Consider the following 461,373-nt stretch of genomic DNA (forward strand, 5'->3'; position numbering starts at 1 on the left):
AAAACGACCTTTCGGACAGAAATGTATGCGGAGTACAAAGGAGGAAGATCTAAAACACCAGGCGAATTCAAAGAACAAATGCCATATATCCGTGATTTGTTGACGGGATTAGGTGTACAGTATTACGAATTGCCCAATTATGAAGCGGATGATATTATCGGTACTTTGGCAGAAAAAGTAGATAAAAATCAATTTGATGTCGTCGTACTTTCCGGTGATCGGGATTTGACTCAATTAGCTAGTAAAGAAGTAAAAGTGGATATCACTGTAAAAGGTGTCAGCGATATCGAAAGTTATACACCAGAACATGTGGCGGAAAAATATGATGGATTGATACCAAAACAGATTATTGACATGAAGGGACTAGCCGGAGATGCCTCTGACAATATCCCAGGTGTGACTAAAATTGGTGAAAAAACAGCTATCAAGCTATTGAAACAATATGGCTCAGTCGAAGGAATCTATGAGCATATTGATGAAATGAAGCAAAGCAAAATGAAAGAAAATCTGATAAATGACAAAGAGCAAGCGTTCTTATCGAAGAAATTGGCGACCATCAATACTTCAGCCCCTGTGGAGGTCTCTATCGACTCATTGAAGTATGAAGGGAAAAATCTCGATAAACTCGTTCCATTTTATAAAGAAATGGATTTCAATCAGTTCCTTTCTAAACTGAATATCGTTGAAGAAGAAGTAAAAATGGATGATATTTTATTTGAAGTCGTGCATGAATTTAAAGAGGAAATGTTTACTACGGATATGGCACTGTACGTGGAAATGATGGGCGACAATTACCATACAGAGGAAATCGTCGGAGTAGCGTGGGGAACAGAAAAGAAAATCTATGTCACGAATGATCTGTCTGTATTCGAAAACCAAGCGTTCCATTCTTGGATCACTGATCCGACCCGATTGAAAAAAGTATATGATGCGAAACGAACTTATGTTGCTTTAAATCGCTATACTGGAAAAACGAAAGGAATCGATTTTGATGTCTTGCTAGGTGCATACATTCTCGATACGAATGAAAAAAGCACAGATATCGAAGGAATAGCTGCACATTACGGATACAACGATATCCAATCAGATGAAACTGTATACGGCAAAGGGGCGAAAAAAGGTTTACCAGAAGAAGAGGAACTCTTTTTTGCTCATTTAGCGCGAAAAGTAGCTGCAATCAATGCGTTAACACCAAAATTGAGCCAAGAACTGGCAGATAAAAACCAAGAAGATCTTTTCCGGAAAATGGAACTGCCATTGTCTATCATTTTGGCAGAGATGGAAATAAGCGGGATCAAAGTAGATGCGACTCGCTTACAAGAAATGAAGGGCGAGTTTTCTGCTCGCTTAAGAGAGATCGAACAAAAAATCTACGAAGAAGCCGGCGAAGAATTCAATTTGAATTCACCAAAGCAATTAGGAGTGATCTTATTTGAAAAAATGGGATTACCCGTTATCAAAAAAACAAAAACTGGGTACTCCACAGCCGTAGATGTACTGGAACAGCTTCGTGAACAAGCACCAATCGTAGAGGATATCCTAACCTATCGTCAAATCGCAAAAATTCAATCTACCTATGTCGAGGGACTGCTGAAAGTGATCCAATCAGATGGAAAAGTGCATACACGTTATGTCCAGACATTGACCCAAACAGGACGATTAAGCTCTGTTGATCCTAATTTGCAGAACATCCCAATTCGATTAGATGAAGGGAGAAAGATACGTCAGGCATTTGTTCCGAGAGAAAAAGACTGGTTGATTTATTCTTCTGACTATTCACAAATCGAGTTACGCGTACTTGCGCATATCTCAAATGATGAACATTTGAAAGCTGCCTTCCTAGAAGGTCAAGATATCCATGCCAGCACAGCGATGCGCGTATTTGGAATCGAAAAGGCAGAGGATGTCACACCAAATATGCGTCGGCAGGCAAAAGCAGTGAATTTTGGTATCGTGTATGGCATCTCTGATTACGGACTTTCACAAAATTTAGGCATCAGCCGAAAAGCAGCACAGCAATACATCGATACGTACTTTGAAAAATACCCAGGTGTCAAAGAATATATGGAAAGAATCGTACGCGAAGCAAAAGATCAAGGCTACGTCGAAACGCTGTATCACCGCCGACGATATTTGCCAGACATCAATTCAAGAAATTACAATATCCGTTCTTTTGCGGAACGAACAGCTATCAATACACCAATTCAAGGAAGTGCTGCTGATATTTTGAAAATCGCGATGATTGAATTGGATAAACGATTAAAAGAAACAGGTCTTCAAGCTACGATGCTGTTACAAGTTCATGATGAACTTGTCTTCGAGGTACCTGAAAAAGAACTTGAATCATTAGATAAATTGGTGAAGGAAGTTATGGAACAAGCTGTTTCTCTCCATGTACCACTGATCACTGACAGCAGTTGGGGAAAAACGTGGTACGAAGCAAAATAAACATTGTTTAAGACAGAGCAATATAATGAAGGTGAAAAGAAAAAATGCCAGAATTACCAGAAGTAGAAACCGTTCGTAAAGGATTGGAACGGTTAGTAGTAGGAAAAACGATTCAGAAAGTGCAGGTCTTGTGGCCCAAGATCATTGAGCAACCAGAGACGCCCCTCTTTGAGGCTTCTCTTGTTGGCGAAACCATCCAATCCATTGGACGTAGAGGGAAGTTTTTGATTTTTCATCTCGATCATTATGAACTGATCTCACATTTGCGAATGGAAGGAAAATATCAATTCACGAAAGAAAATACACCAATCGATAAACATACGCATGTACTTTTCTTTTTTGAGGACGGGAGCCAACTTCGCTACAACGATGTACGAAAATTTGGTCGTATGACAATTGTCGAAAAAGGAGCAAGTGCAACTTACCGAGGAATCATGAAATTAGGACCTGAGCCATTGCCTGACAGCTTTTTATTAGCAGATTTTGCAGCTGGACTGAAAAAATCGCACAAAGCAATCAAGCCTTTACTGCTAGATCAACGTCTAGTAACGGGACTAGGTAATATTTATGTAGACGAAGCATTATGGGAAGCGAAGATTCATCCAGAACAACCGGCGAATACATTACGTCCAAAAGAGATAGAACAATTACGTCTATCGATCATTGATGTTTTGAATCGTGCAATAGAAGCCGGAGGTACCACGATTCGCAGCTATTTGAATGCATTAGGAGAATCAGGCGGATTCCAAGTCGCACTGCATGTCTATCAGCAAACTGGCAAACCATGTATACGTTGTGGGACACCGATCGTGAAAATAAAAGTGGCACAAAGGGGGACTCACTATTGTCCGAATTGTCAAAGGCTGAAAATCGAAAAGTAGGCTTTGTTTTAGGTTTGACGGGCGGAATAGCTACTGGCAAAAGTACGGCAGCCAAAGTCTTTCAGTCTCATGGATTTCCTTTGATCGATGGTGACGTGATTGCTAGAGAAACTGTTGAGCCTGGAATGCTTGCTCTGAGGAAGGTTGTGTCCGTGTTTGGCCAAGAGATATTGCAGTCTGATGGTCAGCTAGATCGAGGAAAACTTGGGATGATTGTTTTTCCATCAAAGGAGAAACGACAAAAACTTGATCAGCTATTAGATCCGTTTATCCGAAAAGCGATAAAAGATCAAATCGCCTATCTAAGTTCCCATCATCCTTTAGTAATTGTAGATATCCCATTGCTCTATGAAGGTCATTATGACCACTATATGGATGCAGTAGCTGTCGTTTATACCACGCCAGATATTCAACTCAGACGCTTGATGAAACGTAATCAACTAACACTAGAACAAGCACAGCAGAGAATTAGCAGTCAACTTCCAATCGAAGAAAAAAAGCAGCGTGCGGATATTTTGTTTGACAACAACGGAACAAAAGAGGAACTTGTGGAACAAATCGAAAATTGGCTTTCAGCTAATCGCTTTCTTTGAGTATCTGTGTCAAGTTTGCTATCCTGAGTATATAGAAAGCGAGGGATAGCGATGGGATCATTTAAAAACCAAAAGGATAAAGTCGTAGGTAACGCAAAAGAAAAAATCGGCGAAATACTCAATAAAGAAAATCTAATCGATGAAGGTCGTACGCAATCAGAAACAGCAGAAGAGAAAGAAAAGCAGTACCAAGCAAGAATCGATGAAATAGAAGACCAGCAGGCAGAAAAAGAAGCGAAACAGCAAGATTTGACTCAAGAACGAAAAAATCCGGTACCTGATCGTAGTAAGACACCGCTCCCAGAAAGTGAACACATTCCTGATGAACAAAAAATCGAGGAACAACGAATGAAACACTATACAGGAATCGAAGAGAAGTTATAAAAAAATAAGAAATAGAGATGTGACTTGAAGCAGATGATAAGATGTTCATCTGCTTCAAGTTTTTTATGCTAGCCGACTAAATCAGCTTTTGGGCGAGTCATTTCTCAGCAATCAAGGTCATCAGTACTGGAAAATTGAAATTGAATTAGGACAGGGGACATAATTACGCATGAAAATAGAAAAAATTGTTCTTATATCCGTGTTTTTTTGGGTAGGACAGTCGCGTTTGTGATTTGTTTCGTGTTATAATACAACTAGTTGTAAAGAAAGACACATCCTTTATATAAAAATGCGATGCAAGAGGTGAGACAAAATGAGATGTCCTAGATGTCAACATAATAATTCACGAGTAATCGACAGCCGTCAAGCAGATGATGGACGTGCGATCCGTCGCCGTCGCGAATGTGAGAATTGTTCGTTCCGCTTCACTACTTTTGAACGAATTGAAGCTGCTCCGTTATTAGTCATCAAGAAAAACGGGGAACGCGAAGAATTCAATCGCGATAAAATTTTAAGAGGACTCATCCGCTCAGCAGAAAAAAGACCTGTAGCTATGGAGCAAATGGAACAAATCGTCAACCATGTCGAAAACCGCGTACGCAGTCTTGGGGAAAACGAAGTATCAACGAATCTGATTGGTGAATATGTGATGGAGGATTTAGTCGATTTAGATGAAATCGCGTATATCCGTTTTGCCAGTGTTTATCGCCAGTTCAAAGATATGTCTGTTTTCTTAAAAGAGCTGCAAGATATCGTGGATAAAGCAAAAGAAAATAATAAAGAGAATAATAAAGAAAACAATTAAGAAACAAAAAGGAGGCATTTCCTTGGAAAATGCTTGGAAAGAGCTTCAACCAAAAAATATTTACCAAGGAAGAAAAGAAGCTCCGCTGAGGGAAGACAGCAAGAACGCGTTGCTGTATCTTTATCAGCCACTGATCGGCGGAGAAGCCTTGAGTATCTATTTCACTCTGTTATCAGAGATCTCGCAAGAATCTGGTGAAGGTCCTGAAGGGATGCATGCAGATTTACTCAGTAGTCTAGGCTGCGGGATCCCTCAATTTTATGATGCAAGAAAAAAGCTGGAAGGAATCGGCTTACTGGATGTTTATTTTAAAGAAGATAGCGATCTGGGGCCTCGTTTTATTTATGAGTTGTTAGAGCCACTCATTCCTAAAGCATTTTTCAAAGATTCTGTTCTGGCATTTCTTCTTTTGGAAAAAGTTGGTGAACGACGATTCCAGAAGCTTATTCAGTTGTTTGAACCTAAAAGGCATACAACAGAGGGATATCAAAAAATCACAAAAAAATTTTTAGATGTTTATCGCTTCAATGAAGCAGTATACGCTGCTAATCAAGAAAACATCGAATCACTGAATAAATCTTTTGAAGAATCTGAGCCAGTAGCATTACTTGAAACAGATTCGACATTCGATTGGCAATTTTTGAATGATTGGCTGGCAAAAAAACATATGACTGTTCTTGATGATTCAATCATCAAACAAGTCGACATGTATCATCAGCTTTATGGATTCGATGAACTAACTCTTGGTGAACTCATCAGTCAATCTTATGATTTTAGTGAACAAAAAGTATCCATGAAGGAGCTGCAAAAAGCTGTTTTGGCAATGCAGAGACGACCAGTGAAGCAAATAAAGGAAACAGTAGCTGTTGCTGAAAACAGCAATGAATCTCCGACGAACGAACATTTGACAAATGCAGCGCTTCAGTTGATAAAAGAAGCACAGAGCATTCCGCCGATGAAATATCTGGAAGCAATCAAGTCAGAAAAAGGCGGATATGTTTCTAAACAAGAAACTTGGTTACTGCAAGACCTTGTTTCTCAATCAGGTCTTTCCAGCAGTGTGATCAATGTTTTGCTGAATTATGTATTGGTGATCAAAAATAATGCTAGCTTAAATGCTAGTTATGTGAATACAGTGGCAAATGAATGGGCACAAAAGAAAATCGCCACAGCAGAAGAAGCGATTCAGCATATTCGGCAAATAAGCAATCAAGCAAAACAATCAAAACAAAAAAAGCAAACAAATTATCCAAACGGCAAGCGAAATGTTCGGCGGGAAAAGCTTCCTGATTGGGTCAACCAGCCAAAAGATGAAAAACAGATCAGTAGTGAGAAAAAAGCAGAGATTGACCGCCGTTTTAAAGAATACCTGGCGAAAAAGGAGGGTGACATCTAATGGAAGACGTAGGCAAAGAATTGAAGAGGATTATCAGCAAACGTAATTATCAAGAAAAATATGCTGAAATGATTGCTGACGTCCTAAATGATACGGATGTTCAAGCTTTTCTAAGTGCACACCAAGAAGAACTGACACAAGCGGATATTGAAAAAAGCTACGCCAAATTGTATGAGTTCGTGCAAGAAAAGCGTAAATATCAAAAAAACGATCCAACGATGATCGCTCCAGGATACGAGCCGAAGTTGACGTTGAATTTTCATTATGTGGATGTCACTTATGTACCAACAGAAGCATTGTTAGCTCGGCAAAGACAAGAAGAAATTAGAAGCCGAGTAAAAGCAATGGATATGCCAAAAGATATTCAATCAGCATCTTTTGAAAACTTTGAGCGTACAGATGGACGAGGATATGCAAGCTTGGAAGCCCTAGATTTCGTAGAGAAATATACTGCAGATCCAAAAGGGTATCATAAAGGTCTTTATTTGGTGGGGAGTTTTGGTATTGGAAAAACATACTTATTAGGAGCAACAGCGAGAGAACTAGCGATTGCTGGATTCACCACGACATTAGTCCACTTTCCGACGTTTGCCGTTGAGATGAAACAGGCAATCGGAAAAGATCAAGTGGCAGAAAAGCTAGATGCAGTGAAGCGTTCCCCCATTTTAATGATTGACGATATTGGTGCAGACGCGATGAGCAGTTGGATACGGGATGAAGTATTTGGCGTCATCCTTCAATATCGGATGCAGGAACAGCTACCGACCTTCTTCTCATCAAATTTCACAATGGATGAATTGGAACAGCATTTGTCCGTCACTCAACGTGGAGATGAAGAGCCGCTGAAAGCAAAACGCATAATGGAACGCATACGTTATTTGACAAAAGAAATCGAAATGACTGGTCGCAACCGCCGCAATGGTTGAACAGTTGATAAGTCCAACTGATATTTGACCAAGGAGTAAAAGCAGGTCAGCGAATCTTTACATGGACAGAAATGACCGGAGACAATCACCGCAACAAGTAATGCAAAAACTTAAACGGAGGATTTTTTATGAGGGCTATTTTTTCTAGTATATATGTAGTTGGTCTATTTTTTATTTTAGCAGGATGCGGTAGTGCAGACAGCAACACAGGTTCTCTTGATTCGATTGATGCGGGTCAAACAATAAAAACAAGCAGTACGAAAACGGAGGGACAAAGCATATTTGTAGGAACGATTGAAAGCATCACTCAAGTAGAAGCGGAAGAAGAAACGATTCAACTGAAACTCGTCGATGTCATGGCCAAAGAAGATCCAGCGAATATGGGGACATCATTCAGCAATGACGGAGTGATTTTGAATGCTACTGCTGAAAAAATAAGCGTGGACATAGATGAACTGAAAATCGGTGACAAAGTCCAATTTACATTAGTTGAGATGCCGATCATGACGATGTCTATCCCACCACAAGTGCCTGGAGATTCGATCATTGATATTTCATTGAACAAATAATTAACAACATTTTTCAAAAATAAGAAAATGTTGTTTTATAGAACAAAAAGGTATAATTTTTAAGGAGATCTGGGAATTTTTTTATTCCTAGTCTCCTTATTTTATATGGAAAATGCTATAATTACCTAGAAGGAGTGAAGCTATGAACCATTTAGATTTATCTCAGCGCTTAGCGGCAGTTGGTGAATTTGTTCCTGAATCTGCTCGTTTAGCAGACATTGGATCAGATCACGCATACTTACCTGTTGCATTGATGCTAAAAGGAAAAATCAAATATGCAGTTGCAGGTGAAGTCGTTCAAGGTCCTTATGAATCAGCACGTAAGCAAGTCCAAAAAGATGGATTGGAAGACCGTATCACTGTACGTCTTGCAAATGGTCTAGATGCGATCCAACCGCAAGATGCTATAACGGCTGTCACGATCGCGGGTATGGGAGGTTCGCTGATCCGAGAGATCCTAGAAGCTGGCAAGTTGCATCAACGCCTAAGTGGACAAGAACGTTTGATCCTTCAGCCAAATATCGGAGAGCGTACGTTACGATCATGGCTGCAAGAAAATCAATACAAAATCCAATCAGAAAAAATACTTGAAGAAAACAAAAAAATATATGAAATTATTGTAGCCGAAAAAGAACAAAAACCAGTTACTTACAACGAAATGGAGCTGATGTTCGGACCATTTCTGCTCGAAGAGAAAAGTGAGATCTTCAAATCAAAATGGACAAGAGAGCTTCAACAAAGAAAAGCTATCCGTGAACAGCTCAAACAAGCATCTAATCAAGAGGCACGTCAAAAACAAATCGAACAGGAAATCCAAATGATTGAGGAGGTTTTAGAGATATGACAATAAGCGGACGTACCTTCATCCAAAAGTTTGAGAGCTATTGTCCTCAATGGCTAGCTGAAGAAGGAGACCCAGTCGGACTGCATATTGGAACATTAGATAAACCGATTCAACGGGTAATGATGACATTAGATGTTCGCCCAGAAGTGGTCGAAGAAGCAATCGAGAAAAAAATCGATCTGCTGATTGCTAAACATCCCCCAATCTTTCGCCCTGTAAAACGGCTGACTACTGATCAGCCGCAAGAAAAAATGTATGCAGATCTGTTGAAACATGATATTGCCGTTTATGCGGCACACACGAATATGGATATTATTTGGGACGGACTGAATGACTGGTTTTGCGAACTGCTTGGTATTGAAGTGGAGAGTTATTTAGTGAAGACTCATGAAATCCATTATAAAAAACTGGCGGTTTATGTACCTGTGGATCATGCACAGAAAATGCGGGAAGCATTAGCTGCAGCTGGTGCTGGTACGCAAGGCGATTATACCGGTACAAGTTTTACCTCGATTGGACACGGTCGATTTACTCCGAATGTTGGTGCACAACCAGCGATTGGGAAAGTAGGGAAGGCAGAACAAGTCCAAGAAGCAAAAGTCGAGGTTATTTTGCCCGAAACAATCGAAAAACAAGTGATTGATGCCATACAATCGGTTCATCCTTATGAAGAACCTGCGTACGATCTTTTCGCAATTGATGAACCAGTCGAAAAGTTTGGGCTAGGTCGAATAGGTGAATTACCGCAAGAAATCCCCTTAGAAACATTTGTGGAACAAGTAAAAAAAGTTTTCCAATTAGAAGGACTGAGAATCGTTCAGCCTCAAAAAACAAAATCATCCATCAAGCGTATTGCGATTTGCGGTGGAAGCGGCGAAAAATTTTATCCGCAAGCAATCGCTCAAAGAGCAGACGTCTATATCACCGGAGACATCTATTATCATACGGCTCATGATATGCAAAGCGCCGGGTTGATTGCAATTGATCCCGGACATTATATTGAATCGTTATGTAAGGAACGGTTCATCGAGAAATTTGAGACTTGGAAACAAGAAGAAAATTGGGATATTGACTTTTTCGTTTCTGAAACGAATACAAACCCATTTCAATTTAATTAAAGGAGAGAATACTATGTACGAAAATCTTTTGCCACGTTTTTTACGGTATGTCAAAACAGAAACACGCTCCGATGCAACAAGCAAAACGACCCCATCGACTCAGACACAAGTTGCTTTTGCACAAGAATTGAAAAAAGAATTAGAAGAGTTAGGTTTATCAGATGTTTTCTATAATGAAGACAATGGATTCGTTATGGGAACATTACCAAGCAATGTCGATCATGAAGTGCGTTCCATTGGATTTATTTCCCACATGGATACAGCAGACTTTAATGCAGTAGGAGTCAATCCACAAATCATTGAAAACTATGATGGAGAGTCTACGATCGTACTAGATGCGGAAGAACGTTACACGTTGAATACAAAAGATTTCCCAAATTTGAAAAATTATGAAGGCCACACGTTGATCACTACAGATGGCAGTACTTTACTGGGAGCAGATGACAAATCAGGGATTGCGGAAATCATGACTGCAATGGAGATCTTGATCAATAATCCTTCTATCCCTCATGGTACCATCAAAGTAGCTTTTGGACCTGATGAAGAAATCGGTGTCGGAGCGGATAAATTCGATGTTGAGCAATTCAATGTGGATTTTGCTTATACAGTCGACGGCGGTCCTTTAGGTGAATTGCAGTATGAAACATTCAGCGCTGCTCAAGCAAATATCACGATCCAAGGGAAAAATGTACATCCAGGGACGGCAAAAGATACGATGATCAATGCTTTACAGCTGGCCATTGATTTTCATAATCAGCTTCCAGCCGATGAAGTTCCAGAAAAAACAGAAGGATACGAAGGTTTCTTCCATTTGATGGCATTGAATGGGAATCCTGAAGAAGCTTCTATGAGTTATATCATTCGCGATCATGATCGTGAAAAATTCGAAGCACGCAAAGCACAAATCACACATATCCAAGAAGAATTGAATCAACGATTTGATCAAGAACGAATCAAAGTAGATATGTATGATCAATATTACAACATGAAAGAAATCATCGAAAAAGATATGAGCATCGTGGAATTAGCGAAACAAGCAATGATCGAGCTTGGGATCTCTCCAGTGATCGAACCAGTCCGCGGAGGAACAGATGGTTCAAAAATCTCTTACATGGGTATTCCGACGCCAAATCTATTTGCCGGAGGAGAAAATATGCACGGTCGATTCGAATTTGTTTCTTTACAAGTAATGGAAAAAGCAACAGATGTGATTGTTAAAATTGCAGAATTGAACACAAAGAGTTAAAATCGAAAAAGAACAGCTTATGACAAGGCGTTCGTCCGATGATGGAATGTCATCTGTCTAAGGCTAAAGGGCAGGACAATGGAATGGATTGTCCCGCCCTCTTTTTTGAAGAGTAAATAGGAGGTAAAGAATGAAAAAGCTGCTAGTTTTTTATAACAAAAGTTCAGGGAAAGATGAGGGGGAGAAATTAGCACGCTGGTTTCAAGATTATGTAAAAGAAAAGCAACCAGAATTATTTGTAGATTTAGCTGAAACTGGCCCGTCGATTGACCATGCGGATTTAGTCAAGAAAGCAGAAGCTATAGGAGCCGATACTCTAGTGATCATAGGAGGGGACGGAACGATCCATCATATCGTCCAAGCGTTCCAGCAAACGTTATCTCAGTATCATATCGGATTACTTCCAGGTGGAACAGTCAATAATCTCGCACGTGTCCTTGAGATTCCATTGAAGAAAGAAGAGGCTGCTGACGTGATTCTAGAAGGAAATGTCCGAAAAATAGACTATGGCCAAGTCAATGATGCAGTCATTATCTCTACACTGACAATCGGTATCTTAGCCGATACAGCAGTTTGGATCAGTCAAGAAGAAAAACAGCGTTATGGCTCGTGGATTTTTATCAAGAAATTCTTTAAGTTATTGCTGAAGAAGAAAAAATATCATTTGGATTTAGAAACAGACGAGGAGCATTGGAAAGGAAAATCTCAGTTATTGACAGTCACGATGTCTAACTCCATGGGCGGCTTTACAAATTTCGACGATTCAGCGACCCCAGATGATGGAAAATTCCATGTAACGATCGTACCTTCCTTAGATATTTTCCGATTTATTTTTTATTTGCCTAGAATCATGAGAGGAAAATTCTATACGATACCTGGCATCACTTATTTCACAGCCAAACGCATGAAAATCAAAGCAAAGGAAAAATCTGTTGGCACTCGGACAGATGGAGACACGACAGATGATCTTCCAGTTGAATTATCTGTTGTATCAAAAGGATTAGCAGTTTATTCACCAAAAAAAGAAGAACAAGCTTAGAAATAGTAGTTAATAGAAAGTTGGAAGAAGAATAATGGATGTATTGTTGCACAATCCTTTGTGGTTTTATCTATTCATTGTAAATTTTTATTTATTTTGTCTGATGGGATATGATAAACATCAGGCTCGAAATGGCGGCTGGCGTGTACCTGAAAATAACTTGATATTTGTCAGTCTGTTAGGCGGTGGTTTGGGAGGATTGATTTCTCGGAAAGTTTTTCATCATAAAACAAGGAAAAAAAAGTTTACCGTAGGATTCACTGCGGGTGTGCTTGTTGATTTGATTCTCATTTATTTTTTCCATTAAGGAGCAGGAGATGTCATCTAAAGGAACGAAAATTAAAATCATTCTGAATCTGCTTTTGCTGATTGCGATTTTTGCTATTATTTATTATTTAATCAATCAATCATTTGCAGATATCTTTGCCGAATTAATGTCTACCAGTGTTGTCGTTTTGGCAGCCACTGTTATATTAGGGACAGTTTACCAAATCGCTGAAGGGCGCTCAATCAAAGAAATTGCTGAACCTTTCGCGCCGAATTTTACAACGAAAGATGGGTTCTTGACCTCTAGCTATATTGCGTTTTACCGAATCGTTTCGTTTGGTACAGGAACATTGATCTCGGAAATTTATTTTTATAATAAAAAAGGAATGAAACTGTCTCAGGGAGCAGGAGTGACAGCACTCCATATGATCATGTACAAACTTGCAGTGATTACCTATGCGTTAGCTGGCTTGCTCATCCAATTCTCTCTTTTTTATTCTAATAGTCCGTCAATGATCTGGTTTATTATTGCTGGAATTCTTTTGACGATCGTGATTGTTGCCTTTTTATTGGTAATGTCCATCAGTCTGAATGTCCAAATATTTTTTGTCAGCTTATCGAATAAGTTATTTAAGAGTGAGCGTTTGCGAAAATGGGTGGATACATGTAATCAGCAGATCTACTCTTTAAGGGAAACGGTCCAAACCATTATCCAAGACAGGACTGCGCTATTGCGTATTTATCTATGGAATATGTTGAAACTTGTATTTTGGTATGTACTTCCCTATTTGATTCTGATTGAAAACCATCCTAAAATAGATTTTCTACTGACCATTTCGTTTATCAGCTTTGCAGTAGTGCTTTCAGGGGTTATTCCTACGCCAGCTGGTATTGGCTCCTTTGAATTTGTCTACTTGTTATTGTTTAGACCAGTTGTCGGAACAGTTGACGCAGTTTCTTCGCTTTTGTTGTATCGTTTCAGTTCCTTTATCTTGCCATTTCTCTATGGATTTGTGTATGTGATTGCTGAACGGCGAAGAGTGATCAAAGAAGAAATAATAGAAGTAAAAAAAGAGAATAAAGAAAATCAAGGGTAGGTCTTTTATAAGATCTACCCTTTTTATCAAATCAAAGAAAAACGTTATGGGTAAGATAATTTTACGTTTGTTTTGCTCTTTTTTTGTATGTATACAATCAATTTTGTTTTTTTAAGATTTATATAAGACGAGAAAAAAAGTCAAAAAAACATGTGTATATTTTGACCAAAATTGACCAAAGAGATATAATAGTTTGTGTAAAGATCAAAGAAATAAGTGATCTTACCTTTAATTAGGAGGTATACCTGTATGAATATTGAGAAAATGACTACGACGCTTCAAGAAGCGATTGCTGAAGCTCAACAGATTGCGGTCACTCGAAAACACCAAGATATCGACATTGCCCATGTATGGAAAATCTTTTTACAACCTAATCATTTTGGTCGAAATTTCTATACGGATGCCGGATTGGATGTCGAATCTTTTGAACATGAAATCGATCGTCTACTGGATGAGTATCCAGTTGTTTCTGGTGGAAACGTCCAATATGGACAAAACCTCAGCCAGAATTTCTTTCGATTATTGAATGAAGCAGACCAAATACGTGAAAGCTTCGGCGACGAGTTTCTTTCAACGGAAGTCGTTATTTTAGCGTTGATGAAATTAAAAAATTATCCGTTAACTGTTTATTTGAATAAAAACGGATTATCTGAAAAAGAATTGCGTAAAAACATCGAAGAGATGAGAGGAGGAGAAAGGGTGACCTCGCAAAACCAAGAAGAACAATACAAAGCATTAGAAAAATACGGCGTTGATTTAGTACAGCAAGTCAAAAGTGGAAAAATGGATCCAATCATCGGTCGTGATGAAGAAATCCGTGATGTCATCCGTATTCTTTCACGAAAAACAAAAAATAATCCTGTTCTGATAGGAGAACCAGGTGTAGGTAAAACGGCGATCGTTGAAGGACTTGCTCAACGTATCGTACGCAAAGATGTGCCTGAAAATTTAAAAGATAAAACGATTTTTTCATTAGATATGGGTGCATTGATCGCTGGAGCAAAATTCCGCGGTGAATTTGAAGAAAGACTAAAAGCGGTCTTGAAAGAAGTCAAAAAAAGTGATGGGCGGATCCTCTTGTTCATTGATGAAATTCACAATATCGTAGGAGCAGGAAAAACAGAAGGAAGTATGGATGCCGGAAATCTGTTGAAACCAATGCTTGCTCGCGGTGAATTACATTTGATCGGTGCCACAACTTTAGATGAATACCGTCAATATATGGAAAAAGACAAAGCGTTGGAACGTCGCTTTCAAAAGGTATTAGTCAAAGAACCAACAGTGGAAGATACGATCAGTATTCTGCGTGGATTAAAAGAACGTTTTGAGATCCACCATGGTGTTAACATCCATGACAACGCACTGGTCGCAGCAGCTACTTTATCTGACCGTTATATTACTGATCGATTCTTACCAGACAAAGCAATCGATTTGATCGATGAAGCCAGTGCAACGATTCGGGTAGAAATGAACTCTATGCCAACGGAATTAGATCAAGTGACCAGACGTTTGATGCAGTTGGAAATCGAAGAAGCTGCACTGAAAAAAGAATCAGATGATGCAAGTAAAAAACGACTGAAAAATTTGCAAGAAGAATTAGCTGAACTTCGTGAAGAAGCAAATGCAATGAAGATGCAGTGGGAAACAGAAAAAGAAGAGGTCAATTCTGTTTCAGCAAAACGTGCTGAAATCGATAAAGCAAAACACGAATTAGAAGATGCAGAAAATAACTATGATCTGGAACGCGCTGCTGTATTGCGCCATGGTACGATACCTCAATTAGAAAAAGAATTGAAGGAACTAGAAACCAAAGCAAAAGACAGCGAGATCAAGATGGTTCAAGAGTCCGTTACCGAAAATGAAATTGCTCAAGTCGTTGGCAGATTAACGGGTATCCCCGTAACGAAACTTGTAGAAGGCGAACGAGAAAAACTGATTAAATTGAATGAAACGGTTCACAAACGAGTGATTGGTCAAGATGAAGCAGTTGATGCGGTCAGTGACGCGGTGATTCGTTCACGGGCTGGATTGCAAGACCCAAATCGTCCTCTAGGTTCTTTCCTTTTCCTAGGACCAACTGGTGTCGGAAAAACCGAATTAGCGAAAGCTTTAGCTGAGAACTTGTTTGACTCAGAAGATCATATGGTACGGATCGATATGAGTGAATATATGGAAAAACATGCTGTGTCTCGTCTAGTCGGAGCTCCTCCAGGCTATGTAGGTTACGAAGAAGGTGGACAATTAACGGAAGCTGTCAGACGAAATCCTTATACAATCGTCTTGTTGGATGAAATCGAAAAAGCGCATCCCGATGTCTTCAATATCTTGTTACAAGTCCTAGATGACGGACGCCTAACCGATTCAAAAGGGCGAGTAGTTGATTTCAAAAATACGGTTCTGATCATGACTAGCAATATCGGTTCACAGTTACTGTTGGAAGGTGTGACTGCTGATGGAACGATTCCAGAAGCAGTGGCTGAACAAGTCAACACGCTATTACGTGGAAACTTCAAACCAGAATTCTTGAACCGAATCGACGACACGATTTTATTTACACCATTGAGCCTAGACAACGTGAAAGGAATCGTTGACAAAATGGTGGCGCAATTGGCACAACGTCTGGAACATCAAGAAATCCTACTAACAATCAGTGATGAAGCCAAAACGTGGATCGCTGAAAATGCTTATGAACCAGCATATGGTGCCAGACCATTGAAACGATTTATCACTAAGGAAGTAGAAACACCATTAGCTAAAGAAATCGTTGCAGGGCATGTTATGCCTAAATCAAAAGTAACGATTACTTTACTTGATGGACAACTTCATTTCAAAACAGAAGAGCTAGAAGAAATCGTCTAATCTTCCATTGAGACTATAAAAGAAAAAGGGGTCTGACACAACTACTGTCAGACCTCCTTTTTTTCAAATAAACAGTGTTCCAGAAGTAGCTTTTTCGGATATAAGCCGAAATTTTTTGAGCTGTCCACTTCTGTCACGACCTTTGTTATTAAGTATTTTTCACTTTTTCTAATTTATAACTTTCAAAGTAACGCTCATCTTTTTTACTTTGAGACCAAGCAAACAATCCCATCAAGGCAGCCCCTATCGTATTTGTCAGCAAGTCGCCCATCGTATCCATCAATGCTGCTCGTCCAACAAACAGTGTGCCATCAGAAGCAGCAAAACGTTGAAGATTCATGCCTAAGAACTGGTCGCATAAGAATTCCCAGAACTCCCAAAACACGCCGCAAAGTCCAGCAAACGCAAAGCCGAATAAGAGGAACAACCAAGGACTGGTTTTTGATATCTCCGCATCTTTCATCAAGTAACCAATCAATCCATAGCCAAGAGCTGTCAGAACCATTGGACTCACTGCATGTAAGATTTTGTCCCAAAAAGAGATGATACTAATCAAATGCATCCCTGTACCTAAAAAGACAGAGATAAATAAGAAAAACCAGTAAAACAAAACGATTGCTGCTGGAATTTTAAGTTTGAAAACTGTCAAAATGACTTGTGGCATGAAAATCAATGCAATCCCTAATAAAGATTCCACGATAAATGTGATTCCTTGAGAAGTCGAATACTTTTGGGTGATAAATTCATAAAAATTATAACAGACAACGAATACACCAAAAGCAAGTAAAGCTATTTGAACCTTTTTGATTTCTTTAATCACTGAAAGTCCCTCCATCTAAAAATCTTTTTACTTCTGAAAGCAACTCAGTCTCTGAAGAAACCACTTTTCCGTTCAATTTGATCAGTCCTACTGTATATAAGTTCAGATAGTGAAATTGATTCTCAGCTGTTTCCTGTAGCGCAGCGATTTTTTTCGGGTGGGCTCCGCCTTGCTGCCGGGTATCAGTATACAAGCCAATCACTGGGATACCTTTCGCATAAGCCACACCGATTTCTGATGCTACGCCAGCATCAATCGTCAATCCATCTAATAAAGCGATCATCAAATCGCTTTCCAGCACTTTTTCTGTATCTGCAAGAGCAATCATCCGACTGTCTGCATAAGCAGTTTTGTCATTGATTGCTTCATTTTCTTGAGGAAGATAAATTGAAAGTTTAGAAGAGATCGCTCTGACTTCTTTAACTATCTGCTCGTTATATAACAAATCACTTTTAGCAAACATTGGTGCGGCAAAATAAATTTTCATCTAAACATCATCCTTTTTATTAAAAATAATCGCTAAAGTAAGCTTCCATATTTGGAATAATACGCTCTAGTGACTTCAGTGTTTCTTCATCTGTTTCTAACCGTTCGATTCTTGCCAAATAAGAAGCACGTCGATAATTCATCATCAAGCATGTCAATGTTTGGATATTCAATCGAACAGGTTTTCCTATAGGTTCATTCAAGACACGGACTTGTCCTTGTTCATCCCATGTTAAGGCGAAGATGCCATTATTCCAAGGAGCGACAGGATCTTCAATGATGAAATGAAAAGCATCAGCTGTTCCAACAAACGGAAAATGTTGTAGGAATTCTTTTACATCAACGATCCGAGCCATAAAATATGGTTCGATCTGCTCTTTGATCTGACTGTCTTCAATCAAAAAAGCTAAGGGTTCATTTTTGTAAATATCTCCATGTACCCAGTAAATCATGGAAAAATGTGCGGAAATAAAGTTCCATAAGCCATTTCGAGCTTCTTGATCAAGATAGAACATTTCTTTTACGTGAAATATTTCTTCAGCTACCCAGTAGAATAGAACACCTCTTGGTTCATGATTGCTATCGTAGTAGACAGCGGCTGTGCGCTCATCTTCATTTTCGAAACGCCAATATTCTTCCCAATGAAAATTACTGCGGAATAAAGCACCATGGTTTCGTTGGGCAAATTTGTCATAAACGGCAAATACATCTGGATGATCAACTGGTAATCGTTCAACCATCCCACTTACTGGGACTTGTTTAGGTAGCTGTGTATCTCTGATTTTAAAGGAAAGTTTATCAGACATAATCTCCCATCCTTTGCGCCGATAATAGGGGATACTGTAAGGATACAAATAAGAGATCCATTGCTTGTTCTTGCGCATATTATCCAATGCAACGATGATTAAATCTTGCATCAATCCGTGGTTCGCATATTCTGGATAAGTTCCAACTCCAGTCACGCCTCCCATTTTATAACGTGCACCGTGAATATTGACTTCACAAGGATAGATAGCGATTTGAGAGATTAGTTTGTTTTCATGAAACCACCCGAACACTTTTGATACTTCTAAAATCGGTCTTTTGGAACGGATAAAAGCTCGTTTATTCTCAAACCCGCTTTCCTCGATATCTGCTTCAGTCACTTGGAACACATAGGAAAGTAATTCGTTGAACTGATCGATATGTTCTTGAGTGACTGGTTTTAATTCAAGATTTTCTCTAAAATCTTTTTGATCCATTTTTTCATCTCCATTTATTAGCTTGATAACAGTATAGCAAAATTCTACCAAAAAAACTTCTAAAGCTGACTAATTAAAAAGTCTTTAAATTACTGCTTTTCGTTGGTATAATGGAAAGTGCTGATTATATGAAAAGAGGAGACGCTATGGATATAAAGAAAATGAAAGAACGCCAAGAGCAGATTCGTAATTTTTCGATCATTGCTCATATCGACCATGGAAAATCTACATTGGCCGATCGTATTTTAGAAATGACGCACACTGTGACGTCTCGCGAAATGCAAGATCAGCTGTTAGACTCGATGGATTTGGAACGTGAACGTGGAATCACGATTAAATTAAATGCTGTAGAACTCAATTACACAGCGAAAAACGGAGAAACATATATCTTTCACTTGATCGACACTCCAGGGCACGTCGACTTCACCTATGAAGTCTCTCGAAGCCTTGCTGCCTGTGAAGGCGCCGTTTTAGTGGTTGATGCAGCCCAAGGAATCGAAGCACAAACATTGGCCAATGTTTATTTAGCGTTAGACAATGATTTGGAGATCCTGCCAGTCATCAATAAAATCGACCTACCCGCAGCAGATCCCGAACGTGTCCGTCAAGAAATCGAAGACGTAATCGGAATCGATGCTAGTGAAGCTGTATTAGCTAGTGCAAAAGCAGGGATTGGAATTGAAGATATTCTCGAGCAGATCGTGGAATATGTTCCAGCACCAAGTGGAGACTTAGATGCACCGCTAAAAGCTTTGATCTTTGATTCTATTTATGATAGTTACCGCGGTGTTGTTCTAAATGTCCGGATCACGGACGGTATGGTCAAACCCGGAGATAAAATCAAACTGATGAGTAATGGCAAAACATTTGATGTTACAGAAGTCGGGGTCTTCTCGCCAAAAGCAGTTGCTAGAGACTTTTTGATGGTCGGTGATGTTGGTTATATCACAGCAAGTATCAAAACTGTCCAAGATACTCGAGTAGGGGATACAGTAACATTAGCAGACAATCCTGCCGCTGAAGCTTTACCAGGTTACCGAAAAATGAATCCGATGGTTTATTGTGGTCTTTATCCAATTGATACTTCTCGTTACAACGATTTGCGGGAAGCTTTAGAAAAACTGCAATTGAACGATGCTGCTTTACAATTCGAACCAGAAACTTCTCAAGCATTGGGATTTGGGTTCCGCTGCGGGTTCTTAGGACTTCTTCATATGGATGTCGTCCAAGAACGTTTGGAACGAGAATTCAATCTAGAATTGATTACGACTGCACCATCCGTTATTTACCATGTTAATAAAACAGATGGTACGACTGCTACAGTTGATAACCCGGCAGATTTTCCTGAACCTGTAACGATCCAAGATGTAGAAGAACCATTTGTCAAAGCACAGATTATGGTGCCCAATGATTTTGTCGGTGCAGTCATGGAACTTTCTCAACGAAAACGTGGAGAATTCATTACGATGGATTATTTAGACGATTACCGAGTAAATGTCGTCTATAATATTCCGCTTTCTGAAATCGTCTTTGACTTTTTTGACAAATTGAAATCAAGTACAAAAGGCTATGCCTCATTGGATTATGAAATGTCTGGTTATCAAAAAAGCAAGTTAGTGAAGATGGACATCTTGCTGAATGGAGAAAAAGTCGATGCATTAAGCTTTATCGTTCACCGAGACTTTGCCTATGAACGTGGAAAAGCAATCGTTGAAAAACTGAAAAAACTAATCCCACGCCAACAATTTGAGGTGCCAATCCAAGCAGCTATTGGACAAAAAATCGTTGCCCGTTCAGACATCAAGGCCTTGCGTAAAAACGTCTTGGCTAAATGTTATGGTGGAGATGTTTCTCGTAAACGTAAACTCTTAGAGAAACAAAAAGAAGGGAAGAAGCGGATGAAACAAATCGGCTCCGTCGAAGTTCCGCAAGAAGCCTTCATGGCCGTTCTGAAAATGGACGAAGAAGAAAGTAAGAAGTAGTAAGAGGTCTATTTGACAATACTGAAAAAAATACCATATTTACATGGGTTTGCCACCGGAATGTCACCGGTGGTTTTTTTGTTGGTAAAATTCTCCATGATATCTACCATTTCAATTCTCATTTTATTTGTAATATGAGAATAGGTGTCCATCTAATCATGTTTTGGATGCCATGGAATCAGAGGATTAGTCGGAAACAACTTTGGATTAGTCAAAAGAATCCATGTATAAACTGAGTGATGTCGCTTAAGTTAGCGCAAAATTCTTAGCTGTTTTAAAAAATAGTTTGGCTATAATCTCTCAAAAAGTGTATTTATTCAAGTAACTTTTTCAGAAAAAATAGACTAGAAACAAAAAAAGCCAGCCCTAAGAGCTGGAAAACTTAATTTTTTGTATTCAGATAAATTAGTATGCAAATAAAAAATACTATCGAAAATACTAAACCAACTAAATAATTGGATAAAAAAAGGGGATCAGTATCTGAATCATCCCAAATCTGAATCATGAAATAGATAAATGGGAGGGATGAGACGATCAGTAAACAATCTTTTTTACGTCATGTTTTTAAACAATGTAGAACAATAATTTTATATGCACAAGTAACCCAGAATAAAATTTTATTAATAAATAACAAAGTTATATCCCCTTTATTTTTTCTCTTTTGCAATATATTTATCTTATCATTATTCATTGATTATGAGAAAAAAATGAGATTGAAGGGGGGAATCGGTAATAAAAGACTTATACAAAAATGAAGGGTTGCTTAGATACGTAGATTACTACAGTATAATAAGAACGGTTTCAAGCTATATGATCATTGATACATAAGTTCAGAAAATCGACTTAAAATGTTATTGATTAATGAGAATTGGAAAAACGGCAATGAATAAATCGAGTAAACAAGAATCGAACGTACTGAAGGCAACATTTGAAAAAGAATACGGAGTTTCTACAGAAGAAGTATATAAAGTGGCAAGTCAGGGTGTTGCTATTGCAAGTGAGGTTATTCGTAAGCTTGGATTTCTATATAAAATGATGCTCGTCAATGGGAGGGAGCGGAATGAAAAAAAAGACAGATGTTACGCTAGTAGTCATGGTATAGACGGTTTAATACTAGATATGCCGATAAAGTACCCTAATTAATTCGGATTGAAAGAATGATGAAATGCGATAGACAGCAACGGTTGAAAAATAGTAAGAACAATTATGAAGAGTTGAAATTCACATCCTTGTTTCCTAGTATGTTTTTACTATTTCCGTTGCTGTCTATTAATTTATAAACATCGGAGTTACGCATATTTAAAACACATCAATTACTTATTGTCAAAGATAGATATAATACGCATCAGCTTCCGAAGTAGCAGAATTTACCTTATGGAGTCCTTCTAATTTGATGTGGAGTTCTTTGGCAATTTCTTGAATATATTTGTTAAATATACTATTTTCTAATTTTAAATAATTAGCAATCTCTATAGAAATAACTTTTTTACATTCTTTTCCTATAAACTGAATATTAAACTGTCTTATTACACTGTTTCTATCACTTTCATTAGGAAAGCTACTTATCATCGATACATATTCTTTTATAGACATAAGAGTACTTTTTATCATTTGGAATTCATCCATAATTTCACCTTCTCTAATTATTTTAATTTTAATTTAATTATACATGATACTTTTGTTTCTATCCATTTTTTTGCTGAAGAGAAAATAAGGTAAGGAAAGTTTAGCGACTATCGCTAGGTGAAAAGATAAACAGCTTCTTTTTTATTTTTTAGTTACATAGACATTCAGAAAAAAAGACAATCAACTAGTGATCGTCTTTTAGAAAGTTACCAATCAATTTTATAATATTGCTAGAAAATAAGATAAGAGCAAGACCTAAAATATTTATAAAAAATTGAAATCTAAAAAAATAGCATTAAGGATAACAAGAATCATTTCGATGTATAATAATTAATCATTCTTATAAAGATATCGCAAAACAATGATGAAAAGAATAAGTGATAAAAACAACCCAACTACGTAAAAAAATAATGCTGAAAGCGATTGATAAAATGTATATTTCACTATTTTTATGATAAAAATTGCTGTAGGAAGAAAAGAAAGCATTAATATAACTGTTTTTCTAGAACGTTTAGTGAAGTAAAAAAAAGAGCTGATACCAATACAGACTGGAATCCAAAATAAAAGCATGCTAAATGTGACCACCGTATCATCTCCCATATCGTCTTATGTCAATTAGGATAATAGCACTTTATCAACTAATAACCAAATATTAAGGATAATAGTTCCGAATGGACTACAAACACACCAGAATGGAAAAAGTCAGAAAACCGGAACTAACTGAAATAAAAGCAAAGTTTAAAAAATACGGTGTTCCTACAGAAGCAGTGGATAAAATTGCGAGCAATTGTATTGCCGGCCATCATTCAGGTTGAAAAAGTAAGTAGTTAACGAAGAACAAAAAGAAAGTAGATAGATATGAGATTTTTAATCGGAGATCATACTCGTTCATTAAACAATTGTTGTGATTTTTCTGAAATTTTACATCTTTTAAACCTTATATCGAGTGATTATCCTTGTGTTAGTATTATATCCGTGTTACAGTAAATAAGTAATCTAATTTGAAACGTAATCTGAGCGATATATTCACACTATAAAAACTCCTTTTACCAAGTAATATTAATTGCAATAAAACACGTATTATATACGTATCAGGAGGAAATATATATGAATAAAGGTACAGTAAAATGGTTTAACTCAGATAAAGGTTTTGGTTTCATCACTGGTGAAGATGGAAATGACGTATTCGCTCATTTTTCAGCAATCCAAGGAGAAGGCTTTAAGTCTTTAGATGAAGGCCAAGCAGTTACTTATGATATTGAAGAAGGTCAACGCGGTCTTCAAGCAGTAAATATCGTAAAATAATGTTGAATGTTAACCGCCTCATATGAGGTGGTTTTTTTGTTTATGTTGGTAGAAAAAATCCTTCACTGTAATATTAGGTGAGGGATTTTTTTCGTTCATTGATTAAGTTTAACACTATTGTTTGATTTAGTTTGTTTATTTTCTGTTACTCAGTTTTTACTTGCTTTGATATTTTTTTCTGAAACCGTCAAATCATAAAGAAGATACTTTTCTGAGCAAAGGAATTTACATATTTTACCAAATATGGTTTAATGGTTTAAACGTATAAACCAAAGAGGTGAGCTACAATGATTAGACATGATCGTTTAAAAACAGAACTAGAATCATTGAGTGGTTTTTTAGCAGCGTTAGGTGACACAAAAAGACAATTGATCTTGATTAGACTATTAAATGAAAAAAGCTGTCATGGTTTGCAAGTAGGAGAACTAACTGACGATACAGGTTTATCAAGACCAGCAGTATCACACCACTTGAAAATTTTAAAAGACGCCGATTTATTAGAGGTCAGAGAAGAAGGAACTAAAAATTTTTACTATCTAAAACACGAAAATAAAAATATATACAAATTAAGAGATTTTTTGAATGATGTAATAACTGAAATAGAGGAGCTAAAAGACAGTGAAGAAAATTCTGATCGTTGAAACAAACGTCAATCAATATAAAGGAACAAATAAAGCTACTGGGCTTTGGCTAGGAGAAACAGTAGAATTTTTAGCAGAAATCTATAAATATCAGTTTGAAGCTGATTTTGTTAGTCCGTTAGGTGGCTATGTGCCGATTGATCCTAGAAGTATGAAAAATCTAGATTCTGATGTTATGGACATTTATTCTAATGCAACATTTATTGAAAAAGGTTTGAGGAATACGTTGTCTCCTGCAAACGTAAAGAGTGAAGATTATATTGCTATTTACTTTACCGGAGGACATGGTGTGATGTGGGATTTTCCAGAAAATAACGCATTACAAAAAATAGCGAGTGATATTTATGAATCAAATGGCTATGTATTATCTGTGTGCCACGGTATAGCAGGTTTATTGAATATCAGACTTGCTAATAATGACTATTTAATAGCAAATAAAAAATTGACTGGTTTTACTAAAACGGAGGAACGATTAGCGATGAAAAGCAAAGTAGTTCCTTTTGATAATGAAGAGATGACTGTAAAGAGAAAAGGACATTTTATCAAGAAGCGTTTCTTTAAGAGTCATGTGGTAAAGGATGGACATCTGATTACTGGACAAAACCCGTATTCAACAAGAGAACTAGCACGAACATTCATCAAGGAGGTTATCTAAATGCAAACAGTTATTGGTAGTAATGGCCAAATTGGATACGAATTAGCAAAAGAACTCAATCAAACGTACGGGAAACAGTTGCGCTTAGTTAGTCGAAATCCGAAATCAATCAACGATACAGACGAACTAATCTCAGCGGATATTTTAGATCGTGAGGCAACTATTCGTGCTGTAGCAGGAAGTGAGATTGTTTATTTTGCTGCAGGATTACCGATGGACTCCGAACAGTGGAAAACAAAATTTGAAATCATGTTAGAAAATGTCATACAGGCTTGTAAAGAAACAAAGGCGAAATTAGTTTTTTTCGATAACACTTATATGTACGAAAAAAATGACACGGAACAATTTGAGGATAGCAAATTTATTTATGATGGTATCAAATCCACTGTTCGAGCTAAAATGGCAGATCGGCTAGTGACTGAAATGGAGAATCCTGACATCGATGTGATGATTTGTCGCGCTCCTGAATTTTATGGACCTAATAAGACGCAAAGTATTACAAACAGTTTATTGTTTAACCGAGTGAAAGACGATAAGACTGCTTTGGTACCAATTTCTGATCAAACTTTAAGGACCTTGATTTGGACACCTGATGCTAGTAAAGCCATGGCACTTTTAGCAAATCATCCTGACACTTATAACCAAACTTGGCATCTACCTTGTGATGTAAGTCGAACATATGAAGAGATGATAAAGTTGATGGAAGAAAAGTTGTGCAAACCGGTAAAATATAAAGTGATCAAACAATGGATGTTTGATCTTGGTTCTATATTCAATAAAAATATGCAAGAGCTAAAAGAGTTACTACCTAGATATCATTATGATAACAAGTTTAATTCTGATAAATTTAAAAAGAAATTTCCAGATTTTGAAATAACAACATTCTCCAATGCGTTAGACGAATTATTCAAATTAGAAAAGTAATGCTACTCGAGAGAAAAAGCGATAGTTGCCATCCACTAAATATGGAAAGTCAACTATCGCTTTTTCGTTTTATCTCATGACTAGAATAACAGTTGCCAAGTAAAGCCAAACTTGTCAGTCACCCAGCAAACTTCCGTATACTTTTCGTAATTTTTTTTATGCATCATTACGGTTCCGCTATCTTTTAATGTATTAAATGCCTGATCAAATTCTTCCTGATTATCTACTTCAATCAAAATGGTAGATGCCCAGGTGGAGACAGGCGCAGGGAAATCTTTTGACATATCCAAAAATCCAATTACTTGATTGCCTAACTTAAGTTCACCTTCAAGGATAAGATCCGATTCCTCTTTGCTCGCATCCCCATACCGATTCAACTTAGTGATTTGGGAGTTAGGAAAAGCTTTGTGATACCAATTGATTGCTTCTTCTGCTTGACCATTATATGTCAAAAACGGTAATAGTTGCTTCATCTTTTTCCCTCCTGCTTCCTTTTTTGAGATCGATTGCAAAGCGATTGTAACATGGAATGGGTAAAAAAGACTAAAGACAGGAACTGAATCGAAATGGTCATTCATCAGTCTAGTATTTATATAAAAAGGCAGACAGCAAATATAATAGGGCAATATGTGCCGGATAAAAAATATAAAAGAAATATTTTATTCCTTTTCCTTTTTGTCCGTTATATAGCAAGATTGGGATGATTGAAAAGATCATTATCCACTGGGTCGTACCTAAAAAGAAGAATATTCCAGCAACAATCGAAATGATGACACATTGAATGTTACGATGATTTCTTGCTAAATAAAGCAAAGGAATCAAAAGAACCATAAAACTATTTTCTGCCAAAAGCAGTGCAGGTAAAAATGATGTAATCAGCATAAAAACAACTTTGCTTTGAAGGATAACAGGACTAGAAAATAACAACGGGATAAATAATGAGAGCAAGATTGGTAAAATGAATAAGAGAATACTTGTAACAATCTTTTTCCAACTTCCTGTATTTTTTCCCTCAGTGAAAAGATCGATTGCATACATCATGACCGTACCAATAAACAGATCTCTGAAAATGTTATTCATTAATACTACTTCATCATAATGAACGATATTACCTAAAAAATAAGTAAAAAAGGCCATAAGAAGCATTGAGAGATAAAGCCGCTGCATATATTTCTTTTTATCATGTGTATGTGAGAAGCCTACAACGCTTATAAAAAAGAACAAAGTAGCAACTGGTCTACCAAACCAATCCAGCCAGTCGGGGACACCAAACGGATAAAACATTTGATGAATGTGATCGACAAACATCAATGTAATCCCTAAAATTTTCAAGTCAAAGGTAGAAAGTCCTCTTTTCAAACGAACAGTATTCAAATTTTCCCCTCCTAATGATTAAATAAAGGAAACAAGTGACAATCACATTATTAATGAATTGAAGTAAGAAATACAATCGAAAAGTCGAACATTTTTGTCATGTGAATCACTGCAAAAATCAAAACAAAGTAGAAATTATCTTTGGAATATCAGAGAATGAGGGGGGGAAAATAGTATGTAACTATAATTAAATGATGTAAACTTATAATTTGCAAATAATTTCTATGCCAATGTATCACGAACCTAAAAGTAATCCAAGGGAGCGTCAATAATTTTGTGTAAATGGTTCCTCCCTACTGTAGATTGTTTCTAATTCTCCATCGGTTGACTCAGCATTTGTTCGAGCTCGCCTTCGGCCTGTTGGAAACCTTTATGACTGCGACCTAGGAATTTTTGGTTATAAGTATCAAAAGACGAGACTAAGAAACGTTCCATCGACTCTTCATTTTGGAACTGTTCCTTGCGGTGGCTGTATTTCTTGATTTGCTTATTAAAGGATTCAATCAAGTTCGTAGAGTAAATAGTCTTGCGTATGGCTAATGGGAAATCATAGAAAGTGAGCAGGTAATCGTTCGAAAGGATCGATTCCACCATTTTTGGATAGCTGATTTTCCATTTTTCCGCAAAAACACCACGTGCTTCCAATGCCGCCTTTTTAGATGACGCTTGATACACCATTTTAAAATCATCACAGACTTCCTTACGATCATCGACACGCACTTTGTGACTGATATTACGGGAAACGTGCACACAGCAATGTTGAAAACGGGCTTTGGGGTAGAACCGCTCACGGCCCCTGCCACCCCCTTTAAGCCATCCGTGATGAAAAGGAGGACGTTTTTCACGCCACGTTCCTGGAGGTCTATTAAAATCTCTTCCCAAATCGTGATCGATTCAGTTGGTGCAATCGCATAGCTCAATACTTCCTTTGATCCGTCCGGGCGAATGCCAACTGCGATATGAATGGCTTCCTTGGCGACGGTTTTCCGCTTTAAAGGGATATAGGTTGCGTCCATATAAATAGCGGCATAACGGTCATGAAGCTCACGTTCCTTAAATGAAGTGACTTCTTCCGTAAATGATTTAGTCATATTGGACATGGTTTGGGGCGTGTAGTGATGCCCATACATTTTCTCAATCAAGTCTGCGATTTCCGACATGGTAATACCTTTTCGGAAGAGGTGAATGACGGTCTCCTCTAAGGTATCATTCGTCCGTCTATAAGCAGGAACAGTCTGTTGCTTGAACTCGCCGTTGCGGTCGCGCGGAATCTGGAGATAAAGTTCCCCGTACTCGGTCTTGACCGTACGGTCATAGGAGCCGTTACGAGAATTACCCGTGTTAAAACCAATGCGATCGTACTTTTCGTAATCGAGGAAAGCCGTTAACTCCGTTTTGAGAAGCGTATTGACAGCTTTTTCCAAATGGACACGGAATAATTCATTCAAATCGCCTTTGTTCGCTAGAGTCTTTAGAATTTCTGTAGTAAAATCGTTCATATGGAAGTCCTCTTTTCTGTGAATGTGTTGTGGTAACTCTATTCTACAGAAGGGACTTCCTTTTTTCTATTTACACAAAATATTTTACACTCTCTAATCCAATTTGTCTAAACGTTTATCTATAATAAAAATGTGCGAAATACCGCACTTTTTTATCTTTTTATTTGGTTTTAATGCAAAAAATCAAGTTACAAGATTAGTTGGGACAAACGTGTTTATACATTATTTTTTATTCAAAAAAATAGCACAATGGCAAAGAACATAAGTGAGAGCATAGGCCCCAAGGAATGACTAAAAAGAAAAGCAGAATCACATGCCATGTCATCCTAAATTTCTTCCAGAAAATAAATAAGCGGAAAAAAGGGAAGAAACAGCAAAACATCGATCCAGCACCATTTTCCCCCCTTTTTGAAGTAACATAAAACAATAAACATGAATGTGCAGGGAAGTAAAAATAAAGCTTTACTCATAGCTAACAAAATACCAGCTCCTTTTATTCTTTATCCCTCACATTCAAAGAGTAACAATGGTATGTACTTAATAATAGAAAAATGGATCAACTTGTATGAATATCAAATGAAAAGTTCTACGCCAAAATAAAAAACTTCCAGCCAATTTTGACTGGAAGCTTATTTTTTCTGAAATATCCTAACACACAAATGAAAAAGATGGCCGAAGCTAATAAACCGATTTCGTAGTAAAACAATGAAATACCAGAGTCATAATAATAAAAGCCTCTGATTTTATGGATAAAATAAATCATCGGACAAGCAGATAAAAGTAAGTATTTGTTCGGTTTTTTGAATAAGTAAAAGAAAATACTGGTCATTATGATGAATGGTATCCAAAATAAAAGTTTACTTAAGACAATCAAATGATCAACTCCCATATTTTTTACCAAGAGAGATCATACCATCTTTATCGCCAAAACAAAATATTTTTTTGTATCGTTTGAAATTTTAATTAGGATTATTGAATTAGTTCTGAATAACTATAAATTTCAATTAGAAATCACTTGTTCTTATCAAAAATAAAAATATCGCCTCTCATTTATTGAGAGGCGAAAGTTCTTAGTTTAACTCAATTTTTTTCGTTTCTTTTGGATGATGCGCCGTTTTAGGTAATGCTAATTTCAGTACACCATTTTTAAAGGTTCCGGTGATTTTTTCTTCATCAACATCAGGAAGATAGAATGAACGTTTGTAAGAGACCGAATGTCTTTCTTTCCGTACATAGTTGCCATTTTCTTTATCTTCCGTATGGGACTCGTGGTTGGCGGAGATCGTCAAAGTATTGTCTGAATATTCAACTGTCGTGTCTTCTTTGTCACAGCCAGGCATATCAGCTGTTAGTTTGTATTCTTTTTCGTTTTCAACTAAATCTACTTTTGGATAACTTGAAACACCTAAAAAATCATTGAACGCTGGACTAAACACATCATTGAAATCAGGGAACATGTCGCGAATGCTAGGTACATTTGCCATTTTTGATCATCCTTTCAATAGAGTATTTTTTATTTATCCCTATTTATGTAATAACTCTATTTTGAAAAAAATTCAAGTATAACGCTTGTCTTTGTGAATGTTTCATCTAGTGAATTACAAAGGTTATCTTTCTAATTTGAGAAAGGGTTTGCTAGAATAATAGTAAGAAAATAATTTAGAGAGGAGAAAATATGGCAAAAACCACAAATCCCTATTGGCGAGAAGAAAGCAGAATCTATCATTTAGAATTAGAAATCGCTAGGACAAGCAATCCACAAAAGAAACGTGAACTCGGCTATCTTTTAGAAAAAGAAAAAACAGCTTTGCAGCAACGAAAATGGCGAGATCGAGAAGCGCGAAATTACCAAATAAAAACGATACGTAAAACCCGTAGAAGAAAAATCGTCTATTACACATGTTGTATAGCAGGAATCATCATCGTGTCATTTTTTATAATAAGCAAATTCTTTTACCCAAATGTAGAAAAATTGGATTTAGAAAACCATCCGGCGACTAATTTTATTACACAACTGACAAAAAGCGAAGTAGATACCACAAATTTAACAAGAGAGCAAGTAGAGAAGTGGGCATACTATCATTTGAAGTTAGAAGATCCCACTATTGTAAGCGCTAACCATTATTGGTTTGACGTTCGTATCAATCAAGTTAGAGAAGTAGAAGTAGATATTTTTATGGAAGAAGTAGCTGTAGCAAACTATGTAGTTGACGCAAATGGTCACTTATATCGTATGACTGCATCTGACAAAAAATGGTGGCGAATAAATGGGACGTACCAGAGAATTTTGAAATAGAAAACGCGAACGATTGAGATACTCGTTCGCGTTTTTCAAAATAAAATAGCGTTAAAACACACAATGAACAGACAGAAATGTGAAATTTTCTATATCATCAAAACGGTGTGCCGTACGCATCAGTAATCAAGATCACTCCATCGGGGGAAACTCGATAGAAACCGACACTTCCTGATCCTCCTTGGGCACGAGTCTGCTTGCTAGAAGTCGTGAACAAATAATCTTGATCGATTTTTTGATAAAAGCTAGTAACGATATCTTCACTTTGTAATTCGAAACGATGGGCAATAAGAAATAGAAGTGCTTCATCAGAGTTTTCCAATGGAAGAGAAGGTTCAGTTCTTTCTTGCATTTCAGATGTTGAAGAAATGGTAGACGACTGAATGCTTGATTGGCTATATTGAGAATCTACATTATTAGTAGAAGTATTAGTAATGGAAGCAGTAGAAGTACTTTTAGTTGAACCGACCACAGGTGTTGAATTGGTTAGTGAAGATTCATTGATAGAATTCTTTGTAGCATTTCCACAGGCTGAAAAAAGTAGTACAACCCCTAACAATCCTACGTAAATCCCTTTATTCATGATGGTACCTCCTAAAATAGATTATCTTGATTCAGTATACCACTTTCCATGTGGAATCAGATGACTTCAAATAAAAAAACCTTCCCACTAATGGGAAGGTTCATGAAGATAATTGCTTTTTTAATAATTATAGCTTTCTAATATCTTTCATCAACTTTTCTAGTAATCATAGGGAAAAATTTCAAGCAGTAAATCGCACAAATACCTACGATGATATAAATGATCTTCGCAAAAATAGTTGTTGAACCACCAGCAATCATAGCTACTAAATCAAATTCGAACAAGCCTACCAACAACCAGTTCAGCCCTCCCACAATCAATAAAGTTAATGCAATAGCATCTAAAGTTTTCATTAGAATTCTCCTTTCTTAAATGATAAAACAATTATATATCAAAAAGAAAAACATTGCTTATATAACGCTCAGGGATTTTAGCAAATGATGCAAAAAGAGGAAAAACAAGTAAAGGTATCGCAGATAATGCCTTCAATCAAAAAAAGAAATAGACTTACAAAACGTCTGATTTTCAACATTGACAGTCAGAAATACTTGATGAGCTCCGATGAGGGATGAGGAATGACTTGCGGACTCACTTATCCATAAAATAAACGATAGCCTTCTCGAAAACTCGAGAAGGCTATCTGACGATTCAATATTCATTAATTTAAAGTTTCGGTGACTATTACTAACTATTACTTATTTCTCATTTAAACGATGTATTCCCTAACCTCTAATACATCCTTGTAACTCTGAAGTTACGCCAGTTTTGAATAAATTTCATAAAAACAAATGAAAAGTGTCGCATAAAAATATCTTTCGTGTTTCTTTAGTATAACAGAACAAGAAGAAAAAGTCCATAAGGGATATTTTTAGCTCGTTTTAAAATAACTTTTTAAACAGGTTTAAGTTTGCTATACTTGTTTTTGAGGTGATTTGGCAAGTGAAAAAAAAGATTGGAATAGTAATGCTATTCACTGTTTTATTAACAGGATGTGTTTCATTAGCAAATAATTGGTTGGAACATGAAGGTACTTACTTAGTGGCTCATCGTGGCGCACACATTATTGCGCCTGAGAATACGGTGGAGAGTATCCATCAAGCAAAAATATTAGGCTACCAAGCAGTCGAGATTGATGTTCGGACAAGTAGAGACGGCGTGAATTTTTTGATGCATGATGACACATTGGATCGAACAACAGATGGAACGGGGAAACCAGAGACATACACGATCAAACAACTAAAGAAGTTTAATTTAGATACGAAAAACTATCCAGAATACGTAAATAAAAAAGTTAAGATACCTACTTTTGAAGAAGCCGTAAAGGAAATCAAAAAAAATAACTTGATTGTCAACGTGGATGGTTCAAAAGGAAACTGGCAGGATGAACATTTTGTTAATGACATCGTAAACACGCTAAAACAAAATAGTGTGTATGAACGTTCATTTTTTGTACTGACGGATAAAAAGATCCGAGACGAAGTCGTAAAGAATCATCCTGACTGCACAGTATCTTGGTTATATGACCAAAAAAATAAACTTGAAGATGAGATTGAACAAGTAAAAAGTTATAAAAAAGCGTTGCTCTCAGTATCTAATGATGCTGCTACAGAAGAAACAATCAATAAACTAAATAAATCTGGAATCGAGTATCAAGTGTATGGGGTAAATGACGTTAAACGATTTGAAGTGTTAAAAAAATCATCCGTTCCAATCGTAGAAACGGATGAAATCAATCCTAGTGATTTATAAACATAATATATTCATTTTATGTAATTATTCATCTTTATATCCATTTTTGAACCTAGGTCGTCAAGTTGACTTAGGTTTTTTTATATAGCATGTTCATAAATAAAAAAACTTCTTTTTTATTTTATATTGATATGATTGTGATAAATTCAGTTACTTGTTTTGGTATGGAACTTGTTTTGGTATGGAAAAAAATAACCCGCATGAGGTCGTGGCAGAAGTGTTCATCTTTAAGAAATAAGAAGTAATTTCCGAAACTTGCTTGCCACATCCCCAATCGGGTCAAACTTGTTTATTTGAATATATTTTTTACATAAGGATCTTTAATAGTTACATTGTCTTTTTTCATCACTTTATGGATTGTTTTATCCATGAATTCCGTATCAAGGGTTTTTGTTTCCGTGGCGATTTTTTCTAGCTCTGATTTGTATTTATCTTTATTGGCACCTTTATCCTGTTTTTTTACCATTTTTACTAGATAATAGCTTTGCTGATAAGTCGTTGGATCTGTTACAGGAATGATATCAGAAACTTCCCCGTTGTTTAATTGAAATGCTGCTTTTTTTACTTCAGTAGGAATCCCTGGATTGGTTGAATCAAATTTCATTTTTCCATCAGTTTCCTTTAGTGTTTTATTTTTTCCATAAGCTTGAACAAGCTTGGAGAAATTTTCCCCTTCATTTACTTCTTTTTTTGCATTATCTGCTTCTTCTTTAGTCGAAAATGGGATGATCTGTGTACTAACTTCTGGATGGAATTCTTTCCAAGCAGTGTCTAGATCTTTATCTGTTAATTTTACATTGGCTTTCAAACCGTACTGGAAAGCCAGCATCTGTTTCAAAAGTTTCTTATATGTCTCTTCCGTTTGGCCAACTGCTTTTAATTGTTCCTTGTAGTTTGGACCAAGTTTTTTGATTTGCTCATTATATTCTTTTGTTACTTCCTTTGAAGAAATCTCTTTTCCGTATACATCATCAAACGCTTTGAAGACGATCATTTTTCTTAATAGTGTTTGATTGTTTGATTTAACTTTTGGGTTATCATAAAAATCCTGAACTGTAAGTGTTCCACCTTTAAACGTTGCAATTGTTTCATTGGACTTGCTACAACCTGAGAATAGTAAAATAGCAAATCCTGAAAGGCACATAATCAGTAGTTGTTTTTTCAAAAAATTTCCCATCCTTTCCTTATTAAAGACAGTCTAACAGAAGAACCAGGCAGACAGTCTTTCATTTTCGTAAGGTTGCTGTAGACATTCTTAGTTCGTAAAAATCTTTTCTCTCTATGATGGAGAACATTTAGATATTTTTCACGAGACAAGAAAGAAAAGGGTTATTACACTTAATATAAAGGAGGGATGAAAGATGATCAGGATTATTCGATTGATTGGATCTGTTTTAATAGTCTTAGTTGGTTTTGTTTTAGGAATTCTTGTCAATAATGCACTTGCGGATATGTTTCTTGGAGACAGTGAATGGATTGGAGCAATTGCTGGTACGGTTGGACATTTAGTTGTTTTTTTACTAGCTTTATTTCTTGCTAGTAAGGTAGAAGGGAAAAAAGTGGAAGATTATGGTATTTCTGGACGAGGAAAAGACTGGGGATATTTAGCGGGAGGTCTCGTTGGTGGAATTGGAGTGTTTCTGCTTATTACTAGTCCATTATATTTGATAGGGGCGTATCGGTTAGATTCAGGAAACGCAAATATTGTGCCGCTGATCACGAGTTTTATTTTATTTATTGCAGTGGGGTATCCGAAGAGCTTTTATTCCGTGGCTTTTTTCAGCACCAGCTGCTTAGATTTGGTCCATTAATAGCAATGATTGGATCTGCTGCATTATTTGCTCTTTTACACGGATTGAATCCTAACATGACATTTCTGGCAGTTTTCAATATCTTTTTAGCAGGTTGCTTTTTCAGTGCACTTATCTACAGTACAGAAAGTTTATTTACGGCCATCGGTGCTCACATTACTTGGAATTGGACACAAGGAGTTATTTTAGGTATACCAGTCAGCGGAACGTAAGAACAAGGTTTTTTCTCCACTCTGGTCCAATCGCAAAACACAATAATTACTGGGGGAAACTTTGGGGCTGAAGCGTCTATATCGACTACATTATTCTTGTTAGTCTTGATTGTTGGTTTGTTACTCTATGCATATAAAACAAAGCGAATGAAGAAACATACTGCTGTTTATCAATAAAAGATGAAGAAAGCAAGGCTGATATCGGTCTTGCTTTTTTAAGTCTTTCATTGATTAAACGAAAAAGTAAACGGATTCAAACGAATACACGACATCTTTTGTTAGATTTTCACAACTGACTGTCGTGTTCTCATCATTTTCATTTTATATAATTCCTTTATCAAATAGAAGGTAATTATATGGAGAGTGATTGAAATGAAGAAAACAGCGACCGTATTATTTGTTATTCTTGGGCTAAGTATAATTGCAGCAATGATTGGAATCAGTACTTCTGCAAATGAACGGACAAATGAAAATCTTTCATTTACTGTGAAAACTGATCGGATCGTTTATGACGTGACACAACAAGTCATTACTATTCTGATCAAAACAAATAAAAGCGTGAATGCTAGTGATATACATGCTGTTCTAACATATGGTTGGGATGGTAATGGAAGTTCAGAAAAGGTTATTGGGGAAGTTTATTTAAAGGACGTACAATGGACCGCTGGTATTGAGTATACAATAATGATTTCTGCAGAACTATCGATTGATGAGATCAAGAGTAAAGATAAAGTTGATTTGATTGTTTTTTATGATGGACAGATGACGATTACGGAGAATTTGAAACCAAGTAGTTGGACAGTTGTTGGACCGTCGAGCAGTACGGATAGTACGAGTAGTGAAAGCAGTACAGAAAGTACGAGTAGTGAAAGCAGTACAGAAAGTACGAGTAGTGAAAGCAGTACAGAGAGTACGAGCAGTGAAAGCAATACGGAGAGTACAAGCAGTGAAAGCAGTACGGATAGTACGAGCAGTGAAAGCAGTACAGAGAGTACGAGCAGTGAAAGCAGTACGGATAGTACGAGTAGTGAAAGTAGCACAGGAAACACAAGTAGCGAAAGCAGCACAGGAAAAGTAAATAATGAACTTGATTTGGTACCTATCATACCAACTAAGGAACAAAAGAGAAATGCAGGGAGCAACCTAAAAAGTGTGCTAAAACAGTCTGATTTTGTTTCTCGTGGAATTGATCATCAAGAAAAAGCGAAAGAAACAGATAAGAGAAAAAGCGATTTACCAGAAACTGGTAGTAGAACCATAAACAAGCTAATTACATGGATGGGTGTGTTACTCATTTTGATTGTAGGAGCAAGCTATTTTCGTTCTCTCTTCCATCGAGTGAAATAAAGAATAAAAGCAACAGATTTAAAATTGAATAAAACGATAGATTTTTGAGTGAATATTTCATTCGAGAGTGCTGTATTGCCTGGCGAAGTTGTAGCTTTGCCAGGTTTATTTTTGTTTACTAACATATTTGGGAAACAGGAAATAACAGGAACGCAAAGATTATTTTCTTTAAAATCAACAAGATGACCAGAAAGCAAGAGTTCGTTGAGCTCTTGTTTTCTTTTAGTTTTAGGAAGGAACATCCTGATTTTATCTTCGCTAAATCCAGTCAAAAGTTTTGCAGGTTGGTCGTAGATAATCGGTTTTTTCAATAAAGAAGGGGACGTACGAATCTCAATATATAGTTCACTCAAACTGAGCTCATCTATTCTGTGAACAAGATTTTTATAACTAATAGAATGAGTAGAGAGCATTTCGGTCACGCCATTGTTTGTCAATTTTAGTAAGTGGATAAATTCATTTTTGGTTAGTGGTTGACGAATTAAGTTCTGTTCGATAAACGGTATATCATGTGTGATAAGCCAACGTTTTGCGCGTCTAGAAGACGAGCAACTAGAACCTATATATAATTTAATCATGATACATTCCTCCAATAGCTAAATATTTATGAAATAATAACATGAAGAAATAGTCGAAAAGTGCCATTTATAGGTGTAAAATAAGAAATTGTTGTCACGTATAAAGGAACTAACTAGATAAGAAATACTATTAAATCAAGAAAGAAGGCATACGTATGTCAAACACAGCCGACGCATTCGTAGTGATCGATTTACAAAAAGGGGTATGTTTTGATTCTTCGACGATACACGGATTAAAAACAGTGACAGCATTAGTGAATAAAAGAATCAAAGCATACGAAACGATTGGAAAGCCAGTTATTTTCGTTCAACACGAAGATGATCAATTAGTACCAAAAACAAAACCATGGGAGCTATTGTCGGAATTATCTATTCCTGAACACAGTTATTTTGTGAGAAAAACCCATGCGAATTCATTTTATAAGACTAATTTGAGTATGTTATTAACTGAATTGGACTGTCATTCGATCGAATTATGTGGGGCGCAAACAGAGTATTGTATAGATACGACTGTGAAGTTTGCTCATGGATTAGGATACCAGCTTATGATGTGCAGAGGAGCAGCGACGACTTATGATCATCCTTTTATGAAAGCAAAGGAAACAATCGCTTTTTACGAAAAGATTTGGGATAAACGATTTCTGACATTTTTGGAGCAATAAGTTGTTTCATCGTTTAAAGAAAAGCAGAATGGATACTGGTTTATCCATTCTGCTTTGTTACGTAAATTGAGAAAATAATCCTGTTCTATTTTTATGGGATAAACCGTTTGTTTTTTGTATAAAAAATGTTTGCGTTTACATATAATTCTCCTAGAATCATAAAAAGGAGTGAATCGATTGAGAACAAAACAAGTGTTAAAGGGAGCGTTGGTCGTCTTATTTGCTGTAAGTACAAACGTCCCGCAATGGTCAGTATATGGAGAGAGTATCTTTTCCGAATCGGGATCTAGGGAGGTCGAAACCACGGAAACAACTGATGCTAGAAACGAAACGAAATCGAGTACTTCACAAACAGAAACAAGTACTGAAACAACGGCTGAGACATCTGTTACTAGCACAGATCAAGAAACGACCGCTACCACAGATAACCAACAAACAGATGAAGCAACAGCTACAAAAACGCCAAACGACAAATCCTCTTCTGCTAAAGTAAGTGACAAAGAGAATGGGACAGAAAATGATGATATCGGTAAAGGCGAAAACTTCAATGGTAAGAAATATCTTAATTACTTCGGTAAACAGATGACAGATATACTTAATGGACCAGTAGATGAAATTAACGCACGACTAATAGGTTTAGTATTAAGTGAGCTTTTTGGTAAGGATTATGGTGTAGACAAAGAGATTATCAAACATCTGATTGCTACTTATCTATTGTATGATATCGCTTTTTCTAAAAATAGTGTGTTGATGTCAATGCTTGGAGGTACAGATGATGGTACGACGCCTACAGAAAACACAGGCTTCTATCCAAACACAAAACAACTTCATCAAACTGTACTAAACAAACAAGACGGCAAAATGATGGATGTGTATGCTTACTATGTCGACCAGGGTTCAGATAAAACAGTCATGATCCATGGCGGATTTAGAGGGAATTGGAATAATGGGATCGTTACAGAAGAATACAATGATTTTTATAAGGCAGGGTATAATTTATTATTTGTTGATTCCAGAGCAACTGGTAACAGTGGAGGCGATTATGTAACCTATGGACAATATGAATCAGATGATGTCCTTTACTGGATCAATCAAGAAGTTCGAGAACGTCCATCTCAAAAGATCCTGCTGTATGGTGGTTCCATGGGAGCAGCTACGATGATGTCTGTATTAGCAAAAGATATCCCAGTCAATGTCAAAGGAATTATTGAAAATTGCGGATTTGCATCAATCGATGAACAACTACGTTTTACGTATAGCCAGACAGTAGTCCCTGCATTACCGCCTGCCATAAAAAATCAGTTAGACATCATTGGGGATCAAGAGCATGAAGATTTGTTTATGGGGCTTTTGAAACAATATTATTTTGATCAGGAGATGCATTTGGATCCGACAGCCGCTCTACCTACGATTGGAATGTCTGGTTCATTGCCTAAATTGATCATCCATGGAACGGCAGATGATGTAGTACCTGTGTCTAACGCGCAAAAACTATATGAGTTAGCAGGAGGATATAAAGACCTTTTATTGGTAGAAGGAGCAGGGCATGGAAAGGCACAGGAAGTTGACCATGCTGCCTACACGAAACATGTAACGGACTTTTTGAAAGTAGTGTTCCATGATCAGATAAACGTGAAATATGTGGATGAAAACAATAAAAGTCTACTCAAAGACCAGGACGAAATCCGGCTTTACGGAGCTTATGGAGAGAATTATGTGACAGAGCAAAAGACATTCGAAGGATACGAATTAGCAAATGTTGAAGGACCGACTGAAGGGGTTTTTAACGAGACGACACCAACTATTATTTACCATTACAAAAAAATCCCAGTAGTTCCACCAAAAAAACAAGATCCGGCAGAGAATGCAGACAATAAGGGAAAGGATGGACCTCGAGATGATCAATCAAGTGATGATACGCTACCGATTCAGATGACAGTGAAAGTACAAAAAAAGACAGATACAAAAAAAGGAATGTTGCCGAAAACTGGGGAAAAGAAACATTCGCTTCTCATTTATTCAGGTGGATTTTTATCTGCTAGCACGATTATCACATGGATTTGGCGAAGAAAGAGAGGGTAAATGAATGAAATGGTTCAAGCGAATAGTGATTGCAGTGCCAGTTATCATCGTAGTTATTTTAGTCACTGTATTTTTGATTAATCAAATCACACCAAAGCCGATTAGTTTGCTTGTTAGAAAACAATTTGACACAAGTGAAAAAGAACAAGTATATGCCAGACCAGACGATTTCCAGCAAAAAATCAAACAAATCGATAGAAATAAAGAAATAACTTATCCTTCAAAGTACAAAAACAATCATATGGATATCTACACACCGAAAACGGAGAAGAAAAAGTTGCCCATCCTTTTCTGGATGCATGGAGGCGCATATGTAGTAGGGGATAAAAACGATTGTCGTGATTATTTGGAATACCTATGTTCAGACACGCAGCAGATCGTCGTAAATATCGATTATGAACGATCACCTGAAGCAAAGCATCCTACACCAGTTATCCAATTGAACGAAGCCATTCAAGCAGCCAAAAAAGAGATAAAAGAGCAAGCGGATTGGTCGAATATTTCGATTGGTGGCGATTCAGCAGGCGCACAAATTAGCGGAGAGTATTTGTTAGCACTTCAAAACGAAGAAATCAAAAAAGCCGATCAACTTGATCCAACTTTGGAGAACAAGCAGATCACAAAATTTGTTTCTTTGTCTGGACTACTAGACTTTTCTGCATTTACCCAAGTAAGTGATAAGATTTCTAGCTTTCTTTATGCAAAATGTGGATGGGCTTATTTTGATAGTAAGAACTTTGAACGTTTAGAAGACGTCAAACATTTAGCTTTAGCAAGACATGCAGACCGTTGGACGCAAAAAACATTCTTGACGGATGGGAACACAAATACGTTTACGAAACAAATGGAACAAACAGCTTCTGCATTTGAAAAAGTAGGAGTGAAAGTCACAAAAGTAGACTATACGAAGAAAAATGTTGTCTTGAACCATGAATATCAGTTTGATTTTAGTAATAAACAAGCGCAAGAAACATACCAAAAATTAGTAGCATTTTTCAAGGAATAAACGCTCATGATGTAAAAGAGGATGTGAAGAAACTGCTTAGTTCCGAGTCAGAAGGAACTAAGCAGCTTCTCAGGTTTGATGAATAGTGGGACTGGTGACTGAAGAGCTTGTAGGTACCGTGTATCAGTTCTCGCGAAAGAGACGTCCAGCCTATTGTCAAAAGATTGTTTATGGAAAATATTTATTCGGAATAAGGAAAGGTGATATGTTTTTTTTTACGGTCTCTTTTACGTAAATTTTATAGTCAGATTTGTTGTTTCGATCGTTTAAAAAAGGCAACAAATCCGAATCCAGCGGAGGCAAAAAGGGATAAAAGACCGAGCGGTAAGCAAAAGAATGCTGGTTCTACTAATATTCCGTTGTTATTGATATAAGGCTGGGAGCAAAGATGAATAGCAAATAAAATCAATGCACTAGCGAAAAAAAGCAAAGAAATATGAATAGCTTTCATACGCAGCACCTCCTTTTTTTATAATTATAGGATAGATAGATTAAGAATTCATAAATGTGTCAAGTTTGTTAGAACGTGAACAAAAAATACCATCCATCTATCATAAGTAAGTTTGGAGCAAAGTTATCTCATGATAAATGAAAAAGGATTCATCCATCATATAGATAGGAAGTTCATTAGTATATGTCTAGACCAATAATGGAAAATATGAGAAAATAATAGAAAAAGTTTAGGATACCCCCCAAAAAGAATTTCCCCAAAAAATCGATGTATCCTAAACTTTTTTATTTTACATAACAATCATAACAACTGTGAAATAAAATTACAAACGATAACCTAATATGTATTCGAAAGCCAGTTTTATCCGGAGAATGCTTGATTCATCAAATATTTATTTTTATTTTTTAGAAAATAAGAAACAAAACTAATAAAAAAAAGAAAAAATAAATTTTTTCCCTACTGTATACTATCCTTGTTATCGCATCTAATAAGTCACTCGAATAATACCAATACAACCTTCTCCAAAGATGTGATAACATACGTTCTAACCCACCGACTATTGATGTTCTGTACCACCCTTACAGAACCCGAAAAGCCACTACCAAATATTTGGTAATGGCTTTTTAGGTTTTAATGGATTTTTTACTTTTTCTGTTATAGTAGGATTCTTCCTTTTTTTAAAAAATATTTAGTTGATTGAGTTAGTCGAATACAATCGTCAATTAGATGGAGGGTTGTCAGAAGAGAAGAAGTTATTGAAAACACAAAACGCACCTACTGTTATCATCCAGTAGATGCGTTTAAAGAGAAGAACGAGAATCGTCCATATGAGGGTTTCCACTCCTTATGCAGATTTTTTTAATTCTTGCACTGCTTGTTCGATCGTAACACCTGTTGCTACATGATTGCTATTTTCTTTGTCAAAAACGACAAAGAGATTCAAATCCGTATCCAAGGTTACTCGATATTGTATATCTTTGTTATAGAATGTCATAGCCATTCTCCTTTCTTTAAATACTTGCTGAAAGGCAACGAACACGTTGATAACGAAATTCCATTTATAAGTATATCACCAGTTGAAAGGTTTTCATAGTTAAGAAAGTTTAAAGTCAAAATTTAGCAATCATGTTGTAAAATAAAGTGGGGAGGGAACACAATGACAACTATATTTATAAATGCAAGTCCAAACAAAGAAGGTATGACTAGTAAGTGGGGAGCGAAAGTTCTAGAAGGAATAGATTATGAGAGGATCGATCTTGTAGATTTTCATATTGCCCAATTAGGTCAAGTCAAAGCTAATGATGATTTTGATGCCGTCATGGATAGATTGGCGAAGGCGAACTACGTAGTTATTGGTACACCGATTTATTGGTGGGATATTAGTGGACTGCTTAAAACGTTTATTGACCGTTGGACAGAATTATTCCAAATCGGACTTGATTCAGAAAACGCGCCATTACACCAGTTACCAGTACTATGGATCGTTCAAGGAGCAGCGCCAGAAGAAGCCATACCAGGCATAGAGAGAATGCTAGAAAATATTAGTAAACGATTCGTGATGGATTCACAAGGAATACTATATCAAAAGAAACAAATCTCTGAAGCAAACAGACAACTTAAACAAATGCTAGTATATAAAAACAAATAAATGGAGAACAATAGGCGGCTCAAACGCGGTTATCCAACTTTTTTATCGATTCGAAGACAATAAGTTTTATATTTTATTGCATTATTCTTGTGTTATTAGAAAAAGCATGATATATTAAATAAGTAATCTATTTTGAAACGTAATTTGAGCGATATATCTACATAGATAAAACTCCTTTTGCCTATCAAATATTTATTGCAACGAAAAAACGTACATTGATACGTATCAGGAGGAATTTATTTATGAATAACGGTACAGTAAAATGGTTCAACGCAGACAAAGGTTTTGGCTTCATCACTGGTGAAGATGGAAATGATGTATTTGCACATTTCTCAGCTATCCAAGGCGACGGTTTCAAAACTTTAGAAGAAGGCCAAGCAGTGTCTTACGATGTTGAAGATGGTCAACGTGGCCCTCAAGCAACAAACATTGTTAAAGCTTAATAAAAATTGACTTTTAACCGTCTTTTCTTTCGAAAAGACGGTTTTTTTTGTACGAAGAAATTCATTGATCGTTGAATAGGCGGAAGGATGTTTTTCTTGGTGCTTTTTTTGCTTCGTCCTTTGCTTTTTCATTTCATAGCTGTGTTTGTTTGTCAATAGGTATTTTCGAGAAGTATTTTACATAAAGTGGTGTATCGATTATTAAAACAATAAAAAAACAGATCAACTATTACTTTTGCATAATTATTTAAAGAAAATTAAAACGAAAAAGCCTAATAGTAGTAAGATTTTAAAAGGATTTTTTTGTTTTTAGATAACGATATTTATTTGATTAATTTTAATTATGTCTTTTATTTTAAATGTATTGAGCTTATTTTTTTTATTTAAAAATAACTATGTTATGTATTATGAAAGTTATAAGAGTTTTTAAATAAAATTTAAGAACATTTAGAAATTATTAAGCTTTAACTGAAAATAAAAAAACGAAATGTTATTATTTTAGTCTGTTTTCAGGGGGGGATAATCTTATGATAAAAAAACTATTTTTACTATCAACATTAACACTAGCAATGGCAGGTTGTTCTACAACCGATTCGGCAACTGAATCAACAACAGAAACAACTGAAGACACGACAGAAGAGGTAAAAGTTGAGACGATCACAGAAGCCGAAGTCGACGAAGCACGGGAACGCTGGGCAGAAGCAATCATAAGTATCGGTGCAGCAAGCGAGGAAGGTATGGAGGAAGCAACAGAAAAAGCAGAAGAAGTCATCGAGACATTGTATGCATACGACGAAGGTGCTGTGCTTTTTAAACCAACTAAAGCTGCAGAGTTACCATTCAGGGCAACAAAAGAAGAAGCACTTTCTTATTTCGTTGGCGGTGATATCAGCGAAGATTCTGGTTTTGCGTTAGAACCTTGGACAGACATCCGCTTCGACAATCATGAAACGATCATCGATACGGATTCAGCAATCGCATCAGGAGAATATTACTTTACTTCTGGGAAAAGGGGTGATGAAACAAAAGTAGAATATACTTTCGGATTTATACGTGATGACGAAGGTAACCTGAGAATCAACTTGCACCATTCGAGCTTACCCTACGTTGGTTAAGACTTTTTCGATGAGTAAAGAGTAGAAGAGTTTTTCATGTTATATTAGAGCGTGGGACAAAAGTAAAGAAAAACTTTTGTCTCACGCTCTAAACATGTGTAAACGGCGGAAGCAGAAGCAACTCCTTCGGAAATAAGCTGAAATTCACAAAGATTTGAAAAGCAATTTTCGTGAATTACCTCTTATTTCTTGGAGTTAAACGCTTCTATCCCAGCCTCTTTTTTAGGTAAGATAAATTCCTTTTTGCTCCAAATTTGCTAAACACTCTGCTAGATACACTACATCATGTTCCGGATAAATCGGAACGCTACGTTCTACAGTAGGCAAATCAAAAAATGCTTCGCATGATTTGCCACGGTACATAGGATCTGTCCATTCAGGTGCTGGGCTGTAGCCACGCTTTTCCATTTCGTCCATGACAAGTTGATGATATTGAAATAATTTATAAGGAGAATAGTGGAAGACATAATCTACAGTAGCGTGTTTCTTTCCCCAACCATTTCCTCTTAACGCACAGCATTCTCGATGTTGTCCTAAAAGCTGCTGACGAGGAAGCTTTGAAATCAATTTTTCATGCCATAAACGCATAGATACATCTCCTTTTTGTACATAGTTTGTTCACTTTAAACATTAAATGAAAAAACCAGCACAATAGCTGGAAAAAATCATTTCAGTTTGCTTGCTGTTTCTGAGCGACCAATCAGGTAGTCAACGGAAATATCGTAAAAGTCGGCGATGTAGATCAATTCAATGATACTTGGAATTTCTTCCCCTTGTTCGTATTTACGATATTTGAATAAAGGAATACTTAACGCGCTAGAAACAGCTACTTGGGATAAAGATCGGCCAGTTCTTAAAAAATTCAGACGACAACGTAAAGTATCCAGTAAAATAGCTTCTTCGATACTCATTTAATCACCTTTCATCATAATAGGATAGTTGTAATGACCATAGAAAGCTACACAAGCAATCAATAGGACTCAATGTTTTTTATTTAAACGTATCAAATAAAGAATGACGATTAATAGAGACAAAACCAACCCTGATAATTCTTCTACAAAAACACTATCAGGTTCAAAGTAGTTGTAATTAAAAACCTTCCACATAAAATAAATAACCGGAAGAGTCAAAACAGCTAAATAAAGCCGTTCTTTGTTCCAATGCATAAGATAAAAAATAATTGCGATCAGGACGACCGAAGGCAACCAAAACAAAACTCTAACCAACGTAATCATGTAACGGACTCCTCAACGTTTCTTCTAATAAAAGATAACATGTTATTGCATACATCACAAATGAAATGCTAGGAAAATCAAAGAAGAATAGACCGATGAAAAAGCGGAACAGCTCTCTGCTCATACGCGAGAACTGTTCCGCTAAATACAAGTTATCTATCTAGAAAAAATCAATGGATTGATATTTAAGTAATTCAATACATATAAAAAGAGGACGATTGCATTCATTAAAAAGGAAAGAATGATGATCCCGTAACGAATAGAAACATATTTAACAAATATTTCTGTCTGGACACGTGCATATTTTTTTCCTTTGTAGCTGATTATCATGATGAGAAGGAGAAGGGTGATCACACCTTGGAAAATCATTCCAACAAACAGGACTTCTGAACTTTGATGATTGTATTGGAGAAAGTAAGCTGCTGCCGCAACCAAATCGAATAAAATCGCAATAAATGGCAAAATAATCACTCCTAGCATTGAGAATCTTTAAAAGAATAACATTTCTTCTAAAATAAGCAAGTAAAAAATAGTCAAGTTTCAAGTCAAGTAAATAAGAATAAATATATCATATTATTTATATTTTGAAGCTTGTGAGCGTCTATAATTCGTGCTATAGTTAAAAAGTAACTAAAATATATCTCATGATGATGTACCTTTAGCTCAGTTGGTTAGAGCAGACGGCTCATAACCGTCCGGTCGTAGGTTCGAGTCCTACAAGGTACATAAGAGGTTGTGAAAAAGCTGCCCTGCATCAACTAATAAGAACAGCCAAGTAAAAACAGCTTCTCATGTTTGTTGAATATTGTGACTTGTGACTGAGGAGTTGGCAGGAGAACACTGTTTACCAAGGTGTCATGGAAAAGCCAATATACTTTTGTAGAAAAAGCACGTAAGACTGAAAACAGTTCTTCGTGCTTTTTCTTTTTTATTTGCTTGCTAAATGATAATAGAACTTATATAAAGAATAGACTGTAGCATACGTGTGACTGTCTATTTTTTAGGTTCAATGATCGAAACATTGAAATCTTTCAGAAGTTCCAACGCAGATTCTCCATGTTTTCTACTAGAAACTAACGTTTGATCAACAAAAAAGTCAGCTTCAGGAAACGCACTCTGCAAGCCTATCAAATTAGAGAGCACACATAAGTTTGTTTCGATCCCAACCACTTCGATCTCTTTTTGTTCTTCTTTGCTTTCAAACAAAGTCTCCTTGATTTCAGCTAAAGTTTCAGGGGGGATCGTAAAGTAATACTTTTTGATCACTCGTTCATTTCCTTGGGGAGAAAGAAGAGGGATCGATTGCAAATCTTCCCGTTCCTCTTCTTTGTCCTTCAGTTCGACTGGAATATCCCGTGTGAATAGAATATATTCCTTGTTTTTGCGTGCTTTAGCTAATCGTTTAGCAATGCGTTCCGCCAATTGGTCTGATTCTGGAATATAAAATTCGCTATTTGGATCAAGAATATGATTTTGCATATCGATAATAACTAACATTTTCTTTCCTCCTACGTTCATGACGTCATTTTTTTATTTTCAATAGAAGTTTTTTAAAATATAAGCAACCCCAGCTTCCTCATTCGTCAGTGTTACTTGGTTTGCAATTTCTTTTACTTGCCGCTGTGCATTCCCCATCGCAATACTCAACCCACTATAATTCAACATAGCAATGTCGTTTTCTTGATCGCCAAAAGCCATGATATCACTCGACTCGATTCCAAGGTAATCCGCCAGAAAAACAAGTGAATGAGCTTTAGTGATACCTGTAGGCGTGATTTCTAAGAAATGCGGATCAGAGAATACTGAATTGATGCCGTCTGCTTGCAGATCTCTTTGTAACTTCTGTAGTTTTTCTTCACTCTTATCTGTTAACGCTAATTTAAGATAGCTAAGAGAAGGATCTTCTAACATATTTAAAATTTGATCAAAAGAATGATTCTGCAGATTGAAATGTTCATAATAGGGGTCGTCTTTGACAAGATTTGACTCATCGAATGTCAGCTGATCATCTTGGGTTTCTCGGCTGGCAATAATTGAGATTTTTGCTTCTTGAGCATAGAAGAAGGCTTTTTTCAGAGTATCGATATCTATTTTCGAACGTCTGAGAACCTTTGCCATCTTTCCATCCTTCATTTCAGCAATCAGCGAACCATTGGAAGAAATCAAATAGCCGCCGATCCCTAATTCGGAAAAAATATCTTTAGCAGAAATGCTGTTCCTTCCTGTAGCTACTGTTACGATTCCGCCATTTTCATCAAATTTCCGAAGTGCCTGGATATTTTCTTCTGGTATCTTTCCATTTCGATCAAGCAAGGTACCGTCTAAATCAATCGCTGCTAGTTTCATTTTATCTTCCTACTTTCTTTTTACATATCTATTTTCCTGTTACCTTAAGATTAAATGAGAAATTAAAAAAATGAAACTAACTTGCTTTGCCGTTATGAATTTTTTCAAAAAACATTCTTAAGAAAAAGGTGGCTATATATAGTAGTTTTTGGTCAATACCTTTGAATAAAAAGCCATGAAAAACAAATAGTTAGCGCTTACCAATGCATTTTGTAATAAAAAAAATTTAAAATATTCAATGAAAACAAAGCATATATTTTGCTTTAAAGCCAAATGAGGAATATTCTAGATGTAGAACAGGTTAGAAAAAGATTAGAAAAAGGAGTGATTTTGATGGAGAAGAGATACGGCGTAGTTCCTGTGGTGACTGCTTCAGACGAAAATTATGCTCCTTACTTGAGCGTGATGATCGCAACTGCATTAGAAAATTGCAATAAAGAAAGACGCATAAAATTTTATGTGATTGACGATGGTCTATCAGAATATAGTAAACAAGGATTGGAAGAAACGGTAAATAAATATTCAAGTAATGCAAGTATCCAATTCCTGACAGTGGAAAAAGATATCTACGAAGACTTCCTAGTCAGCGACCATATCACAACTACCGCTTACTTAAGAATTTCTTTACCCAACTTATTAGCTAAAGAGGATTATAAGAAAGTCCTTTACTTAGATTCAGATGTGTTAGTGCTAGACGATATCGTAAAACTATATGATGAACCATTAAATGGAAAAACGATCGGCGCCATTATCGATCCAGGACAAGTGAAAGCATTGGAAAGATTAGGAATAGATTCCGATGACTTGTACTTCAATTCAGGGGTGATGGTGATTGACATCGATCAATGGAATAAAAAAGAAATTACAGAAAAAACTATCCATTATTTAAGTGAAAATGGTGATCGAATCATTTATCACGATCAAGATGCTTTGAATGCTGTCCTTTATGAAGATTGGGAACAACTTCATCCAAAATGGAACATGCAGACTTCTTTGATTTTTGAACGACACCCAGCACCAAATGAAAAATATGAACGTCTGTATAAAGAAGGAAATGAAAAACCTTCAATCGTTCATTTTACAGGACATGATAAACCTTGGAATACGTTGAAAGATCATCCGTATACCAATTTATACTTAAAAAAATTAGCACACAGTACTCTAACGAAAGTAGGCGAGATCAATGAATAAAAAAGAAATAGCAGTAGTCGCAAGTTGTAACACAAAATTCGTACCGCATTTAGCTGCGTTATTTGTCTCAGTATTAGATAATTGCAACCCGTCTAAATTTGTTCGGTTCTATGTGATTGACGACGATATCGATTTTGAAAGCAAACAGCTTTTACGTTTCTCAGTGAAAAATGCACGAATGAATTCAGATGTAGAATTTTTGAAAATCAATAAAGAATTCTTTACAAATGTAGTAATCAGCGATCGTATTCCAGAAACAGCTTATTACCGCATAGCGATTCCGGAATTGTTCCGCGGCACGGAAGTTGAACGTATCTTATATATGGATTGCGACATGATTGCTTTACAAGATATCTCTAAATTATGGCGTCTTGACTTCGGTGATTCAATCGTAGCAGCTGTTGAAGACGCTGGGTTCCATCAACGATTAGAAAAAATGGAGATTCCAGCTAAATCAATGCGTTACTTCAACTCAGGATTGATGCTGATCAATGTAAAAAAATGGTTAGATGAAAATATTACGCAAAAAGTATTAGACTTCATCGAACATAATCCAGAAAAATTAAGGTTCCATGACCAAGATGCATTAAATGCAATCTTACATGATCGTTGGCTTCCGCTTCATCCGCGTTGGAATGCACAAGGCTATATCATGGCTAAAGCAAAGAAACATCCAACAGCAGCAGGTGAACGTGAATACGAAGAAACACGCAACAATCCTTACATTATCCATTTCTCAGGACATGTGAAACCTTGGAGCAAGGATTTTGAAGGACCAACGAAGAAATATTACGAAAAATATGCAGGGATGACGGCGTTCCGTTGTGTGGCTAAATTCCCTAAATATCCAAAATATGCAAAAATTCAACAAAAAACAGACGTAGTTGTTAAATAATACAAGACTACAACTGAACAGGGGGAGTAGGAATGGAAATTACACTGTCTAAAAATGCAGTAGAGACGTTAATCGAAAAAGTGGGGGAAAATACAAAAATTGCACTCGCTCTCATCAATGATTCCGATCCATTTTTAAGGGATAAAGGTGCTTTTGCAAAAGGCAGCTTTTTCCAAATCATTCCTTTTGTTTCGGAATTTGGAGAGTATGCAACAAAAATCGAGCATCCTTTACTGGAGATCTATACATCTAAAGTAGAACAAAGTTATTTCGGTAAACGACTAAACATGGACTTTAATAAACAGCTTGACAGCTTCTCATTAGAAAATGAAAGTGCAGTACTCGATTATAATATCAAATTAAAGAACTGCTTCTTCAGCTAATCGTTTTTGAAAAGTCCAGAAAGGAGGTATACATTGAGATACTACTTTGTGGATGATGAAAAGAAAGTCACAGAAACAGATGAAAACAAATACAATTGGCTTATTCTCGATAATAAAAAGCCAGAAGAGATCCAGCAGGCAATCAAAGAATTCGAGCTTCCAGATGATATTTTCGTAGGCACGGAATATCCGGAAGAAGTTTCTCGGATGGAGCGCCTTTATGAGACCAAATTAGCGCATCCATTTTCTTTGGTTGTGATCAATCTGGATCAGTCAGATAATCGTATCGAAAAAAAATTGACACCGATATCTTTTGTACTTTCCGATAATCTCTTGATTACATGTATTGATAGAAAGACCGATTTCGTGGATCGCTTGCTGACAAAGCATGGAGATCATTTAAACTCGTTTGAAAAGATCATCACGTATACATTACTGGATATTTATACCCATTACGTGAAAGAACTAAGAGAAATGAAGCATAGAATTGACGCTTTGGATAAAGCAGCTCGTAAAACGACGGAGAATGAGGAACTGTATAAACAGGCAGATCTTGAAAGAGACATTGTGTATATCGATCATACCTTAAGAGATCAGCAGAAAACGATGAATCAATTATGGAATTCTGAAACGTTTATCAAACGTTTAGACGATGAACAGTTGCTTTATGATGTCCATTTGAGGCAGCGCCAAACAGAAAAAATGATCGAGATCTATCGAGACTTATTGGAGAGTATTGGTGATTTATTCAATGGGATGATGGACAATAATCTAAACCACATCATGAAATATCTAGATTCAGCTGCACTAATCATCTCCGTTCCGGCGTTGTTTGCAGGGATTTGGGGAATGAATACAGGAGGGTTGCCGGGTAAAAGCTCTGCTTTAGGATTTATCCTCGTAGTATTCGGCTCTTTGATAGCAGCGGCGGTTTTAGGCTACCATCTATACCGAAAAGATTATACGAATTAAACAAACTATTTAAAACAGGTATCAAACAAAGAAATTTGTTTTGGCAATACAATTTAGAAAAACTAGGAGGAATACAGCAATGACAGAACCAAAATTAATCGATCCGCGAAATCTGTACCATACGGAGAAATTTCCTAAGCAAGATCAGGATACGCCAGCTTTACAACAGAACATGATTCCTGTTCCTGATTGCGGAGAAGAATCCTATGAGGGCAGTAATCAGCTGGAAAACCGACGTGTACTCATCACTGGTGGCGATTCAGGGATCGGTCGTGCAGCAGCGATTGCATTTGCTAGAGAAGGTGCAGACATCGCTCTTCAATTCTTCCCAGGAGAAGAAAAAGATGCAGAAGAAGTAGCTAAATACGTCAAAGATGCAGGACGTAAAATCGTCTTACTACCATTTGATCTTCGTGATGAACAAGCACCTAAAGAAATCATTGAAAAAGCAGTAAGTGAGCTTGGTGGGCTAGATACGATGGTATTGAATGCAGGACAGCAAATTTCTTGCCAGTCCATTGTTGAACTGCCACTTGAACAAATCAAAGACACATTCATGGTCAACATCATCGCTATGTTTGCTTTAGTGAAAGAAGCAGTTCCGCATATCCCAGCAGGAGGAGCGATTGTTACAACAACATCTGTCCAAGCCTTCAATCCAAGTGAACATTTATTGGATTATGCAGCAACAAAAGCTTCAATCGCTAACTTTACGATTGGCTTAGCAAAACAACTTGCTCCTAAGGGAATCCGTGTAAATGGCGTAGCACCTGGTCCAATCTGGACACCGCTGCAACTAGACGAAGGCCAGCCTTCTGATTCAATTCCTGAATTTGGTCAGCAAAGTTTACTAGAACGTGCAGGTCAGCCAGGAGAATTAGCACCGGTCTATGTCTTCTTAGCATCGAATAAAGCAAGTTATGTCACAGCTCAAATCTACGGAGTAACTGGTGGAGAAGCGATCAACTTATAAAAAGTTGATCGTTTCACCCCTATGAGGAGGTGCGAAAATGAATAAAGGAGTAAAAACGCTTGGAGTGATCGGAACGTTACTTTTGCTATCTATACTTTTGTTTGCGATACTATTAAGTGCAGCCTATCCACTGCCTTTTCAATTAGAGAAGTTTCGATTCTTTTCCATCACTAATTCATATGTGCAACAATATGTATTCTGGCTTGCTGTTGCATTTGCTATTTTGACGATTATCACGTTGCTTGTTTTCTTGTTTTATCCAAAAACGATCGGAACCTTTTTACTGAAACATGGTGATGGGGAGTTGACGTTGGATAAAAAAGCAATCGAAGGAATGGTTCGTTCTCACTTGCATGAAGATGAATTTATCCATTCACCAAAAGTAAATGTCAAAGCAACGAAAAACAAGATCGCCGTCAATGTAAAAGGGGAGTTGAAACGAACTTCAGCACTCATTGGTAAAACGGGAACATTGATGAAAGAAATCGAAAACGAAGTACAACACATATTAGGCACAAAAGAGTCAGTGAAAGTATCCGTGAAATACACAGGCTTTGAAGAACCAGCTAAACAAAGTAATGACCGCAAACGAGTAGAATAGGGGGGACCAAAATGAAAGAACTATTTTCGACATACAAGCTCCCTATCATCTTTGGGGTACTTGGGTTGATATTAGCCGTTTTATGGATAACCGTCGGCTTTTTCAAGACTTTATTGATCTTGATCATGGCCGCTATCGGTGTCGCTATCGGTTTTTATTTGAAACAAACGAAAATCTTAGATCACTATTTTAAATCTTAGGAGGAAACATCCATGAATAACAAAAATAATAATAACAATAAAATGAACAACCAAAAACCAGTGTCTGCACATCCAGACCCAACGACACCAAACCAATCAAATGGTGTGAACGATGAAAAGAACAAAACAGCACCAGTATCTGCACATCCAGATCCAGTCGTGCCAAATGTTCAACAAGGTGTAGAAGAAAAGAAACATGACGCAGAAAAACATGCGCCTCATCATCCCGGCTCTCCAGAATCTAAAGTTCCAGAACAACATGATGCAATCGATCCTTCTAAACCATTAGAGGAACAAAAGCACCCTTCTGATCATGCGAAAGCACAAGAAAAACTTGGTTCTGAACACTCAAATGGACAAGAAAAATTTGGTTCACAACATACAAATGACCAAGAAAACCATGACTCTGAGCAGGAAGATTCGACGCGCGGTGAGTTGAATTATGAAGACAAAGTGGTGCAAAAAATCATTGGAATCGCAATTGAACAAGTAGACGGTTTATTATCTGCAAACGGTGGTTTCTTCTCTAATGTGGCAGGAAAACTTGTGAATACAGATAATGTAACGGCTGGGATCGAAACAGAAGTCGGTAAAAAACAAGTAGCAGTTGACATGGATATCATTGTGGAATATGGCAAAGATATCGAAAAAATCTTTGAAGAAATGCAAGAAGTAATCGGCAAAGAAGTAAAAAATATGACACACTTAGACGTCATCGAAGTTAACGCTAACGTAGTGGACATCAAAACAAAAGAAGAATTTGAAAAAGATCAAGAAACAGTGCAAGACAAAGTAACTGACGCAGCGAAAAAAACCGGTGAATTTGCTTCTAATCAAACAGATAAAGTAAAATCAGCAGCTGGAAGCGGCGTTGAAAAAGTAAAAGAAAATACAGAGCCACGCGTTCAGTAATAAGGAAGCAAAACATTAGGAGGAACGAAACATGGGATTTATTTGGTCACTTATCGTCGGAGGAATTATCGGAGCAATTGCAGGAGCAATCACGAATAAAGGTTCTTCGATGGGGATTATTGCAAATGTCGTAGCAGGTTTAGTTGGATCAGCACTTGGCCAAGCATTATTAGGTTCTTGGGGACCAAGTATTGCAGGAATGGCAATCGTACCATCATTGATTGGTGCCATCATTTTAGTACTGATTGTCTCATTTTTTGCTAGAAAACTGTAAAAAGACTTTTAATAAAAAGGTCGTGAAAAAGCTGTTCTGCATCAAGTAATAAGAACAACCAAACAAAAATAGCTTTTCATATTTTTCGTTTGGTTGGGATTATTATCGAAGATGCAAGCTTTTTATTCGAAATAAGGGGCTGTGACAAGATTTTGTCATAGCCCCTTGTTTGTGTGGGTAAATTCCCAATTAGATTTTTAAAAGTTTTTTAAAGAAAAACCAGTATGTTGACCAGTTTTTCCTTAATTGTGTCTTTATTGATACAGAGAAGCTTTCTCCACCTTTTTTTAATAAAACAATGTCTCCCTAAATTTTCTTGAGAGAGGGAAGGTGAACATACAAAATAGTACGACCACTTGAAAGACCCAGATGATCCACAAATGAATCGTATGATACTGATGAAGTAAAAAGCAATGGATCAGAAACTCAAAGAGATTGAAAAAGACAAGGAAGAAATAATATCTCTTTTTTACTCTTGTCTGTTTTAGCCAATAATAGCTCGTAAAGTAATCTAGACAAACAAATAGAAGTAAACAAAGTTTCGTAAGAGCAGTAATCGCATCATGTTGCTCAGCTAGACGATTGACGAGCAGAAAGAATGTTGGTAATGGAATATAGATCACGAGTAATGAAAGAAAAAAGTAAACGATGAATGGCATACTATTTCTCCTAATTGTGTGAATTCGTCCTCATTTTAAAATAACGATATTTGTTTGTGAAGCTTTTTCGTGTCGTAACAAATGTTATCTAATTTATTTTTAAATAAATAATCATTATTATCAAATTAACGTTAAAAAGAAAAATGAGTAGTGGATCGTTGTTATTCGAAACATTCTGTCAAAAACTCCATATTAAATGGTAAAAAGTGGCATTACATAATAGAAAGAACCCCTTTACAGTATAAATGTGGGAGTTTGCTCCCGCATAAAAACAAAAAGAAAGGAGTGGGAGACACCCAGTTACGATTATGGGGGAGAGAACTACATATTCAAAGATCGTAAGAAGGGGAACAGAAGCAATTCACGTACAATGCTGACCGTCAAGTTTGTCACAACAAATGATCGTTAGGTGTTTAGCAAAATAAATACTATTTGATCGATCAGACTTGTGTCAATTGAGCAAAAGCTACGGAGGTTAGAAACAAACAAAACTATTTTTACACTATTTATTTATGTTTAAAACAAGAAAATAGCATACCTTCTTTGCTGACGGTTTAAAACAGACCGCTATTGATCTGTATAGGAAAAATAAAGGAGGTAAAACATTCATTGAAAAAAGTAAAAAAGTTATTGACTAGTACACTATCGTTGGGACTGGCTCTAGGGAATATGGGCGGCACCGTAGTAGAAGCCGCTTCTGCCTTACATTCGATTGAATTACCAGTATTAAGGCAATTACGCCCTCAGGAAGAGAAAGAACAGGAAGAAACAAAGAAAGAGGAAAATAAACCACGAGCATCTACCTTGCCACGATTACCAATAGAAGAAAAAAAAGAAACAAACCAAGTTGATTATATGTTCCCAGAGACACGATTGACTAGATGGACAATGGAAGAAGTGGTAACAGAATTAATGGATTTTTATGAACGATATTTTGTATACAGATTCAATGAAGCGATGGCAAATCATGACCATTCCTTTACGCGTGGGGAATTTTTAGAACTAACATATGACACAGATATGGATGTTCATGATGTACCAGAAATTGATTCTCCAAGTTTTTCTTCCAATGTACTTTCTTCACTTGGGATAACTAGCACAAGTATAGCAATCGGATCTACTTCAGATGATTTTTCTGCTTTTGTAGATACAAAGAGCGGGAATTGGAGATTTAGGGCGCTGATGGTTAATTGGGGCGACCCCTATAAGATAAGATTAACTAGGATAGGCGACGAACGAAACTTAGGTAATGAAAGTATAGAGCTACGTGTTCAAGTGTATCTTTCCGGACCTAATGCGTCTCATAGACAACACAGATTAATAAATTTCCACTCTGCAGCAAAATCAATGGGAGAGCTTGGAGTCGAAGCCAAATCTGGCACACATAATTTATGGGAAGGCGATGCGGTACCAGATCCTTCTGATTATGTGACGATTGATCGGAGTAATGTCAAATGGGATCTGAAGACAGAATGGGAAACTCCACCTAGAATGGATACAATTGGTACTCAAAATACTAGAATCAAAGTAACTGAAGATACTTCTGGCAGAACGACTACTGTAACTGTGCCGATCACGGTTCAGGATAGAGCACTACAAATCACTGGAAAGGCTGGTCCGCATTCCATTTACGTGAGCGAAGCAATCCCTAATCCTGCTGACTACTTTGAAGTGAGAGACCCTCTTGGACAGACCCATCAGTTAGAGTGGCTCGATGCTGATACGAGCTCAGTTGGTACGAAAACGTGGCGGGCAAAAGCAACGGCTGCTGATGGACGTGAAGCTACTGGTTCGATCACGATGGATATTCTTCCTCAACCAGAGTTAGAACTAAAATTGAAGGATGTAGAAGATCGACATCTCGGTGGAAATTATCCTGCACTTTCCTCTTCATTCCGTGAATATATCCAAGAAGCGACGATGGAAGGGCAAAGGCTTAATACAGCTGACTTAGAGTTTGTCGCCGCTGAATCAACAGAGCCAGATTCTTCTATCGTAGGAGAACAGGCGCTCAAACTGACTGTTCAAACGAGACACCCTGTTACAGGTCGAATGATCAAAGGAACAGCTGAAACAACAGTCAATATTCGTTGGGGCGACACGTTCTTATTGAAAGCCCATGATGGACGATCAGCTGGAGCATACGCTTTCCAGTTGAGGAATGGGAATAATGCTCGAATCGTGGCAACTCGAGGATTAGATTCTCCTCTCGATGAACGGATTGGTCTTGAAGATTCGTTGTATTACTCTATTGAGGTGCTACGAAATGACCGACAAGCTTATTACCATGAGGTGCCGGGAAGAGCTACTCTACAGCAAGTGATCACGACATTCGGAAATGGAAATGGATACCTTGATGTACAGTTGGGCGATATCATCAATATTCACCATCCACAAAAGAGTGCAGGAAGCTCAGTCTTGATGGTAGAAGAAGAAGAACAGGACTTCACTTACGGAACAGATAACGCCTATTATCGTGTCACAGCTTTCGGATTTGAACCACTTCCTGTACTCCCTGATCCGGCGATCCAACTGAAATTGAAGCCAATGGAAGAACGTACATTAGGAGAAACTTCTGCGTCACTGGCAAGTACGTTTAAAAATTATATCGAAGAAGCCACTTTTGAAGGGGAATCAGTTGCGATCGAGGATTTAGAATTCGTCGCAGCAGAATCGACAGAGCCGACGAATACGATTGCTGGCAAACAAGATATTCGGATCACGGTACAAGCGAAACACCCGTTTTCTGGGGAGACGATCAAAGGAACAGCCGAAACATCGGTCAATTATCTTTGGGGAGATACATTCATGATCAAGTCAAGCGAAGGTGGCTCAGCAGGAGCTTATTCCTTACATCTAAGAAGTGGGAATGCAGCTAGATTAACCGTTACCAGTGGGTTGCCTTCAGCATTAGATGAACGGGTCGGTACGGAAGAATCGATGCACGCCTTGTATTATTCTTTGGAAGTCCTGAGAAACAATCAGTCAATCTACAATTATGAGGTACTTGGTAGAGGAACTCTGCGGCAAGTGATCAATAACTTTGGGAACGGGAATGGCTACTATGATGTACGATTGGATGATGTAATCAAGATCTATCACCCACAGAGATCACCGAACAGCTCAGTTGTCATGATCGATGAAGAAGAACGGGATTTCACTTATGATTCCGAATATGCTTATTACAGAGTGACTGCATTCGGACTAGAACCGATTCCAGTGATGGAAGCAGAAGGGACTTCGCAAACATTCTCTTTGAGGGAGGACGTCAGCACATTAGATGTCAAAGAACTAGTCAAAGATGTCACGATCAATCATCAAAGTATCTCAGAAGATCGTTACACGATCGAACAAGTGTCAGAGATTGACACAAGTACAACTGGAAAACGAACGACAAAAGTAAAGATTACGATGAATGATGGGTTAGCTGAAACCGAAATCGAAGTGCCTTATGAAGTACAGTGGGGAAGTACATTCGTTCTTCGAGGACTGGAAGAAATGACCGTAGGCGCGTTTAGTTTATTAAAAGAAGGCGATCAGTTAGCAATCCATGCTTCTCCTGGTTCAAGCAACACGGACTTGAATCGTCCAGTGAACAATCCGTTCGGCAGAGGAATCTATTATGCCATCGAAGTGCTTGAAAATGACACGCGAAAATACAACTATGAAGTAACAGGGAATACCTTGATCCGTCAAGCAGTAAACGGCTTCAACAACGGGCAGCCGTTAGCAGTCAATGTAGGAGATACCATCAAAGTCTATCACGCGGAGACACAAGGAAGAAATCTTCTGATGATGGATGAAATGGTCAGAGATTACACAGGTGGTTCTAATTATGCCTATTACAGAGTAACGGAAGAAGGATTCGAGCCATTTACAGATATCAAGGCTGATCCGATTTCACAAGAACTGCTGTTAGGACATGAGACGAATACAGTGAATCCGGCAGAATTGATCCAAAATGTGACATTCAACGGACGTCCGCTAACGAGTGATCTTTATACGGTGGAACAATTGTCTAACTTCGATACGACAACAGTGGGAGAAAAAGGGGTTCGTGTGAGAGTAAGCACGACTGATGGTACTGGGTTCACAGAAGTGAAGATCCCTTATGTAGTGAAATGGGGAAGTACGATCCGAGTCAAAAACAATGACGGCGCAACGATTGGCGCATTCAGTCTAATTAAACAGACAAATCCGAACAATCAGAATACTCAAATGATGATCCGAGCATCTCAAGGTGTGGCAAATACAGAGTTGTCCAAAGTAGTGCATGATTATTCCGATCGCTCGATTTATTATCAATTCGATGTGATGAACAAAGATAATACCACTAGCAGATTCACATATGATGTAACAGGAAACCGAACGATCGAACAAGCATTGTCTCGATTCAATAGTGGACAGCCATTGAATGTCAACGTAGGAGACATTGTCAGGATCTATCATACGAAAGAGTTTAGACGAAATATGTTGATGGAAGATGAGCAGGAGAAGAACTTCACTTACGGTTCTCAATATGCTTATTATGAAGTCACAGAATATGGGTTCGAACCAAGCGGGAAAATTGATGTAGAAGCTAATAAAGTAGAAATCCCACGAGGTGCAACGGATCTCGATCTTAAATCATTTATCAAAAATGTAAAAGTAAATGACAAGGTCATTCCAGAAAATCTTTATACAGTCTCTTTAAATTCTGAAATCGACACATCGACTCCTGGTCGGAACAATGTCGCAGTCAACGTGACGACTGACAGTTCTTATGGCGGTTTTTCAACAGAATTGAATATGCCGTATGAAGTACGTGATCACACGACGGAATCCAGTACGAATGAATCACAAAATAATAACACGAATAATGATGGAACAAGCGGCAGTACGGAACGAAATGAAGGAACGACACCAAGCATCCAAGATGATCCAACAACAAGTGCAGATAATGAATCTTCACTGAATATGCCACAAACCAATGCAACTAGGAATACTGCATGGACGTTGATTGGTATCGCGTTAGTAGCAGGCATAGGGACGATTGTTATGAGAAGAAAAGCAAAAGAGAAAGTTGAAAATCAATAACCGTTTTTTGCTTAAGTAAGAAAAAATAGTTCTCAAAGTTCCTATTCCTAAAACAGATAAACGATATAATATAATTAAAGGCACTCAATAAGGGAAACCGACATTGAGTGCTTTTACATTTATCTATCAGGGTGTATCAAAAGAATTTTGTTAGAAAGGGGTGGAAACATGTTGAATCTTCTCTCAAAAAAATTACAACGTCAGTTGAATCTGTTAGAAATACTATTCGAGGAGGAACGTTGCCGTCTTAGTCAATTGGAAAAAAGATTGGCAAGTTCTGGAAAAACATTGCGGAACGATTTTATAGAAATCAATACATATTCTTCCGATATCCAAATCGTCACTGATCGGGATGCTGGTGTGACAGCTATATTTTCACCTGCCTTCACAAAAGATCATATTTATCAGATCGTGATCTCCCAATCTACTGAATATAAATATTTAGAAACCATACTGCTACATCCAAAAGAGAATTATTTAGAATTAGCAGAGTATCTGTTTATTTCAGAAAGTACATTGCGAAGAATCGTAAAGAAAACCCAATCAAAATTAAAAAAATACGATTTGAGGATCAAAGGGTTGACTCGGATTGTCGGAGAGGGTCAGGTGATCGACGGTCTTACAGCTCGTTTGCTGATGGAAAAGTATCCTTCTCCTGCTAGTATTTTTAATCGTTCTTTTAGCGAAGCAATTTATGACGTGGTTATCCTATTTTTAAAAGAAAATCAGCTGTATGAGGTAGCAAAAAATGATCCGAAAACCTTATGTTTTTTACATTTTTTTATTGCTTGTCGTATACAACGATTCAACAAAAATAAAATGGAAATGGAGCAAAAGAAAATCAGCTGTTTCACCTTTTCATTCTTGGAGAAAAATCACTTGAGCCATTTTTCTTTGCCATGGGAAGAAAAAATCTGGCAGTGGATATTTGATACAGAAGTCATCCATACTGCTTTGAAAATAAGAAATGCAAGCGAGCAAAGAAAGTATCATTTTTGTATCAGTAATTGTTTAATGACATGGATGGATTGCTTGGAAAAAAAATATCAGTTGGAATGTGAGAACAAAGATCTGATCGTTCAACGATGTAAAGAGATACTGACACAACCACGATTTCCAGAATATATCCTAAATGATACAAGCCAGACAACGATAGTCGATCCGCCGATTTTAGCCTGTTTATATGAAGAACTGAAGGGCAGGATGGTTGATGACTGCAGAGAAAAAGGATACGTCATCCCTGAACTCGATTCATTTGTTCGCCATGCTATCTTAGAAATTCTTTTCGACTGGCCGTTATTGCTATCATACATTGAAGGGAAAGAAAATAAATTAAAAGCAGTGATAGTCATAAATACAAGAAAAAAACAGGCGGATTACATAGCAAAAAGATTGCAAAAAAAATTGGGAGACTATTATCAATTTAGTGTCATGCCAAACTTTAATCAGAAAGAAAAGAAATCATATCATCTAGATATCGACTGTATTATTACAAATGTAATGATTGATGATGAGACAAACATTCCGGTCTTCGGTATTTCTCTATTTCCAAATCAACGTGAGATCCAAAATCTTCTCCATTTTTATCAGGAGAAGTACCAAGTAGTAGAAGAAAAGTCTCTCTACGTGTAAATACGTATCTATAGACAACAAGATATTCCATCAAAATAAAATATCTGAGTAATAGATGTAATGACCGCTAAAGTTCTCGTACATCTATTATTCAGATTATTTTTTTACTGATTGTTATGTTTTATATTCCTTTTTTTGGTATAGGATCGGGGTCTTTTTGGTAACTTAATAAATCCCCCGGTTGACACTCTAATACTTCACAGATTTTTTCGAGGGTAGAAAAACGGATAGCTTTTGCTTTTCCGGTTTTTAGAATAGAGATATTTGCCATCGTAATACCCACTTTTTCACTCAATTCTGTTACACTCATCTTTTTTTGAGCCAATACTACATCTAGATTAACGATAATAGCCATGTCGCACCTCACACTGTCAAATCATGATCTGTCTTAAGTAAAATCGCGTGTTCGAGCAGATTTTCCAACACGCTTGTCAAAGTATATACGGCAAAAGGAATGAATACGACAGCAATTCCTACCAACATCAAACCAGGAGCATCATCTAAATCAGCCACTTTCAAAAATTTAGGAAGCAAGCCGAAAAAGGCGAAGCCAATAATCAAAATCGTTCGTTCGATTTTTTTGAGAATGTCCAAGCTTTGATTGGAAAAGGCCTGGTTTTCTTCGATTTGTTTCAACAGTCTCAATAAGAAATAAGCAATAATAATCCCTAAGAGAAGGGCGAAGTAGATGACAGAAACGAATAAAGTCGTCTGCCAATCAAAAGTGAATCCTTTTTCGCTTGTAGCAATCTGAGTATAAAAAAGTATACCGAATAAAATAAATACGGCACTTATACCTAAAACAACAAACTTTAATAATAATGTTTTTAATTTCATTTTTATCCCTCTTTTATCTTTGATAGCTAAAATATAGCAGGATAATTATTGAAAAGCAATTAATTTTTATCGAAAAACAATAAATTTTTGCTTTTTTTAGCAAATGTGGTTTTATAGTATTTGAGAGTTTTAATTGAAGTTAGCCTTTGATTCTTTTTGATTTATAAGGAAACTTTTAAATATGTTATTTACAAATAGTTAGTAAACTATGTTACAATTTTTATGGGGAAAAACTTAAAAAATAAATTTTTTTATTCATAATTGCTGTTTATTTTGTTATGTAAAACATGCATAAAGTGAGGTTCTAAAATTGAATATTTTACAGTTAAGTTATTCTCTACTCATATCAGGGCAGCTGATGACGATGTTTGTTGGATTGGGCTATTTGAACAAGAAACTAAGAAATAAAAAGTATGCTTTATTATCAATCTTAGTTATCCTATTAATATCGGTGCTTTATCAATGGATAAATGTAATTGCCACTGGTTTGGTATGGCTAGTCATGTGTGCTCTCGTGATTTATCATGAAGAGACGCTTCAATCAGCTTTATTCTATGCTTCGTTATCTATTATCCTACTTATTTTTTCTAATTATCTGATTTACGTTATCTTAAAATAATTATCTATAATGATGCATGATTTGGGTATATGTTTTTTATCAATTATTTTATATTTATGTTTCGCATTTTATTTAAGGAATCATATATTAAAAAAAGTACCCCTTGAATCGATGGTATATGATATTAGTAAGTATACTGTTATTGCTACGTTTTTGATTTATTTCATTTTTCTTATGATTGAACGCTTTTCAGATTTAGACTGTTTCATGAAGGGTGCTCATGGGATCTTTATGCTGGCATATAGCCTTTTTGCTATTCTTATCAGCTTTTTAGCTGTTTATACAAAAAAGGCAGAATATAAAAGTAAAGAAGAAAAGAATCGAATGGAATATCTTATCGAATATAGTGAGCAAATCGAAAAAAGTTATATGGAAATACGCAAGTTCAAGCACGACTACAAAAACATACTAGTTTCTATGGAAAATTATATCCAAAGTAATGATATAGATGGGTTGAAACATTTTTTTTACTCCCACATCAAGGAAACTGGAACCCTTTTTGATCAGGAATTGTTAGAAATGTCACCGATAAGAAATCTTGAAGCCAAGGAAATAAAAAGCATCGTTTTGAGCAAGTTGTATCTAGCTCATGAAAAAGGAATAGAAATAGACGTAAATGTGCCACAAAAATTGGATTCTTTCCCCGTTCCTTCTATCATGCTAGTTCGGATGCTGGGGATCATACTAGATAATGCAGTTGAAGAATCTTCTATTATAGATAAGCCGAAAATCTTGTTTGCCGGATTGAGACAAGAAGAAGCGATAACCTTTATTATTGCCAATAAATGTCGTTCTGATATACCTGATTTACATCTATTAAAGAAAAAATCTTATTCATCAAAAGGGAAAGAACGTGGGATTGGTCTAAGCAATCTTGATGAATTAGTTCAGTTGAATAAAAATGTGTACTTAGATACTAAAATCGAAGAAGGACAGTTTATTCAAATACTGACCATTTGGGAGGGGTAGAATCTTTATGTTGAAAATTTTTGTTTGCGAAGATGACGGAACATTTAGATTAAAATTAGCAAAGATGATTCAAAATTATTTAATGATGCAAGATTATGACATCAAATTTCAAATGGATACCTCGGACCCTGAAGTGTTGCTTTCATATATACGTTCAAATAAAACAGAAGGCATCTATTTTTTAGATATTGACTTAAGTTCCAATATGAACGGAATCAATCTAGCCGCTACGATTAGAGAATACGATCCACTAGCAAAAATTATTTTTGTGACCAGTTACACGGATTTAGCTTATCTCACTTTTTTGTATAAAGTAGAAGCAATGGATTATATTGTGAAGGGGAACGATACACTGCTGCAAGAAAGCGTGACAAAATGTATCGATGTGGCTAACCAAAGATATCTTGATACAATTTTACCTACAAGAGAACAGATTCGTATTAAGAGTGGACCAATCAATACAAAATTGTTCGTAGACGAAATCTTGTTTTTTGAATCCAGTCCTGTTCCTCACAAAGTGATCGTTCATCTTGAAAATCGAATGCTAGAATATAATGGAAAAATCAAAGAGATCGAATCGTTTAGCCCGAGCTTTTACCGTTGCCATCAATCGTTTGTTGTAAATGTGGATAATATTTGTTCCATCAACAAGAAGGAAAGAACGATCCTTATGTCTAACGGAGAAAAGTGTCTTGTTTCCACCCGAAGTTTAAAAAAATTATTGATTGCATTTAGCAAAGGAGCGTGACGAATGTCACGTTCTTTTTTTATAGAATAATTTAGATATAAAGAATATAAGGGCTTTATTAAGAAAGAAAACACTGCAGTTATGTAAAAAAAACGCGCACTTTTTACTTTTTAATATATGCATCCTTATTTTTAGTATAATCAAAAGTGAGAAAGTCTAATGGTAATAAGTCAAGACAAAAATGAAACATAGTTTTATTGAGTCACCTGTTTTGAAGCGCACTTAACTAGACCCGACCAAAATCAAAATTTTTTCGGGTCATTTCAAGGATTTGCGTCAATAACAAAGTGTTATTTATCTATCACGCTCCTTGGGGGCGTGTAGAGTTGATGGTTACGTAGTAGCGTATCCACCAGACGCGTAAATTTTCTTGCGGTTAAGACGAGAGCTCGTTTGTGTTGATGTTTTGGAACCTCTTTATATTTGCTTTGATAAAAAGCTTTATATTCGGGAAGATAATTTTTTACAGAGTTGGCAGCTTCAACTAAGTAATAACGGAAATATCGATTCCCTTGTTTTGTCAGAGGCGTGTTTTGTGACTGATAGTTCCCGGATTGTTTGACTTTCCAGCTTAATCCAGCATATTTTGCTAATTTCGTCTGATCTTCAAATCTTTCGATTTGACCGATTTCAGCGATCAATCCAGCGGCGTAGACTTTACCAACGCCTGGAATACTGGTTAAGCATTGGTATTCTGGAATAACAACCACTAATTGTTCGATTGCTTTATCTAGTTCTTTGATGTTCTTTTCAAGAGCCCGTATTTCGCAGACAAGAACACCCAGAACAATATCAATAGACTCTTGGGCTACAGATCCTAAGCGATAGCTTGATCTGATAGCTCGTTGAATCGCCTTGGCAATTTTTTCTGGTTGCTTGAACCGACCTCTTCCTTTTTCTTGAAGTAAGTCACAGAAGGCTTCCAAAGGAAGCTCAGCTAACTCATCGAGGGTGAAGTCTTCTGTCATAAGGGAAATGACTGTGGCACTAAAAAGACTTGTCGATTCGTCTCGCATTTCTCGAGCAAGCGTATTGCATTTGTACGTTAGATTTTCCAGAAAATGTTGTTTTGTACGAGTTAATTGCTTAATGAGTTGATAGCGAGTACGAGTTAAACGCTGTAAAGCCATGTATTTCTCTTCTTTGATAGGGGAAGTTGTGAATCGTTGGATACGCAAAAAGTCAGCAATTCTTAATGCATCGTTTCGATCAGTTTTATCCTCATCAAACATGCGACTGAACTGTTTAATCCGAAAAGGATTTTCAATCGTTACAAGTGTATTGAGTTTCTTCAGCTCCTCATCTTCGTGAAAAAACATGGAAGGGTGAAAGCTGTACATGGACGTTGATTCCATACCAATCACAATCTGATTAAAGTGATAATTCTCATTGAACTCAAGAATCATATCTCGTATGGATGTGGCACCCTCAATATCATTGGTAACAGGGATTTCAGACAATATAGAGAGTTGATCATCGTCAGTTAGAAAACAAACATCTAATTTTTCAGAGCTAACGTCAATACCGACAAATAATTTCATGGAAGAAGGACCTCCTTTCATTTTAAATTTTGGAAAATGCTTCGATACTGTGGGATTCCCCAGAAACTCACTGTATAGCCACAACCTCGCCTAATAGAATACGGTGATAAAAGAGCTAGAAGCTGCCTTCCAACTACTATTTGAAAGTCTAGTCCATTATCGAAACAGCTAATGAGTTGGTAGTGATAACAGTGGCACGGGTAACAGACTTTACAAGGTAGACAAAACTACAGGGGTGAGTAGCAAATTCCCGTTGGATCCTTTCCATACATCCATTGTACTCTGAGAAATCACACAATATCGAAACAAATTCCGGAAGGAATGTGTTATTCAATAAATTTTATGATTTATAGACACCTTGAAAGAAAACTGTTAGACAAAATATATTTTACGAGGGGTGAACGATATGCCAAATGAATATCTGTCTCTTGAAGAGAAGCTGTCAAGCAAGATGAGCAGAAAACTCGGAGAGAAATATGGGTTAACAGAACTGGAGGAAGCAAAAGTCAACTATGGATTAGCGATCCTGTTCATTAATCTTTTCAAGTTCATGCTTATTTACGTATCAGCGTTTTTCTTACATAGCATTCTTGCTGTGATCACCACTCATTTGTCTTTTATTGCTGTACGAAGATATGCAAAAGGATATCATGCAAGCCGAAGCATGGCCTGCACGCTCTATAGTATGGGATTATTGGTGGCGCTACCTGTTTTGGCTAATCATTACAATTTGGAACTTACACGCTACGAATATTTCATCGGAGCAGCTATTCTTAGTATGGTTTTAGGAATCATTGGTTCCTTTATCGCACAAGACCAACAAAAAAGAAGAAGCGTAAGAAACAAACTAGTTATAACAGGAATAAGCCTCACGCTGATCGGTTCAGTGATTCCAGCAAATGATTCAAGAGTCATGATATTACTGGGTATGTTGACCGCAATCTTACTTGTATTCATTCCAAAAAAAGAAAGGAAGATCATCAAATGAAACACACACAAACTAAATTTAGTCTCTCACATGCAATCACAACAATTGCTATCAGCGTTGCCGAAAAGGCTGTAATAAGCGGAAGTACCTGTATTGGTTTAGTTTATGAACCAAAAGTACCAGAAGCATTAAAAAAAGAAGTAGAAAAATAAGTAAAAATAAAATGGATTACCGAATAAAAAGTACCGTAAGTCCTAAAAACTGTGCCAACAGATCGTTGACACAGTTTTATTTTTTTCGATAGTTTTGTAACAAAAATACAAAGATGAAAAAGAATAAAGATTCCCATAGAGTAGTAGTCCAACTGAATTCTTTACTGATACCAAATACCATATTTCCAAGATTCGATACAATCAAATAGCCAATCGTTATGATCAATGAATAATACAATCTTTTCATCATAGGACATACCTCGTTTTTCTTTATAAGAATAGTATAAACCAAAGAAGAGAATAAGAAAAATGATAATAGAAAAATAAAGTAAAAACGCAATAAAGTAACTTAAGTTATTTTATTGCGTTTTTTTCTTTACTGAAAAATTTTAACAAATAAATAGAATTTTGTAATAATAACTGAGCATAATCTTTGCAATTTTTAATCTTGAATAATATCCTTTAAGTATAGCCAGCAATCAAAAAGAAATAGAGAATAAGTGAGTAGTTGTTATTTCAGTATCAGAATGACAATAAAATGCCGTTATAATCCAATATCGTTTGGTAGCGCTTTATTTATTGGTGCTAAACTAACTGTTCGCTCTCTATACTGTGATTGTCGGTAGAGTTATTTACAGGGTAAAAATAAGTTTATAGGAGGTGGAAAATGAATAAGGGGTTAAAAATAACCGGTGTTATCATGAGTTTGCTACTACTTTCAGTGTTTCTAGCAATTGCGTTAATTAATGCGCCGTATATTATGCCTGAACAATTGGAACGATTTCGCTTCTTTACCTTAACGAATTACTACATGCAACAATATATTTTCTGGGCAGCTGTAGTATTTGCCGTTCTTGCTATTATCATCTTGCTAGTCGTTCTTTTCTATCCAAAATCAAGAGGAACTTTCGTTATGAAACGGGAAGATGGCAAATTGACGATCGACAAAAAAGCGATCGAAGGGCTGGTACGTTCCCATTTACACGAAGAAGAGTTCATTCATTCACCTAAAGTACGGATACGTTCAACGAAAAATCGAATCCATATCCATGTCAACGGAGACTTGAAGCGAACTTCTTCATTAGTAGGGAAAACAGGTGTACTGATGCAAGACATCGAAGAAGAAGTGACTAGAGTACTTGGAACAAAAGAAACAGTCAAAGTGGCAGTCACATACAGCGGTTATGAAGAACAAGAAGATACAAGAGACTACAAGCACTCTCGAGTGGAATAGGAGGGCCAAATAATGAAAGAACTATTTTCAGCATACAAGCTCCCTATTATCTTTGGGGGTCTTGGACTACTGCTAGCTGTTTTATGGTTAACAATTGGATTTTTCAAAACATTGTTGATCATCATTATGACAGCAATTGGCGCAGGAATCGGATTTTATTTGAAACAGACAGGAATAGTGGATCAATTTTTTAAATCATAGGAGGAAACAAAGATGGAAAACAAAAACATGAACACAACAAATGGATCAGTTTTGGCAAATGAAAAAGGGGAAAACCGCATGATGAATGGTGAATTGACTTATGAAGACAAAGTTATCCAAAAAATCATCGGCTATGCATTGAAAGATGTAGACGGTCTATTGACATTAGATGGTGGATTCTTCTCAAATATGGCTGAAAAATTAGTCAACACAGATAATGTAACAGCAGGTATCAATACAGAAGTAGGAAAGAAACAAGTAGCTGTGGATTTAGATGTGATTGTAGAATACGGTAAAGACATCGAAGACATCTACAACCAAATTAAAGAATTGATCAGTACTGAAGTAAACAATATGACACATTTAGATGTTATCGAAGTAAATGTGAATGTTGCAGACATCAAAACACAAGAAGAATACCAAAAAGATCAAGAAACAGTACAAGACAAAGTAACAGAAGCAGCAAAATCAACAGGACAATTTGCTTCACGCCAAACAGATAAAGCAAAAGCTGCTGTAGGCAAAGGTGCACAAAAAGTCAAAGAAAATAACGAACCACGTGTACAATAAGAAGTAAAAAGTCAGTTAGGAGGAATTTAAAATGGGATTTATTTGGGCATTAATCGTCGGAGGTATCATCGGAGCAATTGCAGGAGCAATCACGAATAAAGGATCATCAATGGGAATCATCGCAAACATCATTGCTGGTTTAGTAGGTTCAGCCATTGGACAAGCTTTATTAGGAACTTGGGGACCAACAATTGCAGGAATGGCTATCATTCCATCATTGATTGGTGCAATCATTTTAGTATTAGTCGTTTCATTCTTTGCACGTAAATTATAAGCAAATTGAAGAAAAACTTATGTTGAAATGAAGAACACATTTGAGAACCGCAGCGAAACTTGCTGCGGTTCTTTTTTATATGAAGTATTCTTTATTCCTTATGAAAAAATAGCTTGAAAAATAAAAAAAGACGAAAATAAACGGTTTTCTATAAAAGAAAATCGTTTATTTTTTTGTCTTTATTTGGTCAAAACGATAAAAAAGCACAGCACACCAAGCTTTTATTGATTGTCTGTCTTTTATAAATACAAGAATGTATTTATAAAAACAGAAGAAAAATACAAGTAGATTTTTTTTTATACTCGTAAACGTAGAAAGGAGGCGAAAAAATGAATACATTACCTATCAATACAGGAGATACAGCATTCATGATTTTATGTACAGCAATGGTTTGCTTGATGACTCCTGGTTTAGCATTTTTTTACGGCGGACTGGCACGAAAGAATAATATACTGACGATCATGACTCAATCTTTTCTCTCAGTTGGGATAACAACGATCATGTGGATATTCGGTGGATTCGGATTGGCATTTGGACGAGATATTGGCGGTATGATTGGAAATCCGGCAGATTTCTTTTTGATGAGACATGTTACAAGCTTCCCCAACATGTTCCATGGAGCGACGATCCCATTTTTGATGTTCTTTCTTTATCAACTGATGTTTATCGTGATTACTGTTCCTTTGATGACAGGAGCTTTTGCAGGGAGACTGAATTTAAAAGGCTATATTATCCTTGTTGTTTGTTGGAACCTGCTGATTTACTTCCCTGTTTGCCATTGGATATGGGGCGGCGGATTTTTGGATCAGATGGGATTTAGAGATTTCGCTGGCGGAGCAGTCATCCACACGACAGCTGGATTCGGTTCATTGGCATGCATCCTCACACTTGGACAGAGGAAGATTCCTATGGGCGAAAGAAATCAGCATAGCAGTCTTATGGCAGCTGCTATCGGTACAGGTCTACTTTGGTTTGGCTGGTTCGGTTTCAACTCTGGTGGTGCACTTCGAGCAGATAATCAAGCAGTCAATGCATTTGGTTCAACATTCATCGCTCTTGCATTTGCGATGGTTACTTGGTTGATTATTGCAAAAGTAAAAGGAAATGGCTTTGATTTTGTCGACGTACTAACAGGATCCGTTGCTGGATTGGCAGCCATTACGCCTTGTGCTGGTTATGTAGAAGCAAAAAGTGCTATGTTGATCGGAATCATTGCTGGAATCGTCTGTCATGCTGCTGTTGATTTTCGTAAAAAGAAACAATGGGACGATGCACTTGATGTGTGGGGCGTCCATGGAATGGGCGGATTCACAGGGACGATTCTGATCGGAATTTTTGCATCTAACAGCCATTTATTAACAAATCCAAGCAGCTGGTACTTCTTAGGAATCCAAGTGATTGGTGTCATCATTACTGCCGTGTATGCCTATGTGCTAACAACAGCGATTCTAAAATCAGCCATGCATTTCACAACGATCACTACTACAAAAGAAGAGCAGGAAGAAGGATTAGACTTTTTCTTCTTTGGTAACAAACGCAATTGAAACAAAATCAAATAGAAAAGAGGAAGATTCATGCAACAAAGCAAAACGAAAATTCCTGCAAAAAAATTAACGTTCTTCGGCTTTTTAGCCATGACGATCTCAATGGTCGTTTCACTATATGAATATCCCACATTTGCGACCTCTGGCTTCAGTTTAGTATTTTTCTTGTTATTAGGCGGTTTGCTATGGTTTATCCCTGTGGCATTGTGTGCAGCAGAGATGGCAACGGTGAAAGGCTGGGAAAAAGGCGGTGTCTATACTTGGGTCAGTCGGACATTGGGAAAACGATTTGGATTTGCCGCTATCTTTTTCCAATGGTTTGAGATAACTGTTGGTTACTTGACTATGCTGTATTTCTTAACTGGTACATTATCCTATGCAACGGGAATCGACGCTATACAAAACAATAAATTTCTGAAATTGGCCATCTTATTGATTATTTTCTGGGCTATTTTGCTCTCTCAGCTAAAAGGAACCAAATACACTTCTTTAATTGCTCGAATCGGTTTTGTAGCTGGGATCTTATTGCCTGCATTAGTCTTGTTTGGCTTAGGGATCCACTATGTCTCTTCAGGTGCTCCACTACAAACGACACTTTCTATGAAAACATTGATTCCTGATTTTTCAAAATTACCTACGCTGGTTGTTTTTGTTTCCTTTATTTTAGCGTATATGGGAGTAGAAACATCTGCTAGTCATGCAAATGAAATGGAAAACCCTAAAAAGGATTATCCATTAGCAATGTTTGTATTGGTCATTCTGGCCATCATTTTAGACACTTTTGGCGGATTGACTGTGGCTACTACAGTCCCTCAACAGGGTTTGTCTCTTAATACAGGAGTGATCCAATCGTTAGAATTTTTATTAAGACACATTGATCCAAGTCTTGCATGGGTTGCGAAAATCCTTGCGATCCTTGTTTGTTTAGGTGTCATCGGAGAAATAGCTTCTTGGGTAACTTCTCCTTCAAAAGCACTTCACGTAGCGGCAGAAGAAGGATTACTTCCTGAATATTTTGCGAAAGAAAATGCACATGGTGTTCCTGCGCATTTGATGATTGCAAATGGGATTGTTGCGACAATCTGGGCAGCCGTCTTTACATTAAGTGGCGGGGGGAATAATCTTTCGTTTCTTGCAGCAATGTCATTGACTGTTGTGATTTACCTAATGTTGTACTTTATGTTTTTCGCGGGCTATTTGAAGTTAGTATTTAAAGATGAAAGTCTTGAAAGAGCCTATCAGGTTCCAGGCGGAAAAGTTGTAAAAGTAATCGTTGCTTGTTTAGGTCTTTTGACTTCACTTTTTGCTTTTTGTATCTCATTTGTTCCACCTGCAAGTATCGCAGCTGGACAGCATGGGATTTATGAAACGATTCTGATCGTTTCTTATCTTATCGTCTTAGTTATTCCATTTACGATCTATGCATGCCGTCATAAATTCCAGCATGCAGAAAAATAAAAAATGAAAGCTGGTTATTCAAATGGAAGGAAAAGAATTAGAACAATTGATTGGAAAAAATTTCCACTACTATCAAACGGGACAAGTGGCAGACTACATTCCAGCATTAGCTGAAGTGGATCCAAAACAATTAGGTATGGCGATTTATGATCTTGATACAAAACAACTGATCGAGGGAGGAGATGCCGATGTACGTTTTGCCATCGAAAGCATGTCAAAAGTTCCCGTATTGTTATTAGCAATCAAAGATAACGGAATTGAAAAAGTCTTTCAAACAATCAACACAGAACCCACCGGATTTGCTTTCAATTCTATCATGAATATGGAGATCAATCATCGCAAACATCCGATGAACCCTTTTGTTAATGCAGGAGCGATTGCAACAACCTCTTTGATTGCGGGAAAAGATGCAGATGAAAAATTTGAACGGATCATATCATTTATGAAAGAAATCTGTGATGATCCTGATATCACATTGAATGAAGAAATCTATCATTCTGAATCAAGAACAGGTGATATCAATCGCTCTCTTGCTTATTACATGAAAGGCAATCAAATGATCGAAGGAGACGTTCCAGAGATACTCGATGCCTATTTCAGACAATGTTCCGTCAATGTCACCGCTACAGGTATAGCAAAATTAGCTGCTGTATTGGCAAATAAAGGGATCGCTCCTTGGGATGACAAACGGCTCATTACTGAAGAAAGTGCAACGATCGTCAAATCGATTATGACAACTGCCGGTTTGTATGATGAATCAGGCGAGTTTTCCGTCCATGTTGGTGTACCTGCCAAAAGCGGGGTAGGTGGCGGCTTGATGGCAGCTGTGCCAAATCGTTACGGTATAGGCGTCTTCAGTCCAGCATTAGATCCATTCGGTAACAGTGCAGCTGGCATCCAATTACTGAAGGACGTAGTCAAAGAACTAGATGCTGATATCTTCGAATAACCTTTCTTGAAAGTGGCTGGGGTAAAAGTCCAAGCGATGCCAAGTTATCTAAACGATAGCTGGGATTGTAAGCTTGATCGACTTTTGTTCCGGCTTCTTTTTTATTGGTTTTTGAAAGGGATTTTCTAAACAAAAAGTAAATAAAAAAGCGATTCGTGGATATGTTTAAATAAAACTATAAGAAAAACTGGAGGCGTGTATCAGGAATGCTGGAAAAATACATCGAGCGAAATATATTTAGGAAAGTGTATCTATGCGAACAATTATTTGAATTCCAAGAAATAGATATCGAACAAACAGCTATTTCACTAGGGGTGACCACACCGACGATCCTTCATGATCTAGAAAGTCTAGCCGAGTGTTTGGAATATTGCATAAAAGAAAAAATAAGAGAGAAGCATAAGTACAAACTTATATTTAAACGAGGGATCGCTCTTTCTGAGCTTACGCAATTTTTGTATGGTCAATCTTATTTTTTAAAGTTTTTAAGTTATTATTTCAAGGGCATATTCACGAGTACAGAACTGGCTGATCTTGAATTTATTTCTTTGAGCAAAGTATATACGATCAAAAAGAGCGTCTTGGATTTTTTCAAAGAAAATGATTATTTGAAAAATAAAGAAATCATTATTCCAGAATTTGATTCGCGGAATATTCTGCTAGCTTTAGTACGTTATATCAATTGGGAAGGATATGAGAGTAAAAATCCACATGTAGAAGAAGCTTGTAACGAGCTGATCGATTATGTAGAGACTCATTTTTTTAAAAGGAGATATTCGGAAGATGAAAAGTCCTTTATCATACGGGGAATAGAGATTGCAATTGGAAGAAAGACGTTTCCCCTTGAACTGAAAGAAGAAGATAAGAAAAGTGCGGAGACGAAGCCATTATTTCAATTAGTCTGTCAAGGATTGGAAGAGCAAAAAGGGATGTTACACTTACAGGAAGAAGATATCTATTATATTTTCTCTTTGTTCAATAGCAGAAATTATACCAATGAGAACATGGAGCTGTTAAGAAAAGATTTCGAAGTTGTGTATAAAAATTTTGTTCTCAATGACCTGTCACTCAATGAATTGATTTTACAGATTCTCCCAGTTGCTGAAATCGACGATGCAGACAATTTTATTTTTAAGCAATCCTTTTTACAATTTGTCCGTACGTTGTGGGCTGACGGTCAAGTATTTTTACCGGAACGAATCTATCTACTGTCAGAAAAAGAACAGCTTCTATACAGAAAAATAGTAGAAGTGCTAGACGATTGGAAAAAGAAAAACCAAATTCATCTAAGATGGAATGATAATTTCATCCGAAAATTTGTTAAGAGTCTTTCTTTGATTACCAGAGAACAGATGATACAGCAAGAGATAGAAATATTTGTTGTTTCAGAAAGTTCAGTCAAACAATTTTTTTATCGAACTCAATTTCATTTGTATGCTGAAGAAGATATGGCTGAAATAAACCCCATTCTATTTCGTTCTTTAGAAGAATTACCTGATGAATGTTTGTGTTCAAAAAAACGAGTGGTTTTATGCGATGCTGCTAGCTATCAAACTGGTTTGGAAACGGAAAAAACAAAGGTCTATCCTATCTCGTTAAAAGGCGCAAACATCCTTTTGTATCGTATTGCTCAAGAGCTTCATTTATTAAAAAAACATATTTCTTGAGGAAATCTTAAAGCAAGACAAAAATCAACTTTCTACAGAGCTTTTTAAAAGACTGTAGAAGTTTTTTTATTTGTGATCTGTTTTGTGCGAAGAACTACTTATATAACAAACTTTCTCTGAATTTTTTTAAAAATACTATTGACTTAGAGTCAACTCTAAGGAGTAGAATAGATAAAGTGTTACAAATCTATTTTCAACTAAAAAGAAGATAGTACGGAGGAGAGAATGCATAATGAGTACAGCATTACATGTATTGGATACAATCAATAGTCCAGCAGATGTCAAAAAGTTATCTGTTGAGGAAATGAAACAGCTGGCAGAAGAAATGCGCCAAAAGATCTTGCAAAAGGACAGCGATGTAGGTGGGCACGTTGGTCCGAATCTAGGTGTAGTCGAATTAACGATCGCTTTTCATTATGTATTTGATTCACCTAAGGATAAAATCGTATGGGATGTTTCCCATCAATCTTATGGTCATAAGCTGCTAACTGGTCGGAAAAATGGCTTTGAAAAAGGACATTACCATGAAGTAAGCGGGTATTCCAATCAACACGAAAGTGAACATGATTATTTTACAGTGGGTCACACATCTACATCTATCAGCTTAGCTACTGGGTTGGCTAAATCCAGAGATTTGAAGAAAGAATCAGGAAATGTGGTAGCATTTATTGGAGATGGCTCACTAAGTGGCGGCTTAGCTTTTGAAGGGCTGAACAACGGCGGCGCTTTACAGACCAATTTAATCGTATTAGTAAACGATAATGAGATGTCTATTGATGAGAACCACGGTAGCTTATATCAGAACTTAGCAGAGCTTCGTCAAACTCACGGTGAAAGCAGTAATAACCTATTTAAAGCTATGGGATTTGATTATCGCTATGTGGATGATGGAAACGACCTAGAAACGGTGATCCGTTTATTTGAAGAAGTAAAAGATATTGATCATCCAATCGTACTTCACGTACATACGGAAAAAGGCCGCGGTTATCAGCCAGCGATCGATAATAAAATGAAATATCATTGGCACGTCCCATTTGATCTGTCTACAGGAGAAGCAAAACAGGCAGCTTCTGGAGAAACATTCAATACGATCATCATGGATTATCTGGATAAAAAAGTGCAAACAAGTACAGCACCTATTGCCGCTGTCAATGCAGCAATACCAGGCGCCTTTGGACTGAAAACATTCCAAGAAAAACATCCAGATCATTATTTTGATGTGGGGATCGCCGAGCAGCATTCCATTACGTTTGCTTCTGCTTTGGCTTCTCAGGGAGTACGTCCAGTCGTCTTCCAATCAAGTACTTTCCTGCAACGGGCATATGATCAATTATCACATGATTTAGCAATCAACGAGAATCCAGTCATCATTTTAGTTGGTGGCGGAACGATCTCTGCTAGTGATCGAACACACCAAGGAACGTTTGACATTCCTTATTTATCAAGTATCCCGAATATCAAATATCTTGCTCCAGCAACAAAAGAAGATATGATCTCTATGCTAGATTGGGCTTTTGAGCAAACAGCACAGCCTGTAGCTATTCGAATCCCTACTCATGGTGTGGAACATGGTAAAGCTATCGCAAATGATTACAGTATTCCAGCCTATCAGACAGTGAATAAAGGCGAAAAAGTGGCAATTTTAGCTTTAGGTGGTTTTCTTGGACTAGGAAAAGAAACAGTGGAAGCTTTTAGAGAAAAAGGAATCGAAGCAACATTGATCAATCCAGGAACAATCACAGAAAATGATGTAGAAACATTAGATAAATTAAAAGAAGCCCATGAATTAGTCATCACATTAGAAGATGGTAGTTTATCAGGCGGATTTGGTGAAAAAATCAGTCGTTATTATGGTGATTCTTCAATGCATGTGCTGAATTTCGGTGCAAAGAAAGAATTCACAGATAGTGTTCCAACAGTTAAACTTTATGAACGTTATCATTTGACACCAAGCCAAATCGTTGAGGATAGTCTACGTGTCTTAAATATTCAATAATCCATCGTATTTTCCATCCAGATAATCGTTTATACTGGTATCTGGATGGTTTTTATTATACGAAACAAAGGAGTAGATGCTATTATGTATCAAAAAGTAGAAGAATATTTCAAAAAGTTTCAAGAAAAATATCCTAGGTATCAATCAGAAGAACTAAGCTTTTTTTCATTTGGGAATACAGAAGAAATGGCAGATGAATTGAGTGAGTTAGTTGTAAAAAAAATAAAAACCGGTACATCAAGTGGATATGATCTATATAAAAAAGAGAAGGAACCTTTACCAAAAGTGGGTCAGTTAGATGTGGTTCTGAATGGAAAAAATGAACCAGTTTGTATCATCAAAAATATAAATGTGACTATCTTGCCTTTTAGTGAAATCACGGAAGAACATGCTTGGAAAGAAGGAGAAGGAGATCGAACGTTAGCCTATTGGCGGAAAGTCCATACTGACTTTTTCAAGCATGTCTACAAAGAAGCACTGAACATGGCATTTACAGAAGAGAAGCTAATCGTATATGAAGAGTTTGAAGTAATTTTCTTTTAGCAAGAAAGGCTTGCTAAAAGAAAAAGGATAGCTACTTTATTGACTCTTAGATAGAAAAGGGTTACATTTTTATAAGAAGATGTATTTCTAGAGAACGTCATTGGAGGAGATAGTGTGGATGTACTGGAAAAAATAAAAGGTGGGGTTGTCGTTTCTTGTCAAGCTTTGGAAAATGAGCCATTACACAGTTCTTTTATCATGGGGAGAATGGCTTTGGCTGCAAAAGAAGGCGGAGCAGTTGGTATTCGCGCAAATACAACAGAAGATATCAATGAAATCAAGCGAATCGTTGATTTGCCGGTAATAGGGATTATCAAAAGAGATTACGATGGATCAGAAGTATTTATTACTGCGACAGAAAAAGAAGTGAAAGAACTTTTGGAGACGCAAGCTGAGATCATTGCACTGGATGCAACTTCTCGTAAACGTCCGACAGAAAAAACAACAGCTGAGCTTGTCCAAATGATCCACGATCACGGTCGATTAGCCATGGCAGATATTTCTACTTTTGAGGAAGCGCTTCAAGCGCAAGAAGATGGTTTTGATCTTTTGTCTACGACATTAGCAGGATATACAGAATATTCTCGAAAAACACAGGAGCCTGATTTTGATTTGTTGAATCAGATCATAGAACAAGTCAATATACCAGTAGTCATGGAAGGCCATACTGACTCTCCAGAACACGTAGAGAAAGCCTATGAATTAGGTGCTTTTTCAGTCGTGATTGGATCTATCATCACCCGTCCACAATTCATCACTAAAAGATATGTCGAAGCCGCGAATAAAGCAAAGAACTAAAAAACACGTACGGCACAGATTCTTGACAAAAAAGAAAAATTAATAGATAGTTTAAAGCAGATTCTAAGAAGAAGAGGAAAGTGTTGCTTTTCCTTTTGTCTTCGCAGATCTGCTTTTTAGCGTATTTTATAGAAAGAAGGCGAGACCATGTTTGAACGAAGTCCTTCAGAATTGACAGAACGTGAAAATTACAAGTTGCTGATTGGTTCAGTTATCCCCAGGCCGGTTGCAGTAGTAACGACTAAATCCGTAAATGATATAGTGAATATCGCACCCTTCAGTTACTTTAATATTGTCAGTTCGAATCCACCTATCTTATCCTTGGCGATCCAGAGAAAACAAGATACAGTAAAAGACACAGCAAAAAACATTCTTGAGACAAGAGAAGCGGTCATCCATATCCTTGATGAGGACAACGTAGAAGAAGCAAATAAAACAGCAGCTAATCTGCCTAATGAGGAAAGCGAACTACACTTGACTGAATTGACTTTAACGGATTCAGCAATCATTTCAGTACCAGCATTGACAGAAGCAAAAGTTCGTTTTGAGACAACCTTATATGAACATGTCGAGATACGGAATAAAAATAAAGTAACAGCTGATTTATTTTTGCTAGAAGTACAGAAATATCATTTGAATGAAACAGTCTATGATGAAAAGACGGGAAGAATCGATCCAAGAGAATTGAATGCTATAAGCCGTTTGGCAGGAAATGATTATGCAGCAATAGGAGAAATTTTCACGATCGCACGTCCCCAATAAGAAGGAGTAATAGTTATGTTAAAAATAAGTTATAAACCATCAGCAGATTCAAAAGAAATGGGAAAAGAATACGAGACAGTGAATGATTTTCTGCAAGGGCAGTATTTAGAAGTTCCGCCATTACAAGATCATTTTGTCGTCACCAAAGTTACTTTAGACGGCAAAGAAATAGGAGGGTTATTCAATTACTTAAACAAATAAACATTTATTCTGAAAAGTGAAAATCATATAAAAAAACACTAAAAATAAAAAGATTATCAAGGAATCCTAGCACAATTGAACGAAACTGCGCTGGGATTTTTTTACGTTATTTGTTATTTTTTCCTAAAAAATATTAAAGATTGTTAAATTTCACTATTTCATTTCAAATTTCATTGCCTATTCATTAGGAAAAGTCTATCATGGACTCGTAAATAGAATATAGTAATAACCTTGTTAGGTGAGGCTCCTATACAAACATAGGCTATTGCCCAGAAACGTCGAAAGTCGCCAATGGGTAAAACAGAAACTGTCGGATTAAGGCTTTTTCCAATAGCTAAGAATGTTTTCTTTACGTTGTATAGTGCTAAAACTCGGACGATGAGATGATGCTAGGTCAGAATTCTTGTTCGAAAAGGTTTCTGGCCTTTTCTTTATAGTTTCAAGACTGACTTATTTGAAGAGACAAACTCGCTCCTTACCTGACAAGTGGATTACCGTGGGAGGAGGAGATGCGGTGAAAAAAAGAAAAAAGATCGATTGGTGGATTTTGGGTCCTTATTTGACTTTGTCCATGATCGGTCTTTTAGAAGTATACAGTGCTAGTTCTTATCGTTTATTGCAAGCAGATGAAAATACAAAAAGTCTATTATTGCGCCAACTGATTTTCATATTTTTGAGTTGGGGCGTAATCTTCTTAGCTCGTTCAATCAAACTGCACTATTTACTTCACCCTAAAATAGCAGGATATGGTTTAGCTTTATCGATTTTCTTTTTGATCTTAGTACGAGTAGGAATATTCGGTGTCACTGTCAATGGCGCACAACGTTGGATTTCTCTGTTTGGCATTCAATTCCAGCCTTCAGAATTAGCAAATCTTTTTCTGATTTTTTATCTAAGCTGGTTTTTTCGTGACGGAAATAATCCGCCAAAAAATCTAAAAAAACCTTTCCTGATTACAGTAAGCATAACTTTGTTGATTTTATTCCAGCCAAAGATTGCTGGAGCATTGATGATTCTTTCGATTGCGTGGGTCATTTTTTGGGCAGCAGCAGTTCCATTTAAAAAAGGAATCTATCTGATTGTTACTTTTTCTGCCTTATTGATTGGAGCAGCCGGCGGAGTATTATATTTAGGAAACAAAGGCTGGCTTCCCCAGATGTTCAATCATGCTTATGAAAGGATTGCAACTTTAAGAGATCCTTTCATAGATAGTCATGGTGCGGGCTATCAAATGACTCATTCGTTTTATGCACTATACAATGGTGGCATATGGGGGAGAGGATTAGGAAACAGTATCACAAAAAAGGGATATCTTCCAGAGACAGAAACAGATTTTATTTTTTCGATCATTACAGAAGAGCTTGGGCTAATTGGTGCATTGTGTGTACTTTTCTTATTATTCTCATTATGCATGAGAATCTTTTGTTTAAGCAGTCGTTGTAAAAATCAGCAAGCTGGATTGTTTCTTTTAGGATTCGGAACTTTGCTATTCGTTCAGACGATAATGAATGTGGAAAGTATCGCAGGGCTTATGCCAATGACTGGCGTGCCATTACCATTTGTTAGTTATGGAGGAACAAGTTATCTGATCCTTTCTTTAGGGATCGGGATCACGTTGAATATTTCTTCGAAGATACAGGCCGAAGAGTTGCCGCTCTATCGACCTGAAAAACAATAAAGAGAAACTGAGAATCTCTCAGTTTGAATTATCATAAAGGACTATCTTTTATTTTTCAAGCGAGAGATTCTTTTTAGAAAGAGGAATTCGCAATGAAAGTATTTCAAAAAATCATATTATCTGTTTTGTTACTGCTTACACTAGTAGTCGGCTTTTTTTCGATTGAATTTGTCCATGGATTTTCGTCTGCAAAACAGACCTCAACTGTAAAAAAGGTAGATCCGAAAAGTGTCCCTACCACACTAAACGTGGCTTTGATTGGTTCGGATGCCCGTTCGAAAGACGAAAATGGTCGCTCAGATTCACTTATGGTTGCACAATACGACCAGAAAACACAACAAGCAAAACTAATCTCTATCATGAGAGACTCATATGTCGATATACCAGGTTACGGAATGGATAAAATCAATGCAGCGTACTCTTACGGAGGAATTGATTTATTGAACCAAACATTAAAGGAAAATTTCAAATTTGAAGCCCCGTATTATGCAAGTATCACATTTCAAGATTTTATCGATTGCGTCAATGAACTGTTTCCTGATGGAGTAAAGATTGATGCAGAAAAATCTTTAGATTTAGATGGCGTATATATAAAAAAAGGGAAGCAAGTAATGGATGGCAATACGTTACTGCAGTATGCTCGATTCCGTGAAGACGAAGAAGGGGACTTTGGGAGGATTAGAAGACAGCAACAAGTGATTAAAGCTATCTCTCAGCAGCTGAAAGACGTCACTTCGATATTTAAATTACCGAAAGCGGTGGGAAAACTACTTGGCAGTATCCAAACGAACCTTCCTGAGAGTGTGCTACTGGATTGCGGTATGGATTTCCTCAAAGACGATAATAAAAAGATCGATACATTATCCGTACCAGTAGACGGCAGTTGGGACTTCAACGACAATACGCCTTCCGGAAGTGTTCTGGAATTAGATTTGACCAAAAACCAAGAAGCAATCAAAAAATTTCTGAATAATTAAGTAAAGAAAATAAAATAAAAGAAGTTAGAAATAACAATTTATGTTATGTTCTGACTTCTTTTATTATGTTAGAATAAACAGGTATAAATAGTGAAAATAAAGGAATAACAAGCAAAAGAAGGAGGAAAAAATGAAAAGAAGTGACAAGCACGGCAAAAATCGAACAGGCGCTTATATTGCCGGCGCAGTGATTTTAATAGTAGCTGCAAGTGGCGGTTATTTTTACTACCGGCACTACCAAGAAACCCAAGCAGTAGAAGCTGGAGAAAAGACGGTTGAGCAATTTGTCCAAGCTTTAAACAAAGGAGATTATAACAAAGCTGCAGGAATGGCATCGAAAAAGGCAGCAAATAAAAGTGCATTATCTGAAAAAGAGATCTTAGAAAAATACCAAAATATATACGGTGCTGCCGATGTCAAAGGACTTGAGATATCAAATCTAAAAGTAGATAAAAAAGATGATTCTACTTATAGCTTTTCATATAAAGCAAAGATGAATACCTCATTAGGTGAATTGAAAGATCTTTCTTATAAAGGAACATTAGACAGAAATGATGGAAAAACCACGATCAACTGGCAGCCTAACTTGGTTTTTCCAGAAATGGAAGGAAATGACAAAGTAAGTCTGACCACGCAAGAAGCAACAAGAGGGAACATTTTAGATCGAAATGGGGAACCATTAGCAACAACCGGCAAACTAAAACAATTAGGAGTCGTTCCAAGCAAACTTGGGGATGGGGACGAAAAAACAGCCAATATCAAAGCCATTGCTTCTGCATTCGACTTAACAGAAGATGCTATCAATCAGGCTATTTCACAAAGCTGGGTACAACCCGATTACTTTGTCCCATTGAAAATCATTGATGGAGCAACGCCAGAACTTCCAGCTGGAGCTACCATCCAAGAAGTAGACGGCAGATATTATCCTTTGGGTGAAGCAGCTGCTCAACTGATTGGTTACGTGGGAGATATCACAGCAGAAGATATTGATAAAAATCCAGAATTAAGCAGTAATGGAAAAATCGGACGATCTGGTTTGGAAATGGCTTTTGATAAGGATCTTCGTGGGACTACAGGTGGAAAATTAAGCATCACAGATACAGACGGTGTCGAGAAAAAGGTTCTGATCGAGCATGAAGTCCAAAACGGAAAAGATATCAAATTGACAATCGATGCAAAGGCACAAAAAACAGCTTTCGACAGTCTAGGAGGAAAAGCTGGATCGACTGTTGCGACAACGCCAAAAACCGGTGATCTTCTTGCGCTTGCTAGCTCTCCAAGCTATGATCCAAACAAAATGACAAACGGGATCTCACAAGAAGACTACAAAGCTTATGAAGAAAATCCTGAACAACCATTCATCAGCCGATTTGCGACAGGTTATGCTCCTGGCTCTACGTTTAAAATGATCACAGCAGCAATCGGTCTCGACAACGGCACTATCGATCCAAATGAAGTGTTGACGATCAACGGGCTTAAATGGCAAAAAGATAGTTCTTGGGGATCGTATCAAGTAACTCGTGTTAGTGATGTGTCACAAGTAGACTTAAAAACTGCTTTGATTTATTCCGATAATATATATATGGCACAAGAAACGTTGAAAATGGGGGAGAAGAATTTCCGTGCAGGTTTGGATAAATTCATTTTTGGTGAAGACCTTGATTTGCCAATCAGTATGAATCCAGCACAAATTTCTAATGAAGAGAGCTTTAATTCAGATATCTTGCTAGCTGATACTGGATATGGACAAGGCGAACTTCTAATTAATCCTATCCAGCAAGCAGCAATGTATTCTGTTTTTGCCAACAATGGCACACTTGTCTATCCTAAATTGATTGCAGATAAAGAGACAAAAGATAAGAAGAATGTCATCGGCGAAACAGCAGTACAAACGATCGTGCCAGATCTGAGAGAAGTTGTGCAAGATGTAAATGGTACAGCACATTCTCTTTCTGCTTTAGGGATTCCATTGGCAGCGAAAACTGGTACAGCGGAAATCAAAGAAAAACAGGATGAAAAAGGGAAAGAGAACAGTTTCTTGTTTGCTTTCAACCCTGATAACCAAGGATATATGATGGTTAGCATGTTGGAAAATAAAGAAGATGATGATTCAGCAACTAAACGAGCACCCGAACTATTACAATACCTCAACCAAAATTATCAATAAAGAACGACTTCATAACTATAGTAAAAGGACTGTGACGGTATCGTCACAGTCCTTTTTTCGAATAAACGACAGGTTCACGACCACTTTCTGGGTCACTCACACTTCATAAACTTTTTTTGTAAAATATTTCAGAACAAGTGGAGAAATAAGTGTACTTAATAAAATCACGATTACTAAAGGTGAATAGTACTGTGGTTCGATCAATTGACTTTGCTGTCCAATTTGCAAAATGATCAAAGCCATTTCTCCACGCGAAATCATACCAGCACCGACCATCAATGAACTATGTTGAGAAAAACCGGCAATCTGAGCACCAAAATACCCTCCAAGCAATTTGGTCAAAATTGCTACAAGCGTCAATATAGAAATAAAGAGAAGCTGCTCACCAAAGTCAGAAAAATCAACTTCTAATCCTACACTGACAAAAAATACTGGTATAAATACTGCATATCCTAAAGCTTCAACATTGTGGTATACTTCTTCTTTGACCTTTGTCTGACTGACTGCTATCCCAGCAAAAAAGGCACCAATGACAGAACTAAGACCTACAAGATCCGCTACGTAAGACATACCTAAACAAATAACTAGCGATACGATGATAATAGAAGAATTTGCGTACACTTTTTCTGCAAATGAAAGCAAGAAGGGTGCAATCCATTTGACTAATAAGAAAATAAAAACAAAGTAAACGAGCTGTTCAATCAAAACAAGCGGTAAAGAAGCATTGCTAGAAGCTTCTCCAGTGAGAAAAGATAGACTGAAACTTAGGACTAAAACGACTAAAATGTCATCTACAACAGAAGCACCTAAAATAGTTGAGCCTTCTTTCGTATTCACCACGTTTAGTTCCTTTAATACTTCAACTGAAATACTGACAGAAGTTGCTGCAAGAATAATCCCAAAGAAAATCGCTTCATTTCCCGAAACTTGGAATGCTTCGCCTGTTAGCCAACCAAAAACAACAGGGAAGATGATTCCGAGTAAAGCAACGAACATGCCTGGTCGGAAATATTTTTTCAAAAGAGATAAATCACTTTCCAGACCAGCTAAAAACATCAATAAGATTACACCAATCTCCGAGAAGTCATGGACTAGAATATCCGGTTTGACCCAATTCAATCCAGCTTGTCCTAGCAAAACACCAACAAGTAATTGTCCGATTACTGCTGGAATACCTAATCTCCTAGAGATATGTGAGCCAATCGTTGTTGAAATCAATATCAGGCATAAAATACCAATAAATTCCATTCTCATCATTCCTTTGTATAAAATATAGCCCGAACTTAGCATAACATATATTATTGAAAAAATAGGAAAATATACTCATAAAAAAACCAACAATCCAAAAGTATTTTTTGGTTTGTTGGTTTTTAAACAGTCTATTTTAATAACTAAAAACGATTAACGTATAGTCATTTTTCTTACTCTGATAAAATTGATGATTTCCTGGATGCCCATGAAAATCAAGATGAAACCGAATATTTGAAATAGAACCATCAAGCTTTTGAATGGATTAAATAATAAGACGAATCCGCCAATCAACAACAGAATACTATAAACACTCCAACTTTTAGCTTTTGTATTCATGCTGAAGAACAACTGGAACAAGCTGTTGATGATAACAGCTAATCCAAGAAGAATCGGCAGGATAGAAACGATTGCAGGTGCAAAAGCATAAACGATCAGCGCACAGATCAGGAAAAAAAGACCACTAAACAGACCGATACTCCAAGAACCTGTTTTCCTTTTAAAACGGTAAGCCTCAAAAAGATTCAACACCCCAAGCAAAACAAGATAGGCAGTGATCAGATAACCGATAAAATGAAAAACAGCAGAAGGGTTTAGCACAATCGCAATCCCAGAAATAATATAAACAGCAGCTCTTAATAAGGCATATTTTTGAATATTTTGTTTAATCGTCTCAAACATATAAGAAAACCTCCTTTGACTTATTTTAACGTGAACTAGTCATTTTACCAAATCAAACGTTACAAAATGAGTGAAGGAGAAGAGCTTCTTAAGGAAGATCATTTTCTGAGGATCTTTTCCATTTTTTTGCCTTTTGCTAGCTCATCGATCATTTTATCTAAATAACGAATTTCTTTCATCAAGTTATCCTCGATGTTTTCTACTCGCACACCACAAACAACACCCGTAATCAAAGAACGAGAAGGATTGGGGGCAGGGGCTTCCGCAAAAAATTGTTCGAAAGTCACTTGTTTTTGTAGTTGCTCTTCTAGTTCTGTTTGGGAATAACCTGTCAGCCAGCAAATGATTTCATCTACTTCCTCTTTTGTACGATCTTTTCTCTCTGCTTTTGCTACATACATAGGATAAACGCTTGCAAAACTTGTCTTAAAAATACGATTTTGCGCCATAATCAGTCACCTTTCTTCTCTCAAACTATTTACTACTTATAGTATATAAGAAAAAGAGAAGAAAAAGTGATTATTCAAAAAAAAGACAAGAAGGATTGTGACAAAATTCTTATCACAATCCTTTTTTTCGAATAAACGGTGTTCTCATGCCTACTCCTCAGCCACAAGTTACAATATTCAACAAACATGAGAAACTGTTTATTGAAATTGTTCCTTGTGACTCGGAGCTGAACGGCAGGCTCACAACCTCTATCTGTCTTTTGTACAATCTTTATAGTTCAAGTGCGCATCAGATAATCGAATGCTCCTAAAGCTGCAGTAGCTCCTGAACCCATTGAAACGATGATTTGTTTGTATGGACTATCTGTACAATCACCAGCTGCGAAAACGCCGGGGATATTCGTTGCGCCATTTTTCTCGGTCACTATTTCATTTCTTGGGTTCATTTCGATCGTTCCATCTAGCCAATCCGTATTAGGGAGTAAGCCGACTAGAATGAATACTCCTGAAACAGCTAGCGTATGCATCTCCATCGTACGGCGATCGATATAGGAGAGAGATTCTACCTGATTCGTACCGCTGATTTCTTTCGTCGCTGCATGTTTGATAACAGTGACATTCGCAAGAGAGACTAGTTTATCCTGTAAGATTTGATCTGCTTTTAATTCTGGTAAGAATTCTAGAACATATACATGTTTTGCTAACCCAGCCAAATCAATTGCTGCTTCAACACCAGAATTACCACCGCCAATAACAGCAATCTCTTTTCCTTTAAATAGAGGACCGTCACAGTGTGGACAATAAGCAATTCCTTTATTTTTAAACTCTTTTTCGCCCGGTACATTGATAGAACGCCAGTGCGCACCTGTCGCAATAATTGCAGTTTTTGCTTGAAGTGATATACCGTTAGCCAAGCCGATATTGATAAAATCTTGCTCTTTATTTAAGGAAACAGCCTCTTGATTGATCATAATATCGATAGGGTAACTATGCACATGATTTTCTACTTGCTGCATTAATTTTGGCCCTTCTGTGTAAGGGGTACCAATCATGTTTTCAATTCCCAGTGTTTCAACGACTTGTCCACCGAAGGAGTCAGCAACAATCCCTGTGCGGATTCCTTTACGTGCTGCATAGATAGCTGCACTACTAGCTGCTGGTCCGCCACCGACCACTAATACATCATAAGGTTTTTTTTCAAATAATTCTTCTTCAACCAAAGGACCAGTGATTTTTTCAACGATTTGTTCGATCGTCATGCGTCCGCTACTAAATTCTTCACCATTTAAAAACACCGTTGGCACTGCCATGATTTGTTTATCATCAATTTCTTTTTGGAACATACCGCCTTCAATCATCGTATGAGTAATATTTGGATTTAATACAGCTAATATATTCAATGCCTGTACAACGTCCGGTCAATTGTGACAAGTCAAGCTAACATAACTGTCAAAATGCAGCTTTTGTTTGATTTGTTTGATTTTGAGGCTCAAAGACTCACTGATTTTTGGTGCCCGTCCACTAATTTGTAACAGTGCTAGTAAAAAAGAAGCAAATTCATGACCGAGGGGGATACCAGCAAAAATAATTCCACTTTCTTTGCCAAGAGGGCTGATAGAAAAACTAGGTGTCCGCATCAACTCTTTTTTTTCCCAAGAGATTTTAGGAGACATTTCTGATATTTCCTTCGTAAATTCTGCTAATTTTTGACTATTTTCACTAGTATCCAAACTAACAGAAAAAACAATAGGAGATTCAATCAGTGCTAAATATTGTTCGAGGTTTTGTTTAGTTTCTTTATCTAACATGTCGACCACCTAAATTTTTCCAACAAGATCAAAACTTGGTTTCAATGTTTCGCCACTTTCTTTCCATTTTGCCGGACAAACTTCACCTGGGTGGGTACGTACATATTGAGCAGCCCGTATCTTATCAATCAGTGCACTAGCATCACGGCCAATTCCATCTGCATTGATTTCCATAGCTTGAACGATGCCGTCTGGATCAATAATAAATGTTCCTCGTTGAGCTAATCCTTGTTCTTCATCCAACACATCAAAAATACGAGAAATCCGATGCGAAGGATCGCCAATCATCGTGTATTCGATTTTACCGATAGCATCTGATGTATCATGCCATGCTTTGTGAGTAAAATGGGTATCTGTAGAGCAAGAAAAGACTTCAACACCCAAAGATTTCAAGGTGCTGTATTGTTCTTGTAAGTCTTCTAGTTCAGTGGGGCAAACAAAAGTGAAATCTGCTGGGTAGAAACATAGGATGCTCCAATTCCCCATAAGGTCTTTCTCGCTAATTTCTAAAAATTCTCCTTGATGATAAGCTTGAGCGTTAAATTCTTCGATTTTTTTCCCAATCAATGACATAGTAAAACCTCCAATAATAATTATTTATTTATAATGATTGTAATTTGGTTGGAGTTAGAAAGTCAATGAATATTTTGTTATTTAATAAAGATTACTCAAAAACGCTGGTTAATTATAAAATGGAAGAGGCATAAGAAAATACAACTACTTGAAATACTCAGGATAACGTTGAGTGACAGTTTCTTGTTCTTTCAGCATCATGTGCAAGTGCAATCCCGTTTGAAAACGAGCTTCTTCTGGTTTTTTATCGACTAATGCTCTGAATAAATCTTCATGTTGTTCCATGATCGTTTCCCATGGAAGCCCTTGTATGGTCACTCTTAACCAACGAAAACGTTCTAAATGGGTATTGTGGTCATCTAACCAGTTCCAAACTTCTTTTCTGCCGGCAATTTCGAAACAAGCTTCATGAAATAAATTATCTGCACGAAAAAACGCACGTTCATCCTTTATTTGGGCTGCTTTTTCTTGTTCTTTTAAAATCGTTTCTAACACTATTCGTGTTTGATGGTCCAATTTGGAACAGCATTCAATCATGATTTGCTGTTCTAATTGTTCTCGAACAAATCGAGCATTTTCTGCAGAATAGAGATTGATTCTTGAAACATACGTACCACTTTGAGGAACTGTGTACACGAGTTCTTGCTGACGTAGTTGAATCAATGCTTCGCGAATGGGGGTCCGGCCGATAGAAAGATGTTCCTCCAGCGCTTTTTCAGATATTTTTCTTCCAGGTTCTAGGTCCGCATAGATGATTTGTTTACGAATCGCTTGGTAAGCTTGAGATTGCAAGCTACTTTTCATTTTTATACCTCCAAAATCATTTCTATGAACGTAGTATAACAGAAGAGATCTGAAAAACAATCTGATATGTCACTTTAACTCGTAGATTTGTACAAATAGTAAAATTTTGATTGACATAGCGGTTTTTATTGCATAAAATTCATTTGAAGACAAAAACTGATATGTTAGTTTAGGAGGGGAAAAATGATTGATTTAAACAACTGGGAGAACTTTATTCCTGAATTATCTCAAAAAGAAGTAGAAATACCTCATTTTGACCGTGCATCATTAAGAGAAACTGGACAAAGAAATCCTGTCTGGATCCATTTTGGTGGCGGAAATCTTTATCGAGGATTTCATGCAGAAATCGCTCATTGTTTAGCGGATCAAGGCGAATTGCCCACTGGTGTCATTGTTTGTGAAACATTCGATGAAGAAATAATTGAAAAGGCTTACCGAGTTTTTGATGATTTGATTCTTGAAGTGGTCATGCCAAGCAGTGGAAAATTTGTCAAACGTGTATTAGCTGCGACAGCTGACAGTCTGTATTGTCATCCAGATTGTTCGGAACACTTTGCTAAGATGATTGGTCACTTTGAAAATCCGAGTTTACAATTAGTTACTTTTGCTATTACTGAAAAAGATTATCGATTGAAAGATACAAGTAATAAATATATAGGACCGATTGCAGTTGATATAAAAAATGGTCCGAAAAAGCCATCACATACGATGAGTATTCTTGCTGCACTACTTTATAGACGGTTTTTATCGGGAGCTTGGCCGATTGCACTTGTCTCTACAGATAATTTTTCACAAAACGGCAGTCAATTACGTACTTCGTTGCTAACGATTGCAAAAGAATGGCAAAAGGAAGGTTATGTACCAGAAACATTTATCCAATACTTATCGAATGAAGAAATCGTTGCGTTTCCATGGACAATGATTGATCGTATCACTCCGAATCCTTCCATATCAGTTAGCAGAATGTTGGCAGAAGAAGGTTTTTTAAATATGTCGATCTTGCAAACCGCAAAGGGAACCAATATTGCGCCATTCGTCAATACAGAAGATATCCATTATTTAATCATGGAAGATCATTTTCCAAACGGACGTCCGAGATTCGAAAAAGCTGGAGTGTTCTTGACTGATCGTGCAACGGTAGATAAAGCAGATACGATGAAAGTGACGACTTGTCTTAATCCTTTGCATACGGCTTTAGCTATTATGGGTTGTTTACTGGGTTATAGGAGTATAGCTGAAGAGATGAAAGATCCAGATTTGTCACTGTTAGTTTCTGAAATCGGGTACAATGAAGGTCTTCCAGTCGTAGAATCGCCTGGAATCATTGATCCAAAGACCTTTCTTGAAGAAGTAGTCACTGTGCGATTTTCTAATCCAAATATTCCTGACATGCCTCAGCGAATCGCCACGGATACCTCTCAAAAGGTGGCGATTCGTTACGGTGAGACGATTAAAAAATATATGGAAATAGAAAATAAGGACCCGCAGACTCTTGTGTTCATCCCATTGATTCTCGCTGCTTGGCTTCGATACCTTATTGGCCTTGATGATCAAGGAAAACCATTCACACCGAGTCCAGATCCTTTGCTGGTGGAACTTCAGCACAGGCTTTCTGATATTCAATTGGGTACGCAAGATACCTCACATATCCAAGAGAAAATTGTTCCTATTTTGTCAAATAAAGAAATTTTTGGTGTAGATCTTTATCAAGCTGAGATTGGCAGAAAAATAGAAGGAATGTTCATCAAAATGTTGGCAGGACCCAATGCCGTACGAAAAACATTACAGAATTACTTACAAGAACATGGAGGAACTTTATAATGGAAATGACTTTTAGATGGTACGGTTCACAAGAGGAAAAGATTGCTTTAGATGAAATCAGACAAATACCTGCAGTCAAAGGTATTGTAGGCACATTGATGGATATACCAGTAGGAGAAGTGTGGCCTAGGGAACGGATCAAAGAATTAAAAGAAGAAATTGAGTCTCGTGGATTGACACTAAAGGTTATCGAAAGCGTCAATGTGCATGATGCCATTAAAATTGGTTTACCATCCCGTGAGCAGTATATCGAAAACTATAAGCAGACGATTCGAAACTTGGCAGAATATGGAATAGAAGTCATCTGCTATAATTTTATGCCTGTATTTGATTGGGTCAAATCTGATCTTGATTACCGCTTAGAAGATGGCTCATCTACGTTAGCTTTTATATCCGCTGATATTCCAGCTGATCCAAAAGAAATCGTCGAACGCATCGAACAGTCCAGCAATGAATTCGAGTTGCCGGGGTGGGAACCTGAACGCTTAGCTCATATCAAATCTTTGCTTGAAGCGTATGCATCAGTAGACGAAGAAAAACTTCGAGAAAATTTTGCTTATTTTCTTCAATCAATCATCCCGACATGTGAAGAGGTAGGGGTCAAAATGGCTGTACACCCAGATGACCCGCCGTACTCGATTTTTGGATTACCTCGAATCGTAAAGAATCGAGAAGACCTAGATTGGTTGTGCCGAGTAGTAGACAGTCCTTCTAACGGAATCACTCTTTGTACAGGAAGTATTGCAGAAGATCCAGAAAATGATGTGTATGAAATTTTAGCAGAATTTTGCCAAAGAGACCGGATCCCATTTGCTCACGTTCGAAATATCAAGTTTTTAGATAATCGAGATTTCTATGAGGCACCGCATAAATCAGAATACGGTTCATTAGACATGTACCGTATACTAAAAACAATGTATGACAACGGATTTGACGGATACATCCGCCCTGATCATGGCAGAATGATTTGGAATGAGACAGGAAGACCAGGATATGGCTTATATGATCGAGCATTAGGTGCGGTATATCTAAATGGATTATGGGAAGCAATTGAAAAAGGAAACGAACGTAAAGAAAACCAGTAAATAATTTATAATTTTATTATGTAAACGAAAAAGATATTCAAATTTTTGTGACATAAATCCGTATGCTTTTCAACAGTATACGGATTTATGTCACTTCTTTGGTCTAGGAACTAGAGGTTATCTTGATTTTCTTTTTCCGATTGGTTCATAAGAGCCTCTTCTTTTAATTCAAAAATATATTCTGAAATCCTCATAATCACTTTTTTCCAATCTTCTGGTGTGATGATTCCCTTTAAAATATATATTTTTTTGATGTGGGAAGGCAACTGTTTCAAAGGGCAGTCACTGATAACGATGTTACAGTTCTCCATAAAATCGTTTTGTATTTTGATCGATTCATTTGAAAAAATTTGTTCTATCTTAACAATCAAATCTTTACTGATATAAAAATCACGCGTATAGTTCACACCAATCACGATCAGCGGTTGTTTTTTGTAACGATCATATAAATGTACTAGATCTTCGACCATCCATAGCACATTTTCTTTTTCTAAAATATCTGGCAGCATATGTTGATTTTGTTCTCTGAAATCCATGTAAAAACGTTCAATAGCTGTTTGGATTTCTTTCAATACGTTATGCTCTTGATAAAGCATAAAAGTAGGAAGGGGCGTATTTGGTTGATTGAAGTTAAGAAATCCATTATAAAGTTTATTTCGTGCGAACGCCAACGAGTAAAGAATCTTTTCTTTTTCAGGCATAAGCAAATCAAATACAGTACAAAAGGATTCCACCATTTTTCTTGAATAAAGAACATGAGGAACATTTGCTTTTCTTAAAAGTTCGTATTGCTCCAAACTTGTTTTTTCTGATTCGATTTTCGTGATAGAGAGCCGAGCTAAAATATTCACTAGGATGCGTTGTTCGCGACAAATTGGCAGATTGGGACGCAAAATATCGACAGAGGGATCAATAAAAAAGTCAATATATTCATACTCCTCAAACTCTCTTTGCACACCTTTTACAGAAGTAGCCGGAAAATTCTCTTTACATATTTTCAACAGCAAATATAATTTATCCATCATACCGCTATTCAGTCGGTCAAGTACCTCTTTTTTAAAAAAAGTATTCATCATAAAAGCAACTACCTGTGGTTCTTCATCATAAAAATCTGTAGCAGTACTTGAAAAGATATTCCAATAAATATCTAATGCTGCATATTGGATTTGTACTTCTTTTCCAGAAAAGGACTTTCTTCCATTATTAGAAAAGGAGACAGACAAACCATACAATGCTAAAAATGCATTGATTTTTTTCATTTTCGTATACAGATAAGAGGCACTATAGTTCGTTTGCTGACTTAAACTGATAATCGAATTTGTCTGACAACTGAACAAAGAAGTCAAGATCTCATAACTGACCGATTCGTTGCAGTACCTTCCAAATAGACGATAGTAGCAATAAGCCGGATCAATTCCTTCAAAATTCAACTTCAAAAAAGGTTTTTGTTTATCAATATGCAATTCTGTTAGATTGAGACGCTCAAAATCTTGTTCTAATTCTTTGATGTATAATAAAAAATTTGATTCAGACATATGGAAATGATCTGCTAAATATTGTGTAGTAATAAAGAAACGATGTTCAGACAGGAAAAGAAAAATATCTAATTTTGTATTGCTTTTTTTCTTTAAAAGATACGTTTTTATCGCTTCTTGGGTTTGCATGAAGGGCGCTCCTTTTTACTTAAATTGTTAAAACTTGAAAATATTACTGTTTTTTTCATGAATCTAGACAAAAAGACAGTAAACATATAGGCACAATCTCTACTATCTTATTTCTTGCATACAAAAAAATCAAGGAGTGAGAGAGTTATGAGATATCCAACCATCTTAATCTCAACATTTACAGCCTTAAGCTTATCGCTTACTATAAATCAGACAGTGCATACAGAGGAGATAGGAACAGCAAATTGGGCAGAAACCAAATGGGCCAATGTTAATCGAATTACTTTCCAAGATGAATTTTCTTCCTTCAATTCAGGTGTCACAAAATTGAAAAAAGGACAAACAGCGACCATCAAAGCAACAGTTGATTATTCGGGAGACTTAGCACCGATACGACAATCAGCTGTTACATTTGAGAATGTTGACCCTGCTTTATTGATCAGTTACGACGAGAATACTTTGTCTATCCAACACAAGCAAGCAACATTTACTTTCACCGTCACATTAAATCAGGACTTGCTAAAACCAGCACTGTTTACTGTCAAAGTAGCAGATGGCTTACCGAACGATCTTCATTATTTGACGCCGTATAGTCAACGGCAGACAGTTGAGCAAGATTCAGCAATCGACTCAGGAGGAGGAGATCTTGTTGGGGAACCAACGGATAAACCAGAAAATGAAAACAAGCCTGATATACCGCCTACAGAAAATCCAGACGGAGAACAGCAACCGGAAATAGAATCTGGTGAAGAGCCTGATACAGAAATGAAGTCGGAGCCAGACAATGAATCAAAACCTGAAACAACTCCCGAAGAAAAACCAGGCACAGATAATGAAACCGAGAATCCAGAGAAACCAGATGTGACTCCAGAACCAGATACAGACTCTAGCAACGAAGCAAGACCAGAAGAAAAACCAGACACGGATAATGAAACCGAGAATCCAGAAACACCAAATAGGGTTCCTGAAGAAAAGCCAGATGTGTCCCCAGAAATGCCAGAAAAAACACCTGAAACAAATATAACGGCAAAAGAGATAAGCACCCAAAAGGATGAAAAGAAAGAGAGTCAAAAAATAGATACAACCATTCAACAAATAAATAAAGAGAAGCAGAATACACAAACACAACGATTTGATAACCCTTACCCAGCTGAGACTTTAAAAAGTAGCAAAGATACAATCCTTGCTAGTCCTGATACGAAAAATAAACAGCTGCCAAAATCTGGAGAAGCACAAAATAAAGTCATACTGTGGAGCGGAATCATTCTATTAGGCATAACAATGATGTTTTCTGTAAAAAGATTTAAACAAAATAGATGACACTGACATTTGAAGAATGTCGGAGAACACATTTTTACAAACGAAAAAGTAATATTAATAAAACGACCCTGAATAGCAGATTCTAAATCTGATATTTAGGGTCGTTCTAATTTTTATCTTTCTTCATTTTTAATTTAAAGGAGATCTGTTTCTCTTGGTGAATGATTCGGAATCTTTTTCACTTTCAGCACATCTAAAAAGAAGGTGAAGATCGGAATGCCGACAATCAATCCCCAAACGCCAAAGAATCGTTCACTAACAAGCAAGACCACGAATGTATAAAAAATCGGCAAGTCTGTTTTGCTAGACATTAATTTTGGGTTCAGTACATAAGATTCGATCAGATGCACAACCAAAATCGTCATCAGGATATAAACAACATCTCTGATTCCTCCTTGTGAATAAGCAATGAAAGATAGAGGAATACAAGAAATAATAACGCCTGCTACTGGGATCAGACTTAGAATGAATATCATAATTGCTAAGCTCAGCAGTTGGTGAAAGCCAAATGCGGCCAAGGCAATAGTTGTGAGCAGGGTGTTTAAAAGAGCAATAATAAATTGAGCTTCTAATACTAAGCCAAATGTATTGACAAACTTATCGGCGAAATAATATAGATCTTGAAAGAACCAAGAAAACTCACTTTTTAGAAATAACCGTGAGAAAAAAATCGTTTTTTGCTTTTCAATCATAAAAAAGAAACTTAAGATGAACGACATAGCGAACGCCACTGCCAGTTTTCCTATATCTTGTAAATAGCCAAGCGCAATTGACGCGCCATTTTGAAGCTGTTCAAAGAAATCGTTCCGCTCGATATAATTGTGGATGTATTGTAAAACTGGATCTGCATCTTTTGGTTGATGCTCGTAAAAATCAATAACAGATTGGATCATATCGAATGTTTGATGAATAAGCATCGGGATATACTTTGTGAATGCCAGATAGATAAGATAAACGATCAATGTATAAATCATGATGGCTAAAATACCTGTAGGGATTCGGACAAATCGCTGAATGATTTGAACAAGGTGGATCATCAAGTAAGTAAAGATAAATGTGAGTAAAATGGTTGTAATCATACTTCTTACTAAGAAAAGTACAAAAATGACAGATAATAAAACCGTGAGGCGGCGTATTTTTTCATTCGCCAAAAAACGCTGATAAACGGACAATTTGACAACCTCCAAATAACAAAAATAAACACGTTATTCATTATATGATGGAATACGAAAATAAGAAAGGGAAAGAGCAAAAAGAAAAACCGCTAAATGACGTTATCTTATGAGTTGGTTTTCCTCATAAAATCGTTCATCTAGCAGTTTCAGCCCTTTTTCTGGTCTTGATGAAAATTATCTAGCATTTTTCGGGTCAGATGTTGCAGTGTATCCAATTCTTCCTGTTCAAGCGGAAGATAAGACTTGATCTTTTGTGGAATACCTTCTGCTTGTTTTTGCAACGCAACTCCTTGAGAAGTGAGCGTAACATTTACGATTCTTTCGTCATCCGTTTCACGCTGACGCTTGATATAATTTTTTTCTGCTAACTTCTTCAGTAAGGGGGTTAGCGTACCAGAATCCAGACACAAATCATTTCCTAGCTCTTTCACTGTAGTCTTTTTCTTTTCCCATAAAACTAGCATCACAAGATACTGGGTATAGGTAAGATCCAGCGGTTTGAGAAGGGGAGTGTAGTGCCTGATGATCTCCTTAGAGGCGGCATATAAAGGAAAACATACTTGATTAGCTAAATATAGATCTTCCATTTTTCCACCTCCGCTGTTTCACTATAGTGTATCATAGCGGATTTACACAAAAAAGTCTATTCACTAACAGCTTTCAGAGTAACTTCGATATTTCCAGCTGTCGCTTTTGAATAAGGGCACACTTTATGTGCAGCTTCTAATAATTCTTGGGTTTCTTCTAGAGAAAGGCCTTCGATAGATCCTTCAATCTCTACGCCTAAGACAAAGCTCATTTCACTTTCGGAATAAAGAGAAACTTGTGCGCTGACAGTAGAAGCGCCAGAAATATTTTTTTGTTGTTTAATCAACTCCAATGCACTGTTGAAACAGGCACTGAAACCAGCTGCAAACAATTGTTCAGGATTTGTTGCGTTTTCAACACGTTTACCAGGAGCTGCAATATTTAATTCGAATGTGTGATCAGGATTATGGACTTCTCCAGAACGTCCGCCTGTGTTGATCATTTTTGTAGAATACATTTTTTTCATAAGATTACCACCTTTTATTATATTTGATGCAATTAGATTGTACACAATTTAATTATAAAAAGCAAAGAAATTGATTATTCAAGAAAAAAGAGAAAGCACATGGAACAAACTTGCTTCCTCTAATAAGAATATTTACAAAAAAATATCAGTGACAAGAACTAATCCCATCATAAACTTTACATATATTTTTCAAAAAGTTGTTTTCTTTCTTCAAAACTTACTTCACGATGAACCTGATGAAGCATCCATAAATAACCAAAAGAATTCCTGAACATCGAATTGGTCACACCAAAGTCCATCATTTCTGTCATTTCTTGGATCTCTACACAGCCATTTCGTAATGCTTTATTATGTGTGTCCTTAATGTCAGAGACGATGATATTGAACCAGATCGTATTTGGATGTTCAGCAGTAGGGGCAGTCAGACCAAGGGGCGGATTGTCATCCAGCATATGGAACCTCGTGCCATACAAGGAAAAAATGACTTCATTATTGCCTCTAGGATACTCTGTTGCCTCAATCAGTTCTATTTCATCAAAGATCGTTTGATAAAGTTTTAGAGCTTTCAAACTGTCATTTAATACAAAATCGATTTCTGTTCCTTTATGCATAAAATTCTCCTCTCTTTTTCAATCGAACATTTACTTACTTCTTCTATTATTATACCAGTTAAAGAAAACGCATTTAAAATAATAGGGTTGATTACTTACCAACTCATTCGATTGGATGATAAGTAAATCCGCGTCCCATTACTTCTGCTACGCTGTTGACAATGACAAAGGCGCTTGGATCAATTTCTTCTATCAGAGGTTTCATTCGAGAGAATTCATGATCGGTCACAACGATCAATAACACTTCTTTTGACTTTCGGTTATAGCCGCCTTTTGCCTCCAGCAAGGTAAGCCCGCGTCCGATTTCAGCACTTAAGCGAAGGCGAATGTCTTCCAAAGAATGTTCGCTCATAACCATGACGGATTTCTTCCGATTGATCCCTGTTTCGATATAGGTCATGACGATTGAAGTGATTGCAATAGATAAGATAGCGTAAAGAAATTCTTCTATTCCAAAAACAAACAGATTGAGAGAAACGACGAAAGCATCTGTAAGAAACAGGCCGATCGAAGTGTTCAAGTGGAAATATTTTTTAAAAATGAGGGGAGGGATCGTCGTGCCACCACTGGAAGAGTTATTTTTATATAAGATGGCCACTCCTAAAGCAAAAATCGCACTTCCAAAAATGACAGATAACAACCGATCTGAAGTAATCATCATCTCTGGTACTACCGCGATGATCAAAGGAAAAACTAAGCTTCCAAAAAGCACTTTGAAAAAAGGTTTTTTACCTAAAAACAGAAGAGCTAGCACTAACATAGCGATATTCAATACTAAAATGACTATAGCACGGTCAAAACCGAAAGCAGCTTCCAGTAATATTCCTAGTCCGCTGACACCACCAGCAGCGATATGATGAGGCCCTAAAAACATATTTATAGCGACTCCTAATATAAAGAGGGCAAAAATAATTTTGACATATGTCCATATAAATTGTCTTGTTTCTTTCATTTATCCACTTCCTTTAGTTGATTAATAGTATTCTTATCTTATTATAACTTATTTTTCACTATAAGTTAACTTCGTTTAAGAAAAAAATTAGGCTTGGCTAATTTAGGAAACTCATCTTATCTGAAATCACTCGATCAAGCAAAAACTCTTAAAAAACTTTTTCGATTAGGAGGATCGAATATAGAGAGCAGAGAAACAGATAAACTAAGATAATTATAGAACTCGAAATAGGTAGAAAATAGATTCAAAAACTTTTAAAAGTTTTTGAATCTATCTGTTGAATTCGCTTAAAAAGTAATAGAAAAGTGCCAAAAAAACTGTTACCGATAACATTTTTGAAAGCGTTGTCTTTTCTATCTCTATCACTTATAGTGAGGACGTAATATTAAATCGCAAGGAGGAAATCAATGGACACAGCTGCAATTTATCATCGACCGGAAAGTGAATATGCATTTCTATATACGAATACAAAATTCCGTATCCGGCTTCGTACTCGGAAGAATGATATCAAAAAAGTATATGTGTTAAGCGGAGATCCGTATACCATAACAACTGAAAAATGGTATCAAAAAGAACGACCAATGAAAAAGTGTTTAAGTACAAATGTTCATGATTATTGGGAAGTTGAATTGACAAGTGAAACAAGACGATTACAATATGCGTTCCATGTTATTGGAGAAGACAGCACGGATTGTTTCTATGGTGATCAAGGTGTTTTTCCTTATCGAAAAAATGTGATTGCTGAACCAAATTTTTATTTTCGAATGCCTTATTTCCATCAAATTGATCGCTTCGTTGTACCAGAATGGGTGAAAGAAACAGTATGGTATCAAATTTTTCCTGAAAGATTTGCAAATGGGGATAAAGCAAATGATCCCGATCATACTTTGGCTTGGGGAAGCAAAGATCCAGATCGTGAAGATTTCTTTGGCGGGGATTTACAAGGTGTGATGGATCATCTGGATTATTTGACAGACCTGGGTATCAACGGAATATACTTTTGTCCCATATTTAAAGCTACATCCAATCACAAGTACGACACGATCGACTATTATGAAGTCGATCCCGCGTTTGGAGATAAAAAACTTTTAAAAAATTTAATTGATGAAGCACATAAAAGAGGGATACGTATCATGTTTGATGCTGTATTCAATCATATGGGAATCCATTCGCCCCAATGGCAAGATGTACTCGAAAACGGAGAAAAATCAATCTATAAAGACTGGTTCCATATCCGCTTTTTCCCAGTAGATTCCTATCAGATGACTGATGTGCCAGAAACTGCTGAAAATATCCCATATGATACTTTTGCTTTTACTCCATTCATGCCCAAACTAAATACAGCAAATCCAGAGGTTCAAAAATATTTATTAGATATTGCCACCTATTGGATAAAAGAATTCGATATTGATGGATGGCGACTAGATGTTGCTAATGAAGTGGATCATCATTTTTGGAAAAAATTTAGAGAAGAAGTTACAGCCATCAAACCTGATATCTATATCCTGGGAGAGATCTGGCATTCCTCACAGGCCTGGCTGCAAGGGGATGAATTCCACGCAGTAATGAATTACGCATTTACAGATTCAATTAAAGATTATTTTGCAAAAAAGAAAATTACAGCTTCGCAAATGGTCAGTGGAATGAATCATCAGCAAATGCTTTACAGAGATCAGGTGAACGAAGGGACATTTAACTTATTAGATTCTCATGATACTGCAAGGATCTTAACTCTTTGTAATGGGAACAAGGAATTGATGAAATCTGTGATGACTTTTATGTTTCTTCAAAAAGGATCTCCATGTATCTATTATGGGACAGAAGTAGGGATGACTGGTGGAGAAGACCCGGATTGTCGAAAATGTATGGTCTGGGAAAAAGAAAAACAAGATCTAGAACTGTTTGGTTTTATAAAAGAACTCGTTTCTCTTAGGAAACAGTTGTCTAAGATTCTTTCTGAAGGGGCTACCCAATGGTTAATAGTAAATGATCGTGAAGATAAGCTCTATTTTGTACGTGAACTAGAGGGGCAGATTATCCATATTTACTTCAATCAGTCAGCAGAACCTTGGATAGTAGAACAGGAAAATGAGGTTATTCTTAGTCAAAATTGTCAGTTATTAGAAGATGGGAAAGCAGAGATACAGCAATACGGATTTTTGATTATGTGTTGAAAACTGTTACCGGTAACAGCAAGAAAGCGTTTGCAAATAAAGATTTGTGCCCATTATAATAGTGGTGTAACAGCACGTTGAATACACAGGAGGAAATGAAGATGAAAAAAAGAAGCGCGAAAAAGTTAGGTTTAGGGTTAGTCTCTTTAGGAATCTTAGGCGGATTAGCGGCTTGTGGCAATGGTAATTCTTCAGCAGAAGGGGAAGCGGAAGAAGGGAAAACGTTAACAGTCTCCGTTGATTCTGGATATAAAGATTATATAAACGAAATAAAAGATACATTCGAAAAAGAAAACGATGTGAAGATCAAGCTGGTAGAAAAGGACATGTTCGATCAGTTAGAATCATTAGCGTTAGATGGGCCTGCTGGAAAGGGACCTGACGTTATGATGGCAGCATATGACCGGATCGGTGCGTTAGGACAGCAAGGACATCTGGCGGAAGTAAAACTGGGAAATGAATCAGCTTACGATGAAACAGACAAAGCCCAAGTGACTTATGATGGAAAAATCTATGGAGAACCTGCAGTAATCGAGACCCTTGTTTTGTACTATAACAAAGATTTAGTCGATACAGCACCAGCGACGTTTAAAGATTTGGAAAATCTATCCAAAGACAGTCGTTTTGCTTTTGAGTCAGAAGCAGGAAAAAATACAGGATTTTTAGCTAAATGGACTGACTTTTATTATTCCTATGGTTTGATTGCAGGTTACGGTGGCTATGTATTCGGTGATGATGGTACAGATCCTTCTGATATCGGTTTGAATAATGCAGGTGCTGTAGAAGGAATTTCTTATGCAACAGATTGGTTCCAAAATGTTTGGCCTAAGGGAATGCAAGACATAAAAAGTGCAGGAGACTTCGCCAGCCAGCAATTCATGTCCAACAAAACTGCAGCAATTATTGACGGCCCATGGCAAGCGCAAACATACAAAGAAAACAATATCAATTATGGTGTTGCAAAAATTCCTACTCTAAACAATGGACAGCCTTATCAACCATTTGGCGGAGGAAAAGGATGGGTAGTCAGCAATTATGCTAAAAATAAAGATCTCTCTCAAAAATGGCTCGATTATGTAACGAATCAGGAGAATCAAGAGAAATTCTTTGAAATGGTAAATGAAATCCCTGCAAATCAACAAGCTCGGGAAACAGCCAAGGCTAAAAACGATGAATTAACAACAGCTGTGATCGAACAATATGAAACAGCTCAAGCAATGCCAAACATCCCAGAAATGGGTGAAGTTTGGACAGGTGCAGAAAACTTGATGTTCGATGCAGCATCAGGTTCAAAAACACCAAAAGAATCCGCAGATGAAGCAGTGAAAACAATCAGTGAAGCCATAGAACAAAAATACTGATTAAAATGATAACCGTCCATTTTTATAAAAAAATGGAACAGGTGCTTCAGATAGAGGTGGCAAGAGCGAGATGGAAAATTATCTTGTTCTTGTTGCCATTATCTTAAAAGTAGTTTGCGGTTTAGCAAGTTTAGAGGGGGCATTCAGATGCAGCAAGATAAAACAAGCCAGATCAACGAAAAAAAAATCACGCTTTGTTCACTTATTCCGGGGATGGGGCAGTTTGTAAATGGCCAAACTTTTAAAGGTATCGTTTTTTTCGCAATATTCGTCCTATTCATTGGTCAGATGTTCTTGGGCGGATTTCATGCATTGATAGGATTGGTTACTTTGGGAAGTATACCAATGGAAGATCATTCATTATTTATTTTGATTGAAGGCACTTTGCAATTCATCATTACAATCATTTTCTTGATTTTTTACGCTTTGAATCTTCTAGACGCCTATCGAGTAGCAAGGATGCGTAAAGAAGGGAAAAAAATCAATCGAACGATGAAGGAAGTCATACATAATATAGGTGATGAAGGTTTTCCTTATCTATTGACACTTCCCGCGTATCTTCTCATGATTTTTACCATCATTTTCCCAGTCTTAGTCACATTATTTACTGCATTTACCAATTATGACTTTAATCATATTCCACCAGCCAGTTTGATTGATTGGGTAGGGGCTAAAAACTTTTTTAGCATCTTCTTCTTGAGTTCATATCGCAATACTTTTTTTGCAGTCTTTTCATGGACCGTAATCTGGACGTTATGTGCAACAACTTTACAAATCACCCTTGGTATTCTCACAGCGGTTGTTGCTCACCAAAAATTTATTAAATTTAAACGTATTTTCGGTATCATTTTCTTATTACCGTGGGCGGTCCCAGCGTTTATTACTATCATGAGTTTTTCGAATATATTCAACGATAGCGTAGGTGCCATCAATACTCAAGTTATTCCTTTCATAAACCAGCTTCCATTTGTAGATATCAGTGCAATCTCTTGGAAAACGGACCCGAACTGGACTAAAGTGGCAATCATCTTAGTTCAAGGATGGTTAGGATTTCCCTATATCTATGTAATGGTTACAGGGATTTTACAGTCGATTTCTGAAGATTTGTATGAAGCAGCAAAAATCGATGGAGCAAATGCATGGCAACGTTTCTCAAATATCACACTGCCAGCTGTATTTCTAGTTGCGGCACCAACGTTTATTACCCAATATACTGGGAATTTCAATAATTTTTCTATGATCTACCTATTTAACAATGGAGGGCCCGGAAGCGTGGGTGGAGGAGCTGGTTCTACAGATATCCTGATTTCATGGATTTATAAACTTACGACTGGAACTTCTCCGCAGTATTCTATGGCTTCAGCCATTACGTTGATCATCTCCATCATCGTTATCTGCGTATCTTTGCTAGTGTTCAAAAAGACAAATGCGTTCAATATGGGGGATTAAACAATGAAAAAATTTCATTCGAGTGCACGATTCCAAAAACGGCTTTCTCACTTTTTTACTTACTTTTTTCTTTTACTGTTATCAGTCATTATTATCTATCCACTTTTGATCACAGCAAGTACTGCCTTCAAGTCAGGAAACATTGCGGCTTTCAGTTTGGATTTTTCAAGCGACTGGACTTTAGGGAATTTCACGCGACTGTTCAGTGAAACACTTTACGGGACGTGGTATAAAAATACGTTAATCATCTCTGTCCTAACGATGATCGTACAAGTAACTGTAGTAACTTTAGCTGGCTATACGTATAGCCGTTATCGTTTTATCGGACGCAAATCAAGTTTGATGTTCTTTTTAGTGATTCAGATGGTACCGACTATGGCAGCATTGACTGCCTTTTATGTCATGGCTTTCTTATTAGAGGCACTAGATAAGTATTGGTTCTTGACGATGATTTATATAGGCGGTGGGATTCCAATGAATACTTGGCTGATGAAAGGATACTTTGACACAGTACCAATAGATTTAGATGAATCTGCTAAACTTGATGGGGCAGGGCATTTCAGGATTTTTTTCCAGATTGTATTACCTCTTGTCAAACCAATGCTCGCCGTTCAAGCATTATGGGCATTCATGGGACCTTTTGGCGACTTCATGCTAGCGAAGTTCCTGCTCCGAACACCTGAAAATCAGACTGTTGCTGTCGGCCTGCAAACATTTATTTCTGACGTGACAAATCAAAGGGTCTCCCTCTTTGCTGCTGGAGCAATTTTGATTGCTTTACCGATTTGTCTATTATTCTTCTTTTTACAAAAGAACTTTGTTACCGGCCTGACATCTGGCGGGACAAAAGGATAGGAGCAGAGGATCATGCAAACATTTCCGTTAAATTATTTTTCCACTTTACGTACGCCAACTCAAGTGTTTGCGGGACGCAAACTATTATCATGGCCCAAATTTTTCTTGATATTTGTATTTTTAGTTTCCTTGATGGTCATGCCTGTGACTCTTTTTTATGCCAATCAGATCCAAGGGATTCCATTAGAACAATTTCTATCCGTTCATTCGTTGATCGATGAACAAGGAACCAAAAAATTTTCTGAACTTGAATTATCTGAAACTGGGTTACAATCATCGCAACAAACGATAGCTGTGACCCCTGAAATTTTGGTAGGTGTGTCTTTATCTGAGAAACAACAATCCGATCATGGAACTTTTATTGATTTTGAGAAGGAACAATGGGTGATCCAACAAAAGGATAAATCTGGTATACGCCGCTATACGATGAATTATAGTCCATCTTTCCAACCGGATTCTGTACGTACGCCGGAAGATTTCCAACGATTTTTAGAAAGAGAATTTTATGCCAGTAATCGTCCAACAATCATTTTATCTTATAGTTTAAGTCTTGGTCTTGTCCTATTTATCATGACGAGTCTCATTTTATTCGGTGCTTCCTTTTTCTTGTGGATGACAAGAAAAAGCCAACTCTCATCCATTCATACATTCAAAGAGAGTGCAAATTTGATGCTGAATGTGATGGGGATAGGATCCATGGTAGCAGCAGTTGTAGGGTTTATCCACTTTGACTTTATCTTGATGCTAAGTGTCCAAACAATGATAACTGTCTTGCTGCTTTTATGGGTTTTTGCTAAGACAAAATTCAAAGATAAGCGTGTCGAATGACAAGTTTAAGTGATTTGTGCGACAATGAATGTGAAAAAAATGAAAAATAAAGTAGTTTTTGAAAAATTTCTGAAAAAATTAAACTTCTTAGTTGATTCTTTTCTTTTTTAGTATTAACGTAATAGGGTAGTTTTTTTAAGGAGGAAAATCATGTTAGAGAAAACTTTATACAACCAATTATTTTCACGTTCTTTCTCGCTCCCTGTCGAAGTAAATTATTGGGACGGTACAACGAAACAATACGGAGATACGGACACTCCTCCCCAAATCAAAATCAATATCCATGAAGAAATCCCAATGAAAGAGATTACAAGCAACGCTTCTTTGGCACTAGGAGAAGCCTATATGGATCATCGAATCGAGATCGAGGGAAGTATCCAAGCATTAATCAACGATGCTTATCAGCAAGCAAACAGCTTTTTACGAGGAAAAGATTATCTAAAATGGCTGCCAAAGAAAGAAAAACATACAAAACAAAAAAACAAAGAAGATATCCATGCGCATTATGACTTAGGTAACGACTTTTATAAACTTTGGCTAGACCCAACTTTGACTTATTCTTGTGCCTATTTCAACACACCTGAAGATACGTTGGAACAAGCACAAATCAATAAAGTCCATCATATTTTAGACAAACTCTTTATCAAAGAAGGCGAAACGTTGCTTGATATCGGTTGCGGCTGGGGAACATTGATGTTCACTGCTGCCAAAGAATATAACGTCAAAGCAACTGGGATTACTCTAAGTGAAGAACAATACGATTTGATCACAAAAAAAATCAAAGAAGAACATTTAGAAGATAAATGCCGTGTATTATTAATGGATTACCGTGAACTAAAAGGCGAAACGTTTGATCATATCACAAGTGTAGGTATGTTCGAACATGTAGGTTCTGAAAATCTTGAAGGTTATTTCAAAGTCGTAAAAGATTTATTGAAACCAAAAGGAACAGCTTTGATCCATGGAATCAGTCGACAACAAGGCGGTGCGACAAATGCTTGGATCAATAAATATATTTTCCCTGGCGGTTATGTTCCTGGGGTTACTGAATTAGTTGATAATATTACAAAAAACGATTTGCAATTGATCGATTTAGAAAGTTTGCGTCGTGACTATCAATTGACATTAGAGCATTGGACAAAAAATTTCCATCAAGTCCAAGATCAAGTCACGAAAGAAATGGGTGATTCCTTCTATCGAATGTGGGATCTATATTTACAAGCTTGTGCAGCGTCATTTGAGTCAAGCAATATCGATGTAATTCAATATTTGCTTGTTCAACCTGGAAATAATGATATCCCAATGCATCGTGCATAATTGATATAAAAAGGCAGTTTAAAAGCTATTTAATTATTTAATAAATGGAAGCTAAGTTTTATGATGCTCCCGAAGTGAGATTTTAGTCTAACTTCTAGGGTTGTCTCTAAAGCTTAGCTTCTTTTTTATTTTCATAATAATAACGTTGTTCTTTAATTTTTAAACATGACAGAAATTTTTTTCTTCGTTATACTTGTATAGAATACTATTTTATAATAAAGGAGATAAAATCAATGAAGAAAACTGTTATTTATACTAGTTTATTTGCGGCTTTGTTTTTAGCTGCTTGTCAATCAAACACCAATCAAGGAACATCTGGGAATACATCTTCAAGTAGTGAACAACGCTCTTCTCAGGTATCGGAATCCTCAACAAACGCAAGTACATCTTCGTCTAGCCAAACAAAGAATTCGAGCGAGGCAATGGGCCAGTCAGCTATCAAAGTGTCTGCAGCTCGTGCGATTGAATTGTTTAAAGATAAGTATCCAGATACTGCTATTACTAGTTTGGAACTAGATAGTGATTGGGGATCTTACTTCTACAAGATAGAAGGTGTCGATGATCAAAAAGAATATGAAGCAAGAATTGATGCTCAGAATGAAAAAATGGAAACAGAGAATCCAGAAACGCTAGATCGAGAGGATCAAAATGGTCAAAAGAAAAAAGAAGATGGTCTAGCTGTTGATAAATTAATTACAATTGAGGAAGCAGCAAAGATTGCTGTCGATAAAGTAGGAAGCGGTACAGCAACAGATTGGGATCTGGATAAAGATCTAGGTACTACTTATTGGGAAGTCAAAGTAAAAAATGGTAATCAAAGTACATCAGTCAAGATTAATAGTGAAACAGGGGAAGTGCTATCAACCGAACAGGGTGATTAAGAAATACGTTGAAAAACAAGAGTTGATTTTTCTTTTAGTCATGATACACTAGATAAAATAACTTGTTTGAAGGAGCGATTTACTTGAGTTTAGAAACGACCTTTGCCAATCATACCTTTGCTAACCCTTTTATGAATGCATCTGGTGTACACTGCATGACTACCCAGGAATTAGACGAGCTGGCTCATTCAGAAGCAGGAGCATTTATCACTAAGAGCTGTACAATCAATGAACGAAAAGGAAATCCCGAACCACGTTATTTTGATGTTCCTTTAGGCAGTATCAATTCTATGGGGCTTCCAAACTTAGGCTTTTCTTATTATCTAGAGTATGCTCTTGCGTATGAAAAAGCGCAGAAAAAACCAAATCAACCATTATTTTTTTCGATCGCCGGGATGAGTGTCCAAGAAAACTTGGAAATACTTGGGGAAATAGAAAAAAGTGGTTTCAAGGGGATTACTGAACTAAATTTATCTTGTCCAAATGTGCCTGGTAAACCACAACTAGCTTACGATTTTGAGGCCACTTATGAAACATTGAAAGAAGTATTCAGCATCTTTTCTAAGCCGTTAGGGATCAAATTGCCTCCTTATTTTGATTTTGCTCATTTTGATCAGATGGCAGATATCTTGAATCAGTTCCCGTTGACATATGTCAATGCTATCAACAGTGTGGGTAACGGGTTGTATATCGATACAGACAAAGAAGCAGTGGTCATCAAACCAAAAGAAGGGTTCGGCGGCATTGGGGGAGAGTATATCAAGCCGACTGCTTTAGCAAATGTCCTCGCTTTTTATACGCGTTTGAAACCAGAAATCCAAATCATTGGTACAGGTGGGATTCGGACAGGACAAGATGCATTTGAACATCTGCTATGTGGCGCAAGCATGTTACAGATTGGTACCGAGCTTCATAAAGAAGGGCCGGAAATTTTTTCTAGAATCATAAAAGAATTAACGCAGATTATGTCAGAAAAAGGATATACGTCAATTGACGAATTTAAAGGCAAATTACGCAACATTTCATAGCAAAAAGACGAAGGTCATGATTGATCTTCGTCTTTTTTTATAAAAAACACTCGTCTGTTCATTCATGTGCAAGCGTACTCATTGTATGTTAGACGAACTTGTGGGAAAATAACAGGGGCAAAAAGGAGGATACTATGAAAGATGCAACAGAATTAGCGAAAGGACTTAAAGAAAAAGAATTTAGTTTTCAAGAATTAGCTGATGATGTACAGAAAAAAATAAAAAAACAAAATCATGAATTGAATGCGTTTGTTGCACTTGAACCATTCGAGAATAGTTCCACTGAACGATTGATTCCCCAGTCAGAAAAAGGACCATTGGCAGGTATTCCATTCCCTTTAAAAATGCTCGGTCAAGAAAAAAAGGGATGGCTAGCTACTTCAGGATCTCGTTTATTTGAAACACATCGAGCTTCTCATACATCCAATTATGTACAGCAAGCAGAAGCGATAGGGCTAGTTCCTTTTGGACAAACCAATGCGCCAGAGTTTGGTTTCAAAAATATTACAGACCCCGTCATCTATGGCCCAGCAAGAAACCCCTGGAACCTTGAATGTACACCTGGCGGATCAAGTGGAGGCGCTGCTGCTGCAGTTTCAGCGGGAATCGTTCCTTTAGCTGGCGCTAGTGACGGTGGTGGTTCTATTAGAATACCCGCTTCGTTTTGCGGATTGATTGGGCTGAAACCTTCGCGAGGGACGATGCCAGTTGGTCCATATGCTTGGCGAGGATGGCAAGGAGCTGCTATTGATTTCGGTTTGACGGTTTCTATGAGAGACACGGAGGCTTTATTTTATGGGATGAGAAGCATCCATTCCGGTGCGCCATATCAAGTATCGCCAGTTGAGTGGCAAACACATCCAAGAAAAAAACATTTGAAGATAGCTTTTTGTGTTGATTCACCGATCCACTCACAGATTAGTGAAGAGGCAGTACTTGCTGTAAAAAAAGCTGTAGATTTCCTTGAAAAAGAAGGACATGATTTGACGGAGATTCCTTACCCACTAGATGGTCGTAAACTGATTAGGTCTTATTATCAGATGAATGGCGCAGAGACAGCAGCAATGATCCACTCGATTGAAGCAGGCATCCAGCGAACTGTCAGAAAAGAAGAACTTGAGCCGATCTCTTGGACTTTGTTCCAATATGGTCAGAAACTTTCTGCCGCTACTTACATTGATTCTCTGCATGTATGGGATGAAGCAGCAATTGTCATGGAACACTTGCATCAAGAATATGATTTATTCCTTTCACCAACGACTGCATTTACTGCCCCTAAAATCAGCGAAGATTTGCAAAGTGATACGATAAGAGCACAGATGAAACACATCCATGATTGTTCTGAAGTACAAGCTTTAGAAGTTGTTTCTTCTATGTTTGAGGAAAGCTTGAAGATCACACCTTATACACAATTGGCTAATCTGACTGGACAACCAGCAATCAGCTTGCCTACTCATTTGACAAAAGAAAACATGCCTCTCGGGATTCAATTTATGTCCGCCAGAGGAAGAGAAGATTTGCTGCTTCAAATCGGCTATCTATTTGAAGCAAGTCACCAGTTCCATTTACCAAATCCATGGAAATAGCAGAAACAAGGAGAAGAAAAAATGAAGAAAAAAAGATTGTTTGCTCTAATAACTAGCGTCTTTTTTATTTTAAGCGCTTGCGGTACAGCTGCCGCTAACCAAGAAGATCACAGCTGGAGTAATGTGAAAAAAAAGAAAGAATTGGTAGTAGCAACTTCTGGCACACTATTTCCCGCTTCTTATTATAATGATCAAAATGAATTAGTTGGTTATGACGTAGACTTGGCGAAAGAGGTAGCCAAACGTTTAAATGTCAAAATCTCCTTTAAAGAATACAATGTGGATGGACAAATCACTTCTGTTTCAAAAGGAGAATCAGATTTTGCTGCGAACGATTTTGGTATCACAAAAGAAAGAGAAAAAAAATTCTCCCTTTCAGAGCCTTTCAAATATTCATTTGACAGTATGATCGTACGAAAAAAAGATGATTCAGGAATCCACTCACTTGATGATCTTAAAGGAAAAAAAGCAGCTGGCGAACCCAATACTAGCTATATGCGTTTAGCGGAAAAACACGGAGCTAAATTAGTTACTTACGATAACGCCACGAATGATCAATATTTAAGCGATGTAGCAAACGGTCGAACAGACGTTATTCTAAATGATTATTATTTGCAGAAAATGGCCGTATCTGCTTTACCAGATATCCCCGTAAAAATCTTGGAGAACGTTTATTTCAATGAAAACGAAAGTGGTTTTTTATTGAAAGAAGGAAATGATGCTTTGAAAAAGAAAATCGATGGCGTATTAAAAGAGATGAAAGAAGATGGGACGACAAAGAAAATATCTGAAAAATATTTTCAAACTGATGTTTCAGTCAAACCGAAAGAAACGATGACTGAGTCGGTGAGTGATTGATGTACTTTCCTCTCATTGATTTTTCCCTCATGTGGACTTCACTTCCTTTCGTACTGCAAGGCTTGGTATACACATTAGGGATCGGCTTCGTGTCTTTTGTTTTAGGAAACTTGGTAGGGTTGCTTTTGACAGTTCTAGGTCTTTTGGATTGGCTACCTCTGAATGTATTTATTCGTTTTTATTTATCGTTCTTTAGAGGTATTCCCGCACTAGTCTTGCTGTTCTTGTTATATTTCGGGTTACCTTATCAATTAAGTGCCTTAACGGCTTCAGTCATCTGCTTCACGATTACCAGCAGTGCATTTATTGGTGAAATCTATCGAGGATCACTAGCAGGCGTTTCTTCAGGTCAGTGGGACGCTGGTTTAGCTTCTGGTTTTTCTTTCTTTGGGGTATTGAAATATATCGTTTTACCGCAAGCCTTTCGAATCTCGGTACCGGCACTCAGTAACGTAGCTATGGATTTAGTGAAAGGTACCTCATTAGCGGCAACGATCACAGTGCCAGAAATATTTCAAAAAGCAAAGATCATAGGTGGTCGGACATTCGACTATTTTTCTCTCTATATTTTAGTTGCACTGATTTATTGGATCATTTGTATCGGGATCGAAAAAGTGCAACAGTATTTAGAAAAACGTTCCGTCCATCAGTCAATCTGAAAAATAGAAATGGTGCTAACGTGACAAGCATCATTTCTATTTTTGTTTCTTGTGTATTCTGTCTAGTATTTTAAAATCATTTCATGTAAAATGTAAGACGAAAATATGTTCGGAGGTAAAAACATGAAGACCCCGCTAACCATCGAAATAGAATCCTCATTATACCAATATTGCATCGAGCAGGGCGGCTTAGTCGTAGAAGAAGTCACGATGCCTGATGACCAAGGAATTGTAGATACGCTTAGCTGCTTGACAAAATTTGATGGCAGCCGAGAATGGCGATGCTATGAGCTGAAAGTGACAAAAGCAGATTTTCGTTCTACAGCCAAACTGTCATTTGTCGGGCATTATAATTATTTTGTTTTGCCAAGTAAACTATATGAAGAAGTGAAAACAGAGATCCCTACAGGAATAGGTGTACTAGTATATCGCCCGTACACGATCGAAGAGGAAATGCCTGCATCTGGTACATTTATGATTGCGAAAAAAGCAGCAAAGAAGGAGCTTGCTGTACCGGAAGAAGCTTTGACAAACCGTTTTATGGCTTCTTTATTCAGAGAAGTAAGAAAAGCAAAGCAAATGGAGCGAGGCGTAAAATATTTTCCAACAGATCAATTGTACAAAGAATTGAAAAGACGTTCAGAAAACCAAGATCCCTTTTCTAACGAACGATACTATGAACGATTTTTAGAAGAAATAGCTAGTCAGGCAATCAATGAGTTGCAAGAAGAAGTTGCTGCGCTTCAACATGATTATGAATACTTAAGGCAACAACAGCAGATCCGGCGGTTGCCCACAGAGCCATTGGAGTGAAAAATATGTACTATCCTTATTTAAGAGGAAAACAATTTGACCTATTAGCATTAAAAGAAGCATTGTCGCGAGGATTGCTCTCCAATAAAATCCAACCGGTAATCGAACCAGTACGTGATTCCGCTACGCTTAAAAACGTGATCGAATTATTTCAAAAAAAGCACCATCCAATCGCTGTAATCCAAAATCCCCAAGTAGGACAATTCAAATTATTCGATCAGCATGTGCACAGTTGGACAGTCAAAGAACATAGCTCTGTCGTCTCTGCACAGATTTTAACGCCAGAAAATCTTAACGACGTACTGGATTCACCTCCAACATTTCTTGTATTCGATGGACAACACTATCCAAAAGACGCAGAGGTGTGGAAACAGCTGGCAGGAGTCGATTCGAAATTCTTGATACCAGATGCTAGTCGCTTTCGCATCTGGCTGCCCGAAAATAAAATTGTGATCCGTGACTCTTTTCGAACGAGAAAGCATGTTGAAAGTTATACAGATAAAGCAGACGATTTTTTTAGTGATGACTATCTTTTTTTCCACGAAGACGGATATAGTGGATTTTCTGATTTCACGATCGAAGGCAGCCGTTATTTCGATAAAGGGTTTCCTAGCCGAGCGCTTGCTATCCATCTAACGTATATCGATGCTTACGGTAATATCCGCGTAAAGCATTTTGTCTCTGACAGTAATGATTCCGCTAAAAATCAAGCATTGAAGTTTCTTGAAGCAGGAGATAAAATGAAAAAATGGATCATGCGTCACCATCATCAGCTCTTAATCACATCAGGAATGATTGAATTACTGGCTCTCTACCAGCAACAAAAATTTCCAGGACTCGGAGTATTGAAAAAATGGTCCCTAATGCATCATTTGGAACTTATCAGTCAACTACTGGATCATCCAAAAAATTGGCTTAGAAGTTATTCAAAAGTTCCTGAACTGTATGAAGTGATTCAAAAATTAGAGAATATAAATGAAAAAGAAACAGAAAAGAGGTAACTGGATATGTATATTCGGTTAACAAGAAAAGAAGAAGTAGAAGAAGTGGTAAAAATTATTGATGCTGCAGCGGAATTTATTGCTTCGCAAGGCTCTCCCCAATGGCAGAACGGGCAGAAACCAACAAAAGAAACGATTTTGAACGATATTGAAAGAAAAGAAAGCTATGTATTAATAGTCGAAGATCAAATTGTTGGAACAGCTGCATTAGTCTCAGGCGTGGATCCCGTTTACACAAAAATAGATGGTAGTTGGAAAGAATCAACTGGTCCTTATTTATCGATTCATCGTGTTGCTTTAGCAGAAAGTACTCGAGGAAAAAAACTAGCAAAACCGTTCTTAGAACATTTGTTGACGATTGCAGCCAGCAAAGATATTCAAGATGTCCGTATCGATACTTATCCAGCTAATGAACCGATGGAAAAGACCATCTATTCTGCTGGATTCACTTATCAAGGAATGATTGAATTCCCTTTTGAACATGGTGAAAGAAAAGCGTATCAAAAAATAATCAAGTGAGTATAAAAGCATCTTCACAAGGATGAAGACTTAATAATATGAAAAAACAACTAGCTGATTGCTAAGAGATTGGGACAGTAGTGGTGAGCTTCAAGAAATAATTTTCGAAGAAGCTACTTCTGAAACACCGTTCATCGAGAGGTCGTGACACCATTTTTGTCGCGGCCTCTCAGCTTATCTTATGGCTATTTAGCTAATCTGTTTCTATCAATAATCCTTTTTTTATTTTATCTACTGCTTCTTGGAACGCTCCATCGTTTGATACGACTAAAAGTGTGGGAATAGCTGTCAACCGTTCCAGTTGAGCTAAGTCTTTCGCATAAACTGCCATTCTGGCCAAAATCTGTTCGGGTGAATCTCCACGCTTTTTCAGGCGCGATTGTAATGTTTCTTTAGAAATCGTAATAAAGATCGGACGGACTACCGTGCCAAAATACTCGTATAAATGCCAAAAACCATTTGCCGTCAAAACGGCATAACAATTTCCTTCCTTCAGTTTTTTGGTAATCTCTGCTTTGCTGGAACCATATTTATGTTGAGCATATTGATCCCACTCTGCAAACTCGTCTCGCTTGATCATCTGATTGAATGCATCGTCAGATACAAAATAATAATCCTCTTGATCTTTTTCTCCAGGTCTTGGTGATCGATTCGTGTAAGTAATGATCTTTTGTTCGGGCTGAAAAACAGCTTCTGCGAGTGAAGTTTTCCCAGAACCAGAAGGTCCGATAAACACATAGCAATAATTCATCATCATTTCTCCTTTGATATTTGAGCAACTGAAAAAGCTTTGGAAATATTTCCAAAGCTTTTGAAAGCAACGTCGCTTTTTTTGTTTATTATACCAGTAATCCAGTCACAATAGCACTTAAAAAGCTGACTAAAGTCGCTGTTAGCAAAATTTTCAATCCGTGTTTTGCGACAAGATTTCCTTTTTCTTCATTTAATCCCTTCATCGCGCCAGAAATGATCCCGATAGAAGAGAAGTTGGCAAATGAAACAAGGAAAACAGATATGATCGCTGTTGTGCGTTCAGTAAAATGGAAATGACCGTTAGCTAATTCTGTCATAGCAACAAATTCATTTGTAACCAATTTAGTCGCCATGATACTACCAGCATCCACTGCTTCTTTCCATGGGATTCCACTGATGAAGGCAAGAGGGGCAAAGATATAACCTAAGATCTCTTGGAAAGTAATACCGAATATCCCGTGAAAGATAGCATTGATCATGGCAATCAAGGCAACGAATCCGATAAGCATAGCAGCAACCGTGATTGCCACATGGAAACCATCAAGAATGTATTCTCCCAACATTTGGAAAAAGGTCTGTTCTTTGTTTTCTTCAATAATTAGTTCGTCTTCTTTTTCTTCTAATACATAGGGATTCACAATCGAAGCCAGAATATATCCGCCAAATAAATTCAAAACAAGGGCAGTGATCACATATTTAGAATCGATTAGTGCCATATAAGATCCGACGATTGACATAGACACTGTAGACATAGCCGAGACACTCATGGTGAATAAACGTTTCTCAGATAAGAAAGGTAATTCCTTCTTTATGGAAATAAATACTTCCGATTGCCCTAAAATAGCAGAAGCTACTCCATTGTAGGATTCTAATTTGCCCATTCCGTTGATTTTACTTAACCCAAGACCAACGGCTTTCATAAACAATGGAAGAATTTTGATGTAACGTAAAATCCCGATAATAGCAGAAATAAATACGATTGGCATCAATACGGAAAGAAAGAAAGGTGCACTTCCTTTATTTGCTACACCGGCAAAAACAAAGTCAACACCCTGCCCAGCAAAAGCAAGAAGATGATCAAACATTTTTGCCAATACAGAAACAACCGCTGTACCAAAAGTTGTACGTAATAATACGAAACCAAGAACAAGCTGTAAAACGAACATCACAATTAGTGGTTTCAATTTGATTGCTTTTTTGTTGCTGCTGATCAAAAAAGCAAGACCTAATGTGACAAATAAACCAATAATACCTAATAAATAACTCAAATAATCACTCCTATTCCAAATTCCGTTTTATTTTACCTGTTTTGTAAATAAAATACTAATCTTTAGTGAAATTTTCATTACTTTTTTAGAGTAAAACGCATTCATTTCCCATTAGAATACAAAGCAACCAAAATAAATTAAAAAAACAGATAAAAGACGCTAAAAAAACTGATGTTCCATTGTTTTTTCGTATTTCAAATAGAGAGGGAAAGTAAGTGAAAGTATGTGAAATAAAATTTATCCTATTCTTGTTTTTTCTTTCAAACTGAATATCCCTCAAGAAGGGACAAGAAGTGTATCCACTTAGTAATGGCTATAAAAAAACGAAACTATTGTTTAAGCTAATGCTAATAGTTTCGTTTTCAACCTTTATAAGTGAGTTTTTTCTATTGGTAGTATAGATTTTCTGAAGGGTAAACAGGTGCGCAAGTAATATCGATTCCTAGTTTTTTCAATGTTTGTTCATCATTTTTATTGACCATCACAGTGGAGTGGGCTTGTGCTCCCTCAAGTTCAGCTAGTTTATCATAAGCAACTTGAGCGATTGGATTCGTTACTGCACTGATTGATAAAGCGATCAAAACCTCATTGATGCTTAGTGCATCCAAAGAGGAATGAAGTGTCTTTGACTTCAATCCTTGTATTGTTTCAAGAACTAATGGTGATAATAAAGGAATGCCATCTGCAATATGCGCTAAATGTTTTACTGCATTTAAGATGACTGCCGCTGACGCATCCATCAATGAGCTTGTACGTCCAGTAATAATGATTTCATCTGGTAATTCGATGGCAATCACAGCAGAAGGATCTTTTGTAGGACTTTGTGCTTGAATTTTATCTGCATAATCATGGGCAGGAACGACAACGTTTCGGTCTTCAGGGCGTAATCCGACTTCTTCCATAATCAGTTTGATTCGATTAACTGCTTCTTCGTCAATCAATCCTTTTTTGAAGTCACACTCTGTTTGGAAATAGCGGCGGATGATTTCTTGTTTAGAAGCTTCTTGGACAACCGCATCATCCACGATACCAAATCCTACACGATTCACACCCATGTCAGTAGGAGATTGATAAACAGATTCTTTACCAGTAATTTTTTCAATAATACGTTTGATTACAGGGAAGGTTTCAACATCTCGATTATAATTTACAGCTACTTTATTGTAGGCGTCAAAGTGGAAGGAATCGATCATATTGACATCCTTCAAATCGACTGTGGCTGCTTCATAGGCAATGTTCAATGGATGTTTCAACGGAACGTTCCATACTGGAAAAGTTTCGAACTTGGAGTAACCAGCTGCATGTCCTTTTTGGCTTTCATGATACAGTTGGTTCAAACAAGTAGCGAGTTTTCCGCTTCCTGGTCCAGGAGCTGTCACTACAACGATTGGTTTAGCTGTTTCAATGTATTCGTTTTTCCCAAACCCATCTTCTGAAACGATTTTTTCTACGTTGACTGGATAGTCTTCGATTTCTGAATGTTTATAGACTTTGATATTTCGTCTTTCTAGTTTATTGATAAAGACTTTCGTGGCAGGCTGGCCGCTATAGCGAGTGATAACGACACTGTTGATCAATAATCCATAACCGCGTAATTCATCAATCAGTCGCAAGATATCCATATCATAAGTAATCCCATAATCACCGCGGATCTTATTACGTTCAATGTCTCCGGCATAGACGCAAATCAGTATTTCAGCCTGATCTTTTAATTTTTGTAGCAATTTGATTTTCGCATCTTCTTCAAATCCTGGAAGTACACGTTTTGCATGTTTGTCATCCACTAGCTTTCCACCAAATTCCAAATATAATTTATCATAGTGGTTCACTCGTTCCAAAATATACGCGGACTGCTCTTCAATATATTTCTCTGAATCAAAACCAATTTTTTTCACTGGGTTCCCTCCTTAAGTACTAAAGCATTTTTTCATTTTTTTTTGGATTCGTCAACTGGAAGAGTAAAATTCCTCAAAAAAACAAAGAAAATGATTTAAACCAACTTGTCTAGATAGTTATTCATTGGTATGATAGTTTTTGATAAGGAAGGTGCTACATGAAAAAAAGACAGAAAAAGAAAAACGCATATAAACACTATATCCGTTCGATTTTTACCGGTTATGAAAAAATGCTTGAAGATCCCGAATTAGAACAATTGACGTTTACTTATTTAAACGAAGAAACGCAACTAACTCGTGATGACCATCAGCGCATTCATTTCACAACAAGAGATCTGCCTAGTAAATAAAAGAATATGATAAAAGTCATTGTATTCGATTCTGTCCTATCAGATGAATCAGATATCAAAGACTAGTTGATCGAAAAAAAGGCTGTGCCAAATTTTGGTGCAGCCTGTTTTATGGAGCATTGCCCGCTCTTTTTTATAACAATTTTTTACAGAAAATGGTACTATTGAAGTATTAATAAGTGAAAATCAGATGAGTAAGAGGAGGCAAGTAGTATGAAAGAGCCAGATACAAACACAAATTACGAGCAAGGCGAACTAGAGGAGACGAGCACGAATCAGGATACAGCAAAAGAATCGTCTTCTTTTTATGATATCAAAGAAAAAGCAAGCATGAATCTTTCCCAATTATTAGAAGATTTACAAGCTTTTGAAAAAGCTGTCCGCGAAGAAGATATTCCTGAGATCTACCGTTTGTACAACGGCAGATTGAACGAAGAATTAAAACGAAGCTCAAATGAAAATCACGAGATTGACCAATTGCTGATGCGTAAGATCCATGATCGTTTTTTGCAAGAATTTCCTTTTATGGAACAAGTAGAAAGCATCTCACCAACGATGAGCTATTACAAAATCGGCACTTATTACCATGATCGCCCTACAATTGGTATCGATGCAAGTTTGCCAGAAATTTTTGTTTTGCCTAAGATCGATGAAGAGTGGGAGAAATATTCCCAACCGGAGACAACGGACTATGACAAAAAAATCAATGAGCTAGACGCAAAGGTGATCACAGCTCAGACAGAGATTGAACGTCTAAACGAACAGATAAAAGAAATCAATCGGCAGATGACTGATTTGGATGATAATAAAGGATTCTTGAATCGTAAGAAAATCGAGGAAGAAATTCAAGAATTAGAGAAGAAGAAGCAAGTGCTATCTAATGAAAAATTAGGCTGGCTTCCTTATATCGAGACACCTGAAACAATCCAACAGCAAAAAGAAGCATTGAAACAAGAAGCAAGAGCGGACCAACTTCGCGCAGCCATCGTAGAAAAAGAGCAACGGCAAATCAGTCGCTATTTCGGTAGCAAAGAGGGGTTTGGTCAAGCAATCCATGAATTCTTGATGAATTATCTTGGTAATGAAAATCCTAATAATCAATCTAATGAAGGAGGTTCCGAGTATGAATGAACACGATGAAGCAGAATGGACAAAAAATGAATCACAGACAGAAGATCATGAAGAAACGAACACTTCATTAGAGGAACAAACCAGTAAGCCACTGGATGACACAGAAGAAGTCCTTATGCCAGAAGAAACAAAAATCCATGAAAAAGAAAAAGTAACTCCGACAAATACGGATACTTCAGAAAACACCCATGCTTATGAAGTATCTGAAAATCCCGGATATTTAGAAGGAAAAGAGCAAGATTATCAAGATATCGTCAGTTTGATTGAAACAGCGGAAGCAGAATTAGCGGATTTACGTATGAGAAAATATTTGATTGAATCAGATTTTCCCGAATTATTAGAATCATATGACCGCTTTATATTGAATGAAGAACCGATCTCAACGATTGGAAAAACAAGTCTGATCGAATACTTCACATATGAATTACTGAAACCGTTGAATGATATTGGTCTGGAACGATCAAATTCAGCTTATGACACATGGAAAACAAGACATTTCTCTATCAATTATACGTTGAATGGACAAAACGAATTAGTCTTTTCCTTTGTATTACCGACCATCGATCAACGATACCAAGTGGAATCGATGAGTCTTCTAAATGTATCACCAGAGACGATGGAAATCGATGTCCAGGATGATCGAGTGCTTTCTTTGATCCGATACTGGTCAGTTGATCGAGTATTCTCAGCAGGACAGATTACGATCTTCAATCACAAATTGAATCAATTATTAGCCCATGCTAGAATGCTTGGTTTTACAGTTAATCAGACACTACTAGACAATACGAAGCCACTTCGTTTGAACCTTCAGAGCGAATTTGAATTGACGAATGAAGTATTGGATGATATTTTTATCGTGGCGATGAAAAATCCCTCCTATGATATGGAAAAGATCAACGAAACTACTTATCAAGTACGATTAGATAAAGGACAGTCTTTAACGATAGCAACAAACGAAAAAGATCAAACGGTCTTGTCGATCTCATCTGGAGATTACCCACGATCCGTCATTGATTTCTTTATCAATTACGAATTCTTGGTTCCGTTAATGGTGAGAAAGTCCTGATTGGATAAGTTGGATTACCAGAGGTCATTCAGATAATTCTGTTCCAAAGGACTTGCGGCAGTTATCCAGAATAATTGTCACAAGTCTTTTCTGTATGTACTGAATGAACGTGAATCATCTGCTGGTGAAGGAGGAGTTACATCAAGAATGACCACAAATAAAATCGCCCAGCTTAGCTTATTGTCTGCTGCTTGTGTAGCAGGTAGGATCGCTTTTCAATTTATTCCGAATTTCCAGCCAATGACTGCTATTTTTTTATTTATAGTACTTTACTTAAGCTTGAAAGATGCGCTAATTGTCATGAGTCTTTCTATCGCAATCAGCAGTTTTTATTTTGGTGTGGGTCCATGGGTCATCGGTCAGTGGCTCAGCTATACCGTCGTTCTGGCGTTGTTTTCAATTTTCTACTCGAGAAGAACAATTCAAAGGAGTCTCTGGTTAAAAGGAACCTGCTTTTTTCTAGCAGGTATAGTTTATGGAATAGGGATGACTGTTTTCGATACGCTGCTCTATCATTTACCTCAACCTTGGGTCTATTACCTTCAAGGGGTATCGTTTGATCTGATGCACAGTATAGGTAATGTTGTGTTCTTCCTTATTTTTCTGCCAGTCGTCAAACGTTTTTACAATCATTCAGGAGGAAAAAATGAAAAAAATAATTTATAGTCTGCTTGCAATGAGTGTCAGTGTACTCATGTTGACAAGTTGTAGTACAACCAAAACACCATCGACTTCAAACCAAAAGGAGGAAGTAAAAACATCGCAAAAAGCAACGATCACGTTACAAGAAAATGGTCAAAACTTTTTGAAAAAAGAAGTGACTTTCAAAAAAGGAGAAACTTTACTGACTATTTTGAAACAAAATTTTGAAGTCGAGGAAAATGATGGCTTCATCACTTCGCTTGAAGGGCATTCTCAGGATGAAAAGAATCAAACCTATTGGATGTTTACTGTGGATGGGAAAAGTGCTACTACTGGGGCAAAAGAGATCGAATTGAACAATGGACAATCGGTCATTTTCAATTTATCTAAATTATAAGTTTCATAAAAACTGTTAAAGGGCGGATATTGCTGCTCTTTAGTCAGTTCACTTGATGAAAGAAGGAAAAGAATATGAAAAATTTTAAAAAAAGCGGAATGTTTTCCGTAATTGCTGCTCTAGGGGCTAATATTCTAGTTGCTATCAGCAAATTTATCGGCTATGCAATCAGTGGCAGTGCCGCCATGCTGAATGAAAGCATCCATAGTATCGTTGATTGTAGTAATCAGATTTTGCTGCTATTTGGCGATAAACAAGCTAATAAAGGTCAGAGCGACTTGCATCAATTTGGTGAAGGTCGAGCAAAATACTTTTTTAGTACGATCGTCGCAATGATGCTTTTCTTCGGTGGGGGAGCACTAGGGGTGATGGAAGCTTTTGAAAAATTGACGCATCCATCCCATGAAGTTGGTAATCCAATCATTGTCATTGCCATTTTGTTATTTGGTTTGGTAATCGAAGGAAGTTCTTTGCGTGTCGCAATGAAGGAAATCAAAGAATTGAATACTGAAAATCTTTCCACGATGCGCTTTTTGCGCGAAAGTCGACATAGTGAAATACTGATTATATTTACGGAAGACTTGTGTGCTGTAATCGGTTTGGTCTTGGCTTTAGCGGGAACAATCTTGACTTATGCAACCGGGATTGCTGCATTTGATGCTATCAGCGGATTAATGATCGGTTTCTTACTGATGGGAGCTGCGATTTTCCTAGCAAAAGAATTTTATAGTCTGATCATTGGTGAAAGTGTGACAGCAAGCGATTTATCAAAAATCAAGTTAGCCTTTGAACGACCTGAGATCAGTCGGCTAATTGATATCAAAACCGTTCATTTAAGTCCAACGGAAATTTTAGTCGCTGCAAAAGCAGATATTGTTGGAAACAAAGAAAATGAAACGTATTCGATCATCAATGATATTGAAAAAAATATGCGCCAGTCTCTTCCTGACAAGAAGATGTATATATACATTGAAACAGATAAATATGACCCAAATTATTCTCACAAATAAAACGTATGTTCATGAATTGAATCAAAAATGAGAAATATATAATCTTGTTTTTAAATAAAACGGCTACAATTTAGCGAATTTATGTTACAATGAGTCCGCTGTTTATTTGTTGTAATTAAAGGAGATATTTTAATGAACAAAAAGAAGAGTGCGCCATGGCTTCAAGCTTTGCATGCAGTGATGCCGCTTTGTATAAGCTATATACCAGTGGGATTAGCTTGTGGAGTATTGTTGCAAAAAGTTGGATTTGATCCTCTCTTATCAGGGCTGTTATCGATTCTGGTCTTTTCCGGCGGCGCGCAGTTTTTAGTTGCATCTATGCTTACGACGCAAGCATCATTTGCAACGACATTATTGATGGTTTTCTTTTTAGAATTACGCTATACATTATTAGGAGCAAGTCTTGCCGGTTTTATGAAAAAAGAAAAGCGGACGTTTTTAGCTGTCTTTTCTCAATCACTGAATGATGAAAACTATGCGGTGAACTACTTAAAGTTCTCAACTGACCCCTCTTGGAACAAAAGAAAGGCTTTATATGTCAATTGGTTCTCAATGGCTGCATGGGCCGGTAGCAACATGATCGGTAATTTTTTTGGCTCGGTGATTCGAGTAGATGCTGACCTTGTCCATTTTGCTTTGACTGCTATGTTCATTTTTATGTTTGTCATGCAAATGAAAAACGCACTACTGATCTTTACAGGTTTGTTTTCAGGTGTATTAGGGGTGATCTTCATGGTATTATTCCAAAACACATTCGGCTTGATTGCAGCTACTGTTATTGCTTCATTTGCCGGATTCATGCTGGAGAAGGCATTTAAAAAAGAAAAAGCCAAGAAACTAAGGGATCGCGGCAAAGATGTCAATGAACCGCTCTTCAACTTCCCAGAACAGGAGGCCAACCATCATGACTAAACTATATTTGCTGTTTTTAGTTGCTTGTCTGTTCATCGTTGCGTATATCCCGCGCTTGTTCCCGATGCTTTATTTTACTCATCGAAAAGTGCCATCTTGGTTTAGTGACTGGATGAAGTATGTACCAGTAGCATTGTTTGCGGCGTTAGCTTTCAAAGATGTCTTCATTACTCATGAACATCTGGATATTGCTTGGAATATCAAAATAGCTGCAATGATTCTAGTAGCAGGTGTGGCTTACAAAACACGTTCGATGGCGTTGTCAGTTTTGACAGGACTTGCGTCTGTCTTTTTACTGTCCATGCTTTAAACTGTTTTATTCCCTAAAAAACAGAGATTGCGACATAAGTTGTTCAAACTGATCTATCCAAACTGCATTTGCATCAGCCAATTGTGGATGCAAGTTCATTTGTTCGGATAAAAAGATTAGTGTTGACTTATGATGCAAGCTCTTTTTTGTTTTAAGAATTAAAGAGGGATTTGTCCTTCTATGTTTTTTTGCTATAATAGGGAAGATGTTTATTTTATGAAAGAATAGTTGAGGGAAATTAGATGAATAAAAAATTGATGCAAGGAACATTTTGGCTAACCTTTGCTAATCTTCTATGTAAAGTTTTAGGGGTAGTCTATTTGATTCCCTGGCTGAGTATGATGGGGAACAATCAAGATGGTATGCTTGCTACGACATTATACAATGTTGGCTATCTTCCATATGGATTGTTCCTGATGCTTGGTACAGTCGGATTTCCAAATGCGATTGCAAAAAAAGTAGCTGTAGCAACAAAAGAAGGAGATAACGCTGCTTGTCGGCTGATTTTTCGAAGTACGATCAATATCATGTTCGTCATCGGTATCGCCTCTGCTGCGTTGATGTATTTATTTGCTCCTTTATTAGCCGGAATCAGTCCAATCGCTAACGTTAACAACGGGATATTAGCTATCCGAAGTTTATGCCCATCTTTGGTTGCTATCCCGATTTTGAGTGCAATGAGAGGATACTTCCAAGGGAAAAACGATTTACGACCTTATGGAACTTCTTTGATTATTGAACAAGCTGTACGAGTGATCGTTATCTTGGCTGGTACTTATTACTTGCGCGTATTGACTGACGGAACCATATTAGAAGCTGTATTGATCAGTACAGTTGCTTCTTTCTTCGGTGGGTTAGCTGCGATTATCCATATGTATATCGTCGGACGCAGAAAAGACTTCTTTGAACTTAAAGACTTTTTGATTTCCAGTCGTTACTTCGAAAGAGAAAACCAATCTGCCTCTGTCTCTATCATTCGGGAAACACTACCGTTCATTTTTGTCGGCTCCGTCATTACTATCGTTCAAATGATCGACCAAGTAACGATGAAACCACTGCTTCACTTTTTTCGTCCAGAGATTGCAGATCAGCAACTGGAATTCTTATTCAGTCGTGCTTCTGTTAATCCAAACAAACTGACATTGATCCTGATTTCCATGGTAGGAACAGTTGCTATAAGTAGTTTGCCAATACTAAGCACAATGAAGAAAAAAGATCGTTTACAAATCGAAAAGACAGTAGGAGACAGTTTTTCGATTGCGTTATTGATCCTTCTTCCTTCATTGACCGGGATGTCTTTATTAGCTGGACCGTTATACACATTGTTTTTTGGTTATGATCCTGAAAGTGTTGGTTATTTCCAAATGGCTTTGTTAGCTTCTTTGTTTTTCTCATTATTCACGATCCTATCAACGATGCTTCAATCTCTGAACCACCATCGTTTTGCGATTCGACTAACTGTAGAAGCAATTATCCTGAAAGTCATCTTCCAAGTAATCGGACTAGGTCTAGTTGGCGGATACGGGATGAGCTTATCAAATGGCTTGGCATTCGGTATCGTCTTTGTTCGTGGGTATCACTTTATGTGCAAAGAATACCGAATAGCACCTTTAGCAAAAATCAGCAGTTTTTTCTTAAAAACTTTCCGATCTACCTTGATTATGCTTGCGGTATGTTTCATCATTTTCTTTTTGCTGAATCAGCGATTGCCAATGGAATCAAAAAGTTATGCAATGGTTTATTGTGTGGCTTTAGGAAGTATTGGGGGTTTAGTATTTTTATTTTCTCAATTCGGAAAAAATGGGTTCCGAATGTTGAAAAATGTTAAACATCGTAGCGGAAGCAAAGAATAGGCTAACTAGTCGTCTTTTTGCTGTCACTAGAAAAACGGCAACTCGTATGATTACGCTTGTCGTTTTTCTATTTTCCAATTTTAGTTTCATATCTAATCTTACTTATGATATAGTTATGAGGTCTGGAAAAATTCTTTGAAACGAGGAAATTAAACACATGAAACTTGCAGTAGTTACAGATAGTTCGGCGTATCTGCCGGAACGTATCAAGAACCATCCCGACTTATTCGTGATTCCAATCCCTTTGATTATGGATGGGAAAATTTATAACGAAGGAATCGATATCGAAGCGGATGAATATTATGGACTTTTAAAAAACAGTAAAGATTTTCCTACTACTTCACAACCTGTCGTAGGGGAAGTTTTGGCTTTATATGAGGAATTGAAAGAGAAAGGCTATGACACGATTTTAAGTATCCATCTTTCTTCAGGTATTTCTGGTTTCGTCAACACCTTATTTGCGATGAAAGACGATATCAGTGGAGTAACGGTCATTCCTTATGACTCTAAGATCACTAGTATGCCGATGGGACATATGGTAGAAGCTGCCTTAGACTTAAATGATGAAGGTCAGCCCCTTGATGAGATACTTGCGCATGTCGATCGAATTCGAGATAATACTTACGCTTATCTAATTGTAGATGATTTGAACAATTTAGTACGGGGAGGGCGATTGACCAATGGCGCTGCACTGATTGGTAGCCTATTGAAAATCAAACCGATTCTGACATTTTCTGAAGGAAAAATTGTTTTATTCGAAAAAATCCGTTCAAGTAAAAAAGCATTTGCTCGGGCTGAAGAAATCATTGGCAAAAGAAATAACGAAATACAACCGCCAGTCAAACTTTATGTGATACATGCAAACAATTTAGAAGTAGCGATTGCGGAAAAAGAGAAATTGCAGAAAAAGTATCCAAATGCAGAAATCGAAGTTGGTCATTTTGGACCAGTCATTGGTACACATTTAGGCGAAAAAGCCATCGGCATCGCCATTTCAGCGCAATAATTCCTTTTATTCAAAAAACATACCAAAAATATTCTAACATCATCTTGCTCTTTATTCACGTGATAAATGAACGTGTAGAAGAGCAAGATGATGTTTTTATGTATTTCTAACAAACAGGCTCTTTTTCTTTGCATTTCTCTCTTCAGTCATTTATAATGTCGCATATAGTTTAGTGAATTAGTAAACTACTGATTTACTAATTCACTAAAAATAGAAAGACGAGGAGTTAAAATCATGGAAATACCTACAAATTTAAAACATAAACCAGTGCTCGTTGTAGAAGACTACGATAAAGTTGATGGAAGAAATGCATTGAATACGGACGCAAAAGGTCTTTCTCTAGGTCTCGCTCAATGGAATGACCGTGGAAAAGTCGACATATCAGGCAAAGTATGGCGACATACTGGAGAAAAATGGTCTCGACAATCAGAAGAATTACCAATTACACGTATTTTAGACTTAGCGATCTTAGCTGCACAAGGAAGTTTATACTTCCAAGATGCTTATCGTTATGAAAAATTCTATGATCCAGAAAATCCAGTTGTGGACATCATTGGTTTGCAGGGAAACCGGATGACAGTCGAGGTAGATACCAAAAATCCAAAGATCGATGAAGACATTATTTTGTATTACGATACACTACAAAAAGACGGAGAACTGATTGGGGAACGATTCCGTATTTTAAAACGTCTTTTAGATGAGTTAGGATATTAATAGACAGAGATGATCAAAAGGGGAAGAGAAGTATGGAGAATTTCTCACTAACAGAAAACCGGACCTTTTCACGGCTAGAAAAGCAAATGATCTGGAAGAAACCGAAAAGTCATCGGACAAGTGTAGAAGAGTGGCGGATCGCCTCCGAAATCAAAGAAAATTGGCAAGATCCTGAAATGAAAATCAGTAACGTTCTTTTAGAAGGAGACGCCGGATCGGGTAAGACACAGTTAGCAAAAGCACTATCTGCTGATTTGCAACTTCCCTATACAAAAGTGACATGTTTTGCAGATATGGATAAATCAGATGTGTTCGGCGCCTTATTACCTGTAGTAGATTCCGATAAAGAACAAGACCAAGAATTGCTGGAAGCTATTTACCAAACAGATACACTTGAAGCTGTACTGACACTGATCCAGAACCATTACGGCATTGATTCTTTTTCTGCCAAAGAAAAATTAGCAGAGTTAGTTCAAAGAATCGAAGCCGATTATCCAGATGCAATCCATTATAGTTATTATCCTTCTGAAATCGTTCGAGCGGTTGAAAAAGGATATCTATTAGAGATCCAAGAGCCGACTGTCATCCGTGATGCTTCTGTTCTTGTGGCACTTAACTCAGCGCTCGAACCAAATGGGATGTTGAATTTGCCAACAGGAATCATTCGTCGCCATCCAGATTGTATTATTGTCATTACCACAAATCGAAACTACCAAGGAAATCGACCCTTAAATGAATCCTTAAGAGATCGGATGCAGCATGCGGAAAAAATGGATCTTCCTGCCTTAGAAGTCATGGCAGAACGTGCGATGGCGAAAACCATGATTCAAAATCAAGAACTCCTTATGAAGATGGCAGAGATTATCCGTTTATTGGATGAAACTGCAAAAGCAAATGCCATCAAAGCTGTAGCAGGAATGCGTTCATATTTTTATTGGGCGAATACCTATAAGCAAGGACAAAATTTACTCCAGTCGATTTATCCAAAAGTTTTGTATAAATTATCCACTGATCCAGATGAATTGGCAATCCTTGAGCAAGCTTTGTCTGAGAGTGGATTGTTATTAGAACTTCAAGACATTTTGAGAAAAGAAAAATGGGGCTATCCTCAAATAGAACCTCAATCTGAGCATGCAAAAGGAAGAATTATCAGCGCCGAAGAAGCAAACGAACGAAACATCACTGAAGATGCTGAAGAAACTTTGCGCTTAGATGAAAAGAAACAACTGTCTGATGAAGAACCAAATGTGGAAGAAGAGAGACTAGAGAAAACAACAGAAAAAAACGAGATGCCTCCTCAAATGCAAAAAGAACGCAGGAGCGATATCGAAGGGAAAAATCAGAAGGAACAACAACAAACAGAAGAGGATTCCCAAGAAATGTCTGCTTCTGACATGGAAACACATGATAAGGAAATCAAGAAGCAATTAAATAAAGAAGCGCGGCAAATCATGAAGGAAACGATTCATGAAAAAGAAGGTCTCATCGTTCACCGACCAGCTTTCCAAGGAAAAACGCAAGAAGCACGTGAACTACAAATGCAAGTCATGCCGATAGTAGAATCACTTAGCCGACAAATTTTAGAATTACTGGATAATGAACAAACAGAGACGTACCAAAAGGGAAAATATGAAGGACAGCGGTTTAACGCAAGTAGAGTAGCATATGGTGATTTGAGAAATTTTGACAAAAAGAACCCGCCACATGAGCAACCTTCCTTAGCGGTAGCTGTGCGGATCGATGAATCTGGATCAATGATAAGGGATAATCGGATCGAAGCGGCAAAAAAAGCAGCGATCGCCATTGCCGAATTTGCTAAGAAAGTCGATATCCCCTTGTTGATTTACGGGGATACAGCAGACCGTTCAGCAAGAGAAAAGACTTCTTTGTTTTCTTATAAAGAATTTGAAGACGGGTTTCAATGGTTAAATGAAAAATTAGTCACTATGAAACCAAGACAAAACAATCGTGATGGAGCGGCACTTCGTTTAGCAGCGGAAAAATTAAACAGACAATCCGCCACAACCAAACTGTTGCTTAATATTAGTGACGGTCAGCCAAAGGCGTTGCCAGATTATACTGGCAAAAAAGCAAAAGAGGACATCCAGTCTGTTTTGAAAGAATACGAGCGTCAAGGCATATTATTTGTTTCCGCAGCCATTGGTCAAGACAAAGAAGAGATCAAGTCGATCTACGGTGAAAGCCGTTTTGTAGATATTACTGACCTAAATGAATTTCCCAAGCAAATGATTCAATTGATTGCCCGTTATCTATGATAAAATAAAGCTCAACGAACGCATTTAGCAGATTCGTTGAGCTTTTCGTTTCTAGTTACCGGTAACAAGGATACTTCTAAAATAGAATCGGTTATAATCAAGAGGGACCGTTAAAGTCTAATGGTAATAAGTCAAGATAAAAATGAAACATAGTTTTATTGAGTCACCTGTTTTGAAGCGCACTTAACTAGACCCGACCAAAATCAAAATTTTTTCGGGTCATTTCAAGGATTTGCGTCAATAACAAAGTGTTATTTATCTATCACGCTCCTTGGGGGCGTGTAGAGTTGATGGTTACGTAGTAGCGTATCCACCAGACGCGTAAATTTTCTTGCGGTTAAGACGAGAGCTCGTTTGTGTTGATGTTTTGGAACCTCTTTATATTTGCTTTGATAAAAAGCTTTATATTCGGGAAGATAATTTTTTACAGAGTTGGCAGCTTCAACTAAGTAATAACGGAAATATCGATTCCCTTGTTTTGTCAGAGGCGTGTTTTGTGACTGATAGTTCCCGGATTGTTTGACTTTCCAGCTTAATCCAGCATATTTTGCTAATTTCGTCTGATCTTCAAATCTTTCGATTTGACCGATTTCAGCGATCAATCCAGCGGCGTAGACTTTACCAACGCCTGGAATACTGGTTAAGCATTGGTATTCTGGAATAACAACCACTAATTGTTCGATTGCTTTATCTAGTTCTTTGATGTTCTTTTCAAGAGCCCGTATTTCGCAGACAAGAACACCCAGAACAATATCAATAGACTCTTGGGCTACAGATCCTAAGCGATAGCTTGATCTGATAGCTCGTTGAATCGCCTTGGCAATTTTTTCTGGTTGCTTGAACCGACCTCTTCCTTTTTCTTGAAGTAAGTCACAGAAGGCTTCCAAAGGAAGCTCAGCTAACTCATCGAGGGTGAAGTCTTCTGTCATAAGGGAAATGACTGTGGCACTAAAAAGACTTGTCGATTCGTCTCGCATTTCTCGAGCAAGCGTATTGCATTTGTACGTTAGATTTTCCAGAAAATGTTGTTTTGTACGAGTTAATTGCTTAATGAGTTGATAGCGAGTACGAGTTAAACGCTGTAAAGCCATGTATTTCTCTTCTTTGATAGGGGAAGTTGTGAATCGTTGGATACGCAAAAAGTCAGCAATTCTTAATGCATCGTTTCGATCAGTTTTATCCTCATCAAACATGCGACTGAACTGTTTAATCCGAAAAGGATTTTCAATCGTTACAAGTGTATTGAGTTTCTTCAGCTCCTCATCTTCGTGAAAAAACATGGAAGGGTGAAAGCTGTACATGGACGTTGATTCCATACCAATCACAATCTGATTAAAGTGATAATTCTCATTGAACTCAAGAATCATATCTCGTATGGATGTGGCACCCTCAATATCATTGGTAACAGGGATTTCAGACAATATAGAGAGTTGATCATCGTCAGTTAGAAAACAAACATCTAATTTTTCAGAGCTAACGTCAATACCGACAAATAATTTCATGGAAGAAGGACCTCCTTTCATTTTAAATTTTGGAAAATGCTTCGATACTGTGGGATTCCCCAGAAACTCACTGTATAGCCACAACCTCGCCTAATAGAATACGGTGATAAAAGAGCTAGAAGCTGCCTTCCAACTACTATTTGAAAGTCTAGTCCATTATCGAAACAGCTAATGAGTTGGTAGTGATAACAGTGGCACGGGTAACAGACTTTACAAGGTAGACAAAACTACAGGGGTGAGTAGCAAATTCCCGTTGGATCCTTTCCATACATCCATTGTACTCTGAGAAATCACACAATATCGAAACAAATTCCGGAAGGAATGTGTTATTCAATAAATTTTATGATTTATAGACACCTTGAAAGAAAACTGTTAGACAAAATATATTTTACGAGGAGTGAAACGATATGATACAAGAACAAAAATGGTGGAAAGAAGCAGTAGGCTATCAAATCTATCCGGCTAGTTTCAAAGATAGCAACGGCGATGGACAAGGAGATATCAATGGGATCCGCGAAAAACTTGGATACTTGAAAGATCTTGGCATCGGATTTATCTGGATCAATCCAATCTATCAATCTCCATTTATTGATAATGGTTATGACGTAAGTGACTATCAAGACATAGAAAAGCGATTCGGCACGATGGAAGATTTTGATTTATTGCTGAAAGAAGCACATGAATTAGGAATCAAAGTTATTATGGATCTTGTCATCAACCACAGTTCGGATCAGCATCAATGGTTTGAAGAATCGAAGAAATCCAAAGAAAGCCCTTATCGAGATTATTACATTTGGGTCGATGGAGTAGATGGCAAAGAACCAAATAATTGGACATCGATTTTCGGCGGCTCTGCTTGGGAATATTCTCACGAAACAGGACAGTATTATCTGCATGTCTTTGCAAAAGAACAACCAGACTTAAATTGGGAAAGTGAGAAATTGAAAGAAGAACTATTCAATATGATTCGATGGTGGCTAGATAAAGGGATAGACGGATTTCGCTTAGATGCGATTTCTCATGTAAAAAAAGATGAATATTCAGTAAAAGCCACAGAGAACCCTTTTTCACCCTTTCAAAATGTCTCGGGAATCGAAGAACATTTGACTGATTTAAAACATGTTTTCGAAGAGTACGATATCATGACAGTCGGAGAAGCAAGCGGCGTCACTGCAGAAGAAGGGCCGGAATGGGTAGGAAAAGACGGTTATTTCGATATGATCTTTGAATTCGATCATATCCATATTTGGCAGCAAGAAAAAGAAGGGCAATTAGACGTCCTTAAGTTAAAACATGCATTAAGTGCTTGGCAAACTTCCCTAGATGGTATCGGATGGAACGCTTTATATATGGAAAACCATGATGTTCCTCGTGCCGTTTCTGTGTTCGGAGATACCCGTCCCGAATTTTGGGCTATGTCTGCAAAAGCAATCGCTATGATGTATTTCTTTTTGCAAGGAACGCCATTTATTTATCAAGGACAAGAAATCGGAATGACGAATATGCCTTTTGAATCGATCGATCAAGTTGATGCAGTGGATTCGAAAAGACTATATGAAAGGCTTCTTGCGGAAGGTAAGACAAGAGAAGAAGCATTAGATATCATTCGTGAAACCACCAGAGACAATAGCAGAACACCCATGCAATGGACTTCAGAAGAATATGCCGGCTTTTCTACACATGAGCCTTGGATGATCACTAATCCTAATACCAAAACGATCAATGTAGAACAACAAGAACATGAACCGGATTCGATCTTGCAATTCTATAAGAACATGATCCGCATTAGACAAATCAATAAAGGCCTGATATACGGTTCTTATAAAGAATATCTTCATGAACATCCACAACTATATGTCTATGAAAGAGATTTAGAAGATGAACAGTATCTTATTATGGTAAACTTGACGGAATCATTTGCTGACTATGAACTCCCAAAAGAAGCAGATCAGTCATGGACATTGCTCTTATCAAATTATTCTAGCGGAAACTTTGAAAAAAAAGGAACACTAGCCCCTTATGAAGCTCGGCTGTATAAAACAAACAATTAAAAAACTTCCTCGTTAAAGTTCAATAGTTGGACTTTCCGAGGAAGTTTTTCTGATTTACCCATCTTAATAATTTGCTCTAGGACCACCGATATATTTAGGACGAGAGCGAAGGGCTGTCACATGGGCTTGTCCCAAGGTTTTCAAACGAGGTCTGACAGGCACTTGGACATGTTTGATATGCATACCGATCGAAGTGTCACCGATATCGATGCCGGCTTGCCCAATTACATGCTCCACTTCGACAGGGTCATTGAACTGCTCAAAAGCAGCAACAGAACAAGCACCTCCAGCGTGTAATGCAGGGATAACAGAGACGATTTCGAATTTTTTTGCTTCTGCCACTGTTCGTTCTACCACCAATGCTCGATTCAAATGTTCGCAACCTTGGACAGCTAAGGCAATTTCTTTAGGATCTAATAGCTCTTTTAACGTACGGATGATCCACTGACCAACTTCCGCACTGGAATTTTTTCCAATATGTCCACCGACGACTTCACTTGTGCTGCACCCTAAAACAAAGAGATCTCCTTTTTTCAAATGTGCCTCAGCCAATACGTCATTAACTATTTCAGTCAATTGAACTTTCAATTCTTTTTCTGACAACTTCATTCTCTAAAACCTTCTTTTCAATTAATATTGCTTCCGTGCTTGAATACGTTGAAGACTTGCAGTTATAGGAAAGGCAAGACCCATACCGATAAGATTTTGAAAGGTATTCCCTGGGATAGAAGCCACTCCAGCCGGCCAATCATACAAAATCCAACCGGCGATACCATAGCCGACGATCATAACTAAGCTTCCTAAAAAAAGACCAAATAGCCACATGCGAGTAGAAGATTTACTGAAAGATCCGGCAACATATCCTTGTAATCCGTGAATCACTAATGAAAAAATAGCCCATTGCGGATATCCTGAAATCAAATCGATTAATAGACCACTGGAAGCACCGACAACTAATCCACCCATTGGACCATAAAGAAAAGAAGCAGTATAGATTCCAGCCTCACATAATGTCACAAAACCGTTCGTAGCCGGTACAGGGATCAAAATAGTTAATGAAAGTGCAACGGTCAACGCAATCAACATCGCATAGATTGTTAGTTGTTTAGTTTTCATTTATCGTTCCTCCTTTTTGGATACCGCCAGACCAGACGCTTCCTGTATGATCATTCATCAGCACACCATTGGAAATACAATGGGCAACAAATTTTTTACTTTCTGCTACGGCTTTTGAAACGTCTGTTCCTAATACAAGATTCGCTGTTATTGCAGAAGAAAAGGCACAACCGGCACCATTTACTGTCGGGGTATCGACTTTTTTCTGAGAAAACACCTCATGATGGTCAACTGAATAGAGAAGATCCACAGCTTGTTCGCCAGCCATCCTTGTGCCGCCTTTTATTACAATTTTCTTTGCTCCTGAAGCAGTGAGCTCTTTAGCGAGATGGATCATTTCTATCAACGAAGAGGGGAGAGCTTGACCAGAAAGTAAAGCAGCTTCTGCCAAATTAGGCGTAATCATCGTAACAAGTGGAAAAAGTTCTTCGATGAGCTGCGAAATATACCATTGATTGATCACAGTTTCAGTTTCTTTGAATGCCAAAACAGGGTCTAAAATGATTGGGATATTTTGTTTTGCTTTTATGAAGTCTCGAACAACCATGATTGCTTCACTTGAATTTAATAACCCAATCTTGATTCCATCTAATGAAGTCATTTGATCAATTGAAGCCAACTGTCGTTCAAGCAATTCTGAAGGAATAGATTCCAAGATAAATCGCCCATTCGTATCTAGTACCCCTATAGATGTCAAGGCGCTTAGCCCGAATAAACCAAAATCTTCAAAAGTTTTTAAGTCTGTTTGGATTCCTCCACCAGCAAATGGATCAGAGCCACCAATCGTCAAGATTCTTTTCATAACATTTCCCTCCATGAATAAGAGTATAACGAAATTTTCAAAAAAGAAAAACAGCCAATTGGCATATTTTTATCTCATCCAATTTTCAAAAAGAAGCGAAAAGGGAATGTGACAAAAATCGTGTCACATTCCCTTTTTCCAAATAAACGGTCTTCAATTAACTGGCCCTCGATATTAGCTCAACAAACGGTAAAATATAAGGAACTATTTTTGTTTGGCTGTTCTTATTACTTGATGCAGGACAGCTTTTTCACAACCGCTTAAAAACGATTAGTTGTTTTGTGTTTTTAATTCTTTCTCGATTTGAAGCCGCTGAACTTTCATTGTAGCTGTTCGCGGGATTGCATCAAAGTCACGGATGATAGGGGCGTTCAAACGTGGAAGTTCATGGACTTGCTCCCACCAGCGATTCCAATCCATTTCTTTATCAGGAGCTAAAGCAATAATCGGCTGTGGAGAATGATTTTTATCTCTTACAATCACTACCTCTGCCAAAAAATCTAACGAATCTAATAAAAAGTCTTCAATAGCTAATGTACTATTGATCATTTCGATCAGATCCACTTGCCGATCTTTCAAAAATAGGTGGCCATGTTCATCCATAAAACCGTAATCTCCGCTATCCCACCAATCGCCATAAACATTTTCTTGGAACCGTGCATCTTCCTTATAATAAGTCAAAGCCCGTCCTTTAGACAGTAATTTTATATGACCATCTGTATTTTCAGGAAGGACGTTCCCGACTGAATCTGTGATCCGTGCGCTTGTCATGTCTTCCAGTCCAACGCCCATATCTCTTGCATCACTCGTTTTCAAACTGTCGAGTGTATGAGCCTTAAGAATCATTGGTCCACATTCACTTTGGCCATATACTTGAAGAAATACCGCATCTTGTGTTATTGATGTTCGCAAAAATGTTTCCATTGTCTGATTGTTTATGGCATCAAAAGTAGAGTGATAATAACGGATGCCAGAGAAAGCTTTTGGATGTTCTTTAGCAGTAAAACTCCACTGAACAAAGTTATTCGGATGAGTCTCTAATGCGATTGGTCGGTAGGTTTCCAACATATGAATAACTTTTGAACTTTGCGCGTCTGCTAAAGGCATCATAGGAAAACCCATGGACATCAAAGAAGAGATGCCAATATTGAATCTAGAATGTACGGGGGAAATGTGAAAAGCAATTAATTTCTTTTCTGAAATTTTTGCAAAAACAGTTTTTTGCCATTTCGTTCGCCAACCCATAGAATGAGCGGAATTACAAATAAGCTTAGGGATACCAGTTGTACCAGAAGTATGGGTCATATAAGAAATTTCATTTTTAGCTAAAAACGATTGGGGAACAGGAAAAGTAGGTTGCTCCAGTAAATAAACAATAGGAATCTGTTTTGATTTAGTCCCGTTTGAAATTTCTCCCACTCGTTTTTTTGTCTCATCATCAAATAAAACGAAGGGGTCTTCTAAACGGTCGATAAATACTTCCATTGTCGCTGTTGGTAGATGATAAGAAGTCATGACAGGCACTGCACCAAGGTAAGACACAGAAACAGCGAGAAGGTATGTGTCAAAAGCGGAACTCTTATAGATAATGACTTTGTCTCCAGATTTCACACCAAGATGGGCCAATTGATAAGCTCGATCTAATACACTTTCAAAGCATTTTTTGTAAGTTGTTTCAAGTCCTAACTCAGGAAAAGCAGAAAGCGGCTGATCAAAGATAATCGGGATCTCGGAAAAGCCAGCTGCAGCTTCTTGAAAATTCGTAAATAAATTCAAAGGGGAATACATTATGGTCTCCATCATTCACACTCCATTATCTTTTGTTAAGTAATATACAAACTAAAGATAATCGTAACATAAACCTTTGTATAATAACATATTTTATTGTGAAAAAAGTTCAGATTTCTATGTGACAGAAACCTGAACGAATGTCGCTAATTCATGATAAGAAAAATCAACCATTTTTTCCCAGATTTCTTGAAAAGAATGGGAAGATAGGTATCGATTACCACATAAATAGTTTACCGCGTCAGCATCATCTAAATATAGTTCAGTATAATAGCGATAGGTTTTTCGGCATAATTCTGGTGATACATTCTTATACACTGTGATTTTGCTCAAAATTTGGCGAATAGTCCGAGGAGAAATTTGTTGATCATGCGAGGAACGAAAAACAAAAGAATTTTCGTCCGTATTTTGTGCTGTTAACTTAAAATAGTTCTCCAGAAACGGCATCGCTTCTTTTGGTATTGGTACTTTACTCAATCTGTTTTCTTTTCTATTCAGATTAAGAATCTGCTTGGTCAAAGATACATCTTTACGTTTAAGTTCTACTACTTCATGGATCTTTAATCCGCAATACAGAAGAATGGCAGTAATCGCAAGGTTCCTCGGTCTATTTTTTTCTTCAAAGCTAGCTTCTCTGCTTGTTCGAAAGCCTTCAATCGGGATAAACAAATGCTCAAAATCTTTGAAAAGTTCAGCATCGATATATCGCGGAGCTGCTTTGGTTGTTTCCGGTAAACTTGTACCCAAAAGAGAGATCTCTTCTTCAATCAGTCCTTTTTGATACAAAAATCGTAAAAAATGATTTAATGAATATTGCTTCCTCGAAATCCCGTAATAGCTATTTTCAAACAATTGCTCCGTTTCTTGGTTCGCTGTAGTTTGGAACGAACGAGTATGTCGATAGATTTTAGCTAAGAAATTCTGATAATCTTGTTTTTCTAGACGGATAATCAGCTGGTCATCCACTTCTTCAGAAAATACTTTTCTCAAATAATCAGTAAACAAATGGAAATCTTTTGCATATTCATAGCGACTACCTAATGATAAAGAAGAACGATTTTCTTCTAAAAACTGTTGAAAGACGGAAGGGAGCAAATGTGTACGTTGTTTTAATTTTTCTTGCAGTTGTTTTCTAGTTTTGCTGTCCAATACAAATCCCTCCAGTTATTGTTCGTTTCCTTTATTTTACCGCATTTCTTCAAATGAGGATAGAGACTTTGTCTTGCTTTGATAAAGAGCATCCATGTAACTGTCTTTTAAAAGTCTTTACAAAACCAGAGGTGATTCTCTTAGTTTTTAAGAAGCCCTTAAGTTTCACTTGCAACAATAACTACAATTTCAAATAAAAACAGGTGAATATATGTCAGCTATTCTATTAATTCCAATCTACGAACCCACAGAAAACACTGTATTCTTCATTAATCAATTAGCACAATCTGTAAACGTACCGATTATCATTGTTGATGATGGAAGTGGGAAAACCTATCAAAAACTGTTTCAGCGAATGGAACATCCTAATATCACTAAAATCAGCTACTTTGACAACAAAGGCAAGGGATATGCATTAAAATTCGGCTTTTCAGTTATACTTGATTCCTATCCAGACATTACTGGCATTGTCACAGCAGACAGTGATGGTCAGCATGAAATCGAAGACATCCAAAAAATGCTAGTGGCAGTAGATCGATTAGCTGGTCAGGAATTCCTTTTGGGTGTAAGAGATTTTTCGTATGAAAACACGCCCTTTCGAAGCTATTTCGGGAATCGAATGACGAGCGGTTTTTATTATCTTTCCTCAGGTATCCACTTACAGGATACACAAACAGGACTGAGGGGATTTTCTATCTCTAGTTTATCTGAACTGCTCAAAATCGAAGGAAATCGGTTTGAATATGAAATCAATCAACTGCTAGTTTTACCAAAGATCGGCTATCGAATGACTACGATCCCTATCAAAACAATATATAGCGATGGAAATAAAGGTTCCCATTTTCGAATATTCCAAGATTCCTATCTTGTTTATCGTCCGTTCATTCGTTTCTTTTTTTCTTCGATTTCCTCTTCATTGGTGGATATTGGACTATTCTATTCCATTATATTTTTTATTGGAAATCATACAATGGCTTCTTTGTTGATTGCTACCATACTTTCTAGAGTACTATCAGGAATTTTCAATTATCAAATGAACCGACATTATGTGTTCAGAAAGCAAAGAGCCCATACTGCTTTTTATAAATACAGCTTATTGTTTCTCTTTCAACTAATTTTAAGTTGGCTAGGTGTGTCAATCCTTTCGGTTATTATTCAATCGCTTTTGCTTTGTAAGGCTGTTGTAGATATTTTATTGTTTTTTGCCAGTTTTTCTATTCAAAGGCGCATAGTCTTTCGTTAGGAGGAAATTTATATGAAACTTTTTTTAAGAAAAAAATATATGTGGGCATGTCTATCGAGTGTTTTCTTTTTAGGAAGTTCAAGTTGTATATTACTAAAAACATTTGTTTTGCCTCAGGAAATAGCATCAGTAGAAACGATATCCAAAGAGACTTCCAGCTCGACGACAGACACAAAAAGCACGAGTAACTCAAGTTCTTTTGAACCAGTGATTACAGATAATAGCTACCAAGATGAAAATATCAATATCACATTATCTTCAGAACGTGTTGATGAAACCACAGTTTATGTTGCTGATATTACAGTAAGCGATTCTAGCTATTTAAAAACAGCTTTGGCAAACAATACGTATGGACGCAACATCAAAGAAACTACATCTGCGATCGCACAAGAACAACAAGCAATTTTAGCGATAAACGGAGATTATTATGGTTTTAGAGATAAAGGATATGTACTTAGAAATGGCACACTATATCGTGATACACCTAGTGATGATGAAACGAAAGAAGACTTAGTAATTGATAAAAATGGTGATTTCTCAATAATAAAAGAAGCAGAAACATCTGCTGAGAAGCTAGTAGAAGAAGACGTACATCAAGTTTTATCTTTTGGTCCTGCTTTAGTTGAAAATGGAGAAGTCACTGTTTCTGAAGATGAGGAAGTGTCGCAGTCGATGAAAAGTAATCCACGAACCGCAATTGCTCAAGTTGGAACAAACCATTATCTCGTTGTTGTTTCAGAAGGTCGAACAGATAATAGTCAAGGGTTGAGTCTCAGCGAACTAGCAACTGTATTGAAAAATCACGGAGCAAAAACCGCATATAATTTGGATGGTGGAGGATCAACAACACTTTATTTCAATGGAAAAGTCATTAATCAAACAGTCGGCGGAAGCGGAAACTCTGAACGATCTGTCAGTGATATCGTTTTTATAGGTTAAGAAAAGGGGTATAGTTATGAATAAGAAAAAAGCATTTTATAGTTATTTTATTAGTTCAGTCCTTCTTTTCATCTTTCAATGGATTTATCATCATTTTAGCCACGGGGTCACTTCACAAGCCTTGAGATGGGTCTGGGTTATTCCAATGGTAGGAGGGGCATTCCTTTTTATTTTCAAAAAAATATTAAATACTTTTCAAAATCGCTTGGCTTTCAATTTATTCAATACTGGTTTGACTAGCTATATCGTCGGGATGATTCTTAAAGGAATATTAGAAATAGCTGGGACTTCCTCACCTTACATAGGAATTTATCCTATGATAGGAATGATTATACTGGGAATCAGTCTCTTTATCTATATAAGTAGCTTACTTATTCACGGATTGGATAAATAAGACAATCGTAATAAATGGAAATATAAGGATTTTTTTCAAAAAATTTCCTATAGGAATAAATGCACAAATGACTATTTTAGTGATATATATTTTGCTATTAGCATAGATATTCCGAAATTTCAATTAAAACGTTTTAATCTAATTCCAATCTAAATATTTGTAGAAATCAATCGTCTCCTATAGAATAAATTTATAAGTAAAAATATACCAATCATAAATCTATTTGCTAGGAGGAATTTACATGGAAGACAAAAATTTAACAGTCATCGGTAGCTACAGCACAAGGGATGAAGCATTATCAGTAATCGAACGATTACGTAACGAAGGGTATGATCGAGATGATATCGTTATTTATACTACTGATGAAGCAGCAACTAGACTGGGATTCGACGGATTATCCGGTATAGATGTTGAAACAGATGAGAATCGTATGGATGGCGAAGAAGATCGTTCTTTATGGGAAAGGATAAAAGACACTTTTTCTTTTGATACCTATGATTCTGAGACGGCTACGCCAGAAAATGATCCTTTATATCAGTATAGAGGAGATATTTCTGCTGGAAAATTTGTCATCACAGTAAAAGGCTATCGTCAGCCAGAAACAACAAAAGACACAATGGATACGCAAGATACAGTTACCTCGGCAAGCACAATGGGAACAGGACTAGGAACTGGGACTGGCACTGATCCAATGGACGTAGATGGCACGACAGGCTTTCAAAATACAACAGATCCATTGAATATGACACCAGGAACTGATCCGATGGACGTACCTGGCGAAGCTGATTCTATGAGTACAAGAGAGACTGAAGACATTGATCGCAAACCAAATCTAGATGATGATACGATTCAACTAAAAGAAGAAAAATTAGATGTAAATACACATGATGTTACCACTGGAGAAGTCGACATCCACAAACATGTGGTCAACGATACTGAAACGGTAGAAGTACCGGTCAAACGTGAAGAAATCGTCATCGAGCGCAAACCAGTAACAGATCCATCTTCACAGGGTACAGACGAAAACTTGGAAGATGACACAATCACTATCCCAATCAAAGAAGAGCAAGTAGATGTTAGCAAACATACAGTTGTTCGTGAAGAAGTGGGAATTCATAAAGAAGAACATGAAGACGTTGAAAAAGTGACAGAAGATGTTAGCCGAGAAGAATTGGATATTGACACAAGCGGTGATGTACACATTGAAGACCGCAATAAAAAATCTTAAGCGTAAGCTAAAGAGGTTGTGACAGAAGAGGTCCGCTTCAAGAAATAAGAAGGAATTTACGAAATTTGTTTCTCAAATTTTTGTGAAATTTCGGCTTATTTCCGAAGAAGCTACTTCTGGAACACCGTTTATTCGGAAAACAGGGCTGTGACAAGATTATTGTCACAGCCCTGTTCCTAGTATGTTTTAGAGTTAAGCATTATTTTTTAGGCTTCAACGGTAATTGGACTTTAAAATCAACTCCTTGTGGAAGATAATTGGATACAGAAATTTGTCCGTGGTGCTGTTCGATTATCTGTTTTGCAATCGCCAATCCAAGTCCGTAACCGCCAGTTTCCTTCGCACGAGATTGATCTTCCCGATAAAATCGATCAAAGATTCTTACTTGATCTTCTTCACTGATAGAAGGGCCAGTATTCTTTACGTGAATCAGCCATTCTTTATGGTTAACAGACGAATCTAAAATAATTTTATCTTTTGGATTCGTATATTTTAAGGCATTATCTAGCAAAATAACCAAAACTTGATGGATCTTTTTTTCGTCAATTGGTACTTCTGATGTTGCCTCGTTATGAAGGATAAACTCCTTTCCGTCTATGGTGGCCATCTCTTGAAATGGTTTAACAAGGTTTTCGATATATTCCTGTGTATTGATCATTTGTTTTGAAAGTAGCTGCTGATCAGAATCATTTCGGGCAATCGTCAGCAGATCTGAAGTCAATCCAGTGAGCCGTCTCGTCTCTGACAATGCTTGAGCAATACTTTCAGATTCCTCAATGATGGTATGATCAGGTTTGGTAAATAGATGTTCCAAACTATTTTGAATAATCGTTAACGGTGTACGTAATTCATGAGAAGCATTTTCGACAAATTCTTTTTGTCTTCTCCAAGAAAGAATGATAGGGCGCATGCTTAGACTAGACAAGTAATAACTAATGCCAATTGAGATAAGCCAGAAAACAACCATACACAAAATCATAATTGTGCGAAAAGTTGCTAATGAATTTTTGATTTGATTTGTATTTTCTAAAATTTGGATATAGGCAACACCAACTTGATTCGTCTCTGCTTTTTTTGTTATCGAGCGGAAGGAGAGGGTAGACGAGTCGTTTTCTTCATTTAATTCAATATTTTGGATGGTATTCAGATTTTTTGTATCCATTTTTAATTCTTTGATCTGATTGAAGCGTCCACCAATAGCTGCCTTATTCAATATCTCACCATTTTCAGACCACAAGATCACTTGAGTGTTAAATCGGTCATTTGATGGTTCCATCAATGGTTGTTCCATGTTTGTTCTGTTTTGTTCCATTTGATTCGGGTTCAAAAAGGGATCACCTTGCTGATACCTTTGTATCTCTAATTGTACTGTCCGAGAATCAAAATCTGTTTTCTCTAATGAAAGATCCGTTTCTCTATACGCAGATTGGTTCAATATCTGTAAAGTAATGAACCCCAGAAGAAAAAAGATCAAAGCAAATGCAGCTACATTCGTTATAAAAAAACGGCTACGTTGCTTACGCGTAATATCTCCATTCATTGCATCACACCCCTTGCAATATATAACCAACATTACGTAAAGTTTTGATTTCTTTATCTAGTCCAGTACTGCGTAGATGTTTCCGTAAATTGCTCATGTAAACTTCAACAACTGTAATCGTCGTATCAGAATCAAATCCCCAGATCCGATCAAATATCTGCTCTTTTGTCAAAATGATTCCTTTATTTTGTAAAAAATAAACGAGTAATTCAAACTCTTTTCCTTGTATGGGCAAAACTTGTTCTTTGTACAATACTTCATTACTTTTTAGATCACAACTGATATCCTTATACTTCAGAATGTTTTCATCAAAGAGACCAAGCGATCGTTTCAATAATGCTTTCACGCGCATGATCAATTCTTCTCGATAGAACGGTTTTGTCAGATAATCATCTGCACCACGTTCAAATCCTTCAATCTTATCTTCCAAACTATCTTTTGCTGTCAAAATCAATACAGGAGTCTGTATTTTTTCTTTCCGTAACTTTGCTAGGACTTCATAACCATTCATTTCCGGCATCATCAAATCCAAGATTGCAAGGTCATAAACACCGCTTTCCAACTCAAACAGTCCTTCACTACCGTTATAAACTTGTGTTATCTCACCAATTGTTGTGAGTATTTCTTTTATATTGTTTGATAATACTTTATCGTCTTCTATTACTAACAGTTTAATCATTTTCCCACCTCATTCATTTGGTCACTTTAGTTTATCATGGAAAGCATAAATAAGACTTAAATAAATTTTTTATGACTCATGTTAAGGTTTTATCGAAAGATGTCTTAGACAATTTATTGATAAGAAAAAAACAACATAAGTGACAAAATGTCACTTTGAAGTTACACTATTCAACGAGTGACATTTTGTCACTATCAATCTATCATAGGGAGGAAAAACAAATGTTTCTAGCTATCAAAGAAATTCGCTATTCTAAATTACGATATGGCTTGATCGTCGGTATTATGTTCTTGATTGCGTATGTCGTATTCATGTTGTCAGGACTAGCGAATGGACTTTCAGAAGAGTTTAAAAAAGCAATCGATGATTGGGACGCACAAGAGATTGTTTTGTCGGAGGATGCAAATCAAGTATTTGCAGCTTCACAATTAACAAGAGGAGATCTGAAATACATTGAAGGAGGAGAGAAAGCACCAATCGGATTGTACAGCGGAGCAATCAAAGGAAAAAATAAAGAAAATGTTACAGTTTTCGGCACAACGAAAGAAGCATTTTTATTACCAAAACTCACGAAAGGGCATGAATTTAAAACAAAGAATGAAATCATCATCTCTCAAAATCTGGCTGATTCAGGCTATAAAATTGGAGATACGATCAAAATTGGCAGTTACGACGATCCTTTGACGATTGTCGGTATCTTTCCTGAAACTTATTACACAGTTTCTCCCGTCATCTATGCATCCCTAGATACGTGGACTGCTTTGAAGTATGGAAAACAGCCGTTTGCTTCTGAAGAAGAACAGCCGATCAATGGGATCGTAATAAAGGATTCAGCTAAAATTTCGAAAGAAAAAACATCGAAGGATCTACAGTTATTAACTATTGGGACATTCATTGAAAGTATTCCTGGCTATTCTGCCCAAAATATGACCTTAAATGCGATGATATACTTTTTGTTCTTAGTGGTTGCTGCCGTGGTCGGTATTTTCATGTACGTGATGACACTTCAGAAGACTGCTATTTTTGGAGTAATGAAAGCACAAGGGATTAAAAATTTCTTCATCGCTAAATCTTTAGTAGCACAGTCCTTTATTGTTGGGGTGGTAGGCGTTCTGCTTGCTCTTTTGTTTGCTTATTTGACTAGTCTGATTTTACCAAGCGCGATGCCTTTTGCTGTTTTTTGGTCACAATGGTTGCTATATAGTGGGATTTTGATCATTGTCGCAATGCTAGGCGGATTGTTTTCGATACGTACGATAACCAAAGTAGACCCAATTACAGCAATAGGAGGTTAATAAAAATGAAAAAAATATTAACGATGAAAAAAGTTACCAAAACATTTGGTTCTGGTCATACAAAGGTCTCAGCTTTGAAAGCAATTGATTTTTATGTAAAGGAAGGAGAATTCGTCAGCATCATTGGTCCTTCTGGTTCAGGTAAAAGTACTTTCCTTACCATTTCAGGAGGATTGCAAACACCGACTTCCGGAGAAATAGTGATCAACGGTCACTCTCTAACTGAGCTTCCAGAAAAAAAACGAGCAGATTTACGCTTTAAAGAAATTGGATTTATTCTCCAAAGCTCTAATTTGATTCCTTTTTTAACGGTAAAGGAACAATTTGAACTAGTTGACCAAGTTACTTCAAAAAAAGAAGATTTAACAAAAATCGATTCCTTGCTGCAATCTTTAGATATCCAGTCACTTAAAAATAGTTATCCTAAAGACCTTTCTGGTGGAGAAAGACAGAGAGTGGCAATTGCTCGCGCTTTATATAATGAGCCAAGCTTGATCTTAGCAGACGAACCAACAGCTAGTTTGGATACAGATCATGCATATGAAGTCGTCAAATTACTAGTTAAAGAAGCTCATGAGAAACAAAAAGCGACTATTATGGTTACTCATGATGTCCGTATGATTCAATGGAGTGATCGCGTTTATCGAATGGAAGATGGGTACTTGACAGAAGAAGAGAAAAAGAAGGAATGAATCCTTCATGACAATGAAGAGCTATCCACGTATAATCAGAGATAAAGGAGAGATGTGGATGCCAAAAGAAACTTTTTTCAATTTATCGAACGCAAAGAAACAGAGAATCGATGACCTATTACTGGAGATATTTTGCTCACAGCACATCAGCCAAGTCAAAGTCTCAGAGATTGTTGACAAAATGGGGATGTCGCGCGGTGCTTTTTATAAATATTTTCAAGATTTGGAAGATGCTTATTTGTATACGATCAAAAGCAGTTCTCACATAGTCCATCAAGATATCTTAAAATTCATTAGCGAAAACAAACAACATTTCTTTTTGGGGATCGAAAAATATTTAGAGAGGTGCTGCGACTTAGATCACGAAAGTATCTATTGGCAAAGGTTATACTTGTTAACCCAGCGAAATGATCAGCAGACAACCAAACGTAGAGAACTATCGGCTGATTCTCCAATGAACAAAAAATGGCTGGAATTATTAAGAATCAATCATTTCTCCATTCAATCGTCGGAAGAAGCAGTTAGTTTCCTATACTTTTCCATGTCCCTCGTAATGAACACATTGACGGATCTCATTGCAAATAATTGGACAAAAGAAGAGTTGTTAAAAGACTTTCGCCATAAATCTCGTTGGATTGCTGAAGGTATACAATAAAAAGAAACAGCTATGTCTATTTGTCCTGATATTTTTATCAGGATAGTAGAGTATACATAGCTGTTTTTTGATTGTTTATAGTTCAAATAAGCGGATCAGTTCTTCTTCATTTGCGAATGACACACTATCATCAATCAACCTATAAGGAACATGGGTATTCGGAATTGGTTGATTCGTGACGATCAGGTCATACTCAAGAAGATTGTACTTCGAAAGTTGATCTTCAGTGATAGCAGTTGTTTCAGAGTGAATCTTATGCACAGCAAGAACATCACTGACATATTTTTCAATGTATCGACTATGTCGAAGACTTAAATCACTGACGATTAGTATTTTTTTATCTGAAGTATAATGGTGTATTTCAGGATTACCGATAAGCATCCAAAATATATAGCTAGATAAATAACAAATCAAATTTCGATTCAGTAGGGTGGAATAAAATTGAAGTTCTGCACGAAATCCAGCATATAGACGTATATGGCGATGTTGCATCTGTTCTGCAAAGTAAGTGGCGCGAATCGTCAAATGAGTCGTGTCGTATGGGAAGATACGTGAGAAAAAATAAATTTGAGTTAAGAGTCGAACAACAAATTCTTCGTTTTTTTCTTTGCAATCAGCAGATGAAAATGAACAGTAGGATATATTTCTTCGTATTTGTTCACTGATTTCATTTTTTTCTTTCTCCGAAAATTCCGAAAAAATCGTATTGACAAAATAGTTCACTACTTTTATATAGCTGCTGTACTTCAATTTCCCTAAAAGATTTTTCAAGATCAAAAAGTCTTTTTTATCGATATTTATCAACTGTACATAAGAGTCTCCAGCTTTCCATTCGAATGGATTTCCTTGTGATTCCCGCATAAGATGCACAACAAAATACATAATAAAGAAAGATTGCTCATAAGGACTTTCTTCCTGAAACAAATTCAACTGACAATTATTCTTGACCATAATTTCTTTGATCTTCTTTTTTTCGATTGGAAATGGCAACGTGCGTCTTCCGTAGTAACTTAAAAAGAAAAAGGTGACAAAGATACGCAGCTGGAGCTCACTTTTCAGGCTAGTCAACTGAAACCCTTGATCGACGATTACTTTTAATAAATAGCTTTCTAAAATTTGATTGCATTGTTTCAACTTACGCGTAAAAGAAGAACGACTAATCGAGATTTTTTCACAATAATACTCGATCGTTTTGCCCGGATTGACAATGATTTCATTTAATAGACGACTATTTGTAGAACTTTGTGACATTTCCATCAGAACATTTAAATAAGCTGGTACATTCAAATGTTCAAGACGATACCCCAATTTTTGTGAAGGTTGAATCGTTATATCCGTTCCCCAGCGGATTTTGATCTCTTCGATATACCTTACAAATGTAGATTCTGAACTACCAATTCGTTTGGCAAGTTCTTTTTTAGTCATCCACTTGTCAGAAATGGACAGAATTCGAATGATTTTTTCCATCTTTCTATAGTTTCCTTCCAACAACCTGATCATATGTTTTTCTCCCTCAACCCTTTTCTTTCAATGAAACGCTCAATAATCGAAGGAATCAACTTCATAAATGAAACCAATTGGTATGAAAATTGGTGTGATTCCCTTTAGCGCCCTTCGTATAATAATTATCATATTAAAATAAATAAAATTATGTAACGCCTGTTTATTTTAATAATTTTCACTATTCACGTCAAAACAGAAAAAAAGAAAAAGGAGGGGAAAAATGACGACCACAGGGAAGAAGCTGAAAGTTGTTTTTGTGCTGATATTATTGAGTTTATCGAACATCCTGCCTGTAACTGCAATAGCAGAAGCTGCAGATAATCCAACAATGTTAGAAATCATTTCAGCTGAAATCACTTCAGATCAATCTGGGAAAAAAGCACTGAACGTCAAACTAAATGCGAATAACAACAGTACAAAAAAGGTAGAGAAGGAAATTGGTCTAGTTGAGAATTACTTAAGTGATGTGGAAAGAAAGGAAGGAGATGGCTATGCTTATCAGGTAAAAAGCGGGAAAACCATGCTGGAAATCTCACCAAATACTAAACAAACGATCAATCTAAGTCTTCCAATCGATCCAACACTTTATCATAGCCAGACAAATAAGCTGATCGTCGATAATAAAGAGTATGACATTACTGATGCGAAAGAACACAAGAAAGAGACAGAAGTGTCAACATCAAATACAGACGAAACAAAAGAAGGAGTATCAGAAGAAAATGAAAATTCTGTCAGCCCCTTTACATTGCCTAGATTGTCTTTGCCGGCTGTGACTGTTTCAACTAACCAGACGATTTCTACAGAGTATACGACAGATGATCAAGGCACTTATCCTAAAGCCAATTGGCAACCTACAGGAAATACAAATGTTCTTGATCACCAAGGTAATAAAAATGGATCAAATCAATGGGATGGGATAAATTCTTGGGATGGAGATCCTAATGATCGGACTCATTCGTATATCGAATACGGGGGAACAGGCAATCAAGCAGACTATGCGATACGTAAGTTTGCAAAGGAGACAACTACACCTGGATTATTTGATGTTTATTTGAATACCCGTGGAAATGTACAAAAAGATATCACACCTCTTGATCTCGTATTGGTCGTAGACTGGTCAGGAAGTATGAACGACAATGATCGGATCGGTGAAGTAAAAATCGGTGTCGATCGTTTTGTCGATACTTTAGCAGATAGCGGTATCACAGACAAAATCAATATGGGATATGTCGGCTACTCCAGCGAAAGATATAGCTACAGTAACGGTGCAGTACAGATGGGTTCATTTGATTCAGTGAAAAATCAAGTAAAATCCATTACACCTTCACGGACAAATGGTGGTACTTTTACACAAAAAGCACTAAGAGATGCAGGAAACATGCTATCCGTTCCAAATGGACATAAAAAAGTGATCGTCTTGCTGACGGATGGTGTACCGACATTTTCCTATAAAGTACAGCGAGTACGCGCACAATCAAGCAACGATTATTACGGTACCCAATTTTCCAATACTCAAGATCAGCCGGGAAATACTTCTCGAATTGCAAGAAGTTATTATGCACCTGATCAAAACAACCAATCCAGAAGAATAGACAGCACATTTATCGCAACCATTGGAGAAGCGATGGCGCTCAAAGAACGAGGAATCGAGATACATGGTCTTGGTATCCAACTTCAAAGTGATTCAGCAGCTGGTCTATCTAAAGCAGAAGTAGAGTCTCGTATGCGGAAAATGGTTTCAGCAGACGAAAAAGGAGACCTTTATTACGAATCAGCCGATCATGCAACAGATATCTCTGAATATCTGGCTAAAAAAGCTGTACAGATCTCTGCAACTGTAAGCAATGGACAAATAAATGATCCAATCGCAGAACCATTCATTTATCAGCCTGGTACACTTTCAGTCAAGAGTGTGGGGACAAGTCCTACAACGGTCACTCCATCTATTTCCATAGAAGGAAATACCATCAAGAGCAATCAGATTTATTTAGGAAAAAACCAAGAAATCCAAATTCATTACCAAGTGAGGATCCAGACAGAAAATGAGGACTTCCACCCGAATTTCTGGTATCAAATGAACGGTAGGACGACTTTTCAACCAAGTATTGACACTGACGAACTAGCTGAATTCGGTATACCATCTGCTAAAGCTCCAGGAGTCAATCTTCACATCAAAAAATTATGGGAAGAATTTGACAATAATCCAGCTAATCGTCCAGATCAAGTCACTTTTGAAATCCAACGGAACCATACAACAGATGCTGCAGCTTGGAAAAACGGATATATCCGCATCACTAAACCAACTAAAGATACTGCAAATACGTGGGAACGTGCAGACATCGAAAAACTGTCTGCAAATAGTGGAGAAAGTTATCAAGAGATACTATCACTGCCTCAATACAATAATCAAGGTCAAGCATTCAGTTACCAAACAATCAAAGAACTTCCTGTACCAGGATATGATTCTCAACAAATAGATGCACTGACATGGAAGAATACTAAACAATTCACACCGTTAGACTTAAAAATAACGAAAAATTCCTCTACAGGAGAAAAGGATCTCATTGGCGCTGTTTTCAAATTAACAGGAGATTCTATTGATACTTTACTAACTGATAATGGTGATGGGACCTATTCTCTTCCGGAAAATGTCAAATTGCAAAAAGAAATGACTTATACACTGACAGAAACAAAAGCTCCAGAAGGACATGAATTAAGCAAAAAGACTACTTGGAAAATCAAGATTGCTTCTAATGGTACGGTAACCGTTGATGGAAAAATAGTCACTACTTCCGATGATACGATTCAGTTGACCATTGAAAATCCTTTTATTGAAATTCCTATAGCAGTACGTAAGTATACGATGCAAGGGACGGGCAAAGAGATGAATCTTAAAGGTGCAGCTTTTGCCCTACAGAAAAAAGAAACAAACGGTGCTTATCAGCCAATGGACAACCAAACAACGAATGAAAAAGGTCTTGCCATTTTTGATTCACTCACACCTGGAGAATATCGAGTCGTTGAGACAGCTGGTCCTGCAGGATATGATACTTCACCGGGAAATTATGAATTCCAAATCGATAAATATGGAAAGATTATTTACACGGGGAAAAACATCGAGACAACGAATGGCATGTGGACGCTTACTCATCAAAATCGATTAAAAGCGTTTGACCTGACAGTACACAAAAAGGAAGACAACGGACAGGCATTAAAAGGAGCCAAATTCAGACTGCAAGGACCAGAAATAGACTTAGAATTGCCAAAAGATGGACAAGAAACGGACACCTTTTTATTCGAAAATTTAAAACCTGGAACTTATAAGCTGACCGAAACCTTTACACCAGGAGGATACCAAGGACTAAAAGATCCAGTTACTATCATCATAAAAGAAGATGGATCGATTCAAGTGGAGGGACAAGATTATGAGTCTGTTCTTTCACCAGGAGCCAAAAACAACCAGATTTCTTTAGACATCACGAATCAGGCAAAAGTACCATTACCTGAAACGGGAGGAATTGGCCGCTTAGGAATCTATCTAGTAGGGATGATTGGTTGTACATTTTCTATTTGGTATCTTTTTTTCAAAAAAGAAAGAGGGGGCAGCTAATATGAAAAAACTTGGTTGGCTTAGTATGTGTCTCTTCTTATTACTATTTAAACCTGTTTTTACTCAGGCAGTAACAGCAACAGAACCAGATATGGTCCAGATCACTTTGCACAAATTACTGTTTCCAAATGGCCAACTACCGGAAAACCAGCCAAGTGATGGACAAGAAAAAGAGTTATTGCAAACGTATCGGGGATTGAATGGAGCCACATTTCAAGTTTATGATGTCACAGAATCTTTTTACCATTTACGAGAAAAGGGGAAAACAGTAGAGGAAACACAAACAGAGATTGCAAAAAACGGTGTGTCTTCTGGCACGTTTATCGCAGAAGCAACGACCGAAACTCTGAACAACGAAGATGGTATTGCTTCTTTTTCTCTACCTGTCAAAGATCATAAAAAAAGAGAGAAAGCGTATCTTTTTATTGAATCCAAAGCACCAGAAGTCGTCAAAGAAAAAGCAGAGAACATGGTAGTTGTTCTACCTGTATATGGACAAAACGATCAAGAACTTTCATCTATCCATTTGTATCCTAAAAATGAAGAAAATAACTACCCTGATCCTCCTTTTGAAAAGGTATTAGAAGAATCGAGGGATGATTTTACGATTGGTGACAAAATCACTTATTCCTTGCACACGACGATCCCTATGAATATCTTAGACTATCAAAAGTTCGTATTATCAGATAGTGCGGATGGAGCATTAACGTTTTTACCTAATAGTCTAACGGTTTCATCGAATGGACAAAAGCTATCAGAAGGATTTGTCATACACACGAAACCACACGGATTTGAAATTGCATTTTCGATTCCTTCGCTAGAAAAATATGCTGGAAAAAACCTGAATATTTCTTATCAGATGCAGCTAAACAGTACAGCTCAGGCGAACAAGGAAATCAATAACAACGGAACACTAGATTTTGGTTTTGGTATCAGTACAAAGAAAGTCTCTGTATATACAGGGAGTAAGCAATTTGTCAAAATCGAGACAAATAAACCAAACAAACGATTAGCTGGCGCAGTATTCCTTATTAAAAACAAAGCAGGAAATTACCTCCAGCGAACAGCCAATGGATACAAGTGGACAAGTAACGAATCAGATGCGCTTCACCTGACCTCCGATAAAAATGGGAGAGTGTAAAATATTTTGTGTAAATAGAAAAAAGGAAATCCCTTCTGTAGAATAGAGTTACCACAACACATTCACAGAAGAGGGGACTTCCCTATGAACGATTTTACTACAGAAATTCTAAAGACTCTAGCGAACAAAGGCGATTTGAATGAATTATTCCGTGTCCATTTGGAGAAAGCAGTCAATACGCTTCTCAAAACGGAGTTAACGGCTTTCCTAGATTACGAAAAGTATGATCGCATTGGTTTTAACACGGGTAATTCTCGTAACGGCTCCTATGACCGTACGGTCAAGACCGAGTATGGGGAACTTCATCTCCAGATTCCGCGCGACCGCAATGGCGAGTTCAAGCAACAGACTGTTCCTGCTTATAGACGGACGAATGACACGTTAGAGGAGACCGTCATTCACCTCTTCCGAAAAGGTATTACCATGTCGGAAATCGCAGACTTGATTGAGAAAATGTATGGGCATCACTACACGCCCCAAACCATGTCCAATATAACAAAATCATTTACAGAAGAGGTAACGGCGTTTAAAGGGCGGGAGCTTCATGACCGTTATGCTGCTATTTATATGGACGCAACGTATATTCCGTTAAAGCGGAAAACCGTCGCCAAGGAAGCTATTCATATCGCAGTTGGCATTCGCCCGGACGGATCAAAGGAAGTATTGAGCTATGCGATTGCACCGACTGAATCCATCACGATTTGGGAGGAAATTTTATTGGACCTTCAAGAGCGCGGTTTGAAAAATGTCCTCCTGTTCATCACGGATGGCTTAAAGGGGATGGTAGGAGCGATTAGTCGGTTCTATCCCAAAGCTCGTTTTCAACATTGTTGTGTACACGTTTCCCGTAATATCAGTCACAAAGTGCGTGTCGATGATCGTAAGGAAGTCTGTGATGATTTTAAAATGGTGTATCAAGCCTCATCTAAAGAGGTGGCGTTGGAAGCACGTGGTGCTTTTGCGGAAAAATGGAAAACCAGCTATCCAAAAGTGGTTGAATCGATTCTTTCGAACGATCACTTGCTCACTTTCTATGATTTCCCCTTGGCCATACGCAAGAGTATTTATTCTACGAACTTGATTGAATCCTTTAATAAGCAAATCAAGAAATACAGCCACCGCAAGGAACAGTTCCAAAACGAAGAGTCGATGGAACGTTTCTTAGTCTCGTCTTTTGATACTTACAACCAAAAATTCCTAGGTCGCAGTCATAAAGGCTTTCAACAGGCCGAAGGCGAACTTGAACAAATGCTAAGCCAACTGATTGAGAATTAGAAACAATCTGCAGTAGGGAAGAATCATTTACACAAAATTATTGACGCTCCCAAAAATGGCGCTTTTTCCATTATCGGGTTGAGAACAGGAGATTACTGGTTAAAAGAGCTCAAAGCACCATCTGGTTATATTTTAAGTGAAACAGAAATTCCGTTTACCATTTCAACTAGTCTCTCTGAGGATAAAGAGACTGTCGGTAGATTGAAAGTAGTGAACAGAAAAGAAAATAGTCGTCCATTTCTTCCTAAAACAAACGAAACGAAAAACATCCTTCTAGTCGTTGTTGGCATGGTGTTCGCAAGCCTTGCAATATGGTTGTTTATTAAAAAAAGAACAGGAGTGACAAAATGAAAAATCATAAAAAAATAAGCATTATATTAGGCGCACTTTTTCTTATTTTACCATTAATCACAAGTAGCTTCGGTGCAAAAATAGTGTTTGCGGAGGATACAGCAGCTCAAGTCATTCTCCATAAAAAGAAAATGACTGATTTACCCGATCCTTTGATTCAAAACAGTGGAAAAGAAATGAGCGAATTCGATCAATACCAAGGATTAGCCGATATTTCATTTTCTGTTTATAACGTCACTCCAGAATTTTATGCGCAACGGGAGAAAGGAGCGTCGGTGGATGTAGCAAAACAAGCAGTCCAATCTCTGACTCCTGGTACACCAATTGCATCAGGAACGACAGATGCGGATGGAAATGTGACTTTATCTTTACCTAAAAAACAAAATGGGACAGATGCAGTCTACACAATCAAAGAAGAACCAAAAGACGGAGTGACAGCTGCCACAAACATGGTGCTCGCTTTTCCTGTATATGAGATGATCAAACAAACAGATGGCTCTTATAAATATGGGACAGAAGAATTGGACACTATCCATCTCTATCCTAAAAATATAGTTGGTAATGATGGAACGTTGAAAGTAACCAAAGTCGGTACTGCCGAAAACGAAGCACTAAACGGTGCAGCATTCATTATTTCTAAAGAAGAAGGAACACCAAGCGTCAAAAAATATATCCAAAGCGTCACAGATGGATTGTACACTTGGACAACGGATCAAACGAAAGCCAAACATTTCATTACTGGTCATTCTTATGATATCGGCAACAATGACTTTGCCGAGGCAACGATTGAAAAAGGACAGTTGATCGTCAATCATTTAGAGGTTGGAAAATATAATTTAGAAGAAGTAAAAGCTCCTGATAATGCAGAAATGATTGACAATCAAACAAACACACCGTTTGAGATCTTGGCAAATAGTCAAACACCTGTAGAAAAGACAATCAAAAATGATACGTCCAAAGTCGATAAGACAACTCCACAATTGAATGGAAAAGATGTCGCAATCGGAGAAAAAATCCAATATGAGATCTCTGTTAATATTCCTTTAGGTATCGCTGATAAAGAAGGAACACAAAACAAGTACACGACATTCAAACTCATTGATACTCATGACGCTGCTTTGACATTTGATCATGAAACTTCAGGAACGTATGCGTATGTCTTGTATGATGGGGATAAAGAAATCGATCCAACAAATTATTCTGTCACTGAACAAACAAACGGATTCACGGTTTCAGTTGATCCGAATTATATTCCTTCACTCACTCCTGGTGGTACGCTGAAATTTGTTTACTATATGTATTTGAACGAAAAAGCAGATCCAACAAAAGGGTTTTCTAACCAAGCAAATGTCGATAACGGACATACAAATGATCAAACACCACCGTCAGTCGATGTCGTTACTGGCGGCAAACGATTTGTCAAAGTAGATGGTGATGTTGCATCAGATCAAACACTTGCTGGAGCAGAATTCGTCGTTCGTGATCAAGAGAGTGACACAGCCAACTATTTGTCGATCGACCCATCTACAAAAGCCGTCAACTGGGTTTCGACGAAAGAATCAGCAACAGTTTTTTACAACCACAAACAACGGTTTAGTTGATGTGACAGGTCTCAAATACGGCACGTACTATCTGGAAGAAACGAAAGCACCAGAAAATTATGTTCCATTGGCAAACCGCGTAGCATTTACTGTCGATGAACAATCTTACGCAACAGCAGGACAGTTGATTTCTCCTGAAAAAATACCAAATAAACACAAAGGTACACTTCCTTCAACAGGTGGTAAGGGAATCTATCTTTATATTGGTGCAGGAGTGATCCTTCTATTGATTGCTGGATTGTACTTTGCTAGACGCAAGCATAGTCAGATTTAATCTTTGTACATGAATTGGAAAGAGGAGCAGTAGCTTACGCAATTGCTCCTTTTTCTTTTATTAACAACTAGTCAGCACAAGGAGAACACAAATGAAACCAAAGAAAAGGAAACTTCTAGACCTGCTAATGATTCTTCTGCTTCTGTCAGGGATAGGCGTCTTGGCTTATCCATTCGTTAGCGATGCGCTGAATAACTACCTAGATCAGCAAATCATCTCTCATTATCAGCAACAAGCAGTAAAAGAAAATGAAGCAGTCATGGCCAAAATCCAAAAAGACATGACAAAGAAAAACCAGCAATTAGCAAAAAAAGGAGGAAATCCCGGTGTCGATCCCTTTACTAAGAAAAAGGAACCAGTGAAAATGGACAAAACCTATTTTGAAAAACATACGATCGGCGTTCTGACGATTCCTGAAATCAATGTCCATTTACCGATTTTTGACGAAACAAATACCGTGCTGCTAGAAAAAGGCGCTTCGTTATTGGAAGGGACATCTTATCCTACTGGGGGAGAAAGTACGCATGCCGTTATTTCCAGTCATCGGGGACTGCCTCAAGCAAAGTTGTTCACTGACTTGCCAAAACTGACTTTCGGTGATTCTTTCTATATCGAGATCAACGGACAGACACTTGCTTATCAATTCGATCAGATAAAGACGGTAGAACCAACTGATACAAAAGACCTGAGAATCGAAAAAGGGAAGGATTTCGTGACACTACTGACTTGTACACCTTATATGATCAACAGTCATCGCTTACTTGTCAGAGGGCATCGCATTCCTTATCATGCAAAAAAAGTACAGAAAGAAGTACAGAAAGTATCTGAGAACAAACGTTTCTTCCTGTACGGATTGATAGCTATAAGTATACTGATTTTTCTGTTTCTTATTTATCTTTTTCGGCAGACATTTAAAATAAGAAACAGAAGGTAACTGTGTCTCTTTTCTATGATAGATATATTCAAATCAATGCGTAAACAAATAGACTGGCTGAAGTTTGAAAAAGAAAACTTCAGCCAGTCTATATTTATAACGATATCAAAGAAAGCTTATCTCAATTTTTCCGATATTCTTTAAGAAGGCCTTTTTGCATCAATTCTTGTTTGTTTTTCAAGTTGCGGATATTCTCTTCAAAATTTTGAGAATATATCACTGAGAATAACGTATTTAATACGTAATCGAAGGCAATTTGAGAGGAGAAAGTCGCTACTTTAGCAAAATCATATTCCTCCTGCGATATAACAAGACACATATCAGCCTGTTTGGCCATTTCTGAATGCTGATTTCCGGTAATCAATAATGTTGGAGCTCCTACATGCTTTAGATAGGTCATTATCCGTTCATAATGATGAATACGACCGCTGTAGCTAATAAAAACTGCGCAATCCTCGCTAGTCAAATTGGCTGCATTCCAAGAAGAATCGCTATATTCTTCGGCCAAGATCAAAAATTTATTCAACTTGACCATTTTATTCTGGAACTTCCTTGCCGTGATTTGGGAATCACCTTTTGCAAAAAGAAAAATTCGCTGTGCGTTGTTCAATACTTTACTGATGTTTTCCAAATCTTGATGCTCGATCTGCAATTGCGCTTTTTTTATTGACTGGATCGACAAATCTGCCATTTTCTTTGCAATTTGCTGTGTGTTATCTTCACTTGAAAAAGGAAAATTAGGATCAATCGTTTGATTAAACTGGGCAATCAATTGATGAACTTCCCGTCCTAGTTCGAAACGAAATTCTTTAAATCCGCTGAAGCCCATTTTTTTGCATAAACGAATGATAGCTGAATGGGAAGTATACGTAGCTTTTGCTAATTCTTCAATCGTCATGTAGACTGTGGCTTCGATATTCCTCCGAATATAATCAGCGATCCGTTTCTCTGTCGTGGTAAACAACTCTTGTTTGGTTAATTTTTCTTCAATAAGCATGATCTGACCTCCAAATTCTATCTTAACCAAATGATAACAAATGTTTTTCTGAACTTTTTTGCCAGAATAGCTATTATAGACACTTTCTATATTTTTCTAAGATATACTGAAAACAACAATAAAAGGAGGCACAAATCATGCTTACAATCGCTTATCTCGGCAATGGAAAGAGTACAAATCGCTATCATTTGCCATTTTCAAGAAAACTTACGGACAAAATCAATATCAAAAAAATTTTTTCCCCATCTAAACCAGTGTGGGAAACATTTGAAGACATCGAATATACCGATCAGTTGTCTGATCTTTGGAATGATCCTGAGATCCAATTAGTTGTCATTACTACACCAAGTCAATTTCATTATGAATATGGAAAAATGGCACTTGAACATGGAAAGAATGTATTGGTAGAAAAACCTTTTGCAGAAACTTCAAAGGAAGCAGAAGAGTTATTTGCATTAGCAAAAGAAAAAGGGCTATTTATCCAATGTTACCAAAACAGACGGTTCGATTCTGACTTCTTGACAGTCCAAAAAGTAATCTAAAGCGGGAAATTAGGGGATATTTTAGAAGTAGAAATGCATTACGATTATTTCAGACCGGAAGTACCAGAAAATACACATGAATTTTCTACTGCAAACAGCTATTTATATGGACATGCTTGTCATACAGTAGACCAAGTTCTTTCTTATTTCGGCGAACCAGATGATATCCTCTATGATGTTCGTCAACTATTAGGGAAAGGACGAATGAATGATTACTTCGATTTGGACTTTTTCTACGGAAACATGAAAATTTCGATAAAATCCAGTTATTTCCGTATAAAAGAACGTCCAAGTTTCGTCGTTTATGGAAAAAAGGGGATGTTCGTGAAACAAACGAAAGATCGGCAAGAAGAACATCTTAAAATGTTTTATATGCCTGATCATGAAGACTTTGGGATCGACTTGCCCGAACACTACGGTGTATTGACTTATATAGATGAACAAGGGGATTATCATGAAGAAAAAGTGATTTCCGAGGTCGGTGATTATAGTCGCGTCTACGAAGGCATTTACGAGACATTAGTCAATGGCGCTGAAAAAGTCATTAAAGATGAAGAAACAATCTTACAGATGAAAATTTTGGAAGAAGGAATCAAAGACATTCAAGAATCAGAAAATAAAAGATGAAAACATGACATATTTGTAAGAATCGGGTTTGTTTTTTGACGCACAAACTGTCTTATTGTACGATGAAAAAGTATAGAATTACTAGGAGGAACCAATATGACAAATTATGATGGTGAAAAACACAAACGATTAAGAGGTTCAATGGCCCCTAAAACGGAAGATGAAGTAGCTTTAGCAGGTACTAATTCTGGTGAAACAGAAGATAAAGAAGAATCATTAGCTGGTACAAACTCCGGTGAAACAGAAAACAAAGAAACAGCTTTATCTGGTTCAAATTCCGTAGAAGAAGAATCAGAATCTAACGAACCTAATCACCTCGAAAAAGATATCGAAAAAGCGGTTGAAGAGGTCAAAGAAAAATTTGAAGAACTGACTTCAAAAAATAAACACGATCATCATTAATTCATAAAAGCAGGGAGCCATTTGGTCACCTGCTTTTTTTATGTAACTCGATAGAGGTCGTTTAGTACAGTCATAAAAAAAATCTAACTGTAAGTTGTACCAAACAATCCTCGCTTTAAAAGCGGTATCATACTAGAATACAAATAGGAGGTGAACAGCGCTGTGAATTACAAAATTAGTTATCTCCTGAAAACACCCAGAGAAATCAGTCTAGAAAAAGCAGCCGAGATCATCGAAGTAAATATAGACGAGGCAATTAACCAACTAGCTCCCTTTGCCGAATATATGGATGAGACCCATATCCGTCTGAAAAAATTTCGAGCGATCGACTGGGCAGAAAAATACGTGAATATCACTCGCTTTGAAGCGGTGTACACCGAACAAGAGCGTAGAGATCTTCTTTATTTGATGGTCTATTCGAATACCATACCTATTTCTGTATTTCATTTTCAAGACTTTCTTCAGGTTTCTAAAGGAACAGTCCTATCGGATATCAAAAAAGTAAGAAAGGAATTAGAAGGGGAAGAATGTCAGCTGACATATACTAGAAAAGCAGGCTTTAGGCTACTGGGGGCAGAAGTAATATTGAGAAAGGAAGCAAAAAATCGCACCGCTCGTTTAATGCAATCGCTTGCTGGAAGATTTGGTCTCACGTATTTAAACGCAATGCTTTCTCTTGATTGTTATGCAAAAGCTAGAGATTTGTTAGATAACACAATCTCTCTATCAGATCTACGCTTTGCACCCAATCGAATGGATGAGTTAGCGTATTATTTAAGTTTGACCACTAATCGAATGGGGAAAATATCTGTAGAAAAGGTAAAAGATGCTGAACTTTTAGCTTCTCTTGCAATCAATGACATCAGTCGACATGTATTGACTGGCTTAGGCTATTCCGAACATCTAGAGTCAGAGATTCTATTTTTCTCTCTTTGCTTAGCCTCCATTGTTGAAGGAGATATCCAGGAGCCTGCGCTTGATTTTTTGCTGGAATGTTCTTCAGAAGTCATCCATCGCATGGAATTCCTGATGGCCATAGAATTTGATTCATTTCGTGAATTATTGATGAATGTCTTTTATCACTTGGTACCTGCCTATTTTCGTATTTCTTATTCTTTTTACTTGCCTAATGTGATGATTGATCAAATCAAACATCAATATGCTACCATCTATGAAATGACAAGAAAAGCATTGCGTCCGTTAGAAAAACGGATAGGGAAGAGCATCCCTGAAGAAGAGGTTGGTTTTTTCACTATACTATTCGGCGGAGAAATAAGAAAAGTAGATGAAGAAGAAAGAAACAGAAAAATAAGAGCCGTGATCGTCTGTCCAAGTGGCATTAGCTCTTCATTGATCTTAAAAAGCGAACTTCAGCAATTATTCCCGATGATCCTTTTTACAGAGACCAATTCAGCTGATCGCTTGCACGAGGTTGATGAAACTTCTTACGATATTGTTTTTTCTACTGTGCCTCTCACGCTTACGAATAAGAAAAAGTCACTGTATGTCCTACAACCAATCATGACTGACTTGGAAAAAAACCAGCTGATCAATCAAGTACAAAGAGATTGGCTGATACCAGGATTCTCCATGCCTTCTGCTCAAGAATTGCTAGCTGCGCTACTTCCATATATCGAATTAAAAGAAGGTGTAGATGAAGAAAAGCTCTATCAAGTCTTAAATCGTAAAATGAACAAACTTTTAGAAAAGAAGGAGGATCAACGTCCTATGCTATCTGAATTATTAACAGAAGAAATGATCCAATTATCCGATCAACCAAAAAAATGGCAAGAAGCAATCACACTTGCCGCACAGCCACTATTATTAAAGAATAAAATAGAGAAGAGTTATATCAAAGCGATGATTGAACGTGTGGAGCAGTATGGTGCGTTTATCCACATCGGTGACCACATCGCACTGCCGCATGCTCGTCCGGAAGACGGCGTAAACGAAGTAGGGATGTCTTTGCTGAAACTTCAACAACCAGTTGATCTAATCGATGATCCTGCTCACCCCATCAGCTTATTTATCTGTTTAGCCGCTATCGATAACGAGGCACATCTTCGAGCGTTGGCAAATTTAACCAAGCTGCTTTCTAATAAACAAAATCTTCAACAGCTATTACAAGCCTCAACAAAAGAAGAAATACTAGCAATCATAAAAAAGGGAGACGAATAACATGAAAATTTTTGCAGTGTGTCAAAGTGGATTAGGAACAAGTTTTATGGTAGAGATGAACATCAAACAAGCTCTTGCAGATCTTGGAGCAGATGTGGACGATTTCGAAGTAAGTCATACGGATGTTGGGAGTGTATCTAGCGATATGGCGGATTATTTCTTCATTGAACATTCTTTGAAAGATACACTTACTTCTATACCGGATGAAAAACTCGTGCCGTTGCAATCGATCATCGATAGTGATGAAGTAAAAGAAAAAGTAGAACAGATTTTGTCAAAAGAATAAAAATGATTCAAGGGAGGAAATATCAATGGATAAATTGTTGAATTTGTTTGTTTCAATCGTCAGTCAGCCCTCCATCCTCGTTTCTCTGATTGCACTGCTTGGGCTTGTTCTGCAAAAAAAGAAATTTTCAGAAGTGATCCAAGGAACCATTAAAACATTTGTCGGGTTCTTAGTATTGATTGGGGGTGCTGGGCTGATCAGTAATTCATTAACCCCTTTCGCTTCGATGTTCCAAACGGCTCTGCATACCCAAGGTGTAGTTCCAAGTAATGAAGCAGTAGTGGCGATTGCTTTACAACAATTCGGGACACCTACTGCCTTGATCATGCTAGTAGGGATGATCGTGAATATTCTACTTGCTCGATTCACAAGATATAAATTTATTTTTCTTACAGGTCAAGCGATGCTTTACGTTTCTTGTCTGACAGCAGTCATTTTAGTAAGCGCTGGATTTACTGCAAACGTGTGGATGATCTTATTAGGAGGGATTTTTGAAGGAACACTATTAACTATTACGCCCGCACTTTGTCAACCATTCATGAAAAACATTACTGGGAACAACCAAGTTGCGCTAGGACATACCGGCAATATCGGTTACGCGTCTAGCGGGTGGATCGGTAAGTTCTTTGGAAATAAAGACCGCTCTACGGAGGACATAAAGATTCCTAAAAGTTTCAGTTTTTTGCGAGATTCTACTGTATCGATCATGCTCTTGATGTCAATCGTATATGTCGCACTTGCCTTATTAGCAGGTCCTGGATTTGTTGAAAGAGAATTAAGCAATGGAGATAATGCTGTAATCTTTGCATTGATCCAAGCTGGAACATTTACAGCAGGGTTTGTTATCGTCCTTCAAGGGGTTCGGATGGTGTTGGCAGAAATCGTTCCAGCATTCCAAGGAATCGCTAAAAAACTTGTACCTGATTCTAAACCAGCGTTAGATGTCCCTATCGTTTTTCCATATGCACCTAATGCTGTATTGATTGGCTTTTTTGTCAGCTTCTTTGTAGGAACACTATCGATGTTTGCCATGATAGGCTTACAGACTACAGTTATCATCCCTGGAGTAGTTGGCCATTTCTTCTGCGGAGCTGCTTCTGGTGTTTTCGGCAACTCGACTGGCGGTAGAAGAGGGGCGGTATTAGGTTCTGCTTTCAATAGCTTATTGATTAGTTGGTTGCCATTATTTATCCTTCCGGTATTAGGAGATCTTAAAATCGCTTCTTCTACATTTGCCGATACTGATTATCTAGTACCAGGACTTGTACTTGGGAAACTAGGAGAATACGGTCAAATGGCATTGACAGTCGGAATCATCGCTTTCTTTTTACTTGTCGTATTATCTAGCTTTCTTTTTGCCGGAAAAAGAACAAGGATTGTTTCTAAAGAACAGAATTAAGCAAGTTTCAAAATAAAAACTGCTTGGACAATATCAGAAGACGATCGAATGTTTTCTGATATGTCGCAAGCAGTTTTTTGTTTTATGCATTTATTATTGAATGGCTTGTTAAGACAAGTGGCTGTTTTGCTAGAAGAGGATAACTTTTACCATTCATTTTCACTGTTCCGCCTGTTCTATCAGAAGTAATCACGATCTTATCTTCTGTTTTTTCCAGCGAAATCATTCCATCTTTGATAGGTAGCGTACAATTCAGTGTTTCAAATGAATCTAGATTAGGTTGTATCATAAATTCTTCATAACCTGGCTTTGTTGGATACAAACCGATAAAATAGCGTCCTAAAAGATAGATTGGGCTTGCTCCCCATGCGTGGCATAAGCTTTTTCCATAAGGATCTCCGTACATACTGTACTTTTCATTTCCTGTTTGAGTAGGGTCGTATTCTTCCCAGAAAGTTACCGCATCATGAGATAACATCCCTCCCCAATAATCAAGAATCGTTTGGTAGACGATTTCCGTCTGTCCGAGTTTGCATAAGGCATCTTGTTCATAGAATTTAAAATAGGGTGTAGTAATCTGTGTGATAGTATCATTCAATAAGACATTCTTTAAAATCGATTGCTGTTGTTCTTTGTTAGCAAAATCGAATAAAACAGCGAAAATATTCGCATGACGCGTCACATTTCTTTTCCCAGATTCATAGCAATCGATAAAAGCGCCAAGTTCTTCATCCCAAAAGTAGTCAAATAGGTTTTGTTTCAATACCTGATATTTTTCTTGATAGAGATCAGTAGGATAAATTTCAGCCTCTCCATATGTTTCAGCTAAGATATCTCCGCAAGTGATCATAGAGTGGTAGGCTTTCAGTAATAGGACTTGTTCTGCAGCAAGCGTTCCTTCTTTATCCATTTCAGACCAATCAATAAAGATCCAATCTTTTTCTCTTCCATAAATAAACCCTAATTCATTCGTTTGTTCCATCAAGTACCTCATCAAGGATTGCATCTTAGGATAGACAATGCGTAAAAATTCGCGGTCTTTCGTCATCATATAGTGGTTTTCGATGCCAATCATCCATAAGATCGAATAGTCGACAATCGTATTCATATGTTGCTTGATTTCATTTTGTCCTCTTAATGCGAATATCGTTCGCTTATTGATTTCCTCGTCAAAGAAAAGATATTGATTGATCATGAATGATTGATACGCATCTCCAGACCAAATCCAGCGATCTCGTTTGATACCGTCGATAAAAAACAAATCACTACATAACTTGAAAGTTTCTTCTGATACTGACCAGATCTGATCCAATAAAGAAGAATCGCTTGAAAAAGTAGCTTGTTTCGAAAGAGATAAAAATTCATGAAAAACTTGAAGTTGAACCATTCCAGTAGAAACCTCTGGTATAAACAAATAGCGAAAAGCGCGTTTACGAGCTTTCATTTTTCTTGTCATTCCAATTTGTTTATAGTAACAATACTCGATATCCATAGCTTCTACATCGGACTCTCCATAACATAGAGTGATGGATTCGATAGGATCGTCCAGAGACATTAGTTCTACACAGCCATTCACTGCTCGTCCAAAATCGAATAAGACTCCTCCATTAACTTCCCTTTCAGTAACTGGATGGACACATTCTTTTTGATAATAGATTTGATTTGGATCTTTAGCGATATCGACATAGAGTGGACTCCAACCAGCTGGGTATTCTTCAATAAAGTTGCTTGCTGTCCAGCCGATATCTGATTTTATTTCATCTCCCTCGATAAACATCGCTGGTAGCCCAGATGTATGTCCAACGAAGATCCGGATTTTTACTTTGCCAGCCGGACAAGTCAGCCATTTTCCAGATGGATGCTTTTCCCCATTAATTTCTACGTACCCAACTCCTTGGATCGTCACTTTGAACATGGAAGGATGATCAAGAAAGTAATATCTCTTAAACTTGACGTTCCGATGACAATCATCCATGTACCAGTACGCCGGCCAGTCGAAACCTCGTTCTTCTCGTTGGAAATTTTGTAGCAGTCCATGGCGGATCTCAAAGTCTCCAGGATACCAAAGCCATCTATTTTGTGATTTTTCATTTGTCATTTTGCGCGACCTCCATCAAAATTATTTTGTTGTCAATTGTTCTTTTATTTCTTCATCTACTCTTATTACTGACTTTCTATTCGTCCTGTATACCACTAGAACGCTAACAAGCGCGCTAATCAACAGCAAGATACTGCCATTAACGAAAACAGCAAGTGTCTTACTTCCAAGAGAAACAAAAGAGAGGAAAAGCAAACCATATGGTGCAATGAAAGTGCCTAAATTAGCGCCAACTAGTAAGATCGAGGTATTGAAATTCTCCGCATGCTTAGGCGCTTGGATGCTCACTTGGTTGAATAAATAAGGAATGAATAACGAAAAAGAAATCCCAGTTAAAATCGCGCCAAATCCAATCACATACAGATTCATGGCACTGGCAATCAATACAAAGCCAATACCCATCAGTAGTAAAGAAAGAGTAAGCATATAACGATATGCTTTTGCCTGAAGCCAGCCAAAACAAACTCCGGCGGCCATACTTGCCAACTGCATGATGGTCAAGATATTCGCTGCATTGGTTTCGTCTCCTAGAGAATAGGTCGTCAAGACTGTGGCTAATTTGATTGAGACAGCGTTATATATCACGATGATCAGTAAGAGAAAAATACCATAACTAATCATTTGGGGATTTGTTTTGATTACTTGTCTTGCTGAAGCTGTGCCTTGTACTTGAATCTTAGTTGTTTCAGGTCTAGGAACAAACAAAACAAACAAGATTAAAATAGGTAAGCTGATGGCGTAGACTAAAAAAGTATATTGCCAGCCGAACTGTACTAGTTGTCCTGCAACAAATGTCATTAGAGCTGCACCAAATCCCTGAAATGCACTTTGAAAACCAATCATAGATGCACGTTCATCTCCGTGATAAAAGGCAGCAATCATGCTGACTGCCAAAGAATTGATCAATCCGAAGCCAATGCCTAGCCCAGCTCGTGAAGCTAAGACGATACTGTAACTTTGCGAGAAGAGGGGGAGGACACCACAAATCGATGCAATCACTAACCCGATGATCACAGTCTGTTTTTGTCCGATTCTCCTAGCAATAAAACTACTAAACAAAACGAAAATAGTGACCATAAAAGATGGAGCAGTCGTTAATAATTCAACAGCAGATAAAGAACGCGTGGCATAAGTAGCTGACATACTGGGAATCGCTGATGTGACCGCACCAGCAGAAGTCAAAATAAGAGAGACTGACAGTAGAGAAAATTTCATCATTTTTTTATTCATACACATATTCCTTTCACTTTTTGTAAGCGCTTATCAAAAATATAGTATGAAGTAGCTCTTCACTCAATAGCGGAACCACAGGAAATTCATGTCCTAACCATAGAAAGTCTTTGTGAAACCCAAAATAGCTTTGCATATAATTGCAGTACAGCGTAAACTAATAAGCGAAAGAAACTGCTTACAAGAAGGAGGAAGTCAATTGGAACTAGCTGAATTAGATACTTTTTTGCGTAATGAAGAATCAATCGAAACTCTGCAGCGTGAACAAGGAAAGAATGTCAATGACTTAAACTTAGCTTATCATCTTCAGACACCACCAAAAATCCACCGAGGAGATTTATTTCAAAACGGAAATATTCATATCAGTAAACACCGTCGATATGCGGAAGTTCCTGAGCATACACATGATTTTGTTGAGATCAATTATATGTATAGCGGAAGATGTTCACAGGTCATCAATGGGGAAAGGGTGGATATGGAAGAAAGTGACGTGGTAATCATTGATAAAGAAGCTACTCAAAGAATTGAATACACAGGGCAAGAGGATATTTTAATCAACATCTTATTAAAGGAAGAGACCTTATCTACAGAAATATTGAACCATTTGGCAAGCACCAATAATCTGCTTTCTTCTTTTTTGATCAATGCAGCAAAAGAAAAGGGAGAACATACGCAATTCATTCATTTTCATGGCGGAAAAGCGAGTCGTTTGACGCATTTGATTGAAAATATGCTGTTGATTTATTTTGATACATACAGTCATAAAATCCGTTCACTAAACCTATATATATCACTACTACTAATCGAATTGACTCATTTATTAGAACAGCAAACCTTTTCGTCAGCAGATGGATACGCAGAAAACGAGATGCTTGGTATATTGGATTATATCGATAAGCATTTTACTTCTTGTACGTTAAAAGAAACAGCGGCTCATTTTGGCTACAATCCGGTCTACCTTAGTAATAAATTGAAAATGTATTTTGATGCTTCTTTTCAAGAATTGGTTCTACAAAAAAAATTTGACTTTGCATTGGAATTGATTCAAGAAACGAGTTTTTCGTTGGAAGAGATTGCTAATCGCATCGGATATAAACAAACCACTTCTTTATTCAAATTATTCAAAAAGTATTCAACATGTACGCCCAATGAATGGAGAAACCCCCGATAAGAAGAACAGTCTGACATGTAAAAAACAGATAAGACTATTCAAAGTCTTACCCGCGTATTAACTAAACTCAATCAAGAGAAGCAGGAAGAAGTTGATGGCACTATATAGGAGATAAGTTGCTATAAATAGATGTTTTAGTAGTGGCTGTTTCCACTTGTGCCTTCTCTTCATTTGATAAATACTCACTAGTAAGCATACAGTGATGATAGATACGCTGATCTTTCTAATTTGGAAGATTAGCGTCCAGAGATGGGAATCCATTGTTAATTGGATACGTGGCAGAAAAAAATAGAGGACACTCAAAAAGACATACTTTATCCAAGATGAACCATTGGACTTATTCTTAATAATATTCACTCATTTCAATAGGTTAGTCAGACAGATAGGCTTTTGTTTGGTACATATCATAAGGTATATCCGATACTAGTGTACTCATTTCTTATCTTCCAATAAACATATAGAAGGAACAGTTTTTTCATAAATAAGAAAAAGCAGTTCCTTTTTTAAACTTCTTTTATTGTATCCTTTAGATAATGTGATTGAAGAAGGGAGGAGGAGATGAAAATGGTAAAGGCTTGGTTGAGTGGTTTAGCTGCTTACAGCGTTGTTGGACAAACTGATTTATTTTCTGCGTTCGCTATGTATTTGTCTAAGTATCGTTTTGTATTATTAGGTGCTCTTTTTTTCGTGATTCTATTAACTGTTTTGTTGAGCAAAAAGATGTCCGCAAGTTCAAGTACGAAGAGTAAAGCACCTAGTAATAAGGGTTTTCAGAAGCAGCAGCAATATAAAAACTATCGTAAGTGATATTTTCTATCTCTTTAAAGAAATCAAAGGATGATACGGCAATTATTTACTATTTACAATGAGGTGAAGCATGGGAAATTTTGCATTTATCATAACTTTTTTAAGCGAATTTGCTGTCTTAGCACAAAATGAAGGAACTGGTATTTTTGCCACCTTCGTTGCTATGTATCTCATCCGATACGGATTATCCACTTTTTTTGCCGTCTATCTGTTCATTTTTATCGTCAAACAGTTCTATGAATATCTAAAAGGCACCAGTATACGAAAAAACAAACGCCGATTTAAAAGACAGTTAGCTGCATCCTATAAAATACAAAAGAAAACGATCCAAGAAAATTATGAAAAAGGATTGACTGATACGGACAAAGTAAAGAAAAACGTTTATAACAAAACAAAACTTTAGATGTGACAATGAGGGAGCAGAGCAAATGGATATAGGGATTGCAATCGTAAATGAAGGGATATTGATTTTAGGTGCGATTGGCTTTTTATTATGGTTAATTATTTTTGGCTTGGTTTTATTTTCAGTTCTAAAGCGTACAAGGAAAAAGTATAGCTTTGATAAAGGTGGAGCTAAAGTAGCTCCATTAGTGATAGCGTTAGTACTTTTAGTTGTGTTGGCAGGGTACATGGGTGTAATCGTTTATCAGTTATCTGTTGTACGTATTTAGGAATTCGTTTCCATCAAAAATTATAATAACAGCTATTATAATTAACATATTGATAAAATGAATAAACAAGACTATAATTTCCATGAAAGTAACAAATAGTTATGAAAAAGGAGCTGTTTATTCATGAAAAAAACAAGTCGTAAAGTAGTAATCGTCGGTACAGGTTTTGTTGGAACAAGTATCGCTTATGCAATGATCAACCAAGGAATCTCTAATGAATTAGTCTTGATTGATGTGAACCAAGAAAAAGCAGAAGGGGAAGCACTGGATCTTTTAGATGGTATGGCTTGGGGCGATGAAAACGTTGCTGTATGGTCAGGCGGTTATGAAGAATGCAAAGATGCAGATATCGTTGTTATCACAGCTGGTATCAACCAAAAACCTGGTCAATCTCGTTTAGATTTAGTTAAGACAAATGCGTCAATCATGCGCCAAATCGTCAAAGAAATCATGGGATCAGGATTCGACGGAATTATCGTTGTTGCTTCAAATCCAGTAGATATTTTGACATATATCGCTTGGAACGAATCAGGCCTGCCAACATCACGTGTTATCGGTACTGGTACAACATTGGATACAACTCGTTTCCGTAAAGAAATCGCATTGAAATTAAAAGTAGACCCACGTAGCGTTCACGGCTATATCTTAGGTGAACATGGTGATTCAGAAGTTGCTGCATGGTCACATACAACTGTTGGTGGTAAACCAGTTTTTGAAATCGTAGAAAAAGATCATCGTATCGCAAAAGACGAATTAGATGTAATTGCTGATAAAGTTCGTAATGCTGCTTATGAGATCATTGATCGTAAAAAAGCAACTTATTATGGTATTGGTATGAGTACTGCACGTATCGTAAAAGCTATCTTGAATAACGAACAAGCTGTATTGCCTGTATCTGCTTACTTAACTGGTGAATACAACGAAAAAGATATCTTTACAGGTGTGCCATCAATCGTTGACGAAAATGGTGTTCGTGAAGTTGTTGAATTATCCATCAACGAAGAAGAAAAAGCAATGTTCAGCAAATCAACAAGTGCTTTAAGAGAAGTATTGAACACTGTATTATAAGAAATAATGAGTAAGAACTAAAAAGTCAAAAACTGCTTAACAGATATTTCAGCTGTTAAGCAGTTTTTTTATTGATATCTATAGGTAAGCAAATAAACGGAATGATTATAATCGATTCGGTCGAAAATGATCCATACGTATGAAATGTAATCTGCTGATTAAATAATCGAATCGATATCAGTGACAACTAAAACTTAAGTAAATGATTTATCTATGTGATTAAAAATCCTTCAGTGATGGCAAACATAAATACAGTGAGTCGTAACCTGGATTAACTGTATAAAGAAAATGGTTTTTATCATTTAATTAAACGTTAAAAAAGAAGAAAAACTACAAAATTTTTTTATAATTTTGCACAAGTAGATTTTGATGGAAAAATGACGATTTTTGATAAAAAAACGTTCGAGAGAGGTTTATTATTTTTTAAATCTACTTCGTATAATATATATTATGTAAACTAAAATATATAAAAAATCAATCCACTAGTTCTAAACCACTATTTCCTACTCTTCACACTTTTGTATTCCTTTTAAATCAATTATTTCAAAATTAATCCATATTTTTATGAAAAAACTATTTTGTATGAACAACCATACAAAAAATCAGCATATTCTTTAATGACATGCTGATCGAATGGAGAAATAAATTTTTTTAATTCGTTCATTTTATTGCGGTTTGTCGTAAATAATTGGTTATCTTGGACTTCAGTGAATCGAAATCCAATGAACTAGTGGTAATCATTATAATAAAATCAACAGCTTCTTGACGAGAAAAAGCAACTGAACAATTATTCAATTGAAGAAACAACAGCATGGCAACAAGAGCAGTTCGTTTATTACCATTATGAAAAGGATGTTTTTTAGCTAAATTAATTGCTAAAATTGCCGCTTTTTCATAGACTTCGGGATAGAGTTCTTGATTAAATACTGCTTGTGAAGGCTGTTTAACTGCCATATCTAATGCATTGGCATCTTTTATACCAATCATTTCGCCTGGTGAGTAACGTAAAATAACTTTTGCGTTGATTTTGATAATTTCTTTAGTCGAAAGATACCTCATAAATCAACCAAATCTTTTAACGCGTCTTCATATTGATTCATGATCGAATCAACTAATAAATCAATATCAGGTTCTTCTTGTGCTTTGATCATTCGTACAGAACCATCAGATTGAAAAACATAACTGATTGCGTCACCCGTCTGCACACCCATGAATTCTTTTACTTCTGGTGGGATAGTTGTTACATCGCTATTGCCGGATTTTCTAATTTTATACTTTTTCATTTTTTTCATATTTCGCCACCCTCTATATTCTATATCATTCTATAGTAAGTACATTATATTTAAGTATATACATTTAATCAATGTATATACTATTGATTTACTTTTTCTTACGGAAAAACGAAAAAGAAAAAAGTTAAAAGAGTTTGTGACATGACTTTTGTCACAAACTCTCGTATTTTTAACCAAAATATTGATGGAATACTTGTGTAATAACTGGTAGGAAATAAATAATGATCATAGCCCCTACCACCATCAACAATTGTTTACGCTGTTTCTTTCGCTTCAACATGCTTGTCGTTTTATGAAAAAAATAAGTAGCGCTTTTAGCTCCTGCAGTCAAAGTCGATAAAATCAGCGTTGGTGAATATGCTGTTTGATTGTGCGTCAATGACAGCAACTTCGTCCCGTAATCAGGATACTTTAGAAATGCTTGGTATACAGCCACAATCGTGATTGCTCCCATAAGATAATTTAAAAATGAATGCACTTTTTTCAAATAAAAAAACTCCTTGCTATCTATATAAAATCAGCCTACCCCAACATTTTTGCTTGATTGACTGATATTTTTTGGTTTTATTGGTATTTATATTCTCACTTTTCGGAATAAATATTCTGCTATTTCATTGTTTTCATTTACTCTACTTCGTTTTCATTATTTTTTCTTGATGTTTCTTTGTTTCCATCAACTGCTTTTGTTCCGCTGTTTTCGATCCATGGAAAAGAAAAACCGATCGTCATATCTTCTTTTAATACTAAAACTGCATCGAATTTCCCTTTTTTACCAGTAAAACCTTTGACAACTTTACTTGTCTTTCCTTTTGAAAGCAAATCTCTGAGATTTGTTTTAGTCAGCTTCTTTTTAGCTACTGTTGGCCACAATTTGAAGTCGCATTCCGGGTTCAAACATGTAGCGATTTTAGGATAAAGCATGACTACCCCTTTTTTACATTTTGGACATCTTCCTAATTGGTCGTTTTTCTTCTCCATCGCTTTTATCTGGCGTATTCCGCTGATCTCATCTGAGAAATCTACCTTATCGATTTGATTAGGTACTTCTGCCAATAAATGTAAGATGAATTTTTTGATGTTTTCTAAAAAAACAGATGGCGTTCCTTCTTGGTTACCGATTTTTCTCAAGTATCCTTCCCAGCGTGCAGTCATTTCTGCACTTGTCAGCAATGGTTCATTAGCTACTGCCTTACAAAGAGTGATTCCTTTTGGCGTAACGATTATTTCGTTTTTATTGACTTCGATGTAATGTTTCTGCTTAAGATTTTCAATGATATTGGCCCGTGTAGCTTCGGTCCCTATTCCTTCTACTTCTTTGAGGATTTCTTGCGCTTCATCATTATCCAGCGTTTTTCCCGCAGTTTTCATTGCTGTGATCAAGGTTCCTTCGGTATAGGGTTTCGGAGGTTGTGTTTCTTTCTCCATACTTTTCAGCTCTACTTCTGCTTCTTCATTTTCTACGATAGGAGGAAGCGTCTGAGCTTCTTTCTTTTTTGACTTGATGCGCAAGATTTCCTGCCACCCTTGCTGTAATGGGATCTTTCCGGTGCTTTTTAGCTTTAATTGCTGTACACCCGTCGTGACAGTCGTCTCTTCATAAATATAATCTGCGGCAAACATAGCCACAGTGGTACGTAAGACTTGCAAATAGATTGCTTGCTGTAATTTAGATAGCTTCGCAAAGCGTGCAGGAGTCGGAATCGTCTTTGTCGGAATGATTGCGTGATGTTCTTGAACTTTTTTCGCATCGACATACCGTTTCTTTGCTCTGATCTCAGTTGTCTGTACTTCTTCTATTCCTAAAAACTTTTTATAGTTTTGCAGATGTTTAACCAGATACTGATGCTCATTTTCTGTGATATAAAAGGAATCCGTTCTTGGATAGCTTAGAAATTTGCTTTCATACAATCCTTGAGCAGCATCAAGTGTGGCTTTAGCACTTGCTTTCATTAGCTGATTCATCTTTGTCTGCAAACTAGATAGCGAAAATAAACGTGGGCTATGCAACCTCTTTTCCTTTTTCGTAACTTCAAGAATCCGTCCGTTTTGCTTACCTAAATGCGCTCCGAGTCTCTCTATTTCCTTTGTTAACTCTTCTTGTGTTTTAAATGCTTTTTTTGGTACGATTTTTCCTGAAAATTGTCCTTTGTTTGTCGTAATTAAACCTTCTCCTTCAAAGTATGTTTCTTTTTTGAAGTGTTTGATTTCTTCTTGCAGCTGATAAATCATGTAAAGTGTCGGCGTTTGTACACGACCAAGAGAAAAACTACCATCAATCCCTTTTCGTTGAAGCAGTAAGCTATATAATGGGCTTCCGTTCATTCCAATCAGCCAATCAGCATTCTGCCTTGCTTGCGCTTCTTTATATTTTGGAAAATAGTTCTTTCCAGGTTGGAGATTCTTAAAACCTTCATATATTGCTTCTTTTTCAAGAGAATTGATCCATAAACGTAAATAGTTCTTTTCTTTAGAAAAGGCGTTTGCTTGACGAATAATCGACCACGCGATGGCTTCACCTTCTCTATCACCATCTGTTGCAATAATGATGGTATTGGCTGACTGTAACTCTCGCTTTACAATCGAAAATTGTGCACGTTTGTCCCTTGGAACTTCGTAACGGAAGGTTTCTGGGAAAATAGGCAAATTTTCTAAAGACCATTTTGCCCAACGCTCTTCATAAGCTCCTGGAGCAACCATATCTACCAGATGTCCAAAACCATAAGTGATGGTTACTTCACCAGCAAACAATGGATCGCTGATTTCATAATACCCTTCATGCCGCTTTCGCTGTTGGAAGGTTTCGGCATAGGATTTTGCTTGTGAAGGTTTTTCAGCTAGTATCACCGTCTTCATCTTCTGACCTCCGTTACTTGATTTTTTGCGGACTTCTCTATTATGGAACATATTTTCGCATCTGGCAATAAAAAAAAGATACCGTATAGTCGAAATAGGCACAAAAAACATCAAGCCAGCAAACGATGTTCCGTTTGCTGCTTGATGTTTCTAGAAAATATTCATCTTTAGCTGTCACTCTTGGTTAATCTGCCAATTGATGCCAAATCGATCAGTTACCATCCCATACAACTGAGCCCACGGAACAGCATCCAGCGGCATCTCAATCTTACCACCCTCAGCTAAGCTTTCAAATAGACGCTTCGTTTCCTCTTCATTTCTTGTTTGGATGACTAAAGAAACATTATTTCCAACAACTAATTCAGGACCAATTCCTTCTGGCGTATCTGCAAACATAACTAATGTATCATAAATGTTCAACCGTGCATTCGTGATTAGATTTTTTGCTTCTTCTGGCAAGTTCATTTGTTCTATTCCAGGCATTTCACCGTATGTGGTGATACCTGATGCTTCAGTCTCAAAAACTTTTTCATAAAAAGCGATGGCTTCACGAGACTCATTTTTGAAGTTCAGATAGATATCCAATGTAAACAGCTCCTTTCTTGGTTATAATCTATCATAAGAAAGCGTTTTTTTACGAGTGAATCGTTTGATTGATTCATGACAAAAGCCTTGTCGCAACTTCTTCTTAATCTTTTTTATGATCATTTATTCAAAAAATCTGTAATAGCTGATTGATTCATTTGATTATCAATTTCAAGAATGCTACCAGCATAATCACTTTGCCCATAATTCCACGAACCGTCTACTGGCACACTTATTCGATCAATGCCACCAGCTCCTCGTGCAATCGAAAAGAGGTTTTTCGTCAAGAACCAAGCAGTGACATCTGTGGATGTATACCCTAAAGCTTTACCAGCTGCATAAGGTGCACGAATCAGATTCAATGGATTCTTCAATTGGCTGAAAATAGCGTTCATTACTTGCTGTTGGCGTCTGACACGGCCAAAGTCTCCTTCTTCATCCATTCGGAAACGTGCGTACTGCAAAAGAACATGTCCATCCATCTTCTGGACCCCTTTTTTAATATCTACACCATCCAGATTCAGATCTTTTTCTGCATCGATCTTCACTCCGTTCATGAACAAGGCATCGATCACTTTTTCAAACGATTTGAAATCGACTTTCGCATAGTATTGACAATTGATTCCAAAATTTTCTACTAAAGTTTGACGCACTAGATCGGCTCCTCCGTATGCATAAGCTGAATTGATCTTATTTTGTCCTACCCCTGGGATCGTAACGAAGCTGTCACGCATAAAAGAAATCAGTTTCGGCTTATGGGAAGGACCATCCAACTGTAAGACCATGATCGTATCAGCTCGTCCAGCATCTTCTCCGCGTGTATCACTCCCAAGAATCAAAATATTATGCGCACCATTTGTCGCTTTTTGCCCATGAAAGGTTTCTGAAGTCGCTGCCTCTAAGCTTGTGTCATGTTCAGCTACATATTTACCAATAAAAAATGAGATACCTGAATAAAGGATCAAAACAAGCAAAATCGATAGAATGATTTTTTTCCACGATCGTTTTCTTCGAGATTTCAACGGTTTGTTCTTCTTTTGCCGATTGAAAAATTTTTTATTTTTTTGTTGTTCTTCTGTTCTTGGTGCATCTCTATATATCTGTTGTTCGTGTTGGTTCAAATGTTCAAATGAGTGCTGCTCTCTTTCATAAATACGGGTAGCATCTTCCTCATTTTCCATACGCGTTCGTTTTCGTTCTCTTCTAGCAAAAATACTCCCCGTATCCCGCTTCAGAGGTTTCGCCTTCTTATGGATGTCCTTATAGCGATCCATCCGACTCATTGTGGTTCCTCCTCGTTTCTTACTGATAAATAAAGGATACGATAACCAATCGACAAAAGCCTATCATTTTTTGATAATTTAATAAAAAATAACGAAATAAATGCTTCGATACATAAAGAATTACTTTTCTTGAGACCGTTTATGCGAGAATAAAAAATCTTTATCTATTATCCTTTTTTAATCAAACAGTTTTTCAATCACATGGATCGGCATCTTTTCCTTTGTCCATAATTCAAACGCGATTGCTCCTTGGTAGATCAACATGCCAAGTCCATTGTATCCTTTTGCTCCTACTTTTTTTGCTTCTTTTAATAAACGTGTTTCTCTAGGTGCATAAATCAAATCAAAAACCGCTAGTTTCTCATGCATCATGTTTATATCTAAGAGCGGTGACTGATCGATTTTCTTTCCCATCCCGATATCTGTTGCATTGACTAGAAGGCAGCTTTCTTTCAAGTCTTTTCTTAATTGATACGTATCGGCAAAATCACGAACTTTTATCTCACAAGAAGTTCGATAGCTGAGTTGTTCGAATGTTTCTTTTACTTGAGCGAATGTTTGATTGTTTCGTTTATAAACTACAATTTCCTTAGCACCGTCTAACGCCGCTTGAACAGTGACTGCCTTTGCTGCCCCTCCAGCGCCCAGCAGAGTCACTTTTTTCTTTTTGACCGAAATCCCAGCTTCTTGTACGGATTCCATGAAGCCCGCACCATCGGTATTATAGCCAATCAAACGACCTTTTTCGTGCACGATCGTATTCACTGCTCCAATCAATTGTGCTTCCTGGCTTACCTCATCCAGATAAGGAATAACCGCTGTTTTATTCGGCATCGAAAGGTTCACACCTAACATATCAAAAGTTCGTATACTTTCGACTGCTTGCTTCAAATTCATTGGGTTTACTTTGAAAGCTAAATACACCGCATCGATGTTGTTTGCTTCAAAAGCAGTATTGTGCATCAATGGAGATAAACTGTGAGAAGCTGGATCAGCAAAGAGTCCAGCTAATTTGGTTTGTCCAGAAATCATCTTATTCCTCCTTTGTTCTTACTTCAATAAAAAAAGCCACTTAGCGTTTGATACGAAAAAGTACGAAACGTCTAGGTGGCAAAGTAGCAAATTCTTTTCTCATCGTTCACTTGTCAGAGCAAAGAATATTCTATTTAATTGTTAAAATCATTGACTACGTGATCCTACAAAACACCCAAATATGTTCCAATTGTTTATTGTTTTAAGTATAGGATGAATCAAAGGAAGATGTCAATGAGTTTTCAAGTCCTTCTACTGAAAGGAGACTTTCTGTCGAAATCAATCTACTACTTCTTCAAAGAACTGCAAAAGGTCGCCCATTGTCAAATGTTGCTTTTCTTTTTCAGAAAGATCCTGAACAATTTTTCCTTTTTGGAGTACGATCAGACGATTTCCGTATTTCAAGGCGTCTTCCATTCGATGCGTGATCATGAGACAAGTCAATTTTTGTTCATTGATCCGCTGATTTGTTAACTGCATTAATGCTTTAGCTGTTTTAGGATCTAAAGCGGCAGTATGTTCATCTAATAACAGTAATTCAGGAGCCGTGATCGTCGCCATCAGCAAACTTAATGCTTGGCGTTGACCGCCAGATAATTCCCCTGCTGGAGTATCCAAATGTTGTTCTAGGCCATTACCGACTTCTTGACATAGTCTGAAAAAATCTTCTTTTTGATTTTTCAAGTTACGTAAACGGAATTTCCGCTTTTGCCCTCTTTTTTGTGCAAGTAGCAGATTTTCTGCTACAGTCATCCGGGGAGCCGTTCCCATCTTAGGGTCTTGGAAAACCCGAGAAAGGAATCGTGCTCTTTTTTCTTCTGAATCTTTTGTAATCAGCTGATCTTTAAAAGAGATCGATCCTTGACTGAGTTGAAGCGTACCAGCGATGGTATTGAACAGTGTGCTTTTTCCAGCACCATTCCCGCCAAGAACAGTGATAAAGTCCCCTTCTCTGATTGTAAGGTTGATTTCATCCAATAGTACTTTCTCTTCATTCATCCCATTGTTTACGACTTTTCTGCCGTTTTTGATTGTCAATATATCTGTCATTACTATGCCTCCTTCTCAAAACCCGTTTTTAAGTTCAGTGCTTTCTTCAATTGCGGGATCATCAGACAAATAGCTAAGATGATAGCGGAGAACAACTTCAGATAAGTCGTGTCAAACCCTAGTTTGATTACTACTAAAATCAATAGTTGATAAATGATACTGCCGACAACAATAGCAATCAATCTTTCTGCTAGCGTCAATTCTTGGAAAATCACTTCACCGATGATGATGGAAGCAAGACCGATGACGATCACGCCAATCCCTTTATTTACATCTGCATATCCGTCATTCTGGGCAATCAGCGCACCGGATAATGCAATGACACCGTTCGACAAAGTCAAACCTAAAATTTTCATACGATCGGTTTTTATCCCTAACGACCGAGCCATCGTTTCGTTGTCTCCTGTCGCAATATAGCCTTGACCTAAATCTGTATTGAAGAAGAATAGCAGTACAGCAATCAAGATGCCCAAAGAGATGAAGCCAAGAAGGACTGTGTCAAAGTAATCAGGTAATCCAAAGCGATGAAAGCTGTCTTGTAGAATCGGATGATTCAATAAAGATAGATTTGGTGTTCGCATCACAAACAAAATAACTGAGTTCAATCCTGACATCACTAAAATCCCTGCTAGAATAACCGGTATCTTTCCTTTTGTATAAAGTAACCCTGTAATGAGTCCTGCTACCATACCAGCACCTACGCCCAATAACGTAGCTAAAATCGGTGCTACCCCATGAGTGATAGCTGTCACACAGACAGCAGCACCTAATGGGAAGGACCCTTCTGTCGTCATATCAGGAAAATCTAAGATCCGATAGGTCATGAAAATCCCTAATCCTAATATTGCCCAAAGCATGCCTTGTGAAATAGCTGATACGATCATTTGTCATCCTCCTTAGATGTTTCTTGTTGCGACTCATCTGTAATGATTTTGGCTTTTTCTTTCATCGATTGAGGAATAGTGATTCCTAAGTGATCAGCCTGAGATTGATTGATCACTGTATCCCCTTGATCAAACATATAAACAGGTGTCGTTTCCGGTTTTTCTTTTCCGCTCGCAAGTTTTGCCGCCATCTTACCGCTTTGAAGCCCTAATTGATATTGATTGATCCCGATTGTTGCTAGTCCGCCTTGTTCTACCATTGTATCAACAGAAGGAATGACGGGGATATTTGCTTTATTCGCTTCTTTAACCACTGTCTGCATAGCATTGGCAATCGTATTGTCTAATGGAACATAGATAAAATCGACTTGTCGGCTCATCACTTGTACCGTTTGTGCAATCTCATTAGTGGAAGGCACCGCATATTTTACTGCTTCTAACCCTTCTTTTTTTGCAGCTTCTTCCGCTTGTGCTACTTGGTATTTTGAATTATCTTCCGAAGAAGCATACAAGATCCCGACTTTTTTTGCATTTGGCAGCAAATCAGAAGCAAGCTTGATTTGTGAAGCAACAGGTGGCTGATCAGAAACACCTGTCACGTTTCCACCAGGTTTCTCTAAAGAACCAACTAATCCAGCCCCCACAGGATCCGTTACAGCACCTAATACAACGGGAATCGACGAAGTCGTGTTTGCTAATGATTGAGCAGCAGGCGTTGCGATTCCGATCAAAACATCAGGATCGGATTGTACTAGCTGTTGACTCATTGTGGCTAGCTTGCTCTGATCGGCTTGTCCATTTTGAAATTTGATTTCAAGATTTTCTCCTTCTTTTAATCCTTCTTCTTTCAGACCATCTTTGATCCCTCGATAAATCTCATCTAATGCCGGATGGCTCACATATTGCAATACCCCGACAACTGTTGTTTTTTTTGTCTGGTTCGTCGAAGTACTTTCTTTTTCTCCTGAGGCTTTTCCATAAATAAATGCACCTGCTAAATAAACTAAAATAATTACTACAACTGTTATTAAACGTTTGTTTTTCATTTTTTCCTCCTGCAAAGTCAATCTTTTTATTTATTAAAATCAGGCAAGTATCCAGTCTACAAAAAAAGACAATGGCCAAAACGGTCATTGTCTTTACACAAAAAACCGCATAGATAGGATCTATGCGGCAGTCAATGTTCATGTCTAGCATAGATACAAGCTTTAGAAATGCACTCTAAAAAGTTGTATCTATGGGAAAGTTTCACCATTAATACAACTTATCTACGCCAGCTGCGCCAATTTTTTTTGTTCTCTGCTGAAATACGTTTTGATAAGTTCATTACAGGTCACCCTTTCCTTAAGAATTGATTTAAGTCTAATCGAATTTTTGAATTTCGTCAACTATATTTTTTATTTTTTTCATTTGTTATTTTGAAGATCAAACATCACTTGTTCTGATAATTAAAAATAGCGCTATATAGAGCCACCATTTCATCACGTTAACAACTCAATTAGCAGTCTCGGCATTTGGGGAAGCTGTTCCTGTTCTATCCATTTCTTCTTCTAATTGTTTAATATTGGCTAACGGTAGTCGATTCAGCTCAGGGATCAACTCCTTATCAAAATCAGTTATTCCTCCCTTACCCGCAGTTATCCGATTTGCTTCTTTTCCTCCATCAAAGAAAATAAATGTCACTTCATCCGTTCGTATGTTATATTTTTGTTCCAGTTCATGTACGTCATAAACGATCGGATAATAAAAGATCGGTCGATTCAATTCTTCCATAAGCTCAGGGTCATTAAAGACATCCAGCATATCCTGATAGGTTTTCCCGTTCGGTTTGCTGAACATCACCGATATCGCTCGGCTTTGTTTGATTTTCTGATCCGCTTGACTGTAATCAAAAGGTTTTAATTTGCTGGTTGGTATGGATGAATAAACGAGACTATTTACTTGCTCTTCTCGGATTTTTTCCGGCAACAAAAACATCGCAATTGTTAGTAGCAATGATAAGATGAGCAGAAACACAAGACGTCGAAAATACTTAATTGGATTTTCTGCGAATGACACTGAGAAATGATCATTCATTTCTTGTACTCTCGATTTAACTGCTTCCCAAATAACAAACACCTTCTTTTCTACTTTTTCTCCTATTTTTTATTATACCTAAAAATTTGGATTTCAACGATAAAAACACTGTTTTTTATGTAATTAGTCCAATTTTTTCTAGACTTTTGCTTCACTATTCGGCCAAATTGGTTTTTCTTCTTTTTTTCGTTATAATGAATATACTTATGAAAAGAAATGAGGAATGAACCATGTCCTTTGATGGTGTATTTACCCATGCGATGGTCAACGAATTGCGTGAAACGTTACTATCTGGCCGGATCTCGAAAATCCATCAGCCTTATGAAAATGAAATCGTGCTGGTGATTCGTTCACGCGGCAAAAACCATCGATTATTATTATCTGCGCACCCTAGTTATGCTCGTGTACAGATTACCCAAATCGATTATCAGAATCCTGATAATCCGCCTAACTTCGTGATGATGCTTCGAAAGTATTTGGATGGTGCTATTTTAGAAAGCATCGAACAAATCGAAAACGATCGAGTGATCCATTTTCACTTTGCTAAGCGCAACGAGTTGGGCGATTTACAGAATATCATATTGATCGTTGAATTAATGGGGCGTCATAGTACGATCGTCTTAGTTAATCAAGAAACTGGAAAAATATTGGACGCGATCAAACACATAGGAAGCTCTCAAAACACTTATCGTTCTTTGCTTCCCGGCGTAGAATACATTGCTCCGCCAAAACAAGAGGTCTTGAACCCATTTAGCTCCGATAAAGAAAAAATCTTCCAGCGACTTTCTCAAACTGAACTAGAACCAAAAGCAATCCAATATCAGTTTCAGGGAATCGGTTTCGATACTGCTCAAGAGCTGACCAAGAGATTGCTTGAACGTCCTAATGAAAAAATGGTTGTTTGGGACGAATTTTTCTCATCGATCATCAATCACCCAGACCCTACTTTTTACGAAACGACAAATAAAGATTTCTTTACGCCGATTGTTTATCAGGTATTTTCCGAACAAGCATCTGCTGTGACAACTTATCCAACACTCAGTCAATTATTAGATAGCTATTATCACGAAAAAGCGGAGAAAGATCGGGCAAAACAACAAGGCGGAGAACTGATCCGAAAAATCGAAAATGAACTAAAACGAAATAAAAATAAATTGAAAAAACGTGAACAAACACTCAAAGAATCCGAAAACGCTGAGAATTACCGTAGAGATGGCGAACTACTTACTACTTTTCTGACACAAGTACCACGTGGCGCAAAAGAAGTTGTTTTACCTAATTATTATGAAGAAGACCGGCCAATCAAAATAGCATTAGATCCGGCGTTGACGCCAAATCAAAATGCACAGAAATATTTTCATCGATACCAAAAGCTGAAGAACGCCGTTAAGTTGATTGGCGAACAAATCCAAGAAGCCAAAGATGAAATCCAATATCTTGAATCTGTCTTGTCTCAACTGGAAATTGCCGGTCCGATGGATATCGAAGCAATCAAAGAAGAATTGACTGCTGAGGGCTATTTGAAAAAGAAGACACAGAAAAAACAAAAGAAAAAGAAACCATCTCAGCCTGATCAATACTTTTCTTCTGACGGAACGCTCATTCTTGTTGGTAAAAACAACCTTCAAAATGACCAGCTGACAATGAAAACAGCTAAGAAAACCGACTATTGGCTCCATGCAAAAAATATCCCTGGTTCGCACGTCATCATCAAAAGTGATCAACCTTCAGATGAAACAATTACCGAAGCTGCCGAGTTAGCTGCCTATTTTTCAAAATATCGATATTCTGCCCAAGTACCAGTTGATCTTGTACAAGTGAAGCATATCCGCAAGCCAAATGGTGCCAAACCTGGTTACGTCATTTATGAAAATCAGAAAACAGTCATCGTGACACCAGAAGAAGAGAAAATTATAGCTATGAAACAAAACGGGTAATGAATGTATTTTCTTAGAATCATATTTTCGTACTTTTTCATAAAAACAATCAGTTATAAATTGCTTTCTATAAAAAGAGGGGTTGTGACAAAATTCGTGTCACAACCCCTTATTTCGAATAAACTGTTTTGTTTGGCTGTTCTTTCTACTTAATATCAGTCAGATGTTCCGTCTGCTTTTCTTAATTCTGTTGGTCCAGTAACCGAGGAAGCTCTTTGATAAATCTTTGAGCTATTTCACTGAGCGGGCGCTTTGCCGAATAAATGATATAAAATTCATTTAGCTCGCCTTCTGCTAAAGGAATTAACCGCAAGTGCTCACGAATTCCTCCAATCACAATACCAGACCCTGAAGCGTACGCATCAGTTTCAAGAACGATATTCATCAAAGTCCCTCGATCACTGGTATAGATCACTGTTTCTTGATCAGGAATCTCGATAAGGTCTTCATAAAAATACGGAAAATTATTTCCATCCTGTGTAAAACGAACTTGAGGATAAGATAACAATTCTTCTTTTGTGATCTCTGCGTGTGTAGCTAGCGGATGTCCATGCCTTAAAAAAATGTGTGTTTTAAATTTTCCAATGCTGCGGCCACTTAGTTCTCCTTGTTGCAAATATCTTCTGATACCAGCTTGATTATGCTCGTTCATATAAATAATGCCGATTTCACTGTGCTGCTCTTTGACTTCTTCGATCACTCTCGCCGTCGTCGTCTCCATGATCCGAAATTGTTTGATTTCATCTTTGAATTCCTCGAGTAGCTGTGCGGTCAAAGGACCTAAGAAATCATAATGCTGGGCAGCGATTGAAAAATTCTCTCTCTTTTCACTCGTTAGATAGTGACTTTCTAATGTATCAAGCTGAACCAAGATTTTTTCGGCACGATTTAAGAAATCTTGTCCTTCTTCTGTTAAATATGCACCTCGATTCGTTCGAGTAAATAGCGTGATTCCTAACTCGGTCTCTAATTCTTTGATACCAGCTGAAAGACTTGGTTGTGAAACAAACATTTTCTTTGCAGCTTCTCTGAAACTACCATTATTTGCCACAGCGACCACATATTTCATTTGTTGAATATTCATTGCTCAAACTCCTCAAAATAATAAATTTCTCTTCCATTCAAGGGTTGAATTGGTCGGTTGTTCGGCTGTGCATACTGCCCTTTGAAGGGTAGAAGAAACTCTTGGTTCAATTTTTCTACATGATCCATCACAAACCATTGGATTGGTCCGCTGGTAGGTGGAGTTGTCAATGAACCTACATAATGAAAATGGCTTTTTTTCTCTGGAAAAAAGACATCTGGATTTACCCAGTGTTCATGTTTTTCTAAATTCCATCTCTCTCCATTTTCTTGATTATAAAACCAACCTTCCTGTTCCATTAACTGATACATGACGCCCACGACCAGATTCTCTTTTTTGCTGTTCATATGAACAAAATGAAACTCAATATCTTCCTGTTTCCCGTCGATGATATGTTCTGATGGTAAGTGGAAATGAATATCTGTCAAATAATAGCGTTCTTTCTTGAACTCTACATAACTGAGTTGATCAAAAGGTACTAAATGAATCGTATTTTTGAATTCCTTGTCAGTGAAGCGTTGCTTTTGATAATGAAACGAAAGTGTCTCTCCTTTCATTTTTATTTCTTCACCTTTTGTTAAATGAATAGGTGACTGCAACGGAAATTCCGCACCTCTCGCAAACCAATCACATAAATTCGCCCAATTTTCCGGACCTCTGTCTCCAGAATAGCCCCATTCGACATCCATATTCTTTTTCAACTATACTTCCCCCTGCATCTCATATCGTTTTTATTTTTCTTCTTTCTTTACAATCGTTGAGACAGTTTCTAAAAACGCCTCTTTTCCATAAAATTCCTGGTTCAATAGTTCCGGAAATATCTCTTTAAAGAAATACTGAACAGAAGGCCGATGTTCAAAGCTTTTGATAGTAGTCACTGCCTCAATGAACATCTCCTTGTAAACTTTTTCTGGATTATTTTTGATGATTTCATCAAAAGACTCATAAAGAAGGTCAACCTTATCTGAAATGGCTAATAGTTCTCCTTCTACAGTTTCATCTTTTCCCTCGAACAACCGACGGCGATAAACTTCTTGGAACTCAGCTGGAATCTCTTGATTGATGAATTCGTCCGTCATCTTTTCTTCAACTGTTTGCAGCATCCCTCTTAATTCTTTGCTTGCATATTTCACTGGTGTTTTGATATCACCAATAAAACGTTCTGTGTAGTCATGATTCAGTGATTTTTCATAGAGCAGTTTCCAATCGATTGGCTGCCCATTTGCTTCTTCAATATCTCCTAGAACTTGCGCAATAGATGCTACACGATACGAATGTGCTGCGACTGTATGCTCCGTATATTTAAAAAAACCAGGTGCCCTTGTGATCGTCTCTAAATTGTTCAATCCTAAAATAAATTCATTCAATCCCATAAAAGTTACCTCCCTTTGAGATTTCTTTTTCCGAATATCATATCATTAAATAACTGACATTCGCAACATTTCCGCTCTTTTCCATTTTCGCAACAGCTCGCTTACCAAAAAATAGAGAAACTCTCGATAGAATAGAGTGCAGAGAAGAGATTATTCTCTTTTCTCTGCTATTTAGTCTTAGCAAAATAAATTTTGCAAAAATCAAAAACTGATCACGATAGAAGTTTCTTTTCATATCTGATGAAAAGATACTTTTCGCAATCAGTTTTTGGATTGTTTTTATATCGATTGATAGCCATTTTTTCTCACAATCAATTAATTATATGCTTAAGATTCTTGTTCAAAAATTTCACGAAGTTTCGGGGCATTTAAATCTTTTTCAGATAGTTGAATCAATCTATATCGTAAGTTTCGATTATTTGAATGATATCGTTCAAGTCATCAATCACGATATCTGCTTGTGCCTGATCAAGGGGCAGATCTTGCTTTAATGCAATCGTATATAAATTAGCTGCTTTTGCTGACGCAATACCAACAGGAGAATCTTCTACTGCGATGCAATGTCTACCATCCAATGCATTTACTGCGATTTGATAAATTTCTGGATGTGGTTTGCTTTTAGATAGCTTTTCTCCTGAAATGACAAAATCGAAGTATGGTGCTAAAGCATTCTGTGTCAGCATTTTGTCGATTTCTCTTTGAGGAGAAGAAGAAGCAAGAGCAATTTTGATACTTTTCTTTTTTAAATAATCCAAGATGTCTTCCGCACCCTTTCGCAGTGCTATTTTAAAGTCAATAGGATGTTTTTCCCGGTACGCAAGGTATTCTTTTCTAAGATCAGCTCGTTGGTCTTTTTCTGAGACCAATACTTCCCAAATCCCATTTTCTGTCAGTCCAACGAAATCCAACTTATTCGTCGAACCTGGTAGGATGTTTTTTTCTTTGAAAAATTGCATACGTCGATCAAAATAAAAATTTTCTGAGTCAATTAAGACACCATCCATATCAAAAATCATGCCTAAATTCACAAACCTTCCTCCTATCCATAAATAATTTCATGAATCAATCGTAATTCCAACGTGGAAATCTTGATAGTATACTCACTCTCTATTTCGAAAAAGGCACGATGGATCTGTTCCATTTCTGCACCTGCTTGAGTCGTATATTCCTCTATATCTTCTTGTTCATCCACACTTTCTTTCCTTAAAATTCGTTCAATCATACAGCAGCAATGTAGGTATAGTAAAAACAACTTACTATTAGATAGAGTGATCTCTAAGGTTTCCTCAGCTACGGATACAGCACTTTGCACTAAACGCAACAGTTTGGTTGCGTCCAAAATCGTTAAATTTTCGATGATTTTATTAATTGAAAAACTGAACATCAGCTGTTCTTTTAAATCTTTATCACGTATGTCAAAATAATCTTGTAGAATTGAAATGAACTTCTCAACATCTTCACCGTTAATTAAATGATCAAGACCAATATAAGGAACCTGTTCGATTTTGGGATCTTCTGTTCCTACAATCATCAATACTTCATATATTTGGAAAGGATCCTCATACATTTTATTTTTTTGCAATTTTTTGTAATCATACGGAATAATCGTCAATTCTTTGCAATGATTTTCTAAACAAGATTCCAAAATCTCTTGTATTTGAGTAGCTGAACCTATTCCGGTGTAACAGCAAGTTAAGATTGCCTGTGTTTTTTCTTTTTTTGGTAGTATTAGTTGTTTTTTTACTTTGTTTTCTATATCGATTTTTTGGCTGATTTCTGCGATAGACATTTGTCTTTGAATCAACTGCCCAATCTCCAATACAAGAGGCGTAGAGACATAATCGATAATCAGCAGTGGACCACGTATTTTATCTGCTAGCTTTTTTCCGATTTCGTTCAACGACCCCATATCTACTAATAAAATCAACCCGGCGTCCGTTTGATGATCATTGATAAAGCGAATAACTTGTTCTTCTACTTTAGCTAACGTGATATTGATTGGCATATCATAAGCTTGAAAGATATTCTGCTTCAGTATCCGATTGCCTACGTTCGCCATACTGCTAGCAGTAGAATAACCATGAGCTAAAATGATACTCTTGATTTTCTTTTCTCCTAGCGTGATCTGCAACCCATGAAAATAAAAGGAAATAAAAATCAAATCTTCCTCTTTAAAATCTTGATCTAATTGTCGAGAAATATGTCCTAGTACTTTTTTAGCATACCAATAAGAAGTATCTATGGAACTCGAAACCAATTCTAACAACTTGTCTTTGACACTTTGCCATTCATGATTTTCTGCAATCATATCTGTGTTGTTTTTATGGTAGAGATACTGTGCTAGGGCAATCACACGATTACCATCTTGTTCCAATCCGTAGTTTTCATGCATCCAATCAAAAGTTTCTCGTATCTGATAGGTTAGTACAGAATAAAATGATTCTTCTTTCGAATAACTATCTTTAAAAATAAACTCGTCCATCAAATGATTGATTCGATTTACCGTATGATCAATAAAATCTTTGATCATTAATTCTTGCTTTTCAACTTTTTGATACATTTGCACTATTTTTTCAAATAACTGTCTGATTTGCCTGTCTTCTGAAGATTCTAAAAAGACTTGGTTAGCTGTATGCGGCAAATATTGGCGGTCTGGTAAAGCTTTAATCGTTTTTTTTAGCTGCTCTTTTAGCTGCATGGTATTTTCAGTTGGAAGATCCTTCAAACGAACTCGAATAGACAGACTATTTTGGTTTTTGGCGTACGCACTACCGCAGACATATTTCACGATGTTCTTTATCTTCCCTACATTGCCTTCTAAGTCACTATTAAGCAAAAAGTCCACTAGTTGATAACTTACATCGATGCGTTTTGACAAAATATTCGCTTCATTGATAAAAAATGTGTCTATCAGTTGCATACGTTCTGATTGCGGACGACGTTCATAATTCGGCAACATGACAATCACTGGCAAACGGCGAATAAAGGTCGGCAAAAATGTTTGATAGACATTCTCAGTTGTTGCAAATATCATACGGACGTTTGCTTTATGTCTGATTGCATTGTCCCCCATCGGTGAAATTTCTCCTGTATCCATAAATGTAAAAAGCTTTTCTTGCCCTTCATCACTTAAGCGGTGAACCTCATCCAAAAATAATACGCCATTATCAGCTTTTTCTATCAATCCAATATGTTCTTTTTCTGCTCCGGTAAATGCTCCTTTGACATGGCCAAACAAAGCAGAAGACAAGAGTTCAGGATTGTTGAAATATTGGGCACAATTATAAGAGATAAACGGAGCATCTTTTGGGATGACCTTTTCTGCTACAGCATATTCATAGATTTTTTCTGCTAAAAATGTTTTTCCTGAACCGCTATTGCCCCATAAAAGAATAGGTAACCCATTCCCAGGATAAAGTACTGCTGTTTTTATTTGATCAACTGCTTCTCTTAAGCTGCCATTTACTCCAATCACCGTTTCTAATGCATTGGCTTTTTCTGCTGCAAATAAGTCTTCCCAAGTTTCATATTCAGATTCTCTGTGAAAAATGCCAAGTTCAGCTAAAGCTTCAACATGTAAAAAAGAGACGGGGTAACTCTTGACCTTGACCAATACTCCTTCTTTCATTCCTTGATTTAAGTAGAAGCTTGTTGTACTTCGATTCAAACCGACATTTTCGCTAATTGATAAAGCTGAAAAATCTTCTGCATGATGCTCACTGTAATTTTTTGTCAGCTCTTTTAAATATTTTTCTACTTTTTTGTTCATGATCAACACCACCCAATTTACTCTTGCTCAATCAATTGTACGAGAATAAGAAACCCTTTTCAATGCAAGGGAAGAAAAGCCGAGGCACTTGGCCTCAGCTCTAGTTTAATACTCTAATTTCCACATATAACGACGCTTTGTCAGTGGATGCTGGCGTACTTCAGCTAATTCTTCTGCATAGACGCGGAATACTGCTGTGATGACGAATGGATTGAAGTAATCAAGAACCTCTTTCGCAATGTGGGCAGACAGTCCCCAATCCAGTGCATCTACGATTTCTATTTTTGCATCGAAACGATTCAAAAAAGTCAGTGCTCGGGCATCCATTTGACGCGTACGACCATCATTCATCAATAAGATAAATGGTACGTCTTTGTCCGTGATTTCAAATGGACCATGGAAAAATTCACCAGAATGGAAAGTACCAGAGTGAATCCATTGCATCTCCATCATTAAACAAATAGAAGTGGAATACGCAACTTCATGAGTCGCTCCTGAACTCATAACATATATCACCTTTTCATTTTTGAAACGTTCGGCGAATTTTTTTGCTTGTAGACGTGCTCCCTTTGCACTTTCTTGCGACAAATCATAAATTTTGTCGAAACCATCCATCATCTTATCGTAGTCTTTATATCCTTCGATCTGATTTAGTAGTTCAACTGCAAGTTCTAAGCAGTAACCTGTTTTTTCTAGTTTTGCTGCGTAATCTTCTGTGAAACGATGATAAATCACATAGTCTGCGTCTTTCGTTAACGGAGAATCTACGCTATGTGTTAAACTAATAACTGTGGCACCTTGTTCTTTCGCTACTGCGTTAGCTTGAACAGTTTCAGGAGTCGTACCTCCCAATGAAGCTGAAATAACTACAGTATGATCGTTGATCGAGCGAGGTGTCGCATAATTGAATTCATTTGCCGTAAAGTGGCTGATACGTAATTTGTTTGCGTTTTGTTCTAAAAAATATTTTGCTGGATATAGATCTGCTTTCGATGCACCACAGCCGACAAATACGATGGACTCCACCTCTTTGTTCGCGATGATTTCTTTGACGATATCTTTTGGACTTAATGTTGAATTCATGTTTGAATTCCTCCTCATACTATTTATTTTTAACCTAAATTAGGTTGGTCCCTTAATTAAAAATCCCGCATAAACTTAGTAAAACACCACCAGCGATACAAATAGTGAGCATCAAACCGGTCCTAACTTTCTTTTGCAACAACCAATACATAAAAAACGTCAGCCCTAAAGGAATCAACTGGGGCATGATATTATCTAAAACATCCTGTAAAACAAACGCCTTGCCGAATCTTAGCGGCGTGGTGATCCCAATCATACTAGCAATCATGGCTCCAATGACCATCAAACCGATAATCGTACAAACATACATCACTTTATCCATCAAACCTTCTTGATACAGTTTCGCTAAATATTTATTCCCAGTATTATAACCAATTTTTCCGCCATAATATGTAACGAAAAAGGACGGAATGAAGGAGATGATAATGGCCAAGATAGGGCCTAAGATACTACCTTGCTGAGCGAGATTGATTCCAAAGCCAAAGGCCAAAACACGTATGGTTCCTTGGAAGAAAGAGTCTCCGATTCCTGACAAAGGGCCCATAAGCGAAGTCTTCAAAGCACTGATGGTTTCCGGATTGAAATTCTCTTGATCTTCGGCATATTGTTCTTCCATAGATGCTGTTAGTCCTAAAACGAATGAACTTGTTTGCGGCGTACAATTGTAGTAAGCCATGTGCCGCTCATAAGCATCGATTTTCTTTTGTTTGTCTTCTGGCTTGTCATAGATTTTATCGATGATTGGTGCAATACCATACATAAATCCCATATTCATTTGTCGTTCGTAATTCCACGAAGCTTGTATTGCCCACGAACGCCAGAAAAATTGCCAATACTTCCAACTATTTTGATCTTTCTTAGTCATAAAAAAACTCCTTTCTATAAATCATCTAAAGGATCAGGTTCGCTTACTGCTGTCCTATTATCTTTATCATTGAATTTGACTTGTGCCATCACAAAGGCCACAATGCAAGCAAAAGCTGCGATACCTGTGATGCTTAATCCGGAGTAAGCTGTGATTAGAAAACCAAGTAATAAAAACGGGATCATTTTTTTCGTCAACATCGTTTGTAACAACAAAGCAAAACCATATGCTGGTAAAATTTTGCTTGCTAAAGTCAGACCATTTGTCAACCATACTGGGATACTGCTCACGATATTTTTCACTAAATCTGTTCCAAAGTAAACAGCTAAAAAGATAGGGATAAAATACATCAGTGAATATAAGACCGTACCATAGATTATGTGGATCCGTCGTGCTCTGCTGAACTTTCCTTCATTGATTAAATTATCTGCCCAATGTGTCAGATTTGAGAGTACCGTCCGCATCAATATTCCAAGCATTTGTCCTAATACAGAGATTGGAATGGCAATAGTCAGAGCAGTTTCAGCATTGGAGCCAGATAGAATAGCAAAAGCTGTAGCAATAATGGACGCCATATTCATATCTGGTGGCGCTGCTGCTCCGATATTTACCAGACCAAGCGACATCAATTCCAGAGAAGCACCAACCAACAAACCTTTTTCCAAGTCACCTAATACTAACCCAACTAACGTACTCACGATTAAAGGCCGTTCAAAATTCATCCTCCCTAGTAGTCTAGAGTCCAAGATGCACATGATTCCGACCAGACCTAAGGCAATCGATTGAAACAACATAACGTAAACTCCTTTCTTTTTAAATCATTGTATTCAAATCCTCTTTTTTGGAGGTTGGAACCTGTTGCATGAACTGTTTGATGCCCATTGATTTTAGTACTTTCGCATCTTCTATCTCATTTTCAGTCAAGAAGATAGCATTACTGAATTGTTTTGATCCTTCTTTTTTTATGATGCCTCCGTAATTGATTTCCTTAACGTTTGAGTAACTTTCGCAAAACTGACGAACATCCTTGGTATTTCCAAAGATCATCATGATGTTTTCACTCAATGCTTCTATTTTAGATATTTTTGTCAAGGTATTTTCAACGGTAAATATATTGAGTTTGATTCCTTGAGGTTTTGATAGTTCTAAAGACATTTTTTTAAATTCATCATTGGCTGCTTCATCATTCACCACCAGAATTCGGTTGATTTGTAAAGATTTACTCCAAGAAAACACCACTTGTCCATGTAACAATCGGTGATCGATACGAATGAACTTGATCATAGATCATCTCCTCCTTCATTTGATTTTTTTAGTAATCGATTGCAATCAATCAATGACTGCCGACTTTCTTCAATAATCAATTCTAAATCTGCAGCAGCAATTGGGTTAACTTGCGTGGCGATTGAAATCACTAAGGGTAGATTCATTCCTGTGATCAAGCGTATTGCTGGCTCTTTCTTTAACAGTCCTATCATTTCATTATTGACACTTCCTCCTAAGATATCTGTGAGAATAAATAGATTTTCTTTTCCTAATTTTGAAACTATACTTTGTATTTGTTGCTCTATCGGCTCATCTTCATCGCGATAAGCCGATAATGCATAAATATTAGTGGCAGGTCCCAAGATCATTTCAGCTGTTTGTTTTAGACCTTGAGATAATGCGCCATGACTAGCTAGAATAATCGTATTCATTTTTATTTCCTCCTCGCTGACAGTTTTATATAAAGCAAATACCGTGCCAACTTCTGTTCAGCCTGTAAAAGCTATAGTTACAACTATTTCCCAACACTTTTATCATTTACTGATAAGTGTTCAATCTATTTTGTAAAAGTGTTGAACTGCTTTTCTACATATATAAAACAAAAATAGCCTCTCGACTGTGGGATAGGAACACAGTTGAGGGGCTGTTTTTGACTCGTTGAAGTCGTTCATACTTTGTGTAATCAGCGCTATTGAAGATCATGCATATGTATTTTATGGATGTATCTCCTCATCCAAATCATCCATGCAGGGTTATGAAAAAAATAAGGATACAGTTACATAAACTGTATCCTTAAAAAATATAACGGTGTAGAGAAATGGTAATTTAGAAATATTCAAAATAATATAGCTTTATTTCTTCAATTATCTAAGTATTTTTGTACTTAAAACTGCCAATTTTCAGGATCTTTTTTCCATTCTTTTAGCAGAGTTAATTCTTGCTCATCGATATAACGATCTTCTAAAGCTGCTTCGATCAATACAGAGTAATTGGTCAACGTCATAAGAGGGATTTCGGCTTTTTCGAAATTTGCTTTTCCTTTTGGCAACTCATACGTAAAGATAGCTGCAACACCAAGGATAGCTGCACCTTCTCTTTTTGCTGCTTCAGCTGCTTCCAAGACGCTACCTCCTGTAGAAATCAGATCCTCGATCACAACCATCTTCTGACCTTCAACTATACGCCCTTCGATTTGGTTGCCTTTCCCATGATCTTTCGCCTTACTTCGAATATAGACCATTGGCAAGTCTAATATTTCCGCTACCCATGCAGCATGAGGAATTCCTGCCGTTGCAGTTCCAGCAATTACTTGTACTTCAGGGAAAGCTTCTTTGATTTTTCTTGCTAAGCCTTTTGCGATCTCTTTTCGGACTTTTGGATAGCTCATCGTGATTCGGTTATCACAGTAAATGGGGCTTTTGATTCCACTTGCCCAAGTAAAAGGATTACTTGGATTTAAAAATACTGCTTCAATTTCTAATAGATCTTTTGCGATACTTTGTTCTACATTCATTTTAGGTTGGCTCCATTCTGTTTGAATCGCTCGGTATGCTTCATAAGGATCAGTTGCCTGTGTGATTGGTCGTCCCACAACGATGAAAGTTGAGCCAATCTCTCTTGCTTGAGAAGGTGTGACTACTCTTGTCTGATCTCCTACGACTGTTCCTTCTGGTCTTATCCCTGGAGTTAAGCAAACAAATTCATCTCCCGCCGTTTCTTTGATCGCTTCTACTTCCCAAGCAGAAGAAACCACACCATCTAATCCTGCTTTTTTGGCACAGTTAGCGTAATGGATCACACTTTTTTCTAAAGGAACTTCGATTAGTTGGTCTGCATGCATCTCCTCTTCACTTGTAGAGGTAAGTTGAGTGATAGCTAGAAGTAGGGGACGTTTCCCACCTTCTGGCGTTCCTTCTTCTAATCCACGCATTGCCGCCTCCATCATGCGAATACCGCCAGCTGCATGAACACATGTGACATCAACACCAAGCTTTGCCAGTCCCCGCATTGCTTTTTCGACCGTATTCGGAATATCGTGAAGTTTCAGATCTAAAAACACATCGTGACCAGCATCTTTTAAATAACGTACGATTTCAGGTCCTTCTTGGTAGAACAATTCCATTCCGATTTTCACAAACAATTTTTCTTCTTCTGGGAAAAAAAGAAGAAAGTCTTCTACTTCTTGCCAAGTTGAAAAATCTAATGCAATGATTGGTCGTTGGTTTAGTTGGTTCATCGTTCACGTTCCTCTCTCACTTCTTTGATTAATCTTTCCAGTGACTCAATACCTAGTTCGTTCATTCGCACTGGGAGCTCTTTGATTAGTTTAGGACAGATATAGGGATCGGTGAAATTCGCAGTCCCTATAGCTACAGCGCTTGCTCCAGCCATAAACATCTCAAGAACATCGTCCACTGTCTGCACGCCGCCCATCCCAATGATTGGAAGATTGGATATACTTGCCACTTGATGAATCAAACGGATAGCGACAGGCTTGATTGCTGGTCCGGATAGTCCACCTGTTTGATTGGCTAAAATTGGTTTTCTTGTCTTAAGGTCAATCCGCATACCAAGTAGTGTATTGATCATTGTAAATCCATCTGCCCCTCCAGCTTCGATTGCCTGAGCGATTGGAACGATGTCTGTCACATTGGGAGATAGTTTGACATAGACAGGAACAGAAGCAACTTTCTTTACTGCTTGTGTTAATTGAAAAGCAACGTCAGGATCTGTTCCAAAAGCGATACCGCCATGCTTGACATTTGGACAGGAAATATTCAGCTCGATTGCTTTCACATTTGGCGCTTCGCCGATTTTGCTACAAACTTCTACATAGTCTTCTTCACAAGCACCAGCAACATTTGCGATGATGGGTAACTCATTGTACTCCTCTAATTCTGGAAGAAGTTTATTCATAACAACGTCTAGACCAGGATTTTGTAAACCAATCGCATTCAACATGCCAGATGGTGTTTCCGCCACTCTCGGTGTGGGATTGCCAAAGCGAGCATTTGGAGTCGTTGCCTTGACCATGATCGAACCAAGCTGATTCAAATCATAGTATTTTCCATATTCTTTGCCAAAACCGAAACAGCCGCTTGCTGGCATGATAGGATTTTTTAATTCTAGGCCAGGAAGTTTGACTGCTAAAGGATTCTCATTCATATAATTACCTCTCCTATTTTAAAAATCGGTCCTTCGTCACAAACTTTCACACTTTTTGTTCCTGTTTCATCTTCCGGCGTATGACAAACGCAAGCATAGCAAGCCCCTATCCCACATGCCATGCGGGATTCTAATGATAACTGGACATTTTGATGCGAAGAAAACAGCTGTTCCACTGTCTTCAATAACCCGTTTGAACCACATGCAAAAACTGCTGTAGGTTTCGTCTTCGTTCCTAATAATAAATTACCGACATTTCCGTGCATACCGTATGTGCCATCGTCAGTAGCGATTCTTGTTTCTCCAAGACGATTAAATTCTTTTTCATAATAAACGACTTCATGTGTGGCAAAACCTAAAAAGTGCGTTGGCTTGATCCCTTTTTTGACTAACTGCTTTGATAACTCATACAGAGGCGGGACACCGATTCCTCCACCGATTATAAATACTTCGTCTCCTGTATGAAGATCAGATAAATCAAAGCCATTACCTAAAGGGCCCATAACATCTAAATAGTCTCCGGCAGAAAGAGTAGAGAAAACGCTAGTCCCCTCACCTTCCACCCGATAGATAATACGGCAAGTATTTGTCTCGTGATCGATATGATTCAAGCTAATCGGTCGGCGTAGCAGCAAGTCTGCACGCGGCACGAGGATATGCAAGAACTGTCCTGGTTGCTGCATTTCTTTTACTAGATCACCTTTTAATGTCATTTCAAAAATCTTTGGTGCCAGCTGTTTTTGCTGAACGATTTCCATCATTTCTTGTTTCATCTGTCCCCTCCTGTAACGGATTTTCTTCTTTCGGTCTTAACATGTATACACCGTTAAATAGGGTTGGTTGAAAATGCACGGGATTCCATCACTCGAACGATCGCATCTGCTGTGTCTAAAGAAGTAAACAACGGAATACCATGTTCGACTGCTTCTCTTCGGATAATGAAGCCGTCTTTAGAAGCATTTCCCCGATCTTTATCAATCGTATTGACAACCACTTGTGTTTTACCATCTCGTATTAAGTCGACTACATTTTTTTCTGCTGCTTCCTCAGAAATTTTCGCAACTGTTTCAATAACCAAACCATGTTTTTCGAAATAGGCAGCTGTATGTTTCGTTCCTATCAGACTATAGCCGATTTCTGTAAAACGTTTAGCCAACTCTAGTGCTTCTTCTTTTGTTTCATCCGCAATCATAAACAATACGGCTCCATATTCAGGCAAGTGTAATCCAGAAGCTTCGAATGCCTTGTACAAAGCTTTGTCTAATTGTCTGTCAGACCCCATTACTTCTCCAGTCGATTTCATTTCAGGCCCTAAGTAAGTATCGACTTTCTGCAATTTAGTAAAAGAAAAGACGGGCGCTTTAACATGGACTTCTTTTGTTTCCTTATAAAGTCCGTTTTCATAACCAAGTGCCTTTAATTTCTCTCCCAAAATAGCTTTCGTCGCAATTTGTGCCATTGGAATTCCTGTCACCTTACTTAAGAATGGAACAGTCCGACTTGCTCGAGGATTGACTTCGATCACATAAACCTCATTTTCATGGATGACGAACTGGATATTCATCATCCCGACACAGTTCAAACCTAATGCTAAACGGATCGTGTAGTCTTCGATCGTTTTCTTGATTGATTCAGATAATGTTTGAGGTGGATACACAGCCATTGAATCCCCTGAATGGACACCGGCACGCTCAATATGTTCCATGATCCCTGGAATGAGTACTGTTTCACCGTCACAAATCGCATCCACTTCGCATTCGCCACCAAGCAAATAGCGGTCCACTAGTACTGGATGTTCTGGAGAAGCTTTCACAGCATGTTCCATGTAGTCTTCTAAATCTCGCTGATTTTCAACGATTTCCATCGCACGCCCGCCTAATACATAGCTTGGACGAACAAGTACTGGATAACCAATTCTCGAAGCGATAACCACGGCTTCTTCTTTACTTGTAGCAGTATCCCCTAAAGGTTGAGGAATATCCAACTCTTTCAGCGCTTGCTCGAATAAATCACGATTTTCCGCACGATCCAAGTCTTCAATCGTTGTCCCTAAGATTTTTACACCAGCAGTAGTCAAAGGTTCGGCTAAGTTGATTGCTGTCTGACCACCGAATTGAACGATTACTCCTATCGGCTGTTCTAGCTCGATCACATTCATCACATCTTCGAAGGTCAATGGCTCAAAATATAATTTATCCGAAATAGAAAAGTCAGTAGAAACTGTTTCCGGATTGCTGTTCATGATGATTGCCTCGTATCCTGCCTGCTGGATTGCTTTGACAGAATGCACAGTCGCATAGTCAAATTCAACTCCTTGTCCGATACGGATAGGACCAGATCCCAGTACTAGAACTGAGGGCTTTTCTGATCGTGAACTTTCATTTTCATATTCATAGGAACTATAAAAATAAGGTGTTTTTGATTCGAATTCCGCTGCACAAGTGTCAACCATTTTATATACAGGAATCAAGTCATTTTCTTTTCTCATCTGGCGAACGGCTTCTTCGCTTATTTCCCACAGCTCCGCCACTTTTTTGTCTGTAAAACCGTTTTGTTTCGCTGTTTTCAATATCCTGTCATCCAACGGCTGCTGTTTCAACTGCTGTTCGATTTCTACGATATGCAACAGTTTATCTAAAAAGAATAAATCGATTTTTGTCAAATCTGCCAATTCTTCTATGGTGTACCCTCGTCTAATAGCTTCAGCTACATAAAACAGGCGATCATCTTGTGCTCGAACCACTTTTTGGATTAGGTCATCGTCCGTGATGTCTGCCAACTCAGGAAGTTCGATATGGTGTGTACCGATTTCTAAAGAACGCACAGCTTTCAATAAAGACTCTTCGATATTCCGACCGATAGCCATCACTTCACCAGTTGCTTTCATCTGCGTACCTAAAAGCCGTTCTCCGTTTTCAAACTTATCAAACGGCCAGCGAGGAATTTTAGCTACAACATAATCTAATGCAGGTTCAAATTCTGCAAAAGTCGTTCCTGTTACAGGATTTTTCATTTCGTCTAATGTTAATCCAAGCGCTATTTTAGCAGCTAGCTTAGCGATCGGATAGCCAGTCGCCTTACTTGCTAACGCCGATGAACGAGAAACACGCGGATTGACTTCAATCACATAATAATTAAAGCTATGTGGATCAAGAGCAAGTTGGACGTTACAGCCTCCTTCGATCTTAAGTGCTCGAATAATCGAAAGAGAAGCATCACGAAGCATTTGATATTCATGGTCAGACAATGTCTGGCTAGGAGCAAACACGATAGAATCACCTGTATGGATACCCACTGGGTCAAAATTTTCCATGTTGCAGACAACGATTGCATTATCAGCCGAATCTCTCATCACTTCATATTCAATTTCTTTAAAACCCGCAATACTTCGTTCAATTAAACATTGGGTAGCTGGGGAAAGACTTAATCCATTTTCTGAGACTATTCGTAATTCTTCTTCATTTTCACACATGCCTCCACCAGTTCCGCCTAAAGTAAAGGCTGGACGAACGATGACGGGATAGCCGATTTTATTTGCAAACGCTACAGCTTCTTCTACTGTATTGACGATTTCAGACTCGGGGATTGGCTGATTCAATTCTTTCATCAACTGTTTGAATAAATCACGGTCTTCTGCTTGATCGATCGCAGAAAGCTTCGTTCCTAGAAGTTCTATGTTCAATTCTTCTAAAATACCTGATGCTGCCAGCTCCATTGCCATATTGAGGCCTGTCTGTCCGCCTAAAGTTGGAAGGAGAGCATCTGGACGCTCTTTTCGAAGAATCCTTGATACAAATTCAAGTGTGATCGGTTCGATATATACTTGATCTGCCACTTCTTTGTCAGTCATGATCGTCGCAGGATTAGAATTTACTAAAACCACTTCATATCCCTCTTCTTTTAAAGCAAGGCAAGCTTGTGTTCCTGCGTAGTCAAATTCTGCGGCTTGACCAATGATGATCGGACCAGATCCAATCACCATAATTTTCTTGATATCTGTACGTTTCGGCATCTGTTTACTGCTCCTTTCCTGCATCCATCATTTCCATAAATTCATCAAATAAATGTAGTGCATCGTGCGGACCAGGAGCAGCATCTGGATGAAACTGCACACTGAAAGCGGGATAATCTCTGTGTTTGACTCCTTCTACTGTTCCGTCATTTACTTCTACATGGGTTACGATGAGTTTTTCTGAATCAATCGTGGCTTCATCGACTGCATAGCCATGATTTTGAGAAGTAAAATCAATTCTTCCGGTCGCTACTTCTCGTACCGGGTGATTTAATCCTCGATGTCCGAATTTCATTTTATAGGTATCTGCACCGTTGGCTAAAGCAAATAACTGGTGACCAAGACAAATACCAAAAATCGGTACTTTTCCTTGGATTTTTTTGATCATTTCGATTGCTTCTGGCACATCTTTTGGATCACCAGGTCCATTCGTCAGCATGACTCCGTCTGGTGATAACGCTAAAATCGTCTCGGCATCTGTGTTATAGGGAAGTACTGTGAGGTTACAGTTTCTTTTACTCAATTCTCGTAAAATACTATGTTTCAAGCCGAAGTCAATGACGATAACTTTCCGTCCTGTTCCTGGACTTGGATAAGGTTTGTTAGTGGAGACTTGCTGCACTTGATTGGTTGCTAGAACGGTTGCTTTCAGCTGATCAAATGCATGTTCGAAGGAATCTCCAGCATCAACGATACTTGCTTTCATCGTTCCGACTTCACGGATTTTACGAGTAAGGGCGCGCGTATCGATACCTGATATTCCAGGAATCCCTTTTTGTTTCAAAAATGAATCTAGCGTCATTTGGTTTCGCCAGTTTGAAGCTACACGCGCGTGCTCTTTTACTACTACTCCTTTGCATGTTGGAGAAATCGATTCATAATCATCTCTATTTACCCCATAATTGCCCACCATAGGATAGGTAAATGTAATGATTTGACCGTTGAAACTTTGATCGGTGATGGTTTCTTGATAACCAGTCATACTTGTTGTAAAAACGATTTCTCCGAAGACATTTGCATCCGCGCCAAAAGCTTTTCCTTCGAAAACTGTTCCATCTTCTAATATAAGCAAACGTTCCATATTTTTATTCTCCCTTCTGCCACACAAGTTTTCCGTTGACAAAAGTCATTTGTGTTTCACCTTTTACTTTCCAGCCGATAAAAGGTGTATTTTCCCCTTTTGATAAAAAGTCTTCTTTATCGATCGTGCAAGTTTTTGTAATATCAAAAATTGCTACATCAGCGGGTGCGCCGACTGTCAGCGTTCCTGCATTCAAACCAAAAATCTCAGCCGGTTTAACTGCCAGCCAATTGATTACTTGTTCCAATGTGAATTGTCCAGTTTCTACAAAATGAGTGTAGATCAGTTGGAATGCTGTTTCGCTTCCTACTATGCCAAATGGCGATTTCATGAAGCTTTGGCTTTTTTCTTCTAATCCATGTGGGGCATGATCTGTAGCGATACAATCGATCGTGCCGTCAAGCAAACCTTCGATCAAGGCTTCCCTGTCCTTCCGTCCTCTTAGCGGTGGATTCATTTTCCAAAAGCCGAAATCTTCGGGAATATCTTCATCGATCAAAATAAGATGATGGGGCGAAACTTCCGCTGTTACGTGGATTCCTGCTTTTTTTGCGTCTCTGATTACTCGGACACTCTCTTTAGTAGATACGTGGCACACATGGTAATGAACACCAGTTGCTTCAGCTAGCAACAGATCTCTGGCGATTTGAGAAGACTCGGTTACACTTAAGATCCCGGGAAGACCCAGTTCTTCTGCCTTCTTGCCAGCATGCATAACACCGCCAAATAATAAAGATTCGTCTTCTGTATGGGCTACTAGTGCTTTATTGTTTTTCGCAGCTTCTTTCATAGCCAGATACATCGTTCCAGCCGTTTGGACACCTACACCGTCATTTGTGAAAGCAAAAGCACCTTCTTCAATCAGTGCTTCTTGATCAACTAATTTCTCACTTCGCAGATTTTCTGTGATTGGCGCATACTGTAATACCTTCACAACTGCATCTTTTCTAATGATGTCATATACTTGTTTCAGCTTTTCTGCCTTATCAGGTACAGGATTTAAATTCGGCATCGCGCATACAGTAGTAAAACCACCACGTGCAGCTGAGCGAGTTCCAGCTTCGATCGTCTCCTTGTATGTAAATCCTGGCTCTCTCAAATGGACATGGACGTCCACTAAACCAGGTGTGATCAATTGTCCCTTTGCATCAAACACTTCATCAAATTCGGCTTCTGAGAATCCTGTACCGATTGCTTTGATTCGCCCATCTTCTATCCAAATTTCTGCTGGTGTCGTCATATTTTTTCGTGTATTGATCTGACCGTTTTTAATGAGTGTTTTCATTTTTCCATCCTCCTATAATTACGCTTTTCCATTTAGCACTGCTTCTAAGATTGCCATTCTGACAAAGACACCATTGCTCATTTGTTGAACGATTCGTGACTGTAATCCTTCCACTAATGAATCAGCTAATTCCACATCGCGGTTAACTGGTGCTGGGTGCATAATGATTGCATGTTTTTGCAGCTTCTTCGCACGTTCAACTGTTAAACCATATTCCTGATGGTAGCCTTCTTTTGAGAAGCTTTCTTTTCCATCATGGCGTTCGTGTTGCACTCGAAGCATCATCATGACATCAACTTGATCTAGTAGTTCGTCCAATGGCATATAATGTCCGTATACTTCGAATTCATCGTCGTACCATTCTCTAGGACCTGAGAAGAATACTTGTGCACCTAAGCGTTTCAACATCTGCATATTGGATTTCGCTACCCGAGAGTGGGTGATGTCCCCTACAATGGCAACTTTCAGTCCTTCAAAGTGTCCAAATTCTTCATAAATGGTCATCAAATCAAGCAAGCATTGGGTTGGATGCTGTCCGCTTCCGTCTCCCCCATTAATAATCGAGCACTGGATGGTTTTGCTTTGTATCAGTTCGTCATAATAGTTTTCATCACCATGACGGATGACCGCTACATCTACACCTAATGCAGACATCGTCAGTACTGTATCGTATAACGTTTCTCCTTTTTGGACAGAGCTTGTACTTGCTTCAAATTCAATCACTTCAAGCCCTAGTTTTTTCTCCGCTACATCAAAACTTTTATGTGTGCGGGTACTATTTTCGAAAAAGAGGTTTGTAGCAAAGTACTGGCGCTTTTGCGGAGTCCAATTAGCCCCTTGCTTGAATTCTTGCCCTCTGCGAATCAAGCCCATAACTTCTTGGTCAGTAAGTGCCTCAACGGTCAATAAATGCTTTAAACTGATACGTTCTGATTTGATGATCATAATGTTTCCTCCTTAGTTTTCTTCGCTTCGTGAAGTTTCTGGTAAGATAAGATTTAAAACGATGCCAAGTACAGTTGCTAACGCCATTGCCGACAATGTAAATGTGCCTACTTCAAAGACAAGTCCGCCAATTCCTACTACTAGTATAACTGAAGCAATCAACAGATTTTTCTTTTTGTCAAAATCGATTTTGTTCTCGATCAAAATCTTCATTCCGCTTGCTGCAATGACACCAAACAAGATAAAACTGATTCCTGAGATGACTGGTCCAGGGATACTTAAAATCAAAGCGCTTAATTTTCCTACGAATCCCAAAACGACTGCAAAAACTGCAGCTCCCCCAATCACAAACACGCTATGGACGCGTGTGATAGCCAGAACACCAATGTTTTCGCCGTAACTTGTTACAGGAGGTCCACCAACGAAGGCTGCTACGATTTGTGCTAAGCCATCACCTGTCAACGTCTTATGAAGACCCGGTTCTTCAAAGAAATTACGTTTAGTTAGTTTATTCAATACCATAAGATGGCCGATATGCTCTGTCATCGTCACAAAAGCGATGGGCGCCATTGTTGTGATTGCTCCAAGATATAGCTTTGGTTCATATTGTAAAAATGGAATCTCAAAGTTAGGAACAGCAAACCAGGCAGCGTCTACGATTGGCTTAGTATCCACGATTCCAAACAGCAAGGCTACGATGTACCCGCTAATAATACCTAGTAAAATCGGAATCAATCCGAGAAAACCTCTTAGCCACATGTTGAAGAAGATGGTCAATCCTAATGTGATCAGTGCTACGGCAATATACTTGAAATCATATGTGCCTTGATTATACATAGCATTTGTTGCTGCATTTGCCGCAAGTTCCAACCCGATAACCATGATGACTGGGCCGACGACGATCGGAGGCAAGATTTTATCTAGCCATGCTGAACCGATCTTTTTGATGATCAGCGCAACAATCAAGTAGACTAATCCAGTTGTGACTGCTCCTTGTGCAATCGCTGGATAACCATCTGTTTTCATCAAAAGCTGCATCGCTGCAATGAAAGCGAAGCTGCTTCCTAAGTACGCAGGTATCTTTCCTTTAGTAGTAAATAAGTACACCAATGTACCTAGTCCTGAACTGACTAGTGCGATACCTGGATCGATCCCTACTAAGATAGGTACTAACACGGTTGCTCCGAACATCGTGAACAAGTGTTGTAAACTTAATCCAACCCAATGTCCTGGGGTTGGGCGATCGTGGATATCTAACACCACGTCATCATTATGAAATCCTTTTTTCTCCGACATGTTTCTCTCTCCTCTAATCTTCCTCTTTCAAAATCATGATGCGATCTTGTCCATCAAGCTCTTGCATCTCTACTAAAATCTCTTCCGCCCGAGATGTTGGAATGTTCTTCCCAACATAATCTGCACGGATTGGCAATTCTCGATGCCCACGATCTACTAGGACTGCTAATGAAATTTTTCTTGGTCTGCCAAAATCCATTACTGCGTCCATTGCCGCTCGAATCGTTCGTCCTGTATACAAAACATCATCAATCAAAATAACTTCTTTTCCTTCTAAGGAAACTGGGATGTCAGAAGAATGAAGTTCCGGTTCTTCTGGATTTTCTTTTTTGTCATCTCGGTATAAAGTGATATCTAGTTCTCCTACAGGAATATCGATATCTTCTAGCTGCTTCAGACGTTCAGCGATTCTTGATGCAATGTAGATTCCTCGTGTTTTGATACCTACCAATACGATATCTTGGATACTATGGTTTCTCTCGATAATCTCATAAGTAATTCGAGTCAATGCTCGCTTCATCGTTACCTGATCTACTACTTCTTTTGCTTGCATTTTCATTCCCCCTACTTTTTTGCATAAAAAAACTCCTGCCCTAAGAGGACAGGAGGAATGTTTAGACTGAGCGTATACTGATACACTGATAGCTATACTATGTCAATGAGCAATTTACTTTATGGCGCACCATACGTATCCTTGCTCCCACCCTTCTTAGCCTCACGGGACTAAACTTAAAGGAATTCTATTAAGTTTTATGCTTTCGTTGTTAATTACTATACCGTTATCTAAATTAAAATGCAATGTTTTTTCTTAATTTTTCTAAAGTTTTTTCAAAAACTTCTGGAAGAGGTGCTTCAAAGATCATCTTTTCGTTTGTAGTCGGGTGCGTAAAACCTAACATTTGCGCATGGAGAAATTGACCATTGCCTTTCAAAGTTTTCTTCGGTCCGTATACTGGATCTCCAGCTAACGGATAACCGATATACTTCATATGCACGCGGATCTGATGTGTTCTTCCAGTTTCCAGTTTTAATTCAACTAGAGTAAATCCTTCAAAACGTTCCAATACAGTAAAATGCGTGACAGCTGGCTTTCCATCTTCTCTTATCGCCTGCATTTTTCGGTTTTCTTTCGAACGGCCGATTGGCGCATTGATCGTGCCTTTTTCGTGAGGAATCTCTCCATGGACTAAAGCAACATATTTACGTAAAGAAGTCTTATCTTTTAATTGCTTAGCTAATGATTCATGTGCCTGGTCATTTTTGGCAACCATCAGCAAACCTGAAGTATCTTTGTCGATTCGGTGGACGATACCCGGTCGGATAACTCCGTTGATCGTAGAAAGATCCTTGACATGATACATCAGCGCATTGACCATTGTACCATGCGTATGACCTGCTGAAGGATGAACGACCATTCCTTGGGGTTTATTGATTACCGCGACATCTTCATCTTCGTAAACAATGGTCAACGGGATGTTCTCTGGGACAACATCTAATGTTTCTGGTTCAGGGATCAAGACAGTGATCTCGTCTCCTTGTTTTACTTTGTAATTTGCTTTGACTGGTTCTCCATTGACAGAAACCGCACGTTCTTTCAGCCACAATTGAATTTGCGAACGGCTGTAATTACTGAATAGATTAGTCAATACTTTATCGATCCTACCAGATTCATGATAAATCGTTGTTTTAAGTTCTGTCATTTTTTTCTTTGATCCTTTTCATCTAAAATAATATAAATTAATATACAGATCACTCCGCATACAAGTGTCACATCTGCTACATTGAAAATTGGAAAGTTCATAAAGTCTGTTTGAAACATATCTACTACATAGCCAAGTCGGAGACGATCAATAAAGTTACCTATCGCACCAGCTAGAATCAGGCTCAATCCAATCATGAACCAGCGATTACCTTTTTCACGATTTTTAATCATCAATGTGAGAATCACAACGACTGCAATGAGTGTCACTATAGTAAAGAACCACATCTTCCCTTCTAGCATACTCCATGCGGCTCCAGTGTTTCGAATATGATTCAGTGACAATATACCTGGTATAAGACTTTTCGTCTCTCCAAGCGCTAAATTATCAGTGATCCACCATTTGACCAGCTGATCCACTCCCACTAGCAGAGCGCTGAATATCCAATAAATAATTAACAAAAAATCAATCCTTTTCTATTTGTTTATAAATATCGCGAGGTCGTATGATCCCAAGCAGATTACCATCGGGATTACCATCTTTAGTGATAAGTACGGCTTCCAAAGTTCCTTGCTCACGAAACATCGCTTCAACCTCGTAAATATGTGTTTTAGCTGGAACAAAATGATAATTTGTGTACTTCCCATTTTGGATAATCAAATCCAATGCTCGTTTATTTGTTAAATCAACAGGACCTTTTTGGCTTTCTTTTGCTAGCCAAAATCCGATATTCCGTAAAGTAATCAATGCTACAAATTTTCCTTTATTATATAACGGAAACTGTGAATACCTTTTTTCTGCTACTATCTTTAACAGTTCAAGTAGCGGAAGATCTTGCTCAAAACCGGTTACACGTTTTGCAAATCGAGGTAGTACGGTTTCTGGGCGTATCAGTTCTTGTTCGATCAGCTGGATTCGCTTGACTGTCCAATCATTTGGTTCTGCAATGACAAAATCGACGGCGATTCGGTCATGGACGATTGCATTCCTTAACTGAGCAAGCTGTAAAAGATCATCTTCATATTTTCTGATCATCAATTGTTTTCTTTGAGCTAGGCGTCTGACAAGTTCGGTAAATCCCATGTTTCGTGCATTTCCCATCTCGTCTCTCATCCATTTTTCGATTCGATTGAAACTGATTAAAAAAAGATCAGAGTTTGCCATAATTTTCCTCCTTGATCAAATATGCCCGGTTTTTTATATAGAAAAAGAACGCAAACATCACGACAACTGCAAAAAAACTGAAAAATAGATTTTGTAGGAAAACGGCCCCCAACCCAGTTGCCAGAAATAAGAACGGGTAGATTTGAAGAATCAAACTATTCATTGTGATCACATAAACAGGCTTTGCTTCTTTCACTGTATAAACGGGGCTTTTTAGCCAATAAAAGGTGACCTGCATCGTAAAGGGAACTTCCAGATCAAGCGTTATCTTTTGTTCATGATTGAGAAAACTGCGTTTTTCATTATTGATTCTTAATTGAATCGAGCTGCCCATACCGTAAAAACCGGTTTTTCTTATAAATGTCGTTTTCATCGTACCCTCCTATTATGCTTTAGTATAGCTCAAAATACAATAAAGAAAAAGAATGATCCTAGTGCAAACACAATTAATCTCTTGACACCTTCAAAAAAAGAAGCTGTAGTCAAAATACAGCTCCTCTTATGTTTAATGAAAGTCATTTAGTATACGGTAGATTATAATCAAGCTTAAAACAAACCAAATACTTCTCCGTCGTTTGTCACGTCCATATTTAATGCAGCAGGTTTTTTAGGCAAACCAGGCATCGTCATAACATCCCCAGTTAAGGCTACTAAAAATCCTGCCCCTACTTTTGGGATGATTTCTCGGATGGTGATGGTGAAATCTTCAGGTGCGCCTAGCAATGAAGGATCATCAGAGAATGAATATTGGGTTTTCGCCATACAAATCGGCAAATTATCCCATCCATTTTTCGTAAATTCTTCTATTTGTTTTTGCGCCTTTTTACTAAAAACAACACCATTTCCTCCGTAGATTTTCTTGACGATTGTTTCAGTCTTTTCTTGTATCGTTTCTTCTAGGAGATACAATGGCTTGTAATCAGCTTCTTTTCTATCAATCAATCGTACCACAGCTTCTGCTAAATCAACGCCACCTTCTGCTCCATTTGCCCATACACTTGCTCTTTTAGCAAGGATTCCCTGATCTTCGCACAAGTGCTCCAGCAGTGTAAGTTCACTATCTGTATCTGTTACGAATTCATTGATTGCAACGATCACAGGGAGTTGGTATTGTTCCATGTTACGTATATGACGTTTTAAATTTGCAAAACCTATTTTCAAAGCGTCAAGATTCTCATTTTTAAGTTCATCTTTTTTCATTCCGCCATGCATTTTCAATGCGCGGATTGTTGCGACGATCACCACTGCATCCGGCGCTTTTTTCAAGTTAGGTACTTTGATATCTAAAAATTTCTCTCCGCCAAGATCTGCACCAAATCCTGCCTCTGTGACAACGTAATCTGCTAATCTCAATGCTGTCTTGGTAGCTAAAATACTATTGCAGCCATGGGCGATATTGGCAAACGGTCCCCCGTGGACAAAAGCTGGTGTTCCGTAAATTGTTTGTACAAGATTCGGCTTGATGGCATCTTTCAGCAGTAATGCCAGAGCGCCTTCTGCTTTCAAGTCTCCAGCAGTCACAGGCTGACGGTCAAATGTATAGCCGAGAACGATTCTTGCAAGACGAGCCTTTAAATCTTCGAGGTCTGCCGCAAGACACAAGATAGCCATGATTTCGCTAGCAACTGTGATATCAAACCCATCTTCTCTTGGGACACCTTGGATTGGCCCACCCAAGCCAACGATTACTTTACGCAGTTCACGATCATTGAGATCAACTACCCGTTTCCAAATCACTCGGCGAGCATCGATGTTCAATTCATTTCCTTGATGAATATGATTATCTAAAAGAGCAGATAATGCATTATTAGCTGTTGTGATAGCATGCATGTCACCAGTAAAATGCAAGTTGATATCTTCCATAGGCAATACCTGTGCATATCCTCCGCCTGCAGCACCACCTTTGATTCCCATCACAGGACCAAGTGAGGGTTCTCGCAATGCAATAACAGATTTTTTATTGATTTTATTGAGCGCGTCTCCTAACCCTACAGTGATTGTTGACTTTCCTTCGCCAGCTGGTGTTGGATTGATGGAAGTAACTAAGATCAAATGCCCTTCAGCGTTATCCTTTGAGCGATTGATTCCAGAAAAATTGATTTTCGCCTTATATTTCCCATACAGTTCCAAATCGTCTTCCTTAAGATCTAATTTACTAGCTACTTCAATAATCGGTTCTAGATCTGTTTCTTGTGAAATTTGCAGATCACTCTTCATTTGATTACCCCTTTTCACGAACTTTATTTAAAAAAATACCTTCTTTGTTAAGATATGCCAATTATACCTTGTTTTATTCAGAAAAAAAACATTAAATTACGGGTTTTTAATTTATTTGACGTACTTATAAATACTCTTTATAATGAAGGCTATGATCAGACTTTAGAAAGGTCGTGAGTGCTTTGACCACAGGAATTGTAAAATGGTTTGACAACAAAAAAGGATACGGCTTTATCAGTTATGATGACACAGAAGAAATTTTTGTACATTTTACTGCGATTGAAGAAGAGGGATTCAAAACTTTGGAAGAAAATCAAGTGGTCGAATTTGAGATCATCGAGGGGAATCGAGGAACACAAGCTGCCCATGTCAAGAAAGGCAGTGTTCACACTTCCGAATCCAGTATACATTGATTTAGATAATCAAATAGAGTGAGACGTTTAACGGGTTGATCCGTACGTCTCACTCTTTTCTTTTCCTACAAAGATTCATTTCTTCAGGGCCTATTTTTTAAAATTAACTTTTTCTATTTTTCGTATATGGGGTATTATTTCTTTGCTGTTGAGAAGATGGTCCTACTTTAGGCCCACTTTTTTCAAGATGATCAAAAAGAACCACTTGATCTTTTTTTCGCATCATAAAAACAGATGGGGCTTTCTCATTTTGCAATGTCATTTGTACTCCTGTATTAGTCGGTGTCAAAGATCGAATCTGTCCGACAGTTATTTCCCGGTCTTTCCAAAAAGCAGCATAGCGTATGATTACCGAGTTGGATTTTAAAATAAAAGAACGCCGCCATCCTAGAAATAGAAAAACAAGAAAAACACCTAAAACAATATTGCTTTTCCAATACGGACCTGTGTTTTCTAAAGAAAGAATCAGACTAAAAAACAGAATGATCAAGGTCAATGACCAATAGATGATCGTATGTGCCAATTCAGGCTGCCATCGAATATTTTTTTTCATTCTCTAACCTCTCACCGATTCAGTAATGATATAATCTTACCATAACATTAATTTGAACAAAAAGGAGAATCTCTTTTTATGTTAAAAGTATACATTGATGCCTCTACAAAAGGCAACCCTGGACCTAGCGGAGGAGGGATCTTGATTGTCTATCAAGGTAAACAAGAACAGCTATCTATTCCCCTTTCTGTAGGGACAAACCATCAAGCAGAGTTCGAAGTCTTTTTAAAAACTTTAGAATTTCTAAAGAATAAGGGTTTACAGAATGAAACGATTTTCTGTTTTTCAGACAGCAAAACACTGGTTTCTACAGTCGATAAAAACACAACGAAAAACGAGCTTTTCCTTCCCTATCTCCAAAAAATCAAAGAACTTCTGCACGACTTTTCCTTGTTAATCCTACAATGGTTGCCCGAAAACAAAAACAAAGGGGCAGATAACCTCGCACGACAAGCCCTACAAAAACAATTAAAAGAAAAATAGACTCTTCGAAGAAAAAACTTTAAAGAGTCTTTTTAGTATCTTGTCTTTAATACAAAAGATAATTGTGATCAAAAGTGATTTCCAAATGATAATCTCCGATTTTTTCTTCTATTTGAATACGTAAAATTCTTTCGAGTTCTGTATCATCAAATTGGAATTTTTCAGGAACAACTACGTCAAACTGCAATGTTTTCCCTTGATGGATGACTCTAAAATCATGTATATCGAGCCCTCTACCTGTTTCAAAAAGAATTTGCTTTAATTGATGCAAGATATTATAGTATTTTTCGTTATCAACAGGCATTGGGTCCAAGTGACAGACAAGTTCTACGTCTAAAGACTTTTTGAAGTCTTTTTCTATCAGGTCAATAATCTTATGTGCTTCATTCAAATTCATTGATTCATCTACTTCGATGTGGACTGATGCAAAGCGTTTATTGGGTCCATAGTTATGCACCAGCAAATCATGATAGCCAAGTATATCGTCGCAGGCATTCAAGTGTTCTTCCATTTCTTCAATCTCTGCTGACGTTGGGCGACTACCTAATAGCTCATATACAAAATTCCGAAGCATCGTTAAACCACTATAAAGGATATATAATGCTAAAGCAAAACCGATATATCCATCGATACGCCATGCAGTTACCCATTCGATTGCTGCTGAAAGCAATACAGCCAGTGTAGTAAAGACATCATTATAACTATCTGTTGCTGTAGCTCTCAATGTTTCAGAATCAATGGATCGTGCAATAACCTGGTACATTTTTCCTTGTGCAAATTTCAAAAAGATGGAAATGATCAGGACAAAAAAGACGATGGGTGCTAAAGAGACATTTTCTGGATGGATGATTTTTTCAACGGATGACTCTAAAAATTGAAATCCTACATAAGTAATGATGATCGAAACAAATAACCCACTGATATATTCGAAACGTTCATGTCCATAAGGATGTTCCTGATCCGCTGGCTTTGCAGCAATTTTAAATCCAATCAAAGTCAATATAGATGAAGCAGTGTCTGATAGACTATTCACTGCATCAGCCATAATGGAGACACTCCCTGAAAAAAGCCCGATCATTAGCTTAGAGACAAACAAGATTAGATTCGTAACCAATCCTAATATGCCAGCTAGTACTCCTTTTTTTGTCCGCTGTTGCGGTATTTGTTTCTTTTTTTCTTCTTGTTTCTTAACCAAGTTTTTTACCCCTTCTAGTTTGCTTGTTGCTCAGGTAAAAAGATGGAGAGGACAATTCTTTTCCTCTCCTCTCTTCCTTTTTCCATCTATCATGCGTCCTACTATTCATTCAAAGATGGCCGTTATTCTGGTTTTAATGGCGTTGCTGCAAATAACGCTTTTGCTAGTAATGGTGTTATGATTCCCGCTCCTATTGCTTCAGGTATCCCATTGATTGCTGCAACTCCTGCTAAGGTTTTAAATAAAAGAGCAGAATCTACACCATAGGCATCTGCCGTTGCACCTGTATAAAATAATCCCATGAATCCTAACACTAAGACTGTATTGACCAATGAACCTAATACCCCTGCAAAGACCGAGCTGATCGTTATTGATTTATTTTTTTGATAAATCCAGTGGAAAACCAAACCAGCTACTAAGCCAACAAGCACTCTGGGAACTACCGAAATAATCGGGTTCGTGAATACCAATGTATCAAATGGCGTTGTCGGCATGGCGTAGGCACGGACAATTGTAGCAATTCCCCAAAACAGGCCAATTACCATCCCATCTTTTGGACCCAATACTACTGCGGCAATAATTACTGTAATATGAATAATCGTTAAACTAATGAACCCTAATGGAATAAAGCCAAGCCAAGGTACCATAGCTTGTACGATGATGATTGCTAATAAGATAGCACGTAAGACTAGTCGAAAGGTTTTATTTCTGCTATTCATTTTTTTCACCCCTCGTAAAATATATTTTGTCTAACAGTTTTCTTTCAAGGTGTCTATAAATCATAAAATTTATTGAATAACACATTCCTTCCGGAATTTGTTTCGATATTGTGTGATTTCTCAGAGTACAATGGATGTATGGAAAGGATCCAACGGGAATTTGCTACTCACCCCTGTAGTTTTGTCTACCTTGTAAAGTCTGTTACCCGTGCCACTGTTATCACTACCAACTCATTAGCTGTTTCGATAATGGACTAGACTTTCAAATAGTAGTTGGAAGGCAGCTTCTAGCTCTTTTATCACCGTATTCTATTAGGCGAGGTTGTGGCTATACAGTGAGTTTCTGGGGAATCCCACAGTATCGAAGCATTTTCCAAAATTTAAAATGAAAGGAGGTCCTTCTTCCATGAAATTATTTGTCGGTATTGACGTTAGCTCTGAAAAATTAGATGTTTGTTTTCTAACTGACGATGATCAACTCTCTATATTGTCTGAAATCCCTGTTACCAATGATATTGAGGGTGCCACATCCATACGAGATATGATTCTTGAGTTCAATGAGAATTATCACTTTAATCAGATTGTGATTGGTATGGAATCAACGTCCATGTACAGCTTTCACCCTTCCATGTTTTTTCACGAAGATGAGGAGCTGAAGAAACTCAATACACTTGTAACGATTGAAAATCCTTTTCGGATTAAACAGTTCAGTCGCATGTTTGATGAGGATAAAACTGATCGAAACGATGCATTAAGAATTGCTGACTTTTTGCGTATCCAACGATTCACAACTTCCCCTATCAAAGAAGAGAAATACATGGCTTTACAGCGTTTAACTCGTACTCGCTATCAACTCATTAAGCAATTAACTCGTACAAAACAACATTTTCTGGAAAATCTAACGTACAAATGCAATACGCTTGCTCGAGAAATGCGAGACGAATCGACAAGTCTTTTTAGTGCCACAGTCATTTCCCTTATGACAGAAGACTTCACCCTCGATGAGTTAGCTGAGCTTCCTTTGGAAGCCTTCTGTGACTTACTTCAAGAAAAAGGAAGAGGTCGGTTCAAGCAACCAGAAAAAATTGCCAAGGCGATTCAACGAGCTATCAGATCAAGCTATCGCTTAGGATCTGTAGCCCAAGAGTCTATTGATATTGTTCTGGGTGTTCTTGTCTGCGAAATACGGGCTCTTGAAAAGAACATCAAAGAACTAGATAAAGCAATCGAACAATTAGTGGTTGTTATTCCAGAATACCAATGCTTAACCAGTATTCCAGGCGTTGGTAAAGTCTACGCCGCTGGATTGATCGCTGAAATCGGTCAAATCGAAAGATTTGAAGATCAGACGAAATTAGCAAAATATGCTGGATTAAGCTGGAAAGTCAAACAATCCGGGAACTATCAGTCACAAAACACGCCTCTGACAAAACAAGGGAATCGATATTTCCGTTATTACTTAGTTGAAGCTGCCAACTCTGTAAAAAATTATCTTCCCGAATATAAAGCTTTTTATCAAAGCAAATATAAAGAGGTTCCAAAACATCAACACAAACGAGCTCTCGTCTTAACCGCAAGAAAATTTACGCGTCTGGTGGATACGCTACTACGTAACCATCAACTCTACACGCCCCCAAGGAGCGTGATAGATAAATAACACTTTGTTATTGACGCAAATCCTTGAAATGACCCGAAAAAATTTTGATTTTGGTCGGGTCTAGTTAAGTGCGCTTCAAAACAGGTGACTCAATAAAACTATGTTTCATTTTTATCTTGACTTATTACCATTAGACTTTTATTTATACTAATCGTAAAAATTTCTGTCACTTTCGTCAACTAAAGACCATCCGAAATCGACCATTTGATTAGATGCGCTCTTCTATTCCATCGAAAAAAGTATGAGGGCAAGACTATTTGTCTTCGCCCCCATGATCGTGTTTCGTTCAATGATTGAACAGTTGTTTTTTTCTATCAAACATAAACGGTCTATTGTTGCGCAAGCCATTCTTTCGCAGCTTTAAGTGCATCTGGAATACCAGCAGGATTTTTCCCACCAGCTTGTGCCATATCTGGACGTCCACCACCGCCACCGCCTACTTTCGGTGCGATTGCTTTAATCAAGTCGCCAGCTTTTAGTCCAGCTTCATTTGATTCTTTCGTCATTGCCGCTAGCAGACTGACTTTTCCTTCTTGTTCGTTTGCTAAAACAAGAATGTCTGAAATATTTTTTTGTTTCCATTGGTCAGCTAATTGACGCAGCTGATTCATGTCTTTCACTTTTACTTGTGCTGCAATGATTGTTTTTCCATTGATCCTTTCTGGATTCTTGAATACATCACCGGCTTGTTGATTCGCTAACTTGCTAGCTAATTGTTCATTTTCCTTTTGTAGCTCTCTTACTTGCTGTTGCAATTGTTCCGCTTTTGAAACAACTTCCTTCAATTGAGGTGATTTAACAATTGTTGCTACTTGTTTTAGTTGTTTTTCTTCTTCTTCAAGTAGTTCATACGCTTCTTTGCTTGTTACAGCCTCGATTCGTCGCACGCCTGCACCAATTCCTGATTCAGAAACGATTTTGAAGATTCCGATGTTTTCTGTGTTTGCTACATGTGTGCCTCCGCACAGTTCGATTGACCAACCGCCAATATTGACTACGCGAACGTCATGTCCGTATTTTTCACCAAACAAAGCCATTGCACCCATATTTTTGGCTGTATCGATATCTGTTTCAATTGTTTCAACTGGGATAGCTTCCCAGATTTTTTCGTTGACGATTCTTTCCATTTCAGCTAATTCATCTGAAGTGATTTGACCAAAATGGGTAAAGTCGAATCGTAAATGTCCAGGAGCGACTAAAGAACCAGCTTGATTTGCATGCTCGCCAAGTACTTCTTTCAATGCTTTGTGCAGTAAATGGGTTGCTGTATGGTTTTTGATGATACGGTTGCGCATCGATTGATCGATCAATAGATGATAAGTTTGTCCTTCGCTCATTGGTGCTTTTACTTCTACTGTGTGCATAAATTGACCATTAGGCGCTTTTTGAACATCTGTAACAACTGCAACGATTTCTCCTGCTTCATCCATGATCCAACCTTGGTCTGCTACTTGGCCACCCATTTCTGCATAAAAAGGTGTTTGGTCAAAGATCATTTGAGCTTCACCTTCTGCGATTTCATTCAGAAGAGATTCGCCTTTTACGATGACCAATAATTGACTATCTGATTCTTGCTCCGTGTATCCGATGAATTTACTTTCTACTTTGATATCTGTCAATAAAGCAGATTGTACACCCATTGATTTTTCTGTACTACGGGCAGAGCGAGCACGTTCACGTTGTGCGTCCATTTCTTTTTCAAAACCAGCATGATCAACTTTCAGTCCTTCATCTTCTGCCACTTCTTCCGTTAATTCTACTGGGAAGCCATATGTGTCGTATAATTTGAAGATGTCTTTTCCTGATAGAGTCGTACCGTTTTCGTTTTTCACTTCTTGGATCACTTGATTCAAGATTTCCAATCCTTCATTGATTGTTTCATTGAAACGTTCTTCTTCTGTACGGATAACTTTTTCAATAAATTCTTTTTGTTGAAGTACTTCAGGATAATAACTTACCATGATTTCCCCAACGACAGGGACTAAACGATATAAGAATGCTTGTTCAATACCTAATTTTTTCCCATGCATGACCGCGCGACGAAGCAAACGGCGTAAGACATACCCTCTTCCTTCATTCGATGGTAATGCACCATCGCCAATAGCAAATGAAAGGGCCCGAATATGATCTGCAATTACTTTGTAAGAGATATCTGTTACTGGGTTTTCACCATATTTTACTTGTTTGCTTAGCTTTTCTACGGCGTGGATAATAGGCATAAACAAATCTGTCTCAAAGTTCGTGGGCGCATCTTGAACGATTGAGACCATACGTTCCAATCCCATGCCCGTATCAATGTTTTTATGAGGAAGTGGTTCAAATGTATTATCAGGTTTATGGTTGAATTCTGAAAATACCAAGTTCCAGATTTCTAAATAACGTTCATTTTCTCCTCCTGGATAGTTTTCAGGATCATCTTCTGCTAAATCGTTATAAGCTTCTCCTCGGTCATAGAAAATTTCTGTATCTGGTCCACATGGGCCTGCACCGATATCCCAGAAGTTGTCTTCTACATCAATAATGTGATCTAACGGTAGACCGACTTCTTCATGCCAGATGCGTTTTGCTTCTGTATCTTTTGGATAAACTGTTACATAAAGTTTTTCTGGATCGAATGCCATCCATTTTGGATCAGTCAAAAATTCCCATGCCCAGTGGATGGCTTCATTTTTGAAATAGTCACCAATAGAAAAATTGCCCAGCATCTCAAACATCGTATGGTGACGTGCTGTTTTACCGACATTTTCGATATCATTTGTTCGAATAGACTTTTGGGCATTTGTGATTCTTGGATTTTCTGGTACAACTGAACCATCAAAATATTTTTTCAATGTTGCAACACCAGAGTTGATCCATAATAAGGTTGGATCGTTCACGGGGATCAAAGACGCACTAGGTTCAATTGTATGTCCTTTAGATTGGAAGAAATCAAGAAACATTTGTCGAACTTGTGCACTACTTAATTGTTTCATATCATTACCTGCTTTCTATAAATTAAATACAAAAAAACACCATTACAGCCAAGGACGAAAACTCGCGGTACCACCTTGATTGCAATGATGTGTAATCATTACCTCTTAAACTCGATAACGCTGAGCTGCGTCGGTATTTCTACCAAAATAGAAAAAGGGAGCAATTTGATTAGTGACTATTCTTTTTTCAGCCAAGAAAGAATTTTCTGTGAGTCTTAAAAAAACAAATCATGTCCTTTTCGTACTTTAATAAGTATACGCATTCTGTCAATCACTGTCAATATCTCAATTACCTATTTTTATTTCCTTTTGGTCATATTCCATATTTTTTGGTACGATAAGGATAAAGAAATCAATACATCTCTGTTATTCATGATAAGGAGGAATATGATGAAAAAAATAGTTGGCGCAGATGAATGGATCCGCGCAGCTAGCTGCTTTTTGAGATATCAAGTTTTTGTATTAGAACAAGGAATTCCTGCAGAACTAGAATTCGACGGAAAAGATATCCCGCAACAAAACTATTATCTATTTCTTGATAAAAAAAGACCAGTAGCCACATTGCGTTATGAAAAGAAAACACCTACTTGCTTCAAGCCAGAACGCTTTTGCGTAGCAAAAGAATACCGAGGAAAAGGGTTAGGCGGTCAGTTGCTTGAAGCTGCAGAAAAACGGGCGATGTCAGAAGGTTGTCAGACTAGTTATGTAGTAGCTGAAATGACGGCTGTAGATTTTTATGAAAAACAAGGGTATCATACTTGCACGAAACCTTTTATTGAAGATGAAGTACTTTGTATCGGAATGGAAAAAAGTCTCGCTTAAAAACAAGAGATTGTGACAAAAGGCGTGTCACAATCTCTTGTTTTTTATTTATGCGAATTTTTCTTATTTTTACGAGCAATACGACTTTGCTGTCTGCGTTCGATTTTGCGTTCTTTTTTATTTTTTTCTGCAATTGCCCAATCGATTTTTTTCTTATAACCAGGCTTGATCTTTTTCTTTTTCTTCTTCACAAGTCCAATCAGAGTTGGGTCTAATACATCCTTTGATTTTTCTCGTTTGGTACGTCTATTACGATCATATGTTTTAACGATTTCACCATTTTTGATTTCTTTCGGTTCAAATGAGACGCCTAATTTCTCGATCGCATCAATGGCTTGTTCATCGTTTGGTGAATACAACGTAATGGCCGTTCCTTTTAAACCATTACGTCCAGTACGTCCGACACGATGGATAAAGAAGTCCAGATCTTCCGGGATTTCTGCATTGATAACATGAGAAACACCTTCGATATCGATTCCTCTAGCAGCTAAATCAGTCGCTACAACATATTGATACTCCAGATTCTGTACTTGTCGCATCACTCGTTTTCTCTCTCTTGGTGTGATGTCCCCGTGAATCTTTGCTACTTTCAATCCTTGGTTTTTCAAATAATCAGCAATTTCATCCACATGCTGTTTTGTATTGGCAAATACGATTGCTAAATAAGGATGACCAATCGTCAGCAGTTGATAAATCATTTGATTCTCATCTTTACCTTTTGTTGAGATCAGCCAATTTTCGATATCTTCAGAAATAACTGCTTTCGGCTTGATTTCTTCAATGATTGGATTCTCCATATATTTTCGCAAGAATGGACGCAGTTTTTCTGGAATAGTGGCAGAAAAGACTAAGAACTGCAATTTTTCTGGTAACCGACTTGCAATTTGGTCTACTTCATTTAAAAAACCCATATCCAATGTCATATCCGCTTCATCAACAACAAATGCAAATGCTGTGTGAATCTTCAACGCTTGTTCATTCATCATGTCTAATATTCTACCTGGCGTGCCTACTACGACCTGTGGCTGCTGATGGTGCAGACGGTTTAACTGACGCTGTTTGTCTGTCCCCCCGACAAAATTCGAAACACGGATCTCCGGTGTAGAAAATTTAGCGATTTGTGTAGCTGCTTCATAAATTTGTGCAGCCAGTTCTCTACTTGGAGCTGTAATAACAACTTGTACTTCCTCTTTATCTGCATTGATTTTTTCAAACAACGGCAACAAAAACGTATGTGTTTTTCCTGTACCAGTTTGAGATTGCCCAATGATATTTTTTCCTTTTGCAATTAAAGGAATCAAACGTTCCTGGACCTCTGTGGGCTGTTTGAAGCCCTTTGCGGCTAACGCTTCATTGATAAATGGTTTGAAGCGAAATATATCAAAATTATTCATTCGTGCACCTCTTCTCTTTAAATTATCACGACTTTGGCATTATAACATAGACAAAGTATTTTTGCTCAGCTAATTTCGAGAATCATCATCCTTTGTTTGAGCAATCGTGCTAACGGTATATGTGTGACTAGCTTTTTCATAAAACAGAATCCGTTTTTTTCTCAAAAATGATAGCAAGATATTTAAAATAAAAATACCTTGCAGTAGCAAGACACCGAGAGAAATGAATACTGCACTCATCTGCAACACCGTATTCGTTGTCGAATTCATGATTTGCTGAAGCAACTGCCCCAACCAGCTTAAACCATAAAAAAGAAAATATAGATACCCATAGCGGATGATCAATGCTTTCAAAGAAATTCGCTCGCGGTCTTGCTCCACCAAGCGGATGCGTACAATTTTTTTCCCAAGTGTCCATCCATTGGTTATAAACGGTACAATCATAAAGTATAGCCCTACTTCCAATAAAAGCCACCAGATATGAGAAGTAACTGTCCCTGAATCGAACGCAAGTTTAAAGAAAATCGCTGCGATAAAATTGACAATAGATAAAAATGTCCAGTCGATCAAATAAGCGACCAAACGTCGTGTCAACGAGACAGTTTTTCCTTTTTCATAAGAAAGTTCATCCATCCGTCTTCTCGTAGGAAGCATAAATGTAAATAACGGCGTAACAACAAAACCAATGATTCCACCCAATGTATTTGTCACTAAATCATTCACATCAAATAAGCGGTATGGTCTTGGGTAGATAAAATAAAGGCCACTTAGCTGCGTCAGCTCAAAAAATAGTGATAGACAGAAACTAGCAATCATCGTTTTCATAAAGGAAAGCCGGAAATAATATCTTAAATAAATGCCAAATGGTATGAGTAATAAAACATTAAAAGCTGGTTCCAAAAACACACTCTGCTTCATCGCCGGCAGATAGGTACTAGGTTCAGATAATACCAATACCGTGTTGTCTCTGAAATGTTGCCATGAAGCAAATAAATGCAGCTCCATCTTTGGTCCTGTCATTTGGGCAACCGTCTCCTTTGCCGGAAGTGGTAAGATTACCAGAAAGTATGCACACAATAAATAGAAAACAAAGGAATACAAAATAACTGCCCTTGTTACTAGAAATGTTCCATACTTTCGATATTCATAAATAAAAAAAACAGATGAAATCGCTAAGGCTAAAAATGGAAAAACAACCAGCGCAAAACGAATCGGTTCGATATAACTTGCCATGTGACTCCTCCTTGATTCTTTGTATCTCCCTTATCTTAGCAGTCCTTTGCTGTTTCAAGCAAGTAACGAGGCTATTATTTCTCATTTCTTTCAAAGTAAAGTAAGATAAACTCAAAGGGGGTGTCGAGATGCTGAATATGTACTTTGTTTTTGGCGTACCTATTTTTTTACTGTTCCTTTATGCAACAATTGCTTATGTAAGAAAAAGAACTACGATTCATTATTTAGGATTTATTCTCCTGATTATTTCAGGTTTCATGCTTGTCTTCAACCTTCAGACTTGGCAGCAAGCGCTTTTTGAAATGGATAAAATGACTCCACATGCTTTGTCTAAAATGATTGGCTACCCTGTCTATCTGATTTGGCTTCCCATTTTCATTTCTGGTTGCTTGGTTCTATTAAATATTTATCGCGGTGTACGCCGAATATTTCTCTTACGCAAAGCAAAATAACAGGCAGAAATCGGTTGAACCCGGTTTCTGCCTGTTTTCTCAATTCAAATGCATACCGATCCCTGGTCCTAGCGGTAGCTGGAATACATAATAGAGAATAAATAAAATGATCCATGTGATAGTTAGACTTACAGCATGTGGTAGCATTATGGAAATAATCGTTCCGACACCGGTTTTCTTTTGATATTTCGTGGCAAATGTAACGATCAAAGCAAAATACGGCATCAGTGGCGTGATAATATTGACAGGAGAATCAGCTACTCGATAAGCACCCAAAACAGCTTCTGGAGCTACTCCCAACTGATAGAGTAATGGAACAAATATTGGGGTTAAAATAGCAAATTTTGGTATCGCTCCCACTAAAATAAAATCAAGAATAAGTGCTAGTGCTAAGAAACTAAGTAACAAGGCTAAGCTGCTCAAATTCATATCTTCAATAATCGTGGCTGAATTGACTGCCCAAACAGTACCTAAATTAGTAAAATTGAAATATGAAATGAATTGGCTAATGATTAACAATAAGAAAATCATCCCGCCTAAGTTGCTGAATACTTTAATAATCGGATTTACTACATCCAAACTGGATTTGACTTTTCCAACTGCCTTTCCAAAACATATCCCTGGAATCAAAAATGAAATCAAGATCAAAGCGATTAAACTATCCATAAAAGGTGTAGAACCAATCAATTCATCAGTTTCAGGATGGCGAAGTGGGGCACCACTTGGTATCGTAATCAACAGGATAAATGCCAGTACCACTGTAAATCCCCAAAAAGCCCAATGTAAGCCTTTCGATTCATCGGTAATCTCATCGTTAGCAATCATTCCTTTTTCTTGGAAAGTTCCTAAGCGAGGTTCAATGAGTTTTTCGTTAATGATAGTGGAAACAATCACTACTAAGATGGTTGATGCAATCGAAAAATAAAAATTTGCCATTAAATCAACAGAATAGGATGGATTAATGATATGTACTGCATCATTTAATATTTCGGTAAGCATTCCATCCACTGGCGTAATAACTAAGTTGACACCAAATCCTCCTGAAACACCTGCAAAGGCCGCAGATAAACCTGCTAAAGGATGTCGCCCGACTTTATAAAATACTGCTGCACCTAATGGAATCAATACTAGATACCCAGCATCAGAGGCAATACTCGACATTACGCCAAGAAGTACTAGTACCGCTGTCAGACTAGATTTTGGTACTACCTTTACCAGCTTTCGAATCATCGCACCGATTAAGCCAACCTCTTCTGCAAATCCTACGCCTGCCATCGCCACTAAAGTGACTCCAAGAGCCTGAAAGCTCATCAAATTTGAGACGATCGAAGTCAACATAAAACGGATCCCTTCACCACTCAACAAACTTTTTACATGTGTAGTAGTAAGCTCTAGTGCTCCTGTTTCAGCATTAATAGCATCAAACGTAACGTGTTGACCCATTAGATAAAAAATATGAGACAGTACTCCTACAATAACGATCAAAATTAAGAATATAATAGCTGGATGGGGCACCTTGTTCCCTAGTTTTTCTACTGTATCTAACACTTTATCTAATCTAGAATGTTTTTCTTTTGGCATCTATTCTCCTCCTTTTTCAAACCAGATGAAAGAAAAACAAGCTTTTTCTATCATCTGGTTCATTTTTATTTTTAGAAGCTTCTTTACTTCAAGGAAATTGCCGTCTTATTCTCTGCAATCTTTCAAACTTTCATGAATATTCTTTTTTACTGAAGGATACAAACGTTACGAGTGTGAAAATAGTTACGACTGATTGGTAACGTTTTTTCTATGAATACGTTTATTTAACCAAACGGTAGATTGCTTCAGCGTAAATAGCTGTTGCTTTCAAGATATCTTCTACGTACATATATTCATTTGGCTGATGCATTACATTTTCTCTACCAGGAAATAAACTACCGTACGCACATCCTTTTTCCAAGATTCGTCCATACGTACCTCCACCAATTGTTTGTTCATAACCTTTTTCCCCAGTATGTTTTTCGTAAACAGACAATAATGTTTGGATGAATGGATCATCTCCTGAAACATAATGCGGAGTCTTGATATCTCCAATTATCGAAATTGATACTGATTCATTTTGAAGGACAGTCAGCAAGGATTCTTGAATTTTTTCTTTTGTAATCCCTTTTGGATGACGAATATTAAGAATGATCTTTTTCTCTCCTTCTTGCTGATAAATGAATACATTAGCACTTGAAGTCACTTTTCCCATCACGTCATCTTCATAATCGACCATTAACCGATGCCCATTAAAGTCTTCATGCAGATAATTGGCAATGACAGAAAGATAAGCAGATCCTGAGCTGTCTAATGGATATTGATGCAAAAAGTCGGCGAGATAAGTTCCCGCATTGATACCAAATTTTGGTTCTTGGGCATGTGCAGCTTTTCCATACAGAACGAAGGATGCTTCTCCTTCCTTATATTCAAAAGTCCCTTTCAATTTTTTGTCATCTAGATATTTTGTATATCCAGCTTCTAAAGAAGATAACTTTTCCAAATCAGGAATTTCCAAGACGGCTATTGCCTCGCTTGGTACCATATTTGCACGCAAACCAGAAGAGAATCTTTTCAGTTGCATTTTGTCTGCCTTTTCTTCCTTCAAAGAAAAACTCAGCTCGAAAGATAAAATCCCTTTTTCACCATTAATGATTGGGAAATTGGCATCTGGCGAAAATCCAAATGCTGGCATTTCTTCTTTTTCCATATAATGATGGATACCTATCCACTCACTCTCTTCATCTGTTCCGAAAATGAATCGAATTTTTTTCGATGTTGATAATTGCAGTTCTTTGATAATTTTCATCCCATAATAGGCAGCAATACAAGGACCTTTGTCATCACTTGAACCTCTTGCGAACAATTTCCCTTCTTTGACGATTGGTTCGAACGGATCAGTTGCCCACCCTTCTCCTGGCGGTACGACATCTACATGTCCTAAGATACCAAGTGCTTCTGCTGTTTCTTCCCCATATTCTATATGTCCGGCTAGATTATCAATGTTTTTAACTCTGAAGCCATCTCTTTCCCCAAATGACAGTACTTTTTTCAATGCTAAAGCAGGACCAGCACCTAGTGGATATTCATCTGTCTGATGTTCGATATCCCTTACACTATTGATGCGTAGCAATTCACTTAAATCCTCTAGCAACATCTCTTTTCTCTTTTGTGCTTCTTGCAACCAGTTTATTTCCATAAGATCCTCCTTGGTAGAAATGACTTAATTTCTTAACGGGTATTTATGGTCAAAAGTTTGTTTCCAATGAATTTCAAATCATTTTTTGCTATCTACGTTTCAAATAAAGGTAAAACGGGACACCAGCAAGTGTCAATGCAATCCCCATCGAAGCTAAAAAAGTTTGAGTGATAAGTGTGCTTGATACAATAAAGGTTCCTCCAATGATTGCTACTAATGGGATAAACGGATACATTGGAACTTTATATGGTCGAATCAGATCAGGTTCTTTTTTACGAAGAAGGATGACACCAACAAAGACCATCGTATAAAAAATCCAAATGACAAAGATCAGCATATCTGTTAGTGTATCAAAACCACCGACCATCATCATGCCAATAGCGATGACTAGCTCTAAGATACCCGCGGCTACAGGAACTTTAGTTTTATCATGAAGTTTAGCAAAAAGCTTGCTAAAAGGCAGGTTGTTTTCTTTTGCCATAACGTAAGGAAGACGCATTCCAGTAAGAGTATAGCCATTGATAGTTCCATAAACAGAAATCAAGATACCAACTGTGACTAGTCTTCCACCAAAGCCGCCAAAAATCATTTTTGCAACATCACTTGCCGCATTGCTGTTTCCTACGACTCCGTCGATAGACGCAGTTTTTAAGAAAACCGCATTTACTAATAAATAAACGATCATGATTCCGATGATTCCTAAAGAAATGGCTTTTGGCAAATCTTTCGCCGGCTTTTTCAATTCTCCCGAAATATTTCCTACGTGTATCCAACCGTCGTATGCGAACATCGTTGCTAGTAAGCCAGCTCCCAAAGCAGAGAAAAATGAAAGGTTTTCTCCTGCTTGGATCGGAAACAGTTGGAAGTCTACTCCTTCTTGTCTGAATAAACCAAAAATAACGATCACAAACAAAGGAATGAGTTTGCAGACAAGCGTAATCGACTGAAAAGCTCCTCCAGCTTTAGAACCTAAAAAATTGATCAGCATGATCGATACAGCAGCTGTAACAGCTACAGGAACAATCATCGACTGGGAAAGATCAAATAAATTGACGAACTGTGTACCGAAAATGATCGACAAGGCTGCTACATTTGCTGGAAAATAAATCACGACTTGAGCCCAGCCAAGTAAAAATGCTGCTGTATTTCCATAAATCCGTTCGATATATTTGATCATCCCGCCTGTTTCAGGAATAGCCGCTGCCAATTCAGCTCCTGTCAGTCCTGCACAAACAGAAATCACACCACCTAGAAACCAGGAAAACATATGCAAACTGACGGTACCTGTTACTTCTGCTACGCTTGCGGCTTTGAAAAACACCCCTGCACCGATCACTGTGCCCATAACAGTCGATAAAGCAGTGAAAAAACCCATCGTACGCTTCAATTCATTTTCCGTTTTTACTTCCTTTATTGGCGTGGCTTGATATTCTTCCATTACTTACCTCCTTACATACCATAGCCAAAAAGTATAGAAACCTTTTTGGCTATAGTTCTTGTTTTATACCGTCTCTGCTAATTTTTCTCTCAGTTTTTCCAACATATCCTTTGTCATTGCATCTAAATCGTATTTTGGTGAAAAGTCCCATTCCTCTTGCGCACAAGAAACATCTAGTGAGTTTGGCCAAGATTCTGCTATCGATTGACGCACAGGATCGACATCGTAATCCATTTCAAAATCTGGTATGATTTTTTGAATAGATGCTTTGATTTCTTCAGGCTCAAAAAACATTGCCGATATATTAAAGGCGTTTCGGTGAACTAGTCGATTAGGGTCTGCGTTCATGAGCTTTATAATGGCATCGATCGCATCTGGCATATACATCATATCCATTGATGTACCTTGATCAATAAAACTAGTGTACTTTCCTTCTTTGATTGCTGAATAATAAATATCGACTGCGTAGTCTGTCGTACCGCCTCCTGGCAAGGTCGCATAAGAAATCAATCCAGGGAAACGGACACCACGAGTATCTACGCCATATTTCACATAATAATAATCACATAGTAGTTCTCCAGCTACCTTCGTTACCCCGTACATGGTTGTAGGGCGCTGAAGAGTGTCTTGTGGGGTATGATCTTTTGGAGTATTTGGACCAAACGCGCCGATTGAACTTGGCGTAAAAAATTTCAGCTGGAATTCTCTAGCGACTTCCAATGCATTGACCAGCCCAGTCATGTTCAAATCCCATGCTAACTGTGGTTTTGCTTCTGCAACAGCTGACAAAAGAGCAGCCAAATGGATCAATGTGTCCACTTGATATTGTTCTGCTATGCTGCGCATTTTTTCGTAATCCATTACATCTAGGATCTCAAAGATATCGTTTTTCCCAATGACTTCAGGCATGCGTATATCTGTCGCAATGACATTTTCACTGCCTAGTTCTTGACGTAGCCGCGTGATCAACTCTGAACCAATTTGTCCTAAACATCCTGTCACCAATACTTTTTTCATGATGATCCTCCCTGATCTTTTTTTACTACTATCTTCAGATGATTAACAATATATGCGTGAACATGTTCTCTAATTTTAAATATGCGAAAAAAATAAATTAGTTAAATAATTTCCATTTCTTTTCCTATTTTTTGATAAATCGCTACTGCTTCATCAAGCATTTCCTTTGTATGTTCCGCAGTCGGCATATTTCTGATTCTACCTGTCCCCAGAGGAACAGTTGGATAAACGATTGGTTTAGCATAAATCCCATGTTCGATCAGTTTCTTAGAGAAAGTCTGAGTCACTTTTTCATCTCCTAAAATAACTGGAGTGATAGGTGTTTCAGACACACCGATGTTATAGCCGACTTTTTTCAATTCTTCTTTAAAATAATTAGCATTTTCCCAAACTTTTTCGACAAGTTCCGGATGTTCTTGCATCAAAGAGATCGAAGCCAACGCAGATGCAGCTGCTCCAGGAGTTAGCGAGGTAGAAAATAGAAATGGCCGGCTTCTGGCTTTCAACCAGTCAATCAGTGTTTTTGAACCAGCTACATAACCCCCAACAACACCTACAGCTTTCGATAACGTACCCATTTGCATATCAATTTTGTCGCTTAATCCAAAATGTTTGACGGTTCCTGCACCTTTTCCAGTTACACCTGAGCCGTGCGCATCATCTACATAGGTGATGAGTCCATATTTTTCGGCGATTGGGATGATTTCCGGCAATCGTGCAATGTCTCCATCCATGGAGAAAACCCCATCTGTGATATACATGATTTTTTTATATTTCTTACTTTCTACGGCTTCCTTTGCTTTATTCTCAAGGTCTTCCATATCTTGATGTTTGACTCGGATGATTGTTGCTCCGGATAAACGACATCCATCAATGATAGATGCATGGTTTAATTCATCCGATAAGATAGCATCTTCTTTTGTCATTACTGCAGAGATAGCGCCCATATTACAGTTGAATCCAGATTGAAAGGCGATTGCAGCTTCTGTCCCTTTGAATTCTGCGATTTTTTCTTCTAATTGTTGATGGATCTTCAGCGAGCCATTGATTGTTCGGACTGCACCTGCTCCTACGCCATAAGTTTCAGTTGCTTCAATACATGCTTTCTTCAATTCTTTGTGATTGGCAAACCCGAGATAATTGTTGGATGCCAGATTGATCATCTTTTTTCCGTCTACGATGATACAAGCACCATTTTCGCTTTCTAGTATATCGATCGTGTTGTACAATCCCTTTTCTTTCAGTTGCTCCAATTCTCTCTCCAAATACGTCATTAACTCTTTGGAAGACATGGTCTCCACCTCCATATTCATCTGTCTTGCAGAACATCCCAAACATATATCTTGTCATTCATCTACGAAGCAAGTATGCCACACGATTGGTAACGCTTACATTAATTATGAGAGTTATTTAACCATATTTTTTATTTACTGCATCTTTTTACTTTCCAAGAACTTGGATAGTATGAAAAGTTAACTTTTAAATAATGGTGGTATATTGATTTACCTAGAAAGAAAACACAACAAAACCATTGTTGGAAGCTAGCTAGATAAAATCTAGTATATTCTGAATTTTTAAACTATTTATCGCATAGACCAATAAAAAATAAAAAAATAAGCAAAAAGCTTTCATCTTTATTTATCAGCAATTTTTAATCTTATTATCTGATCATTTTTTCACAAAACATTTATATTGAATTTGAAAAAAGACTGTGATAAACGTCTTATCACAGTCCCTTCTTCCGAATAAACGGTGTTCTCCTGCCAACTCCTCGGTCACAATCTCCATCATTTTTTGTTATTTTTGATCCAATTTTCTGGTGTGAAAGATGGATCGTCAATAGACCACTCTAGAAAAAATTCTTCTAAAAATTCACGCATAAAGCCTTCTCTACGTTTGGCTTCTTTGTATCCGTAATCAGTGTTCATTTTATCAGGCAACAAGAACAGTTTTTCATAAAAATGATTGATCACTGTCGTGCCTTTTCGGTAATTTTTTTTATCCTTGAATGTTTGTGGATACAGTTCAGAATCAAAAATCGGGTGTCCATGTCCTCCACCGAAATAAGCAGTTCGCAAAATGCCGATTGCTCCTAACGCTTCGATACGATCAGCATCTTGAACGATCTTCCCTTCCAAAGATAGTTCGACTGCTTCAGAGAGATTTTTAGAAAAGGACATATTTTCGATAATGGCAAAAATCATTGAAATCTGTTCCTCTGTGATTGGCAAAGAGCGAAGAAATACACGAAGTTGTTGCTTTGCTTCGTTCTCATCTTTAACGACTTTATCATCAATCGTATCATGCAAGTAAGCTGCTGCAAGCGTCACAAAACGGTCTGCCTGCGGTTCCGTATCCAAAATTCTCTCTGCTAGCTTGACGACTCTTTTGGTATGATCGCTTCCATGTCCCGTTTGATCATGTGCTAATTTTTCCATGCTATAATCAGCGATTACTTGTAATTTATCCATCCAGTCCACTTCTTTCTTAAGTAAATAGCTGAAAACATCTAATCGATTAGATGAATTCCAGCTATCTTTATAAATAGGTTTTATTTTACCTGATATACATTGAAATATAGCTCTCTCATGTAATCGATCAGATATTGCGGATTAAGTGGTTCATGCGTTGCATCCATAATCAATTGATTTGGCTTTCTAGATGCACCATATTGATGGATATGCTCTGACATCCAATTTTTGATTGGAGAGTAATCATCTGACGCTAGAACATTTTCCACATCTATTTCTTGCTGCAAAGAATGAAGTAATTGTGCCGCATACATGTACCCCAATGCATAAGATGGAAAATAACCAAAGCTTGCACCTGACCAATGAACGTCTTGTAGGATACCTTCCACATCATTTGTTGGTCGTATTCCCAGATACTCTTCATATTTTTGATTCCATATTTCAGGTAATTCAGCAACACCTACGCCTTCATTGAAAATCATTTTTTCGATTTCATAACGAATGATGATATGGAGAGGGTAAGTCAAACTGTCTGCCTCGATACGAACCAAACTTGATTGTGTATGTTTCAATGAACGATAAAACTTGTCAAAAGGAATATCATCGAATGTTCCTTCTGCACATTCCTGGAAGAAAGGATATTGCTTTTTCCAGAAGCTGCGACTACTTCCCACAATGATCTCATTAAACAACGATTGTGATTCATGAATACCCATTGATGTGCCTTGATAAACCGGTGTATAAGCATATTTATCATCGATGTCTTGTTCATACATTCCATGACCAGCCTCGTGGATCACTCCAAAAACAGCCATTTTGAAATCTGTTTCGTTCCAGCGTGTCGTGATCCGTGCATCATTTGGATTGATTCCAGTCATAAATGGGTGGACAGTGTCATCTAGACGACCACGACTAAAATCATAACCAAGTTGTTCGATCACTTTTACTACAAATCTCTTCTGTTGTTCCTTTGTCATTCTCCGATTTAAGAAGTCTGTTTCAGGTTCCGTCCCTTTTTCTTGGAGCGCACGGCGGATCGTAAGAATTCCTTCTTTGAGTTGATCAAATACCTTATCGAGGATTTCAACAGTCATCCCAGGTTCATATTGGTTAAGTAGAACATCATAATCTGTCTTTTCTTCTTTTTTCCAATAAGGTATCAATTGTTTTGTCAATTCGATATTTTGGTTCAATGCTTCTTGAAAATCAGAAAACTGTTGTGTTTCTCTAGCTTTTTGCCATTGACCATGAGCGGAAGAAACAGCAGCTGTATATTTTCTCATGAGATCTTCCGGTACGCGATGTTCTAAATCATACTCTTCTTTTACTTTGTCAAAAACGGACGTTCCGACTTCCGATAATTCTTCCGGATGTTCAGAAAAATAGCGAATGGCTTCTTTAATTTTTGGACCGATCTTTTTTGAAAAATAAATACTGTAAAGATAGCTATCTACTTCACTCCGGTATTCACTAGCTTTTTCTGGCATACCTGTTTGTGTATCCCAATCGAGGATTCCTAAAGCTTGTTGTAGAAGATTGATTTCTTTTACTTCTTGTAAAAATTCTTTTTCTTTCATTCCCTATTCCTCCAAATATCCAATTGAATGAATCAATTAGTCAGATTATTCGTCTTTCTCTTTTTTTCTAGGCGGACGAGTTCCCCAATACTGGAACAGATCCGTACGCAAAGCACCATTATACAATTTTCTTTTTTTGGTTGCTTTTTGTCCGTAAAATTCCTCAAACGCTAAGTCGCTAGTCAAGATATATTTACTCCATGTTTTTAATGGACGGAATACATCGCCCATTTCTTTATATAATTTTCGAACGGTTTCTTCTTCTCCTAGTCGTTCTCCGTATGGCGGATTAGCAACGATGACCCCATATTCTTTATCTGTCTTGAAGTCTTTCACTGCTTGTTGTTTAAAGACAATCGAAGAGCCTAGTCCGATTTCTTCAGCATTGGCTTTGGCAATTTCAATCATTCGTCCATTGATATCTGAACCAGTAATATCTAATACAATATCATAATCTGCTTTTTCTTCTGCAGCTGATCGAACATTTTCCATGATTTCCTGACTGAACCAGTCCCAAGATTCGCAAGCAAACTCACGATTGAATCCTGGTGCGATATTATGGCCTATTAAGGCTGCTTCAATACAAAGCGTACCTGAACCACATACAGGATCATAAAATGGACGATCTTTCCGCCAATTTGTCAGCATCACAAGCGCGGCCGCCATGTTTTCTTTCAATGGTGCACCACCTTTTTCTAAGCGATAACCACGTTTGAATAAACTTGGTCCTGTCGTATCCAAAGTTAGCATCACATGGTCTTTCAGCAAAGCTACTTCCAATTGGAAATGTGCGCCTGTTTCCGTCAGCGGAACAGAAGCTGGACGATGATAATACGTGCGAAGACGTTCAACGATTGCTTTTTTTGTGATTGCCTGGCAATCAGGCGTACTATATAGTTTCGACTTGATTGATTTTCCAGCTACAGGGAAAGCTGCATCTAGTGGAAGAAAATCTTCCCAAGGCAATGCTTTTACGTTTTCAAACAATTCATCAAACGTATACGCATCGAATTCCCCAACCACGATTTTTACTCGATCTGCTGTACGTAACCATAAATTAGCTGTAGCGATTGTTTCCATTGTTCCTTCAAATCGTGCACGTCCGTTCTCAACTTGGCATTCAATTCCAAGATCTCTTAATTCTTTACCAACCAGTGCTTCGAGACCGCTTGCCGCAGTTGCGACGAGGTTGAATTTCCTGTTTTTTTCCATACATAATCTCCTTATTTATAAAAAAAGGGGGGTGGGACATCAGTCAGTCCTACCCCACGCTTTTACTCAAACTCCGAATAACCGGTGACACAAAAGTCTGTTTTGTAATAAGAACAAAATACTTTTGTCACGACCTTATTCCCTGATGTTTGCGGTTTTCTATAAGCCATGTTCTGTACTTTGCTTTTCCAGGGAGAAAAAGCAAAGTGGTAACCATCTATCTGCAGTTGTACTGCCTTTTTGTCTTGTTCTTCTTCCAAACAAAAAGCGCCCCTACCATTGTTTGGGTTGCTCGCTCGAGGGGTTTACCGCGTTCCACCGGATGGGTTTCCCCAGCCGCTTCGTCACTGTGGCACTTTCAAGGATACTTAAGCATAGCCGAAGCCTTAGCTTGTTTTCCTGCCGTTACTCCAAAGAGTACCTTAGCTTATGTTTTCGCTAAGCACGAACACTACAGGCATCACAGCCTGTGCGAGCATGGACTTTCCTCAGCCTGATCAAGTCAGACCGCGATTACCCGAAAACCGCAAATTCATTAGTCAAAAATTAAAATTGACGTGTTTTTTCATTATCATCTAAGCTTGTATCTGCATTTGTGTAGTTATTTGGATTAGGTTGTGCTGGTTTAACTGCACTTGCTTGTTGATCAAGCTTTTTACCAAATACTTCACGTTCAAGGTTTGACAAGCGTTTTAAGATATCGAAATTGGTTACTGCTGCGCTCTTCGGTACTTCTGTTTGCTGCACACGTGTTTGAGCTGCTCCTTGAGTTTTAGATAATTGAGCTACTTTTGCACTCAATCGATCGTTTTCTTCTTGTAAAGCAAGGAGTTCTTTGCTGTAAGTTTCATAATCTTTGATGATATTGTCTAAGAATTCATCAACTTCAACGGGATCATAGCCGCGCATTTTTGTTTTGAATTCTTGTTGTAAAATGTCTTTAGGACTATAAACCAAATTCGCCATATTTACACCTCTAGTTTTCATTTACGTAATAACATTTCTACCTTTTTCATTGTATAGGAAAAAAGTTGATAAATCAAACACAATATCGATTATTCACTAAAATTTTGAAGATCGTCCATGCTGATCAGCCGAATTTCGTAGGGATGATCCGCTTGGTAATTCTGTGCATCTTCAAAAAAATACTTCGTTTTCCCAGGGAATTCTTCATCATAGATCAGCAGACAGCCTACTGTATGTTCAATTATAAAACGAGTATGATTCTTTAGCTGACTAGGTGATTGGTAGGGTTGATGGCTAACAGCTTCGACATAATCTGCTAATTGCTCTGCTAATTGTTTTTTCTCTTGGTTCCCTTCATTCCAGTTATTACCAAAATCAGCAAAAGGATACAAAATACCAATGGAAAGTTCCGGATATTCTTCTTTCAATTCCGCTACTGTTTGCACGGTCCATAGTTCAACGCCCAAATTCCCACTGACAAGTACCCATTCCACCCCTTCTTCTGCTAACTGTCGGAGTTCCCTTTTTAAAACATTTTTAACAACTTGGATTTTAGGGTCATTTTCTTTAAAAACACCGAGTTCGAAACTTCGATACCCAGACACATAGATTACTTTTGACTTATCCATCTCAGATTCCTTTTCTTTCTATCTGCTTTTTTGCTATAATGTGGCCTAGGAGTGTGATTAAAGATGGTATTGCGCTATCCAAACGGCCAACCTTATTATAAGAATGCCTCTCCCGTCGAAAAAATTCAAGAAAAAAGAAAACAAATCACCGAATTCGGCAATCGGGGGATGCGCTTTGAAGAAGCAATCAATGAAAGTAATGAGTATTATCTTTCCCGCGGGTTGGCAGTTATCCATAAAAAGCCTACCCCTATCCAAATCGTGAAAGTAGACTATCCTAAGAGAAGCGCTGCTGTAATCAAAGAAGCCTACTTTACCCAAGCCTCAACCACAGACTATAATGGCGTCTATCGAGGCTTTTACTTGGACTTTGAAGCAAAAGAAACCAAGAACAAAACATCGTTTCCCTTTAAAAACTTCCATGCCCATCAAATCGAACACATGAAAGCATGCCTCGAACAAAAAGGAGTCTGCTTTGTCTTATTATGGTTTTCGACATTGAAACGCTGTTTTTATTTGAATAGTGTTCATTTGATTGCTTACTGGGATGCTCAAAAGGAAAAAGGACGCAAATCACTGCCTTTATCATTGATCGAAGAACTAGGAATAGAGATCAAAACTGGTATTTCTCCGCGGATTCCTTATTTGGACGCGGTTGACTTCTATTTATCAACATTATCTATTGAAGGAGAAAGCAAGAATGGCAAATGAACAAACTAGAAGCTCTAGACGACAGAAACAGCCTACTCCTAAAAAGAGTGTGAAGAAGAATTCTGGCAAAGGTTCTGGGAAGACTTCTGGACCACATAAAAAAGGATTATTTATTAAAATCCTTTTAGGCATCCTCTCGTTTTTCTGTATCCTCTTTTTAGCAGGTGTAGGACTGTTCTGGTATTACGCAAAAGATGCACCCGAATTGACAGATAAAAAATTGGACGCTACCGTATCTTCCAAATTATATACACAAGATGGCGAATTATTCGAAGATCTAGGTGCGGAAAAGCGAGAAAAGATTTCTGCAAATGAATTACCGAAAACATTGGAAGATGCGATCGTGTCAGTAGAGGATCGGCGTTTTTATAAACATATCGGGGTTGACCCTATTCGGATCATCGGTTCTGCCCTTTCTAATTTCACCTCTGGCGGTCTACAAGGCGGAAGTACTTTGACACAACAATTGATCAAACTGTCCTTCTTCTCCACCAGCGCCGAGGATCAGACCCTGAAACGTAAGGCTCAAGAAGCGTGGATGGCTGTAAGATTGGAACAGAAAAAATCGAAACAAGAAATTTTGACCTACTACGTAAATAAAGTGTACATGTCAAATGGTTTGTACGGGATGGAAACAGCTTCTGAGATGTACTTTGGTAAGAAACTATCAGAACTTTCTTTACCACAAACAGCATTGCTTGCTGGAATGCCGCAAGCCCCTTCTGCCTATGATCCTTATGTTTATCCCGATCAGGCGAAGAAAAGACGAGATACTGTTTTGTATACGATGCTTCAAAACGAAAAAATCTCTCAAACAGAATATGATCAAGCTGTCAATGTACCGGTAACGGATGGTTTGCAAGAGCTAACTCAATCTGATGACAACACTAAGATCGTCGATAATTATGTCAAAGAAGTCATCAATGAAGTACAAGAAAAAACAGATAAGAATGTCTACACAGACGGTTTAGAGATTTATACGAATTTGGATCTGGATGCTCAAAAGAAACTATATGATATCGTCAATACGGATCAGTATGTCTCTTATCCAGACGACGAGATGCAAGTTGCCTCCACGCTTATCGACACAAATACTGGGAAAGTCAAAGCCCAGATTGGCGGGCGTCACATCGCAGAAGACGTGACTTTAGGCAACAACTTAGCAGTGAATACTTCCCGTGATTTTGGTTCTACGATGAAACCTGTCACAGATTACGGACCAGCTTTTGAATATTTGAAATATTCTACTGGAAAAACTATCACTGATGCGCCGTATAACTATGAAGGCACTTCTACTCCTGTAGGAAACTGGGATAATCAATATATGGGCACCATTACTTTACGCCAAGCACTTTACTTATCCCGTAATGTTCCAGCAGTCAAATTATTCAATGAAGTCGGTTCAGATAAAGTGGCTTCTTTCTTAAAAAATCTTGGGATCGAATACAGCACGATCCATCAATCGAATGCGATCTCTAGTAATACGGAAGAACAAGATGGGACAAAATACGGAGCTTCTTCCTTAAAAATGGCAGCAGCCTATGCGGCTTTCGCCAATGGAGGAACCTATTACAAACCTCAATATGTTAATAAAATCGTCTTCCAAGACGGTACAGAAGAAACTTATGAACCTGATGGAAAAACAGCCATGTCTCCAGAAACAGCTTATATGATCACAGACATTTTAAAAGATACAATCACTGAAGGTACTGGTACGAATGCGCAAATCGCTGGGTTATATCAAGCCGGTAAGACCGGAACATCAAATTATACAGATGACGAATATGCGAAACTTGGTATTTCTTCTGGTGTATATCCAGATATCCTATTTGCGGGCTATACACCAAATTATTCGATTTCCGTGTGGACAGGTTACAACAAGAAAATGACACCTGTCACTTCAGAATCGTCACACGTGGCCTCTGATGTTTATCGCGAGCTTATGCAATATGTTTCAGCTAACGTGACAAATACAGACTGGGAGATGCCAAGCGGTTTGATTCGTGTGGGCGGTGAACTGTACTATAAGGATCAATATACAGTGAAATCAAATACAGTTGCGCCATCAACAACTATTCCTTCTTCCAGCTATGTCCAGGCTCCTGAAAGCTCAACAACAGAGACGACGACTCAAACTAGCTCTACTAGTCAAAGTGAATCAACCGCTGAGTCCTCAACAGAAAGCACGACAGCAGAGACAAGTGAGCCAGCGTCATCAACGACGGTTCCTTCTTCTTCATCTGAAGAAAGCTCGACGCCGTCTTCATCTACTCTTCCTTCTTCCAGTGAACCAGCAACTAGCGAAGCGGATGCTGCAAATGACCATACACCATCCAGTAGCACCTCAGCTTCTGGAAACAGATAGAAAAAAGAAACCACGTCTACAGGCGTGGTTTCTTTTTTAGCGTCTTTTCTTTTAGGCGCATCCGATTTTTCCCATCTTGACATATTGATAGCAAAGGACACACCTCACACTTAGGATTTCTTGCTGTACAATGATATCTACCGAAAAAAATCAGTGTATGATGTGTCTTTACCCATAATTCTTGCGGCACTTTCCGCATCAGTGTTTCTTCTACTTCCATGACCGAGGCATCTAGTTTGCAGATCCTCAGTCGTTTTGAAACACGCTCAACATGGGTATCTACTGCGATTGCTGGTATCCCGAATGCATCTCCTAATACGACATTTGCCGTTTTTCTGCCCACGCCAGGAAGAGACATCAATTCTTCTCTTGTCGTTGGTACTTGTCCGTCGAAACGTTCAATCAGCTGCTGCGCACACGCTTTGATATTTTTTGCTTTGTTACGATACAAACCAATCGTTTTTATTTTGAGGATGATTTCATCGATTGAAGCATCTGCTAATGCATCAGGTGTCGGGAAGGAGGCAAACAAATCTGGCGTTGCTTTATTTACTGATACATCTGTCGCTTGGGCACTTAAGATCACTGCAATCAATAACTCAAATGGATTATTGTGTTTCAGTTCTCCGTGTGCTTCTGGGAACATTTCATACATCGTTTCTAGAGCTTCCATCGTCTTTTGTTTGCTTAACATATTCTGCTACTCCTCCAACCAATTTTTCAGCGAAACTTTTGGCAATTCTTCTTGTTGAGTCGGCTGTTCTACTTCTCTTTGAAGAAGTTGCTGTTTCCTTCGTTTTTGGTCTTCTTCTACTTGCTGTTTTGTACGTAGATTTTTTCTTTCCCACGATAGCAAAATGCGGTCAATGTAATTAAAACTATAAGCCTGATTCAATACGGCTTCCCGTAGTGCTAGCTTCAAAATTTCCGGCTGATAATGGTCTTCTTCTAGCCATTGACCAATCCGCTGGAACTCGATCGAAGAAAGCGGGCGTCCAAATTCTTGTTCAAATAATTGATACACTGACTGGATTTCTTTTTCTTGTATTTTTTCTTCGTATTTTTTTTCTTGTGTTTTTAAATACTCACCTAATTGATCATAAATAGGGTAAAGATTATATCGATCTGCTTTTTTACCATTGACAATCGTCGTTTCTATCTTGATAAATCCATTTGTTACGAGACGATCCAGTATTTGAAAAATCTGGTCTTGTTTGATTCCCATATCTATAGCAATCATCTGCAAATCAGGGAAAGTATCTCCTTCAAGCTGTGCCATGTGCAACTGTAGAACAAATAAAAATTCTTCAGATTGCAGACCGATCCTATGATAATTTTTAAGTAAAAGATTAGATATGACTGTTTGTCCAGCGCTTAAGTATTTTTCTAAATTCAACATGATTTCTCCTCCGCTCAATCACAGTATACGTAAAAAAAACATGGGAAGCAAGAACAGGTTTCTTTTCTATTGCTTCACTGATCGGTCAGATTTATAGTGTCGTCTACTTGATTTTTGTTTGTTTATTTTTTTGATGTGCATTTTCACTTTTCGGAATAAATAAGTCAAGTAGATTTCGCTGCTCCTCATAATGTTGACAAGGAAACAAAATTACTGTACACTTTTTTTGTTTCCGAGTTAACATTATTGTATAAAGGAGTTTTTTAAATGTTCAGTTTCACAAATAAACATTCTAAAGTTTTTGGATATATTTCTGTCTTATTCACTGGATTAGGATTTACTATCGTCAGTCCTGTACTTCCTTTTTTAGTGCTTCCTTATTCCCACTCCGCACATCAGCAAGCTTTCTATATCACTTTGCTCATGTCTGTTTATGCTCTAGCTGCCTTCTTATCTGCCCCCATTCTCGGTAGCTTAAGTGATCATTTCGGGCGTCGTCCGATCCTTATTATCAGTTTATTAGGATCAAGTATTGGATATTTGATTTTTGGTTTAGGAAATTCGATATGGATGTTGTTCCTTGGTCGTATCATTGAAGGATTGACAGCAGGAGAAATCTCCACCTTATATGCTTACTTTGCCGACATCACGGAACCTAATGAAAGAACCAAAGTTTTTGGATGGATGGGTGCTTTAGTCGGTATAGGAACAACGCTTGGTCCTATTATAAGTGGTCTATTAGCTGAATTGGGAAATTCTGTTCCTATATTTATTGGAGCACTCTTTACTTTCTTAAATGCCGTTTATGGCTACACATTTATGCAAGAAAGCCTTCCAATAAAAAAAAAACGTTCAGTAGATTTAAGTTTCTCCCATGTAAGACCTTTTCACCAATTACAACAATTATTCAAGATTTCATCCGTTATTCCTTTATTGACAGTCGGTTTTGCTGTTTGGTTAGCGGCTGGCTCTCTGCAATCTATCTTTTCTCAATTTTCGATTGACACCTTTCAGTGGAAAGCGGGGTTGGTTGGTTTAAGCTTCTCTTTGATTGGAATCTTGGATATTGTCTCGCAATTATTCATTATGCCTCGATTGCTCAAAAAATTTTCAGAACAGCAGATCACAAGAATAGGAATGTGCAGTGAAATCCTCGCCTATCTATTCATCACATTATCTGGAATTCTTCTACTGCCGGTTTTGTTTTTATTTGGGATTATCTGTTATGGTTTCGGCGATTCTATTTTTACTCCTGTATTCAATGGCCAACTATCCAATTCTGTTTCAGAAAACCAGCAAGGTCTTGTAATGGGCGGTACCCAAAGTATACAATCTCTATCGCGCGTCATCGGCCCGCTAATCGCAGGACAGCTTTATGCCGCAGCACCAGTTCTTCCGACGATATTCGGGTTTTTGCTTATAATCTTTGCCTATTATTATTACAATATAAAACATTAGTTTCATTTGCTACTCCGTATAAATTCTCTGTATCGACCGATAAAACGAAATACTATGTCAAATTCTTCTTTTGACATATTTTCAAATACAGCAGCATCTCGCTGGACCCATTTTTGATGTAGTTGCTCGTGTCTATTCTTTATTTTTTGTCCGATTGGCGTCAATTGAAAATAGATTTCTTTTTTATTCTCTTCGCTTTGATAAGTGTTTATGATCCCTCTGGCTATCAGTTTTTTTGTTAGCTTACTGATGGCTCCTCTAGTCATATAACTAGCATTCGCTAATTTTGTCACGTTAGGATCAGGGATTTTCCCGATATGTTCAATCACTTCTAGTTCATTTAGCGTAAATCCTGCAAATTCTTTTTCCATTTCTGGTTTATTACGATGAATAATCTCATTAGCTAAATCCAGATATTCTTCTATTAGCAGCTGTCTTTTATCCATTTCTACACCTTCTTTTTCTTTCATTATATTATTTTTTTGTTTCCTAAACAACAAAGTTAAAAGGATTTTTGTAGTAAAAAAGAGAATGAAATCAAGAAAAAAGGGGTTTGACAAAAATGTCATAACCCCTTTTTCCGAATAAACGGTGTTTAAACATCATCTTCTGTTTCTAGTTCATACGGCTGTCCTTCATATGTGTACTCCGTATTCAACGTGCCGTCATTTTCATCTGAGTAGATACGCCGACTGAAAGGAAAACGATGAGAAGCATTATCTTTCGCATCTTCTGCTGGCATCGTATAATATTCCTCTTGTATTTCATTCAATTGAGAGAGCACTTGCTCCGCCAACTCATCTATATTGATCGTCGACTCCTTCGCAACATTTTTATAATCTTCTAAAAATGCATCTTGTTGGACAAAATATTCTTTATTCATCTTCTTTCTCACCTTTCTTTTCAAGTTCAAGTAAAACTGCTTGTTCTTTTACGTAACAACTTTATCTTTGTTGCTTATTGTGACAAAAAATGCGAAGAAAGACAACTAATTGTACTTTTCACAAAAAGACAGAGGGTCGTGACAAAAAATACGTCACAACCCTTTTTCCAAAATAAACGGTATTTAGTCAAAACTAAACAGCTTTTTCCTAACCGCTCTCGTCTGTCTTTCTTTATTGTGCTGTTTCGATTTCGCCTAGCGCTGCTTGTGCAAGTAGGTTCAAGTAATTCCAAGGACGGTCAAAATGTGGTTGGAAGAAGAAGTCTGAAAGAGCAAGATCTTCTACAGTCATTTTATTTTGAACAGCTAAAGACATAGTATTTGCTGATTGCGTAATGTCGTATTTAGACATGAACTGAGCACCAACGATACGATTTGTGCCTTTTTCATAAACTAACTCCATCATTACTTTTTCGGTAGTCGGCATGAACTCTGGACGATAATTGTCTTCAAATACCGTTGCTTGGACTTCTAGATCGTTCAATGTTGCGCTTTCTTTGGTCACTCCTGTCGAGCCAATCGTCCAGCCAAAGAGATAAAGTCCTGAAGTTCCTTGAGTCCCACGATACGCCATTTTATGCTCTGTCAAGTTATTTCCTACAAGCAATCCTTGGCGCACGGCATTTGTTGCCAGAGGAATATAGTTTTGTGTGCCACTTGGATTGTAGTTGACTACTGCTGAATCTCCAGCGGCAAAAATATCTGGATCACTTGTTTGCATGTATTCATTTACTTTGATTGCCCCGTTTGGCAGTGTCTCTACTTTTCCTTCGATCAGTTTTGTATTTGGACGGAAGCCCACACATAAAATGACCATATCTGTATCAAATGTATCTGTTGGTGTAGCTACTTGTTTCACTTTTCCTTCTTCATCTGTGATGAATTCAGTAACATTTTCACCTAATGCAAGAGTGACACCACGGTCTGTCAATTCTTTTTCTAGGATATCTGTGAATGGTTTATCTAGATATTTGTTCAAGATGCGATCTAACCCATCAATCAATGTTACTTGTTTTCCAGATTCGACAAAAGCTTCGACTAATTCAATACCGATATACCCACCACCAACGATTACTACACGTTTTGCTTCTTTCGCTTGTGCAATGATTTCATTTGCTTGGTTGTAGTTTTTGCATAGGAGTACATTTTTTGCATCAATTCCACTAATCGGTGGGATGATAGGCCATGAACCAGTTGTCATTACTAATTTATCATAAGAAACCGTTTCTGTTTCTCCTGTTTTCAGATCTTTTGCCGTCACTGTTTTGTTTTCTGTATCGACGTCTGTTACATCGTGTTCCATTTTAACTGTTGCTCCTAATGAAGATAATTCTTCAGGGTTTGAGTAGAACAAGCCTGCTGGGTCTTTTACTACTCCGCCGACATAAAGTGCGATACCGCAAGATAAGAAAGAAATATTGTCATTTCTTTCATACACTGTCACTTCTGCTTCTGGATGATTTTTTAAAATACTTTTTACAGCTGCAGTACCTGCATGAGTACAGCCAATTACTACTACTTTCATTTATGGTCCCTCCGATTAACATTTTGTCCTTCGACAAAATTACTATAACAGAAATAAAACGGATACAACAGTTTAATGCTTGTGAATTCACAAAGGTTTATTTGTAGTTTTACTCATTTACAATCATAGAAATCCATTGTTAGCAAGATTCTTATTGTGATAACATTCACTTTAACGTTTGTCCTTGTGAATAAAAGACAAAAAAATAAAAAAAGCTAGCGTTTTTTTACGTAGCCAGCTTTTTTAAGTGTAACACTTGTAGAAACTGTTTTACATTTGTGCCTTTTTTGCTGATTCTTTACAGTCTGGACAAAGTCCATACAATTCCAACCGATGTTCGTTAATCTCAAAATCAGTCAGCCTACTCGCAGCCATTTCTATATCTTCTAACCCTGGGTAATGAAAATCAACGATCTTACCGCAGTTTTCGCAAATCACATGATAGTGACGCTTTGAGCTGAAATCAAAGCGACTAGAAGCATCGCCGTACTTCATTTCTTGAACAAATCCAATCGAAGTAAACAGACGAAGATTGTTATAAACGGTCGCAACACTCATGTTTGGGAAACGATGTTCAAGTGCTTTATAAATCTCATCAGCTGTTGGATGGGAATGATGTTCAATCAAATATTCTAAAACCGCATACCGTTGAGGTGTGATTCGAATGTTCTCTTTTTTTAACTTTTCGATAACCTCTTCGACTAACTTATTTTCCATGTAAACACCCCACGTTGTTATTCTCGTCCTATCATACTATTTTTACATTTTAAAATCCACTTAACATGAAAAGAAAATTCAATTTTATTGTATTTTAATGAAAAAAAGACGTAAAACAGTCATGTTCACCATTCTACGTCTCTATTCAACTAACTCTTTTCTTATCATAGATTTTTGTGTTTTCTCTTTTCATCTGTAAAAGCCTTCCACATAAACCTATTTATAGAGAAACAAGTTTACTTACATTTCTTGGTAAAGGGCTGTAGATAAATAACGTTCACCATTGTCGGGAACGACTGCTAATACCTTTTTGCCTTTCCCTAGTTCTTTTGCGACTTTTAATGCGGCAGCAATTGCAGCACCAGATGAGATACCAACTAAAATCCCTTCTTTTCGTCCGACTTCTCTAGCTGTTTCCATCGCTTCGTCACCAGTCACGGAAAGGACTTTATCATATACAGAGGTATCCAATGTTTTAGGGACAAATCCTGTACCGATTCCTTGGATCTTGTGAGGACCCGCTTCTTTTCCTTCTAAAATGGCAGATTCTGCCGGTTCTACCCCTACTAATTCGATTTTTGGATACACACGTTTTAATTCTCGGCCAGCGCCAGTGATTGTCCCGCCTGTCCCGATACCTGCGACAAAAGCGTCCAATCCATTTACTCCAAAGGCTTGATGAATCTCTGGACCAGTCGTTTTTTCATGTACAAGAGGATTTGCTTCATTTTCAAATTGTAATGGTAAAAAGTAGCCATTTTCTTTTGCCAAACGTTCTGCTTCTCTAATGGATCCAGAAATACCATCCACACCAGGCGTCAGAATCAACTCTGCGCCGTATCCTTTCATCAATAAACGTCTTTCGATACTCATCGTCTCAGGCATCACGATAATGACTTTATATCCTTTCGCGACTCCTACCATCGACAATCCGATTCCTGTATTTCCGGAGGTAGGTTCAATGATAGTATCTCCTGGTTTCAGTAATCCATCATGTTCCGCTTTTTCTATCATACTTAGAGCAATCCGGTCCTTTACACTTCCTCCTGGATTAAAAAACTCAAGTTTCACAAATACATCTGCTGAATCTTCTGGTACGAGTTTATTTAATTTGACGATTGGCGTTTTACCAATCAATTCGGTGACTGAGTTATAGATAGCTGTCATCTTCAATTCCTCCTTGTCTTTGCTCTTCCCTACTTATCATAATACAATCTGTTCATTTCTGGCGAGTGATTCGTCTTTGACTAGTAAAAAAAAGACAAAGATATACCAGATATGGTCGTTTCTTTGCCTTTTTATCTAAATCACACGTTTAGTTCTTGTCCGACTAATAAAGAATAACTGGACATGGACATGCCGTTTTTCGCCATTAGATCATCAACAGACATGCCAAATTTTTGTGCAATATCCCATAGCGTATCTCCTGATACAACTGTATATGTTTGACTACTATTTGTATCCGTACCTGTTGTCGACGATGATGATGACGTTGAAGTCGTCGTAGTAGTTGTTGTTGTTGTACTTGTAGTTGTTGTTGTCGCCGAACCAGTTGATGGTGTATCAAAACGGGTTAAATTATAAGTATTAATCAATGAGTTCAATTTGGTTCCATAATCTGGATCAGTAGCGTAACGACCTGTCAAGTACGCTGTTGCATCATAAAAACTTGTTGTATTGCTTTTCCATACACCAGCATAATGATAATCGCCTGTTGAAAAACTGGTTGAACGAAGAACATTTGCGTGGTCTTGGAAGGATTCCCAATAAGAAGAATATTTTCGGAATGGTTCATTCATCGTTACCCATTGTCCGTTTACATATTCTTTGGTTGCCATATAAACGACCTGTCCGTTATAGCTTCCTTTTACACCGAACAAATTATAATTGGGCGCACTAGCTAATCCGGAAGTACCATATGCACTTTCCAACAACGCTTGAGCGATCATGACTGAAGCATACAAGTCATTACTTGCAGCAACTTCTGATGCAGACCAGCCGATTTGATCGATAAACGCTTGAGGATCAGCAACTGTTTGAGATCCTTGTTCATCTGCATGAACACTTTGCGGTACCGCTGTAACCATCATCGGCCCAACTAAAAGACCCGTTCCAATTAAAGGAGCAATCGCTTTTTTATTGATCACCATGTTTCTTTTAGGTCTATGGTGTCGGGCACTGCGGGTCTTCAGCTCTTGCATTCAAATTCCTCCTCAAAATAAAAAAACTTACTAAAAAGTTCTCTTCTTAAAACAAACTTAATTAATTAAATTATACTTTTAATTCTCAAGAAACACAAACTAATCCGAAGAATTCTTTGTTTTGTCATTTAAATGTAATATAAAAGAAAACGAAAAGTAACATTGATTTATTCTTACCACCACATAAAAAACAGCTGCCTCCAACTTGCAGACAGCTGTCTTTATCATTCAAACAATGATTGGTGTCTATGATAATTGATTGTACGTATTCACAACATTTTCTACTGTAAATCCAAACTCTTCTAAAATTTTAGCACCAGGAGCAGATGCACCGAAATGATCGATGGTAATCGTTGTTCCTTCTGTACCCACATAGCGTTCCCATCCGAATGATGCAGCAGCTTCGATCGCCACGCGTTTCTTCACTGCTTTAGGAAGTACGCTTTCTTTGTATTCAGAAGATTGTTTTTCAAACAGGTCGAAGCTTGGCATAGAGACAACAGAAACATCTTTCCCGTTTTCTGCCAATTCTTTTTGAGCTTTCACGGCTAAATCAACTTCAGAGCCAGTTGCAATCAAAATACCTTCTGGTGTTTCTCCTTTAGCTGGAGAAAGAACGTATGCGCCTTTTTTGACCATTTCATCTGCTACTTCTTTTGTAGAAGGCAATACAGGAAGGTTTTGGCGGCTCAATACAAGGATAGTAGGCGCATCACTAGTCTCCATCGCCACTTTCCAAGCAGCACGTGTTTCATTTCCGTCTGCTGGACGAATCACTTGGACACCAGGCATGCAACGAACAGAAGCTAATTGTTCAATCGGTTCGTGTGTTGGTCCGTCTTCTCCGACAGCAACGGAGTCATGTGTCAAAACGTAAACAACAGGCGTATGTTGAATCGCTGCTAAACGAACAGCTGGTCTTAGGTAATCGACAAAGACAAAGAATGTTCCGCCATAGATACGAGTTCCGCCATGAAGTTGGATACCATTCATAGCCGAAGCCATCGCAAATTCGCGAACGCCAAACCAGATGTTACGTCCTTCATAATGTTCAGGAGTAAAATCTTTATCAGCAGCTACCATTGTATTATTGGAACCTGATAAATCTGCTGAACCACCCCAGAAACTTGGTATAGCTTTCGATAATTCTTGGATGACTTCTTTACTTGAAACACGGCTTGCTTGACTGCTTCCCACTTCATAAGTTGGCAATTCTGCATCCCAGTTTTCTGGCAGTTTTCCATCAAAGGCATCTTCAAATTGTTGTGCTAATTCAGGATAAGCTTTTTTATAATTGGCAAACATTTCATTCCACGCATCTTCAGCTTTTTGTCCTTCTTCTATCATTGTTTGATGGAAGCGGGCAGCTACTTCTTCGGGAACAGTGAAGTCTGGATAATCCCATCCGTAAACTTCTTTAGCCATCTTGATACCATCTTCACCAAGAGGAGCACCATGAACAGCAGATGTTCCTTCTTTAGGAGCACCGTAGCCGATGACTGTTTTTACTTCGATCAACGTTGGTTTATCTGTTTCAGCTTTTGCTTCTTCAATCGCTTTAGAGATTGCTTCTAGGTCATTTCCGTCTTTCACTAAGATATGTTGCCAGCCATATGCTTCATAACGAGCACCAACATTTTCTGTGAACGCTTTTGAAGTTGGACCATCTAATGAAATATCGTTTGAATCATATAAAACGATTAATTTACCTAACTTCATATGACCTGCCATCGAACTTGCTTCTTGAGAGACTCCTTCCATCAAGTCTCCATCCCCACAAATTGCATACGTATAGTGATCCATTACGTTGAAGTTTTCTTTGTTATAAGTGGCTGCAAGATGTGCTTCTGCCATCGCCATACCAACAGCCATTGCAATTCCTTGGCCTAATGGGCCTGTAGTAGCTTCTACACCATCTGTATGATGGACTTCAGGATGTCCCGGTGTCTTAGAATCCCATTGACGGAATTGTTTCAAATCATCAATTGTCACTTGATAGCCAGCTAAATGAAGTAAACTATATAACATTGCTGACCCATGTCCTGCTGAAAGTATGAAACGGTCGCGATCAGCCCAATTTTTCGATGTCGTTGGATTTACTTTCAGGTGTTTTGTCCATAACGCATATGCCATAGGTGCTGCGCCCATCGGCAATCCAGGATGTCCTGAGTTTGCTTTTTGGACTGCTTCAATACTTAATGTACGAATTGTGTTAACGCCAAGTTGGTCAATTTTGTCAAACAAAATAACCCCTCCTATTAATTTAGGTTTTTTTTACCTTTATTTCTTACACTCTCATTCTATAAGATGTCAAACGAAAAAGCAATCATTTTCAGTATTTTTTACTAAAAGTTGTCATTTCGGTTGTGTAAGCCTTTTTTCTTTTGGATTTCTTTTAATTTTTCCGGGGTCACGTCATTGCCCTCAGGATCGACGACTTTCATTCCTTCGATATGATGACGCATACCGGAACGAAAAGCTTCCAAATACTCTTTACGCAAGTTGATTTGTTCTTGTTCTTCGGCTTTCGAGAGACCATTTTCCTTCTTTTTACGTGCAAGTTCATTGATCCGCTCTATTTTTTCAGGTGACAGCATGCTCAGCCCTCCTTTTACTCTCCTTCATATTATATAAAAACTGAAAAAAAAACAACTAGATAAACTAAATAAAATACGAACATTCGTTTGATTTAGCGCTTTTTATATGGTACTATTTATTTATCAAGTGAAAGAAGGTGTACCTTGTGGCCCGACAAACTGAATCAAGACAAATTGAAGTCTTACGTTATATCCATGAACAAGTAACCCAAAAAGGATACCCGCCAACTGTCCGTGAAATCGGGGAAGCTGTTCAGCTTTCTTCTACTTCTACTGTTCACGGTCATCTTGCACGGCTTGAAAAAAAAGGGTTTATCCAAAGAGATCCGACGAAACCTCGTGCAATCGAGTTGACAAAACAAGGTTTAGAAAAGATTGGGATTCGTCCAACAACTATTCCAGTACTTGGCGTAGTAACAGCTGGAGAACCAATTTTAGCAGTAGAGGATGCTTCGGACTTCTTTCCGATCCCTCCTAATCTTTCTTCTGAAGAAGGCAGTCTCTTTATGCTGACGATTCGTGGAGATAGTATGATCAATGCTGGAATTTTGGATGGCGACAACGTGATCGTTCGGAAGCAGGAAACTGCACAAAACGGTGATATCGTCATTGCAATGACTGCAGAGGATGAAGCGACTTGCAAACGATTCTATAAAGAAAAAAACTACTTCCGTCTTCAACCTGAAAACGACTTACTCGAACCAATCATTTTAGATCAAGTATCTATATTAGGACGAGTAGTAGGGCTTTATCGTAGTCATATCTATTAATTAGTACTAAAAAAGAAATTTTTTAAAACCGAGTTTGAGACCATTGTCTCAAACTCTTTTTTCGCCCAAGTTCTTCTTCTTTCAAATTTTTATCGCTTCCCTCTTTACAAACCGAACAAATATTCGTATACTAAATATACGAACAATTGTTCGCATAAATTAACGAGGTGAGAATTCATGAAATCAATGAGACGTCTTGGCTTAGTATTAACTGTTTTGTTTTTAGGTATTATTATTGGTAATTTCGGCATACGTCCAGCTTTACTTGTGTTTGTTCCGTTATTTACTTTGTGGTTTATGTTGTGGGATGAAAAGAAGTACCGTCAATCTGAGCGGCGCAGAATTCATGAAGATCATTTCTATCATGAACCCTACTACAGATCCAGGCAATCATAATGAGGATTGACTGCTAATTGTTCAAAAGACAAAAAGTTAAACTTTTACGAGGGTGTGACAAAAAATGGTCACATCCTTTTTTTCGAACTTTTACTGGACTTTGACTGGCTCCATTTATAAAAAAATAGCGACCCTCAAGCGTCAGAGTGCCTATCTGACTTTTGAGGGTCGCTTCAAAATCGCTTCTTTATAAATTATAAATCGCTTTTTCTGCTTAATATTCCATTAATGTAATAATGTCGTATCCTTTGATTTTGTCGCGTCCATGGAGATCCATCAATTCGATTAAAAATGCGCAGCCTACGACTACACCACCTAATTGTTCGATCAGTTCGATTGTCGCTTTGATCGTTCCACCTGTAGCCAGCAAATCGTCACAAATCAGCACACGCTGACCTGGTTTAATGGCATCCTTATGCAATGTCAATGTATCTGTTCCATATTCTAATCCATAAGTCACTTCGATGGTTTCTCGAGGTAATTTTCCTTTTTTGCGGACTGGTGCAAAACCGACTCCTAACTCATAAGCAACAGGACATCCTACGATGAACCCACGTGCTTCTGGTCCAACTACCATATCAATTCGTTTTTCTTTTGCATAATTTACGATTTGCTTCGTAGCTTCCCGATAAGCATCACCATCTGCCATCAGCGGGGAAATATCTCTGAACACAATTCCTTTTGACGGATAGTCGGGAATACTGGCAATATAATCTTTTAAATCCACTCTTTGTTTCCTCCTAGGTTGTTAACCATTTCTTTATGGTAGGAATATCGCTCAAAAGCAAAAATTCCTCAACTTTGATTTTATTTAGCCGCCGCTGGTATAATTTGCTCTCAGTCAAAGGATGACTTTCTGGGCTGGCGACTTTTTGTAAAACACCGTTCTCTATTGTAACAAATTTCAATTCAAAAAACACCTGTATCATAAAAATTAATAATTTTTCAGGGATATGCAAATATTGGGCTACTGCTTTTATTTTATGACGTATATCTATTCGTTCTTGAGAATGGATCAATTTAAACAATTTTGCGTACTGTTCTCTTGTGCCTACCCCATTCAAATAAGCCTCATCAGGTGAAATCCCCATCAGATAAACACGATTGAATGAATAAGACCCAAAGACTTCTTTCAGCTTTGCTAAATCATCTGGACAATCCATAATAACCAGAGATTTCGGTTTTCTTTTTTCAATTACTGCTTGTATAAAGTCCATTCCTTCGAAAACAATCGCCGTTTCTTGGATGCTCTCCGGCACGAATTTCAACGTCGAAGAATCAAAAGCTAAATAAAGACTGTCTTCAGATGTTCGGCTCTGTTCACGGAAACGTTTTGCCCGCCAATCAAATACCTGCAGACCACCTACTGCAAAATCAGATACCATCAGTTGTGGTTTCTTACGTCCATTCCATTCATTGATCGAAAGCTTTCCTACTACATCTACTAGATTATTCAGCAGTTCTTCTTCTTGAGTTCCAAAACCAAAAGCGACCGCATCAAGCTGACTAGATTCATCGGAAAGGACAAATTTCAGATGCTGTTGGTTTGCTCCGATTTTTTTGACATTCGCTGCTTGGACTTGCCGAAATAAAAATTGAGGTAAAGGATTATCTGTACCAAATGGCGCTAATAATTTTAGTTCATCAATACGCTCTACTGTTACTTCATTCGGAAGTAGCACTTCATCAATTCTTAATTCAGGTCCTCTTGTCAAATCGATTTGACGATCGACTATATATTGGTTCATCTTCTCCTGTAGTATTGTGACATTTTCACTTGGCATCGTTAACCCGACTGCTGCATGATGTCCTCCAAAATAAGTAAATAGATCTCGCATCTGGTCAAGCATTTCAAAAAGGTTCAAGGCTTCAACACTACGTCCAGAACCTTTAGCTGATCCGTCTTCTTTTAAAGTAAGAACAAGCGTTGGTTTACCAGTTTCGTTCATTATTTTTCCTGCAACAATACCTAAAACACCTTCATGCCATCCTCGGTTTACCAATAGATGGATATGATTCTCCTTATTGACCATTGCTAATGCTTCTTCTGTTATCTGCTCTACGATTGCTTTTCTTTCTTCATTGATTTCATTCAATTTTTTTGCTTGAATGGATGCCTCTTCTTCGTCAAACGTTGCAAGCAATGAAACGGCAGGTCGCGGGTCGCCCATTCGACCAATGGCATTTAGTCTGGGCGCAATCGAAAAGCCGATCGTTGTTTCGTCTGCATCCCTCATTTTTATGCCGCTTTCTTCAAACAGCGCCTGAAGTCCTATCCGTTCTGAATGATGGATGGCATCGATTCCTAATGAAACAAGGATTCGATTCTCATCAGTCAATGAAACTAAATCGGCGATTGTTCCTATCGCTACTAAATCCAAAAATTCTGCAGGTGGTTCTTCCAACAATGCAGAAGCTACTTTGAATGCTACTCCGACTCCTGCCAGATCTGGAAATGGATATTGCCCCGCTGGATGACGAGGATGAACAATCGCATAGGCGTCTGGTAATTTCTCAGGTAGTTCGTGATGGTCTGTAATGATCACGTCTACACCAGCTTGCTGTGCATATGCTACTGCATCATTTCCTGCTACCCCGTTATCAACAGTGATGATCAACTGGATGCCTTTTTCGATCTTTTCTTGGTATACCGATCGATTTGGTCCATACCCGTGCTCAAATCGATTTGGCAAAAATACTTCTACTTCTGCGCCAAGTAATTCCAGTGTTTCTTTCATTACCGTTGCACTGGTGATTCCGTCTGCATCATAATCACCGTAAACGAGGATTTTTTCTCCACTGATTACAGCTTCTTGTATTCGACTGATTGCTTTATCCATATCGTGCATCAGATACGGATCATGTAGTTCTTGTTCCTTTGGATGTAAAAATCGGTTGATATCCTCTTCCTCATGGTAACCTCTTTGCCACAGTAACTTACCGACAAATGGAGATAATTTCAGTTCACGGATCATTTGGAGAAAGGATTCAGAAGGCTCTGTCTCGCTTAACTTCCAATCAAAATTTGCTTGTCTCACTTTCTCACTCCTAACTTAGTTATTATAGCAAAGGAAATCAGCAAAAAAAAGCAGAAAGAAAGAATAAAAATAGATCAGATCCGCTAGACTGATGTTCAGCAGGACCCGATCTTTTATACGACCATTTATGAAATATCCCTATTAGTCAAAATAATTGAAGCTTTGTTTTGGCACTTGCGTTTTTTGTTCTTCCGGCGCTTTCAGTTGACTGATTTGTGTTGTTTTCGCTTGTAATTCCGCCTGGTAAGCAGCTTCCAACTCCGCGCGTTCGTTTCTAAACTCGCGTTGCTGTTCTTCTTTTGCTTCTTCAATTTTCTTTTGCAGATCTGTTTGGTATTCTGATATTTCCTGAGTCAGCTGCTTGATTTGCTTTTTTTGCTGCCATAGTGTTGCCGAAGCAGTCAAGAATACGATCAGTGCACCAATCAGCGCAGAACCGATGATCACTAAGATCAACGGTGCAGAAAAGGAAGTGAAGCCAAAACTTACAGGGACATTTTTATTGTTCAATACAGCAAAAAGAACAATAATCAAAACTAAGATAAATCCAAGAATCACATTGCTTTGCTTTTTCAATTCCTCCACCTACTTTTTGTTAAAAATTCCGCTGGCTAAATAATCACCAATCGTTGGAAACAGCGTATAAAATTTTGATGCAACTTCTAAAATAAACGGTTGATTGATTTCCCGTTTTGGATGTCTCATATTGCGGACAATCATTTTTGCCAACTTAGTAGGTTCTAAAACGATTTGCCCGACTTTTTCCAAATAGCTTCCGCTTGGATCAGCCTTGTCAAAGAAATCTGTCTCGATTGGACCTGTATTTACTGTCGTAACAGCTACACCAAGTGGTTTCAATTCTAATCGCAAGGCGTTGGAAAAGCCAAGGACTGCAAATTTCGTGGCAGAATAAACCGTTGATTTTGCAGTTGCCATTTTCCCAGCCATTGAGGCGATATTAATAATATGTCCTTGTCTTCTTTCTGCCATATTGATCGCAAATTTTTGTGTCAAAACCATCATTCCTAAGATATTGACTTCAAACATATCGTACGCTTTTCCGAGATCGAATGTAAGGAAGTCCTCGAAAATACCAAAACCAGCATTGTTTACCAGAATATCGACACGTCCAACTTCTTCCATTACTTTTTCATATAGTTCATCCACACTATAAGGATCGCTGACGTCTACTTTGAAAGCATAAGCCTCTTTGCCACTCAAGCGTCTGCACTCGTCTCTGACACCTTCTACAAATGCCATTCTTCGTGCGCAACTTATAACGATTGCTCCTTGCTTTGCTGCTTCATAACAGATTTGCGCGCCTAGACCACCTGAACTACCTGTTACTAAAACAACTTTATCTTCTAAATTCATGCCTCATCCTCCTCACGAAATGGTATCTCAATGCTATCAAAATCTTTCATGATCGTTGTGTTTTCAAACACTTCTTTTGCTTCTTTTTCAAGCTCTAGAGCTGCTTTTCCTAAATATCTTGCACTGATATGAGTAAGCAACAACCGTTTTGCCTGCGCTTCTTTTGCTACTTCAGCAGCTTGATGAGTCGTGGAATGGAAATAGTTATGCGCCATTCTTGCTTCATCTTTATTAAATGTGCTTTCATGTACCAGAATATCACTGTTTTCCGCAAGCACAACAGAATTATGTGTTTTTCTCGTGTTCCCCAAAATAGTCACGATCCGCCCTTTTTTATTTGGGCCTACGAAATCTTTTCCATTGATCGTCCGACCATCTTCTAGTTGGATCGTTTCCCCTTGCTTTAGCTTGCCGTACAGTGGTCCAGCAGGAATGCCTAATTCTTTCAGACGATCCACCTGCAATTCTCCTTTATGATCATGTTCAACCACACGATAACCGAAACTGTCGATTCCATGATTTAGTTTTTTTGCATAAACAGAAAATTGCTGATCAGTAAAAATCGGGTCTGTTTCATTTAACTCGATGAATTTCAGCGGATAACTTAACCGTGTTTGCGAAATGCCTAAAGAGACTTTTATGTATTCCTCTATCCCTTTTGGCCCGTAAATCTCTAATGGCGTATCCCCACCTTGAAATGAACGGCTGCTGATGAGTCCGGGAAGCCCAAAAATATGATCGCCGTGTAAATGTGTAATGAAAATTTTTCCGATTTTTCTCGGACGGATAGTCGTTCGCAAAATCTGCATTTGCGTGCCTTCACCACAGTCGAATAACCAAACTTCATTACGTTCGTCTAAAAGTTTCAATGCTATGCTTGTCACATTTCTATGTTTTGCAGGAACACCTGCGCCTGTTCCTAAAAATTGTAATTCCATAATCTACCTGACTTTCTTTAAGTTCCTCTTTAATTTTAGGGGAAAAAGATAGGATAATCAACCGTAAGTCGAGAAAGGCTTCAAATAAAAATAATGTTCTTCTGTGATAACGTTTTCTTTAAACTCCTTTAAACTCCATTGTAAAAACAGCAGCGAATCCTTTTGAGATTCTCTGCTGTTTTTATTAATTTGAAGATTCGGAACTCTCATTGTCATCGGAAGATTGCGGATGTTTGTCCTCCCAAGTCTTTTGGGCAGCTTCTTTCGCCTGCTTTTCGGCTTCCTTCGCATCATGCACATCTTTTTCGACATCTTCATAATCCAAACGGGTAATTTCTCCGCCTAATTCCATCATCACTAATTGATTCAATGGACGATTGTCTTCTTCATCCGCAATCAAAATCAGTCCTGTAGCTCCTTCACCGATTTTATTTCCTACAAAGTCGAACACAGTCTGAGCATCTTTTATTTCTTTTGCATCTTGTGTCGCACCGATCATCCCTCCAGCAAACCATCCTAATAGAATCCCTAGCGGCCCACCTAATACGCCAACCAACATACCAATCAACCCACCAGTAGAAGATTTGTTATTACCAGTAAAGTCGATAAAATCTTCTATTTTGAATTGATGGGTTCCATTGGGATCATGGCTGACAACGGCCATCTGTTCTCCTTTGATCGAACGAACAGCATGGAGTTTTTTGATTTCTGAAAATGCCTGATATGCTTGGCTTTCTACTTGAAAATTTAAAATGATTACTCGCTTGCTCATTGAAAACGCCCCTTTCATACCTTCTTGTTATTTATTTTACCTTTAATTGTAAAATAAGAAAAGAAAAGCACTCTTTTCTACCTAATAAAAAAGGAGAATGGCCTCAGCCATACTCCCCTTAGATTTGAATCTATATTTTTTGGTATTTGTTTTTATTTGTTTGCCTATTCGACAAATTCAAATTCAAATTCACCGATACGGACAAGGTCGCCATCTTTCGCCCCACGTGCTCGAAGTGCCTCATCCACACCCATACCACGTAATTGACGAGCAAAACGCATTACCGTTTCATCATGATCGAAATTCGTCATTTGGAATAATTTTTCGATCTTCTCACCGGATAAGATCCACGTTGCATCTGAATCACGATTGATTTGGAACTCAGGACCTTCTGGATTGAATCCATAGTGTACAGTTTCTTCTTCCAGTTCTTCCTCGTACAATGGGAATTCTGGCGTTACTTCTAACAAGTCTGCTGTAGCATTCAATAACGCATCCAATCCTTGTTGAGTCACTCCAGAAATTGGAAATACTGGGATATCATCAGCGAATTCGTCTTCTTTTTCCTTGTTCAGCTGTTCTTTGAATTTCACTAGGTTTTCCTGTGCATCCGGCATATCCATTTTGTTAGCCACGATGATTTGCGGACGCTCTAACAAGCGTAAGTTGTAAGTAGATAATTCTTTGTTGATGGCAAGATAGTCTTCGTAAGGATCTCGTCCTTCCATCCCACTCATATCGATCACATGTAAAATAACTCGCGTTCTTTCGATATGACGAAGGAATTGTGTACCTAGCCCAACACCTTGCGAAGCTCCTTCAATCAACCCTGGCAAGTCTGCTGCGGCAAAACTTCTGCCATCACTTGTAGTAACCATTCCCAAGTTAGGGACTAGTGTCGTGAAATGATAAGCGCCGATCTTTGGACGAGCAGATGAAATCACAGATAGCAAAGTCGATTTTCCAACAGATGGAAAGCCTACAAGCCCAACGTCTGCCAATACTTTCAATTCCAGTTCGATTTTTCGTTCTTGTCCTGGTTCCCCGTTTTCAGCAATTTCCGGTGCAGGGTTCCGAGGAGAGGCAAACCGAATATTTCCTCGTCCGCCACGTCCCCCTTTCGCCACAACTAGTGTTTGACCATTTTCAATTAAGTCTCCTAAAAGAGCACCAGTCTCTGCATCTCGGACAGTGGTTCCTTGCGGTACTTTCACATAGGTATCTTCTGAACCACGGCCGTGCATCCCTTTACTCATTCCATTTTCACCTGGCTGCGCTTTGAAATGGCGATTAAAACGAAAGTCCATCAATGTACGCAAACCTTCATCGACGACCAAGATGACATCACCGCCACGACCACCGTCTCCACCAGCCGGTCCGCCGTCAGGAACGTATTTTTCGCGACGAAATGCAACCATTCCGTCTCCGCCCTTGCCAGCTTTCACATCGATCGTTACTTGATCTAAAAACATGGACATAATTAAGTCCTCCTATTATTCAATTTATTTATTTGACTGCCTGAATTTCCACAATAAACAAAAGTCTTCCTTATTTTATCGGTGAAATCTGTTTTTGTCTATCATTTCAGCAAAAAGATTGATTGCCTTCTTCTTTTTTTATTATTTGGTAAGGTTTCCAACCATTTTTCTGCTATCGAGTATAATTTTTTGACAAAATATGCTTTGCGTAGCAGAATAACAGTGTATTAATTGAGGATGCCTTTTCATAGCACCCCTAATAAAGGAGGAACTTTTGATATGACAGTAAAAGTAGGTATTAACGGATTTGGGCGTATCGGCCGTCTGGCTTTCCGCCGCATCAAAGAAGTATCAGATGATATTGAAGTAGTAGCAATCAACGACTTAACAAGTCCAACTATGTTGGCACAATTATTGCAATTTGACTCTACTCACGGTACTTTTCCTGGCACAGTTACTGCAACAGAAGACTCAATCGTAGTGGATGGCGAAGCAACGCGTGTTTATGCAGAACCCGACGCAAGCAAAATCCCTTGGGCAAAAGAAAACGGTGTAGATATCGTACTAGAATGTACTGGTTTTTATACATCTGAAGAAAAAGCAAAAGCACATTTAGATGCTGGTGTCAAACGAGTAGTTATTTCTGCCCCAGCTGGTGCAATGAAAACCATCGTCTATAACGTCAATGATGATACATTAGATGAAAACGACCGAATCATCTCAGCAGGATCATGTACAACAAACTGTTTAGCACCTATGGCTTATTTCTTGAATAATGAATTTGGGATCGAAGTTGGTACAATGACAACAGTCCATGCCTACACTTCAACCCAAATGCTGTTAGATGGACCAGTAAGAGGCGGTAATTTACGTGCTGCTCGTTCAGCTGCTGACAACACTATTCCACATTCTACTGGTGCTGCAAAAGCAATCGGCTTAGTTATCCCTGAGTTACAAGGAAAATTACAAGGACATGCGCAACGTGTTCCAGTCGTTGATGGTTCATTAACTGAATTAGTTTCAGTATTGAAAACCAAAGTAACTGCTGATCAAGTAAATGAAGCAATCAAAAAACACACAGTTGACAATCCTTCATTTGGGTATGATGACCGTCAAATCGTTTCTAGCGATGTCATTGGCACAACTCAAGGTTCGATCTTTGACCCAACCCAAACAGAAGTAACAACTGCTGGCGATTTCCAACTTGTCAAAACTGTTGCATGGTATGACAATGAGTACGGATTCACTTGCCAAATGATTCGCTTACTAGAAAAATTCGCTAACTTGTAATTTAATAAATCAAACAATAAAACAAGCCTTTGACTGGGTCCAGTCAAAGGCTTGTTTCTTTTTATCCTCTTGCATTTAAACTAGTTCAATGAACATATTGGCTTAAAAACTGTTGGACTACTTGCTGATACTTTTCAGGATCTGTCTTGTATGCTTCCGCATGCTCGGCTCCTTTTACAACATACTTTTCTTTTGGTCCCTTCGTTGCACGATAGACCTTATCCAACATTTCAAATGGTACAAATGTGTCTGCGTCTCCATGTATAAATAGCATTGGACGCTGGTTTTTCTTCAATTGATCCACTGCACTTGCCTCACCGAAAAAGTAGCCGGCACGGACTTTTGTCACTAGACTCGTTACTTGCATAAGCGGAAATGCTGGAAGACTAAACATATCGTCTAGCTGATACGCAAGCTCATCATGGACAGAAGAATAACCGCAATCTTCAATAATTGCTTTTACGTTATTTGGTAATTTTTCTCCGCTAGTCATCATGACAGTTGCTGCCCCCATGCTGACACCATACAGAACGATTTCTTGCGAGTTTCCATTTTCTTCTAACACTTTGTTGATCCACTGCACATAGTCTTTACGCTCTGGCCATCCAAATCCAATATAATCCCCTTCGCTTTTTCCATGCCCTCTTGCATCAGGAACAAGGACATTGTAGCCCATATCATGGAACATCTTTGCATAATTGGTCATCGTTTCAGCATCTCCCATGTAGCCATGAGCAACTAGAGCTGTTTTTTCACTTTTCGTTTCAGCAGGAAGATAAATCGCTGATAATTTCAGACTGTCTTTCGAAGTGATTGTCCAATTGCTTCGGTTCTCTTTTGAACTAAACCACTTATGTGCATCCGTTTCTTTGGATGTCTGTGTTGTACCTGGTGTATCTTCATCTAAAAAGTCTTTCTCAGACGGCACGACAGCATAATTATAAAAATAATTCCCTGCAAACAATAGCGCAATGATTAGAACTAGGGCAACGCCTAGAAGGATTTTCATCCAAAGTTTCATAATTTATCCATCTCATTTCTCTTTTTTCATCTAACCTTGAATTAGTATAATCAAAGAATCTCTACTATGCAATGTTCATTTTTATAACCTATAAAAAAACAAAATAAAAAAGCAGAAATAACTGGCTATTTCTAGCGGATTATTTCTGCAGCAACTCATTATCTATTTTTTATTTTCAATTAATTTAAAGCTTGACCAAGGTTTCAAAAAGTCAAGGAGGAACAGTTCGTCATCTGAAATTCTTCCTACAACATTGACCCGTCCGTCATTTTTCATGTCCTTCAAGGCGATTTGTGTTTCTCCCTTATATTGACCATACCCATCATTATCAATCAGCACATCACCATGATGCATATCTCGCGTATTATGAGGTGGAAAATCTTTTTCTTTATAATATACACGAGTCATCGTCGAACGAAGGATATACTCTGAGCGATCTCCTCGATAACTGTGGAGGTTGTCAAATAAGCAGATTCGTTCGTTTTCTGTAATCCCTTCTTCCGTATCTACTTTCAATGTTGGATAATCTGCATTAAAAGCTTCTGCCATTTCTTTCAATTCTTCTTCGCTTGCATACGCATTTCCAATAGAAATATCATCAATCAGCCCTGTAAGGATCAAATGCTTCACTTGTGTAGCAATCTCAAGGTCTCGGTGGTCTTCTAGTGTGCACAAGCCATCTTGTGTAGGCCAAGGGCCAAACTCAGCGGATTGCGAATTGACGAACGCCATCGTATTCAAATTATATTTTCTAAATTTTTCTGAACAAAAAACAAAATGGTCGTAGCCTAAACCAGAATATCGATGAGGATAAAAATTATGAGAACCTAATAAATTATCCGTGTTTGGCGAATAACTCATGATGTTGTCAACATAATTCGTGCCCGAACTCATATTGATCTCGATTTTGATACCGAAAGGATTACGCGTCATTTTTGCTTCTTCTGCTCCGGTGAACCCGATATCTAAGCGAACTCCATAGGCACCCATCTTATGGAAAAAAGATAAGTCATCGTAAGAAATCTCCAACTGTTCAAATAACGCTGGATTGATATCCACCATTACTTCCATGCCTAGGCTATTCGCATAATCAACTACTTCTTTAAATTCTGAAAGAACTTTTTCTTTGTCGTCGTTGATTTGCAGTAAACTGGTAAAAACCCGTTTATACCCATACTTATGAGCTAAATCCAAGTACGCTTTGTCCTTTTCAAATGTTGATCGTTCTGGATAAATCGAGATTCCTAATTTTCCCATATTACCATTTCCTCCTGCATCTTTTCGTTTTTGTATCCACTTACATTATAGCAAAGACAAGACAAATGGTCTACACCTTTTCTTTTTCTTTTAAAATAAATGATAAATTCCAATAATTTAAGTAGGTATTTCTCCTCTATTTTGTTATCATTAAAGATAACAAAATAGTAAATTGGAAAGGAATAGTTATGAAGAAAAATAAAGTTATTTTAAGTATTAGTTTAGCTGCAGCATTATTGTTTGCTGGTTGTTCCGCAAAAAGTACGACTTCTCCTAGTTCATCCGCTGAAAGTTCAAAGAGTACATCCACTGCGGAAAGTACAACTGCCAGTAGTGTCGATTTGAATGCATTGGAATTGCCACAATTGACGAAAGATGTAGCTGAAAATGAAGATTTGGTCGAAATGGTGACAAATAAAGGCACAATCAAAATCAAATTATTCCCTGAATATGCACCTAAAGCAGTTGAAAACTTTATGACACACGCAAAAGATGGTTACTATAATGGCTTGACTTTTCACCGCGTCATCAAAGATTTCATGATCCAAGGCGGCGATCCTAAAGGCGATGGCACTGGAGGCGAAAGCATTTGGGGAGAAGGATTTGAGACAGAGATTAACAACCACCTTTACAATATAAGAGGTGCGTTATCTATGGCTCGCTCACAAGATCCTAATAGTAACGGCAGCCAGTTCTTTATCGTTCAAAATTCAGATGACATGCATGATGGTCTTTTAAAAGATGATTACCCTCAAGCGATTATCGATGCTTATAAAAACGGCGGTTATCCTTCCCTTGATGGTCAGTACACTGTCTTCGGTCAAGTGATTGAAGGAATGGATGTCGTGGATGCTATTGCAAATGTCGAAACAGATAGTTCAGACAAACCAAAAGAAGAAGTAAAAATTGATAAAATCAATATACTGCAAGAAGCAAAATAAACAGAACATAAAAATAACGTCTGAATCTAGCAAATATGACAAAATGTGCTAGATTCAGACGTCTTCTTTTTACATAAAAAAGCAGGTAAGCATCCTTCTATTTTTCTATAACAACTTTTTTATGATCAAGCATTTTGGTTGACGATGAACGTGAATTCACACTCACAGACTTTTTTATCATCTACATATGCTGCAGATAACGCTGTACCGACTGACCCCTTCATTTTGGTGATTTCAAAATGACATTTCAGTACATCTCCTGGAACAACTTTTTGACGGAATTTGGCCTTATTGATTCCACCTATATAAGCTCGTTTTCCTAGGAACTCTTCTGATTTTAGGATAAGAATCGAACCTGCTTGTGCCAGTGTTTCTAGGATCAACGCACCCGGCATCACTGGATTGTCAGGAAAGTGACCTTGGAAAAAATCTTCATTGATCGTTACATTTTTTGTCGCCACGATCTTTTTTCCTGGTTCTAATGTATCTACATAATCAATATAACAAATAGGATAACGATTAGGGATCAAGTCCATTACTTCAGTAGCAGATAATACGTAAGACATAACTAAACTCCTTCTTTCAGGCAATTGCCATTTTCATTACTTTGACTATCAAAGTATCATATTCCTAAATATTTAGCAATCTTTTTTTAATTTAAGAAAAAATAGTTTGACAATCAAAACATTTTGACTAATAATTAAGAAATCAAGAAGTTATTTTAGCTATTATTTTCTATTTTTTACGACTATCAAATTTTTATCAGAAACAAAGGAGAGTCATTATGTCATTTCTAGAAGGAAAAAAAATCGTCATCATGGGCGTCGCTAACAAAAAAAGCATTGCTTGGGGGTGCGCTGAAGCAATGTTGAAACAAGGGGCAGAGATTATCTATACTTACCAAAATGAACGAATGAAAAAATCATTAGTCAAATTGGTCGGCGAAGAAGCATTCACTGTAGAATGTGATGTTTCTAGCGACGAAAGCATCGAAAAAGCAATGAATGCCATCGGTGAATATGCTGGAGAGATCCACGGCCTTGTCCATGCAGTTGCTTACGCCAACAAAGAAGAATTGTCTGGAAATGTGTCTGATATTTCCAGAGACGGCTATCAATTAGCTCAAGATATCAGTAGCTACTCTTTGATTGCTGTATCAAAATACGCACAACCGTTTCTTGCACCAAATAGCGGAATCGTTAGCATGACTTATCTAGGTTCAGAGCGCGCAATCCCGAATTATAACATGATGGGTATCGCGAAAGCTTCTCTTGAAGCAGCTATCCGTTATTTGGCAGCTGAGTTTTCACCTAAAGGCATCCGAGTCAATGGTATTTCAGCTGGAGCAATCAAAACATTAGCTGTTACAGGGGTTAAAGACTATCAAAAACTTATCCAGTTATCTGAATCTCGTACGCCTGATCAGCAAGGTGTAACGATCGAAGAAGTCGGTAATGTTTGTGCTTTCTTGATTAGTCCTCTTTCCAGCGGAATCATCGGTGATATTATCTACGTTGACAAAGGTGTCCATCTTTCATAATCCTTTTGTTGCATTCTTTAAAGCAAAACATATAAAAATCAGGAAAAAACTTTTTAAAGTCTCTTCCTGATTTTTTCTTTTTTACGTTTTTTCAACTTATTACTTTGAAATTATTCCACGACTTCAATCCAGCCTTCTGGTGCTTCTATGTCCCCGAATTGAATACCTGTCAATTCATCATACAACCGCTTTGTTACTGGTCCTACTTCCGTTTCGCTATAAAATACATGCAGGTTGTTATTGTGATAAATCCCGCCGATTGGAGAAATAACAGCCGCTGTACCACATGCACCAGCTTCTGCAAATTGATCTAGATCATCAATGAAAATATCTCCTTCTATTGCTTGAAGTCCTAGTCGTTCTTCAGCTAATTGCAGCAAAGAATATTTCGTGATACTTGGTAAGATAGATGGCGATTGCGGGGTGATGAATTTTCCGTCTTTCGTAATCCCAAAGAAATTTGCTGCCCCTACTTCTTCGATTTTCGTGTGTGTGGCTGGATCAAGATAAACACAATCTGAGTAATCCAGTTCTTTCGCTTCTGTTCCTGGAAGTAAACTTGCTGCGTAATTTCCGCCGACTTTTGCTGCGCCAGTTCCCTTAGGAGCAGCACGATCGTAATCAGATACAATAAAGTTCGTTGGTTTTAGCCCACCTTTGAAATACGCTCCTACTGGCGTACAGAAGACGACAAATAAGTATTCTGGAGCAGGATGGACACCGATGTTTTCACCGACCCCAATCAGTAAAGGACGCAAGTATAATGTAGCGCCTGTTCCATACGGAGGCACGAAAGCTTCATTTGCTTTTACCACTTGCTTAACAGCATCAACGAACATTTTTTCAGGGACCATCGGCATCAGCAAGCGTCTAGCACTTTGATTCATCCGACGACTATTTTGTTCAGGTCGAAAGAGATTGACCTTCCCGTCTTTTCGACGATAAGCTTTTAGACCTTCAAAACATTGCTGACCATAATGAAGCGCTGGAGAGCCTTCATGAATCGTCAGGTAATTATCTTCTGTCAATTCCCCTTCTTCCCATTGTCCGTCTTTCCATTTGGCAATGAAACGCCAAGGAGTTTTGATATAAGAAAATCCTAAATTATTCCAATCGATTTGCATATATTTACCACCTTCGTTATTTTCTCCACATTTTATCATTATCCATATTGTTTGTCATTTTATTTTCAGCTTTTTTCCTTCATTATAGTTATTTTTGCTATTTCCTTTTTTGAAAACTTCTTGGTACAATACAGAAAGAATCAAATTTTAGAAAAGAGGATTTTATGTTTTCATTATTAGCAACTGCCGGTACGACAGACTCTTCTGGCGAGACATTGACAGATCAAGCTGTCAGCAAAGTAAATGCGTTTCAGCGGTTTTGGGACGGGATTGATTGGGACGCTATTTTGGCTGCCTTTATCCAAAAAAGTTTATATCTGGTTTTTTTGATCATCCTTTTTTGGATTCTTCACCGTGTGGGAAAATATCTGATTGATAAGTCTTTTAATCAGTATTCTAAAAAAGCCATTCTAAACGAGAGCCGCTTAAAGACTTTACATAGTCTTTTAAATACTATTTTTCATTATACCCTTGGTTTCTTCTTTATCTATGCAATTTTATCTGCTATCGGTGTACCGATCGGATCACTTTTGGCTGGTGCCGGAATTGCAGGTGTGGCGATCGGTCTTGGTGCCCAAGGGTTCATGAGTGATGTTATTACCGGATTTTTTATTATCATGGAACAACAGATGGATGTTGGAGACTACATCAAGTTAGCAAACTTAACGATTGAAGGAACCGTCGTATCTGTTGGTATCCGTACCCTTCAGCTAAAAGCAACGGATGGTACTGTCCATTTCATCCCGAATCGAAACATCACCACGATCAGCAATCTTTCTCGTGCAAATATGCAAGTACTTTTAGATATCCGGATCGTTCCTGAAGAAGGATATGACAAAATCTATGAGATCATTGATCGAGTAAATCATACATTAGCTGAAAAATACCAAGAAGAGCTTCAAACTGAACCTTCCATATTTGGTTTAGTGGATCTTGGTAATAGTAATTTTGCTATTCGTACGGTCTGCTACGCATTGAACGGAAAACAATATGCCTTAAAAGAAGAGTTTTTGAGCTCCTATGTCAAAGAATTGACAGCTTCTGGGTTCACGATTCCGAACAGTCCAATTGCTGTCGGAAAATAATTTGGTCAAACGATGCAACGGATCTCACTAAAAAGAGCGTGGGACAAAAGTAAAGAACACTTTTGTCCCACGCTCTAAACACGTATAAACGGCGGAAGTAGAAGCAAATCCTTCGGAAATAGCTGAAATTCACAAAAATTTGAAAAGCAATTTTCGTGAATTTCAGCTTATTCCTTGGAGTTAAACGCTTCTGTCCCAGCCTCTTTTTCAAGATAAAGTCAAAACTGGTACGCTTTTGTTTCTACTTATTTTTTGATTATCTTTCAGTTTCTCGTTCTTTAGCTCACAATATCGATTTGTTCTTTTAATTCTTCGATTTTTGGAGACAATATATTGCGACGTTCTAATTCATGCACCATGAAGTTTACGGCTTTAAGCAGCTCTTTCCTTGTGATGATTCCTTTGAAAACCCGTTCTTCTGTGACAACCGGTAAAAAAGGCGAATCAACTAACAAATGGAGTACTTCTTCTAGTTCCCAATTTTCATCAATCGTCGGAACATCCGTTTCTGTTACATCAGCAACTGTTAGTCCTTCTAAGGGATCCATGCTGATTGTTTGCAAGTCAATCATTTTATTGACCACATCTGATAAACTTACTAGTCCTACAAAGTGATCATCTTTTCCTAATACAGGAATTTTGGAATAACCGACCTTCGATAAGACAAGTAAACCATGGGATAATGGATGATGGTACATAACATTTGCCACATTTTCTGCAGGAATCAAAAACGTTTCCTGATTTTCCAGCAGCATTTCTCTTACTATAGGTCCAATCATCTGATGGCCTCCATTTCTATTTCATTCAACACTACTATTTTACCGAAACCGGATGCAAAATTCACAAAATAAAGCTTATTTTTATTAAAAATTAGAGTTTTTTTATTCAGCGCTCTCTCGAAAAAGAAAAGGCCAACTCTTCAACTGCCTGATGGGCACGGTTATAGTATTGAACAGAAATTTGGTCATCTAAACTTTCAATAAGAGCATATGATGGGATTTGGATCGGGCCTCTAGGTTGAGAAATGCTTCCAGGATTCAAAAATAGGATTTTCTGATCCATCTCACAGCCTATTTGATGGGTATGACCAAAAAACACCATATCGGCATTTGCAGCTCGAGCTTCGATTGCTAACTGTGTCAAACCAAATCGGACATTCGATAAATGACCATGAGTCATGAATACTGTATCCTGACCAGTTTGGATCACTTTTTTCTGTTCGAATCCTGGTCCATAATCACAATTACCTTGAACCACTTGGAATGTATCCCATAATGGGTCAGAAGCTTCTAATTCCGAATCACCACAATGGAAAAAGATATCCACTTCAGAATGATAGCGATCTACTAAGTCAACGAGGATATCTCTGTCCCCATGATTATCACTTACTACTAAATACCGCATCTATCTCTCTCCTTCCAGCCATTGTTTCCACTCGGCACTCAATTTTTTCATTGCTTGAGCCCGATGACTGATCTTGTTTTTTTCTTCGCTCGATAATTCTGCTGCTGTTTGTTTCTTACCTTCTGGGATAAATAAAGGATCATACCCAAAGCCGTTTTCGCCAGATGGTATACGTGCTACTCGACCGGGCCATTCCGCTTCTACTACAAGGCTATCTTTTTTTGGTGCCGCGAATACTAGTGTACAATGGAATTGTGCTGTTCTTTTTTCATCTGGTACATCTGTCAATTCATATAATAATTTGGCGTTATTCCCCGCATCACTTTTTTGTTCCCCTGCAAAACGTGCAGAATAGATTCCTGGCATACCGCCTAATGCATCCACTTTCAAACCTGAATCATCTGCTAAGACTGGTTGATCAAGTAATTGTGCAATCGTTTCTGCTTTTAATCGGGCATTTTCTTCAAATGTGCTGCCAGTTTCTTCTACATCTGGCAATTCAGGATAGTCAAGTAATGTTTTTACATGATATCCCGCTTCTTTGAACATATTTCGAAACTCTTCTGCTTTTCCTGGATTTCTTGTCGCAATGATGATTGTTTTTGTTTCTTCTATCCGCTCATTATCTTGAGCAAATTCTGTTAGCAAAGCATGTTTTTGCTCTTTGATCAAATCTTCAATCGCGTTTTTTCCAAAAAAGAGCATTTCATTCAACTGTTCTCCATCAAACGTTGCTTCTTCTCCAGTTCCTTGAATCTCCACGAATTTTCCTGATTCTGTCATCACGAGATTCATATCTACAAGTGCTGCGGAATCTTCTTGATAGTCCAAATCTGTCACGCAAGTCCCATCCGGCAAGATCCCTACGCTAACTGCAGCAAGATGCTCTTTAATTGGATCTTCTGACAATTCCTTTTCTCTTAAAAGCTTTTCAATTGCTAGTCTCAACGCGACGAATGCCCCAGTGATGCTAGCTGTTCTAGTTCCGCCATCCGCTTGGATCACATCGCAGTCTATGATGATACTACGCTCTCCCAGCTTTTCCAAGTCTATTACTGCACGCAAGGAGCGACCAATAAGACGCTGGATTTCCATTGTTCTACCAGAAAGTTTCCCTTTGCTGCTTTCTCTACGATTTCTCGTACTCGTTGCTCGAGGTAGCATACTGTATTCAGCAGTTACCCACCCTGTTCCTGTTTCTCTCAAAAAGGGCGGTACAGAATCCTCTACTGTTGCAGAACAAATAACTGTTGTATCACCAAAACGGATCACAACCGATCCCTCTGGATATTTGAAAACATTTGTTTGAAGCTCCAGTTTACGAAGCTCTTGGGCTTTTCTCCCGTCATGACGCATCCTTATTTCCTCCTAATTCAATATGATCTACATTTAGGTGTCCGATTCCAAGCCAGTCTTCGGCTATTTCTTGGAAAAGTTTAGCAGATCCTGTTGTATAAAACTGACATAATGTCCGTCCATTTTGCGGTGAATTGCTCAAATTGAAATAATCGAGTAGCATAGATACTTCACCTACTGTTTCTGCTCCAGAATCGATCAGTTGAACATTTTCACCCACTACATTTTGAATGATGGGGCGTAATAATGGATAATGGGTGCATCCCAAAATCAATGTATCGATTTTTTTAGTCGTTAACGGAGCTAATGTTTCTGCCACGATTTTTTTTGCCACAGATGAATGGTATTCATTACTTTCGACAACTGAAACAAATTTGGGACAAGCAAGACTTGTCACAGTCAATTCTGGCACTTTCTCTTTCAATGCTTTTTCATAAGCTTGACTTTTTACCGTACCAATCGTACCGATAATGCCAACTTGTTTATTTTGTGTTTTTTTTACTGCCGCTCTTGTACCGGGAAGGATCACACCGATGACTGGAATAGAAAGAGCAGCTTTGATTTCTTCTAAAGCAACCGCAGTTGCGGTATTGCAAGCAATCACTAGCATCTTGATTCCTTGCTCCACCAGATAATCCGTCATTTCCCAAGTATACTGGATTACCTGTTCCGCGGGTCTAGGGCCATATGGGCAGCGTGCTGTGTCTCCTACAAATAAAATATTTTCATTCGGTAATTGTTTCAGGGCTTCTTTTACTACAGTCAAGCCGCCGACACCTGAATCAATAAATCCGATAGGGCGATTATCTGTCAATCGTATCATCCTTTTTTTCAATAAATTCTATCCTCCCTATTGTGTACTTTTTAGCGTGAATTTTCAAGTGCTCTCACTTGCTTAAAACAATCAAACTCTCTTTTTTTCGAATGGAAAGAGGAAAAGCGGTTGTGACTTTAGTCTGCCACAACCGCTAAAAGAATCATCTATTAATAACTGTACCGTCTCTTTTCCAAGTAACCGGAAAGCAGAGAAAGCGCGTAACACACCACGAAATACATAAGTGTCATGATGATGAACATCGGAAGCACATAATTGGTATTCTGTCCATAAATAATACGTGCTTGATGAGAAAGTTCAGGTAAAGAAATGATTACTGCTAATGAAGTATCTTTGATCAGTGAAATCAATTGGCTCACAATTGCCGGAATCATTGATTTGAATGCTTGCGGCAAGACGATCGTCCGCATCGTTTCTACATAAGTCAGTCCTGTTGACAATCCTGCCTCCATCTGCCCTTTCGGAACAGCATTAAGTCCTGCTCGGAAAATCTCCGACAGCATAGCTGATTCAAAGATCGTCAATGCTGCAACAGCGGACCAGAAGATGTTCATCTGAATACCAATCTGAGGCAAGGCAAAATAAGTGAAGAAAATGATCAATAATAATGGAAGATTTCGTATGATATCGATCACAATACCAAGGATTTTGGACAAGAAAGGGATGTTCGCAAAACGAATCACACCTGCCAGACCACCAATCAAGAAACTGAAAATGATCGAAAACAATGAAACTTCAACAGTAACCTTTAATCCTTCCAATAAAAAACGGACATTCATCCATGAAAAAGCGCCGCTAAAATCCATGTATTTCCCCTCCTTCTATGAACGAACCGCCCATTTTTTCTCAAGATAAACCATTAAGTAAGATAACGGCAGCGTAATAACTAAGTAAAATAACCCAACGATGATATACGTATCGAAGGTATTGAATGTTTCACTGGCGATCAAGTCTCCTTGATACATCAAATCCAAACCAGCTACGATTGCTAAAATAGACGAGTTTTTCACAAGATTAATAAATTGGTTGCCTAATGGCGGAATAACGATTTTGAATGCTTGCGGCAAAACAATATAACGCATAATTTCTGAATAGGTAAATCCAGAAGACAATCCTGCTTCTGTTTGGCCTTTTGGTACGGTTTGAATCCCTGAACGTACCGTTTCAGCAATAAAAGCGGATGTATAGATAGTCAATCCAATCGTCCCAGCTTGAAATCCGTCTAGATTAAACCAATAAATCGGTACGACAACATAAAAAAACATCACGATAATCAATAATGGAATGTTTCTAAAAAATTCTACATATGCCTTTGCTAAGGCACTCACTATTTTATTCTTTGATAATTGGAAGATTGCCATCAACGTTCCGATAATCAAACTAAACACAAGTGCTAAGACACTCGAAAACAATGTGATCTTGAACCCGTCGACAAAGATTGGTCCATAAGTCTGTATCAATTCGCTCATTGCCTCTCCCCCTTACTCTACTTTTCCTTCAGTTTCATTTGGAAACCATTTTTGATAGATTTTATCGTATGTGCCATCTGCATGCATTTCCTCTAGCGCCTGGTTAACAGCTTTCAAGAAGTTTTCTTGTCCTTTGTTGATTGCAATTCCATAAGGTTCATTAGTAAACGTTCCGCCGACTAATTCGTACTCTGGATTTTCATCTGCAATCCCTAACAAGATCGCATTATCCGTAGTCATCGCATCTCCCTGGCCAGATTGTAAGGCAGTAAATGCTTCTGCATAATTTTCCAATTCCAGAATGTTTGCATCTGGTGCATGCTGTCGGATATTCGCAGCCGACGTAGAACCTTTGACTGCTAGAACTGTTGTAGAAGCATTCAAATCATCTACACTTTTGATTCGGCTTCCCTTCTTTACCAACAAAGCTTGGCCAGCATCGAAATAGACATCTGAAAAATCGACTTGTTTTTTTCGTTCATCTGTGATCGTCATCGTCGCAATGATTGCATCGATGTTTCCGTTTTTCAATAACGGGATCCGCGTTTTAGAAGTGACTTCAACAAATTCCGCTTTTCCATTTTCACCAAGGATCTTTTCAGTGATAGCTTTTGCAATATCTACATCAAATCCTTGTACGGTTCTGCTCTCAATATCCATCATTCCAAATAATCGAGTATCATATTTGACACCCCAGATGATTTCATTGGTAGATTTGCTTCGCTCTAAAATATCTTCATTTGCCAACCCATTTCCTTTACATCCGGCTAGTGCAAGAAAAGCAATGCCTAAAAGGAAAATCAGGCGTATCTTTTTAAACCTGCGCATCTTTTTCCTCCTATCAATGATTGATAACTTTACTGATAAATTGCTGTGCTCGGACTTCATTTGGATTTTCGAAAAAGTCTCTCACATTTCTGCTATCTTCCAATACTTCTCCGTCAGCCATGAAGATGACACGATCCGCAACTTCTTTGGCAAAGCCCATTTCATGCGTCACGACAATCATTGACATACCATCATGCGCCAATTTTTTCATGACGTCCAATACATCACCAATCATTTCCGGATCCAAAGCAGAAGTAGGTTCATCAAACAGGAGCATCTCAGGATTCATCGCTAAACCTCTGGCGATTGCCACCCGTTGCTGTTGTCCACCGGATAACATGGAAGGATAAGAATCTTTCTTATCTAACATATTGACAGTTTTCAGAAATTTCTCCGCGTTTTTGATTGCAGTTGCCTGGTCTTGCTTTAACACTTTGATTGGTGCTAATGTAATATTTTCCAGAACGGTTTTATTAGGATACAAATTGAAATGCTGGAAAACCATGCCGATATTCTTTCGGACTTCTGTCAATTTTGTCCTTTTATCATGCAAGTCAGCATCATTAATTAGTAGCTTACCTGAAGAAATCATCTCTAATCCATTGATACAGCGAAGCATCGTGCTCTTTCCTGAACCAGAAGGACCAATGACAACGACAACTTCTCCTTTCTCGAATTCGAGATTGATATTTTTTAATGCGTGGAACTTGCCATAATATTTATCCACGTGATCAAATTTAATCATTGCCATAGAATTACACTCCCATTATTATTTAGTAAGATTTCTTTTAAAGATGTATAATAAAATACATTATATCTGATAGTTTAGTAATTTGTAAAGTTTCTTAGAACGTTTATTCTCGCATAAATATTTCTTTCATTTCTAATCTATTAGTTATTTTATCCTCTTTCCTTGTTTTTTCCTTAGGAACTGTTGTTTCTTGTCAGGAAAAACGGTAAGATATTAAGTGCTCAGACTTACAAATCGTAAAGAGGTGTCTTTTTTGAAAAATATTATTTTAACGGGAGATCGACCAACTGGGAAGCTGCATTTAGGGCATTACGTCGGTTCTCTAAAAACCCGAGTGGCTATGCAAGCAGATGAAGACAACCAACTGTTTGTCATGATTGCTGACATGCAAGCACTGACCGATAATGCTAAAAATCCTGAGAAGGTTTCATCCAATGTCTTGCAAGTTGCTTTAGACTATTTAGCCGTGGGATTAGATCCTGCAAAATCTACTTTATTTATCCAATCACAAATTCCGGAATTAGCTGAGTTAACCATGTATTATTTGAACTTGGTCAGCGTAGGACGCGTTCGTCGCAATCCGACTGTCAAAACAGAAATCGAACAAAAGAAATTCGGTGAAAGCGTGCCTACAGGATTTTTTATCTATCCTGTTTCTCAAGCAGCAGATATCACTGCATTCAAAGCGAATCTCGTTCCTGTTGGCGAGGATCAAAAACCAATGCTAGAGCAGACACAGGAAATTGTACAAAGCTTCAATCATACATATGGTGAAGTCTTGGTGGAACCAAAAGGCGTATTCCCACCAAAAGGAATGGGTAGATTACCTGGAATCGATGGAAATGGCAAAATGAGTAAATCGTTAGGAAACGGTATTTATATCTCCGATCCTGCCGATGTCTTAAAGAAAAAAGTCATGAGTATGTATACTGATCCAAACCACATCCATGTACAAGACCCTGGACAAGTAGAAGGGAATATGGTCTTCACCTACTTGGATGTATTCGGAACAGATAAAGAAGCAATTGAAGAAATGAAAGCTCATTACCGCCGCGGCGGACTTGGTGATGTAAAGATCAAACGATACCTCATTGATGTATTGGAAGCTGAATTTGCACCGATCCGCGCGCGCCGAGAAGAATTGGAAAAAGATCCTTCAGCTGTTATGGAAATCTTACGTAAAGGTAGTGAAGAAGCTGCTAAAGTAGCTGCACAAACACTTTCTGAAGTAAAATCAGCAATGGGGATCAATTACTTCCATTAATACACCGGTGAATCCATCTTAGTGACATCATTACCAAACTCAAAAAACCGAACAATAGTTGAGTAGCTGCTTACTTGCATGCGTACGCTCTCTATCGTTCGGTTTTTTGATGTTCAAAATCAGAATCAGAGACTTTCACTTTAGTTGAAATAATTGGCCAGTTCTTAGTCCGTGACGACTTGTTTGTCGATCACTTGAGTGGTTTCTTCAAGAAGTGTCGTATACTGCTTTTCACAGTTGATCAGTTTTTTCAATGCATCTTCGTATTCATTGATCGGCTGAGTGGCGACCACAGCTTCAGTGACATTCCCTTTTTCAAGTGCGGATATTTTGTTCAACTGTCGTCAAAGAAGGGCCAAAAGCTGTGTCCCCCTCATTTTTATTGGTAGTTTTTTATAGATTTTCTACTATTTCTTTTCTTACTAAATAGTTCCTTTATTCTCCATATTTAATGAAGTGTTTAAGATATTTATATAAGGTAAACAAAGAATATACTATCGCTATTACAATTACTGGAATGATTAAAAATCTAGTTTGAATATCAAAAAACATTAAAATATAAACGATTAGTAAAAAGCCTCCTACAAAAAAAGCAATAGATGAAGCTCCTAATGCACCTTTTTTTGAACTTCAATCGGTTTATCTTTAAAAGTATTCCCAGCAACTATTCCATACCATTTGCCTCTTCTAAGTTGAATACCAACGATTATTAATAAAAGACCAAGAACAACTAACATGAACACCACTACCACCTCCTTTAATCTCTGAAGTAGCCATGTGCAAAACGTCTGAAATTCAATTAATGATACACTAAGAAAAAATGGTTGGGATTACCACCTCGGTCATTTTTCCATATTCAGCAGATTAAATGTCATGATTTCTTATCCAATAAACCTCTTATTAGTATATAGCCAAAACTGTTCTTTGAAAATTAGCGATAAAAATAATGATTTTCCTGTTCATTTAAAATCTAATTACTTGTGTAATAAAACTCTCCCTTTTCAATTTCATCTTCTCTTTTTTTCATACTTACATAGCCGTGTTATTGATAGTCTTTCACTGTGAATACGACGGCTCGATAACTACCTATTTTTCTGATTTTAGAAATTTATGGAATCTACCTGAAAAATAAAAAAGAGCAGAACCGAAGATGGATCTGCTCAAGTATCTACTCTATATAAAGAGTTTTTAAAAAAACATTTTCAAAAGCATGGACGACTGATAACTATTTTGCTTCTAACTTTTAACGAATACTTGCTCCAAGCGTTTCTGTCAAAGCTTTTGTTACCTTATCCATTGCTTTATTGATTTCTTCATCTGTCAATGTTGCTTCAGGATTGACGAATGTCAGGCTATAAGCCATGGATTTATGTCCTTTTTCGATGTTTTCTCCTTGATAGACATCAAATAATTGGATATCTGTTAAAAATCTTCCGGCAGCAGAATCGATAACTTCTGTTAATTCCTGATTTGTCACAGTTTCTTTTACAAGCAAAGCGATATCCCGGCTGACTGCTGGGAATTTTGTCACTGCTTCAAAAACGATTCCTTTTTGAGCAGCTTCCACTACAGCAGATAAATCAAACTCAGCTACATATGTTTCTGGAATATCATAACTTTTGGCAATTGTCGGATGCACTTGACCGACAAAACCGATAAATTGTTCGCCAAGGTAAATCGCAGCAGTTCTTCCAGGATGCATTTCTTTTATTTCTGTCACTGTTTGATAATGGATATCTTCATGGATACCTAGTTGTTCAAATAAGTTTTCTAAAAGACCTTTGATGGTGAAAAAGTCTACGTTTTGTGCTTTCGTCTGCCAATCTTTTTCTTCCCAAACACCAGAAATAGCGATTGCTGCATGTTTTACTTCTTGTGGCAGATGTGCGCGCGGATCATTTTCTTGGAAGAATACCCGACCGATTTCATATAAAGCAATCTCTGTATTTTTTCGAGCAGTGTTATAACTGATATCATCTAATAGTCCGCTGATCAAATTCATTCGTAATACAGAACGTTCTTCGCTCATTGGCCAGTCCAAACGTGTAATATTACTTTCTTTTATAACAAACTGTCTTGATTTTTCTTCTGTTGTCAATGCATAACTGATTGCTTCGCTCAATCCGCTTCCTTCAAAGATTGTACGAATTTTACGAGTAGTTTCTTGTTCTTTTGACAAGCTTCCAGCAACCGTTTCTCCACTTGGAAGTGTAGATGGCAACTGGTCGTATCCATAAATACGAGCAACTTCTTCGATAATGTCTGCTTCGATTTGGATATCCCAGCGTCTTGGTGGTACGACTACGGAATAAACATGATCCTTTTCTTCATAGCCAAATCCAAGTGCTTCAAAAATCTCATTTACTTCTTTAACGACAAGAGATGTTCCTAAATATTGATTGATGCGTTCAAGTGAAATCTTCACTGATACGTCTTCTGCTTTGATCTCTGAACCTTTGACCGCGCCTTGTAGAACTTCCCCACCTGCAAGAGAAACGATCATTGCTGCAGCAACCTCACTGGCTTCTCCAACAGTTGCATGGTTGATCCCTTTTTCAAAGCGTGCAGAAGATTCGCTACGCAAATTAAATTGTTTTGCTGTACGACGGATCGAAATTGGATCAAACAAAGCAGATTCCAGTGCCACTGTTGTTGTTTCATTCGTGATCTCTGAATCTAATCCACCCATGACACCAGCTAAAGCAACTGGTTCTTTGCCATTAGTGATGACAAGATTGTCAGTTGTCAATTTCCGAGATTCTCCATCTAACGTGACTAATGTCTCATTTTCTTTTGCATGTCGGACAAGGATCTCGTTTGATTTCAATTTGTCGTAGTCAAATGCATGTAGTGGTTGTCCGAATAAAAGCAAAATATAGTTCGTCACATCTACTACATTGTTGATTGGGCGGATGCCTTCATTCATCAAAAGATTTTGCAGCCATTGAGGACTTGGTTGGATTCTTACTCCTTCAATGATGCGGATTTGATAGGCAGGAACGACTTCTTTATCTTCAACTGTCACTTGGATCTTATCGCTAGCAAGTTGTGATGATTCTACTAATTTCTCGTCATCGAATGTAGGCGTCTGACGATAGATTGCTCCAACTTCATAAGCTACGCCACGCATTGACAATGCATCTGCACGATTTGGTGTGATAGACAATTCAATGATCGAATCATCCATATCTAAATAAGAAAAAACTGGATCGCCATTTACAGCTTCTTGTGGCATATAATAGATACCCTCAGCGTATTCTTTCGGTATAACACTGTCTGAATAGCCAATTTCTTGTAACGAGCAAATCATGCCATTTGATACTTGACCACGCATTTTCCCTTTTTTGATCTTCACATTTCCAGCAATCCGTGAGTTAGGAAGCGCAACAATCACTTTGATTCCGACCTTCACATTAGGCGCTCCACAAACGATTTGAGACAGTTCGTCTTCGCCAATATCGACTTGACAAATAGAAAGGTGATCGGAATCTGGATGTGGTACACATTCCTTGACTTCACCGACAACGATTTTTTTCAAGCCTTCTTCTGGAACCGTGATTCCCTCGACTTCGATTCCTGTTACAGACATTTTATCCGCTAATTCTTTTGGTGTTACATTCGATAAATCCAAATAACGATTAAGCCATTTATATGAAACTAACATCTTCTTACTCCCCCTTGAACTGACTTAAGAAACGTAAGTCATTTTGATAGAAATTACGGATATCATTCACTCCATACCGCAACATAGCTACGCGGTCTGGTCCAAGGCCGAAAGCAAAGCCTGAATATTCTTCTGGATCGATTCCTGACATCTTCAACACATTCGGGTGCACCATGCCAGCTCCTAAAATCTCGATCCATCCAGTGTATTTACATACGTTACAACCGGCACCACCACATTTGAAACAACTGACATCTACTTCTACTGATGGCTCCGTAAATGGGAAATAACTTGGACGCAAACGGATTTCACGATCTTCCCCAAACATTTTTTTCATTACGACTTCTAATGTTCCTTTAAGATCGCCCATCGTGATGTTTTTATCAACAACTAGCCCTTCAATTTGATGGAACTGATGGCTGTGGGTCGCATCATCTGTATCTCTGCGGAAAACTTTTCCAGGCGAGATCATTCGTAGAGCACCCTTAGAGAAATCATGCTTTTCCATTGTCCGTGCTTGGACTGGTGAAGTATGTGTCCGAATCAATATCTCGTCTGAAATATAGAAAGTATCTTGCATGTCCCTTGCCGGATGGTCTTTTGGCAGGTTCATCCGTTCGAAATTGTAATGGTCAGACTCTACTTCGTAACCTTCCACGATCTGATACCCCATACCTACAAAAATATCTTCAATTTCTTCCATGATTTGTGTCACGATATGACGTGTACCATGCTTTACTTTTCTACCAGGCAATGTCACGTCTACTGTTTCTTTTGCCAAAGCCGCATTTAACGCTTCTTCTTCTAACACTTGTTTTTTTCGCTCTATTTCTTCTGTCAAAAGGTCTCGGATCTCATTTGCGAAACTTCCGACTTTTGGACGTTCTTCTGGACTTAGATCTTTCATCCCACGCAATACTTCTGTGATCGGTCCTTTTTTTCCTAACGTTTCAACACGTATTTGATTTAATTCTTTTAAATCTTGTGCCGCCGTGATTTTGACGATTGTTTCTTCTTTCAAGCTCTCTAATTGTGCTTGTAAAGACATGTGCTTGTTCCTCCTTTAAATTCCAAATACAAAACAAAAAGACCTCATTCCTGTTAAGGAACGAGGTCTTCGCGTTACCATCCTAATTTGCGATAAATAAACTTACATCGCACTCTTACTTCGTTAACGACAGTTGCCGGTCTGATAATGATCAGACGAACTCGGAAAGTGAACTTCATTTTTCAAACACAGGACCTGTTTTCAGTCTGTGACAGATCTCCCTGAACTGGTTTAGCCAAACTACTCTTTTTCGTCATCGTTCTTTTACTTATTCGTATGGACTATAGTTTACAAGATTTTTTTTACAAAATCAACCGCATTCTTCCTCTGTGACCCATTTTTCGCTCCAAACTTGTATTTGACGCATTGCTTTTTGCAAGTCTGCTCCTTTTTCAGTCAAGAGATATTCTGAACGGCTTTTTTCACTACAGGCAATGTTTCGAGTGACTATTCCTTCTTTTTCCAATTCCTTCAAGCGTTCGACCAATACCCGATCACTAACCATCGGGATTTTTGCCGCAAGCTCGACAAAGCGTTGCGGACCATTTTCGAGTAGTACATCGATAATCAATCCGTTCCATTTTTTTCCTAAAATAGAGAACGTTTTTTCAAATTTAGGACACAAAACGAATTCTGTCTGTGTTAGCTCCATCATACTCACCTCTTCCCAGAGTATAGCATAATCCTTACAAAATATAAGTCAAGTTTGCTCAATTATAATTATTTATTAATGTTTATGATTCGTTTCACTCGAAGTAAAATTAGGAAAACATTTTCTACAGGTTTATTCAGTGCTTCTGTCATTGCTTGTTGGTAAAGTCTTAGCTGTTCCTGATATTTTTGGACGATCGCGTCTATTTCTGCTGGATCATCCGGATGTAAAATGAAATCTGTTTTAAAATCATAGATATGGAGATGATCTTTTTCTTCTAAGTATCCATCGACGATTCCGTGGATCAATAGCTCATCTTCCTGATTTGGATAGTCTTGAAATACTTCATCAGCAGAAAGCAGCATGGAAAAAGGTTGTTCCCGTTTTACGTTTTCTTTGTTGGCAATCAACTGTTGCCCAAGTTCTGTTTGAAAGAACCATATAATAGAAGAAACATCTACTTTTTTTGCGACCTTTTCGTCTATTAACCGTTTCTTTACTAATTCCTGCAACTTTTGATTGATGCTCTCTGTAGTTGGCATCTCTAATGGCAGCAATTGCAATAAAGCATGGGTAGCTGTTCCAACAGCAGCTGCCGACACTTGCCGATCTTTTTGTAAAAATTTTGGTTCTGCTAGTTGTTCTTGCGTATAACGGAATTGACGAGATGCTGCCTTTGTCTGACTACTTTCCAGAGTCAAGCGTGATTCTTGTGTATCATCTGGATCTTCGAATAATCGTTTGATCTCAGATACAGATTGATAACTTGTGGTTTGCGAAGAAGCCTGATAAGGATATTCATAGGCTAGACGTTTTTGTAACGAATCTGCTAATACAGTTTCCTTTTCTTTCACCTGCTGATCTAAGTTAACCAGTTCTTTTTCAGCAAGCAACTGTCTTTGTTCAATGATTGATTGCTGATTCATCCATGAAATGGAAAACTGTGCATTTGAATATTGAAGGAGAGAAGTCGAAACTTCTTCCTCTAAGTATTTCTGCATTTCAGGATGACGGATCAATCCGTAACCAATCCAATTCATCAAGCTGCTTCTGCCCTTCAAACGTAGCTCAGGATCAAAAACCAACTCCTCATGATCAGCTGCTTCAGACCATGTTTGGATCATTTGCTCTTTATTTTTATAGGAACCGACAATGAAAAGCTTTTGTTCTGCCCGAGTCAATCCTACATACAATTTACGCATTTCTTCCGATAACAATTTGTTTTGCTTTGCCAATTTGATGGCTTGAAATGGTAACGTATCATACAGTACCCGTGTTTCAGGATCCATATAGCGAATACCTGCTCCAAGTTTTTCTTCAAAAGCATACCGATTGCGTAAGTCTTGTAAGTTGAATTCTTTCGTCATATCTAACAAAAATACAACTGGAAATTCCAAGCCTTTACTTGCGTGGATCGTCATTACGCGAACAGCATTATCTTCTATTGAAATGACTGGTTCTGCTAAGTCTTTGTCTTTTTCTTGCATTTTTTCAATGAAACGCACGAACTGATATAATCCTCTGAAAAAACTTTGCTCGTATGCTTTGGCACGATCGACCAATGCATAAAGATTGGCTTGTCTCTGTGCCCCTGCTGGCAGACCGACCACATACTCTAGATATCCCGTCTCATAATAGATATCCCATAGCAAGTCAGTGATCGAAGAACGGCGAGCAAGTTCTCGCCAATGATCTAGTTGTTTGCCAAAATGTTCCAGCTTAACCGCTAATTCATCTTCGTTTGATGCTTGATAAGCAAGCACAGCATCATAGTAAGTATGTGCACGGTCGGCTAATCGGATACTTGCTAATTCTGGTTCAATCAAACCCACGACTGGCGAACGCAATACAGCTGCAAGCGGAATATCTTGATAGGGATTGTCAATTAATTGTAGCAACGAGATCATCGTGCGAATTTCTGTCGCTTGAAAATAATTTTGAGCATCATTCATCTCCAAAGGAATATCCAATGTTTTGAAAATCTCTAAAATTGTTAAGTTGTTCTTTTTTGTAGGTGTCAAGAGAACAATGTCTCTGTATTCTATCGGACGATCTTTCTTTGATTTTTTATCATAAATCATAAAGGAAGAATCAATCAATTGACGAATCTTCAGTCCTGTCATAAAAAGTTCGCCTTCTGTTTTGTCCTCCAGTATATCGTCAGTGGGAATCTCGATCTCTGATTCTTCCTGTTCTTTTTCATAGATCATGATTTCTGGCTCAAACTGTTCATTCTCTGGAAAGTCTGAAAATCCCTGTATCAGTTTGGCTGCTTCGTCATAATTGATTTGACCAACTGCTGGATCCATTAGTTGTTCAAAAATAAGATTCGTAAAAGAAAGGACTTCTTTTCTAGAGCGGAAGTTCTCAGCCAAAACGATCCGACGTCCGCCTTCTTTCTTTGAAAAATTCTCGTATTTCCCGATAAATAAACTAGGATCTGCTAAACGGAAAGAATAAATGGATTGTTTGACATCCCCAACCATGAACATATTTCCTTTTGTATCATCAGGTTCTCTTAGCCAGTATAAAATGGCTTCTTGTAATTGGTTCACGTCTTGATATTCATCTACCATTACTTCTTTGAATTTTTTTCGATAATGTTTTGAAGCTTCACTTGGCAGCCATGCATCTTTCGTTTTTTCTGTGAGAATCTGCAACGCTAGATGTTCCAGATCATTGAAGTCCAATACGCCTTTTTCCCGTTTACGCATACTGAAACCGTCCATAAAGCTTTGCGTGACTTTTGTCATTTCTTCGACTAACGGTAGTGCTTTTTCCGTTAATTCTTCCATTTGGCTTGGTGAAACAGGAAAGTAACTTTTACTTATCTGCTGAATCAATTTTTTTGCTTTATCCCTCATGCCCTTGACTTCATTGGATATTTCTTTCAATTCTGCTTTACGACTGCTCTTAAAAGTTGAAAAAGTCAGTTGTTCCAAACTAGCATAAGCATCTTCTAACCGATCTTGCGAGAAAGCTTCATAGATATTTTTGATCTGCTGTTGTTCTCCAGCTACTTGCTCATGCATTTTTTCTAATCCTTCACCTTGTGCTAACTGAGTCATCTGTTCATATAATTGTACACATTGGTATACATCTGCCAAAACTAAAGGACGGATTTGTTCTTGATATAATCGAGATTTCGCTAGCCCCTCAGTCAAACGATAATTAGCGCTTAACTGTTCTAGCCATTTTTTGGGGTCAGGGTTGGCACGGGCAAACTCATAAAGCGAAAATACCAGATTCGTCAAGCCGTCATCTGAACGATCATTAGAAAAATTCATTGTTAATTGGAAAAATCGTTCATCATTTTCTGCATAAAGTGCTTCTCTCAGCTCGTCCCACACATCCTCCTTCATCAAGATCGTTTCTGTTTCATCTGTTAACATGCGAAAGACCGGATCAATATCAATTAAGTAATAATAACGTCGAATAACTGTTAGACAAAAAGCATGTAAGGTTGAGATATTCGCTGTGGGCAATAAAACTAACTGCTTAGTAAAATGCTGTCTTCGTACAGGGTCGCTTTCGCTGTTGACCGCTTCTTGCAATGCCTCTTGAATTCTTTCTTTCATTTCTCTTGCAGCTGCTTCAGTAAATGTCACAATCAGTAATTCATCGATATCAAAACCCATTTTTAATTTTTCAATCACTCTTCGAACAAGCACTGTAGTTTTACCTGATCCGGCAGACGCAGAGACTAACAAATTATCTCCTTGATCGAAAATCGCCTGCCACTGATCATCTGTAAATCGTTCATTTTGCGGTTTTAAAGGAATTTGATTCACTCTTCTTCACTCCTTTTCAATATTCTGCGCAGTGCTTCTTCCTTATCTATTTTCTCCAGACGGTGGTAATTATTTTCTTTCAGCATCACATCAAACGTACAGATGCTTCTGAATGGACAAAATTCACAGGCAATTCGCTGTTTATCTTTATAAGCTGGGTTCAGTTTGATTTCTCCGGAAGTGATTGCATCTCCAGCTAACCGCATATTTTCCCGATTATGCGCCATGAACAGTTGCAGTTCTTCTTCCGTGAAAAATTTATCTTTGCTGAAACTACCTTTTTGGTATTCATCTTTCGCATTTTTTTTCACTGGATAGATCAGTGATTGTTCTTTTGCTTCCAGTGAATGATCTAGTACTTCTAAAAGAGCGGGATCATCGACAAAAACGCCATCATAACTAAATTTTTTCAATGTATTCTTCTCTACATCATCGGTCTCCGTCAATACAGGATTATGAACATGTAAATAATATGATCCTGCTGGTTTAACAGCCGCCTTTCCAGTCAAACGTACCGCATCCATCAATGCTACGTCCAGATACGTCAATAATTGCATAGCCATGCCATAATAAGCTTCTGTGACATCGAATGAACGTCCACTAGATTTGTAATCAATAACGCTTAACCAAGTATCTTCTTGTTCAGAAGCTACATCGATCCGATCGATTTTTCCTCGAACGTGGAGTTTTCCACCATTACTCAACGGTAATTCCAGACCTGTGATACCTTTTGCTCCAGCAATCTGACCAAATAAAATCTCCGTCTGAAGAGGATGCATGCCCGTATTTTTGCTCTGTTTTTGCAAAGCCCATGCTACTTTTTGGATCGTCTGTCCTAACTGATAGCGGATATAGTTCATTCTTGCGGAACTATCCAATATCTCAAACCGAAGTTCTCCGAACACTTCTTGCAGCACTTTTTCAGTAAAGTCTTTACGCTGCGCATCGGTCATATTCACTAAGGATAATTGGTTTGAAAACAGTAGCTTGAAGAAACGATCCAATGATTCATGATAAAAATCACCTGTTGCTGCTGGAGTCAAACCATAAACAGTTCGTTCTTTCAATTTCAACCCAAATTGCATGAAGTATTTGTATTCACAATTATAAAAATTCTCCATACGTGAAATCGAAGTATAAATTTCTTTTCCATAAAGCTCTTCCGCCATTTTTTCTGGCATCGAAACAGGCACATTCAAATGTTCCTGACTTTCAAAGATTTGTAAAGCAAAATTGCGCCATGAGGAATTCAGTACTAATTCTTTGAGCTTTTGCCAATGTTTTGGTACAGGTTTCTTTTCATCTAAAGCTAATCGATAAATCCTATTGACTGTATTGATTCCGCTTCTGTAAGTTCCTACATAACAATCAGGATCGCTTTCGATTGTCAAATGCTCTTTTCTCTCGACGGGAACTGATAAATATTCTGTGATTCTGCGCAAATAAGGAGACATCTTCAGTGAACCATCTGTGTCATAGCTTTGTGCATAGCTAAGATATAATCGATCCGTTCCGGAAAGAAAAACAAGGTAGGCTTGGAAAGGCTCAAAAGAGATACTTTCTTTTGATGGGTCGAATAAAAACTGTCCATCTGGCAAAGCTTGATTTAATACTTCTCGTTCTTCACTGGACAACAATCCTTTTGTTTCTTTACGGTCTGGAAACACTTGATCATTCAAACCTAATGCAAAAGTGACGGCAGCTTGATTCGGTCGAACTAATTCCAAACGGTTGATTCGCACTTGGTCGATTGCGGTAGGGATTTTACCATAACTTAGATTTTCGAGACCACTCGTAATGATTTCTTGGAACAGAGACCAGTCAAAAGCCGATTCACCATAAATGACTACATATTCATCCAGCAGATCAATCAGCGCTCCCCATGTCTGCTCATGGTTTCTTGCCGCTTCTAAGTTTCCTCTGTCTACTTCCTGATTACGCCAAAACAATAATTGTTGCTGTACACCACTTTGAATCAAAAATTGATAAAAAACATTTGCGGCCGCTTGACCTGTTTTACTTTTCTTTATTTTTTTAAAAAATGCAGGTACAGATTTCTGAAATAATCGTCTAATCGTATTTGACTGTTCTTCCAGATACTGTACGTCTTCAATCTGTTCTGCTTCAAAATCATACGCCACAAACTGCCAGTCTTTTTCACGCGTCCAGTAAGTGCCTTGATAATTATAAGCAAGTGCAACATTTTCTGTGATGTCCAATTTTTTCCTGAATTCATCTCGTTCTTGTTTCCATTCATCCAGTTCGGTTTCTGTTTCCATCGATAGGAACAATTCCGTCTTGAAAAAACGCATAATATCACTTAGTCGATAAGAATATCGGTCAAGAGCGAACAGACTGTTGACCCATTCAATCAGCGGATGATTTTCCATCATTTGTTCTTCATCGATATAAAAAGGAATCGCCATTTCTTGAAAGATTGGTCGAAGAATATTTCCATATAAGGACATATTTTTTGTCAGTACTTGGATATCACGATAACGGTAGTTTTCTTCACTGACTAGCCGTCTGATTTCAACAGCTAGCTGTCGGACTTCCTCAGTTGGATTTTCAGCTTCCCACAAATGGAGAGCCTCTTGTTCCCCTAATTTGCGGACGGTTGCTTTCTTTTGGCTGGAAGTCTCTTCCCACATCGTTTGCAGCAACTGAAGCTCTGTCGGACGATTCTGCTCTGGCGCAAAACGATCTACTAATATAGGAACTTTCCGTTCTCTCGCACTTTGAAAAAGACGGAAATAAAGCTTTCCAGTCTCATGAAAGAGCGTAAGTACTTCTGGAAGATCCGCTGTATAAGGACGATCCAACAATAAATCGACAACTAATTGCCCCTTTTCCATCATTGCCTGCAGTAATTGATACTCTTGCCCATTGATTCGGGAAAAACCGCTGACGATAAATTGGACGTTGGTGAAATCTTGTGTCTGCATATAATTTGCTAGTATAGCCAGTGCATCTTCATTTGATAGTGCACGTTCGGTCAATTCGCTGTCATAAGCTGAAAAAATCAGCTTCAAGTCTTTCATTTTAAGTTGCTGGTCTTCTGCATTCGGTGAATCACCAAATAAAAGCATCAAGTCTTCCGGTTGAATATTCCCTGTGCGCAACTCACTATAGAGTTCTTGCAATTGGCGAATAAATCCTCTTTTATTGATTTCTCCGCGAAAGATCGTTAATTCTTCCTCATGTTTTTCTAAAATCTGTCGCAAGATCATCGCAGATCCGGATTCTGATAATTCATTTCCTGTAAGAAGGGTTGTCTGTTGCAGCAAATACCAAGCCAGACGGTAAAAACTGAATACTTGAACATTTGTTGTGCTGAAAGCTTTTTTCCCGCTTCTTCTTCGCATCTCCGCTAAAATTTCTTGTTCCTGTTCGAATTTGCTGTAATTGGGAACAAGGAAAAATACTTGGTTGCTTGCATCTTGGTCGAGCCAAGCTGATGCTTCGTCAATCAAGACTTGACGGTGATCTTTTTTCCCGTTTCCAAGAATAAATTGTAAAGACATGCTTTTCCTCCTTCAACACATGATACGGTGCTTCTTTATTATATCAAAAAATACTGAACATTTGTTCTATATTCTTCAAATTATATACTTTTATGGTTCTGATATTTCTATCTTTTTTGAGTATACGCAAAAAGACAGGAATCGCTACAAATAAGCAATTCCTGTCTTTTCGTGAGTTGATTAATGGATAGATCCCATTAGTTTTTTGATTGGTTCTTTCACAGTAAATAGCAAGATACCACCGACGATTGCTACTGCACCGATAATACCGAAGTAGGCAGATTCTGTTCCTGGTGTGTAGAAGCGTGCAATTTGTGCATTGATTGCTTGTGAAGAAGCATCAGCTAAGAACCAAATAGCGATTGTTTGTGATTCAAATGCTCGTGGTGCTAATTTCGTTGTCACAGACAAACCAACTGGTGAAAGACACAATTCAGCAATAACCACGATGAAGAAACTTCCCAACAACCACAATGGACTTACTTTTCCACTTGTTCCGTAAAGCATACCTGGCAACATCAATAGTAAGTATGATAATCCTGCAAACAAAAGACCAAGAGAGAATTTCACTACTGTAGATGGTTGGCGTTTGCCAAGTTTTGTCCACATTGTTACGAATACCGGCGTCAAAATAAAGATGAAAATCGGATTCAATGATTGATACCAGCTTGCTTGGATCGTCACACCAAATAGTGTAGATTGCGTACGTTCACTAGCAAATAAAGCTAAGATAGATGAACCTTGTTCTTGTAATGACCAGAAAATGATTGCTGCAAGGAATAATGGGATATACGCCCATACTCTTGGTTTTTCTTCAGCAGTTACATCTTTTGAAGTCAACATTTTGATAAAGTAATACAACGGTAAGATAATCCCCAATGCACTGATTGTATTGACAAAAAAGTCGATTGTCAAATGACCAGTTAATTGTGCGCCACCGAATACTGCAACGATAACAACAAGTGCGATGATCAAGTTACGGATGAATCCTTTACGTTCTTCAGTTGTCAAAGGATTCGGTGGTGTTGTACCCACTCCGTCTAATGTCTTGCGCCCTTGGATGATGTATTGTAATAATCCAAAGAACATCCCAATAGCAGCTAAAGAGAACCCTAAATGGTAGTTATATTCTTGACCGATTGTCCCAACGATTAGTGGTGCTAATAACGCCCCTAAGTTGACACCCATGTAAAAAATCGAAAATCCTGCATCTCTTCGCAAATCAGTCTTTGAATAAAGATGTCCGACCATGCCAGAAACGTTCGGTTTCAAAAAGGCGGTTCCAATAATGATCAATGCCATTGAAACAAATAATGTACTTACACCAAATGGTAAAGCCAAGACGATGTGTCCAAGCATAATGAAGACTCCACCAAAGAATACAGTGCGTTTTGCTCCTAACACTCGGTCAGATACCCATCCGCCGACGATACTAGACATGTAGATCAGAGATCCGTATATCGACATGATAGCTAATGCTGTTGCTCGTGGTAATCCAAGTCCCCCGTTGGCAACTGTATCGTACATATAATAGATAAGTAATGCACGCATACCATAATAACTAAATCGTTCCCACATCTCAGTGAAGAACAAAGTTGACAATCCCTTCGGCTGCCCGAAGAAGCCCTTGTCTTGCTGTTTTTCCATAATCTATACCCCAATTCTTTAAATTTTCAGAAAATATTATACATCTTTACCGAAAAATTTAACTAAAAAACTTATTTAAGAAATATAAACTAATTTTCTATAAAAACAAGTAATTTTTAATGGCAATATCATAAAAAAAAGAAGATAGAGATTTAATAATTATATATCAGACCGTTTTTTCAAATAAGCAAAAATTCCTCAAACACAACAATGAAAGCGATAACCAAGAAAATCCTTTTCTAACGATTTCCCTTATCAAAATTGTTTTTTGAACTTCGCTTATTTTTTGTGAGCATATCTATTTACTTACTTTTTGTAAGATGATATACTTCATTTCGTAATCAATTAAAAAAATGCAAAACGCAAATCAAAGGAGAAATTTTATTATGACAACTTTTACTGACACTTTAAAAAACCGCCGTTCAATCTATCATCTAGGACGTAACGTTTCACTTTCTAATGAAGAATTGACAGCTTTGATCAAAGAAGCAATTAAAGAAAGCCCAACTGCTTTCAATGCTCAATCAACACGCGCAGTTATTCTTTTCGGAGATGCACATGAAAAACTTTGGGAAATCACTGAAGAAGCACTTCGCCCATTGACTCCAGCAGAAGCTTTTCCAAATACACAAAACAAATTAGCTGGTTTCAAAAATGGTTATGGTACAGTATTATTCTTCAAAGATACTGACGTGGTAAAAGGTCTACAAGAACAATTTGAATTATATGCAGACAACTTCCCAGATTGGTCAGAACAATCAAACGGAATCGCAACAGCGAACACTTGGGTAGCATTAGTTGATAAAGGATTGGGCGCAAACTTGCAACATTACAACCCAGTTATTGACGAAGCAGTTGCAAAAGAATGGAATATCCCTTCAAACTGGAAACTACGTTCACAATTAGTATTCGGTTCACCAGAAACACCAGCTGGGGAAAAAGAATATATGAACGATGCAGATCGCTTCCGTGTATTCGGATAATTTTACTTGAAAAAAACAGAGGTTGTGACAAACATCTTGTCGTAACCTCTGTTTTTTATTCTGGATCGATCATAATATCAATCTCCGCCTCATCGTTCAAGCGTTGGGACAAAAATGGAACTAATTCTTCTAATGATGCAGAAAATTTCAGCATTGGTCCCCGCCATCCGTTTCGGAAAAAATTCATTTTTACAATTTTAGAACCTTTTGGTTGGTACAACACGATTTTATTTATTTCAGAAAAAGGAACACCTTTTTTATCAAAGCTATTCAAGACAAGCCCTTCTTCTGTAATTCCTCGACTGTCCAACAAAAAACTAATAAAAATCATCGCTGACAAAATCCCTTTTGCCAATTCATCTGCTGTAGGCTGACTGATGAGTGTGTACCAAACGACTAGTACTACTAAGAATGGTATGACCAAGTAAACCCATCGATTCCGAACAGTCCGATAAATAATTTCTTTTCGAACCAGCCAAAGAAATAAGAACATAACAACAACGAATAAAAACAATAGAACCGTAAAAAATGTTACCATGACAACTCGCCTCGCTTTTTCTTCTCCTGAAAACAGGAAAAGAATACTGATTTACCTTCTCAAAGAAATTGGACTTGCAGCACGCCGCACGTCCAATTATTTTCTTTATTCAAATGTATCATATTTTGCAACAACCATGCTTGCTTTTTCATCTAATAACTCTTGATCCTCTGCAGCACATTGGGCAACTTTGACCACGGCACAGTTTGTCATTTTTGATACAACTTCACCAATGACCGTTTTTGTAAAGCCAATTGGTTTGCATGCATATTGCTCTCCTAAATTAATCATTTCTTCCGTCATCAAAATCCTCCTAAACTGCTGGAACTTTTCTCCATATTACAACTGATATTTTTTGGAGATTTAATTATTTGATTTTTTGTTTACAGTCAAAAATCAACCTTACAGGCATTATAGCGTACTGTTTTCGTTTTCACAATTAAAACAGCTGTTGTATCTAGAAGAATTTTTTCTAGAATAATAAATAATATTCCTCAAAAACTGATTATTTCTTACATATTTAAATAAAATACTTCCCTTCCCAATAAAAATACACTTATAATAGGAAAGATAAACAGCTGAAAAGGGAGATTTCCAATGAAGAAAAAAACATTAAAAAAACTATTGTTTCTAGGAGGTACAGCTACTCTTTTATTAAGCGGTACAAGTTATTACCTACATATCCATTCTCCAGAACATACAATGAATACTACACAAAAAAGTTCAACACAAAAAACGAAAAAGACAAAAGAGAAAGCAGAAGTTTTGCTAGATGTTCCATTAGAGAGCCAGTTTGACTCTCCTTCTCTAGAAAATGGCTGCGAGGTCACTTCGCTTTCCATGCTTTTATCTTTTTATGGTTATGAAACGACTAAAAACCAGTTAGCTGAACAATTGGATTACGTCCCTGTTTTCAATGCAGACGGGACTCACGGCGATCCTAATGAAGGATTTGTTGGAGATATCAGTGGCGGAGACGGGGCTATGGGCGTCTATGTTCCTCCTGTTGCCTCTCTTGCTCAACAAATCGTCCAAACGGATTATCATACTTTTCCAAAAACAGACGCTCAACTAGATGATATCAAAAAAGCTCTATCTAAAGGAAATCCTGTATGGACTTCCGTGACTATCAATTTTGAAGTCCCTGATGAAACTGATTTTATGACTTGGACAACAAACAACGGAGAAGTAAGAGTCACTCCACTTGTTCATGCTTGTGTAGTCACTGGATACGACAAAGAAAATATTTACGTCAACGACCCCTATGGCGTAAAAAATCGAGCAGTACCGATCAATGATTTTTCGGCTATTTTCACTGCAATGGGTGGACAAATGCTAACTTTGGAGAAAAGCTAGTAATTAAAGTAAAAATCCCTTATACTCTAGATACCGAACCTTTGAAGGGAGCACAGATAATGGAAAAATTCACTCATAAAAAAATGGATCCAAATGAAATTCCGATTATTTTTGTCCGTGACCGCAAAGGAAATGTTCAAGGTAAAGTTTCTATTAATGAGTGGAACAAACGGCGCAGACCTGCTACCATCAATGAACTAGAAATCAAACTGTATCGTCAAGCTCTTGTCTATTATGGGGACCAAGAGTATGGAAAAGCAATCGATTTATTAAAATTTCTGATCGCTCGAACGGAGTACACCCACTTTGAATATATCGAACGTTTAGCAAACATTTACCATATCATGAATGAACCTGTCAAAGAATATCACTTGCTTGACTCCGTCTTGTCAGTAGCAGAGCGGATTGCCCTTCCTGCTGGATTGGAAAAGAAACTGGTGCGCCGCCTTTTACGAGTAAAACAACAACTATCTGATCAAGAAAAATAACTTGCGTTTTTTTAGAAAAGTGCTATGATTATTTTGTTGAATAAATGGGATGTAGCCAAACTGGTAAGGCACTTGACTCTGAATCAAGCAATTGTAGGTTCGAACCCTGCCATCCCAATTTGATGGACTTGTTGATAAAAAATGAACCCCTGAAAAAAGATTAATCTTTTTTCAGGGGTTTTTGGAATATTTTTATTATTTATTATATAGTTTACATAATTTTATTATAATTAACAATTAAATCTGTAGCACTCATACAGTAAATTTAGCCAATAATTGCTAATGCTTTTTCCGGAACTTTTTCTCTAGGAACTTCTTCATACGTTTCTATGTGCGCTCCTTTATTGCTGATTTTCAAATAATGATTTTCTTTTAACACAGAAAGTCCATTAAATTCAATTGTACGCTCTTCCCCATCGACATTAGCAGCTTTTTGAACATACCTTGCAGTTCCATGTTCATTTACTTCCTCTGGTTTTTGTGTTTTTACATAGACCTCACCTTTTTCAACTAATGGATTTAGTTGATCAAGTATACCAGGGATTTCCCCGTAACTTCCTTCAGTATAGTATTTCAGTCCAAATAGCAAAATACCACTAATCGCCGCCAATCCTATCAAATATTTAATCACTTTCATCTTTCTACCTCCTTGTTATATATTCAGTATATGGGGCAATTAGAAAAATTCCATCCGACCTAAGTTGGAGATTTTTCTCCTACTTTAGAAGCGAGACACAAGTGTTTTTTTAGTAAAAATGATCGTTATTTGATATTATGGAGGTGTGGATAATGTAGTTTTTCTCACTTTATCCATGTTAAAAAATCAAGTTGATGGCAAAGGATGTGTTCAAAATGAATCAAGAAGAATTATTTCAAAAAGTCAAGGAAATGATAAAAGGCGGCAACTTCGACGGCGCAAAACGATTTATCGAAGAACATAAAGAACAACTAGGTCCTTACAAAGAGAAAGCACAAAATCTTCTAAAAGACGTAAATATCGACAGTGTGAAAGACAAATTCAAAAATCTATTTAATAAGTAGGAATTTTCATTTCTGGAACACCGGGAATCAGAAGTTGTGAAAGAGACGTTCAGCCTTATTGCCGATAGGCTGTCTCTTGAACACCGTTTGTCCAGAAGAAGGGACTGTGACACGATTTTTGTCACAGTCCCTTCTTCTTTCTGAATCATCCTTACTAAAATAAGCGTGTTGGATCATAATGATAAGTCACATTGCCGTTCAGCGATGCTTTTCCTACCACATATTTACGATTCTCCAATTTCAGCCATGCTTCTCGAAAAGCCATCAATTCTTCTCTTTTTACATCAATTTTTTCGATTTTTCCATCAATCAAATCTTGGATAAGTTGTTCATATGGATTCATTTTTTTCCTCCATTTGCTGTTAATCAATAAGTTGTAAAAATAGGTTCATATGCCTTTTTAGTATCCAGATCTTCTCTGACTTTGACTGTCGTATAAATGATTTTTTCTACTGGGATACTATAATAACTACCTTCACCGTTACTGAATCGGTGAACGTCTTTCTTTGCTAAAATACCATTGATTTTATTCGTCAGTACACGTTGTTCGACACTATTGCTTACAACATAGTAAATCACCCGAATATTATTGATTAAATGCAAATCGATTTCTAACACTACATGATCCATGAAAATTCCACTCCTTCTTTCACTTTGATTATAGCAATTTTCCCCTATAAATTCAAAAACAATACATATTTTACTGGATAAATCCATAGAACTGCTTGCGCCTTCACGCACAAAGTGTTATTTTGTATCTTGGACTTTATTTATTGGAGGCAATAGTATGATTGCGATCGGTCAGTTCGTTTTTTATATTCCTTTTTTTATTATGCTAAGCATTCTTTTCTATTACATAAAATGGACGAAAAAGAGGTTTTCAGTTTTACTGGCCTCTTTACCTGCCGTATATTTTACTTATCAGATTTTTTCTTTTAGACATTGGGAAACAACATCTGTATTAGTGATACACATCATCGAATTGACGCTTGCAGTAGTTTTTCTAATCATTTGGATTTATTTTTTATATAAAAATCAGAATTGAATCCTAGCAGTTTCAAAAGAAAACGATTAAAGATCAGCAGAGATTTGCTGTATCTTTAATCGTTTTTTTCTATTCTGTGATACCAAAAAAATGTTTGAATCGGTGAAGAAGCGTTCCTTGTTTTAATTCTACAAATTCTTGTGCAATCGGATATTTTTCTTCCAAATTTTCTTTGTTCTTTTCAATCAGACTTTTTGCTTCTTCATATTTTTTATCTGCACATAATACTTTTACTTCCTGTAAAACTTTTCCTGCTTCCATTTACCTCACCCTCTTGCCTTTTTTATGGCTTTAAGTTTGATTTAAGCTATACGCATTATTCTATATTCATCCCAAATAACCTTTTTTCATTTTTTACTCCTCGAACCAGTCAGTTTTCTAAAGACTGATTGGTTCGTCTTTTTTATTTTTCATCCATTTTATGCTGCTCTTCTGCTAATTTGTCTAATGCTTTGAGGGATGTGACGGTTTTCGCATAATCATAGCTGTATAATTCTGTAAATTTATCAGGCAGAACAAACCACGCTGGATGGTAGCCGTTCGCAGTGATTGGGAATCCTTTGTCTTGTTGATTATCTCCATCCCACCTTACAGCAACACCTTTTTTTCCTTTCCACTTTATTAAAGCAATCGAGTATCCTTTTTTTGTTTGTGTGCCGTCTTCAATAATTGCTAAAATTTCTATTTTTTCTTTTGGTGCACGAACTTCTTGAGGGCGAACCATTTTCTATTCCTCCCTTATCTAATTACTTCACAACCAATACACTGCAAGGGGCATGTGAAACGACATAAGAAGCGGTCGATCCTACTAGTGCTTGTTGTATCGCTCCTTTTCCTGTCGCTCCCATAACAATCAAATCAATATTTTCTTGTCCAGGGATGACATTGGCAATCAAATTTCTTGGATCTCCAGTTTCAACTATTGCATGGATCTCAGCAATACCGAACTCTTTGGCATCATTGATTTTTTTCAGCATGGCTACTTCTGTTGTTTGTTTTTCATCTGCATAGATTTTTGAAAAGGCATAGGCACTATGGGTCAGCTCAACTTTGTTGATGATTGACACGATAAATAAGTGGGCTTCATTGTCCTTTGCTAAGTCAAGGGCTTCAGCGAACGCTTTGATCGATTGTCTTGATCCGTCAACTGCTACCATGATGTTCTGGTATCTCTTACTCATTGGAACCGCCTCCTTTTTCTTTTATTGTAACATCTCAAGCAAAAATACAAAAAATATACGCAATGTGTAAATAAAATGATGATTAATAGCAATTTTTTTCAAGTTATTTATACATTTCTGTTCTCATCAGAACTCTTGTTCTAAACCTATTATTTCTGCATTATGTGAATTTCCTCATCATTTTTCACATGAGATGAACATCATTCTGTTACAAAAAACGTGGATTTGTCATAAATTGTCATGCTTCTTTTACCTATGAAATATTTTCACGTGTTAAAGTATTCCTCGTTGAACACAACAAATAAAACTTTTTAACGAATAAAGGAGATTTTTCATGACATCACTTAAAACTTTACTTTTTGGAACAACTTTGGCTGCCGGTGCTGCATTCTTCATGGGAACGACTGCTCATGCGGACGAAGCTTATACCGTTCAATCAGGTGATACTCTATCAACGATTTCTCAAAAATACGTTGGTGACAACTCCTTGATCAATGCCATTGCAGAATCAAATTCAATTTCTGACATTAACCTGATCTACTCAGGACAACAATTAACGATTCCAACAGAAGGCTCTACACAAGCAGCTGCTGAACCTCAAGCAGCCGTTCAAGAAGCACCAGTCCAAGCTGAACCTGTTCAAGCTGAACAACCTGTTGTACAAGAAACGGTTCAAACGGAAACACAAGCAGCCCCTGTTGCTGAAACACAATCTGCTACAACAGAAACAACGGCAACAAGCACGAATGCTGCAAAAGAATGGATCGCACAAAAAGAATCAAGCGGTTCTTACACAGCAACGAACGGACGTTACATCGGACGTTACCAATTAGATTCTTCTTACTTGAATGGTGATTACTCTGCTGCGAACCAAGAAAAAGTGGCAGAACAATATGTTGCTTCACGTTATGGTTCTTGGGAAGCTGCGAAAGCATTCTGGGAAGCAAACGGTTGGTACTAAGATTCATTATTTGAACGTTTAAACACATTCAAAATAGGAAGAGGCCATGCGAAAGAATACATCGCATGGCCTCTTTTTGAGTTGTTTTGTCACATTAGAGCGAGTTTTTTGCTCATCTATTACTTCTATGACTTTCTTACCGAAATCTATTTTATATCAGATTTTATAAAAAAATACCGATGGGATCTCTCCCTCGACATCTTTTCTCAGTATATATAAAAATTATGCGGCTAAGAAGATTCGAACTTCCACGAGGTCGCCCTCACTAGCGCCTGAAGCTAGCGCGTCTGCCAATTCCGCCATAGCCGCATCATATGTTCTAGTTTAGGATTACATTTGTTTTTTGTCAAGAACATATTTTTTGTTCTTTTTTATCTCTACGCGTTTTCCCTCTTGCAACCAATACAAATAGTTCATCCGAATAACTCCATCATCTATTGAAGGGCGATAAAAAAATTCTGTTTTTTCCATAAGCTCAATTTCACTTTTCAGAAAATTGGTCACATGATGCGGGACGCTGTCGATGCAAACATAGACATAGTCAACAGCACGAATTCTTTCAAATAGTGCTTTCTCCCCGTACTCATATGCATCGATTCTTTCGACAGTTTCTACATATTTCTGCAATCCTTTTACGAATCCTTTTATTTGTTTGTTCCCGATCACAGCAATTTTGAGTGATGATGCCCACTTTTCAGCGTCTATGCTCAATTGCTTTTTACTTGACTGTTTAGATTTTTGTCTTGTTCTCTTTAGATATTTGTCGCTTCTTCTTTTTGACTTATTCTGTTCAACGATAGGATAGCAATACCTTAGATATACTGGACCGTCTACTATTTTTTGATGTACTCGTACTGCTATGCCATCTGTTAAAAGATCTTTGCGTTTAAAGCTCTCTTCTACTATCAGTGGTCTTCTTTGCTCCGTATTGACCTCATAGAAATAAATGTTGTCCTCTTCTATTTCTACAAAACCATAAAAAATATTTGTTTCTTGATACTGCAAATTATTCGCTTGTTGTTCAAAGATCCATTGATACCTATTGAACAGCTTGTTCAGCTGATTGAACTTATAAAATGATTGGGTATCTAACTGTTGGATCAATGCATGGATCAGATTTTGTTTTTTCTTTGCTAATTGTTCTGTTTGTCGCTGGTTGACTTTATACAACTGTTGCAGTTCTTGTTTTTTCTTCTCCATGATTTTCAGATACGTAGCATTTCTATTTGAAAGCTTTTCTAATTTCTTGTTCAGTCGATCATTTCTTTTCTTTAATAAACCTGACGCTTTATGTATGCTCTCTAGATAATGTTGCATTTGGCTATTTTTTTGCAGCAAATAAATGATGATCTGGTTACGTTTTTGGAGTTCCTGAAGTGCGTGATTATCTGTATCCCAGCCCACTTCTTCTAATTTTTGATACAATAGTTCTGTTTTCCTCTGCTGTTCGATGGCTTTTTGTCTCATCTCTTCTTTTTCTACTTTTGCTTGTTGGTGCTGTCGTTCGAGTTGCTGTGACAGCTCTCTGATGTGTTTCTTGTCCTCTCTTCTTTTCTTGCTCACAGTAGCTACTTGTTTTTTTGCTTTACTCAATTCTTGCTTCAATTGATTCATTTCATTGTTTAAACGAACGATTCTGGGATCGGTAGCTATTTTATTTTGCTGCTTTTTCTTCGTTTCTTTGTTCTTCTTTTTCTCTCGATTCAGCTGTTTTTGCTGCATTTTCTCCAACAACTGTCTTCTTCTTTCGTTTTGATACTGATCATTTTTTGCTTCTGTTTGCCGCCATCCTTCTGGAATTCTTTTATAACCGCTAAAGTAGTTCACGAGATCTCCTTTCTAGTGATCATAAGCAACGGACGAAAAAACTTTAAAAATAACACATTTATTAAAAATTCAATTTATCTTGAACTTTCAATATCAATCAATAAGATCATTTTTAAAAGATAACGAGGATTCATCTATTATAAAAACAATACAATAAATAACAAAAATCTGCAATCATTTATTTTGTTAAATTATTCTTAATACGATACATCACAAAAAAATAAAAATAAGAATGGCTATTCGCCAAAATAGTGCTATAGTAGAAAAAATATGTTTACTTAGGAAGAGGCGGATTCGATGAAATTGATCAAACTATGGGAAGCAGATTTGGAGAAAGCTTATCGGCTGCAAACTAGCTTCGGACCAAACGAGAATGGATTTATCAACAGTGCTTATGGCTATACACTTGCTGAATTTTTAGATTATGTAAAAAAATGCGAAAACACTTCTTTAGGTATTGATCTTCCTGAGAATTACGTTCCCGCAACCGTCTTTATTTTGGAAAATGATGGACATGAGTATGTAGGAATTTTTAATCTGCGCCATAAACTGAACGAATCATTAAGAAACGGCGCTGGCCATATCGGTTACGGCATCTCCCCTGACTATCGTAAAAAAGGATATGCAACACAAGGTTTAGCATTAGTACTACAAGAGGCAAAAAAAATCGGCATCGATGAGGCACTTTTGTCTGTAAATAAAAAAAATCTTGGCAGTCTTAAGGCGCAGCAAAAAAATGGGGCCACGATTTATCGTGAAGATGAGAAAGAATACTATACGAAAATCAAATTGATGTAAAAAATATGGATGGCAAAAGAAAAGAGATTTGAATGTCCTTTATCAATAGAACACATTTATTTGATTAACTTCTAATATAGCAGACAAAATTTTATAAACAAAAAAACCTCTTATCTCTTTTCTTCTAGAAAGGATAAAAGGTTTTTTGTTTTTACTATTTGCTTCTCATAGCTAGTCAGTCAAGATCCCTATCGAATCCCCAACGCAATCCGTGCATAACGGCTCATCTTATCGGTCGTCCATGCGGGATACCAGACAAGTTTTACTTCTGCTTTCGTTACTTCTGGTACTTCTTTCAATGCGTCATGGATAGATTCTGTTAAAATATCGGCTAGTGGACAGCCCATAGTTGTTAGCGTCATTTTGATGACTGTTTCTCCGTTTTCAGGATTGAATTCTATATCATAAATCAAGCCTAAGTTGACAATATCGATTCCTAATTCAGGATCGATCACCATTTCCAAGGCAGCAAGAATACGTTCTTTGATCAGTTCTATTTCTTGCGCAGACCGTTCTTGGTTTGCTTCGCTCATCGTACGACACTCCTTAACACGATTTTTATTTATCATACTCTTTTTTTAACTACTTGTAAATGAGAATTTAGAAGGAAGATTCTCGTTTAAATTTATAAAATGTCCTTATTAGATGGGATACATTAAATTCATTCTAAATAAAACTGATTCCTCATTTTTTTTGTGAACGATTTTTTATTTCTGGCAACACACCTGTTGTTCGATACATTTTTTGTTCGTTTTCATTTGCAAATCGGCCAAATACTGAATGAGTTGGTAAAATATTGATAAATGCATCGTCGTCGATTTCATGAACGATCTGATCAAGATCATACATTTCATAGCGGGTGATGACCATCATGATCATATTTCCTTGTTTTTTTGAATAGCCACCGACAGACGGAAGCAATGTCATTCCACGTACCATCCGTTTCGCTAGTTCTTCTGTTACCTCTTCCGGTTTGACGGTCACGATCATCGCTGTTACTTTTTGATGACTCGTATGGATGGCATCAATCACTTGAGTCATTGCATAAATGGAAATAATCGTATACAAGGCACTTTCCCAGTTAAAGAAGAAGCCTGCGATGACTACAATGATCCCATTTAGAATCAGCATGTAATTTCCGACTGTTTTTCCAGTTGTTTGTGAAAGCACAAGAGAGATGATGTCCATTCCCCCAGTTGTAAAGCCCATTTTTAAAGATAACCCTACGCCAAGACCTAATAAAACACCGCCTACTAAGGCATTCATCAAAATATTATCAGTGATCTGTCCGACTGGAAGTAGCATCGTCATCACTGATACGCATACAACGTTCACAAAACTAAGGATCGTTGCTCGTTTTCCTACTTTGAGGAACCCTAATACAAACACAGGGATATTCAAAATAAAAATAAATGTTCCTGTGTCTACCTTGATATGAAACCATTCATATAAAAGCGAGGAAATGATTTGAGCGATCCCATTCATCCCTGCAGAAAAGACATTGGCTGGAATCAAAAAATAATTTAAAGCGACCGCAGCGGTCAATCCGGTTATCAAAATAACCACTATTTTTTTTAATCTTTCATTTTTATGATACGCAGTCATAATTTTGCTCACAAGCACCTCTCCTCTACTTTGTTATTCCAAATGTAAGAATAACAGTTTATCTATTAAAATAAAATACTTCGAACTCAAATGAGAAGAATTTTAGCAAACAAGTAAGAATCTGCCCCATTCCTATGATAAGATAGATGTATAGTAAACTTATACGTATATCAGGAGGGTTCTTATGGCAAAAGATGCTAGCTTCGACATTGTATCAGAAGTCAATACAGAAGAAGTAAAAAATGCGATTCAGCAAACAACAAAAGAATTGACTAATCGATTTGACTTCAAGGATTCTACGGTAGAAATCAAATTAGAGAACAGCAATCTAGTTGTCTTGAGCGATGATGATTTCAAAATCGAACAGATCAAAGATGTATTATTTGGTAAGTTGATCAAAAGAAATGTGCCAATCAAAAATATCCATTTTTCCGAATCGGAACACGCGCTAGGTGGCAAAGCTCGTCAAACTGCCGATCTTGTCAACGGAATCGATCGTGAAAACGCGAAAAAAATCACTACAGCTATCAAAAATGAAAAACTGAAAGTAAAAGCACAAATCCAAGAAGATCAGATTAGAGTGACAGGTAAAAACCGTGATGATCTTCAAGCTGTGATTGCTTTATTACGTAAACTTGACTTACCAATCGAGTTGCAATTCACTAACTATCGTTAATGAAAAAAACGAGGCTGACATCTGTCATCCCTCGTTTTTTTGATTTACTGCTTCTTTGGATGACCAAAAACGCTGTATTCCTTCTTCCAATTCTCCAACACTTCGTACTTCTCTTGCTGTTTGCCAATGTTGTGGGAATAAACGTCGATAAGAAAAACGAGCAAATCGTTGATCTGCCAATACTACGATTCCTTGATCCGCCATGCCACGAATCACTCGACCACCAGCTTGCAAGACTTTGTTCATTCCAGGAAGCTGATAAGCGTAAGCAAATCCAAGGTGTTCCTTCTCATCATAATATGATTTGATCAGTTCCTGCTCATGATTCATCTGCGGCAAACCTACACCTACAATCATACTGCCGATCAATCGGTTCCCTCTCAAATCGATTCCTTCTGAAAAAATCCCACCAAGTACACAAAATCCTATCAATGTTTCATCGGGATCTGCTTGGAATTTTGCTAAAAATCGTTCGCGTTCTTCTTCATTCATGTCCGTTTCTTGAATCAGCACATCGCTGTCAGGATATTGCTGTTTGAATGCTTCCGCCGCAAGGTCTAAATATTGATAAGAAGGAAAGAAAACGAAATAATTTCCGACCTTTCCATCAGCAAAAGCATGGATTGTCTCAACTAATTGTGCCAGACTTTGTTTCCTTTTTCGATAAGTCGTCTCTAAGTAATTTGCGATGAAAACTTGCTGGTTTCCTTCTGGAAAAGGACTCGGCAGTTTGTAAGCGAGACTTTTTTGTCCGCCCAGTGTTTCCTGATAATAAGATAGGGGTGAAAAACTCGCAGAAAAAAGGATACTGCTTCTTCCTTTATCCAACGAATGCTCAAGAAACAAGCTTGGATCAATACAAAACTCTTTTACTATCAGATCGCGATACGTTTTTTCGACCGTTGTTTCATAGTGATCATCATAAAATTCACTGACCTTCAAAAAATGAAGCAAATCAAAATAATAAGGAAGCAATTGTTCTTGTGATGGATGCTCAGGAAATTCTGCTAGCCATTCTTTGATTTTTTCGCTTAATTGATAACCTGCCTTTACTAAAGATTCAGCCGGTGCTTTTTGATGATGATAATCCCAATGATCTTCTTTTGCTATTTCTCGGATCGAATCAAATTCTTTCAATAGTTTGTTGAAACGACGATGGAGTTTTTTGAATTCCTTTGGTATAGCTTCCTTACTTCGTTTCGTTTTTTCATAAGATAGTTCTGCCGAATACATCTCTCGGGAACGATTCACCAAATTATGTGCCTCATCAATCAAAAACAGATAATCCTCGTTTTTTTCATCTTCAAAAAAACGTCTTAAATAAACAGTGGGATCAAACAAATAATTGTAATCCCCAATGATCACGTCGCACCAGATACTGACATCTAATGATAGTTCGAAAGGACAAAGTGTATGCTTCCTTGCATAAGTTTCGATGACTTCTCGAGTGATCTGATTCTCATGATTCAAAAGATCCCATAATCCTTCGTTGATACGATTGTAATAACCATTGGCATACGGGCACTGATCTGGATTACAGGTCGTCTCATCTAAAAAGCAGATCTTATCTTTAGCCGTCAAAGTGACACTTTTTATTTCAGCTCCAGTATCTTTTAATGCTGTCATGGCATCTTCAGCTACTTGTCTAGTTATTGTTTTGGCCGTTAGATAAAAAATCTTTTCTCCCTCTTCTTCCCCTACAGCTTTCAAAGCGGGGAATAACGTAGAGATTGTTTTTCCAGTTCCGGTAGGTGCTTCTACAAACAATTTCTGTTTCGTACGGATTGTTTTATAAGCAGCTACTGCTAGTTCACGCTGGCCTTTCCTATACTCATCATGGGGAAATTTCAAAGCCATCAAAGAGGCATTGCGTACAGTACGCCAGTTTTCTTGAAAAACAAGCCATTCTTTATAATCTTCAGTCAGTTTTTTAAAAAAAATTTCTAACTGCTCTCTTGTCTGATGTTCGACCTTTCTCGTAATCACTTCTTCTGCCGTCTGAAAGTAAGTCAACTGCAGATTTATTTCTTGTAAATCATGCTCTTGACTATAGATATAGGCGTATACCCTTGCTTGATGAAAGAAAAGTTCCACTTGTTCTGGTTCTAAATCTTCAAATCGTGGTTCGGAGGTTTTGATTTCATCTATATAATAAATACCGTCTCTTTTGAAAATACCGTCTGCACGGCCTTCAACGATCAGGTGATATTCATCTAATGGAACTGTTGTTTTTAAAAAAACTTCTTTTTCATAGTCTTCTCCCGCATCTTTTTGGAGCTTGCGGTGGATTCTTGCTCCTTCCAATGCAGTATGGCTACTTTTTTTACGATTGTCGATACTTCCACGTCGCAAAATAAATTCTACTAAGTGCCGCACAGATATTTTTGACTGTTTGATCATTTCCACCACCTCTTTCTCTCTAAGATTACCTGAAAAAGCCTAGTTTAGCAAAAAGAGCTCTCTTTTCAAGCATAAAAAAAACACCCTGCTGATTAGGCAGGGATATAGGATATAGAATTTGGATTTTTGGATGAGTCTAATGTAACAAGGACATATTAAAATGCTATGAAAACTTACTTTCCTTCTCTTTAGAATATCCAAATACTTTTCATATAGTCTGATAATTCAGATAAGTAAAGAGAAATAAGTACCTGTTTTTGTTTCCTAGCAATGAATGCGTTATACTAATGGATGAAAGAAGTTTTGGCTATCAAGGAGGAATGCACATGCATATCGAAAGATTAAAAACAGGAATGATTGAAGAAAACTGTTATTTGGTCTACAACGAAGAAGCACTTTTGATCATTGACCCTGGAGAAGATGCGGAACAAATCAAACAAGAAATCAAAAAAACAAACCAACAACCGGTAGCGATTTTACTTACCCATACCCACTATGATCATATTGGTGCAGTAGAACCCTTACGCGCATATTATCAAATCCCGGTGTATGTCAGCCCACTAGAACAAAAATGGCTAGGTGATCCGATTTTGAACCTTTCTGGACTCGGACGACATGATGATATTGCTGATATTATTGTCTCGCCTGCAGAATATGAATTTGAAATGAAAACTTATACTTTAGGAAACATGTCTTTTCGTGTGGTCCCTACTCCAGGGCACTCCATCGGAAGCGTTAGCTTTATTTTTGATGATTTTGTCGTTTCTGGCGACGCCCTATTTAGAGGAAGTATCGGTAGAACCGATCTGTATACAGGAAATTTAGAACAATTACTTCACAGTATTCGGACCCAGCTGTTTGTTTTACCTGATGAATTTGCAGTCTATCCAGGACATGGTGATGCAACAACGATTGAACAGGAAAAAAGGACAAATCCTTTTTTCAATCGTTAAAAATGATTTAGGAGGAGAATAAAATGACAGAAACTACACTTTATATCGTACGGCATGGAAAAACGATGTTCAATACAATCGAACGCGTACAAGGCTGGTGTGATACGCCACTCACAAAACAAGGACAAGAAGGCATCCATTATTTAGGGCGCGGGTTAAAAGATGTCGACTTTTCTTTTGCTTATTCTAGTGACAGTGGTCGGGCGATCGAAACTGCCCGTATTATTCTAGGAGAACATTCTAAGGGAAAAGAAATTCCTTATTTTATCGAGAAACGGATCAGAGAATGGTGCTTCGGGTCTCTTGAAGGCGGCTATGACATGGAAATGTGGGGTGTGATCCCTCGCGTATTGAATTTTAAAACATATGATGAAATGTTCACCACAGAAGTTTCTTTTGAACAAATTGCCAATGCTGTATACAATTTGGATACGGCTGGATGGGCAGAAACTTATGAAACATTACGAGATCGTGTGTGGACAGGATTTGAAGATATCGCCCATCACTGCGAAAAAAACGGCGGCGGAAATGTTTTAGTCGTATCACATGGTTTGACGATTGCCTTCTTGCTTAATCTGATCGATCCTAAACAGCCTGTTCGTGCTGGTCTTTTAAATGGCAGTGTAACAAAGGTTACTTATGCAAACGGTCGATTTTCTATCCTTGGTATCAACGATACGTCTTATATCGAAAACGGGAAAGCACATAGTCGAAACTCGTTTTTATGATGGGATATTTTAATTTTTAACAGAGAATCATAAAAGGCAAAGTCTGAACGAGGGCTTTGTCTTCTTTTTTTCTCTTCGTATTCTTATCTGCTTCATTTCTCAAGTTTTTCTTAATATTAAAAAACAGATTGGGTTTATCAAAAAATAACGGTATACTATAAGATGTATCTTAATTGGGAAGGAAGGAATTTATGTTTTTTGCAAATATTATCAAAGCAGTGATTCTCGGTATTATTGAAGGAATAACGGAATGGCTGCCCATCAGTAGTACTGGTCATCTGATCCTAGCAGATGAATTCATCAAACTGGATGCCAGTTCACAGTTTATGTCGATGTTCAATGTCGTTATCCAATTAGGGGCGATCTTAGCTGTCGTCGTTCTTTATTTTCACAAATTAAACCCCTTTTCTCCAAGTAAATCAACGATAGAAAAAAAAGATACTTGGACACTTTGGTTTAAAGTGATCGTTGCTTGTATACCAGCCATCATCATTGGTTTGCCTTTGGATGATTGGTTAGAAGCAAATTTCCACAAGTTCTTACCCGTTGCCATTGTTTTGATCGTTTACGGTATTGCCTTTATTATTGTCGAAAAACGTAACAAAAACAAAACACCTCGTTGGACTTCGCTGAATGACTTTACGTACCAAGCAGCTCTTCTTGTTGGGTTATTCCAAGTCTTGGCACTTGTTCCCGGAACATCCCGTTCTGGTGCAACGATCCTAGGAGCTATCTTGATTGGCGCTTCGCGTTTTGTCGCTACAGAATTCTCATTTTTCTTAGGGATTCCTGTCATGTTTGGCGCAAGCGGCTTGAAGATCGTCAAATATTTAGCTGAAGGGAACTCATTCAAAATGGAAGAAACTGTTGTTCTTCTTGTAGGAACATTCGTATCTTTTGTGGTTTCTGTCTTAGCTATTAAATTCTTATTAAGTTATTTGAAGAAAAACGACTTTACCGCTTTTGGCTGGTATCGTATTATCCTTGGTATCATTTTAATTGGTTATTGGTTTATCGCAATGTAAGAAAAACCAGAACACTTCTCTTGTATGAGAAATGTTCTGGTTTTTTTATTTTCTTTAATGATAATTATTATAAACAATAAAAACTATATAAAGCTTCATAGCCATCTGATAACCATTATCGTTCTCATTTAGCTGTTTTTATTATCAATTACATTGTTATTATGCTATCCTTGTTTTGACAAGGAGGACTGATAACGATGACTAATCAGAAAAAAGCTTTTGCAGCAACAATTGGCTGTCTTTTATTTATGATTGCCGGTTTTATTTTCGACCGATTCTCTCTTACCATCACCCCACTTTTTTATATCAGCGCTATTATCATCGGTGGATACAAACAAACATCGGAAGGCTTGAAAGAATTGTGGAATGACCGAACACTGAATGTGGACTTATTGATGGCTTTAGCTGCTATCGGTGCCTGTTTGATTGGTAATTACTTTGAGGGAGCAATGTTGACATTCATCTTTTGTTTAAGCGGTGCATTAGAGGAATACACGACCAATAAAAGTCAAAAAGAAATTACCGCTTTGATGAATCTTCAACCACAAAAAGCTCAGTTACTAAAAGAAAACGGACAAATGCAAGAAGTAGATGTTTCGCAATTAAAGGTGGATGACTTGGTGTTCGTCGCTAAAGGAGCGGCTGTTCCGATCGATGGTTGTTTAGAAAGCACACAGGCAACAATCGATGAGTCTGCATTAAGCGGTGAATCTGTACCTGTAGAAAAATATTTAGGAGATGAGATGTTTGCAGGAACGCTGAATCAAGGAAATCCCATTACGATTCGAGTAACAAAAACGAGTGCCGAAACCGTCTTTGCTAAGATTATCCAATTAGTGGAAGAAGCACAGAATACGCCAACTCAAACAGCTTCATTTATCGAACGGATCGAAAACAATTATGTAAAATTGATTTTGCTTGCTGTGCCTCTAATGATCCTTCTCCCCCACTTTTTCTTAGGTTGGAGTTGGGATGAAAGCTTTTATCGAGGAATGGTATTACTAGTCGTGGCTTCTCCTTGTGCGCTTGTCGCATCTGCTACTCCTGCTTCTCTAGCTGCTCTTTCAAATTCTGCAAAAAATGGGATTCTAATCAAAGGCGGGATTCATTTAGAGAAGCTTTCTGAATTAAAAGCGATTGCCTTTGATAAAACAGGAACACTCACTAAAGGTAAACCAGTTGTGACTGACAGCTTTTTCTTTGATGAGAAGGATTTGGCACAACAACTTCTTGTTGCTATGGAACAAAAAACGACACACCCTCTTGCTCATGCGATTTTACAATATTTCGATTGCACAATACCCGAAGCAATCCAATCCCTATCAATAGAAGAAATTACTGGTTTTGGCTTACAAACTACCTATTTAGGTGCGCAATGGAAAGTTGGCAAACACGCTTATGATCCTGAGACGATGAGAATCAGCAAAGAGATTGAGGAAATGATCGAACGTTTAGAAAATCAAGGAAAAACTGTAATCTATCTGTCTAAAGATCAACAGTTAATCGCTGTTTTAGGTCTGTTGGATATTCCAAAAGCAAATGCCCAACAGGTGATTTCTTACTTTAAATCCCAAAACATCCATACAAGTATGATAACTGGCGACCATTCTGGCACAGCAAAGGCTATTGCTGAACAAGTAGGGATCGAACATTACTATGCAAGCTGTACTCCGGAAGAAAAAACACAACTAGTCAAAAAAGAAAATGAACTTTACCAAGTAAATGCGATGGTTGGTGATGGAGTCAATGATGCGCCTGCTTTAGCAGCTGCTTCATTAGGTATCGCTATGGGACAAGGAACAGACGCCGCTATGGATATCGCAGACATCGTCTTAATGAAAAATGACTTAGATAAATTTGTCTACAGTCATCGGCTGTCTTTAAAAATGCGGCGGATCATCAAACAAAATATTATTTTTTCGATTCTTGTTATTCTCTTGTTGATTGCTTCTAACTTCCTGCAATTTTTAAATCTACCTCTTGGAGTTGTAGGACACGAAGGAAGCACAATATTGGTTATTCTGAATGGCTTGCGTTTACTAAGACCTTTACCTGCTCTTTCTGATTCTTCAAAAAAATGTAAGTCTTGTCCACTATACAAAGCGCGGCTGTCTTCTGTTAAATAAGCGAAGTGTTTTTTATAATCGCCGATTGTAAAATTAAGCTAGACAACTAAAAAAGTCATTTGTGCTACACTCAAAATAGTTCCGACCAAAGAATTATAAGGAGTGAGTACAAATGACCTATACCCATCTTACAACGGATGAACTTGTAATAATAGAGTCTTATTTCAAAATTAATCAATCTGTTGCTAAAACTGCCCATTGCTTGAATCGTTCAAGACAAACGATCCATAAAGTATATCTGTTCTTCAAGCAAGGAAAATCAGCCTTAGAATATTATCAACAGTATAAGAAAAACAAATCAAACTGTGGTAGACGTCCGCTTGTTTTACCCGAGGAACAATCAGAATATATTCAAAGAAAGGTTGTTCAAGGATGGACACCCGATGTGATTGTTGGTCGTGCAGCGTTTCCTATTAGTTGTTCTGCTCGTACCATTTATCGTATGTTCAAAAAGGGGCTATTTGATTCTTCTGACTTACCGATGAAAGGCAAGCGTAAACCGAATGGACATCAAGAAAGACGTGGAAAACAAACTTTCCGCCGCTCTATTCATGAACGTGAAAAGGATTATAGCCAATTCTCAAATGAGTTTGGTCACCTTGAAGGTGACACTATCGTAGGTCTGAAACATAAAAGTGCTGTAATTACCTTAGTTGAACGATTATCAAAAGTTATCATCACATTGAAACCGTGTGGTAGACAAGCGATTGATATTGAAAAAAAATTAAATCAATGGTTTGAATCTGTACCGAAAAACCTATTCAAATCCATCACTTTTGATTGTGGAAAGGAATTTTCAAATTGGAAACAGATCAGTAATGTCAATGATATTGCCATTTATTTCGCTGATCCAGGAACGCCGTCTCAAAGAGGCCTAAACGAGAATTCTAACGGATTGTTACGTAGAGATGGTTTATTGAAATCTATGGATTTCAATTCAGTAGATGAATTTTTTATTCAATCTGTCGCATCTAAACGAAATAATATTCCTAGAAAATCACTGGATTATCGAACACCTTTGGAAGTATTTTTGAGTTACGTAAGTATTGATGATCTGTCTAACTTAATTTGACAATTAAGAAATTTTATTTATTTTATGAAAAAAACAGCTTATGAATAGATCTTGAAGGATGAATTCCTACTTTTGCAACTTTCCAAAAAGATGTTATGATTGTTTCGAAGAAAGTGAGGAATATATTTTATGGAAAGTTGGCTTTTTTTAGGAATTATTTTACTTGTAGCAATTTTAGCTAAGAACCAAAGTCTGATGTTAGCGGCAGCTTTTGTGTTGATTATGAAGCTCATACCAACCTCTCGTTCCTTTTTCCCTTGGCTTCAAGGCAAAGGAATCAATATTGGTGTGACGATCATCACTGCAGCTATTCTGATCCCTATCGCAACAGGAGAAATCGGTCTACGTGATTTATTAGAAGCCTTTAAATCCCCTATCGGCTGGGTAGCTGTTTTTTGCGGTGGGCTAGTGGCTGTCTTATCTTCCAAGGGCGTAGGATTGATTGCTTCTGATCCGCAAATCACTGTTGCGCTTGTTTTTGGCACGATTTTAGGTGTTGTCTTCTTAAGAGGAATCGCCGCCGGACCAGTCATTGCTTCTGGCATTACTTATTGTATCTTACAAGTATTTGCTTTAGGAAAATAGATCAAATTTTGCCTATTTTTAGGAGATTCTTAATACCCCCAATTTACTGATCCGTGATATACTGACAACGAGGTGATACAATGTTCGAAAAATTGAAGTATTTCATAGGAACAATTGGCTGGTTTCTTTTAGCGGTACTTTTGATTCTAGGCTTAGCTTATCTTTTATTTCCTGATTTGATACAAAATGTGTTAGATACTGCTTTTTGATTGACCTATTAGAATGATATAGGGATGCTCCTGCGATGCAGGGGCTTTTTTTAAACAAGGAGCGAGCGAATGAGATTCCCTATTGAAATCGATGCACTTTTTTCTTTTTGGCTCTTCTCCTCTTTTTTGTTATACTAGATTACAGTGGACAAAAGAAGGAATGATTGCATCCGCTTTAACGAATATCAAAATGGAAGAAACAGTACCTGTTTTCAGGTTACTTTGGAAAGAAAGGAAGACGCTTGTGGAAACTTTTGAAGGTCTTTTAATTGATACGTATGTTTTACAAGAACAGCCAATGATGCTGACTGGAATCAACTTGCAGCTTGAGGACCGTGTGATCAATGGACTGCTTAAAGATCGCTATTTGGCAAAGTACATCTTACGTTTGCCACTAAATAAATATGTACTGGAAGTAAGTGGCAAATGGAACCGTCGAAATCAGTTAGTCATTAAAAAAATGTTGATAAAAAATATTGATGAATATATTAAAATAATCGGTACACCAGAATAACCTTTACCGATCAAAGGTGACTGGTTATAAAATAACTGCAGTTTCTTAATAGAAAAACAAAGAACAATAGGGAATCGTATCCCTTTTCAAAAAAAACTTTGCAAACGGTTCTCTTTGTTATATAATGACTTAGTACCAAACATTCCCATTCAATCTTTGTTTAAATAGATAAATAAAAATCTAGTTTGGTTTGACGCTATTGCCTCCCACAATAGCGTCTTTTTGATTTTTTCAGCTTCATTTATCTGTTTTTACTGATAAAAAGTTTAAATAAAAGACTGTTAAGGAAAAAAACTTGTCATGTTCATATTGCAAAGCGCGCTGCCTTTAGGTATAATAATGAATGTTGAATTATGCGGTCACACGCGTAAGAACTTAAGTTATCGGAGGTGAAACTAATGCCAAACATTGAATCTGCAATCAAACGTGTTCGTACAAGCGAAAACGCTAATGTGAAAAATTCATCTCAAACAAGCGCTATGCGTACTGCAATCAAAAAATTTGAAGATGCTGTAGCTTCAGGTGCTGACAACGTAGATGCGTTATATAAAGAAGCTGTTAAAGCTATTGATATGGCTGAATCAAAAGGTCTAATCCACAAAAACAAAGCTAACCGCGACAAATCTCGTTTAAGCAAAAAAATCGCTAAGTAAAAGAATCGGCTTCGGCCGGTTTTTTTATTTGTCAAAAAAACCAAAAGCAACCGGTATTCTTGCATGCTTTTGGCTTCTTCTTTCTTCCTATCGATTTCTCAACAACTGCCCTGTGCGCAAAACGAAAAGTTGAAAACTTAATTTTTTTTCGATTTGCCCCGTTTTGATTTGATAATCCATTTCGACTAATTGATCAAATAATTGTACTAGCAACTGTTCATCGAATTTCCTTACTTCTTGCATGGCAAGTTTTACACGGTAAGGATGGATTTTTAATGTTTCTGCAATATTGGCCTGCTGATAGCCAATCTTTACAAGAAATTTTGTCTGTAAAAACAAACGTAATTGAGAAAGTAAAATCGCATTGATTTTGATTGTTTCCTCCCCTTGCATGACTAAATCTTCATATAAACGCAAGGCTTGTTCTGTCTTCCCTTTTAAAATATATTGGGTCATGTCAAAAATATTATGTTCCAATGTTTTAGGAACTAATTGTTCTACTTCTCGAACAGTGATCTGCTGTTGATTTTGTCCATAAAGAATTAATTTCTGTAACTCTCTCATCATTTTGGATAAATCTAAGTCAGTCAACCGCAAGAATAAATCAATGGCGTTGCGTTCCATTTTGATGGAGGAGTTCTCTAAGGTATTCATCAGATATTGACGTACTTCTTTTTCATTCAACTGTTGGACGTTGATGATGGTTGCTGTTTTTTTCAATTGTTTCGTTACTTTTTTCCGTTCATCCAACTTTTCATATGGTGCAAAAAATACTAATACAGTCGATTCTAGTGGTTCTTTCAAATAAGCTGTCAGTAAATCAGTATTTTGTTCGATCCCATTGTTTACTTTCTCACCTGTTAAAAAATATGGGTTCTCCACAAATACTAATCGTTGATCTCCGAAAAACGGCAATGTCTCTGCTTCAGCCACTACCTCCTCTAAACTTGCATTTTCCATGTCAAAACTTAAAAAATTTAAATCATCTTCGCCCTCTAATTTGATTTTTTTAACTATTTCTGCCCGAACTTGATCTTGGAGAAACTTTTCTGTTCCTAAGATCAAGTAACAAGATGCAAGTTTTTCTTTACGTATTTTTTGTAACTCTGCTTGTATACTCAAATTACTCACCACTTTCAAAATTATCCTACCATGAGAAGATGAGAATTACTAGTCTATCATTGTTTCCACTAGACCATGAGGATGAAAAACTGGATGCCAGCGATAGGTGATCATTCCTTGCTGATCGGTTCGCCATGTTCTTATCTGATTTTCTTCTAGCGCCTCCAATACTTCGCTGTGAGGGTGACCATAACGATTATTTACTCCGCAGGATATAATTCCATGTTTCGCTTCAATACGGGAAAGAAAATCCGTATTACTTGATGTGCGGCTACCGTGGTGACCTAATTTGACTACGTCGGCTTTCAAATTAGGATAAATAGAAAGCAACTGTTCTTCCATCGCTTGATTCAAATCACCTAAAAACAAAAAACGGCTATTGTTATATTCCGTCCATAAACCAATTGAATCTTCATTTCTTCCTTCTCCCTTTTCAAAAGGGGTCAATACATAAAGATCATAATAGCCTTTGATCCTGTCGCCATGTTTGACTTCAATGATTTTAGTGCCATTTTTTTGAGCTTCTGTTAAATGCCTTCGCAACGGTTCATTTCGTCCAGCGCCCCAGCCAATATAAATTTTTTTGATGGTGAAATGCTGAGATAATGTGGACAATTCTCCCACATGATCCGTATCGTCGTGTGTCAAGATGAGTTTATCGATCACACTTATTCCCTGTCCTTTTAGGTATGGAACGATATTCCTTTCAGCAGGAGGTCGTGCAATACCTTGCGCCCACTTTTCCCTTTCAAAGTGTAACTTCCCCCCCGTATCAATCAAAATCGTTTCTTTTCGAAAAGGACTTTGCAAAAAGATACTATCTCCTTGACCAACATCGATAAAAGCGATCGTTGAAGAAAAACGTAAAAATGGCAAAGTCAATAGCATCAAAGAAAACAGACCAACATAAAACAAGAGTTTCATCGGCTGCTCGTTCAATCTATCCATACAAATCAGTAATCCGAAAATATATACCCCTGATAGCACAAGAGGTAGACGCCCTATAACAAGAGTCGATCCTGAAAACGAATCGATCATTCGTTCAAACAAGATCAGTCCCTCTTCTATCAGCAAAAGTAAGGTTCTCGGCAACCAGCGATTGAAAAGCGTCAGAAAGAACACACTAGGAAGAAAAAGAAACTTGAATACTGGTGCAACCAGTAATGTAAAAAGACTGCCTAAAAGAGGCCACTCATAAAAATGCCATACAATCAACGGCATCGTGATCATGGTAAATAGGACATGAGAAGCCGTTTTTTTCATCCAATCTCCATCAAAAGAAATCAGGATAAACAAAAAACTCATGAAAAAACTAAGCTGCCCGCCCGCATGAAAAAGAAATCGAGGATCAAATAGCAAAAGAAGCCAAAAGACAACTGCAAATAAGTCCATAGAGGAGTAACGTTTATTCAATAATTTGACTAGCAACCGCAATAAAAACAACAGACTAGCACGCAAGACAGAAATAGAACTGCCTGCAAGAGAAACATAACAGATAGTTAGCAGGCTCAACGGAATGATGCTGACGTGCAGTGGCCATCCGATACGTCGAAACAAATAATACAGCCACCCTAAATAAAATTGGATGTGTAATCCCGATAGGCTGAATAGATGCAGCAAACCACTCTCCCTAAAAATTTCTTCTGATTCTCTGAAACCTGAATCTTTATAGCCCCATAATAAAGAATTGATATATACACTTGTTTTTTGCGGAAATTCAGATTGGACAAAAGAAATAAAAGCGCCTCTTTTTCTCTGGAGCCAATTTCGCCAATGATTTTGTATGGTGATTTTTTCGACCCTTTGAATTTGGAATCGACCAGAGATTCTATGGTTCCTGAAGTAAGCTTCTTGGTCAAAAGTATAAGGATTTCGCTTTTTTTCGGGAGAAATAAACTCGCCTTCAGCTGTCAATTCTATCCCCTTCCCTCGGAATCCAAGCCAAGTTTTCAATTCCTCTTCGGTGTTTACTTGATAAGAAAGCTGTACCTTCTGTTTACTCTCTGACAATCTTCCTTCCATTGTCAAAAAACTGCCATTCGCACGAATCGTATCTGTAGATAAAGTCACTTGCGCAGCTGTTTCTTTTTCCTCTAAAAATGAATATTCTTGTAGCTTATAAGAAACGGATACCATTATGCTACCCACAATACAGAAGTACGCGATAAAACGTCCTTCTTTTAGCGAAAACCACAAAAAAATTCCGGCAAGAAACAAACGATAAATCCAATTGTCCGTATCATACAACAAACAAATAATCATCGACGTAACTGCCGGAAAAATCAACCGATTTCGAACATGCCTTTCTAAAACGCTAGACATGTTTTCCTGTTAATTCATTTTGAAGTTTTGAAAAATGCTGCGAGTCTAAAGCAACTTGGTGTACAGATATGCCTAATTGTTCAATCAACGCTTGAGCATACGGATCATTTCGATAGTCATGGAGATAATTGATTCCTTTAACACCAGCTTGCAGCAAAGCTTTTGTACAAGCTAAACATGGAAAATGCGTGACATAGATTTCCGAACCTTCCGTCGGGATACCGAGTTTCGCGCACTGTAGCAGCGCGTTCATCTCTGCATGGATCGTTCGCAAACAGTGTCCATCTACAATATAGCAGCCTTCATCTATGCAGTGGACATCTCCACTGACTGCTCCATTATAGCCGCCAGCAATGATCCGTTTTTCCCTAACAAGTGTCGCTCCTACTTCTAAACGTGTACACGTGCTGCGTAAAGATAACAATACCGCCTGAGCCATAAAATACTGGTCCCAGGGAATGCGTTTGTTTTGAGTCTTATCAGTAATTTTTTCTTTGTTCGTATCGCATGGTTTTGAAGATTTTTCTAACATGGTTACATTCCTCCGTATTTTCAAGTTGGTCAAAAAAGCACTCCATTGCTTAAACAAAATATTCTTTAAATATACCGAATCATCATGTCTGACAAAAGAGCATATGCTTCACTGCCGAAATGAAGTCCGTCATCCATTAGCCTCCATTTATTGCTCTTTTCAGTTGGTTCTGAATCATTCTATTTAATTGTAACGAAGTTTTTTAGTTTTTCAACTGTCTTTTCACCGATACCAGAGATCTCCTGCAAGTCTTCCACTTTCTGGAATGATCCGTTTTCTTCTCTAAATCGAATGATTTCTTGCGCCTTGACTGAACCGATCCCAGGAATCTGCTGGAGTTCTGAGGGACTGGCTGTATTGATATTTATTTTTGAAGGCTCGGTATCTGCTGTAGACTGTTTTCCTTCGGGGGATGCTGACTGATTAAGATGTTCCGGCGGCTCTTCACCTACAGCAGGGATATATAGGACTTGCTGATCTTCTATCTTCGCAGAAAAGTTGATTCGATCGCTATCCGCTTCTTCTAATAATCCTCCTGCGCGCTTTAGTACATCATAGACCCGTTCTTCTGAAGAAAATGAATAGATACCAGGCTCCTTCACACTTCCTTTGATATCGGTATACATAACCTTTGGACGAACATCCTCTTCTACAGTATTTCCTTCAGGCAATTGATTTTCTTCACTGGAACTAAATGGAGAAAGTATTTCTTTTGCAGCGATTTCTTCTGGTTCTCTATGAAATAACAGATTTGACAATAAAAAACCACTGACTATACAAAAAATAAGAACTACCGTAGACATAAAAACGATTAACTTAGGGGAGGTGAGTATTTTCTTGTTGATTTTTTCTATCATTATTTCTTTTTACAAAGAATGATCAGTAAAAACCATTCATTTCTCCTTTCATTTGAAATCGAAGAAACAGTGTGCTCTGACAAAATCGTCCCTTCAACATCTAATTACGTCAATTTTTTCTTTTTTTTTAGCAGAAAGATATTTTGACGAAAAAAAAGGATTGTGACAGAAAATATGTCACAATCCCTTATTCAAAATAAATAGTAGTCAATTAGCTCAAAAGCTTGCATCTGCAGTAAATAAATCCAAACAAAAGAGGAGAAGCTGTTTTTGCGTAGCTATTCTTATTACTTGATACAGAGTAGCTTTTTCACAATTTTTTTAATTGGTTCATTTCATTTTCTCTAGATAGTCAAGCGCATCTTGTACTGTTTTTACTGGTACGATTTTCATAGAGGAATTCAATTTTTTGGCAGCGGCTTTTGCTTCTTCATAGTTGGTTTTTATTTCAGGATATTTTTTCTTAACATCGTCTGAGATCGTATCATCTGGTGCAAAGAAAATCTCTACACCGGCTTTAACCGCGCTTGCTACTTTTTTATCGATTCCTCCGATTCGGCCGACTTCTCCTTCGCTGTTGATCGTTCCAGTTCCGGCAATTTGCTTACCATGTCGCAAATTTTTACCAGTGACCTGTTCATAGATTTCTAAAGTGAACATCAATCCTGCTGACGGCCCACCAATAGAGCCAGAATTAATGCGAACATCTGTATCTGATTCGATCTCTGTATGATCAGTAAGTGTGATGCCTATTCCTGCCTTTTTATCTGTTGGCAACTCAATCAGATCACCAGAAGCTGTTTTTTCTTCACCATTATGCAAATAACTGATTTCGATTGTTTGTCCAACTTTTTGGCTTTTTACATAATCCATAAATGCTTCTGTACTTTGAAAGCTTTTGCCGTCTACTTTTGTTACTGTATCTCCTACTGAAAGCTTGCCAAAAAAGTTCGATGTCTTCTCTACGCTCATGACATATACGCCTTTGAATTCCATTTTATAAGGCTTGCCTGCAAGCTTCAACGCTTGTTCGATTGCTGCGTTTTGGGAAGAATCCATATAATACTGTTGCATTTGATTATATTCTTCATTTGTTGCCCCACCAGTCAATTCTTCTTTACTAATCAATTCTTCAAAGGGGGCTAGTTTAGCCTTTAGAGCCAAAAATCCGGTAGCTTGCCTGATACCGACGGATGTAAGAGAGAAAGAGCCAGAACCTTTGTCTTCTTTGTCATTGACTGTAATTAATTCTTTCAGATCAATCGTTGCTCCTGGTGATTCCACATAATATGGCAGAGGAACTACTACAAATCCGATGATCAACATTCCAAATATGATAATCAGTACTGTTTTGAACCATTGTTTAGCTTTCATTTGATTCACGCTTTCCAGCTAGAGCTTCGTTGATAACTGGCGGTAAATAACTGCTTACGTCTCCACCAAAGTGCAGTACTTCTTTTAAAATACTGGAACTGACATGGCTATATTCTGGTTTTGCCAATAAGAACACCGTTTCCAATTCCTCGTTTAGATGATGGTTCATCTGAGCGATTTCTCGTTCATATTCGAAGTCTTTGATACTCCGTATTCCTCTGACCAAGGCATCCGCGCCGATTTCTTTTGCCGTTTCCACTGTCAATTGATTTTCCTGATGTATGACTTTTACATTAGGAAGATGTGCCACAGCTTTTGCAATCAATGTCATTCTTTCTTCTGGAGGAAACAAACTGTTCTTTGAAGTATTGATAAAAACACCAATTACCACCTCATCGAATAATTTAGCCGCACGCTCCACTGTATCTAAGTGTCCTTTTGTAAAAGGATCAAAACTTCCTGGGAATAATGCACGTTTCATCGTTTTCCCTCTTTTCTATAGATAGTCACAGCTGTTATGCCATAAATCTGTTTTCTTATTTGATGAAATCCAGCCACAGATTCTGGCAATTCGACTGTTTTATCCGTTTCGCATACGATAACTGCGGTTTTAGAAAAAAGTCCCAGTTCTTCCATTTTATGGATTTGATCAATGATTTTTTGTTTTGCATACGGCGGATCAAGAAACAAGTAATCAAATTGTTGTTTCTCTGTTGCTAGCCGTTCGATTGCTTTGTCCGCATCAAGTTTTATTGTGGTAAACTTCTCTGGTTCTTTCGTAATCTCGATGTTTTCTTTAATGATTTTTAGCGCTTGGTAATTTTTGTCTACGCATACTGCATGACTACAGCCTCTGGATACGGCTTCGATAGCTAAACCTCCGCTTCCTGCAAACAGATCCAATACTGTCTCTCCATCAAAATAGGGTCCAATCATATTGAATATGGATTCTTTTACTTTATCTGTAGTTGGTCTGGTATTCGCCCCTGCTAAACTTTTTAAGCGGCGTCCGCCATAATTTCCTGATATTATCCGCATCTACTCACTCCTTAGAAATGGTACTGGTACTAGTATACCAAAAAAAAGACAAAAAAATACTTGGACAATGATCAATTTTTGATAGTTGTCCAAGTTATTTTTCTATTAAAAAACTGCTCATAAGAGATTTTTAAAGATGTTCAGCTAATCGGATTTCTGTATTCAGCTCTTCGATTTCGAAACCTTCTTCTTTTAATACCGTTTTATTACCTATTTTATCAGCAAAATTCATTTCGATATCTGGTCGGTAAGAACGTTCTACGTTTCGAACAAAATGTAATTTACGGATTCGTTCTTCTGTCTCTTCAAATGTCTCTTCATTCAAGTAAAGAACGACATATTTCATTTTTCTTGAGACATAATGCAACAAGCCGAACTTTTTTAGATTCTTTAATTGTTTTAAGCTGTAGACCCATACGATCAGCCCGCGTCGTTTTATTATTTCAAATTCACTATTGTCAACTTGCATGACAATTCCCTCCGCATCCAAAGTGTTTTTTCGTTTCAAAGAACGGACTACCTGCATCTATCTTGATTTCATTAGAAACTTCTTCAGCAAGTGCTTGGACAATTTGATCCAACAGACTTTGTAACTGTGTTTCACTATACCTAAAAGCTGCGACATGCTCATTCAGATCAAGCTGTCTTTTTGCTTTTCGAAGAGCACGTTTTTTTTCACGGTAATCAGGTGCATATTCACCGTATGCCGCTACATTTTCAAACACCTTTTTCTGCGACAGGAACGCTTCTTTTAATTGGCAGACTTCTGCAGATTCTTTCATTGATTGTTTATGTTTGAAATAAGAAGCCATCGTTTTACTCTTTTTTATCATTTCAGCGACTCGGAGGCATTGATCCTCCAGTTGAAACAGCTCTTCATTAACGATCACTGCTATCACTACTTTCTCCGTTTTCTTCTTGCAATAAGACTAACATATTTTCTTTAGAAAAAGCAATGCCTAATGAATCCGTTCCCGGATCCATAAAGCGGTCATGATTATATGGATCGCTGTACCAATATAAAAACGAAAAAGTAGCGTCGATTGCTGGATGAATAAACAGTCCACTAGTATTTTCTAATTTCTGTTTACTGATTAACTTCTCCAATTCATCATTCGTCAAGGAAAATTTCGTTATCGTTTGTCCACTACCTAGCGATTTTTGCCAATCAGCCATACGTTCGTCTGACAAGATTTCTTCAGGCTTTGTCAAGAAATCATGTAGCAGCAGCCGACTGTGGTTTTGAAAGGCAAGTGGTTGGTTGTATATAGGAAGTTCGTCTTCTCTTCTAAGCATGTTTAGTAAAGTCGTACTTTTTCGTTCTTTACCGCGATTGATCGATTCCCAGTCAGCCGATTTATCTGCTTCATAATGTGGGAGACCTTCACCAAACACTTGATACGGTAAAAGTTTCAAAAGACTATCTTTATCTAAATATACAACTGAAAACAGACCGTTAGTTGTTTGATCAAAAAACAAAATAGCAAAAGTGTCGTTATCAAAAGCAATCAGTGGACGATAATTCATATCCTCTTCCATCAGTTCGATTCCAACTTCTGTGTCATGATACTCAAAAGTGAAATTAGTATAGATAGTCGTGAGCTTTGTTAGGTCCTGCATCGTCATCCCTAAATAAAACGGCGTGATATCAGCAGGTCCTGTTTGCAGTACTTTAACAGTTGTGACCATGCTATCTTGGACATTCACTTCAAAAGTGAGATGACTGGCTTTGTTTTCATAATATCTTGTTTCAAAACCAAACCCACTAGTTAATCGATCATAGGATGGTCCAAAATCTTTTTCTAGCTGTTCGATCGGTTTTCCAATATAAGTAGAAAAACCAGTTGCTTTAAGCTCCTGGTATTTCCACGTTGTCATTTGATTTGAGAGTTGTTGATCAGAGTTTTCCTTCACTTCAAGTTTTGGCGGGAACAAGACTGGTTCCATATAGAATGCCGCAATAACTAATAGCAGAATCAGCCAAAACAAACCCAGTCTTTTCATATTTCCCCACCTTTCACTTATTATTTTTCAGTCACTTCAATCAAAAGGTCGCCAGATGAAATCGTGTCTCCTGAAGATACATATACATGTGCGACTTCTCCGTCAAAACGTGCTTCGATGGCTGTTTCCATTTTCATTGCTTCAGTAATCATCAACGTGTCGCCTTTTTTGACGTTATCCCCTTTTTTCACTAATACATCAAGCACAGAACCAGACATCGTTGCTCCGATTTGTTCTCGATTTGTTGGTTCAGCTTTCAATCGAGTTTGGACCGCACTGATGATTGAATTATCTTTGATAGTGATTTCACGTCTTTGCCCATTCAAATTGAAGAACAGTACGCGATTTCCTTCGATATCGGGTTCTCCGATTTCATCTAAACGAATGATAAGCGTTTTTCCACGTTCGATTTGTACATTAATTGTTTCACCTAAACGTATCCCTTGGAAGAATGTTGGTGTATCCAGTAATGTAACATCGCCAAATTGATTGTACGCTTTTTGATAGTCCAAAAAGACTTGCGGATACATCAAATAACTTAATACTTCGTCTTGTTTTGGTTCATAGCCGATTTTTTCTGCCAATTCTTTTTTCACTTCGTTGAAATCGACTGATTTCGCCAATAGACCTGGACGTTCACTCAACGCGGGTCTGCCCTTAAGAATGATCTTTTGCAGTTTTTCAGGAAATCCGCCGACTGGTTGCCCTAGTTCTCCTTGGAAGAAAGTTACTACAGATTCAGGGAAACTTAGTGTTTCGCCTTTTTCATAGATGTCTTCTTCTGTGAGATCATTTTGGACCATGAATAGTGCCATATCTCCTACGACTTTAGATGATGGAGTTACTTTAACGATATCGCCAAACATCAAATTGACAGTATGGTACATTTGTTTGATTTCATCCCAGCGATGACCTAGTCCGACAGCTTTTGCCTGTTGCTGCAGATTCGAATACTGTCCTCCTGGCATCTCATGCATATATACTTCTGTTTCAGGAGCATTCAAGCCATTTTCAAATGGTTTGTAATACATACGCACATCTTCCCAATAATGGTTCAATTTCTGTGCATTTTCAATTGTGATTTCTGGCAGCCGTGGCCCATTGACCAGCGCATAATACAAGCTGCTCATGCTAGGCTGACTCGTGTTCCCACTCATTGCACTCATTGCTACGTCAACGATATCTACTCCTGCTTTTGAAGCAGCGGAATAAGTGATAATCCCGTTTCCACTAGTATCATGAGTATGCAGATGGATTGGCAGATCCGTCGTTTCTTTCAATTCACTAATCAAGCGGTAAGCTGCTTGCGGTTTAAGCAATCCAGCCATATCTTTGATTGCAATGATATGCGCACCCAGTTGTTCTAGTTCTTTTGCCATGTCTTTATAATACTGAACATTGTATTTTGCTCGGCTTGGATCGTTGATATCGCCAGTATAGCAGATAGCTGCCTCTGCGATTTTACCAGTATCCCGTACAGCTTGGATACTTTTTTCCATTTGAGGAGTCCAGTTCAGACTATCAAAGATTCGGAAAACATCAATCCCTTGTGCTGCTGCTTCTTTGACAAATTCCACCAGTACATTGTCAGGATAATTAGAATACCCAACGGCATTTGATCCCCTGAAAAGCATTTGCAGCAATGTATTAGGCATTAAAGAACGGATTTTTCTCAATCGTTGCCAAGGATCTTCATTCAAAAAGCGGTAAGCCACATCAAATGTTGCTCCCCCCCACATCTCACTTGAAAAGAGTTCAGGAAGACCTTCTCCCGTTAAGCGTGCAATCTGCTTGAAATCCTTTGTCCGAACACGAGTTGCTAGCAGACTTTGATGGGCGTCTCTAAATGTCGTATCCGTCAACAATAAATTTTCCTGTCCTTTGATCCATTCGACCAAAGCATCGGCACCATTTGCATCTAATACGTTCTTAGCCGTTACGTAATCAGTTCTTGTGATTAGATCTTTAGGCATACGTGGTTCTTCATAAAATGGTTTTTCGCCACTTTCGATACCTGGAAAACCATTGACAGTAATTTCACCGATATATTTCATCGTTTTATTTCCGCGGTCTCGTAGTCGAGGAAATTCAAATAATGTTGCTGTACTATCGATAAAAGTTGTTTTTGCATTTCCTGATTGGAATTCAGGATGTGTGATGACATTTAGCATAAATGGAATATTTGTTTTTACTCCACGGATCCTGAATTCTTTCAAGCAACGTTCCATTTTCTGAATGGCTGTTTCAAAAGTAGCGCCATGCGTACATACTTTTACTAACAATGAATCAAAATACGGCGTCACCACATAGCCAGCGTAAGCATTCCCTACATCCAGACGTACGCCAAATCCGCCAGGTGAACGATACGTATCGATTTTTCCTGTGTCTGGTAAAAAGTTATTCAACGGGTCTTCCGTAGTGATTCGGCATTGAATAGCCGACCCATTCAATTTGATTTCTTCTTGCTGAGGCAATCCGATTTCTTTATGCAAATCTAGCCCTTGGGCAATCAATAGTTGCGTTGTCACGATATCAATATCTGTAATCATTTCTGTGATCGTATGTTCCACTTGGACGCGAGGATTGACTTCGATAAAGTAAAAATCATCTCCTTCAACAAGAAATTCTACCGTACCCGCATTGACATACCCAACATGTTTCATCAATTGGACAGCTGCCTGACAAATTTTTTGACGTTGCTGTTCGTTCATAGAGACACAAGGCGCTACTTCTACTACTTTTTGGTGGCGACGCTGAACAGAACAGTCTCTTTCGAAAAGATGGATGACGTTTCCATGTGTGTCACCAAGAATCTGTACTTCGATATGCTTAGGATTGGCGATGTATTTTTCAACATACACTTCATCGCTACCAAAGGCAGCTTTTGCTTCGCTTTTTGCACGTTCGTAACCTTCTCTTGCACTCTTTTCATCATGAGCCACACGCATTCCGCGACCTCCGCCGCCTAGAGCTGCCTTGATCATAATCGGATAACCGAATCGTTCAGCAAATTCCAATACATCGTCTACAGAAGCGATTGGACCATCTGTACCTGGAATTGAGGCAATTCCTGCTTCGATGGCTGCAGCTTTTGCTTTGATTTTATCTCCAAAAATATCCAAATGATGCAGTTTGGGTCCAACAAAAGTGATGCCCTCTTCCTCGCACCGTTGCGCAAAATTCAAGTTTTCCGATAAAAGACCATAACCAGGATGAATGGCATCAGCCCCGCATTCTTTCGCGATCGAGATGATTCCTTCAATATCTAGGTACGCATCAATCGGTTTTTTTCCTTGTCCTACTAAATATGCTTCGTCCGCTTTAAAACGGTGTACGGAATATTCATCTTCTTCTGCATAGATTCCAACAGTTTTAATTCCTAATTCTGTACAAGCACGAAATACACGTACAGCGATTTCACCCCTGTTAGCAACTAAAACTTTTTTCATCGAACCACTCCTACATCTTTTTTTATTATAAACCTAAGCTCTTGCGTTTTTCATCCGCACTAATGTTAAGGACAAAGCCGACACAGATCGAAAGCATCAGCAAACTGGATCCTCCTTGACTTAAGAATGGGAATGTAATCCCTGTCAGAGGAATGACACCAGTGATTCCTCCCAGATTGACAAACACTTGGATCAAAAACATTGCGCCGATCCCAATGCACAAAAGCGAATTGAACGGATCTCTTGAACGAATCCCTACAAGAATAATGCGCACGATCATAAAGAATAGCAACGCTAATATCAAAATCCCCATAATCACTCCGAGCTCTTCCACTACGATTGCATAGATAAAATCGGTTTGTGCTTCTTGTAAAAATCCCTTTTTCTGGATACTGTTACCTAACCCTCTGCCAAATAACCCACCATTGAACATGGCATAGTAGCCGTTAACTAATTGATGGCCTTTATTTAATTCATCCGAGAAAGGATTTTGGTAAATAGCAAAGCGATTATAGATATACTGTAAACGCCCAGGCAAGATTTTTCCGTTTGTAATATTGATTAGCCAGATCGTAAAAGTACTTAAACAAAAACCGCCTACTCCTACAATCAAAGTATACACATAATTGACTCCGCTGGCTAAAAGCAGAACCAAAATAATCAAAAAGATAACTGCCGCATTCCCAAAATCGGGAAGGATAGCGACCAAAGCAGTCAGTCCGATAACCATTGCAAGTGGACGTTTTACAGTCCCTAGGAAATCTTTTTGTACACTGTTTTGCCTTTTTGATAAAGTCAGAGACAGATACCAGATAGAAATAATCTTTAGGTATTCGGCAGGTTGGATCGAAAATCCTGCAATTTGAAGCCAACCTTTTGCACCATTGATTTCTTTACCGAAAAACACAACGATTAGCAGCAAAATCGTCAAAACTGCGATGGCTGCCATGATTAAACGCTGGTTTTTCAAAACATCTGTTTTCATTTTGTAGAGTAGTGCGATAGCAATCAAGCTGAGCACCCAAAAAATACTTTGGTTAATGACTGATGCGGACGGATTTTGTCCGTTTTCTAATAATAGATACGACGTAGAACTATATACCATGATCAAACCCAAAACACATAAAATCAAATAGGGAATCAAGATACTATAGTCTAATAGATGCCTTTTTTTTACTTTCTTAGGCAAGTCTATTCCTCCTTGCCAACTTCTTTTTTATCATAATTTTCTTGGTAAACCTCACTGTATAACTGATTCAATTCTCGTTCCAGCTCACTTAACATCAGCTGCCCCTCGTTTTTTTCGATTACTCCTATACGAACAGCAAACCCGACTTGCTGGGAGAAACCGTACATCTGTGTATCTACCACTTCTTCGAAGGCTTTGCATTGCGAGATACAGAGACTGTTATTTTGGTTTCGGATTAATCGTTTGATCCGTTCTGCTTCATCATTTAATACTTGGATCGCAAGTTTTTTCGACAAAGAATCCATCTGTGCTTACCTCCCGTTCTAATTCCTCAATTATAACATATTTCATTTTCATAGGGAGCAAAAAAACAGATTTAACCAGTTGTTTTTATTCATTTTTACGTAATGGTCCTTCTTGCTTATCCAGAACATTAGGATCCATATTTTTTATCCGAGATAAAAAGGCTTCTCCGTATTTATCAAGCTTGCTTTGACCAACTCCCTTTATCTGAAGCATCTCCAGTCTGCTTGATGGACGTATTCGGCTCATTTCTTTCAAGGTGGAATCTGAAAATACGACATACGGGGGAACGCCTGCTTCTGATGCTAGATCCGTTCGAAGTTCCCGCAAAACTTCAAATAGTGTATCGGTCTCTTCATCCGACAGCTGCTGGACTTTCTTGGGTTCCTTTCGATAAACAGCTTCTTGTCCTTTTAATACTTGGATCCCTCTTTCTGTTACTTTCAAGATAGGATATTCTCCATCAACGGTCAGAAGATAGCCATTCGATATCAAATATTCAATCAACTGCATCGTTTCTTTTTGCGATTGATTTTTCATCAGTCCATAGGTAGATAAACGTTCAAACCCTAAGGCTCGCAGCTTTTGTTCTTTCGATCCTGCTAAGACTTTCATTAGCATCTGCTTGCCATAATTCTCCCCCATACGTTTCAAACAAGAAAGGACCATCTGTGCTTGTGTCGTTACTTCTACTATTTCTCTATCATCTAAACAGTTACCACAACGATTGCACGGACTGCTTGTCTCGCCAAAATAGTTTAGGATGTATTGCTGAAGACAGGATTCTATATACGCGTATTCTGTCATCGCTTTTAATTTTTCATATTCTTTTTGCTTTTGCTCCTCTTCTCTTTGGGACTGCTGGATAAAAAACTTTTGGACCTGAGTATCTTGAGGAGCGAAAAGCAGGATGGCTTCACTGGAAAGACCATCTCTTCCCGCACGACCAGCTTCCTGATAGTATGCTTCTAGAGAGCCAGGGATTTGATAATGGATAACAAAACGGACATTGCTTTTATTTATGCCCATGCCGAATGCATTGGTCGCTACGATTAGCTGTAAGCGATCGTATAAAAAGGCCTCTTGCATTGCCGTTCGTTCATTCTCATTTAGGCCACCATGATATCTGCCTATAGAAAATCCAAATTTTTTAAGCAAATGATAGATTCGGTCTACTTCTTTTCTCGTCGCTGCATAAATAATACCAGATTGATTTTTGTTGATTTTCAAATACTCGACTAGATACTGTTCTTTTTTTTGGTCTTTCACTACTTGAAAGCGGAGATTTTCCCGTTCAAAACCAGTCTGGATGTGATTGCCGTCAGGGATTTTTAAAAGTCGTTTTATGTCAGCGGCTACTTGTATAGTTGCTGTAGCTGTCAGTGCAACAATAACAGGTCGATTTGGCAGTTGATTTAGCTGTTTCGCCATTTGTAAATAACTTGGACGGAAATCATGCCCCCACTGAGAGATACAATGCGCCTCGTCAATGGCAATCATACAGACGTTCCATCGATTCATCGCTTGAATGAAATCCGGCATGATAAAACGTTCTGGAGCAATATAAAGTAAACGATACTGCTGCCTATCGATTTCTTGGAAGCGCCTAGCTGTTTCGTAACCATCTAACGAGCTATTGATAAAAGTGGCGGGTATACCTAATTGATTTGCTGCATCCACCTGATCCTTCATCAGAGAGATCAAAGGGGATACAACCACAGTAAGCCCATCTAATAGTAAAGATGGAAGCTGGTAACAGATTGATTTCCCACTTCCGGTAGGCATGATCCCTAATACATTTTCCTGATCAATGACTTTCTGGATAATTTCTTTTTGACCAGGTCTAAACTTATCATAACCAAAGTATTGTTTTAATAAGTCGTTCATCTTCCCGCTCCTTTCCCTTGCCATTTTACTTCGGTTTTCACCGAAGGACAAGTCGGCCCTCTCGTGAAACATAAGTGCGATATGAAACAAAAACACATCGGAGTTAAGTTCTTTAAAAGTCTTTAAAATGTCTTTTGGCGTATTTTCTGAATTTATGTCCATTGACAACGATGACTTCTCCACAGAAATGAGTTGGACAAAAAAAGAAACCAGCTATTTTTTATAACAAGCTGGTTTCTCTCTTCATCCTTTTACAGATTATTTTTTCTTTTTAGATGCTTTTTCACGAGCATTTTTCTCTAAAATTTGTTTTCTCAAGCGAATGCTTTCTGGTGTTACTTCGCAATATTCATCATCATTCAAGAATTCCAAAGATTCTTCCAACGTCAATTGTTTTGGTTTTTTGATAACAGATGTTTGGTCTTTAGTAGCAGACCGTACGTTTGTCATTTGTTTTGCTTTCGTGATGTTGACAGTCAAATCATTATCACGGCTGTTTTCTCCGATAATCATTCCTTCATATACTTCTGTACCTGGTTCTACGAAGACTGTACCGCGTTCTTCGATACTCATGATAGAATAGGTCGTTGCTTTTCCGGTATCGATTGAAACAAGCGCACCTTGGTGACGTCCACCGATTTGACCAGGAAGCATTGGCAAATATTGATCAAAAGTATGGTTCATGATTCCGTAACCGCGTGTCATTGAAAGGAATTCAGTTGAATAACCGATCAAACCACGGGCAGGGGTCAAGAATGTCAAACGGATTTGTCCGTTTCCTGTATGGACCATATCTTGCATTTCACCTTTACGTAAACTCAAGGATTCGATGACACTACCCATGTATTCTTCTGGTGTGTCGATTTGTACGCGTTCAAACGGTTCGCATTTTACACCGTCGATTTCTTTTTCAATAACTTCTGGACGAGATACTTGCAATTCGTAACCTTCACGACGCATGTTTTCAATCAAGATAGACAAATGCAATTCTCCACGACCAGAAACAGTCCAAGCATCTGGAGAGTTTGTTGGTTCAACTCGTAAAGATACATCTGTTTGAAGTTCTGCCATCAAACGTTCTTCAATTTTACGAGCAGTTACATATTTACCTTCTCGACCGGCAAATGGTGAATTATTAACTAAGAAAGTCATTTGCAATGTTGGTTCGTCAATGTGAAGGATAGGTAACGCATCTTGATGATCCACAGGAGTAACTGTTTCACCGACAAAGATGTCTTCCATACCTGAGACAGCAATCAAGTCTCCAGCTTTTGCTTCTTGAATCTCTAGACGTTTTAGTCCAAAGAAACCAAATAATTTCGTTACACGGAATTTCTTAACTGTTCCGTCTAATTTAATTAATGCTACTTGGTCGCCTACTTTGATTGTTCCTCTAAATACACGTCCGATTCCGATACGACCTACATAATCGTTGTAGTCAAGTAATGAAACTTGGAATTGTAATGGTTCGTCGCTATTATCGACAGGAGCAGGAATTTTTTCAATGATCGTGTCAAAAATAGGTGCCATTGTTGGTTCTTGATCTGCAGGGTCGTCTGATAAGCTTGACGTACCATTCAGTGCAGACGCATAAATCACAGGAAAGTCTAACTGATCATCATCTGCTCCCAATTCGATGAATAGTTCAAGTACTTCATCAACGACATGCTCAGGACGAGCAGAAGGTTTGTCAATCTTGTTTACGACAACGATTGGTGTGATATGTTGTTCCAATGCTTTTTTCAATACAAAACGTGTTTGAGGCATTGTTCCTTCATATGCATCTACGACCAACACGACGCCGTCAACCATTTTCATGATCCGTTCTACTTCGCCACCGAAGTCCGCGTGTCCTGGAGTATCCATGATATTTACGCGAATTCCTTTATAGTCTACAGCTGTGTTTTTGGCTAAAATCGTGATACCACGTTCTTTTTCTAGCGCATTTGAGTCCATCGCACGTTCTTGCAATTGTGTATGTGCGTCTAATGTATCTGATTGTTTTAACAGTTCATCAACTAATGTTGTTTTTCCGTGGTCAACGTGGGCAATAATTGCGACGTTACGGATATCGTTTCTATAATTCAATGTAACTAACTCCTTTTTTATTGGTTCTTTATGACAGGGCAAATTTTACTCGACTGCTAATTATAGCAGACTTTTTTCATGAAATATAGTAAAATGTTTTCATTTTTTCGAGAAAATTAATCTTTTGCCCGTTTTTATCATCTTTGTGAATGTTTTCTACCTTTTTTCAGCCTTCTTTTTTCAAAAGGTCTGCGATTTCTGCATATGCACAAGGAGTCCCTGCTAAATAGTATTCCCTTTTATCAAAGGTCAATGGAGTGCCAAAAAGACCGCTTGTTACCATACCAAACTCTTCCAATAAGACATTTCCCGCTGCATAATCCCAAGGACTGAGGTTCGAAATGTAAGCAATATGGTTTCCTTTCAAGATTGCGGCTAGTTCAAGACCTGCACACCCGTACATACGTGTTCCCATGCTGCTTTCCGCAATCTCTCGGATTCCATATTTATTATGACCGAAAAGATAGCTATTCACACCAAGTAAGCCTTCTGATAAAGATTTATTTGCTGGTTTAGGCATTGGTCTATCATTTTTGTAAACACCTATTCCTTTTCCACCCCAAAAAAGCTCATTTCTCATGACGTCATAAATGAAACCAAGTTTTCCAACGCCGGATTCATAAACAGCGAGCATGATACAAAAATTTTCCCCTTCAATCACGAAATTCAATGTGCCATCAATAGGATCAATGATAAAGACTCTTCCATCAAGATCTGCTAGTTGATTATACCCTTCTTCTTCTGCCAATATTTTCGCCTCTGAATCATAGGAATGGATTTTTTCGATTAGAAAATTCTGGATGTTACGGTCAACATTTGTCACTAAATCCGTTCGATTTGATTTTTGCGAGATCGTTAATGTTTGTTGAGAAGATTGGATTTTCTCACCAGCTTCTTCAAGCCATGATTTGATATGATCAATCATCTGTTCCATTTATCTCACCCGTTCATTCTCAAAGTTTTGTTTGGATTTTTTTTTGCTTGCTGCACTGTACGATATAAGGAGTACCCGGAAGCTTTCTCAAATTCCCGACCCAATCGTTTTTCTTCTCCGATGGATTTGACAACTGTTTTGAACTGCTGATAGGTCTTCAAAAAAGCTTCATTGTTTATCCCTTTTTCGTTCGCACGTTCCAGATCTTCCCACATCTTCATTACAATGACCATTTCATCTGTTGTCCAGTCTAAATCAAGTGGATACTGATATTCTTGCATCTTCAACTCTCCTATTTCATATTCTTCTTTAGTGTAGCATAGGAGACGGTAATAAACCAAGAAGTAGTCGTATCACAAGTTTACATAATTAAATTATTGATAATAAAAAAGAAATAAAAAAGGAGACTGAAAACTTACTCCTTTTTATCATTCTTATCTATTATTAAGTTTCTTCGTATTAATTCCAAAAAAACTTGATTTATCTTAGATGATCACGTGTAAGATTGCTTGTTTTTCTACTCTTGGCGAGTAATTGAGAGTTAATCACTCGGATTGTCTGGCCGTTTTTGTTTTTTTCTTCCATTTGACGTTCTGCTTTCCTTCTTAGCCTTTCTTGTACTCCATTATTTATAAAAATTTTTTCTTCATTGATAAGTTTATCAAAGCTAGGGTTCATGATTTCACGAAGGGTATGATCTTGATTTTTAGCGTATGTTTCCCATAATGTATTACTTGCTTCTATATCAGATTGTTCTCTAAGCGCTATAATCGTATTTTTTTTATACCAAATCAATTCAGAATCATCTGCAAATACTACTTGGCTTCGTTCAATTCCTTTACCTTTACGCTCAAGTACCTCGAGCAAAGAAGGTCCATCGATATTAGCATTTCGGAGCATGATAGTTTCAATCTTTGCGTATTTCTCGGAATCTGCGTCAAACAAATCAGACAAATGATCAAAGAAGCGCTCTTCAGTTCTACGAATCAATTGTCTAATCTGTTCTATTTGTGGTTGTTGATCAAGTGATAACGATGGGTCAATTTGGATGCTTGCGCCTACCTCAGTTCCTGGAATTTTCATTTCTAACTTCCTTCTTTCCCATTTGATGGATACATTACTCAAATATTTCTGTTTATTTTTTATGATATCAGTTTATGTAATAAAAATACGTACCATTATTTTCCAGAAAAAGAAAAAAACGCAACTGATTTCTCAGTTGCGTTTCGCCTATATTATTCAAATCAAATATGAATTGGCAAGCCTAATGCTAATTCCGAAGCATCCATGACGATTTCGCCAAGAGATGGATGCGGATGAATCGTCAAGGCGATATCTTCAGCATTCATTCCTGATTCGATTGCTAAAGCTAATTCAGAAACCATATCGCTTGCACCGACTCCCCCGATTTGTGCACCAATCAGCACGTTATCTTCGATTGTCGTAACTAGACGGATGAATCCTTCTGTTTTACCAAGCGATAATGCTCGACCGTTCCCTGAAAATGGGAATTTATATGCTTTTGCTTCGATACCAGCATCTTTTGCTTCTTTGATTGTCATACCTACAGAAGCCAATTCAGGATCAGTAAAGGCTACTGCCGGCATTGCTTTATAATCTACAGCTACTTTTTTGCCAGAGATTGCTTCAGCAGCGATTTTTGCTTCATAACTGGCTTTGTGTGCTAATGCCGCCCCTGGAACGATATCACCGATGGCATAGATATTGGGTACGTTCGTACGTCCTTGTTTATCTACCGTGATCAATCCTCGTTCTCCTACTTCGACACCTGCTTGTTCTAAGCCCATATCATCCGTATTCGGACGACGACCTACAGTGACCATCACATAATCAGCAGTAACGGATTCTTCTTTCCCATCCACTGCATATTTCACTGTCACGCTGTCGCCGTTATCGACTGCTTCTTTCGCCATTGCATTCGTTACGACTGTTACGCCTTTTTTCTTGAAATCATCTTCTACTAATTTTACTAGATCTTTTTCGTAAGTTGGTAAAATTTGTGGTGAGCCTTCAAGGATCGTTACTTCTGCTCCTAAGTTTGCGTACGCTCCGCCCAATTCGGCACCAATCACACCGCCACCGATGATCACAAATTTCTTAGGTACTTCTTTCAATGCTAATCCGCCAGTAGAATCTAACACACGTCCTCCGAACTTAAATCCTGGAATCTCGATTGGACGGGAACCTGTTGCGATGATTGCGTTATTGAACGAATAAGTTTGAGCTGAATCTGGATGAATGACGCGTAGTGTGTGATCATCTACGAAGAACGCTTCTCCTTCGATTGTTTCAACCTTATGTTTTTTTAATAGGAAACCAACACCAGAAGTCAACGTATGAACAACTTTGTTTTCTTTCCATTCTTGTGTTTTCGCAAAATCTAGTTTGACATTTTCACTAGTTACTCCAAACATTTCAGAATCTAGTGACTCTTGATAATGGTGTCCTGCAGCTATCAGTGCTTTTGAAGGAATACAGCCGACGTTCAAACAAACACCGCCAATATACTCTCTTTCAATGATTGCTACTTTTTGTCCCATTTCAGCAGCGCGGATGGCAGCTACATAGCCACCAGGTCCCGCACCGATTACAACTGTATCTAATTCTACAGCAAAATCTCCAACTACCATTTGTTTATCATCCTTCCATCATTAATAGCTCTGGATCAGCTAAAAGACGTTTGATATTATTCATTGCTTGTTGCGCAGTTGCTCCATCTACGATACGGTGATCGAAACTTAATGACAGTTTCATCACACGACCGACAACGATTTCGCCTTCAGCATTTACGATTGGTTGTTGTGCAATCGTTCCTACACCTAAAATAGCTACTTCTGGATAGTTGATGACTGGTGTAAACCAACCGCCACCTACAGATCCGATATTGCTGATCGTAATCGTTCCATTGCGCATATCTTCTGCAGATAGTTTGCCGTCATGAGCTAATTTTGCTTTCTCATTGATTTCGTCTGCAATAGCAAACATTCCTTTGCGGTCTGCATCTTTCACATTTGGTACATATAGTCCGTGATCCGTATCAGTTGCAATACCGATATTGTAGTAATGTTTATAAACGATTTCTTGGTTTGCATCGTCGATAGATGCATTCAATACTGGGTATTTCTTCACAGTCGCTGTTAAAGCTTTCACGACATATGGCAAGAAAGTAAGTTTCGTACCATTTGCAGCAGCAACTTCTTTAAATCGTTTCCGGTTATCCCATAGTTTAGACACTTCTACTTCATCATGCAATGTCACGTGTGGAGCTGTATGCTTACTGTTGACCATTGCTTTAGCAATAGCTTTACGTGTTGGTGTCATTGCTACACGTTCTTCCAAATCTCCTAAGTTGGACTTGAATGGTTTTGCTGTTGCAGGTGGTTTGCTTTCTGCTGCAGCAGCTGCTTCTTTCGGCGCTGCCGCTTCTGGCGCTTCTGATTTCGCTGGTGCACTGCTTGGACCACCTGTCAAGAAGTTTTCGATGTCCTCTTTTGTTACTCTGCCACCTTTTCCAGTTGCAGTTACTTGTGAGATATCTACATCTTTTTCGCGGGCAAATTGACGAACAGATGGCATAGCCAATACACGTTTATTTGGATCGGCAGCTTCAACGACACTTGCTGAACCTGATGTTTCCACTTTTTCTTTTGGTGCTTCAGCTGATGGCGCACTAGTTGATGGTGCACCATTGTGTCCAGGAGCATCGATTTCTACTAACACGTCCCCAACATTTGCTACTGTGCCTTCTGGGACAATCACGTTTTTAACTGTCCCGGTTACGGGTGACGGGATTTCTTCTACTGATTTGTCGTTTTGAACTTCTAATAATGTATCATCTTCATTGATTGTATCTCCTGGTTTGACGAACCATTTGACGATTTCACCTTCTGCAATTCCTTCACCGATATCCGGTAACTTGAATTGGAAGACTCCTTCGCTTGACGATCCAGCTGATCCTGTATCAACAGTTGGTTCAGCAGCCGGGTTAGCTGGAGTTTGGGATTCTGCGGCTACACCACTGTCCCCTTCATTGTCTTCGTGTCCTGGTGCATCGATTTCTACCAATACATCCCCAACATTTGCTACTGTACCTTCTGGAACAATGACATTTTTAACCGTTCCTGTTACAGGTGAGGGGATTTCTTCTACTGATTTGTCGTTTTGAACTTCTAATAATGTATCATCTTCATTAATCGTATCTCCTGGTTTGACGAACCATTTGACGATTTCACCTTCTGCAATTCCTTCACCGATATCCGGCAATTTAAATTGATAAGCCATGACTTTGTTTCGTCCCTTCTTTTCTTAAAATTCCGCGATTTCTTTTACTTTGTCTTCGATATCTTTTGCGTTTGGTAACCAAACATTTTCTGCTTGTCCAAACGGGAAGACTGTATCAGGTGCAGAAACTCGTCCGATTGGGGCTTCTAATGAAAGGATAGCGCGTTCTGAGATCTCAGAAACTACTTGCGCAGCAACACCCGCTTGTCGTTGTGCTTCTTGGACAACGACTACGCGACCCGTTTTTTCCACGGATTGAATGATCGTTTCTACATCTAATGGCGCAACTGTACGAAGATCAATGATTTCAACAGAGATATTTTCTTTTGCAAGATTATCTGCTGCTTTGATTGCTTCACGCACCATTGCCCCGTATGTGATAACAGATACATCTGTTCCTTCACGAGTAACTGCTGCTTTGTCCAAAGGAACTTCGTAAGCTTCATCCGGCACTTCTTCTCGGAATGAGCGATATAGTTTCATGTGTTCTAGGAAAACAACTGGATCGTTACTTCTAATAGAAGAAATCAATAGTCCTTTTGCATCGTAAGGATTTGATGGGATCACTACTCGAATACCAGGAGACTGGGCAATCAAACCTTCTAAATTATCTGAATGCAGTTCTGGTGTATGAACACCGCCACCAAATGGTGAACGGATCGTGATTGGTAGATTTCTAGTACCGCTCATTCGATATCTTGTACGAGCCATTTGAGCTACTACTTCATCCATTGCTTCGAAAATAAAACCAAAGAATTGGATTTCAGGAACTGGACGAAATCCTTCCAACGCAAGCCCAAAACTCAACCCTGCGATTCCAGATTCAGCTAAAGGAGTATCGAATACTCGGTCTTCTCCGAATTTTTCCTGCAATCCTTCAGTTGCCCGGAAAACTCCTCCGTTTTTCCCAACATCTTCACCAAAAACAACGACATTCTCGTCATTTTCTAGTTCAAGTGCTAAGGCATCGGTGATTGCTTGGATCATTGTTTTTTGTGCCATGATTATTTCGACTCCTTCGCTTCATAAATTGCAATTTGTTCTTTGATTGATTGTGGAGATACTTCGAACATGTTTTTCAAGAAATCTGAAACCTTTTGTTTTGGAACTTTGTCGGCTTCTGCGATAGCTGCTTTGATTTCTTCTTTAGTTGCTTCAATCACTTGTTCTTCTTTTTCTTCAGACCAAAGTCCTTTTTCCGTCAGATATTTACGGAAGCGGATCAATGGATCTTTTTTCTGCCATTCGTCATCTGTGTCTTTTGTACGGTAGCGTGTTGGATCGTCCCCAGATAGTGTATGGGGTCCGTAACGATAAGTCAGTGTTTCGATTAGGACTGGTCCATTTCCGCTGATCGCCCATTCCCGTGCCATTTTAGATACAGTATACACTGCAAGCGGATCCATTCCATCGACTTGAATACCTGGAATCCCAGCTGCGACAGCTTTTTGTGCAAGTGTTTTTGCTGCGGTTTGTTTTTCACGAGGTGTAGAGATCGCATACCCGTTGTTTTGGATATAAAACACAGCATTTGCATGGTAAGCGCCAGCGAAATTGATTGCTTCGTAAAAATCACCTTGTGATGAACCGCCATCACCAGTATAAGTGAAGACAACATTTTTCTTGTTGCGTTTCTTCAAACCTAATGCAACACCGGCTGCTTGTACATATTGTGCACCGATGATGATTTGTGGTGGTAGAGCTTTCAATTCTTCTGGATAAGAATTACCTGCAGCATGTCCTCTAGACCATAAAAATGCTTGGGATAAAGGTAAACCATGTTTTACTAGTTGAGGGACATCTCGATAACCTGGAAGAAGAACATCTTCTTTATCAAATGCATACGCGCTGGCCAGCTGACTTGCCTCTTGTCCTGCAGTTGGTGCAAAAAAGCCTAGGCGTCCTTGGCGGTTCAGCGCTGTGGAACGTTGGTCTAATACACGAGACCATACCATGTGAGTCATTAATTCAACGAGTTCATCATCGGATAAATCAGGTACTAAATCTTTGTTAACTACGTTTCCATCTTGATCAAGTGCTTGATATACTGGGAAATCTGCATTGACTTCATCTAGCAGTGCTTGGAAGTCGATCGGTGCTTTTTTGTTTGCCATTTGTCACACATTCCTCTCTCATCTATAAGAAAATCTCTTCATTCTGCGATTGAAACAGCGAATAAAACTGTATCACTATTTAACCGTCTTCATTAATAAATTATCATGGATTTATGAGAAATACAAGCTAAAAGCACAAATTTTCACGATGAAAGGAAATTATGTCAATCCGCATATTAACAGCTTTAGTGAATATAATCACAATGAGGAAAGCGTTTTATATTTAGGCTGTGTTTTTTCTATTTTCTAATCAAACTTACAATGATCTGTTTCTATTTAGAAACGCTGGTGTTATACAGTTTTGCTGCAACTATTTATTTTCTTAAGATATCGTGAATGGCTATACAAAGAGTGTATTTTTCTCTAATACTTTGCCTCGTCTTCTTTTTACGAAAAAAAAGAAACAGCCGGAAATTTAAATCCCAGCTGTTATATTCTTTAATCTTTTTACTTTGTGAAATTATTCTGTTAACCACTGTTCTAAAATTTTCATCTTTGAATAAAACAACGATATGTTGGCTTCATCTAGACGACTGTAATTGATTCTGATTCCATTTATATCTTGCCCAAAAAGTAGACTTGGTGCAATTCCTAGACCCAAATCTACTACTTTTTCTGCTAGTTGAGGGTCCAGCTTTTTTCCATCCCAAGTGATCCAAGCATAATAACCACCTAAAATCGAATGAAGCTTGAAAAACGATTGAGACTCCGCCCAAATGCTTATCAGTTGGCTTTTTTCTTTCAATTTTTTTCTTACATCCAACATTTTCAAATCAATTGCTTCATCAAATATATTAGCGGCCGTGATTTGTGTAAGGATGTTCATCGAAAACTCCATCATTTCTTGCGCTTTAGCTAGTTGCGAGATAAAGGCCTCTGGTCCGATCAACCAACCGATTTTCGTTGTTTTTCCTAAAATTCTAGATAACGAACCGACATATAATACATTATCCGGATCAATCGTTCGTATAGGAAGAACTTCATCTTGGTTTAGAAATGAAAGGTCCGTAAATACATCGTCTTCAATAATTGGAAGCCGATACTGCCGACACAATTCTACTAGCTTTTCTCGTCGCTTTTGACTCATCACTTTTCCTGTAGGGTTTTGAAAATTGGGGTTGATCAGCACTGCTTTCAATTTATTTTTATGGATCGATTCTTTCAGTTTTTCTAAGTCGATCCCTTCTTCATCCATCGGTATCCCAAATAAACGCGTTCCTGAAGCTTTGAAAAGAGGTAATCGGTAAAAAAAAGAAGGTGACTCTACAGCTATCCCCTCTCCAGCAGAAAGAATCGTTTGTAAGATCAAAAAGATTGCTTGCTGACCACCACCAGTCACCAGAAGCTGGTTTAGGGAAAAGGTCAGTTCAAATTTACTTTCCAAATACTGTTTGATTTTGTTACGTAACGGAGTATAGCCTAAAAGATCCATTTCTTTTTCTTCCACTAAGATTTCTTCAAGAGAATAAGAAGGAAACTCAAAATTCGGCAAAAGCTCATCTGGCATCTCACTCGCATATAAGTCAAGGAACAATGTTCTTTGGCTCTGCTTTGCTTCTTTTATTTTTTGTTCATACCAATCCGTCTGTTCATAGCGAGGTGAGATCATTTTTCGCCAATCGATTCTTGGAACGGCGAATTTCCCCCATTCAGTCTGATTGACGAACCAACCGCTACCACGTTTACTTGTTAATACGCCAAGCTCTCTAAGTTCTTCCAATGCATGAACAACGGTGGAACGATTTACACCAAAAAATTGCCCTAGTTTTCGTTCCGATTCAAGTTGATCTCCAGGATTGATTCTTCCACTTTCGATTTCTCTCATGATCTGTTCCATGATTTGACGATAAATCGGTCCTTGTTTTTTCTCTACTTTTCCCCACATAGTCCTCTCTTTTCTGTTGTCCATTCTTTCTATTGATTTTACCGAATTTACGAGAAAAAAGAAAAGCTTTTTTTGCAAAACATAAAAAACGGAAGGTTCTGTTATGAACCTTCCGCTGATATTTTACTCATTATTTAGATCGTATCTCCATTAAAAATCGAATTTTTCACGATGACATAATCAACTTTCCGAATGGATTCCAGATCTCTTCCTCCAGCATACGAAATAGATGACTGAAGGTCTTGTTGCATTTCCACTAGTGTATCTTTCAAAGATCCTTTATGTTGGATCCAGATTTTCTTTCCTTCAACATTTCGTTTTTCACCTTTTTGGAATTCTGAAGCAGAACCAAAGTATTCTTTATATACAATTCCGTTTTCGACTTTTGTTTCGCCAGGAGATTCCTCGTGACCGGCAAACAATGAGCCAATCATAACCATTGTTGCTCCAAAACGGACAGATTTTGCAATATCGCCATGTGTTCTGATCCCACCGTCAGCGATGATCGGCTTACGAGCTGCTTTCGCACACCATCTAAGAGCGGCCAGTTGCCAGCCTCCAGTTCCAAAGCCTGTCTTGATTTTTGTAATACATACTTTTCCTGGACCAATCCCGACTTTTGTTGCATCTGCACCCGCATTTTCCAATTCACGGACGGCTTCCGGTGTACCAACATTACCGGCAATCACAAAAGTTTCAGGCAAATATTTTTTAATATGCTGGATCATATCAATAACTGAGTTAGCATGTCCATGTGCGATGTCGATAGTGATATAATCAGGATTTAGCGATTCTTCTGCCAACTTCTCTATAAAGGAATATTCCTCTTTCTTGACGCCAACACTGATTGAGGTAATCAATCCGCGCTTTTTCATTTTTTTGATAAACGGAATTCGGGCTACTTCATCAAACCGATGCATGATATAGAAATAACCATTTTCCGCTAAGAATTCTGCAATCGTTTCATCAATAATCGTCTGCATGTTGGCAGGCACTACTGGCATTTTGAATGTATGTTTACCTAATGTGACCGTTGTATCACATTCAGAACGGCTATTTACGATACATTTATTAGGAATTAATTGAATATCTTCGTAATCAAATACTTTCATTACATTATCCTCCTGATGTTCACATCCAGTAAAACACGAACATTATTAATTTAATCAGGGCTTTTTTTAGCGCCCTATGTAATTTAACTCAATTAAGCGAAAAAATCAAGAGCAAAAAGAGAATTTATACGAATGGTTAAAAAACATACATTATTTTTAGTCTATACAAACGAAGCAATGAATGTTCGCTTTTAGCGAAAAAAAGGCTGTGACAAATGTCTTGTCACAGTCTTTTTTCTGAATAAACGGTGTTCTCCTACGTTGTCCGTTTTTTCTTGTTATACAAGTCTAATACAACGGCTAAAAGCAAGATCAACCCTTTGATCGCCTGCTGCCAATCTACCCCAACGCCTAAAATCGACATGCCATTGTTCAATACACCCATGACCAAGCCACCGACAATCGCCCCCATAATCGTTCCGATGCCGCCAGATGTCGAAGCACCACCAAAATATACTGCCGCCATCGCATCTAGTTCCATCGAAGTACCCGCTTGAGGTGTCGCCGCATTTAACCGAGCTGCTAAAACTAATCCAGCTAAAGCTGCCATGACTCCCATGTTGACGAAAACCCAGAACGTGATCCGCTTTGTTTTGATTCCTGATAGTTCAGCCGCTTTTCGATTTCCGCCCGTCGCATAAATCTGGCGACCTGCTACTGTTTTATTTGTCAAAAACCCATATGCCGCGACGATCAAACCGAGAATGATCAAAATGATCGGATATCCTTGATAAGAGGCAAAGATATAAGTTATCCCTAGTACAACGACTGCTGTAAATACCGCCTTTACCAAGAAAGCTGTTGGAGATTCCACTTCAAATAAATGATTTTTCCGACGATTTCTTGTTCGCCATTGTCCAACAACTAACACGATGGTGATGATCATTCCTAAAATCAATGTCAAGAAGTGAAGGCTACTTCCTTCGCTTAAGTCTGGTAAATAACCCGTAGACATTTTTTGGAAAACAGCTGGAAAAGGTGCCAGAGATTGGCCTCCTAGAACAACTTGTGTCAGTCCACGAAACATCAGCAATCCTGCTAAAGTCACGATAAACGCCGGTATCCCAGCATAAGCTACCCAAAAACCTTGCCATGCGCCGATCAACCCGCCTACTGCAAGACATGTGATGACTGTCACCCACGGGTTCATTTGGCGATTGACCATCATCATGCCCGCAATTGCACCAACAAACGCCATCACTGACCCTACCGACAAATCCACATGACCTAAGAGCACAACTAATAACATCCCTGCAGCTAGTACTAATATATGACTATTTTGCAAAACAAGGTTAGTTATATTCAATGGACGCCAGAAAATACCATCTGTCATCAATTGAAACGCAATAAGTAGTCCCGCTAAAATGATCACCATGCTGTAGCGACCAAAAAGATCAGCTGCTCTACTTTTCAAATTTAGTTTTTTCTCTTTTTTATCCGTAAGATTTTTTGCTTGTTCCAACTTACCCCACCTCTTCTTTCGTCATTAATTTCATCAAGACTTCCTGATCTGCCTCTTCTCGCGAGACTTCTCCTGTAATACGTCCTTCGTTCATCGTATAGATCCGATCACACATTCCTAAGATTTCAGGAAGTTCAGAAGAGATAAGACAGACAGCTTTGCCATTTGCTGCCATTTCTTCGATAATCGTGTAGATCTCATATTTTGCCCCAACGTCTATCCCACGGGTTGGCTCATCTAAAAAAAGAATATCGGGTTGTGTCATCAGCCACTTGGATAAAACGACTTTTTGTTGATTCCCACCACTAAGACTACTGACAATTTGATGGATGGAGTTTGTTTTTATACGCATCTTTTTCCGGAAATTTTCTGCCTCAGTTACTTCTTTTTCTTTATCTAATACTCCTTTTTGACTTATTTTATCCAAACTGCTCAGCGTCACGTTTTCCCGAATATCCATCAGCAGATTCAGTCCTAAAGATTTTCGGTCCTCCGAGACATAAGCGAGTCCGTTTGCAATGGCTGAAGGAACGGTCTTAACTGATATCTCTGCCCCTTCCTTTAATATACGTCCGGATATCTTGCTTCCATAAGAATGTCCAAATAGACTCATAGCGAATTCAGTTCTGCCCGCTCCCATCAGCCCAGCTATTCCTACAATCTCTCCTTTTTTCAAATGCAAGTTGATATGGTCGTTTATGATTCGCTCCTGATCAAGAGGGTGATAGACCGTCCAGTCTTCTACTTTAAAATAAACTTCTCCAATATCCGGTTTTCTTTCAGGATAACGATCAACTAAATCTCTGCCCACCATCCCGCGAATAATACGCTCTTCGCTGATCATTTCATTTTCTAGCGTCTCAATCGTCTGTCCATCCCGTAAAATGGTGATTCGATCTGCGATATCCACGATTTCATTCAGCTTATGTGAAATAATGATGGAGGTTACACCCTGCTCTTTCAGCTCTCGGATCAATCTCAGCAAATTCGCGCTTTCTTCTTCATTCAATGCAGCGGTAGGCTCATCCAAAATCAATAGACGGACGGATTTTGATAATGCTTTAGCTATTTCAACTAGTTGCTGTTGCCCTACGCCAATCTGGGATACTAGAAGATTCGGGTCGATAGACAAACCGACTTTGTTCAGCAATTCATACGTTTTCTTTTCTGTCAGTTCCCAATCAATCACGCCTCTTTCTGCTTGTTCATTTCCGAGAAAAATATTCTCTTTTACTGAAAGATAAGGACTTAATGCTAATTCTTGATGAATGATGACGATGCCTTTTTCTTCACTATCTTTCAAATCTTTGAATTGACACAGCTTTCCATCATAAAAGATTTCCCCGTCATAGGAGCCATATGGATACAAGCCGCTCAAGACATTCATCAATGTTGATTTTCCCGCTCCGTTTTCTCCGCACAATGCATGGATTTCCCCACGTTCAATCATCAGATTCACGCAATCTAACGCTCGGATTCCAGAAAATTTTTTGGTGATATCTGCCATTTTTAAAATACAATCCGCCATAATTCTTATCCTCTCTCTGACTTAGATCTCTTTAGTTCCTTGTTTGGTTCCTCTCAATTTTTCAGATCGGATTCTTTATAATAATCTGTGTCGATCAGCTCTGCTTGATAATTATCTTTATCGACAGATACTGTATTTGCTAAATACGTAGGAACAGTTTTCACCCCATTATCATAAGTTTCAGTATCATTGACCGGAACCTCTTCTCCATCACTGATTGCTTTGATCATTTCAATCGTATTTTTTGCTAAGATACGTGTGTCTTTAAAGATCGTTTGTGTTTGTTCCCCGGCAATGATCGATTTGACGCCAGCAACTGTCGCATCTTGTCCAGTAATCACAGGTAAAGGTTTACTTTCACTCCCATACCCCACGCCTTTTAATGACGAAATGATTCCTAAACTTATTGGATCATATGGCGACAAAACAGCATCCAATGTTTGGTCAGTATAATTTGCGCTTAACAGATTATCCATCCTTGCTTGCGCCGTAGAACCATCCCAGCGAAGCGTAGCGATTTGACTGAAACTCGTCTGTCCAGATGGCACGATCAACTGACCGTTGTCCATATATGGTTGTAAAACAGACATCACTCCGTTGTAATTAATTAGTGCATTGTTGTCGTCAGGCGAGCCACCAAATAATTCAATCGTGAATGGCCCTTTTCCTTCTTTCAATCCTAAGTGCTCTTCAATATAAGCTGCTTGCGATACACCTACTCCAAAATTATCAAAAGTCGCGTAGTAATCGACATTTTCTGAATTCATCAGTAAACGATCATAGGCGATTACCTTGATATCTGCTTCTTTTGCTTTAGCTAACACATCAGTTAAAGCTGAACCATCGATAGAAGCAATCACAAGTGTATCTACCCCTTTTGTAATCATATTTTCGATTTGCGCTACTTGATTTTCTACTTTATCTTCTCCGTATTGAAGATCTGTTTTATAACCCAGTTTTTCTAATTCTGAGACCATGTTGTTCCCATCAGCGATCCATCTTTCTGCTGATTTGGTCGGCATAGCGATTCCTACATACCCCGTACTATCATCTGCAGATCCTGAATTGCCACACGCACTTAATAGAATGCTTGCGGTCAAAATAGCGATACTCCCAAGAATCTTTCTAAATTTGTTTTTCATTTTTTATCCCCCATTCCAATTGATACACCGAGTATAGCTAATAAAGAAAGCGTTAACATTGATTTTTTTATGGGATTTACTTTAAATTTTTTAGGTGTTCTTTTTTTGTCTTGGATTTTTTTAAGTTTCTTGGATTTTTTTCGATTAATTCCTTTTGACTTTGATTTTCTCCTTTATCTGATAAGATAGTACTAACAAATCCAGATGGAGTGATCTAAAGTGAAACGTGTTTTATTTTTTTTACCCCTTATTGTAATCGCTTACCAAATGATAGGGTGTACACCTAATACAAAGGAAGCACCTGACCCACTAGTCGTTGGTTTTTCGCAATCAGGAACGGAGAGTAGCTGGCGGAAAAAGCATACTGAATCAATTATCACTGCGCTTGAAAAAGAAGATTACCAAGTTCTCTACCGAAATGGCTACATGAATCAGGAACGGCAAATCCAAGATATACGGACATTTATTGCCTATAAAGTGGATATGATCATTTTTACTCCTTTGCAAGAATCTGGGTGGGACTCTGTATTAAAAGAAGCAAAGCGAGCAGAGATCCCTGTCATACTTGTCGACAGACATATTCAAACGAATGATCCCGAGCTTTTCGTCACCCACATCGGCCCCAGTTTCAAAGCAGAAGGAAATCGGGCGGGTTTATTTGTCAGCAATCACTTCACAAATTCAAAGAAACAGGAAATCAGAATCCTAGAACTTGCTGGTTCAGAGAACTCCACACCGACCAAGCTACGCTTCGAAGGATTTTTGGAATCAATCAATCGTAAACCAACCCTAAAAAAAGATGGAACTATTGACCATAAACCTCCAATGACTATTGTTCACCGAATTGTCGGTGATTTTATTCGGATGAAAGGAAAAGACCAGATGAAACGATATTTAGAAACAAATGATTTATCCGAAATCGATGTATTATACAGCCATAGTGATGAAATGACTCACGGTGCTTTAGCTGCGATAAAAGAAACATCAATCAAACCTGGAGAAGATTTGATCATTGTAACGATTGATGGACAAGAAGATATGATCGAGAATCTACGCTCAGGAATCGTCAATTGCGTAGTCGAGTGTAAACCTGATGTCGGCTGGTATGTAGCCAATACCGTTACTCGTTATTTTGGAAATCTTCAAACAGGAAAAACACTACCTAAAGATATTTTTATTTCCGAGACTGTCTTTTCCCAACAGAATATAGCTAACATCCCAACCAGAAATTATTGACTGGAGAAGTATCATGACAAAAAATTTAAGCATAAAACAGATTTTTGCCCAAGCAAACAAAGCCATGCTTCTATTTGCTGTTATCCCTTTGCTACTAAGCATACTGTTATATTCGCAACAGCTTTTGATTTATCAACAGACGATCGCAAATATCCAAAAAGCAGATGCAATTGCTTTGAAGGTTGATCAAAAAGTTTTGGAAAGTATGTGGGACTTGATTTCTGGCCAAGTAACCGTAGATGAGTTCAACAAGGAAAATATCCTAGAAGAACTTAGGAATGACATTCGAGAGATCAAAAATAATACCAATACACTTAAAGAAATTAGTACGTTAGATGTATCGTTACGTACAATCGATACATTGGAAGATTATCAAACTGAGCTCATTCATCATATCTTGGCAGAAGATTTTATGGATACCAATGAACAGATCATCAATCAGGTAGATTCTGTCACTCAACTACTGTCAGATATTTTACAGGACTTTGTTCGTGTGGAAATCGACTTAGCAAGTCAAAAAAATACGACGCTTGTCCGCTCACTCATTTTATTAACAATAGTAGAATTGGGGGTTCTTAGTACTATTTTTTTCTATGCGAAAAAGAATCGTCGCTTTTTAGAACAAAAGGTCCAAGAGCCGATCAATCAGCTGATCACAATGTCCGAACAGCTTTCTTCAGGAAATCTTAGATTTCGTTTAAACATGCCAGAAACACAAGAACTACAGACACTTACCGCTAGTATGAACAAAATGGCGGAAGAACTAAACCAGTCTTTACGGGAAAACGCTTTGAAACAATACCATTTAGCACAAAGTGAAGTTCGTGTATTGCAAGCTCAGATTACTCCCCATTTTATTTATAACAGTTTGGATGCCATCATTTCTTTGATCGAACAAGACTGCTTTGAAGAAGCTCTGACTATGACCCATGCACTTTCCGGCTTTTTTCGTACGTCTTTAAGCAAAGGACAAGACTGGATTCCTCTTGAAAAGGAAATCAGCCATATCAATGATTATTTGGTCATTTTAAAAATAAGATATAGACATATGCTTGACTATAAGATCGATATACCAGAAACACTTTTTCCTGTTTCTATTTTAAAGATGATTTTGCAACCATTGATCGAAAATGCTGTGTACCATGGAACAAAGTATGTTCGTCACAAAGGATTTATTCGTATTACTGCATGCAAAATCGACGAAATGATCCAATTCAAAGTCATAGACAACGGTATTGGCATTCCTGCAGAAAAACTAGCAGAAATACGTAAAGAGTTAGCCAAAGGGATCGATTCAGATTTCAGTATCGGCTACGGGCTTTACAACGTAAACAAGCGTCTCCTTCTCTATTACGGAAATAATCAAAAACCTATCACGATTGACAGCAAATACCGAGAAGGGACAACTGTCACACTGACGATTCCTATATCTCCCAAAACAATTGGAGGAAACAAATATGTATAAAGTTTTTATTATCGAAGACGAATACCTCATTCGCAATAACTTACGGGAACAAATAACTGCCCTTGGTTCATATTATCCAATCACATATGTCGGGGAAGCTGGAGATGGTGAGATGGCACTGTCTTCGATTATCGACTTACAGCCCGATATCATTCTGACTGATATCCAAATGCCATTCATGGACGGTTTGACTTTTTCAAAAGAAGCAAGGAAACTGCTTCCTTGGACTCGCCTCATATTTATTAGCGGATTCGACGATTTCGATTATATGAAAGGGGCAATCCAGGTACAGGCAGATGATTATCTACTTAAACCAATTAAAAGCAACGAATTGAAACAAGCAATAGAAAAAGCAGTGACTGCTTTAGACTTGCAGCAAAAAGAAACGCTCCCTTCTTCTGATCTTGTTTTCGAATTGAAAAAAAATCATTTCTTGAACGGTTTGTTCAAAGGCTCACTTACAATCAGTGAAACATTGAAACTTGCTGAATCTTTCAATCGCTCTTTAGCAGGGAAAAAAATGACCGTATTATTAGCAGCAAACCAAGTCAGTACAGACTTTGAAGATTACGCTCATCTCAGTGATTATTTGAAGTTTTTATTTAGGGAGAATCAACAAGTGATTTTTTCTGCTGTTTCCTCGCGATTCATTAAATTTTTAATAGTTGATCCTCTTGAAGAAAATGTAATCGAGACCAGTTATCAGGTAGCCCAAACGTTGGTCCATGAATTAGAGAAGGGACAAAAAAATAATTTTTCTGTCGCCATCGGTCCTGTCGCAGAAAGAATCAGCGAATTACCTGCATCTTTCGAGATCACGCAGATGATACTTGAAACTGCCAGTTCCCTTAAAGATCAAATTATCAGCTATGAGGATTTGATTAAAGAAGCGAAACTTCCAGTTGATTCTGTCTTTTACTTTGATCTCTCACTTGATTTGTCTTCATTATCGAAAAACGAAGTATCTAAGTACATCGAACACTTGACGAAACCACAAGGCACACCAACTCGAACACGATTATATCGTTTATTTGTCTTGACTAAGCTACTCCAGCATGTCTGCCTGAAAGAAAAGGAAATCCCGCAAGAAATGGTTCATTGCACATCCACCAGTCAACGCTTAGCAATCAGCGCCGACGATTCGCTTTACCGTTCGACTGTTTATATGTTCATTTCTTTCTTAACTGCTCTGCCCTCACAGCCTTCAAGGAACAAATATCAGCCAATTTTGAACCATGCATTGGATTTTATCAAAGAAAATTTTACCGATCCAGATATGTCCTTAACTTGGGTCGCTCAACAAGTTGCATTAAGCCCCTCTCATTTCAGTACGATTTTTTCTCAATCGTTTAACCAAACATTCATCGATTATCTGACAGAACAAAGAATCGAATTAGCAAAAAAATTATTACAGCAATCAGACTATCGTATCTCAGATATTGCTTTTGAGATTGGTTATAATGACCCTAACTATTTCAGTTATTTATTTAAGAAAAAACAAGGGATTTCCCCAAAAGAATATCGGACACAGATTTTCCTTGAAAACAAAAATAAATAATAAATAAAATCCGTACAGTGATACTCTTTCCCGTTGTAATTAAAAAAAGACGGAATATCTCGAAGCTGAAAATAGCTTTCAAGATATTCCGCCTTTTTAATTGATCGCACCGTTCACCTGCATGACAACTTTTAAGGTAAAATGTTTCCAGCAGCACGGTACAATTCGTACCAATCTTCCCGAGACATATTAATTTCTGATGCTTGAGCGATTTCCTTGATTCGCCCTACGTTCATCGTACCGGCGATTACTTGCATATTGGCTGGATGGCGCAAAATCCAAGCAGAAGCCAAGCCAGTTGGTGTCGTTTGATATTTAGCTGCTAGTTCTTCTAATGTTTGGTTTAATTCAGGGAATTTTTCGTTCCCGATAAATACACCTTCAAAAAATCCATACTGGTATGGCGACCACGCTTGGATCGTCATATCATGCAAACGGGAATAATCAAGTACACTACCATCATGGTCGATACTTGCTTCATCTGTCATATTGACATGAATCCCTTGATCGATCATTCCAGTATGTTTCAAGCCAAATTGCAGCTGATTAGCTACTAATGGTTGACGAACATATTTTTTCAGCAATTCGATTTGCATTGGTTTTTGATTGCTGACACCAAAATAACGGACTTTACCTGATCGTTCCAATTCATCAAATGCTTCAGCTACCTCTTCTGGTTCTACCAATGTATCTGGACGATGAAGAAGTAAAGCATCCACATAATCCATTTTCAGACGGGTCAAACTTTTTTCCACAGATTCAATGATATGTTTTTTAGAAAAATCAAACATCACACCTGGAACGATTCCACATTTTGTTTGAATAAAAAGATCTTCTCGTTTGATTGATGTTTTTGCTAGAGCATCTGCAAAGATTTCTTCACATTCACCGTTCCCATAAATATCTGCATGGTCAAAAAAATCAATGCCGTTTTCATAAGCTGTCTCAATCACTTTTACTGGATCTTCCGCATTGTTGATACGCATACAGCCTAAGATCACTGCAGCTACTTTCTGGTCAGAAGTACCTAATTGAATTTTTTTCATCTGAACTCCTCCTTATTTATATACACAACAAAAGTGTACCACACTCTTTATGAAAAGGCTTCACTAAAATCGACACTTCCGACTATATTTGTTGTATTTTTTTATAAATGGAAGCAGCTGATTTACTTCACGACCAGTTCGCTATTGGCAGCTTTTTCTCCAATATCTGTACGATAAAATGTTCCATCTGTCGTTTTATCCATTAACGCGGTGTAGATTTTTTCCTGTGCTTCTTTGATCGTCTCACCATATGCTTCTACTAAATAAAGACGACCTCCTGCTCCAACTAGTTTGCCGTTATTTGAGGAAACTCCAGCATAGTAAACAGAAAGCTCTTCTTCCAGAAAATCTGGTAGAACCATTCCTGTCTCATATTCTTCGGGGTAACCGGCAGCTGCCACCACAACACCTACATTGTATCCTTCTTGCTGCCACTTTAACTCTACTGCACGATTCTCTAATAAATCATCGATTACTTGCGCAAAGTCACTCTTCAACCGAGAAAGAACGACTTGCGTTTCAGGATCACCGAAACGAGCATTAAATTCGATCACTTTTGGTCCTTCCTTCGTAGCAATCAAACCCGCATATAAAACACCCGTGAAAGAGCGTCCTAGTTCTTTCATTCCTAAAGCCGCTGGTTTCAAAACTTCTTCCACAGCTTTTTCAATCATCTTTTTTGGAATTTGCGGTACTGGTGAATAAGCTCCCATTCCCCCTGTATTTGGCCCTTTATCGTTATCAAATGCCCGCTTATGATCTTGCGAAATGACCATCGGATACACCTTGGTATCACGGACAAACGCCAAAAGGGAGAATTCTTCTCCTGCCAAAAACTCTTCTACGACGATTTTTTTGCTGCTGTTCCCAAATCGATGCTGGTTCAACATTTGTTCTGCCGCATCCAGCGCTTCCTTCACTGTTGTAGCCACGACTACACCTTTTCCAGCTGCTAAGCCATCCGCTTTCACTACGATTGGCGCACCGTTTTCTTTGATATACGCTGCTGCTTTTTCGTAACATTCAAAACTTCTGGATTTAGCTGTCGGGATTTGATACGTCTCCATCAATTGTTTAGCAAAACTTTTCGAACCTTCGATCAGAGCTGCTGCTTTTGTCGGACCGAAGATTTTCAATCCTTCCGCCATAAAATCATCGACGATTCCATTTAATAAAGGAACTTCAGGACCAACGATACTCCAATCAATAGCCTCTTTCTTAACAAAATGAATTAATGCTGAATGATCTTGATCACTGATAGCGACACAATTGATGCCGTCCTTTGCCATTCCAGGATTTCCTGGCGCACAATACACAGTATCCACCTTCGGACTGTCTAAAAGTTTTTTACTTATTGCATGTTCACGACCACCTGCACCGATCACCAAAATGTTCATTTATCCGACTCCTCTCTAATGTCTAAAATGCCGAACATCAGTAAAGACCATTGCTAGATCGTATTTATTCGCCATATCAATAGAATCTTGATCTTTGATACTTCCGCCTGGCTGAATGATTGCTTTTATACCATGTTTGGCTGCATATTCAACTGAATCATCCATTGGGAAATAAGCATCGCTAGCTAAAACTGCACCTTCCATTTTCTCTTGCGCTTGTTCAATCGCAATTTTTACTGAACCGACTCGATTCATCTGACCGGCTCCGATTCCTACTGTCTGACGTTCGTTTGCCAGCACGATCGCATTAGATTTCACATGTTTGACAGCTTTCCAAGCAAACGCCAATGCTTTTACTTCTGCTGGAGTTGGCTTACGTTTTGTCACGACTTTCCACGCTTCTTCGTTTTCCATTGCCAGATCTTGATCTTGTACAAGAAGTCCACCTAAGACTGAGACCGTTTCTTCTCGATTTTGACTTTCTTCTTGCGCAAAGTCTATTGTCAGTAATCGGATGTTTTTCTTTTTTTGCAGTAATGCCAAAGCTTCTTGTGTATAAGAAGGGGCAATGATGATTTCTAGAAACAGCTTATGCATCTGTTCTGCTGTTGGCAGATCTACTTCTCGATTCAAAACGATGATCCCACCAAAGATTGAAACAGGATCTGCTTCATATGCTGCTTCCCACGCTTCTAAAATCGTAGATGCTGACCCAATACCGCAAGGATTCATGTGTTTCAAGGCGACTACCGTTGGCTCGTCATATTCCTTCATGATCCGTAACGCAGCATCCGCATCACGGATATTATTATAAGAAAGTTCTTTCCCATGGAGTTGTTTTGCTGCTGCGATCGAATATTTTTCCAGAAGAGCGGACTGATAAAAGGCAGCGGCTTGATGACTATTTTCACCGTAACGAAGCGTTTGTTTTCGTTCATACGTAAGTGTCAATTTTTCCGGTTCTTTTTCTTCCACCCAATCCGTTAAGTATTGAGCGATCAGTGCATCATATGCAGCAGTATGACGAAAGACTTTTGCCGCTAGTTTTTGTCTGAAAGAAAGTGAAGTATGCCCATACTGACGTAATTCTGAAAGTACCTCTTCATAGTCAGATGGATCAACAACAGCGGTGACAAATTCATGGTTTTTTGCTGCACTACGGAGCATACTAGGACCACCGATATCAATGTTTTCAATAGCTTCTGCTATTTCGACATCTTGTTTCATAATCGTTTCTTTGAAAGGATATAAATTGACACAAACAAAGTCGATTGGTTGGATATTTTCCGTCTCCATTGCCTCCATGTGGCTAGGGAGATCGCGTCTCCCTAAAAGACCACCATGGATTTTAGGATGAAGTGTTTTGACACGACCATCCATCATTTCAGGAAACCCTGTCACTTCTTCGATCGAAAGCGTTTTGATTCCAGCTTGATCCAATGCATGCTTTGTTCCTCCTGTTGAAATGATTTCTACTCCTTGTTCAATCAAACCTTGGGCAAATGCTACAATCCCAGTTTTATCTGATACACTGATCAATGCTCTTGTCATTTCAGATAGCCTCCATTTTCAATAATTTCACTAATCACTTCTGGATAGATTCGATGTTCTACTCTATGGATTTTTTCTTCTAAAGAATCGAACGTGTCCTCCTGTTCGATCCTCACTTTTTCCTGTCGGATGATTGGTCCAGTATCTACACCTTGGTCGATATAATGAATTGTGACACCCGTTTCTTTTACTCCAGCTTCAAATGCATCACGAATGCCATGCAAACCAGGGAATGCAGGTAAAAGAGATGGATGGATATTGATGATTCTTTTATCATAATTTTCCAGCAATACTGGTCCAATGATTCGCATGTATCCAGCTAGTACAATCAAATCAATCTTTTTTTCTTTCAATTTATGCAAAATCGCTTCTTCATACTCTTTTTTGGATTCAAATTCTTTAGGTGAAAAACAATCTGCCGGTACATCCAATGCGACTGCACGTTTCAAAACATATGCTGCAGGCTGATCACAAAACAACCAGTCAATCGAAGCTTCCAATCCTTTTTTTGATAAATAATCGGCTAGCGCTTGAAAGTTGCTTCCGTTTCCAGAAGCAAAAACAGCGATTCTCATCGTTCTTCTCCAGTAAACACCACACGATGTTTTTCTTTGGCGATCACTTTCCCGATTTCATAAACTTTTTCGCCAGCTTGCTCAATCTCGTGTACGATTTCTTTTACTTTTGCTTCCTCGACTGCTAAGACCATCCCAATGCCCATATTGAATATTTCATACATCTCCATCATAGGAATCTCACCATATTTTTGTAAACAGCCGAAGATCGGAAGAATCGGCCATGTGCCAAGTTTGATTTCAGCAGCCATAGATTCTGGTAACATTCGCGGGATATTTTCTACAAACCCTCCACCGGTGATATGTGCAGCTCCTTTGATTTTCTTTTCTTTGATTAGGGGAAGCAAGGAAGAAACATAGATTTTCGTTGGTTCAAGTAATACTTCGCCAAGTGTTTTTTTCAATTCTGGCAGTTTTGATGATAAAGAAAGCTGCTGCTGCTCAAAGAAAATTTTGCGAACAAGAGAGTACCCATTTGAATGGATTCCGCTAGATGCTATTCCAAGCAACACGTCTCCTGGGTTGATTGTTTCTCCTGTCAATAATTGAGATTTTTCAGCTATCCCTACAGCAAATCCGGCTAGATCATAATCATTTCCTGAGTACATACCGGGCATTTCAGCTGTCTCGCCGCCGATCAGTGCCATATTTCCTTGAACACACCCATCTGCTACACCTTTTACTACATTTTCTAAACGTGTCGGATCATTTTTCCCCGTTGCTAAGTAATCTAAAAAATACAACGGCTCTGCCCCTTGTGCTAAGATATCATTGACACACATCGCTACGCAGTCGATTCCGATCGTGTCGTGTTTGTCTGCTTCGATTGCTACTGCTAATTTCGTCCCTACACCATCGGTCCCCGAAACAAGGACTGGCTCTTTTAATTGAAAGACCGATAAATCGAAACAGCCGCCGAATCCTCCTATAGCGCCCATCACACCTAATCGTTCCGTTTTTTTGACATGCTTCTTGATCCGTTCTACTACTTCATATCCAGCTTCGACATCTACGCCAGCTTTTGCGTATGCATTTGCCATTGGCTTCATATGCTCCCTTCTTGATCTGCTTTTAAAAGAACGATACTTTTTCTTTTAGTGATTCCTGATATTTTTCTTCATAGTCATATAACGGTGTCGGATAATCTCCGTTGAAATAAGCCATACACAATCCTGAATACGGGGCATCTTTTTCCAGACCGATCGATTCGATTAGACCCTCTTCACTTAAAAAACCTAAAGAATCGGCACCGATACATTCTTTGATTTCATCAATCGTATGATTGGCCGCAATGAGTTCTTTACGCGTTTGAATATCAATCCCATAAAAACATGGATACTTCAAAGGAGGAGAAGCAATCCTCACATGTACTTCTTTTGCTCCTGCTTCTTTCAAAAGATGGACGATCCGTCTGCTTGTCGTGCCCCGAACGATCGAATCATCAACCATGATCACCTTTTTCCCTTCCACTACCCCGCGTACAGCAGATAATTTCATTCGGACCCCTTGCTCTCTTAGCTCTGGCGTCGGCTGGATAAATGTTCGGGCAATGTATTGATTTTTTACTAATCCAATTTCGTAAGGGATACCGCTAGCTTCTGCATAACCACTTGCGGCTGACAAAGAAGAATTAGGTACACCAACGACCATGTCTGCTTTTACTGGCGATTCTTTCGCTAAATTCCGTCCCATATTTTTCCGGGCAGTATGCACATTGATCCCTGCGATATTTGAATCCGGTCTGGCAAAATAGATATATTCCATCGAACAAATAGAAAGCTGCGTGTCCTTCGTAAAGCAATCAATCTGGATTCCTTCGTCATTGATGATCACTATCTCACCAGGCTGGACATCTCTTATAAAACGTGCCCCAATAACTTCTAATGCACAAGTTTCCGAGGCAATCACGTATGCTCCGTTTTTCATTTGTCCGATTGCTAATGGACGAAAACCATTCGGGTCCAAAGCGGCAATCATTGCCGTTTCTGTCATTAATAAATAGGCAAAGCCACCTTTGACTTCATTTAAAGCACTTTTCAATTTATTTAAAAAATCTATTTCTTCACTTCGTCGGATCAAATGCATCAATATCTCCGTATCGGAGTTGGAATGGAAGATCGCCCCATTTTCCTCTAACTCTTTTCTAAGGGAGCGAGCATTGATCAAGTTACCATTATGCGCTAAGCCGATCGACTGATCATGAAATTTGAATAGAAAAGGCTGAATATTGTCCACACTTCCATTGCCTGCTGTTGCATAACGTACATGTCCGATTGCAGCTTCTCCTGTTAACTGCTGCAATTTTCTTTGATCTTTGAATACCTCAGAAAGTAGACCCAGATCTCGATGACCCATGAGTTTCCCTCGATCATTGGACACGATACCCGCACCTTCTTGTCCTCGATGCTGAAGACTATGGAGCCCGAAGTATGCCACACTAGCGGCGTCTGGATGACCCCAAACACCGAAGATCCCGCATTCTTCATTTAAACTCTTCACTTCATAAGACATACGATTGCATCCTCCCAGCACTTTCTTGCTACTGCTGTTTCTATTTTGATTTGACCGTCAGTTGCTGATATTTCGATTATCGCTTCATCCGTCACCTTACCTGCTAAAACAGCAGCATCACCCATCATTTCTTCGAATCGTGTCTGGTTTTCCGGTGCAACTGTCAATACAAACCTTGATTGAGTTTCTGCAAACAATTGAGCAGAGGGCAAGCCAAACTGCACAGATAAACCTAACTGATATTTGAAAGCTGATTCTGCCAGTGCAATTGCCAAACCACCTTCTGAACAGTCATGGGCACTTTCAATCAATCCATTTTGGATGGCTGTCAATACTAACTCCTGGTTTTTCTTTTCAACGGCTAGATCAAAGTTTCGAATCACCCCTTCGATTCTTCCAAGCTGCATCTTTTGTAATTCACTGCCATCAAAATCTGCAAACGTCTTGCCTAATATATAGATTAGATCCCCTGATTTTTTGAATTCTTGAGTAGTGATATGTTCATGTTCCTCGATCAATCCGACCATACCGATCATCGGTGTTGGATAGATTGCTTGACCGTCCGTTTCATTATATAAAGAGACATTTCCTGAAATAACAGGAGTTCCTAACGTTTCACACGCAGCAGCAATGCCGTCAGCTGAAGTCGATAATTCCCAAAAAACTTCTGGTTTATCAGGAGAACCATAGTTCAGGCAGTCGGTGATCGCCAAGGGTCTACCACCGCTAGCAATGATATTTCTAGCTGCTTCTGCCACTGCTATTTGTCCTCCGACTTTTGGATCCAAATAGAGATAGCGAGCGTTGCAGTCTGTGGTCATCGCTAATGCTTTATTCGTCCCTCTGACTCTCATCACAGCCGCATCGCTTCCTGGACAGACCACTGTATTGGTTTGTACTTGTGAATCATAAGTTTCGTAGATTGAACGTTTCGAAGCAATCGTCGGTTGTTGCAACAGATCAAGCAATACTTGTCCAGGTTCTTCAATAACCGGCTGATAAGAAGCCAACTGCTGAAAATCTGCGATTCGAGCTGGTTCTTTCATCTCTTTATGATAGACTGGCGCATCTTCAGCCAGCGCATCGACTGGCAGATTCGCTACTTCTTTCCCTTGATGATATAGACGATATTGCCCGTCGTCTGTTACTTTACCGATAGTGACTGCATCTAGATCATACTTCTGAAATAGTTCTTGGATTTTTTCCTCCTCTCCTGATTTGACACAAATCAACATCCGTTCTTGTGATTCGGATAGCATCATTTCATAAGGCGTCATTCCAGTTTCTCTTTGTGGGACTTCGTCTAATGTCAATATAAGTCCTGAACCAGCTTTTGAAGCCATTTCCGCACTAGATGAAACAAGTCCTGCTGCTCCCATATCCTGTATACCTACTAGAGAATCCGAATGATGCAAGATTAATTCCAAACACGCTTCAAGCAGTAGCTTTTCCATAAAAGGATCCCCTACTTGTACAGCAGAACGTTGCTGTTCTTCTTCTTGACTAAATTCTTCTGAGGCAAAAGTTGCGCCGTGGATGCCGTCGCGACCTGTTTTTGCTCCTACATACATGATCGAATTGCCGACACCAGCAGCTTGCCCTTTCTGGATATCTTTGTGTTCAATCAAACCTACACACATTGCATTGACTAATGGATTTCCTTCATAACAAGGATCAAATGCAATTTCGCCACCTACAGTCGGTATGCCGATACAATTGCCGTATCCGCCGATACCTGCAACTACTTCTTCTAGTAAATATTTTGTTCTTGGATTATCTAATTCGCCGAATCTCAATGAATCTAGCAACGCAATTGGACGAGCACCCATGCTGAAAATATCTCTGATGATTCCGCCAACTCCTGTCGCAGCTCCTTCATAAGGCTCCACGGCTGAGGGATGGTTGTGACTTTCTGCTTTGAAGACAACTGCTAGTCCATCACCGATGTCGACGATGCCTGCGCCTTCTCCAGGCCCTTGCAAGACATGAGGTCCACTAGTAGGAAATTTGCGTAGAACCGGTTTAGAATTTTTATAGGAACAATGTTCGCTCCACATAACAGAAAACAGTCCAGTTTCCGTATAATTAGGCATTCTTCCTAAGATATCTTCTTCGATCATTCGATATTCTTCATCAGTCAATCCCCATTCGGCATAGATTCTTTTTTTCTTGATCTCTTCAGCTGTCGGCTCATTCAATGTTTTCATCTATACGGTCACCTTTCCGAAGTTTTTTAAAATGGAAGCAAAGAATCGTTTCCCATCTTCTGATCCTAGCAAGTCTTCTACTGCACGTTCTGGATGAGGCATCATTCCTAACACATTCCCCGCTTTATTCGTAATCCCTGCAATGTTTTCCACGCTGCCGTTGATGTTGTCATTATAAGTAAAGACGATCTGATTATTTTCCTTTAGGTCTTCAAGTGTTTCTTCGTCACAGAAATAATTTCCTTCCCCATGAGCAACTGGAAGAGAGATTATTTCATCTGCTTCATATTCTGAAGTAAAGGCCGTCTTAGGATTGACTTTCAATGGTACAGTTTTACAAATAAAATGCAAAGACTCATTTCGTCTCAGTACACCTGGCAACAGTCCAGCTTCTGTCAATATCTGGAATCCATTACATGTACCGAATACGGGTTTCCCTTCTTCAGCAAAACGAATCACTTCTTCCATGATTGTAGAAAACCGAGCAATCGCGCCGCATCTCAAATAGTCACCATAGGAGAATCCTCCCGGCAGTAAAACCCCATCAAATCCTTCTAAAGAGGACTCATCATGCCGTACAAATTCGGCATCAGCGCCCATGATCTCGCGAACTGCCCATAACATATCTGCGTCACAATTTGAACCTGGAAAAACGATGACCGCAAATTTCATGTTATACTTCCTCCATTTTTTTGATTTCATATCGGTATGTTTCCATATTTACATTTGCAAGCAACTTATCACAAATCGTTTCAATCACTGTATCGATTGGTTCTTCTGTATCAGCAAGTTGTATCTCAAAGTATTTTCCGATACGGATATCTTCGATTGTTTCATATCCCATACGATGGACTGCTTTTTTTACTGCTTCTCCTTGAGGATCTAATACTGAATCTTTATAGGTTACACAAACTTTTACGAAATACATCATACTCGCTCCTTTTCTTCAGTTAGTTCCGATAGACGGTTATATACTTCTTGATAGACTGGAATCAGATTACCTAAGCCTCTGCGGTAAACGTCTTTGTCCATATGTTCATTCGTATGTTCATCCCATAATCGGCAAGTATCCGGTGTTACTTCGTCCGCAAGTAATATTTTTTCATTCGACCGACCAAACTCTAGCTTGAAATCTACTAAAACCAGACCAACCTTAGCGAATAATTCGATCAAAATTTTATTGATAGCTAATGCTTGGGTTTTCAGCTCACTGATTTCTTCCGGTTTTGCCAGTTGCAAGTAATAGATATGCTCTTCATTGACAAACGGATCATCCAACTGATCATCCTTATAGTAGAATTCAACGATTGGCTTGATTAATTTTTTGCCTTCAGGAACACCTAGACGTTTTGAGAAACTTCCTGCTGCAATATTTCGGATCACCACTTCCAGAGGGATGATTTGTACTTTTTTTACTAATTGTTCGGTTTTAGATAATTGTTCAATAAAATGATTTTTTATTCCTCGCTGGGTCAGATAGCGGAAAATCGTACTTGTGATTTGATTATTCAATTCTCCTTTCCCACTTATCTGATCTTTCCTCGCGCCATTCAACGCAGTCGCCTGATCTAAGTATTCTACCCAAATCAAGTTTTCATCAGAGGTAAGATATAATTTTTTGGCTTTCCCTTCGTACAGAAGTTCTTTTTTCTCCATGTCCGACTCTCCTTTTTATTTACATTCAAAGCAAATACAACGATTTTTGTTCGTGTTTTCACTTTGAATTTTAACAATCATCTTTTTAGAAATCAATATAAATATGTACATTAAAGGCATTAGATTCTTTTAATGTTCGTGTTTTGTTGTAAGTACAAAATCCCCCTCATCAACAAGCGTTTACATTTATATATAATGATGGTATATTAAAATTAACTAAAAATTTGGATAACTGGATCGAGGAGGCACTTGCCGATGGAAGATGCAATAAAACAAGGTCAGCTTTTTTTATCAGAGTTAACGGCTGAAGAACGTTCCTGTCTATATAATGATTTGTTGTCGATCAAAGACGTTTATTTATGCAATAAAGATACTAGTTTTTATACCTTTCGGAAAATCCGCCGAGCAGCTAAGCGTTGCGCTGAATGCCGTAAAAGGACTTTTCGTTATCGAACAGAACACAAAGGCGAACTTTTAATCAGTCAGATCCACGAGCAGAAACTTTTCAAAAATCACTATCGTATCCAGATCTTATTTAATGGACAAGAGATGGAATATACTTTTCTCGAAAATTTGCTGCAACATCTCCATAACCAGCATTTTAGTTATAATAGCCAAGCCATTTACGCTTAATTCCTCTATTTTTTGTATATAAAGAGGTAGTCGCTTTATTCCTATCATTGATAAGAAAACATAATAAACTAAAAGAAGCAGAACCGCTAACGGATCTGCTTCTTTTTTGGTTATTTTTGCTATTCTATTTTAATTAAATTTTGCAACTCACTCTTCTTTATTCCAAACCTACTCGTTTGAATATCACGTCAACGTTTTTCAAATGATGATGATAATCAAAGGCATCGTCTATTTCTTCTTTAGATAAGACCGATGTGATGGTCGGATCTTCTTCTAACAGCGGGCGGAACTGAACTTGGTTGTCCCAAGCATACGCAGTTTTTGGCTGAACAAGATCATAAGCTTCTTCTCTTGTCATTCCCTTATCGATCAATTTCAGCATAACGCGTTGGCTATAAATCAAACCAAATGTTGCAGACATATTCCGCTTCATGTTTTCAGGAAAGACCGTTAGATTTTTAACGATATTGCCAAAACGATTTAACATGTAATTCAATAAAATCGTGGTATCAGGCAAGATGATTCGCTCTGCTGAAGAATGAGAAATATCTCTTTCATGCCATAATGTGACATTTTCATAGGCAGTGACCATGTGTCCGCGCACCACTCTGGCTAGACCAGCCATATTTTCTGAACCGATTGGATTCCTTTTGTGTGGCATAGCAGAAGAACCTTTTTGACCTTTCGCAAAAAACTCTTCTACTTCACGTGTTTCAGACTTTTGCAATCCGCGTATCTCTGTTGCAAAGCGTTCAATACTTGTAGCAATAAGCGCCATCGCTGAGAAATATTCAGCATGTAGATCCCGAGGGAGAACTTGAGTAGAGATTTCTTGCGGACGGATTCCCAATTGTTTACATACATACTCTTCAATAAATGGCGGGATATTTGCGAACGTCCCCACTGCTCCTGAGATTTTTCCTGCTTCTACTCCTTTTGCCGCATGTTCGAATCGTTCGATGTTCCGTTTCATTTCTGAATACCATGTGGCAAGTTTCAATCCAAAAGTAGTTGGTTCAGCATGGACACCGTGTGTTCGACCCATCATCACTGTATATTTGTGTTCTTTTGCTTTTTCGCCAATGATTTCTGTAAAACGTTTCAGGTCTTCCCGTAATATATCATTTGCTTGCTTGATGAGATAGCCATAAGCAGTATCTACGACATCCGTACTTGTTAGACCATAATGGACCCATTTTCTTTCTTCTCCCAATGTTTCAGAAACTGCTCGTGTAAAAGCAACGACATCATGGCGTGTTGATTTTTCGATTTCCAAGATCCGATCGATATCAAATGATGCATGTTCACGGATTTTTTTCACATCTTCTTGTGGGATTTCACCAAGTTCTGCCCAAGCTTCATCTGCTAAAATCTCGACTTCGAGCCACGCACGGTATTTGTTCTCTTCCGTCCAGATATTCCCCATTTCAGGGCGTGTATAACGTTCTAACATGTTTTTTCTCCTCTAATCCCAAATATTCGTTTGTTTGATTTCTTCCAGCGTTTGCTGGATGTCTTCTGTCAAGATAGTGATATGTCCCATCTTGCGACCTTTTTTCGCTTGTTTTTTTCCATAGAAATGGAATTGCCAGTCTGGCTTATTCTCAATCAAGCGATAGCTTTCCAACAGTTGTTCTCCCAAAACATTGACCATCACTGCATTGCTTGTCAGACGCACTTTTTCTCCTAATGGCCAGCCGCAAATACCTCGAATATGGGCATCGAACTGACTCATAGAACAAGCTTCGATAGAATAATGCCCAGAATTGTGAGGACGAGGGGCTAATTCATTCACATATAACCCGCCTGTTTTTGTTAAGAACATTTCTACCCCTAGAGCACCTGAAAGACTTACTGCTTCTGCAATCACACGGGCAATACGCTCAGCCTCCTCGATCACATCCTGATCAATCGCAGCTGGAGCAATCGTTTCGTGCAGAATGTTGTTTCGATGGATATTTTCCACGACCGGAAAAGTTGTGAAATCTCCTTGTCCATTTCCTGCTACCATGATCGAAATCTCTTTTTCAAATGGGATCCAAGCTTCTAAAACACAGGTTCCTTCTCTTAAAAGATCCATTGCAGGGGCCAAGTCTGCACGACTTTTCAAAACATACTGCCCCTTGCCATCATAACCGCCTCGAGTGGTTTTCAAAACGCAGGGATAACCGATCCCGTCAATCGCATCTTGGATATCTGTCGGACTGACGATCGTTGCATAAGGAGCAATCACGATGTTGTTCGTTTCCAAAAAAGATTTTTCCAATAGGCGGTCTTGCGTAATCGCAAGCAAGTCTGTCCCTTGAGGAATAAATGACATGGGTAAGATCGCATTTAGCGCCTCTACACTGACATTTTCAAATTCATAGGTAATGACATCTGTTCTTCTAGCAAGCTCTTTCAGCGCAAAGGTGTCATCATAGACACTTTCAATGTGCCAATCTGCAACTTGTGCGGCTGGACAATCACTTACAGGATCCAGCACACCTACTTTAAAGCCCATTTCTTTTGCACTAATCGCCATCATACGACCTAATTGACCGCCGCCGACGATCCCGATCGTTGAACCAGGCAACAAAGGTTTAACCAAGTTGATCACTACTTTCTATAACAGTTTTAGCCAACATTGAACGTCTTTCAGCCAATTTAGCCTCCAATTCTAAATCATACATGGAAAGCATCTGTATCGCAAGTAGTCCAGCATTAATTGCTCCAGCTTTTCCGATTGCCGTAGTAGCCACAGGCACGCCTCCAGGCATTTGAACAATCGACAGAAGCGAATCTAAACCATTTAATGTTCGTGATTGGACCGGTACGCCGATAACCGGCAAAGTTGTTTTTGCCGCAACCATCCCCGGTAGATGGGCGGCTCCACCTGCTCCTGCAATAATGATTTTGATTCCTTTTTCTCGAGCGCCTTGTGCATATTCAAACATCAAATCTGGTGTGCGATGAGCAGAAACGACTTTTTTTTCATAAGACACACCGAATTCTTCCAATATTTGACATGCTTCTTTCATTGTTTCCCAATCTGAAGTACTCCCCATGATCACAGAGATTTTTGCTGTCATTGTTTTTCCTCCCAGTTTTTCTACATCCATATTTTAACAATCGTATTTTTTGATGTCAAAGAAATTTCGAATATTGATAAAGAAAACCATTTTATTGTTCGTGTTTATCCAATACATAAAAAAGGACGTGACAAAAGTGATGTCACATCCTTTTTTTAGTATAAATGGTATTCAAACAGCTGACCCTCGATATTCACTCAAAACGCTGGTTTCGCAACTTTTCTTTTACTTCATTATTTTTTGAAGGCTTCTTCTACTATTTCTTCATCTTTTTTTAAACCATTAAAGATCAGATTCAATATGATAGCCGTAATACTACTCATTACGATGCCATTGCCAGTGAACATTTGCAATGTTTGAGGCATTTGACTGAATAGTGTCGGCGTAATATTGAAACCTAGCCCAAATCCAACAGAAACAGCAACAATCAATAGATTTTTATCATTACTGAAATCAACTTCCAACAGCATACGGATTCCTTGGACTGCCACCATCCCGAACATGACTAACATTCCTCCACCAAGTACCGGCTCAGGAATGATTTGTGCTAACGCACCAATTTTAGGGAATAATCCTAAAACAATCAAGAAGAACGCAGAGAAGTAAATAGGTTTTCTCGTTTTGATTCCCGAAAGTTGAACCAATCCGACATTTTGAGAAAAGCCTGTGTAAGGGAATGTATTGAAAATACCGCCTAAGATAACGGCAAGTCCTTCTGCACGATATCCTTTTTTCAATTCTTCTTCTCCAACATTCTTTCCAGTAATGTCCCCAAGCGCAAAATATACACCCGTTGATTCTACCATACTGACCATAGAAATGATGATCATCAGTAAAATCGACCATACATCAAAAGTTGGCTTACCAAAATAAAAGGGTTGTGGGACATGGAACAATGGTGCATCTCCAATCGCACTCAGATCGATCATTCCCATGAAAGCAGCTAAGATGCTTCCACCGACTAAACCAATCAATACCGCGATGGAACGAATGAACCCTTTTGCCAACATTTGCACACCTACAATGAGGAGAATCGTCACAAATGCAAGTAGTAGATTTGTTTTGTCACCAAAATCAGCCGCTGTTGCATTACCGCCACCCATTTTTTCAATTGCTACTGGAATCAATGTCAAACCAATAACGGTGATAACCGTTCCTGTTACTAAAGGCGGGAATAATTTCTTGATTTTAGAAAAGATACCTGAAACTAACACAACAAAGATACCTGAAGCGATAATAGATCCATAAATAGCTCCTACTCCTTCATTAGTTCCGATCAAGATCAGCGGAGCTACTGCTTGGATCGCACATCCTAAAACAACAGGCAAGCCAATTCCGAAAAATCGGTTAACGGTCAATTGCAATAATGTTGCTAATCCACACATAAAGATATCAATTGAAATCAAGTAAGTCATCTGTTCTTGATTAAAGCCTAGTCCTGTACCGATCAAAAGAGGCACCGCTACTGCTCCTGCATACATCGCTAACAGATGCTGCAGCCCTAAAACCGCGGCTTTTCCATTTTGTGTTTCTTTTTCCACGATTATGCGTCCTCCTCAAGAAACTCAACTTGTCCATTCGTCAAGGAAGCAATACGTGCAAGAGAAACGACTCTCAATCCCATTTCTTCAAGCAACTGACGTCCATCTTGGAAAGACTTTTCAATGACGATCCCAATTCCTTCTACTTGAGCTCCAGCTTGCTGGCATAATTCAATCAATCCTTTTGCCGCTTGTCCGTTTGCCAAGAAATCGTCAATAATCAATACTTTATCTTCTGAAGACAAGAATTTACGAGAAATAGAAATCGTACTTGTCACTTGTTTCGTAAAAGAATAAACAGAAGCCGTCAATAATTCTTCATCCATCGTCAAGCTTTTGGCTTTTCTGGCGAAGATCATTGGAACACCTAATTCTTTTGCAGCAAATAAAGCTGGTGCGATCCCAGAAGCTTCAATGGTCACAACTTTCGTGATTCCTTGTTCTTTAAATACTTCTGCAAACCGTTGCCCCATTTGTTCCATCAATACAGGGTCTACTTGGTGAGTGACGAAACTGTCGACTTTTAGTACGCCCTCGCCTAATATACGTCCGTCTTTTTGAATACGTTCAACTAATTCTTTCACTTTATTTGCTCCTTTATCATTTATTAATACCAAAAAACCGCTTTTGTGCAAAAACCTACTATGTTTCTGTTAAAGAAAAACACCCTCCACTTTATCATAAGAAAAGAAGGGTGAAATAGCCAATCTTTTACTTATAGTCCAGCATTTACGGTACTGGCTAGAAACTGTCATCCATATTATGACGATATATAAGTAGGTATGTAAAACTAATAATAGTGTAAAATCATTTTCTTGCAACTGTTTTGCACGTGAAGGCAGTTTGACATATTTGAATAAAGAATGTTGTTTCAAATATTGAAAATAGTCTAACACTACTTTCTGAAACTGACAACGTGGTTTACTTATTTTTTTGTAAAATCTAATGTTTTTTAATGCATTACTCTTTTTTGTTCGGGTTTAAATAGTTGTTTTTATTTTCACTTATCCAAAAATTCTATTTCACACAAAAAGGATTGTGAAAAAAAACGTGTCACAACCCCTTTTTCGAATAAATAGTGTTCCAAAGACAATCTACGGCAATAGCGCACAGATTTATAACGTACAGGAAATAATTTTCGTAAATTCCTTCTTATTCCTTGAAGTTGACAAGTTCGTCAATCGCCACTGCTTTTCCTGAAGCAATAGAGTGATTCGCTGCGATTCCTGTCAAAATCGACAGGATACCATCTACGTGAGTTGCTGCTCGATTCCACGGATCTTCTTCCTTTACTTCGCCAAATAGATCATCCAACAAACGTGGATCTCCTCCGCCATGTCCACCTGCTTCTTGTTCAACGATTACCTCATAGGGTTTACCGAACATCGGATAGACCTGGATGGACTGAAGAACGGCTGCTCCCTCATCTTTTTTATCTCCACCAGCGTTGATATAGGACTTTTCGATCACTTTCATTTCGATCCGTCCTTTGCTGCCATTAAAAGAAACATTGAATCCTTCCCACGGCATATACGCATTTAGCGAATACGTCAATATCGTACCGGTCTCGTATTTGACCGTCACTCCTAACGTATCTTCAATAGAAATATCATCGGAAAATACACTGCGATCACGAATGTATCCACTGTCTTCTTCTGCTTCCAAATACATTTCTCGTAATTCCTCATTGGCTGATAGATCTATAGCAAATGGATCATTTTTGGCTAGTTCGCTTCCATAGCATCGACTGTAAAATGTTTCTACTCCGCGTTTTTCCGCATTATGCATTCCATAAAAATTCAATCCACCAAATGCGAATACCTTTTTTGGCTGGCTACTCAACCAAAAGTTCACCAGATCAAAATGATGGGTAGATTTGTGCACGAGAAGTCCGCCACTATTGTGTTTATTTCGATGCCATCTTCTGAAATAATCTGCCCCGTGCTGCGTATTCAGCAACCATTCAAAGTGGATAGAGAAAACATCGCCGATTATGTCTTTTTCCAGCAGTTCCTTTATCTTCGTGTGATATGGCGCATAACGATAATTGAAAGTGACTCGCAGATTCCTTCCCGTTTGTTTTTGGACAGTTATTATTTCTTGCGCTTTTTCCTCATCAATAGTCAGAGGTTTTTCGCAAATAACATCATACCCTTTTCTCATTGCACGAATGATATAATCATGATGCGTTCGATCTACTGACGTGATAATGACTTCATCTGGCCGTACATCATCCAGTAGCTGTTCAAATTGCGATGGCATACATGTCTTTACTTTCTTCTGTCCATACTTATTCACAAGTACTCGATTTGCATAATCCATTCTTGTTTGAGACACATCACAAAAACCGACCAGTTCACAAGTTCGATGATACGTAGAGGCAATTGCCTCATAAAAAAAGCGCGCTCTTCCGCCAAGACCGACTTGTACATATTTTTTCTTCATTTGAACTCATTCTCCTTTTCTTTTAACCAGCATGCTGTGACAAACGGCAGTCCGGGATACAACAATGCAGTAAGTAACAGATCATATTGTATACACCAAAACAGCCCATACAAAAGACAAAAATACCACAGAAACCCTTTGACGTTTTTTGACAACAGCCAGATATTTCTTTTGATCAAATAAATAAGACTATCTGCTTTTTCTTCTTTGCAGACATCAATTAGCGTACTAAAAAAACCATGGGATACAAAAAGCAACAGACACAATAGAAAAGGAATCAGATACCAAGCATCAGCCTTTTCTATGAACAAATACCAATCAGCTGCAAAAATAAGAACGAACAGCTGAAACAACGCAACAATGAAACATGACCTTTTGATTTTTTCTTTCCGCCAACCTACCTTCCTTTCCGCCAAATAATGGGCAGATAGATAATAAGCAGGATACATCATCAAAAAATAAATCAGATAGACAACATGAGCAGAAAGCGTTAATCCTAAAGTGAAAAAACATCCTAGGAAAAAAGCAAAAAGACCATGACTGATAAGACTGGTTAAAAAAATCCGACAGAAATAGTAGTTGATCTTGTAAAGAAACATCTCCTCTATTGGCTTTTTCATCTTCAGCCTTTCAAGCCGCTTGTACTGATTCCTTGGACGAGATATTTATTGAAGAATAAGAAAATCAAAAAAACCGGCAGCAGAGACAGCGTAGACATCGCAAACATACTGGCGTAAGTCGTGCTAGATCCAGCATCTGCAAATAATTTGATGGCAATCGATACGGTATAAGATCTCGGCTTGTTCAAATAGATCAGCGGTCCCATAAAATCATCCCATTTCCAATAAAACTGGATAATGATCGTGGTGATGATCGAAGGTTTTAGCAAAGGAAAAATAATTTTGGTAAAGACACTATATTTGCTGCATCCGTCAATAATCGCAGATTCATCTAACTCTTTAGGGATGCCGACCATGAATTGCATGATCTGATAAATAAAAAATGCTTGTCCAAAAAAGTGCGGTAAAATCAGCGGCACATACGTACCAACCAAATTTAGCCGATTGTAAATAATAAACTGCGGAATCAAAATCACTTGTGCAGGAATCATCATCGTTACTAACATGACGACGAACCAAAACCTTTTTCCTTTGAAATCGATCCTCGATAATGCGTAAGCAATACAAGTCGAGCTCAGCACTGTCCCAATCGTTGATACCGCAGAAATGACAAACGAATTCTTAAAGAACGTGAAAAATGAGATTCCAGCAAAACCTGCCCATCCTTCTGCGTAATTTTCCCATCGAAAAGTTTCTGGAATCAAATTCAGTGAACCACTCAGAATCTCTTGATCCGTTTTAAAAGAACCTGCAATCATCCACAAGACTGGATAAATCATGACTAGACCTAATAGCAAAATAAACCCGTACTGGAACCATTTCATTACTGTTTTATTCATTTTTTCCTCCCCCCGTTCACACAACGACCCATTTTTTTGATGATTTAAAAATCAGAAAGGTGACAGCACCCATGATCAACAGCATGATCCACGAAATAGCACTAGCATACCCCATAGAATTAAAAGAGAATGCTTGGTTATACACATAAAGAGCATAAAAGTTCGTGGCATCATTCGGACCACCTTGGGTAATGATGAACGCTTGCGTGAAAGTCATAAACGCTGCAATCGTCTGCATGACTAAGTTATACAAAATGATTGGCGAAAGAAGAGGTAGCGTGATCTTGTAAAACGACTGCCATTTATTCGCTCCATCGATCTCTGCCGCTTCATAATACGAGGCTGGGATCTCTTTGATACCTGCAGCAAAGATGATCATTGCCGAACCGAATTGCCAAGCAGACATCAAAACAAGAGGGATCATGACCAATTTTTGATCGCCAAACCAGGAAAGTGCTGGTGCGCCTAGGCGTTCTAGAAAAATATTCACTAATCCATTTTTAGAAAATAATTCTCGCCACACTAGAGCAATAGAAATACTGCCGCCAATCAAACTAGGTACATAATACAAAGAACGAAAGAAAGTCGTCCCTTTGATATTTCTCGTTAAAAGATAAGCAATCAATAGACCAAAGATCAGTTTCACAGGCACAGAGGCGAATACATAGAGAAAAGTGACTCGGATGGAGTTCAAAAAACGAGCATCACTTAGCATTTTTATATAATTATCCAAGCCGATCCATGAGACTGGATTCCCCAGCCGATAATCGGTAAACGAATAATAAAGAGACAAGATCATCGGTATTACCGTTATCAATAGAAATCCTAGAATAAATGGAGAAGCAAATACGTAACCGACCACGTTATCTTGATTCATGAATCGTTTTAGTTTTTCTTTTTTCATGCTTTCCTCCTGTTACTATTCCAGAACGTTTGAAGCAAACTCATAAAAACTCTCTGCTGCTTCTTCTGCCGTCATTTCTTCATAGATAACTTTTTCTACTAAAAGATTGTATTGATCTTGGATTTCTGGATTTAAAGCGCTATCAAAAACATTTACTTCACCGTTGTCCATATCGGATATCATTTCTAAATAGTCGAATGTCGCTTGTAAAGTTGTATCATCTGTCTGAGCGAGTTGTTCTCGAATATTGGACATGATTGGTACACCGCGTTCTCCTTTTAAAATCTCATTGGCTTCTTCACTGTTTTGGAAGAAATCAATAAATTTAGCCGCTTCTTCTTTGTGTGCTGAATTTTTTGCCATACTCAGCATTTGCGAAGAACGTAATGGAATACCAGATTCTCCATCTGCTTTTCTGCGAGGAGGATTAATCAATCGAATTTCCATATCTTCAGGAGCGCCTGACAAAATTTCTGTCAACTGGTTACTTGATAGAAAAACCATCGCTGCTTCGCTATCTCTAACTGCCTGAAAAGACAGATCTGTCGTACTTGCAGCTCCACCACCCGGTTCTGGATGGGCACCTTTGTCTACCAGATTTTTACGCAGCTGGAAAAAATCTGTTAAATAATCCGGATTTTCGAATCCCAAACTGTTAGATAAATCCTCCTGATTATAAAAATTCAATCCTTTCTCAACTTGCGGTATTTGAATAATACAGCCAGCTATAAAATCTTCGAACCTTGAAATAGCATAAATCCCTAATTCTTCAGTAATTTGATAGCTGATTTGTTCAAATTCTTCCCATGTCCAATTGGAAGCAGGTTCAGGGATACCTAATTGTTCAAATATATTTTTATTGTAAGCAATCGCAAACGAGTTCACCCCGTTGGACAGTCCAACTAATTGCCCGTCGTAAATCGTCGTTGCCAAATAGGATTCATCCGCATTAGAAACATCAATTATCCCTTTTTCCACATATTCATCTAATGGTTCAATCTGATTGATGTATTGAGGAAATTGATTATTTAATTGAAAAATATCCCAGATATCATTTGATGCTGCTAGCGTACCTAATTTTGTGTAATATCCTTCATAATCATAGAATTCATACTCGATCGTCACATGAGGATTTTTTTCTTCGTAAAGCTCGATTACTTTTACCGTTGCATCGTGTCGAACTTGTGAACCCCACCAAGCCATGTTCAACGTAATTTTTTCGTCGTCCTCTTCTTTCCCACAAGCCGTCAAGAATAATAATATAACACTTAATGCTAAGATGATTCTCATTTTTTTCTTCATTTCCTACACCTCTACTTCCATTGACATTTTTCAATATACTGTATTCTTATACAGTATATATTTATAAAATCCTCTTTTTTAAAGGCGAATAAAAACCAAGGCTTGCCTTTTTGTTCTGCCTAGGATGAACAACTCAATACTTTCAAGGAAAATTAGATAGTGCTGATTTTTTTCCATTGCTACAAATGCTTCTTGCTTCAATGATGGGAGGATAATTGCGCAAAGAAAAAGGATATCAGACAACCGTCCAATATCCTTGACATAGCTAAATAAGCGTGCCACTCTGCGTATATTATTCCCTAAAAAATCAGAAAAAATAACTAGTAATTCTGTATGAAATTAGGTACAATATACACGTTGATGCACAAGCATTGACTATGGCAACTTGATTGGTCAGTTCCCGCTGACTTTTCAAGCCCCGGTGATTTAGCTGCTACTAAATTGCCGGGTGCCTTTTTTAGTTTTTATTCGTTTTTCATTCTATAGAAAGCGCTTCAATAAATCAAGACATTTTTTTGTTAGAATGCTAATAATAACAAAAGATTTTAACTATTCTTATGTACATTACAGATAAAAAAACAAAAAAATTTCTCTTTTTTTGAATTCTGAACAAATAGTACTGGAGTACAAAAGACGAGGAAGAGCCACTATCTGCTCTTCCTCGTCTTTTGATTCTCACCTGTTATTCATGATTCTTTTCTCAGTTTCCCGATATTTTTCCATTTTACGACTAAAAAGCTCTCCGCTACTTGGCGGCGTATACGTGATGGCATTTGCTCCTGCTTGAATGGTCTCAGCAATACTTTCTTCCGTTGGACCGCCTGTCGCAATGATAGGAAGTTCAGGATACTTTTTACGAAAATGACGTACTGCTTCTACAGTTTCTTTTCCCGCACTGATATTGATAATCGAAATACCAGCTGCTAACTTTTCATCAATTTCCGTATATTTCGATGTTACCGTACTGATAACTGGGATATCAACTACTCGACAAACTTCTTTCACTGTCTCTAAAGGCGTAGGACCATTCAAAACAACCCCTAAAGAACCTTGCGCTTCTGCAAACATGCTCATGTAAGAAGAACGAGCACCTTGTGTCAATCCGCCTCCTACACCGGAAAAAACTGGAATATCAGCTGCCTCAATGATACTTTTAGTAATTGCTGGATGTGGTGTAAAAGGATACACAGCAATTACTGCATTTGCATTTGTATTTCGTATGATTGCGATATCCGTAGTAAAGATGATCGAACGAATCAATTTTCCAAATATCTTGATCCCGCTTGCTTCTAAAATGATTTCCGGTACTCTTACGATATCTTTTCTCAATTCCGTCATGATTTCCGGCGTAAATTGTTCTGCCATCAGCCACTTCTCCTTTGCTATCTCCGGTCATACTGATTCAACTGGTACGTCTCGATGACCTGGATGATTTTTTGCGCATAACCGGGGTCTGTCGCATAACCTGCCTCTTGCAATGCTTGTGCGGCTTCCTGATAATTGGTGGCCGTAATCACTTTTTCATACAGTGCAGGATTCCAATCTACTCCTTGGACGAACAGTTGTGTATGGTCATCCATGGACTGTTCCCATGAATCATACACTTTGAAGTCTCCTTGGATAGTTATCCATTCTTCATTAACAAATTCCTTTGTTTCCAGGCTTACTTTCTTCTGATCCCCATAAGCCTTGATCCCGAAAAGATTATTGTATTTGCTAGCCAAGGTACTTTTTCCCCAATTCGATTCTAATATAGCTTGTCCTAAAATGATACTAGGAAGCACTCCATAACCATCTTGTAGTTCTTGGGCATGTGGAACAAGCCGTTCAATAAATTGCTGATGGGATTGCGCTTCATTTTCTTGCTGATTATCAGTAAAAGGAGAAGACAGATTCTTCAAGGAAAAAACAAAGGCTAGGAGTATCACTACTACACCGGCAACCACTGCTGGCCAACGGATGTTCTTGCGCTTTTGCTTTTTCCACTTTTTTTTCGCCATGATCAATTCCTACTTTTCATTTAATTCATTCAGATATTCTTCTAGCGTCAATTGGTGTTTGGTGATATACTCAGCATTTTCTTTACCGACATAACGTAAGTGCCAAGGTTCATATGTGATTTTAGTTATATCTTCGCGTCCTTTTGGATAACGAACGATAAATCCATACTGGGCAGCATTATCTGCGATCCATTTAGCTCCAGGCTGATCTCCGTAACTTGCATCCAATACAGTAGAAGGATAACTGTTGTACCAGTTTTGATCGACGACATCGACTGCCAGACCTGTGTGGTGTTCGCTGTATCCTGGCTCCGTAATCGTTTCTTTAGTGATTTTTGTCGCCTCCTCTTCTGATACACCTTGACGACTCATCACATCTTGGACATTTTGTTCGAAAACTTGTTGTTGGGATGATACAGACCGGTAAGCTGAGACCATAACTAACGGAAACCCAGCTGCTTCGGCAGCCTTAGCAAATGCTTCATATTCCGGAGCAATGCGTTTGTCGATCAAATATCCATTACTCAATGATGCCAATTGAGTAGACTCATCGATTTCTTTTTCTAATTTGTGATCTGGACCAACCAAAACTAGTTGCCAATCGTCTGTTTTAACATCTGGCAATTGTTTGGATGTACGATCTTGTGTTTCTTTGTCCTTTGCCTTGCTGCTTGTTGTTTGACTGTTCTTTTCTTTACTAGCAGTTGTTTTGGTGCTTGTTCGTTCTACCGTTTGATTGCCGGCTTGAACATGCGCGTCATCATCGCTAAAAATAACATAGCCCATTGCTGCGATCATAATCACAACTGCTCCAAATCCTAAAAATTTATTCACTTGAAAAATCCTTTCGTTGTTCTTCACGTTCCCCGTTCGTATCATGAACGTAAGTTTCTTCCAGATTTTCATTCACCCAATCAAGAAGTTCGATTTTTTCTCCTTCAATCTGTTTTTGAACATCTGCTGGCAAACGAAAATTCAAAATATCATCATAGCCCCATTCATCATATTGAATACTTACTTTCAAGTCAAGGTATCTACCAGCCTGCTGATTGTTTTTCAAAGGGATCAGATCGACTTTTGCTGCTTTGCTGCTTAGCCATTTTTGCGCGATACGTGTTTTAATTTGTTTATACTCTGCAACAGCAATATTTCGTTTCTCGGGAAAAATAATCGTTTGACGCAAAATCTTTTGCGTAAGCATCCATTCATAATCAGTGAAAAGATTTTTTACTTTCTGCATCGCTTCAGAAGGCAAATTTTTCTCGCCATCTTTCCATTTTTGCCATTGTTCTGGGCTGATCAGCAAGTATTCATCTAAAAAATTTTTTTCAGTTTCAAACTGTTCCAATAATACACTCATAATAAGATCAATATATACTTGATGCACGTTTATCCCCTCCTTTTAACTATTCTACTTAAGTTTTAGTCAAAAAGCACCTGTTAAATCGCTGCTTTCATTTTTTTTAATGTTTCAAGTCCTCTCTCCTTCATTCTTCGTGATTTTTGTTATAATAATAGACAGAAAAGAATCTCAATCTAACTATGAAGGAGCATTTTCAGATGAAAAAATATCAATGGGGAATCGTGGGTCTCGGTACCATCGCACATGAGTTTGCCGAAAGCTTCAATCAAGAGACAAGTGAACTAACAGCGGTTGCTTCCAGAACTTCAGAAAAAGCGGAAAAATTCGCACACCGTTACAATATTCCAAAAGCTTACGGAAGCTATCAAGAAATGTTAGACGATGCTGAAATCGACATCATATACATTGCTGTACCAAATAAACAGCATATCGACCATATCTTGGCAGCATTGGAAGCAGGCAAACACGTCTTATGCGAAAAAGCTATCACGATGAACAAAAAAGAACTAGCTGACGCTATGCGTTTAGCAGAAGAAAAGAATCTGATTTTAGCAGAAGCCATGACTATCTTCAACATGCCGCTTTATCAGCAATTACGTTCAATAATGGATACAGGAAAACTAGGGGCTTTAAAAATGATCCAAGCACCTTTCGGCAGTTATAAGGAACCAGATCCAGAAAACCGATTCTTCAATCCTGAATTAGCTGGTGGAGCTCTATTGGATATCGGTACGTATGCGGTATCTTTTGCTCGTTTCTTTTTGAGTTCTCAGCCTGAAGTAGTTGCCTCTACAATGGTCCCTTTTGAAACAGGCGTAGACGAGCAATCAGTCACTATTTTGCGCAACAAAGAAAATGAACTTGCTGCTGTCAGCTTGACTTTTCAGGCAAAAATGCCAAAAGTCGGGATCGTTGCCTTTGAAAACGGCTATGTGACGATTGCTGATTATCCTCGTGCGGATCGTGCGGAGATCCTATTTACAGACGGTACGAAGGAATTCATCGAAAGCGGAAGTACTTCTGAAGCCATGAATTACGAAATAAACAATATGGTACACATGATCGAAGGTGACTTGCCAAATCGTTCTCTCTTCTTGACAAAAGATGTCATCGACATCTTGGATCAAATGCAAGTTTTATGGCAAAATATGTAATTTTAAAAGGTCGTGAAAAAGCTGGTCTGCATCAAGTAATAAGAACAGCCAAACAAAAATAACTCCTCCTATTTTTCGTTTGGCTGGACTTATTCCAGTAGATGCAAGCTTGTTTACCAAGAGGTTGTGAGCCTGCCGTTCAGCTCCGAGTCACAAGGAGCAATTTCAAAAAACAGCTTCTCATGTTTGTTGAATATTGTGACTTGTGACCGAGGAGTTGGCAGGAGAACACCGTTTAAGGAAGAGGTTGTGAAATCAGCGCTTTGACCTAAGTATTAGCTGAATTCAAAACCTCTATTTTTTGATTTTTTGTTGGGAGAATTCTGCCTTGATTTCAATAAAACTTTTAAAAGACTGCAAAAACTGGAACAATTCTGCTCGGTCCTCGAATTCAGGGCGGCTAGTCGGCAGAGGCATTTGCCGATACAATACATAAACTTCTTCAATACGTGCTAAGATTTGTCTGCCATCATTTGACTCTGAAAATGTTTCTGCCGTATAAATCAATAAACCGTAGATATGTTTTCCATAATAAGCGGGTTGTTGGATCCGCTCTAGATTTTCCAACATGTCTTTAATCACATTGACCTGTGCTCGTCTCATAGAGAAATAAGTTTCATAGTATAGCGGCTGTCTGAGCCAGTAGTTTTCTTGATGTTCTCTGGCATCTTCTTGGCTTTCGCGAATGAATGTCAGCAAATGTTCGCATTTGATCTGCACATCTCCTTTATTTTCCGATAAAAGAAATTCTGCCATTTGTCTCAAGATATTCCGAAATTCTTTTTCGATCTGTATTTGGTTTTCCTTCAGCTGTTTCGTACGATCTGGCATATAGACATTCGCAAGCAAAGCAAATACTAATCCAATCGCCATTAAACCCGCTTCATTGCCGATCAGCTGCCAAGACATGTTTTCCTCCACTAAATAATGAGTGACCAAAACCGAATTTACGACGATTCCTTCAGTTAATTTGAAGCGAGAGGCAAGCGGGATGAACAGGAATAAAAAAAGACTGAAGCCAAAAATAGTATACCCAACAGCAAAAAAACTGAACAGCGCTGTTGCTGTAGCTAGTATAAAGGCTGCGATTCGATTCATCCCTGTACGCAATGTAGAGCGTTTTGTATTTCCCACACTCAATAATGCAATGATTCCTGCTGCTGGCCAATACAACAGCGATAAGCTACCCGCTGTGACCATCGAAAAGAAGACACTGATCACTGTTTTGACTGTTCGCATTCCTATACGCATTTACTTCCCCCTTTTTTTATTTTAATTATACTTGAATAATGAAAAACTAGCTATCAGACAAAAGTTTAGGTATGATAGTAAAAAGACCAAAAAGGAGAATCTCTATGCAATTTGGCCGTTTTCGACTAGGTATGCGTACGATCAAAAGTGCCTTAGCTGTTTTTTTATGTATCTTGTTTTTTCATTTGACTCAACGAGGAATCCCAATGATTGCTGCATTATCTGCTGTTTTTTCTTTGCGTCAGGACTTGACTACAACCGTTTCTTTTGGAAAATCTAGGATCATTGGCAACACATTAGGTGGTACACTAGCTATCATTTATTTTTTTGTCAAAAGCTATTTTCACAATGATTTTTTGGTAGAATTGATCCTGCTTCCTATTCTAGTAATTATTGTAATTGTCGTGTCAGATGGCATCAACAATAATTCTGCCATCATTTCCGCAATCGCTACGTTATTGCTGATTGCATTGAGTATCCCTCAAGGTGAATCTGCTTTGTACGCGATCCAACGAGTACTAGATACTTTTATAGGAACATTCATTGCGATTGGTATCAATTTCTTTCTTCGTCCGCCTGAAACAGAAAAGAAGGAAGAACTATCAGAAGATTTGGTCGAACTCCAAAAGAAAGAACGATTGCTGCGAACAAGTTTACAAGAGATAGAAGCTAAGATCCAAAAACAAAAGAAAAATAGCGAGGACTAATTTTCTTTTGAAATAACATAAAAAATGGAGAGAAGAACTTGAAAAGTCTTCCTCCATTTTTTATTGATCGGTGAAGTGTACTACTTTATTCTTCCTTCATCGCGTGTTGTTCTGCCTCTTTTGGCGCTTCATACATATTTACTTGGCTAGTAGTCCCACGTGTCGACAAATTCTCTACGATTTCCTTCAAGTCAAGTCCTGTTGTCGCTTTTAATGTTTCTTGAGTAGTAGAAAGCAAGTTTGTGGCATAATTTGTCACTCGGTTCGCTCCACTGGTTTCTCCTGAGCTGTTTCCTGTATCGACAACAGAGATTTTTTCGATATTTCCTAGCGGCTGTGCTGCTTCGCGCATCAATTGCGGTAGCATATCGATAACCATACTCAAGACAGCTGCTTCGCCATATTCCTTGAAGGCATTGGCAATTTTTTGTTTTGCTTCGGCTTCTGCTTTTCCTTTTGCTAATGCTGCTTCTGCTTCTGCCTGTCCAGCTAACCTTGTCTTATTGGCTTCTGCTTCTGCTAGTGCTTCCACACGGAAACGTTCGGCTTCGGCTTCGGTCACTTCTTTGACTTTTTGAGCTTGTGCTTCTTGTTCTTTAGCGTAACGATCGGCATCTGCTTTTTTCTTCACTTCCGAATCATATTGCTTTTCTCGACGTGTAATTTCTTTTTCTTCCAATTCGATTTGTTTTTGACGTTCTATGATTTTGATCTGCATTTCTTGCTCGATTACTTGTTGTTGTGCTCTGGCACTTTCCAAGTTGTAGGCTTGGTCTGCTTTCGCTTTAGCAACATCTTGTTCTTGTTTGTAGGTTGCTAGTTTCAATTCTTTTTCTTTCAATGATTCTGCAATTTCTGTTTGTCGTTGTAATTCAGCTGCTTGTGATTCTTTTTCTGCTTGAGCTTTTTTGATACGCGTTTCTTTTAAAGCTTCTGCTTCTGCTATATCTGCATCTCTTTTGACTTGGGCGATTCTTGGTTTCCCTAAAGAGTCGAGATAACCATTTTTGTCTCTGACCTCTTTGATAGTGAAAGAAACAATGATCAATCCCATTTTTGCAAGGTCTACAGAAGCAACTTCTTGTACGCTTTGACTGAACTTATCACGATTTTGGTAGATTTCTTCTACAGTCATAGAACCTAGAATCGAGCGTAAGTGACCTTCCAATACTTCTCTTGCTTCATTCTCCAATTCTTCTCTAGTCTTACCTAAAAACTGTTCTGCTGCTGTAGCAATCTCTTCTACAGAAGAACCAATTTTGATGATCGAAGTACCGTCACACATCACCGGTACACCTTGTTCTGTATACACTTCTGGAGTAGAAACGTCCAATTTGCTGGATAATAGACTGATTCGATTCGAACGTTGGAAAACCGGCAAGACGAACGCTCCGCCTCCTCGCACGATTTTGATTTTGTTGTTACTTTCATCTTTGTGTACATTTTTGCTTCCTAAATAACTTCCACTGATGATCAACGCTTCATCTGGTTTTGCTGTTTGGTACTTCGCTACAAAGACGATCAGTAGCATCAGCAAAATCAACGCTGCGATTGCGATCGCGATAAAAACAATTGGTATTCCCATTTAACATACGCTCCTTTAAGCTTTTATCATGCTTTCATAAGGCATGACATAACAGATTCTTTCCTTGATCTCAATGATCAATACTTTCGTTCCCCGCTCCGCTATCTGTTCTTGGGGGCTGTAGAAACAAGCAGGACGACTGATGGAACCGGTAACACTTTTTAATTGGATTTCTCCCATGCCCCGTACAGGGATTGGTGTGATCACAACAGCTACTTGCCCTTCCAAAGTCTTTTCAGAAGACGACATCGTTGATTCGGCATGTTTCATCGGCATCAATAGATAGAAATTAAGCAAAAATACCAAAACTGTCGATATGGCTCCACTGGCAATAAATAAAAATAAAGAGGATTGATCCGTTAGACGCTCACCAAGAAAACCAAACAAACTTGTAAAAGTTAGCCAGGGTATAATAAGCATTGGATCAAGTGGGCCATCAAAATCGAAGACATCTCCAAAAATAATCAAAAGAACTGCCAACCCCGCACAAATCAGCAATGTATACCAATAAATCGTCTCAAGTGCGATTCCCCCTATCATATACACGCCTCCTTCCATTTCTACGTCTATCATACCAATGTTTGAAAATTCTGTATAGCTTCTTTCACCAATTCAAAGGTATTTATTCATAGAAAGCATCTATTTATCAATGCCAATTTGTTAATTTTTGTTTTTCATGTTAAAATTTTCACAATAAATTCTTTCGAGGTAGCCTATGTTTCCTTTCCTTAAGAAAAAACCATTAAAGCTCCAAAATACGATCATTCTTGTCGTTTGTTTCTCCACATTCGTTTCTTTGATTGTTTCTGCCATATTGATTAGGAATTTTATTCTTTCGATGAACCGATCGAGTGTGTCAGATAGAATCTCTAGTATCGCTAAAATCGTTGCCAGCGATAAACTCATCCAAAAAAAGCTTCAGACTGGTGATCCGACACATGTGATTCAAGGAATCACAAATGAAATCATGGTAGCATCGAATTTAGATTTTATTGTTGTCATGGACCCTGAAGGCATTCGATATTCTCATGCAGACCCAAGTTACATCGGTCTTCCTTTCTCAAGTCATGAAGATGTGAAAAAAGTGATTGGAGGACAAGAATTTTTCTCTGAAAAAGAAGGAATGTTAGGGTTCGGCTTCCGTTATTTCGTCCCTATTTATTATGATCAAGAGATTATTGGTGCAGTTTGTGTTGGCTTGACGAACAACACGATCGACAATCAGGTCAAAGATGGACAAAAAATGATTGTTTTTTCATTGATCATCGGGCTTATCGTAGGCATCATAGGCGCCGTTTTTCTTGCCCAAAAAATGAAAAAAGTACTGCTTGGACTTGAACCGCAAGAAATAGCGGAACAGTTAAGCGAAAAAACGATTATCGAAAATGAAGTAGATGAAGGAATACTGGCCATCTCTTCTGATAAAACTATCCTCTTGATCAATACACCTGCAAAAAATATTTTCTATCAAACAAAACGGCTGTCGGATTTCGAAGTAGGAAAAAAAATCAGCGATAATCTATATGACGTATTGTTTAAAGAGACAATCGATCATCAAACGACTGTTCGGACTCAATCCATGTATTTAAATGGGATAGAAACTATTTCTAGCGTTACACCTCTTTTTAGCAATGACCGTTTTTTAGGAGCAGTCGCAACTTTACGAAATCGATCAGAAGTAATGAAATTAATGGAGGAGCTCGGAGGGACGAAACAATATATAAACTCTATGAGAGCCCAAACTCATGAATTTATGAATAAACTTCACGTCATTTCTGGCTTGATTGACTTGAAGAAGTATGAAGAAGTCACCCATTTTATCCAACAGCTAAATCAAAATTATAAAAAAGAGATCGGTCAAGTCTCAAATCTGATCAAAGTCCCTGCGATTGCCGGTTTTTTATTAGGCAAAATAAATGAAGCCAAAGAACAATCTGTTGAAATGTTGTTAGAAAGCGATTCTTTTATCCCTAAAATGGAGATGGACGACTCCATCCATTCACTTTTGCAAGTGTTAGGGAACTTACTTGATAATGCTAAAGAAGCCGTACTTCAAATGCCTGAAAGAAACGGACAGGTTCGGCTCCATTTAAACTATGACACAGAAGCGGAAGTATTCATCGTGACCGTCTGCGATGACGGTGTCGGAATATCAGAAGAAATCTCAGAAAAAATATTTACGCTAGGTTTTTCGACGAAAGGAATCAATCGTGGATATGGGTTGAATATCATCCATTCAATTGTCAAACGTCACGGTGGGATCTTAGAATTTTCCAAACAAGCAAATGGCGGTACAATCGTCTATCTAGAATTACCAAAAAAGGAAGATCAAAATGATGACAAATGTCTTAATAATTGAAGATGATCCAATGGTTGCAGAATTGAATCGTACGTTTGTGGAAAGTATACCTAATATGAACGTAATCGAAAGTTTCAGAAATGTAGAAGAAGGAAAAAAATATTTCAGACAAAAAAACGCAGATCTGCTGTTGCTTGATGTATATATGCCTGGCGAAAGTGGTATCCATTTTTTATCTTGGCTGAGACAGCAAGGAAATGATATCCCAGTGATCTTGATAACCGCTGCAGATGATATCGAAACCATAAAAAATGTGATTCGATATGGTGCCTTAGATTATTTGATCAAACCCTTCACTTTGCAACGTTTCCAGTTGGCGATTGAAAAATACCTTGCTTTCTCTCAGACGATCCAAACGACTGAAAAAGCAGATCAGAAATTGATCGATCAAGTATTCAACCATACTACTCCCATTCACGAAGCACCTTCATTCATTGATTTGCCTAAAGGTCTGTCAAAACTGACTTTAAAAAAAATCTGTGCATCTATCCTAAAAGCAGAGACTATTTTTTCAACAAAAGAACTGGCTCAAAAAAGTGCACTTTCACGTATCTCCGTCAAGAAATATTTAAATTTTTTGGTGGAACAAGATATACTGAATGAAAGAATCAGATATTTGGAGATTGGCCGACCACTAACCTGTTATGAATTGACAAAGAAGGGGCGGAAAAAACTCACGGATTATTGTTGAGTCATCGAGTTATCTAATACTAAATAAAGGCTGTGACAAAAGTCTTGTCACAGCCTTTTTTCCGAATAAACGGTGTTCAAAAGCTTGCATCTACGGCACTAATCCCAATCAGATGAAAAATATAGAGTGCTATTTTTATCTGATTGTTCTTACTGCTTGATGCAGAGCAGCTTTTTCACAACCTCTATTTTTAAACATATTAGTATTAGTGATGAGTGCCCATGTTTCCTTACTTTAATTGACGCGCTTTAGGAAGAGATACCTCATTTTTCGTTTTTCCAGTTTCTATTATTTCGTGGAAGTTCTCGAAGCTTGTCGAAATCATATTTGACAATGCCTCATCTGTATTTGAACCTACATGAGGGGTTATAAGAACTCTAGGGTATAATTCTACTAGTTGCTGGATAGCAGGATCTGGAATCGTCTCCCATGGCTTGAAGGATCGGAAAAAGACATCTGTTTCATTTGCAAAAACATCGGTTGCAAAACCAGCTAAATGATTGCTTTTCAAAGCTCTTAAAATAGCTTCATTATCTTGAAGCTCTCCACGAGCTGTATTGATCAAGATACTGCCTCTTTTCATTTGAGCCAAAAATCCTTCATTGATCATTTGATCGTTTTACCTGGGATGTGAGGTACATGGATACTGACGATATCGCTTTTTGCTAACAATTCTTCGAGTGAGTGAAACGTCAATACTTTTTTAGCAGCTTCTGTCTGATGGATATCATAACCGATTACTTTGGCTCCTAGCCCCTTAAACAAAACCGCTTCCGTCAATCCTATTCTGCCTGTTCCTATGATACCTACTGTGCAATTTCTGATTTCACGGCTAAACATTTGTTCATCTACTCGAAAATCTTTGAAAGATGTTCGGATCGTCGTATACGCTGTATTTCTCAAAAGCATCATGGCAAAAGTCAAAGATAATTCTGCTATAGCATTTGGCGAATATGATGGTACACGGGCTACTGTCATACCAAAATCAGCTGCCGCTTGTAGATTGATATGATTGACTCCCACAGTTCGGGTAAAAACATAGCGAATCCCATATTTCTGCATTTTTGCAAGATTGATCTCATCTGCTATACAATTTCCTCTCAGCAGTACAGCGTCATGGGCCTTAGCTGATTCAATATTGTCATGCGTCAGTAGTTCTTCATAAAGACTCAGTTCATAATGGTAAACATTCAATTGCTCAAAAAAATCGATCTCATTCGGACGAACACCATAACATGCGATTCTCATACTTTCCTCCTCCATTTCCTATTAAAACAAACCTATGCCGTGAATCATTTGCAATACAACGATCCATACAGGTGTCAGTACTACAGCAAAAATAGTTGACCGTAAGGATGCATTAGAGGCTAAAAGTGCCTCCCTATCAAAACTGATAGCATAGGCTGCTGCCACAGTTGCGGCTGGTGTAGCCATCATAATAACAATCGTTGCCAGTGCTTCAAAATTGACCGGTAGAATATTTGTTGCCGTCAAAACTGCTAAAATCACGATATTCAACGCAGGTACAAATACCACTTTGACTAAACTGTAATACCATGATGTTTTTTCAGAAGCAGCTTTTTTGAAACTTACTTCACCTAATGTTGCGCCGATTGCTAGCCATGCCAATGGCGAACTTAAACCAGCTAAATAATCCATTGGCTGAAATAGCCAAGGTGCTGTCTGGTCAATTCGCAAAAACGCTACTTGGCTTATCTCTCCTTCTGCACCTGTGATTGACACTTGTGGAAGATATCCTTGGAAAAGCCAAATGAAAAGGCCGGCAAAAGTAGCGATGATGATTGGATTAACGAACATCGCTTTGATATTTTTGGCTTCCATCTTCAAGCCACTCATTTTTATGTATCCATAAGAATACAAAAAGATCCGATAACCAATGTTGAAAATTGAGGAATACATCACGCCGACCGGTCCATAAATCGCACTGACGATTGGTGTCCCGAAAAAGGTCGTAGAACCAAAGATTGTCAGGACACGCAACGTTGATTGCTTATCCCCTTTATAACTTAAGAAAAAAGGTCTTGAAACTAGAATAAGAATAATATAAATAACTAACCCCCAAATCAACACATTAATTCCTTGCATCAAGAGTTCTGTATTGATATCTTGCATGAAAGCTCGAAATGCAAGTGCTGGTAGAGCCACTGTTAAGACAACTTTCGATAGGATTTTTCCAACAGATCCAGAAAAAATTTCCTTTTTTCTACAAATAAACCCTAATAATATAATAAAAACTGTTGAAGTAATTGCACTAACAATCGACATATCCGTCAAAGTCGATCGGAAAATATCAAATAAGTTCATCTTTCCCCTCCTATTTTTGTTCATTTTTTCACAATAAAAAATGCTTTTATTTAGCTAATACGTATTAACATTTTTTATTTTATCTTTATATTGTTAACTATTGAACAATAAGGAATTAAAGAAACTTTTGAAACTTATGTAAAGTGATATTCATTAGAACACAAAAAAACCTTAAAACCAAACTTGAGAAGTTTCGTTTTAAGGTTATCTTGGATTATATTATGCGTGGAAGCGTTCCACACCATCTAGATAAGTTGCTTCCAATGTCATATCAGGGTTCAATACGATAAAGTCTGCGTCGCGTCCTTGAGCGATTTTTCCACATGTGTCATCGATTTTACAGCTGATTGCTGGAATCAGACTAGCCATCATGACTGCTTGCTCTGGTGTTGCAAGTCCCCAATCCACGACATTCTTAATTGCTTCTTTCAATTTCAAGATACTTCCAGCTAAGTTGCCAGATTCCAAACGTGCCGTTCCTTCTTTTACTACTACCGGAAATTCACCTAAATTGTAATTTCCATCAGGCATCCCACCGGCCATCATACAGTCTGTAATTAAAGCAACATGCTCATGTCCTGCTTTTTCCATTAGAATTCCTGCCGCATTTGGATGTACATGATGTCCGTCACAAATCAATTCAGAAAAGACATGTTCTAAAGATAATAACGCACCTACCATACCTGGTTCGCGATGATTCAATCCGCGCATCCCATTGAAAGCATGGACAAACACGCTGGCACCTGCTTCAACAGCTTTTTGCGCTTCTTCTAGCGTAGCGTTACTGTGCCCTAGAGAAACAACTACTCCTTCTTCAGTCACTTGTTTGACAAACTCTTCTACACCTTGACGTTCCGGTGCTAAAGCAATTTTTTTGATCAAACCGCCTGAAGCTTCTTGCCATTCATGGAAAGTATCCAAATCAGGATCACCGAAATAACTTGGGTTTTGTGCCCCTTTGTGTTCTTCTGTGAAGAAAGGACCTTCAAAATAGATTCCTTTGATTTTAGCTCCTGGTGCTTCCTGATACATTTTGCCGATTGTCTCAGCTACATCTTTTAAACGTTCTTTGCTTGACGTCAATGTTGTTGGTAAAAATGAAGTCACTCCACAAGATAATAGACCTTCAGACATCACTTTGATACCTTCTGCATCGTTGTCCATTACATCATGATTCATATAGCCGTGAATATGTGTATCTACCAAACCAGGAGCAATCCATTTGCCGCTTTGGTCAATGATATTGACTTCTCCCTCAGGTAGTTCTTTGGTGTATTCACCAAAAAGCCCATCGGTAATTTCAAGATAGCCTGCATTTTTGACGCCTGACGCTAAAAAGAATTTGTCAGCATAGATAAAAGTTCTCATTCTATTCTCTCCCTTTGTTTTTCTACCTCTAAAGTACTCTTATTTAGAGAAGAAGTCAAGAATGGTCTACACCATTTATAGATTTTTTGAAATTTGTTTCACAGCTTGTGCCAATCCTTCATAAAATGCTGCTCTTTCTGGTTCTTCTTTACGCTTATATATCAAGCTCTTAAGCACAAATAAATCATTGAGATAATAGTAACTATTTTTCTCTTGAGCCCAATAGATCCCTTGGTTCACCTGCTCTAGTGCTTCGTCAATTTCATTTTGATGGAATAAGAAATTTCCATAATTATAAAAAATTTGCGAAAATTCACTTTTTGATCGTTCATCAGCTGATTGATGCAGCAGTTGGATGCTTCGACTCAAATAGTAGCGGGCTTCAGCAGTTTTTCCTGCCACACCATATATTTTTCCGATACAACTAATCAGTTGTATTTCTGTGTCAGAAACATGGATTCTTTCTTTTTGGCTAGAGTAGCTTAATGCTTCTTTTAAATAATAAAGAGACTGAGAAATATTTTGACGCAACGTGAATTCACAAACACCGAGATAATAATAATATCGTTGAAAGTCAGTTGCTTGATACAGATTCTCAGAAATATCAGAAGATTTTAGTACTTGTTCTAACTTGCGATAATCACGTTTTTGGAAACAACTATCCAACAGTTCAAATAATTTATCGTTTGTCCGAGTAGTTTTTCGAGAGAGATTCATCACATGATCAATCGTTACTCCTAGCCGTTGACAAATCTGCATCATCACCAATACATTTGGCAGTTCCTCATTATTTTCGATCCGGCTTAGTACACTTTGTGAACAAATATCTTGCGAAAGCATCTTTTGCGTCATTTTTTGTTCTTTTCGAATCTCTTTAATGATCGTGCCAAAGGACTCGATTAACGTTTCCATAAGTATCCTCCCCAAAATATGCGTATTCGCATTCTATCCGTATTTTACTTTAGGAAGTCGCAAACTTCAAGAAAAGACTTGCAACTAAATAATATGACTTTAGTTATTTAAGAGATCTCCATTAGAAAGAGAGCCTCAGTATATTTGTCTGTGGCTCTCTTTCTGGAAAATTTGCTTTTTTTAAAGTCACTTTTGTCGATATGTCGCTAAAAATTCTCTCATTTTCTTAGCGGTTTGTTTCAAATCATCCATTTTAGGAAGATAGACGATCCGAAAATGATCTGGTTGGTTCCAATTGAATCCGCCACCGTGCACGAGCAGAATATGATGTTCATGTAAAAAGTCCAAGACGAATTTTTCATCATCCAAAATATTGAATCGTTTTGTATCGATTTTAGGGAATATATAAAAAGCAGCTTTTGGTTTTACAGCTGAAAGACCAGGAATATCATTGATTGCATTATAGATATATTCTCTTTGCTCATAGATCCTTCCGCCTGGCAGGAGCAGCTCATCAACACTTTGATAACCGCCCAGCGCCGTTTGGATGATTTGCTGAGACAAGACGTTAGAACACAAACGCATGGAAGACAACATATTCAGCCCTTCTATATAGCCTTTGACGTGTGATTTATCTCCGCTTAGGACCATCCAGCCGACTCGAAAGCCTGCCACACGATGAGACTTAGATAGACCATTCAGCGTAACAACGAACAAATCAGGCGCTAATGTAGCAATCGGAATATGTTCTAGGCCATCCATCACTAAGCGGTCATAGATTTCATCAGAATAAATAATCAGGTTGTTTTGCCGGGCTACTTCAACTATTTCTTCTAATAATTCTTTTGAATAAAGTGCCCCAGTAGGATTATTAGGATTGATGATGACGATCGCTTTTGTCCGACTCGTTATTTTTGATTTGATATCATCAATATCAGGATACCATTCTGCCTCTTCATCGCAAATATAATGAACAGGTGTACCTCCAGCTAAAGCAATCGAGGCAGTCCACAACGGATAGTCTGGCATTGGAACCAGTACTTCATCTCCATTATCTAGCAACCCTTGCATACACATCGTGATCAGTTCGCTGACTCCGTTTCCGGTATAGATATCATTGATCGTCACATTCGGAAAATGTTTCAGTTGGCAATATTGCTCAATTGCTTTTCTAGCAGAAAAAATTCCCTTGGAGTCTGAGTAGCCTTCCGAATCACGAGCATTCATGATCAAATCACGAATGACTTCGTTTGGTGCCTCGAATCCAAAAGGTGCGGGATTTCCTGTATTCAATTTTAAAATACTGATGCCCTCTTCTTGCATACGCTCTGCTTCTTCTAGAACAGGACCGCGAACGTCGTAACTAACACCTTCTAATTTGTTGGATTTTTCAAATTCTCTCATCACTTAGCCAATCCCTCATTTCAAAAAGTTAGAACTTTCCAAATTTTTTGTTATTTACTATTTCAATATCATACTCCATCCTAGAAAAATTTGCCACTTATTTAGGAAAAACATAAGTATCGAAAAAAACGCAGAGAAGCGCTGAGAACTTACTGGTCATGATAGTCATTCCATAGATTTGCTGCCCAATCCATTGCAATCCCACAAATAATTCCCAGCATCAACCCAAATAGAAAACGGCCAAATGCAAGGCCAATCAATATGCCTAGGATCATCCCCAGTCCTGAAAATTCTCCGTCATATTTCTCCATCTTCATAAGACCTCCCACTTTTTGAGCTTGACAACTATGTAAAACCCCGCTATCATTATTGTGTTATTATTTATGCAGACGTGATGGAACGGCAGACATGCCACTTTCTATTAGTAGGTCTGTAGTTTTATATCAGGCAGATGTGTTGGAATTGGCAGACAAGCATGATTGAGGGTCATGTGAGCGTTAGCTCGTGTGGGTTCGAGTCCCATCATCTGCATTTTTCTTTCAAAACAAGCGGCTAGGACATTTTTGTCTCAGCCGCTTTTCTTTTTCTCGTTCATTCTTTCATCTTATTGGACCTTTTTTCTTGGGTATAGACTTTTCTCATATTCTACCACAATTTTTGGTTTTCCTAACACATGATAAGATCTCACAACGAATTGCTTTCTATTATTGTAATATCCTGTAACAACTAGTTTCATCCCTTCGTCTACTTCAGCTAGGAAGTTCAAACTATGGGAAGCAATCAAACAATTGACCTCATTTAAGCTAAAACGAATCAGTGGTCTGGCGCTGACCTGCAACGTACGGATTTTATCTACTGTTCCATATTTTTTCTCCATTGCCTTCACCTCATCACCATTATACGAACATACATTCCTTTTTGTAAAGAGGAAACACTTTTTATCTTGTAATTTTTTGTCCAGCTATTTTTCTTAAAGAACATATAACTTTTAACTTTTCTTACAACGATGAAGGACCACTTATTAACAAAAAAGCGGCAACAGCATAAATTGCTGTCGCCGCATTGCTGATCAAGGGTTACTTATCATAAAAGATTATTTACTCAAATGTTCTTCAACGATTTGTTGAGATTTATCAGCTGTATCTTCCACTTCGCCTTTTGCTTTTTCTAACTTTTGAATATATTGTTTCAAACTTGTGTTTTCAGCAGTTGCTTCGTCTAATTTTTTTTGCGTATCTGCTAACTGAGTTTCTAAATTTTCTTTTTCTTGTGTCAGTGTTGCGATTTTTTGGTTCAAACCATTCACAGTATTTTGTAATTCTGAAAGTTTTGCTTGTGCTTCTTGTAGTCTTGCAGTCCAATTTGCATTCAATCAATTGATTTCATCATTTTTTTGGTTGATTTCGTCTAGTTTCGCATTGATTTCATTTTGTTTGCTTTGTAGTTGTGCATCCTTGCTGACTAAATGGCTTTCTAAGTTTTGTTTTTCTGCTGCCAATTGATTTTTTTGGTTTTCTAATTCATTTACTTTTGCTTGGTATTCTTGGACATCTGCCTTTGAATCTTGCAATGTCTGTTCTTTTTGTGCTAGTTGTGCGGTAAGATCTGTAATCGTTTGCTCTTTATCTGTCAACGTATGGTCAAGCTGTGTCAGATTCTCATTGATTGTATCGATATCTGTCTCTCCACCCCACAAAATAATTTCATTTGCGTAACGCGTGCCTGTAAAGCCAATTAGACATAAAAATGCAACCACAATCCCACCAACAATAATTTTCTTTTTCATTATGTAGCTCCTTCATTTAATCTTTTTACACACTAAAAGTAAGTGATTTCACATGCAATGTCAAGCACTTTTAAATTACGATTGTAATTTTAATAGAAACGCTATTAAATTCTCATTTAATCTTCCTTTTTTTGTATCTGAAAAAACTTTTCATAGAGAAAAATATACCTTAACACTTTCTTAAATATAGATGTATGGTAAAAATAAATGAAAAAAACTAGTTTTTCTTAAACGTAATCCTTTTCATTTCATAAATTACTGTGTTTATTACAAAAAACGAGGATTTGTCATAAATTGTCATGCTTCTTTTACCTATGAAATATTTTCACGTGTTAAAGTATTCCTCGTTGAACACAACAAATAAAACTTTTTAACGAATAAAGGAGATTTTTCATGACATCACTTAAAACTTTACTTTTTGGAACAACTTTGGCTGCCGGCGCTGCATTCTTCATGGGAACGACTGCTCATGCGGACGAAGCTTATACCGTTCAATCAGGTGATACTCTATCAACGATTTCTCAAAAATACGTTGGTGACAACTCCTTGATCAATGCCATTGCAGAATCAAATTCAATTTCTGACATTAACCTGATCTACTCAGGACAACAATTAACGATTCCAACAGAAGGCTCTACACAAGCAGCTGCTGAACCTCAAGCAGCCGTTCAAGAAGCACCAGTCCAAGCTGAACCTGTTCAAGCTGAACAACCTGTTGTACAAGAAACGGTTCAAACGGAAACACAAGCAGCCCCTGTTGCTGAAACACAATCTGCTACAACAGAAACAACGGCAACAAGCACGAATGCTGCAAAAGAATGGATCGCACAAAAAGAATCAAGCGGTTCTTACACAGCAACGAACGGACGTTACATCGGACGTTACCAATTAGATTCTTCTTACTTGAATGGTGATTACTCTGCTGCGAACCAAGAAAAAGTGGCAGAACAATATGTTGCTTCACGTTATGGTTCTTGGGAAGCTGCGAAAGCATTCTGGGAAGCAAACGGTTGGTACTAAGATTCATTTATTAATCGAACGGTTTACTTTTATACAAAGAAAGCCAAAAGAGGTGCGACACTAGTTGTGTCACCCCTCTTTTTTTATTTACCTAATCTAATGAAACGTTCCAAGTTTTGATAAGTATTTTTCTTAACTTCTTCAACTGATAGCTCTTTGATTTCAGCGATTGTCTTTAACTGTTCTTCAAGCAGTGAGACATAATCTTTTTCTGAAAAATTATCCCCTAACGCCCACTCTGCTGCATGTAGTCCATCCGTTTCAATAAGTAAGTGGTCGATTGGGACTGTTTTAGCTAGTTGCCAGACTGCTGGGTTCTTTTTCAAATCAAGACCAATGCTGAAATAACAGCCTAAATCAATATAGTCTTGTTGATAGTCCAAAGAAGAATACCAATGAATCAAATAGTGATTAGGGTAAGCTTGGATATAGCTTAAGATCTCTTTTTCGCATCCTTTTGTATGCAGTACAACAGGTTTCTTATTTATGGCTGCAAAAGCAAGCTGTTGCTCAAACACCCTTTTTTGTGTAGACAGTGGCACATTCGTCCAGATATTGTCTAACCCTATTTCACCGATGATCCTTGCTTTCTTCAAAAAAAGCTCAACATGTGCAAACGTATAGCTATCCGCTTTCCAAGGGTGGATACCGTAACTTAAGACTTGATTCTTGCTTGTTGCAAGCCGTCTGTTTTTCTCCCATTCTTCTGGCGAATCACAATTAATGATCGTCAAAATCGTGTGTTCCTGCTGAAGGAGTGCTAAACTCTGACTCCCATCTAAATGACAATGAGCATCACTTAACATCTCATTCACCTGCCAATAACTGATAAATCGTTTGCTTCAACTCTGATTGCTGCAGTAGCCATTCACGTGACCGTCGTTTTTCAGGCACTTGAATCTCAGCAATCACATGTGCCGGACGGGCGGAAAGCACAAGGATCCTGTCTGATAAATAAATTGCTTCTTCAATATCATGTGTCACGAGCAAAGTAGTTCGCTTTGCTTTTTTAGGCAGTTTCAGCATCCAGTCTTGCATCTGCCCTCTGGTCATAGCATCTAACGCTCCAAATGGTTCATCAAGAAGCAAGTAAGAAGAAGGATTCATGATTGTTCGTAACAAGGCCGTTCGCTGCTTCATCCCGCCAGATAATTGTTCCGGCAAAAAATGTTCATAGCCGTTTAACCCAAAGATATCCAGATAATCCCTTATTTGTTCTTCATTGATTGCTAGATGATTGATTTTTTGATATAACGTAACGTTTTGATAGACGCTCAGCCAAGGAAGTAACATATCTTCTTGCGGCATATAACTAAATGCTGTATGGAGACCAGTTACTTTTTGATCGTCTACTTTGATCGTTCCAGAAGTCATAGGCTGGACTCCTGTTAAAGTTTTCAGCAATGTTGACTTACCGGCTCCGCTTGGCGCGACAATCGATGTAAAAGTATCTTTAGAGATAGTGAAATGGATGTCTTCTAATATTTTCAGGTTTTCAATGACTACATTCAAGTGGCTGATTTGGATTGACACATCTATCACTCCTATTTTATAAACTGATTAGTGAATAGTTCTTTCGAAGGTACATCTTGCTTGATCAATCCGTTTTCCTGCATAAAAGCTGTATAATTGCGCCAAACTTTTTCTTCCATCAATCCCCAATTCTCAGGATCATCCGTATAATTTTTTGACAAGAATGCTTGTGATTCTTCTAAAAACGTCCATTCATTTCCTTTTGCATATTTTTGCAACAGTTTAGCACTGTCGTTTGGATCTTTAATAGCTTCCTGATAGCCTTTTTTCGTGGCATCCATAAAAGACTGTACCAATCCTGGATCATTTTTGATCAGTTGATCATTCGTAATAATTACCGGAGTATAGTAATCTAACCGTTCATCTAATTCTTTCAATGGGATATAGTTTAGTTCAATACCCGCTTCTTTTGCTTTGATCATATCCCAACCTTCAAAGTACCATTGGATATCTGAGGATTTTCCTAAGCTTTCTGGCCCTTCTCCATTGCTTCCTACCATTGTCAGTTTTGAAAAGTCACCGCCGTCTTTTTCCATCACAGCTTTTAAGACAGCTTCTTCACTTGGACTTTGCCAACCTGCATATGTTTTTCCTTCAAAATCTTTTGGTGAATGGATGTTACTGTCTGATAGGGTGGCGAATCCAGAAGTATTATGTTTGATCACTGTAGCAATTGCTTTGACTGGTATATTCTTTCCATCTGCGTGCGCATAAGTGACATCTTCTTGATAACTTATACCAAATTGTGCTTTGTCCGCACCTACTAGACCAATACTTATCGAATTATCTCCTGGTTCGACGATTTGGACATCTAAACCATCCTCTTTATAATAGCCTTTTTCTTTTGCTACGTAGATGCCAGTATGATTAGTATTTGGTACATAATCCAAAACAAGTGTCACTTTTTTCAAATCCTTCGTTTCTTGTTTGCTACTTGTTTCTTTTGCAGTGCCACAAGCGGATAAAAGCAACAGTAGCGGTAATAAAAGCCATAATTTTTTCATTTGATCCCCTTCTCTTAAAAAGTATAAAGCATACGGTAATACCCTTTTTTCAATAATGAACAAGCGCCATTCAGCAATAAACTCAATAAAATGACACAAATGATCGCAGCAAAAACTTTATCAATCTGGTAGCTGTTTTTTACGCGTATCATATAATACCCTAAGCCTGCTTGAGCGCTTAGCCATTCTCCAACGACTGCTCCACTGACACAATAAGTAGCGGCTACTTTTAAACCGGAAAAGAATCCGGATAAACCCGCTGGTATTTTATATATTCGATAAATCTTCCCTGTATCTGCCCCCATCGTTTTCAAAAAGATGATTTGCTCCTTCGATACTTTCCTCAATGTATCCGAAAAAGAAACTACGATCGGAAAATAGCTTATCAAGACAACAAGAATCACTTTTGGAAGCATACCGAAACCAAACCATAGGGTCAATAATGGCCCTAAAACCATGATTGGCAACATTTGAGAAATCACTAGTAATGGATAAAAAGACATTTCTAAGAACTTCCAATAATCCATTGCTAAAGCAGTAATAAAAGAAAGAACGCTAGCTATTGCCAAACCAATCACTGCTTCATTTAATGTTGTGACAGAATGGGAAAGCAATACTTGTGCATCTGCTGTTAACGCAGAAAATACAGCAGCAGGTCCGGGTAAAATAAAAGCGGGTATTTTCCAAACTAAGACAACAATCTGCCAAATAATTAAAATGAATGCCATACTGACTACTGGATAAAGATTTTTCTTCATTTTGACGCCTCCTTTCTTCTAATATGGATAACAAAAAACGCTTGAAATGGGCACGACATAGTAACCCGCTTCAAGCGTCTGCTATGTTTCTCCCTTCACCAGTATTAACTGACAGGTTCAATGGGTCTAAGTTCACAACTTACTCTCATGTCGTCTACGACATCCCCAGAAACAGGTATTCATTTTTTAAAGTGTAGCACAAGAAGGAGAAAGCAACAAGCGCTTTAGTTATCATGCTGATTATTTCAATAAATAGGAGAGATCACTTGCCAATGTCGGATACCCCATGATATAGCTATCCAACTCTTTTTTAGTCAATTTTTGATTGATGACTAGTGTCAAATCATCAATCAATTCGTCTGCTTGCTCGCTAATCACTGCAGCACCAATCAAATAATTTTGCTGGTCGAAAGTTAATTCAGCCTTAGCAACTGGTTCATTGACGCGATGATAGGTGAACCAATTGGTAAGATCCATCTCTACCACTTGATCTGACGAAGAGGCGTGACTTTTTGTAACCCCTACTTCAGCAAGCTTAGGACTAGCGTAGACGATCGTGGGTATAATTGGATATTTGATAGGGTCGCCTGTTGCATCCGTTATCCGCTTAGCTACATAATTCCCTTCAAAAGTGGCGACTGGTGTCAATTTGGGTGTTTTCCTTGAAACAATATCTCCACACGCAAAAATTTTTGGATTGCTCGTTTGCAGATAATCATTGACCTCAATCCCGTGTTTATCAAAGACGACATTCGCTTGTTCAAGTGCTAAAGATTCTGTATTCGGCTGTCTCCCAGTCGCACAAAAAATCATATCTGCTACTAATTCCGTCTCTTTTCCGACTAAACGATATCGAGTTCCTTCCGAGATGATCTTTTGGGTTTCAACATCAAAAGCAAACTGAATACCAGATGCTTCCATTTGATGGACGGCTTCCTCTACCAAAGACGCCTCAAATTCTTTTAATGGTCGTTGATTATGATGGACAATGGTTACTTTACTCCCTGCAGCATTGGCAATCGTAGCCAGTTCAAAAGCAATATATCCGCCGCCGATAAAAATAATTTCTTTAGGCAGTACAGGCAATGATAAAAAATCTGCACTAGTCTTCAAGTATTCCTTTCCTTCCACCGGTAAGATCGTGGGTCTTTGTCCTGTTGCCAGAACAAAGTAATCTCCATGAAAAACTTCTTCATTGACTTCAATAGATGAGTCGTCTAAGAAACGAGCGGTCCCTGAAAGATGATCGATTCCAGCTTCTGCCAATTGTTTTTTTCGATTTTCTGGAACTGGATCTGTGAATGTGCGTTTGAATTTTTGGAGTTCTTCCCAATTAGCGGTTGGGATCTCGTTAAATCCTTTTCCATTCAATTGTTTTATCCGATTACGGGCTTCTACTGCACTCAACAAGACTTTTTTAGGATCACATCCACGGTTAGGACAAGTCCCGCCCCATAGATCTTCTTCGACCACTAGTACTGTTTTACCTGCTTCTTTCAATCCATAAGCAGCACTTAAGCCGCTCACACCTGAACCGATGACGATTGCCTCATATGTTTTCATTTTCTTCCTCCTCTCGACTTAAAAAAGTAAAGACTTCTTTACTTGTCAGTGAACCAATATTTTTTCCTTTTTCTACTATCACAATGTTTGGGTACACTGAAAGAAGTGAATACACTTCTTTCAGAGGCGTATCAAGGCAAACTTGTTGATGACTGTTTTTTGGTACTTCTTTTAAAAAATATCCATTGACGACTAAATCTTCGACTCGCCATTCTTTCGTCTGTTTCGGTTCATCAAAGAAATGCCGTACATATTCATTTTTAGGATTCATCAATAACTGTTCTGGTGTGTCGCATTGGATAATTTCTCCATCTTTCATAAACGCAATACGATCTCCTAGCTTGATTGCTTCTTCCATATTATGCGTAACGAAAACGATGGTCGTTCCTAGTTCTTCATGTAAAGATAAAACTAATTCTTGTAATGAATTTCTTGAAATAGGATCTAATGCGCTAAATGGCTCGTCCATCAAAATCACATCTGGGCTTGCAGCAATGGCTCGGATGATCCCGATTCGTTGCTGTTCTCCTCCAGACAACTCTCTAGGCATACGATCTCGATAAATATCAGGAGATAAGCCAACTTTTTGAAGAAGTTCATCTACACGATCTGCTCTTTTCTGCTTTTCCCAACCTAACATTTCAGGTATGACTTCAATGTTTTGCTTGACTGTCATGGTCGGGAACAAAGCGATTTGCTGCAGCACATACCCCATATTCCACCGCACTTTCTGCAGATTATATTCATTTAACGATTTTCCTTTGAAGTAGATGTCTCCTGCTGATGGTTTAGATAATCCATTGATCATTTTCAAAGTAGTTGTTTTTCCACTACCAGAAGGCCCAACCAAAACAAAGATTTCTCCTTCTTTGATTGCAAGAGTTAGGTCATCAATGACATATTTTCCATCGTACTTTTTTTGCACATGTTTGAATTCGATTAATTTAGTCACTGATCTCCCTCCTTTAGTAATCCTTCGTTTTCCAGGAAGGTTCGTGCTACTTCTGCCGGTTTTTTCTTTTCGACATTGACTTGATAGTTCATATCGATCATTTGATTTTCTGTTATTTTTCCGCTTAATTTATTCAGCGCTTCAACGATTTCAGGATGGTCCTTGGCGAAATCTGTTTTCATCAGTGGCGCGCCTTGATAAGCTGGGAATAGCCCTTGATCATCTTCTAGAGTGACTAGATCATACTCCTTGAGTTGGCTATCTGTGGAATAAGCATCCACAATATTGACATCTCCATTATTGATTGCTTGGTAACGCAAACTTGGTTCCATGCTTTGTACACTTGAAAAATTCAATCCATATGCTTCTTGAATTCCTTTATATCCATCGGAACGATCAATAAATTCCAGTGTGAATCCCGCTTTGATCTGATTAGAAACTGCTGCTAAATCGGAAATCTTTTTAAGTTGATGCTCGTCTGCAAAAGATTTCTTGACCGCCAAGGCATACGTATTTTGATAAGCCATTGGTTTCAATAATGTCATATCGAATTGTTTGTTCAATAATTCTTCTGCTTCGTCATATGTTTTTTCTTTTGTCAAATCAGCACTTTTCATTGCTTCAGGTACCTTCACCAAGCTCTCTAGGACAGTCCCTGTGAATTCAGGATAGATATCGATTTGCCCTTGATCCAAGGCATTGAACAAAAAACTAGTCTTGCCAAAATTCGGTTTTAATTCAACTTCTGTTTTTGTGTTGTCTTCAATCAATTCTTTGTACATTTGGATCAGGATTTCAGGTTCCGCTCCTAATTTTCCAGCAATCGTGATGGTTTCATTTTTAAACAAGGCAGACTGATATAAAGAAACGCCCCCAACTAAACACACCACGGCTGCTAAAGTAATGATAGAATATCGAGGTTTCTTATGCTGCAACCAGCGAATCAATCCGCTGAATATAATGGCAAGCAAGGCAGAACTGATTGCACCAATCAATGTTAAAACTGGTGTGTTGCGGTCGATACCTAATAAAATAAATGTTCCTAATCCACCTGCTCCGATCAATGCCGCCAAAGTAGCCGTACCGATGATCAAAACTAAGGCAGTTCGGATACCTGAGATAATGACAGGCAATGCGATGGGAAGTTCTACTTTCAGCAAGCGTCTCATCCTGGACATACCAAATGCTACCGCCGCTTCTTCAATAGACGGGTCAATCTCAGCTAGACCAATGTACGTATTTTGGAAAATCGGAAGCAAAGCGTAAATAACAAGTGCAATCAATGCTGGAACAGTTCCGATCCCTACAAATGGGATAAGTAACCCTAATAAGGCAAGTGAAGGAATCGTTTGAAGCACACCCGTGATCTGCAATAAGACTTCTGCCATTTTTTTATGATTAGCTGCCCAAATTGCTAGAGGAATAGCAATCAGTGCTGCAATCAGCAAAGAAATGAGAGAAATAGACAGATGTTGAAATGCAGCTTCCAGCAACTCGCCTTTTCTTTCACTTAATGTTTGTATAAAATTATTCATGCGACCTTCCTTTCTGTTATTCTTTAAGTATAAACATTTCTTTACATTTTCCCAACTAACTTGACTTACCTTAACCCTACTAGGCGTCAGTAATTAATAAAAATATCACCTCTAAATATGCGGATAAAAAAAGAATCCGAGCAACAAAATCGGATAGATTTATTGGTTCTCGTTTCTTCACAACGAACATCCAATACATCTATACGAAATGATCACTCGGAATCAACCGTATCGTTTTTCATATACAACTTTTCTTTTAATTAAAAAGAAACAGCCAATAAAGTAGAAATCTCGTGGGGGAGAACACCTTTATTGACCTGTTCAACAAGTATTATACTGTATCATGACACTTTTTTGCCAAAAATGTAAAAAACGGTTGTTTTGGCATCATAAACGTCTTGTTTTCTTATTTTTACTTATATCACCACTTTATTTTCTATCTCTTTCACTCCATAAAGCGGAATGAGTTCTTCTTTTGACTGATAATAAACAGCTTTTTCACGGTTCTTCATCAAAAATAGAAAGATTTCTTTCATAGCAAGTGGTGCTTTGCCTTGTTCAAACACAAAGATGAATTGATACGATTCATTTATCTGGATTCTTGTCACAGGAATCAGTTTTTGGTCTTGAGCCAAAAAAACACCTTGATAATCTGTTTTTTTGGGTGATTTTGTAAGAATTGTCAATAAGTCTGCTGCTCGCATTTTTCCACTCCTTTTTGATAATTTGGAAGAAACAACCAAAAATAAATTTTTTTCATTTTCCTCTTGAAGAAAGAGTATAAGTCAGTATAATGAAGAGGTTGCTGAAAATTTTCAAAAGAAAAGAGGCTAGAAATGAAAAAATTAAATTTAATGACAGAATTGTGCGGAATCATTTTAGGCGCTGGGATCTATGGATTGGCTGTGACAGGCATCAATATTCCATCTAAACTGGCAGACGGTGGTGTTACTGGTATTGCTTTACTCTTGCATAATCTTTTTGGATTCGCGCCTTCTATCACTTCGCTGCTTTTTAATTTACCTTTACTGCTTATCTCATTGTTTCTTTTTGGAAAACACGCTTTTCTTCGGACGATCGTCGGAACATTTGCGCTGGTTTTCTTTTTACATTTATGGGAAAGCCTTAATATACATTTTGCTGTAGATAGTCTACTGATCAATAGTTTGATGACAGGGATTCTTTCTGGCATTGGTTGCGGTCTCGTCTTTCGATTTGGCGGAAGCACAGGCGGAACAGATATCATTTATCAAGCCATTGAAAAATATTTTCGTATTAAGATTGGCAAAAGTCTTTTCTTGATCACTTTTGGTATTTTAGTTGTCTCCTTGCTTTATTTGGATCTCACACATTTTCTGTATACATTGCTTAGCTGTTCTATTCTATCTTATACATTGAATAAAGTGAAGTATCTGGAAATGGGACCTGTTTTGCCCCATTTGGAAGCAAAACAGACTACAGAAACATTTGAACCACTTGATCCTCTTGAACAGTTAGAGCACTAATTCTTATTTTTACTATTTTAGTTACTTTACTAAAAAATCATTATGTAAACTACAACGTATATTTTTTCAATAAAATTTTCTATAAAAATATGAAAACAAACTATTTTTGCAGACACTCTGTTAAAATAGTTTGTTTTTTACTCTTCACCCTTTCTCCTCTTGCTCACGGCAGAAAACATCAGCTAAGAAAAAAATAGGTTACGATATAATCTTTCGAGTAGAGTATAAAAAAAGAAACGCCGCAGCGTTTCCTTCTTCACTATAACATAATACAAGGTTGTATTTGTCTTATTTAAAATAGCTATTCTCTCCTAAAGAATTTCCCTGATCGTCAATCAGCCCTTGCAGTGAACGTTCTAAGATACCGTGGTTTTTTTTCGATTTTTTTTCTTCTGACTGCTTTGTTTCCCCTAATGTTTTTGTTCGATTGAACGTGCGTACAGACGGCTCATCATTTCTTTTTTCTTGATAAGGCGTTGGTTCTGTATCAAACAACAGATAAGAGTCATCTGTTTTTTTCATTGATTCGATCAAATGCTCTTCAGAAATTTTACTTTCTCTAGGGTCTGGAATAATGGATGCAGGTACATATTTAGGAACAAAATAAGAACGTTCCCGTACCTTTGTGTCCACAGATGAATTTCTCATAGTATTTCGAGACTCTGTCCTCGTTTCACTTTGCCTGACAGGACGAGAAGACTCACCAAAAAGTTTTTTCCGTCCAGTCGACGTGAGTTCTGATTGATGATGTCCAGTATAATCCGGTAATTTTTCTTTATGTTTTTCCAAATTTTCCTTGCGCGGAGCTGACTTCAATCCATTTGTTGCGCGGCGCTTGCGTCGGACCTGTTCAGTGTTTGTGTTCGTGAAATGGAATTCGTTCATTTGTTCAAACGGGTGCTGATTCTGTTCAGTCAAAAGATCTTCCTGTCCGTCAAATAATACCCGCTTCTTCTCGCTGGTTAATTTTACGCCTAACTCGTCATCGTACGCAGGAAAACGGAAATGTTTTCGTCTGATTTCTTTCATTCAAACCATCCTTCTCAAAAATGGAACTTTTCTCAATAATAGCACAGATTTTTTGTTTTCAGTAGCAATGCGCTGATTATTTTAAGAAAATAGCGATGAATTTCATAAATATATAAAAAGTAACGAGGCTTAATTTGTCGTTTCTCTGATAACTAGTTCAGGGAAAAAGCGACGATAACCTTGACTTGCCCCTTTCTCTTCTATTTTTTTCAGCAACATTTCCCCGCATACTTCCCCCATACGGATAATATCTTGCTTGATCGTTGTCAATTTAGGCGAACTGATTTGGTCTAAAAACACGCCATCAAAGCCGATTACACCAAATTCTTCCGGCAAGCGCCCACCAGCATTTACAATTCCTCTTACCGCTCCTAGTGCCAGTCGATCTGAGCTGCATACAAAACAAGTTTTATCGGTGAAACCTACCCAGTTTTCTATCATATATCTTTCTACTTCTGTTGAATGATTTGGAAATCGCAAGATCTTACTTGGAAGATCAGCTTCCTTCATCACAGATAAGTAACCAGCTTCCCTTGAAAGCTCAAACGATTCATCCACTTCAATCCCGATATAAATAATTGTTTGGTAATCTCTTTCTAAGGCATATTGCGTTGCTTTTGCTGTACCATATTCATTATCGCTGTCTACATAGTCATATCCTTCACAATTTTCTCCAAACAAAACAACTGGTTTTTCCAAGCGGTCAATCCAATCGAAGTCTTTTTTTCTGACACCTGTGATGATGTATCCATCACAAGAACCGACATCGAATGCGTCATTTGTAACTAGTTGGAGAGAATAATGCGCTTTTCCGATCCGTTTAGCGATCCCCATCAGCAAATTCATGTAGTAGGGCTCGGTTGTGTCGATTTCTTCCAGTATAAATAATTTGATGATCTGTGACCGATTCGTGACAAGTGCTTTTGCAGCAATATTTGGGCGGTAATCCAATTCAGCCATTGCTGAGAAAACTAGCTCTTTCAATTCATCCGTCACCTGTTCCGGATGATTGATGACTCGAGAAACCGTCATTTTTGAAACATTGGCACGTTTTGCAACATCTGCTAAAGTGGGCATGCTCTCTTCCTTTCTAACATGTTGTCGTTCTTATTACCAATTATACCAAATTTTCCTAACAGGGTTCATTATAGCCCAAAAGAAAAATCAGAAAATCTCCTATCCTCCTTAAGTGATTTCCCAATTCAGCTATTTCTATTTTTTTATCAAATTCTTTGCTAAAAAAGCGGAAGCTTCCTCCATCAGTGGTATTTGTACCATGTGTCGCTGTGTTTTGGAGGAACGAAAAACAATTTCTTTTCCGTAAGGCTCAGGCCGGTTTTTCTCTACAAATCTTTCCGTTTGTATATAAGGGATCTTTTCATCTGCTTGTCCATGCCAAAAGAACAGAGGGCGTCCATCTAGCTTTTCCGGTTGCAATGATAAATCATAACTCTTGACCCACGAGATCAAATCAAAATAGTCTTTTGGCAAGATATAGTTGTATTCTGACGCTCGTCTTGCGATTTCTTTCCCATATTCCAGAAGCGCAGGAGATCCCATCAAACATACACCTGCTGCTATATGAGGATGCTTAGCTAACAACGCGCATGTTGTCATTCCGCCCATCGAAACCCCACCAACTGCAAGCCGATCATGTAAAAGATCTCTTTTTTCTAAATGCTTGATAAGCGTGTCAAACTCAAACAAGTTCCCGTAGATACTATCCCAAAATGTATAGGATGGAATAGAAGAAACTGGCTGTTTTCGTTCCCCATGATTCATCGCATCTGGCAGGATCACGCGAATACCTTGCTGTGCAATTTTCCTTCCTTGTGTCAAAACTAACTCCTTACTTGTCTGCCATCCGTGATAATAGATGACAACGGGAATCCGTTCTTCTCTTAATTCTTTCAGGACAACTTCTAACACTGGAATTTGATTGACAGAACGTTTCAATATAATTGGATTCAATGGCTACTCACCTATTTTCATTAAATTTCCTGATCGCCATAGCAACCATGATCCGACAGTCGTCTGGAACAGGTTCAGTATACCAAATAATATAAATGCAGGACTGAATGGCTCAGGAAATAAGAATAGGGAACAAAGCCCCACCACTCCTAATGCTAGCGAAAGGAGAGGATAAATAGAGAAATTCAAAAAACTGGCAACGCTACCGAAAATATTACCAATAAATAGTATCAAAAAGAAAAAAACGCTTAGAATCAAACCATCTGTCAGCGACATCTGAAAAACAATGTTCTCTACATCAATTGGCTGTTGAATCGCATAGACACCTAAGTATATACTGAGAAGGAGACTGAGCACGTGACTGGCACAAAATACTCGATTGACCGTTTTCATTTTAATCACCTAACCTATCTTTATAATTCTATTATAATCATTTTATCATTTTTTGGTACCAATAAAGTTTCAATTTTTCTTCACTTGCGATTTTTTTTGATATTGTTGTTATACAAATGAAAGGAGTTTTACAAATGATTGATCCTAAAATGTTAGGGATGATCTTCCTCATCAATTTTGCTTATATCACTTTGAACACGTTACGTTTTATGCTAACAATGAAAGGCTACCGGCTGATTGCTCCCCTTGTCAGTATGGTTGAGATCACGATCTATATCGTAGGGCTATCTCTTGTATTGGATCGTTTAGATAATCCGCTGAATTTATTTGTCTATGCGTTAGGTTACGCAGTAGGTATCAGTGTTGGGATTTTGATTGAAGACAAGCTGGCATTAGGATACATCATGGTCACAACGATTTTGCCAGCAAATAGCGCGGAAGATAAAAGTTTGCCTGGTATACTGAGAGAACACGGTTACGGTGTAACACAGACTTCTGCAATGGGTCTAGAAGGCGAGCGACTGGTCCTGGAAATACTTTCTCCTAGAAAAAGCGAACGTGAACTGTATCGCCTGATCAAAGAAATTGAAGAGCGTGCTTTCATCATCTCATATGAACCAAAATATATTTCAGGTGGTTTTTGGACTAAAAAAGTAAGAAAAAGACAAGGAAAATAACTCACAAACTAAAAAGCTGTCGAACATATAAATTAAATTTTAGATGTTCGACAGCTTTTTAGTTATTATTTTGATTAAAAAACATCGACATATACTCATTGATTTGTTATTATACTTTATATACTTATCAATTTAATTTGGAGATATTATGGAAATTCAACGTAAAACAACTAATTTTTTACATTTAGGCTCTTTTTTTGCAACTTTGACGATTTTATTTTTTCTATGTTATTCGTACGTTAAGACCTCACAGGCGCCTTCTAGTGCATTAGGCTGGTTGCTTTTAGATCATTCTGATATTACAGAAACAGAAGAAAATCCGTTTTTTTTAATTTTATCTTCTCTATGCGCCTTGATGTTTTCTGTGTATTTCAGTGCCTATTTTTTTCATCGACATCCTGGTAAGTTAAATGAAGCTTCAGGTGTATTGATTGCATTTAAAACGTTTTCTTTTTTAGCTATCCTTTTTTATTCGTTTAATCACAATACGCTTTTCTTCTTTATCATGAATGGTTTAGTCGTGATTTTATCTATTTTCACTTATTTTATTTTTTCACTCATTTTTAGCCAAATGAGATGTCCGCTCTTCTTTCGATTAGTTCCTGTCACATGTTTTATCTACAGCTTGTTTTCCTTTTTTGTCCTTGCTTTGATACCATTGGCCAACCCTTCGACGATCCAAGTCGCAGGAAATCTGTTGGATATGCTCTTCATCGTCAGTCTAGGTGTATTTATGTGGCAAAGAAAAAAGAAACAAAATAAAAAGCATTTTGAAGCCTGACTACGACGACTTCATAAATGCTTTTTTAATTTTAAACACTTCAATCTAAAAGAATAACCCAAGATTGGATAGATGATTAATAATGACTTACCATTCGTTTCTGAGTGATTCTGGATCACCAAATGAACTTCCTAATCTAATCGCTAGTTCTTCCCTTAGAATGCCATACTTGACTGAATCATAATATTAATTATTTAAAAATCTAACTTTTCTTATGACCCCTTCCTTTGTCATTCCACATTTCTCACCAATTTTTTGCATTCCTTTATTTCCATACCATGTAGTGAATCCAATATGTGGTAGATAGGCAAAATACTCCAATAATTCTTTTAACTATAAAAGAAGAGAAAGACTCCTCTTGCAAGAATCAGCATAATTTTAGCTTACTGCTCTCTTAGATTCTTCTCACCAAAGCTGTTCTATATTGTTCTATATTGCTCCATATTCTTTGATATAAGAAAATGCATGCGGCATAAATTTTTTGCTCAACTCAGAAAAGATTTGTCGTTTAAGAAAGGCCGTTTCCTCCATTGTCAATGAAGGATCCAATGTTGGAAATTCAATCTCAGGATTGTTTTTTTCGACAATAGGCAATGCTAGTGTAAATGATTCTTCTTCCTTTATGGTATCCGTCACAAGTAATGACTGATGGAAAATACTAGGCCGACGATTTTTATATTTATTTTTACGTATCCTGTCAACGATAACTTCTATTTGATCAAAAAAGTACGCTTCATTTACATCTCCAATAAGTTCGGCTAATTCTTTGAATGCCTTCGTTACAGGAAGCTGATTCTTTTGTATAAAAAAATAATTAGCCAACGTAAGCGGGAAGTGTTCTTTAGAGGAAAGTGTAATAAAACGGTACTTCTGATTTCCTGCAGTCGTTCTCAGCAATTCTGTCTCTCGGCTGTTTCTTACTCCATAAAAATATGCTTCTTTTCGTTCATCTTCAAAACAATACGCCCAAATAACTTCTCCCATCGCTAATTTTTGTTCAGCAACAGAGAGTCTCTTCAATTGGTCGGCTATGGTTTCAGCAGCCGAAGTGACTTGTTGCAAGTAATCGTTGGGATCAAATACTGGAAAGTTCAAATGATATCTTCGCTCTTCTCTCTTGATTAATCCTGCATCGATCAACAGATCAAGAAAATGAGAAAATTTGTTTTGCGGAAATTCTTTTTTCAATTCTCTTAGAATCGTTTCTTTTTCTCGATGTTCATATAGATAATCGGTCAATAAAGAAAAAAGCGGATCACCGGTCAGTTTTTGATAAAAATTTTCCTTATTTTTTGAATAATAATAGTTCATATATGTTCTCTTTTCTATCCATTTTATTTTACTTAAAAGACTTTTACATAAAAAGGAGGAAGAACAAGAGTCATGTTTGACTGTTATTCTCCTCCACTTCTTAGACTTTTAGTATGTTCTGTGTTTCTTTTTATTCAATCGCTTATCCCATTCACTTTGAATGCTTCATCCTACCATTTGATTAGCTGAATACAGCCGTCAACTGAGGTACGACTTGTTTTTTACGTGAAACGACACCTTTAAGTAAAGCTCGGTTATTGGTCAAAGTTGTTTGGAAAGCTTCTTCTACTTTTTCTTTACCTTTACCAGCAACAAGTAATTCTGAATCGCTGTCTAAGATATTTGTGACAACTAATACGAATAAATCGTAGCCATTTGCTTTCATTTCTTCTTCCATCGCTGCTTCTAGTTCTGCTTGTCGATCCATCACTTCATTCAGATCCACTGTATTGACTTGAGCGATACGCACATTGGAACTGCCCATTGGGAAACTTTTCGCATCCAAATCAAGAAGAACCGCAGCTGATTTATCACTTAGATTCGTTCCGGCTTTCAACAATTCAAGACCATAGGCAGTTAGATCTACTTCAGCGATTGCTGCAAGTTCCTTTGCAGCTGCTTCGTCTTCAGGTGTACATGTTGGCGATTTGAACAACAATGTATCTGAAATGATAGCTGAAAGCATAATCCCAGCAATTTCTTTAGGGATCGTTACTTGGTTTTCTTTATATAGTTTTAAAATGATCGTACTTGTACATCCAACTGGTTCTGCACGATAGTACAATGGATTAGCTGTTTCAAAGTTTGCAATACGATGGTGGTCTACTACAGCCAAAATATTTACTTCGCTGATATCTGAAATACTTTGTTGGAATTCATTATGATCCACAAGCATGACATCTGCATTTTCTGCTTTGGCTGACTCTACTACTCGTGGTGCAGATAATTGAAAGTGGTCTAATGCGTATTGTGTTTCTTCATTAGGTGTACCTAGAGCAACTGCTTCTGTTTCGTTACCTAATTCATTTTGCAAGTGTGAAAAGGCAATGGCTGCCCCAATTGCATCTGTATCTGGATTTTGGTGACCAAAAACTATAATTTTTGACATGTCATTCGCTCCTTTGTGATTTCTCCTATTTAATAATAGCAAAAAAACGGAAAGAAGCAATACTTAACTTCTTTCCGATGCGTTCTATCGCGTTAAATATTTTGTATACTCTTCTGTATGAAGCAATCGTTTAGCATTTTCGACACGTTCTTTTGTAGGTGGTTCGATTCCTTCTAATGGATATTTCAAACCAAGTGTTTCCCACTTGTATTTTCCCATCGTATGATAAGGAAGGATCTCTACTCTATCTACATTGGACAAGGTTTGGATAAAGTTGTCTAGTCGGATCAAATATTCATCATAATCACTTCGCTCAGGAACTAATACATGGCGAATCCAAACCGGTTTGTTAATTTTTGACAAATATTGAGCCATTTCTAGAATATTTTCATTGTCCCAATGCGTTAGTTTTTTATGCTCTTCATTATCGATGTGTTTGATATCAAATAACAGTAAGTCTGTATACTTCATCAATTCTTGAAAACGAGAGAAGAAGGGGTCTTCATACGTAAAAGGTTTTCCGCATGTATCCAATGTAGTATGCATTTCCCGCTCTTTTGCTTTTTTAAATAGTTCGATCAAAAAATCGATCTGCAATAGAGGCTCTCCACCACTAACAGTAATACCACCTTTATCTCCCCAGTAAGGTCTGAAGCGTTCCGCCTTATCTAAAAGTTCATCTGCTGAGTACTCTTTCCCTCCGCCAATATTCCAAGTATCAGGATTGTGACAGAATTGGCAACGCATGCGGCATCCTTGCATAAACACGACAAAGCGCAGTCCAGGACCGTCTACTGAACCGAAAGTTTCGATAGAATGAACATAGCCGATTGTTTTTTCTTCCATTTAAATTCACATCTTTTCTTTGATTTCATTTTAAGTACAAGTTAGCTGTCGAAGCGAAGCTTTTTGAACAAAATTTTTCGCAATCACCGCTTCGTTATGTGTAAAATTTACAGGGACGGAACATACATGTCCTGCCCCTGTAAATCGTGTCTTTCAAATAAGCATACTGATCATTCGATTATGATGCGAAGGATATCTAACGATCTTTCGGCACTGAGTCGAAAGGCTGTTTCACAAACTTTTTTACATTCTGTCGTGTGAAGTTCTCATCAAGACATCTAGTTGTTGTTCTCTTGTCAAGTCACGGAATTTAACTGCATAACCAGATACCCGGATCGTCAAGTTCGGATATTTCATTGGATTTTCCATTGCATCACGCAATAGATCATTACTGAATACATTGACATTCAAATGATAAGCCCCTTTTGAGAAGTATCCGTCTAAGACATTACGCAAGTTTTCGATTCTTGTATCTTGTTCTTTTCCAAGACCAGAAGGATTGATTGTTTGGGTATTTGAAATTCCATCCAATGCACAACCGTAATTCATTTTAGCTGTTGAGTTCAGGCTGGCTAATAACCCACTTTGTTCTGCATTGTAACTTGGGTTTGCTCCTGGCGCAAGTGGTTTTCCAGCTTCACGGCCATCAGGAGTATTTCCTGTATTTTTACCGTAAACAACATTTGAAGTAATCGTCAATAATGAAGTTGTTGGTTTTGAGTTGCGGTAAGTTTTATGACGTTTGATTTGTCCCATGAAGTATTCCAAGATCCATGAAACTAATTCATCTGCACGGTCATCATCATTTCCATATTTAGGGAAATCGCCATCTACTTCAAAATCAACTGCTATTCCTTTTTCATTACGGATTGCTTTTACTTTTGCATATTTGATGGCTGACAAGCTGTCTGCCGCATGAGAGATTCCAGCAATACCTGTAGCAAATGTGCGTTGCAAGTCAGAATCCATCAAGGCAAGCTGAGCTGCTTCATAAGAATACTTATCATGCATGTAATGAATGATGTTCAACGTATTGACATATAGTTCTGCTAACCAATCCATCATATTCATGAAGTTATGTTTCACTTCTTCAAAATCTAGTACTTCTGATGTGATCGGACGATATTCTGGTCCAACTTGGGCGCCAGTCACTTCATCGACCCCGCCATTGATAGCATATAATAGTGTTTTAGCCAAGTTAGCACGAGCACCAAAGAACTGCATGTCTTTTCCAACAACTGTTCCTGATACACAGCAAGCAATCGCACAATCATCAGAACCCCATTGTTCACGAAGCTGATTGTCATTTTCAAACTGAATCGAAGAACTTTCAATAGCGATTCGGCTCGCATATGTTCTGAATCCTTCTGGAAGGTGTTCAGAGTACAAAACAGTCAAGTTTGGTTCTGGTGAAGGTCCCATATTTGTCAATGTGTGAAGCAGACGGAAATCATTCTTCGTCACTAACGAACGACCATCTAAGCCCATACCAGCAATGGATAAAGTAGCCCAGATAGGGAATCCTGAGAATAATTGGTTGTATTCAGGTGTACGCGCGAATTTGACCATACGTAATTTCATTACTAAGTGATCGATCAATTCTTGCGCTTCTTTTTCTGTGATTACTCCATTATCCAAATCACGTTGGATATAGATATCAAGGAATGCTGAGATACGTCCGATTGACATCGCAGCGCCATTTTGTGATTTGATTGCTGCTAAATAACCGAAGTATAACCATTGGACAGCTTCTTTTGCATTTGCAGCTGGTTTAGAGATATCATAGCCGTATTTTGCAGCCATTTCTTTCATTTGTGCTAATGCACGATATTGTTCAGTGATTTCTTCACGTAAACGAATCACTTCTTCACTCATCGTATGATAACCAGTCATATCATGATCTTTTTTCTTTTGTTCCATCAAATAGTCGATTCCATACAATGCCACACGACGATAGTCGCCGATGATACGTCCACGACCGTAAGCGTCTGGAAGCCCTGTAATGATTTTGTTTTTACGAGCTGCACGCATTTCAGCAGTATAAGCATCAAACACCCCTTGATTATGTGTTTTGCGCCAGTCAGTGAAAATATGTGTTAATTCATCGTTTGGTGTATAGCCATTGCTTTTCAGCGCATTGTTAGCCATATTGATTCCACCGAACGGCATGAATGCTTGTTTCAAAGGTTTGTCTGTCTGTAGACCGACGATTTTTTCCAAATCTTTATCCAAATAGCCTGCATCGTGGGAAGTAATGGTTGATACGATTTCTGTGTCCATATCATAGACACCGTTACGTTCGAATTGGATATCATTCAGCTTTTGCAATTCATCCCATAATTTTTCTGTTGCTTCTGTTGGACCTTCCAAAAAGCTGTCATCACCGCGATATTCAGTGTAGTTGTTTTGAATAAAGTCTCTAGTGTCTACGCCTTCTTTCCATTTGGTACCTTTAAATCCATTCCATTGCTCCATTGTATGGACCTCCTAAATTTCTGTTTTATGTAACAGTTTTTACGTGATTAGTATAACACAGCACCTTATCTTTGCAAGGGTTTTCTTGTTTTTTATTTAACAATTTTTATGTTTTATCTATGTATATTGCAAGTAACGTTGATTTACCAATATTTAAGCATTGTGAACACTTTCATCTTTTTTTGCAAACGTATAAGGATTTATTAAAAATGAATGAAAAAGAGGGGCCATCTGTATTAATACAGATGGCCCCTCTTCACTAAAATATCATAACAGTTATGATTCAATGAAAATCTCAGGAGCATCGATAACTTCGATGACTTCTCCACCTTTTTTCTCGTCCATAGCAAACGAACCATTCGATGTTCGATCACCTATAGGAAAATCCGTTGGATCAATCGTTATCTGTTGTCCTTTTTGATTCATCAAGGTTATTTCTTTTGATCTTCCTTCCGACATATAGATAATACGGTGCGGATTTTTTTTCAGCTCACGCATGACCGTCACTCCCCGCTTCGCACGTGAAGTTTGGCTGATTTCTTGAGCAAGCATGCGTTTCACGGCTCCTCGCTGAGTAACGATTACGATTGGCGTATCTCCGTCTGCTAACACAAGCAGCCCATTGACAATCCTATCTCCATCTTTCAAATTCATAGACTTCACTCCAGCTGCCTTTGCTCCAACAACGGGAACATCTGTTAAAGGATAGCGCAAGCCCATTCCTTGATGCGTTACTAAGAACACATCTAAGCCTGGCTGATCTTCTTTCAGATATACAGCAATAAGTTCATCTTCTTCCGCCTTTAGCTTCATACAGCTGAGCGGACGGCTCTTATAGGTGCGCCATGGTTCGAACTCTGTCATTCGTGTTTGCTTGATCAATCCATTCTTGCTGATGAATACAAATGTTTTTTCTGCTTGGATTTTTTGATATGGGAAAACAGCTAAGATCGATTCATCTACAGACAGATTGGAGATTGTTTGAGAAATGTGTTCGCCAGCATCTTTCCATTTCAAATCGGGTAGTTCATGAACAGGACGGTAGATCACATTTGCTTTATTCGTAATCAGAAGAACATGGTCCAATGTGCTCAATTCACCTGAGTACAGCAAGTAATCGCCTTCTCGCATCCCGATTTCTTCTGGTTTCGAAGCACTATAAGAACGAAGGCTTGTTCGCTTCACATAGCCTTCTCGCGTCACACTGACGATTACGTCTTCTTGCGCCACTAAAACTTGCGTATCGATTTTGATTTCTTCGATTTCGTCTTGGATTGTCGTCAGACGAGCGGAAGAGTAATTTTTTTTCACTTCTCGCAATTCTTTTTTCATAACAGAGAAAAGCTCTTTGTCGTTTGAAAGGATTTTATTCAACTCTGTGATTTGTGCAATCAAGCTTTCGGCTTCCTTTTGAAGCTCTGTGATATCTGTGTTCGTCAAACGGTATAGTTGCAATGTGACGATTGCTTCTGCTTGTTCTTCTGTAAATTGGAAAACATCGACTAAATTCTTTTTAGCATCTTTTTTGTCTTTACTTTCACGAATCGTTGCGATTACTTCATCCAGAATCGATAAAGCTTTCATCAGGCCTTCCACGATATGCTGTCGTTTTTGAGCTTTGGCTAAATCGAATTGGCTGCGTTTTGTTATGACTTGCTTTCGATGCTCGATATAACTTATTAAAATGTCTTTCAGTCCAACTTGGTGCGGAGTCATATGATCGATAGCGACCATATTGAAATTGTAATTGATCTGTAGCTCAGTGTTTTTGAACAAATAATTCAAAATTCCTTGAGCATTGGCATCTTTTTTCAATTCAACGACAATTTGCAGACCAGTTCGATCACTTTCATCTCGTACTTCAGCTATTCCATCGATTTTCTTATTCAAACGGATCTCATCCATTTTTTTCACCAACGTCGCTTTATTTACTTCATATGGGATTTCAGTGATCACGATTTGCTGTTTATTGCCCTTCATTGCTTCTATCTTTGTTTTCGAACGAAGAATAACTTTTCCTCGCCCTGTTTCATAAGCTTTTTTGATTTCATCTTTCCCTTGCAAGATCCCTCCTGTTGGAAAGTCAGGTCCAGGAATATATTCCATCAATTTTTCAAGGCTCGCTTGTGGATGATCGATCATATAGATTGTGCCGTCGATCACTTCAGCTAAGTTATGAGTCGGGATTTCTGTCGCATATCCAGCAGATATACCTGTCGATCCATTGACTAGAAGGTTTGGGTATCGAGCTGGAAGGACTGTTGGTTCTTTTTCTGTATCATCAAAATTCCACACGAGATCGACTGTTTCTTTTTCGATATCTGCTAGCATCTCTCCACTTAACTTGGATAATCTGGCTTCAGTATAACGCATCGCAGCAGGTGGATCACCGTCCATACTCCCATTATTCCCGTGCATTTCGATCAGTACTTCCCGCAACTTCCAATCTTGGCTCATGCGGACCATCGCTTCATAAATACTGCTGTCACCATGAGGATGATAATTCCCCATGATATTTCCGACAGATTTTGCTGATTTACGGAATCCTTTGTCATACGTATTGCCATCTTTGTTCATGGCAAATAATATCCGGCGTTGCACTGGTTTCAATCCATCACGGATATCAGGCAGTGCACGTTCTTGGATAATATATTTGGAATAACGTCCGAAGCGGTCACCCATCACTTCTTCTAAAGTTAATTCTTGTACTTCTTGTCGATTTTCCATCAGGTGACCTCCTATTCTACTTCAAATAACTGATTGTCTTCTTTTTTATCTGCTCGTTCTTCATCTAATAATTCATTAGAAACTGAAGGAGAGATTTCAGTATCCTCTTTTTTATCTAAGATACTGCCATCTTCTTCCAACGTAAATTGTACGTGATTTTCGATCCATTTTCTTCGAGGTTCTACTTTGTCACCCATTAGTGTGGTTACTCGACGCTCAGCTTGCGCAGCATCGTCGATACGGACGCGAATCAACGTACGGGAAGTTGGATCCATCGTTGTTTCCCACAATTGTTCCGCATTCATCTCTCCAAGTCCTTTATATCGCTGTAGCATATATCCTTTGCCGACTTTTTTAATCATTGCTGCCAATTCGTCATCTGTCCACGCATATTCAATGACTTGCTTCTTCCCTTGTCCTTTGGATACTTTATATAAAGGCGGTAACGCGATATATACTTTCCCAGCTTCAATCAGCGGTTTCATATAACGATAAAAGAAAGTAAGCAGTAATACTTGAATATGGGCGCCGTCTGTATCCGCATCGGTCATGATGATTACTTTGTCGTAATTACAGTCTTCGATAGAAAATTCAGGGCCGACTCCTGCACCAATCGTATAGATCATCGTATTGATTTCTTCATTTTTCAAGATATCTTGCATTTTTGCTTTTTCGGTATTGATGACTTTTCCTCGTAAAGGTAGAATTGCTTGGAACTTTCTGTCTCTTCCTTGTTTAGCAGATCCGCCGGCAGAATCCCCTTCGACTAAATACAATTCATTTTTCTTAGGATTTCGGGATTGTGCGGGTGTCAATTTTCCTGAAAGAAGAGATTCGCCTTTTTTACGCTTCTTTCCATTTCGGCTTTCTTCTCTGGCTTTACGTGCTGCTTCTCTCGCTTCTCTCGCTTTGATTGCTTTACGGACCAACATCTGGCTCATTTCGCTATTTTCCTGCAAATAAAAGCCCATTTGTTCACTGATGACGTTATCTACTACGGTTCGAGCAACTGGCGTACCAAGTTTTTCTTTCGTTTGACCTTCAAATTGCAGAAGATTTTCAGGTACACGGATAGAGAGAACAGCAGCTAATCCTTCTCTGAAATCACTACCTTCCAGATTCTTGTCCCGTTCTTTCAGCAAGCCGACTTTTCTCGCATATTCGTTATAAGATTTCGTCATTGCCGCTTTCATTCCAGCTTCATGGGTTCCACCATCTTTTGTTCGAACATTATTGACAAAAGATAAGACATTTTCTGAATACCCGTCATTGTATTGATAAGCGACCTCTACTTCGATACCTTCTTTTTCTCCTGAAAAATAAACGACCGGTGTCAATGTATCTTTTTCTTCATTCAGGTAATCAACAAATTCTTTGATTCCTTCTTCATAATGGAAAACTTCCTTGACTGGTTCTTCTCCCCGAAGATCAGAAAGTGAGATTTTAACGCCTTTTAGAAGAAAGGCAGATTCTCTTAACCGTTCGGCTAAAATTTCATATGAAAATTTTGTTGTACTGAATATTGTATCGTCTGGTAAAAAATGGACAATCGTCCCATTTGCTTTTTTTGTTTTTCCTATCTTTTTCAACGTACCGTCAGGTTTACCGCCGTTTTTAAATTTCTGCTGATACTCTACGCCATCTCTAACGATTGTTACAGTCAGCCATTTCGATAAGGCATTTACCACACTGGCTCCTACACCGTGAAGCCCACCAGAAGTTTTGTATCCTCCTTGACCAAACTTTCCGCCAGCATGCAGCACAGTAAAAATCACTTCAACTGTTGGGATACCGGAAGCATGCATCCCTACAGGCATCCCACGTCCGCTATCTGCAACAGTTATACTATTGTCTTCATGGATGGTCACATCAATCTCACTGCCATATCCTGATAATGCTTCATCAACTGCATTATCGACGATTTCATAGACTAAATGATGCAAGCCTCGGCTGTCAGTGGATCCAATGTACATCCCTGGTCTTTTTCTAACTGCCTCTAATCCTTCCAATACTTGGATGGACGAGTCATTATATTCGTTGTTTACTTTTTTTGCCAAGGCAAACGCTCCTTCAATAATACTTTGCGGCAAAACCGCACCACGATTATCATACTAGAAAAGGTCGTGAAAAAAAAGAGGTTAGATGAGAAATCAATTTTAATTATCTCCTAACCGCTTTTTCGACATTCCTCTCTATCGATCATCTCTTCTTTGTGGTCATTTTTATTTTTGGTTTTCTTTCAACTTACCAAGTTCAATCTTGATACAGCGATCCATTACGACGTCTGTGCGTCCTGCTTTTCTTAGCATCTCATCTGCTTCTTCGTTTTCGATCCCTAGTTGTGCCCAAAACACTTTAGCATCGGTTTTCAAAAAATCAGCTGCTACTTCAGGTAAAAATTCGCTCCGTCTAAATACATCTACGATATCGATTGAATCATCGATTTCTGTTAAATTTGCATAGACTTTCTCTCCTAGAATTTCTTCACCAGCCAATAATGGATTTACTGGTATGATTTTATATCCATTGTCTTGCAATACCTGTGCAACCATGTAACTTGTTCGCTCTGGTTTATTGCTCAAGCCTACGATGGCAATATTTTTTGCTTCTTTCAAATAGTTAAAAATCGTTTCTTGTGTTGGATTTTTTATAGACATTTCTGTCACCCCTTGCTTTTCTTTTTATTTCATCTATTATACTTCTATCTTTCATTTTTTCAATTGTTCCTGTTACCTATTCATGCTAAAATAAAGGATAGTTTTCAACTTGAGAGAGGGTAAAAAATGAAATTGATCTTATTACTTATTTTAGCATATCTTTTAGGTTCTATTCCTTCCGGCGTCTGGATTGGCAAATTGTTTTTCAAAAAAGATATCCGGCAACATGGGAGCGGTAATACTGGAACCACCAATACATTTCGGGTATTAGGCAAAACCGCCGGGATTGTTGTCCTTCTTATGGATATTTTAAAGGGTACATTGGCTACTTGTCTGCCGATGATTTTTCACCTTTCTGGGAATAACCCTCTTTGGTTTGGGGTATGTGCGATTCTTGGTCATACATTTCCGATATTTGCTGGGTTTAAAGGAGGAAAAGCTGTTGCGACAAGTGCAGGAATGCTTTTAGGATTTAATCCTGTATTTTTTGTTTATTCCTGTATCATTTTTATCGTTAGTCTATTTTGTACAAGTATGGTGAGTTTGAGCAGTATGATCAGTGCAGCGTTGATCACTTTCTCCACGATCGTCCTTCCTTATGTAGCTCCTGTGATTTTGGCTAAGCCCAATTGGTTGCTGACGATCATTGCCTTTTTAGTCTCTTCCTTTATCTTCTATCGTCATAAAGACAATATCAAGCGTATCAGAAACCATACGGAAAGTCGAATCCCATTTGGTTTGAACAGCAGCAAGAAAAAATCCTGACATTTTTTCAGTCCAAAGAGATAAAACAGGAGTGTGACATGGATTTGTCACACTCCCTTTTTTCGAACAAACGGTATTCCAGAAGCTGACCACTTCTGTCACAACCTCTTATTACTTGATGTAGAATAGCTTTTTACACCCTCTTACTTCACTGTGATCGAATATTTTGTCTTGAAGATTTCATGGGCACCTAGTTGATTGATTCCTACTTTTTCCATCAAGTTTCCACTGCTATTCACCGTGTCAGCAATTCCACACCATGGTTCGATACACACGAAAGGGGCTTCTTTTGGATAAGGAGACCAGATTCCTACATAAGGCATATCTTTATAGCTTAAAGTTATGCTATGGTAAGATTTTTCACTCCGAATGGCGTACGCATTTAGTCCTCTTGTTTCAAAAACCAATGCATCTTGATCAAAAAGTTCACGATTCAAAGCCAGATTCGTATTTGTCTGTCCTAACGTCTTTTGTTCCATATCAATGAATGGGCCTTTTAAAGGTAGGCGTAATCTTGATTTCAATGGAGAAAATGCTAGATAAAAGTCTTCGAATGACAATCCTTCTTCAAGAGGTACATTGAAAGCAGGATGTCCACCGATAGAAAAGAACATTTCTTCTTCACCTGTATTTGCTACTTGGTAATGGACCGTGATACCGTCTCCTCCTAATTCATAACTAATCACTAATTCAAAATCAAAAGGATATTTTTCTAATGTCTCCGGTGTACTCCGCAAGATGAAACTAGCCATTTCTTGTCCATGTTCAATGACTTCAAAATCCATATCTCGGGCAAATCCATGTTGTCCCATTTGATATGTTTTCCCTTGGTAAACATACTGGTCATCTTTTAAACGTCCAACAAAAGGGAATAAAACTGGTGCATGTCTGCCCCAATACGCTGGATCACCTTGCCAGATATACTCTAAACCGTGTTCTTTTGATTTTAAACTGATCAATTCCGCACCGTGTTCAGCGATTTCAGCGATCAGCTGGTCATTTTGAATAATAACAGTCATTGCCATTCCTCCAACTTCGACTTACTTTTTAAAATGGGAAGGCTGGAGCAAACATCTGTATCCGCCCCAGTCCCTTGTTTCTAATAACTATGTTTTGCTAATTCTTCTTTAAAACGGGAATTCAATACTTTTAAATAAGTTCCCTTCATGCCTAACGAGCGAGATTCAATGATTCCAGCTGATTCCAATTTTCGTAAAGCATTGACGATCACAGAACGAGTGATTCCGATGCTATCGGCGATATTAGAAGCAGTCAAACGTCCTTCATCTCCATCCAACGCTTCAAAAATGGCTTGTACAGCCTTTAACTCGCTGTAAGACAATGTGTTGATTGCCATTTGAACAGCCGTCGCACTCCGTACATCAGCTTCGATACTTCGAGACTTCTGATAAAGGATCTGCATACCGACAACCGTAGCTCCATATTCTGCTAAGACGAGATCGTCATCTGCAAACGATTGTTCCATGCGAGACAAAATGATCGTCCCCAGACGTTCGCCAGCTCCAAAGATTGGAACGACAGTCGTCAAACCAAATGGGTATTTTTCTCTTGACTCTACCGGAAACGCAGTGATATCACTTGTAATCGGGATATTAGCTTCAGTTTTCATCAGCTGTGCCACTGTATCAGTGTAAGATTCAGGAAATTGTTTCTCAACAAACATTGTTTTGATTCGTTCATTATTCACATCGTGGCGTTCATTGTAACCTAGTAATACTCCGTCACTTCCTATGATATAGGTGTTGCTGTCAAGAATACCACCTAATGTGACAGCCATTTTATCGTAAGGCAAATCTGCTTGCATGTCAAAAGTATTCTTTTGCTGCAAAAGTGTGTTTATCTTGCGAGTTTTCGTTAGCAAGTCTGTCATTGTCGTCCTCCGATTTTATAAAATATAGCGACTTAAATCTTCATTTGCCGCAATTGAGCCAAGTTTGTCATCAACGTATGCTTCTGTGATCGTTATTTCACCCATTTGCATATCTGGTGCTTCAAATAATAGGTCTTCTAATAATTTTTCCAAAATAGTGTGCAGTCTACGTGCACCGATATTATCTGTGTCACGATTGACATCGAAAGCAATTTGAGCGATCCGTTCAATTGCTTCTTTTGTAAATGTAACTGACACATTTTCTGTACCAATCAATGCTACATATTGTTTTATCAAAGCATTATTCGGTTCAGTCAGAATTTTCACAAAATCTTCAGCTGTCAAATCATCTAATTCTACCCGTATTGGGAAGCGTCCTTGAAGTTCTGGAATTAGATCACTTGGTTTAGACAAATGGAAAGCTCCTGAAGCAATGAATAGGACGTGATCTGTTTGAATGATCCCGTATTTTGTGTTTACTTGTGAACCTTCGACAATTGGCAATATGTCTCTTTGGACGCCTTCTCTGGATACTTCTCCAGATTGCTGTGATTTAGAAGTAATCTTATCGATTTCATCGATAAAGATAATCCCACTTTCTTCCGCTAATTTGATTGCCTCACTATGGATATCAGCATCCTTGACTAGTTTTGCTGATTCTTCTTTGATTAATAACTCTAAAGCTTCTTTGACTGTTACCGTCCGTTCCACTTTTTTCTTCGGTGTTAGAGCACCTAACGTTTCATTTAGGTCGATCCCCATTTGCTCCAATCCATTGTTCATCATTGGTGCAGGTTTCTTTTGATCTTCGACTTCAATGGTCACTTCACGATTGTCCAGTAATCCCTTTTGTAGTTGTTCCAAAATTGTACGGCGGTTGATCCGAATATCTTCTGTCACTTCTTCTTGTGGTTCAGCATTGTTTTGCTGACTAGCATTAAAAAGATTCATCATTTGTTCAAATTGATTAGTGGATTGTTTCTGTTCTTTTTTTATACCAGGCACTAAGATTTTTACCAAACGTTTTTCAGCATTTTTTTTAGCACTTGTGTATACACGGCTGTATTGCTCTTTTTCTACGATTTGGATCGCATTTTCCACTAAATCCCGGACCATTGATTCTACATCTCTTCCAACATAACCGACTTCAGTAAATTTTGTTGCTTCGACTTTGACAAATGGTGCATTGACGATTTTGGCCAAGCGTCGCGCGATTTCTGTTTTACCGACCCCTGTAGGTCCGATCATCAGCATATTTTTGGGTGTAATATCTTGTTGCATTTTTTCATCTAACTGCAAACGGCGGTAGCGGTTACGCAAAGCGACGGCAACAGATTTTTTTGCTGCATGCTGTCCTACGATGTACTCGTCTAATTCACTTACGATTTGTCTTGGTGTTTGTTTCAATTCATACATATTTACTCACCTCTTACAGTTCTTCTACGATAATATTATGATTAGTAAAGATACAGATGTCTGCGGCAATATTTAACGCATTTTCTGCAATTTCTTTCGCACTCATGTCATTTTGAGCATAATTTTTCATTGCTCGGGCTGCGGCCAATGCAAAATTCCCGCCTGATCCGATAGCTAAGATGCCATCATCTGGCGTAATCACTTCTCCTGTACCTGAAACAAGAAGCATTTCTTTCTCATTCATTACGATCAGCATCGCTTCAAGTTTTTGCATAGATTGCTGTGTCCGCCATTCTTGAGCTAATTCAACAGCCGCACGTTGCAGATTTCCATTGTATTCGTTCAATTTGCCTTCAAATTTTTCTTCTAAAGTAAACGCATCTGCGACACTTCCGGCGAAACCTACAACAACCTCTCCATTGTAGATACGTCGTACTTTCTTTGCTGTACCTTTCATGACAACAGATTCACCCATTGTTACTTGGCCATCTCCAGCCATGGCAAATTTTCCGTCTTTTTCGACAGCACAGATTGTGGTTGAATGAAATGGTGATTCGACCATGTTTGTTTCCTCCTAAATTTGTTCTTTTCCTTATTTTACGCTCTTGGATGGAATGAACGATAGTTTTTTTGTAGACTTTCTTTTGTTACATGGGCATAGATCTGGGTAGTTGATAAATTGGCATGTCCTAACAATTCTTGGACTGTCCGCAAATCTGCCCCATTATTTAATAAATGAGTGGCGAATGTATGGCGCAGCATGTGGGGATGGATATCGCTATCCAAGCTGCTTTTTTTGATGATCTGATTCAAGACATATTCAATACCAGTAGGCGTGATTGGTTTTCCATGATGATTCACAAAAACAATATCATGCTCTTCGTGGTATTTTGTCATCAATACCTGACGGCCTTCTGTGAAATATTCTTGTAGAGCATCTTGGGCAAAAGAACCTAGCGGCGCGTATCTCTCCTTGTTTCCTTTACCATGAATCAACATGACCTCTGAATCAAAATCAATGTCTGATACCAACAGATTACTACACTCGCTTAAACGGATACCAGATCCGTAAAGGACTTCCAGCAAAGCGCGGTTCCTCAAATCTAGAGGACTGTCTCCTGCTACGCTGTCAAAAAGTGCTTGCATTTCATTTTCATAAAAAAAGCGTGGCAATCTCAAATTTTTCTTTTTGAGATGAACGTAAGAAAATGGATTTTCTTTTATCACTTCTTCTTTGAGAAGGTACTGATAAAACGAACGTAGGCTAGCTATCTTGCGACTGATAGAGTTTCTGCTATAGCTGGGGCGATGATCAGCTAATGCACTCAAATAGACACGAACCGTAAAGTATTCCGCCTTCAGCAGATCAGCGTCTCCAGATTCCTCCAAGAAATGTTTAAAATGGAGAATATCTTCTTCATATGCTTCTTTCGTTTTTTCTGAATATCCTCTTTCGACAATCAAATAACGCAAAAATTTTTGTTCCCACGTGGCTTCCGTCATTTTCTCACCTTCCTTTTGTCCCAGAGAATAATTTAGCACAGCGTCTACAAAAAGACAAATAAATTGTCAGAATTTAACCAATATTTCTAAGTTTGTTCACAATTAATGCAATTCCTCACATTTTGTTTGAGAAATCCTTAAGGAAAACGCAAGAAAAAGAGCGAGACTATCCGTCTCACCCTCTTCATCGAGTTTGCTCACTCATTTGGGACTGCTGTTTTTCTAATTCTTTTTTTATTGTCTCATTAGCTTTTAAAGCTCGTTGGGCAATTGCTTCATATCTTGCTTTTTTGTCTCGAATGCGTTCCGGCAATTCAGGAAATAGACCGTAGTTGGCATTCATTGGTTGGAAATGTTTTCCTTCCGCATGAGTAATGTAATACGCCATGCTTCCAATAGCTGTTTCTTGTGGAAACTCGACTGGTTCCATTTCTTTTGCTAAGCGTGCCGCATTGATTCCAGCAAGTAATCCACTTGCTGCACTTTCAACATAGCCTTCTACACCAGTCATTTGACCTGCAAAGAACAAATCTTCGCGTTTCGTTGATTGATACGTCGGTTTCAGTAATTCTGGCGAATTCATAAAGCTATTTCGGTGCATAACACCATAGCGAACGAATTCAGCATTTTCCAATCCAGGAATCATCCGGAAAACACGTTTTTGCTCGCCCCATTTCAAGTGAGTTTGGAAGCCCACGATGTTGTATAAAGAAGCTGCAGCATTGTCTTGACGTAGCTGGATAACAGCATAAGGACGTTTGCCAGTTTTAGGATCTTCCAGCCCAACTGGTTTCATAGGACCAAAAAGCATTGTTTTGAAACCACGCTGTGCCATTACTTCGATTGGCATACATCCTTCAAAATATTTTTCTTTTTCAAAAGATTTAAGTTCTGCCACTTCGGCATTGATTAGTGCCTCATGGAAAGCTTTGAATTCCTCTTCTGTCATCGGACAGTTCAAGTAAGCTGCTTCTCCTTTGTCATAGCGGGACTTCAAATATACTTTATCCATATCGATCGTAGCTTTGTCTACGATCGGTGCAGCTGCGTCGTAGAAATAAAAACCATCTGAACCATTGAATGCTTTGATACTTTCTGCCAATGGATGAGAAGTCAACGGTCCTGTTGCTACTACGGTGATTCCTTCTGGTATTTCAGTAATTTCTTCGTTTATCACTGTTACTAATGGATGCTCTTTGACTTTTCGGGTAATCGTTTCAGAAAAAGAATCTCGGTCAACAGCTAAAGCACCACCAGCTGGCACTGCTGTTTCATCTGCCGAAGTGATTACTACTGAATTCAATCGTCGCATTTCTTCTTTCAATAATCCTACTGCGTTAGCCAAACTATTTCCTCTTAGTGAATTGGAACATACTAGTTCAGCAAAATTACTTGTGTGATGCGCCTCAGTCGATTTGACTGGACGCATTTCATATAAACGGACAGGTACTCCTGCTTGTGCGATCTGCCAAGCAGCTTCACTTCCGGCAAGTCCTGCTCCAACAACATTTACCATTTTCAATGAAAGAACCTCTTTTCTATTATTTTTGGATGTCTTCTTCGTAGTCTCCATTTACACAGACTACTTGTTTGCCACCTTTGACTTTCTTCTCAACCAGATATCCATCACATTTTGGACAATTTCTGCCCACTGGTTTATCCCAAGAAGTGAATTCACATTCTGGAAAACGAGAACAACCGTAGAACAGTCTGTTTTTCTTAGATTTTCGTTCGATAACTTGCCCTTCATGACATACTGGACAAGTCACACCGATTTCTTTTACGATTGGTTTGGTATTCCGACAATCAGGAAAATTGCTACAAGCATAAAACTTCCCGTATTTCCCTAATTTTATCACCATCGGATGTCCACAGACATCACAATCGAATCCTGCTGGTTCATCTTTGATTTGGATTTTTTCGATTTTTTCTTCCGCATTCGTCAGTTCTTTTTCAAACGGTTTATAGAAACGATCGACTACTTTGACCCACGCTTCCGTGCCTTCTTCGATTTTATCCAAATCTCCTTCCATTTCTGCTGTGAAATGGACATCGACGATTTGAGGGAAAAATTCACAGATCAGCGAATTGACAATCTCTCCTAATTCTGTCGGCTCAAATCTTTTTTGTGTCAATTTTACATAGTAGCGTCTTTGGATCGTATCAAGTGTTGGTGCATAAGTGGAAGGTCGCCCTACCCCGTTTTCTTCTAGTGCACGAATCAACGTAGCCTCACTGAAACGTGCAGGTGGTTGAGTAAAATGCTGTTTTGGTTCAATATCAACAGATTGGACGACATCGCCTTCTTCAAGTTCTGGAAGAATATTTTCTTTCTCTTCTTTGCCGTCGTCTCTACCTTCCACATACACTTGCATGAATCCTTTGAATTTGATTTTTGAACCGTTCGCAATGAAGATCACACCATTTTGTTCTAATGTTACTTTCATTGTATCTAAAATAGCCGGCGTCATCTGACTAGCCACAAAACGTGACCAGATCAATGTATAAAGTTTCAATTGATCTTTATCTAAATATTGTTTGAGTTCTTCTGGTGTACGAAGCACACTCGTTGGACGCACAGCTTCATGGGCATCTTGTGCGCCTTGAGCATTTTTGATCTTTCGGTGATCATGTCTAGAAAATTCTTTTCCATACGTATCTTCAATAAATGCTGCGGCCTCTGCTTTTGCTGTATCGGCAATCCGGGTAGAATCAGTACGCATGTATGTAATCAAGCCGACTGTTCCTTGTTTACCCAAAGTGATTCCTTCATATAATTGTTGTGCTACCATCATGGTTTTTCTTGTTCGAAAGTTTAATTTACGGGCAGCTTCCTGTTGCAGGCTACTTGTAGTGAAAGGATTCGCAGGGTTTCTTTTGCGCTCTTTCTTTTCTACTTTTTTTACTTCGAAGTCTGTTCCATCAATTCTAGCAGTGACTTCTTTTACACTTTGTGCATCTGGTAACTTCTTTTTCTTACCGTCGATTCCCCAGAAATTTGCTTTGAATTTCTTGCGAGCTTTTTTAAAATTACCGTCGATGCTCCAATATTCTTCTGGAACAAATTCTCGAATCTCTTTTTCACGGTCAATAATAATTTTTAAAGCGACAGATTGGACACGTCCTGCACTTAACCCTTTCTTGACTTTGCGCCAAAGAATAGGGCTGATCGAATAACCAACGATTCTGTCTAAGGTACGACGAGCTTGCTGTGCATCTACTAAATCTACATCGATTGTTCTTGGTTCCTTAAAGGCTGCTTTGACTGCATCTTTTGTGATTTCATTGAAGACCACCCGATTTTTTTCTTTCAGATCCAACCCAAGTAGGTACGCTAAATGCCAAGCAATTGCTTCTCCTTCTCTATCCGGGTCACTTGCCAAGTAAACTTTTTGAGCTTTTTTTGCTGCGGCTTTCAGGCTTTTGATGACATCGCCTTTTCCGCGTATAGAAATATAATGGGGTTCATAATTGTTTTCAAAATCGATACCCATTTTACTTTTCGGTAAATCTCTTATATGACCAACACTGGCCATTACTTTATAGTTTCGTCCAAGATATTTCTCAATCGTCTTGGCTTTTGCAGGTGATTCTACAATCACTAAATATTTATACGCCATTACTGAATGGACTCCTTTCCATTGTCGTGTTCCTACTATTAAAAGAGGATTCATACAAATCGTAGCTAATCATATCCATTCAGAAAACGTTTGTCAAGAAAAGCAAATGAAAAGTATGGTGTTATTCTTTAAATTCTGCCAAGATATCTTCACCCGAAACCGTGCAAACTGCACCGTCTTGGATCAAATGATGACATCCGGCAGAATGTTCTGTTAAAATACTTCCTGGAACAGAAAAAACTGTTCTTCCAAGATCCAATGCTTGCTGTGCTGTTATCAGAGAGCCGCTTTTTTTCTTGGCTTCAAAGACACATGTTCCTTTAGACAAAGCTGCGATAATACGATTTCTCATTGGAAAACGATGCTTTTTCGGGCCGGATTGAGGAGGATATTCACTCAAAAGAAGATGATCATTTGCAATTACCTCTTGCAGGTCACGATTTTCAGCAGGATAGACTTGCTCTATCCCTGTTCCAATGACCGCGATTGTCCGTCCACCATGAGAGATTGCTGCTTGGTGACTGTAGGTATCTATCCCTTTCGCGCAGCCACTGACGATTACATATCCAGCTTCTACCACTGGTTTTAGTAAATAATACACTGTTTTTTTGGCTAAAGCAGAAGTACGTCTTCCACCAACAACGCTTAACATATTACAAGAAAGTAAAGATAGGTCACCACTGTAAAACAGGACAATTGGCGGATAGGTCAAGTGAAGCAACTGAGGGGATAGTTGGGATCAAAGCAAGTAATAAACGACTGTTTCAATTGGATTTTGCCCCAATTATCGTGAATTTCATGCCAACTTGTACGGAACAGCTCCCGATGTGCGGTGATTTTTCCTATCTTAACGACGTCTTCAAATCCGATTTCTTTGTAAGGATACTGCATCATCCAGTTAGCAAGTGCCCATTTCCCTTGGCTACTAATTCCTTTTGCATAAGCAAGTTTCAATAAATTCTCTTCTATTTGATACATCATAAAACCGCCTTTCGTCTCTCTTTCTAATAAGATACGTAAAAGCGGCTGTTTTTTATTGTAAATATTTTTTTACAGGTGCAAAACTTTTGCGATGGATTGGCGTAATCCCTTGTCTTTCAAGTCCTTCTAAATGTTCCTTTGTTCCATAGCCTGCATTATGCGAGAAACCATACCCAGGATAAAGCACGTCATATTCTTTCATCAATTGGTCTCGATATACTTTAGCAATGATACTTGCAGCCGCAATCGACACAGATCGTGCATCCCCTTTGATTATTTTTTCCTGCTGTATAGACAAATCCAAGGTCATCGCATCGATCAACAAATAGCTTGGTGCAATAGACAAGTTTTCTACTGCTTGGATCATCGCCAATTTACTTGCTTCATAAATATTCACTTCATCGATTGTCTGCTGATCAATGATTCCGATCCCGATGGCCAAAGCTTTTTCTTGAATTTGTTGAGAAAGAAGTTCTCGTTTTTTCTCTGATAACTGTTTTGAATCATTCAGCCCTAATATGATCTCATTTTTCGGCAAGATAACTGCAGCTGCCACGACAGGTCCAGCTAACGGTCCTCTTCCTACTTCATCAATGCCGGCAATCCATTGGTGACCTTGTGCGTACCCTTGTTTTTCAAAGCAAAACATTTCTTCATATTTTTCCTTGATCAATGCCTCTTTTTTCAATCGTCGTTCAAAAGAAACTAGCGCTTGCTGTACGCCTTTGCGTGGATCGTTCCTCAATGATTCTAGTGTAGGATCATCTATTCTCTGTATGCTTTTCAATCGTTCTTTGATACTTTGGATGGATTCAGTCATCGCTTTTTTGCTCCATTTTTTTGCAACGATCCAATGTGTATCGACCAAGTTTTCCTTGACGGATATCATGCACGACTAATTCGCTGCCACGATCATAGTCTTCTTTATACCCACGTTTTGCTGTGATATCCATCAGCAATTCCGGTGCCAATTTTTCTTCTTGCTCGATTGGCAAACCATAACGATCGCTGATTCTTCCTGAATAATATCGGGCAAAAAAGTCCAATCCGTAAATCGCCAAATCATCTAAATGGACAAGTTGGTCTTTGATGGCGCCTGTCAGCGCTAGTTTTTTGCCGATTTCTTCATCTTCAAATTTGGGCCATAAAATCCCTGGTGTGTCTAACAATTCCAACTCGTTACCCAAACGAAGCCACTGCTGACCTTTTGTTACACCTGGTTTATTTCCTGTCTGAGCAATTTTTTTGCCTACTAGTCGATTCATCAACGTAGACTTTCCAACATTCGGAATACCCAATACCATTGCCCGAATAGCGCGAGGCTTGATCCCACGAGCAGCGTCTCTTGCTCGTTTTTCTTTCAACGCTTCTTTGGCTGCAGGTACTAGCCCTTTGATTCCTTTACTTTCTTGTGCCGTGATAGCTAACGCAAGGTGACCTTGCTTACGAAAATATTCTTGCCACAGCTTTGTCTGTTGTGGATCTGCCAGATCCGCTTTATTCAACAAAACAAGCCGAGGCTTTTGCTGAATGATCTGATCTAACATTGGATTACGAGAAGATAAAGGTAAACGTGCATCTACCAATTCAAATACGATGTCCACATATTTCATTTTTTCAGAAACTTCTCGTCGGGCTTTTGCCATGTGTCCTGGAAACCATTGGATGGTCATTGTTCTCTCCATTCCTTTCATATCGGAATATTCTCCGACTTTACTTGTTTTTTATTTTTCAATATATATTCACTTTTTTCTATTATAAAAAATCCTATCTATTAGTTAAGTGAAAGTGAACCAGTCCTCATTCTATCACATCTTCTCTTTTTTGATGATGTAAATTTTTTATTTTGATTTCTGTATACGAGTCTGATTTTTTGACAGCGCTTCCTAAATAAGAGATGATAGACGAACAATGCAGAAAGGAGACGAAACAAATGAATAGTATGGTTTTTGTTAATTTTCCTGTTGCCGATGTCAATCGTTCCGTTGCTTTTTATGAAAAGCTTGGGTTTAAAAAAAACGAAGAATTCTCTACTGAAGAAGCTAGTTCAATGGTGTGGGATGACACTTTTTGGGTGATGCTCCTCTCTCATGATTTTTATAAAAAATTTATAAAAGATAAAGAAATAGCCGATAATAAAAAAACAAGTGGCGCTTTGATTTCGTTTAGTATGGACAACGCGGATAAAGTAAAAAAATTCGCTCAAATTGCAAAAGAAAATGGTGGTGCTTTCCACGAAGTCGATATGGGAATACCTGAAGAAGAAATGTTTTCATTAGAAGTCCAAGATTTGGATGGAAACACATTAGAACCCGTATGGATGAAGATGTAAGCAGATAACGAAACTGACGTTTTTATAACAAAAAAATAGAGATGGATGATGCGATAAGTATTCTCCACCTCCATTTTTTTCGATCGTACAATTGCCTTTTTTACAGTTTATAAAAGCAGTCTTCTTCTCATTTTATTAGTTGTTGGATGGTTATTTTTGTAAATCGCCAAGGTGTCATGACACCTTGGCGATTTTATGGTATCCTTTTCTTATTAACTGACAAAGGAGAGAATATTTTGAACACTTTGATTGCAAAAGACGTTTTTAGATTGCCCGAAATGAATGCAAGATTGTTATCGACTTCTGCCCTTTTATTAGCTCTTGATGTCATCTTATACAAGATAGCGATTGGTCCTGCTTATTTTCAAGTCACATTCGGATTTTTAAGTATGGCACTTATGGGTTATCTATATGGGCCGATCTGGGCTGGTTTGCTTGAAACGTTGTCGAACACTTTGAATTTCACAATATTTGGTTCAGGTACGTTTCAAGTTGCTTTTCTTATCACAGCATTCCTTGGTGGGTTTATCAATGGCTTATTTTTATATCATAAAAAGATAAACCTGCTTTCCGTCATCGCTGCCCAACTATTGATTATGATTCCAGTTAGCCTTTTTATCAATTCTTGGCTGATGTCTGTTTTGTTTGGTGCAGATTTCAAAGTGATTTTTCTAGGTAGGGTTATCAGGAATATGATTCAGATCCCTATTCAAATAACGGTTGTTTATTCATTTATCAAAGCTTTAGAGGCTAGAAAAGTGTTTAAACGAGCTGTTTGATTTTATGTACTAAGGTAATATGCTGATTTTGGACCATACGATAAAGAGGTTGTGACAAAAGAATGGTCACAACCTCTTTATTGTTTCTCACTGAATCCATTTTATTTCATCAAGCGGATAATAAACGAATCTTGCTTTACCTAAAATATCCGTTTTATTGATCGTACCAAATGAGCGGCTATCTTTTGAAACTCTTCGATTATCTCCAAGTACAAAATAACTATCTTCGGGAAGCTTCGATTGTCCCGTCAGTTCTTGTAGTGTGAAGTCCGTCGTATAGGATGCATTTGCATGATCTGACTTTATGTTTTTAGTTAGATAAGGCTCCTTCACTACTTTTCCATTGATCTTCAATTGATCATTTTGGTAGCTAACATTTTCTCCTGGAAGCCCAATCACTCGTTTGATATAAATCGTCCCATCTGCTAATTGAAAAACAACAATATCAAATCGTCTGATCTCCGAAAATTTTTCCATCACAACCATGTCGCCTTGTTTCAACACATTTTCCATTGAATTGCCTTCTACTGGTACAGGGATGAACAAAAATCCCCGCAACATGAACGCAATGAATCCAGAAACAAGTAAGTATTTGAATATAAGCCAGAAGCGATCAATATAGCGTTGTTTTTTTGTCAATCTCTATCAATCCATCCCTCGTTTTTTCCTTCTTTCTTTATTATAAGAAAAATATCAAAAAAATGCGACTAGATAGCTGAAATAAAAATAATTCTTTCTATCAAGCTGTTGGACAAAAAGCGCTTGGATCATAAATGGAAAGCCAATTTTTATAAGTCATGATTGTTCTCTAAATATTTTTCCCAAGCTTCGTCAAAAATATCCATGGATGGCAAATAGTCGACATTCAATTCTAGATAACTAGAAATTTCTTCGTAGCTAGAGCTGTGCTTAGGGAATTGGATATCTTTACCGGCTTCTGTAGCAAAAATAGATAAAGTATCATGTGCACCACCGCCTCGCAGTGTCATTAAATAGTGAAAAAAGCTTCGATTCACCCTTCGTTCCTCCAATTTTCTTCAATAAAGGCAGCCCGGCGTGCATGGTTTCTTTTAAAATTTTCAGGATGCTTTTTATAATACTCTTGATGGTCTTCTTCTGCTAGATAAAATGGTTGGGCTGGTTCGATTTTCGTAACGATTGGCTGTTCGAAACGTCCACTTTCAGCTAATTGTTTCTTACTATTTTCAGCAATGATCCGTTGTTCTTCTGTCAAATAAAAGATGACCGGACGATAATTGTCGCCGCGATCCTCAAATTGTCCGAAAGCATCAGTCGGATCCGTTTGCTGCCAGTAAAGTTCTACTAACTGTTCATATGAAATCAATGTTGGATCATAGATAATCTCCACTGCTTCCGTATGTCCAGTCGTTTGGCTTTTTACTTGTTCATAAGTTGGATCTGGTACGTGTCCTCCAGTATATCCTGACATCACTGTATGAATACCCGGAAGCGTATCGAAAGGTTGGATCATACACCAGAAGCAGCCTCCTGCAAATATTGCTCGTTCCATTATTATTCCTCCTCTAATACTACTCATTTGATGTTTTTTTGTTCTCTTTTGTCTTGCTTTCAGTACTGCTGTTGCTAGTTTTGTTTGTATTTGAGTTGCTTGAAGCATCAGAGGTATCTTTTGGCAAATATAGACTAAATCGAATGTCATCATTTACTAAGTCGATTTTATCTGCTTTAATATACATCCCGTTTTGCATTCGGAATTGATCCAATCTAAGCATGATAGTCAAATCATCTGTATTAACTTCGATCCAATCTGGCAATTTATAGTTTCTCTTGATCATATTCATCACATCTTTGATTGGCAAACTCAAGGTTCCAATAGAAAGACTTCTAGCTTTTAGTTGGACATTTCCATTTTCCATCACATAAGGATCAAAATATAAATAGAAATTGATAGGAAAACCTAATACTTCGAAAGTACCATTGAGTAGTGCTTCATTTTCCAAATAGAATTTATATTCGATATCACTATCTTTTTGATACTCACTAAGGAAAAAGCTAATGATTTGATTGACTTTTTCTTTATTTGAATTGATTGTGAGGACAGGATTGCCTTGCCTTTCCGTGAGGGCAGGTATTTCTGGGAGTTCTGGTTCCCGATTAGCAAAAATACGGCTACCTAAAAATACTGTCGAACCGAGTACTACCCCAAGAAGGATAAGAAAAGCGACTTTCCAGTAATTCGTTTTCTTTGCTTTGTTTGAAGTTGCTCCAGACCTTGTTTTCATGTTTTTTACTCGTCCTCCTTCTCTAGCCATTGGTTTTGTGTCTCAATCAGCTGATCTCTCACTGCATTTGCCATCAATTGATAACCTAAATTATTCGGATGGAAATGATCTTCTTCGTAAAGCACATTGTTTTTGATGCCATTTAGATTTTCTGTCGTGCTAGTTGTTTGATCTGTGCCTTCTTCTGTGACACCTACTTCTTGATTCAATCCTTGATAAAGCAAGTCATTGATTGGAATAAAGTAGCAGTTCGGCATTTTTTTCGTCACCGTTTCTGTTCCTTTGTTCCAATTATTAACGATGGTCTGCATGTCAGTGATTTCAGGAAAGTTCAAATAAAATGGATTGTAGATGCCTAAAATATAAATTGGCGCAGTTTTATTGAGGGATCGAAATTCTTCCAATAGTTCTGTGACATTTTCCTGATAGTTTTTCATCGGTTTTTTAAAGGAATTGACCGTTAACCCGAACAAATTATTTTGGATAACTTTCATCAAATCATTTCCGCCAACAGTCAGCGTGATAAAATCAGCTGTTTTGATATTGTTTCGAATTTCTTCTTTTGTTTTTACTCGCTTTAAGATTTGGTCACTTCGTTCACCATTTACACCATAGTTTTCTGTTTCAACCGCAGTCAAATTATAACGGTCTTTTAGATCATTTGCGACAAGGGGAACGAAGCCTCCTTGTTTGGTTTGATCCCCTACTCCTTCAGTCAGCGAATCTCCGATAGCTATGTAGTGAAGTTTTTCTTTTTTATTTGGGTCTTCTCTCACAGTAGTTACTGGTTTCATTAGAGGGCCAGCTTTCGGTATGGAAGCAGCTAGACCTGCATAGATGATGATCGCAATTAATAATGGGAACAAAACGAGGATCAAATGTCGTTTCGTTAATTTCATCTTTTCACCTCTTGTATTCGATTGGTCTAATGTTATCAAAAATTTTATCAAAAAGGTAGTCTTTATGAAAAAAGAAAATAATTATTTTCCTATTTTTACAAAGAAAAAGAGAATAAGCTAAAAGCCTTGCAGGCTGAGGGCTTATCCTCTTTTTGACTAGTCTACGTAATACATGATTGCAAACGCGTCTTTACCAGTATGCGTAGCGATAACCGGATTCGTATGCAGTACAGGGATATGCATATCTGGAAACAATTCTTGTAGACCTTCTTTGAATTCTTGTGCCAGTTCTTTTGCATCCGCATGTGAGATGCCGATTTGCCGCACATTTGGCAATTCTTTCAGTTCGTTTTTCAAATTATTGAACCATTTGTCGAACGTTTTCTTTCCTCGCCCCTTCGTTACAGGGATCAATTCAGAGTGGGCGAAATTCATCACCACGCGTATGTTCAAAACACTAGACAGTAAACCAGTCGTTCGGCTGATCCTTCCACCTTTTACCAAGTTGTCTAGTGTGGAAATTCCGATGTATAATTTTGTATTATCTTGTACTTTTTTGACTTCTTCAAGGATTTCCTCTACTGATTTACCTTCTTTTGCTAATTCAGCTGCTCGAATTACCTGAAACGATAATCCTTGGTCAGTGGTATCACTGTCGATAACCGTTACTTTCGTTTTGGTTAAATTACTAGCTTGTCTTGCTGCTTCTACTGTTCCACTCAAGCCTTTTGTCATATGGATCGAAATCACTTCACTGCCGTCTTCTCCTAACTCATCATACATTGAGATGAATTCTCCAATCGGTGGTTGGCTGGTTTTTGGCAGATTTTTTGCTTTCGCCATCATTTCCATAAATCTTTCACCGTCTAATTGGTCATCATCCGGATATACTGTTCCGTCAATCATGATGGATAGCGGCATGACACGAATGCCTAAAGCGTCGCGTATGTTTTTTTCCATCGTACATGAAGAATCTGTTACGATTTTTACGTTTGTCATTATTTTCTCTCTCTTTCTTTAACAAGATGTCTTATTCATGTTAAACTACATGTAAGACAATTTCTATTTTTAGTATAACAGACAAATAATGATTTTTCATTAATTACACCTAGTAAAGGAGCCGTTTTCATGGAAAAAACGAAATTTAATCGAACGTATGAAATATTAAATGAAGTGTTTAATGCAGTCACCCATGGAATTGGGACTGGATTGAGTATCGCAGGACTAGTGATTCTTTTGATAAAGGGTGCCCACTTGCATTCCTCTCTCCATATTGTCTCTTATGCTATCTATGGATCGATGATGATTCTTTTATTTTTAACGTCTACGTTGTTTCATTCATTGATTTTTACAAAAGCAAAAAAGGTGTTCCAAGTATTCGATCATAGTTCGATTTTTCTTTTGATTGCAGGAAGTTATACTCCTTTTTGTTTGCTGAGTATCCGAGGATGGCTAGGTTGGACTTTATTTGTATTGATTTGGTTGTTTGCGATTCTTGGCATTATATATAAAGCGTTGACGTTGCATAAACGCGAGAGAGTATCAAAAGTATCTACGATCATCTATATTTTTATGGGGTGGCTATGTGTCGTGGCTGCTGTTCCTCTTTATCATTCTCTTGGAATGACTGGTGTTATTTTGATGGTGGCAGGCGGTCTTTCTTACACGATAGGCGCATTCTTTTATAGCTTGAATTCTATCCGCTATATGCATGTGGTTTGGCATTTGTTTGTTATGTTAGGTGCAGGTTTTATGTACTTCTCTGTTTTATTTTTTACTTAATAAAAAAGCTATTGATGGGTCAGCTCTAAATAAAAGCTGTTCCATCAATAGTTTTTTTATCGTCTATTCGCCTGTCCCATTTTTTAAAGGATTCTCATTACGCTGATAGGTTTCAAATTGATGCGGGTAACGATTTTTTTCATCTATTTCTCCTTGACTCGTATTGATCAATGACCAATCAGACCAGTCAACAGGTGGAAAATAAGCATCTCCATCAAATACATGATAGATGACTGTCCGGTATAATATCGTACAAAAAGGTAGAAATTCTTGATAAACAGCTGAACCTCCAGCGATGAAAAAAATACCATCTGTTTCTTTTTCCAAGGCAAGCACTTCTTCTACACTATGCATAACATGCACGCCTTCTGCTGTATAGGAAGAATCTCTAGTCAAAACAATCGTTTGACGATTCGGCAACGGACGGCTGCCCATCCCTTCGAAAGTTTTACGTCCCATCACTAATGTATTTGCTTCTGTCATTTGTTTAAAGAATTTCAGATCATTTGGCAAACGCCAAGGAAGACGGTCTTCTTTTCCAATCAATCCGTTTTCGTCCTGTGCCCAAATTGCAGCTAACATTTTCTCATCCTTTCTGATTTTAAACAGCGATAGGCGCTTTGATCGTTGGATGTGGGTCATATCCTTCTAACTGGATATCTTCCACCTCAAAATCAAATACTGACTGCTTTTCCTGATTCAAAGCTAAAGTTGGAAATGCGCGTACTTCTCGGCTTAATTGTTCTTCCATTTGTTCGATATGGTTGATATAAAGATGAGCATCTCCTAATGTATGAACAAATTCTCCCACCTCTAAACCTGTTTCATGTGCAATCAAGTGAGTCAGCAACGCATAACTTGCAATATTGAACGGAACACCTAGAAAGACATCCCCACTACGTTGATACAATTGGCAGCTTAACCGTCCCTCTTGCACATAAAATTGAAACATCGTATGGCAAGGAGGCAAAGCCATGCTAGGAACATCTTCTGGATTCCATGCAGAGACAATCAATCTTCTAGAATCAGGTGTTTTTTTGATTGCTTCGATCACTTCTTTGATTTGATCAATAAAACCGCCGTCTTTTGTCTCCCAGTGCCGCCATTGATAACCGTAGATGTGACCAAGATCACCGTATTTCTCAGCAAAGGAATCATCTGTTAGGATCTTTTCGCAAAAAAGTTTGCTCTGCTTTTTATATTCTTCATTGAATTCAGGATCTGTCAAACTTCTATGTCCAAAATCAGTCATATCTGGTCCGTTATAATCTGTACTTTTGATATAGCGTTCAAATGCCCACTCATCCCAAATATGGTTTTTATTTTGTAATAGATAGCGGATGTTCGTATCTCCTTTTAAAAACCAAAGCAGTTCGCTTTTGATCAAGCCAAAAGGTACTCGTTTCGTTGTTAACAAAGGAAAACCTTTTTGCAGATCAAACCGCATTTGATACCCGAATAAACTTAACGTGCCCGTGCCTGTTCTGTCTTCTTTACGATGTCCTTCTTCCAACAATTTTCTTCCTAAGTCAAGATACGCTTGTTCCATCCCTTTTCCTCCTAATCTTCTGCCCATTCACTCAAATATTCCCAACGTGCCATTTTTTCTTCAAGTTGTGCTTCTGTCTCAGATACGTCGTTTTGCAATTCCTGTAACCGAGTGAAATCATCTCCTTGATGATTCATCTCTTCTTGGAGTAATGAGATTTTTTCTTCAAGTTCTGCAATATCCTCTTCAATCGTTTCCCATTCTTTTTGCTCCATATAAGATAATTTTTTCTTTCCAGCAGGTTCCTTGCTCTGTGTTTTTGGCTTCACTTTTTCAGCAGGCTGCTGGAGTTCTTTTTGCTTCAGCAAATAACTGGACATGTTTCCATAATAAAGTTCTTGTTTTCCGTTTCCTTGGAATACCAATAGCTTATCTGCTACCTTATCCAAGAAATAACGGTCATGGGAAACAGTGATCACAGCACCTGGGAAACTTCTGAAATAGTCTTCCAAAATCGTCAATGTTGCTATGTCCAAATCATTGGTCGGTTCATCCAATAATAACACATTGGGTTGTTGGATCAGCAGTTTCAACAAAAACAATCGCCGTTTCTCTCCACCTGAAAGTTTGCCAATCAGTGTCCCATGCATAAATCTCGGAAATAAAAATCGTTCAAGTAATTCTGCTACCCCGATTTGACTGCCATCAACCGTTTTTGCTTCTTCAGCAGCTTCTTGCAAGTAAGCAATCATCCGTTTATCTGGCGCCATTTCTTCATTTTCTTGTGTATAATACGCAAGCCGAACCGTTTCACCGATAGAAATTGTACCGCTATCCAGAGGAATTCTGCCAGCTAGAATATTAAGCAATGTCGATTTCCCTGCCCCATTTTTACCAGTAATTCCTAGCCTTTCCCGAGATTGGATCAGCAAATCTAAATGTTCTAGCAGTGTTTGGTCATTTATACGGTAACTGCCATCTTTGATTTCCAATACTTTTTTTCCTAAACGTTGTGTCGCTAGATTCAATTCTAAGTCATCTTCTTGGTTTACTTGATATAAATTCTCCTTTAGATCTTCGAAACGGTTGATTCGTGCTTGCTGCTTGGTACCACGAGCTTGCACTCCTGCCCTCATCCATGCTAGTTCTTGCTTATAAAGTCGCTTGCGCTTTTCTTCTTGTTCTACTTCTACACGATCACGTTCTGCTTTTTCTAAGACGTAAGCTTCATAATTTCCTTTGTACTCGTATAATTTTCCAAATGAAAGTTCGAAGATCCGGTTTGCTACTCGATCTAGAAAATAACGATCGTGAGTAACCATCAATAGAGCGCCACGGTATTGTTTCAAATAGTTTTCCAACCACTCGATTGCTTGATAATCCAAATGGTTTGTTGGCTCGTCTAGTAATAGTAAATCGGGTTCATCAATCAGCACTTGAGCTAAACTAACTCGTTTTTTCTGTCCACCCGATAGCGTATTGATTTTTTTATCTAATTCACTGATTCCTAATTTTTGCAAAATAATCTTCGCATTGGTATCTGTGGTCCAAGCATCTTCTTTATTCATTTGTTCTTCTGCTTTAGCATAACGTTTTTGCACATTAGGGTCTTCTCCATTTTCCCCTAGTTCGATCAATGCTTCCTCATATGCTCGAACAGTTTGGATCAAGGGACTGTTTCCCTGAAAGACTGCTTGGAGAACAGTTAGTTCATCAGAAAATTCAGCTGCTTGAGAAAGATAACCTATACGGTAATCAGTTGGATAAAACACTGTTTGCCGATCGCCATCGCCGCTATCGATACCAGCAATAATATTTAAGAGACTTGTTTTACCCGTCCCGTTCGTCCCAATCAACCCGATACGGTCTTTTTCGTGGATCAAAAAAGAAATCTGGTCAAACAAATCTTTTTCACCATAAGTTTTTTTGAGGTCAGTTACTTTTAATTCTTTCAACGTGTTCCCTCCTTATCTTGGATATTGTATCATAAAAATAGTGAACTTCAGGAAAATTTTTTTCGAATTTGTTCTTTTTGTGTTCCAAAAAAAGAACAGGACCGATCTGATCCTGTTCTGACATGTTTTGTTTTTATCGTTCTTGAAAATCTATTTTTTTATTTCGTTGCGCTCGATTTTTTTGACTTTGCTCGAAACGCAAATCGGAAAGAAAAGTTATCTGACGGTTTGTTCATCGTGTAAGATTCTAACAAATTGATATTCCTACGGTAGCTATTCGCAGAAAACGTCGTGATTTTCTCAGCAACTTCGTATTCATCGATGATTTTTCTTTCAAGATAGTAACCTCTCAGCATTTTTTTCGTAAACAGGTTATCTTGCTGGATCATCCACGAAGAAATCAAATTCCCCGAGCTCATTTTTATTCCCTCAAGTTTGCGTTGCTGGATAAAAAATTGAAGCATCGTTTCATCATAAATATCAGTCAAGTTATCTAAACTTTCAATAATCAATTGTGTATTTTTTTGATATGTCTCCCTGATTTCTTGGATATCTTCATCACTAATAAATGTCTGACGATCCGCATACCTTCTTTGCCAAAACATTTTTGGGTGGAGAACGATTCGCATCAACCTACGGACAACAATGAACCAAAAGCCGATAAAAGATAAAAATTGACTGGTGATCGAATGTTCGAACCGGGAAAGAAAACGGGAATAAAAGCGATAACCATTAGAAGAAAGTTTACCCGAACGATAACTTTCATCTAATCCGTCGCGTTCGATCGACAAAATCAGTGCTTGTATTTCTTGTACTTCTTGCTTTTCATCATCGGTTAAATCTTCCAAGTACAGATCACGTATCCGTTCCTGGTAATTTTCTATCACTGCTTCAGTGGCTAAAAATTCTTTTGTATCACGATCAATTTCCTTTATTTCTTTTCGCAAAACTTCAACGACCTCTTCTAAGATCATCAAAGCATTCAAATCCGTGCTTTTCGCTTCCTCTGTTTCCGTCAGCATAGGCAAGACAATGATCCCTATGACCAAAGTCACTAAGATAACACCGGCCGTCAAAAACAAAAGTAAAGATCGCTGGTAAAACATCATATTATTGATTGAAAAGGGCAAAATAAAGATCGTAGCCAAACTGACTGTTCCCTTTACACCGCCAAATGTCAAAATCAAGATCTCGTTCAACTGTTTTTTGAACTTTTTACTGCCATCTTTGAATACATAAAAAAGACTGATGGAAATGAATCTAATCACAAAAAGCATAATAGAGATCAATACGATAATTGCTAACAAAAGACCATTTGGATATAAACCGTCTCCCCATACCGGCGAGAATACTTGTGTCAGTTCGATTCCTAAGAATATAAACACTAATGCATTCAGTGTAAAAGCAATAGTTGTCCATGTACTGTGGGACAAACTCGACAACTCTGCATCAAACACGGTGATTCTCCTAAAACCAGAAGCTTGGAGAATACCTGCTGCCACCGCAGCAATGATCCCAGATACATCAAATGCCTCTGCCAAGACATAGGCTAGAAAAGGAAGCAAAAGTTCGATCAGCAGATACCCTGTGACATCTTGTGCCGATGCTTTTTCAATCAAATGGATTATTTTTTGTTTGAACCAGACAAGCAAAAAACCGATCAAAGCTCCACCAATACTGGAGACCACTAAACTCACCCCAGCGTTTACTGCGGAAAAAGAACCGGTGATTAGCGCACCAAGAGCAAACTGGAAGGCAGTAACGCCAGATGCGTCATTCAACAGGCCTTCTCCTTCTAAAATATGCATTGCTTTCTTAGGAATATTCACCCGTCCAGAAAGCGAACTGACTGCTACCGCATCTGTCGGACCTAACGCTGCTCCAAAAGCAAAGCAGGCAGCAAGAGGGACACTTGGCAACAGGAATGACAACGTCGCACCTACGCCGACAAGGGTCAAAATGACTCCGCCAAATGCCAAGAACAGAATAGTCCCGAAATTTTTGAGAATCGAAGAAATATCTGCTTTTTCTCCTTCTCTAAATAACAATGGTGCAATGATCATAACCAAGAACAATTCAGGTTCAAAATCAACTGATTGTCCCCACTCTGTCAGACCTAATACCACTCCAAGGAAAATTTGGATCAGTGGAGCTGGGATCATTGGCAAAATGCGGCTAGCTATGTTCGATAAGGTGATCGTTACTGCAAATACAATAACTAACTCAGCAAATTCCATCGTCCATCCCCTTTACTTTTTATTTTGTGTAAGCATTTTTAAAAATTGTTCTTTTTTCTTTAAAATTTTGGTTTCAACTACTTCAACTTGTGTTTGATTTCCCTCTAATTCACACTGTACACGTTTTGACTCCAAACGAAGCAGATCATGTTTCAGACGTTCCAACTGACGATACATCAATATATTTCTTTTACGCAACTTACAAAGTATTTGACGGCGGTCATCCATCGAAAGGGCGCCATAGCGATCATGCAACAGTTTTTTTTGTTGTTCAAAACTTTCTCTCATTTTCTAGATCTCCTATACACAAACTTCCATCATTATAGCAAAGTTCTCTTTGAATGAAAAATATTTCATTGTTTCATCGTTTATTGCTAGTTAGAAATTTCCATAAATTTTTCAACGCCTCATTCTATTCCAAATAGTCTCAGATATCAAGTAAAACTTAAGAAAGATAAAAGTTTCTAACAAAAATAATATTTGTTTTTTTATCATATCCTCCTTGTTCCTTTGTCACAACAAAAAAAAGACTGTGACAAAAATATTGTCACAGTCCCTTATTCTGAATAAATGGTGTTCTAGAGACAGCCTATTAGCCATAAGGCACGATTTTGTAAAAATATGAGAAGCTATTTTTCAAAAATCACTTCTTATCGCTCCTGCGGTTACTCGTCGCAATTTCTTTGTTAGAGTTCTCATCATCGCTCAAGGCTGAATGTCTCTTTCACAACCTCATTTTTGCGTAAGATCAATTTATTCGAAAAATTCTCCGTATACATCTTCTACACGTTGGTCTGGGTTGATCACGATGTACAAGTTACCTGTTTTTTCGCTGATTTTTGTAGATTGGTATTGATTGTCTAATCCTTCTGTTCCTTTATCTAGATATGGGAAGTATACAAGATCAGGTGTTCCATTGCGGTAAAGGATTTCCATTCGTTCGATATCTTCGTATTTCAATGCACGATTAAACATGCCCATTTCCAGTCCACCTAAGTTGATATCATGTGTCGCAACTGCGTCCCCCTCATGGAAAATTTCGATTTTAAATCCAGCACATGGATGGATTTCAACAAATTCACTGCCGTTGATCCGTCCAAAACTTGTTGTGATTTGTTTGATCCAAAGATCGCCGATGTGACGGCGGTTAATCGTCCATGTTTCTCCATTTCTAAAATAAAATTTTAGCGCTGTCATTTCTTTACTCATTAAAAAGACTCCTTTATGATGTAATTTATTCTTGTACTTTCTCAGTTTAGCACAAATTTATGTAAGTGGTCACATTTTATGTTTTTTCTTCTAATGACGTATCTGCCCAGTTTAAGTAGCTAGCCAAGCTGAGCAGATACAGTCTAGCGTTTTTTAAATCAATTTTTCTTTCGATAAAAAATCCAAAACCTGTTTTTTATCATTTTCTATTCTTTGTTCTACGACAGCTTTTTCAGCTGATTGCAAAGCTTCACTAACCCACTTACCAGGTTTTTTTCCACTTTCTTCCAGCAAGATTTTACCATCTACAGCTAATTCGCTTAATGACTTGATAGGTAAACGATCATAGGATTCTTCTACGACATCCATCTGTGGTGTTTCATCAAAATAAGTCATTAATTCTTCTACTTGCAATGCATGCTTTTTGCCTAAGAAGTATAATTCGAACGGTTCTAAAACTCCAGTTTTTCGTTGACGCAGTCCTTGAACAAGTGCTTGGACATCCTTGATCATTTGATTGGAACACTTCCACGATTTCAAAAAGGAGCGAATTTCATTTTCTTTTAGATCCAGTTGACTGATTAATAATGTCCATGCTTGACTCTCTTCTTTCAATGGAACGGAAGGTAATTCAGCAAAACGTAAAAGTGCTTCACCTTCTTCTCTCAAACCAGGGCAGCAAATATAACATTCTGTTTTAATGAATGCATGGATTCCTGCAGACCGTTCATTTCCCAAAAGCATCTTGATAAATTCCACATTTATACGTTCTACAGATATTTTGCCTAATAGCTCGTGGTTTTCTTTGATGGCGTAGAAGGTTTCTTCCTCTAATTTGAATCCTAATTGACTGACAAAACGCAACCCACGCATCATTCGCAAGGCATCTTCATGGAACCGCTCATGAGGATTGCCTACAGCTCGCAAGATTTGTTCTTCTAAATCTTGCAGACCATCGAACAAATCGATGATTTCGCCGTCTTCTTTCAAAGCAAAGGCATTGATTGTAAAATCTCTTCGTTTTAAGTCTTCTTCCAACGAACGAACGAATTCTACATGATCTGGTCTGCGGTAGTCTTGATAAGTTGATTCCGTCCGAAATGTAGTGATTTCATATTGTTCATCGTTTTCTAATACCAATACAGTCCCGTGTTCAATCCCGATATCTATCGTTTTTGGAAAAAGCTGTTTGATTTCTTCTGGAAATGCGCTTGTTGCGATATCCACATCATGGATCGGCTGGTTCAGCAAGATATCACGAACACTTCCACCTACAAAATAAGCTTCATATCCTGCATTTTCTAATTTTTTCAGAACTGGAATTGCCTTTTGGTATTCCAGAGGTAATTGTTTTAATTTCATTTTTCCAACCTTTCCTGCGTGTTTCTTGTACTGAGATAAGTACTCAGTTGCATGATGCCTGATTGATAAGTCCGTTTTAGTAGCTTCAAAGCACAAACCACTTTATTTTTTTTACTTGTCCTTACGTTCAAAGCGGTTATGGTCTCTTTGATTGAATTTTTCCATATTTTTTTCAAAAACATCAGTTAAGTCGATATTCAACGAATTAGCCATGATCATCGTAACGAATAAAACATCTCCAAGTTCTTCTGCTACCGAGTTATCTGGTTCCGAAGCTTTTTTGCTTTTTTCTCCATAAGCGTGGTTGACTTCTCTGGCCAATTCACCTACTTCTTCCGTTAATCGAGCCAGTTGAGCTAATGGAGAGAAATACCCGACCTTGAATTGTTGGATATATTCATCTACTTCCTGCTGCATACTGTATAAAGAACGTTTTTCATCCATCTTTTTCCCTCCAAAACTATCTTACCAAAACTTTAACGCAAATCCTAGATAAGAGCAATTGAGAAAAACGAATTTCCGTGCTACATTTAGGAAGGAATTTCTAAATGGAGATTCTTTGAAAATACATAATTGAAAGCTGGGATTCATATGGCTACACGGAAAACAGTAAAAGAAGTACTTTTTATTATTATAGGAACGAGTATTTACGCATTTGGACTTGTTTATTTGAACATCGCTAATCACTTAGCAGAAGGGGGCGTCTCAGGGATCACCTTGATCTTGAGAGCTTTATTCGGAATTGATCCAGCTTATACGACTTTATTAATTAATATCCCGTTGATTTTACTAGGGGGAAAGATCCTCGGAAAACGTTCTTTAGCCTATACTGTTCTAGGTACACTCTCTTTGTCATTCTTTTTATGGATCTGGCAACGGGTTCCGCTAGAAATTAATTTACAGCATGATCTACTGATCGTTTCTCTACTTGCGGGTTTGGTTGCAGGGGTAGGAAGCGGGATCGTCTATCGGATGGGTGGAACAACAGGCGGAAGCGATATTATCGCTCGGATTTTAGAACAAAATTACGGCATCTCCATGGGACGTTCCCTATTGGCATTCGATATCATCGTCTTGCTTGCTTCCTTAACCTATATCGACTTGAAACGCATGATGTATACGTTGATTGTTTCGTATGTTTTCAGTCGTGTGATTGATTCGATCTTAGATGGCGGATATTCTGCAAAAGGTCTACTTGTCGTCTCCAACAAAAGTGAAGAGATTGCACCGCTACTGATGACCGGTCTGCAAAGAGGTGTGACTTTCCTTTCTGGAGAAGGCGCATTCTCTGGTAATTCAAAAAAAATCATCTATATGGTCGTTAGCTCTAGTGAATTAACTGAAGCTAAGAGGATCGTCCACGAGATTGACGAAAAAGCTTTCCTTTCAATCATCAATGTGCATGAAGTGGAAGGGCAAGGCTTTACTTATTTGAAGCCACAGACAAGATTACTGAAAAAACTATAAGAAAAAAGACAAAGATTGGCTATGAGGAAAGATTCCACATCCAGCTGACCTTTGTCTTTTTTAGTACTATACTGTTTTTAACTAATTGTTATGTTCACTTACCCGGTTACTTTTCTTTTGTGTCTGCAAAAGGATCTTTCGGTTAACTTCATCAGATAATTTCAAAAAAGCATCCCTATCTCCATCTTCTAGCGCTTGATCGATTTGAGCATAAAGCATATTTAGTTTTGCTGCTTCTTCTTTTTCTTGAAAATATTGCTCGATCAATTCAGTATCTTCTTCACTAACAGAAGCATCCCAAGAAGAAAATGGATTATCTTCTAAGATCGATAGATATTCTCTTGTCTGCCAAGCATTCTCAAATAGACATTCCACATATAAGGGTTTCTTCCAATTCAATCGGATCTCATGAAAAATCTGATCTGTATCCGTAAATTCTTTTCCCTGCAAAAACAATTTCATTGGTTCCCCTTCAACAGATAGATCACTGATTTGCAGACCTCGATCCGCAAAATTTGCCCCTTCTACAAAGTGGACATTACTTAAAATCGCTTCATGATTGGCAAGATAATTCAAGATCCAAAAAACTTCTCTTCGGCTAAAAGATACATGATTGACCATCCACGTTAAAAAATTCTTCTTTTCCCGTACATCAATTAGCATTTTTCTCACCTCTCTGTTAGATCATCTAATAATGACAGTGCCTCCATATCTCCTGGTTCAAGTTTTAAATAATGAGTCAATAATTCTTGCGCTCTTTTTAGCTGTCCTTCTTCTCTTAAGAAAAAGGCATATTCTTTCAAGAAATCTGGTTCATGAGATAGTTCATGATAAGCTTGTTCATAGTGTACAGCTGCAACAGTGAAGTCTTCTAATTCATTATAAGCATGCGCTAGATTCCATTCCGCATACGGATTAGCAGTTTCTTCCATCTGATTGATCACTTGTATCACATCTTCATATCTTTCATCATCCAAGTAAAGATTGCTTAAAGTAAGTAATGTTTCATCTTGTTTATCTTCTACTTCTAAAGCTTTCAGCAAGAGTTCCTCTGCTCGCTGTTTGTCGTGCAGACGAAAAGCATTTTCAGAGGCTAGATGATAAAGTTCAACTTGGTAAGGATTTTCTTTGATTCCTTCTTCTAACACTGTTTGCGCTTCTTCAACCATTTCTTCTTCTTGAAGAGCTTGTCCTAGATATAGATATAATGATTGATAATGTGGATTAACTTCTCGAAGCTCTTCCAGATAGTTGATTGCTTGCTGATTTTCTTTTAATTGGAGATTCGTAAAAGCTAGCTGAAACAGTCGATCATCTGTCTTTTCTTCTTTCAATGCTTCTTCTAAAGGTGCGATAGCTGCTTCAAATTCACCTTGCATGCTTAAGGATTGCCCTAAACGTTCTTGCATCGAGATTCCTGACATCTCGTTTATTCCACTTGCCAACAATGTTTCATAAATTACTGCTGCCTCTTTGAAACGATCGACTGAAAAATACAATTCAGCTAGTGCAAACTGGATCAATGGTTCATCCGGTAGCAACCCTGCCGCTTCTTTCAATTTTGCTTCACTTACTTCAGGAATCCCGATGACTTGGTACAAATCAGCTATCGCCAATAAGCTTTGCGGATAGTAATCACTTTCCTTATCCACTTTTTCCAAGTATTCAAAAGCTAGGTCAATCTCATTGTCTTCGATTGCAATTTCTGCTAGCGGGATGTTTAGTCCGTCATTTTCTGGATATTGGTTGATCAATTGTTCAAAAATCTGTTTTGCCTCAATCAAAAAGCCAATAGCTAGCAATTCTTCCCCTAGTTCAGCTAATATATCTGCTGGATCTTCCTTTAATGCTTTTTCTAAAAAGAGTTGTGCTTGTGCCAGATCTTCATCTGATAAAGCTTGCAACATTTTTTCGCTATTTGTATTCATTTCAATTCCCTCTTATCTCGCTGACGATTTGTTGAAATACCGTCATTGTTCTCAACAATTCTTTTTCGTTTGGTCGTTGGTATCCGTCTATTATACCTATTTTTTCTAAAACAAGTATTTTTTTGCTTTTTTCTGCCAAGAAAAGGACTTTTTCCAAATACTCCATCTTTGAAATCTGTTCCAACCATTGGATAGGATAGCCAAGCAAGTCTAGCCATACAAAAAAATTTTTTAGTTGGAAATCAAACGGATAGGCTTGGAGATTCCACACGAAATGAAACATCATCCCTAAGAATTTTTTCATACTAGCAGAAAGCAAGTGTCCATTTTCAGTCAGATAAAAAGCTTGTTCAAATAGTTTACCATAATTCGACAGATTTTCTGCCTCTAATTGATAAAAATAAATCATTTCTTCGATCATCCCGGCAAATGGCCGGGTCGTTAATTGCTTTTTATTTGGATAGTTTTTATACAAATTTTGTAAAAAACGGTGATCACAAATCATTCCGCAACAGATAAAAGTCAAAAAGTCAATCTGTTTTCCGTCCACTTGCCGCTCGCTGATCGTTTGATCATAAACGATGCGTTCTGGCATGTTGATGGTTTGTAGCACGACACGATTCGGTAGCTGCAAAATCGTTCGCTGTGGAGTTAATGCTCGGCTCAGCGAACGGATCGAGACAGGAATCAGCCAAAGTGATGAATCAAGGATTGTATGTTTTTGAAAAAAACCTGCCAGATCCATGATCCCTTCATTTCCAAATCCGATAACAAACATGGATTGATTTTCGGGATAGCGTTTGGTGAAATCAAGCAAGTTCTTCAATTCTGTTAAATGATTGCATTGAGTATTGGCACAAATGTACCAGTCATTATTTGCCTGATTTGCAAATAATGGGTTGATCTTATCTGCAAACAAATCATAATAACGCTGATTTGTTAAAAACAAGATGGGTTGATCGATCGAAAGTGCTCTTAGTTGACTGACAAGCGTTTCTCCGTAGAACACTTTTGTCAATGCTTCTTCTACTTGATAATCAAGTTCCATGCGCATCCCTCCTCTTCTTATTTTTATTTTACCATTAGTAAGCAAAATCTAGAAAAGATAAGGGCAAAGTCCACCTCTTAACTTGGAAATAAATAAAAATTAAATAAAATACATGTGTTTTTTATGTATGACATACGGATTCGAAATTTTTGTCTCTTAATTGACTTTTTCTGCTAGGAAATAAAAAGAAAAGCACTTGTAGCCTTAGAGCCACAAGCGCTTTTTTACTGTCTTATTTAACAGCGTCTTTTAATGCTTTACCTGGTTTGAATGCAGGTACTTTGCTAGCTGGAATTTCGATTTCTTCACCAGTTTGTGGGTTGCGACCTTTGCGAGCTGCGCGTTCGCGAACTTCAAAGTTACCAAAACCGATTAATTGAACTTTTTCGCCGTTAGCTAAAGCATCTTGAATAGTTGAAAATACAGCATCTACTGCTGCAGTTGCATCTTTTTTAGTTAAATCAGTAGCTGAAGCAACTTTTTCGATTAATTCTGCTTTGTTTGCCATGGATAGATTCACCTCCTCCACAAGAGATATGATAGAAATATCATTTAGTTAAAACTTTCTGAGTGGTCCAGAAGTTTAAAAAGAAATATTGATTAACTTCAATATTCTGTTATCACGATATCATATGAACCGCTTAATAGCAAGGTTTTTACCAATTTTCATATGCTTTTTTTAGTCATAGAAACGTAACAAACAAAACTATCTTTTTCTTTTGAAAAAAAAACGTTGATATGGTAAAATGCCTATTTTCTTCTACGAGGGATGATTCGAATGGATGTCCCTTCAAAAGTAAATGCTTTTCTGATTTGATTTTCTAAGAAACGCTCATAAGAAAAGTGCATCAATTCCTCTTCATTGACAAAAACAACAAATGTAGGCGGTTTGACAGCGACTTGTGTAGCATAAAAGATCTTCAGCCGTTTTCCTTTATCTGTCGGTGTTGGATTGATGGCTACAGCATCCATAATGATATCATTCAAAACAGCAGAAGAGATACGAAGATTCTGGTTCATACTTACTTGTTCGATCATTTCAGGAAGACGTTCCAACCGTTGTTTAGTCACTGCAGAAACAAAGACGATCGGTGCGTAATCTAAATATCGGAATTCATCACGGATCTCTTGTTCGAAATCACGCATCGTATTGGTTTCTTTCTTCACAAGATCCCATTTATTCACAACGATAATGACACCACGACCAGCTTCATGAGCGTAACCCGCTACTCGCTTGTCTTGTTCTCGAATCCCTTCTTCCGCGTTCAGTACCATCAAAACGATGTCAGAACGGTCGATCGCACGCATCGCACGCATCACGCTGTATTTCTCAGTATTTTCATATACTTTTCCGCGTTTACGCATGCCGGCTGTATCGATCATCAAGAATTTCTGTCCACTTTCAGAAACAAAGTGAGTATCGATTGCATCCCTTGTCGTTCCTTCAATATCCGAAACAATCACCCGTTCTTCTCCTAAAATCGCGTTGATCAAAGAAGATTTACCAACATTTGGGCGACCAATCAAACTAAACTTGATCGTGTCGTCATCCTCTTCTTCAGTCTCTTCAGAGAAATACTTCACTGCTTCATCTAAAATATCGCCAATTCCTAGTCCGTGGCTTCCTGAAACAGGATAAGGATCGCCTAGTCCTAAAGAATAAAATTCATAGATATCATTTCTCATTTCCGGATTATCTACTTTATTGACTGCTAAAATCACTGGTTTATTACTTCTGTATAAAATTTTCGCAACCATCTCATCTGCGTCTGTCACGCCTTCGCGTCCGCTGACGACACAGATGATCACATCTGCTTCTTCAATCGCGATTTCTGCTTGATGTTTGATCTGATCCATAAAAGGTTCATCGCCAAGATCAATTCCGCCTGTGTCGATCACGCTAAATTCTCGACCTAACCATTCGCCTTTTGCATAAATACGATCACGAGTTACTCCAGGAGTATCTTCGACAATCGAGATACGCTCACCAGCGATGCGGTTAAAAATCGTAGACTTACCGACGTTCGGGCGGCCAACGATTGCAATTGTTGGATTTGCCATATTATTTCCTCCTCACAAGTTTCCAATCTCACTTAGTTTAACGAATGCAATGCCAACTTTCAAGCATAGATTGTCAATTAAACGAAGTATTTTTATTCCTTAATGAAATACTAACCGCTTTTCAAAAGAAAAACTGAGACAAAAGCAGCTGCTTTCATCTCAGTCACAGATACAAAATCAATTATTTTTCAGAATCATCGGTTGCTTTTTCTTCTACTTCTTCTTTCAACGCATCCCCTAAAATGTCTCCCATAGTGAATCCAGTATTTTCTTCTGGTAATTCATAAGACTCCACATTTTTTGGTTCTTCTTCTGAAGCTGGTTTTTCTTCTAAAGCTTTGATGCTCAATGCAATACGATGTTCTTCTGGATGGATCTCCAATACTTTCACTTTCACTTCGTCGCCTTCATGAAGTACTTCGTGAGGTGTGGCGATATGTTTATGTGAGATTTGTGAGATGTGGACTAGCCCTTCTACTCCAGGGAATACTTCAACAAAGGCACCGAAACTTGTCAGACGTTTAACAGTTCCGTCCAATACTGCTCCAACTGGGGCTTTTGTATCGATTTCTGACCAAGGTCCAGGCTGTGTATCTTTGATTGACAAGGAAACACGTTCTTGCTCAGGGTTGATAGACAACACTTTAACGTTTACTTCATCATTAACAGCTAACACATCACTTGGTTTTGCTACATGACTATGAGAAATCTCTGAGACATGGACTAGACCGTCAATTCCGCCTAGGTCGACAAATGCCCCGAAATCAGTAAGACGTGCGACACGTCCGCTAAGAACATCGCCCTCATGAATCGTTGAAAGGATTTCTTTTTTCTTTTCTTCTCTTTCATTTTCAACTACCGCTTTGTGCGATAAGATCAAACGATTTTCTGATGGTTCGATTTCAATGATTTTAAAACTCAATGTTTTGCCTTTATAATCTGAAAAGTCCGCAACAAAATGATCTTCCACCATTGATGCAGGGACAAAACCACGCACACCGACGTCAACGACTAAACCGCCTTTGACAACATTTGTAACAGGTGCTTCAATTACCTTACCGTCTTGGAAATCTCTTTCGATGTCTTCCCAAACTTTTTTAGCATCTAAACGGCGTTTTGAAAGAAGATAGCTGCCGTTTTCTTTATCTTTGCCGATCGTACTGATAACAACTAAGTCTAATACATCGCCGACTTTCACTACTTCGTTGATATCTTCTACTGGTAAAGTTGATAATTCTTTTGCCGGAACGACGCCTTCAATTCCGGCCCCTTCGATTCCGATAATTACTTGTTTGTCTTCGATAACCAAAACTTCGCCCTTAACAACATCGCCAACTTTTACTTCTTGGACGCTTTTCATTGCGTCTTCCATTGACTGGTTGTTCTCTTGATTTTGATCAAATTCTGTCATAACACTTGTCCTCCTAACCAACATTCTGCCGTAAGTACGGTACTGTTTTTAGTTTAATTGATTATTCAAAAAAAATAAAGCGATTTCGTTCGTTTTCCTTGAAAAAACAATTGTTTTTCAGTTTTTTTCTTCATTTAAAAAAGAAGATATCCCTTTTCCAAAACGACGGCTTTTATCGCTGCAACGACTTCTGGAATGGATTTGCCGGTAGTATCAATACGAACAGCGTCCTCTGCTTGCTGCAGCGGAGAAACTTCCCTTGTTGAATCATAATGGTCTCTTGCCTGTATCTCTTTTGTTAATGTTTCAAGATCAGTTGGGATCCCCTTTTCTTGGTTCTCTTTGAATCGTCTTTCTGCACGCTCACTTACGCTTGCTACTAAAAAGATTTTTACTTCTGCATTCGGCAATACAGCTGTCCCAATGTCTCTTCCGTCCATCACAACGCCACCGCGTTCGCCTATTTTCCGTTGGATAGCAACTAGTTCTTCTCTTACTTTCCCATGAGCAGAGACTTCTGAAACAGCTTTTGTGACATCTGGCTGACGGATTTCTAGTGTGACGTCTTTTGATGCTGTGAATACATGCTGCCCATCTTCTTGTTGTGAAAAAGAGATAGGATACTTTTTGATCAGTGAAACTAGTCCTTCCTCATCTGAAAAAGATACATTATTCGTAATAGCTAGATAAGTTACTGCGCGATACATGGCACCGGTATCCGTATAAATATAATTTAATTCTTTTGCTAAGATTTTGGCAACGGTGCTTTTTCCAGATGAAGCAGGTCCGTCGATTGCAATACTGATTTGTGTCATGATATAACTCCTTTTTCTCAAAAAAAAAGCCGCAAAGCGCGGCTATTATTATTTAATTCTTAGTTCTTGACCAGGGTAAAGCATAAAGTTGTTTGGATCTAAGCCATTCAATTCAAACAATTGGTCAATGGTGATTCCTGCACGCTCAGCCACTTGTTTTGGACCTTCGCCTGCTTGAACAGTCGTTGTCGTACCGGCTACAGCTGAGGAAGAAGGTGTTGTTTCTGCTGCATTGCTGCTTGAATCCCCTGCTTGATAAGTTGTGTCACTTGAGGAAGAAGGTGTTGTCTCTGCTGCAATACTGCTTTCTGACGTTACCCCTGTATCTTGAGAAACAGTAGATTCTTCCGCCATTGTACTAGATTCTACTGTTGAATTCTCAGTTGACTCCTCTTTTGTTGTACTTGTGGAACTTTCTACTACTGATGTCGAAGTTTCAGAAGAAGATGCTGCTGTTGCATTGTTGCTTGATCCGTTTCTGATCCAGAAATAAGCACCTGTTGGAATAGCGATACATAAGACTAGTAAAATCAAAAATAGCGAAAGAAATAATGTATTTCCTTTCTTTTGTTGTCTCTGAGAACTTCTTGATGAAACCTCATCATCTGTATCATAGATTGGTTGTTCCCATGGTTCTTGTGTTTCGTTATTTTCTGTAGATTGATGTCTATCTTTTCTGCTCACTGTTTTACCTCCTAAACTCTATCGTGTGTATTATACCATAGGAAAAAGTGTCTTGTCCTAAAAAATCAATGTTCCATGTTTTTTTTAAATAAATTTAGTAAAATCGATTCCCAATGAAGCGGTTCAGTCTTAGAAAAAGCCTTTTTCTTTGGTAGAAGTTCTACTTTTGCGCCATCAATATCACAACAATTCTGCGGCTTTTCGGAAAGTTCTTCACCAAAATAGGCCAAGATGAATTTTCTGCGGCAGTCTTCTTCATGGATATAACGAAGCATCTGCTGTAGGCGGAATTCTTTTTCTTTTTCCTGGCGTTTGAGCCGTTCCACCCAATTTTCTGGTTTTTCAGACTGTTGGATCAACTCCATCCATTTTTTTTGCAGCTCATCAAATGGCGCTTGCTCTGCTGCATATTCCAAATAAAGCTCAAAACTTTGTCGCTGTTCTCTAGAAAGTTGATTAAAGAAATAATGAATACGTTCATCTCCACTTTGATATAAAAGGATTGCTGCACTTTCTTCTTGATCTCTGCCTGCTCGACCGATTTCTTGTACATAGTTTTCCAGACTGTCTGGCAAATCGTAATGGATCACATAACGAATATCAGATTTATCGATCCCCATACCAAATGCGTTCGTAGCAATGAGAAACTGCAGCTGATTTTTTACAAACTGTTGCTGAAGCTGTCTTCTTTGAGCTGTGTCAAGGCCACCGTGATAATATCCAACTGAAAAGCGCTCCCTGAATAAATGATACAAGCGTTCGACTTCTTTTTTTGTTGCACAATAAATAATTGCCGCACCTTGTGCTCTTTCCATGAATTGTTCAAGTTCTTGTTCTTTTTGCTGCGTCTTTCGAACAAAAAGCGAGATGTTTTGTCGATTGACTGATTGTCTAACCTCTTTTGGCTGTCGATCAAATAGCACCTGACGTATATCTTTCGCTACCAAATCTGTCGCTGTCGCCGTTAGAGCCAATGTGACTGGGTTTCCCAAATGCTCGCGGATTTTTCCTAACTGTTGATATTCTGGCCGAAAATCAACCCCCCATTGTGATACACAATGGGCCTCATCCACTACATATAGCGCTATATCCTGTTTTTTCAGCTGCTCTAATAGAGAAGGGTTAGTCAACATTTCCGGACTCAAAAATAAAAATTTATATTGCGACAGATGACGGAGAACATATCCTCTTTCAGCTCGCGAAAGCAAGCTATTGAAAGCAGCTACTCGTTTTTCCCCTCGTTTTTGCAGTTGTGTTACTTGATCTTCCATGAGAGAAAGTAGCGGTGACACGATGAGGACCATCCCATCCATTAAATACCCTGTTAATTGATAGCATAGGCTTTTCCCCGTTCCTGTAGGCAAAATAGCGAGAGTATCTTCTCCATCAAGCAACGCCTGAATAATTTCTTCTTGGCCGGGTCGAAATGAATCGAATCCAAAATATTTTTTTAATTCATTTATTAACATTCTGTATCGCTTCCTTTCTCAATAGATAGATTTGATACAAACGAAATTCTCCATAATCTAATTGTCCATCTACATTCAATTCGCTGAAGCGCCACTCGCGCACGGAATCCTTATTTGGTTCCAACCGTTCGACCGTTTCTTGAGAGAGAATCCGCTCGTATGGAAAATCATCAAAAAACAAGGCCCACTCAATAAGATGATCTGTTACCGTCCCTTTTTTTAAATGACGGATTGCCATAATCTGGTCAATTGTCTGACCATTCATAAACATCTGCTTGGTGATCATCATGCTTTGATTGAAATTTTGCTGTAATAACGGATCAATCAACACATACCATAGCGAATCTGGCCGTTCTTCTATTTGTGCGAGCAAAAGATGGATACATCTGCTTTGTTGTAAATAAACAGCTGACTCATCATTGGTTTTTGCTAGCTGATATGGCAGAAGGCCTGTTCGATCATTTCCAGAGAATTGGTTAGCTAAAAAATCGGCTGCTCCTTCTGGTATCTCCGAAAACAGCTGCGCTAAACTTTCATACGCGCTATCAATCAAAATTCCACGTGACAATCTGCTTCCACTAAGCCATTTTTTCAGTTGAAAAGTATAAAAAGGACTTGTCTCTGCTGGAAGATAATTTTGGTTCCCAGATGCCAGATTAGAAATCACTTGAACAGCAAATTTGATGAGCCGCCAACTAGTTTCCCCAGTTCGTCCATATCGGTCAAAACGCAAACCAGTATATTCTGTGTGAAGTTCAGACAACCTATCTGCTCCTGCAGACGTTAGTTTTGCTTCATTTTCATTTATTTCGATCCAGCCTTGCTGTGCAAGTTTTTGCATAATCTGAGAAAACTTGTCCTGTTTCAATTCTGGAAAACTGTTATGAGCAAATAAAAGTTCGTGAGTAAATCCGAAAATAAGTACTGAAGTCGTTCGCTTTCCCACAAGGAACTGGTAAAGAGAGCTGACTCGCAGCTTGTTTCTTGATGAAAATAGCGATAAAATAAAAACAATCATATTATTCTCCTTAAGTTAGGATGGTTAGAAATGTCACTACTATGTAAACTTGTACCTGAACGCTGTATTGCATGCGGTCTTTGCCAAATCGAAGCGCCGGATATTTTCGATTATGATGAAGAAGGAATCGTTTTATTTGCCCAAGAACCAGAGGCTCATCAACAGTTCGTCATGCCGGAAGAAGAAGCGTATGTAAGAAAAGCGTATCAAAAATGTCCAGTTCGGGCGATTTTATTAGAAAACAAAATTTAAGTCAAACTAAGCTTTAAAAATGAACACTAGATTTTCTAAACTTGAAAATAAGCCGGGATCTGTTTCTCCCATTCCGTGAAATCCCGACTTATTTTGAAAGTTATATTTATTATCTATTTATTTGACTTGTTTTTTCATAGACCCTATAGGACCCATTTCGGTTATTTCAACTTTTTCAGCCAGTTTTCCAATGTATTGACAATCACAGTTTGCTGATCTGCGTTAGAAATTTCTGCTTCTCCATCTCCTTTTTGCTCACCATAGCTACCAAAGCCTCCGTGGTTCCCGCCGTTGATTGATACATACTCTGTTCTTTCTGGTAAGTACTGCTTGGCTTCTTCATAAGCTTTCTGATTCAATACCTTATCTTTAGTTGCTGTAATGGATAAAACTGGGACAGCTGATTCTTTCAATGTTCCTTTTTTATCGGGATAGCTTGCCATGAAGAATACCCCTTTTAAATGACTGTCTGAATGATTCTTATTCGCATATCGACTTGCCATGACACCGCCTAAAGAGTGACCACCGATCACATAATCGGAATCCGGAAAATCTTCTTTGATCTTATCCGCTTTGTTTCCACCTATCACTGCTAGATCAAGAGGCATTTTGACAATAGCAACTGAGTAGCCGTTTTTTGCTAAATCTTGCGCCCAAATACTATAACTTTCTGGGTCTATGAGAGCACCAGGATAAAAAATAAGTAATGGAGACTTTGCCTGGTTCTTTTTCTCTCCTTCAAAAAACAAATAATCTTCTTTGTTTCTTCCTTCTTTTACCACCTTTTGTGCTTCTGACGATGGTTCGTACGTATTTTGCTGTATATAGTAATAACCGCCTCCGCCAAGTAATCCTAAAATAATGACTAAGCCAATTAGTATTCGTCTAAATATTTTCAATTTCTCCCACCTTTTCTATCTGAGTTTATACCTTCTTCTCAATCAAGTATGATTATACCTTAAAAAAAATAAGAGAAAAATGCAAACTTTCCAGCACCAAATAAAAAAGACGGAATATCCATTTGAATATCCGCCTTTTTATATGATTATTTTTTATTTAGCGCACAAACGATACACTGCTTCTGCATAAATTTCCATTGCTTTATACATACTGCTTAATTCCCATCGTTCATTTGCCTGATGCATGAAGTCAGGAGTATCAGGGAACATCGCACCGAATGCCACACACTGGTTCATCGTACGGGCAAAGGTAGCGCCACCTGATACAAATGGTTCAGTCATGTCTCCAGTAATCTCGCGATATGTCCCCAATAGGTTTTTCACTAACTCACTATCCAATGGCACGTATAATGAATCTAGGAAGTCAAACTCTTCATAAGACAACTCATATTTTTCTGCTGTTTTCGTTAATTTAGCTACTAAATCCTCTTTTTTGAATGTCACAGGAATTCTCATATCTACACCGATTTTTGTTTGTTCTGGTGTGATTTCCAAACTTGCAAAGTTCATCGTTAGCTCACCAGATTGTTCATCTTCTGTCTTGCCCACGACTGCTTCACCAGTTGCATTTTCTTGAACTAATTTTCCTAAGAAATTGATTGGGCCAAAATCGAATACTTCTGAAAGAGCGATTGCCAGACGAGAAATAGCATTCACTCCTTGTGCGGCATCTTTCGCGTGGATACTTTTACCAAGAACGACGATTCCTTCGCCTTGTTCTTCGAAATCGAATCCGTGTTTTTTCAATGCTTCTTTTACTTCAGAAATCTTTTCACCAGAATAAGGAGCTGCATCAGGAACAACATTCAGCGCCCCGCCAGCTTTTACAGAAAAATCGTTCGTTCCAGGGCCTGTCAAGTAAGCTTGTAATAAGCCTTTTTCCGCATAAATTAAAGGGAATTCAGCGTCTGGCGCAAATCCTTGCGTAATGCCTTCTTCTTTTTCGTTATATTTTTCTAAACAACGCCACAAATTTTCTTCATCTGTACCAAAGATAAAACGAATACGTGTTTTGAATTCCACGCCAGCGTCCATCAAAGCTTTTACAGCATACATTGCCGCAATGGAAGGACCTTTGTCATCTTGGGAGCCACGACCAACTAACCAGCCATCTTTTACGGTTGGATCGAATGGTTTCGTTTCCCAATTGTTTTCGTCGCCTGCCGGAACAACATCCATATGACACAAGATACCGAATAATTCATCTCCTGAGCCAATCTCTGAATAACCGTAATAGCCTTCTGGATCTTTAAATGTTCTAAATCCTAGCTTTTCACTGATTTCCAATACTTTGTCTAAAGCTTCAATCACTTTTTTACCGAAGGGGTGTCCTTTCCCTGAATCTGCTTCATCTAGTACGGAAGGGATACGGATCAATTCGCTCAATGATTCTAATGCTTGTTCATGATGTTGTTCTGTCACAAATTGTTTCATGATTTTAACCTCCTAATATGTTAAAAAGGGTTATGTCAAATGCCTCCGACACAACCTCTTCTTCTCTAATAATGACGTTTTAAGCCTGCTCCATCAGCAAGCAGAATGTTCTTAACAAATGATGAAAGAAAAAACACTCACTGAATGGAGCAATCGACTTATCCACGTGCTTATCGATAGCCGTATATCGGTTTCTTCACTCTTATGATAGACCTTGTACCTGTATTTGTCTAGGTTTAGAACATTGCTGCTACACCTAGGATCACACAGATGGCTACAAATAATATCGCAATTAATTTACCAGTAAATTTCCACCATACTGAAACATCGAAACGAGCAATCGCTACAGCACCCATTACGATAGCTGATGTTGGTGTAATCAAGTTTACTAAGCCAGACGCAGATTGATAAGCAGTGATAACTAAATCCTTCCCTACACCGGCAAATTCACCCATAGGTCCCATGATTCCCATTGTTGCAGCAGCTAAGCCAGAAGTTGAAGGAATCAAGAATGACATAGGAATATAGAAAATAAATGTAATGATGATGAATACACTTGAAGATAATGAACTTAATCCTTGTTCGCCCCAGTGTAAGATAGTGTCTGTAATCAACCCGTTGTTCATAACTACTTGGATACCACGAGCAACAGCTACTACGATAGCTACACCAATCAAGTCAGAAGCACCAGCTAAAAATTCAGAGACGAATTCAGATTCTTTCATACCATACGTGATTGCTACGACGATTGACATGACTAAGAACAACATAGTAATTTCTGGGAAGTACCAGTCACCTAGTGGAAGCATGCTTTTACCTAAAACAGTACCTAGTACTGGAAGATTTGTTAACCAGTTTGTCAACGATTCAAAAATTGTGAAATTCGCATTCAAGGTTGTCCAAGGAATCAAACTGATGATCATGATACCAAAAGTAATGAAGAACAATACATTTACATGTTTTTGTTTTTTCGTGATTACTTCTTGGCGACCGATTGCTTCGATATCGAAATGTTTCATATCTTCTTTACGTTGATTGTATACTAATGATTTTGTTGGATCTTTTTCGATTTTTGATGCATAGCGATACACATATACAATAGAAATAGCTAACAAAATAACGAACATCAAGAATCGAAGACCAATACCTTCACCCATCGAAATCCCAACAGCTTGTGAAGCTACGCCTGTTGCGAAAGGATTGACCGTTGAAGCTAAACAACCTACTTGAGACCCTACTAATACGATGGCTACTGCTACCACTGTATCAAAGCCTACTGCCATCATAACTGGGATCAGTAAAGCATAGAACGGAATCGTTTCTTCTGCCATTCCATAAGTAGATCCGCCTAATGCAAATAACAGCATCAATACTGGAATAAGCATTTTTTCTTTTCCTTTGAATTTCTTCACAACTGAAGCGATTCCGGCATCTAGTGCACCTGTTTTGTTGATAATACCTAAAAATCCACCAACAACTAAAATGAAGAAAGAGATTGGGATTGCAGCAGGTGTTTCTTTAGTTAGCTCCCCCGCTGGTACACCTAGCATCCCATTGATTGGCGCCATGAAAATATCCCACAGCCCTTGAGGATTTTGTTGTACTCGTTCATATGATCCAGCGACAATGTTGCCTGCATCGTCTACACTATAGTGCCCAGCTGGTATAAACCAAGTAAGTACAGCGATTACTGCAATAATAATGAATAAGACCGTATACGCTGAAGGCATTTGAAATTTTTTCTTCTTTGTTTGTTCCATCTTCTTCTTCCTTTCTTTTCCGTTAGAGACATCATTTTTGGCTCTAATGTTATTTTATCAAAAAGAGTACCAGAACAAAAATAATAACACGCATTTTATAAAACTTTTGTTCAAAAAGTTCGTTTTTTCCTATTTCCTCCCCCTTCTCTTAGGTTTTTAAAGCTTTCTTCATTTTTATTGTAGCGTTTCCTTTTTTATATAAACAAACATTTCCGTCTTTTAAAAGGAGAAGGATTTCACATTTCAAAAGAACCAATTGATTTTTATGCATAAATAAAAAAAATACTCAAAACAGACAAATAAAACGTTTACAATATTGCATGTATTGTATTTTTTTCCAAAAAAAAAGATCAAGAATTTCTTGATCTTTTTGACATTTATTTAACTGCTGTATGACGTTGTTCCAACTGATGTTGTTTTCGACTTAACCATGGAAGAAGTTGCGCATGTAGCACTAAAAAGACAGCACTCACGATGAATCCTTTGATTAAGTTGAAAGGAACAATCCCAATCAATACATAATTTGCTAAAGACATCCCCAACATCTGTGTCGCGTTCAGTCCTAAAAACATTAAGTAAAGAGGCGTAATAACGAAATAATTCGCGATACTCATGAAAATAGTCAGAGCAATCGTTCCTGTAATCACACCTAAAAATTTATTTCTTCCTTTATGCTGTTTCTTTACACTAAAGAAGTAATAAATCGGAAAGGTAAAGATCGTTGTTGATAAGAAACTAGCTGTGTCTCCCACTAGGTTATCTGGAGAAAAACCTGTAGTCAGCAGATGTAATACTGAACGCAAGAACGCTGTTGCTACTCCGGCCGCTGGACCGAATAAGAACATACTGATCAATACCGGGATATCACTAAAATCAATCTTCAAAAAACTAAAAGCCGGCATGATCGGAAAAGCAAAATACTGTAAAACTAATGCGATCGCAGCAAACATCGCTACTGCAACCATTTTCTGTACACGGGTGTTCTTCATTTGAAATCCTCCTGTTAGGACTCCTCTTCAGCGAACTTTTTGACGTTTCTCTCCAAATGAAAAAACTCTATTTTCCAGGGAAAATAGAGTTAGAGTTATTTGATCAAGTGTGCGTCAAATAAGCCCTATCTTCTTTATCCAGACTATACTGTCGGTATCGGAATTTCACCGATTCAGCTATTTTTTGCAAAATAGGTCGTGGACTATAACCACCGGTCGGGAATTTCACCCTGCCCCTGAAGACGAACCTTATATAAATTTTGTTTACATATTCATTATACATATCTCTTCAAAAAACGCAACATTTAACACTTATAAAAAGTAAGTGTTTATTTTGAATGGTTCAATAAGCTGCTGACTTCTTTTTTGTTCAATTCACGATAATCCCCAGGGCGTAGACCTTGTAATGTCAAATCACCGTATTTTTCACGTTTTAACTTTTGCACAGGGAGCCCAACTGCTTGAAGCATATTTTTCACTTGATGATTCCGTCCTTCGTGGATCGTCAATTCCACGATACTGTGATTTGTCTTAGGATCCACTGATAAAATTTGGAATTTAGCTGGAGACGTTTTTCGTCCTTCGATCTTTATTCCTTTTGCCAAAGGTGCAAGCATTGATTTTGTCGCAATCCCTTTTACTTTTGCGACATAAACTTTATCCACTTCATGTTTTGGATGTGTCAGGCGCTGGGCAAAATCTCCATCATTTGTCAGCAGTAAGATACCCGAAGTATCGTAATCCAGTCGACCTACGGGGTAAATTCGTTCTTTTACCATCGGCAGAAGGTCCGTAACGACTTTTCTTCCTTTGTCATCTGCTACAGCAGAAATGACTCCTTTAGGTTTGTATAATAAATAATAACCGTATTCTTCTTGATAAATTGGCACTTCATCCACTTCCACAGTGTCATGTTTTCCAACTTTTATCCCTAATTCTCTTACAACTTGTCCGTTTACTTTTACACGTCCTGCAAGGATAAATTCTTCTGCTTTTCGACGAGAAGTAATGCCAGCGTGGGCAATTACTTTTTGTAATCTCTCCATTTACAATTGTTCTCCTTTATTCATTCCATCAAAGAATAGATCTGGTGACACATCTTCTTCAAGTGAAATTTCCATTTCTTGTGTATCAGGCAGTTCCTCTAATGATTTCAGCCCAAAATAATCCAAGAAGTAACCAGTTGTTCCATATAATATCGGTCGACCTGGTCCTTCTACTCTGCCTTTTTCTTCAATCAGTTTATGAGCAGCCAGACGCTGTACCGCTCCTGAAACCTGAACGCCTCGAATCTGCTCGATCTCAGCTCGTGTGATTGGTTGTTTATAGGCAATGATTGCTAAAGTCTCGACAGCGGCTTG

432 protein-coding genes, 4 tRNA genes, 1 other RNA gene, 15 pseudogenes, 4 riboswitches and 1 other annotated feature (2 of these 457 cut by a window edge) are annotated in these 461,373 nt (G+C 38.0%); of the genes and pseudogenes, 171 read left to right on the forward strand and 281 right to left on the reverse strand.

Translation table 11 applies throughout. From position 1 onward, the window contains the following. The 15 genes from polA to clpB form a co-directional block, all read left to right on the forward strand. Window positions 1-2,448 carry the 3' portion of a DNA polymerase I gene (polA, locus tag AC1F25_RS03385; RefSeq protein WP_479994253.1) on the forward strand. Its footprint begins 198 nt before the window's first position, so 2,448 of the gene's 2,646 nt are visible here — the last part of the coding sequence; its start codon lies off the left edge, out of view; it ends in the stop codon at window positions 2,446-2,448. Window positions 2,449-2,492: 44 nt separating this feature from the next. Further along, the gene (mutM, locus tag AC1F25_RS03390; protein WP_213366307.1) at window positions 2,493-3,329 is read left to right on the forward strand and encodes a DNA-formamidopyrimidine glycosylase; all 837 of its coding nucleotides are present in this window, start codon (window positions 2,493-2,495) and stop codon (window positions 3,327-3,329) included. Next, window positions 3,293-3,922: a dephospho-CoA kinase gene (gene coaE, locus AC1F25_RS03395; RefSeq protein ID WP_048340748.1), complete on the forward strand. Its 630-nt coding sequence runs from the start codon at window positions 3,293-3,295 to the stop codon at window positions 3,920-3,922. Before mutM ends, coaE begins: the two co-directional genes overlap by 37 nt. Window positions 3,923-3,973: 51 nt before the next feature. After that, on the forward strand, window positions 3,974-4,306 hold the full coding sequence (locus AC1F25_RS03400) for a hypothetical protein (RefSeq protein WP_002291968.1): 333 nt from the start codon (window positions 3,974-3,976) through the stop codon (window positions 4,304-4,306). Window positions 4,307-4,619: 313 nt separating this feature from the next. Next, a complete protein-coding gene (gene nrdR, locus AC1F25_RS03405) occupies window positions 4,620-5,111 on the forward strand; it encodes a transcriptional regulator NrdR (RefSeq protein ID WP_002288327.1) in 492 nt (163 codons plus the stop codon). Between the two features lie 22 nt (window positions 5,112-5,133). Further along, window positions 5,134-6,507 (forward strand): replication initiation and membrane attachment family protein, encoded by a 1,374-nt coding sequence (locus AC1F25_RS03410; RefSeq protein WP_479994254.1) that lies wholly within the window; start codon window positions 5,134-5,136, stop codon window positions 6,505-6,507. After that, window positions 6,507-7,433, forward strand: a complete 927-nt coding sequence (gene dnaI / locus AC1F25_RS03415; protein ID WP_002306563.1) for a primosomal protein DnaI — start codon at window positions 6,507-6,509, stop codon at window positions 7,431-7,433. Before AC1F25_RS03410 ends, dnaI begins: the two co-directional genes overlap by 1 nt. A gap of 128 nt (window positions 7,434-7,561) precedes the next feature. Further along, the gene (locus AC1F25_RS03420) at window positions 7,562-8,002 is read left to right on the forward strand and encodes a hypothetical protein (RefSeq protein WP_002291962.1); all 441 of its coding nucleotides are present in this window, start codon (window positions 7,562-7,564) and stop codon (window positions 8,000-8,002) included. A 142-nt stretch (window positions 8,003-8,144) separates the two neighbouring features. Beyond that, complete coding sequence (locus AC1F25_RS03425) at window positions 8,145-8,846, forward strand: tRNA (adenine(22)-N(1))-methyltransferase (protein WP_479994255.1); 702 nt, start codon at window positions 8,145-8,147, stop codon at window positions 8,844-8,846. Next, complete coding sequence (locus AC1F25_RS03430) at window positions 8,843-9,964, forward strand: Nif3-like dinuclear metal center hexameric protein (protein ID WP_252705856.1); 1,122 nt, start codon at window positions 8,843-8,845, stop codon at window positions 9,962-9,964. Before AC1F25_RS03425 ends, AC1F25_RS03430 begins: the two co-directional genes overlap by 4 nt. Window positions 9,965-9,977: 13 nt before the next feature. Further along, entirely contained in the window at window positions 9,978-11,210 is a 1,233-nt protein-coding gene (gene pepT, locus AC1F25_RS03435; RefSeq protein ID WP_002291957.1) for a peptidase T, read from the forward strand. Window positions 11,211-11,340: 130 nt separating this feature from the next. Further along, window positions 11,341-12,249, forward strand: coding sequence for a diacylglycerol/lipid kinase family protein (locus tag AC1F25_RS03440; RefSeq protein WP_479994256.1), 909 nt, complete (start codon window positions 11,341-11,343; stop codon window positions 12,247-12,249). Window positions 12,250-12,283: 34 nt separating this feature from the next. Further along, window positions 12,284-12,556, forward strand: coding sequence for a DUF1294 domain-containing protein (locus AC1F25_RS03445; RefSeq protein ID WP_002306567.1), 273 nt, complete (start codon window positions 12,284-12,286; stop codon window positions 12,554-12,556). Window positions 12,557-12,566: 10 nt separating this feature from the next. Then, window positions 12,567-13,613, forward strand: coding sequence for a lysylphosphatidylglycerol synthase transmembrane domain-containing protein (locus AC1F25_RS03450; RefSeq protein ID WP_002306568.1), 1,047 nt, complete (start codon window positions 12,567-12,569; stop codon window positions 13,611-13,613). A 249-nt stretch (window positions 13,614-13,862) separates the two neighbouring features. After that, window positions 13,863-16,472 carry an ATP-dependent chaperone ClpB gene (gene clpB, locus AC1F25_RS03455; RefSeq protein WP_479994257.1) on the forward strand — a complete coding sequence of 870 codons (2,610 nt, stop codon included), beginning with the start codon at window positions 13,863-13,865 and terminating at the stop codon, window positions 16,470-16,472. Window positions 16,473-16,620: 148 nt separating this feature from the next. On the opposite strand, the gene AC1F25_RS03460 is transcribed toward clpB, so the two are convergent. Genes AC1F25_RS03460 through AC1F25_RS03470 form a run of 3 tightly spaced genes read right to left on the reverse strand, consistent with a single transcriptional unit; the run spans window position 16,621 to window position 19,019 of the window. Then, window positions 16,621-17,307, reverse strand: a complete 687-nt coding sequence (locus AC1F25_RS03460; RefSeq protein WP_002316308.1) for a DUF2238 domain-containing protein — start codon at window positions 17,305-17,307, stop codon at window positions 16,621-16,623. Then, the gene (locus tag AC1F25_RS03465) at window positions 17,285-17,779 is read right to left on the reverse strand and encodes a nucleoside 2-deoxyribosyltransferase (RefSeq protein WP_002291949.1); all 495 of its coding nucleotides are present in this window, start codon (window positions 17,777-17,779) and stop codon (window positions 17,285-17,287) included. Before AC1F25_RS03465 ends, AC1F25_RS03460 begins: the two co-directional genes overlap by 23 nt. A gap of 19 nt (window positions 17,780-17,798) precedes the next feature. Next, the gene (locus tag AC1F25_RS03470) at window positions 17,799-19,019 is read right to left on the reverse strand and encodes a GNAT family N-acetyltransferase (protein WP_002291948.1); all 1,221 of its coding nucleotides are present in this window, start codon (window positions 19,017-19,019) and stop codon (window positions 17,799-17,801) included. A 146-nt stretch (window positions 19,020-19,165) separates the two neighbouring features. Between AC1F25_RS03470 and lepA the strand changes: the two genes are divergently transcribed. Together lepA and AC1F25_RS03480 are read left to right on the forward strand one after the other, a co-directional pair. Further along, window positions 19,166-21,001 (forward strand): translation elongation factor 4, encoded by a 1,836-nt coding sequence (gene lepA, locus AC1F25_RS03475; protein WP_002291945.1) that lies wholly within the window; start codon window positions 19,166-19,168, stop codon window positions 20,999-21,001. Window positions 21,002-21,883: 882 nt separating this feature from the next. Beyond that, entirely contained in the window at window positions 21,884-22,144 is a 261-nt protein-coding gene (locus tag AC1F25_RS03480) for a hypothetical protein (protein ID WP_002329257.1), read from the forward strand. A gap of 180 nt (window positions 22,145-22,324) precedes the next feature. Here AC1F25_RS03480 and AC1F25_RS03485 read toward each other — a convergent pair whose 3' ends face one another. Both AC1F25_RS03485 and AC1F25_RS03490 read right to left on the reverse strand, forming a co-directional pair. Next, entirely contained in the window at window positions 22,325-22,627 is a 303-nt protein-coding gene (locus tag AC1F25_RS03485; protein ID WP_002313710.1) for a hypothetical protein, read from the reverse strand. Between the two features lie 330 nt (window positions 22,628-22,957). Then, window positions 22,958-23,212 (reverse strand): hypothetical protein, encoded by a 255-nt coding sequence (locus tag AC1F25_RS03490; protein WP_002306574.1) that lies wholly within the window; start codon window positions 23,210-23,212, stop codon window positions 22,958-22,960. A gap of 107 nt (window positions 23,213-23,319) precedes the next feature. On the opposite strand from AC1F25_RS03490, the gene AC1F25_RS03495 reads away from it, so the two are divergent. The 5 genes from AC1F25_RS03495 to AC1F25_RS03515 all read left to right on the forward strand — a co-directional run bounded on the left by AC1F25_RS03495 (window position 23,320) and on the right by AC1F25_RS03515 (window position 26,152). Further along, complete coding sequence (locus AC1F25_RS03495) at window positions 23,320-23,442, forward strand: hypothetical protein (protein WP_016629004.1); 123 nt, start codon at window positions 23,320-23,322, stop codon at window positions 23,440-23,442. Between the two features lie 292 nt (window positions 23,443-23,734). Continuing rightward, the gene (locus AC1F25_RS03500) at window positions 23,735-23,932 is read left to right on the forward strand and encodes a cold-shock protein (protein ID WP_002291933.1); all 198 of its coding nucleotides are present in this window, start codon (window positions 23,735-23,737) and stop codon (window positions 23,930-23,932) included. 287 nt (window positions 23,933-24,219) lie between these two features. Next, window positions 24,220-24,573, forward strand: coding sequence for an ArsR/SmtB family transcription factor (locus tag AC1F25_RS03505; RefSeq protein WP_002306577.1), 354 nt, complete (start codon window positions 24,220-24,222; stop codon window positions 24,571-24,573). Next, a complete protein-coding gene (locus AC1F25_RS03510; protein ID WP_002291929.1) occupies window positions 24,551-25,228 on the forward strand; it encodes a type 1 glutamine amidotransferase domain-containing protein in 678 nt (225 codons plus the stop codon). Before AC1F25_RS03505 ends, AC1F25_RS03510 begins: the two co-directional genes overlap by 23 nt. After that, window positions 25,229-26,152, forward strand: a complete 924-nt coding sequence (locus AC1F25_RS03515; protein WP_002291928.1) for an NAD-dependent epimerase/dehydratase family protein — start codon at window positions 25,229-25,231, stop codon at window positions 26,150-26,152. An 80-nt stretch (window positions 26,153-26,232) separates the two neighbouring features. On the opposite strand, the gene AC1F25_RS03520 is transcribed toward AC1F25_RS03515, so the two are convergent. From AC1F25_RS03520 to AC1F25_RS03545, 6 genes and pseudogenes are all read right to left on the reverse strand, one after another. After that, window positions 26,233-26,625, reverse strand: coding sequence for a VOC family protein (locus tag AC1F25_RS03520; protein ID WP_479994258.1), 393 nt, complete (start codon window positions 26,623-26,625; stop codon window positions 26,233-26,235). A 109-nt stretch (window positions 26,626-26,734) separates the two neighbouring features. Then, window positions 26,735-27,526, reverse strand: coding sequence for a TraX family protein (locus AC1F25_RS03525; protein WP_479994259.1), 792 nt, complete (start codon window positions 27,524-27,526; stop codon window positions 26,735-26,737). 309 nt (window positions 27,527-27,835) lie between these two features. Continuing rightward, window positions 27,836-29,025 (reverse strand): annotated as a pseudogene (locus tag AC1F25_RS03530) (IS256 family transposase). A 233-nt stretch (window positions 29,026-29,258) separates the two neighbouring features. Further along, window positions 29,259-29,495 (reverse strand): annotated as a pseudogene (locus tag AC1F25_RS03535) (hypothetical protein). A 116-nt stretch (window positions 29,496-29,611) separates the two neighbouring features. After that, window positions 29,612-29,914, reverse strand: a complete 303-nt coding sequence (locus AC1F25_RS03540) for a hypothetical protein (RefSeq protein WP_119365179.1) — start codon at window positions 29,912-29,914, stop codon at window positions 29,612-29,614. A 181-nt stretch (window positions 29,915-30,095) separates the two neighbouring features. Continuing rightward, window positions 30,096-30,509 carry an Hsp20/alpha crystallin family protein gene (locus AC1F25_RS03545; protein ID WP_002291922.1) on the reverse strand — a complete coding sequence of 138 codons (414 nt, stop codon included), beginning with the start codon at window positions 30,507-30,509 and terminating at the stop codon, window positions 30,096-30,098. A gap of 191 nt (window positions 30,510-30,700) precedes the next feature. Here AC1F25_RS03545 and AC1F25_RS03550 point away from each other — a divergent pair, with 191 nt between their 5' ends. Further along, window positions 30,701-31,321, forward strand: a complete 621-nt coding sequence (locus AC1F25_RS03550) for a hypothetical protein (protein WP_119364976.1) — start codon at window positions 30,701-30,703, stop codon at window positions 31,319-31,321. Between the two features lie 97 nt (window positions 31,322-31,418). On the opposite strand, the gene AC1F25_RS03555 is transcribed toward AC1F25_RS03550, so the two are convergent. Beyond that, window positions 31,419-31,904 carry a hypothetical protein gene (locus AC1F25_RS03555; protein ID WP_479994260.1) on the reverse strand — a complete coding sequence of 162 codons (486 nt, stop codon included), beginning with the start codon at window positions 31,902-31,904 and terminating at the stop codon, window positions 31,419-31,421. A gap of 137 nt (window positions 31,905-32,041) precedes the next feature. Further along, window positions 32,042-32,257 (reverse strand): DUF378 domain-containing protein, encoded by a 216-nt coding sequence (locus tag AC1F25_RS03560; protein ID WP_002293281.1) that lies wholly within the window; start codon window positions 32,255-32,257, stop codon window positions 32,042-32,044. Between the two features lie 610 nt (window positions 32,258-32,867). Between AC1F25_RS03560 and AC1F25_RS03565 the strand changes: the two genes are divergently transcribed. After that, window positions 32,868-33,653: a glycerophosphodiester phosphodiesterase gene (locus AC1F25_RS03565; protein WP_002329253.1), complete on the forward strand. Its 786-nt coding sequence runs from the start codon at window positions 32,868-32,870 to the stop codon at window positions 33,651-33,653. A gap of 289 nt (window positions 33,654-33,942) precedes the next feature. Here AC1F25_RS03565 and AC1F25_RS03570 read toward each other — a convergent pair whose 3' ends face one another. Beyond that, the gene (locus AC1F25_RS03570; RefSeq protein WP_002306584.1) at window positions 33,943-34,830 is read right to left on the reverse strand and encodes a peptidylprolyl isomerase; all 888 of its coding nucleotides are present in this window, start codon (window positions 34,828-34,830) and stop codon (window positions 33,943-33,945) included. 184 nt (window positions 34,831-35,014) lie between these two features. On the opposite strand from AC1F25_RS03570, the pseudogene AC1F25_RS03575 reads away from it, so the two are divergent. After that, window positions 35,015-35,853, forward strand: a pseudogene (locus AC1F25_RS03575) (CPBP family intramembrane glutamic endopeptidase). A 195-nt stretch (window positions 35,854-36,048) separates the two neighbouring features. Further along, window positions 36,049-37,023, forward strand: a complete 975-nt coding sequence (gene sgrA, locus AC1F25_RS03580) for an LPXTG-anchored fibrinogen/nidogen-binding adhesin SgrA (RefSeq protein WP_139907785.1) — start codon at window positions 36,049-36,051, stop codon at window positions 37,021-37,023. 212 nt (window positions 37,024-37,235) lie between these two features. Here the strand turns inward: sgrA and AC1F25_RS03585 are convergent. Continuing rightward, window positions 37,236-37,601, reverse strand: a pseudogene (locus AC1F25_RS03585) (Spx/MgsR family RNA polymerase-binding regulatory protein); the annotation flags it as partial. A 155-nt stretch (window positions 37,602-37,756) separates the two neighbouring features. On the opposite strand from AC1F25_RS03585, the gene AC1F25_RS03590 reads away from it, so the two are divergent. From AC1F25_RS03590 to AC1F25_RS03600, 3 genes are all read left to right on the forward strand, one after another. Then, complete coding sequence (locus tag AC1F25_RS03590) at window positions 37,757-38,263, forward strand: cysteine hydrolase family protein (protein WP_070873025.1); 507 nt, start codon at window positions 37,757-37,759, stop codon at window positions 38,261-38,263. Window positions 38,264-38,431: 168 nt separating this feature from the next. Continuing rightward, window positions 38,432-40,345 carry an alpha/beta fold hydrolase gene (locus AC1F25_RS03595; protein ID WP_479994261.1) on the forward strand — a complete coding sequence of 638 codons (1,914 nt, stop codon included), beginning with the start codon at window positions 38,432-38,434 and terminating at the stop codon, window positions 40,343-40,345. A 4-nt stretch (window positions 40,346-40,349) separates the two neighbouring features. Continuing rightward, on the forward strand, window positions 40,350-41,351 hold the full coding sequence (locus tag AC1F25_RS03600; protein ID WP_479994262.1) for an alpha/beta hydrolase: 1,002 nt from the start codon (window positions 40,350-40,352) through the stop codon (window positions 41,349-41,351). A gap of 244 nt (window positions 41,352-41,595) precedes the next feature. Here the strand turns inward: AC1F25_RS03600 and AC1F25_RS03605 are convergent, their stop codons facing one another. Both AC1F25_RS03605 and AC1F25_RS03610 read right to left on the reverse strand, forming a co-directional pair. Next, entirely contained in the window at window positions 41,596-41,802 is a 207-nt protein-coding gene (locus AC1F25_RS03605; RefSeq protein ID WP_002306600.1) for a DUF3955 domain-containing protein, read from the reverse strand. A gap of 844 nt (window positions 41,803-42,646) precedes the next feature. Further along, window positions 42,647-42,796 carry a hypothetical protein gene (locus AC1F25_RS03610; protein WP_002293298.1) on the reverse strand — a complete coding sequence of 50 codons (150 nt, stop codon included), beginning with the start codon at window positions 42,794-42,796 and terminating at the stop codon, window positions 42,647-42,649. Between the two features lie 162 nt (window positions 42,797-42,958). On the opposite strand from AC1F25_RS03610, the gene AC1F25_RS03615 reads away from it, so the two are divergent. The 3 genes from AC1F25_RS03615 (at window position 42,959) to AC1F25_RS03625 (ending at window position 45,008) form a co-directional block, all read left to right on the forward strand. Next, window positions 42,959-43,450: a flavodoxin family protein gene (locus tag AC1F25_RS03615; protein ID WP_479994263.1), complete on the forward strand. Its 492-nt coding sequence runs from the start codon at window positions 42,959-42,961 to the stop codon at window positions 43,448-43,450. A gap of 242 nt (window positions 43,451-43,692) precedes the next feature. Beyond that, entirely contained in the window at window positions 43,693-43,893 is a 201-nt protein-coding gene (locus AC1F25_RS03620) for a cold-shock protein (RefSeq protein ID WP_002293303.1), read from the forward strand. Between the two features lie 527 nt (window positions 43,894-44,420). Continuing rightward, window positions 44,421-45,008 (forward strand): hypothetical protein, encoded by a 588-nt coding sequence (locus AC1F25_RS03625; protein ID WP_479994264.1) that lies wholly within the window; start codon window positions 44,421-44,423, stop codon window positions 45,006-45,008. A gap of 222 nt (window positions 45,009-45,230) precedes the next feature. Here the strand turns inward: AC1F25_RS03625 and AC1F25_RS03630 are convergent, their stop codons facing one another. From AC1F25_RS03630 to AC1F25_RS03645, 4 genes are all read right to left on the reverse strand, one after another. Next, window positions 45,231-45,596, reverse strand: a complete 366-nt coding sequence (locus AC1F25_RS03630) for a TIGR02328 family protein (RefSeq protein ID WP_070704618.1) — start codon at window positions 45,594-45,596, stop codon at window positions 45,231-45,233. A 77-nt stretch (window positions 45,597-45,673) separates the two neighbouring features. Further along, window positions 45,674-45,919 (reverse strand): helix-turn-helix domain-containing protein, encoded by a 246-nt coding sequence (locus AC1F25_RS03635; RefSeq protein ID WP_002306609.1) that lies wholly within the window; start codon window positions 45,917-45,919, stop codon window positions 45,674-45,676. Window positions 45,920-45,988: 69 nt separating this feature from the next. Further along, window positions 45,989-46,243, reverse strand: coding sequence for a hypothetical protein (locus AC1F25_RS03640; RefSeq protein ID WP_002306610.1), 255 nt, complete (start codon window positions 46,241-46,243; stop codon window positions 45,989-45,991). Window positions 46,244-46,399: 156 nt separating this feature from the next. After that, window positions 46,400-46,723 (reverse strand): hypothetical protein, encoded by a 324-nt coding sequence (locus AC1F25_RS03645; protein WP_002306612.1) that lies wholly within the window; start codon window positions 46,721-46,723, stop codon window positions 46,400-46,402. 172 nt (window positions 46,724-46,895) lie between these two features. Here AC1F25_RS03645 and AC1F25_RS03650 point away from each other — a divergent pair. Further along, window positions 46,896-46,969: transfer RNA gene (locus AC1F25_RS03650), tRNA-Ile, on the forward strand. A 267-nt stretch (window positions 46,970-47,236) separates the two neighbouring features. Here AC1F25_RS03650 and AC1F25_RS03655 read toward each other — a convergent pair. After that, window positions 47,237-47,740 carry a cysteine hydrolase family protein gene (locus AC1F25_RS03655; RefSeq protein ID WP_087063886.1) on the reverse strand — a complete coding sequence of 168 codons (504 nt, stop codon included), beginning with the start codon at window positions 47,738-47,740 and terminating at the stop codon, window positions 47,237-47,239. Between the two features lie 39 nt (window positions 47,741-47,779). Continuing rightward, window positions 47,780-48,589, reverse strand: a complete 810-nt coding sequence (locus AC1F25_RS03660) for a Cof-type HAD-IIB family hydrolase (RefSeq protein ID WP_119364982.1) — start codon at window positions 48,587-48,589, stop codon at window positions 47,780-47,782. Window positions 48,590-48,922: 333 nt separating this feature from the next. Here AC1F25_RS03660 and AC1F25_RS03665 point away from each other — a divergent pair, with 333 nt between their 5' ends. The 9 genes from AC1F25_RS03665 to AC1F25_RS03705 all read left to right on the forward strand — a co-directional run bounded on the left by AC1F25_RS03665 (window position 48,923) and on the right by AC1F25_RS03705 (window position 54,990). Then, window positions 48,923-49,780: a glycosyltransferase family 8 protein gene (locus tag AC1F25_RS03665; protein WP_119364983.1), complete on the forward strand. Its 858-nt coding sequence runs from the start codon at window positions 48,923-48,925 to the stop codon at window positions 49,778-49,780. After that, window positions 49,773-50,675, forward strand: coding sequence for a glycosyltransferase family 8 protein (locus AC1F25_RS03670; RefSeq protein ID WP_002306618.1), 903 nt, complete (start codon window positions 49,773-49,775; stop codon window positions 50,673-50,675). The genes AC1F25_RS03665 and AC1F25_RS03670 overlap by 8 nt, the downstream gene beginning before the upstream one ends. 32 nt (window positions 50,676-50,707) lie before the next feature. Beyond that, the gene (locus AC1F25_RS03675; protein ID WP_002291264.1) at window positions 50,708-51,058 is read left to right on the forward strand and encodes an iron-sulfur cluster biosynthesis family protein; all 351 of its coding nucleotides are present in this window, start codon (window positions 50,708-50,710) and stop codon (window positions 51,056-51,058) included. A gap of 48 nt (window positions 51,059-51,106) precedes the next feature. Further along, a complete protein-coding gene (locus tag AC1F25_RS03680; protein ID WP_479994341.1) occupies window positions 51,107-52,030 on the forward strand; it encodes a magnesium transporter CorA family protein in 924 nt (307 codons plus the stop codon). Window positions 52,031-52,109: 79 nt separating this feature from the next. Beyond that, window positions 52,110-53,003 carry an SDR family oxidoreductase gene (locus AC1F25_RS03685; protein WP_002306620.1) on the forward strand — a complete coding sequence of 298 codons (894 nt, stop codon included), beginning with the start codon at window positions 52,110-52,112 and terminating at the stop codon, window positions 53,001-53,003. A gap of 37 nt (window positions 53,004-53,040) precedes the next feature. Further along, window positions 53,041-53,604, forward strand: coding sequence for an alkaline shock response membrane anchor protein AmaP (gene amaP / locus AC1F25_RS03690; RefSeq protein WP_002306622.1), 564 nt, complete (start codon window positions 53,041-53,043; stop codon window positions 53,602-53,604). Window positions 53,605-53,615: 11 nt separating this feature from the next. Continuing rightward, entirely contained in the window at window positions 53,616-53,804 is a 189-nt protein-coding gene (locus tag AC1F25_RS03695; RefSeq protein WP_002291274.1) for a DUF2273 domain-containing protein, read from the forward strand. A gap of 12 nt (window positions 53,805-53,816) precedes the next feature. Then, complete coding sequence (locus AC1F25_RS03700) at window positions 53,817-54,716, forward strand: Asp23/Gls24 family envelope stress response protein (protein ID WP_479994265.1); 900 nt, start codon at window positions 53,817-53,819, stop codon at window positions 54,714-54,716. 31 nt (window positions 54,717-54,747) lie between these two features. After that, window positions 54,748-54,990 (forward strand): GlsB/YeaQ/YmgE family stress response membrane protein, encoded by a 243-nt coding sequence (locus AC1F25_RS03705; protein WP_002291278.1) that lies wholly within the window; start codon window positions 54,748-54,750, stop codon window positions 54,988-54,990. A 287-nt stretch (window positions 54,991-55,277) separates the two neighbouring features. Here the strand turns inward: AC1F25_RS03705 and AC1F25_RS03710 are convergent, their stop codons facing one another. Then, window positions 55,278-55,649 carry a hypothetical protein gene (locus AC1F25_RS03710; RefSeq protein WP_002309162.1) on the reverse strand — a complete coding sequence of 124 codons (372 nt, stop codon included), beginning with the start codon at window positions 55,647-55,649 and terminating at the stop codon, window positions 55,278-55,280. Between the two features lie 609 nt (window positions 55,650-56,258). On the opposite strand from AC1F25_RS03710, the gene AC1F25_RS03715 reads away from it, so the two are divergent. Both AC1F25_RS03715 and AC1F25_RS03720 read left to right on the forward strand, forming a co-directional pair. After that, window positions 56,259-60,725 (forward strand): LPXTG cell wall anchor domain-containing protein, encoded by a 4,467-nt coding sequence (locus AC1F25_RS03715; RefSeq protein ID WP_479994266.1) that lies wholly within the window; start codon window positions 56,259-56,261, stop codon window positions 60,723-60,725. A 168-nt stretch (window positions 60,726-60,893) separates the two neighbouring features. Further along, a complete protein-coding gene (locus tag AC1F25_RS03720; RefSeq protein WP_119364988.1) occupies window positions 60,894-62,357 on the forward strand; it encodes an AcpB/EbpR/MafR family transcriptional regulator in 1,464 nt (487 codons plus the stop codon). A gap of 121 nt (window positions 62,358-62,478) precedes the next feature. Here AC1F25_RS03720 and AC1F25_RS03725 read toward each other — a convergent pair whose 3' ends face one another. Further along, on the reverse strand, window positions 62,479-62,712 hold the full coding sequence (locus AC1F25_RS03725; protein ID WP_002306632.1) for a helix-turn-helix domain-containing protein: 234 nt from the start codon (window positions 62,710-62,712) through the stop codon (window positions 62,479-62,481). Window positions 62,713-62,720: 8 nt separating this feature from the next. Beyond that, window positions 62,721-63,194, reverse strand: coding sequence for a DUF2975 domain-containing protein (locus tag AC1F25_RS03730; RefSeq protein ID WP_002306633.1), 474 nt, complete (start codon window positions 63,192-63,194; stop codon window positions 62,721-62,723). A 310-nt stretch (window positions 63,195-63,504) separates the two neighbouring features. Here AC1F25_RS03730 and AC1F25_RS03735 point away from each other — a divergent pair, with 310 nt between their 5' ends. From AC1F25_RS03735 to AC1F25_RS03745, 3 genes are all read left to right on the forward strand, one after another. After that, window positions 63,505-63,813, forward strand: a complete 309-nt coding sequence (locus AC1F25_RS03735) for a hypothetical protein (RefSeq protein ID WP_479994267.1) — start codon at window positions 63,505-63,507, stop codon at window positions 63,811-63,813. 111 nt (window positions 63,814-63,924) lie between these two features. Then, entirely contained in the window at window positions 63,925-64,782 is an 858-nt protein-coding gene (locus AC1F25_RS03740) for a GHKL domain-containing protein (RefSeq protein ID WP_479994268.1), read from the forward strand. A gap of 7 nt (window positions 64,783-64,789) precedes the next feature. Beyond that, window positions 64,790-65,530, forward strand: a complete 741-nt coding sequence (locus AC1F25_RS03745; RefSeq protein ID WP_002306636.1) for a LytR/AlgR family response regulator transcription factor — start codon at window positions 64,790-64,792, stop codon at window positions 65,528-65,530. Window positions 65,531-65,820: 290 nt separating this feature from the next. On the opposite strand, the gene AC1F25_RS03750 is transcribed toward AC1F25_RS03745, so the two are convergent. After that, window positions 65,821-67,071 (reverse strand): IS110 family RNA-guided transposase, encoded by a 1,251-nt coding sequence (locus AC1F25_RS03750; RefSeq protein WP_119364931.1) that lies wholly within the window; start codon window positions 67,069-67,071, stop codon window positions 65,821-65,823. 406 nt (window positions 67,072-67,477) lie between these two features. Between AC1F25_RS03750 and AC1F25_RS03755 the strand changes: the two genes are divergently transcribed. Both AC1F25_RS03755 and AC1F25_RS03760 read left to right on the forward strand, forming a co-directional pair. After that, window positions 67,478-68,059: an accessory gene regulator B family protein gene (locus AC1F25_RS03755; RefSeq protein WP_002309170.1), complete on the forward strand. Its 582-nt coding sequence runs from the start codon at window positions 67,478-67,480 to the stop codon at window positions 68,057-68,059. After that, on the forward strand, window positions 68,056-68,211 hold the full coding sequence (locus tag AC1F25_RS03760) for a cyclic lactone autoinducer peptide (protein ID WP_002291297.1): 156 nt from the start codon (window positions 68,056-68,058) through the stop codon (window positions 68,209-68,211). The genes AC1F25_RS03755 and AC1F25_RS03760 overlap by 4 nt, the downstream gene beginning before the upstream one ends. Window positions 68,212-68,287: 76 nt before the next feature. Here the strand turns inward: AC1F25_RS03760 and AC1F25_RS03765 are convergent, their stop codons facing one another. Continuing rightward, window positions 68,288-68,461 (reverse strand): hypothetical protein, encoded by a 174-nt coding sequence (locus tag AC1F25_RS03765; RefSeq protein WP_002291299.1) that lies wholly within the window; start codon window positions 68,459-68,461, stop codon window positions 68,288-68,290. Between the two features lie 417 nt (window positions 68,462-68,878). Here AC1F25_RS03765 and amaP (AC1F25_RS03770) point away from each other — a divergent pair, with 417 nt between their 5' ends. From amaP (AC1F25_RS03770) to pbp4, 16 genes are all read left to right on the forward strand, one after another. Next, window positions 68,879-69,445 (forward strand): alkaline shock response membrane anchor protein AmaP, encoded by a 567-nt coding sequence (amaP, locus tag AC1F25_RS03770; protein WP_002309174.1) that lies wholly within the window; start codon window positions 68,879-68,881, stop codon window positions 69,443-69,445. A 12-nt stretch (window positions 69,446-69,457) separates the two neighbouring features. Beyond that, entirely contained in the window at window positions 69,458-69,646 is a 189-nt protein-coding gene (locus AC1F25_RS03775) for a DUF2273 domain-containing protein (RefSeq protein WP_002290682.1), read from the forward strand. 12 nt (window positions 69,647-69,658) lie between these two features. Next, complete coding sequence (locus tag AC1F25_RS03780; RefSeq protein ID WP_002290684.1) at window positions 69,659-70,216, forward strand: Asp23/Gls24 family envelope stress response protein; 558 nt, start codon at window positions 69,659-69,661, stop codon at window positions 70,214-70,216. A gap of 31 nt (window positions 70,217-70,247) precedes the next feature. Then, on the forward strand, window positions 70,248-70,490 hold the full coding sequence (locus tag AC1F25_RS03785) for a GlsB/YeaQ/YmgE family stress response membrane protein (RefSeq protein WP_002290686.1): 243 nt from the start codon (window positions 70,248-70,250) through the stop codon (window positions 70,488-70,490). A 329-nt stretch (window positions 70,491-70,819) separates the two neighbouring features. Beyond that, entirely contained in the window at window positions 70,820-72,034 is a 1,215-nt protein-coding gene (locus tag AC1F25_RS03790) for an ammonium transporter (protein ID WP_002313728.1), read from the forward strand. A 30-nt stretch (window positions 72,035-72,064) separates the two neighbouring features. Then, window positions 72,065-73,492, forward strand: coding sequence for an amino acid permease (locus AC1F25_RS03795; RefSeq protein WP_119364990.1), 1,428 nt, complete (start codon window positions 72,065-72,067; stop codon window positions 73,490-73,492). A gap of 22 nt (window positions 73,493-73,514) precedes the next feature. Then, window positions 73,515-74,441: a glutaminase A gene (glsA, locus tag AC1F25_RS03800; protein ID WP_119364991.1), complete on the forward strand. Its 927-nt coding sequence runs from the start codon at window positions 73,515-73,517 to the stop codon at window positions 74,439-74,441. A gap of 206 nt (window positions 74,442-74,647) precedes the next feature. Next, the gene (locus tag AC1F25_RS03805; RefSeq protein ID WP_002316287.1) at window positions 74,648-76,108 is read left to right on the forward strand and encodes a hypothetical protein; all 1,461 of its coding nucleotides are present in this window, start codon (window positions 74,648-74,650) and stop codon (window positions 76,106-76,108) included. Window positions 76,109-76,340: 232 nt separating this feature from the next. Beyond that, window positions 76,341-78,104, forward strand: coding sequence for a 1-deoxy-D-xylulose-5-phosphate synthase (locus tag AC1F25_RS03810; RefSeq protein ID WP_047929757.1), 1,764 nt, complete (start codon window positions 76,341-76,343; stop codon window positions 78,102-78,104). Between the two features lie 84 nt (window positions 78,105-78,188). After that, window positions 78,189-78,647, forward strand: a complete 459-nt coding sequence (locus AC1F25_RS03815) for an ASCH domain-containing protein (protein ID WP_002306654.1) — start codon at window positions 78,189-78,191, stop codon at window positions 78,645-78,647. A 114-nt stretch (window positions 78,648-78,761) separates the two neighbouring features. Further along, the gene (locus AC1F25_RS03820) at window positions 78,762-79,445 is read left to right on the forward strand and encodes an N-acetylmannosamine-6-phosphate 2-epimerase (protein WP_002316285.1); all 684 of its coding nucleotides are present in this window, start codon (window positions 78,762-78,764) and stop codon (window positions 79,443-79,445) included. A 147-nt stretch (window positions 79,446-79,592) separates the two neighbouring features. After that, the gene (locus AC1F25_RS03825) at window positions 79,593-80,207 is read left to right on the forward strand and encodes a flavin reductase family protein (RefSeq protein ID WP_002306657.1); all 615 of its coding nucleotides are present in this window, start codon (window positions 79,593-79,595) and stop codon (window positions 80,205-80,207) included. Window positions 80,208-80,222: 15 nt separating this feature from the next. Next, window positions 80,223-80,408, forward strand: a complete 186-nt coding sequence (locus AC1F25_RS03830; protein WP_479994269.1) for a hypothetical protein — start codon at window positions 80,223-80,225, stop codon at window positions 80,406-80,408. Window positions 80,409-80,631: 223 nt separating this feature from the next. After that, a riboswitch (M-box (ykoK) riboswitch) is annotated at window positions 80,632-80,798 on the forward strand. 124 nt (window positions 80,799-80,922) lie between these two features. Continuing rightward, window positions 80,923-82,086, forward strand: coding sequence for an FtsW/RodA/SpoVE family cell cycle protein (locus AC1F25_RS03835; protein ID WP_461415981.1), 1,164 nt, complete (start codon window positions 80,923-80,925; stop codon window positions 82,084-82,086). A gap of 92 nt (window positions 82,087-82,178) precedes the next feature. Continuing rightward, window positions 82,179-83,063, forward strand: coding sequence for an LCP family protein (locus AC1F25_RS03840; RefSeq protein ID WP_002306660.1), 885 nt, complete (start codon window positions 82,179-82,181; stop codon window positions 83,061-83,063). 130 nt (window positions 83,064-83,193) lie between these two features. Continuing rightward, the gene (gene pbp4 / locus AC1F25_RS03845) at window positions 83,194-85,230 is read left to right on the forward strand and encodes a penicillin-binding protein PBP4(5) (protein ID WP_002306661.1); all 2,037 of its coding nucleotides are present in this window, start codon (window positions 83,194-83,196) and stop codon (window positions 85,228-85,230) included. A gap of 96 nt (window positions 85,231-85,326) precedes the next feature. Here the strand turns inward: pbp4 and AC1F25_RS03850 are convergent, their stop codons facing one another. The 6 genes and pseudogenes from AC1F25_RS03850 to AC1F25_RS03875 form a co-directional block, all read right to left on the reverse strand. Then, window positions 85,327-86,478 (reverse strand): cation:proton antiporter, encoded by a 1,152-nt coding sequence (locus AC1F25_RS03850; protein ID WP_002319954.1) that lies wholly within the window; start codon window positions 86,476-86,478, stop codon window positions 85,327-85,329. 153 nt (window positions 86,479-86,631) lie between these two features. Next, window positions 86,632-87,159 (reverse strand): HdeD family acid-resistance protein, encoded by a 528-nt coding sequence (locus AC1F25_RS03855; protein ID WP_002306663.1) that lies wholly within the window; start codon window positions 87,157-87,159, stop codon window positions 86,632-86,634. Between the two features lie 98 nt (window positions 87,160-87,257). Next, window positions 87,258-87,608 (reverse strand): DUF2200 domain-containing protein, encoded by a 351-nt coding sequence (locus tag AC1F25_RS03860; protein WP_002309193.1) that lies wholly within the window; start codon window positions 87,606-87,608, stop codon window positions 87,258-87,260. A 278-nt stretch (window positions 87,609-87,886) separates the two neighbouring features. Further along, window positions 87,887-89,416, reverse strand: a pseudogene (gene ahpF / locus AC1F25_RS03865) (alkyl hydroperoxide reductase subunit F). Window positions 89,417-89,425: 9 nt separating this feature from the next. Then, window positions 89,426-89,989 (reverse strand): alkyl hydroperoxide reductase subunit C, encoded by a 564-nt coding sequence (gene ahpC / locus AC1F25_RS03870; protein WP_002290708.1) that lies wholly within the window; start codon window positions 89,987-89,989, stop codon window positions 89,426-89,428. A 144-nt stretch (window positions 89,990-90,133) separates the two neighbouring features. Next, entirely contained in the window at window positions 90,134-90,793 is a 660-nt protein-coding gene (locus AC1F25_RS03875; protein ID WP_002316279.1) for a GntR family transcriptional regulator, read from the reverse strand. 183 nt (window positions 90,794-90,976) lie between these two features. On the opposite strand from AC1F25_RS03875, the gene AC1F25_RS03880 reads away from it, so the two are divergent. Beyond that, on the forward strand, window positions 90,977-92,614 hold the full coding sequence (locus AC1F25_RS03880) for a mannitol dehydrogenase family protein (protein WP_479994270.1): 1,638 nt from the start codon (window positions 90,977-90,979) through the stop codon (window positions 92,612-92,614). Next, window positions 92,614-93,699, forward strand: coding sequence for a mannonate dehydratase (gene uxuA / locus AC1F25_RS03885; RefSeq protein ID WP_002306671.1), 1,086 nt, complete (start codon window positions 92,614-92,616; stop codon window positions 93,697-93,699). Before AC1F25_RS03880 ends, uxuA begins: the two co-directional genes overlap by 1 nt. A gap of 110 nt (window positions 93,700-93,809) precedes the next feature. On the opposite strand, the gene AC1F25_RS03890 is transcribed toward uxuA, so the two are convergent. Further along, window positions 93,810-95,363 (reverse strand): helix-turn-helix domain-containing protein, encoded by a 1,554-nt coding sequence (locus AC1F25_RS03890; protein WP_002345939.1) that lies wholly within the window; start codon window positions 95,361-95,363, stop codon window positions 93,810-93,812. 147 nt (window positions 95,364-95,510) lie between these two features. Here AC1F25_RS03890 and AC1F25_RS03895 point away from each other — a divergent pair, with 147 nt between their 5' ends. After that, the gene (locus AC1F25_RS03895) at window positions 95,511-96,683 is read left to right on the forward strand and encodes an LPXTG cell wall anchor domain-containing protein (protein WP_479994271.1); all 1,173 of its coding nucleotides are present in this window, start codon (window positions 95,511-95,513) and stop codon (window positions 96,681-96,683) included. Window positions 96,684-96,817: 134 nt separating this feature from the next. Here the strand turns inward: AC1F25_RS03895 and AC1F25_RS03900 are convergent, their stop codons facing one another. The 5 genes from AC1F25_RS03900 to AC1F25_RS03920 all read right to left on the reverse strand — a co-directional run bounded on the left by AC1F25_RS03900 (window position 96,818) and on the right by AC1F25_RS03920 (window position 100,475). Beyond that, on the reverse strand, window positions 96,818-97,855 hold the full coding sequence (locus tag AC1F25_RS03900) for an AI-2E family transporter (RefSeq protein ID WP_002319949.1): 1,038 nt from the start codon (window positions 97,853-97,855) through the stop codon (window positions 96,818-96,820). A 149-nt stretch (window positions 97,856-98,004) separates the two neighbouring features. Further along, on the reverse strand, window positions 98,005-98,445 hold the full coding sequence (locus tag AC1F25_RS03905; RefSeq protein ID WP_002290718.1) for a MarR family winged helix-turn-helix transcriptional regulator: 441 nt from the start codon (window positions 98,443-98,445) through the stop codon (window positions 98,005-98,007). A 56-nt stretch (window positions 98,446-98,501) separates the two neighbouring features. Continuing rightward, entirely contained in the window at window positions 98,502-98,912 is a 411-nt protein-coding gene (locus AC1F25_RS03910) for an organic hydroperoxide resistance protein (protein ID WP_002290719.1), read from the reverse strand. 176 nt (window positions 98,913-99,088) lie between these two features. Next, entirely contained in the window at window positions 99,089-99,523 is a 435-nt protein-coding gene (locus AC1F25_RS03915) for a VOC family protein (RefSeq protein WP_479994272.1), read from the reverse strand. Between the two features lie 103 nt (window positions 99,524-99,626). Further along, a complete protein-coding gene (locus tag AC1F25_RS03920) occupies window positions 99,627-100,475 on the reverse strand; it encodes a YitT family protein (protein ID WP_002306677.1) in 849 nt (282 codons plus the stop codon). A 407-nt stretch (window positions 100,476-100,882) separates the two neighbouring features. Here AC1F25_RS03920 and AC1F25_RS03925 point away from each other — a divergent pair, with 407 nt between their 5' ends. From AC1F25_RS03925 to AC1F25_RS03990, 14 genes are all read left to right on the forward strand, one after another. Next, window positions 100,883-102,649, forward strand: a complete 1,767-nt coding sequence (locus AC1F25_RS03925; protein WP_002309211.1) for a glycoside hydrolase family 13 protein — start codon at window positions 100,883-100,885, stop codon at window positions 102,647-102,649. Window positions 102,650-102,750: 101 nt separating this feature from the next. Continuing rightward, window positions 102,751-104,010, forward strand: a complete 1,260-nt coding sequence (locus tag AC1F25_RS03930) for an extracellular solute-binding protein (protein ID WP_002306680.1) — start codon at window positions 102,751-102,753, stop codon at window positions 104,008-104,010. Between the two features lie 147 nt (window positions 104,011-104,157). Continuing rightward, complete coding sequence (locus AC1F25_RS03935) at window positions 104,158-105,459, forward strand: carbohydrate ABC transporter permease (RefSeq protein ID WP_002290728.1); 1,302 nt, start codon at window positions 104,158-104,160, stop codon at window positions 105,457-105,459. A 3-nt stretch (window positions 105,460-105,462) separates the two neighbouring features. Next, window positions 105,463-106,314: a sugar ABC transporter permease gene (locus AC1F25_RS03940; RefSeq protein ID WP_002290731.1), complete on the forward strand. Its 852-nt coding sequence runs from the start codon at window positions 105,463-105,465 to the stop codon at window positions 106,312-106,314. Window positions 106,315-106,326: 12 nt separating this feature from the next. After that, window positions 106,327-107,142, forward strand: a complete 816-nt coding sequence (locus AC1F25_RS03945; RefSeq protein ID WP_002309215.1) for a maltodextrose utilization protein MalA — start codon at window positions 106,327-106,329, stop codon at window positions 107,140-107,142. A gap of 150 nt (window positions 107,143-107,292) precedes the next feature. Next, the gene (locus tag AC1F25_RS03950; protein WP_002290735.1) at window positions 107,293-108,459 is read left to right on the forward strand and encodes an SAM-dependent methyltransferase; all 1,167 of its coding nucleotides are present in this window, start codon (window positions 107,293-107,295) and stop codon (window positions 108,457-108,459) included. A gap of 233 nt (window positions 108,460-108,692) precedes the next feature. Further along, a complete protein-coding gene (locus AC1F25_RS03955) occupies window positions 108,693-109,340 on the forward strand; it encodes a PepSY domain-containing protein (RefSeq protein WP_025477248.1) in 648 nt (215 codons plus the stop codon). Window positions 109,341-109,423: 83 nt separating this feature from the next. After that, a complete protein-coding gene (locus tag AC1F25_RS03960; protein ID WP_479994273.1) occupies window positions 109,424-110,368 on the forward strand; it encodes a dihydroorotate oxidase in 945 nt (314 codons plus the stop codon). Window positions 110,369-110,502: 134 nt separating this feature from the next. After that, window positions 110,503-111,954, forward strand: coding sequence for an amidase (locus tag AC1F25_RS03965; RefSeq protein ID WP_195943504.1), 1,452 nt, complete (start codon window positions 110,503-110,505; stop codon window positions 111,952-111,954). 21 nt (window positions 111,955-111,975) lie between these two features. Then, window positions 111,976-112,812 (forward strand): transporter substrate-binding domain-containing protein, encoded by an 837-nt coding sequence (locus AC1F25_RS03970; protein WP_325829896.1) that lies wholly within the window; start codon window positions 111,976-111,978, stop codon window positions 112,810-112,812. Beyond that, the gene (locus tag AC1F25_RS03975) at window positions 112,812-113,471 is read left to right on the forward strand and encodes an amino acid ABC transporter permease (RefSeq protein WP_002306693.1); all 660 of its coding nucleotides are present in this window, start codon (window positions 112,812-112,814) and stop codon (window positions 113,469-113,471) included. The genes AC1F25_RS03970 and AC1F25_RS03975 overlap by 1 nt, the downstream gene beginning before the upstream one ends. Window positions 113,472-113,594: 123 nt before the next feature. Further along, window positions 113,595-114,284, forward strand: coding sequence for a hypothetical protein (locus AC1F25_RS03980; protein ID WP_002290743.1), 690 nt, complete (start codon window positions 113,595-113,597; stop codon window positions 114,282-114,284). A gap of 5 nt (window positions 114,285-114,289) precedes the next feature. Beyond that, complete coding sequence (locus AC1F25_RS03985; protein ID WP_195943507.1) at window positions 114,290-115,285, forward strand: sce7725 family protein; 996 nt, start codon at window positions 114,290-114,292, stop codon at window positions 115,283-115,285. A 6-nt stretch (window positions 115,286-115,291) separates the two neighbouring features. Further along, window positions 115,292-115,804: a GNAT family N-acetyltransferase gene (locus AC1F25_RS03990; RefSeq protein WP_002335053.1), complete on the forward strand. Its 513-nt coding sequence runs from the start codon at window positions 115,292-115,294 to the stop codon at window positions 115,802-115,804. Window positions 115,805-115,997: 193 nt separating this feature from the next. On the opposite strand, the gene AC1F25_RS03995 is transcribed toward AC1F25_RS03990, so the two are convergent. The 3 genes from AC1F25_RS03995 to AC1F25_RS04005 all read right to left on the reverse strand — a co-directional run bounded on the left by AC1F25_RS03995 (window position 115,998) and on the right by AC1F25_RS04005 (window position 119,720). After that, complete coding sequence (locus AC1F25_RS03995) at window positions 115,998-116,555, reverse strand: guanylate kinase (protein WP_025478124.1); 558 nt, start codon at window positions 116,553-116,555, stop codon at window positions 115,998-116,000. A gap of 88 nt (window positions 116,556-116,643) precedes the next feature. Next, window positions 116,644-117,825 carry a NupC/NupG family nucleoside CNT transporter gene (locus tag AC1F25_RS04000; RefSeq protein WP_002314996.1) on the reverse strand — a complete coding sequence of 394 codons (1,182 nt, stop codon included), beginning with the start codon at window positions 117,823-117,825 and terminating at the stop codon, window positions 116,644-116,646. A gap of 386 nt (window positions 117,826-118,211) precedes the next feature. Continuing rightward, complete coding sequence (locus tag AC1F25_RS04005; protein ID WP_086307267.1) at window positions 118,212-119,720, reverse strand: DUF1846 domain-containing protein; 1,509 nt, start codon at window positions 119,718-119,720, stop codon at window positions 118,212-118,214. 158 nt (window positions 119,721-119,878) lie between these two features. Here AC1F25_RS04005 and AC1F25_RS04010 point away from each other — a divergent pair, with 158 nt between their 5' ends. From AC1F25_RS04010 to AC1F25_RS04065, 12 genes are all read left to right on the forward strand, one after another. Further along, window positions 119,879-120,070, forward strand: coding sequence for a hypothetical protein (locus AC1F25_RS04010; protein ID WP_002290760.1), 192 nt, complete (start codon window positions 119,879-119,881; stop codon window positions 120,068-120,070). 213 nt (window positions 120,071-120,283) lie between these two features. Continuing rightward, entirely contained in the window at window positions 120,284-121,201 is a 918-nt protein-coding gene (locus tag AC1F25_RS04015) for a coiled-coil domain-containing protein (protein WP_002306703.1), read from the forward strand. Beyond that, window positions 121,194-122,267: a hypothetical protein gene (locus AC1F25_RS04020; RefSeq protein ID WP_002319942.1), complete on the forward strand. Its 1,074-nt coding sequence runs from the start codon at window positions 121,194-121,196 to the stop codon at window positions 122,265-122,267. Before AC1F25_RS04015 ends, AC1F25_RS04020 begins: the two co-directional genes overlap by 8 nt. Window positions 122,268-122,414: 147 nt before the next feature. Continuing rightward, entirely contained in the window at window positions 122,415-122,933 is a 519-nt protein-coding gene (locus AC1F25_RS04025) for a membrane protein (RefSeq protein WP_002309234.1), read from the forward strand. Continuing rightward, a complete protein-coding gene (locus AC1F25_RS04030) occupies window positions 122,914-123,306 on the forward strand; it encodes a DUF4430 domain-containing protein (protein WP_002316261.1) in 393 nt (130 codons plus the stop codon). The genes AC1F25_RS04025 and AC1F25_RS04030 overlap by 20 nt, the downstream gene beginning before the upstream one ends. 74 nt (window positions 123,307-123,380) lie before the next feature. Then, the gene (locus tag AC1F25_RS04035; protein WP_479994274.1) at window positions 123,381-124,316 is read left to right on the forward strand and encodes a cation diffusion facilitator family transporter; all 936 of its coding nucleotides are present in this window, start codon (window positions 123,381-123,383) and stop codon (window positions 124,314-124,316) included. A 132-nt stretch (window positions 124,317-124,448) separates the two neighbouring features. Continuing rightward, complete coding sequence (locus AC1F25_RS04040; RefSeq protein ID WP_002306712.1) at window positions 124,449-125,228, forward strand: AzlC family ABC transporter permease; 780 nt, start codon at window positions 124,449-124,451, stop codon at window positions 125,226-125,228. Further along, window positions 125,221-125,538 (forward strand): AzlD domain-containing protein, encoded by a 318-nt coding sequence (locus tag AC1F25_RS04045; protein ID WP_002290769.1) that lies wholly within the window; start codon window positions 125,221-125,223, stop codon window positions 125,536-125,538. The genes AC1F25_RS04040 and AC1F25_RS04045 overlap by 8 nt, the downstream gene beginning before the upstream one ends. Before the next feature lie 242 nt (window positions 125,539-125,780). Further along, window positions 125,781-127,391, forward strand: coding sequence for an oligosaccharide flippase family protein (locus tag AC1F25_RS04050; protein ID WP_479994275.1), 1,611 nt, complete (start codon window positions 125,781-125,783; stop codon window positions 127,389-127,391). Between the two features lie 157 nt (window positions 127,392-127,548). Continuing rightward, window positions 127,549-128,397, forward strand: a complete 849-nt coding sequence (locus AC1F25_RS04055; protein WP_002290771.1) for a DegV family protein — start codon at window positions 127,549-127,551, stop codon at window positions 128,395-128,397. Window positions 128,398-128,631: 234 nt separating this feature from the next. Then, window positions 128,632-129,111: a DUF6530 family protein gene (locus AC1F25_RS04060; protein ID WP_002290778.1), complete on the forward strand. Its 480-nt coding sequence runs from the start codon at window positions 128,632-128,634 to the stop codon at window positions 129,109-129,111. Window positions 129,112-129,143: 32 nt separating this feature from the next. Further along, a complete protein-coding gene (locus tag AC1F25_RS04065; protein ID WP_479994276.1) occupies window positions 129,144-131,387 on the forward strand; it encodes an AAA family ATPase in 2,244 nt (747 codons plus the stop codon). A gap of 251 nt (window positions 131,388-131,638) precedes the next feature. Here the strand turns inward: AC1F25_RS04065 and AC1F25_RS04070 are convergent, their stop codons facing one another. Next, window positions 131,639-132,889, reverse strand: coding sequence for an IS110 family RNA-guided transposase (locus AC1F25_RS04070; RefSeq protein ID WP_119364931.1), 1,251 nt, complete (start codon window positions 132,887-132,889; stop codon window positions 131,639-131,641). A gap of 407 nt (window positions 132,890-133,296) precedes the next feature. On the opposite strand from AC1F25_RS04070, the gene AC1F25_RS04075 reads away from it, so the two are divergent. Beyond that, complete coding sequence (locus AC1F25_RS04075; protein WP_002306719.1) at window positions 133,297-134,940, forward strand: glycoside hydrolase family 13 protein; 1,644 nt, start codon at window positions 133,297-133,299, stop codon at window positions 134,938-134,940. A gap of 63 nt (window positions 134,941-135,003) precedes the next feature. Here AC1F25_RS04075 and AC1F25_RS04080 read toward each other — a convergent pair whose 3' ends face one another. The 5 genes from AC1F25_RS04080 to AC1F25_RS04100 form a co-directional block, all read right to left on the reverse strand. Next, window positions 135,004-135,549: a TIGR01440 family protein gene (locus AC1F25_RS04080; RefSeq protein ID WP_002290783.1), complete on the reverse strand. Its 546-nt coding sequence runs from the start codon at window positions 135,547-135,549 to the stop codon at window positions 135,004-135,006. Between the two features lie 21 nt (window positions 135,550-135,570). Further along, window positions 135,571-136,056: an ECF transporter S component gene (locus tag AC1F25_RS04085; protein ID WP_002306721.1), complete on the reverse strand. Its 486-nt coding sequence runs from the start codon at window positions 136,054-136,056 to the stop codon at window positions 135,571-135,573. After that, a complete protein-coding gene (locus tag AC1F25_RS04090) occupies window positions 136,046-136,858 on the reverse strand; it encodes a hydroxymethylpyrimidine/phosphomethylpyrimidine kinase (protein ID WP_002306723.1) in 813 nt (270 codons plus the stop codon). The genes AC1F25_RS04085 and AC1F25_RS04090 overlap by 11 nt, the downstream gene beginning before the upstream one ends. A 270-nt stretch (window positions 136,859-137,128) precedes the next feature. Then, window positions 137,129-138,661: an AMP-binding protein gene (locus AC1F25_RS04095; RefSeq protein WP_479994277.1), complete on the reverse strand. Its 1,533-nt coding sequence runs from the start codon at window positions 138,659-138,661 to the stop codon at window positions 137,129-137,131. A 102-nt stretch (window positions 138,662-138,763) separates the two neighbouring features. Then, window positions 138,764-139,795: a tyrosine-type recombinase/integrase gene (locus tag AC1F25_RS04100; protein ID WP_002309246.1), complete on the reverse strand. Its 1,032-nt coding sequence runs from the start codon at window positions 139,793-139,795 to the stop codon at window positions 138,764-138,766. Between the two features lie 211 nt (window positions 139,796-140,006). Between AC1F25_RS04100 and AC1F25_RS04105 the strand changes: the two genes are divergently transcribed. The 4 genes from AC1F25_RS04105 to AC1F25_RS04120 all read left to right on the forward strand — a co-directional run bounded on the left by AC1F25_RS04105 (window position 140,007) and on the right by AC1F25_RS04120 (window position 143,599). Further along, complete coding sequence (locus AC1F25_RS04105; protein WP_002313750.1) at window positions 140,007-141,038, forward strand: bifunctional glycosyltransferase family 2/GtrA family protein; 1,032 nt, start codon at window positions 140,007-140,009, stop codon at window positions 141,036-141,038. 12 nt (window positions 141,039-141,050) lie between these two features. Further along, window positions 141,051-141,977: a phosphodiester glycosidase family protein gene (locus tag AC1F25_RS04110; protein WP_139913867.1), complete on the forward strand. Its 927-nt coding sequence runs from the start codon at window positions 141,051-141,053 to the stop codon at window positions 141,975-141,977. A gap of 16 nt (window positions 141,978-141,993) precedes the next feature. Next, window positions 141,994-142,371 carry a hypothetical protein gene (locus AC1F25_RS04115; protein ID WP_002309249.1) on the forward strand — a complete coding sequence of 126 codons (378 nt, stop codon included), beginning with the start codon at window positions 141,994-141,996 and terminating at the stop codon, window positions 142,369-142,371. A gap of 241 nt (window positions 142,372-142,612) precedes the next feature. Next, a complete protein-coding gene (locus tag AC1F25_RS04120; protein ID WP_002313752.1) occupies window positions 142,613-143,599 on the forward strand; it encodes a DUF2382 domain-containing protein in 987 nt (328 codons plus the stop codon). 199 nt (window positions 143,600-143,798) lie between these two features. Here AC1F25_RS04120 and AC1F25_RS04125 read toward each other — a convergent pair whose 3' ends face one another. Continuing rightward, window positions 143,799-145,139, reverse strand: coding sequence for a sensor histidine kinase (locus tag AC1F25_RS04125; RefSeq protein ID WP_002345105.1), 1,341 nt, complete (start codon window positions 145,137-145,139; stop codon window positions 143,799-143,801). A 4-nt stretch (window positions 145,140-145,143) separates the two neighbouring features. After that, a complete protein-coding gene (locus AC1F25_RS04130; protein WP_002309252.1) occupies window positions 145,144-145,818 on the reverse strand; it encodes a response regulator transcription factor in 675 nt (224 codons plus the stop codon). Between the two features lie 221 nt (window positions 145,819-146,039). On the opposite strand from AC1F25_RS04130, the gene AC1F25_RS04135 reads away from it, so the two are divergent. The 3 genes from AC1F25_RS04135 to AC1F25_RS04145 are packed head-to-tail and all read left to right on the forward strand — an operon-like array spanning window position 146,040 to window position 148,460. Next, window positions 146,040-147,113 (forward strand): ABC transporter permease, encoded by a 1,074-nt coding sequence (locus tag AC1F25_RS04135; protein ID WP_002345929.1) that lies wholly within the window; start codon window positions 146,040-146,042, stop codon window positions 147,111-147,113. A gap of 5 nt (window positions 147,114-147,118) precedes the next feature. Further along, the gene (locus tag AC1F25_RS04140; RefSeq protein ID WP_070872958.1) at window positions 147,119-147,805 is read left to right on the forward strand and encodes an ABC transporter ATP-binding protein; all 687 of its coding nucleotides are present in this window, start codon (window positions 147,119-147,121) and stop codon (window positions 147,803-147,805) included. A gap of 7 nt (window positions 147,806-147,812) precedes the next feature. Continuing rightward, window positions 147,813-148,460: a TetR/AcrR family transcriptional regulator gene (locus AC1F25_RS04145; RefSeq protein ID WP_087063934.1), complete on the forward strand. Its 648-nt coding sequence runs from the start codon at window positions 147,813-147,815 to the stop codon at window positions 148,458-148,460. 75 nt (window positions 148,461-148,535) lie between these two features. Here AC1F25_RS04145 and AC1F25_RS04150 read toward each other — a convergent pair whose 3' ends face one another. Further along, window positions 148,536-149,960: an AcpB/EbpR/MafR family transcriptional regulator gene (locus tag AC1F25_RS04150; protein WP_479994278.1), complete on the reverse strand. Its 1,425-nt coding sequence runs from the start codon at window positions 149,958-149,960 to the stop codon at window positions 148,536-148,538. Window positions 149,961-150,183: 223 nt separating this feature from the next. On the opposite strand from AC1F25_RS04150, the gene AC1F25_RS04155 reads away from it, so the two are divergent. From AC1F25_RS04155 to AC1F25_RS04180, 6 genes and pseudogenes are all read left to right on the forward strand, one after another. Next, window positions 150,184-153,573, forward strand: coding sequence for a SpaA isopeptide-forming pilin-related protein (locus AC1F25_RS04155; RefSeq protein WP_479994279.1), 3,390 nt, complete (start codon window positions 150,184-150,186; stop codon window positions 153,571-153,573). Between the two features lies 1 nt (window position 153,574). Next, window positions 153,575-154,705: pseudogene (locus AC1F25_RS04160) on the forward strand (pilin N-terminal domain-containing protein); the annotation flags it as partial. A gap of 93 nt (window positions 154,706-154,798) precedes the next feature. After that, window positions 154,799-155,989 carry an IS256-like element ISLgar5 family transposase gene (locus AC1F25_RS04165; protein WP_002324630.1) on the forward strand — a complete coding sequence of 397 codons (1,191 nt, stop codon included), beginning with the start codon at window positions 154,799-154,801 and terminating at the stop codon, window positions 155,987-155,989. Window positions 155,990-156,016: 27 nt separating this feature from the next. Further along, window positions 156,017-156,340, forward strand: a pseudogene (locus AC1F25_RS04170) (prealbumin-like fold domain-containing protein); the annotation flags it as partial. After that, window positions 156,337-158,215 (forward strand): annotated as a pseudogene (locus tag AC1F25_RS04175) (SpaH/EbpB family LPXTG-anchored major pilin). The pseudogenes AC1F25_RS04170 and AC1F25_RS04175, both read left to right, overlap by 4 nt. Before the next feature lie 91 nt (window positions 158,216-158,306). Beyond that, window positions 158,307-159,149, forward strand: coding sequence for a class C sortase (locus tag AC1F25_RS04180; protein WP_479994280.1), 843 nt, complete (start codon window positions 158,307-158,309; stop codon window positions 159,147-159,149). 121 nt (window positions 159,150-159,270) lie between these two features. Here the strand turns inward: AC1F25_RS04180 and AC1F25_RS04185 are convergent, their stop codons facing one another. Then, window positions 159,271-160,146, reverse strand: a complete 876-nt coding sequence (locus AC1F25_RS04185) for a MurR/RpiR family transcriptional regulator (protein ID WP_002309266.1) — start codon at window positions 160,144-160,146, stop codon at window positions 159,271-159,273. A 137-nt stretch (window positions 160,147-160,283) separates the two neighbouring features. Between AC1F25_RS04185 and AC1F25_RS04190 the strand changes: the two are divergent. The 5 genes and pseudogenes from AC1F25_RS04190 to AC1F25_RS04210 all read left to right on the forward strand — a co-directional run bounded on the left by AC1F25_RS04190 (window position 160,284) and on the right by AC1F25_RS04210 (window position 165,580). Beyond that, window positions 160,284-161,315, forward strand: a pseudogene (locus tag AC1F25_RS04190) (Gfo/Idh/MocA family oxidoreductase). A 96-nt stretch (window positions 161,316-161,411) separates the two neighbouring features. Next, window positions 161,412-161,717, forward strand: coding sequence for a hypothetical protein (locus AC1F25_RS04195; protein ID WP_002313766.1), 306 nt, complete (start codon window positions 161,412-161,414; stop codon window positions 161,715-161,717). A 162-nt stretch (window positions 161,718-161,879) separates the two neighbouring features. Beyond that, a complete protein-coding gene (locus AC1F25_RS04200; protein ID WP_002309269.1) occupies window positions 161,880-163,895 on the forward strand; it encodes a BglG family transcription antiterminator in 2,016 nt (671 codons plus the stop codon). 1 nt (window position 163,896) lies between these two features. Beyond that, entirely contained in the window at window positions 163,897-164,181 is a 285-nt protein-coding gene (locus AC1F25_RS04205; RefSeq protein WP_002309270.1) for a PTS sugar transporter subunit IIB, read from the forward strand. A 25-nt stretch (window positions 164,182-164,206) separates the two neighbouring features. Beyond that, window positions 164,207-165,580 (forward strand): PTS ascorbate transporter subunit IIC, encoded by a 1,374-nt coding sequence (locus AC1F25_RS04210; RefSeq protein WP_151668616.1) that lies wholly within the window; start codon window positions 164,207-164,209, stop codon window positions 165,578-165,580. 82 nt (window positions 165,581-165,662) lie between these two features. On the opposite strand, the gene AC1F25_RS04215 is transcribed toward AC1F25_RS04210, so the two are convergent. Together AC1F25_RS04215 and AC1F25_RS04220 are read right to left on the reverse strand one after the other, a co-directional pair. Further along, window positions 165,663-167,678, reverse strand: a complete 2,016-nt coding sequence (locus AC1F25_RS04215) for an alpha-L-rhamnosidase-related protein (RefSeq protein WP_479994281.1) — start codon at window positions 167,676-167,678, stop codon at window positions 165,663-165,665. Between the two features lie 21 nt (window positions 167,679-167,699). Beyond that, window positions 167,700-168,914, reverse strand: coding sequence for an MFS transporter (locus AC1F25_RS04220; RefSeq protein ID WP_172966956.1), 1,215 nt, complete (start codon window positions 168,912-168,914; stop codon window positions 167,700-167,702). 220 nt (window positions 168,915-169,134) lie between these two features. Between AC1F25_RS04220 and AC1F25_RS04225 the strand changes: the two genes are divergently transcribed. The 5 genes from AC1F25_RS04225 (at window position 169,135) to AC1F25_RS04245 (ending at window position 172,625) form a co-directional block, all read left to right on the forward strand. Further along, window positions 169,135-170,079 (forward strand): AraC family transcriptional regulator, encoded by a 945-nt coding sequence (locus AC1F25_RS04225; RefSeq protein WP_025477050.1) that lies wholly within the window; start codon window positions 169,135-169,137, stop codon window positions 170,077-170,079. 564 nt (window positions 170,080-170,643) lie between these two features. Beyond that, a complete protein-coding gene (locus AC1F25_RS04230; protein ID WP_002345094.1) occupies window positions 170,644-170,886 on the forward strand; it encodes a hypothetical protein in 243 nt (80 codons plus the stop codon). A 70-nt stretch (window positions 170,887-170,956) separates the two neighbouring features. Beyond that, complete coding sequence (locus AC1F25_RS04235; protein WP_002309277.1) at window positions 170,957-171,289, forward strand: hypothetical protein; 333 nt, start codon at window positions 170,957-170,959, stop codon at window positions 171,287-171,289. Between the two features lie 25 nt (window positions 171,290-171,314). Further along, a complete protein-coding gene (locus AC1F25_RS04240) occupies window positions 171,315-171,557 on the forward strand; it encodes a hypothetical protein (protein WP_002309278.1) in 243 nt (80 codons plus the stop codon). A 123-nt stretch (window positions 171,558-171,680) separates the two neighbouring features. Then, window positions 171,681-172,625, forward strand: a complete 945-nt coding sequence (locus AC1F25_RS04245) for an L-lactate dehydrogenase (protein ID WP_002329192.1) — start codon at window positions 171,681-171,683, stop codon at window positions 172,623-172,625. 660 nt (window positions 172,626-173,285) lie between these two features. Here AC1F25_RS04245 and AC1F25_RS04250 read toward each other — a convergent pair. The 11 genes from AC1F25_RS04250 to AC1F25_RS04300 all read right to left on the reverse strand — a co-directional run bounded on the left by AC1F25_RS04250 (window position 173,286) and on the right by AC1F25_RS04300 (window position 183,722). Continuing rightward, on the reverse strand, window positions 173,286-173,684 hold the full coding sequence (locus AC1F25_RS04250; RefSeq protein ID WP_002329191.1) for a type II toxin-antitoxin system death-on-curing family toxin: 399 nt from the start codon (window positions 173,682-173,684) through the stop codon (window positions 173,286-173,288). Then, entirely contained in the window at window positions 173,681-173,917 is a 237-nt protein-coding gene (locus tag AC1F25_RS04255) for an AbrB/MazE/SpoVT family DNA-binding domain-containing protein (protein ID WP_002309281.1), read from the reverse strand. The genes AC1F25_RS04250 and AC1F25_RS04255 overlap by 4 nt, the downstream gene beginning before the upstream one ends. A 169-nt stretch (window positions 173,918-174,086) precedes the next feature. After that, the gene (locus tag AC1F25_RS04260; RefSeq protein ID WP_002313773.1) at window positions 174,087-174,371 is read right to left on the reverse strand and encodes a hypothetical protein; all 285 of its coding nucleotides are present in this window, start codon (window positions 174,369-174,371) and stop codon (window positions 174,087-174,089) included. A 170-nt stretch (window positions 174,372-174,541) separates the two neighbouring features. After that, on the reverse strand, window positions 174,542-176,770 hold the full coding sequence (locus AC1F25_RS04265; RefSeq protein WP_047929963.1) for a type IA DNA topoisomerase: 2,229 nt from the start codon (window positions 176,768-176,770) through the stop codon (window positions 174,542-174,544). Between the two features lie 174 nt (window positions 176,771-176,944). Then, window positions 176,945-177,355: a VOC family protein gene (locus tag AC1F25_RS04270; protein ID WP_002299733.1), complete on the reverse strand. Its 411-nt coding sequence runs from the start codon at window positions 177,353-177,355 to the stop codon at window positions 176,945-176,947. A 119-nt stretch (window positions 177,356-177,474) separates the two neighbouring features. Further along, entirely contained in the window at window positions 177,475-178,638 is a 1,164-nt protein-coding gene (locus AC1F25_RS04275; RefSeq protein WP_002313776.1) for an LCP family protein, read from the reverse strand. Between the two features lie 177 nt (window positions 178,639-178,815). Beyond that, a complete protein-coding gene (aroE, locus tag AC1F25_RS04280; RefSeq protein ID WP_479994282.1) occupies window positions 178,816-179,670 on the reverse strand; it encodes a shikimate dehydrogenase in 855 nt (284 codons plus the stop codon). 279 nt (window positions 179,671-179,949) lie between these two features. After that, on the reverse strand, window positions 179,950-180,720 hold the full coding sequence (locus tag AC1F25_RS04285) for an ABC transporter ATP-binding protein (RefSeq protein ID WP_002309294.1): 771 nt from the start codon (window positions 180,718-180,720) through the stop codon (window positions 179,950-179,952). 2 nt (window positions 180,721-180,722) lie between these two features. Continuing rightward, entirely contained in the window at window positions 180,723-181,604 is an 882-nt protein-coding gene (locus AC1F25_RS04290) for an ABC transporter permease (protein WP_002309295.1), read from the reverse strand. Beyond that, complete coding sequence (trpX, locus tag AC1F25_RS04295; RefSeq protein ID WP_002309296.1) at window positions 181,601-182,650, reverse strand: tryptophan ABC transporter substrate-binding protein; 1,050 nt, start codon at window positions 182,648-182,650, stop codon at window positions 181,601-181,603. The genes AC1F25_RS04290 and trpX overlap by 4 nt, the downstream gene beginning before the upstream one ends. Window positions 182,651-183,098: 448 nt before the next feature. Then, window positions 183,099-183,722: a thioredoxin domain-containing protein gene (locus tag AC1F25_RS04300; protein WP_002309297.1), complete on the reverse strand. Its 624-nt coding sequence runs from the start codon at window positions 183,720-183,722 to the stop codon at window positions 183,099-183,101. A 188-nt stretch (window positions 183,723-183,910) separates the two neighbouring features. Between AC1F25_RS04300 and efbA the strand changes: the two genes are divergently transcribed. Then, window positions 183,911-185,617, forward strand: coding sequence for a fibronectin-binding protein EfbA (gene efbA, locus AC1F25_RS04305; RefSeq protein WP_002313779.1), 1,707 nt, complete (start codon window positions 183,911-183,913; stop codon window positions 185,615-185,617). Between the two features lie 181 nt (window positions 185,618-185,798). Here the strand turns inward: efbA and AC1F25_RS04310 are convergent, their stop codons facing one another. The 26 genes and pseudogenes from AC1F25_RS04310 to AC1F25_RS04435 all read right to left on the reverse strand — a co-directional run bounded on the left by AC1F25_RS04310 (window position 185,799) and on the right by AC1F25_RS04435 (window position 211,922). After that, complete coding sequence (locus AC1F25_RS04310) at window positions 185,799-186,701, reverse strand: LysR family transcriptional regulator (protein ID WP_002309299.1); 903 nt, start codon at window positions 186,699-186,701, stop codon at window positions 185,799-185,801. Then, window positions 186,698-187,390, reverse strand: a complete 693-nt coding sequence (locus AC1F25_RS04315) for a carbonic anhydrase family protein (RefSeq protein ID WP_002316248.1) — start codon at window positions 187,388-187,390, stop codon at window positions 186,698-186,700. Before AC1F25_RS04315 ends, AC1F25_RS04310 begins: the two co-directional genes overlap by 4 nt. 42 nt (window positions 187,391-187,432) lie before the next feature. Further along, a complete protein-coding gene (locus AC1F25_RS04320) occupies window positions 187,433-188,074 on the reverse strand; it encodes a YfbR-like 5'-deoxynucleotidase (RefSeq protein WP_002288886.1) in 642 nt (213 codons plus the stop codon). A gap of 37 nt (window positions 188,075-188,111) precedes the next feature. Continuing rightward, entirely contained in the window at window positions 188,112-188,390 is a 279-nt protein-coding gene (locus AC1F25_RS04325) for a hypothetical protein (RefSeq protein ID WP_073490441.1), read from the reverse strand. 76 nt (window positions 188,391-188,466) lie between these two features. Beyond that, a complete protein-coding gene (locus AC1F25_RS04330) occupies window positions 188,467-189,102 on the reverse strand; it encodes an HAD family hydrolase (RefSeq protein ID WP_002309302.1) in 636 nt (211 codons plus the stop codon). 11 nt (window positions 189,103-189,113) lie between these two features. After that, on the reverse strand, window positions 189,114-191,843 hold the full coding sequence (locus AC1F25_RS04335) for a sigma 54-interacting transcriptional regulator (RefSeq protein ID WP_479994283.1): 2,730 nt from the start codon (window positions 191,841-191,843) through the stop codon (window positions 189,114-189,116). A 105-nt stretch (window positions 191,844-191,948) separates the two neighbouring features. Continuing rightward, on the reverse strand, window positions 191,949-192,926 hold the full coding sequence (locus AC1F25_RS04340) for an SIS domain-containing protein (protein WP_002313783.1): 978 nt from the start codon (window positions 192,924-192,926) through the stop codon (window positions 191,949-191,951). Between the two features lie 52 nt (window positions 192,927-192,978). Next, entirely contained in the window at window positions 192,979-193,791 is an 813-nt protein-coding gene (locus tag AC1F25_RS04345) for a PTS system mannose/fructose/sorbose family transporter subunit IID (protein WP_002309306.1), read from the reverse strand. A 14-nt stretch (window positions 193,792-193,805) separates the two neighbouring features. Next, complete coding sequence (locus tag AC1F25_RS04350) at window positions 193,806-194,585, reverse strand: PTS mannose/fructose/sorbose/N-acetylgalactosamine transporter subunit IIC (RefSeq protein WP_479994284.1); 780 nt, start codon at window positions 194,583-194,585, stop codon at window positions 193,806-193,808. Between the two features lie 19 nt (window positions 194,586-194,604). Next, on the reverse strand, window positions 194,605-195,075 hold the full coding sequence (locus tag AC1F25_RS04355; protein ID WP_002309310.1) for a PTS sugar transporter subunit IIB: 471 nt from the start codon (window positions 195,073-195,075) through the stop codon (window positions 194,605-194,607). Beyond that, entirely contained in the window at window positions 195,072-195,488 is a 417-nt protein-coding gene (locus AC1F25_RS04360; RefSeq protein WP_002309312.1) for a PTS sugar transporter subunit IIA, read from the reverse strand. The genes AC1F25_RS04355 and AC1F25_RS04360 overlap by 4 nt, the downstream gene beginning before the upstream one ends. A 452-nt stretch (window positions 195,489-195,940) precedes the next feature. Next, entirely contained in the window at window positions 195,941-196,570 is a 630-nt protein-coding gene (pyrE, locus tag AC1F25_RS04365) for an orotate phosphoribosyltransferase (protein WP_029680876.1), read from the reverse strand. Window positions 196,571-196,579: 9 nt separating this feature from the next. Beyond that, window positions 196,580-197,293, reverse strand: a pseudogene (gene pyrF / locus AC1F25_RS04370) (orotidine-5'-phosphate decarboxylase); the annotation flags it as partial. Continuing rightward, window positions 197,290-198,222 carry a dihydroorotate dehydrogenase gene (locus tag AC1F25_RS04375; protein ID WP_002309316.1) on the reverse strand — a complete coding sequence of 311 codons (933 nt, stop codon included), beginning with the start codon at window positions 198,220-198,222 and terminating at the stop codon, window positions 197,290-197,292. The gene AC1F25_RS04375 and the pseudogene pyrF, both read right to left, overlap by 4 nt. Next, window positions 198,219-198,995 carry a dihydroorotate dehydrogenase electron transfer subunit gene (locus tag AC1F25_RS04380; protein ID WP_002309317.1) on the reverse strand — a complete coding sequence of 259 codons (777 nt, stop codon included), beginning with the start codon at window positions 198,993-198,995 and terminating at the stop codon, window positions 198,219-198,221. Before AC1F25_RS04380 ends, AC1F25_RS04375 begins: the two co-directional genes overlap by 4 nt. A gap of 53 nt (window positions 198,996-199,048) precedes the next feature. Next, the gene (gene carB / locus AC1F25_RS04385) at window positions 199,049-202,234 is read right to left on the reverse strand and encodes a carbamoyl-phosphate synthase large subunit (RefSeq protein ID WP_479994285.1); all 3,186 of its coding nucleotides are present in this window, start codon (window positions 202,232-202,234) and stop codon (window positions 199,049-199,051) included. Window positions 202,235-202,238: 4 nt separating this feature from the next. Beyond that, window positions 202,239-203,315, reverse strand: a complete 1,077-nt coding sequence (locus AC1F25_RS04390) for a carbamoyl phosphate synthase small subunit (protein WP_002309321.1) — start codon at window positions 203,313-203,315, stop codon at window positions 202,239-202,241. 4 nt (window positions 203,316-203,319) lie between these two features. Continuing rightward, window positions 203,320-204,600, reverse strand: coding sequence for a dihydroorotase (locus AC1F25_RS04395; protein WP_002313786.1), 1,281 nt, complete (start codon window positions 204,598-204,600; stop codon window positions 203,320-203,322). An 18-nt stretch (window positions 204,601-204,618) separates the two neighbouring features. Then, window positions 204,619-205,545: an aspartate carbamoyltransferase catalytic subunit gene (locus AC1F25_RS04400; protein ID WP_002309323.1), complete on the reverse strand. Its 927-nt coding sequence runs from the start codon at window positions 205,543-205,545 to the stop codon at window positions 204,619-204,621. Window positions 205,546-205,557: 12 nt separating this feature from the next. After that, window positions 205,558-206,841, reverse strand: a complete 1,284-nt coding sequence (locus AC1F25_RS04405; protein ID WP_479994286.1) for a solute carrier family 23 protein — start codon at window positions 206,839-206,841, stop codon at window positions 205,558-205,560. Between the two features lie 13 nt (window positions 206,842-206,854). After that, window positions 206,855-207,394: a bifunctional pyr operon transcriptional regulator/uracil phosphoribosyltransferase PyrR gene (gene pyrR, locus AC1F25_RS04410; RefSeq protein ID WP_002295862.1), complete on the reverse strand. Its 540-nt coding sequence runs from the start codon at window positions 207,392-207,394 to the stop codon at window positions 206,855-206,857. 235 nt (window positions 207,395-207,629) lie between these two features. Then, window positions 207,630-208,541, reverse strand: coding sequence for an RluA family pseudouridine synthase (locus AC1F25_RS04415; protein ID WP_002309325.1), 912 nt, complete (start codon window positions 208,539-208,541; stop codon window positions 207,630-207,632). After that, complete coding sequence (lspA, locus tag AC1F25_RS04420; RefSeq protein WP_002309326.1) at window positions 208,538-209,002, reverse strand: signal peptidase II; 465 nt, start codon at window positions 209,000-209,002, stop codon at window positions 208,538-208,540. The genes AC1F25_RS04415 and lspA overlap by 4 nt, the downstream gene beginning before the upstream one ends. 4 nt (window positions 209,003-209,006) lie before the next feature. Continuing rightward, window positions 209,007-209,705 carry a CBS domain-containing protein gene (locus AC1F25_RS04425; protein ID WP_002309327.1) on the reverse strand — a complete coding sequence of 233 codons (699 nt, stop codon included), beginning with the start codon at window positions 209,703-209,705 and terminating at the stop codon, window positions 209,007-209,009. Further along, window positions 209,692-210,078, reverse strand: coding sequence for a hypothetical protein (locus tag AC1F25_RS04430; protein ID WP_002309328.1), 387 nt, complete (start codon window positions 210,076-210,078; stop codon window positions 209,692-209,694). The genes AC1F25_RS04425 and AC1F25_RS04430 overlap by 14 nt, the downstream gene beginning before the upstream one ends. A gap of 173 nt (window positions 210,079-210,251) precedes the next feature. Then, window positions 210,252-211,922, reverse strand: coding sequence for a formate--tetrahydrofolate ligase (locus AC1F25_RS04435; protein WP_025478054.1), 1,671 nt, complete (start codon window positions 211,920-211,922; stop codon window positions 210,252-210,254). A gap of 182 nt (window positions 211,923-212,104) precedes the next feature. On the opposite strand from AC1F25_RS04435, the gene AC1F25_RS04440 reads away from it, so the two are divergent. Continuing rightward, window positions 212,105-212,335, forward strand: a complete 231-nt coding sequence (locus tag AC1F25_RS04440; protein ID WP_002309330.1) for a cold-shock protein — start codon at window positions 212,105-212,107, stop codon at window positions 212,333-212,335. A 103-nt stretch (window positions 212,336-212,438) separates the two neighbouring features. Here AC1F25_RS04440 and AC1F25_RS04445 read toward each other — a convergent pair whose 3' ends face one another. Then, window positions 212,439-212,888: an EbsA family protein gene (locus AC1F25_RS04445; protein WP_002309331.1), complete on the reverse strand. Its 450-nt coding sequence runs from the start codon at window positions 212,886-212,888 to the stop codon at window positions 212,439-212,441. A 78-nt stretch (window positions 212,889-212,966) separates the two neighbouring features. Here AC1F25_RS04445 and AC1F25_RS04450 point away from each other — a divergent pair, with 78 nt between their 5' ends. Then, window positions 212,967-213,371 carry a ribonuclease HI family protein gene (locus tag AC1F25_RS04450; protein ID WP_479994287.1) on the forward strand — a complete coding sequence of 135 codons (405 nt, stop codon included), beginning with the start codon at window positions 212,967-212,969 and terminating at the stop codon, window positions 213,369-213,371. Between the two features lie 46 nt (window positions 213,372-213,417). Here AC1F25_RS04450 and AC1F25_RS04455 read toward each other — a convergent pair whose 3' ends face one another. Both AC1F25_RS04455 and AC1F25_RS04460 read right to left on the reverse strand, forming a co-directional pair. Then, the gene (locus tag AC1F25_RS04455; protein ID WP_479994288.1) at window positions 213,418-214,566 is read right to left on the reverse strand and encodes a cation diffusion facilitator family transporter; all 1,149 of its coding nucleotides are present in this window, start codon (window positions 214,564-214,566) and stop codon (window positions 213,418-213,420) included. A 122-nt stretch (window positions 214,567-214,688) separates the two neighbouring features. Further along, window positions 214,689-215,285: an ECF transporter S component gene (locus AC1F25_RS04460; protein ID WP_002309336.1), complete on the reverse strand. Its 597-nt coding sequence runs from the start codon at window positions 215,283-215,285 to the stop codon at window positions 214,689-214,691. Between the two features lie 406 nt (window positions 215,286-215,691). Here AC1F25_RS04460 and AC1F25_RS04465 point away from each other — a divergent pair, with 406 nt between their 5' ends. Next, complete coding sequence (locus tag AC1F25_RS04465; RefSeq protein WP_119364931.1) at window positions 215,692-216,942, forward strand: IS110 family RNA-guided transposase; 1,251 nt, start codon at window positions 215,692-215,694, stop codon at window positions 216,940-216,942. Between the two features lie 329 nt (window positions 216,943-217,271). Here the strand turns inward: AC1F25_RS04465 and alaS are convergent, their stop codons facing one another. Continuing rightward, the gene (gene alaS / locus AC1F25_RS04470) at window positions 217,272-219,914 is read right to left on the reverse strand and encodes an alanine--tRNA ligase (protein ID WP_002313789.1); all 2,643 of its coding nucleotides are present in this window, start codon (window positions 219,912-219,914) and stop codon (window positions 217,272-217,274) included. Between the two features lie 390 nt (window positions 219,915-220,304). Between alaS and AC1F25_RS04475 the strand changes: the two genes are divergently transcribed. Continuing rightward, entirely contained in the window at window positions 220,305-220,736 is a 432-nt protein-coding gene (locus AC1F25_RS04475) for a GNAT family N-acetyltransferase (protein WP_002309339.1), read from the forward strand. 44 nt (window positions 220,737-220,780) lie between these two features. On the opposite strand, the gene AC1F25_RS04480 is transcribed toward AC1F25_RS04475, so the two are convergent. Beyond that, complete coding sequence (locus tag AC1F25_RS04480; RefSeq protein ID WP_002309341.1) at window positions 220,781-222,130, reverse strand: DEAD/DEAH box helicase; 1,350 nt, start codon at window positions 222,128-222,130, stop codon at window positions 220,781-220,783. Window positions 222,131-222,199: 69 nt separating this feature from the next. Next, window positions 222,200-223,363: a VanZ family protein gene (locus AC1F25_RS04485; protein ID WP_002309342.1), complete on the reverse strand. Its 1,164-nt coding sequence runs from the start codon at window positions 223,361-223,363 to the stop codon at window positions 222,200-222,202. 128 nt (window positions 223,364-223,491) lie between these two features. On the opposite strand from AC1F25_RS04485, the gene AC1F25_RS04490 reads away from it, so the two are divergent. Continuing rightward, the gene (locus AC1F25_RS04490; protein WP_002309344.1) at window positions 223,492-223,815 is read left to right on the forward strand and encodes a hypothetical protein; all 324 of its coding nucleotides are present in this window, start codon (window positions 223,492-223,494) and stop codon (window positions 223,813-223,815) included. Window positions 223,816-223,854: 39 nt separating this feature from the next. Here AC1F25_RS04490 and AC1F25_RS04495 read toward each other — a convergent pair whose 3' ends face one another. The 11 genes from AC1F25_RS04495 to AC1F25_RS04545 all read right to left on the reverse strand — a co-directional run bounded on the left by AC1F25_RS04495 (window position 223,855) and on the right by AC1F25_RS04545 (window position 236,345). Next, window positions 223,855-225,396, reverse strand: coding sequence for an AbgT family transporter (locus tag AC1F25_RS04495; RefSeq protein WP_479994289.1), 1,542 nt, complete (start codon window positions 225,394-225,396; stop codon window positions 223,855-223,857). 220 nt (window positions 225,397-225,616) lie between these two features. Continuing rightward, complete coding sequence (pepV, locus tag AC1F25_RS04500; protein WP_002348020.1) at window positions 225,617-227,035, reverse strand: dipeptidase PepV; 1,419 nt, start codon at window positions 227,033-227,035, stop codon at window positions 225,617-225,619. Window positions 227,036-227,123: 88 nt separating this feature from the next. Next, a complete protein-coding gene (locus AC1F25_RS04505) occupies window positions 227,124-228,473 on the reverse strand; it encodes an APC family permease (RefSeq protein ID WP_002309348.1) in 1,350 nt (449 codons plus the stop codon). Between the two features lie 63 nt (window positions 228,474-228,536). Next, window positions 228,537-229,490, reverse strand: coding sequence for an L-threonine 3-dehydrogenase (locus AC1F25_RS04510; protein ID WP_479994290.1), 954 nt, complete (start codon window positions 229,488-229,490; stop codon window positions 228,537-228,539). A 101-nt stretch (window positions 229,491-229,591) separates the two neighbouring features. Beyond that, a complete protein-coding gene (locus tag AC1F25_RS04515) occupies window positions 229,592-230,782 on the reverse strand; it encodes a glycine C-acetyltransferase (protein WP_002309350.1) in 1,191 nt (396 codons plus the stop codon). Between the two features lie 495 nt (window positions 230,783-231,277). Then, window positions 231,278-231,961, reverse strand: a complete 684-nt coding sequence (locus AC1F25_RS04520) for an HD domain-containing protein (RefSeq protein ID WP_002313797.1) — start codon at window positions 231,959-231,961, stop codon at window positions 231,278-231,280. Window positions 231,962-232,041: 80 nt separating this feature from the next. Continuing rightward, window positions 232,042-233,538, reverse strand: a complete 1,497-nt coding sequence (locus tag AC1F25_RS04525; protein WP_065773152.1) for a carboxypeptidase M32 — start codon at window positions 233,536-233,538, stop codon at window positions 232,042-232,044. A gap of 45 nt (window positions 233,539-233,583) precedes the next feature. Beyond that, window positions 233,584-234,750, reverse strand: a complete 1,167-nt coding sequence (locus AC1F25_RS04530) for a THUMP domain-containing class I SAM-dependent RNA methyltransferase (protein WP_002309357.1) — start codon at window positions 234,748-234,750, stop codon at window positions 233,584-233,586. Between the two features lie 157 nt (window positions 234,751-234,907). Continuing rightward, window positions 234,908-235,275, reverse strand: an RNA gene (gene rnpB / locus AC1F25_RS04535) — RNase P RNA component class B. A gap of 21 nt (window positions 235,276-235,296) precedes the next feature. Beyond that, window positions 235,297-235,716: a cell division regulator GpsB gene (gpsB, locus tag AC1F25_RS04540; RefSeq protein WP_002309359.1), complete on the reverse strand. Its 420-nt coding sequence runs from the start codon at window positions 235,714-235,716 to the stop codon at window positions 235,297-235,299. An 89-nt stretch (window positions 235,717-235,805) separates the two neighbouring features. Next, window positions 235,806-236,345 (reverse strand): SLOG family protein, encoded by a 540-nt coding sequence (locus AC1F25_RS04545; protein ID WP_479994291.1) that lies wholly within the window; start codon window positions 236,343-236,345, stop codon window positions 235,806-235,808. A gap of 63 nt (window positions 236,346-236,408) precedes the next feature. Between AC1F25_RS04545 and recU the strand changes: the two genes are divergently transcribed. Together recU and AC1F25_RS04555 are read left to right on the forward strand one after the other, a co-directional pair. Then, window positions 236,409-237,056, forward strand: coding sequence for a Holliday junction resolvase RecU (gene recU, locus AC1F25_RS04550; RefSeq protein ID WP_002309362.1), 648 nt, complete (start codon window positions 236,409-236,411; stop codon window positions 237,054-237,056). Next, window positions 237,046-239,421, forward strand: coding sequence for a PBP1A family penicillin-binding protein (locus AC1F25_RS04555; protein WP_002309364.1), 2,376 nt, complete (start codon window positions 237,046-237,048; stop codon window positions 239,419-239,421). Before recU ends, AC1F25_RS04555 begins: the two co-directional genes overlap by 11 nt. Window positions 239,422-239,437: 16 nt before the next feature. Here the strand turns inward: AC1F25_RS04555 and nth are convergent, their stop codons facing one another. Together nth and AC1F25_RS04565 are read right to left on the reverse strand one after the other, a co-directional pair. After that, the gene (gene nth / locus AC1F25_RS04560) at window positions 239,438-240,115 is read right to left on the reverse strand and encodes an endonuclease III (RefSeq protein ID WP_002309365.1); all 678 of its coding nucleotides are present in this window, start codon (window positions 240,113-240,115) and stop codon (window positions 239,438-239,440) included. Window positions 240,116-240,121: 6 nt separating this feature from the next. Continuing rightward, window positions 240,122-240,820: a DnaD domain-containing protein gene (locus AC1F25_RS04565; RefSeq protein ID WP_002309366.1), complete on the reverse strand. Its 699-nt coding sequence runs from the start codon at window positions 240,818-240,820 to the stop codon at window positions 240,122-240,124. Between the two features lie 267 nt (window positions 240,821-241,087). On the opposite strand from AC1F25_RS04565, the gene AC1F25_RS04570 reads away from it, so the two are divergent. Next, entirely contained in the window at window positions 241,088-242,278 is a 1,191-nt protein-coding gene (locus AC1F25_RS04570; protein ID WP_479994292.1) for an MFS transporter, read from the forward strand. Between the two features lie 2 nt (window positions 242,279-242,280). Here the strand turns inward: AC1F25_RS04570 and AC1F25_RS04575 are convergent, their stop codons facing one another. From AC1F25_RS04575 to AC1F25_RS04610, 8 genes are all read right to left on the reverse strand, one after another. Then, window positions 242,281-242,724, reverse strand: a complete 444-nt coding sequence (locus AC1F25_RS04575; protein ID WP_479994342.1) for a MarR family winged helix-turn-helix transcriptional regulator — start codon at window positions 242,722-242,724, stop codon at window positions 242,281-242,283. Between the two features lie 149 nt (window positions 242,725-242,873). Next, on the reverse strand, window positions 242,874-243,161 hold the full coding sequence (locus tag AC1F25_RS04580) for a DUF5960 family protein (RefSeq protein ID WP_479994293.1): 288 nt from the start codon (window positions 243,159-243,161) through the stop codon (window positions 242,874-242,876). 232 nt (window positions 243,162-243,393) lie between these two features. After that, window positions 243,394-244,746 carry an NADH oxidase gene (locus AC1F25_RS04585; protein WP_002309372.1) on the reverse strand — a complete coding sequence of 451 codons (1,353 nt, stop codon included), beginning with the start codon at window positions 244,744-244,746 and terminating at the stop codon, window positions 243,394-243,396. A 270-nt stretch (window positions 244,747-245,016) separates the two neighbouring features. Beyond that, complete coding sequence (locus AC1F25_RS04590; RefSeq protein WP_002289542.1) at window positions 245,017-245,463, reverse strand: Fur family transcriptional regulator; 447 nt, start codon at window positions 245,461-245,463, stop codon at window positions 245,017-245,019. A 240-nt stretch (window positions 245,464-245,703) separates the two neighbouring features. Then, window positions 245,704-246,630 carry a cysteine synthase A gene (gene cysK / locus AC1F25_RS04595; protein WP_002309374.1) on the reverse strand — a complete coding sequence of 309 codons (927 nt, stop codon included), beginning with the start codon at window positions 246,628-246,630 and terminating at the stop codon, window positions 245,704-245,706. A gap of 140 nt (window positions 246,631-246,770) precedes the next feature. Beyond that, on the reverse strand, window positions 246,771-247,664 hold the full coding sequence (locus AC1F25_RS04600) for a glucosaminidase domain-containing protein (RefSeq protein WP_479994294.1): 894 nt from the start codon (window positions 247,662-247,664) through the stop codon (window positions 246,771-246,773). Window positions 247,665-247,910: 246 nt separating this feature from the next. Continuing rightward, window positions 247,911-249,908 (reverse strand): transketolase, encoded by a 1,998-nt coding sequence (gene tkt / locus AC1F25_RS04605; protein WP_002313803.1) that lies wholly within the window; start codon window positions 249,906-249,908, stop codon window positions 247,911-247,913. A 101-nt stretch (window positions 249,909-250,009) separates the two neighbouring features. Continuing rightward, on the reverse strand, window positions 250,010-250,261 hold the full coding sequence (locus AC1F25_RS04610) for a DUF896 family protein (protein ID WP_002295816.1): 252 nt from the start codon (window positions 250,259-250,261) through the stop codon (window positions 250,010-250,012). Window positions 250,262-250,407: 146 nt separating this feature from the next. Between AC1F25_RS04610 and lexA the strand changes: the two genes are divergently transcribed. Together lexA and AC1F25_RS04620 are read left to right on the forward strand one after the other, a co-directional pair. Next, window positions 250,408-251,031 carry a transcriptional repressor LexA gene (gene lexA, locus AC1F25_RS04615; RefSeq protein WP_002309378.1) on the forward strand — a complete coding sequence of 208 codons (624 nt, stop codon included), beginning with the start codon at window positions 250,408-250,410 and terminating at the stop codon, window positions 251,029-251,031. 177 nt (window positions 251,032-251,208) lie between these two features. Continuing rightward, window positions 251,209-251,427, forward strand: coding sequence for a hypothetical protein (locus AC1F25_RS04620; RefSeq protein WP_002297436.1), 219 nt, complete (start codon window positions 251,209-251,211; stop codon window positions 251,425-251,427). Between the two features lie 214 nt (window positions 251,428-251,641). Here AC1F25_RS04620 and AC1F25_RS04625 read toward each other — a convergent pair whose 3' ends face one another. The 7 genes from AC1F25_RS04625 to obgE form a co-directional block, all read right to left on the reverse strand. Beyond that, the gene (locus AC1F25_RS04625) at window positions 251,642-252,154 is read right to left on the reverse strand and encodes an adenine phosphoribosyltransferase (RefSeq protein WP_002295813.1); all 513 of its coding nucleotides are present in this window, start codon (window positions 252,152-252,154) and stop codon (window positions 251,642-251,644) included. 13 nt (window positions 252,155-252,167) lie between these two features. Further along, the gene (recJ, locus tag AC1F25_RS04630; RefSeq protein WP_047937877.1) at window positions 252,168-254,465 is read right to left on the reverse strand and encodes a single-stranded-DNA-specific exonuclease RecJ; all 2,298 of its coding nucleotides are present in this window, start codon (window positions 254,463-254,465) and stop codon (window positions 252,168-252,170) included. 141 nt (window positions 254,466-254,606) lie between these two features. After that, window positions 254,607-255,050 carry a lipopolysaccharide assembly protein LapA domain-containing protein gene (locus tag AC1F25_RS04635; protein ID WP_002309380.1) on the reverse strand — a complete coding sequence of 148 codons (444 nt, stop codon included), beginning with the start codon at window positions 255,048-255,050 and terminating at the stop codon, window positions 254,607-254,609. Further along, the gene (locus AC1F25_RS04640) at window positions 255,051-255,839 is read right to left on the reverse strand and encodes an SDR family NAD(P)-dependent oxidoreductase (RefSeq protein WP_479994295.1); all 789 of its coding nucleotides are present in this window, start codon (window positions 255,837-255,839) and stop codon (window positions 255,051-255,053) included. Beyond that, complete coding sequence (gene rnz, locus AC1F25_RS04645; RefSeq protein WP_479994296.1) at window positions 255,836-256,777, reverse strand: ribonuclease Z; 942 nt, start codon at window positions 256,775-256,777, stop codon at window positions 255,836-255,838. Before rnz ends, AC1F25_RS04640 begins: the two co-directional genes overlap by 4 nt. Before the next feature lie 184 nt (window positions 256,778-256,961). Continuing rightward, the gene (locus AC1F25_RS04650) at window positions 256,962-257,549 is read right to left on the reverse strand and encodes a hypothetical protein (protein WP_002309384.1); all 588 of its coding nucleotides are present in this window, start codon (window positions 257,547-257,549) and stop codon (window positions 256,962-256,964) included. A gap of 164 nt (window positions 257,550-257,713) precedes the next feature. Further along, window positions 257,714-259,027 (reverse strand): GTPase ObgE, encoded by a 1,314-nt coding sequence (obgE, locus tag AC1F25_RS04655; protein ID WP_151668932.1) that lies wholly within the window; start codon window positions 259,025-259,027, stop codon window positions 257,714-257,716. Window positions 259,028-259,306: 279 nt separating this feature from the next. Between obgE and gap the strand changes: the two genes are divergently transcribed. Further along, window positions 259,307-260,317 (forward strand): type I glyceraldehyde-3-phosphate dehydrogenase, encoded by a 1,011-nt coding sequence (gene gap / locus AC1F25_RS04660; RefSeq protein ID WP_151668931.1) that lies wholly within the window; start codon window positions 259,307-259,309, stop codon window positions 260,315-260,317. 85 nt (window positions 260,318-260,402) lie between these two features. Here gap and AC1F25_RS04665 read toward each other — a convergent pair whose 3' ends face one another. Both AC1F25_RS04665 and AC1F25_RS04670 read right to left on the reverse strand, forming a co-directional pair. Beyond that, window positions 260,403-261,338, reverse strand: a complete 936-nt coding sequence (locus AC1F25_RS04665; RefSeq protein WP_002372379.1) for an alpha/beta hydrolase — start codon at window positions 261,336-261,338, stop codon at window positions 260,403-260,405. Window positions 261,339-261,500: 162 nt separating this feature from the next. Beyond that, window positions 261,501-262,595, reverse strand: a complete 1,095-nt coding sequence (locus AC1F25_RS04670; protein WP_002309391.1) for a DUF871 domain-containing protein — start codon at window positions 262,593-262,595, stop codon at window positions 261,501-261,503. Window positions 262,596-262,783: 188 nt separating this feature from the next. Between AC1F25_RS04670 and AC1F25_RS04675 the strand changes: the two genes are divergently transcribed. Further along, on the forward strand, window positions 262,784-263,536 hold the full coding sequence (locus AC1F25_RS04675) for a peptidylprolyl isomerase (protein ID WP_151668930.1): 753 nt from the start codon (window positions 262,784-262,786) through the stop codon (window positions 263,534-263,536). A 125-nt stretch (window positions 263,537-263,661) separates the two neighbouring features. On the opposite strand, the gene fabZ is transcribed toward AC1F25_RS04675, so the two are convergent. Beyond that, window positions 263,662-264,102: a 3-hydroxyacyl-ACP dehydratase FabZ gene (gene fabZ / locus AC1F25_RS04680; RefSeq protein ID WP_002309395.1), complete on the reverse strand. Its 441-nt coding sequence runs from the start codon at window positions 264,100-264,102 to the stop codon at window positions 263,662-263,664. Between the two features lie 218 nt (window positions 264,103-264,320). Between fabZ and fabI the strand changes: the two genes are divergently transcribed. Further along, a complete protein-coding gene (fabI, locus tag AC1F25_RS04685; RefSeq protein WP_002309397.1) occupies window positions 264,321-265,076 on the forward strand; it encodes an enoyl-ACP reductase FabI in 756 nt (251 codons plus the stop codon). A gap of 110 nt (window positions 265,077-265,186) precedes the next feature. On the opposite strand, the gene AC1F25_RS04690 is transcribed toward fabI, so the two are convergent. Next, window positions 265,187-266,239: a branched-chain amino acid aminotransferase gene (locus AC1F25_RS04690; RefSeq protein WP_002316226.1), complete on the reverse strand. Its 1,053-nt coding sequence runs from the start codon at window positions 266,237-266,239 to the stop codon at window positions 265,187-265,189. A gap of 125 nt (window positions 266,240-266,364) precedes the next feature. On the opposite strand from AC1F25_RS04690, the gene AC1F25_RS04695 reads away from it, so the two are divergent. Further along, on the forward strand, window positions 266,365-267,285 hold the full coding sequence (locus AC1F25_RS04695; protein ID WP_002313813.1) for a mechanosensitive ion channel family protein: 921 nt from the start codon (window positions 266,365-266,367) through the stop codon (window positions 267,283-267,285). 278 nt (window positions 267,286-267,563) lie between these two features. Here the strand turns inward: AC1F25_RS04695 and cbpB are convergent, their stop codons facing one another. From cbpB to AC1F25_RS04735, 8 genes are all read right to left on the reverse strand, one after another. Beyond that, window positions 267,564-268,064 carry a cyclic-di-AMP-binding protein CbpB gene (cbpB, locus tag AC1F25_RS04700; RefSeq protein ID WP_002309404.1) on the reverse strand — a complete coding sequence of 167 codons (501 nt, stop codon included), beginning with the start codon at window positions 268,062-268,064 and terminating at the stop codon, window positions 267,564-267,566. A gap of 106 nt (window positions 268,065-268,170) precedes the next feature. Next, window positions 268,171-268,689, reverse strand: a complete 519-nt coding sequence (locus tag AC1F25_RS04705) for a metallophosphoesterase (RefSeq protein WP_151668929.1) — start codon at window positions 268,687-268,689, stop codon at window positions 268,171-268,173. Then, window positions 268,690-270,045 carry a ribonuclease PH gene (gene rph, locus AC1F25_RS04710; protein ID WP_002309406.1) on the reverse strand — a complete coding sequence of 452 codons (1,356 nt, stop codon included), beginning with the start codon at window positions 270,043-270,045 and terminating at the stop codon, window positions 268,690-268,692. Then, complete coding sequence (racE, locus tag AC1F25_RS04715; protein WP_002316225.1) at window positions 270,035-270,868, reverse strand: glutamate racemase; 834 nt, start codon at window positions 270,866-270,868, stop codon at window positions 270,035-270,037. Before racE ends, rph begins: the two co-directional genes overlap by 11 nt. 161 nt (window positions 270,869-271,029) lie before the next feature. Continuing rightward, window positions 271,030-271,686, reverse strand: a complete 657-nt coding sequence (locus AC1F25_RS04720) for an amino acid ABC transporter permease (protein ID WP_002309409.1) — start codon at window positions 271,684-271,686, stop codon at window positions 271,030-271,032. A gap of 15 nt (window positions 271,687-271,701) precedes the next feature. Then, complete coding sequence (locus AC1F25_RS04725; protein WP_002344190.1) at window positions 271,702-272,349, reverse strand: amino acid ABC transporter permease; 648 nt, start codon at window positions 272,347-272,349, stop codon at window positions 271,702-271,704. A gap of 12 nt (window positions 272,350-272,361) precedes the next feature. Next, the gene (locus AC1F25_RS04730; protein ID WP_002313815.1) at window positions 272,362-273,177 is read right to left on the reverse strand and encodes a transporter substrate-binding domain-containing protein; all 816 of its coding nucleotides are present in this window, start codon (window positions 273,175-273,177) and stop codon (window positions 272,362-272,364) included. A gap of 13 nt (window positions 273,178-273,190) precedes the next feature. After that, a complete protein-coding gene (locus AC1F25_RS04735) occupies window positions 273,191-273,928 on the reverse strand; it encodes an amino acid ABC transporter ATP-binding protein (protein ID WP_479994297.1) in 738 nt (245 codons plus the stop codon). Between the two features lie 253 nt (window positions 273,929-274,181). Here AC1F25_RS04735 and trpS point away from each other — a divergent pair, with 253 nt between their 5' ends. Further along, window positions 274,182-275,192 (forward strand): tryptophan--tRNA ligase, encoded by a 1,011-nt coding sequence (trpS, locus tag AC1F25_RS04740; RefSeq protein WP_002309414.1) that lies wholly within the window; start codon window positions 274,182-274,184, stop codon window positions 275,190-275,192. Between the two features lie 164 nt (window positions 275,193-275,356). Here the strand turns inward: trpS and AC1F25_RS04745 are convergent, their stop codons facing one another. The 8 genes from AC1F25_RS04745 to AC1F25_RS04780 all read right to left on the reverse strand — a co-directional run bounded on the left by AC1F25_RS04745 (window position 275,357) and on the right by AC1F25_RS04780 (window position 289,518). Further along, window positions 275,357-275,530, reverse strand: coding sequence for a hypothetical protein (locus AC1F25_RS04745; RefSeq protein WP_002309415.1), 174 nt, complete (start codon window positions 275,528-275,530; stop codon window positions 275,357-275,359). A 270-nt stretch (window positions 275,531-275,800) separates the two neighbouring features. After that, complete coding sequence (locus AC1F25_RS04750; protein ID WP_002292952.1) at window positions 275,801-275,935, reverse strand: hypothetical protein; 135 nt, start codon at window positions 275,933-275,935, stop codon at window positions 275,801-275,803. 500 nt (window positions 275,936-276,435) lie between these two features. Continuing rightward, window positions 276,436-278,856, reverse strand: coding sequence for a phenylalanine--tRNA ligase subunit beta (gene pheT, locus AC1F25_RS04755; protein WP_002309416.1), 2,421 nt, complete (start codon window positions 278,854-278,856; stop codon window positions 276,436-276,438). 4 nt (window positions 278,857-278,860) lie between these two features. After that, the gene (gene pheS, locus AC1F25_RS04760; RefSeq protein WP_002292949.1) at window positions 278,861-279,904 is read right to left on the reverse strand and encodes a phenylalanine--tRNA ligase subunit alpha; all 1,044 of its coding nucleotides are present in this window, start codon (window positions 279,902-279,904) and stop codon (window positions 278,861-278,863) included. 53 nt (window positions 279,905-279,957) lie between these two features. Beyond that, window positions 279,958-280,170 (reverse strand) — a binding site (T-box leader). 44 nt (window positions 280,171-280,214) lie between these two features. Next, window positions 280,215-280,556 carry a winged helix-turn-helix transcriptional regulator gene (locus tag AC1F25_RS04765; protein ID WP_002292948.1) on the reverse strand — a complete coding sequence of 114 codons (342 nt, stop codon included), beginning with the start codon at window positions 280,554-280,556 and terminating at the stop codon, window positions 280,215-280,217. Window positions 280,557-280,624: 68 nt separating this feature from the next. Further along, on the reverse strand, window positions 280,625-284,347 hold the full coding sequence (gene addA / locus AC1F25_RS04770) for a helicase-exonuclease AddAB subunit AddA (protein WP_479994298.1): 3,723 nt from the start codon (window positions 284,345-284,347) through the stop codon (window positions 280,625-280,627). Then, window positions 284,344-287,871 (reverse strand): PD-(D/E)XK nuclease family protein, encoded by a 3,528-nt coding sequence (locus AC1F25_RS04775; RefSeq protein WP_002309421.1) that lies wholly within the window; start codon window positions 287,869-287,871, stop codon window positions 284,344-284,346. Before AC1F25_RS04775 ends, addA begins: the two co-directional genes overlap by 4 nt. Before the next feature lie 180 nt (window positions 287,872-288,051). After that, window positions 288,052-289,518 (reverse strand): peptide MFS transporter, encoded by a 1,467-nt coding sequence (locus tag AC1F25_RS04780; protein ID WP_002335031.1) that lies wholly within the window; start codon window positions 289,516-289,518, stop codon window positions 288,052-288,054. Window positions 289,519-289,904: 386 nt separating this feature from the next. Here AC1F25_RS04780 and AC1F25_RS04785 point away from each other — a divergent pair, with 386 nt between their 5' ends. Continuing rightward, a complete protein-coding gene (locus tag AC1F25_RS04785; RefSeq protein WP_002309425.1) occupies window positions 289,905-290,501 on the forward strand; it encodes a nitroreductase family protein in 597 nt (198 codons plus the stop codon). A 55-nt stretch (window positions 290,502-290,556) separates the two neighbouring features. Here the strand turns inward: AC1F25_RS04785 and AC1F25_RS04790 are convergent, their stop codons facing one another. Both AC1F25_RS04790 and AC1F25_RS04795 read right to left on the reverse strand, forming a co-directional pair. Then, on the reverse strand, window positions 290,557-291,039 hold the full coding sequence (locus tag AC1F25_RS04790) for a hypothetical protein (protein ID WP_002292941.1): 483 nt from the start codon (window positions 291,037-291,039) through the stop codon (window positions 290,557-290,559). A 105-nt stretch (window positions 291,040-291,144) separates the two neighbouring features. Next, window positions 291,145-291,342 carry a hypothetical protein gene (locus AC1F25_RS04795; protein WP_002288059.1) on the reverse strand — a complete coding sequence of 66 codons (198 nt, stop codon included), beginning with the start codon at window positions 291,340-291,342 and terminating at the stop codon, window positions 291,145-291,147. A gap of 294 nt (window positions 291,343-291,636) precedes the next feature. Between AC1F25_RS04795 and AC1F25_RS04800 the strand changes: the two genes are divergently transcribed. The 3 genes from AC1F25_RS04800 to AC1F25_RS04810 all read left to right on the forward strand — a co-directional run bounded on the left by AC1F25_RS04800 (window position 291,637) and on the right by AC1F25_RS04810 (window position 293,001). Then, window positions 291,637-292,395: a C39 family peptidase gene (locus AC1F25_RS04800; RefSeq protein ID WP_479994299.1), complete on the forward strand. Its 759-nt coding sequence runs from the start codon at window positions 291,637-291,639 to the stop codon at window positions 292,393-292,395. 59 nt (window positions 292,396-292,454) lie between these two features. Beyond that, a complete protein-coding gene (locus AC1F25_RS04805; RefSeq protein ID WP_151669099.1) occupies window positions 292,455-292,883 on the forward strand; it encodes a hypothetical protein in 429 nt (142 codons plus the stop codon). Between the two features lie 45 nt (window positions 292,884-292,928). Next, window positions 292,929-293,001: transfer RNA gene (locus tag AC1F25_RS04810), tRNA-Gln, on the forward strand. A gap of 147 nt (window positions 293,002-293,148) precedes the next feature. Here AC1F25_RS04810 and AC1F25_RS04815 read toward each other — a convergent pair. Beyond that, window positions 293,149-293,520 (reverse strand): YxeA family protein, encoded by a 372-nt coding sequence (locus AC1F25_RS04815; protein ID WP_002292938.1) that lies wholly within the window; start codon window positions 293,518-293,520, stop codon window positions 293,149-293,151. 215 nt (window positions 293,521-293,735) lie between these two features. Here AC1F25_RS04815 and AC1F25_RS04820 point away from each other — a divergent pair, with 215 nt between their 5' ends. Further along, window positions 293,736-293,924, forward strand: coding sequence for a hypothetical protein (locus tag AC1F25_RS04820; protein WP_002292937.1), 189 nt, complete (start codon window positions 293,736-293,738; stop codon window positions 293,922-293,924). 154 nt (window positions 293,925-294,078) lie between these two features. On the opposite strand, the gene AC1F25_RS04825 is transcribed toward AC1F25_RS04820, so the two are convergent. Further along, window positions 294,079-294,267, reverse strand: coding sequence for a hypothetical protein (locus AC1F25_RS04825; protein ID WP_002288067.1), 189 nt, complete (start codon window positions 294,265-294,267; stop codon window positions 294,079-294,081). Window positions 294,268-294,290: 23 nt separating this feature from the next. Then, window positions 294,291-294,554, reverse strand: coding sequence for a hypothetical protein (locus AC1F25_RS04830; RefSeq protein WP_479994300.1), 264 nt, complete (start codon window positions 294,552-294,554; stop codon window positions 294,291-294,293). Window positions 294,555-294,711: 157 nt separating this feature from the next. On the opposite strand from AC1F25_RS04830, the gene AC1F25_RS04835 reads away from it, so the two are divergent. Then, window positions 294,712-294,969: a glucose uptake protein gene (locus AC1F25_RS04835; protein ID WP_479994301.1), complete on the forward strand. Its 258-nt coding sequence runs from the start codon at window positions 294,712-294,714 to the stop codon at window positions 294,967-294,969. A 69-nt stretch (window positions 294,970-295,038) separates the two neighbouring features. Here the strand turns inward: AC1F25_RS04835 and AC1F25_RS04840 are convergent, their stop codons facing one another. From AC1F25_RS04840 to AC1F25_RS04850, 3 genes are all read right to left on the reverse strand, one after another. After that, window positions 295,039-295,230 (reverse strand): hypothetical protein, encoded by a 192-nt coding sequence (locus tag AC1F25_RS04840; protein ID WP_002292933.1) that lies wholly within the window; start codon window positions 295,228-295,230, stop codon window positions 295,039-295,041. 142 nt (window positions 295,231-295,372) lie between these two features. After that, window positions 295,373-295,693: a hypothetical protein gene (locus AC1F25_RS04845; RefSeq protein ID WP_002292931.1), complete on the reverse strand. Its 321-nt coding sequence runs from the start codon at window positions 295,691-295,693 to the stop codon at window positions 295,373-295,375. Between the two features lie 22 nt (window positions 295,694-295,715). Beyond that, window positions 295,716-296,150, reverse strand: a complete 435-nt coding sequence (locus AC1F25_RS04850) for a universal stress protein (RefSeq protein ID WP_479994302.1) — start codon at window positions 296,148-296,150, stop codon at window positions 295,716-295,718. A gap of 334 nt (window positions 296,151-296,484) precedes the next feature. Here AC1F25_RS04850 and apf (AC1F25_RS04855) point away from each other — a divergent pair, with 334 nt between their 5' ends. Continuing rightward, on the forward strand, window positions 296,485-297,111 hold the full coding sequence (gene apf / locus AC1F25_RS04855) for an aggregation-promoting factor (protein WP_002310878.1): 627 nt from the start codon (window positions 296,485-296,487) through the stop codon (window positions 297,109-297,111). 225 nt (window positions 297,112-297,336) lie between these two features. Here the strand turns inward: apf (AC1F25_RS04855) and AC1F25_RS04860 are convergent. Further along, a tRNA-Leu gene (locus tag AC1F25_RS04860) sits at window positions 297,337-297,420 on the reverse strand. A 21-nt stretch (window positions 297,421-297,441) separates the two neighbouring features. Further along, window positions 297,442-298,938 (reverse strand): hypothetical protein, encoded by a 1,497-nt coding sequence (locus AC1F25_RS04865; protein WP_479994303.1) that lies wholly within the window; start codon window positions 298,936-298,938, stop codon window positions 297,442-297,444. Window positions 298,939-299,235: 297 nt separating this feature from the next. Between AC1F25_RS04865 and AC1F25_RS04870 the strand changes: the two genes are divergently transcribed. Further along, window positions 299,236-299,736 (forward strand): GNAT family N-acetyltransferase, encoded by a 501-nt coding sequence (locus tag AC1F25_RS04870; protein WP_002292172.1) that lies wholly within the window; start codon window positions 299,236-299,238, stop codon window positions 299,734-299,736. Between the two features lie 188 nt (window positions 299,737-299,924). Here the strand turns inward: AC1F25_RS04870 and AC1F25_RS04875 are convergent, their stop codons facing one another. Beyond that, complete coding sequence (locus tag AC1F25_RS04875) at window positions 299,925-300,269, reverse strand: metal-sulfur cluster assembly factor (RefSeq protein WP_002292174.1); 345 nt, start codon at window positions 300,267-300,269, stop codon at window positions 299,925-299,927. A gap of 151 nt (window positions 300,270-300,420) precedes the next feature. Then, window positions 300,421-301,341, reverse strand: coding sequence for a YitT family protein (locus AC1F25_RS04880; protein ID WP_002316215.1), 921 nt, complete (start codon window positions 301,339-301,341; stop codon window positions 300,421-300,423). A 184-nt stretch (window positions 301,342-301,525) separates the two neighbouring features. Between AC1F25_RS04880 and AC1F25_RS04885 the strand changes: the two genes are divergently transcribed. Continuing rightward, window positions 301,526-302,017 (forward strand): YajQ family cyclic di-GMP-binding protein, encoded by a 492-nt coding sequence (locus tag AC1F25_RS04885; protein WP_002309430.1) that lies wholly within the window; start codon window positions 301,526-301,528, stop codon window positions 302,015-302,017. 24 nt (window positions 302,018-302,041) lie between these two features. On the opposite strand, the gene AC1F25_RS04890 is transcribed toward AC1F25_RS04885, so the two are convergent. Continuing rightward, complete coding sequence (locus AC1F25_RS04890; RefSeq protein ID WP_151668691.1) at window positions 302,042-304,417, reverse strand: ATP-dependent DNA helicase; 2,376 nt, start codon at window positions 304,415-304,417, stop codon at window positions 302,042-302,044. Between the two features lie 326 nt (window positions 304,418-304,743). Here AC1F25_RS04890 and AC1F25_RS04895 point away from each other — a divergent pair, with 326 nt between their 5' ends. From AC1F25_RS04895 to rpsT, 9 genes are all read left to right on the forward strand, one after another. After that, on the forward strand, window positions 304,744-305,370 hold the full coding sequence (locus AC1F25_RS04895; protein WP_002292180.1) for an MBL fold metallo-hydrolase: 627 nt from the start codon (window positions 304,744-304,746) through the stop codon (window positions 305,368-305,370). Window positions 305,371-305,393: 23 nt separating this feature from the next. Then, complete coding sequence (locus tag AC1F25_RS04900; protein ID WP_002309433.1) at window positions 305,394-306,098, forward strand: histidine phosphatase family protein; 705 nt, start codon at window positions 305,394-305,396, stop codon at window positions 306,096-306,098. 191 nt (window positions 306,099-306,289) lie between these two features. Then, complete coding sequence (locus AC1F25_RS04905; RefSeq protein ID WP_002309434.1) at window positions 306,290-307,123, forward strand: undecaprenyl-diphosphate phosphatase; 834 nt, start codon at window positions 306,290-306,292, stop codon at window positions 307,121-307,123. 197 nt (window positions 307,124-307,320) lie between these two features. Next, on the forward strand, window positions 307,321-309,249 hold the full coding sequence (locus AC1F25_RS04910; protein WP_002292184.1) for a heavy metal translocating P-type ATPase: 1,929 nt from the start codon (window positions 307,321-307,323) through the stop codon (window positions 309,247-309,249). Between the two features lie 112 nt (window positions 309,250-309,361). Beyond that, window positions 309,362-310,321: an IS30 family transposase gene (locus AC1F25_RS04915; RefSeq protein ID WP_002336308.1), complete on the forward strand. Its 960-nt coding sequence runs from the start codon at window positions 309,362-309,364 to the stop codon at window positions 310,319-310,321. A gap of 129 nt (window positions 310,322-310,450) precedes the next feature. Beyond that, the gene (locus AC1F25_RS04920; protein ID WP_002292185.1) at window positions 310,451-310,906 is read left to right on the forward strand and encodes a DUF441 domain-containing protein; all 456 of its coding nucleotides are present in this window, start codon (window positions 310,451-310,453) and stop codon (window positions 310,904-310,906) included. 80 nt (window positions 310,907-310,986) lie between these two features. Then, on the forward strand, window positions 310,987-311,115 hold the full coding sequence (locus AC1F25_RS04925; protein WP_002292186.1) for a hypothetical protein: 129 nt from the start codon (window positions 310,987-310,989) through the stop codon (window positions 311,113-311,115). A gap of 244 nt (window positions 311,116-311,359) precedes the next feature. Continuing rightward, the gene (locus AC1F25_RS04930) at window positions 311,360-311,629 is read left to right on the forward strand and encodes a hypothetical protein (RefSeq protein WP_002289125.1); all 270 of its coding nucleotides are present in this window, start codon (window positions 311,360-311,362) and stop codon (window positions 311,627-311,629) included. A gap of 398 nt (window positions 311,630-312,027) precedes the next feature. Continuing rightward, a complete protein-coding gene (gene rpsT, locus AC1F25_RS04935) occupies window positions 312,028-312,282 on the forward strand; it encodes a 30S ribosomal protein S20 (protein WP_002292188.1) in 255 nt (84 codons plus the stop codon). Between the two features lie 87 nt (window positions 312,283-312,369). Here the strand turns inward: rpsT and holA are convergent, their stop codons facing one another. The 27 genes from holA to chvE form a co-directional block, all read right to left on the reverse strand. Further along, window positions 312,370-313,416, reverse strand: a complete 1,047-nt coding sequence (holA, locus tag AC1F25_RS04940; protein WP_479994304.1) for a DNA polymerase III subunit delta — start codon at window positions 313,414-313,416, stop codon at window positions 312,370-312,372. A 36-nt stretch (window positions 313,417-313,452) separates the two neighbouring features. Then, complete coding sequence (locus AC1F25_RS04945; protein ID WP_151668693.1) at window positions 313,453-315,726, reverse strand: DNA internalization-related competence protein ComEC/Rec2; 2,274 nt, start codon at window positions 315,724-315,726, stop codon at window positions 313,453-313,455. Then, window positions 315,719-316,258, reverse strand: coding sequence for a ComE operon protein 2 (locus AC1F25_RS04950; protein ID WP_002309439.1), 540 nt, complete (start codon window positions 316,256-316,258; stop codon window positions 315,719-315,721). Before AC1F25_RS04950 ends, AC1F25_RS04945 begins: the two co-directional genes overlap by 8 nt. 179 nt (window positions 316,259-316,437) lie before the next feature. After that, window positions 316,438-317,016 carry a helix-hairpin-helix domain-containing protein gene (locus tag AC1F25_RS04955; RefSeq protein ID WP_479994305.1) on the reverse strand — a complete coding sequence of 193 codons (579 nt, stop codon included), beginning with the start codon at window positions 317,014-317,016 and terminating at the stop codon, window positions 316,438-316,440. 429 nt (window positions 317,017-317,445) lie between these two features. Beyond that, complete coding sequence (locus tag AC1F25_RS04960) at window positions 317,446-318,489, reverse strand: SepM family pheromone-processing serine protease (RefSeq protein WP_479994343.1); 1,044 nt, start codon at window positions 318,487-318,489, stop codon at window positions 317,446-317,448. Then, window positions 318,479-318,970 (reverse strand): pantetheine-phosphate adenylyltransferase, encoded by a 492-nt coding sequence (gene coaD, locus AC1F25_RS04965; RefSeq protein ID WP_002309444.1) that lies wholly within the window; start codon window positions 318,968-318,970, stop codon window positions 318,479-318,481. Before coaD ends, AC1F25_RS04960 begins: the two co-directional genes overlap by 11 nt. After that, window positions 318,967-319,527 (reverse strand): 16S rRNA (guanine(966)-N(2))-methyltransferase RsmD, encoded by a 561-nt coding sequence (gene rsmD, locus AC1F25_RS04970; RefSeq protein ID WP_002313825.1) that lies wholly within the window; start codon window positions 319,525-319,527, stop codon window positions 318,967-318,969. The genes coaD and rsmD overlap by 4 nt, the downstream gene beginning before the upstream one ends. A gap of 130 nt (window positions 319,528-319,657) precedes the next feature. Beyond that, window positions 319,658-319,996 carry a YlbG family protein gene (locus AC1F25_RS04975; RefSeq protein WP_002309446.1) on the reverse strand — a complete coding sequence of 113 codons (339 nt, stop codon included), beginning with the start codon at window positions 319,994-319,996 and terminating at the stop codon, window positions 319,658-319,660. After that, complete coding sequence (locus AC1F25_RS04980; RefSeq protein ID WP_002313826.1) at window positions 319,986-320,426, reverse strand: YlbF/YmcA family competence regulator; 441 nt, start codon at window positions 320,424-320,426, stop codon at window positions 319,986-319,988. Before AC1F25_RS04980 ends, AC1F25_RS04975 begins: the two co-directional genes overlap by 11 nt. Then, window positions 320,407-321,531, reverse strand: coding sequence for a CAP-associated domain-containing protein (locus AC1F25_RS04985; protein WP_002309448.1), 1,125 nt, complete (start codon window positions 321,529-321,531; stop codon window positions 320,407-320,409). Before AC1F25_RS04985 ends, AC1F25_RS04980 begins: the two co-directional genes overlap by 20 nt. Before the next feature lie 20 nt (window positions 321,532-321,551). Further along, complete coding sequence (locus tag AC1F25_RS04990; RefSeq protein ID WP_195943666.1) at window positions 321,552-324,980, reverse strand: pyruvate carboxylase; 3,429 nt, start codon at window positions 324,978-324,980, stop codon at window positions 321,552-321,554. 25 nt (window positions 324,981-325,005) lie between these two features. After that, window positions 325,006-326,169 (reverse strand): FtsW/RodA/SpoVE family cell cycle protein, encoded by a 1,164-nt coding sequence (locus tag AC1F25_RS04995; RefSeq protein WP_002309450.1) that lies wholly within the window; start codon window positions 326,167-326,169, stop codon window positions 325,006-325,008. Between the two features lie 2 nt (window positions 326,170-326,171). Continuing rightward, the gene (locus AC1F25_RS05000) at window positions 326,172-326,474 is read right to left on the reverse strand and encodes an Fpa/YlaN family protein (RefSeq protein ID WP_002292202.1); all 303 of its coding nucleotides are present in this window, start codon (window positions 326,472-326,474) and stop codon (window positions 326,172-326,174) included. Between the two features lie 85 nt (window positions 326,475-326,559). Then, the gene (gene recQ / locus AC1F25_RS05005) at window positions 326,560-328,359 is read right to left on the reverse strand and encodes a DNA helicase RecQ (protein WP_104835804.1); all 1,800 of its coding nucleotides are present in this window, start codon (window positions 328,357-328,359) and stop codon (window positions 326,560-326,562) included. 258 nt (window positions 328,360-328,617) lie between these two features. Further along, window positions 328,618-330,447 (reverse strand): translational GTPase TypA, encoded by a 1,830-nt coding sequence (gene typA / locus AC1F25_RS05010; RefSeq protein WP_002292204.1) that lies wholly within the window; start codon window positions 330,445-330,447, stop codon window positions 328,618-328,620. A 166-nt stretch (window positions 330,448-330,613) separates the two neighbouring features. Beyond that, complete coding sequence (locus AC1F25_RS05015; protein WP_002309455.1) at window positions 330,614-331,381, reverse strand: inositol monophosphatase family protein; 768 nt, start codon at window positions 331,379-331,381, stop codon at window positions 330,614-330,616. Window positions 331,382-331,386: 5 nt separating this feature from the next. Further along, window positions 331,387-331,662: a UPF0223 family protein gene (locus tag AC1F25_RS05020; RefSeq protein WP_002292206.1), complete on the reverse strand. Its 276-nt coding sequence runs from the start codon at window positions 331,660-331,662 to the stop codon at window positions 331,387-331,389. Window positions 331,663-331,861: 199 nt separating this feature from the next. Beyond that, the gene (locus AC1F25_RS05025) at window positions 331,862-332,464 is read right to left on the reverse strand and encodes a hypothetical protein (protein WP_002309457.1); all 603 of its coding nucleotides are present in this window, start codon (window positions 332,462-332,464) and stop codon (window positions 331,862-331,864) included. A 161-nt stretch (window positions 332,465-332,625) separates the two neighbouring features. Next, window positions 332,626-334,032 (reverse strand): dihydrolipoyl dehydrogenase, encoded by a 1,407-nt coding sequence (lpdA, locus tag AC1F25_RS05030; RefSeq protein ID WP_002289686.1) that lies wholly within the window; start codon window positions 334,030-334,032, stop codon window positions 332,626-332,628. A 7-nt stretch (window positions 334,033-334,039) separates the two neighbouring features. After that, window positions 334,040-335,683 carry a dihydrolipoyllysine-residue acetyltransferase gene (locus AC1F25_RS05035; protein WP_151668697.1) on the reverse strand — a complete coding sequence of 548 codons (1,644 nt, stop codon included), beginning with the start codon at window positions 335,681-335,683 and terminating at the stop codon, window positions 334,040-334,042. Between the two features lie 24 nt (window positions 335,684-335,707). After that, on the reverse strand, window positions 335,708-336,685 hold the full coding sequence (locus AC1F25_RS05040) for an alpha-ketoacid dehydrogenase subunit beta (RefSeq protein ID WP_002292208.1): 978 nt from the start codon (window positions 336,683-336,685) through the stop codon (window positions 335,708-335,710). 2 nt (window positions 336,686-336,687) lie between these two features. Beyond that, on the reverse strand, window positions 336,688-337,797 hold the full coding sequence (gene pdhA, locus AC1F25_RS05045) for a pyruvate dehydrogenase (acetyl-transferring) E1 component subunit alpha (protein ID WP_002292209.1): 1,110 nt from the start codon (window positions 337,795-337,797) through the stop codon (window positions 336,688-336,690). Window positions 337,798-338,257: 460 nt separating this feature from the next. Next, window positions 338,258-339,682: an aminotransferase-like domain-containing protein gene (locus AC1F25_RS05050; RefSeq protein ID WP_151668698.1), complete on the reverse strand. Its 1,425-nt coding sequence runs from the start codon at window positions 339,680-339,682 to the stop codon at window positions 338,258-338,260. Between the two features lie 134 nt (window positions 339,683-339,816). Beyond that, a complete protein-coding gene (gene guaC / locus AC1F25_RS05055; protein ID WP_002313834.1) occupies window positions 339,817-340,794 on the reverse strand; it encodes a GMP reductase in 978 nt (325 codons plus the stop codon). Between the two features lie 256 nt (window positions 340,795-341,050). Further along, on the reverse strand, window positions 341,051-342,256 hold the full coding sequence (gene mmsB / locus AC1F25_RS05060; protein ID WP_002344173.1) for a multiple monosaccharide ABC transporter permease: 1,206 nt from the start codon (window positions 342,254-342,256) through the stop codon (window positions 341,051-341,053). A gap of 1 nt (window position 342,257) precedes the next feature. After that, on the reverse strand, window positions 342,258-343,784 hold the full coding sequence (gene mmsA, locus AC1F25_RS05065) for a multiple monosaccharide ABC transporter ATP-binding protein (protein WP_002313836.1): 1,527 nt from the start codon (window positions 343,782-343,784) through the stop codon (window positions 342,258-342,260). 53 nt (window positions 343,785-343,837) lie between these two features. Beyond that, on the reverse strand, window positions 343,838-344,926 hold the full coding sequence (chvE, locus tag AC1F25_RS05070; RefSeq protein ID WP_002313837.1) for a multiple monosaccharide ABC transporter substrate-binding protein: 1,089 nt from the start codon (window positions 344,924-344,926) through the stop codon (window positions 343,838-343,840). Window positions 344,927-345,145: 219 nt separating this feature from the next. On the opposite strand from chvE, the gene AC1F25_RS05075 reads away from it, so the two are divergent. The 3 genes from AC1F25_RS05075 to AC1F25_RS05085 are packed head-to-tail and all read left to right on the forward strand — an operon-like array spanning window position 345,146 to window position 349,185. Continuing rightward, window positions 345,146-346,162 carry an ABC transporter substrate-binding protein gene (locus AC1F25_RS05075; RefSeq protein WP_479994306.1) on the forward strand — a complete coding sequence of 339 codons (1,017 nt, stop codon included), beginning with the start codon at window positions 345,146-345,148 and terminating at the stop codon, window positions 346,160-346,162. 13 nt (window positions 346,163-346,175) lie between these two features. Then, entirely contained in the window at window positions 346,176-347,627 is a 1,452-nt protein-coding gene (locus AC1F25_RS05080) for a sensor histidine kinase (RefSeq protein ID WP_479994307.1), read from the forward strand. Then, a complete protein-coding gene (locus AC1F25_RS05085) occupies window positions 347,620-349,185 on the forward strand; it encodes a response regulator transcription factor (RefSeq protein ID WP_002345066.1) in 1,566 nt (521 codons plus the stop codon). The genes AC1F25_RS05080 and AC1F25_RS05085 overlap by 8 nt, the downstream gene beginning before the upstream one ends. Window positions 349,186-349,316: 131 nt before the next feature. Here the strand turns inward: AC1F25_RS05085 and AC1F25_RS05090 are convergent, their stop codons facing one another. The 10 genes from AC1F25_RS05090 to purC all read right to left on the reverse strand — a co-directional run bounded on the left by AC1F25_RS05090 (window position 349,317) and on the right by purC (window position 360,128). Continuing rightward, window positions 349,317-350,231, reverse strand: a complete 915-nt coding sequence (locus AC1F25_RS05090) for an aldo/keto reductase (protein ID WP_002309474.1) — start codon at window positions 350,229-350,231, stop codon at window positions 349,317-349,319. Between the two features lie 122 nt (window positions 350,232-350,353). Next, window positions 350,354-351,628, reverse strand: a complete 1,275-nt coding sequence (purD, locus tag AC1F25_RS05095; protein ID WP_002309475.1) for a phosphoribosylamine--glycine ligase — start codon at window positions 351,626-351,628, stop codon at window positions 350,354-350,356. A gap of 15 nt (window positions 351,629-351,643) precedes the next feature. Beyond that, complete coding sequence (gene purH, locus AC1F25_RS05100; RefSeq protein ID WP_104869256.1) at window positions 351,644-353,179, reverse strand: bifunctional phosphoribosylaminoimidazolecarboxamide formyltransferase/IMP cyclohydrolase; 1,536 nt, start codon at window positions 353,177-353,179, stop codon at window positions 351,644-351,646. Beyond that, on the reverse strand, window positions 353,176-353,754 hold the full coding sequence (gene purN, locus AC1F25_RS05105) for a phosphoribosylglycinamide formyltransferase (protein WP_002309479.1): 579 nt from the start codon (window positions 353,752-353,754) through the stop codon (window positions 353,176-353,178). Before purN ends, purH begins: the two co-directional genes overlap by 4 nt. Next, entirely contained in the window at window positions 353,751-354,803 is a 1,053-nt protein-coding gene (purM, locus tag AC1F25_RS05110) for a phosphoribosylformylglycinamidine cyclo-ligase (RefSeq protein WP_172966962.1), read from the reverse strand. The genes purN and purM overlap by 4 nt, the downstream gene beginning before the upstream one ends. Window positions 354,804-354,825: 22 nt before the next feature. Next, a complete protein-coding gene (purF, locus tag AC1F25_RS05115) occupies window positions 354,826-356,265 on the reverse strand; it encodes an amidophosphoribosyltransferase (protein WP_073490706.1) in 1,440 nt (479 codons plus the stop codon). Continuing rightward, window positions 356,250-358,472 (reverse strand): phosphoribosylformylglycinamidine synthase subunit PurL, encoded by a 2,223-nt coding sequence (gene purL / locus AC1F25_RS05120; RefSeq protein ID WP_213181245.1) that lies wholly within the window; start codon window positions 358,470-358,472, stop codon window positions 356,250-356,252. Before purL ends, purF begins: the two co-directional genes overlap by 16 nt. Then, window positions 358,473-359,144 carry a phosphoribosylformylglycinamidine synthase subunit PurQ gene (purQ, locus tag AC1F25_RS05125; protein ID WP_002313846.1) on the reverse strand — a complete coding sequence of 224 codons (672 nt, stop codon included), beginning with the start codon at window positions 359,142-359,144 and terminating at the stop codon, window positions 358,473-358,475. A 1-nt stretch (window position 359,145) separates the two neighbouring features. Beyond that, the gene (purS, locus tag AC1F25_RS05130; protein ID WP_479994344.1) at window positions 359,146-359,400 is read right to left on the reverse strand and encodes a phosphoribosylformylglycinamidine synthase subunit PurS; all 255 of its coding nucleotides are present in this window, start codon (window positions 359,398-359,400) and stop codon (window positions 359,146-359,148) included. Continuing rightward, entirely contained in the window at window positions 359,400-360,128 is a 729-nt protein-coding gene (purC, locus tag AC1F25_RS05135; RefSeq protein ID WP_002313847.1) for a phosphoribosylaminoimidazolesuccinocarboxamide synthase, read from the reverse strand. The genes purS and purC overlap by 1 nt, the downstream gene beginning before the upstream one ends. A gap of 255 nt (window positions 360,129-360,383) precedes the next feature. On the opposite strand from purC, the gene AC1F25_RS05140 reads away from it, so the two are divergent. After that, on the forward strand, window positions 360,384-360,761 hold the full coding sequence (locus AC1F25_RS05140; protein WP_002309492.1) for a hypothetical protein: 378 nt from the start codon (window positions 360,384-360,386) through the stop codon (window positions 360,759-360,761). 157 nt (window positions 360,762-360,918) lie between these two features. On the opposite strand, the gene purB is transcribed toward AC1F25_RS05140, so the two are convergent. The 14 genes from purB to AC1F25_RS05210 form a co-directional block, all read right to left on the reverse strand. Continuing rightward, window positions 360,919-362,214, reverse strand: a complete 1,296-nt coding sequence (gene purB / locus AC1F25_RS05145) for an adenylosuccinate lyase (RefSeq protein ID WP_002306865.1) — start codon at window positions 362,212-362,214, stop codon at window positions 360,919-360,921. 12 nt (window positions 362,215-362,226) lie between these two features. Further along, entirely contained in the window at window positions 362,227-363,351 is a 1,125-nt protein-coding gene (purK, locus tag AC1F25_RS05150) for a 5-(carboxyamino)imidazole ribonucleotide synthase (protein ID WP_002309493.1), read from the reverse strand. After that, entirely contained in the window at window positions 363,344-363,832 is a 489-nt protein-coding gene (purE, locus tag AC1F25_RS05155; protein WP_002309494.1) for a 5-(carboxyamino)imidazole ribonucleotide mutase, read from the reverse strand. The genes purK and purE overlap by 8 nt, the downstream gene beginning before the upstream one ends. 233 nt (window positions 363,833-364,065) lie before the next feature. Further along, window positions 364,066-365,373 (reverse strand): nucleobase:cation symporter-2 family protein, encoded by a 1,308-nt coding sequence (locus tag AC1F25_RS05160; protein ID WP_002292241.1) that lies wholly within the window; start codon window positions 365,371-365,373, stop codon window positions 364,066-364,068. Between the two features lie 2 nt (window positions 365,374-365,375). Then, a complete protein-coding gene (locus tag AC1F25_RS05165) occupies window positions 365,376-365,957 on the reverse strand; it encodes a xanthine phosphoribosyltransferase (protein ID WP_002292242.1) in 582 nt (193 codons plus the stop codon). Window positions 365,958-366,071: 114 nt separating this feature from the next. Beyond that, window positions 366,072-366,169: riboswitch (purine riboswitch) on the reverse strand. Window positions 366,170-366,525: 356 nt separating this feature from the next. Further along, the gene (locus AC1F25_RS05170; protein WP_002309496.1) at window positions 366,526-367,818 is read right to left on the reverse strand and encodes a Gfo/Idh/MocA family protein; all 1,293 of its coding nucleotides are present in this window, start codon (window positions 367,816-367,818) and stop codon (window positions 366,526-366,528) included. Beyond that, on the reverse strand, window positions 367,815-368,438 hold the full coding sequence (locus AC1F25_RS05175; protein ID WP_002313849.1) for a hypothetical protein: 624 nt from the start codon (window positions 368,436-368,438) through the stop codon (window positions 367,815-367,817). Before AC1F25_RS05175 ends, AC1F25_RS05170 begins: the two co-directional genes overlap by 4 nt. A 2-nt stretch (window positions 368,439-368,440) precedes the next feature. Continuing rightward, a complete protein-coding gene (locus AC1F25_RS05180; protein WP_002292245.1) occupies window positions 368,441-369,277 on the reverse strand; it encodes a carbohydrate ABC transporter permease in 837 nt (278 codons plus the stop codon). Window positions 369,278-369,293: 16 nt separating this feature from the next. Beyond that, the gene (locus tag AC1F25_RS05185; protein ID WP_002313850.1) at window positions 369,294-370,181 is read right to left on the reverse strand and encodes a carbohydrate ABC transporter permease; all 888 of its coding nucleotides are present in this window, start codon (window positions 370,179-370,181) and stop codon (window positions 369,294-369,296) included. 15 nt (window positions 370,182-370,196) lie between these two features. Beyond that, on the reverse strand, window positions 370,197-371,483 hold the full coding sequence (locus AC1F25_RS05190) for an ABC transporter substrate-binding protein (protein WP_479994308.1): 1,287 nt from the start codon (window positions 371,481-371,483) through the stop codon (window positions 370,197-370,199). A gap of 675 nt (window positions 371,484-372,158) precedes the next feature. Further along, entirely contained in the window at window positions 372,159-372,848 is a 690-nt protein-coding gene (locus AC1F25_RS05195) for a beta/alpha barrel domain-containing protein (RefSeq protein WP_151668706.1), read from the reverse strand. Window positions 372,849-372,865: 17 nt separating this feature from the next. Further along, window positions 372,866-373,483 (reverse strand): glycoside hydrolase family 73 protein, encoded by a 618-nt coding sequence (locus tag AC1F25_RS05200; protein WP_002309502.1) that lies wholly within the window; start codon window positions 373,481-373,483, stop codon window positions 372,866-372,868. 9 nt (window positions 373,484-373,492) lie between these two features. Continuing rightward, window positions 373,493-374,317 (reverse strand): M15 family metallopeptidase, encoded by an 825-nt coding sequence (locus AC1F25_RS05205; RefSeq protein ID WP_002344160.1) that lies wholly within the window; start codon window positions 374,315-374,317, stop codon window positions 373,493-373,495. Continuing rightward, the gene (locus AC1F25_RS05210) at window positions 374,310-374,870 is read right to left on the reverse strand and encodes a hypothetical protein (protein WP_479994309.1); all 561 of its coding nucleotides are present in this window, start codon (window positions 374,868-374,870) and stop codon (window positions 374,310-374,312) included. Before AC1F25_RS05210 ends, AC1F25_RS05205 begins: the two co-directional genes overlap by 8 nt. 173 nt (window positions 374,871-375,043) lie before the next feature. Between AC1F25_RS05210 and AC1F25_RS05215 the strand changes: the two genes are divergently transcribed. Next, window positions 375,044-376,000 (forward strand): Gfo/Idh/MocA family protein, encoded by a 957-nt coding sequence (locus AC1F25_RS05215; RefSeq protein WP_002319932.1) that lies wholly within the window; start codon window positions 375,044-375,046, stop codon window positions 375,998-376,000. A gap of 294 nt (window positions 376,001-376,294) precedes the next feature. Here the strand turns inward: AC1F25_RS05215 and AC1F25_RS05220 are convergent, their stop codons facing one another. Then, window positions 376,295-377,251, reverse strand: coding sequence for an aromatic acid exporter family protein (locus tag AC1F25_RS05220; RefSeq protein WP_087062705.1), 957 nt, complete (start codon window positions 377,249-377,251; stop codon window positions 376,295-376,297). A gap of 104 nt (window positions 377,252-377,355) precedes the next feature. On the opposite strand from AC1F25_RS05220, the gene AC1F25_RS05225 reads away from it, so the two are divergent. Beyond that, on the forward strand, window positions 377,356-377,958 hold the full coding sequence (locus AC1F25_RS05225) for an FUSC family protein (protein WP_479994310.1): 603 nt from the start codon (window positions 377,356-377,358) through the stop codon (window positions 377,956-377,958). A gap of 85 nt (window positions 377,959-378,043) precedes the next feature. Here AC1F25_RS05225 and AC1F25_RS05230 read toward each other — a convergent pair whose 3' ends face one another. Together AC1F25_RS05230 and AC1F25_RS05235 are read right to left on the reverse strand one after the other, a co-directional pair. Further along, window positions 378,044-379,543 carry a flotillin family protein gene (locus AC1F25_RS05230; protein WP_002309508.1) on the reverse strand — a complete coding sequence of 500 codons (1,500 nt, stop codon included), beginning with the start codon at window positions 379,541-379,543 and terminating at the stop codon, window positions 378,044-378,046. A 15-nt stretch (window positions 379,544-379,558) separates the two neighbouring features. After that, window positions 379,559-380,083, reverse strand: a complete 525-nt coding sequence (locus tag AC1F25_RS05235) for an NfeD family protein (RefSeq protein ID WP_002292922.1) — start codon at window positions 380,081-380,083, stop codon at window positions 379,559-379,561. A 175-nt stretch (window positions 380,084-380,258) separates the two neighbouring features. Here AC1F25_RS05235 and AC1F25_RS05240 point away from each other — a divergent pair, with 175 nt between their 5' ends. Then, window positions 380,259-381,902 carry an ATP-binding protein gene (locus AC1F25_RS05240; protein ID WP_002309510.1) on the forward strand — a complete coding sequence of 548 codons (1,644 nt, stop codon included), beginning with the start codon at window positions 380,259-380,261 and terminating at the stop codon, window positions 381,900-381,902. Further along, window positions 381,877-382,593, forward strand: coding sequence for a response regulator (locus AC1F25_RS05245; protein ID WP_002345062.1), 717 nt, complete (start codon window positions 381,877-381,879; stop codon window positions 382,591-382,593). Before AC1F25_RS05240 ends, AC1F25_RS05245 begins: the two co-directional genes overlap by 26 nt. Before the next feature lie 229 nt (window positions 382,594-382,822). Here the strand turns inward: AC1F25_RS05245 and AC1F25_RS05250 are convergent. The 6 genes and pseudogenes from AC1F25_RS05250 to AC1F25_RS05275 form a co-directional block, all read right to left on the reverse strand. Then, window positions 382,823-383,841, reverse strand: a pseudogene (locus AC1F25_RS05250) (2-hydroxyacid dehydrogenase). A 21-nt stretch (window positions 383,842-383,862) separates the two neighbouring features. Continuing rightward, window positions 383,863-384,918, reverse strand: coding sequence for an AEC family transporter (locus AC1F25_RS05255; RefSeq protein ID WP_479994311.1), 1,056 nt, complete (start codon window positions 384,916-384,918; stop codon window positions 383,863-383,865). A 219-nt stretch (window positions 384,919-385,137) separates the two neighbouring features. Next, window positions 385,138-386,286: an N-acetylglucosamine-6-phosphate deacetylase gene (gene nagA, locus AC1F25_RS05260; RefSeq protein ID WP_002292705.1), complete on the reverse strand. Its 1,149-nt coding sequence runs from the start codon at window positions 386,284-386,286 to the stop codon at window positions 385,138-385,140. A 75-nt stretch (window positions 386,287-386,361) separates the two neighbouring features. Next, entirely contained in the window at window positions 386,362-387,198 is an 837-nt protein-coding gene (locus AC1F25_RS05265; RefSeq protein ID WP_002292704.1) for a helix-turn-helix domain-containing protein, read from the reverse strand. A gap of 186 nt (window positions 387,199-387,384) precedes the next feature. Then, a complete protein-coding gene (locus tag AC1F25_RS05270; protein WP_002309514.1) occupies window positions 387,385-388,602 on the reverse strand; it encodes a pyridoxal phosphate-dependent aminotransferase in 1,218 nt (405 codons plus the stop codon). Window positions 388,603-388,751: 149 nt separating this feature from the next. Beyond that, complete coding sequence (locus AC1F25_RS05275) at window positions 388,752-388,913, reverse strand: hypothetical protein (protein WP_002335007.1); 162 nt, start codon at window positions 388,911-388,913, stop codon at window positions 388,752-388,754. A gap of 136 nt (window positions 388,914-389,049) precedes the next feature. Between AC1F25_RS05275 and AC1F25_RS05280 the strand changes: the two genes are divergently transcribed. Then, window positions 389,050-389,133: transfer RNA gene (locus tag AC1F25_RS05280), tRNA-Leu, on the forward strand. A gap of 73 nt (window positions 389,134-389,206) precedes the next feature. On the opposite strand, the gene AC1F25_RS05285 is transcribed toward AC1F25_RS05280, so the two are convergent. Continuing rightward, window positions 389,207-389,479 carry a hypothetical protein gene (locus AC1F25_RS05285; protein ID WP_002313858.1) on the reverse strand — a complete coding sequence of 91 codons (273 nt, stop codon included), beginning with the start codon at window positions 389,477-389,479 and terminating at the stop codon, window positions 389,207-389,209. A gap of 216 nt (window positions 389,480-389,695) precedes the next feature. Beyond that, window positions 389,696-390,388, reverse strand: a pseudogene (locus AC1F25_RS05290) (DNA-directed RNA polymerase subunit omega). A gap of 393 nt (window positions 390,389-390,781) precedes the next feature. Between AC1F25_RS05290 and apf (AC1F25_RS05295) the strand changes: the two are divergent. After that, complete coding sequence (gene apf, locus AC1F25_RS05295) at window positions 390,782-391,408, forward strand: aggregation-promoting factor (protein WP_002310878.1); 627 nt, start codon at window positions 390,782-390,784, stop codon at window positions 391,406-391,408. A gap of 83 nt (window positions 391,409-391,491) precedes the next feature. Here the strand turns inward: apf (AC1F25_RS05295) and AC1F25_RS05300 are convergent, their stop codons facing one another. From AC1F25_RS05300 to AC1F25_RS05335, 8 genes are all read right to left on the reverse strand, one after another. Further along, window positions 391,492-392,214 (reverse strand): TatD family hydrolase, encoded by a 723-nt coding sequence (locus tag AC1F25_RS05300; protein ID WP_002319981.1) that lies wholly within the window; start codon window positions 392,212-392,214, stop codon window positions 391,492-391,494. Between the two features lies 1 nt (window position 392,215). Next, window positions 392,216-392,941, reverse strand: a complete 726-nt coding sequence (locus AC1F25_RS05305) for an ABC transporter ATP-binding protein (RefSeq protein WP_479994312.1) — start codon at window positions 392,939-392,941, stop codon at window positions 392,216-392,218. An 11-nt stretch (window positions 392,942-392,952) separates the two neighbouring features. Next, a complete protein-coding gene (locus tag AC1F25_RS05310) occupies window positions 392,953-393,945 on the reverse strand; it encodes an ABC transporter substrate-binding protein (RefSeq protein ID WP_479994313.1) in 993 nt (330 codons plus the stop codon). 14 nt (window positions 393,946-393,959) lie between these two features. Then, window positions 393,960-394,703 (reverse strand): ABC transporter permease, encoded by a 744-nt coding sequence (locus AC1F25_RS05315; RefSeq protein WP_479994314.1) that lies wholly within the window; start codon window positions 394,701-394,703, stop codon window positions 393,960-393,962. A 73-nt stretch (window positions 394,704-394,776) separates the two neighbouring features. Then, window positions 394,777-394,881, reverse strand: a riboswitch (TPP riboswitch). Between the two features lie 62 nt (window positions 394,882-394,943). Then, complete coding sequence (locus AC1F25_RS05320; protein WP_002344150.1) at window positions 394,944-396,266, reverse strand: dihydrolipoyl dehydrogenase family protein; 1,323 nt, start codon at window positions 396,264-396,266, stop codon at window positions 394,944-394,946. Beyond that, window positions 396,253-397,218 (reverse strand): ABC transporter ATP-binding protein, encoded by a 966-nt coding sequence (locus tag AC1F25_RS05325; RefSeq protein ID WP_479994315.1) that lies wholly within the window; start codon window positions 397,216-397,218, stop codon window positions 396,253-396,255. Before AC1F25_RS05325 ends, AC1F25_RS05320 begins: the two co-directional genes overlap by 14 nt. Further along, a complete protein-coding gene (locus AC1F25_RS05330; RefSeq protein WP_002319985.1) occupies window positions 397,215-398,753 on the reverse strand; it encodes an ABC transporter permease/substrate-binding protein in 1,539 nt (512 codons plus the stop codon). The genes AC1F25_RS05325 and AC1F25_RS05330 overlap by 4 nt, the downstream gene beginning before the upstream one ends. 416 nt (window positions 398,754-399,169) lie before the next feature. Continuing rightward, a complete protein-coding gene (locus AC1F25_RS05335) occupies window positions 399,170-399,457 on the reverse strand; it encodes a hypothetical protein (protein WP_002309528.1) in 288 nt (95 codons plus the stop codon). A gap of 132 nt (window positions 399,458-399,589) precedes the next feature. Here AC1F25_RS05335 and AC1F25_RS05340 point away from each other — a divergent pair, with 132 nt between their 5' ends. Continuing rightward, window positions 399,590-400,258 (forward strand): YitT family protein, encoded by a 669-nt coding sequence (locus tag AC1F25_RS05340; protein WP_479994316.1) that lies wholly within the window; start codon window positions 399,590-399,592, stop codon window positions 400,256-400,258. A gap of 288 nt (window positions 400,259-400,546) precedes the next feature. Here the strand turns inward: AC1F25_RS05340 and AC1F25_RS05345 are convergent, their stop codons facing one another. The 4 genes from AC1F25_RS05345 to AC1F25_RS05360 all read right to left on the reverse strand — a co-directional run bounded on the left by AC1F25_RS05345 (window position 400,547) and on the right by AC1F25_RS05360 (window position 403,651). Further along, window positions 400,547-401,287: a hypothetical protein gene (locus AC1F25_RS05345; protein ID WP_002313862.1), complete on the reverse strand. Its 741-nt coding sequence runs from the start codon at window positions 401,285-401,287 to the stop codon at window positions 400,547-400,549. Between the two features lie 129 nt (window positions 401,288-401,416). Further along, window positions 401,417-402,364, reverse strand: coding sequence for a LacI family DNA-binding transcriptional regulator (locus AC1F25_RS05350; protein WP_151668937.1), 948 nt, complete (start codon window positions 402,362-402,364; stop codon window positions 401,417-401,419). Window positions 402,365-402,499: 135 nt separating this feature from the next. Further along, complete coding sequence (locus AC1F25_RS05355) at window positions 402,500-403,258, reverse strand: alpha/beta fold hydrolase (RefSeq protein ID WP_002313863.1); 759 nt, start codon at window positions 403,256-403,258, stop codon at window positions 402,500-402,502. Between the two features lie 3 nt (window positions 403,259-403,261). Continuing rightward, window positions 403,262-403,651, reverse strand: coding sequence for a hypothetical protein (locus tag AC1F25_RS05360; RefSeq protein WP_002290241.1), 390 nt, complete (start codon window positions 403,649-403,651; stop codon window positions 403,262-403,264). Between the two features lie 134 nt (window positions 403,652-403,785). Between AC1F25_RS05360 and AC1F25_RS05365 the strand changes: the two genes are divergently transcribed. Both AC1F25_RS05365 and AC1F25_RS05370 read left to right on the forward strand, forming a co-directional pair. Beyond that, on the forward strand, window positions 403,786-404,328 hold the full coding sequence (locus AC1F25_RS05365; RefSeq protein ID WP_002289260.1) for a DUF2179 domain-containing protein: 543 nt from the start codon (window positions 403,786-403,788) through the stop codon (window positions 404,326-404,328). 148 nt (window positions 404,329-404,476) lie between these two features. Then, window positions 404,477-405,109: a hypothetical protein gene (locus tag AC1F25_RS05370; RefSeq protein ID WP_002313864.1), complete on the forward strand. Its 633-nt coding sequence runs from the start codon at window positions 404,477-404,479 to the stop codon at window positions 405,107-405,109. Between the two features lie 186 nt (window positions 405,110-405,295). Here the strand turns inward: AC1F25_RS05370 and AC1F25_RS05375 are convergent. The 8 genes and pseudogenes from AC1F25_RS05375 to AC1F25_RS05410 all read right to left on the reverse strand — a co-directional run. Then, window positions 405,296-405,421: pseudogene (locus tag AC1F25_RS05375) on the reverse strand (GNAT family N-acetyltransferase); the annotation flags it as partial. 117 nt (window positions 405,422-405,538) lie between these two features. Further along, complete coding sequence (locus AC1F25_RS05380; protein ID WP_002309543.1) at window positions 405,539-406,420, reverse strand: DUF1803 domain-containing protein; 882 nt, start codon at window positions 406,418-406,420, stop codon at window positions 405,539-405,541. 181 nt (window positions 406,421-406,601) lie between these two features. Next, window positions 406,602-407,528, reverse strand: a complete 927-nt coding sequence (locus tag AC1F25_RS05385) for a manganese-dependent inorganic pyrophosphatase (protein ID WP_151668939.1) — start codon at window positions 407,526-407,528, stop codon at window positions 406,602-406,604. Between the two features lie 84 nt (window positions 407,529-407,612). Beyond that, window positions 407,613-408,374, reverse strand: coding sequence for a pyruvate formate-lyase-activating protein (pflA, locus tag AC1F25_RS05390; RefSeq protein ID WP_002309545.1), 762 nt, complete (start codon window positions 408,372-408,374; stop codon window positions 407,613-407,615). A gap of 243 nt (window positions 408,375-408,617) precedes the next feature. Further along, window positions 408,618-410,849: a formate C-acetyltransferase gene (gene pflB / locus AC1F25_RS05395; protein WP_002309546.1), complete on the reverse strand. Its 2,232-nt coding sequence runs from the start codon at window positions 410,847-410,849 to the stop codon at window positions 408,618-408,620. Window positions 410,850-411,125: 276 nt separating this feature from the next. Further along, window positions 411,126-413,576, reverse strand: coding sequence for a DNA topoisomerase IV subunit A (gene parC, locus AC1F25_RS05400; RefSeq protein ID WP_479994317.1), 2,451 nt, complete (start codon window positions 413,574-413,576; stop codon window positions 411,126-411,128). Between the two features lie 11 nt (window positions 413,577-413,587). Next, window positions 413,588-415,633, reverse strand: a complete 2,046-nt coding sequence (gene parE / locus AC1F25_RS05405; RefSeq protein ID WP_002335004.1) for a DNA topoisomerase IV subunit B — start codon at window positions 415,631-415,633, stop codon at window positions 413,588-413,590. Between the two features lie 165 nt (window positions 415,634-415,798). Beyond that, window positions 415,799-416,233 carry a CoA-binding protein gene (locus AC1F25_RS05410; protein ID WP_002309549.1) on the reverse strand — a complete coding sequence of 145 codons (435 nt, stop codon included), beginning with the start codon at window positions 416,231-416,233 and terminating at the stop codon, window positions 415,799-415,801. 126 nt (window positions 416,234-416,359) lie between these two features. Between AC1F25_RS05410 and plsY the strand changes: the two genes are divergently transcribed. Further along, on the forward strand, window positions 416,360-416,998 hold the full coding sequence (gene plsY / locus AC1F25_RS05415; RefSeq protein ID WP_151668942.1) for a glycerol-3-phosphate 1-O-acyltransferase PlsY: 639 nt from the start codon (window positions 416,360-416,362) through the stop codon (window positions 416,996-416,998). 143 nt (window positions 416,999-417,141) lie between these two features. On the opposite strand, the gene AC1F25_RS05420 is transcribed toward plsY, so the two are convergent. From AC1F25_RS05420 to ylqF, 10 genes and pseudogenes are all read right to left on the reverse strand, one after another. After that, window positions 417,142-418,017, reverse strand: coding sequence for an aldose 1-epimerase family protein (locus AC1F25_RS05420; RefSeq protein WP_002309552.1), 876 nt, complete (start codon window positions 418,015-418,017; stop codon window positions 417,142-417,144). 80 nt (window positions 418,018-418,097) lie between these two features. Beyond that, window positions 418,098-418,889, reverse strand: coding sequence for a GTP-sensing pleiotropic transcriptional regulator CodY (gene codY, locus AC1F25_RS05425; protein ID WP_002309554.1), 792 nt, complete (start codon window positions 418,887-418,889; stop codon window positions 418,098-418,100). A gap of 15 nt (window positions 418,890-418,904) precedes the next feature. Further along, window positions 418,905-420,305 carry an ATP-dependent protease ATPase subunit HslU gene (gene hslU, locus AC1F25_RS05430; protein ID WP_002313868.1) on the reverse strand — a complete coding sequence of 467 codons (1,401 nt, stop codon included), beginning with the start codon at window positions 420,303-420,305 and terminating at the stop codon, window positions 418,905-418,907. Between the two features lie 13 nt (window positions 420,306-420,318). Continuing rightward, a complete protein-coding gene (gene hslV / locus AC1F25_RS05435; RefSeq protein WP_002290221.1) occupies window positions 420,319-420,867 on the reverse strand; it encodes an HslVU peptidase proteolytic subunit in 549 nt (182 codons plus the stop codon). Between the two features lie 35 nt (window positions 420,868-420,902). Next, the gene (xerC, locus tag AC1F25_RS05440; protein ID WP_002313869.1) at window positions 420,903-421,808 is read right to left on the reverse strand and encodes a tyrosine recombinase XerC; all 906 of its coding nucleotides are present in this window, start codon (window positions 421,806-421,808) and stop codon (window positions 420,903-420,905) included. Between the two features lie 197 nt (window positions 421,809-422,005). Beyond that, a pseudogene (trmFO, locus tag AC1F25_RS05445) lies at window positions 422,006-423,381 on the reverse strand (FADH(2)-oxidizing methylenetetrahydrofolate--tRNA-(uracil(54)-C(5))-methyltransferase TrmFO). After that, a complete protein-coding gene (topA, locus tag AC1F25_RS05450) occupies window positions 423,350-425,428 on the reverse strand; it encodes a type I DNA topoisomerase (protein WP_002345057.1) in 2,079 nt (692 codons plus the stop codon). Before topA ends, trmFO begins: the two are co-directional and overlap by 32 nt. Window positions 425,429-425,549: 121 nt before the next feature. Next, window positions 425,550-426,406: pseudogene (gene dprA, locus AC1F25_RS05455) on the reverse strand (DNA-processing protein DprA). A gap of 55 nt (window positions 426,407-426,461) precedes the next feature. Next, window positions 426,462-427,229 carry a ribonuclease HII gene (locus AC1F25_RS05460; RefSeq protein ID WP_002309565.1) on the reverse strand — a complete coding sequence of 256 codons (768 nt, stop codon included), beginning with the start codon at window positions 427,227-427,229 and terminating at the stop codon, window positions 426,462-426,464. Then, on the reverse strand, window positions 427,222-428,082 hold the full coding sequence (gene ylqF / locus AC1F25_RS05465; protein ID WP_479994345.1) for a ribosome biogenesis GTPase YlqF: 861 nt from the start codon (window positions 428,080-428,082) through the stop codon (window positions 427,222-427,224). The genes AC1F25_RS05460 and ylqF overlap by 8 nt, the downstream gene beginning before the upstream one ends. A 260-nt stretch (window positions 428,083-428,342) precedes the next feature. Between ylqF and AC1F25_RS05470 the strand changes: the two genes are divergently transcribed. Then, complete coding sequence (locus AC1F25_RS05470) at window positions 428,343-428,741, forward strand: VOC family protein (protein ID WP_002309568.1); 399 nt, start codon at window positions 428,343-428,345, stop codon at window positions 428,739-428,741. Between the two features lie 236 nt (window positions 428,742-428,977). Further along, window positions 428,978-429,520, forward strand: coding sequence for a folate family ECF transporter S component (locus AC1F25_RS05475; RefSeq protein ID WP_002313872.1), 543 nt, complete (start codon window positions 428,978-428,980; stop codon window positions 429,518-429,520). 87 nt (window positions 429,521-429,607) lie between these two features. Here the strand turns inward: AC1F25_RS05475 and lepB are convergent, their stop codons facing one another. The 6 genes from lepB to AC1F25_RS05505 form a co-directional block, all read right to left on the reverse strand. Then, a complete protein-coding gene (gene lepB, locus AC1F25_RS05480) occupies window positions 429,608-430,159 on the reverse strand; it encodes a signal peptidase I (RefSeq protein WP_002313873.1) in 552 nt (183 codons plus the stop codon). Between the two features lie 149 nt (window positions 430,160-430,308). Continuing rightward, window positions 430,309-430,536: a YozE family protein gene (locus tag AC1F25_RS05485; RefSeq protein ID WP_002309571.1), complete on the reverse strand. Its 228-nt coding sequence runs from the start codon at window positions 430,534-430,536 to the stop codon at window positions 430,309-430,311. Then, window positions 430,533-431,051, reverse strand: a complete 519-nt coding sequence (msrA, locus tag AC1F25_RS05490; protein ID WP_002309572.1) for a peptide-methionine (S)-S-oxide reductase MsrA — start codon at window positions 431,049-431,051, stop codon at window positions 430,533-430,535. The genes AC1F25_RS05485 and msrA overlap by 4 nt, the downstream gene beginning before the upstream one ends. A gap of 19 nt (window positions 431,052-431,070) precedes the next feature. Beyond that, a complete protein-coding gene (locus AC1F25_RS05495) occupies window positions 431,071-431,784 on the reverse strand; it encodes a YpmS family protein (protein ID WP_104760298.1) in 714 nt (237 codons plus the stop codon). A gap of 5 nt (window positions 431,785-431,789) precedes the next feature. Beyond that, a complete protein-coding gene (locus AC1F25_RS05500) occupies window positions 431,790-432,683 on the reverse strand; it encodes an SGNH/GDSL hydrolase family protein (protein WP_002316172.1) in 894 nt (297 codons plus the stop codon). A 156-nt stretch (window positions 432,684-432,839) separates the two neighbouring features. After that, on the reverse strand, window positions 432,840-433,682 hold the full coding sequence (locus AC1F25_RS05505; protein ID WP_002309576.1) for a DegV family protein: 843 nt from the start codon (window positions 433,680-433,682) through the stop codon (window positions 432,840-432,842). A 129-nt stretch (window positions 433,683-433,811) separates the two neighbouring features. On the opposite strand from AC1F25_RS05505, the gene trhA reads away from it, so the two are divergent. Beyond that, entirely contained in the window at window positions 433,812-434,465 is a 654-nt protein-coding gene (trhA, locus tag AC1F25_RS05510; protein WP_002309577.1) for a PAQR family membrane homeostasis protein TrhA, read from the forward strand. 63 nt (window positions 434,466-434,528) lie between these two features. Here the strand turns inward: trhA and AC1F25_RS05515 are convergent, their stop codons facing one another. The 8 genes from AC1F25_RS05515 to AC1F25_RS05550 form a co-directional block, all read right to left on the reverse strand. Next, complete coding sequence (locus tag AC1F25_RS05515) at window positions 434,529-435,047, reverse strand: dihydrofolate reductase (RefSeq protein WP_002313876.1); 519 nt, start codon at window positions 435,045-435,047, stop codon at window positions 434,529-434,531. 19 nt (window positions 435,048-435,066) lie between these two features. Next, complete coding sequence (locus tag AC1F25_RS05520) at window positions 435,067-436,014, reverse strand: thymidylate synthase (protein WP_479994318.1); 948 nt, start codon at window positions 436,012-436,014, stop codon at window positions 435,067-435,069. An 11-nt stretch (window positions 436,015-436,025) separates the two neighbouring features. After that, window positions 436,026-437,909: an ABC-F family ATP-binding cassette domain-containing protein gene (locus AC1F25_RS05525; RefSeq protein ID WP_002309580.1), complete on the reverse strand. Its 1,884-nt coding sequence runs from the start codon at window positions 437,907-437,909 to the stop codon at window positions 436,026-436,028. 158 nt (window positions 437,910-438,067) lie between these two features. Beyond that, a complete protein-coding gene (locus AC1F25_RS05530; RefSeq protein WP_002309582.1) occupies window positions 438,068-440,146 on the reverse strand; it encodes a cation:proton antiporter in 2,079 nt (692 codons plus the stop codon). A gap of 12 nt (window positions 440,147-440,158) precedes the next feature. Continuing rightward, complete coding sequence (locus AC1F25_RS05535) at window positions 440,159-440,434, reverse strand: hypothetical protein (RefSeq protein ID WP_002290188.1); 276 nt, start codon at window positions 440,432-440,434, stop codon at window positions 440,159-440,161. Between the two features lie 465 nt (window positions 440,435-440,899). Beyond that, the gene (locus AC1F25_RS05540; protein WP_002290187.1) at window positions 440,900-441,355 is read right to left on the reverse strand and encodes a hypothetical protein; all 456 of its coding nucleotides are present in this window, start codon (window positions 441,353-441,355) and stop codon (window positions 440,900-440,902) included. A 153-nt stretch (window positions 441,356-441,508) separates the two neighbouring features. After that, entirely contained in the window at window positions 441,509-442,717 is a 1,209-nt protein-coding gene (locus tag AC1F25_RS05545) for a CCA tRNA nucleotidyltransferase (protein ID WP_002344136.1), read from the reverse strand. A gap of 111 nt (window positions 442,718-442,828) precedes the next feature. Further along, on the reverse strand, window positions 442,829-443,161 hold the full coding sequence (locus AC1F25_RS05550; RefSeq protein ID WP_002309584.1) for a nucleotide pyrophosphohydrolase: 333 nt from the start codon (window positions 443,159-443,161) through the stop codon (window positions 442,829-442,831). Window positions 443,162-443,308: 147 nt separating this feature from the next. On the opposite strand from AC1F25_RS05550, the gene AC1F25_RS05555 reads away from it, so the two are divergent. Then, window positions 443,309-444,184: a YitT family protein gene (locus tag AC1F25_RS05555; RefSeq protein WP_002309586.1), complete on the forward strand. Its 876-nt coding sequence runs from the start codon at window positions 443,309-443,311 to the stop codon at window positions 444,182-444,184. Window positions 444,185-444,265: 81 nt separating this feature from the next. Here AC1F25_RS05555 and AC1F25_RS05560 read toward each other — a convergent pair whose 3' ends face one another. The 10 genes from AC1F25_RS05560 to AC1F25_RS05605 all read right to left on the reverse strand — a co-directional run bounded on the left by AC1F25_RS05560 (window position 444,266) and on the right by AC1F25_RS05605 (window position 454,618). Beyond that, window positions 444,266-444,847 carry a ReoY family proteolytic degradation factor gene (locus AC1F25_RS05560; RefSeq protein ID WP_002344134.1) on the reverse strand — a complete coding sequence of 194 codons (582 nt, stop codon included), beginning with the start codon at window positions 444,845-444,847 and terminating at the stop codon, window positions 444,266-444,268. Between the two features lie 5 nt (window positions 444,848-444,852). Next, window positions 444,853-446,112 (reverse strand): tetratricopeptide repeat protein, encoded by a 1,260-nt coding sequence (locus AC1F25_RS05565; RefSeq protein ID WP_123835088.1) that lies wholly within the window; start codon window positions 446,110-446,112, stop codon window positions 444,853-444,855. A 1-nt stretch (window position 446,113) separates the two neighbouring features. Then, window positions 446,114-447,160: a hypothetical protein gene (locus tag AC1F25_RS05570; RefSeq protein WP_002309590.1), complete on the reverse strand. Its 1,047-nt coding sequence runs from the start codon at window positions 447,158-447,160 to the stop codon at window positions 446,114-446,116. A 232-nt stretch (window positions 447,161-447,392) separates the two neighbouring features. Then, window positions 447,393-447,668 carry an HU family DNA-binding protein gene (locus AC1F25_RS05575; RefSeq protein ID WP_002290178.1) on the reverse strand — a complete coding sequence of 92 codons (276 nt, stop codon included), beginning with the start codon at window positions 447,666-447,668 and terminating at the stop codon, window positions 447,393-447,395. Window positions 447,669-447,910: 242 nt separating this feature from the next. Then, window positions 447,911-449,221 carry a ribosome biogenesis GTPase Der gene (gene der, locus AC1F25_RS05580; protein ID WP_002290177.1) on the reverse strand — a complete coding sequence of 437 codons (1,311 nt, stop codon included), beginning with the start codon at window positions 449,219-449,221 and terminating at the stop codon, window positions 447,911-447,913. A gap of 181 nt (window positions 449,222-449,402) precedes the next feature. Continuing rightward, window positions 449,403-450,632 carry a 30S ribosomal protein S1 gene (gene rpsA, locus AC1F25_RS05585; RefSeq protein ID WP_479994319.1) on the reverse strand — a complete coding sequence of 410 codons (1,230 nt, stop codon included), beginning with the start codon at window positions 450,630-450,632 and terminating at the stop codon, window positions 449,403-449,405. A gap of 134 nt (window positions 450,633-450,766) precedes the next feature. Then, window positions 450,767-451,447 (reverse strand): (d)CMP kinase, encoded by a 681-nt coding sequence (cmk, locus tag AC1F25_RS05590; protein WP_002309595.1) that lies wholly within the window; start codon window positions 451,445-451,447, stop codon window positions 450,767-450,769. A gap of 48 nt (window positions 451,448-451,495) precedes the next feature. Then, window positions 451,496-452,131, reverse strand: a complete 636-nt coding sequence (locus AC1F25_RS05595; RefSeq protein WP_479994320.1) for an SAG1386/EF1546 family surface-associated protein — start codon at window positions 452,129-452,131, stop codon at window positions 451,496-451,498. Window positions 452,132-452,196: 65 nt separating this feature from the next. Then, a complete protein-coding gene (locus AC1F25_RS05600) occupies window positions 452,197-453,600 on the reverse strand; it encodes a RecQ family ATP-dependent DNA helicase (RefSeq protein ID WP_002309597.1) in 1,404 nt (467 codons plus the stop codon). Further along, complete coding sequence (locus AC1F25_RS05605; protein ID WP_479994321.1) at window positions 453,587-454,618, reverse strand: helix-turn-helix domain-containing protein; 1,032 nt, start codon at window positions 454,616-454,618, stop codon at window positions 453,587-453,589. The genes AC1F25_RS05600 and AC1F25_RS05605 overlap by 14 nt, the downstream gene beginning before the upstream one ends. 30 nt (window positions 454,619-454,648) lie before the next feature. Here AC1F25_RS05605 and AC1F25_RS05610 point away from each other — a divergent pair, with 30 nt between their 5' ends. Further along, on the forward strand, window positions 454,649-454,870 hold the full coding sequence (locus AC1F25_RS05610; RefSeq protein WP_002309599.1) for a ferredoxin: 222 nt from the start codon (window positions 454,649-454,651) through the stop codon (window positions 454,868-454,870). 161 nt (window positions 454,871-455,031) lie between these two features. On the opposite strand, the gene AC1F25_RS05615 is transcribed toward AC1F25_RS05610, so the two are convergent. From AC1F25_RS05615 to scpB, 6 genes are all read right to left on the reverse strand, one after another. Next, on the reverse strand, window positions 455,032-455,769 hold the full coding sequence (locus AC1F25_RS05615) for an alpha/beta hydrolase (RefSeq protein ID WP_002334997.1): 738 nt from the start codon (window positions 455,767-455,769) through the stop codon (window positions 455,032-455,034). Window positions 455,770-455,922: 153 nt separating this feature from the next. Continuing rightward, the gene (locus AC1F25_RS05620) at window positions 455,923-457,263 is read right to left on the reverse strand and encodes a M20 family metallopeptidase (RefSeq protein ID WP_002309602.1); all 1,341 of its coding nucleotides are present in this window, start codon (window positions 457,261-457,263) and stop codon (window positions 455,923-455,925) included. 236 nt (window positions 457,264-457,499) lie between these two features. Next, the gene (locus tag AC1F25_RS05625) at window positions 457,500-459,023 is read right to left on the reverse strand and encodes a YfcC family protein (RefSeq protein WP_002290168.1); all 1,524 of its coding nucleotides are present in this window, start codon (window positions 459,021-459,023) and stop codon (window positions 457,500-457,502) included. A 377-nt stretch (window positions 459,024-459,400) separates the two neighbouring features. Next, entirely contained in the window at window positions 459,401-460,012 is a 612-nt protein-coding gene (locus AC1F25_RS05630; RefSeq protein ID WP_002309605.1) for an ECF transporter S component, read from the reverse strand. Window positions 460,013-460,135: 123 nt separating this feature from the next. Then, a riboswitch (FMN riboswitch) is annotated at window positions 460,136-460,260 on the reverse strand. Window positions 460,261-460,341: 81 nt separating this feature from the next. Further along, window positions 460,342-461,058 carry a pseudouridine synthase gene (locus AC1F25_RS05635; protein ID WP_002313886.1) on the reverse strand — a complete coding sequence of 239 codons (717 nt, stop codon included), beginning with the start codon at window positions 461,056-461,058 and terminating at the stop codon, window positions 460,342-460,344. Further along, on the reverse strand, window positions 461,059-461,373 hold the 3' portion of the coding sequence (scpB, locus tag AC1F25_RS05640) for an SMC-Scp complex subunit ScpB (RefSeq protein WP_002309607.1). The gene runs 261 nt beyond the window's last position; 315 of the gene's 576 nt are visible here — the last part of the coding sequence; its start codon lies off the right edge, out of view; it ends in the stop codon at window positions 461,059-461,061.

It is taken from the genome of Enterococcus sp. M-BR2, from assembly GCF_056612775.1.

Excerpts from the sequence above, each read along its gene's own strand:
- mutM (WP_213366307.1), top strand. The coding sequence starts at position 2,493 with ATGCCAGAATTACCAGAAGTAGAAACCGTTCGTAAAGGATTGGAACGG.
- AC1F25_RS03400 (WP_002291968.1), top strand. The coding sequence starts at position 3,974 with ATGGGATCATTTAAAAACCAAAAGGATAAAGTCGTAGGTAACGCAAAA.
- nrdR (WP_002288327.1), top strand. The coding sequence starts at position 4,620 with ATGAGATGTCCTAGATGTCAACATAATAATTCACGAGTAATCGACAGC.
- dnaI (WP_002306563.1), top strand. The coding sequence starts at position 6,507 with ATGGAAGACGTAGGCAAAGAATTGAAGAGGATTATCAGCAAACGTAAT.
- AC1F25_RS03420 (WP_002291962.1), top strand. The coding sequence starts at position 7,562 with ATGAGGGCTATTTTTTCTAGTATATATGTAGTTGGTCTATTTTTTATT.
- AC1F25_RS03425 (WP_479994255.1), top strand. The coding sequence starts at position 8,145 with ATGAACCATTTAGATTTATCTCAGCGCTTAGCGGCAGTTGGTGAATTT.
- AC1F25_RS03430 (WP_252705856.1), top strand. The coding sequence starts at position 8,843 with ATGACAATAAGCGGACGTACCTTCATCCAAAAGTTTGAGAGCTATTGT.
- pepT (WP_002291957.1), top strand. The coding sequence starts at position 9,978 with ATGTACGAAAATCTTTTGCCACGTTTTTTACGGTATGTCAAAACAGAA.
- AC1F25_RS03440 (WP_479994256.1), top strand. The coding sequence starts at position 11,341 with ATGAAAAAGCTGCTAGTTTTTTATAACAAAAGTTCAGGGAAAGATGAG.
- AC1F25_RS03445 (WP_002306567.1), top strand. The coding sequence starts at position 12,284 with ATGGATGTATTGTTGCACAATCCTTTGTGGTTTTATCTATTCATTGTA.
- AC1F25_RS03450 (WP_002306568.1), top strand. The coding sequence starts at position 12,567 with ATGTCATCTAAAGGAACGAAAATTAAAATCATTCTGAATCTGCTTTTG.
- clpB (WP_479994257.1), top strand. The coding sequence starts at position 13,863 with ATGAATATTGAGAAAATGACTACGACGCTTCAAGAAGCGATTGCTGAA.
- AC1F25_RS03460 (WP_002316308.1), bottom strand. The coding sequence starts at position 17,307 with ATGGAGGGACTTTCAGTGATTAAAGAAATCAAAAAGGTTCAAATAGCT.
- AC1F25_RS03465 (WP_002291949.1), bottom strand. The coding sequence starts at position 17,779 with ATGAAAATTTATTTTGCCGCACCAATGTTTGCTAAAAGTGATTTGTTA.
- AC1F25_RS03470 (WP_002291948.1), bottom strand. The coding sequence starts at position 19,019 with ATGGATCAAAAAGATTTTAGAGAAAATCTTGAATTAAAACCAGTCACT.
- lepA (WP_002291945.1), top strand. The coding sequence starts at position 19,166 with ATGGATATAAAGAAAATGAAAGAACGCCAAGAGCAGATTCGTAATTTT.
- AC1F25_RS03480 (WP_002329257.1), top strand. The coding sequence starts at position 21,884 with ATGAATAAATCGAGTAAACAAGAATCGAACGTACTGAAGGCAACATTT.
- AC1F25_RS03485 (WP_002313710.1), bottom strand. The coding sequence starts at position 22,627 with ATGGATGAATTCCAAATGATAAAAAGTACTCTTATGTCTATAAAAGAA.
- AC1F25_RS03495 (WP_016629004.1), top strand. The coding sequence starts at position 23,320 with ATGGAAAAAGTCAGAAAACCGGAACTAACTGAAATAAAAGCAAAGTTT.
- AC1F25_RS03500 (WP_002291933.1), top strand. The coding sequence starts at position 23,735 with ATGAATAAAGGTACAGTAAAATGGTTTAACTCAGATAAAGGTTTTGGT.
- AC1F25_RS03505 (WP_002306577.1), top strand. The coding sequence starts at position 24,220 with ATGATTAGACATGATCGTTTAAAAACAGAACTAGAATCATTGAGTGGT.
- AC1F25_RS03515 (WP_002291928.1), top strand. The coding sequence starts at position 25,229 with ATGCAAACAGTTATTGGTAGTAATGGCCAAATTGGATACGAATTAGCA.
- AC1F25_RS03520 (WP_479994258.1), bottom strand. The coding sequence starts at position 26,625 with ATGAAGCAACTATTACCGTTTTTGACATATAATGGTCAAGCAGAAGAA.
- AC1F25_RS03540 (WP_119365179.1), bottom strand. The coding sequence starts at position 29,914 with ATGGGAGTTGATCATTTGATTGTCTTAAGTAAACTTTTATTTTGGATA.
- AC1F25_RS03545 (WP_002291922.1), bottom strand. The coding sequence starts at position 30,509 with ATGGCAAATGTACCTAGCATTCGCGACATGTTCCCTGATTTCAATGAT.
- AC1F25_RS03550 (WP_119364976.1), top strand. The coding sequence starts at position 30,701 with ATGGCAAAAACCACAAATCCCTATTGGCGAGAAGAAAGCAGAATCTAT.
- AC1F25_RS03555 (WP_479994260.1), bottom strand. The coding sequence starts at position 31,904 with ATGAATAAAGGGATTTACGTAGGATTGTTAGGGGTTGTACTACTTTTT.
- AC1F25_RS03560 (WP_002293281.1), bottom strand. The coding sequence starts at position 32,257 with ATGAAAACTTTAGATGCTATTGCATTAACTTTATTGATTGTGGGAGGG.
- AC1F25_RS03565 (WP_002329253.1), top strand. The coding sequence starts at position 32,868 with ATGCTATTCACTGTTTTATTAACAGGATGTGTTTCATTAGCAAATAAT.
- AC1F25_RS03570 (WP_002306584.1), bottom strand. The coding sequence starts at position 34,830 with ATGGGAAATTTTTTGAAAAAACAACTACTGATTATGTGCCTTTCAGGA.
- sgrA (WP_139907785.1), top strand. The coding sequence starts at position 36,049 with ATGAAGAAAACAGCGACCGTATTATTTGTTATTCTTGGGCTAAGTATA.
- AC1F25_RS03590 (WP_070873025.1), top strand. The coding sequence starts at position 37,757 with ATGTCAAACACAGCCGACGCATTCGTAGTGATCGATTTACAAAAAGGG.
- AC1F25_RS03600 (WP_479994262.1), top strand. The coding sequence starts at position 40,350 with ATGAAATGGTTCAAGCGAATAGTGATTGCAGTGCCAGTTATCATCGTA.
- AC1F25_RS03605 (WP_002306600.1), bottom strand. The coding sequence starts at position 41,802 with ATGAAAGCTATTCATATTTCTTTGCTTTTTTTCGCTAGTGCATTGATT.
- AC1F25_RS03610 (WP_002293298.1), bottom strand. The coding sequence starts at position 42,796 with ATGACATTCTATAACAAAGATATACAATATCGAGTAACCTTGGATACG.
- AC1F25_RS03615 (WP_479994263.1), top strand. The coding sequence starts at position 42,959 with ATGACAACTATATTTATAAATGCAAGTCCAAACAAAGAAGGTATGACT.
- AC1F25_RS03620 (WP_002293303.1), top strand. The coding sequence starts at position 43,693 with ATGAATAACGGTACAGTAAAATGGTTCAACGCAGACAAAGGTTTTGGC.
- AC1F25_RS03625 (WP_479994264.1), top strand. The coding sequence starts at position 44,421 with ATGATAAAAAAACTATTTTTACTATCAACATTAACACTAGCAATGGCA.
- AC1F25_RS03630 (WP_070704618.1), bottom strand. The coding sequence starts at position 45,596 with ATGCGTTTATGGCATGAAAAATTGATTTCAAAGCTTCCTCGTCAGCAG.
- AC1F25_RS03635 (WP_002306609.1), bottom strand. The coding sequence starts at position 45,919 with ATGAGTATCGAAGAAGCTATTTTACTGGATACTTTACGTTGTCGTCTG.
- AC1F25_RS03640 (WP_002306610.1), bottom strand. The coding sequence starts at position 46,243 with ATGATTACGTTGGTTAGAGTTTTGTTTTGGTTGCCTTCGGTCGTCCTG.
- AC1F25_RS03645 (WP_002306612.1), bottom strand. The coding sequence starts at position 46,723 with ATGCTAGGAGTGATTATTTTGCCATTTATTGCGATTTTATTCGATTTG.
- AC1F25_RS03655 (WP_087063886.1), bottom strand. The coding sequence starts at position 47,740 with ATGTTAGTTATTATCGATATGCAAAATCATATTCTTGATCCAAATAGC.
- AC1F25_RS03660 (WP_119364982.1), bottom strand. The coding sequence starts at position 48,589 with ATGAAACTAGCAGCGATTGATTTAGACGGTACCTTGCTTGATCGAAAT.
- AC1F25_RS03665 (WP_119364983.1), top strand. The coding sequence starts at position 48,923 with ATGGAGAAGAGATACGGCGTAGTTCCTGTGGTGACTGCTTCAGACGAA.
- AC1F25_RS03670 (WP_002306618.1), top strand. The coding sequence starts at position 49,773 with ATGAATAAAAAAGAAATAGCAGTAGTCGCAAGTTGTAACACAAAATTC.
- AC1F25_RS03675 (WP_002291264.1), top strand. The coding sequence starts at position 50,708 with ATGGAAATTACACTGTCTAAAAATGCAGTAGAGACGTTAATCGAAAAA.
- AC1F25_RS03685 (WP_002306620.1), top strand. The coding sequence starts at position 52,110 with ATGACAGAACCAAAATTAATCGATCCGCGAAATCTGTACCATACGGAG.
- amaP (WP_002306622.1), top strand. The coding sequence starts at position 53,041 with ATGAATAAAGGAGTAAAAACGCTTGGAGTGATCGGAACGTTACTTTTG.
- AC1F25_RS03695 (WP_002291274.1), top strand. The coding sequence starts at position 53,616 with ATGAAAGAACTATTTTCGACATACAAGCTCCCTATCATCTTTGGGGTA.
- AC1F25_RS03700 (WP_479994265.1), top strand. The coding sequence starts at position 53,817 with ATGAATAACAAAAATAATAATAACAATAAAATGAACAACCAAAAACCA.
- AC1F25_RS03705 (WP_002291278.1), top strand. The coding sequence starts at position 54,748 with ATGGGATTTATTTGGTCACTTATCGTCGGAGGAATTATCGGAGCAATT.
- AC1F25_RS03710 (WP_002309162.1), bottom strand. The coding sequence starts at position 55,649 with ATGCCATTCATCGTTTACTTTTTTCTTTCATTACTCGTGATCTATATT.
- AC1F25_RS03720 (WP_119364988.1), top strand. The coding sequence starts at position 60,894 with ATGTTGAATCTTCTCTCAAAAAAATTACAACGTCAGTTGAATCTGTTA.
- AC1F25_RS03725 (WP_002306632.1), bottom strand. The coding sequence starts at position 62,712 with ATGGCTATTATCGTTAATCTAGATGTAGTATTGGCTCAAAAAAAGATG.
- AC1F25_RS03730 (WP_002306633.1), bottom strand. The coding sequence starts at position 63,194 with ATGAAATTAAAAACATTATTATTAAAGTTTGTTGTTTTAGGTATAAGT.
- AC1F25_RS03740 (WP_479994268.1), top strand. The coding sequence starts at position 63,925 with ATGGTATATGATATTAGTAAGTATACTGTTATTGCTACGTTTTTGATT.
- AC1F25_RS03745 (WP_002306636.1), top strand. The coding sequence starts at position 64,790 with ATGTTGAAAATTTTTGTTTGCGAAGATGACGGAACATTTAGATTAAAA.
- AC1F25_RS03750 (WP_119364931.1), bottom strand. The coding sequence starts at position 67,071 with ATGAAATTATTTGTCGGTATTGACGTTAGCTCTGAAAAATTAGATGTT.
- AC1F25_RS03755 (WP_002309170.1), top strand. The coding sequence starts at position 67,478 with ATGCCAAATGAATATCTGTCTCTTGAAGAGAAGCTGTCAAGCAAGATG.
- AC1F25_RS03760 (WP_002291297.1), top strand. The coding sequence starts at position 68,056 with ATGAAACACACACAAACTAAATTTAGTCTCTCACATGCAATCACAACA.
- AC1F25_RS03765 (WP_002291299.1), bottom strand. The coding sequence starts at position 68,461 with ATGATGAAAAGATTGTATTATTCATTGATCATAACGATTGGCTATTTG.
- amaP (WP_002309174.1), top strand. The coding sequence starts at position 68,879 with ATGAATAAGGGGTTAAAAATAACCGGTGTTATCATGAGTTTGCTACTA.
- AC1F25_RS03775 (WP_002290682.1), top strand. The coding sequence starts at position 69,458 with ATGAAAGAACTATTTTCAGCATACAAGCTCCCTATTATCTTTGGGGGT.
- AC1F25_RS03780 (WP_002290684.1), top strand. The coding sequence starts at position 69,659 with ATGGAAAACAAAAACATGAACACAACAAATGGATCAGTTTTGGCAAAT.
- AC1F25_RS03785 (WP_002290686.1), top strand. The coding sequence starts at position 70,248 with ATGGGATTTATTTGGGCATTAATCGTCGGAGGTATCATCGGAGCAATT.
- AC1F25_RS03790 (WP_002313728.1), top strand. The coding sequence starts at position 70,820 with ATGAATACATTACCTATCAATACAGGAGATACAGCATTCATGATTTTA.
- AC1F25_RS03795 (WP_119364990.1), top strand. The coding sequence starts at position 72,065 with ATGCAACAAAGCAAAACGAAAATTCCTGCAAAAAAATTAACGTTCTTC.
- glsA (WP_119364991.1), top strand. The coding sequence starts at position 73,515 with ATGGAAGGAAAAGAATTAGAACAATTGATTGGAAAAAATTTCCACTAC.
- AC1F25_RS03805 (WP_002316287.1), top strand. The coding sequence starts at position 74,648 with ATGCTGGAAAAATACATCGAGCGAAATATATTTAGGAAAGTGTATCTA.
- AC1F25_RS03810 (WP_047929757.1), top strand. The coding sequence starts at position 76,341 with ATGAGTACAGCATTACATGTATTGGATACAATCAATAGTCCAGCAGAT.
- AC1F25_RS03815 (WP_002306654.1), top strand. The coding sequence starts at position 78,189 with ATGTATCAAAAAGTAGAAGAATATTTCAAAAAGTTTCAAGAAAAATAT.
- AC1F25_RS03825 (WP_002306657.1), top strand. The coding sequence starts at position 79,593 with ATGTTTGAACGAAGTCCTTCAGAATTGACAGAACGTGAAAATTACAAG.
- AC1F25_RS03830 (WP_479994269.1), top strand. The coding sequence starts at position 80,223 with ATGTTAAAAATAAGTTATAAACCATCAGCAGATTCAAAAGAAATGGGA.
- AC1F25_RS03840 (WP_002306660.1), top strand. The coding sequence starts at position 82,179 with ATGAAAGTATTTCAAAAAATCATATTATCTGTTTTGTTACTGCTTACA.
- pbp4 (WP_002306661.1), top strand. The coding sequence starts at position 83,194 with ATGAAAAGAAGTGACAAGCACGGCAAAAATCGAACAGGCGCTTATATT.
- AC1F25_RS03850 (WP_002319954.1), bottom strand. The coding sequence starts at position 86,478 with ATGGAATTTATTGGTATTTTATGCCTGATATTGATTTCAACAACGATT.
- AC1F25_RS03855 (WP_002306663.1), bottom strand. The coding sequence starts at position 87,159 with ATGTTTGAGACGATTAAACAAAATATTCAAAAATATGCCTTATTAAGA.
- AC1F25_RS03860 (WP_002309193.1), bottom strand. The coding sequence starts at position 87,608 with ATGGCGCAAAATCGTATTTTTAAGACAAGTTTTGCAAGCGTTTATCCT.
- ahpC (WP_002290708.1), bottom strand. The coding sequence starts at position 89,989 with ATGTCATTGATTGGGAAAAAAATCGAAGAATTTAACGCTCAAGCTTAT.
- AC1F25_RS03875 (WP_002316279.1), bottom strand. The coding sequence starts at position 90,793 with ATGAAAAGTAGCTTGCAATCTCAAGCTTACCAAGCGATTCGTAAACAA.
- AC1F25_RS03880 (WP_479994270.1), top strand. The coding sequence starts at position 90,977 with ATGATTGATTTAAACAACTGGGAGAACTTTATTCCTGAATTATCTCAA.
- uxuA (WP_002306671.1), top strand. The coding sequence starts at position 92,614 with ATGGAAATGACTTTTAGATGGTACGGTTCACAAGAGGAAAAGATTGCT.
- AC1F25_RS03890 (WP_002345939.1), bottom strand. The coding sequence starts at position 95,363 with ATGCAAACCCAAGAAGCGATAAAAACGTATCTTTTAAAGAAAAAAAGC.
- AC1F25_RS03895 (WP_479994271.1), top strand. The coding sequence starts at position 95,511 with ATGAGATATCCAACCATCTTAATCTCAACATTTACAGCCTTAAGCTTA.
- AC1F25_RS03905 (WP_002290718.1), bottom strand. The coding sequence starts at position 98,445 with ATGGAAGATCTATATTTAGCTAATCAAGTATGTTTTCCTTTATATGCC.
- AC1F25_RS03910 (WP_002290719.1), bottom strand. The coding sequence starts at position 98,912 with ATGAAAAAAATGTATTCTACAAAAATGATCAACACAGGCGGACGTTCT.
- AC1F25_RS03915 (WP_479994272.1), bottom strand. The coding sequence starts at position 99,523 with ATGCATAAAGGAACAGAAATCGATTTTGTATTAAATGACAGTTTGAAA.
- AC1F25_RS03920 (WP_002306677.1), bottom strand. The coding sequence starts at position 100,475 with ATGAAAGAAACAAGACAATTTATATGGACATATGTCAAAATTATTTTT.
- AC1F25_RS03925 (WP_002309211.1), top strand. The coding sequence starts at position 100,883 with ATGGACACAGCTGCAATTTATCATCGACCGGAAAGTGAATATGCATTT.
- AC1F25_RS03930 (WP_002306680.1), top strand. The coding sequence starts at position 102,751 with ATGAAAAAAAGAAGCGCGAAAAAGTTAGGTTTAGGGTTAGTCTCTTTA.
- AC1F25_RS03935 (WP_002290728.1), top strand. The coding sequence starts at position 104,158 with ATGCAGCAAGATAAAACAAGCCAGATCAACGAAAAAAAAATCACGCTT.
- AC1F25_RS03940 (WP_002290731.1), top strand. The coding sequence starts at position 105,463 with ATGAAAAAATTTCATTCGAGTGCACGATTCCAAAAACGGCTTTCTCAC.
- AC1F25_RS03945 (WP_002309215.1), top strand. The coding sequence starts at position 106,327 with ATGCAAACATTTCCGTTAAATTATTTTTCCACTTTACGTACGCCAACT.
- AC1F25_RS03950 (WP_002290735.1), top strand. The coding sequence starts at position 107,293 with ATGTTAGAGAAAACTTTATACAACCAATTATTTTCACGTTCTTTCTCG.
- AC1F25_RS03955 (WP_025477248.1), top strand. The coding sequence starts at position 108,693 with ATGAAGAAAACTGTTATTTATACTAGTTTATTTGCGGCTTTGTTTTTA.
- AC1F25_RS03965 (WP_195943504.1), top strand. The coding sequence starts at position 110,503 with ATGAAAGATGCAACAGAATTAGCGAAAGGACTTAAAGAAAAAGAATTT.
- AC1F25_RS03970 (WP_325829896.1), top strand. The coding sequence starts at position 111,976 with ATGAAGAAAAAAAGATTGTTTGCTCTAATAACTAGCGTCTTTTTTATT.
- AC1F25_RS03975 (WP_002306693.1), top strand. The coding sequence starts at position 112,812 with ATGTACTTTCCTCTCATTGATTTTTCCCTCATGTGGACTTCACTTCCT.
- AC1F25_RS03980 (WP_002290743.1), top strand. The coding sequence starts at position 113,595 with ATGAAGACCCCGCTAACCATCGAAATAGAATCCTCATTATACCAATAT.
- AC1F25_RS03985 (WP_195943507.1), top strand. The coding sequence starts at position 114,290 with ATGTACTATCCTTATTTAAGAGGAAAACAATTTGACCTATTAGCATTA.
- AC1F25_RS03990 (WP_002335053.1), top strand. The coding sequence starts at position 115,292 with ATGTATATTCGGTTAACAAGAAAAGAAGAAGTAGAAGAAGTGGTAAAA.
- AC1F25_RS03995 (WP_025478124.1), bottom strand. The coding sequence starts at position 116,555 with ATGAATTATTGCTATGTGTTTATCGGACCTTCTGGTTCTGGGAAAACT.
- AC1F25_RS04010 (WP_002290760.1), top strand. The coding sequence starts at position 119,879 with ATGAAAAAAAGACAGAAAAAGAAAAACGCATATAAACACTATATCCGT.
- AC1F25_RS04015 (WP_002306703.1), top strand. The coding sequence starts at position 120,284 with ATGAAAGAGCCAGATACAAACACAAATTACGAGCAAGGCGAACTAGAG.
- AC1F25_RS04020 (WP_002319942.1), top strand. The coding sequence starts at position 121,194 with ATGAATGAACACGATGAAGCAGAATGGACAAAAAATGAATCACAGACA.
- AC1F25_RS04025 (WP_002309234.1), top strand. The coding sequence starts at position 122,415 with ATGACCACAAATAAAATCGCCCAGCTTAGCTTATTGTCTGCTGCTTGT.
- AC1F25_RS04030 (WP_002316261.1), top strand. The coding sequence starts at position 122,914 with ATGAAAAAAATAATTTATAGTCTGCTTGCAATGAGTGTCAGTGTACTC.
- AC1F25_RS04035 (WP_479994274.1), top strand. The coding sequence starts at position 123,381 with ATGAAAAATTTTAAAAAAAGCGGAATGTTTTCCGTAATTGCTGCTCTA.
- AC1F25_RS04040 (WP_002306712.1), top strand. The coding sequence starts at position 124,449 with ATGAACAAAAAGAAGAGTGCGCCATGGCTTCAAGCTTTGCATGCAGTG.
- AC1F25_RS04045 (WP_002290769.1), top strand. The coding sequence starts at position 125,221 with ATGACTAAACTATATTTGCTGTTTTTAGTTGCTTGTCTGTTCATCGTT.
- AC1F25_RS04050 (WP_479994275.1), top strand. The coding sequence starts at position 125,781 with ATGAATAAAAAATTGATGCAAGGAACATTTTGGCTAACCTTTGCTAAT.
- AC1F25_RS04055 (WP_002290771.1), top strand. The coding sequence starts at position 127,549 with ATGAAACTTGCAGTAGTTACAGATAGTTCGGCGTATCTGCCGGAACGT.
- AC1F25_RS04060 (WP_002290778.1), top strand. The coding sequence starts at position 128,632 with ATGGAAATACCTACAAATTTAAAACATAAACCAGTGCTCGTTGTAGAA.
- AC1F25_RS04065 (WP_479994276.1), top strand. The coding sequence starts at position 129,144 with ATGGAGAATTTCTCACTAACAGAAAACCGGACCTTTTCACGGCTAGAA.
- AC1F25_RS04070 (WP_119364931.1), bottom strand. The coding sequence starts at position 132,889 with ATGAAATTATTTGTCGGTATTGACGTTAGCTCTGAAAAATTAGATGTT.
- AC1F25_RS04075 (WP_002306719.1), top strand. The coding sequence starts at position 133,297 with ATGATACAAGAACAAAAATGGTGGAAAGAAGCAGTAGGCTATCAAATC.
- AC1F25_RS04080 (WP_002290783.1), bottom strand. The coding sequence starts at position 135,549 with ATGAAGTTGTCAGAAAAAGAATTGAAAGTTCAATTGACTGAAATAGTT.
- AC1F25_RS04085 (WP_002306721.1), bottom strand. The coding sequence starts at position 136,056 with ATGAAAACTAAACAACTAACAATCTATGCGATGTTGATTGCGTTGACC.
- AC1F25_RS04090 (WP_002306723.1), bottom strand. The coding sequence starts at position 136,858 with ATGAAAAGAATCTTGACGATTGGTGGCTCTGATCCATTTGCTGGTGGA.
- AC1F25_RS04095 (WP_479994277.1), bottom strand. The coding sequence starts at position 138,661 with ATGATGGAGACCATAATGTATTCCCCTTTGAATTTATTTACGAATTTT.
- AC1F25_RS04105 (WP_002313750.1), top strand. The coding sequence starts at position 140,007 with ATGTCAGCTATTCTATTAATTCCAATCTACGAACCCACAGAAAACACT.
- AC1F25_RS04110 (WP_139913867.1), top strand. The coding sequence starts at position 141,051 with ATGAAACTTTTTTTAAGAAAAAAATATATGTGGGCATGTCTATCGAGT.
- AC1F25_RS04115 (WP_002309249.1), top strand. The coding sequence starts at position 141,994 with ATGAATAAGAAAAAAGCATTTTATAGTTATTTTATTAGTTCAGTCCTT.
- AC1F25_RS04120 (WP_002313752.1), top strand. The coding sequence starts at position 142,613 with ATGGAAGACAAAAATTTAACAGTCATCGGTAGCTACAGCACAAGGGAT.
- AC1F25_RS04125 (WP_002345105.1), bottom strand. The coding sequence starts at position 145,139 with ATGAATGGAGATATTACGCGTAAGCAACGTAGCCGTTTTTTTATAACG.
- AC1F25_RS04130 (WP_002309252.1), bottom strand. The coding sequence starts at position 145,818 with ATGATTAAACTGTTAGTAATAGAAGACGATAAAGTATTATCAAACAAT.
- AC1F25_RS04135 (WP_002345929.1), top strand. The coding sequence starts at position 146,040 with ATGTTTCTAGCTATCAAAGAAATTCGCTATTCTAAATTACGATATGGC.
- AC1F25_RS04140 (WP_070872958.1), top strand. The coding sequence starts at position 147,119 with ATGAAAAAAATATTAACGATGAAAAAAGTTACCAAAACATTTGGTTCT.
- AC1F25_RS04145 (WP_087063934.1), top strand. The coding sequence starts at position 147,813 with ATGACAATGAAGAGCTATCCACGTATAATCAGAGATAAAGGAGAGATG.
- AC1F25_RS04150 (WP_479994278.1), bottom strand. The coding sequence starts at position 149,960 with ATGATCAGGTTGTTGGAAGGAAACTATAGAAAGATGGAAAAAATCATT.
- AC1F25_RS04155 (WP_479994279.1), top strand. The coding sequence starts at position 150,184 with ATGACGACCACAGGGAAGAAGCTGAAAGTTGTTTTTGTGCTGATATTA.
- AC1F25_RS04165 (WP_002324630.1), top strand. The coding sequence starts at position 154,799 with ATGAACGATTTTACTACAGAAATTCTAAAGACTCTAGCGAACAAAGGC.
- AC1F25_RS04180 (WP_479994280.1), top strand. The coding sequence starts at position 158,307 with ATGAAACCAAAGAAAAGGAAACTTCTAGACCTGCTAATGATTCTTCTG.
- AC1F25_RS04185 (WP_002309266.1), bottom strand. The coding sequence starts at position 160,146 with ATGCTTATTGAAGAAAAATTAACCAAACAAGAGTTGTTTACCACGACA.
- AC1F25_RS04195 (WP_002313766.1), top strand. The coding sequence starts at position 161,412 with ATGACAAATTATGATGGTGAAAAACACAAACGATTAAGAGGTTCAATG.
- AC1F25_RS04205 (WP_002309270.1), top strand. The coding sequence starts at position 163,897 with ATGAAAATTTTTGCAGTGTGTCAAAGTGGATTAGGAACAAGTTTTATG.
- AC1F25_RS04210 (WP_151668616.1), top strand. The coding sequence starts at position 164,207 with ATGGATAAATTGTTGAATTTGTTTGTTTCAATCGTCAGTCAGCCCTCC.
- AC1F25_RS04215 (WP_479994281.1), bottom strand. The coding sequence starts at position 167,678 with ATGACAAATGAAAAATCACAAAATAGATGGCTTTGGTATCCTGGAGAC.
- AC1F25_RS04220 (WP_172966956.1), bottom strand. The coding sequence starts at position 168,914 with ATGTGTATGAATAAAAAAATGATGAAATTTTCTCTACTGTCAGTCTCT.
- AC1F25_RS04230 (WP_002345094.1), top strand. The coding sequence starts at position 170,644 with ATGGTAAAGGCTTGGTTGAGTGGTTTAGCTGCTTACAGCGTTGTTGGA.
- AC1F25_RS04235 (WP_002309277.1), top strand. The coding sequence starts at position 170,957 with ATGGGAAATTTTGCATTTATCATAACTTTTTTAAGCGAATTTGCTGTC.
- AC1F25_RS04240 (WP_002309278.1), top strand. The coding sequence starts at position 171,315 with ATGGATATAGGGATTGCAATCGTAAATGAAGGGATATTGATTTTAGGT.
- AC1F25_RS04245 (WP_002329192.1), top strand. The coding sequence starts at position 171,681 with ATGAAAAAAACAAGTCGTAAAGTAGTAATCGTCGGTACAGGTTTTGTT.
- AC1F25_RS04250 (WP_002329191.1), bottom strand. The coding sequence starts at position 173,684 with ATGAGGTATCTTTCGACTAAAGAAATTATCAAAATCAACGCAAAAGTT.
- AC1F25_RS04255 (WP_002309281.1), bottom strand. The coding sequence starts at position 173,917 with ATGAAAAAAATGAAAAAGTATAAAATTAGAAAATCCGGCAATAGCGAT.
- AC1F25_RS04260 (WP_002313773.1), bottom strand. The coding sequence starts at position 174,371 with ATGGGAGCAATCACGATTGTGGCTGTATACCAAGCATTTCTAAAGTAT.
- AC1F25_RS04265 (WP_047929963.1), bottom strand. The coding sequence starts at position 176,770 with ATGAAGACGGTGATACTAGCTGAAAAACCTTCACAAGCAAAATCCTAT.
- AC1F25_RS04275 (WP_002313776.1), bottom strand. The coding sequence starts at position 178,638 with ATGAGTCGGATGGATCGCTATAAGGACATCCATAAGAAGGCGAAACCT.
- aroE (WP_479994282.1), bottom strand. The coding sequence starts at position 179,670 with ATGATTTCTGGACAAACCAAATTAGCTGGACTCTTTGCTGATCCAGCT.
- AC1F25_RS04285 (WP_002309294.1), bottom strand. The coding sequence starts at position 180,720 with ATGACAGATATATTGACAATCAAAAACGGCAGAAAAGTCGTAAACAAT.
- AC1F25_RS04290 (WP_002309295.1), bottom strand. The coding sequence starts at position 181,604 with ATGATCGTATCAGCTATTTCACAAGGCATGCTTTGGGCAATATTAGGA.
- trpX (WP_002309296.1), bottom strand. The coding sequence starts at position 182,650 with ATGAAAAACAAACGTTTAATAACAGTTGTAGTAATTATTTTAGTTTAT.
- efbA (WP_002313779.1), top strand. The coding sequence starts at position 183,911 with ATGTCCTTTGATGGTGTATTTACCCATGCGATGGTCAACGAATTGCGT.
- AC1F25_RS04310 (WP_002309299.1), bottom strand. The coding sequence starts at position 186,701 with ATGAATATTCAACAAATGAAATATGTGGTCGCTGTGGCAAATAATGGT.
- AC1F25_RS04315 (WP_002316248.1), bottom strand. The coding sequence starts at position 187,390 with ATGGATGTCGAATGGGGCTATTCTGGAGACAGAGGTCCGGAAAATTGG.
- AC1F25_RS04320 (WP_002288886.1), bottom strand. The coding sequence starts at position 188,074 with ATGGGATTGAATGAATTTATTTTAGGATTGAACAATTTAGAGACGATC.
- AC1F25_RS04335 (WP_479994283.1), bottom strand. The coding sequence starts at position 191,843 with ATGAACAAAAAAGTAGAAAAATATTTAAAAGAGCTGACAAAAAATTAC.
- AC1F25_RS04340 (WP_002313783.1), bottom strand. The coding sequence starts at position 192,926 with ATGAATTCAACATTAAGTCCAAAAGATATCGTCAAAGAAATCATCGCG.
- AC1F25_RS04345 (WP_002309306.1), bottom strand. The coding sequence starts at position 193,791 with ATGACTAAGAAAGATCAAAATAGTTGGAAGTATTGGCAATTTTTCTGG.
- AC1F25_RS04350 (WP_479994284.1), bottom strand. The coding sequence starts at position 194,585 with ATGTTGTTTCAATCGATTGCCTTAGGTCTGGTCGGAATCATGTGCATC.
- AC1F25_RS04355 (WP_002309310.1), bottom strand. The coding sequence starts at position 195,075 with ATGATCAAGTTCATTCGTATCGATCACCGATTGTTACATGGACAAGTG.
- AC1F25_RS04360 (WP_002309312.1), bottom strand. The coding sequence starts at position 195,488 with ATGAATACGATTATTCTAGCTAGTCATGGCGCATTATCTCAAGGTCTA.
- pyrE (WP_029680876.1), bottom strand. The coding sequence starts at position 196,570 with ATGAATGTAGAACAAAGTATCGCAAAAGATCTATTAGAAATTGAAGCA.
- AC1F25_RS04375 (WP_002309316.1), bottom strand. The coding sequence starts at position 198,222 with ATGAATGAGAATCCTTTAGCAGTCAAACTTCCTGGCCTAGAATTAAAA.
- AC1F25_RS04380 (WP_002309317.1), bottom strand. The coding sequence starts at position 198,995 with ATGAAACAAGAAATGATGGAAATCGTTCAGCAAAAACAGCTGGCACCA.
- carB (WP_479994285.1), bottom strand. The coding sequence starts at position 202,234 with ATGCCGAAACGTACAGATATCAAGAAAATTATGGTGATTGGATCTGGT.
- AC1F25_RS04390 (WP_002309321.1), bottom strand. The coding sequence starts at position 203,315 with ATGGAACGTTTGCTTATATTAGAAGATGGAACAGTTTTCGAAGGAAAA.
- AC1F25_RS04395 (WP_002313786.1), bottom strand. The coding sequence starts at position 204,600 with ATGAAAACACTCATTAAAAACGGTCAGATCAATACACGAAAAAATATG.
- AC1F25_RS04400 (WP_002309323.1), bottom strand. The coding sequence starts at position 205,545 with ATGATCATCAAATCAGAACGTATCAGTTTAAAGCATTTATTGACCGTT.
- AC1F25_RS04405 (WP_479994286.1), bottom strand. The coding sequence starts at position 206,841 with ATGTCGGAGAAAAAAGGATTTCATAATGATGACGTGGTGTTAGATATC.
- pyrR (WP_002295862.1), bottom strand. The coding sequence starts at position 207,394 with ATGCAAGCAAAAGAAGTAGTAGATCAGGTAACGATGAAGCGAGCATTG.
- AC1F25_RS04415 (WP_002309325.1), bottom strand. The coding sequence starts at position 208,541 with ATGACAGAACTTAAAACAACGATTTATCATGAATCTGGTAGGATCGAT.
- AC1F25_RS04425 (WP_002309327.1), bottom strand. The coding sequence starts at position 209,705 with ATGGCAAACTCTGATCTTTTTTTAATCAGTTTCAATCGAATCGAAAAA.
- AC1F25_RS04430 (WP_002309328.1), bottom strand. The coding sequence starts at position 210,078 with ATGAAAACGACATTTATAAGAAAAACCGGTTTTTACGGTATGGGCAGC.
- AC1F25_RS04435 (WP_025478054.1), bottom strand. The coding sequence starts at position 211,922 with ATGAAGAGTGATCTGCAAATTTCACAAGAAACAGATCTAGAACCGATT.
- AC1F25_RS04445 (WP_002309331.1), bottom strand. The coding sequence starts at position 212,888 with ATGAAAAAAAATATTCGATGGCAGCCTGAATTGGCACATACGATCATC.
- AC1F25_RS04450 (WP_479994287.1), top strand. The coding sequence starts at position 212,967 with ATGTTAAAAGTATACATTGATGCCTCTACAAAAGGCAACCCTGGACCT.
- AC1F25_RS04460 (WP_002309336.1), bottom strand. The coding sequence starts at position 215,285 with ATGAATAGCAGAAATAAAACCTTTCGACTAGTCTTACGTGCTATCTTA.
- AC1F25_RS04465 (WP_119364931.1), top strand. The coding sequence starts at position 215,692 with ATGAAATTATTTGTCGGTATTGACGTTAGCTCTGAAAAATTAGATGTT.
- alaS (WP_002313789.1), bottom strand. The coding sequence starts at position 219,914 with ATGAAACAATTAAGTAGTGCACAAGTTCGACAAATGTTTCTTGATTTC.
- AC1F25_RS04475 (WP_002309339.1), top strand. The coding sequence starts at position 220,305 with ATGAAAAAAATAGTTGGCGCAGATGAATGGATCCGCGCAGCTAGCTGC.
- AC1F25_RS04480 (WP_002309341.1), bottom strand. The coding sequence starts at position 222,130 with ATGAATAATTTTGATATATTTCGCTTCAAACCATTTATCAATGAAGCG.
- AC1F25_RS04485 (WP_002309342.1), bottom strand. The coding sequence starts at position 223,363 with ATGGCAAGTTATATCGAACCGATTCGTTTTGCGCTGGTTGTTTTTCCA.
- AC1F25_RS04490 (WP_002309344.1), top strand. The coding sequence starts at position 223,492 with ATGCTGAATATGTACTTTGTTTTTGGCGTACCTATTTTTTTACTGTTC.
- AC1F25_RS04495 (WP_479994289.1), bottom strand. The coding sequence starts at position 225,396 with ATGCCAAAAGAAAAACATTCTAGATTAGATAAAGTGTTAGATACAGTA.
- pepV (WP_002348020.1), bottom strand. The coding sequence starts at position 227,035 with ATGGAAATAAACTGGTTGCAAGAAGCACAAAAGAGAAAAGAGATGTTG.
- AC1F25_RS04505 (WP_002309348.1), bottom strand. The coding sequence starts at position 228,473 with ATGGAAGAATATCAAGCCACGCCAATAAAGGAAGTAAAAACGGAAAAT.
- AC1F25_RS04510 (WP_479994290.1), bottom strand. The coding sequence starts at position 229,490 with ATGAAAAAAGTATTGGTGACAGGATGTTTAGGACAAATTGGTTCAGAG.
- AC1F25_RS04515 (WP_002309350.1), bottom strand. The coding sequence starts at position 230,782 with ATGTCTTCCAAAGAGTTAATGACGTATTTGGAGAGAGAATTGGAGCAA.
- AC1F25_RS04520 (WP_002313797.1), bottom strand. The coding sequence starts at position 231,961 with ATGGATAAATTACAAGTAATCGCTGATTATAGCATGGAAAAATTAGCA.
- AC1F25_RS04525 (WP_065773152.1), bottom strand. The coding sequence starts at position 233,538 with ATGAAAGAAAAAGAATTTTTACAAGAAGTAAAAGAAATCAATCTTCTA.
- AC1F25_RS04530 (WP_002309357.1), bottom strand. The coding sequence starts at position 234,750 with ATGGAAAAAAACAGGAAATTCAACCTCGTCGCAACTGCGGCAAGCGGT.
- gpsB (WP_002309359.1), bottom strand. The coding sequence starts at position 235,716 with ATGGCGAATTTGGTTTATAGTCCTAAAGACATTTTACAACAAGAATTC.
- AC1F25_RS04545 (WP_479994291.1), bottom strand. The coding sequence starts at position 236,345 with ATGGATAAGTCAAAAGTAATCTATGTGTCTGGGTATCGAAGTTTCGAA.
- recU (WP_002309362.1), top strand. The coding sequence starts at position 236,409 with ATGGTATTGCGCTATCCAAACGGCCAACCTTATTATAAGAATGCCTCT.
- AC1F25_RS04555 (WP_002309364.1), top strand. The coding sequence starts at position 237,046 with ATGGCAAATGAACAAACTAGAAGCTCTAGACGACAGAAACAGCCTACT.
- nth (WP_002309365.1), bottom strand. The coding sequence starts at position 240,115 with ATGTTAAGCAAACAAAAGACGATGGAAGCTCTAGAAACGATGTATGAA.
- AC1F25_RS04565 (WP_002309366.1), bottom strand. The coding sequence starts at position 240,820 with ATGTTGAATTTAGAAAAATACTTAAGCGCTGGACAAACAGTCATATCT.
- AC1F25_RS04570 (WP_479994292.1), top strand. The coding sequence starts at position 241,088 with ATGTTCAGTTTCACAAATAAACATTCTAAAGTTTTTGGATATATTTCT.
- AC1F25_RS04575 (WP_479994342.1), bottom strand. The coding sequence starts at position 242,724 with ATGGATAAAAGACAGCTGCTAATAGAAGAATATCTGGATTTAGCTAAT.
- AC1F25_RS04580 (WP_479994293.1), bottom strand. The coding sequence starts at position 243,161 with ATGAATAAAGAATATTTTGTCCAACAAGATGCATTTTTAGAAGATTAT.
- AC1F25_RS04585 (WP_002309372.1), bottom strand. The coding sequence starts at position 244,746 with ATGAAAGTAGTAGTAATTGGCTGTACTCATGCAGGTACTGCAGCTGTA.
- AC1F25_RS04590 (WP_002289542.1), bottom strand. The coding sequence starts at position 245,463 with ATGGAAAATAAGTTAGTCGAAGAGGTTATCGAAAAGTTAAAAAAAGAG.
- cysK (WP_002309374.1), bottom strand. The coding sequence starts at position 246,630 with ATGACAGCTATCTATAACTCAGTCACCGAATTGATTGGTAAAACGCCA.
- AC1F25_RS04600 (WP_479994294.1), bottom strand. The coding sequence starts at position 247,664 with ATGCAAGAGCTGAAGACCCGCAGTGCCCGACACCATAGACCTAAAAGA.
- AC1F25_RS04610 (WP_002295816.1), bottom strand. The coding sequence starts at position 250,261 with ATGCTGTCACCTGAAAAAATAGAGCGGATCAATGAACTTGCACGTAAA.
- AC1F25_RS04620 (WP_002297436.1), top strand. The coding sequence starts at position 251,209 with ATGAAATCAATGAGACGTCTTGGCTTAGTATTAACTGTTTTGTTTTTA.
- AC1F25_RS04640 (WP_479994295.1), bottom strand. The coding sequence starts at position 255,839 with ATGAATTTAGAAGATAAAGTTGTTTTAGTAACAGGTAGTTCAGGTGGT.
- rnz (WP_479994296.1), bottom strand. The coding sequence starts at position 256,777 with ATGGAATTACAATTTTTAGGAACAGGCGCAGGTGTTCCTGCAAAACAT.
- AC1F25_RS04650 (WP_002309384.1), bottom strand. The coding sequence starts at position 257,549 with ATGAGCAAGCGAGTAATCATTTTAAATTTTCAAGTAGAAAGCCAAGCA.
- obgE (WP_151668932.1), bottom strand. The coding sequence starts at position 259,027 with ATGTCCATGTTTTTAGATCAAGTAACGATCGATGTGAAAGCTGGCAAG.
- gap (WP_151668931.1), top strand. The coding sequence starts at position 259,307 with ATGACAGTAAAAGTAGGTATTAACGGATTTGGGCGTATCGGCCGTCTG.
- AC1F25_RS04665 (WP_002372379.1), bottom strand. The coding sequence starts at position 261,338 with ATGAAACTTTGGATGAAAATCCTTCTAGGCGTTGCCCTAGTTCTAATC.
- AC1F25_RS04670 (WP_002309391.1), bottom strand. The coding sequence starts at position 262,595 with ATGGGAAAATTAGGAATCTCGATTTATCCAGAACGATCAACATTTGAA.
- AC1F25_RS04675 (WP_151668930.1), top strand. The coding sequence starts at position 262,784 with ATGAAGAAAAATAAAGTTATTTTAAGTATTAGTTTAGCTGCAGCATTA.
- fabZ (WP_002309395.1), bottom strand. The coding sequence starts at position 264,102 with ATGTCTTACGTATTATCTGCTACTGAAGTAATGGACTTGATCCCTAAT.
- fabI (WP_002309397.1), top strand. The coding sequence starts at position 264,321 with ATGTCATTTCTAGAAGGAAAAAAAATCGTCATCATGGGCGTCGCTAAC.
- AC1F25_RS04690 (WP_002316226.1), bottom strand. The coding sequence starts at position 266,239 with ATGATAAAATGTGGAGAAAATAACGAAGGTGGTAAATATATGCAAATC.
- AC1F25_RS04695 (WP_002313813.1), top strand. The coding sequence starts at position 266,365 with ATGTTTTCATTATTAGCAACTGCCGGTACGACAGACTCTTCTGGCGAG.
- cbpB (WP_002309404.1), bottom strand. The coding sequence starts at position 268,064 with ATGATTGGACCTATAGTAAGAGAAATGCTGCTGGAAAATCAGGAAACG.
- AC1F25_RS04705 (WP_151668929.1), bottom strand. The coding sequence starts at position 268,689 with ATGCGGTATTTAGTAGTAAGTGATAATCATGGGGACAGAGATATCCTC.
- rph (WP_002309406.1), bottom strand. The coding sequence starts at position 270,045 with ATGCGTCATGACGGGAGAAAAGCCCAAGAGCTTCGTAAACTGGAGCTT.
- racE (WP_002316225.1), bottom strand. The coding sequence starts at position 270,868 with ATGATACGATTGACAGATAATCGCCCTATCGGATTTATTGATTCAGGT.
- AC1F25_RS04720 (WP_002309409.1), bottom strand. The coding sequence starts at position 271,686 with ATGGATTTTAGCGGCGCTTTTTCATGGATGAATGTCCGTTTTTTATTG.
- AC1F25_RS04725 (WP_002344190.1), bottom strand. The coding sequence starts at position 272,349 with ATGAGCGAATTGATACAGACTTATGGACCAATCTTTGTCGACGGGTTC.
- AC1F25_RS04730 (WP_002313815.1), bottom strand. The coding sequence starts at position 273,177 with ATGCGCAGGTTTAAAAAGATACGCCTGATTTTCCTTTTAGGCATTGCT.
- AC1F25_RS04735 (WP_479994297.1), bottom strand. The coding sequence starts at position 273,928 with ATGGCAATGATTAAATTTGATCACGTGGATAAATATTATGGCAAGTTC.
- pheT (WP_002309416.1), bottom strand. The coding sequence starts at position 278,856 with ATGTTAGTTTCATATAAATGGCTTAATCGTTATTTGGATTTATCGAAT.
- pheS (WP_002292949.1), bottom strand. The coding sequence starts at position 279,904 with ATGTCTTTACAAGCACAATTAGAGAGCTTGAAAGAAGAAACAATCGTC.
- AC1F25_RS04765 (WP_002292948.1), bottom strand. The coding sequence starts at position 280,556 with ATGGAGCTAACACAGACAGAATTCGTTTTGTGTCCTAAATTTGAAAAA.
- AC1F25_RS04775 (WP_002309421.1), bottom strand. The coding sequence starts at position 287,871 with ATGTCTTTACAATTTATTCTTGGAAACGGGAAAAAAGATCACCGTCAA.
- AC1F25_RS04780 (WP_002335031.1), bottom strand. The coding sequence starts at position 289,518 with ATGGAAAAACAGCAAGACAAGGGCTTCTTCGGGCAGCCGAAGGGATTG.
- AC1F25_RS04785 (WP_002309425.1), top strand. The coding sequence starts at position 289,905 with ATGACAACTTTTACTGACACTTTAAAAAACCGCCGTTCAATCTATCAT.
- AC1F25_RS04790 (WP_002292941.1), bottom strand. The coding sequence starts at position 291,039 with ATGGTAACATTTTTTACGGTTCTATTGTTTTTATTCGTTGTTGTTATG.
- AC1F25_RS04795 (WP_002288059.1), bottom strand. The coding sequence starts at position 291,342 with ATGACGGAAGAAATGATTAATTTAGGAGAGCAATATGCATGCAAACCA.
- AC1F25_RS04800 (WP_479994299.1), top strand. The coding sequence starts at position 291,637 with ATGAAGAAAAAAACATTAAAAAAACTATTGTTTCTAGGAGGTACAGCT.
- AC1F25_RS04805 (WP_151669099.1), top strand. The coding sequence starts at position 292,455 with ATGGAAAAATTCACTCATAAAAAAATGGATCCAAATGAAATTCCGATT.
- AC1F25_RS04815 (WP_002292938.1), bottom strand. The coding sequence starts at position 293,520 with ATGAAAGTGATTAAATATTTGATAGGATTGGCGGCGATTAGTGGTATT.
- AC1F25_RS04820 (WP_002292937.1), top strand. The coding sequence starts at position 293,736 with ATGAATCAAGAAGAATTATTTCAAAAAGTCAAGGAAATGATAAAAGGC.
- AC1F25_RS04825 (WP_002288067.1), bottom strand. The coding sequence starts at position 294,267 with ATGAATCCATATGAACAACTTATCCAAGATTTGATTGATGGAAAAATC.
- AC1F25_RS04830 (WP_479994300.1), bottom strand. The coding sequence starts at position 294,554 with ATGGATCATGTAGTGTTAGAAATCGATTTGCATTTAATCAATAATATT.
- AC1F25_RS04835 (WP_479994301.1), top strand. The coding sequence starts at position 294,712 with ATGATTGCGATCGGTCAGTTCGTTTTTTATATTCCTTTTTTTATTATG.
- AC1F25_RS04840 (WP_002292933.1), bottom strand. The coding sequence starts at position 295,230 with ATGGAAGCAGGAAAAGTTTTACAGGAAGTAAAAGTATTATGTGCAGAT.
- AC1F25_RS04845 (WP_002292931.1), bottom strand. The coding sequence starts at position 295,693 with ATGGTTCGCCCTCAAGAAGTTCGTGCACCAAAAGAAAAAATAGAAATT.
- AC1F25_RS04850 (WP_479994302.1), bottom strand. The coding sequence starts at position 296,150 with ATGAGTAAGAGATACCAGAACATCATGGTAGCAGTTGACGGATCAAGA.
- apf (WP_002310878.1), top strand. The coding sequence starts at position 296,485 with ATGACATCACTTAAAACTTTACTTTTTGGAACAACTTTGGCTGCCGGT.
- AC1F25_RS04870 (WP_002292172.1), top strand. The coding sequence starts at position 299,236 with ATGAAATTGATCAAACTATGGGAAGCAGATTTGGAGAAAGCTTATCGG.
- AC1F25_RS04875 (WP_002292174.1), bottom strand. The coding sequence starts at position 300,269 with ATGAGCGAAGCAAACCAAGAACGGTCTGCGCAAGAAATAGAACTGATC.
- AC1F25_RS04880 (WP_002316215.1), bottom strand. The coding sequence starts at position 301,341 with ATGACTGCGTATCATAAAAATGAAAGATTAAAAAAAATAGTGGTTATT.
- AC1F25_RS04885 (WP_002309430.1), top strand. The coding sequence starts at position 301,526 with ATGGCAAAAGATGCTAGCTTCGACATTGTATCAGAAGTCAATACAGAA.
- AC1F25_RS04890 (WP_151668691.1), bottom strand. The coding sequence starts at position 304,417 with ATGATCAAACAGTCAAAAATATCTGTGCGGCACTTAGTAGAATTTATT.
- AC1F25_RS04895 (WP_002292180.1), top strand. The coding sequence starts at position 304,744 with ATGCATATCGAAAGATTAAAAACAGGAATGATTGAAGAAAACTGTTAT.
- AC1F25_RS04900 (WP_002309433.1), top strand. The coding sequence starts at position 305,394 with ATGACAGAAACTACACTTTATATCGTACGGCATGGAAAAACGATGTTC.
- AC1F25_RS04905 (WP_002309434.1), top strand. The coding sequence starts at position 306,290 with ATGTTTTTTGCAAATATTATCAAAGCAGTGATTCTCGGTATTATTGAA.
- AC1F25_RS04910 (WP_002292184.1), top strand. The coding sequence starts at position 307,321 with ATGACTAATCAGAAAAAAGCTTTTGCAGCAACAATTGGCTGTCTTTTA.
- AC1F25_RS04915 (WP_002336308.1), top strand. The coding sequence starts at position 309,362 with ATGACCTATACCCATCTTACAACGGATGAACTTGTAATAATAGAGTCT.
- AC1F25_RS04920 (WP_002292185.1), top strand. The coding sequence starts at position 310,451 with ATGGAAAGTTGGCTTTTTTTAGGAATTATTTTACTTGTAGCAATTTTA.
- AC1F25_RS04925 (WP_002292186.1), top strand. The coding sequence starts at position 310,987 with ATGTTCGAAAAATTGAAGTATTTCATAGGAACAATTGGCTGGTTTCTT.
- rpsT (WP_002292188.1), top strand. The coding sequence starts at position 312,028 with ATGCCAAACATTGAATCTGCAATCAAACGTGTTCGTACAAGCGAAAAC.
- AC1F25_RS04945 (WP_151668693.1), bottom strand. The coding sequence starts at position 315,726 with ATGTCTAGCGTTTTAGAAAGGCATGTTCGAAATCGGTTGATTTTTCCG.
- AC1F25_RS04950 (WP_002309439.1), bottom strand. The coding sequence starts at position 316,258 with ATGTTAGAAAAATCTTCAAAACCATGCGATACGAACAAAGAAAAAATT.
- AC1F25_RS04960 (WP_479994343.1), bottom strand. The coding sequence starts at position 318,489 with ATGAAAGCTAAACAATGGTTCAAAACAGTACTGATTATCATATTTGGA.
- coaD (WP_002309444.1), bottom strand. The coding sequence starts at position 318,970 with ATGAAACGTGCATTATTCCCAGGAAGTTTTGATCCTTTTACAAAAGGA.
- rsmD (WP_002313825.1), bottom strand. The coding sequence starts at position 319,527 with ATGCGGATAATATCAGGAAATTATGGCGGACGCCGCTTAAAAAGTTTA.
- AC1F25_RS04975 (WP_002309446.1), bottom strand. The coding sequence starts at position 319,996 with ATGCAAGTTGACAATAGTGAATTTGAAATAATAAAACGACGCGGGCTG.
- AC1F25_RS04985 (WP_002309448.1), bottom strand. The coding sequence starts at position 321,531 with ATGAAAAGACTGGGTTTGTTTTGGCTGATTCTGCTATTAGTTATTGCG.
- AC1F25_RS04990 (WP_195943666.1), bottom strand. The coding sequence starts at position 324,980 with ATGAAAAAAGTTTTAGTTGCTAACAGGGGTGAAATCGCTGTACGTGTA.
- AC1F25_RS05000 (WP_002292202.1), bottom strand. The coding sequence starts at position 326,474 with ATGGATTCTTTGTCGAAAAAACTTGCGATCCAAGTATTAAATGATGAA.
- recQ (WP_104835804.1), bottom strand. The coding sequence starts at position 328,359 with ATGAACGACTTATTAAAACAATACTTTGGTTATGATAAGTTTAGACCT.
- AC1F25_RS05015 (WP_002309455.1), bottom strand. The coding sequence starts at position 331,381 with ATGGAACAGATGATTGATCATATCAAATCATGGCTTGAAGAAGCTGGT.
- AC1F25_RS05020 (WP_002292206.1), bottom strand. The coding sequence starts at position 331,662 with ATGCAAGAATATCAGTATCCACTTGATTTAGACTGGACAACAGATGAA.
- AC1F25_RS05025 (WP_002309457.1), bottom strand. The coding sequence starts at position 332,464 with ATGAAAATTCCAGGAACTGAGGTAGGCGCAAGCATCCAAATTGACCCA.
- lpdA (WP_002289686.1), bottom strand. The coding sequence starts at position 334,032 with ATGGTAGTTGGAGATTTTGCTGTAGAATTAGATACAGTTGTAATCGGT.
- AC1F25_RS05035 (WP_151668697.1), bottom strand. The coding sequence starts at position 335,683 with ATGGCTTATCAATTTAAATTGCCGGATATCGGTGAAGGAATTGCAGAA.
- AC1F25_RS05040 (WP_002292208.1), bottom strand. The coding sequence starts at position 336,685 with ATGGCACAAAAAACAATGATCCAAGCAATCACCGATGCCTTAGCACTT.
- pdhA (WP_002292209.1), bottom strand. The coding sequence starts at position 337,797 with ATGGCAAACAAAAAAGCACCGATCGACTTCCAAGCACTGCTAGATGAA.
- AC1F25_RS05050 (WP_151668698.1), bottom strand. The coding sequence starts at position 339,682 with ATGTGGGGAAAAGTAGAGAAAAAACAAGGACCGATTTATCGTCAAATC.
- guaC (WP_002313834.1), bottom strand. The coding sequence starts at position 340,794 with ATGAAAGTATTTGATTACGAAGATATTCAATTAATTCCTAATAAATGT.
- mmsA (WP_002313836.1), bottom strand. The coding sequence starts at position 343,784 with ATGGCGGATTGTATTTTAAAAATGGCAGATATCACCAAAAAATTTTCT.
- chvE (WP_002313837.1), bottom strand. The coding sequence starts at position 344,926 with ATGAAAAACAAATTTAGAAAGATTCTTGGGAGTATCGCTATTTTGACC.
- AC1F25_RS05080 (WP_479994307.1), top strand. The coding sequence starts at position 346,176 with ATGACAAAAAATTTAAGCATAAAACAGATTTTTGCCCAAGCAAACAAA.
- AC1F25_RS05085 (WP_002345066.1), top strand. The coding sequence starts at position 347,620 with ATGTATAAAGTTTTTATTATCGAAGACGAATACCTCATTCGCAATAAC.
- AC1F25_RS05090 (WP_002309474.1), bottom strand. The coding sequence starts at position 350,231 with ATGAAAAAAATTCAATTAGGTACTTCTGACCAGAAAGTAGCTGCAGTG.
- purD (WP_002309475.1), bottom strand. The coding sequence starts at position 351,628 with ATGAACATTTTGGTGATCGGTGCAGGTGGTCGTGAACATGCAATAAGT.
- purH (WP_104869256.1), bottom strand. The coding sequence starts at position 353,179 with ATGACAAGAGCATTGATCAGTGTATCAGATAAAACTGGGATTGTAGCA.
- purN (WP_002309479.1), bottom strand. The coding sequence starts at position 353,754 with ATGAGAATCGCTGTTTTTGCTTCTGGAAACGGAAGCAACTTTCAAGCG.
- purM (WP_172966962.1), bottom strand. The coding sequence starts at position 354,803 with ATGAAGCCAATGGCAAATGCATACGCAAAAGCTGGCGTAGATGTCGAA.
- purF (WP_073490706.1), bottom strand. The coding sequence starts at position 356,265 with ATGTCTTATGAAGTGAAGAGTTTAAATGAAGAATGCGGGATCTTCGGT.
- purL (WP_213181245.1), bottom strand. The coding sequence starts at position 358,472 with ATGAAAACATTGAATGAGCCGACAGCTGAAGAGATCAAGAAAAAAAGA.
- purQ (WP_002313846.1), bottom strand. The coding sequence starts at position 359,144 with ATGAAATTTGCGGTCATCGTTTTTCCAGGTTCAAATTGTGACGCAGAT.
- purS (WP_479994344.1), bottom strand. The coding sequence starts at position 359,400 with ATGTATTTCGTAAAAGTTTGTGTAACCTATAAAGATTCAGTATTAGAT.
- purC (WP_002313847.1), bottom strand. The coding sequence starts at position 360,128 with ATGGAGAAAAAAGAACTTCTGTACGAAGGGAAAGCCAAAAAATTATAT.
- AC1F25_RS05140 (WP_002309492.1), top strand. The coding sequence starts at position 360,384 with ATGGAAGATGCAATAAAACAAGGTCAGCTTTTTTTATCAGAGTTAACG.
- purB (WP_002306865.1), bottom strand. The coding sequence starts at position 362,214 with ATGTTAGAACGTTATACACGCCCTGAAATGGGGAATATCTGGACGGAA.
- purE (WP_002309494.1), bottom strand. The coding sequence starts at position 363,832 with ATGACAGCAAAAATCTCTGTGATCATGGGGAGTACTTCAGATTGGGAA.
- AC1F25_RS05170 (WP_002309496.1), bottom strand. The coding sequence starts at position 367,818 with ATGAAGAAAAAATATGTACAAGTCGGTCTTGGCGGAAGAGCGCGCTTT.
- AC1F25_RS05175 (WP_002313849.1), bottom strand. The coding sequence starts at position 368,438 with ATGAAAAAGCCAATAGAGGAGATGTTTCTTTACAAGATCAACTACTAT.
- AC1F25_RS05180 (WP_002292245.1), bottom strand. The coding sequence starts at position 369,277 with ATGAATAAAACAGTAATGAAATGGTTCCAGTACGGGTTTATTTTGCTA.
- AC1F25_RS05185 (WP_002313850.1), bottom strand. The coding sequence starts at position 370,181 with ATGAAAAAAGAAAAACTAAAACGATTCATGAATCAAGATAACGTGGTC.
- AC1F25_RS05190 (WP_479994308.1), bottom strand. The coding sequence starts at position 371,483 with ATGAAGAAAAAAATGAGAATCATCTTAGCATTAAGTGTTATATTATTA.
- AC1F25_RS05195 (WP_151668706.1), bottom strand. The coding sequence starts at position 372,848 with ATGGCAGAACAATTTACGCCGGAAATCATGACGGAATTGAGAAAAGAT.
- AC1F25_RS05200 (WP_002309502.1), bottom strand. The coding sequence starts at position 373,483 with ATGGCGAAAAAAAAGTGGAAAAAGCAAAAGCGCAAGAACATCCGTTGG.
- AC1F25_RS05215 (WP_002319932.1), top strand. The coding sequence starts at position 375,044 with ATGAAAAAATATCAATGGGGAATCGTGGGTCTCGGTACCATCGCACAT.
- AC1F25_RS05220 (WP_087062705.1), bottom strand. The coding sequence starts at position 377,251 with ATGCGTATAGGAATGCGAACAGTCAAAACAGTGATCAGTGTCTTCTTT.
- AC1F25_RS05225 (WP_479994310.1), top strand. The coding sequence starts at position 377,356 with ATGCAATTTGGCCGTTTTCGACTAGGTATGCGTACGATCAAAAGTGCC.
- AC1F25_RS05230 (WP_002309508.1), bottom strand. The coding sequence starts at position 379,543 with ATGGGAATACCAATTGTTTTTATCGCGATCGCAATCGCAGCGTTGATT.
- AC1F25_RS05235 (WP_002292922.1), bottom strand. The coding sequence starts at position 380,083 with ATGATAGGGGGAATCGCACTTGAGACGATTTATTGGTATACATTGCTG.
- AC1F25_RS05240 (WP_002309510.1), top strand. The coding sequence starts at position 380,259 with ATGTTTCCTTTCCTTAAGAAAAAACCATTAAAGCTCCAAAATACGATC.
- AC1F25_RS05245 (WP_002345062.1), top strand. The coding sequence starts at position 381,877 with ATGATGACAAATGTCTTAATAATTGAAGATGATCCAATGGTTGCAGAA.
- AC1F25_RS05255 (WP_479994311.1), bottom strand. The coding sequence starts at position 384,918 with ATGAACTTATTTGATATTTTCCGATCGACTTTGACGGATATGTCGATT.
- nagA (WP_002292705.1), bottom strand. The coding sequence starts at position 386,286 with ATGAGAACTTTTATCTATGCTGACAAATTCTTTTTAGCGTCAGGCGTC.
- AC1F25_RS05265 (WP_002292704.1), bottom strand. The coding sequence starts at position 387,198 with ATGGAAACGTTAATCGAGTCCTTTGGCACGATCATTAAAGAGATTCGA.
- AC1F25_RS05270 (WP_002309514.1), bottom strand. The coding sequence starts at position 388,602 with ATGAGAGAATTTGAAAAATCCAACAAATTAGAAGGTGTTAGTTACGAC.
- AC1F25_RS05275 (WP_002335007.1), bottom strand. The coding sequence starts at position 388,913 with ATGGAGAAATATGACGGAGAATTTTCAGGACTGGGGATGATCCTAGGC.
- AC1F25_RS05285 (WP_002313858.1), bottom strand. The coding sequence starts at position 389,479 with ATGGAGAAAAAATATGGAACAGTAGATAAAATCCGTACGTTGCAGGTC.
- apf (WP_002310878.1), top strand. The coding sequence starts at position 390,782 with ATGACATCACTTAAAACTTTACTTTTTGGAACAACTTTGGCTGCCGGC.
- AC1F25_RS05300 (WP_002319981.1), bottom strand. The coding sequence starts at position 392,214 with ATGTTAAGTGATGCTCATTGTCATTTAGATGGGAGTCAGAGTTTAGCA.
- AC1F25_RS05310 (WP_479994313.1), bottom strand. The coding sequence starts at position 393,945 with ATGAAAAAATTATGGCTTTTATTACCGCTACTGTTGCTTTTATCCGCT.
- AC1F25_RS05315 (WP_479994314.1), bottom strand. The coding sequence starts at position 394,703 with ATGAAGAAAAATCTTTATCCAGTAGTCAGTATGGCATTCATTTTAATT.
- AC1F25_RS05320 (WP_002344150.1), bottom strand. The coding sequence starts at position 396,266 with ATGAAAACATATGAGGCAATCGTCATCGGTTCAGGTGTGAGCGGCTTA.
- AC1F25_RS05330 (WP_002319985.1), bottom strand. The coding sequence starts at position 398,753 with ATGAATAATTTTATACAAACATTAAGTGAAAGAAAAGGCGAGTTGCTG.
- AC1F25_RS05335 (WP_002309528.1), bottom strand. The coding sequence starts at position 399,457 with ATGCGAGCAGCAGACTTATTGACAATTCTTACAAAATCACCCAAAAAA.
- AC1F25_RS05340 (WP_479994316.1), top strand. The coding sequence starts at position 399,590 with ATGAAAAAATTAAATTTAATGACAGAATTGTGCGGAATCATTTTAGGC.
- AC1F25_RS05345 (WP_002313862.1), bottom strand. The coding sequence starts at position 401,287 with ATGAAAGAAATCAGACGAAAACATTTCCGTTTTCCTGCGTACGATGAC.
- AC1F25_RS05350 (WP_151668937.1), bottom strand. The coding sequence starts at position 402,364 with ATGCCCACTTTAGCAGATGTTGCAAAACGTGCCAATGTTTCAAAAATG.
- AC1F25_RS05360 (WP_002290241.1), bottom strand. The coding sequence starts at position 403,651 with ATGAAAACGGTCAATCGAGTATTTTGTGCCAGTCACGTGCTCAGTCTC.
- AC1F25_RS05365 (WP_002289260.1), top strand. The coding sequence starts at position 403,786 with ATGATTGATCCTAAAATGTTAGGGATGATCTTCCTCATCAATTTTGCT.
- AC1F25_RS05370 (WP_002313864.1), top strand. The coding sequence starts at position 404,477 with ATGGAAATTCAACGTAAAACAACTAATTTTTTACATTTAGGCTCTTTT.
- AC1F25_RS05380 (WP_002309543.1), bottom strand. The coding sequence starts at position 406,420 with ATGAACTATTATTATTCAAAAAATAAGGAAAATTTTTATCAAAAACTG.
- AC1F25_RS05385 (WP_151668939.1), bottom strand. The coding sequence starts at position 407,528 with ATGTCAAAAATTATAGTTTTTGGTCACCAAAATCCAGATACAGATGCA.
- pflA (WP_002309545.1), bottom strand. The coding sequence starts at position 408,374 with ATGGAAGAAAAAACAATCGGCTATGTTCATTCTATCGAAACTTTCGGT.
- pflB (WP_002309546.1), bottom strand. The coding sequence starts at position 410,849 with ATGGAGCAATGGAATGGATTTAAAGGTACCAAATGGAAAGAAGGCGTA.
- parC (WP_479994317.1), bottom strand. The coding sequence starts at position 413,576 with ATGGAAAATCGACAAGAAGTACAAGAATTAACTTTAGAAGAAGTGATG.
- AC1F25_RS05410 (WP_002309549.1), bottom strand. The coding sequence starts at position 416,233 with ATGTCTATAAAAAATCCAACACAAGAAACGATTTTTAACTATTTGAAA.
- plsY (WP_151668942.1), top strand. The coding sequence starts at position 416,360 with ATGAAATTGATCTTATTACTTATTTTAGCATATCTTTTAGGTTCTATT.
- AC1F25_RS05420 (WP_002309552.1), bottom strand. The coding sequence starts at position 418,017 with ATGACTGTTATTATTCAAAATGACCAGCTGATCGCTGAAATCGCTGAA.
- codY (WP_002309554.1), bottom strand. The coding sequence starts at position 418,889 with ATGACAGACTTGCTAACGAAAACTCGCAAGATAAACACACTTTTGCAG.
- hslU (WP_002313868.1), bottom strand. The coding sequence starts at position 420,305 with ATGTATGAATTGAAACAAACACCAAGACAAATCGTAAGTGAATTAGAC.
- hslV (WP_002290221.1), bottom strand. The coding sequence starts at position 420,867 with ATGGTCGAATCACCATTTCATTCAACCACAATCTGTGCTGTCGAAAAA.
- xerC (WP_002313869.1), bottom strand. The coding sequence starts at position 421,808 with ATGACGGAAGCCACGTGGGAACAAAAATTTTTGCGTTATTTGATTGTC.
- topA (WP_002345057.1), bottom strand. The coding sequence starts at position 425,428 with ATGGCGTATAAATATTTAGTGATTGTAGAATCACCTGCAAAAGCCAAG.
- AC1F25_RS05460 (WP_002309565.1), bottom strand. The coding sequence starts at position 427,229 with ATGACTGAATCCATCCAAAGTATCAAAGAACGATTGAAAAGCATACAG.
- ylqF (WP_479994345.1), bottom strand. The coding sequence starts at position 428,082 with ATGACCATCCAATGGTTTCCAGGACACATGGCAAAAGCCCGACGAGAA.
- AC1F25_RS05470 (WP_002309568.1), top strand. The coding sequence starts at position 428,343 with ATGAATAGTATGGTTTTTGTTAATTTTCCTGTTGCCGATGTCAATCGT.
- msrA (WP_002309572.1), bottom strand. The coding sequence starts at position 431,051 with ATGGAACGAGCAATATTTGCAGGAGGCTGCTTCTGGTGTATGATCCAA.
- AC1F25_RS05495 (WP_104760298.1), bottom strand. The coding sequence starts at position 431,784 with ATGAAAACAAGGTCTGGAGCAACTTCAAACAAAGCAAAGAAAACGAAT.
- AC1F25_RS05500 (WP_002316172.1), bottom strand. The coding sequence starts at position 432,683 with ATGAAATTAACGAAACGACATTTGATCCTCGTTTTGTTCCCATTATTA.
- AC1F25_RS05505 (WP_002309576.1), bottom strand. The coding sequence starts at position 433,682 with ATGACAAACGTAAAAATCGTAACAGATTCTTCATGTACGATGGAAAAA.
- trhA (WP_002309577.1), top strand. The coding sequence starts at position 433,812 with ATGGAAAAAACGAAATTTAATCGAACGTATGAAATATTAAATGAAGTG.
- AC1F25_RS05515 (WP_002313876.1), bottom strand. The coding sequence starts at position 435,047 with ATGTTAGCTGCAATTTGGGCACAGGACGAAAACGGATTGATTGGAAAA.
- AC1F25_RS05520 (WP_479994318.1), bottom strand. The coding sequence starts at position 436,014 with ATGGAACAAGCGTATCTTGACTTAGGAAGAAAATTGTTGGAAGAAGGA.
- AC1F25_RS05530 (WP_002309582.1), bottom strand. The coding sequence starts at position 440,146 with ATGGAATTTGCTGAGTTAGTTATTGTATTTGCAGTAACGATCACCTTA.
- AC1F25_RS05535 (WP_002290188.1), bottom strand. The coding sequence starts at position 440,434 with ATGAGAGAAAGTTTTGAACAACAAAAAAAACTGTTGCATGATCGCTAT.
- AC1F25_RS05540 (WP_002290187.1), bottom strand. The coding sequence starts at position 441,355 with ATGAGTAAAGAAATGACAGCGCTAAAATTTTATTTTAGAAATGGAGAA.
- AC1F25_RS05545 (WP_002344136.1), bottom strand. The coding sequence starts at position 442,717 with ATGAAATTAAAACAATTACCTCTGGAATACCAAAAGGCAATTCCAGTT.
- AC1F25_RS05550 (WP_002309584.1), bottom strand. The coding sequence starts at position 443,161 with ATGGATGAAAAACGTTCTTTATACAGTATGCAGCAGGAAGTAGATGAA.
- AC1F25_RS05555 (WP_002309586.1), top strand. The coding sequence starts at position 443,309 with ATGGCTACACGGAAAACAGTAAAAGAAGTACTTTTTATTATTATAGGA.
- AC1F25_RS05560 (WP_002344134.1), bottom strand. The coding sequence starts at position 444,847 with ATGCTAATTGATGTACGGGAAAAGAAGAATTTTTTAACGTGGATGGTC.
- AC1F25_RS05565 (WP_123835088.1), bottom strand. The coding sequence starts at position 446,112 with ATGAATACAAATAGCGAAAAAATGTTGCAAGCTTTATCAGATGAAGAT.
- AC1F25_RS05570 (WP_002309590.1), bottom strand. The coding sequence starts at position 447,160 with ATGGAACTTGATTATCAAGTAGAAGAAGCATTGACAAAAGTGTTCTAC.
- AC1F25_RS05575 (WP_002290178.1), bottom strand. The coding sequence starts at position 447,668 with ATGGCAAACAAAGCAGAATTAATCGAAAAAGTTGCTTCAGCTACTGAT.
- der (WP_002290177.1), bottom strand. The coding sequence starts at position 449,221 with ATGGCAAATCCAACAATTGCAATCGTTGGCCGCCCGAACGTCGGTAAG.
- rpsA (WP_479994319.1), bottom strand. The coding sequence starts at position 450,632 with ATGACAGAATTTGATCAAAATCAAGAGAACAACCAGTCAATGGAAGAC.
- cmk (WP_002309595.1), bottom strand. The coding sequence starts at position 451,447 with ATGACACAAATCAGTATTGCAATCGACGGACCTGCTTCATCTGGAAAA.
- AC1F25_RS05600 (WP_002309597.1), bottom strand. The coding sequence starts at position 453,600 with ATGTTAATAAATGAATTAAAAAAATATTTTGGATTCGATTCATTTCGA.
- AC1F25_RS05605 (WP_479994321.1), bottom strand. The coding sequence starts at position 454,618 with ATGATTGTTTTTATTTTATCGCTATTTTCATCAAGAAACAAGCTGCGA.
- AC1F25_RS05610 (WP_002309599.1), top strand. The coding sequence starts at position 454,649 with ATGTCACTACTATGTAAACTTGTACCTGAACGCTGTATTGCATGCGGT.
- AC1F25_RS05620 (WP_002309602.1), bottom strand. The coding sequence starts at position 457,263 with ATGAAACAATTTGTGACAGAACAACATCATGAACAAGCATTAGAATCA.
- AC1F25_RS05625 (WP_002290168.1), bottom strand. The coding sequence starts at position 459,023 with ATGGAACAAACAAAGAAGAAAAAATTTCAAATGCCTTCAGCGTATACG.
- AC1F25_RS05630 (WP_002309605.1), bottom strand. The coding sequence starts at position 460,012 with ATGAAGAACACCCGTGTACAGAAAATGGTTGCAGTAGCGATGTTTGCT.
- AC1F25_RS05635 (WP_002313886.1), bottom strand. The coding sequence starts at position 461,058 with ATGGAGAGATTACAAAAAGTAATTGCCCACGCTGGCATTACTTCTCGT.